Raw genomic sequence first — 461,373 nt, 5'->3', positions numbered from 1 at the left:
CGCCTCAAGCAGCTGACCGAGCGCGGTCTGGTCGAACGGCGCGGCGACGCCCGTGATCGCAGGGTCGTCCACCTCCGTCTCACCGACGCCGGACGCGACCTCGTCGACGGCATCCTGCCCGTCCAGCTCGCGTACGAGACCGCCGTGCTCTCCGGCCTGGACGGCCCCGAGCAGGGCGAACTCGCGGCCCTGCTCGGGGAGTTGCTCAGCCAGCTGGAAGGGCGGCTCGGCGTGCTGCGGGCCTGACCGGTCACCGGTCAGAGCACCTCGTGCACCGTGCGGCGATGCGTGGAGCGGCGGTCGTCGACCGCCGTCCAGCGGTCGCCGTAGATGTTCCGGGTGATGGCCGGCTCGCGGACGAAGTCGTGCGGGAAACCGAGCGGCACCGCGCTCACCTCGTCGAGCCGGGCGAGGGCGTCCGAGTCGAGGCGGACGTCGACACTGCCCAGATTGTCGGCGAGCTGGCTTACTTTGGTCGCCGCGATGATCGGCACCACGTTGCCCGGCCGGGCCAGCAGCCAGGCCAGGGCGACCTGGGCCGGACTCCAGCCGCCCTGCTCGGCGACCTCCAGCACGGCGCTGATCACCGCCTCCTCACGTGGGTCGGTGTCCCCGCCCGTGGCGTCAAGACGCCCCGCCTCACCCCTGCGGTACTTGCCGGTGAGCTTCCCGGCCGCGAGCGGCGCCCACGCCAGCACGGCCAGGTCGAACGCCCGGGCCTGCGGGAGCAGTTCGCGCTCCGGGGTCCGTTCCAGCAGGCTGTAGCGCAGCTGCGAACCGGCGAACGCGGTCCAGCCCCGCAGCTCCGCCAGGGTGTTGGCCTGGGCGATCTCCCAGGCGGGCCAGTCCGAGACACCGACGTACAGCACCTTGCCGGTGCGCATGAGGTCGTCCAGGGCCCGCATGACCTCCTCGACCGGTGTGAAGTTGTCCCGGGCGTGCACCCACAGCACGTCCAGCCGGTCGGTGCGCAGCCGCCGAAGGCTCGCCTCCACCGACTGGACCAGGTTCTTGCGGTGGTTGCCCGCGGCGTTGACGTCACCGTCGCGGATCGCGCAGGTGTACTTGCTGGCCAGCACGAACGTGTCGCGCCGGCCCGCGAGCAGCTCCCCGAGGATCCGTTCCGAGCTGCCGTCGGTGTAGTTGTTGGCGGTGTCGATGAAGTTGCCGCCCGCCTCCGCGTAGGCGTCGACGATCCGGGCGCTGGCCTCCTTGCCGGCGCCCCAGCCCCAGTCGTCGCCGATGGTCATCGCGCCGAGGCTCAGCTCGCTCACGCGCAGACCGGTCTTGCCGAACAGTGTGTAACGCACTCTCGTCCCCTTCGGGCAGGTCGTACGGGGGACGCTAGGAGCTGGAGCGCACTTCAGCGCAAGCCGGGCCCCGCCCCGGCGTCACACCGTCGTCTCAGCTCTCGTAGTCCGCCCGGTACACACCGAACATCGCCCCCTGCGGGTCCCGCAGCACCGCGATGCGCGGCCCGTCGGGCACGGAGGTGGGCACCATCAGGACCGTGCCGTGGCGCTGGACGACGGCGGTCGTGTCGTCCACGTCGGCCACGGCGAAGTACGGCAGCCAGTGCGCCGGCACCTCGGGCGGGAACTTGTCGTCCATCGTCACCATGCCGCCGAAGTCCGCGCCGCCGATGCCCCACTGGGTGTAGCGGTCCGACGGGGCGACCGTCCAGCCGAACACCCGCGTGTAGAAGGACACGGCCCCTTCCGGATCCCGCGTCATCAGCTCCACCCAGCCCAGCGAACCGGGCGCGTTGAACAGTCCGGCGCCCGGGAAGGTTCCCGCCTGCCACAGCTGGAACACGGCACCGCCCGGATCGGCGGCCACCGCGAACCGGCCCATGTCGAACACGTCCGTCGGGCCGAGCAGCAGCGTCCCGCCCGCCTCGGTCACCGCGCGGGCGGTGGCGTCCGCGTCGGTCACCGCGAACGACACGTTCCAGGCGACGGGCTGCGACGGCTGGTACAGCGGGGCGAGCGCGGCCACGGCCGCGTCCCCGAGGTGCGCGACGGTGTAGCCGCCGGCCTCCTGACGCGCGTCGGTCTCGGGACGCCAGCCGAACAGCCGCGTGTAGAACCGCCGGGCCGCGTCCAGGTCGCCGGTCCCCAGCTCGGTCCAGCAGGGGCCGCCGGTCACCGGTGCGTCGAGCTTCATGGCGTTCCTTCCGCGAGCGGCGGGGGCAGGCCCCCGGGTCCCCCTCCAGCACGCTAAGCCGCCCCCCGGGCTCCCTGCCATCCGGGGAAACCCACTGGTGTGCCGCCGCGGGCCCGACCTACCCTCAACCCGTACCGCACCGCGTGGCGGCCACCGGCTCCTTCACCCTGCCCGGAGGTACCCCATGCCCGCGCCCGCCCGGCCGGGTGTCACGGGCGAGCGCACGCTGGGGGAGTGCGGCACCCGCTTCACGGACCGGTCCGAGGGGGAGACCCTCGGCTTCGTCGAGATCGACACGGCCCAGGCCCGCCCGGAACACCACGCCCGTGCCGCGGACCTCGCCGACATCGGCAACCCGCACATCGACCCCGCGCAGCACGGCACCAGCCTGGAGCACCGGTTGCTCGCCCGGGCCGCCCACTGGCTCAGGCTGTGCGGCGTGGACCGGCTCGTGGCCTACGAATCGGCCGCCGACAGCGCCATGACCGACCTTCTGCACGGCGCGGGCTTTCGCGAACTCACCCCCACCGAACGGGGCTGGGAGCACCGCCCCGGCCGGCCTCAGATGCCCGGCCGATAGCGCATCGGGTGGTCGGCCGGCACCTCCACCAGCACGATCGGCGTCCCGTCCGGATCCGCGATCCACATCTCGACCAGCCCCCAGGGCTCCCTCACCGGCGGCCGCACGATCTCCACGCCCTTCGCCCGCAGTTCCTCCTGCGCCGCCGTCACGTCGTCGACCTGCAGCCACAGGCGTACGGCGGGCGCCGGGGGCGTCTGGGACCGGCCCGAGACCTCGAGGAAGCCGCCGCCCATGAAGAAGACCGTGCCGCGCTCCGCTCCCGTGCCGAACTCGCGGTAGACGGCGAGGCCGAGCTGCTCACCGTAGAAGGCACGGGACCGCTCGGGGTCGGTGGGGCGGAGCAGGATCCGGCTGCTGAGTACATGCACCATGCGGCGGAGCTTAGTGGCGGCGTTACGCTCGTCCCTGCCCGAGCCGCGCCCTACAACGGAGACGTACGCCCATGGAGACCGCCGCCACCGCACTGACCTTCCGGGACGCCACGGACGCCGACGTGGCCGAGCTGGTCGCGCTGATCGAGTCGGCGTACCGGGGCGACGACAGCCGGGCCGGGTGGACCACCGAGGCGGACATCCTCGAAGGGCAGCGGACCGACCCGGAGGGTGTGCTGGAGGTCATCAAGGCGCCCGACAGCCGACTCCTGACGGTGGAGCGGGACGGCAGGATCGTCGCCTGCTGCCAGCTGGAGCACCAGGGCGAGAACGCCTACTTCGGGATGTTCGCCGTCAGCCCCCGGCTCCAGGGCGCGGGGCTCGGCAAGGTGATCATCGCGGAGGCGGAGCGGCAGGCCCGCGAAACCTGGGGCGTGAAGGAGATGCAGATGACCGTGATCTCCGTCCGCGACGACCTCATCGCCTGGTACGAGCGGCGCGGCTACCGCCGTACGGGACGGACGACCCCGTTCCCGTACGGCGACGAGCGCTTCGGCGTTCCGCAGCGCGACGACCTGATGTTCGAACTGCTGGTGAAGGAACTCCCGTAGACACTAGGTCGTGTCCGCGACACGGCCTCTAGGCCGTGAACCGGCCCGTGCGCTTGATGTCCGGGTGGTCGGTGGTCGCGCCGTCCAGGCCGAACGCCCGGACCAGACGCAGTTGATCCTGCGTGTTCACCACCCAGCCGATGATCTTCAGGTCGGCCTTGCGGGCCCGCTCCACGATCTCCAGGGTGAGCCGACGGATGTTCAGGCAGACGGTCTCGGCACCGGCCTGCACGGCGCGGTCGACGATGTCGGTGCCGTAGCGGCTGGCGATCAGCGCGGTGCGCACGCCCGGCACCAGCGGCTTGATCTCGGCGATCGCCTCGTCGTGGAACGAGGACACCTCCACGCGGCCTGCCAGCCCTCGCCGGTTCATCACCTCGGCCAGGGCCCGCGCCGCCTGCACGTCCTTGATCTCCGCCTGGAGCGGCGACTGGACGGCCTCCAGCACCTCGTCGAAGACCGGGACCCGCTCGCCCCGGCCCGCGTCCAGGGCCCGCAGCTCGGAGAGGGTCTTCTCGGCGATCGGCCCGGTGCCGTCGGTCGTGCGGTCCACATCCGTGTCGTGCATGACGACGAGCGCGCCGTCCTTGCTCAGATGCAGGTCGAGTTCGATGGCGTCGAGACCCGCCTCCTGGGCGGCGACGAAGGACCGGAGGGTGTTCTCGGGCTCCACACCCATGACTCCGCGGTGACCGATGGTGAGGAAGTTCAAGACGCGACTCTCTTCCGTCGACAGGCGGCAGTGGGGGCCGGACAGGCCCCCCTGACCGTATCGCCTGGGCCCGCCCTGTGCAGAGAGTGAGGGCATGGTCGCCGCACATCCGGGCAGAAGCGTGACCGACAGGAAAAAGTGCGGTGAAGGGCAGGGTGAGGCAGGATAATTTCCCGGGTTCGCCCTTGCTGGGAGGAACCTCGTGTGTATACGGTCTGCATACGTGAGATTCTCCCGTGGAAGGTGGGACATGACGGAAATTCTTGTGCAGGTGGGTTCGGAGGAAGGTCTTCCTCCCGTGGCCAGGGTGGTGGAGCACCCGGCATGGCCCGTGCTCAAGGATGCCGTGGAGCGGATCCGGCCATGGCAGTCCAAGGACGGGTCGATCGACTTCGACGCCGAGGGCGCACCCGACCCGGCCGACGCCGAGCTCGCGGTCCGCCAGGTCGCCGACGCCGTCCTGGAGCTCTCCCCGCTGCTCCCGCACGACGAGGCCTATCACGAGGCCCTGGTCAAGGACCTGACCCGGTGGGCCGACAGCGGCTTCCAGGTGCCCGACTTCCTCGACTCGCTGCTGGCCTTCCAGCCCGCCGCGAGCCGCGCGGACGGCCTCCAGCACCTCGTCGTCTTCCCGATGTACACGCAGAACGGCAACCCGGACCGCAACCTCGAGGCGGTCGTGCTGCGCATGGTCTGGCCGGACTGGCTGGCCGAGCTGGAGCGCACCCGCTACGACAACCCGCTGTTCTGCGGCATCACGTTCGAGGACTTCACGGCCGGCTACGACACCAACTCGGCCGTCCTGTTCCCCGAGACCATCGCCGTGCGCGAGGCCCCGGAGCGGTTCACCTGGGGCGGCATCTTCTGCGACCGCGAGGCCGCCCGTTTCCGCCGGGTGACCGACGCCGCCGTCGACATCCTGGGTCTGGAGCTGCCCGAGGACGTCGCCGCGATGGTCCACGACCAGAAGCGCTGCGAGGAGGCGTTCGTCCTGTGGGACATGGTCCACGACCGCACCCACAGCCACGGCGACCTGCCCTTCGACCCGTTCATGATCAAGCAGCGCCAGCCGTTCTGGATGTACGGCCTGGAGGAGCTGCGCTGCGACCTCACCGCCTTCAAGGAGGCGGTGAAGCTGGCCGGGGAGGGCGTCCCGCAGGCCCGTGACGTGCAGGTCGCGGTCCTTTTCGACCGCATGTTCCGCTTCCCGGTCACCGGCGAGCGGGTGCGCAACTACGACGGCCTCGGCGGTCAGCTTCTCTTCGCCTACCTGCACAAGCACGACGTCGTCCGCTGGACCGACAACAAGCTCACCATCGACTGGGAGCGCGCCCCGCAGGTCACCAACCAGCTGTGCGCCGAGATCGAGGACCTGTACCGCGACGGCATCGACCGCCCCAAGCTCGTCCACTGGTTCGCCGGGTACGAGCTGGTCTCCACCTATCTCTCCCCGCACCCGGGCTCGAAGTGGGCCAAGGGCCCCGAGGCGCTGGACACGACGCAGCCGCCGCGCAAACTCGTCGATGACGTGCTTCCGGACGAGTTTCCGCTGAGCATGTTCTATGAGGCACTGTCCAAGAAGCTGAAGAACGTGATCGCCTCCACCAAGGGCATCACGGCGGACGACGCCGAGCGGATCGCCGCGTGAGCGATCGGCGAAGCGAGAACACTGCTCAGGAGGCGAAGACCATGGCGGGGAACGGGGCGCTCAGCGGCGCGGTGATCGCGGTGGCCGGAGCGGGAGGACCCGCGGGCCGGGCCGCACTGCTCAGGCTGGCCGAGGCGGGCGCGACCGTCATCGGCTCGGACAACGATCCGGAACGGCTGGCGGAGGCGGTCGACGCGGCGAGCTATGCGACCGGCGGCGCCACCGTCACCGGTGACACGGTCGATCTGCTGGACCTGGGGGCCACCCGCGACTGGGCCACCCGCGTCGAGAAGGACTTCGGCCATGTCGACGGCCTGGTCCACCTCGTCGGCGGCTGGCGCGGCAGCGAGACCTTCACCCGGACCAGCCTCGACGACTGGGACTTCCTGGAGATGCTGCTCGTGCGCACCGTGCAGCACACCTCCCTGGCCTTCCACGAGGCGCTGCAGCGCAGCGACCGCGGCCGGTACGTGCTGATCAGCGCCGCGGGCGCCAGCAAGCCCACCGCGGGCAACGCCGCGTACGCGGCCGGCAAGGCGGCGGCCGAGGCGTGGACGCTGGCAATGGCGGACTACTTCCGCAAGGCCGGGGGCGCCGAGGGGCCGACGTCGGCTGCTGCGATCCTGGTGGTGAAGGCACTGGTCCACGACGCGATGCGCGCCGATCGACCCAACGCGAAGTTCGCGGGCTTCACCGACGTCAAGGACCTGGCCGAAGCCATCACCAAGGTCTGGGAGAAGCCCGCCGCCGAAGTGAACGGAAACCGTCTGTGGCTCACCGAGAAGCCGTGAACCCGCCGAAGACCGACGCCCGCCGTCATCACGACCCCGAGGTCCGCGGTTTCGCGAGCGACAACTACGCCGGGGCCCACCCGGAGGTCCTCGCCGCCCTGGCCCTGGCCAACGGCGGGCACCAGGTCGCGTACGGCGAGGACGCGTACACCGAGAACCTCCAGCAGGTGATCCGCAGCCACTTCGGACCCACGGCCGAGGCGTTCCCGGTCTTCAACGGCACCGGCGCGAACGTCGTGGCGCTCCAGGCGGTCACCGACCGCTGGGGCGCGGTGATCTGCGCCGAGAGCGCGCACATCAACGTCGACGAGTGCGGGGCCCCGGAGCGGGTCGGCGGCCTGAAGCTGCTGACCGTTCCGGCGCCCGACGGCAAGCTCACGCCCGAGCTGATCGACCGGCAGGCGTACGGCTGGGACGACGAGCACCGGGCGATGCCGCAGGTCGTCTCCATCGCCCAGGCCACCGAACTGGGCACGGTCTACACGCCGGAGGAGATACGGGACCTGTGCGAGCACGCCCACGCGCACGGCATGAAGGTGCACCTGGACGGCTCCCGGCTGGCCAACGCCGCCGCCACCCTGAACGTCCCGATGCGGACGCTCACCAACGCCGCCGGCGTCGACATCCTCTCCCTGGGCGGCACGAAGAACGGCGCGCTGTTCGGCGAGGCCGTCGTGGTCCTCAACCAGGACGCCGTCAGCCACATGAAGCACCTGCGCAAGCTGTCCATGCAGCTCGCCTCCAAGATGCGCTTCGTGTCGGTGCAGCTGGAGGCCCTGCTCGCCCGGGACCTGTGGCTGCGCAACGCCGGTCACGCCAATGAGATGGCCCAGCGCCTCGCCGAGGGCGTGCGGGCCGTGCACGGTGTGGAGATCCTCTACCCGGTGCAGGCCAACGCGGTCTTCGCCCGCCTGCCCCACGACGTGAGCGAGCGCCTCCAGAAGCGGTTCCGCTTCTACTTCTGGGACGAGGCCGCGGGCGACGTCCGCTGGATGTGCGCCTTCGACACGACCGAGGACGACGTGGACGCGTTCCTGGCGGCGCTGAAGGAGGAGATGGCCCGCTAGGGCCGTCGTCGCCGACCATCCGCAGACCTCCGATGCGCATAAGTATGCGGTAGAGCGTAAATCGATTGCCCCGGAGAGGGTCTCGCCCTACGCTCTGCCGCATGCAGCTGATCCAGGAAACTCCCGACCTCTCGGCCTACCTGGCCGCCGATGAGGCGATCGACCATCACCACCCGCTCGTGCGCGAGACAGCGGCGAAGCTCGCCGACGGGGCGGCTAACTCGTATGAATATGCGCGGGTGGCCTTCGAATTCGTACGCGACACCATCCCGCACTCACAGGACTCCGGCGATCTCCGCGTCACCTGGCGTGCCTCCGACGTCCTGGAGCAGCGCACCGGCATCTGCTACGCCAAGGCCCACGCGCTGGCCGCGCTGCTGCGGGCCGAGGACATCCCCACCGCGCTGTGCTACCAGAAGTTCGACGAGGTGCACGGGCTCGTCGCCGTGCGGTTCAACGGGGGCTGGCACCGGCAGGACCCCCGGGGCAACAAGCCCGGTGTCGATGCCCAGTTCTCCCTCGACGGTGAGCGGCTCGCCTTCCTGCCCGATCCCGCGTCCAATGAACTGGACTATCCAGTCTTGTATGCTGCACCGCATCCGGTCGTACTGGACGCCCTCACGGCGGCTCGCGACCGGCCGCACCTCTGGCAGACGCTCCCCACCGCACTCTGAGGCAAGGCGACCATGACGCTCACGCTGACCGTGTCCGACGACGTACGCGCCCTCGCGCCCGGTTTCACCCACGTCGCGATCGAAGCGCACGGCCTGGTCAACGGCCCGAGCAGTGACGCCGGTTCGGCGCTGCTGGACGAAGCGGCACGCCGGCTCGCCGTACGGCTGGACGGGCGGGCGCCACACGAGGACCCGCACATGGCCGCATGGCGCGAGACCTACACGGCGTTCGGCTCGAAGCCGTCCCGCACCCGCAACTCCGCGGAGGCGCTGGCCAAACGGGCCCTCTCGGAGGCCGGGCTGCCCCGCGTCAACCTGCTCGTCGACCTCTACAACGCCATCTCCGTGGCCCACCTGATCCCCGTCGGCGGCGAGGACGTCGACCGCATCGAGGGCGGCATGCGCCTGATCCGCGCCACGGGGGAAGAGGACTTCGTGACCGTCGCCGGGGGCGAGGAGACCATCGAGCACCCCGACGCGGGCGAAGTGGTGTGGCGCGACGACGCGGGCGTGACCTGCCGCCGCTGGAACTGGCGCCAGGGCCCGCGCACCCGGCTCACCGAGCAGACGGCATCGGGCATCTTCCTGCTGGAAAGCCTGGCTCCGATGCCGGTCGCCGAGGTGTCGGCGGCCGCTGCGGAACTCGCCGAACTGCTGGCGAGGTTCAGCCCGGGAGCGGACATCGCCGTCCGTGCTCCGCAGTCCTCCGCCTGAGAGCCGGCCGGGCGGGCGTCAGTGCGCCTCGGCTGCCCGCACCTGCTCCGGCGTCGGGGCCGTGCCGCCGAGGTGGGCCGGCATCCACCAGGTGTCGTCCGGGCCCTTGGGGCGGACGGGGTAGGCGCGCTGTGCCGCCTCGAGGAGCTCCTGGACGCGCTCGCGCAACTGCCGCGTGATGGCGCCCGCGTACTTGTCGCGGGAGGCCTCGATCGCCTCGCCCACCCGGATCGTGATGGGGATGTGGCTGCGCTTGAAGTTGCGCGGGTGGCCCTTGGTCCACAGCCGCTGCGTGCCCCACACCGCCATCGGGATCAGCGGCACGCCGGCCTCCTGCGCCAGGCGCGCGGCACCCGACTTGAAGCTCTTCAGCGTGAACGACTGCGAGATGGTCGCCTCGGGGAAGACCCCGATGATCTCGCCCGACCGCAGCGAGTCCAGGGCGTGCGCGTAGGCCGCCTCGCCCTGCTTGCGGTCCACGGGGATGTGCTTCATCCCGCGCATCAGCGGACCGGAGATCTTGTGCCGGAAGACGGACTCCTTCGCCATGAAACGCACGAGACGTTTCTGCGGCAGCGCCGCCAGGCCGTCGAAGACGAAGTCCAGGTAGCTGATGTGATTGCTCACCAGCACGGCGCCGCCCGAGCGCGGGATGTTCTCCGAACCCTGAAGGTCGATCTTGAGATCCCACACCTTGAACAGCGTGCGGGCGAAACCGACGACGGGACGGTAGACGAGCTCTGCCATGGGCGGGTCGGACCCTTCCTGCTCTGCCTGGGAAGGGATTCCCAGTGGAAGTTACGCAGCCGTAGGTTTACGGCTTGTCGCAGATCGTGCCCGAAGAACGGCCGGGTAGCCAGTCCTCGTGCCCGGCGGCGGCGAGATTCTCGTCACGTCACTCGCCGGTTCCCACCTCGTGCTTTTGCGTCCCCATTACTCCGCGCGGACCGTCACCCGCCGCACGAGCAGGTACAACTCGCAGCCCAGGCAGTACCCGAACGCCGCATTCAGGAAGGCGGCTGCGAGCGCGGCGCCGGTCGCCGCGAGTCCCAGCCAGCCGGGCCCCAGGGTGTAGCCCACGAGACCGAATCCGGCGAAAAGCAGCCCCACCACCTGGGCGAATCGCGGCGGTTCGGGCGCCTCGAACTCCGTCGGCGGCCCGAGCCGCGGCCGTACGGCCCTGGCGAACAGCAGGCCGTACGGGGAGCGGCCGACCCCGCCCGCCGCGCCGAGCAGGAAGGCCAGCGTCTGCCAGGCCAGCAGCCAGGCGTTCCCCGTGACCAGAACGGCCGCCAGGACGGCGGCCGTGACGGCCGCGCCGAAACGCGGCCCCCTCACATCGATGTCCATGGGAACCAAGCATTCCGCAGGATGGCCGGATTGCGGTGGCGGGAATCTTTGCGGTCTCGTGAACGCTTGCAGCAGATGATGACCGGACTGGTGGTGTGCGTGGTGGTGCTCGCGGCGGCGAGCGCCTACGGAGTGCTGCAACGGCGGCGGAGCGGGAGAGTGCGGGTGCGCGGGCGCGACGACGGCAAGCGGCTCGATGCGGCGGAACTGGGCGCGGAACTCGGCGAGCGGGCCACGCTCGTGCAGTTCTCGAGCGCGTTCTGCGCGCCCTGCCGGGCAACCCGGCGGGTCCTGGGCGAGGTCGCCGGCCTGGTGCCGGGCGTGACCCACGTCGAGGTCGACGCCGAGGCTCATCTGGACCTCGTACGGCGGCTGGACATCCTCAAGACCCCGACCGTGCTGGTCCTGGACGCCGACGGCCGGGTGGTGCGGCGGGCCACGGGGCAGCCGCGCAAGGCCGACGTGATCGCCGCGCTCGGGGAAGCGGTGTGACGGGCGGGACGCCGCCAGTGAGCCATCTCCCACATCACGGAACGAGCTTGACTGCGCGTCCCGGTTATCGTCAGCCTGACCCCATGCCTGCGGATCTTCTCGCCACGCCCGACCTCCTGCGCTCGGTCTTCCGGCGGCACGCGGCGGGAGTCGCCGTCATCACCGCTCGTGGCGAGGCGGGTCCGGTGGGATTCACCGCGACGTCCCTGACGTCCGTCTCCGCCGAGCCGCCCCTGCTGTCCTTCGGGATCGGTACCGGCGCCTCCAGCTGGCCCGCGATCGCGGCGGCGGACCACGTCGGTGTCCACGTCCTCGGTGAGCACCAGCAGGAGCTGGCCGCCACCTTCGCCCGCAGCGGCGCCGACCGCTTCGGCCCGCCCACCGCCTGGCGGGAAGGGCCCGAGGGCGTTCCCGTCCTCGACGGCGTGCTCGCCTGGCTGGTGGGCCGCGTCGTCGCGCGCGTGCCCGCCGGTGACCACCGGATCGTGCTCGCCGAGGTCGTGCACGGCGACCCCACCGGCACCGGCCGTCCGCTCCTCTACCACCAGGGACGATTCCAGCGTCTGCGCGACTGAGCCGGGCATCCCCCCGGCTGCGTGACCGTCGAGTTCCGGTTACGCTGCGTTGCGAAGGTCACAGTTCAAAGCGCTTGCTTAGCGGGAACGAACTGGGTGTACTGACGAGTAATATTTCGCTCGGGGCGTGGGTCGCCCCGACCGGGATCGGACGCTAGAGGCGCCTATGCTGCCTGCAAGTAGGCAGCATGGAAATGACGATGCAGTAGGAGAGCCGGCGTGAGCTTGAGGATCGTTGTCACTGTGAAGTACGTGCCCGACGCCACTGGCGACCGGCACTTCGCCGATGACCTGACCGTCGACCGGGACGACGTGGACGGTCTGCTCTCCGAGCTCGACGAGTACGCGGTCGAGCAGGCGCTGCAGATCTCCGAGAACTCCGACGACGACGTGGAGATCACCGTTCTGACGGTGGGCCCCGAGGACGCCAAGGACGCCCTGCGCAAGGCGCTGTCCATGGGCGCGGACAAGGCGATCCACGTCGAGGACGACGACATCCACGGCACCGACGCCATCGGCACCTCCCTGGTCCTGGCCAAGGCGATCGAGAAGGCCGGCTACGACCTGGTCGTCTCCGGCATGGCCTCCACCGACGGCACCATGGGCGTCGTGCCCGCGCTGCTCGCCGAGCGCCTGGGCGTCCCGCAGGTCACCCTGCTCTCCGAGGTCTCCGTCGAGGACGGCACGGTCAAGGGCCGCCGCGACGGCGACGCCGCCTCCGAGAACCTGGAGGCCTCCCTCCCCGCGGTCGTGTCCGTGACCGACCAGTCGGGCGAGGCCCGTTACCCGTCCTTCAAGGGCATCATGGCGGCCAAGAAGAAGCCGGTTCAGTCCTGGGACCTGTCCGACCTCGACATCGAGGCCGAGGAGGTCGGCCTGGAGGGCGCCTACACCACGGTCGACGGCGCGACCGAGCGCCCGGCCCGCACCGCGGGCACGATCGTCAAGGACGAGGGCGAGGGCGGCAAGCAGCTCGCCGAGTACCTCGCGGGCCAGAAGTTCATCTAGGCCCGACGCAGTCGCGATCCGTCCCTCATCTTTCGCAAGCAGGAGAGAAGAAGTCCCATGGCTGAAGTTCTCGTCTACGTCGACCACGTGGACGGCGCCGTCCGCAAGCCCACCCTGGAGCTGCTGACCCTGGCCCGCCGCATCGGCGAGCCGGTCGCCGTCGCGCTGGGCAACGGCGCCGGTGACACCGCCGCCACGCTCGCCGAGCACGGCGCGGTCAAGGTCCTCACGCACGAGGCCGCGGAGTACGCCGACTACCTGGTCGTACCGAAGGTCGACGCCCTCCAGGCCGCACACGAGGCCGTGTCCCCGGCTGCCGTGCTGGTCCCGTCCTCCGCCGAGGGCAAGGAGATCGCCGCGCGTCTGGCGCTGCGTCTGGGTACCGGCATCATCACCGACGCCGTCGACCTGGAGGCCGGCGACTCCGGTCCGGTGGCCACGCAGTCCGTGTTCGCCGCGTCCTTCACCACCAAGTCCCGTGTCTCCAAGGGCACCCCGGTCATCACGGTCAAGCCCAACAGCGCCGCCGTCGAGGCCGCCCCGGCCGCCGGCGCGGTCGAGGCCCTGTCCGTGACCTTCTCCGCGCAGGCCACCGGCACCAAGGTCACCGGCCGTACGCCGCGTGAGTCGACGGGCCGTCCGGAGCTGACCGAGGCCGCGATCGTGGTCTCCGGTGGCCGTGGCGTCAACGGCGCGGAGAACTTCGCGATCATCGAGGCGCTCGCCGACTCCCTCGGTGCCGCCGTCGGTGCCTCGCGCGCCGCGGTGGACGCCGGCTGGTACCCGCACACCAACCAGGTCGGCCAGACCGGCAAGTCCGTCTCGCCGCAGCTGTACATCGCCAACGGCATCTCCGGCGCCATCCAGCACCGCGCCGGTATGCAGACCTCGAAGACGATCGTGGCGATCAACAAGGACGCCGAGGCTCCGATCTTCGACCTCGTCGACTACGGCGTCGTCGGCGACCTCTTCGACGTCGTCCCGGCCCTGACCGAGGAGATCAAGACCCGCAAGGGCTGATCGATTCCGGCTGTGGAAGGCCCCCGTGACCGCGCGAACGGTCACGGGGGCCTCTTCTCATCCCAGGGTCATCGAGGCCTGCACCGGCAGATGGTCGCTCGGATACGTCCCGTCCCTGCTGAAGGTGTTCATCCCGGCCCAGTGCGTGGTCACGCCGGGCGTGGTGAGGATCCAGTCGATGCGCCGCCCGCCGGGCCTGGGCGCCCGATAGCCGTGGTGCGTCCCGTACGCCGGACCCCGCGAGGCCGCCGTGTCCCAGGCGTCCACCAGTCCGATGTCCAGCATGAGGTCGTGCACCCGGTTGTCGTGGGCGGCCGCGTTGAAGTCGCCGGTGACGATGACCGGTAACGACCGGTCCCAGGCGGCGACCGTCTCGCCGATGAGCCCCGCCGAGCGTTCCCGGGCGTACTGGCTGACGCTGTCCAGGTGGGTGTTGAGGACGTAGAACTCCCGTCCCCCGTCGCCGAGATCGGCGAAACGGACCCAGGTCACCATGCGCAGCCAGTCCGCGTCCCAGGTGTTCGAGGCGATCGTGTACGGGGTGTCGGACAGCCAGAAGTGATCGAACTCGATCGGCTCGAGTCTGCGCGTGTCGTAGAAGACCGCCATGAACTCGTCCTTGCTCCCGCCCCCGCGTCCGGTGCCGATCCAGTCGTAGTGCCCGCCGAGGTCCTTCTCGATCGCGCGCACTTGCCGGTAGAGCCCTTCCTGGGTGCCGATGACGTGCGGTCGCTCGCGGCGCAGCAGTTCTCGCATCACCGGTCGGCGCACGGCCCAGCGCGGTGTCTTGTCGACGACGGTCCCGAAGCGGACGTTGAACGTCATGACGTCCAGGGCGCCCGGGTGCTCGCCGGCGGAAGCGGGCTGCGTGGGGCCCGCGGTGGTGAGCAGTGGTCCTGCGATGGCGGCGGCCGCCGCTGCCTTGAGCCCGTGGCGGCGCGTCACTCCGACCTCGTTCGGCACGTGGTCTCCCTCCCCTTGCACGTCAGGATGAAGCTTGCCTTCTGGATACGGAAGATGAGGTCGGGTCGGCAGTGACCAAGGGTGAAGGATGGGGAACCCCACTTCAAGACGGTGTTGACCAGGCCGAAGGTCGGCCGATAACTTCGCTCTACGGATTGTTGATTCCGTACAGCGGAAAAGAGGAGGGTCTCGGAATGGGTCAGGGCCAGCAGGAGAAGGTGGCGACGAGCCTCGCGGGCGCGGTCAGCGAGGAGATCAGCGCCTCCCTCGCGCCGGTCGACGCGGAGCTGGAGCGCCGCTACCCCGGGGACCCCGGCACCCGCCAGCCCGTCCACACCGTCTACGTACCCGGCGACGCCTTCGACGCCGACACCGTCCGCTCCTGGGGCGACCGGGCGCTGGCCGCCCTCGACGAACACGCCCCGGACGCCGCGTCCTTCGCCGCCGTCCTCGGTCTCTCCGAGGAACTCGCCGAGCCCGTCCACGCGCGCGTGCGCGCCAAGCTGGAGCGCGAGCCGATCGAGGACCTGCGCGTCGACTTCGAGGACGGCTACGGCAACCGCCCCGACGCCGAGGAGGACGAGGCCGCCGCCCGCGCCGCCCGGATCGTCGCCGAGGCCTACGAGGACGGCACCGCCGCCCCGTACATGGGCATCCGCATGAAGTGCATGGAGGCGCCCGTACGCGCCCGGGGCATCCGCACCCTCGACATCTTCCTCACCGGACTGATCGAGGCCGGCGGCCTGCCCGGCGGGCTGGTGCTCACCCTGCCGAAGGTGACGTACGCCGAGCAGGTCACCGCCATGGCACGGCTGCTGGACGCCTTCGAGAAGGCGCACGGCCTCGAGCCCGGCCGGATCGGCTTCGAGATCCAGATCGAGACCAGCCAGTCCATCCTCGCCGCCGACGGCACCGCCACCGTCGCCCGCATGATCCAGGCCGCCGAGGGCCGCGCCACCGGCCTGCACTACGGCACCTTCGACTACAGCGCCTGCCTCGGCGTCTCCGCCGCCCACCAAGCCAGTGACCACCCCGCCGCGGACCACGCCAAGGCCGTCATGCAGGTCGCCGCGGCCGGTACCGGCGTACGCGTCTCGGACGGCTCGACGAACGTCCTGCCGGTCGGTCCGACCGCGAAGGTCCACGACGCCTGGCGGCTGCACTACGGCCTCACCCGCCGCGCCCTGGCCCGCGCCTACTACCAGGGCTGGGACATGCACCCCGGCCACATCCCCACCCGCTACGCGGCCGTCTTCGCCTTCTACCGCGAGGGCTTCGAGCAGGCCGCCGCCCGCCTGTCCCGCTACGCCAACCGCACCGGCGGCGACGTCATGGACGAGCCCGCCACCGCCAAGGCCCTCAGCGGCTACCTGCTGCGCGGCCTGGACTGCGGCGCCCTGGACATCGGGGAGGTCGCCCGCCTGGCCGGCCTGACCCGGGCGGACCTGGAGAGCTTCGCGGCGCCCCGGCGCGGGGATCTGACGGCCTCCGCCTGACGGCGTCCGTACGACGTACCGGCCGGCACGTACCGGCCCTGTCACAGCCGTCGCCGGCGGCTTTCGCCGTCACCGCCGCCCCGTAGTCTTTACGCCACGCGCCGAGGGTGTGGGTCGTCGGCGTATCCGCGGTGGGGTCACAGGAACGGGGCAGCGGTGTCAACGGGGGAGTACGGGCAGTCGGACGGGGCCGGACGGCTGCTGGCGGGCCGCTATCGCGTCACGGCGGCGCTGGGGCGTGGCGGCATGGGCGTCGTCTGGAAGGCCGTCGACGAGGTCCTCGGCCGCGAGGTCGCGGTCAAGGAACTGCGCACCTACACCGACGCGGCCGGTCCCGAATTGGCCGATCTGCAGCTGCGGATGCGGCGCGAGGCGCGTGCGGCTGCCCGGGTGCGCCACCCCGGCGTCATCGCCGTGCACGACATCGCCCAGGTCGACGGGCGCCCGATCATCGTCATGGAACTGGTCGACGGGCCATCCCTGGACGACGTCCTGCGCGAGCGCGGCACGCTGGATTCGGGTGAGGCGGCCGGGATCGGCGCGAAGGTCATGGACGCGCTGGCCGCCGCCCACCGCGCGGGCGTCCTGCACCGGGACGTGAAGCCGGGCAACATCCTGCTCGACCGTTCGGGCCGGGTCGTCCTCACCGACTTCGGCATCGCCACGATGGAGGATCCCGGGGACGGTTCGGCCACGCACCTCACGCGCAGCGGCGAACTCGTCGGTTCCCTGGACTACCTGGCCCCCGAGCGCGCCCAGGGCGCCGACCCGGGTCCCGCCTCCGACATCTGGGCCCTGGGCGCCACGCTCTACGCGGCTGTCGAGGGCGCCTCGCCCTTCCGCCGCACGTCCACGTTCTCCACGCTCACCGCGATCGTCACCGAGCCGCTGCCGGAGCCCCGCCGCGCCGGCCCCCTCGCGCCCGTCCTCCAGCGACTGCTGGACAAGCGCCCCGAGTCCCGCCCGGAGGCCGACCACGCCCGCGAACTGCTCCAGGCCGTCGCGGACGGCGGCACGGACGCGCCGACCTCTCCTTTGCGGGGCCCCGCGGTCTCGCCCCCGCGCGCGGAGACGGAGCGCAGCGTCCCGTCGATACCGCCGGGGTTCGGGCCCCCGCAGCAGGACACCGGCGGACCTCAAGAGGGCCCGCGCACACCGGGCTTCGGCACGGCGGCAGCGTTCGGGGCGGCCGGGGTGGCGGGGGCCGCGGGCGACGGCGGCCCGGGGCACTCCGACCCCGGCCACCCCGCGCCGCAAGGCTCCGGCGTGCGGGGCCCGGGAGCCGGCCAGGTCCCGCCGGCGGGCCCGGGTGCGCAGAGGTCGGGTCCCGGCGCGCAGGGGTCGGGCCCTGGGCACTTTGAGAACGCAGGCGCCGGGCATGCGGGGCCCGGGAACCCGGGGCATCCCGGGAATCCGGCGCACGCGGGGTCCGGGAATCCGCCGCACGCGGGGTCCGGGAGCCCGGCGCACGCGGGCCCTGGGAACCCCGCGCACGCAGGCCCCGGGCATGCAGGCCCTGGCCACCCCGCGCACGCAGGCCACGGCCACCCCGCGCATGCCGGACCCGGCCCGCAGGATCCAGGGGCCGGGCCCCAGGGTTTCGGTCCGGTCGGCGCCCGCAGCGCCGCCCACGAGGCCTCCGCTGCCACCGTCCCGGTGATCGCCGACCGCGCGGCGCCCCGCCGCAAGGCTCGCGTCCTGCTCGCGGCCGCGGCCGTCACCGTCGTCCTCGCCGCCGCCGGTACCACGGTCGCCCTGCTCGGCGACTCCGGCGGCAAGGAGACGGGCGCGCGGACCGATGCCGCCCGTGCGGATGCCGGGTCCCCCGAGCCCAGTGGCGCGGACGACGGCTCGAACGCCCCGCGAGCCACGCAACAGGCCGACGACAAGGGCAAGACCCCGTCCTCGAAGCCCCGCGACCAGAAGGACCCCGAGCCCACCGGCCGGGCGACCGACTCGGCCCCTGCCAAGTCCACCGGCGGCGGCACCTCCGGCACCACCGGAGACACCACCGGAGGGACATCGGACGGCGGCACCTCGGGCGGGGTTTCCGGAGGCGGCGCCACGACAGGCGGCGGCTCGACCACCCCGGCCCCGGCCCCGGCCTGCCACGCCATCGGCGGCGGCAAATACAACTGCCAGGTCTGGAAGACCGCTGACTCCTACACCGCCTCCGGCACCAAGGTCGGCATCCTCAAGGCGGGCACCAACTACTTCTACTGCCAGCAGAACCTGGGCCGCCGGGAAACGTCAGGGGAGTGGACCAACGTCTGGTGGGCGAAGACCGACGACGACAGCGGCAACACGAACGTCTGGGTCAGCGACGTCTACATCAAGGGCGGCGACAACGACACGCCGGTCCCCGGGCTCCCGCTCTGCTGAATCCGCGCCGAGGCAGCCACGTACCGCTCGAGACCGGACGCCGTCACCAGCTTCTCCTCGATGAACAGCCGCGTGCCCCGCTCGCACAGCCGCCGGTCCCCGCGGGCCCGCGCACAGAACTCCTCGGGCACGACACCGAACAGCTCCCGCAAGCCCGGCAGTCCGACCAGGAGTTCGGTCAGCAGCTCCCGCTCGCCCGGGTGCGTGCGCGGAGTGCCCGTGCCGTCGTGGAGGACACCGTGCCGGTTGACGTAGGCGTACGCCCCGGGCAGGCGGGTGCCGTCCGCGAGGTCGATCCGGACATCGGACGACGGCAGCCAGGCCCGGTCGAAGTTGCCGCCCGGCACCGGTACGCCCTCGCTCGCGTCGATCACCGCGAGCTGCTCGGCGTCGAGCCACAGCACGAACAGCTCCCGCACGGTGTCCGGGGCGCCGACCGGTGAGGCCGACACGTACCCCATGCGGCTCACATGCGCGGAGACACCGGCGTCGACACCGGTCACCCGGGCCCGCACCATCGGCAGCGGCGACCCGATCCCGAACTCCGTCATCTTGTGCCGCAACTGCCCCGGGCAGCCGTTGGAGCCGATGGCGATGACCGGGGTGCGGTCCTCGTACACCAGCTGCTCCAGCGGCAGGAAGCGGTCCCCGTCGAGGAGCCCGGAATCCGCGGGCCACGCGCCCGGATACAGCAGGGGATGCTCGCGCGGCGCCTCGGCCAGGCCCAGTGCTCGCAGCGTGCGATCGGCGGCGTCGTCCATCGGCCGCTCAGTCCGCCGGGGGGATCTCGCCCGAGCCGCGGGTGATCAGCCGCGTCGGCAGCTCGATGCGCTCGGGTGTGACGAGGGCGCCGTCCAGCTGCCGGAAGAGGCGTTCCGCGGCGGTGCGGCCGATGTCCGACGCGTCCTGGGCGACGACCGTGACGCCCGGCTGGAGCAGGTCGGCGAGCTCGATGTCGTCGAAGCCGACCAGGGCGACACGGCGGGCCTGCTCGGCGAGCACCCGGATCACGGTGACCGTCACCCGGTTGTTGCCCGCGAAGATCGCCGTGACCGGGTCCGGGCCGCTCAGCATCTCCTCGGCCGCCCTGCGCACCCGCTCGGGGTCGGTGACGCCTAGGGACATCCAGGAACCCGCCACCGGTATGCCCGCGTCCTCCATCGCGGCCCGGTAGCCGCGCAACCGCTCGGCGGCGGTGTGGATGCGGGGCATGTCGCCGATGAAGCCGATCCGGCGGTGCCCGTGCGCGATGAGGTGGGCGACGCCGCCGCGGGCGCCGCCGAAGTTGTCCGACAGGACCACGTCGGCGTCGATGTGCCCGGCCGGACGGTCCACGAACACGGTGGCGACACCCGCCTTGAGCTCGGGCTCCAGATACCGGTGGTCGTCGCCGGCCGGGATCACCACCAGCCCGTCCACCCGCCGCGCGCACAGGGCCAGCACCAGTTCCTGCTCTCGGTCGGGGTCCTCCGCGCTGGAGCCGTTGATCAGCAGGGCGCCGTGCGCGCGGGCCACCTCCTCGACCGAGCGGCTCAGGGGCCCGTAGAACGGGTCCGCGAGGTCCTCCAGAACCAGGCCGATGCTCGCCGTGCGGCCCTTGCGCAGCACCCGCGCGCTGTCGTTGCGGCGGAAGCCGAGGGCGTCGATCGCCTCCTGGACCCGCCGCTCCGTCTCCGGGGTGACCCCCGGCTCCCCGTTCACGACACGGGAGACCGTCTTGAGGCCGACTCCGGCGCGTGCCGCTACGTCCTTCATGGTCGGCCGGGTTCCGTAGCGCGTTGCGGATCGGAGGGGGGTCTGGGGCACGGTGCGGTGTCCTGTCCTGTCGTCCACGGGGGTGCGTCGATCCTGGGTTTGTATGAGGATGTGGCGTCGAGCATAGAGCCTGGACAACGTTGTCAGGCTCGGGGGAGACTGTCCATCGCAATCTCCGGCCCCACGCACCGTCGCGGGACCGGTCTGCTGTTTTGCCCTGCTTGACGGCCATTCTCGGCTTGATGGCCTTTCTCGGTGTTTTTCTCATGCCCGACGGGGAGATCCGACTCTGATGCACACCGACCTCGTGGCCGCGCTCGACATCGGCGGCACCAAGATCGCCGGCGCTCTGGTGGACGGCCGCGGCCGGATCCTGGTCCGCGCCCAGCGGCCGACGCCCGCCCGGGAGGACGGCGACACCGTGATGCGGGCCGTGGAGGAGGTGCTCGGCGAGCTCACCACGTCGCCGCTGTGGGAGCGCGCCACGGCCGTCGGGATCGGCAGTGCCGGGCCCGTGGACGCCTCCGCGGGCACGGTGAGCCCGGTGAACGTACCCGGCTGGCGCGACTACCCGCTCGTCGCCCGGGTTCGGGCCGCCGCCGGGAACCTGCCCGTCGAGCTGATCGGCGACGGTGTGGCGATCACGGCGGCGGAACACTGGCAGGGCGCCGCCCGCGGCCACGACAACGCCCTGTGCATGGTCGTCTCCACGGGCGTCGGCGGTGGCCTGGTGCTCGGGGGCCGGCTGCACACCGGGCCCACCGGCAACGCGGGCCACATCGGGCACATCAGCGTGGACCTCGACGGCGATCTGTGCCCGTGCGGCTCGCACGGCTGCGTGGAGCGCATCGCGAGCGGCCCCAACATCGCCCGGCGCGCCCTGGAGAACGGCTGGCGGCCCGGTCCCGGCGGGGACACGTCGGCCGCCGCGGTGGCCCACGCCGCCCGGTCCGGTGACCCGGTCGCCGTCGCCTCCTTCGAGCGGGCCGCCCAGGCCCTGGCTGCCGGAATCGCCGCGACCGCGACCCTCGTGGAGATCGACATCGCCGTGATCGGTGGGGGAGTGGGCAAGGCGGGCGACATCCTCTTCGAGCCCCTGCGCAAGGCCCTGAGCACCTACGCGATGCTGTCCTTCGTCCGGCACCTGACCGTGGTGCCGGCGCAGATGGGCACCGACGCCGGGCTGGTGGGCGCGGCGGCGGCAGCACTGGCGAAGCGGACGGACGCGGCGGCGGCCGGGGTGTGAGACCGCCCCCGGCCGATCCGGCAGGAACGTTCAGCCTGCGGGCGTGCGGGCGTGCGGGCGTGCGGGGCGCTGGGGCGCGGGCCTGTGCGGGGGTTGCCGGGTGCGGTTGCGCGGGTTTCCGGCCTGAGGCCCGCCGGAGGCTGCCGAAACCGCCCGCGTGGGCGCGGGCGCCGGGGGCGGGGGTGAGGCCGCCGATGGGGCGGTCGCGGAGCAGCACCACGCGCGCGTGCAGGGGGTCCTCGTCGCGGTCGCGGTCGCGGACGCAGTCGTCAGGGGCCGGTGCCGGCGGGCGACGAGCAAGGCGCCGGGGGCGGCGAAGCCCACAGGGTGGAGGTCGTCGTCCTCCCGGAGCACGAGGAGCGGGCCAAGGCCCCGAACCGCCACCTGCCGGGCTGAGTGCGGGCCGATCTCGGGGGTTCGGCACCCGGTTCCTCGGAGGCGGTCGAGGTCGGCTGCGTGGGTTCCGGGGGCCGGGGCCGGCTGCCGTACCGGCTCCGTCACCGGCCGACGCCATCGGATGGCCGGGCTGGTCCGGGATAGCCGGAAATCGACCGCGTGTCCGTGTGATGTGGCACGATCGCGCTTGTGAGCAGCAGACCCGCCTCGGCGCAACACCTGCGCGACCTCGCCCGGCTGCGTCGCGTCAAGGACCGGATCGACCGGGAGCACGCCAAGCCTCTGGACGTCGAGGCGCTCGCCCGGGGCGTGCACATGTCGGCCGGGCACCTCAGCCGCGAGTTCCGCCAGGCGTACGGGGAGTCGCCGTACAGCTATCTCATGACGCGGCGCATCGAGCGCGCGATGGCGCTGCTGCGCCGGGGCGACCTCAGCGTCACCGAGGTGTGCTTCGAGGTCGGCTGCGCTTCGCTGGGTACCTTCAGCACCCGTTTCACCGAGCTGGTCGGCATGCCGCCCAGTGCCTACCGGCGCGAGGCGGCGCGCGCGACGGCGGGCATTCCGTCGTGCGTGGCGAAGCAGGTGACCAGACCGATCAGGAATCGAGAAGCGCCCGTCCCGGGCCGAAACTAGCGTGAGAGCCATGGACCTTCGGATTCACGCCAGTTTCCTTCCGCACGACGACCCGGACGCCGCCCTGGCGTTCTACCGCGACACCCTCGGCTTCGAAGTCAGAAACGACGTCGGATACGAGGGCATGCGCTGGATCACGGTCGGCCCCGCCGGCCAGCCCGGCACGAACCTCGTGCTGCACCCGCCGGCCGCCGACCCCGGCATCACCGAGGACGAACGCCGCACCATCGCCGAGATGATGGCCAAGGGCACCTACGCCAGCATCGTCCTGGCCACCACCGACGTCGACGGCACCTTCGAGCGGGTGCAGGCGGGCGACGCCGAGGTGGTCCAGGAGCCGGTGGACCAGCCCTACGGCGTGCGCGACTGCGCCTTCCGCGACCCCGCGGGCAACATGGTCCGCATCCAGCAGCTGAAGGCGTAGGAGCAGCCCCACAGCACGACGCGTCACCCCGCGGGATCCCCGTACGGCCACACAGTGGCCGTACGGGTCCCGCATCCCCCGCGCCGCCCCTCGGCACCGGCGCGGGGGAACGAGACAGTCCGAGCGCGGCAGCCCCGCCCGACAGATGGAGACACCATGAGCAAGGCCATGACGACGGACAGACAGTCGCCCGGGCCGCACGTTGCCGACAGCCATGACGTGATCCGCGTGCACGGCGCGCGCGAGAACAACCTCAGGGACGTCAGCATCGAGATCCCCAAGCGCCGGCTCACGGTGTTCACAGGCGTCTCCGGCTCGGGCAAGAGCTCGCTGGTGTTCGACACGATCGCGGCCGAGTCGCAGCGGTTGATCAACGAGACCTACAGCGCCTTCCTGCAGGGGTTCATGCCGAACCTGGCCCGTCCCGACGTCGACGTGCTGGACGGGCTGACGACCGCGATCGCCGTCGACCAGCAGCGCATGGGTTCCGACCCCCGCTCCACCGTCGGCACCGCCACCGACGCCAACGCCATGCTGCGGATCCTCTTCAGCCGGCTCGGCACGCCGCACATCGGCCCGGCCGGCGCGTTCTCCTTCAACACCGCCTCGGTCTCGGCGAGCGGCGGGTTCACCGTGGACCGCGGTGCCGACAAGACCAGGACCGAGAAGGTGTCCTTCAGCCGCACCGGCGGCATGTGCACGCGCTGCGAGGGCCGGGGGACGGTCTCCGACATCGATCTCACCCAGCTCTACGACGACTCCAAGTCGCTCTCGGAGGAACCGTTCACCATCCCCACCTACACCGGGGACGGCTGGGTGGTGCGGGTCATCGCGGAGTCGGGCTTCTTCGACAAGGAAAAGCCGATCCGCGAGTACACCAAGAAGGAGCGGCACGACTTCCTCTACCGCGAGCCGACCAAGGTGAAGATCAACGGTGTCAACCTCACCTACGAGGGACTGATCCCGAAGATCCAGAAGTCCTTCCTGTCCAAGGACCGCGAGTCGATGCAGCCGCACATCCGGGCCTTCGTGGACCGGGCGGTCACCTTCACCCGGTGCCCCGAGTGCGACGGGACCCGGCTCAGCGAGCTCGCCCGCTCCTCGAAGATCGGCAAGATCAGCATCGCCGATGCCTGCGCGATGGAGATCCGCGACCTGGCGGAGTGGGTGCGAGAGCTCGAGGAGCCGTCGGTGGCGCCGCTGCTGGCCAAGCTTCAGCACACCCTCGACTCGTTCGTGGAGATCGGCCTCGGCTACCTCTCGCTCGACCGGGCGTCGGGCACGCTCTCCGGTGGCGAGGCGCAGCGCACCAAGATGATCCGCCACCTCGGGTCCTCCCTCACCGACGTCACCTACGTCTTCGACGAGCCGTCCATCGGCCTGCACCCCCATGACATCGAGCGGATGAACAAGCTGCTCCTGCGCCTGCGCGACAAGGGCAACACCGTCCTCGTCGTGGAGCACAAGCCGGAGACGATCGCCATCGCCGACCACGTCGTGGACCTCGGCCCCGGCGCCGGCACGGCGGGCGGCACCGTCTGCTTCGAAGGCACCCTGGAGGGGTTGCGGGGCAGCGACACCGTCACCGGCCGTCACTTCGACGACCGGGCCAAGATCAAGGCGACCGTCCGCAAGCCCACCGGCGCGCTGGAGATCCGGGGCGCCACGGCGAACAACCTGCACGGCGTCGACGTCGACATCCCGCTCGGCGTCCTCACCGTCGTCACCGGCGTGGCGGGCTCCGGCAAGAGCTCGCTCGTGCACGGCTCGATCCCCGCCGACGATGGCGTGGTGGCGATCGACCAGACCCCCATCCGCGGCTCCCGGCGCAGCAACCCGGCGACGTACACCGGCCTGGCCGACCCGATCCGCAAGGCCTTCGCCAAGGCCAACGGAGTGAAGCCGGCGCTGTTCAGCGCCAACTCCGAGGGCGCCTGCCCCACCTGCAACGGCGCCGGTGTCATCTACACCGACCTGGCGATCATGCAGAGTGTCGCCACCCCCTGCGAGGAGTGCGAGGGCAGGCGGTTCGAGGCGTCGGTGCTGGAGTACCGCCTCGGCGGCCGCGACATCAGCGAGGTGCTGGCGATGCCGGTGGCCGAGGCCGAGGAGTTCTTCGGCGGCGGCGAGGCCCGCACGCCCGCCGCGCACAAGATCCTGGAGCGGCTCGCGGACGTCGGGCTCGGCTACCTCACCCTCGGCCAGCCGCTCACCACGCTGTCCGGCGGCGAGCGGCAGCGGCTCAAGCTGGCTATGCACATGGGCGAGAAGGGCGGCGTGTACGTCCTGGACGAGCCGACCACCGGTCTGCACCTGGCGGACGTGGAGCAGCTGCTCGGACTGCTCGACCGACTGGTCGACTCCGGAAAGTCGGTCATCGTGATCGAGCACCACCAGGCGGTCATGGCACACGCCGACTGGATCATCGACCTCGGCCCCGGCGCGGGCCACGACGGCGGCCGGATCGTCTTCGAGGGCACCCCGGCCGACCTCGTCGAGGCCCGCTCCACGCTGACCGGGGAGCATCTGGCGGCCTACGTGGGCGCCTGACGGAGGTCTTCGGGGGCCGTGAGGCGAGCGCTCCAGGGCCCGCCTCACGGCCCCCGTATCGAACATAAGCCGCAAATCGGGCGAATATCGGCGCCAGTCGAGGGCACTCCGTCTCCTGAATCCCCCACGGAACGGAGCCGCTGATGATCATCAAGAAGATGCACGAGATGGGCGTCCGCAGCGAGCACGCCTACATGGCCGGCATGGCCTCCATCGGTCTCAGCGTCGTCGCCTGGGTGGGCTCCCTGAAGATGGAAGCCGGCACCGGCCTCGCCCGTGCCGACCGCTGGGGCATCTTCGTCGGCGAATGGGCCCCCACCTTCTTCGGCCTCGGCCTCGCACTGTCCCACTACGAGCAGCACGACGGCACCCTCACCGCCGACGTCCACGAGTTCCGGCAGACGCGGAAGGCGGGCTGAACGGCCCAGTCCGGCGCGCGGCCGGCACCGCTCCCGCGCACCCTGGTGCCATGGCGTCCGTGAAGCCCGTCGTGGTCTACCCGCCTGCCGCGGACGGCGGCCGGCGGGTCCGTGTGGACGACCAGTTCCTCGGCATCGCCTACGGGCCGCTCGACGTCGCCGAGTTCCTGCGGCGAGCCGGGATCGAGGACGCGGACGAGGCGTACGTGGTGGCCACGGGGCTGATCGAGTGGCGCGGCGGGGGTTCCGGAGTGTGGGGCACCGACCGCGACGGTGACCCCGCGTGAAGCCCCGCTTTCGCCCGGTCGTGCGCGGCTGCGTGACTCCGGAGCGGGTCCGGCCGTTGTGTCGGGCATGAAGAAGCGCAGCATGCTCGCCATCGCCTCCCTCGCCACCGGCTTCGTCGTCGCGGCGGTCACCCCGTCCCACGCCATCGGAGAAACGCTCCCCGCCATCAACGTGGACGAGACCCTCAAGACGCTCGACCAGACCGTGGCCAGGGACGGCCTGTCCGTGGACAGGAAGGATGGCGTCCAGAAGAAGAAGAAGGGTGCCCAGAAGAAGGGTGCCCAGAAGAAGGGCTGACGAGCCGCTCCGGCTACGGCCCACGGCGTCGGCGCTCCCCGACTGAGGGGGGCGCCGGCGCCGTCGTCATGCGCCCTCAACTGCGGCTGGTTTCCGTGGCAGGGTGAAGCGGGCAAGCCTCAGGGGGCCAACAGAAGAGGGGGACCTGTGACCGTCGTCTGGATCAACGGCGCGTTCGGTGCGGGGAAGACCACCACCGCACGGGAGCTGATCGAACTGATCCCGAACAGCACGCTCTTCGACCCGGAGGTCATCGGCGGCGCGCTCGCCCACCTGCTGCCGCCCAAACGCCTCGCCGAAGCCGGCGACTTCCAGGACCTGCCGATCTGGCGACGGCTCGTGATCGACACCGCGGCCGCGATGCTCGCCGAGCTCGGCGGGACCCTGGTCGTCCCCATGACCCTGCTGCGCCAGGAGTACCGCGACGAGATCTTCGGCGGCCTGGCCGCGCGCAGGATTCCGGTCAACCACATCCTGCTCGCTCCGGCCGAAACGATACTGCGGGAGCGCATAGCGGCCCGTGAGGTTCCGCGAGACCTGCCCGACGGCGAGATACGAATACGCCAGTGGTCCTCCGACCACATCGAGCCGTACCGGGCCGCCCTCGCCTCCTGGCTCACCACGGACGCCCACCCGGTCGACACCGGCGACCTCACGCCGTACGAGACGGCCGTCCGGATCGCCGAGGCCGTCTCCAGCGGTGCCGTGCCCGTCTGCGACATCGTGCAGACGCCCGAGCCCACCGCCGAGACCGTCGCCGCCGGAGTGCTCCTCTTCGACGAGCAGGGCCGGGTGCTGCTCGTCGACCCCACGTACAAGGCCGGCTGGGAGTTCCCCGGCGGCGTCGTCGAACCCGGCGAGGCGCCCGCACGCGCCGGGATGCGCGAGGTCGCCGAGGAGACCGGCATCAGCCTCGACGAGGTGCCGAGCCTGCTCGTCGTCGACTGGGAGCGCCCCGCACCCCCCGGATACGGCGGCCTGCGCCTCCTCTTCGACGGCGGTCTCCTGCATTCCGCGGAGGCCGGCCGGCTGCTGCTGCCGGGCCCGGAGCTGCGCGCCTGGCGGTTCGTCACCGAGGAGGAGGCCGCCGAGCTGCTGCCCCCGGTGCGCTACGAGCGGCTGCGCTGGGCCCTGCGGGCACGCGAACGCGGAGCGGCGCTCTATCTGGAGGCCGGGGTGCCGGTCGGCTGACGCCGGCCCCCGTCGAAGCGCCCTTTACCCGGCGCGGGGGATTCCGAGGGAAAAGCAAGAGGAAACGGCGCCGCGGCCACGGCCAATCACTGCCCAAGGAATCTCCCGCAATCCTTCACGCTGCGGGCAATCACATTCCCCATTCTCGTCAACACTTTTCCATGAGCGCAAACAATCCCTTTTCTGACCCCTGCGCGGCTTGACCGGACTCGCACGGCATTGCGAAAGTCCGCAATGTCTCACGGCGGCACTTACGACCGCCACCCAATTTCCTTGCCCCAGGGGCAGATCCGGGATGTCCGTACGATGACCACGCAACACCAGCCGGTCGACCCCGGCGGCGGCACCGCGCTGCTGACCGAGCCGTCGACGCAGGACTCCAGACCCGGCGGCACGGTCGTCGCCGGACGCTCACCGGCCCGGATGGCCTGGAGGCGGATCAGGCGGGACAAGGTCACCACGGTTGCCCTGGCGGCCACCCTCCTGTTCATCGCGATCGCACTGCTCGCGCCGGTCCTCACCGCGGTGACCGGCTGGGGACCGATCACCCCCGACAACAAGGCGATCAATCCGGACACGGGTAATTTCCCCTACGGATCGCTGGGCGGCATCAGCGCCGAGCACCTGCTCGGCGTCGAACCGGGCACGGGATACGACCTGTTCGCCCGCATCGTCTATGGTCTGCGCACGTCCCTCTACGTGGGATTCGCCTCGGCCGTGCTGTCCACCGTGGTCGGCGTCGTGGCCGGGCTCGCCGCCGGCTATTTCGGCGGCTGGGTCGACTCCTTGCTCTCCCGCGTCATGGACGTGATGCTGGCCTTCCCGCAGCTGCTGTTCATCATCGCGCTCACCCCGGTGATCCAGAACGCGCTGCAGACCAACAGCCACGGCGGCACCGACGAGAACCTCCGGCTGCTCGTCCTGGTCCTCAACATCTCGGTCTTCGCCTGGGCGTACACCGCCCGGCTGGTGCGAGGGCAGGTGCTGTCCCTGCGCGAGCGGGAGTTCGTCGACGCCGCACGGCTGATGAGCGCCGGCCGGCGGCACATCCTCTTCCGGCAGCTGCTGCCCAACCTGTGGGCGCCGATCCTGATCTCCTTCGCGCTCGCCGTCCCGCAGAACATCACCACCGAGGCGGCCCTGTCCTACCTGGGCGTCGGCGTCATCCCGCCCAACCCCGACTGGGGAGCCCTGCTGTCGGACGCCTCCCAGTTCTTCCTGCAGGACCCGATGTACCTCTTCGTGCCCGGCGTCCTGCTCCTCCTTCTGGTCCTGGCGCTCAACCTTCTCGGGGACGGCGTCCGGGACGCCCTGGATCCCCGCGCCCGGCGCGGCTGACAAGCCACCCCCCGAGTTTCGGCCCGGCGGTCCCACGAACGACCGCCGAGCCCGTAGCAAGAAACGGAGTTTCCTCAATGACGCGCAGCACGCGCAGATCGCGCACGGTCGCTCTCACGGCAACCGCCGTGGCGATCGCCCTGGGGGCCACCGCATGCGGAGGGTCCTCCGGCAACAGCGGCAGTGGCACGCCCGGCAAGGGTGGCACCCTGACCATCCTGAACAAGGCGGACTACGACCACCTCGACCCTCAGCGCGTCTACACGACCGAGGGCCAGAGCATGGACCAGGAGATCGTCCGCACCCTCACCGGCTGGGACGAGACGGGGCCGAAGCCGAAGCTGGTCGGCGACCTGGCCACCGACACCGGAACCGCCAGCAAGGGCGCCACGGTCTGGACCTTCCACCTGCGGCACGGGGTCAAGTACCAGGACGGCACCGAGGTCACCGCACCCGACGTGAAGTACGGCGTCGAGCGGTTCTTCTCCTCCGACATCAACGGCGGCCCGCCCTACGCGGCCCAGTGGCTCGTCGGCGGCGCCGACTACAAGGGCCCGTACCAGGGCAAGGAGCTCGGCTCCATCCAGACGCCCGACAAGTACACGATCGTCTTCCACCTGAACCAACCGGTGGCCGACTTCAACGAGACAACCACGATGACCGGCTGGTCCGCCGTGCCCAAGGCCCACGACACCGGCTCGACCTACGACACCAAGGTCTGGTCCGACGGCCCGTACATGATCAAGTCGTACACCAAGAACAAGGAACTCGTTCTCGCCAAAAACCAGCACTGGTCGCAGTCGACCGACCCGATACGGCAGCAGAACGTCGACGAGATGGACGTCAAGTTCGGGCAGGACGAGGCCGCCATCGACCAGCAGCTCAAGGCCGACGCCGGCACCGCCCAGACCTCGATCCAGCAGTGGCCGATCGCGGGCTCCGACCTGTCCCAGCTCGCCAACGACCCGTCTCTGAAGAGCCGTTACTACAAGATCCCGGCGCCCGGCATCAACTACCTGGCGATCAACACCACCCGCGTCAAGGACCTCCGGGTCCGCCAGGCGATCGAGTACGCCCTCGACAAGACCACGGCCCGCGGCGCCTTCGGCGGCTCCGCGTACGGCGACTACGCCAGCACCATGCTGAGCCCCGGCATCGGCGGCTACAAGAAGTTCAACCTGTACAGCGCCAACCCGGCGGGCAACCTCGCCAAGGCCAAGGCACTGATGAAGCAGGCCGGCAACCCGAAGCCGACCATGTCGATCGCCGTGGAGAACACCGCCACCGAGGAGCACTTCGCCGACGCGGTGAAGACCGCGCTGGGACGGATCGGCATCACCGTCAACATCACCCCCATCAACGCGTCGAACTACTTCAGCACCGTCGACAACGTGAAGAACCAGTACGACCTGACCTGGGTCGACTGGATCGCCGACTGGCCGAACGCCTCCACGGTGCTGCCCACCCTCTTCGACGGCCGGCTGATCAAGAAGAACCCGCAGGCCAACCAGGACCAGTCGTACCTGAACGACCCGAAGGTCAACGCACTGATCGACAAGGCCGCGAAGATGACCGACATCACGCAGCGCAACGCGGTCTACGGCCAGATGGACGAGCAGATCCTGAAGGACGCCGCCGTGGTCCCGCTGATGTACATGAACTTCAGCGAGATGTCCGGCTCCAAGGTCGGCGGGGTCATCCCCGACTCGATCGTGGCCGAGCCGAGCCTGGTCCACGTCTACGTCAAGCACTGACGCATCTCCTCTGAACCCCGCCGGCGGTCCCGGCCGCCGGCGGGCAGCCCACTCACGTCAGGTCCCGGCACCCCATGTTTCGTTACCTCGTCAGACGCCTGCTGGCAGCGGCCCTGATCATGCTGGTGATCACCACGATCACCTTCTTCATCTTCTTCGCGCTGCCGTCCGACCCCGCACTCCTGGCCTGCGGAAAGACCTGCTCGCCCTCCCGCCTCGCCGAGATCAAGCACTCGCTGGGCCTGGACCAGAGCTACCTCACCCAGTACTGGGAGTTCCTCAAGGGACTGTTCGTCGGCCGTACCTTCGGCGACCAGAGCGTCAGCATCCACTGCGGCGCGCCCTGCCTCGGCGTCTCCTTCCAGACCGACACCCCCGTCCTGACCACGCTGCTCCAGGACTTCCCGGCGGACCTCTCCCTCGGTCTCGGCGCCGCGGTGGCGTTCCTGGTCCTGGGTGTCGGCCTCGGTACCGTCGCAGCGGTGCGCAGGGGCAGGGCCGCCGACAAGGCGGCGGTCGGACTGGCCCTGTTCGGCGTGTCGGTGCAGATCTACTTCATCGGTCTGCTCCTGCTGTACGTGTTCGTCGACAAGTTCCAGATCCTGCCGACCTCCGGCTACACGCCGATCACCGAGGACCCGGCCGGCTGGTTCGAGGGACTGATCCTGCCCTGGGCCACCCTGGTCATCGTCTACCTCGCGATGTACACCCGGCTCAGCCGCTCCTCCATGCTGGAGGTCTTCGCCGAGGACTACATGCGCACCGCCCGCGCCAAGGGCCTGCCGGCTTCCACAGTCGTCCTCAAACACGGGCTGCGGGCAGCCATCACCCCGATCATCACCATCTTCGGCATGGACGTCGGCTCCCTGATCGGCGGCTCCGCGGTCATCACCGAGTCGGTGTTCGGCATCAACGGCATCGGCAAGCTCGCGGTCGACTCCGTCCAGAACTCCGACCTGCCGGTCATCCTCGGCACCACGCTCTTCGCCGCGACGTTCGTCGTCCTCGCCAACGTCGTCGTCGACCTCGTGTACGGCCTCGTCGACCCGCGCGTTCGCCTCGCCTGAGCCCTTCTTCGTCCTTAGGAACACCCGTGTCCGTTCAGACCTCACCGCAGCCCGCGGACGTCGCGCCCGCGCCCGCACCCTTCCTCGACGTACGCGACCTGAGGGTGCACTTCCCGACCGAGGACGGCCTCGTCAAGTCGGTCGACGGCGTCTCCTTCACCCTGGAGAAGGGCAGGACCCTCGGCATCGTCGGCGAGTCCGGCTCCGGCAAGTCGGTGACCTCACTGGCCCTGCTCGGACTGCACAAGGGCACCCGTGCCCAGGTCTCCGGCGAGATCTGGCTGGAGGGCAGGGAACTCGTCGCCCTGCCCGAGGCCGGGATGCGCGCCCTGCGCGGCCGGACGGTCTCCATGATCTTCCAGGACCCGCTGTCCGCGCTGCACCCCTTCTTCACCGTCGGCTCCCAGATCGCCGAGGCCTACCGGGTGCACCACAAGGTCTCCAAAAAGGAGGCGAAGGACCGCGCGGTGGAGATGCTGAGGCGGGTCGGCATCCCGCAGCCCGAACGCCGGGTCAGGGACTACCCGCACCAGTTCTCCGGCGGTATGCGCCAGCGCGCCATGATCGCCATGTCGCTGGTGTGCGACCCCGAGCTGCTCATCGCCGACGAACCCACCACCGCCCTGGACGTCACCGTCCAGGCGCAGATCCTGGACCTGATCCGCGATCTCCAGGAGGAGTTCGGCTCCGCCGTCGTCATCATCACGCACGACCTCGGTGTGGTCGCCGACGTCGCCGACGACATCCTGGTGATGTACGGCGGCCGCCGCATCGAGTACGGCACCACCCGCGACGTCCTCAAGCAGCCCCAGCACCCCTACACCTGGGGCCTGTTGCAGTCGATGCCGCACCTCAGCGGCGATGTCGGCGAACGGCTCAACCCGATCCCCGGCACCCCGCCGAGCCTGATCAACCTGCCGGACGGCTGCTCCTTCCACCCGCGCTGCGCCTACAAGGGCTGGGTGCCGGAGGGCGGTTCCACGGCGGAGCGGCCCGAGCTGCGTCTCGTCTCCGGCAGCGGACAGCACCTCGCAGCGTGCCATCTCAGCGACGACGCCAAGCAGGAGATCCGCGGCGGGGCTGGCCCGGACGACCGGGGCGCCGCGGCCGCACGGGCCGCGCAGTGACGGCGGCGGACGAAAGGGAACATGCCGTGAGCACCACCGAGCCCCTCACCGGGCAGAGCACCGACCGCCCCGCCGGCGAGAACCTCCTGGAGGTACGCGGTCTGCAGAAGCACTTCCCGATCCGGCAGGGCATCATCTTCCAGCGGCAGATCGGGGCCGTCCGCGCCGTCGACGGCATCGACTTCTCGGTCGGGCCCGGCGAGTCGCTGGGCCTGGTCGGCGAGTCCGGCTGCGGCAAGTCGACCACGGGCCGACTGATCACCCGGCTGCTCGAACCCACCGGCGGCTCCGTCGTGTTCGACGGCGAGGACATCTCCCACCAGTCGCCCGGGCGGATGCGGGAGGCCCGCCGCAACCTCCAGATGATCTTCCAGGACCCGTACTCGTCGCTGAACCCGCGGCACACCGTCGGCACCATCATCGAGACGCCGATGCGGCTCAACGGCATCAACCCGCCGCAGGGACACAAGAAGCGCGCTCAGGAACTCCTGGAGACGGTCGGGCTCAATCCCGAGCACTACAACCGCTATCCGAACGAGTTCTCCGGCGGTCAGCGCCAGCGCATCGGCATCGCCCGCGCCCTCGCCCTGCGGCCGAAGCTGATCGTGGCCGACGAACCCGTCTCCGCGCTGGACGTCTCCATCCAGGCGCAGGTCGTCAACCTGCTCCAGGACCTCCAGCGGGAGTTCGGCATCGCCTTCCTCTTCATCGCCCACGACCTCGCCGTCGTGCGGCACTTCTCCGAGCGGGTCGCCGTGATGTACCTCGGCAAGATCGTCGAGGTCGCCGAGCGGGAGTCGCTCTACACCCGGCCCCGGCACCCCTACACGCACGCGCTGCTGTCCGCCGTACCCGAGGCCGACCCGGACGCCGTCGAGCGGCGCGAACGCATCCGGCTGGCCGGGGACGTGCCCTCGCCGATCGACCCGCCCTCCGGCTGCCGCTTCCGCACCCGCTGCTGGAAGGCACAGGCCAAATGCGCCCTCGAGGAACCGCGACTGGTGCGCGTCGAGGGCAGCCCCTCGGGTCATCTGACCGCCTGCCACTTCCCCGAGGAGCCGACCGTCGCGCCACGCGAGGAGGACATCGTCCTGGACCCGGCGCTCGGCTAGGGCCCATCGTTCGGATCATGCCGGCGTCGCGCGGCCTCAGGCCCTAGGCGGACCGCCCGAGCGCCGCGTTCCGCAGCGCCCGGGCCGCCCGCCCCGTCACCGGTTCACCGTGTCCAAAACATGCCACGTCCGCCTCCAGTCCGGCCAGGCGCAGACAGGCCGCGAGAACCTGCTCACGATCGAGGTTGAACACCCCCGGCATCACCGTGCCGTCCACGGGTGACGCGGCGACCGTGTCACCCGTGAACAGCACCCCGTGCTCCGGGAGATGGAGTGCGATGCTGCCGTGCGTGTGCCCCGGGACATGCACGACCTGCGCCCCGCCGCCCACGTCCAGCACGTCGCCGTCGGACACCTCGGTGACCTGCCGGGGCCGGGCGAAGTCGCCCTCGGGCAGGAGCTTCGCGGCCTGCTCGTGCAGCGGCCGCTCCCAGTCCTCGAACACCGGCGGCGGGCCCGGGACGTCCCCGCGTACGGCAGGCGCGTCGAGCCGGTGGGCCAGCACCTCGGCGCCGCTCAGCGCGGCGAACTCGCCCGCCCCGCCCGCGTGGTCCTCGTGGAAGTGGGTGAGCACGATCCGCCGCACGTCCCGGGGGTGCAGCCCGAGGGCGGTCACCGCCTCGGCGATCGGGGCGCCGGAGCCGGCCGGGCCGGCGTCGACCAGCGTCAGTTCACCGCCGTCGCGCCAGAGGTAGGCCTGACCGACCGGGAAGCGCAGCAGATGCAGGCGGGGGAGCAGCTCGATGACGTCCATGGGACGACCGTAGGCAAGGCCCCCGTCCGAGGACGAGGGCCTTGGCTGAGGGCAGAGCGGTCAGCTCGCCGCGTAGTTCCGCAGGAACAGCGCCTCCGCCACCGACAGCCGCTCCAGCTCCTCGGGGGACACGCTCTCGTTGACCGCGTGGATCTGGGCCTCCGGCTCGCTCAGCCCGATGAGCAGGATCTCCGCACGCGGGTAGAGGGCGGCCAGCGTGTTGCACAGCGGGATGGAGCCACCCTGCCCCGCGTACTGCATCTCCTGCCCCGGGTAGGCCACCGCCATCGCGGCCGCCATGGCCTGGTAGGCAGGGCTGGTGGTGTCGGCGCGGAACGGCTGGCCCTGGCCGACCTGCTCGATACTCACCCGCGCACCCCACGGTGTGTGCGCCTCCAGGTGCGCCTGGAGCAGCTTGGTCGCCGCGCCCGCGTCCGCCCCCGGCGGCACCCGCAGGCTGATCAGCGCACGGGCGCTCGCCTGCACGGACGGGGTGGCCCCCACGACCGGCGGGCAGTCGATGCCGATGACCGTGACGGCCGGCCGCGCCCAGATCCGGTCGGCGACCGATCCGGACCCGATCAGCTCCACACCGTCCAGAACCTTGGCGTCCTGCCGGAACTGCTCCTCCTCGTACTGCAGCCCCTCCCAGTCCGCGCCCCCGGAGAGCCCCTCGACGGTCGTCGAACCGTCCTCGGCGCGCAGCGAGTCCAGCACGCGGATCAGGGCGGCCAGCGCGTCGGGCGCGGCACCGCCGAACTGGCCCGAGTGCAGGTTGCCCGCGAGCGTGTCGACCCGCAGCCGCACCAGCGTCATGCCGCGCAGGGTGGAGGTGACGGTCGGCAGGCCGACTCGGAAGTTGCCCGCGTCGCCGATGACGATCGTGTCCGCCTCCAGCAGCTCCGGGTGCTCCTCGGCGTACCGCTCCAGACCGCCCGTGCCCATCTCCTCCGAGCCCTCGGCGATCACCTTGACGCCGACGGGCACGCCGCCGTTCGCCTTCAGCGCGCGCAGCGCCAGCAGGTGCATGATCAGGCCGCCCTTGCAGTCGGCTGCCCCACGCCCGTACCAGCGCCCGTCCCGCTCGGTCAGCTCGAACGGCGGTGTCGTCCAGGCGGCCTCGTCCAGCGGCGGCTGCACGTCGTAGTGGGCGTAGAGCAGGACGGTCTTCGCGCCCGCCGGACCGGGCAGGTAGCCGTAGACCGACTGCGTGCCGTCCGGGGTGTCGAGCAGGGCCACGTCCTCGAAGCCCTCGGCGGCGAGCGCGTCCGCGACCCAGCGGGCGGCGCCCTCGCTCTCACTCCTCGGGAACTGGTCGAAGTCAGCCACCGACCGGAAGGCCACCAGTTCGGTGAGCTCCTCCCTCGCCCTGGGCATCAGCGAGGCGACGGTCTCGGCGACCGGATTCGACGACATGGGCACGCTCCTCGTGGGTGCGACGTTGTACGGATGCGTACCTCTCGGTACGCGGTGATCGTGTGGTGCGGGCGCGGCTCCTTGTAAGGGCCGCCCACGTCGCCGATCCTCCCACAGCGGCCTGCGGTGACCGCCGCCGTAGGATGCGGGAGACAGCGGCAGGCGGCTTGATCGGGAGCAGTAGACCATCGTGAGCAGCGAGAACTCTTCGGCGGACGAGGTGCGTCAGGTGTGGGACGTCGTCGTGGTGGGCGCGGGACCCGCGGGCGCTTCGGCCGCGTACGCGGCGGCGGTGGCCGGCAGACGCGTGCTGCTGCTGGAGAAGGCGGAGCTGCCGCGCTACAAGACGTGCGGCGGCGGCATCATCGGCCCCTCGCGCGACGCCCTGCCGCCCGGCTTCGAGCTGCCGCTCCGAGACCGGGTGCACGCGGTGACGTTCTCGAACAACGGCCGCTTCACGCGCACGCGCCGCTCCAAGCAGATGCTGTTCGGGCTGATCAACCGGGCCGAGTTCGACCAACAGCTCGTCGAGCACGCGCAGAAGGCGGGCGCCGAGCTGCGCACGGGCGTCACGGTCCAGCGGGTCGAGCAGCACGGCTCGACGGTCCCGGACCGGCGCACGGTCGCCGTCGTCCTGCAGGGCGGCGAGGTCCTGCTCGCCCGGGCCGTCGTCGGGGCGGACGGCAGCGCCAGCCGCATAGGGGCGCATGTCGGCGTCAAGCTCAGCCAGGTGGATCTCGGCCTGGAGGCGGAGATCCCGGTGCCGGAGACCGTCACCGAGGACTGGAAGGGCCGGGTGCTCATCGACTGGGGCCCCATGCCCGGCAGTTACGGCTGGGTGTTCCCCAAGGGCGACACCCTGACGGTCGGGGTGATCTCGGCCCGTGGCGAAGGCGCCGCGACGAAGCGGTACTTGGAGGAGTTCATCGGACGGCTGGGCCTCGCCGGCTTCGAACCGAGCATGTCCTCGGGGCACTTGACCCGCTGCCGCGCCGACGACTCGCCGCTGTCGCGCGGACGGGTGCTGGTGTGCGGTGACGCGGCGGGGCTGCTGGAGCCGTGGACCCGTGAGGGCATCTCCTTCGCGCTGCGGTCCGGCCGGCTCGCGGGGGAGTGGGCGGTGCGGATCGCCGAGGCGCACGACGCCGTGGACACGCGCCGGCAGGCCCTCAACTACGCGTTCGCCGTCAAGGCCGGACTCGGGGTGGAGATGAGCGTCGGCAAGCGGATGCTGGCGGCGTTCGAGCGCCGCCCCGGCCTGTTCCACGCGGGCCTGACGGGCCTGCGCCCCGCCTGGAAGGCGTTCAAGGACATCACCCAGGGCAAGACCTCGCTGGGTGACCTCGTCCGCACGCATCCGATGGCCCAGCGGGCCCTGGCCGCGCTGGACCGCCGTCCCGCGACGGGCGGCGAGGTCAGCTCACCGGAGTGATCTCGAAGACCGGGTGGTCCGGGGCGATGCGGCGCAGCTGCTCGTCCGGGGAGTCGGGGCCGACTCCGTTGAAGAAGACCCCGACCTCCGCCTTCCAGCGCTTGAGGTAGGCGCGCAGGATCGGGGTCTTGTCGTCGTCGCCCACCTCGGCCGCGGTGAAGGCGTCCACGCGCTTGCCGAGGTGCAGTTCGCCGCCGCCCGCGGCACGCATGTTGTGCGTCCACTGCACATGGCCGCGGGGGGCGACCAGGTACTGCTTGCCGTCCAGGGCCAGCAGGTTGACCGGGGTGGTGCGCCACTGGCCGCTCTTGCGGCCGCGGACGGCGAGGACTCGGGAGCCCCAGACGCTGATGCCGCGGCGGGTCATCCAGGCCACGACGCGGTTGAAGACGTTGACGGTGAACCAGCCGGGCTTCTGGACGTGCGTGGACATGGTGCCCCCTCGGGTGGCGGCGAAGCGGTGCTCTCTTCTGTGAGCACTGCTCTCGCTCTGTCTTGCGTCAGTTTGCACGACGCCCTCACACCAGCGCAAGAGCACTGCTCTCTTTTGTATGCATCGCTCTCCTTTATGTGCACGGCTCTCGTTTGTGGGCACTGCTCTGTTCCCGTGGGAGACTGCCCGGCATGAGCACCGCACACGGCGCCCGTGCCCGGGCGAGGATCGAAGTCACCGCGGCCATCAAGGACGAGGCCCGCAGGCAGCTCGCGGCGCAGGGCGCCGCCCGGCTCTCCCTGCGGGCCGTGGCCCGGGAGCTCGGCATGGTCTCCTCCGCGCTGTACCGCTACTTCCCGAGCCGTGACGACCTGCTGACCGCTCTCATCATCGACGCCTACGACTCCCTCGGCGAGAGTGCCGAGGCGGCCCACGGCGCTGCGGCCGGCGGCCTCTTCGAGCGCTGGATCGCGGTCTGCGAGGCGGTGCGGGGCTGGGCGCTGGAGCACCCGCACGAGTACGCGCTGATCTACGGGACGCCCGTCCCCGGCTACACGGCCCCCGACATCACCGTCCCGGCCGCCGCCCGCGTCGGCCTCCTGCTCATCGGCATCGCCCGCGACGCCCACCGGAGCCCGGGTCTGGCTCGGCCCTCGCTCCCGGCCGACCTCCGCCCGACGGCCGAACGGATGGTCGCCGACTTCGCCCCCGACGTCCCCCCGGAGGTCGTGACAGCGCTCGTCGCGGCCTGGGCCCAGCTGTACGGACTGGTCGGCTTCGAGCTGTTCGGCCAGTTCAACCGGGTGGTGGAGGACCGGGAGGCGTTCTTCCGGCACGCGGTGGGGCAACTCGCCCGGGGAGTGGGGCTGGTACCCGGGCCCGCGTGAGCCGCCGGCGCGGTGAGCTCGCGTACTTCCCGGGGAGTACGCGTGATCACCACGCCGGGGTGACGCCGCCGCGGGGGCATGGCGTCTAGCGTGGCCGGTATGGAAGAGCAGCGTGCGCGGAGCGTTCCGCCACCGTGGTGGCGGCACGGGCCCGCGTGGGGGGACCGCTGGGAGGGGCCGGCGCCGCGGTGGCCCTGGCGGTCCACGGTCCTCGTGACCGTGTTCGTCCTGGCCGGGTCGAACTTCGCCGCCCACGGCCAGCAGGGCGAGCGTGCGGAGCTGGATCTCTTCGCACGGGTGCTGCTGCTGGTGGCCACAGGGCTGCTGCTGTGGCGGAAGCGGTATCCGGTGGCCGTGGTGTTCGGCACGGCGGCCGCCGTCACGGTCTACCTGGGGGCCGGCTATCCCTACGGGCCCGTGCTCTTCACCGTCGCCCTGGCCTGCTTCAGCGCCATCGTCGCCGGGCACCGCCGGGCGGCGTGGGCCGCGATGGGCATGCTCTGGGCCGGGCACGTCCTGGTGGCGCACTGGCTCTTCCGGTGGTTGCCGCCGTCCGGGGACTTTGCCGCCTCCTGGGGTGAGGAGATCGTGGTCGCCACCTGGGTCGTGGCCATCGCGTCGGTGTCGGAGCTGTTCCGCGTCCGGCGCGAGCAGTGGGCCCGCGAACGGGCCGAACGGGCCGAGGCCGCGCGGCGGCGGGCCGACGAGGAACGGCTGCGGATCGCGCGGGAGCTGCACGACGTCCTCGCACACAGCATCTCCGTCATCAACGTGCAGGCGGGGGTCGGCCTCGCGCTCCTCGACACCGACCCCGAGCAGGCCCGTACGGCCCTCACCACGATCAAGGACCAGAGCAAGGAGGCGCTCGGCGAGGTGCGCCAGGTGCTCGACACGCTGCGTTCACCCGGTGACGCGCCGCGCGCTCCCGCGCCCGGGCTCGACCGGCTGCCCGAACTGGTGGAGCAGGCCGCGAGCGCGGGCCTCACGGTGGACGTCGAGGGGGAGCCGCCGCGCCTCGCCCCGGGGACGGACCTCGCGGCCTTCCGGATCGTCCAGGAGGCCCTGACCAACGTCGTACGGCACTCGGGTTCGCGGCACGCGCGCGTGCGCCTCGCGCACGACGCGGGCGTGCTGCGGCTGCTCGTCGACGACGACGGGCCCGCGACCGGCTCCGACGCGGGCGGCAGTGGCAACGGGCTCGCCGGGATGCGGGAGCGGGCCGCCGCCCTCGGGGGCACCATCGAGGCGGGTCCCCGCCCGGACGGAGGGTTCCGGGTGCTGGCCGTACTGCCGCTGACGGCATCCGCCGACGCGTCCCGACGACCGATGCAGGAGGACCGGTGATCCGCGTACTGCTCGCCGACGACCAGGCACTGGTGAGGGCGGGGTTCCGGGCCCTGCTCGACGCGCAGCCCGACATCGAAGTGGCCGCCGAGGCCGCCGACGGCGAGGAGGCGGTGCGCCGGATCCGGGAACTGCGGCCCGACGTCGTCCTGATGGACATCCGCATGCCCGCCCTCGACGGCCTCGCCGCCACCCGGCAGGTGACCGACGACCCCGGCCTGAAGGACGTCAAGGTCGTCATGCTCACCACCTTCGAGCTCGACGAGTACGTCTTCGAGGCGATCCGCTCCGGCGCCTCCGGCTTCCTGGTCAAGGACACCGAGCCGGACGAACTCCTGCGTGCCGTACGGGCCGTGGTCGCGGGCGACGCGCTGCTCTCGCCGGGCGTGACGCGGCGGCTCATCTCCGAGTTCGCCTCCCGCTCCAAGGAGCCGGCGGCGGCCGGCGCCCTGAGCCGGCTCACCGAGCGGGAGCGGGAGGTGATGGCGCTGGTCGGGATCGGCCTGTCCAACGAGGAGATCGCCCGCCGCCTGGTCGTCAGCCCGCTCACCGCGAAGACCCACGTCAGCCGCACGATGGTGAAGCTCGGCGCCCGCGACCGGGCCCAACTGGTCGTGCTCGCCTACGAGTCGGGGCTGGTGCGGCCGGGCTGGCTGGGCTGATCCGCCGTCCGGAACCGGACCAGCACACTGACGACCCGGGCGGCGAAGAGCACCGGCGCGAGCACCAGACCGGCGCCCGGCAGCAGGCGCTCCGCCGTGTCCGGCAGGTCGAAGAGCAGCGCGGGCCCGGCCACGGCCCCGAACACCACCGCAGCCGCGAAGGCCGCACTGCACAGCGCGTACCCGATCTCGACGGTGATCGCGTCGCGTTCGGCCTGAGTACGCCGTCCCCCGTGACTGGTCATACGGCGAGTGAAACAGGGGTGCGCCCGGCGGGCAAGGCAGCCCGCCGGGCGCACGGTGGAGGCGTTCCCCTCCGTTTCGGCTCTCTGCTACGGTGCGGCGCATGGCGGCTCAGCAGGCCGAGCAGGCGCTCGTGGAACAGTGGCGGGACATTCTGGCGCTGCACGCGCGAACGCAGTGCGAACTCGACCGCGCGCTGCACGGCCACGGCCTGTGTGCCAGCGACTTCGAGGTGCTCGACGTCCTCGCCGGGTGCCGGACGCCGCAACGTACGCCGTCCTACCGCGTCCAGGAGATCTCCGAGCGGGTCCATCTGAGCCAGAGCGCGCTGTCGCGGCTGATCGCCCGGCTGGAGAAGGAGGGGCTCGTCGAGCGCGGCATGTGCCCCGAGGACCGCCGGGGCGTGAAGGTCTGCCTCACGGCGAAGGGGCGCGCGCTGCACGGCGAGGTGCTTCCCGTGCAGCGCGCGGTACTGGCGCGGATGCTCACCGACGGCTGATCTCCCGTCGGCAGTTGCTCAGACCGCCGACGCCTCCCGCCACAGCGTGGCGAGCGCCTGGTCGCCCGTGGCGCCGGGCAGGGGCGCCCGGTTCCACAGCGCCAGATACAACTGTTCGGCGGGGCCGGACAGTTCGCACTCGGCTTCCCCGGACGCGTCCCGCGTGGTCACGGGCGGCTCCGGCGACAGCCGTACCGTCCACACCGCGCCGGTGTCCTGCGTGCGGACCCGCAGGACGCGCGGCTCGGGCGTGCGGACCCGGCTCTTGGGGCGGGCGTGGAAGCCGCGCAGCAACTCGTCGATGCCGTCGGTCGCGAACCGGGGAGTGACGGCGGTCGGGTCGCCGCCGCGTGCGGACTCCGCGTCGACCCGGTGCACGGCCGTCTCGTGCGCCTGCCGCCGGGCCCAGAAGGCCAGCGGGGACGGTGCGGGCAGGAAGGTGAAGCACTCCACGTCGGGCGCGGCGGCGGCCAGCGTGCCGACGAGGTGCCGGTGGCTGTCGCGGTACCAGGCCACGAGCTCCGCTCCGTCGAGGTCGGTGGGTTCGACCAGCGGGCGAGGTGCGGTGGCCCGCTCGGCGACGTGGGCGGCGGCCCAGCGGTGCACCGCGCCCGTGTGCCGCAGCAGGTCGCGCACCTGCCACTCGGGGCAGGTGGGCACCTTCGCGTCCGTCCCCGCCTCCTCGGCGGCCGCGGCCAGCCACCGGCCTTCCGTCTCCAGCGTTTGAAGGAACTCCGGGGTCTCCATGAAGCCGAGTCTGCCGTATGGAGCGCGCTCCAGGCCCGGGGTTTTCCTGCGGCCGGCTCCGGCGGCTAGGGCAGCGGCGTCCCGCCCGTCGCGTTGACGATCTCGGCGGTGATGTACGACGCCTCCTGCGAGGCGAGGAAGACGTACGCCGGAGCCATTTCGGCAGGCTGGGCGGGCCGTCCGATGGGGGCCTGCTTGCCGAACGTCTGGGTGTCCGGCAGGGTCGCCGGGATCAGCGGCGTCCACACCGGGCCCGGTGCCACCGCGTTGACGCGGATGCCCTTCTCGATCAGCATCTGCGCCAGCCCCTGCGTGAAGGTGACGATCGCGCCCTTCGTCGTCGCGTAGTCCAGCAGATGCGGACTGGGCTTGTACGCCTGCACCGACGTGGAGTTGATGATGCCGCCACCCTCCGGGATGTGCGGCAGGGCCAGCTTGCACAGCCAGAACATGCCGTACAGGTTGGTGCGCAGCACCCGGTCGAACTGCTCGGTGGTGATCGCCTCGATGCCGTCGGGCTGGGACATCTGGTACGCCGCGTTGTTCACGAGGACGTCGATCCGGCCGAACTCCTCCACGGCACGGTCGATCAGCGCCCGGCAGTTCTCCTCCTCGCGCACGTCGCACGAGACGGGCACGGCACGCCGGCCGGCCTCCTCGATCAGCCGGGCCGTCTCGGCGGCGTCGTCCTTCTCGTCCTCCAGATGGGTGAAGAGCACGTCGGCTCCCTCACGGGCGAACGCCAGGGCGACCGCGCGGCCGATCCCGGAGTCACCGCCGGTGATCACGGCCTTGCGGTCGGCCAGCCGGCCGCTGCCCCGGTAGGACTCCTCACCGTGGTCCGGGGGCGGGTCCATCGGCCCCGTCCAGCCGGGGTGCGGCTGGTCCTGAGAGGGAAACTCCGGGGTCGGGTGCTGCTCTCCTGGGTGCTGCTGTTCGGTCACGGGTCTGCCTCCTTGTACACGGCGTAGGGCCCGATGATCACCACGGGCGTGGCCACGGGTACCCAGGATCACCGGTCTCCCCCCTGGGCCGTGTCCGCACGACCTGGCGGCATCCCCCGTTCAGCCCCCGGCCGCCCGTCGCGCCGGTGCCCCCACCAGCGCCCCCACGAGCGCCGCCACCGCCGCCAGCACCGCCACGCTGGTCAGCGCGGCAGGCAGGGTGAACCAGTCCGCCATGAAGCCGATGGCGGGTGGGCCGAGGAGCATGCCGCCGTAGCCCAGCGTGGAGGCCGTGGCGACGCCGCCCGGGCCGGCGAGGGCGCCCGCCCGTTCCACCGCCACGGGGAAGAGGTTCGCGAGGCCGATGCCCGTGATCGCGTATCCGAGGAGGGCCGCCCAGAGGGAGGGGGCGAGGGAGCCGAGCAGCATCCCGGCCGCCGCGGTGGTGCCGCCGGCGACGACGGTCCGGGTCCGCCCCAGGCGTTCCAGGAGCGTCGTGCCGGACAGCCGCCCCACCGTCATGGCCAGCGCGAAGCAGGAGTAGCCCGCGGCCGCGACGCCCGCCGAGGCGTGCAGATCCTGTTCGAGGTGCAGGGCGCCCCAGTCGGCCAGCGCCCCCTCGCCGTACGCGGTGCACCCCGCGATGAGGCCGAAGACGATCACCAGCGCCCGGGTGCGGCCGTCCAGGCGGCGCGGGGCGCCCTCGGTGGGAACCTCCCGCTCCGGGGGCGCCGGCGGCTCGTGCCGCAGGAGGGCGGGGCCCGCCGCTGCGGTGACGAGCAGGCCGACGAGCGTGAGCAGCAGCAGGTGCCGCGTGGGGGAGAGGACTCCCGCGACCAGCCCGCCCAGCCCCGCTCCGACCATGCCGCCCAGGCTGAACGCGGCGTGGAAGCTCGGCATGACCGGCCTTCGCAGCGCGGCCACCAGTTCGACGGCCGCGCTGTTGAAGGCGACGTTGATCCCGCCGTACGCGGCCCCGAAGAGCAGCAGGACCAGGCCCAGCGCGAGCGCTGAGTGGGTCAGTGGGGGCAGGGCGACGCTGAGGGAGAGCAGGACGGCGCAGACGACGGTGACCCGGTGGTTCCCGTAGCGGCGACACAGGCGTCCCGTGAGGGTCATGGTGATGACGGCCCCGGCGGAGACGCCCAGGAGGGCGAGGCCGAGGGCACTGGCGGAGGCGCCGGTCTGCGCCTTGATGGCGGGGATGCGCACGACCCAGCCGGCGAAGACGAAGCCGTCGAGGGCGAAGAAGACGGTGAGAGCGATCCGTAGTCGGGTCAGGGAGCTGCCGTTGCCCGGCACGTCACTGTGCGTTCGGGGTTTGTTTATTTGCGGCACAAACTCAGGCTAGGTGGGTGCGGGGTCGAGGACAAGGTGCGACTCTGGGACGAGACCCATCCGCTGGGAGCGGACGTATCCGCCGAAGGAGCGCAGGAGGGCACATGGGACGTGACGTGCCGGCCCTGGTGTTCACACGGGAGGACCGCCGTCGGTACCGGGAGAAGATGCACACCGACCTCGAGGTGCTCGCCCGGATGCTCCACGAGTCGGGGTTCGAGAGCGAGCGCCCTCAGGTCGGGCTGGAGATCGAGCTCAACCTTGTGGACGACGCCGGACTGCCCGCGATGCGCAACACCGACGTGCTCCAGGCGATCGCCGACCCCGCCTGGTCGAGCGAGCTCGGCCGCTTCAACCTGGAGATCAACATCCCGCCCCGGCAGCTCACGGCCGGCGGTCCCGGTTCCTGGGAGCAGGCCATCCGGGACGCCCTCAACCACGCCGAGGACCGCGCCGCGGCGGTGGGCGCGCACCTGATCATGGTCGGCATCCTGCCCACCCTGGGCGAGCCGGACGTCAGCGAGTCCGCGCTCTCCGGCGACCCGCGCTACCGGCTGCTCAACGAGCAGATCTTCGCGGCCCGGGGCGAGGACCTGCGGATCAAGGTCGACGGCGTGGAACGCCTGTCGACGTACGCCGACACGATCACTCCCGAGGCCGCCTGCACCAGCACCCAGTTCCATCTCCAGGTCGAGCCGAGGGAGTTCCCGCACTACTGGAACGCGGCCCAGGCCATCGCGGGCGTGCAGATCGCCCTCGCGGCGAACTCGCCGTTCCTGTTCGGCAAGGAGCTGTGGCGCGAGACCCGCATCCCCCTGTTCGAGCAGGCCACCGACACCCGCCCCGAGGAGATCAAGGCCCAGGGCGTACGGCCACGGGTGTGGTTCGGGGAGCGCTGGATCACCAGCGTCTTCGACCTCTTCGAGGAGAACGTGCGCTACTTCCCGGCCCTGCTGCCACTGTGCGAGGACGAGGACCCCCAGCGGGAACTCGACAGCGGCGGCGTCCCCCAGCTGGGCGAACTGACCCTGCACAACGGCACGATCTACCGCTGGAACCGCCCCATCTACGCGGTCACCGACAGCGGCCCGCATCTGCGCATCGAGAACCGGGTGCTGCCCGCCGGCCCCACCGTGGCGGACATCATCGCCAACGGCGCCTTCTACTACGGCCTGACCCGCGCCCTGGTCGACGAGGACCGGCCGGTGTGGTCGCGGATGTCCTTCTCGGTCGCCGAGGAGAACCTGCACACCGCGGCCCGCGACGGCATCGACGCCCGCCTGTACTGGCCCGGCGTGGGCGAAGTACCGGTCACGGAACTGGTGTTGCGGCGTCTGCTGCCCCTGGCCCACAAGGGCCTGGAGCTGACCGGCATGGACGCCGCGTGGCGCGAACCCCTGCTGGGCATCATCGAGCAGCGCTGCGTCACCGCCCGCAACGGGGCCCTGTGGCAGGCGGAGATGGTGCACCACCTGGAGAAGGCCGGCATCTCCGACCGGCGGGAGGCACTGCGGCAGATGACCCGGACGTACATGGACTACATGCACATGAACGCACCCGCGCACACCTGGCCCGTGGACTGACGTCAGGCGGGCCGGCCGTGCCACTGCGCGGCGGCCGTCAGGGGCACGGGCGCGGGCACCTGGGCCGACGTCGTCAGCTCGATCCGACGCCCCTCGGCAGCCGAACGCAGCAGAGCGGTCATCGTCTCCAGCACGTGCAGGGCGAGTTCACCGCTCGCGCGCGGCACCCGCTCCCCGTCGGCGGTGAGGAAGTCGAGCAGTCCCACGCCGCGTGCGCCGTCCGCGTAGCCCGCTGACGCCGCAAGGGCGCGCCACCGGGTGTCGCCGAGGGCGTGGAGGCGTACCTCGCCGTCGAAGCGGTTCGGGTCGGGGACCGAGAGGCTGCCGCTCTCGCCGTGGACCTCGATCGGCGCGGCCGTGGTGGCCACGCCGTCGAAACTCGTCGTGAGCGTCGTCAGCGTCCCGTTCACGTGCTCCAGTACTCCGGAGACATGGCTGTCCACCTCGACCGGTATGCGCTCGCCCGCGCGCGGGCCGGATCCGATGACGCGCTCGGCGCGCAGCCGCCCGGCCGCCCCGGTCACGGCACGCACCGGCCCCAGCAGATGGACCAGCGACGTGAGGTAGTACGGCCCCATGTCCAGCAGCGGGCCGCCGCCGGCCGTGTAGTAGAAGTCGGGGTGGGGGTGCCAGCGTTCATGGCCCGGGGTGACCATCACGGCCGAGGCGAACTGGGGGCGTCCGATGCTCCCCGCCTCCACGGCCGCCCGCGCGGTCTGAACTCCTGTGCCCAGGACGGTGTCCGGGGCGCAGCCCACACCGGTGCCCGCCTTCCCGGCGGCTTCCAGGACGGCCCGGGCGTCCTCCAGGGTCGCCGCCAGAGGCTTCTCCCCGTAGACGTTCTTGCCGTGGCCGATCGCCCCGAGCGCTATCTCGGCGTGGGCTGCCGGCGTCGTCAGGTTCAGCACCGTGTCCACGTCCGGGCTGCTCAGCAGCTCCTCGACCGTCAGCGCCCGGGCGCCGGGCAGTTCGGCGGCGGCCGCGGCCGACCGGGAGGCGTCGAGGTCGGCGACCGCGGTGACGCGCACACCGGCATGGCCGACGAGCGTGTCCAGGTACGCGCGGGAGATGACGCCGAGCCCTACGATCCCGACGCGGTGCGCGTCGCCCACAGCATGCCCCTCTCGATGATGGTGCGGACGTGGGGGTTCTCCAGCACGCCGACGCTGTGCCCCGGGGTCGTCACCACGACCCGCCCGGCACCCCACCGGCGGGTCCAGACCGCGGGTGAGCTGACCGGCCGGTGCCAGGGCTGCCACGGCCGGGCGGGGTGCGTGGTGGTGGCCAGGACGTCGATGAGGTCGTCGTGGAGCACCCAGTACTGCTCGGTGTCCAGTGCGAAGTCCTCGATGCCGGACGTGATCGGGTGCTCGCGGCCGGCCTCGGTGAGGGTGATGGTGTGCGGCAGGAAGTTGTCCGCCGCCTCACCCCGGCGCTCGCACGGTTCCTTGCCGGGGTGCGTGGCGAACTGGCCGCCCACCAGGTGGAGATAGTCCGAGGAGGCGCGGAACGAGTCGGCGATGCCGCCGTGCCAGCCGGTGAAGCCGGTGCCGGCCACGACCGCGGAGGTCAGCCCGGCCAGCTCGTCGTGCGTGATCTCCGACATCGTCACGCACTGCACGACCAGGTCCGTGCCGGCCATCTCGGCGGCATCCGCGTAGATCTCCGTCGACTCCTCGACCCGGACGGCGTACCCGTTGCTCCGGAGGAAGGGCAGGAACAGTTCCGTGGCCTCGACCGGCTGATGCCCTTCCCAGCCGCCTCGGACCACCAGGGCTCTTTTCTGCGTCATCGTGATCTCACTATGCGCCGGTCGCCCGTGCCCGGAAAAGGGGGCCGGATCTCACGAAAGTTTCGCGCCGGCGGCACGCGCCGAGACCATCCAGCAGGCCGCGGTGTAGCGGACCTCCGCGCCTTGCACGAACGGGTCGAAGGCGGGGCGGACGGCCTCGACGATCTCGGCGCGGGTCCGCTCGTCGGCCCCCGGCAGGACCGTGCCGAGCGGACCGAGCCGGGTGAAGTAGGTGACGAGTTCCTTCTCGGGCAGCGCGCAGACCGCGTCGACCGGCTGGATGTCGATCCCGGCCCAGCCGCTCTCCGCCAGGACGCGGTGGACTCGCTCCGGGTCCGCGAAGGCGAACTGGCCCGGCTGGTCCGGCTGCCGGGCGGGCAGGTCCGGCAGGAACGGGGCCGCGGCGCGCTCGGCCGTCGTCATGAACGGGTTCTCCTCGGGGCCCCGCCACACGACGCACCGCAGCCCGGCCCCGTCCCTCACCGTGCCCCGCAGATTGCTGAAGGCCCGCACGGGGTCGCTGAAGAACATGACGCCGAAGCGCGAGATGACGGCGTCGAAGGCACCGGCTTCGAACGCGTACTCCTGTGCGTCGGCCTGGATGAAGGACGCCGGTACGCCCTCCTGCTCGGCGTGCGCCCGGGCCGTCTCGATCATCGGGCCGGAGATGTCGATTCCGACGCAGTGACCGACCCTGCGGGCGACGGCCCGGGTGACACCGCCCGTGCCGCAGCCGACGTCGAGCACACTCGCCACGTGTTCGGCGGTCACGGCGTCGACGAGCAGCTCCTCCAAGGGCCTGAACATGCCGTTCAGCACCCCCTGGAGATCCACCCAGGCATGGCCGGAGGGCCCGTTCCAGCGGGCGGCCTGCTCGTCGTCCGACCTGCGTGATGCATCCATCTTCGTCTCTCCCTCTGCTTGCCTTCGTCGGGACGCGATGACAGCGTTCTACTTCAAGTCGACTTGAGGTCAAGACAATGACAGACCTGGACATCGCCGAAGTGACGCACCGCGCCGGTCTGCCCGCCTCGACGCTGAGGTTCTACGAGGAAAAGGGGCTGATCGCCTCGACCGGCCGGCGCGGGCTGCGGCGTCAGTACGACCCCGGGGTCCTGGAGCGGCTGGCGCTGATCGCGCTGGGGCGGACGGCCGGGTTCTCGCTCGACGAGATCGCGCACATGTTCGCCCCGGACGGGCAGCCGCGGATCGACCGGCGCGCCCTGTCGGACAAGGCGGACGAACTGGACAGAAGGATCCGCGAACTGGGCGTCCTGCGGGACTCCCTGCGGCACGCCGCCGCCTGCCCCGCGCCCAGCCATCTGGAGTGCCCCACCTTCCGCCGCCTGATCGACGCGGCGGCATCCGGCGGTGTCCCGGCACCGGGACGGCGGCTCCCCGAACGCCGTTGACGGACCATCGGCGCTCTTGGTCCAAAACTGGCTCGTGCTTTGCCCGATTCCCGCCGCCGCCTGCCTAGCCTCGGCTGCGAACTTCGGGAGGCCACAGTGCTGAAGACCGTGACAGGGCAGGCAGCGGGTCTGACCAAAGACCAGCGCAACGCCTTCGTGGCCGCCTATCTCGGCTGGGCGATGGACGCGTTCGACTACTTCCTGGTCGTGCTCGTCTACAGCGAGATAGCCGACGACTTCCATGTCTCCCTCACCGACATGGCCTTCCTCACCACCGCGACCCTGGTGATGCGGCCGATCGGCGCACTGCTCTTCGGCATGTGGGCGGACCGTCGAGGCCGCCGCGTCCCCCTCATGGTCGACGTCGTCTTCTACTCGATCGTCGGCTTCGCCTGTGCCTTCGCACCCAACTACACCGTGCTGCTGGTGCTGCGCCTGCTCTACGGCATCGGCATGGGCGGCGAGTGGGGTCTGGGCGCGGCCCTGGCCATGGAGAAGATCCCCACCGAACGGCGCGGATTCTGGTCGGGCCTGCTGCAGAGCGGCTACTCGCTGGGGTATCTCCTGGCCGCCGTGGCGTTCTTCGTCATCGAGCCCGTCTTCGGCTGGCGGGGTCTGTTCGCCTTCAGCCTGCTGCCCGCCCTGGTCGCGCTGTGGGTGCGCAGCAAGGTGGAGGAGAGCGAGGTGTGGGAGAAGAGTGTCCAGCTCAACCGCACCCCCGCACACCACGTGTTCAAGAACCCGGCGGTGCTGCGGCGCTTTGTCTACCTGGTCGCGTTGATGACCGCCTTCAACTGGATGTCGCACGGCACCCAGGACATCTACCCCACCTTCGTGAAGAAGGGCCTCGACCTGTCGGCCAACACGTCGATCGCGATCGCCGTGGTCTACAACATCGGCGCCATGATCGGCGGGGTGCTGCTCGGTGCGTACTCCGAGCGGCTGGGCCGCCGCCGGACCATCATGATCGCGGCGGCCGCGGGGCTGGTCGTGGTGCCGTTCTTCGTGCTGTCCACCACCGTCGGCTGGCTGATGCTGTCGTCCTTCCTGATGCAGGTGTGTGTGCAGGGCGCGTGGGGCGTCATCCCGGCGCATCTGACCGAGATGAGCCCGGACGCCGTCCGGGGCTTCTACCCCGGCGTCACCTACCAGCTCGGCAACCTGATCGCCGCGCTCAACCTGCCGATCCAGGAGGCCCTCGCCGAGCGCCACGGCTACCCGTCGGCTATGGCATGGACCATCGTGCCCACCCTGGCCGTGGTCATCGTGCTGAGCGCGCTCGGCAAGGAGGCCAAGGGGGTCCGCTTCGGAAGCGGCGGGGCGGCGGCGCCGAGCGGCGCGGCGACCGGCACGGCGCGGTCCTGACCGCAGGGCGCCCTACCGGTCGCCGTTGCCGACCGTCGCCGGTCGCTGTAGACGGGTCTTCCCCCTGAGCCCGATCACCGAGGGTCCGGACGCGGTCGCATCCCGCGTATTGGATCAGTCCTTCCCTTGCGTTGTACGGGCGTTGGACGGGTGCTGGCCGGCCTTCCGCAAGAGTGGTCTCACCGCCTTCCACCAGGGACAGCGGCGACCGAAAGGGGACCGCCACATGGCGACCGCCAAAGCACCGCAGCGCAGGGCCATACTCACCGGCGGGCTGGCTGCCGGCGCAGCGCTGCTCACCGCCTGCTCGTCGAAGGACACCGCGGGCACGGGCAAGGCCGCGGCCGCGGCGGGCGCGCCCTCGCCCTCTCCCGCGGCGGCCGCGCGACCGGATTCGCCCTGGTCCGCGTTCGCACGGCTGATGGACGGCAACAAGCGCTGGGTGGACGGCAAGCTGCAGCACCCCGACCGCGATCCGGAGCGGCGCGAGTTCGTCGCCGAGGCGCAGGACCCGTACGGCGTGATCCTCTCCTGCATCGACTCCCGCGTGCCGCCGGAGCTCGTCTTCGACACGGGCCTCGGCGACCTGTTCGTGATGCGCACCGGCGGACAGGTCGTCGGACCGGTCGTCGTCGGCTCCGTGGAGTACGGGCCGATGACGTCCGCAACCCCACTCGTCGTGGTCCTCGGCCACCAGCGATGCGGCGCGGTCAAGGCGGCGTACGGGGCACTCAAGGACGACAAGCCCCTGCCCGGCAACCTCCAGTCGATCGCCGAAGCCCTGCGGCCGGCCTACCGGGAGACCGTCAAGCAGCAGCACGCCGACCCCGTCGACGCGATGGTCCGGATCCACACCAAGCAGACCGCCGCCGACCTGCGGACCAACAAGGATTTCGCGCCACTCGTGAAGCAGGGCCGACTGGCCGTCGTCAGTGCCTACTACTCGCTCGACACCGGTCGTGTGGAGGTCCTCACCGGAGCGCCCTCCGCCTGAGCGGGGGCTGACGGGGACCGGGCGGAGAAAAACGTTCCACGCCCGGTCACGTTATACTTGCGGCGCCCATGAAGGCCATCGTCGTGCCTGGTCGCGCGGCTGCAACAGCGAGGGGGTGGACGCCGTTCCGGCACGCCCCGCCCGCATCCAGGACGTCGCCGCGGCCGCCGGTGTCTCGGTGTCCACGGTGTCGAACGTGCTCAACCGGCCCGAACGGGTCACCGCCCAGACCGCCGAGCGTGTCCGCGTCGCCGTCGCCGCGCTCGACTACGTCCCCCACCCGGGAGCCGCGGGTCTGCGCACCGGTCACTCCTCCGCGATCGGGCTGGTACTGCCCGACGTCACCAACTCCTTCTACGCCCGCATCGCGCGAGGCGCCGCCGACGCGGCCTACGACCACGGCTACTCCCTCGTCCTGTGCCACAGCGGGGACGCCCCCGAACGGGAGCAGGGTTACTTCAGCATGCTCGTCGAGCAGCGGGCGGTCGGAGTCGTCGTCGTGCCGCTCAGCGCCGACCCGGGCCGGCTGGCCCGGCTGCGCGAGCGGGGCATCCCGCTCGTCCTGGCCGACCGCGCGATGTCCGACCGGGAGGGCTGCTCGGCCTCCGTCGACGACATCGCCGGCGGCCGCATCGCCGTACAGCACCTCCTCGACAGCGGGGCCCGCGATATCCTCGTCGTCAACGGCGAGCGCGGCATACGCCAGTGCGCCGACCGCTACCAGGGCGCCCGGCAGGCCGTGCGCAGCCGCCGCGAGGCCCGGCTCGACCAGGTCGTCGCCGAGCGGATGACCGTCGTGTACGGCACGGAGATCGCCCGCGGGCTGAAGGACCTGCCCGACGGGGTGTTCTGCACCAACGACTTCCTCGCCGCCGGCCTCTGCCGGGGCCTGACCGAACGCGGCGTGCGCATCCCCGAGGACGTACAGGTCGTCGGCTACGGCGACCTCGACGTCGCGACCTTCGGGGCGACGACCCTGACGACGGTGCGGCAGCCCGTCGAGGACCTCGGCCGGGCGGCCGTGGAGATGCTGCTCGACGAGATCGAGGCCCGCGCGGACCACCTCCACGAAACCCGCGTCTTCGCCCCCGGCCTGGTTCTGCGCGACTCCACCCGACCGCCCTCGAAGGACTAACCCTCCGTCGGGATCCGCAGCGTCACCGGCCCCCACAGCCCCGACGGCAGCTGGGACGGGAACGCCCAGGCGGTGGGCGTGGCCTCCGCGAGGTACGGCGCCAGAGTCCCCCGGACCGTCACCTCCAGCCGGACGGTCCGCCCCGCGGTAGCGCGCAGCGGGAAGCGGTACGGCGCGCAGAACGCCTCACCGGCGAACTCCCCGTCGACCGACACCTCCACGCTGCCCCGGACCCGCCCCAGATCCAGCACGGGATCGGGCCCGGGCGGCACCTCCACCGCCCGCGCATACGTCACGCCCCCGCTCCAACCGCCCAGCCCCTGCTCGCGCCAGTCGCCCAGGGCCAGCGGCGCCGGCACGGTCCGCACCAAAACCGGCCCGCGCCAGGCGGAGCCGCCCCGCAGGACGGCCGTGGGCTCGGTGACCACCTCGACCGGGGCAGGCACCGACAGCGGCTCATGGAGCGTCAGACGGTCACCCTCCAAAGCCAGTTCCTCCCCGTCCCCGACCCGCACCCGTGCCGGCAGCGCCAACGGCAGCTCCAGCGACACCGTTCCCGGCGGAACGACGAACCGGAAACGCTGCGGCGACGCCTGGACGTCATCGGTGGAGCGCGACGGCCATACGGCACCGCCGAGCACCGGAGGGCCGCCCAGCCACGCGGTGTCCGGCAGCGGGTGCGGCCGTACGGCGGCGTGGCAGTGCCGCAACTCGCCCCGCCTGCGCGCGTCCTCGACGGTCAGGCCCCGCCACGCGCCCGTCTCGGCCTCCCAGCCGGCGCCGCTGACCAGGGCCGTCACCTCGGACCCCGAACGCGCCACCAGGTCGACGAACACAGCGTCCCGGACATCGGCGCTGTCGGCCACGACCTCCAGCGTGTGCTCACCCGCCCCGAGCTCCGGCTCGTGACGGAAGAACATCGGCACCGCGCCCCAGTCCGCCTCGTAGTACTCCACCTTCTCCTGCCGCGCCACCACGTCCCCGTCGAGCAGCACCGTCACCGCCGAGGCGGCTCCCACGACGAGCACCGCCCGCGCATCGCCGGCCGGGGCCCGGAGCCGTGCGCGGTAGGCGACCCGGCCGTCGGGCCGGACCCCGTCGGGCGGGCGCATGAACCGCGGGCGCGGCCCCAGCCCGCCCGGCTCGGAGAGGCAGAAGAAACTCCCGAGCGGCGTGCCGGCGGCGGCCGAGATCGTTGAGGGCCGGTCCTGGGCGTCCGACAGCTCGTACTCGAGCACGTTGCGGTCGCGGACCACCGTGACCGGGGCGGAAGCCAGGTAGCCGCCGCACGGGCCCAGCGGTTCCCCGTTCCACCACACCCGCTTGACCGACTCCGCGCCGACGTGCAGCTCGGCGGGCCCCCGACGGCCGGTCTCCACGATCGCCCGGACCCGGGCGGCCGTTGAGCCGACCGGCACGGGGACGCGTACGAACTCCTCGTTCACCAGCCCCTTGGTGCCCAGCAGCCCGCCCTGGCCGGGGATGCCACGGCTCGACGAGTAGACCCCGCTCTCCCAGCCCGAGTCCGGCGGTACGAGGGGAAGTTCACCGGACAGGACCCGCTCGGCGCACGCCGCGTCCAGCGGCTCGGGGGCCCGGTCGAGCGGCACCGGGGGCAGGATCCGGACCCGGTTGCCGTAGGTGACCCGGGTCCGTTGCCACACCGCCCCCTCGGTCCACTCCATGGCCCAGATCTGCGGCTCCTGCACGGACGCTCCCGGGGGCAGCGCCAGATCGCCCCAGGTGTTGTCCATCGTGGGGACCAGCCGGCCGTGCCAGCCGGCCGAGACGTCGAGCAGCCGGACAGACGTGCCGCCCGCGGAGGGCGTCGGCGCGGGACGGCCCTCACGCCAGACGACCAGGGCCGCCGGGGCGCCGTCCAGCGGCACCTCGATGGTCGAGAGGGCACCGTCGCCGGCGACCGTGACGCGGGCCGGGCTGCGGGAGCCGGTCGCCGGGTTCCAGACCTCGGCCTCCGCGACGCCCGCCCGGACCGTGACGGACGAGGCGCGGACGGGCCCGGGCGCGGAGCCGGGTCGCAGCGGATGCGCGCCGATCTCCGGGAAGGCGGCCGTGACCAGTGCCACTGCCTCGTTCCCCCTCCGCCGGACGAGCAACGGTACCTCGCCCGTCGCGTGCCCGGCCGCGTCGGCCACCGCCTCGGCGGCGGCCTGGGGGTCGCACACCCGCTCCAGCCGGGGATGGGCGAGCAGGGCCGCCACGACCGCGTCGTCACCGGACCGGCCCGCCGCCGACCCGGGCGGACGGCCCACGACCACCACCCGCCCTCCCGCGTCGAGCAGTTCGGCCAGCCGGCGCGCCGTCCCCTCCTCCAGCACGCCCGCCGAGGGCAACAGCACCGCGCGGTACGCCAGGTCCCTGATCCGCAGGGCGCCGTCGGCGGCCTCGGCGCGCTGTACCGAGTCGTCGTCGACGACGTCGAAGGAGATCCCGCGCCGGTCCAGGGCACCGGCGTGCGGGCCGAGCCAGTTGTTCGTGCCGCACAGGTCCAGGTAGTGACGCTGTGTCTCGTCGGCCCGGGCGTGGCCGTCGCCCAGCCGGCCGTCGCCGAAGTGCCGGACCGGCGCGTCCAGCGGGACGAGCGCCTGCATCGTGGCGGTGGGGTGCAGCACCGCCACCTCGGCCGCGTAACCGCCCCACGACATGATCGAGCAGATCCGCGCCACGGCCCGGGAGAACGCCGGGTACTGCTTCCAGTAGGGCTGGCGCCAGTCGGTGGACGGCGGTGCCCACTCGAACCAGCCGCCCGCTGTGCCGAAGTAAGTGGCGTGCGGGTTGTAGAGGTTGGCGCCGCTGCGCAGGAACGGCAGCAGCCAGGCGTAGGTGTCCTCCAGGGTGCCGCCCCAGCCGGAGGAGTGGAACGCCTCGATCCAGACACGCTCGTGGCCGTAGAGGTGGGCCATGGAGGAGTGCACCTTGGCGTCGCCGTGGTGGTCGCTGCCGGCGGCGCCGTACCAGCGGTGGGTGCGGAAGTAGTCGGTGTAGATCTGTGTGGACTGGGCCGGGTAGCCGGCGCGGGCGGGGTGGCTCTGGTCGCTGCCCAGCAGCAGACCGCGCTCGCGGTGCCAGGCGGCGAGCGGCCGGAACAGGGCCTCCTCGGTCAGCTCCGCGCGGACCCCGTAGTAGTCGGCGCGGATCTTCCCCTCCGGCACGCCCGCGTCCGTGCCGAACAGGGCCGGCAGGTGGTCGAGCAGGTCATAGCCGCGTCGGGCGCGGAACTCGTCGGCGAACCGGTGGCTCCAGGCGTTGGTGCCGGGCAGTTCGTCCTGGAAGCTGCCCGCGATGACGGTGCCCAGGTACTGCGGTACGCGGCGGTCGTACGCGTGGTGGACCGTGTCCATCAGCAGGCCCACGGCGTGCGGGTCCAGGTAGTCGAACGCGGTGGGGACGGTGGTGACGAGCCGCACCTCGGTTCCGTCGGGGGCGGCGATGTGCCCGCTCGAGGCGAGGTCGAGCCGCCGGCCCTGCCGGGAGTACGCGGCCAGCGGCGTCCCGGCTTCCGTCAGGGCGACGGCGCCCCGCCGGACGCGCACGTCACGGCAGCGCAGCGCGAGTCCGGCCGCCTCCGGGTGACGCCGTGTCACACCGCCCTGCACATTGGCCCCGGAGAACCCGATCTGGTCGTAGAACCACAGCCGTGTGCCCAGTTCCGCCGCGATCTCGCAGGCGTCGGTGAAGCGCGCCCACCACTCCTCGCCGAACCACGCCGGATCGTCGGCCCGGGCCCCGAACGCCGGGCCGGCCGGGGCCAGATTGATGACGACGAGGTTGTGGACCCCGCCCTTCGCGAACGCCCGTAACTGCCAGGCGAGTCGCTCACGGGTGACCTTCGCACCCGACCACCACCACAGGGGAGTGGGGCCGAAGTCGCGGGGCGGGTCGTCGAACAGTCGCCGGAGCTCTGGGGAGATCACGGACACGGTCCTTCCCCTAAAACGTTTTTAGGCCCTCTTCACCGTAGGCGAGCTGGAGCGGCCACGCCACATCTCCCCCCGGAGCCGGGGGGCCGACGTCACGTCACCCATACGCGCGCGACACCTTGTTGCAACGTTTTTCTCGCCCTATATTCGCTGCGACCAGGCCCCCGGAACCGCGATGTCACCAGACGACGGAGTCGCATCATGGCCGGTACCCGCCCCATCCCCACACCGCTCTGGAAAGCCGCCGCCCTGTCGGGCATGGCCTCCTATCTCGACGCCGGGCTGATCGTGAGCATCTCCGTCAACCTGGCCATCTACCGCGACAGTTACGACATGGGCGTGTGGATGGCCGGAGCGATCAGCGCGATCGTCACCGGCTGCATCGCCGTGGGATCCCTCGTCGGCGGACGGCTCGCCGACCTCTTCGGCCGCCGCCGCGTCTACAACTGGGACATCTTCTGCTTCGCGATCGGCGCACTCGTCATCACGCTCGCGCCGGACGACATCACCCTGCTGATCGGCGTCCTGATCGCCGGGCTCGCGGCCGGCGCCGACCTGCCGACGTCCCTCGCCGTGGTCTCGGACGCGGCGCCCCCCTGGGCCCGGGGCAGATTGGTGGCGTTCACACAGGTCATGTGGATGCTGGGCATCGCCGTCGCCATCTTCCTCGGCTTCGTCCTGTCCACCACGGGCATGACCGGGGCCCGGCTGATCACCGGGCAACTGGCCGTCGCGGCACTCGTCACCTGGGCCCTCCGGTCCCGGCTGAAACTGTCCGAGCCGCCGCGGACGGATACCGCAACCGCCCCGGAAGCGATCTCCCTGAACAGCGTATGGACGCGAGCGGCCCTGCTGCCGATGGCCGCGACGTTCGTCTTCTACGTGACCTGGGGCCTCGGGGCCAACACCTTCGGTCAGTTCGGCACCTATCTGCTCGTCACCGTCAGCGACGCCTCGCAGAGCCTGGCCACCGGGATCAACCTGGCCTTCATCCCGATCGGGGTGCTGCTGACGTTCGCCTTCGTGCGGGTCGCCGACAGCCCCTGGCGGGACCGGCTGTTCCACGTGGCCGCGGTGGTGCAGATCCTCGCCTTCGTCATCGCGTCCCTGACCGCGGGCGCACTCGCCGGCATGCTCGTCTTCTTCGTGCTCTACCAGCTCTCCAACCCCTTCGCCGGAGAGGCCAACTACAAGGTGTGGTCGCAGCTCACGCTGCCCGCGGACACCCGCGGCACCACCCAGGGTCTCACCTACGCCCTGTCCCGGGGCGTCTTCGCGGTCGCCGCGTTCTTCACCCCGGCCCTCGCCGACCACAGCCCGTCCGTCCTGCTCTGGACGATCACCGCCTGCATGACGGCGGCGGCGTTCGCGGGCGTGTTCATCATCCGCGTCCTGGTCCCGCGTGCCGCGAGCGCCGTGCGGGACGGAGCGGATGCGCACCTGCGCGTCCCCAGCACCTCGCCCGCCGGCCCTTCCGACAAGGAGCACTGACCATGGCAACGACCGCGGACCGCGCGGCCGGACGGACCGCCGCCCTGCACGACCTGCTCCCGCCGGTCACCCGGCGCCGCACCCGGATCGGACTGGTCGCCGGCGGACTCGGCACGTACTGGCCGCAGTTCCCCGGCCTCCTCCCGCGGCTGGAGGAGTCGGCCGCCCATGTCGCCGCGCGTCTGCGGGAGATGGACGCGGAGGTGACCGACGCCGGGTTCGTCTCCGACGCCCGGGAGGGCGCCCGCGCCGCCGAGGAGCTGCGGCGGGCCGACTGCGATCTGATCGTGCTGTTCCTGACGACGTACCTCACCTCGTCGATGGTGCTGCCGATCGCGCAGCGCTCGCACACGCCGGTCCTGGTCATCGACCTCCAGCCGTCCGAGAAGATGGACCACGCCTCCTTCGACACCGGGGCCTGGCTGGCCTACTGCGGGCAGTGCCCCGTCCCCGAGGTGGGCAACGTCTTCCGGCGCGCAGGCATCCCCTTCCGGTCGGTGTCGGGCTGGCTGCGCCAGGAGTCCGCCTGGCGGCGCATCGAGCAGTGGATCCGGGCCGCGCACATCCGCGCCGCGCTCCGGCACGCCCGGCACGGCCTCATGGGGCACGTGTATCCCGGCATGCTCGATGTGCAGACCGATCCGACGCTGCTGGCCACGACGTTCGGCTCGCATGTGGAGGTCCTGGAGTTCGACGACCTGCGGCACCGAGTGGAGCGGGTGACCGAGGCGGAGACCCGGGAGCGGATGGCCCTGGCCCGGCAGATCTTCACCCTCGACGAGAGCGTGGTGGAGGAGGACTTCGCCTGGGGCGCGACGGTGTCCGTCGCCCTGGACCGGCTGGTCGCCGACTTCGGACTCGACAGCCTCGCCTACTACCACCGCGGCCTCGACGGTGAACTGCACGAGCGGCTCGGCGCCGGCATGATCCTCGGCGCCTCCCTGCTGACCGCCCGGGGCGTGCCCGCGGCCGGCGAGTACGAACTGCGCACGTCCGTCGCCCAGCTCGCGACCCAGAGCGCCGGCGCCGCAGGCTCCTTCACCGAGATCCAGGCCCTCAACTTCGAGGACGGCGTGGTGGAGATGGGCCACGACGGCCCCGCCCACCTCGCCGTCGGCGCCCGCGATCCGCTGTTGCGCGGCCTCGGCGTCTACCACGGCAAACGCGGCTGGGGCGTCAGCGTGGAGTTCGACGTCCGGCAGGGGCCCGTCACCCTGCTCGGCCTCGGCCAGGACGCCGACGGCGGCCTGTCCTTCGTCACCTCCGAGGGCACCGTCGTACCCGGACCGCTGCTGGAGATCGGCAACACCACCAGCCGCGTCGACTTCGGCCGCGACCCCGGTGAGTGGGTCGACGCCTGGAGCGCCACGGGTGTCGGCCACCACTGGTCCCTCGCGGTCGGTCACCACGGCGCCGACTTCCGGGCGGCGGCGAGCCTCCTGGGCATCGAGCACCGGCAGGTCTGACGGGGGCGCCTCGTCGAGGATGGGTGTCGCACCCGCCCGGATGTGGGTGCCGGCACCGATGGTCACGGGTCCGGGGCCCGTGTGAGGCTTGCGGCACCGCCCGGGCCGCCGCGCCTATCGTCATGGCCGCGGCCCCGGGACGCGCACCGACCGCACGGCCCCTGCCGCGCTGCCGAGAGGCGCACGACGCTGCCGTCAAGCCCCTTGAAGGAGGAGCCCCTATCCATCCCCGATCGGTGAAACGATCCGCCTGCGCGTCCACGAAGGTGGTGATCCGTGGGACACGCTGACAGCCTTCTCGCCATGGGCGGAGCCTTCCTGGCCGCCGCCTTCCTCGCCCGCCTCGGCGGCAGGATCGGACTCCCGACGATCCCGCTGTTCATGCTCGCGGGCATCCTGCTCGGCCCCCACACCCCGGGCCTCGTCATCGTCCAGGACGCACACGACTTCGAGATGCTCTCCGCGCTCGGGCTCGTGCTGCTGCTGTTCTACCTGGGCCTGGAGTTCCATCTCGACGACCTCAAGAGCGGTGGCCGGCGCCTGCTGACGGCGGGCGGGATCTACCTGCTGCTCAACGTCGGCGCGGGGCTGGGATTCGGCTTCGCCCTGGGCTGGGGCGTCCGGGAGGCGCTGGTCCTCGCCGGTGTCCTCGGGATCTCCTCGTCCGCCATCGTCACCAAGATCCTCATCGACCTGGGCCGCATCGGCCGCCCGGAGACCCGCCTCATCCTGGGCGTCATCGTGGTCGAGGACATCTTCCTCGCCCTGTACCTGGCCGCCCTCCAGCCGGTCATCAGCGGCGCCCAGGGCGTCGGCGACATGGTCCTGCAGGGCGCCAAGGCCTTCGGCTTCCTGCTGCTGCTGGCCGCCGCGGCCCGCTACGGCACGAAACTCGTCGGGCGGCTCATCGCGACCCGCGACAACGAACTGCTCGTCATCAGCTTCCTCGGCGCGGCCGTCCTGGTGGCGGGAGTCGCCGAGGTCCTCGGAGTCGCCGACGCCATCGGCGCGTTCATGGTCGGCCTGATCCTGGCGGGCACCCCCTCCGGCCCGCGCATACGGGAACTGGTGCATCCGCTGCGCGACGCCTTCGCGGCCATCTTCTTCTTCGCCTTCGGACTCTCCATCGACCCCGGCGACGTCGTCTCCGTCGCCGGACCGGTCGCCGCGGCGGCCGCACTGACCCTCGTCATGAACGTCCTCGCGGGTCTCCTCGTCGCCCGTGTGTACCGCTACGGCATCGAGACCGCCGCCGAGATCGCCACGACCCTCGTGGCCCGCGGGGAGTTCGCGCTGATCCTGGCCGCCATGGCCGCCGGCGCCGGACTCGACGCCCGGCTCGCCCCGTTCATCGCCGGGTACGTCCTCGTCCTCGCGGTCCTCGGCCCCATCGCCGCCGGACACGCCCCCCTGCTCGCCCGCGCGCTCCGGGCGGGGCAGGACCTCCTGCCCCGCCCCACGGCCCCGGCGTACGACAACGAGCCCGAGGGCGCCGGCTCGCCCTCCGCTCCCCGGCACGCCGAGGCCGAGCGCTAGCGGGCGGGCCGGTCGCGGACGCGCTCAGGGCTCGATCAGGCCGACACGGATGGCGTAGCGGGTCAGTTCCAGACGGTCCTTCAGGCCGAGCTTCTGGAGCAGCTTGGCGCGGGGCCGCCCCATCGTCCTGGGGCTGATGACCAGCAGGCCGGCGATCTGCTGCGCGGTGTGGCCATCGGCGACGAGCTTGAGGATCTCCTCCTCGCGGCCGGTGATGGCCCGGGAGGACGGTGCGTGGCCCTCACGGACACGGCCGAGGTGGTCGCGGATCAGCGCGTCGACGGCCCCGGGACACAGGAACGGCTCGCTCCGCATGGTGGCCCGGCACGGCCGTGATCAGCTCGGCGACCTCGGGCTGCCCACCGACCGCCGGACGCGGCAGGCCGATCGTCGCCATGGCCCGTCTCGCCCCCTGGAGCGGGGCGGGACCGGCCCGCGGCAGCAGGGCGTGCGCGGCGAGTCCCGCCGTGAGCACCGCGGCCTCGGTGAGCAGAACCGGCGTGGACACGGTCACCGGGCCCGGCAGCAGTGCCGTGGCCGCGATGAGCACGAGGGCGTTCAGCTGGAAGATCCGCCAGAACAAGGGCACCGCGTACCGCCTCCTGGAGACCGTCCTCACCGAGCGTGTGCGCTGCCCGGCCGCGTCGCCATCCGTGACAGCATCCACCCTCGGACCGAACACCCGTCTGTCGGCCGGGCGTTCATGGGGGGCGGCCACCGGGAAGGATGGGGGTGGGGCCTGATGGTGGAAGCCGCCGGAGGAGGGAGAAGCTGAAGCCCTGGTGAGACAGCCGCGGCCGGCCGCACCGCCGCATCGGCGGCCTGTCTCCCTCCGTACCGCCGCAGGGCCCGACACCCCAGGACTTGTCATGGCCTCGGCCGTGCCCTGCCTCGAAGCGCTCGGGTTCCGGGAAGGAGAAGCCGTGCCCCAGTCCGAAGACCACCGTCTGGTCGATCTCGAAGCACGACTCGAGCGGGAGGACCCCCGGTTCACCCGGGCCATGAGGTCCGGCCGCCCCGTCCGGCCCCGGGAGTACCGGCGTACCGGTGCCTGGTGGGGGCTGGCACTCGGCGTCGCCGTGCTGGGCTGCGGCATCGCCCTGTCCCAGGGGCTGCTCATCGCGGGCGGGCTGGTCCTCGTCGGCATGGCGGCCCAGCTGGCCGATCCGGACCCGGCCCGCATGACGCACCGAGGGTTCGGGCGCCGCTGACGGGGAGCGACCTCGGGGTCCCCGCGGCGACGGCCGGACATCCGGGGCGTGCCGCCGTCAGAGTGCCCTCGTAACCCGTGTGAACGCCCCTGGATGGTGGGACGGCCCGGCGTGACTGACGGTGGTTCACGTCGAGACCGGGTCTCGTGAGCTGGCGAGGGGTCAGCTGCCCGGCTCGCGACGGAAGGACTCACCGATGCGCTCTGCCCGCATGCTGCTCGCGACGGCCACTGCCACGGCCGCCCTCGCGATCGCCGCGCCCGCCGCCTACGCCGAGACGATGGGCGACCGGGACCACGACACCACTTCCTACAGCAAGGAGCACCACAAGGACGGCAAGCACGACAAGCCGCGCGGCGGCGTACACACGGGTGGCGGAGCGCTGGCCGCCGCGGTGACCGCGGACGACGACTGGGACAGCTCCGAGCACGACGAGGACGGCTACGCCGGCAAGCGCGACGAAGAGGGCAAGCACGAGGAGCACGGCAAGGACAACGGGCACGGGAAGGATGCCTGGGAGGGCAAGCACGACAAGCACCACAAGGACGGCAAGCACCACAAGCCGCACGGCGGGATGCACACGGGTGGCGGAGCGCTGGCCGCGGTGACCGCGGACGACGACTGGGACAACCCCAAGCACGACCCGGACACGTACAAGGACGGCGAGCGCGGCGAGGACGACTGGGGCGGCGAGCAGGAAGAGGACGGCTACGGCGACAAGCGCGACGAAGAGGGCAAGCACGAGGAGCACGGCAAGCACGACGAGCACGAGAAGGGCTCCTGGGAGGGCAAGCACGACAAGCACGACAAGCCGCGCGGCGGCATGCACACCGGTGGCGGCGGGCTGGCCTCCGCGCCGGGCGTGACCGCCGGCGGGCTGGCGGCGCTGGCCGTGGCCGGCACCGGCCTGTACGCGCTGCGACGCCAGAAGGCCTCGCAGGGCGCCGCATGACCGAGTCCTGACCGCACAGCCGCCGTGGCCGCCGCACGTGCCCCTCGCGTCGCGGCGGCCCGGCTCGTCGTCCCGCGCCCCGCCGCCGTGCCCGAATGAGGTGGTCCTTGATGGCAGCCGTTCCCCCCGCTCTTCCCGACCCCCGCCCCGAACCGTCGAAGCGGCGGCTGCGCACCCTCGTGACGGTGCTCTGGGTGGTGGCCGCCCTCGTCCTGACGGTGAGCCTGGTCGGCGGCCGCGACGGGTCGTCCGACGCCGCCGGCCCGCCGCACGCGCCGCCGGCCGTGGCCGCCACCTCGGCCGTCCCCGACCTGCCCGACACGCCGTCCACATCCGCCGCGCCGCACCGGTCCGCCGCCTCCGGGGCAGGCCCGCATCTGCCGCGGTCCCGGCCGGTGCGCCTGCTCATCCCCAAGATCTCGGTCGACGCGCCCTTCACCGACCTCGCCATCGGCCGTTCCGGGCAACTGGAGCCCCCGCCGCCGAACGACACCAACCTCGTCGGCTGGTACGCCAAGGGCCACACACCGGGAGAGGCCGGTACCGCGATCATCGCCGGGCACGTGGACACCGTGACCTCCCCGGCCGTCTTCGCCGGGCTCGGCGAGCTGAAGAAGGGCGACCGGTTCCAGGTGGCGCGGGCCGACGGCGGCAAGGCGACCTTCGTCGTCGACGCCACGGAGTCCTTCGCGAAGGACTCCTTCCCCAGCGACCGCGTGTACGGCGACACACCGGACGCCCAGGTCCGGCTCATCACCTGCGCGGGTTCCTACGACCGGCAGGCCCGCGACTACACCGAGAACCTGGTCGTCTTCGCCCACCTCGTCTGACTTCCGGTGCCCCGGCCTGACTTGGTGTTTTAGAGTGGCAGCCACCAGTTGAGCCGACTGTGGGACCTGTGAGGTATTCGCGAACCATGACGACCGAAACGTTTGAGTTCCAGGTAGAGGCACGTCAGCTGCTCCAGCTGATGATCCACTCGGTCTACTCGAACAAGGATGTCTTCCTGCGGGAGCTCGTCTCCAACGCTTCCGACGCGCTCGACAAGTTGCGTCTGGAGAAGCTGCGCGACGACTCGCTCGACGCCGACGTGTCGGACCTGCACATCGAGCTCGACATCGACAAGGAGGCCCGCACCCTCACGGTGCGCGACAACGGCATCGGCATGTCGTACGACGAGGTCGGGCAGCTCATCGGCACCATCGCCAACTCGGGTACGGCCGCGTTCCTGGAGGAACTGCGGGAGGCCAAGGACGCGGCCGGGGCGGACGGACTCATCGGGCAGTTCGGTGTCGGCTTCTACTCCGGCTTCATGGCGGCGGACGAGGTGACGCTGGTGACCCGGCGCGCCGGCGAGAGCCAGGGGACGCGCTGGACGTCGCGCGGCGAGGCCACGTACACCCTGGAGAGGGTCGACGACGCGCCGCAGGGCACGTCCGTCACGCTCCACCTCAAGCCCGCCGACCCCGAGAACCAGCTGCACGACTACACCTCCGAGTGGACGATCCGGGAGATCGTCAAGCGCTACTCGGACTTCATCACCTGGCCGATCCGGATGGTTCCGGAGGCGGGCGACGGGGAGGGCGCGCCCGAGCCCGAGACGCTGAACTCCATGAAGGCCCTGTGGGCGCGCTCGCGCGACGAGGTGTCCGACGACGAGTACCACGAGCTGTACAAGCACATCAGCCACGACTGGCGCGAGCCCCTGGAGACGATCCGGCTCCAGGCCGAGGGCACCTTCGAGTACCAGGCCCTGCTCTTCGTCCCCTCGCACGCCCCGCACGACCTGTTCACGCGGGACTTCAAGCGCGGCGTCCAGCTGTATGTGAAGCGCGTCTTCATCATGGACGACTGCGAGGCGCTGCTGCCGCCCTACCTCCGCTTCGTCAAGGGCGTCGTCGACGCGCAGGACCTCTCGCTCAACGTCTCCCGCGAGATCCTCCAGCAGGACCGGCACATCCGGATGATGCAGCGCCGGCTGACCAAGAAGGTGCTGTCCACGGTCAAGGAGGTCATGACCAAGGACGCCGAGCGCTACGGCACGTTCTGGCGTGAGTTCGGCACCGCCCTGAAGGAGGGCCTGGTCACCGACTCCGAGAACCGCGACGCCATCCTCGCCGTCTCCTCGTTCGCGACCACGCACTCCGACGAGGAGCCGACCACGCTCGCGCAGTACGTGGAGCGGATGAAGGACGGCCAGGACGACATCTGGTTCATCACCGGCGAGTCCCGGCAGAGCATCGAGAACTCCCCGCACATGGAGGCGTTCCGGGACAAGGGCATCGAGGTCCTGCTGCTCACCGACGCCGTCGACGAGGTCTGGGTCGACGCCGTCGGCGAGTACGAGGGCAAGAAGCTGCGGTCCGTCGCCAAGGGCGAGATCGACCTCGACGGCGAGGGCGGGGAGAAGGCCGGCGAGGAGCGGGAGAAGCAGGCCGAGGAGTACGCCGGGCTGCTCGGCTGGATGCGGGAGCAGCTCGACGAGGACATCAAGGAGGTCCGCCTCTCCACACGGCTCACGGTCTCCCCGGCCTGCATCGTCTCGGACGCGCACGACCTGACCCCGGCCCTGGAGAACATGTACCGGGCGATGGGCCAGGAGGTGCCGCGCACCAAGCGGATCCTGGAGCTCAACCCCGGCCACGCGCTGGTGAAGGGCCTGCACCAGGCGTACCAGGCGAGCGAGGACCGTACCGAGCTCGCCGAGTCCGCCGAGTTGCTCCACACCCTGGCGGTGCTCGCCGAGGGCGGCCAGCCCAAGGACCCGGCGCGCTTCGTCAGGCTCGTGGCCGACCGCCTGGAGCGCACGCTGTAGTCACGGGGACGGATCAGGGGTGGTCCGGGGCGCCCGCCGCCCGGGCGCCGGGCGGGACCGTGCCGGTGCCCGGCGGGACGATCTCGCCCTGGACCACCCGTGGCGCGGGGGCCGTCCCGGCCTCCTCGTCCTTCGCCGCGCGGGCCTCGGCCTTGAGGATGCGGGCCGCCTTGCCGGCCGAGCGGGTCAGCTCGGGGAGCTTCTTCACTCCGATGACGGCTATGACGACGACGAGAATGATCGCGAGCTCGCTCAGTCCGAACATGGTGTCCTGTCCTCTCTCGCCCGGGCCGGGCACGGCGCGAGCGTACCGGGCGGGGAGCACGGCGTGATCGCCGTCTCGGGACGCGGCACTAGGTGCCTGCGCAGGTGCGGCAGCATTCCGCGGTCGAGCAGCTCCTGCCGCCAGACCAGTCGGGCGTGCTCCACCTGGCCGGCGGCCGGGGGCGCGCCGCGTCGGCGCAGGGCCGTGTGCAGCAGGGCGGCCAGGGTGACGAGGCCGGTCACGGCCGCCACGAGCGCCAGGGTCCAGCCGGCCGCGACCAGCGATCCGGGCAACGGGCCGAGGGCGTCGGCGACGTGCAGCAGACCGCCGATCAGGAGCAGCGCCGCGGCGGACGTGCCCGCCACGAGCGGTGTGAGCACCGCGAGGGCCGTGAGCAGATTGCCGGCGCCGAGCGGACCCCGGGCCTCGCGCCGGGCGGCCCTGCGCACGGCGAGGTAGGAGCGGTACGGCTCGTCGGCCGCCGCCGCGATGTCGTCGGCGTGGGCGAGCGCGTGGGCGCGCAGGTGCGCTGCCGCCCGGCCGGTCGGGTCGGCGCCCAGGGCGCCACGGATGTCCGCGGTGCCCAGCGCGTGACGCAGGACGGCGTCGAAGTCCGCGCGGTCGTCCGGGCGGAGGCGGGACAGGTCGGCCACAGGGTCTCCCGGTCGGTTGCTGATGCGGCCGCCGGGCCCGGCCGCACGCGGGCGGGTCCGGCGGCGCGGTCGGTCCGTGTCAGACGTTGACGCCGAAGTCGGAGGCGATCCCGGCCAGGCCCGAGGCGTAGCCCTGGCCGACGGCACGGAACTTCCATTCCGCGCCGTGCCGGTAGAGCTCGCCGAAGACCATCGCGGTCTCGGTGGAGGCGTCCTCGGACAGGTCGTAGCGGGCGATCTCCTGGCCGCCCGCCTGGTTCACGACCCGGATGAAGGCGTTGCTGACCTGGCCGAAGCTCTGGCCCCGGTTCTCGGCGTCGTGGATGGACACCGGGAACACGATCTTGTCGATGCCGGCGGGTACGGCGGCCAGGTTCACCTTGACGGACTCGTCGTCGCCCTCTCCCTCACCGGTGAGGTTGTCGCCGGTGTGCTCGACCGAACCGTCGGGGCTCTTGAGGTTGTTGTAGAAGACGAAGTGCTGGTCCGAGGGGACCTTGCCGGAGGCGTCGAGGAGCAGGGCGGAGGCGTCGAGGTCGTAGTCGGTGCCGGTGGTCGTGCGCACGTCCCAGCCCAGGCCGACCAGGACGGCGGTGAGACCGGGCGCCTCCTTGCTGAGCGAGACGTTGCCTCCCTTGGACAGGGAAACTCCCACGGGGTACTCCTTCTTGAGCGCTTGACGTGTGCGGTGCGGATGCCACTCTGAAATCTACATCAATGTAGAAGTAGGTGGGATCGGGCCGGTGGATCTATACGATGTCCGCAAGGGCAACCCTCAGCGGCGAAAGTGAGGCAGGGCGGTGACGGATCCCGGGCAGCGTCCCCGGCGGGGACAGGGTGAGCTGGAGGCGCTGGTGCTGCTCGCGCTGCGGGAGGCGGACGGCCCGGCCACGGCCGGCTGGGTGCAGGAACGCCTCGGCGGCGACCTGGCGTACACGACGGTGATCACGATCCTGACCCGGCTGCTGGACAAGGGCGCGGTCACCCGGGAGCGGGTCGGCCGGTCCTTCGCCTGGACACCGGCCTCGGACCAGGCGGGCCTGGCCGCGCGCAAGATGCGCAAGGTGCTGGACGCCGAGAGCGACCGCGGGGCCGTGCTGGCCAGCTTCGTCACCGGCCTCGGTCCGGACGAGGAGCGGCTGCTGCGCGACCTGCTGGATCAGGCCCAGAGCGAAGGGGAAGACTGAGGCCTCATGGGGGTGTTCGTCTTTCTGCCGCTGGTCCTGCCGCTCACGGCCTGGCCGGTCGCCCGCCTCGCCGAGCAGCATCTGCATCCGCGCACCGCGACCCGGCTGCTGACGGTGCTGGCCGTGGTGCTGGCGCTGTGCAGCACGGTGTGCCTGGCGCTGGTGATGGTCGTCGGCACCGCCCAGCTGCCCGGCAATCCGCTGCCGGACGGCTGGTCCGACCCCGAGGTGCGGGCGGCGGTGCCGTACGACGAGGTCGTGGGCAAGGCCGCGATCCCCGCGCTGTGCGCGGTGGTGGTCGCCTGCGTGCGGACGGTGCGGCGGCACGGGCGGGTACGCCGTCAGGCGCATCTCGCCCTGGCCGGACTGCGGGGGACGGAGGTGGCGGTGCTGCCCGACGCCGCGCCCTACGCGTACGCGTTGCCGCCCGGGTGGCGCCGCAGTGGTCCTGTGTCGCGTGCCGTCGCGGGGCGTGGCCGTGTCGTGGTGACCACGGCCCTGCTGGACCGGCTCCGGCCGGCCGAGCGGCGGGCTCTGTTCGCCCACGAGCGGGCGCACCTCGCCGCACGTCACGACCGCTTCCTGCTCGCCGTGCGGCTGGCGGCCCTGGCCAACCCGTTCCTGCGGCCGCTGCGTACCGCCGTGGCGTACACGGCCGAGCGGTGGGCGGACGAGGAGGCGGCCCGGGCGATCGGCAGCCGCCGCACGGTGGCGAGGGCGATCGGCACGGCCGCGCTCGTCTCGCGGGGCACCCCACTGCCCACGCTCGCGGGACTCGCCGCTCCCGGACCGGTGCCCCGCCGGGTCGCGGCGCTGCTCGGACCGGCCCCCGCCGTGCACCTTTGGCCGCCGGTGTTCACGGCGGTCGGGCTGGCGGCGTGGGGCGCCGCCGCGGGGACGGCCGTCTCGGCGATGTCGTCCGCGAACTCGGCGGTGACGATGGTCCTCATCCTGCACGCGGCGACGCCTCTTTGAGGGGCCGGGGGCCGCGGCGCCCGGTGTCAGCCCTCGTCTTCCTCGTCGCCCTCGAAGAAGTCACCGACCTCGTCGACGACTTCGCCCGCGACCATGCCGCCGACGACCCCGACGGCGAGTCCGGCCGCACCCGCGGCGACGGCCGTGCCCATGCCCGGGCCCGAGCGGCGGCCGTCATGGTGCTGCCCCTCGTGCCCGTGCCCGCCCGGCCCGAAGGGGATGGGGGAGCCGTGGCCCATGGGCGAGCCGTATCCGGCGGGGGAGCCGTACGACGCCCGGTGCTCGACCAGTTGCCGCATCCAGCCGTCGACGGTCGAGGGCCAGTCCTGCTGCTCCACCCCGTCGTGGGACACGGTGAACCGGGTGAGCGCGTCACCGCCCGACGGCAGGAAGCCACCCCGCTTGTCCGCCTCCAGGACGATCTCCATGCCGCCCGGGTTCGCCAGGAACGTCAACTCGATCTCGTTGACCTGCTGCGCGTACCGCGGTGAGGGGACGAGTTCGATCTCCTGGTAGAAGGGCAGCCGCTGGCCCGTCCCGCCGATGCGGCCGTACTCGAGGTCGGCCGACTTGAAACCGAACCCGAGCCCGCCGAGGGCTTCGAGTACGGACTCCTGCACGGGCAGCGGTGAGACGTTCAGCTGGTCCAGGTCGCCCTTGTCCTTCGCGCCCGCCACCGACAACTCGGTGCGCACCCCGAGAACCACGCCCAGGCTACGGTGTCGACCGTGGGGCCGCCGACACCGAGCGCGCCGAGCAGTCGTTTGAACACCATGGTGGCGTCCACTCCTTCGTGTGCGTGAGCTTACTTCTACAAGTATGTAGAAGCATAGGGGATGCGGACGGAGGGAGACCGCGCCGCGCGTCCTCGCGCGCCGGGACCGGCCGAAAAGGGATCACCTCTCGACGCGACAGTGCCGCAGCCCGCCTCCACGGCGGACTGCGGCACCAGGGCCCGCTGACCTGACGTCACCGAGGTTCGTGCGCAGGACGATGCCTCACTCCTCCGCGACCCCACCCGTCACCGCACGGCTCAGCCCACGACCCGGCCCAGCTCGATCCGGTCGATGTTCGGTGCCCAGGCACCGGCGTTGCCGAACGTCACCTTGTTCGCGCCCTTCGCCAGCTCGACCGGGACGCCGACCGTCCAGTAGTCGTCCCAGCTCCAGGTGTTCTTGAAGGTGACCTTCCGCGCCGCGGCACCCCCGACCTCGATGTCCGCCGTACGGGACATGATGTCCGTGTTGTAGGCGTGGCCGTTGTCCCGGCGGTCGTTGTGGGCGTAGTGGACGACCAGCAGGTAGCGACCGGACCTGGGGGCGTCCACCGTGAACTCGGCTGTGCTGGACGCACTGTTGCCCAGCCAGCCGATGTACGAGCCGGCGGACGCGTGCGGGGAGTCCACGAGCCGCGCGCCACCCGCGAGCGTGGCCGAGGCTCCCTCGTGGGAGAGGGTGCCCGAGGCCGAGCCGTCGCCGGAGACGTCGAGGGAGCGGACGGCGGCGTGGCCCGACGTCATCGCGACCCGGTTGTTGCCCGCGACGAGGTACAGCCGCAGCGGGCGGCCGGGCGCCGCCGTGACCGTCTCGCCGTGCAGCGCGAGCTTCACCGCCGCCGACGTCCGCGGGGTCACCGTGTAGTAGCCGTCGCGCGGGGCGTAGACGTCGAAGACGGCCTTGTCACCCGAGCGCAGCACCAGGGCGCCCGTGCCCACGCCGGCCGAGGACGAGTAGTCGTACGACGGCTTGCCGCTGATGTCCGCCAGGGTGGCCTCGTACGACGCGGATGCCGCGCCGGTGCGGGTGGTCAGGTCGATCCGGTCGAGCGTGACCTCGGCGTCACCCTTGGACAAGACCAACTGGTGTGTTCCTGCCTTCAGTCGGATACCGACGTCCTTCTTGGCGCGGTAGGTCCAGTTCTCGGTGGAGGGGTAGGTGACCGTCACCGGGTCGGCGCCGTCGACGATCAGCTTCTGTGTGGCGGGGCCGCCGGACTGGTTGCCGTAGAGGATCGCCAGGTCGTAGGTGCCGTCCTTCGGCACGTTCACCGTGAAGGCGACCTTGCTGCCGGGCTGGTTGAGGGAGCCGACGTCCTTGGTGCCGGAGGCCGCGTAGCCGTTGGCGTTGCTCACCGTGCCCTGGGTGTAGACCTTGCCGTCGGTCAGGGCCGCGTCCTCCGCCTCGTACGACGCCGACCACGGGACGGAGGGGGCGGCCGGGCTGCCCGAGCCGCCGGGGGTGAGGACGATCCGGTACGCCGACATCTTGTGCAGGCCGCGCAGCGGAACCGTCGCCGAACCGTCCTGCGCGACCTTCACCTTGACGCGTGCCAGGACCCGCGGAGCCGCGTGCTGCCCCTCGTACCCGGACCAGGCGGCCTCGGCGACCGTCGCGGTGACCGTACGGCCGAACACGGAGCGGGGGACGTTCTTCACGACCACGTCCGAGTCGCCGTCCGAGCCTCCGAGCACCACCTGGGCCTGGCGGCGGGAGGTGTCCAGGGAGGCGAGCCCCTGGAGGGTGTCGACGGTGTTCGGCTGCGGCGGCGTCACCTTCACGGTGTTCCCGGTCAGGCCCGCGTACCAGCGGAACAGCCACCAGCCGCCGTTGGGGATGTTGGAGCGCACCACCTGGCCGCTGAGATTGCCGGCGGCGTCCCAGTACGCCATGTTGGCGTACACCTTGTTGCGCTCGAACATCGACACCCACTGCACGAGCTGCCCGGGCACGGACAGGTCGCGGCGGTTGGCGTACTCGTCGATGTTGATCTTCAGCGGGGCGACGCCCGCCGCGCGCTCCAGCTTGCGGTAGTCGTCGTAGTGCGCCTGGAAGTCGCGCAGGGAGCCGGAGCCGAGTTCGTGCCAGGTCATCACCTGGGGCACGACGTTCTCCCGCTTGGCGAAGGCGAGGAAGTCCTTCAACAGGCGTGTGTGGTAAGCGGCTTCGTTGGGGCCGGCGATCCGCGCGTCCGGGTCGATCGCGCGGATCCGCTGGTACACCGTCTTCCAGTCCTTGAAGAAGCGGTCGCGGTTCTTCTCGTACTGGGCCTGGTCGGCGACGTCGAGCTTGTACCAGATCTGGTCGGGCTCGTTGAACGGGATGTAGACGAACCGGTCGCTGTTCGGGTCGGCCGAGACCTCCTTGACGATCTTGTCGACCTTGGGGAGGTAGTCGTCGATGCCGAGGTCCTCGTACGGCCACTTGGCGTAGACGTCCTGCATCATCACGTTGATCTCGCCGCCGCCCGTGCGGAAGAACGACTTGGAGACCGTGAGCGCGTCGCCGTTGGGGTGCTGGGCGCCGCCCTCCGGCTTCTGCGAGATGCTGGTGATCTTCAGGGGCTCCATCACGGCGTCGCTGGGCACACCGTCGTCGCTGAGCCCGTAGAGGGAGCCGTTGGCGCCGAGCATCACCGGGCCCTCGGAGGAGTCGAGGTCGACGGTCAGGCGCTGCGGATCCGCGGCCGCGGCCGCGGATCCAGTCGCGGGGAGGGTTGCTGCCATGACGGCTGCTCCAAGTAGTGCTGTGAACAGGGCGGTTCTGGTACGGGATCTCGTGCGGGTGGGGGTGATCACGCTGCTGGACCTCCGGTTACTTGACGGCTCCACTGGTGATTCCGGACACGATCTTTCGCTGGCCGACGAGGAACACGGCGACCATGGGCAGGCTCATCACCACGACGTACGCGAAGACGAGATGCCAGTTGTTGAGGTAGAGCTGGGCGCTGGCGACCTGGTAGAGGTTGAGCGGCAGGGTCGCCCGGTCTCCGCCGCCGAGGACGAAGAACGCGTAGAAGACGTCGCTCCAGGCGTAGAGCATCACCATGATCGTCGCGGTGGCGATGACCGGCCGGAGCAGGGGCAGGACGATCCGCCAGAAGATCCGTGCCGGCTTCGCCCCGTCCATCCGGGCCGCCTCCTCCAGCTCCAGGGGGATGGCCCGGATGAAGCCGGTCATGAAGAAGATCGACGTCGACAGGTACATGCCGGTGTAGACGGCGATCATGCCGGGCCGGGTGTTGGCCATACCCAGCTGCCGCAGCTCCATCACGATGGTGATGACGGCGGGCGGCAGCAGCAGCCCGCTGATGCACAGCGCGTACGCCGCCGACACCAGCTTCGACTTCCGGCGCGCGAAGACCCAGGCGGCGCCCGCACCCAGGATCAGCACCAGGACCACCGAAGGCACCACGACCAGCAGGGAGTTGAGGAAGCCGTGCAGCATCTCGCCCTGGCTCACGGCATCCGCGTAGTTGGCGGACGGCTGCCAGTGCCGGGGCAGGTCCAGGTTCGGATTGATGGCCTCCGCCTGCGGTTTGGCCGAGGTGACGGCGACCAGCCACAGCGGCACGCCCACGGCCAGCCCGGCCAGCAGCAGGACCAGGGCGGGCCGGCCGTAGCGCCACAGCGGCGTCATAGCATCTGCTCCCTTCGCCGGAGCCCCACGACCAGCGGAATCGCCACGGCGACCACGACCAGGAAGAGGACGAGGCTCATCGCGGAGGCCTGCGCGTACAGGCCTTGTCCGAAGATCCGGAACATGTAGATGTTGAAGACCTCGGTGGAGGCCGCGGGCCCGCCGCCGGTCGTGGCCTGCACGATGTCGAAGGTGTTCATCGAGCCGATCAGCGCCGTGGTGACGTTGAAGGTGACGGCCGGCGCGAGCATCGGCCAGCGCACCGACCAGAACGTCCGCCAGGGCCCGGCGCCGTCGATCCGGGCGGCTTCCAGCATGTCGCCGGGGATGCCCTTCAGGCCCGCCAGATAGATCAGCATGGACAGACCCATCCACTTCCACCCGTGGATGAGGGTGACGATCACCAGCGTCCAGGTCGTCGAGCCCAGCCACGGGATGTCCGTGCCCAGCACGGAGTTGACGGCTCCGTCCTGGTCGAGGAGCGCCTGGAAGACGTACCCGGTCGCCAGTGCCGAGATCAGCACCGGCAGGAAGAAGACGGCACGGAAGAACCGGTTGAAGCGGCTGTCGTCCTCCAGCAGCAGCGCCAGCACGAGCCCGAAACCGTTCTGGAACACCGCCGCCAGCAGCGCGTACACCAGCGTCGTGCGGATCGCGCGCAGCAGCGAACCGTCGTCGGCGATGGTCTTGAAGTTGTCCAGGCCCGTGAAGGCGATGTCCGCGAGGTACGAGGACCAGTTGGTGAACGGGTAGTAGAAGTTGAGCAGGTTGGGCACCAGGAAGAAGCCCGCGAAGACGGCGATCGCGGGGAGCGCGAACCACCAGGGGTGGTGCACGGCGGCGCGTGGAAGCCGTCCCACGCCCTTGCGTGCGGGTGCCGGGGAGGGCGCCTTGCGTGTACGTACGACCGTGTCCGCCATCGTCAGAACCCGGGGGCGCCCTGGGCCTTGGCCACCTGCGCGAACTGGTCCTGGATCGCCTGCGCGACCTGCTGCGGGCTCTTCTTGCCGAAGATCATGTCGGCCAGGTAGAGATGCGTGTCGGGGGCGACGATGGCCTTGGCCTGGAACACGCCGATGGCCTTCGGCAGGGCCGCCACCTGGGTCTTGGACGTCTCGGGCAGTCCGTCGGGGGTGGGCACGGACGGCTGCACCGACGGGATCTTCATCGCCTTGATGTAGTCCGGGTAGTCGGGGCCGAGCCAGAAGGCGAGGAACTGCCGGGCCGCGTTCTGCCGCTTGTCGTCACCGGTCTTGAAGGCGACGACACCGTTGGTCTGGTCGGGGGAGTACAGGCCGGTGGCCGAGGAGTTGGCGACCGGGAACCAGCCGATCTTCTTGTCGATCTCTGCGGTGGAGTACTTGGCCTGCAACTGGCTCTGGAAGGAGGTGACGTTGAGGACCATGCCGGCCTCGCCCTTCCACAGCGCGTCGGCCTGCCCGGTGAACGTGCCCGTCCGGTAGTTCTTCTGGGCGAGCCCGGCGTCGAGCAGCTTCTCCTTGTACTTCTTGATCGCGCCGACCACGACCGGGTCGGTCCACTTCTTCTTGCCGGCGTTGAGATCGGCCCACCACCGCTGGTCGAGGTCGGTGAGCTGGATCTGCATCTGCCACTGGAGCGGCCACTTGTCGCCGCCGGCCTCGTAGAAGCCGGCCGCGTCCGTCTTGTCGGCGACCTTGTGGCCGAGGGCGAGCAGCTCGTCGTAGGACGTGGGGAAGTCCTTCTCGGCGATGCCCGCCTGCTGGAAGACATCCTTGTTGTAGTAGACGCCGAGCATGGCGGGGCTGGTGACGATCGCCGCGTAGCGCTTTCCGTCGATGACGCCGAGGGACCTCTCGGTGCCGCCGAGCTTGGCCTCCCACGGCTCCCCGTCGAGGGTGAGCAGGTTCTGCTTCGGCTGGATGAACGGCAGCGTGGAGATGGACGGCTGCCAGAACATCAGGTCCGGGCGGTCGCCGGAGGCCAGCTTCGTCGGCACGTTCTGCTCGTAGAGGTCCGGGATCGCCTGCGTGTCCACCTCGGCGCCGGTCGCCTTCTCGAAGGCGTCGATGACCTGCTTGGGCGCGGTGACCGTGTTCTGCGCGGTCCACATGGTCAGCTTCACGCCGTCCAGCCGAGCGGTCGGATCGACCGCCGTCTGCTTGGCGTCGCCCGAACCGGTGTCCCCGGCGGTGGGATCACTGCACGCGGTGGCGGCCAGGCCGGTGGCGCATATCAGCGCCAGGGCGGGGAGAACTCTTCTGTTCATCTCGTGCCTTTCCGAGCAGTGGTTCGGATCAAGAAGCGGGACTCGACTGCGGTGCGCTCAAGGGCTGTTCAACCATCGGCGGGAGGTGGCCCCGAGCTCTCCCGCACCACCAGTTCCGGCACGGACACGGGATGCGGGGCGACCGGTGCGGACTCCTCCAGGGCGCCGTGCAGCAGGGCGAACGCGGCCCGGCCGAGGCCGGTGAAGTCCAGGCGTACGGTCGTCAGGGCCGGGGTGAGGAAGGCCGAGTGCGGGGCGTCGTCGAACCCGGCCACGCTGACCTCGCCCGGCACGGACCGGCCGGACTCGTGCAGAGCGCGGAGCACGCCGAGCGCGAGGTCGTCGTTGCCGCACAGGATCGCGGTGACCGACGGGTCCCGCGCCAGCTTCAGCCCGGCCGCGTGACCGCCCGCCGGTCCCCAGCTGCTCTGCGCCGGCGGGGGTTCCGGGGCGCCCGCCTCCGTCAGCGCCTGCCGCCAGCCGCTGGTGCGGGCGCTGGTGCGGCGGGTGCTGGACGGGATGGCGACGTAGTGGACGGTCTCGTGGCCCAGGGACAGCAGATGGCGGGTCGCCTGGTAGGCGGCCTCGCGGTCGTCGGTCCACACCCACGGGCTCTCGCCGCCGGGCGGGCTCGCCGGGGTCTCGACCACGCCCACCACCGGCAGCCCGGTGGGCACGGCCTCCAGCGCCCGTACACCGGCGGGATCGTAGGCGATCACGACGATCCCGCCGCCCGCGTCCGTCGCGCGCTGCACCTCGGCGGCGACGGCCGCGTCCTCGGCGGATTCCAGAACACCGATCCCCACGGCGTAGGACGCGGCGCGGGCGGACTCCTCGATGCCCTGCAGGATCGAGGCGTAGCCGTAGTGGGTCGTGTTCGCGGTGAGCACGGTCACGGTACGGGTGCGCCCGCTGGCCAGGGCGAGGGCCGTGGCGTTGCGCCGGAAGCCCAGATCCTCGATGGCGGCCAGCACCCGCTCCCGGGTGGACGGCCGGACGCTGGGATGGCCGTTGATCACCCGCGAGACCGTCTGGTACGAGACCCCGGCGGCCGTGGCGACGTCCCGGATGCTCGCCGGGCGCCTTGTGTGACCGGTCACATTCATGCGAGGATTGTGACCGGTCACACTTGGGTCGTCAAGAGACCGTAACGAGAGATTCACGCGGACCTCCGCTCGTCGGCAACGGGGCGGGGCCAGGAGGGGGAGCACCTTGACCGGCACGGCGGATGCGGCGCACATGGCCTCCAACCAGCGCCAGGACGAGTTCACTTGGGGGCACGAGGCGCTCGACGCCCGGTTCGCGATCGCCGCCGACGGGACACCACGACTGATCCGGCTGGCGCACCCGGACGACGATCGCCGAACCGGCCCGCCGTCCGCCGCGCTCCCGCTGGTGGAGCTCACCGCCCTCGGCCACGGCAGCGGCTGGTCCGGACCCCGCTTCACCGGCACGGCCCTCGGCGCACGGTTCGCCTACCGCGCCCACCGCACCGGCAGCCGCGACGGCTGGGAGTGGCTGACCGTCGAACTCCACGACCCGGAGACCGGGCTGACGGTGTTCGCCGAACTCACCTCACCGACCGGACTGCCCGTCCTGCGCTCGCGGGTCCGGCTCCGCAACGACGGCCGTGAACCCCTGGTCGTCCAGTCCGTCAGCAGCCTGCTGCTCGGCGCTCTGCCCGCCCCGGACGACCTCGACGTCCACCGGGCCCGCAACGACTGGCTCGCCGAGTGCCGTTGGTACGCCGAGCCGCTGCGCGCCTGTGTCGCCGACATCAACACGGACGTCCACGAGCACGACAGCCGGGCCGCCCTCGTCCTCACCGGACGCGGCAGCTGGCCCACCGACGGCCATCTCGCCATGGGCGCACTGACCGAGCGGGCCGGCGGCCGGGCCTGGGTGTGGCAGGTCGAGTCCCCGGCCGGCTGGCGCTGGGACCTCGGCGAACGCGCCCACGGCAGCTACCTGGCGCTGAACGGCCCCACGGACGCGGAGCACCAGTGGCGGATCCGCCTCGAACCGGGCGAGGAGTTCACCACCGTCCCCGGCGCCCTGGCCCTCGGCCCGGACCTCGACGCCGCGCTGGGCGCCCTCACCTCCTACCGCCGGGCCATCCGCCGCCCGCACCCGGACCACACCGCCCTCCCCGTCGTCTTCAACGACTACATGAACACCCTCATGGGCGACCCGACCACGGCCAAGCTGCTGCCGCTGATCGACGCCGCCGCCGACGCGGGCGCCGAGTACTTCTGCATCGACTCCGGCTGGTACGACGACGACACCCGGGGCTGGTGGGACAGCGTCGGCGCGTGGCAGCCCTCGCCGCGCCGCTTCCCCGACGGCGGCATCCAGGCCGTCCTGGACCGGATCCGGGAGCGCGGGATGGTGCCCGGGCTGTGGCTGGAGCCGGAGGTCGTCGGGGTGCGCAGCCCCGTCGCGGCCGAGCTGCCGCCCGAGGCGTTCTTCCAGCGCGACGGCGTACGCCTCACCGAACAGGGCCGCCACCAGCTCGACCTGCGCCACCCGGCCGCCCGGGCCCACCTCGACAAGACGGTCGACCGGATCGCCGGCGACTGGGGCGTCGGCTACCTCAAGCTGGACTACAACATCGTCGTCGACCCCGGCACCCAGGCCCCCGGCGACCTCGCACCGGGAGCGGGCCTGCTCGGCCACGCCCAGGCCTACCTGGACTGGCTCTCCGGGGTCCTGGACCGCCACCCGGGGCTGGTCGTCGAGAACTGCGCCTCGGGCGGCATGCGCATGGACGGCGCCACCCTCGCCGTGGCCCAGCTCCAGTCCACCAGCGACCAGCAGGACCCGCTGAGCTACCCGCCCATCGCCGCCGCCGCGCCCACCGCCGTCCCGCCCGAACAGGGCGCCGTCTGGGCCTACCCGCAGCCCGAGCACGACGACGACCTGATCACCTGGACCCTCGGCGGGGCACTCCTCGGCCGCATCCACCTCTCCGGCCACCTGAACCACATGTCGGACCACCAGCGCGCGCTCGTCCGCGATGCCGTCGACGTCTACAAGTCGATCCGCGGAGACCTCGCCCGGGCCCTGCCGTTCTGGCCGCTCGGCCTGCCCGGCTGGACGGACGAGTGGCTGGCCCTGGGGCTGCGGGCCCCCGGCGACGGCACGACGTACCTCTCCCTCTGGCGGCGCGGCGGGCCGGAGGAACTCCGCGTCCCCGTCCGGCACCTGGCGGGCCGGGCCGTCCGGGCGGAAATCCTGCACCCGTCGTCGGCGGAAGCGGGCCGGGCCGTCTGGGACGGGGAGCAGCTGACCGTGTCCGTGCCGCGCACACCCGGGGTGTTGCTGATCCGGCTCGGGCCGGAGGCGTGAGAGGGGCTTGTCACGCGCGTACGGCGTTGCGCTCCCGCGCCTGATCGCGCGCGTCCCGGCGGAACGCCCACGCCATGTCGGGCTCGATCACCCAGCGGAACACCCGCCGCACCGGCGGGGTGCACAGCGCGGTCACGAGCACCGCGGCGACGACCGTCACGAGGATCTCGCCCAGGGGCCGGTGCACCCACGCCGGCTCGTACCACCCCCAGAACTTGGACCCCTGCGCGACGAAGCCGTGCAGCAGGTAGCCGTAGAGCGTGCCCGCGCCCAGCACCGTGAACCAGGCGCGGCGCCCGGGCACCCAGGCGAGGAAGCAGGCGGCCAGGACCAGCGAGCAGCCGAAGGTCACCAGCGTCATGACGGGCCCGTACCAGGAGGGCGCCGCGAGCTCCTCGGCGCTGTCGCGGTGGTAGAACCAGGCGCCGCTCATCCGCGGCACCGCCCAGTAGGCCACGGCGAGCGCGCCGGCGAGGACCGGCACGGCGAGGATCCGTGCCGCGCGGCGCCGCACCAGGCGGAAGTGCTCGGGCCGCAGCAGCAGGCCGAGCACGAAGTACGGCAGGAACTGCAAGGCGCGCTGCAGGTCGAGGTCGTCGCCGATCGACGGCGAGAGCGTCGCCAGCATCGCGATGACGAGGGCGATCGGCAGCGGCCACCGCACGCGCTGCCAGATCGGCGTGGTCAGCCGCCAGAGGAACAGGGCAGCCAGGAACCAGGTCAGGTAGAGGGGGTCCAGCAGGCTCACCGGCCGGTCCGGCTCCTGGTCGGTCCACCGGGTGAACAGGGTGTACGCCGTCTCGAAGACGACGTACGGCACGGCGAGCCCGGTGACCAGGCGCCTGATCCGCCCGGGGCTCGCGTCGAAGGAGCGCGAGAAGTAGCCGGAGATCACGATGAACGCCGGCATGTGGAAGGCGTACACGACCATGTAGAGCGCGCTGACGGTCCGGCTTCCGTCCCGCAGCGGCTCCCAGGAGTGGCCGATGGCCACCAGCACGATCGCCAGGTACTTGGCGTTGTCGAAGAAGGCGTCCCGCCGGCCGGCCGGTTCCGTCACGGGCGGCGCTTTCCGTTCCGTCCCGCCGGTCGGGACCGCGCGCATGCGCAGGGTGTCCTCGCTCATCACACCCCCCGCACGGAGTTCGGGGAACCCGGACGGGTGCCTACGCGTCTCGCCGGGGATACGGCGGTGGGGAGCCGGTGCGACATCCCCGCCGCCTGACCACTGCGGGACGGTGTAAACCGCTTCCCGGTGCGGGTGTAGCGCGGATCACAGCGACGGCGCTGCCGCCGGGTCCGGAGCCCGGCGGCAGCGCCGTACCGGGGCGCGGTCAGTTCACGGAGCAGTCCGCGCCGTTGAGGGTGAAGGCCGTCGGGCTGGGGTTCGCGGACGACCGGGAGGCCGTGAAGCCGAGGGTGACCGAGCCCGACGCGGGAATCGTCGCGGTATACGAGGCCGCCGCGACGCTCACCTCGGAGCCGCTCTGGGTCGCCGTACCGCCCCACAGGTTGGTGATGCGCTGACTGTCCGGGAAGGTCCAGCGCAGCGTCCAGCCGTTGATCGCCGACGTGCCGGTGTTGCGCAGGACGATCTCGCCCTGGAAGCCGCCGGACCAGCTGCCCGTCACCTTGTAGCCGACACCGCAGGCCGAGGGTGAGCCGCCGGAAGAGGTCGTGACCGTCACCGTGCCCGAGCGGGGCGAGCGGTTGCCGGCGGCGTCGCGGGCGTAGACGGCGAAGGTGTGGGAGGTGGCGGGGGACAGGCCGGTGAGGGTGGCGGTGGTCCGGGTGCTGCTGGTGACGGCCGTCTCGGTGCCGCCGCTGATCCGCACGATGTCGTAGCCGGTGACGCCGGTCGCGTCGGAGGCGGCGGCCCAGGTCAGGGTGGCCGACGAGGAGGTCACCCCGGAGGCGGCCGGGGTGCCGGGAGCGGTCGGGGGAGTGGTGTCGCCGCCGCCGGAGTAGATCGCGGCCTCCTTGGCGGTGGCGGCGATGCCGTTCGCGCCGTTGAAGAGCCGCTGCCCCCAGGAAGTGAGCTGGTCGGGGTCGAAGTTCGCGACCATGTCCAGATACCCGACGTCGCTGCTGTTGCCGCTCCACGACCAGCCGAGGTGCCCGAGGCGGAGCTGCTGGGTCACGGCCAGGATGGTGTCCTCGTCGGGGTTGCCGTCCGAGTGGTCGTGGCCGAACTCACCCACCACGATGGGGAGCCGGGCGGTGACGAAGCGGTTCAGATAGGCGGTGATCTCGGCGGCGGTGTCGAAGACGCCGTACATGTGGATCGAGAAGATCGTGTTGGCGTCCGGGTCGGCGGCGAAGACCGAGGCGGCGTTGTCGCGCATCGTGAACGCCCAGTCCTGGCCCCAGTTGGGCGCGTCGACCATGATCGTGTGATCGAAGCCGGCATCGCGGAGCTTCTGGATCGCGGCCTTGGTGTCGGCCGTCCACGCCGCGTAGTTGGTGTTGCCGTACGGCTCGTTGCCGATGTTGACGATGACGTAGTCCTCCTGACCGGCCAGCACGCTCCGCACGCTGATCCAGTAGTCGGCGGCGCGGGAGAGCGTGACGGCTCCGCTCTGCTCGCCGTAGCCCGTGGTGTCGTGCACCTCCAGGACGCAGATCAGCCGGTTCTGCTTGCACTGGGAGACCACGTTCGCCACGTCGGCGGCGTCGTTGCGCGTCCAGCGGTCACCGCTGGAGAGGACGACGCGGACGGTGTTGGCGCCCTTGGCCTTGATGTGGGCGAGGGAGCTGATCCGGTCCGGATACCAGGTGTGCGCGTGGTTGACGCCCCGCATCACGAAGTCGTTCCCGGACGCTTCGAGGAGCCGGCCGTTCTCGATGCGGAAGCCGGTGGGGGCGGCCTGTGCGGGGGTGCTGAGGGAGAGGAAGGAGAGGAGGAGCCCGAGCAGGGCCGTGGCCACGGTGGCGAGGCGCGGGGCGTTGCGGGTGTGGGGTCTCATGGCGGCTCCAGAGGTGGGGGTGGGTGGGGAAGGGGCCTGTGCCGGGCGGGGTGCGGGCTGGTGGTGAGGTGGGTGCCGGTGCGCGTCGGCCCGTGACCGGGGTGGGCTTCTCGCCGAGCGGGTGCTCTTGCCGGGTGCGGTCTGTCTGGTGCGGGTGCCGGGTGGTGGGTGCTCTTGGCCCCGTCGGGCGCCCGGGTGCCGGGTGTCGGGGATCAGGTCGTTGGTGCTTGGCCCCGCCGGGCGTCAAGGGGTTGGTGCCTGGTGTCAGGTGGTTGGTGCTTCGGCCGTGCCGGGGGTCGGGTGGCGGGTGCCTTCGTCGTGCCGGGTGTCCGGCGTCATCCGGCCGGTGCCTTCCCCGTGCAGGTGACGGTCGCCGCCGGGGCGCCGGCCGTTGCCGGGGCGGAGGCGACGAAGCCGAACGTGGCGCTCGCGCCGGGGGCGAGGGCGCCGTTCCACGCCGCGTTCCCGACGGTGGCCGTGCCGTCGGCGGCCGTGGTGAGGCTGCCGTTCCAGAGCTGGGTGAGACGCGCGCCGTTCGCCGGTACGACGGTCGTGGTCCAGCCCGAGACGGCGGAGGCCGATGTGTTCGTCACCGTCACCTCGCCCTGGTAGCCGCCCTGCCAGGAGGAGAGGGCCCGGAAGCGCGCGGTGCAGGCGGCGGGGTCCTCGCCCGGGTCGCCGGGACCGCCCGGGTCCTGCGGGACGCCGGCGTCGAGGGCCGCCGCCAGGGGCGGGAACCATCGGGCGGCGATCTTGTTGTCGCCGGAGGCGTTGGGGTGCACGCCGTCGTAGGTGTCGGTGGCCGTGCTGAAACCGGTCCACTGGTCGACCACGGTGACGGGGGAGCGGTCGGTGCCGGTCGCCCGGGCCCAGCCGGGAATCGTCGCGTTGAAGTCGACGACCCGATGCGCACAGGCCGCGCAACTGCTCGGGTTCATGGGGATGAGCTGGGCCACGAGGATCCGCATGTCCGGATTCGAGGCCCTCATCTGCGCCACCAGCTTGGTGTACGCGGCGAGGATGCGGTCCGGGGCGATGCTGCTCCAGACGTCGTTCGTGCCGAAGTGCATGACAACGATGTCCGGACGGGTGGCGGCCAGCCTGCCGGGCAGCAGGTCCCGGTCCGCCACGTTGGTGACCAGTTCGCCGCCGTGACCCTCGTTGTCCCCGTCGTGCGCCTGTCCGCAGCCCTGCGGCGGGAGGGTGCCGACGAAGTCGATGTCCTTGCGTCCGCTGTCGACCAGCCGGTTCCACAGCACGGCCCGCCAGCAGCCCGGTGAGCCGGTGATCGAGTCGCCGAGCGGCATGACGCGCACGGGGTCCGCCGCGGGCGCGGCCAGCGCGCCCGGGGCGAACGTCATGCCGAGGGGGAGGAGCAGGGCGGCCAGGAGACCGAGAACCGTCACGACGCGTAGGTGCGGAGACGAGTGGGGGGTTCTGTGCATGGTGGTCCCTTCCCTTGATGAGGTGGGAGCGCTCCCACCTCATCAAGCCATCGTTGTCATTGACGCGTCAAGAGGTGTGAGGGCGTGAGGGTGAGAGGCGAGCGCACGTGCCGTCGGCGCCCTCTGAGGACTTTTGCCGGGCCATGAGGCATTCATGACCGGATGCCCAGAGAGCCGAGTCCATGATGGTCGGCGTCGGTAAGGCATGCCTTGGCTAACCCGCTTCCGTGGGTGCCGGGGCATTGGGCCGGGAGGGCCGCGATACATGTGGGACGACTCGTTTCCGAGCTTTCTGATCGGGCTGAGGGAGGGGCTGGAAGCCGGGCTCATCGTCTCCGTGCTGGTCGCCACCCTCGTGCGGGCCGGGGCCAGGTCGCGGCTGCCGCAGGTGTGGACCGGCGTGCTGGCGGCGATCGCGCTGTCGATGAGCTTCGGTGCGGTCCTGACCTTCACAGCGGCCTCCCTGTCCACCTCCGCGCAGGAGGCCTTCGGTGGAACGCTGAGCATCGTCGCCGTCGCCTTCGTCACCGCGATGGTGTTCTGGATGCGGCGATCCGCCCGCGGCCTCGCGGGCGAGATCAAGGAGAAGGTCACCGAGGCCCTGGCCATGGGCGCCGGTGTCCTGGTCCTCACCTCCTTCCTCGCGGTGGGGCGTGAAGGCCTGGAGACCGCGCTGTTCCTGTGGACCACGGCCCGCGCGGCGCACGAGTCGGCCGGGCCCCTGACCGGCGCGGGCGTCGGGCTCGTCCTGGCGGCCCTCCTGTGCTGGGGGCTCTACCGCCGGGTGCTGCGCATCAACCTCACCCGCTTCTTCACCGTCACCGGCGCGGTCCTCGTCGTCATCGCCGCGGGCGTGCTCGGCTACGGGCTGCGCGACCTCCAGGAGGGCGCGGTCCTGCCCGGCGGGGCGGCGTACGCCTTCGACCTGAGCGGCAGCGTCGACGCCGGGGCCTGGTACAGCACGCTGCTCCAGGGCGTTCTCAATCTGACTCCGGCGATGACCTGGCTCCAGGTGGCCGGGTACGCCGGCTATCTCGCCGTGGTGATGACGCTGTTCGTGCGGGGAGTGCGCTCAGAGCCAGAGGCGCGGAGCCGCGACACCACCGCGCCGCCCCAGCCCGGGAGCGCGGCACCCGACCGGCCCGCCGGCCCCGCACCGACCCGCCCCCGGTGGCTCCTGCCCGTCGCCGTCGTCGCCGTCCCCGCCGCCCTGGCCGGCCTCGTCGTCGCCCTGGCCCACCCCAAGCCCGCCGCCGGCGAGGCCGTCGCCGTCTCCGAGACGGACTGCGGTCGGGGCTTCACCGCGCCCGAGCCCGGGCGGCAGGACTTCCGGATGCACAACACGGGGAACCAGGCGTCCGAGGTGTACCTGATCGATCCGTCCTCCGACGCCGTCTACGGCGAGATCGAGGGCCTGGCCCCCGGCACCACCCGGGACCTGGTCGCCACCGTGGCGGGCGGCACGTACGCCTGGCGCTGCGTGCCTGCCGACGGCAAGGCCGTCACCTCGAAGGCGGTTCGGGTCGGCGGCACCGCCGGCGCCCACGCCGTCGTCCCCGTCTCCGAGCGGGATCTCGCCGCCCCGCTCAAGGCCTATAAGGCGTACGTGAACCGGGGACTGGCCACGCTCGTCGTCGAGACCCGGAAACTCAGCGACGACATCCGCGCCGGGCACCTGGACACGGCACGCGCCGACTGGCTGACCGCGCACCGCACCTACGCCTCCCTCGGCGCCGCCTACGGCACCTTCGAGAACTTCGACCAGAAGATCGACGGACGGCCCGACGGTCTGCCGGGCGGGGTCCACGACAAGGACTTCACCGGCTTCCAGCGGATCGAGTACGGGCTGTGGCACGGTGAGCCGGCGGCCGGACTCACGGGTGTGGCACAGCAGTTGGCCGAGGACAGCGCCGGACTGCGAAAGGCCTTCCCGCACCAGGACTTCGACGCCTCCGACCTCCCCCTGCGCGCCCACGAGATCCTGGAGAACACCCTCCAGTTCGAGCTGACGGGCGACACCGACCAGGGCAGCGGCACCGGACTGGCCACGGCCGACGCGAACCTCGCCGGCACACGCGAACTGCTCGCCGTACTCCGGCCGTTGCTCACCAGCCGCGCCCCGCACCTGCTCCCCACCGTCGACGCTGACATCGCGCGACTCCAGACGCTGCTCGACGCCGAGCACCGCGACGGCCGCTGGACCCCCGTCGACCGGCTCGGCCGGACCGCGAAGGCCCGGATCGACGGGGCCACGGGGCAGCTCCTGGAAGACCTGTCGCCGGTGCCGGACCTGCTCGAGATCAGGAAGTCCGCGTGAGCACCGGCCGCCCCCAGCACAACGAACACACCGAAGGGAACGTCCCCATGCCGTCCGCTGCCACGCCTGCGCCGGGCTGCCCCGCCCACGCCGGCCGCCGTTCCTTCGTCAAAACGGCCCTGGGCGCCGGAGCCGCGGGAGCCGTACTGGCCGGGGGCGGGTTCGCGCTCGCCGAGAGCGGTGACGGCACGGCCCGAGCCGCCGAAGGGACGGACGGCGCCGCCGTGCCCTTCCACGGCACCCGCCAGGCCGGAATCCTCACTCCTCAGCAGAAGGCCGCCGCCTTCGTCTCCTTCGACGTCATCGCCGGCGACCGCGCGGAACTGGCCGACCTGCTGCGGACCCTGACCCAGCGGGCCCGCTTCCTCACCGCCGGCGGCCCGCCCGAGGACCTCGGAGTCGGCGCCCCGCCCTCGGACAACGGCATCCTCGGCCCGGGCGTCCCGGCCGACGCGCTCACCGTCACCGTGGGGGTCGGCGCCTCCCTCTTCGACGACCGCTACGGACTCGCCCGGGCCAAGCCGCGCCGGCTCACGCCCATGCGGACCTTCCCGAACGACAACCTGAACCCCGCCGAATGCCACGGCGACCTGTCCCTACAGATCTGCGCCGCCCGCCAGGACACCGTGCTGCACGCCCTGCGCGACATCACCAAGCACACGCGGGGCGCCCTGCGGATCCGGTGGCGCGTCGACGGCTTCCAGAACGCGCCCCGTCCCACCGGGGCCCAGCGCAACCTGCTGGGCTTCAAGGACGGCATAGCCAACCCGGACGTCGCGTCGGCCCGCGAGATGGACCACCTGGTGTGGGTCGGCGACGGGCAGGGCGAGCCCTCCTGGGCGGCCGGCGGCAGCTACCAGGTCGTCCGGATCATCCGGATGCTCGTGGAGTTCTGGGACCGGGTCTCACTGTCCGAGCAGGAGCTGATGTTCGGCCGGCGCAAGGACACCGGCGCCCCGCTGGACGGCGCCCGGGAGACCGACAGCCCGAACTACGCCAAGGACCCGCACGGCACGGCGATCCCGCTCGACGCACACATCAGGCTCGCCAACCCCCGCACCCCGAAGACCGACAACTCCCGCATCCTGCGCCGGGGTTACAACTACGACCGGGGCGTCGACCGCGTGGGCGACCTCGACATGGGGCTGGTCTTCTGCTGCTACCAGCAGGACGTGCGCCGCCAGTTCGAGGCCACGCAGACCCGGCTGATCGACGAGCCCCTCGTGGACTACATCTCTCCGACCGGCGGCGGCTACTTCTTCGCCCTGCCCGGTGTGCGGGACTCCTCCGACTGGCTGGGCAGAGGACTGCTCTCGGCCTGAAGCACTTGGACACCGCTACCCCCCGGGCCGAAGTCCCGTCCGTGTCAGAAGTGTTGACCGCGCACTGAAAGCGTTTTAACTTCCCCTCACCGAACTCGCCGAAGTGAGGGGGAACCGTGGCAACTGGCTTACGGGAACGAGCAGGTGTGAAGGGGGTGAGTCCCAGTCGCCGCCCGTCCGGAGGAGCGCGACGCGAGCGTAAAGGTTTTCAGAGAAGCAGCAGCCGGACGCTGTTTCTGCTCATGCTCCCCGGTGTCGCCTACTTCCTGCTGTTCCACTACGGCGCTCTCGTGGGCAACGTCATCGCGTTCAAGGAGTACGTGCCGTTCGACGGCCTGTGGGGGAGCCCCTGGGTGGGGTTCGGCAACTTCCGGCGCATGGCCGAGGACGGTGCCTTCTGGGACGCGGTCCTCAACACCCTCTGGATCGCCGTCCTCCAGCTGGTCTTCTACTTCCCGGTGCCGCTCGGCCTCGCCCTGCTGCTGCACACCCTCACCTGGAGCACGGTGCGCCGGTTCGTGCAGTCGGTGGCGTATCTGCCGCACTTCATCTCGTGGGTGATCGTCGTCGCGCTGTTCCAGCAGGTGCTCGGGGACACCGGTCTGCTCAACAGCGGCCTGAGCGGTGCCGGTCTGCACACCGTCGACATCATCGGCGACCCCGACGCCTTCAAGCCGCTCGTCGTCGCCCAGGTCATCTGGAAGGACGCCGGCTGGGGCACGATCATCTTCCTCGCCGCCCTCGCCCAGGTCGACGAGCAGCAGTACGAGGCGGCCGCCATCGACGGGGCCGGGCCCTGGCGGCGCTTCTGGCACGTCACCCTGCCCGCCATCCGCCCGGTGGTCGTACTGCTGCTCATCATGCGGCTCGGCGACATCCTCTCCGTCGGCTTCGAGCAGATGCTGCTGCAACGCGACGCGGTCGGCCCCCAGGCCGCCGAGGTCATCGACACCTTCGTCTACCACCAGGGCATCGTCGGCGGCGACTACGGATTCGCGGCAGCGGCAGGCCTGTTCAAAGGGCTGGTCGGCGCCCTCCTGGTCTACGCGGCCAATAAGGTCGCCCACCGGCTCGGCGAACAGGGGGTCTACCGGTGAGCGTGTCCGCCCGGCCCGGCTGGATGGAGAAGCCCCGGCCCCTCACCCAGGCCGCCAAGGTCCTCGCCTTGGCCACGGTCGTGCTGCTGGTGTGCGTGCCGTTCCTGGTGATCGTGTCGACCTCCCTGGCCTCCACCCAGGAGGTCGTCGACAACGGCGGCTGGGTGCTGTGGCCCAGCGAGCCCACGCTCGACGCCTACCGCGACATCTTCGACGGCGGCATCGTCACCCACGCCCTCGGCGTCAGCGTCGGCGTGACGGTCGCGGGCACGCTGCTCAGCCTCGCCTGCACGGTGACCCTGGCCTACGCGCTGTCCCGGCCCGGCGTCTTCGGCGGCAGGCCCGTCCTGTTGCTGGTGCTCTTCACGTTCCTCTTCCCGCCCGGCATGATCCCGAGCTTCCTGCTGGTCAAGGAACTCGGCCTGCTCGACTCCTACGCCTCGCTCGTCCTGCCCGTCCTGGTCAACGTGTTCAACCTGGTCGTCCTGCGCGGCTTCTTCCAGTCGATCCCCGAGGAGCTCTACGAGGCGGCCCGGCTGGACGGGGCGGGGGACTGGCGGGTGCTGGTGTCGGTGGTGCTGCCGCTGTCCAAGGCCGCGCTCGCCGTCGTCGGCCTGTTCTACGCCGTCGCCTACTGGAACTCCTGGTTCTACGCCTCGCTGTACCTGGAGAGCGACCACTGGCCGCTCCAGCAGGTGCTGCGCACCTACGTGGTGGCCGGGGCCGGGCTCACCGACGCGACCACCGGCGAGGCCACCGTCACCGCCCCGCAGACCGTGCAGATGGCGGTGCTGGTGATCGCCACCGTCCCGATCCTGCTGGTCTACCCGTTCCTGCAGAAGTACTTCACCAAGGGCGTGCTCACCGGCGCCATCAAGAGCTGACACGAGGTGGTTCATCCATGCCCCGCATGTCCCGACGCACCCTCCTGCGCTCCATGGCGGTGGGCGGTGCCGCCGTCTCCGCCCCCGCTCTGCTGACCGCCTGCTCCTCGGGCTCCGGCGACGGCGATGTCTCCAACGCCGGGAAGAAACTCGCCCCTTGGCCCGCCCACCGTCCCGCCGCCGGGCCGAAGCCGGACCTCGCCCCCACCGGGGAGGGAGTCCAGGCCGGATACACCTCCTACCCGACCGACCTGGTCAAGTCCGTCTCCGGCACCCCCGGCGACGGCTCCACCGTCCGCGTCATGACCGTCTCCTTCGGCACGCCGCCCAAGCCCGCCTCCGCCAACCGGTTCTGGGCCGCCGTCGAGAAGGCCCTCGGCGTGAAGATCGAGTACACGATCATCTCCCAGGCCGACTACCAGAAGAAGATGGCCACGGTCATGGCCGGCGACGCCGACGCCCTGCCCGACATCATCAACATGTTCGCCGGCTTCACACTGCCCCGGGAGGCGCAGTTCGTGCAGCGCCGCGCCCAGGACCTCACGCCCTACCTCTCCGGCGACGCGATCACCGACTACCCCAACCTCGCCAACATCCCCACCCACGCCTGGCGCGACATGGGCCGCATCGGCGGACTCCTCTACGGCGTCCCGCTGGAACGCCCGCTGCCCGGCTCGACCCTGTGGGTCAACCAGGACCTGTTCGCCGACTCGGGCATGAAGGAAGGCTGGAGCGCCGAGGACTTCACCGCGGTGGCCCGGCGCGGCACGCGTGCGAGGACGTACATGCTCGGCGCCGCCAACGGGTCCCTCTTCGGCAACGGCTTCCACTCCGCCGCCCACAACGCGCCCCAGCGCTGGGCCGTCACGAAGGACGGCACCTTCCTGCCGGCAGCGGCCGACGAACGCTACAAGGCGTCCATCGCCTTCCAGGCACAGCTGCGCGAGAACGGCTCCTACCACCCCGACGCCACGTCCATCTCCCAGATCGACCTGACGACCCTCTACTACAACGGCACCGTCGGCTCCATGCAGGACGGGTTCGGCGCCTACCTGCCCAAGTACCGGGAGTCCGAAGGCAAGATGAACCCGGCGGCCGCCCTCCCCTACAGCGTCGGCGGCGAGCCCGGCGGCATCGTCGCCGCCCGCCGCTCCTTCGGCTACACCGTCCTGAAGAAGGCCGGGAAGGAACGCGTCCAGCTGCTCCTGCGCATCCTCGACTACCTCGCCGCGCCCTTCGGCAGCGAGGAATGGGAGCTCGTCCACTACGGCGTCGAAGGCGTCCACTTCACCCGCGGCAAGGACGGCTCGCCCGAACTCACCAAGCTCGGCGAGATCGAGAACAACACCAACCTGCCGCTGAAGTATCTCGCCGAGGGCCCCCAGGTGCTGTTCGTGCCCGGCATGCCCGACGCCGTGCGCGCGCTGCACACCTGGCAGCGGAAGGTCGTGCCGCATGCCATCCGCGACGCCTCCTTCGGGCTGCAGTCCGGGACGAACAACTCCCAGGGCGCCACCCTCAAGACCTTCCTCGACGACACCGTCACCGGGATCATCGCCGGGCGTCTGCCGTTGTCGGAGTGGGACGCGGCGGTGAAGAAGTGGCGCGGCCGGGGCGGCGACAGAATGGCCGACGAGTACGCGAAGGACTACGCGGCCAACGCCTGAACAGCGGTGGGCGGCAGAGGAGACGCGGGGGATGGGGAACGACATGGGGTCCAAGGGGCGGGTCACGATCCGCGAGGTCGCCGAGCGGGCGGGCGTGTCCACGGCGACCGCGTCCCGCGCGCTCAGCGGCAACCACCCGGTGCCCGCCGCGACCCGGGCCCGGGTCCTGCGCGCGGCCCGCGACCTCGACTACGTGGCCAACGCGCACGCCCGCGCCCTGGTCGGCGGCGGCCGGAAGATGGCGGCCGTCGTGGTCCGCCAGGTCACCAGCCCCTTCTACGCCCAGGTCGCCGAGGGCGTGGAGGCCGAGGCCGCCGACCGCGGCTGGCTCTGCGTGGTCGGTGCCACCGGCGGCGACGCCCAGCGTGAGATGGAGTTCGTGCAGCTCATGCGGGAGGAGGGCGCCCGGCTGGTGATCCTGGTCGGCGGGGTCGTCGAGGACGACGCCTACCGCGAGCGCGTCGCCCACTACGCCCACGCCCTGGACTCCTGCGGAGCCCGGCTCGTGCTCTGCGGCCGGCCCGCGCCCGGCCCCGAGATCCCCGCGCTGGTCGTGGAGTTCGACAACGAGGCCGGAGCCCACGCCGTCACCGGCCATCTGCTGTCGGCCGGGCACCGCCGGATCGTGTTCCTCGGCGGCCTGCCCGGCAACACCGCCCTCGACGCGCGCGTCGCCGGCTACCGGGCCGCCCTCGCCGAACACGGGCTGCCGCCGGAGGCCGCGCAGGTCGTCGACTGCGGTCTCGGCCGCGCCGCCGGCCACCGGGCGATGACCGAACTGCTGAAGAAGACAAGGGAGTTCACTGCCGTCTTCGCCGGGGACGACATGGTCGCCGCCGGTGCCCTGCGTGCCATCGCCGAGGCCGGGCTGAGCGTCCCCGGTGACCTCTCCGTCGTCGGCTACAACGACATCCCCCTCGCCGAGGACTTCAACCCGCCGCTCACCACCGTCCGCACCCCCGCCGAGGAACTCGGGCGGGCCGCCGTGCGCATCGCCCTGCGCGACCCCGAGCACGCCGCCGGTGCCCACCACCTGCTCGGCACCCACATCGTCGTCCGCGACAGCGCCGGCCCGCCCCCGCCCGGGCGTGCCCTGTGACCAACGGAGGAACCGCACCCGTATGAGCGCGCCGCACGTGTCGCTCCCCGACCCGACGCACCTCCCCAACCTGCCCGGCCTGCCCCCGCCCGACCCCCGGACCTCGCCGTACACCGGCTGGACCCGCGCTCACTGGGAGGCGATCGCCGACCGCCTCCTCGACGCCCTGACGCCCTACGCCTCCCCGGGCCTTGCCCAGTACCGCCTCCCTGGCCCGCCCAGCCACTCCGGGCCCTGGTCGGACGGGCTGGAGGGCTTCGCCCGCTCCTTCCTGCTGGCCGCGTTCCGCATCGCCGGTTCGGGCGGGCGTCGGACGCCCGGCCTGATCGAGCGGTACGCGGCCGGGCTCGCCTCCGGCACCGACCCGCACAGCCCCGACCGCTGGCCGCCCATCACCGACCGGGGCCAGCCCATGGTCGAGGCCGCGTCCGTCGCGATCGCCCTGCACGAGACCCGCCCCTGGATCTGGGACCGGCTCGACGACCGCGTACGGCAGCGCATCGCCGACTGGCTGGGCGGCTTCGTCGGAGCGGTCGTCAACGACTCCAACTGGCGGCTCTTCCAGGTCATCACCGAGGAGTTCCTCGCCTCCGTCGGCGCCCCGCACAGCCGCCACGAGATCGACGCCGGGCTGGCCCGTCTGGAGGACTGGTACCGGGGCGACGGCTGGTACACCGACGGCGACGGCCGCAAGTTCGACTACTACAACGCCTGGGCCCTGCACCTGTACCCGGTGCTCTGGGCCCGGATCGCGGGGCCGCGCGCCGACCCCCGGCTGGTGGCGGAACACCGTACGCGCCTGCGCTCACTCCTCCACGACCACCAGCACTTCTTCGGCGCCGACGGCGCCCCGCTCCACCAGGGCCGCTCCCTCACCTACCGGTTCGCCACGGCCGCGCCCCTGTGGGCGGGCGTCCTCGCCGACGCCACCCCGCTGCCGCCGGGCCGCACCCGCCGCCTCGCCTCCGGGGCGCTGAAGCACTTCGCCGAGCGGGGCGTGCCCGACGAGCGGGGACTGCTCACGCTCGGCTGGTACCGGTCCTTTCTCCCCGTCACCCAGCGGTACTCCGGCCCCGCCTCCCCCTACTGGGCGAGCAAGGCCTTCCTCGGCCTGCTCCTGCCCGCCGGCCACCCCGTGTGGACCGTGCCCGAGGAGCCCGGCCCGGTCGAGACGGGTGACGTCCGCCGCGCGTTACCCGCCCCGGGCTGGCTGCTGCACTCCACCGCGGCCGACGGGATCGTACGACTCGTCAACCACGGCAGCGACCGCCTGCCACCCCCGCCGGCGACGTCGGACGACAGCCCGCACTACGCCCGGCTCGCCTACTCCAGCGCCACCGCCCCCGAGACCCCACCGGCACCGCACACCGGCCCCGACAACCACATCGCCCTGCTCGCCCCCGACGGCACACCCACCCCGCGCGGCCGGATCCACCCCCTCGCCGTCGAGGGCGCTCGTGCCGCCTCCTGGCACCGGGCCGTGCTCCCGGGCGGCGGCGAAGGGCATCGCATCGAGACGGTCAGCGCGGTCCACGGCCCGTGGGAGGTGCGGGTGCACCGCGTCGAGGCGCCGCCCGGCACGCCCGTGCGCGAGGGGGGATGGGCCGTCGCCGACGACACCGGGCCCCCGACCGGGCGGACCGGCCCATGCCGGGCACTGGCCCGGCGCGCGGACGGGCTGACCAGCGCGATCGTGGGACTGCACGGGTGGCAGGACGCCGGGGCGGCGGTGACGCACGCGGTCGGCACCAACGCCTACGGCCACCACTCGGCGACCCCGCACCTCACCCTGCCCGCCCATCCGGGCGGCACCCACCTCCTGGTGACCCTCGTCGTGCTCAGCGCCGACCCGGAGGTGAACGGCGGCGACCCGCACGCGCGAGGTTCAGGAACGCGCGTACGGGTCACCGCGGCCGGCGAGGTGGAGATCCGCTTCCCGGACGGCACCCTGGAGCGGGTGCCGCGATGACCGGGTCAGGCCGCGGCGCGGCTCCGCGTCACCGCCTTCCTCAGCAGCGGCCACGCCAGCAGCAGCACGATCACCGCGTACACCGTCACCGCGAACGGCGTGTTGACCAGACCCGTGACGCTGCCGTCGCTGATCTGCAGGGCACGCCGCAACTGCTGCTCGGCGTTCGGGCCGAGGATCACACCGATCACGGCGGGCAGCACCGGCAGGCCGTAGCGGCGCATGCCGAAGCCGATCAGGCCGATGATCAGCAGGATCACCAGGTCGATTACCTCGCCGCCCACCGCGTACGCGCCGACCGCCGCGAAGAACATGATCCCGGCGTACAGGTACGGCCGCGGGATGCGCAGCAGCTTCGCCCACACCGGCGCCAGCGGCAGGTTGAGCGCGAGCAGCAGCACCATGCCGACGAACAGGGAGGCGATCAGGCCCCACACCAGGTCGGGTTCGCGCTCGAAGAGGAGCGGGCCGGGCTGGATGCCGTACTGCTGGAAGGCCGCCAGCATCACGGCCGCGACCGCCGTGGTCGGCAGGCCCAGGGTCAGCATCGACACCAGCGTGCCCGCCGCCGATGCCGACGCCGCCGACTCCGGACCCGCGACACCCTCGATGGCGCCCTTGCCCCACTCGTCCTTGTGCTTGGACAGGCGCTTCTCCGTCACGTACGACAGGAAGGTCGGGATCTCCGCGCCGCCCGCCGGGATCGCGCCGAACGGGAAACCGATGAACGGGCCGCGCAGCCACGACTTCCAGGTCCGCTTCACATCGTCGCGCCCCAGCCACGGCAGGCCCACCGGGATCGGCTCGGGCGGCCTGCGCCGCAGGTGCGCCGCCACCCACAGGGCCTCGCCGATCGCGAAGAGACCGACGGCGACGATCACCACGTCGATGCCGTCGGCCAGTTGGAGCGACCCGAACGTCAGGCGCTGCTGGCCGGTCATCTGGTCCAGGCCCACCAGGCCCAGGGTGAGGCCGATCAGCAGGGAGGCCAGGCCACGGATGCGGGACGAGCCGAGCACCGACGTCACCGCGATGAACGCCAGCACCATGATGGCGAAATAGTCCGGAGCGCCGATGTCCACCGCCAGCTTGGCGACCGTCGGCGCGAGCGCCACCAGCAGGAGCGTGCCGATCAGGCCGCCCGCGAAGTGCCCGACGGCGGCCGCCGCGAGGGCCTGGGCGCCGCGCCCGGACTTGGCCATGGGGTTGCCCTCCATGGCCGCCACCACCGCCGCGCTCTCACCCGGTGTGTTGAGCAGGATGGAGGTGGTCGAGCCGCCGAACATGGCGCCGTAGTAGATGCCCGCGAACATGATGAACGCGCCGGTCGGGTCGAGCCCGTACGTCACCGGCAGCAGCAGCGCCACCGCCATCGCAGGGCCGATGCCGGGCAGCACACCGATCGCCGTGCCGAGCAGGACACCGATCACGGCCCACAGAAGGTTGATCGGCGTCAGGGCCGTACCGAAGCCGTCCAGAAGGGAGTTGAAGGCATCCATGTCACAGCACTCCCATCAGCGGACCGCCGGGCAGGGGCACTCCGAGCAGGTTGTTGAAGACCGTGTAGGTCACGAGGGAGAGCCCGGCCGCGATGAGCGGATCGCGGTCGGTCCGGCGGCTGCCCAGCGCGAACGCCGCGCCCCAGAACAGCAGCGCGCCCGCGACGGGGAAACCGACCGGCTCGATCAGGACGGCCGCGCCCAGGAACACCCCGGCGAGCAGCAGCACGGTGCGCCAGTCGGCGGGCTCGGACAGGTCGACGTCCTCACCGCCCTCGGCCTGTCCCCGGCCGCCGCGCAGCACGTCCAGGGCGAGCAGGGCGGCGATCACCAGCAGACCGGCGCCGACCACGACCGGCACGGTCTTCGGGCCGACCGGGCCGCGCTGGGCGATGTCGACGTCCATGGTGAGCGCGTCGGTCAGCACGAGGACGCCCAGCGCCAGCAGCAGGACGCACACGCCGAGTTCGGAGTGCTCGCGCAGCCACGAGCGCCGTTCACCGCCGGTCTCGGCGGGCGGAATGTCGGTCTGTGTCGTCACAGTCCCAGCTCCTTCAGCACCGAAACCACGCGCTTGTCCTCGGCGTCGAGGAACGCGCCGAACTTCTCACCGGTGAGGAAGGCGTCGTCCCAGCCGTTCTGCCGCATGGACTTCTGCCATTCGTCCGAGTCGTGGAGCTCCTCGACCAGCTTCACGAGCTTGTCGCGCTCGGCGTCGTTGAGTCCGGGCGGGGCGACGATGCCGCGCCAGTTGGTGAAGTTCACGTCGTAGCCCGCCTCCTTCAGCGTGGGCGCGTCCAGCCCTTCGACGCGCTCCGGGCCGGTGACCGCGAGGAGGCGCAGCTCGCCCGCCTTGATCTGGTCCAGGTACTCGCCGACGCCGGAGACACCGAAGGCGACCTTGTTGCCGAGGATCGAGGCGAGCAGTTCGCCGCCGCCGTCGAAGGGGATGTAGTTGACCTGCTTCGGCGGGATCCCGGCGGCCTTGGCCATCAGCATCGGCGCGAGATGGTCGGGCCCGCCGGGGGAGGAGCCGCCGCCCACCGGGAGCTTGCCCGGGTTCTCCTTCCAGGCGCCGATCAGGTCGTCGATCGTCTTGTACGGCGAGTCCTTCGCCACGACCACCACGTCCTGCTCCTCGGTGAGCCGGGCGATGGGTGTGGTGTCGCCGAGCGTCTTCGGCGCGTCGTTGGAGCGGACGGCGCCCACGACCCCGAGGCCCATGGACATGGCGAGCTTGCCGTTGCCGTGCTCGCTCACCAGCCGGCTCAGGCCCACCGTGCCGCCGGCGCCGGGCAGGTTGAACACCTCGATGTTGTGGGTGAGTCCGGCGTCCTCGGCGTTCTTCGCGGCCGTGCGGGCCGTGATGTCGTAGCCTCCGCCGGGCGTGTTGGGGACCATGAAACGCAGGCCCGGGATCTGTGTGCCGGTCTCGGATCCGCTGCCGGCGGTCAGCAGCGGCGGTCCGACGAGCACGAGCACGGCGGCCCCGAGCAGGGCGAGGGGAGTGCGCAGGCGCACGAGTGCCACCACCTGTCGGTACGTCGTTGCGGGTAGGGATACGCCCTGTGGGGGAGGGTGACGTGGGCCACATGGTGCCCGGGCGCCGACGCCCTGTCTCGCTTGCGGAACCAACGGAGGTTGTGGTCATTGCGGTAACCGGCCGCCCGCACGACGGCGGAACCCGCACCGCGACCAGCGGATGGCCCCGGCGCCGGCGCGCCAGGGCCATCGCATACGTGGCGGCTCAGTGCCCCCTACGCGGTGTGGATCTCCAGGGCGGCCCGCACGGCGGACTCCAGGGCCCCCTCGATCCATGCCGGCTTGACGGACGTGTGGTCACCGGCGAAGTGCAACGGCCCCTCACGCACGGGGATGACCGGGAGCAGTTCCGTGTGCTGACCGGGCAGCAGCACGGACGCCTCCCCATAGGCGTAAGGGTCGCGCAGCCAGCTCTGCGTACGTCCCGCGCCGGTGTAGAAGACCTCGACGCGCTGGCCGTAGACCTGCTGGAGACCGCACAGAGCGTGCGGGTAACGCGCCTCGTCGTCCAGGGAGTCCCAGCGCAGCGCGTCGTCCGCCCAGCTGTAGGAGGCCAGCACGACACCCCCAGGGCTGCCCGGAACCGGATGGGAGGGATGGAACATGAACCGGTTGGCGTTGTCCGACACCGAACCGCCGCCCACGACACCGGCCGCCTCGGGCTGGTCGCGCGCGCTCGCGCGGTTGGCGGCGTAGTGGGTACGCTGACCGGCGGTGATGTGCCCGCCGGGCACCGAGGGGTGGGCGCCGAGGAGGCTGCCGTCCCCGGCGGCGCGGCCGGTGCGGTACGCGTCGTACAGCCCCGGGTCGACGGCGTTCAGCTCGCGCTTCCAGTCGGCTTCGTCGAACTCCCACCAGCGGCGGCTGAATTCCAGCAGCACCTTGGTCGCGCAGTCGTAGTGCAGTTCGCTGACCGCGCGGCGCTTGCCGTACGACAGGGGCGGGTCGATCTGTACGTGGCGCAGACCGGAGAACGGCACCGTGACCACGGCGACGTCCGCGGTGAACTGCTCGCGTACGACCGGGCCGCCGCGGCCCTCGGACACGGTGTCCACCCACACCTGCGGGCCCTTGCTCCGGACGTGGCCGGCCTCCGGAGCAGGGCGATCGGGGTGGTGGTACTCGATGCGCGTGACACGGCGGTCGAACCGCACCTCCTCGCGCACGCGTTCCAGCAGGGCGTCGGGCAGTACGGCCGTGCCGCCCTCCAACTCGTAGAACGGTGTGTCGGGGCTGATGAGGGAGGAGCCGATGAAGCTGTGGATGAAGGAGAGCGGCAGGCGTGAGGTGAGGTTCTCCAGGGTGCCGATCAGGTCGATGGTCCGCTCGTCCAGTCCGGCGTGCTCGGTGAGGAAGCGGAACATCGACCAGTCACCGAACCGCCGCACCACGCGGGCCCAGCCCCGCAGCCGCTCCGGAAGCGGCTTGTCGACCCGCTTGCCATCGGCGTTGACGTAGCTGAACTCGTCGCGCACCGGGTCCAGTGCGGAGCGCAGGATGGCGGCGGCCGGGGTGTCCCAGTGGGCCTTGGGAACGCCGAAGGACCGGTTCACGCGCCGGGGCGCGCGGGCGTAGTCGGTGCGCCGCACGCGGATGCCGTTGACGTGGATCCAGGTGCGGCCGGCGGGACGACCGTCGGCGTCGACGTCGACGTAGTGAAAGCGCCGCTTCTCGAGGTCGAACTGGTCGATGAGTTCCATCACCAGGGGGTGGCTGCCGGGGAGGCGCATCGCGCCCGCCTCGGCGTACTGGCGGGGATCGGCGAAGGGCTGCTCGGCGTCTTCGTGACCGCCGCTGCGGAAGGTCTTGATGCGTCCGCCCGCGCGGTTGCCGTTGGCTTCCAGGATGGTCACCCGGTGACCGGCCTTCTTCAGCAGCCAGGCGGCGACCAGCCCGGCCGGACCGGCGCCGATGACGAGGACGTTCCTGGTGCGTGTGCGGCGCTGAGCCGGCAGTCCCTTCTTGAGGACGCGCTGGTAACGGGGTACGAGGGGACGGTTGTCGGAGTCCAGGACGAGCAGTGCGCGGGCGACGGCGAGGCATCTGTCGACGTCGGCGCCGCGCCTGTCACCCGGGGCGGCCGGGGCGGCCGGTTTGGCCGGCGTGGCCGGCGCGGGCAGAGCCGTGGCGGTACCGCCGGTCAGGGCCGTCGCCACCGTGGCCGTGCCCGCCACCGCCGCGAAACTCCGCCGGGAGAGACCGCCGTCCGAGTGCGCCATCGCATGATCTTCAGTCATGGCGGCTTTTGTAGTGGCGGTCCGGCCCGGGCGCCGCCCTTCGCCCGGGCGTTGACCCGAAGGAGCGAAGCCGGCCGCAAACCCTGACGTCACAGCGGTCCGCCTGCCTCGGCGACTGCGCGCAACCCGAAGGAATGAATGCGGAGGGAACCGCGCCTGCCACCGCGACCGAGCCCGCACACTGCGACATGCGGATGCACATCCGTCCTCTCCGACCGGCCGTCGACCCGGCGCATCGCGTACGCGGCGGCGCCGACCGGCCGCGGAGGAGTGCGGGGCGACGGAGGGGGAAGAGTGGCGCAGCGTCGCGCTCCGTTGGGTGACCGGGCCCGTTACTGGTTCGACAGCACGCTGGCCCGTGGCGCCTCGGCGATCGTCGGCTGGATGGCGCTGCTGTGCCTGGCCGTCGTCGTCCCGGCCAGCGCGGTGGTGGTGTGGACCGACCCCGACGCGCCGCAGTCGCTGCCGGACCGGCTGGCGGCGGTGTGGCACCTCACCGGCCAGACCCTGCGGCTGGGCGGCGCCACGGGTACACCGCTGCGCGTGACCATGTCGGTGCTGCTCGCCCTGGTCGCCCTGCTGTACGTCTCGACGCTCGTCGGCCTGATCACGACGGCGCTCACGGAGCGGCTCACCGCGTTGCGACGGGGCCGTTCCACCGTGCTCGAACAGGGACACGTCGTGGTCCTGGGGTGGTCGGAGCAGGTCTTCACAGTGGTGAGCGAACTGGTGGCAGCCAACGCCAACCAGCGGCGTGCTGCGGTGGCGGTACTGGCCGACCGGGACAAGACCGCCATGGAGGAGGCCCTGAGCACCAAGGTGGGTCCCGTGGGCCGTACGCGGCTGATCTGCCGCAGCGGCCCCACCACCGACCCGGCGGTGCTCACCCTGACCAGCCCGGCGACCGCCGGAGTCGTGCTGGTCCTGCCACGCGACGAGCCCGACGCCGATGCCGAGGTGGTCAAGACGCTGCTGGCGCTGCGGGCGGCCCTGCCGGGGGAGGGGGCCCGCCCTCCCGTCGTCGCCGCCGTCCGGGACGACCGTTACCGTCTGGCCGCGTCTCTCGCCGCCGGACCGGGCGGCGTGGTCCTGGAGAGCGACACCGTCACCGCCCGGCTGATCGTCCAGGCCGCCCGCCGCCCCGGGCTCTCCCTCGTCCACCAGGAGCTCCTCGACTTCGCCGGCGACGAGTTCTACCTGGTCGCCGAACCGACCCTGACCGGACGCCCGTTCGGCGACGCGCTGCTGTCCTACCCGACGTCGAGCGTCGTCGGGATCGTACGCGGCGACACCCCTGTGCTGAACCCGCCACCGCACACGCCCCTCGCCGAGGACGATCTGCTCGTCGTCATCTCCCGCGACGACGACACGGTCTGGCCGGCCGACTGCGCGGACTCGGTCGAGAAGGCGGCGATGGCGTCCGGCCCCGCGACGCCCGCACGGCCGGAGCGGGTCCTGCTGCTGGGCTGGAACCGGCGAGCGCCGCTCATGGTCGACCAGCTGCGCCGCCGCGCCCGGCCGGGATCAGCCGTCGACGTGGTCGCGGACGCCGACGAGGTGACGGTCCGGCAGGTGAGCGAGGCCGGCGAGCGCCACGGCACCGATCTGGCCCTGACCCTGCACCCCGGTGACGTCACCCGTCCGGAGACCCTGCAGGGTCTGGACGTGCACTCCTACGACAGTGTGATCGTGCTCGGCCAGGACCCCGCTCCCGGGCAGCCGCCGGACGAACCCGACAACCGCACGCTCGTCACGCTCCTGCTGCTGCGCCGGCTGGAGGAAGCCTCCGGGCGCGAACTCCCCGTCGTCACCGAACTGGTCGACGACCGCAACCGGGCACTGGCCCCCCTGGGCCCCGGCGCCGACGTGATCATCAGCGGCAAGCTCATCGGCCTGCTCATGGCGCAGATCTCCCAGAACCGGCACCTCGCGGCGGTGTTCGAGGAGCTGTTCTCCGCCGACGGCACCGGCATCCGCCTGCGGCCGGCCGGCGACTACGTGCTGCCCGGGTGTGAGACGACCTTCGCCACCGTCGTGGCCGCGGCACGTCAGCGCGGCGAATGCGCCATCGGCTACCGGAGCCACGAGGACGCGTCGACGAGTCCGGGCTACGGCGTTCGGATCAACCCGCCCAAGGCCGGGCGACGCCGCTGGACGGCCGGGGACGAGGTGATCGTCGTCGGCGAGGACTGAGACGGTCGGGCAAAAGCGCTCCAGGTGCCCCTGAACAAGTGAAGAAAACACGGAGATTCGGCTGTGTGTTCCCCTGGGCGCGGGGCACCAGAGGGAGCGGAGGTTGATAACTATGGTTCCCCTGCTTCTCGTCCTGCTGCTGGCTCTGGTTCTTTTCGGTGCGGGCTTCGCACTGAAGGCCCTGTGGTGGATCGCGGTGATCGTGCTGGTCGCGTGGCTGCTCGGCTTCGTGCTGCGCAGCGCGGACAGTGGCGGCCGTAGGGGCCGCTGGTATCGCTGGTAGAGCGGCGGACCGCCGTCTGTGGCGAGAAAAACGTCAGGAATGGGGTAAACGACAGTGACCCGATTCTCTCCAAGGAAAGGCGTTCCTTTTCCATGGCCGATACGAAAGACGTCGTAGAACTCATTCTTCAGGACCACCGGCGCATGGAAGACCTCTTCCGTCGGATGCGGAGCGTCGAGGACGACCGGGCGGGCGCGTTGAAGGAGTTCGCGGACCTGCTGATCGCGCACGCGCAGGCCGAGGAGGCCAAGGTCTACCCGGCGCTGAAGCGGTACAAGAACATCGACGACGAAGAGGTCGAGCACGGCGAGCACGAGCACGACGAGGGCAACGAGGCCCTCCTGGAGCTCCTCCAGGTCGAGGAGGTCGGCTCCGAGGAGTGGGACTCGAAGCTCGAGGAGCTGGTGGAGGCCGTCACCCACCACGCCGACGAGGAGGAGCGCACCATCCTCAACGGCGCGCGGGAGAACGTGGCCATGGACCGGCGGGAAGAGCTCGGCCTTGCGTTCGCACAGGAGCGTGAGCGTCAGCTGAAGTCCGGCTGCGGCTCCGTGGAGAACGTACGCAAGATCGTCGAGTCCTGACTCGACCGTGCCGGCCCTGATGGCCACCGCTCGCGGGCGGTGACCATCAGGGCCGGTTGCTGTCCCGGGGCAGCACACCTCTAGGGCCTGTCGGTCGCCGCGCAGCCGATGTCCCGCGCCGGCAGGCGCCCCGTCGCGAGGTACGCGTTCACCGCGTCGTCGACGCACGCGGACCCGTAGACGCCGTACACCGCGTGCTGATCGGCCCCCTTCAGGGTGATCAGGCGCGAGGAGGGCCACATGTCCCTCACGGCCTCGGCAGCGTCGTAGTGGGTGCGCGGATCCCCGGTGGCGTTCACCAGCAGGGCCGGCAGGTCGCCCCGGATCCTGGTCGGACGCTCGCGCGGCCGGTCCCAGAACGCGCACGGGCCGAGGTTGTCCGTGACGGGCGCGAACAGCGGCTCCCCGGCGCGGGTGCGCTGGACGTCGCGCCAGTAGACCTCGGGATCGCGTGGCGCGGCGTTGTCGCCGCACACGATCGCCGTCTGCGCACTGCCGTAGGGGGAGTCGGTGCCCGTGAGTACGAACTCGAGCACTCCGGCGAGCCACGGGGACGGCGGCACCCGCTGCCCCCGCGAGGCCCGCAGCATGTCCCGCACGCCCTGGGCGAAGTCTGCGTAGGCGGTGTCGTTGTGCTGCGAGAGGCCGTTGAGGACGACGATCGGCATCACGTGCTCGTCCAGCCGGTGGCCGCCGAGCCGCAGCGGCGTGCGGGCGGCGGCGACCCGGACGCGCTCCACGGTGGCCAGCACCTCGCCCCGCGTACGGCCCAGTCCGTAGGTCGCGTCACGGGCGGCGGCCCAGGAGGCCCATCCCCGCAGGGCGTGGCGGTTGGCCCCCTCGGTGCCCCGCAGCAGCCGGGCACTGTAGCGGTCCGGGTCGATCACACCGTCCAGGACGACCCGGTCCGTGCGGCCCGGGAACATCGAGGCGTACACCTCGCCGAGGTAACTGCCGTAGGAGTAGCCCAGGTAGGAGATCCGCCGCTCGCCGAGCGCGGCCCGGACGACGTCCATGTCGCGCGCGGTGTTGCGCGTGGTGGCGTGGGGGAGCGTGTCCCCCGCGTGGGTGCGGCACCGGTCGGCGAGGCCCTTGGAGAACGCCGCCATACGGTCGAAGGCGGCCCGGTCCTCACCCGCTCCGCGCCAGGCCGAGCCGGTCGGCCAGCGGCAGTCCAGCGGGGTGCTGCGGCCGATGAAACGGGGGTCCACACCCACCACGTCGTACCGCGCGGCGACGTCCCTCATCGCCCCGCTCACCCAGGGCGGGTCGCTGAGGGAAGGCCCGCCGGGACCGCCGCCGTTGAGGAGCAGGGGGCCGACGCGGCGGCCGGCGTCGGTGGCGCTGATCCGGGAGATCGCGACGGTGATCGTCCGGCCGCCGGGGGCGGAGTAGTCCAGCGGTACGGTCACGTCGGCGCAGCGGGCGCCCGCCTGCTCCAGTTCCTCGCCGGTCGTGTCGTCCGGCCCGAGCACGCAGCTCTTCCAGGTGAGGTGCTGCCGGTGATAGCGGGTGAGAGGGTCCGAGGCCGCCTCGGCCGTGGCGGGCAGTGCCGTGAAGACGAGGGCGGCGGCCGTCAGGGCGAGGGTGGCTCGTGTCGCGGTTCCCGAGGAGCTGGGTAACACGTGGGTGTCCTTTCTGTCGCGGACGTCCCTTCGATGGGCTGGCAGGGACATGCCCGAGAGGGGTGCTGTGCGACAGAACGGTAGGGACGGCCCGCCGCCCGGTCACTCCGGTCGGCAGCCGGTTCGTGGTGGGGTCAGCTCCAGGGAAGGGGCGGGGTCAGCTCCAGCGAAGAAGCGGGGTCAGCTCCAGCGAAGAAGCGGGGGAATGACGTTTCCATGGTGGGGGCAACCACTCGAATCTCTGCCCCAAGCTGGGACAATGCTCGGGCAGACCTTGTGCAGGTCGCCGCAGGGGGGTTGTCCAGACATTCTCTCGCGCCTAGGGTCCCTTCGAGTGCAAGCGCTTTCCAAGCGTGTGTCCGCCGGCTGTCCGAGGAGCGCCGCATGTCCTTGTCCCCCACCCGCCGCCGTGTGGCCGTCGTCGGCACCGGAGCCATCGTCGGCGGTAGCCATCTGCCCGCGCTGCGGGCCCACTCCGACCGGGTGGAACTGGTGGCCGCCGTCGACGTGGATCAGGAGCGCCTCGACGCCTTCCGCGAGTCGGCCGGTGAGCAGGTCGCCGGGTACACCTCGGTGGACGCGATGCTGGACGCCGAACGCCCCGATCTGGTCCTCATCGGCACCCCGCCCTCCCTGCACCGCGACCAGACGGTGGCCGCGCTGAAGGCGGGCGCCTGGGTGCTGTGCGAGAAGCCGCTGACCCTGTCGCTCGCCGAGTACGACGAGATCGCCGCCGCCGAGGAGGCCTCCGGCGCGTACGCCGCGGTCGTCTTCCAGCACCGTTACGGATCCGGCGCCGTGCACGCCCGCGAGCTGATCACGAGCGGCGAGCTGGGAGCCCCGCTGGTCGCGCACTGCCAGACCACCTGGCACCGGGACGCCGCGTACTACGCGGTGCCGTGGCGCGGGAAGTGGGCCAGCGAGGGCGGCGGCCCGACCATGGGCCACGGCATCCACCAGTTCGACCTGCTGCTGCACCTGCTCGGGGAGTGGGAGGAAATCCGGGCCATGGCCGCGCGGCTGGTCCATGACACCGAGAGCGAGGACGTCTCCACCGCCCTGGTGCGTTTCAGGAGCGGCGCCCTCGCCACGGTCGTCAACAGCGTGCTGTCCCCGGACGAGGTGAGCCGTATCCGCGTCGACTGCGCGGACGCCACGGTCGAGCTCACCCACCTGTACGGCCACAGCAACGACAGCTGGGCCTACACCCCGGCCCCGCACGTCGCCTCCGAGCGGGCCACCGCCTGGCGCACCCCCGCGGCCGACGTGCCCAGCTCGCACACCGCCCAGCTGGGCGCCCTCCTCGACGCCTACGACACCGGCACCCGGCCCCCGGGCAGCGGCCGCGACGCCCGCACCACGCTGGAGTTCGCCGCCGCCCTGTACAAGGCGGCGTTCACCGGCCGCTCGGTGCACGCGGGGGAGATCGTCCCCGGAGACCCCTTCTACGAGGCCATGCACGGCGAGTACCCCGACTGGGCCCCCAAGGAGCGCGCATGACCATCCGCGTCACCCACACGCACGGCGAGGACATCGCCGTCACTGCGGCGAACGGCACGGAGATCCTCCGCTACGTCTACCGCCCCGACCCGGACCCCTTCGAGTCCCGCAAGCCCTACGCCCACCCCGTGCGCACGCTCTCGGGCCGCACGGTCACCGGCTACCGCCCGAACGACCACCGCTGGCACAAGGGCCTGCAGATGACCGCGAGCCATCTGTCCGGCCAAAACTTCTGGGGCGGCAACTGCTACGTCCACGGCCAGGGCTACCTGCCCCTGCCCGAGCGCGTCGGCTCGATGCGGCACGACGGCTTCCCGGACTTCACCGTCGAGGACGACCGCCTCAGCGTCACCGAGAACCTCACCTGGATCGAGAACGGCGGCGAGGAGTGGGCGCGCGAGGTGCGCGGCCTGACCGTCCACTCGGTGGACGAGGAGGCCGGTTCCTGGGCGCTGGACTGGTCGATCCGCCTCACCAACACCCGTTCCGAACCACTGGCCTTCGGCTCCCCGACCACCGCGGGACGTGAGATGGCCGGCTACACCGGACTCCAGTGGCGCGGCCCGCGCGACTTCACCGGCGGCACGGTCTTCGCCCCGGACACCGACGCCGACGCGGGCAAGCTGATGGGCACCCAGGGCCCCTGGCTCGCCTTCACCACCGAGCACGACGACGTCGACGGCCACTCCACCCTGGTCTTCGCGCACGCGCCCGAGAACCTCGACGAGACGTCCCCCGTCCACGAGTCGCACTGGTTCGTCCGCTCCGAGCCCTTCCCGACGGTCGCGTTCTCCTGGGCGTTCTTCGAGGAGTTCGAGCTGCCGCCGGGCGAGTCCTTCGGGTACCGGTACCGCATCGTCGTCGCCGACGGCGCCTGGGACCGAGACCGGGTCGGTGCGCACCTGAAGGGCCTGACGTGGTGAGCGAACCCGAGCCGGCGGGTCTTGCGCACCCGCTGCCCGGCGCGATCGGCCTGTCCCACCTGAGCGCCTACGACTGGGAGGCCGCCGACGGCGTCTGCGGCGGCAGCCCGCACCTGCACCTGGTGTGCACGGAGGCGTACGTCGTCACCGGCGGCCGGGGCGCGGTCCAGACGCTGAGCCCCGACGGCTACCGGGACATCCCCCTCGAAGCCGGATCCCTCGCCTGGTTCACGCCGGGCACCGTGCACCGCATGGTGCAGGGCGGCGATCTGCGCATCACCGTCCTGATGCAGAACAGCGGCCTGCCCGAGGCCGGGGACGCCGTGTTCACCTTCCCGCCCGAGGTGCTCGCCGACCCCGACCGGTACGCCGCCGCCGCGGCCCTGCCGCCCGGCACCGGACCGGAGACGGCGGCTGCCGCCCGGCGCCGCAGGGACCTCGCCGTCGAGGGCTACCTCGTCCTGCGCGAGGCCCTCGTCGCCGGCGACAACGGCCCGTACCTGGAGTTCCAGCGGGCCGCCGCCCGGATCGTGCGCGACAAGGTGCCCACCTGGCAGACCCTGTGGCGGGAGGGCGCCCTGGCCACCGCGCGGCGCACCGGCGCCCAGCTCGCCGCCCTGGCCGACGGCGATCCCGTCCACCTCGGCGAAGCCACCGCCCACGAGGCCGCGCCCACCCGGCTCGGCGGCTTCGGCATGTGCGGCCGGCGCGACGAGTACACGCTGCCCGGCACCACGCTGCCGTACCACGCGGAGTAGCGGCAGGGGGACCGGCAGCGGGGGGACCTGAGGGGGCTCAACCGAAACTCCGTGGAGAGGAGCGACTTCGGCATGCCCGGACACAGGACAAAGAGGTTCTGCGCGTCGGCCGCCGCACTGGCACTGTGTGCCCTGCTGGCGGGCTGCGGAGGAACCGGGGAGTCCGCCGGCGGCAAGGTCGTGCTGCGCTACACGTGGTGGGGTAATCCCGACCGCGCGGAACGCACCGAGCAGGCCGTCGCGCTGTTCGAGAAACAGCACCCCGACGTCGACGTGACGACGTCGTTCTCCGGCTACGACGCCTACAAACAGAAGCTCGCCACCCAGGCCGCCGGCGGTGACGCCCCGGACGTGATGCAGCTGGACTACCGCCAGATCGACCAGTACGCCTCCGGCGGCGTCCTGCTCGACCTGGCGAAACAGAAGGCCGTCCTGCGCACCTCCGAGATCGACCAGGGCCTGCTCGCCACCGGCCGCGTCGACGACGTCCAGTACGCGATCCCGCAGGGCCGCGGCACCGAGACCGTCGCCTACGACGTGCGGACCTGGAAGAAGTCGGGCGTCCCCCTGCCCGGCGGGAGCTGGACCTGGAGCCGGTGGGCGGACACCATGCGCGCCCTGGCGAAGAAGACCGGCAAACCGGGGGCGACCGACCCGGGCCAGAGCGAGGACGCCTTCGAGGTCTGGCTGCGCGGCCAGGGCAAGGCCCTCTACACCGAGGACGGAGGACTGGGCTTCACCACCGACGACCTCACCCGCTGGTGGACCTTCACCGACCAGCTGCGCCGCGAGGGCGCCGTCTCGCCCGCCGAGCAGACCACCCAGCTCGACGGCTCCGTCGAGAACACCCCCCTGGGGCGCGGCGAGTCCGTCACCGACGCCAACTGGGACGCCCCGGCCAGCGGTTTCCTCGCCCTCGTACCGACCGGCGTCGCCCTCGCGCCCATGCCGTCCGGCGAGGACGGCACACCCGGCCAGTACTTCAAGCCGTCGATGTTCCTCGGCGTCTCGGCGAACACCGGCCATCCCAAGGAGGCGGCGCAGCTCGTCGACTTCATGATCAACGACCGGGAGGCCGCGAAGATCCTCGGTGCGAGCCGCGGCATCCCCGTCAACGAGACGATCCGTGACGAGATCGGCCCGCGGCTGAAGGACTTCGACAAGACCATCGCCGTCTACCAGGCATCCCTGGAGGGCAAGCTCAAGGACCCGCCCCAGGCGCCGCCCTCGGGCGACAACGCCCTGCAGAGCACCTTCCAGCGCGACTACGACCAGGTGTCCTACGCGCGCATGTCACCCCGCGAGGCGGCCGAGAACTACGTCACCGAGGCGAAGGCGGAGCTGAGGTCATGACCACCACCGCGATCCCCGCGGAGGCGAAACGCGCCCCCGCCGCCGCCCCGAAGCGCCGCCCCAAGCGTGAACGCGAGGGCGCCGCCTGGGTGTTCCTCTCGCCCTGGGTGCTCGGCGCGATCGTCCTGACACTGCTGCCGATGGCCGTGTCGCTGTACCTGTCGTTCACCGACTACGACCTGTTCAACCCGCCGAAATGGGTCGGCCTGCGCAACTACGTGCAGATGTTCACCGAGGACCCGCGCTACTGGCGCTCGGTCGTGACGACCCTGACCTATGTCGTCGTCGCCGTGCCCCTCCAGCTGGCCCTCGCCCTCGTCGTCGCCATGGCGCTGAAGGGCATGAAGCGTGGCAAGGGCTTTTACCGCTCCGCGTTCTACGCACCGTCCCTGCTCGGCGCGTCGATGTCCATCGCGCTCGTCTGGCGGGCGATCTTCAACGACGGCGGCACCGTGGACCACCTGCTCGGCACCGGCGGCTGGGTCAACAAGCCCGGCTGGGCACTGCTGGCCGTGGCCCTGCTGACGGTGTGGCAGTTCGGGGCGCCGATGGTCATCTTCCTCGCCGGGCTCCAGCAGATCCCCGCCGAACTGTACGAGGCGGCGGCGGTCGACGGAGCGGGGAAATGGCGGCAGTTCGTGGCCGTCACCGTGCCGATGCTGTCCCCGGTGCTGTTCTTCAACCTGGTCCTGCAGACCATTCAGGCCTTCCAGGTGTTCACCCCCGCCTTCGCGGTCAGCGCGGGCAAGGGCGGGCCTGCCGACTCCACCCTCGTCTACACCATGTACCTCTACGACCGCGGCTTCGTCGCCTCCCACATGGGCTACGCCTCCGCCATGGCCTGGGTGCTGCTCCTCGTGATCGGCGTCGTGACGGCGGTGCTGTTCCGCACCTCGCGCTCCTGGGTCTTCTACGCCTCCGAGGGGGACCGGTGACCTCTACGACCGCTGCCCGCAAGCCCGTCCGGTGGGGCCGCGTCGCCCTGCACGCGGGCTGCCTGGCCGCCCTGCTGGTCATGCTGTACCCCCTGGCCTGGCTGCTGGCCACCTCGCTCAAGCCCGCCGACGAGGTCATCGCCAGCCTGAACCTGCTGCCCAGCCACCTGGAATGGTCCAACTACAAGACCGCCCTGGACGGCGTCAACGACGTCTCCATCTGGCGGCTGCTCGGCAACTCCCTGCTGATCGCGGGCGGCGCGGTCCTCGGCAACGTCATCAGCTGCTCGCTCGCCGCCTACGCCTTCGCGCGGCTGCGGTTCCGGCTGCGCGGGCCGCTGTTCGCCTTCATGATCGCCACGATCATGCTGCCGCACCACGCGGTGCTGATCCCGCAGTACATCATCTTCAACCAGCTCGGCCTGGTGAACACCTACTGGCCGCTGATCCTGCCGAAGTTCCTCGCCACCGAGGCGTTCTTCGTGTTCCTCATCGTGCAGTTCATGCGCGGCCTGCCGCGCGAACTGGAGGAGGCGGCCAGGATCGACGGCTGCGGCCCGTTCCGCAGCTTCTTCCAGGTCGTGCTGCCGCTCACCCGGCCGGCCCTGATCACCACCGCCATCTTCACCTTCATCTGGACCTGGAACGACTTCTTCACGCAGCTCATCTACCTCTTCGACCCGGACAAGTTCACCATCACCCTGGCGCTGCGCTCCTTCGTGGACGCCTCCAGCACCTCCGCGTTCGGCCCGATGTTCGCCCTGTCGGTGATCGCGCTGCTGCCGATCGTGCTGTTCTTCCTCGCCTTCCAGCGGTTCCTGGTGGAGGGCATGGCCAGCTCCGGACTCAAGGGGTGAGCGGGATGCCCACACGCGAGGCGGGCGAGGTGTTCGGCCCGCGGATGACCCTCTTCGCCGACGTGCTGAGCGTCGGACTCGCCACCGCCGCGGCCTGTCTGCCCCTGGTCACGTTCCCGGCCGCGCTGTCTACGGCGTGCGCCGTGCTGCGCGGCGCGGGACAGGACCAGCCCGTCACGGCGGGGCGGTACTTCGCCCTGCTGCGGCGGCGGTTGCGCGCCGGCGACCTGGTGGCGGGAGCCGTCGCCCTGGCGGGTCTGCTGCTGTTCGCCGCCGACCTGGCGCTGGCCGGGGCCGGGCTGCCGGGGGCGCCGCTGTTCGCGGTGACCGCCGCGGTGATCGGCGCGTGTGCGGCGGTGATCGGCCTGCGGGCCTGCGGGCGCCCCGAGTCCCTCACCGACTGGGGTGCGGCCGTGCGCGGGGCTGGGCGGGACGCCGTCGCGGACGTGGGCGGCAGCGGCCTGGTCCTGCTCGCCCTGGTGACGGCCGCGCTGTGCGCGTGGATGATGCTGCCGCTGGCCTTCCTCGCCCCCGGGCCACTGGCCCTGGCCCTGACCGCGGTCGACGTACGCCGGTCCGCTGCCGTGCTTCTTCCCTAGCAGGGGGGTGCTCGTGCGGCGGTGCGCCACTGCGGGGGCGCCGGGCGCGGGGGTGGGCTTCCGCGCCCGGTCGGCCCACGACTCACCCGCGCAGGGTGCCGCCGATGCTGATCCGCGGCCATGAACGGGCCGCCGTGAGCAGGGCCTGTGTCCTCGCCGACGGGGTGGCCGCTGCCGCCGCCAGGGCCGCAGCGGCACTCGCGATGCCGAGGACGGCGCCGGCCGCCACGTCGCCCGGGTAGTGCACGCCCGTGTGGACGCGGGAGTAGCCGACGGCGCTCGCCAGCGCCCCGAGCGGTACCGCCGCGGGGGGCAGGACCACGCCGACGGCGGTGGCGAACGCGACTGCCGACGCCGTGTGCCCCGACGGGAACGACGCCGAGGTCGGCATCTTGACGTGTCGGTCCACCGTCACCCGGGCCGCCTCCCGGTCGGGCCGCGCGCGCCGCACCAGGCGCTTGCCGAGCAGGTTGGCGGAGGCCGATGCCACGGCGATCGCGCCGACGCCGACGAGTGCGGCCTTGCGCGGCCGCTTCCCGCCCAGGGCCAGGGCGGTGGCGATGGCGAACGAGATCTTGGAGTGATCGGCCGCGTGGGACAGGTGGCGCAGCGTGCGGTCCAGGGTCGGCGTGGGGGTGGCGGCCACCGCCGCGTACAAGGCGCCGTCCACGGCCCTGAGATCGCCGAACACGGCGCCCAGGAGCCGGCCGCGGCCGCCCGCGCGGTCCCGGGCGTTCTGGAGCGGACGGGGGACGTCCGCGTCGGTGGTCGTCGGATCGGTCATGTGCTTCTCCCCGCAGTGGCCTTCCTCAGCAAGGTACCGGCTCACGCCCGGCGCACGCTCGGCGCCCCTGTGAGCCGGTACCTCCCGAGTGCCCGGACGGCCGACGGCCACCCTGGTGAGCCGGGACACTGAGCACATGTCATCTCTGCTCCACCGGGTCCTGCGCGCACTCGAGCGGTTCCACGCCACTCGTCCCTGGGACCACAACGCCCACTTCCACCGCTGGATCCTGCGGCAGTTCCCCGAGCGGGTGGACAGCGCCGTGGACGTGGGCTGCGGCAGTGGCGACCTGGCCCGGCTGCTGGCCGGCCGGGCGCGGCGCGTGCACGGGATCGACGCCGACCCGCGGATCACGGCCCGGGCGCGGGAACTGACCCCGGCGGCGGCCCTGGTGACGTACACGACGGCCGACGCGCTGACCGGGCTCGGTGACCGGTCGTACGACGTCATCACCTGTGTCGCCGTCGTCCACCATCTGCCCTTCACCCGGGCGCTCGAGACCTTCCGCGACCATCTGGCGCCCGGTGGGACCCTGGTGATCGTCGGCGTGGCCCGGGAGCGGACCACCGTCGACCACCTGCTCGGCATCGCGTCGGTCCCGCTCAACATCGTCATGGCGTTGCTGAAGAACCGGGGCGGCCCGGCGCCCCGCCCGGTCTCGATGACCGCCCGCACCCGTCCGGCGGACCTGACCTTCACCGAGATCGCGCGCGAGGCCCGGGCCGTCCTCCCCGGCGTCCGCCTGCGCCGCCGTCTGCTCTGGCGCTACACGCTGGTGTGGCGCCACCGCTGAGCCGCCGTCCCTTCAGCCGGCCTTTCAGCCGCCGGCCCTTCAGCCAGTGGCCCGGAACGTGCGCAGCCGCAGTGAGTTGCCGACCACGAAGACCGACGAGAAGGCCATCGCCGCCCCGGCGATCATCGGGGTGAGCAGGCCGGCCGCGGCCAGCGGCAGGGCCGCAACGTTGTAGGCGAAGGCCCAGAACAGGTTGGAGCGGATGGTGCCGAGCGTGCGGCGGGCGAGCCGGATGGCGTCCGCCGCGGCCCGCAGGTCGCCGCGCACGAGGGTCAGGTCGCCGGCCTCGATCGCGGCGTCGGTGCCGGTGCCCATGGCCAGACCGAGATCGGCCTGGGCGAGGGCCGCCGCGTCGTTGACGCCGTCGCCGACCATCGCCACCGACCGCCCCTCGGCCTGGAGCCGCTTGACGACGTCGACCTTGTCCTGCGGGAGCACCTCGGCGATGACCTCCTCGATGCCCACCTCACGGGCGACGGAACGGGCCACCGCCTCGTTGTCACCGGTCAGCAGGATCGGCGTGAGGCCGAGCGCCCGCAGCCGGCCGACCGCTTCCGCGCTCGTGTCCTTCACCGCGTCGGCCACCTCCAGCACCGCACGCGCCTCGCCGTCCCACGCGACCGCGACGGCCGTACGGCCGGCGTCCTCGGCCGCCGCCCTCGCCCCGGCCAGGCCCTCCGGCAGTTCCATCGCCCAGTCGGCCAGCAGCCGCTCCCGGCCGACGAGCACCGCGTGGCCCTCGACGACGCCCTGCACGCCGAGTCCGGGCACGTTGGCGAAGTCCTCCGGCGTGGGCAGCGCGCCCAGCTTCTCCAGAGCCCCATCGGCCACGGCCCGGGCGATCGGGTGCTCGGAGGAGTGCTCCAACGCCCCGGCCAGCCGCAGCACTTCGGCCTCGTCCGTGCTCTCGGCGGTGTGCACGGCCAGCAGCGTCATACGGCCGGTCGTGACCGTGCCGGTCTTGTCGAGGACGACGGTGTCGACCCGGCGTGTGGACTCCAGGACCTCCGGGCCCTTGATGAGGATGCCGAGCTGGGCGCCGCGCCCGGTGCCCACCATCAGCGCGGTCGGCGTGGCCAGACCCAGGGCGCACGGGCAGGCGATGACGAGGACGGCGACCGCCGCGGTGAAGGCGGCCGTCAGCCCTGCCCCGTTGCCCAGCCAGAAGCCCAGCGTGCCCAGCGCGAGGGCGATCACCACCGGCACGAACACGGCGGAGATCCGGTCCGCGAGCCGCTGCGCGGTGGCCTTGCCGTTCTGCGCGTCCTCCACCAGCCTCGCCATCCGGGCCAGCTGTGTGTCGCCACCCACCCGCGTGGCCCGCACGACGAGCCGCCCGCCGACGTTGATCGTGGCACCGGTGACCGGGTCGCCCGCGCCCACCTCCACGGGCACGGACTCGCCGGTGAGCATCGAGGCGTTCACCGCCGAGGACCCCTCGACGACCGTCCCGTCCGTCGCGATCTTCTCGCCGGGCCGGACCAGGAAGCGGTCGCCGGTCTTCAGCTCCGTGACCGCCACGGTCTCTTCACGGCCGTCGGCCCGCAGCACCGTGACGTCCTTCGCGCCCAGTTCCAGCAGCGCCCGCAGCGCCGCGCCCGCCTTCCGCTTGGCGCGGGCCTCGAAATACCGTCCGGCCAGGATGAAGGCGGTCACGCCCGCGGCGGCCTCCAGGTAGATGTTCCCGGCGCCGTCCGTGCGCTCGATGGTCAGCTCGAAGGGGTGCGTCATGCCCGGCGTGCCCGCGGTACCGAAGAACAGCGCCCACAGCGACCAGAGGAACGCGGCCGAGGTGCCCACCGAGATCAACGTGTCCATGGTGGCCGCGCCGTGCCGCGCGTTGGTGAACGCCGCCTTGTGGAAGGGCCACGCCGCGTACGTCACGACGGGCGCGGCCAGGGTGAGCGACAGCCACTGCCAGTACTCGAACTGCAACGCCGGGATCATCGCCATGGCCACGACGGGAATCGCCAGCACCACGGCCGTGACCAACCGTTCGCGCAGGGACCGCAGTTCGTCGGCGGCCTCGCCCGCGTCGGTCTGTTCCGCGGGGGGCGCGGGCTCCCGCGCCGTGTACCCGGTCGCCTCGACGGTGGCGATGAGGTCGCCGACGGAGACGTCGCCGGCGTAACTGACCTTCGCCTTCTCCGTCGCGTAGTTGACGGTGGCGGTGACCCCGTCCATGCGGTTGAGCTTCTTCTCGATGCGCGCCGCGCAGGAGGCGCAGGTCATGCCGCCGATGGCGAGCTCCACCTCGGCGCCCGTGCCGGTCGTCGTACCGGTGCTCATGGCTCAGACCCTCCCGGTCAGCTCGTAGCCGGCCTCGTCGACGACCTCCGCGATGAGGGCGTCCTCGGGCTCGGCGGCACTGGTGACGTGGCCGTTGCCGAGGTCGACCTCGACACCGCTGACCCCGTCCAGCTCGCCGATGACCTTGGTCAGCGTGGCCTCGCAGTGGCCGCAGGACATTCCGGAGACGGCGTAGGTGGTGGCGGGCATCGGGTGCCTCCTCTGAGTGGATCAACAGATGCGGAGAATACGGGGCGGGGGTATCCACCCGCCGACTTCATGTATACCCCCTAGGGGTATAGGATGCAAACACGAGAACCACTTGACTAGATACCCCCCAGGGGTATGGTGAAGTGCATGGAGGCCCCGCATCCGAGCGGGAGGCCCGGTATCTGAAGGAGCCGACGGCCATGAACACCGGACTGAGGATCACCACCTTCGCCGCCGCCCTGGCAGCGACCTTCGGCGCGGCCTACGGCGTCGGACAGGGCGTCGGCCCCGTCGTCGCCGACAGCCCCCCGAAGCACGAGGACGAACACACCCGGCCCGCGCCCGAGACGACAGGGGGCGGCGGCCACGGCGGGCACGACACGCCCCCGGCCGGCGGACTGCAGGTCTCCGAGGGCGGCTACACGCTCGACCTCCGGACCTCGCGCGTCACCGCGGGCGAACAGGCCGACCTGCGCTTCACCGTCCGGGACGCCGACGGCCGCGCGGTCACCGCCTACCAGCGCGAGCACGACAAGGAACTGCACCTCATCGTCGCGTCACGCGACCTGGTCACCTACCGCCATCTGCACCCCACCCGGGCCGCCGACGGCACCTGGAGCACCCCCGTGGACCTGCCCCGCGCGGGCGGCTACCGCGTCTTCGCCGACTTCACCCCGGCCGGGAAGGACGCCGAGAACCTCACCCTCGGCGCGGACCTCGCCGCCTCCGGCCCGTACGAGGCCCGGCAACTGCCACCGGCGAACACCACGGCCCGGGTCAATGGCTACGACGTGAAGCTGTCCGGCGCGCTGCGCCCGGGCAAGGCGGGCGAACTGAAGCTGAAGGTCTCCCGCGGCGGCAAGCCCGTCACCGACCTCCAGCCCTACCTCGGCGCCTACGGCCACCTGGTCGCCCTGCGCTCCGGTGACCTCGCCTATCTGCACGTCCACCCGAACGGCGAACCCGGCGACGGCACGACCAGGCCCGGCCCGGACATCTCGTTCACGGCCACGGCACCCAGCTCCGGCTCCTACCGCCTGTTCCTCGACTTCAAGCACGACGGGAAGGTCCGCACGGCGGCGTTCACCGTCCACGCCGGGCAAGCGGCGGCCGGGTCCGGTACCCCGAGGGGCATGCGGACGACGGCCACGGGCACTGAGCGTCAGCCGAGCGCCCGGTCCAGGTTGAAGGCCGCGCTGATCAGCGCGAGGTGCGTGAACGCCTGCGGGAAGTTGCCCTGCTGCTCCCCGGTGTGGCTGATCTCCTCGGCGTACAGGCCGAGATGATTGGCGTACGTCAGCATCTTCTCGAAGGCCAGGCGCGCCTCGTCGATCCGCCCGGCGTGCACCATCGCCTCGACGTACCAGAACGAGCAGATGGAGAACGTGCCCTCGTCGCCGCGCAGCCCGTCGGGGCTCGACCGGGGGTCGTAGCGGTAGACCAGCGAGTCGGACACCAGCTCCTCGGTGAGCACGTCCAGCGTCGACAGCCACTTCGGATCGGTGGGGGCGATGAACTTCGTCAGCGGCATCATCAGCACGGCGGCGTCCAGCACGTCACCGTCCTCGTGCTGGACGAAGGCCCCGCGCTCCTCGCACCAGCCCCGGCTCATGATCCGCCGGTAGATCGTGTCGCGGCACTCCCGCCACCGCGGCAGCTCGGCGGGCAGGCCGCGCCGGTTGGCCATCCGGATGGCCCGCTCGATCGCCACCCAGCACATCAGCCGCGAGTACAGGAAGTTCTTGCGCCCGCCGCGCGTCTCCCAGATCCCCTCGTCGGGCTGGTCCCAGTGCGTGCACACCCAGTCCACCAGGGCGCACACGTCGTCCCAGTGGCCGCTGGAGATGGGCTTGGCCCACTTGTCGTAGAGGTAGATGGAGTCGATCAGCGCGCCGTAGATGTCGAGCTGGAGCTGGTCGGCCGCCGCGTTGCCGACCCGTACCGGTGCCGAGCCGTGGTGGCCCTCCAGATGGTCCAGGGTGCGCTCGGGCAGCTCGGTGCGCCCGTCGATGCCGTACATGATCTGCAGTGGGCCGGAGGTCTTGCCGTCACCCGGGCTGATGTGCCGGGTCACGAAGTCCATGAACGCCTCGGCCTCACCGGTGAAACCCAGTCGCAGCAGGGCGTAGACGCAGAACGCCGCGTCGCGCACCCACACGTACCGGTAGTCCCAATTGCGCTCGCCGCCGAGCTCCTCGGGCAGGCTCGTCGTCGGCGCGGCCACGATCGCGCCGGTCGGTGCGTACGTGAGCAGCTTCAGCGTCAGGGCCGAGCGGTGCACCATCTCCCGCCAGCGGCCCTTGTAGCGGGACGACGACAGCCAGCGCCGCCAGTACGCCACCGTCGCCGCGAACTGCTCCTCGGCCTCGGTGCGCGCGCACCGGCGGGGCGTCACATCGCCGCCGACCTTGTCCAGCGCGAACACCGCCGACTCGCCCTCGGAAAGTTTGAAGTCGCCGCGCACCTCCGGCCCGTCGGCCTCCAGCGGCACGGTCGCGGTCAGCGCGAGCGCCAGCCCCTCGGTCTCGAACACCGCGGTGTCGCCGGTCAGCCGGACGGTGTGCGGCAGGGAGCCGTAGTCGAACCGGGGCGCCACCCGCGTACGGAAGGGGATCGAGCCGCGCACGCACACCACCCGCCGGATCAGCCGGTGCCGCTCGGCCTCGGCCGGCCCGCCGCCGACCGGCATGAAGTCCTGCACCTCGCCGACCCCGTCCTCGGTGAAGAACCGGGTGATCAGGACGTTGGTGTCGGGGAAGTAGAACTGCTTGGTCCGCGCCGGCACCGTGGCCGCCAGTTCGAAGCAGCCGCCGCGCTCCGCGTCCAGGATCGAGGCGAACACGCTCGGAGCGTCGAAGGCCGGGCAGCAGTACCAGTCGATGGTGCCGTCGGTCCCCACCAGGGCCACACTGCGCAGATCGCCGATCAGCCCGTGCTCGGCGATCGGTACGTACCGCCGGCCGCCCGGCCCGCCCCGGTCCTGTGCCGTTCCGCCCATGACAGCCTCCCTGCCCGGTAGGCGCCTCAGCCCCAGCCTAGAACCGCCGGCACACCGCCGCCGTCAGACGGTGACGACCCTGAGGCCGGCCTCCTCGAAGCGCCGCACCGTCTCCGCGTCGGCCGCCGTGTCCGTGACCAGCGTGTCCACCGCCTCGGCCGCACAGATCCGGGCGAACGCCCGTTGCCCGAGTTTGCTGGAGTCGGCGGCCACCACCACCCGCTCCGCCCGCTCGCACAGCAGCCGGTTGATCGCGGCCTCCGCCTCGTCGTGCGCCGCCGCGCCGTGCGTCACGTCGAAGGCGACGACACCGAGCACCGCCACATCGACGGTGATCTGCCCGAGCACCCCGTCCGCGAGCGGCCCGACCAGCTCGTACGACTGGGCACGCGCCACTCCGCCGGTCAGCACGATCTTGAACTGGGGCCGCACCACCAGCTCGCCCGCGATGTTCAGCGCGTTCGTCACCACGGTCAGCGCGGGCGACCCGGACGCCAGATCCCCGCGCACGGCCAGGGCCCGCGCCACCTCGGTCGTGGTGGTCCCCCCGGTCAGCCCGACCGCCTCACCCGGAGCCACGAGATCCGCCACCGCCGTGGCGATGCGCTGCTTCTCGGAGGCGTGGCGGGCCGTCTTGTAGCGCAGCGGCAGCTCGTACGACACGCCGTGCACGACAGCGCCGCCCCGGGTACGCACCAGCATCTGCTGCTCGGCGAGTCCGTCGAAGTCACGGCGGATCGTTGCCGCCGACACCCCGAGCTGCGCCGCCGCGTCCTCGACGTCCAGCCGGCCGCGCTCCACGAGCAGTTCCAGCAGCGCCTTCCAGCGGGCGTCGCGCGACATCCGCACCTCCACGTCCTCGATCTCCGGGCGACCCTAGCGCACCCGTTCCGACCAAATGCTTGATGATGCTCGAAAGCTGGCGCTATCTTGCAGGAACAATCAGAGTGGAGGGTGCGGTATGTCGCATGTCGAGGACGAGCTGACCAGCCAGCCCGAGTGCTGGGCCCGCGCCGCGGCACAGGCGCCCCGGTTCGCGAAGGCGCTGCCGGCGCCGGGGGAGCGGGTCGCGATCGTCGGCTGCGGCACCTCGTACTTCATGGCACAGGCGGCGGCGGCCCTGCGCGAGGGCGCGGGCCGGGGCGAGAGCGACGCCTTCGCCGCCTCGGAGTTCCCCCACGGCCGGCGTTACGACCGGGTCGTCGCCCTCACCCGCTCCGGCACCACCACCGAAGTCCTCGACCTGCTGAGCCGGTTGAAGGGCCGCACCCGCACCACCGCGATCACCGCCGACCCGGACACGCCCGTGATGACGGCCGCCGACGAACTCGCCGTCCTGGACTTCGCGGACGAACGCTCCGTCGTCCAGACCCGGTTCGCGACCACGGCCCTCACCCTGCTCCGCGCCCACCTCGGGCTGCACCCCGAGGCCGCCGTCACCGACGCGCGCACCGCCCTGACGGAGCCGCTGCCCGAAGGGCTGGTGGAATGCGGGCAGTTCACCTTCCTGGGGCGCGGCTGGACGGTCGGTCTGGCCAACGAGGCCGGGCTGAAGATGCGCGAGGCCGCGCTGGCCTGGGCCGAGGCCTACCCGGCCATGGAGTACCGGCACGGCCCCATCAGCGTCAGCACCCGGTCCACGGCGACCTGGATGCTGTGCGAAGCGCCGGACGGCCTCGCCGGACAGGTGCGCGGCACGGGCGCGTTGTGGATCGCCGGGCGCCTGGACCCGCTCGCCGAACTGGTCCGTGTCCACCGGCTCGCGGTCGCCGTCGCCGCGTCCCGCGGGCTGGACCCCGACCGTCCGCGCCACCTCACGCGCTCGGTGATCCTCCCCGCAGACCAGCACTGACGCTCTGGAGACCCCGTGCCCCTCACCACCACCGGCGACCTCGTCACCCGCGCCGCCACGGCCCGCTCGGCCGTCGCCTCCTTCAACGTCATCACCCTGGAGCACGTCGAGGCCGTCGTCGCGGGCGCCGAGTCGGTCGGCGCCCCCGTCGTCCTCCAGGTCAGCGAGAACGCGGTGAAGTTCCGTGCCGGACAGCTGCTCCCGCTCGCCCGCGCGGCCGTCGCCGTGGCCGAACGGGCCGCCGTACCGGTCGCGTTGCACCTCGACCACGTGCAGAGTGACACCCTGCTGCACCAGGCCGCGGACGCCGGCTTCAGCTCCGTGATGTACGACGCGGCCCGGCGGCCCTACGCGGAGAACCTCGCCGCGACCCGGGCGGCGGTCGACCGGGCACACGCCCAAGGGCTGTGGATCGAGGCCGAGTTGGGCCAGATCGGCGGCAAGAACGGCCGACCGCCGCTGGACGCGCACGCCCCCGGCGCCCGCACCGACCCCGACGAGGCGCGGTCCTTCGTCGCCGACTCGGGCGTGGACGCCCTGGCCGTCGCCATCGGCAGCTCCCACGCCATGACCACGCGCACGGCGGCCCTCGACCACGCCCTGCTCAAACGCCTGTCGGCCGCACTGGACGTCCCGCTCGTCCTGCACGGCTCCTCCGGCGTCCCGGACGACGAACTCAAGGCGGCCGTCGCCGGAGGCATCACCAAAATCAACATCGGCACGGCCCTGAACATCGCGTTGACCGGAGCGGTCCGGGACTTCCTCACCGAACACCCCGAGGCCGTCGACCCGCGCAGCTACCTGACCCTCGCCCGGGAGGCGATGACCCGAACGGTCGCCAGGACCCTCCAGACCCTGGGCTCCGCTACCGCTTGACGGCCTTCAGCACCACAAACTTCGGATCGCTCGCGACGAGCCGGCTGTTGCCGAACAGCTTGCGCAGCTTGACGTGGTAGCCCAGGTGCCGGTTGCCGACCACCCACAGCTCCCCGCCCGGCCGCAGCGTGCGCCGCGCCCCGGTGAACATCCGCCAGGCCGTGGCGTCCGTCATCGCCTGATGGGAGTGGAACGGCGGGTTGTTGAGCACCAGATCGACACTGCCGGACGGCACCCCCGCCAGCCCGTCCGCGACCCGGAACTCGGCATGGCCCGGCACGCCGTTGGCCTTGTACGTCGCCTCCGCCGAGGCCACCGCCTGGAACGACTCGTCCACGAACAGCACCTCGGCGTCCGGGTCGGCCAGCGCCACCGACGTACCCACCACGCCGTTGCCGCACCCCAGATCCACCACCCGGCCGCCCCGCCCCTCCGGCAGATGCCGGAGGAAGAACCGCGTTCCGATGTCGAGCCGGTCGGCGCAGAAGACCCCCGCGTGGTTGACGACGGTGCCTCGCGCGGCGGGGCCGATGCCGTCCGGCAGCGTGTAGACGTACGGCCACGGGTTGGCGGGCCGCTCCAGCGCGGGATGCGGCGTGCAGAAGATCAACCGGGCCTTCTTCTCGGCGAGCGAGGTGCGGGTCGGGCCGAGGATCCGCTCGAACAGCTGGAGCGTCGAGGTGTGGATCTCCTTCACCATGCCCGTACCGACGACGACCGTCCCGGCGTGCACGGCCGGGGCCAGCCGCAGCAACTGGTCCTCCAGCAGCGCCAGGCTCTTCGGCACCCGCACGAGCAGCACGTCGATCCGCTCCGGCGGCGGATCCTGCGTGGTGAGCAACCGCACCGCGCCCGGCTCGGCACCGGCCCGCGCGAGGTTGGCACGGGTCGCCTCCTGCGCGAGGTGGGAGTCGGTGATCTGCACCGGCCGGTGCGCCGCGAGCACCGTGACCAGTGCGCCCCAGCGGTCCCCGACCACAACCACCGTGCCGTCCAGCGGCACCCGCTCCTGGGCCAGATGCCTCAGCAGGTACTCGTCCGAGGCGTCCCAGGCGCGCAGCCTGTCGTGCGGGTCCTCGGGGAAACGGGTCAGCGCCGGCTCGCCCCACGGCGTCGTCATACGGTCGTTCATCGTGCGACCAGGCTAGCCGAGCCGCACCTCAGGGCGTGTCGGGCACCATGGAAGGCATGGACGCCGAGCTGTTCCCCAGACCCCCTGCGCAGGTCGCGCCCGGCGCCGTGCACCTGCCCGACTGGCTGGACGAGGACCGCCAGAGGGCACTGCTCGACGCCTGCCGCGAGTGGGCCCGCCCGCCCGCAGGCCTGCGCACGGTCCGCACCCCGGGCGGCGGCACCATGACCGCCCGGCAGGTCTGCCTCGGCTGGCACTGGTACCCGTACGCCTACGCCCGCACCGTCGTCGACGGGGACGGCGCCCCGGTGAAGCCCTTCCCGCGATGGCTCGGCGAACTGGGCCGCCGGGCGGTCCGCGACACCCTCGCAGAGCCGGCGCCGGACTACGACATCGCGCTGATCAACTTCTACGACGCCGACGCCCGCATGGGCATGCACCGCGACAGCGACGAGAAGTCCGACGCGCCGGTGGTGTCGCTGAGCCTCGGCGAGACCTGCGTCTTCCGCTTCGGCACCACCGAGACGCGCACCCGGCCCTACACCGACGTCGAGCTGCGCAGCGGCGACCTGTTCGTCTTCGGCGGCCCGTCCCGCCTGGCGTACCACGGCGTCCCCCGGGTCCACGCGGGCACGGCACCGCCCGGGCTGGGGCTGGCGGGCCGACTCAACATCACGCTCCGGGTCAGCGGCCTGTAGGGGCCGCCCGCCCGGCGGATCATGGGAGACTCGCCCTCATGAGCGGGAAGGCGGACCCCCGGCAGGCGGGGGACGGGAGCACCACGAGGACGCGGCTGGACCGGGGGCGCGGAGCGCTCGGACCCGCGCTGGAGCTCGTCCACACCGGACGCGCGCCGACCCGGGCCGTGCTCACCGCCGAGCTCGGGGTGACGCGGGCGACGGCCGGCGCGGTCGCCGCCGAGCTGGAAGCGCTCGGGCTGATCCGGGTCGACCCCCGGCCCGGCGCGGCGGCCGGCTCGCAGGGCAGGCCCTCCCACCGACTGGCCGTCGCCGATGACGGGCCCGTCGCGCTCGCCGCGCAGGTGCACGCCGACGGCTTCCGGGCGGCGCTGGTCGGACTGGGCGGCCGGATCGTCGCCACCGCGCCCGGCTGCGAGGTCGTCGACGCCGACCCGGCCAAAGTGCTCGCCTCCGTCGTCACGGCCGGCGCCGAGCTGCTGCGCGAGACCGGGCTGCGCTGTGTGGGCGCGGGCCTCGCCGTCCCCTCCGCCGTCGCCGAACCCGAGGGCCTGGCCCTCAACCCCCTGCACCTGGCCTGGCCCGCGGGCGCGCCCGTGCGGGACATCTTCGCCGAGCAGGTACGCGCGGCCGGCCTCGAGGGACCCGCGTTCGCCGCGAACGACGTCAACCTCGCCGCACTCGCCGAGCACCGGCACGGCGCCGGCCGCGGCGCCCGCGACCTGCTGTGCGTGGCCACCGGCCACCGCGGCGTCGGCGGCGCGCTCGTCCTCGACGGCCGCCTGCACCGGGGCAGTTCGGGCCTCGCGCTGGAGGTCGGACACCTCACCGTGCACCCCGAGGGCCGCCCCTGCCACTGCGGCAGCCGCGGCTGCCTCGACGTGGAGACCGACCCGCTGGCCTTCCTCACCGAGGCCGGACGCGAACCCGGCCCCGAGGTGTCCCTGCTCCAGCGGTCCATCGACCTGATCCGCCACCACTACGACGACCTGGGCGTCCGCACTGCCGCCGAGGCCCTCATCGACCGCCTCGGTCTCGGCCTCGCCGGCCTCGTCAACATCCTCAACCCCGACCGGATCATCCTCGGCGGCCTGCACCGCACCCTCCTCGACGCCGACCCCGGCCGCCTCCGCGCGGTCGTGGCCGACCGCAGCCTGTGGGGGCAGAGCGGCGGCGTCCCCATCCTGCCCTGCACCCTCGACCACAACAGCCTGGTCGGCGCGGCGGAACTGGCCTGGCAGCCGGTCCTGGACGATCCGCTGGGAGCGCTGTCCACACGGGGGTGAGCGGGCCCGGGCCCCCCGTTCCCGGCGAGTTCGCCGAGCGCGGGCACCCCTCCCTGGTCGGACAGCAGGGCGTACGTCCCCGCTGACGGCCTTCGACGCCCACCCCGTGCACAAGGCCCTGACCGCCGCGTCGAAGCTGCGGCCCTCCGTGGACATCTCGGTGACGTGAGAGTGAGCTGAGACGCAGGGGACGACAGGTATCAGGTGAGCCCGGGCAGGCTTGTCCGCGCCGCTTCCGGGAAGGCTCGCCGCTGAGCGGGCAGGCTGGGGCACGGGCAGTCCGCCCGCACCGCACCACCGAGGAAGTTGACGCAATGACCGACAAGCTCACCGTGAGCGTCCTGGGCACCGGCATCATGGGCGCCGCGATGGCCCGCAACCTCGCCCGGGCCGGTCACACGGTCCACGCCTGGAACCGCACCCGGGCCAAGGCCGAGCCGCTGGCCGCCGACGGCGTGCGGATCGCCGACACCCCCGCGCAGGCCGTCCGGGACGCCGACGTCGTCCTGACCATGCTCTACGACGGTCCCGCGGCGCTGAACACGATGCGCGAGGCCGTCCCCGCCCTGCGCCCCGGCACCGCCTGGGTGCAGTCCACCACCGCGGGCATCGAGGGCGTCGCCGAGCTGGCCGCCTTCGCCCACGAGCACCGCCTGGTCTTCTACGACGCCCCCGTCCTGGGCACCCGCGAGCCCGCCGAGGCCGGGAAGCTGACCGTGCTCGCGGCCGGACCCGCCGAGGGGCGCGAGAAGGTTACGCCGGTCTTCGAGGCGGTCGGCGCCCGTACCGTCTGGTCCGGCGAGGACGGAGCGGAGGGCGGGGCCACCCGCCTCAAGCTCGTCGCCAACAGCTGGGTCCTCGCCGTCACGGCCGCCGCCGGGGAGGCCCTCGCCCTGTCCAAGGCCCTCGGCGTCGACCCGCACGGCTTCTTCGACCTCGTCGCCGGCGGCCCGCTCGACATGGGCTACCTGCGCGCCAAGTCCGATCTCGTTCTCGAAGGCAGGCTCACGCCGCCCCAGTTCGCGGTGAGCACCGCCGCCAAGGACGCCCGCCTGATCGTCCGGGCCGGCGCGGACAACGGCGTCCGGCTGGACGTCGCCGAAGCGGCCGCCGCCCGCATGGAGCGCGCCGCCGCACAGGGCCACGCCGACGAGGACATGGTCGCCGCCTACTTCGCCAGCTTCGACGACAAGCCCCACTCCTAGGAGGTCCCCTCATGTCCGAGCCGCCGCTGCCGCCCGAGGCCGACGCCCTGCTGAGCCGGCCCAACCCCTGCGTCATGGCCACGCTGCGCTCCGACGGCACACCCGTCTCCACCGCCACCTGGTACGTGTGGAAGAACGGCCGTGTGCTGATCAACCTCGACGAGGGCCGGGTCCGCCTGAAGCATCTGCGCCGCGACCCGCGGGTCAGCCTGACCGTCCTCGCCGGCGACGACTGGTACACCCACGTCACCCTCATCGGCCGCGTCACCGAGATGTACGACGACGAGGACCTGGCCGACATCGACCTCCTCGCCCGGCACTACATCGGCAAGCCCTACCCGGACCGCGTCCGCCCCCGGGTCAGCGCCTGGATCGAGGTCGACCGCTGGCACGGCTGGGGTGCGATGAAGGACAGCGACCAAGCCGGCGGCTGAGGCCGGTGACCAGGCCGGTCAGCGCCACTCCACCCCGAACGCCCGGCCCGGGTTCTCCGTGAGGATGCGCGCCACCAGCTCCTCGCCCACGGCATGCACGAGCCGGGGCCGTACCCGGCGCAGCAGGTACGGCATCCCGGGGCCGCCGCTCACCGAGCGGGCGGCGGCCGTCGTGGTGTCCGCGCCCAGCAGCAGCCGGTCGCCGAACCCGGCGTCGGCGAGGGCCCGTACGGCGTCCGGCATCCGCCAGTCCGTGGCGTGGTGGGCGAGTGACGACCCGTCGAAGGCCAGATAGCAGCCGGACTGCGCCGCCTGCCGGTGCACCACGAGGTCGGGGGAGCGGTTGAGGTGCCCGAGCACCACCCGGCGGGGCGGCACCCCCAACTCCCCGCACAGCAGGTCCAGTACGTCCAGCGCACCGGTTCCCATTTCCAGGTGCACGGCGATCGTCGCGCCCGTGGCGTGCTGCGCCTCGGCCGCCGCCGTCATGGTCCAGCGGGCGTGCGCGTCCAGGGCGTGGAAGCCGCCCGCGACCTTGACGAGCCCGGCCCGCACCCCCGACGTCCCGATGCCCTCGGTGAGTTCGCAGACGAAGACCTCGGCGAGCCGGCCGCGCAGCCCGGCGAGCGTGTCCTCGTCGTAGTGCACGGCCTGGTGCAGACCCGTCGCGGCCACCACGTGCACACCGGTCTCCCGGGACAGCGGCGGCAGATCGGCCGCCCGCCGCCCGAGCCCGTACGGCGTCCACTGCACGATGCTCCCACCGCCCTGCTCCCGGAACGCGAGAAGCTCCGCCCGCGCGTCCGCCACGCCGCGCAGCTCCTGGCCGGGCAGCCGGGGACTGCCGAAGAACAGATGGTCGTGGGCGTCGCACACACCCAGGTCTGCGGAAGGCACGTCCCCCAGCACCGTGCGGACCGCGCTCACCACTGGCGTCCCCGGGGCAGCAGGTCCCGGCCCGGCGCGGACAGGTGCAGCACCTCGAACACCTCGCCGCCGGCCTGAGGCGGGTCCTGCTCCCAGAGGGAGAAGTGCACCAGCTCCCAGCGACCGGTGTCGACGGCCGCGGCGGCGAGCAGCGCCCCGTCCGCCACCGCCAGCCGCCGGGCCTCGTCCACCGCGGCCTCCACGGCGTCGGCCAACAGCCCGCCGTCCGGCACCGGTTGACGCCGCCGCAGGGCGAACCGCGCGTGCGACCCCTTCCCCTCCTCGTACGCGAGCCCCGTCCACTGCCGCGCCGACGGCCGACCGAAGTCGTCACCGACCCCCTGGAACCCGCCGCCCCACAGGAAGGCGTTCATGCCGGCCACGGTGTTCCAGAGGTAGAACGGCGCGTACTGGTTGACCGGCGAGCCGCGCAGGCCGCGCTCGCGTATCAGGTAGGCCTTGAGGCCGAGCCCGTCCCAGTCGTCGAGCAGGTGCCCCCGGCGGGCGACGCGGTCCCGGATGATGCCCATGTCGTAACCGGCGGGCAGGGTGAGCTCGTACTGCATGGCGTGCATGGAAGTCTCCTTCAGGAGGTCCGGGGCGCCAGCAGGGAGAGCAGTCCCCGGACCCCCGCGTCGAACGCGGCGGGGGAGCCGGAGGCGCGGGCCAGGACGTAACCGCCCTGGACGGTCGCGACGACCGCCGCCGCGATCTCCCCGCCGTCCAGACCGGGCGCGAACTGGCCCTGTGCCGTGCCCTCTTCGACGATCCCGGCGATCCGCCCACGCAGCCATGCGAGTGTCTCGTCGACCGGCGCGCGCAGCTCGGCGCTCGCGATCACGTCCGGATCCATCGTCAGCCGGCCGACCGGGCAGCCCCGCAGCACGTCCCGCTCGCGCCGCAGATACGCCTCGATGCGCTCGTACGGCGTGCCCGGGCCGTCGAGTACCGCCGCGGCGGTGGCGCGCATCTCCTCGGCGGTCCGCCGGATCGCGGCCAGGGCGAGATCGGGCTTGCCCTTGAAGTGGTGGTACATGCTGCCCTGCCCGGCGTCCGCGCGTTCCAGGATCGCCTTGGGGCTGGTGCCCACGTAGCCGCGCTCCCACAGCAGCTCACGGGTGGACTCGATCAGCCGTTCCGGAGTGCTCATACCCTCACTGTACATACCAGTAGTTACAGAAGTCGAGGCCTGTGCGAAGCGCAGAGACCCGCCCGCCCCCCTACTCCCCATGAGGTACCGCCGGTGCCGCCGGCCGTACGACGACGGGGGCTCCTCGCGCGGCGACTCTGAAAGCGACACAGGACACCGAACCATCAAGGAGTGGGACGACATGCAGACCCTGGCGAACTTCGGCGACGGAGGCGGGCCCGGCCCGTGGATCCTGCTCTTCCCGGTCATCTGGGTGCTGGCGGTCGGCGGCGGCATCGCGCTGCTGCGCCGTACCGTGTGGCGTGGACGCCGCGGCGGTCCCTGGCGGCAGCCCGCCGCCGGGAACGACTCACCCATCGCCGTACTCGGCCACCGCTTCGCCTCCGGCGAGATCGACGAGGACGAGTACTGGCGCCGACTGTCCGTACTGAACGAGGAGTTCGGCCGCAAGCGGGGGGCGGTATGACGGTAACCGCCATGCCCCGCGCACCCGGCCGTCGCGGCCTTCGCGGGGCTGCGGCCGGTCCGGCACGCGGCATGTCTGAACGCGCTGCGGGCCATCGCCACGCGGTGGCGTACGCCGCCGGAGCACACCCGGCGGCGTACGCCCCCGAGGGGACGGTGGTCACCGCCCGGTCAACCGGCAACGGCGGACCGGGCGGGAGCATGGTCGGGCCGGAGCCCGTCGGTGGAAACCCCGACCTCGGCGAACCTGCGCGCGGGCTTCTCCTGGACCGTGCGCCGCGACCGCAGCGAGGGCGCCGTCACCGGGGGGACGGACGTCGGCAGGGTGAACCACACGACCTTGCCGGACTCGCCGTCCGGCCGGACGCCCCAGCTCTCGCTCATGGCGGCCACCATCGCGAGCCCGCGCCCGCAGGTCGCCAGTGGCTCGGCGTCGTCGACCACGGGCATCCGCGGGTCGCCGTCGCGCACCGAGACCGTGAGCCGGTCGAGCAGCAGCTCTATCTCCACGGTGCACGTCTTGTCCGGCTGGGCATGCCGGTGGACGTTGGACAACAGCTCCGTCACGCCGAGCGAGGCCCGGTCGATCAGGGGATCCAGATGCCAGTAGCGCAACTGCGCAGAGACGATTCTGCGGACCTGGCCGATCCGCGACGGCAGGGCTTGGAGCTCCACCGTGCAGTGCCTGCTTGGGTAGCTGATCACGGCTGCGACTCCCCGACGTGAGGTCCGGAAGAACACGGAGTTCGGATCCAGCAGGGCGCCTGCGTGACACTGCCGCCTGCTGTCGTGTCCGGCGGGCTGGTTCGCAGCGTTATCGCCGGTAAACCCAGAGTGACGTGAGACCAGAGTGGCGCAGGGGGTGAGGTACCGCAACTCGCGGACATCTCAGCCGCCACGCCCCGCTGCCCTGCGCACGGCTTCGATGAAGCGCCGCGCGGCCGGCGGGCCCGGCTCTCCCGGGGCGGGGTCGTGATCGCCCAGGGTGAGCAGGTACCGCTTGCCGTTGAGATCCGCCGTGGCCCGGTCATCGGGGCCGAACCAGGGCTTGGAGGCGCGCACGGCCTGCACCGGCGCGCTGTCGATCTCACTGCCGTAGCTGGTCAGCAACTCGAGCCGCCCGTCGCTGATCCTGACCTGCCCCGCCCGGGTGAGCGAACGCAGCCGCTTCCCGATCCGCACGCCCGTGGCCCTGAACTCCGGCTCTCCCATGCCACCCGCCCCCTAGTGTGCGTCGGTGTACCGGCCCGCTCCGCGCGATGCCCGGTACGGGCTCGTGTCCCGATCCAGTGTGCCCCGTCCGGACGCATGGTCCTCTCCGGGTTGGTGCGTCCCGCCCGGTCCGAACCCCGGCCCGGCCGTGCGGAGTGCCCCGCCGACCGTCGCCCCGGGGCGTGCCGTCCGTGCCCGCAAGCCTGCTCCGGAAGGCGATCGCCCCCTGTGGTCACCCCGTCCGGGGCCTTGGTCCCGCCGTGCAGTCTGCCCCCGCCCGGCGTCGAGCACCAGTGCCCGCGACCCCCTCGCCGGGGGGCGCCCGCAGCACACTCGCCCATGCGCCCCCGGGACCGCGCGCCCCCTTGCCCCGGGCCCTGCCCCTGGGGGCGCTTTGGGGGGCTCAAAGCTGCGTTTATGCAGGTGAGATGCGTGCAGAAGGTGCTTATGATCGGGGTGTCGGCCGTGCGCCCCCCTCGCCGGCGCGCAGCGTTAGGAGCCCCCCGTGAGCACCCCCCAGCAGACCCGGACCGGCGTGACCCTCGACGTCGACCACAGCGACGCCGCCTACCGGGCGTGGCTCAAAGAAGCCGTCCGCAGGGTCCAGGCGGACGCCAACCGCTCGGCCGACACACATCTGCTGTGGTTCCCCCTGCCGGAGCGGTGGGGTATCGACCTGTATCTGAAGGACGAGTCGACGCACCCCACCGGCAGCCTCAAGCACCGCCTCGCCCGATCCCTCTTCCTGTACGGCCTGTGCAACGGCTGGATCCGGCCCGGCCGACCCGTCATCGAGGCCTCCAGCGGCTCGACGGCGGTCTCCGAGGCGTACTTCGCGAAGCTGATCGGCGTGCCCTTCATCGCCGTCATGCCGCGCACGACGAGCGCCGAGAAGATCCGCCTCATCGAGTTCCACTCCGGCCGATGTCACTTCGTGGACGACCCCCGCACGATGTACGAGGAATCCGCCCGTCTCGCGGCCGAGACCGGCGGCCACTACATGGACCAGTTCACCTACGCCGAACGAGCCACGGACTGGCGCGGAAACAACAACATCGCCGAGTCCATCTTCCGCCAGCTGCGCCTGGAGCGGTTTCCCGAGCCGGCGTGGATCGTCGCCACGGCGGGCACCGGCGGCACCTCCGCGACCCTCGCGCGCTACGTCCACTACATGCAGTACGACACCCGCGTCTGCGTGGCCGACCCCGAGAACTCGTGCTTCTTCGAGGGCTGGACCACCGGCGATCCGGACGTCACCTGCGACTGCGGCTCCCGCATCGAGGGCATCGGCCGGCCCCGGATGGAACCGAGCTTCGTGCCCGGCGCGATCGACCGGATGATGAAGGTGCCCGACGCGGCCAGTGTCGCCGCCGTGCGGGCCCTGGAACGCGCCATCGGCCGCAAGGCGGGCGGCTCGACCGGCACGGGGCTGTGGAGCGCGCTGAAGATCGTCGCCGAGATGGTGTCCGAGGGCCGGCAGGGCAGCGTCGTGACCCTGCTGTGCGACCCGGGGGACCGGTATCTCGACAAGTACTACTCGGACGCCTGGCTGGCCGCCCAGGGGCTGGACATCGAGCCGTACACGGCCGCGATCGACTCGCTCCTGAAGACGGGCGTCTGGCCCGACTGAGTCCGGGACCTCAGGCCCTCAGCCGCCGGTCCAGCGCCGTCATGGCGTCCCGGAACGCGCGCGCCTGACCCCCGCGCGCCACCTTCATGGCCAACCGGTAGGCAGCCGCCCCGTCGGTGGCGAAGGTCCACCGCACCCGGGTGCCGGTGCCGGCCGGCGCGAGCCGCCATTCCTCGGCTATCGCCCGCACGCCCGGCAGATTGGTGACGTCGACGCGATAGGCGTACACCCCGGGGGCGTCCGCCGCGATGATCGTCTCGCGGAACCGGACGCCGCCGGTGAGCGTGATGTCGCGCCCAGCGCCGGCGCCGGCCGGGCGGGCGGCCGTCACCTGCGGGAACCACTCGGCCCAGCCGGGCACGTCCTCGAGCGCGCCGTAGACCGCCGCCACCGGAGCGGAGACCTCCCGGACGAAGACGTGCCGAACGGGCGCGGTCCCGACGAAGTCCAGCCCCACCGGGCGCAGTCGACGAACCATGGACGGAGCCCTCCTGGACGGGAGCGGTCGGTGACCGGAAGCGCCACCCTAGCTGGCGACCCGTCAGATGTCTGCGTCGTCCTCGGGCTCTCCAGCCACCACCAGCCGCCGCAGATGCTCAGCGACCACCCCGCGCGCCTCGTCCGGCAGGCCGGCGTCCGTCACCAGCGTGTCGATCCGCTCCAGCGAGGCGAACGAACTCAGCCCCACCTTGCCCCACTTGGTGTGGTCCGCGACCACGACCACGCGGCGGGCCGACTGGACGAGCCGCCGGTTCGTCTCGGCCTCCGCGAGGTTCGGCGTCGACAGGCCGGCCTCGACCGATATGCCGTGCACCCCGAGGAACAGCAGGTCGAAGTGGAGCGCCGCGATCGCCTGGTCGGCCACCGGCCCCACCAGCGAGTCGGAGGGCGTGCGCACCCCGCCCGTCAGCACGACCGTGGCCGCGCCCTGCCGCGGGCCCGAGGTGCGCTGCGCCGCGTGGAACACGTCCGCGACCCGCACCGAGTTGGTGACCACCGTGAGGTCCGGCACGTCCAGCAGCTGGTGCGCCAGCGCGAAGGTCGTCGTACCGCCCGACAGGGCGATCGCCGCGCCCGGCGTGACCAGCTTGGCCGCGGCGCGTGCGATGTCCTCCTTGGCGGTCAGCTCCAGGCCGGACTTGGCCTCGAAGCCCGGTTCGTGCGTACTCGCCTCGACCACCGGGACCGCGCCGCCGTGCACCTTCTCCAGCACGCCCTGGCGTGCGAGTGCGTCGAGGTCGCGGCGGACCGTCATGTCCGACACGCCGAGCTTGCGGGTCAGCTCGTTGACCCGGACACCGCCCCGGCGGCGGACCTCGTCGAGGATCAGGGATCGCCGCTGCTCCGCGAGGAGGTTCTGATTCTCGCTCACGTACGCTCCGGTCCTTTCGCCTCAATGCCGTCCGACACCCCTTGCACCGGCTCCGACTAGGACATTCTTCCTGGCTCCGGTGCGAGGGGTGTCCCATCCTCGCATGTCGCGGAGCGGAGAGCGCCACCGCGCCCACTCGTCGCGCGCATGCCGCCGGTGGCCCGACCGTCGCCGCGGTTCATCACGGATCGGGGAGATTCCGTGACAGGAGGTGTGCGGCGCCGCGGAAGTGGAGAACCTTGTGCCCGCACGGACAGAGCCGACGGCGTGTCACGGGGGAAGTGCGAATCAGTGGAACGCGCGCAGGAACATGCGTCGACCGGCGGACCGGACGGTCCCGCCACGCGGCCCGGCGAGACCGGGACCGCCCTGGAACTCCTGGTCCACGGCGTGGGCGGTACCACGCCGCAGGAGATGCTCAACGATCCGCGGACGGTGCGCATCACCGGCGACGACACGGCGGCCGTCTTCCGGCGCGCCGACGACGTCGACGCCGAGCACAGCCCCGACGACCACCGTCGCGACGGCCCGGTGCCCGAGGCCTACGTCTGGTGCAACCTCACCTCCGGCAACGGCACCCGCGCCCTGTGGCTGTTGCTGCTGCCGTTCATGGTCGTCAACCTCGCCCACTGGATGCGCCCCACCGCCCACGGCCGCCGCCGCACCGTGCGCCTGTACGGCCTCCTGGTGCGGCTCGTGGCGCTCACGCTGACGGTGCTGCTCGTCGCGGCGGCCTGCGAGGTCGCCCTCGACCTGGCGGCCTGGCAGTGCGCGGGCGCTGCCGCGTGCGCGGACCGCCACTCCTGGCTGGGCTTCCTCTCACCCACCGTCTCGGACGGCGGCTGGTGGAGCGCCCCCGGCCGCAGGCTCGCCCTCGCCGCCGTCGTGCCCGCCGCCCTGACCGCCCTGCTGTGGTACCTGTCCCGGCGCACGTGGAGCGACTACGAGTCCCAGCAGCCCATCGAACGTGCCCCCGAGCCCGAAGGGGACGGCGGCCCGACCGCACTCGGGCGGCCCGGGTTCTGGTACGGGCGTCGGCTGGTGGCCCGGCTGCGCGCCGCGCACACCGCCGCCGGCCTGATCACGGTCGCCGCCGCGGTCGGCAGTGCCGCCGCCCGCCACGACCGCCGCCCCGGCGGTCCCGCCGTACTCGACACCCTGGGCCTGCTCCTGGAGGTCGCCCTCGCGGCCTGCGCGGTCGCCGTGGTGTGGGTGGTGTGCCGTCGCGGCCGCAGCGAGAGACGGCTGGACCGGAAACTCGACGAGCGTTTCGTACGACGCCTGCCGCTGGCCGCGCTCGTCCTGCTCGCCCTCGCCCTGCTGTACGCCGGGTGGGAGCGCCCGGGGTGGACATCGGAAGGGCGGCTGCCGGGTGACGCGACCTTCGGCGGGATCGCCCTGGTCCAGGGCCTGCTCGTGATCGTCCTCGGTGTCGTCGCCCACGTCCTGCACCGCACCGACCCCGACCGGCGGGCGGTGCTGCGGGGCCTGGGCGGACCGGCCGTGGCGATGCTGGCCTGCGCGCTGGGCGGGGTGATGTCCGGCGGTGTGTCGCAGCGCGTGTCCGACTGGCTGGACGGCACCGGGACGTCGATCGAGGGCCCACCGGTGCTGCTGACCTGGCAGGCGTCCGTGATCCCGCCGCTGCTCGTCGTACTGCTGGGGCTCATCGGCTGGCTGGCCCGTCGCGCCCGGCAGCTCGTCCGCGCCGAGCGCGTCGCCGTGGCACTCGACTACCCGGACGAGGACCTCGACCCCGCCCGCACCCGCCGCATCGCCTACACCCGGGCGATGGCCGCGCTCACCGACCGGGGACCCCGCGTCGTCGCCGTCACCTCCGGCGTCACCCTGCTGCTGGGCGCCGGAGCCCTCGTGGGAGCCCTCGCCACCGACGAGACGCCGGGCGAGGCCGCGCAGGGCGCCTACCCCGTCGTCCACGGCGCCGCCGAGACCGCCCAGGCCCTCGGCTCCTGGCTGATCGGCCTGGGATTCATACTCTTCGTCACCTGGGGCCGGCGCGCCTACAAGGACGCCGCGGCCCGCCGCACCATCGGCATCCTGTGGGACGTCGGCACCTTCTGGCCACGCGCCTCCCACCCCTTCGCCCCGCCCTGCTACGCCGAGCGGGCGGTGCCCGACCTGACCTGGCGGATGGCCACCTGGACCCGTGCCACCGGCGGCCGGCTGGTCATCTCCGGGCACTCCCAGGGCAGCGTGCTCGCCGCAGCAGCGGCCTGGCAACTCGCCCCGTCCGCCCGCAAACGGGTCGCCCTGCTGACCTACGGCTCCCCGCTGGAGCGCCTCTACGGCCGTTGGTTCCCGGCGCACTTCGGCCCCGCCGCGCTCAGCTCCCTGCACCGGGACGTCGACTGCTGGCGCAACCTCTACCGGCTCACCGACCCCATCGGCGGCCCGATGCGCCTGCCCGGCGACCGCGGCCCGCAGGTCGACCACGCCCCCCTGAAGGACCCCCTCGCCTACGGCCGCACCGATCTCCTGCCGCTGCCCGCGCCGATCCTCGGCCACTCCGACTACCAGGCCGATCCGGCCTTCGCCGAGGAACGCCGCAAGCTGCTGGCCCGGCTGCGGCCGGACGTCCCGGAGGTGCCCATGCCGCGCCACCAGCCCGAGCCGCCCGCCGCTTGAGGGGAACCTCAGAGCAGCTCGGGCAGATCCTCGGCGTAGAGCAGCGTCAGGTCGTCCTTGCTCGGCTCCGGGAGCTGGGCGACCCGGCTCGCGTGCCGCTCGACCATCGCCTCGAACGTCTGCCGCGCCGTACGCCCGTTGCCGAACGCCGGGCCCTTGGGGAGCACCGTGAAGTACTTTTCCAGGGCCTCCGCCGCGCCCGCCGCCAGCCGGTACTCGTGCTCCTCGGCCTGCTGCTCCACGATCCGCAGCAGGTCCTCGGGGCCGTAGTCGCTGAAGGTGATGGTCCGCGAGAAGCGGGACGCCACGCCCGGGTTGACCGACAGGAAGCGCTCCATCTCCGCCGTGTAGCCCGCGACGATCACCACGACAGCGTCCCGGTGGTCCTCCATCAGCTTCACCAGCGTGTCGATGGCCTCCTTGCCGAAGTCGCGGCCCGCGTCCTGCGGGGACAGCGCGTACGCCTCGTCGATGAACAGCACGCCGCCGCGCGCCTTCTCGAAGGCCTCCTGGGTGCGGATCGCGGTCGAGCCGATGTGCTCGCCGACCAGGTCGACCCGGGACACCTCCACCAGGTGGCCCTTCTCCAGCACGCCGAGGGAGGCGAGGATCTCGCCGTAGAGCCGCGCGACCGTCGTCTTGCCGGTGCCGGGGGAGCCGGTGAAGACCAGGTGCCGCTTGACCGACGCCGCCTTCAGGCCCGCCTGCTGCCGGCGCCGGCCGACCTCGATCATGTCGGTGAGGGCGCGCACCTCGCGCTTGACGCTCTCCAGGCCCACCAGCGCGTCGAGTTCACCGAGGACGTCCTTGGAGGAGCGGACCGGCTGCTCGGGCTCGGCGACCGGCACCGGGGACGCCGGCTCGGTGCGCTGTCCCGGCACCGCGCCCAGCAGGCCGGGCGAGTGGCTCACCGCCTGCACGGCCGTCGCCGGCGCCGCGGGCGTGCGCAGACCCGCACTCTCGTCGCTCGTGCAGTCCTCGACGACCGGGCCCGCCGCGGACGCCGCGTCCGCGCCGCTGTCCGCGAACTCGTAGCCCCCGCGCGCGCACCGCTCCGTGCGGCACTTCCGCAGCGTCGTACGGCTGCCGTCGATCACATGGAAACCGTAGCCGCCGCTGCCCGTGACCCGGCAGTTCAGGAAGCTGCCCCGGCCGCCGGCCGAGACGTAGACACCGGCCTCCGCCGGGGAGTCGATCGTGCAGCGCTCCACGGTGGGGTCGGCGCCCTTGGTGACGATCACGCCGGTCTGGGTGCCGTCCACCGTGCAGTTGCTGAGCGTGCCGCCGCTGCCGTGGTCGCGGAACCAGGCCCCCGTCGCCGCGTCCCGGATCCGGCAGTCGTCGAGCTGCGCGGTCGCGCCGTCGCTCACCGACACGGCTGTGTTGCGCACCTGCGACAGGTCGCTGTCGACGACGTCCGCACGCGAGCCGCGGTCGAGGACGAACAGCGCGTCCGGCACGTCGTGCACCCGGCAGGAGTCCAGTACGGCGGTGGCGCCGTCACTCACCCACACCGCCGGGTAGTCGCCCGTGCTGTCGAAGATCTCGCACTGGTTGGCGTCCACGCGCGTGCCCGGGTCCCACACCGACAGGCCGTTGCGCCCGAACTGCCGCACCGTGGTGCGGGTCAGCGTGAGAACGGAACGGGAACGCAGGTCGACCGCGTTCTCCGGGATGTCGTGGATGCGGCAGTCGGCGAGTGTCAGCACCGCGTCCGTGTCGAGGGTGACCCCGTCGGCCGTCGTGCGGTGCACATCGCAGTCGGTGAGGTGCGCTGTGGCCCGGCCGGTGATCTGCACACCGCTGCCCCGGACTTCGTAGATCTCGCAGCCCACCGCTTCCAGCGCCGAGTTCTCCCCGGTCGCCGACAGGCCGGAGCCCGACGTGTGGTGGATGCGGCAGCGCTCCAGGCGGGGGTGGGCGCCGCCGCGCACCGCCACGCCCGCCTGGCCGGCCGCGACGACCTCGCACTCCTCGAACACCCCGCCCGCGCCGTCGAGTACGGCGATGCCGATGCCCGCAGGGTTGTCGACCGCGCAGCGCCGCACCGTGGGCCGGGCGCTGCCGCGCACCTCGATCCCGGCCGCCGACCGCGTCACGACCCGCACGTCCCGCAGCTCCGGGGTGCCCTCCTCCACCAGCACGGCAGGGGCGGCCGCGTCCTGGCCCTCCACGTGGAGGTCCTGCACCACCGCCGAGGCGCGCACGGTCAGCGGCACGCCGTCCAAGGGCGCGATCCGCACGGAGCCGGGGGAGCCCTCGGGGCCGCGCAGGGTCACCGCCCGCTGCAGGACGAGGTTCTCCCGGTAGGTGCCGGGGGCGACGGTGAGGACGTCTCCGTCGGCCGCGGCCTCCAGGGCGGCGGCGAGCGATGCGTACTCACCCGTGCGGCGCCGCCACCGCGACGTGCCGGTGTGCGTCACCTGGACCGTGCCCTGTGCCATGGTGTAGCTGTGCCCCCACCTCGGTCGTACTGATGGCTCGTCCGCCCTCGGGGCGCGTCCCTGAGGCCCGCTCGCGCGCGGGTTGTGCCGAACGGTTCGGCCGGACCACCGTAGCGTGCGCGCGGGTGGTGGGTTGACCAGAGCCGGAAGGCCGTCAGTTGCCGGCGCCCGTCCTGCCCCAGTCCGGGCCCGCCTTGTCCCATGCCTGGTCCCAACGGGCGTACCGGCGGCGGACCATGCGCCAGACGATCAGCCGTCTGCCGCCCTCTACGAGACCGCCCGTCGCCAGGGCCGCGCCGAAGCCGGCGAGGACCGCGTGCGTCGAGGCCGTCGCGGAGTCGAGTGGGCGGGCCACCATCCGGCCGTGCCGGTCGGTCCATATCCGGAACTCGTCGCCCTGCCGCGGGTCCTTGAGGCTGGCCAGCACGGGGCCCTGGTGCGAGGTGCCGTCCGGTGCGGTCCAGTCGGCGAGGACGCGGTTGCGCAGATCCCTGCCCGAGGAGGTCTCCGGGTCGGCGTCCAGCGGGGAGCGGTCCAGCTTGCGGACCACGGTAGCCGTCACCAGTTGCCGCGCCTCGTGCTGTGCCCGGACGGAGCGCTGCAGCGCGTCCTCAGCCGTGCCCCCGACCAGCGAGCCGGCCAGCGGGGCGGCCAGCAGGATCAGCATCAGGGCGGCCAGTGCCACCCAGGCCTCGGCCAGGTCGGTCGCGCGGCACAGTGGATTGCGCCGCCAGCGCCACAGTCCGCTGATCGCTCGCACCGCCCGCACCCCCTTCCCGCTCCGTGATACTCCCCGGTGGAGCCGCCCTCGCACGGACCCGTCTAAGAGAGAGCGACATCACCTCTCCCCAGGGTCTCTCACGCATTTCTCACACAAGCCCAACGCCCGAGCCGGCGGCGCGGTTCCCGCGGTGGCCGGAGAGCTATCCGAGGATCCTGACCGGGTCTCCGACGCGGATCGTGCCGCGGGACAGCGGCACCAGGTTCTGCCCGAAGACCAGCTTGCCGCCGAGCCGGCGGTGCCGCCCCAGGCTGAACAGGGGCTCGTGGCCGCGCTCGCCGGTGCCCTGGTCGGTGGTGGTCACCACGCACCGGCCGCAGGCCTTGGGCACGCGGAAGAGCACCTCCCCGACGGCGAGGCGCGACCAGTCGTCCTCGGCCCAGGCTGGGGCGCCCGCGACGACCACGTTCGGACGGAAGCGGTTCATGGGCAGGGGGCCCTCACCGGCGTGCTCGCCCTGCGCGACAAGGGAGTTGAGGGCGTCGAGCGAGGCAGTCGTGGTGAGCAGCAGCGGAAAGCCGTCGGCGAAGGAGACGGTCTCACCGGGCAGCGCGTACTCCGGGGCGAGGGGCCGGCGCGTGGCCGGGGCGTCCAGGTACACCAGGCGCGCATCGATGCCGAGGTAGGAGCTGAACCAGGCGTGCGCGGCCTCGTCCTCGGCCGGGACCGCCTCGACCTTGTCGCGGAAGATCTCCACCGGCACGGTGACGAAGGGCCGGGGAACGGGCACCGTCAACGCCGCCATGCCGGGCGCGGACAGACGGACGTCGCCACCGGGCTGAAGCTCGGCGGCGGCGAGCGCGAGGCGGGGCTGCCGGCGTTGCGTGACGACCTTTCCCCCGTCGTCGATCAGCACCCAGCGCCGGTCTCCGGCCAGCCCCCAGGGCTCCACGACGGCCTCCCGGGGCGCGAGGCCCCGGACCGCCTTGACCGGATATACGTGAATCGAGTGCAGGTGAGCGTTCCCCATGAGGCCATCGTGCCAGTCGGCACCGACAGCCCCCGGAGGTCGGCTCAGTACCCGCGGTACTGCTGGTTGTTGTACGGGTCCTGATAGGGAGCCGGGGCCGGCCGGGGAGCCGCGGGGCGCATCGCCTCGTAGCCCGCGGGGGCCGCCGGACGCGGCTGCTGCGGCTGGGGTCCGGGGTAGCCGCGCGGAGCGGTCGCCTGCTGCGGGATGTACGCCGCGGGCGCCTGCTGCAGAGGGGCGGGTTGCTGCGCCTGCGGATAGCCGTAGGCGGGCTGGGAGGGAGCTGCCGGCAGGGCGGGCAGCGCCGACGGGAGTGCGGGCAGGTTGCCGCCCGGCATGTCGTACTGAGCGGGGACCCGGATCGGGGCGATCTGCGGGGTGCCCCGCTCGGCGACGAGCCTGTCGTAGATCGGGGTGTCCGGGAAGGAGGCGGAGTAGTAGCCGCCGCCATAGGTGGAGCGGGGGGAGGTCATGGCACATAAGTTAAGCCCACGATGTGCTGGTTGGGGAGACCGATAAGAGGGTTGTTTTCCGTGTCCGCAGTGACCAGGGATCCCCAATGCGAGCGAACTCGGCAAAATGGGGCGCCGAACGGGGGCCTGATCGTGTAAAGGCCGAGTTCCGGGCGGTTACCGGGGGTTGACCGCCTGGCCTTCCGCGCGGCGGCGCATGGGACTTCGCCGCGGCAAGGAATAGGTTGTGCGCAGGGAACTCGACGGACGGCCGGGGCGGGCCCGGGCGCGGTGACACGCAATGGGGGCGGACATGCAAATGCTGAAAGGTTCAAATACTCCGGTGCCCACCGCGGCGTTGCGGGTGGAATTGGGGTGGCGGGCCGTGGCGGGCGTGCCCGACGCCGACGCCTCCGCTTTGCTGCTGATCGGCGGAAAGGTCCGCTCGGACGCGGACTTCGTCTTCTACAACCAGCCCGCGCACTCCTCCGGCGCGATCCGGCACGAGGGCAAGCGCACCACCGACGGCCGGGTCACCGACGCGCTCCTCGTCGACCTCGCGCGCGTGGAGCCCGCGATCGAGACGGTCGTCCTCGCCGCCTCCTCCGACGGCGGCCCCTTCGGACAGGTCCCCGGCCTGTACATCGAGGTCCAGGACGCAGCCCAGGGCGCGCCGGTGGCCCGCTTCGACAACCCGGGCGCCACCACTGAAACCGCTTTCGTGCTGGGCGAGTTCTACCGCCGCCAGGGCGCCTGGAAGTTCCGCGCCGTCGGCCAGGGCTACAGCAGCGGACTCGAAGGGCTGGCCACGGACTACGGCATCACGGTGGACGAGCCCCAGCAGGCCGCACCGGCCCCGGCCGTCGCACCGGCGCCCCCCGCGGCCACGCCGCCCGAGCCCGTCCGCCTCACCAAGGTGACGCTCACCAAGGCGGCCCCCTCGGTCTCCCTCACCAAGCAGGGCGGCACCTCCGGCGCGCTGCACGTGAACCTCAACTGGGAGGTGCGCAAGCAGTTCTCGGGGTGGAGCGGCAAGTTCGGGCGCCCGACCGCGATGCACTCCGACCTCGACCTCGACCTGTGCGCGCTGTACGAACTCGACGACGGCAGCAAGGGCGTCGTACAGGCCCTCGGCAACAGTTTCGGGGCGCTGCACCAGCCTCCGTACATCCACCTCGACGGCGACGACCGCACCGGCGCCGTGTCGACGGGTGAGAACCTCACCGTCAACCTCGACCACAAGAACGCCTTCCGGCGCATCCTCATCTTCGTCACCATCTACGAAGGTGCCCGCTCCTTCGCCGACCTGCACGCCTCGGTCACGCTCCAGCCGCAGCACGGGGCACCGATCGAGTTCTCGCTCGACGAGTGCACCGTCCCCTCACTCGTGTGCGCGCTCGCCCTGATCACCAACACCGGCGGCGATCTGATCGTCCGGCGGGAGGCGCGCTACCTGGTGCCCGCGCGCGGAGTGAGCCCGCAGCGGACCGTCGACCACGCTTACGGGTGGGGCATGAACTGGACCCCCGGCCGCAAGTGACGCCTCCCGGCGGCCGTCAGCCCTCGTCGGGCACGGCGTCCGGCCGGGCGTAGGTGCGGCCCTTCCAGGCCGCTCCCCGTCCCCGGTGGTGCTGCACCGCCGAATCGACCGTCATGAGGAGATAGAGGAACGCGGTGAACGGCAGCAGGGGAGCGAGCCACAGCGGCTGCCGGTAGTAGCGGAGAATCGGGACGTACGTCCCCGCCATGACGAGCCACGCGAGGCCGCCGATGACCGCGGCCGGCGCCTGGCCGGCGGCGAGACCGGCCAGGACCGCCAAGGGCGGGACCAGATACACCAGCGCCAGCCCGGCGACCGTCCCGGCCAGCAGCGCAGGGTTGTGCCGCAGCTGGGCGTACGCACTGCGCGACACCATGCGCCACAGGTCGTGCAGCCGCGGATACGGCCGCACGCTGTCCACCCGCTCGGCGAGCCCCAGCCAGACGCGGCCGCCGCCGCGCTTGACGGCCCGGGCGAGCGCCACGTCGTCGATCACGGCGTGCCGGATCGCATCCGGGATCCGCGCCCGCTCGGCGGCCTCCGCCCGCAGCAATACGCAGCCCCCGGCCGCGGCCGCCGTCCGGCCCTGCCCGGCGATCCGGCGGAAGGGGTAGAGCTGGGCGAAGAAGTAGACGAACGCCGGCACGACGAGCCGTTCCCACACGCTCTCCACCCGCAGCCGGGCCATCTGGGAGACGACGTCGAATCCACCGGGACGGGCCGCCGCCACCAGCTCCCGCAGACTGTCCGGCGCGTGCGCGATGTCGGCGTCCGTCAGGAGGAGGTACTCGGGCCCACGCGCGCGTGCCAGCCCGATGCCGTGGCGCACCGCCCACAGCTTGCCGGTCCAGCCCGTCGGCGGCTCGCCCGGCGAGCTCACGGTCAGTGGCAGCCCGCCGTGCCGGCGTGCCAGCTCGCGCGCCAGCTCACCGGTGCCGTCCGCACTGCCGTCGTCGACGAGGAAGATCTCCGCCCGCCCCGGATAGTCCTGAGCGAGCAGCGACGGCAGCGCGGCGGGCAGCACGGCCGCCTCGTCGCGAGCGGGGACGACCACGCACACGGAGGGCCACGCGTCCGGCTCCGCGCGCGGCGGCAGTCGCACATCGGTGCGCCAGAAGAAGCCCTGACAGAGCAGCAGCCACAGCCAGGCGAGCAGTGATCCAGCGGCAGTCCACACAACGGCGCTCACGCGCGCAGTCTGCCCCACCGGACCTGCCCGAGACCGCTCATCGTCTATCGTGATCGGGTGAAGATCGCGCTCATGGACTCCGGAATCGGTCTGCTGGCGGCCACCGCGGCGGTACGGCGGCTGCGCCCCGACGCCGATCTCGTGCTCTCCCTGGACCCCGACGGCATGCCGTGGGGCCCGCGCACCACGCAGGACCTCACCGAGCGTGCCCTGGCCGTCGCCGAGGCGGCCGCCGCGCGCCGTCCCGACGCCCTGATCGTCGGCTGCAACACCGCGACCGTGCACGCGCTCACCGCCCTGCGCGCCCGCCTCGAACCGGCACTGCCGGTCATCGGCACCGTCCCCGCGATCAAGCCGGCCGCGGCCGGCGGCGGGCACCTCGCGATCTGGGCCACCCCGGCCACCACCGGCAGCCCCTACCAGAAGGACCTGATCCGGAACTTCGCCGGCGACGTGCCCGTCACCGAGGTGCCCTGCTGGGGCCTCGCCGAGGCCGTGGAACACGCGGACGAGACGGCGATCGACGCGGCCGTGTCCGCGGCCGCCGCCCTCACCCCGGACGATGTGACCACCGTCGTCCTGGGCTGCACCCACTACGAACTGGTCGCCGAGCGCATCCGGACCGCCGTCCAGCGCCCCGGCCGCCCGCCCCTCGTGCTGCACGGCTCCGCCGGCGCGGTGGCCGCCCAGGCGTTGCGCCGGCTCGGCGAGCAGCCCGCGCCGGGAGCCCCACCGCACGGCACGCTCACCGTGCTGCTCAGCGGACGCGAGGGCGCGCTGCCCGCTACCGCCCTGGCGTACGCCGAAGGACGTCTGCTGCAGGCGGTCACGCCCGCCGGCTGACCGCAAACCGGTCACCGAGGGTCATCGGCGAGGCGGATCAGCGCGACGCCCGACCGGCGCAGTCACGCTCCGCCACGAGGTACCAGCGGAGCGAAACCTGAGTACCCTCATAGACATGAGGGACCACCGCCACGGCGAGAACGCCCCCAGCCCGCACCCGGACGTCTGGACCGGCCGAGCCACCAACCGGGTGCAGTGGCTGCTGGCGCTCGTGGGCGCCGCCTGCATGGCGCTCGGCATCGGGCTGGCCGTCGACTCGGCATGGAAGTCCGGCATCGCCCCCCTCGTCATGGCCGTCGTCGGGTGCATCGCCGCCGGGCTCCTGGTCCTCTTCGGCACCCTCGCCTTCGTGCACGTCGCCCTGCGGGTCGACGACAAGCACCTCGAAGTGCGCTGCGGCCACATCGGCGTGCCCCGCCGCCGTATCCCGCTCTCCGACGTGGCCGGCGCCACGTACATCTCTCATGTCACCCCCCGCCACTGGGGTGGCTGGGGTTACCGATGGCGGCCCGAGAAGGGCACCGCGGTGGTCGTACGACGCGGTGAGGGCGTCGAGCTGGAGCTGTGGGACGGTCACACCTTCACGATCACCGTGGACGACGCGGAAGCGGCCGTACGAGTGATCGAGGCACGGCTGCGGCCCACCAAACCGGGCGCTCCCGCGCACTGAGTCGCCGCGCGCTCGTCACCGGTCGTGATCGACGGCAGCGATCACTGACTGTCACTGAGCAGACTGCGTCCCGCTCCCCGCACCTGTGCCTCCGGAGCCCGGCTCGACGGTTCGATGGGACGCGCCGTGGCCATGCCCGCCAGCAGGCCCGCCCCCACCGAAACGGCCGTGAAGCTCAACGCGTTGCCGATCGCGGCGATGGCGGCGAGCGCCGTCAGGGCCGCGCCGGCGGTGAGCGCCACCGGCGTCGGGCGCGGGCCACGCCACAGCGCGTACAGGACCCAGACGAACGCCGCCGCCAGCAGGACCACGCCGACGATCCCCTGTTCCGCCGCCTGCTGCAGAGGCGCCGAGTGGGGCTTGCCGTCGGACAGCAGTGACTGGGCGGACGTCGGGCTCAGCTCCCCGAAGCGGCCCGGGCCGGTCCCCAGCGCGGCGTCGTCGCCCAGCAGATGCCACGCGTCCTGCCACAGCCGCACGCGATGCGGTGTCAGCCGCCCCTCCAGAGCGGCCACGAACCCGCCCGGCACGGCCCGCGTGGCCAGCGCCCAGACCAGGCCGGTCACCACAGCGGCGACCGCGGCCAGTACGGCCATGCCGGCGCCGCGGTGACGGGTGCGGCCGGCGGCCAGAGAGCACACCAGCACCGCGAGACAGGTCACGAAGCCGCTGGTCGAACCGAGCACGGCCGCCAGCACCGCGGTGCCCGCCGCCAGCAGGCGCAGGGCGAACCGAACGGCCGGCACCGGCGCGGCCCAGGCCGCACAGCACGCGGCACCGGCCGACAGCGTCAGCACGGCGGCGGTGGCCCCGGCATGCCCCAGGGGTGCGGCGATCTGCGGGCCCGGAGCGAGGTGCGGAACGGCCACCGTCAGCGCGATGCCGGCCAGAGCTCCGGCCAAGGGCGCGCCGACCGGAAGCAGCGCCCCGCTGATCCGCCCGGCGGCGTACCCGGCGGCCACGGCCAGCACCGCCAGGAGAACCCCCTCGGGCCTGCCGTCGTGCACGGCCGCCGTGATCAGGGACCAGACGGCGCAGGCGCCCAGCACCACGACACCCGCCGCGTCAGAAACGATTCGTCTCTCGCCGTCCGCGTCCGGCCCGGACGCAGACGTCACCCCACTGGAACCCACCCCGCCCGCCCCCCGGCGCACCATCGCCCCCGACTTGTGAAGACCCCGGCCGCCACGGGCCGCCACGGGCCGTACGACTGAGGCTGGGCACACCGTAACGGCTGGTGGAGAGTTTGGGGATGTGTCGTGACGAAATGAACAAGGACTCCGTCACATGTACCGCGCTGTCGACCCCATGGGCACGCGCCTTAGACTCCGGGAGTGACCGTCACCGCAACCTCCGTCGGCGAATCGGACCAGCTGGAGCCGCGGATCGCGCCCGGGGCGCGGACGTGGGCCCGGCGGCTCGTACGTCTTGTTCCGGCCGCCGCAGCCGCGCTCTCCGGCCTGCTCCTCTACGTCTCCTTCCCGCCCCGCACCCTGTGGTGGCTGGCCCTGCCGGCCTTCGCCGTCTTCGGTTGGGTGCTGCGCGGCCGGGGCTGGAAGGCGGCACTCGGCCTCGGCTACCTCTTCGGCCTCGGCTTCCTGCTGCCGCTGCTGGTGTGGACCGGAGTGGAGGTGGGGCCGGGCCCCTGGCTCGCCCTGGTGGCGATCGAGGCGCTCTTCGTCGCCCTGGTCGGCGCGGGGGTCGCGGCCGTGTCGAGGCTGCCCGGCTGGCCGGTGTGGGCGGCCGCCGTGTGGATCGCCGGTGAGGCGGCACGCGCGCGTGCGCCCTTCAACGGCTTCCCCTGGGGAAAGGTCGCCTTCGGCCAGGCGGACGGTGTGTTCCTGCCGCTCGCCGCGGTGGGCGGCACCCCGGTGCTCGGCTTCGCCGTGGTCCTGTGCGGCTTCGGACTGTACGAGGCCGTGCGTCTCGGCCTGGAGCGGCGGGCCACCGGGGTCGTGCGCCGCGCGGCGGCGGCCGTCGCCGTGTTGAGCATGGGCGTCCCGGTCCTGGGGGCGTTCGCCGCCCGGGCGCTGGTCAGCGACAAGGCCGAGGACGGCAGTGTGACCGTCGCGGTGGTCCAGGGGAATGTGCCCCGAGCCGGCCTCGACTTCAACTCCCAGCGGCGGGCCGTGCTCGACTACCATGCGCGCGAGACGGAACGCCTGGCCGCCGAGGTCAAGGCGGGCAAGGTCGCACGGCCCGACTTCGTGCTGTGGCCGGAGAACTCCTCCGACATCGATCCCTTCGCCAACCCCGACGCCCGCGCCGTCATCGACGCGGCGGCGACGTCCATCGGCGTGCCCATCTCGGTCGGCGGCGTCGTCGAGCGGGATGGCAAGCTGTACAACGAGCAGATCCTGTGGGACCCGGTGAAGGGCCCCGTCGACACCTACGACAAGCGCCAGATCCAGCCGTTCGGCGAGTACCTGCCGCTGCGTTCGCTCATCGGCGCGATCAACCCGAACTGGACGGCGATGGTCCGCCAGGACTTCAGCCGGGGCACCAAGCCGGGCGTGTTCACCATGGACGGCGCCAAGGTCGGCCTCGTCACCTGCTACGAGGCGGCCTTCGACTGGACCGTGCGCTCCGAGGTCACCGACGGCGCCCAGATGATCTCCGTGCCGAGCAACAACGCCACCTTCGACCGCAGCGAGATGACCTACCAGCAGCTCGCCATGTCCCGTGTACGGGCGGTCGAGCACAGCCGGACCGTGACGGTGCCGGTGACCAGCGGTGTCAGCGCGATCATCATGCCGGACGGCAGGATCACGCAGAAGACCGGCATGTTCGTGGCCGACTCGCTGGTGCAGAAGGTGCCGCTGCGGTCCTCGCAGACCCCCGCCACGCGCCTCGGCATCCTGCCGGAGGTCGCCCTCGTGCTGGTAGCGGCCGGAGGACTCGGCTGGGCCGTCGGCGCCGGGCTGCGCGGGCGACGCGCCGGTGACGTGTAGCCGTACGCCCGTCGCACGCGGCCTGAATCGCGCCGGGGCGCCGGAATCGGCCCATTAGGGTCGACGGCATGGCTACTCCCGACTTCATCCGCACACTCCGCGCCTCGGCCGGTCATCAGCTGCTCTGGCTTCCCGGGGTCACCGCCCTCGTCTTCGACGACGAGGGCAGAGTGCTGCTCAACCGCCGGGCCGACACCCGCAAGTGGTCCGTGATCGGAGGCATCCCGGACCCGGGGGAGCAGCCCGCGGCCTGCGCGGTGCGGGAGGTCCACGAGGAGACGGCCGTGCGCTGCGTCGCCGAACGGGTCGTCCTCGTCCAGGCCCTGCAGCCCGTCACGTACGAGAACGGCGACACCTGCCAGTACATGGACATCACCTTCCGCTGCCGGGCCGTCGGCGGCGAGGCTCGGGTCAACGACGACGAGTCGCTGGACGTGGCCTGGTTCGATGTCGACACGCTGCCCGAGCTGGACGAGTTCGGCCTGTTCCGGATCAAGCAGGCCCTGTCGGAAGCCCCCACATGGTTCGACCCCACTGCCTCCGGCTGAACTATGGGGCGTGAACACATGGGACGGGGCAGGGACGCTGCCTAGGGTCGAACCATGACCGCGTCCCGTGCCCTCCCGGCCCCCCACGCCTCCCCGCTCGACCTGGGGGGCCGCACCGCGCTCGTCACCGGCGCCGCCGGCGGCATCGGCCGTGCCTGCGCGCTGCGGCTCGCGGCCGCCGGGGCCAAGGTGAGAGCCGTCGACCGGGACGCCGCGGGCCTGGCGACACTGGCCGACCAGGGGCGCGGCCTCGCCGGCACGGTAGAGCCGCACGTCCTCGACCTCACCGATCTGGACGCCGCCGAACTCGCCGCCGTCGGCACCGACGTCCTCGTCAACAACGCCGGGATCCAACTGGTGCGCCCCATCGAGGAGTTCCCGCCCGACGTGTTCCACACGGTGCTCACCGTGATGCTGGAGGCACCGTTCCGGCTCATCCGCGGGGCCCTGCCCCACATGTACGGGCAGGGGTGGGGCCGCGTCGTGAACGTGTCGTCCGTCCATGGGTTGCGCGCCTCGGCCTACAAGTCGGCCTATGTGGCCGCCAAACACGGTCTGGAAGGACTGTCCAAGACCACCGCCCTCGAAGGCGCGCCCCACGGTGTCACCTCGAACTGTGTGAACCCCGCCTATGTGCGCACCCCACTGGTCGAGAAACAGCTCGCCGACCAGGCGCAGGCGCACGGCATGCCCGAGGAGCGCGTCCTGGCGGAGGTGCTGCTCAAGGGCAGCGCCGTCAAGCGGCTGATCGAACCGGAGGAGGTCGCCGAGGCGGTGGCGTATCTGTGCGGTCCGCAGGCGTCCTTCGTGACTGGTACCTCGCTCGTCCTCGACGGTGGCTGGACCGCCCACTGAGCGGCCGGTCTCGTCGGCCGGGGGAGTTGTCCACAGGCCTGACGGGACGGGCCGGTCATGGTGAATCCTGTGAGCATGTCCAGCGATCACGTGCAGTCCACCGAGATGCCGTTCCTCGAGCTCCTGGCCCGGGGCGCGTCGGCCGACGCCTATGAGCAGCCGGAACTGCTCGCGCGTGCCGAAGGGCGCTCGGCGGAGTGGATCGCCACGCTCCGGCAGGCCAAGCCGCTCGCCCTGCGCGTGCGCGCCGAGCTGGAGGGACGACGCCGGCGCGAGGCCGAGCTGTCCGCCCTGTTCGAGACCGCCCACGACCTCGCCGGGCTGCGCGACCTCGACGCGGTACTCCAGGCGATCGTGCAGCGCGCCCGCTCGCTGCTGGGCACGGACGTCGCCTACCTCAGCCTGAACGACACGGAGCGCGGCGACACTTACATGCGGGTCACCGAGGGCTCGGTCGCGGCCCGGTTCCAGCAGCTGCGGCTCGGCATGGGAGAGGGACTCGGCGGCCTGGTCGCACAGACCGCGCGCCCCTATGTCACCGACGACTACTTCAAGGACGACCGCTTCCAGCACACCCTCACCATCGACGCGGGCGTGCGGGACGAGGGGCTGGTGGCCATCCTCGGGGTGCCGCTGACACTCGGGCACCACGTCATCGGCGTGCTGTTCGCCGCGGACCGCCGCGCCCGGGTCTTCGAGCGGGAGCAGATCGCCCTGCTCGGCTCCTTCGCCGCCCTCGCCGCGGCCGCCATCGACACCGCCAACCTGCTCGCCGAGACCCGCTCGGCCGTCGCCGGCCTGGAGCGGGCGAACGAGATCATCCGGGACCGCAGCGGCGTCATCGAGCGCGCCTCCGACGTGCACGACCGGCTCGCCGAGCTCGTCCTGCGCGGCGGCGGGGTGCACGACGTGGCTGCCGCGGTCTCCGAGATCCTCGACGGCACCGTCGAGTTCGCCGAGGCCGGCGCGGCACCCGCCGGAGCCCTGGAGAAGTCCGGTGCGGAGGGGCACGCGGTGCTGCACGAGACCGACTGGGTCGCCGCGGTCGCCGCCGGCGGCGAACTGCTCGGCGCACTGGTGCTGCGGGGGCACCCGGGACTCGACCCCGTCGACCAGCGCACCCTGGAGCGTGCCGCCATGGTCACCTCCCTGCTGCTCCTGGCCCGCAGATCCGCCGCCGAGGCCGAACAGCGCGTGCGCGGTGAGCTGCTGGACGACCTGCTGGACGCCCGTGACCGCGACCCGCGCCTGCTGCGGGAGCGCGCGGCCCGGCTGCACGCCGACCTCGACGCACTCCATGTGGTGCTGGCCGCGCGGCTGGAGGGCGTCGCGGCCGATGCCGACCAGGAGGCGGACGCCCGCAGACGCCTGGCAGCGGCGGCGTCCCACCTGGCCGCGACCCGGCACGGCCTGGCCGCCGTGCGCGACGGCGGCACCGTCCTGCTGCTGCCCCTGCGCCCCGGCGACACCGCCACCGGCCTGGCCCGCCGCGCCGCCCGGCACCTGGGCACAGCGGTCCACGCACCGGTCACGGTCGGCGCATCCGCACCCGCCGAGGACCTTGCCACCTGCCCCGAGACCGTGGCGACGGCCTACGCGGAGGCCCGCCGCTGCCTGGAGGCCCTGCGCGTCCTCGGCCGCTGTGGGGACGGGGCCGCCGCCGAGGACTTCGGCTTCCTGGGACTGCTCCTGGCCGGCGACCGGGACATCCCGGGTTTCGTCGACCGCACCATCGGCCAGGTCGTCGCCTACGACCGGCGGCGCGGCACGGAACTGCTGCGCACCCTCGACGCGTACTTCGCCTGCGGCATGAGCCCCGCCCGCACCAAGGACCGACTGCACGTCCATGTGAACACGGTCGCCCAGCGCCTGGAGCGCGTCGGCCGCCTCCTCGGCGACGACTGGCAGAGCCCGGCGCGGGCACTGGAGATCCAACTCGCTCTGCGCCTGCACCAGTTGTCGGCGCCGGCACAACACTGACCCCCGTACGCAGGGAGGTACGGGGGCCGTGGATCACGCGTCCTCGCTGAGTCAGGTGGTGCGGGCGTCCTGCGCCGCGGCGGTCGTCCGGTCCGCTCCCGGGCCGGTGGGAAGAGCGACGTCGGCCAGGTCCCGGTGGCGCGTTTCCTCGGCCGCCGCCACCGCGATGACCGTGAGCACGGCAGCGGCGATGACGTACAGTGCGATCGGTGTGGAGCTGCCGTAGTCGGACAGCAGCGCGGTGGCGATCAGCGGCGCGGGCGCGCCCGCCGCGACCGAGGCGAACTGGGCGCCGATCGACGCACCGGAGTAGCGCATGCGCGTCGCGAACATCTCGGTGAAGAACGCGGCCTGGGGCGCGTACATCGCCCCGTGCAGGACCAGCCCGACGGTGACGGCGAGGATCAGGTTGCCGAAGCCGCCGGTGTCGATCAGCGAGAAGAACGGGAACATCCACAGCCCGACACCCACCGCACCCATCAGATACACGGGCCGTCGGCCGATCCGGTCGGACAGCGCGCCCCACGCCGGGATGACGGCGAAGTGCACGGCCGAGGCGATGAGCACCGCGTTCAGCGCGGTCTGCTTGGAGACGCCGGCCGAGGTGGTGGCGTAGACGAGGATGAACGCGGTGATGACGTAGTAGCTGATGTTCTCCGCCATGCGCGCCCCCATGGCGACCAGGACGTCGCGCCAGTGGTGCCGCAGTACGGAGACGAGCGGCAGCTTCTCGGCCTCCGCCGCGACGTCCGCCCTGCGGGCCTCGGCCTGCGCCAGCGCCTGCTTGAAGACCGGCGATTCATCGACAGACAGACGAATCCACAAACCGACGATGACCAGCACCCCGGAGAGCAGGAACGGCACCCGCCAGCCCCAGCTTCCGAACGCGGCGTCCGACAGCAGGGCCGTGAGCAGTGACAGCACCCCGGTGGCGAGAAGCTGCCCCGCCGGCGCTCCGGTCTGCGGCCACGACGCCCAGAACCCGCGCCGCCGCGCGTCCCCGTGCTCCGACACCAGCAGCACAGCGCCGCCCCACTCACCGCCGAGCGCGAACCCCTGGACCAGCCGGAGCACGGTGAGCAGCACCGGCGCGGCGGATCCGATGGAGGCGTGCGTCGGCAGCAGCCCGATGGCGAAGGTCGCCCCGCCCATCAGCAGCAGACTCAGCACCAGCAGCTTCTTGCGTCCGAGCCGGTCGCCGTAGTGCCCGAACACCAGCGCGCCCAGCGGCCGGGCGGCGAACCCGACCGCGTACGTCAGGAACGACAGCAGCGTGCCGACGAGCGGGTCGGAGTCCGGGAAGAACAGCTTGTTGAACACGAGCGCGGCGGCGGAGCCGTAGAGGAAGAAGTCGTACCACTCGATGGTGGTGCCGATGAGGCTGGCGGCGACGATGCGTTTGAGGCTGGCGGGGGGTGGGGGAGCGGTTGCGGGGGAGGACATCGGCACCACTTCCAAGCGGTTGGCGGGGACGTGTTCGTGTCGCCATACCGTAGGAATGCGCAGGTCAGTGGCACATGTGGTGGGGCACCATAGTTCTGGGTGTGGAGGTGCGTGCGGCCACCATGAGGGTGCCGCTGGAGTCTCCGCGAGAGCCCCAACCGAGCCCGGCAAAGCGCTGTCCGGGTTGCACTGTTCGGGCATGATTTGGTGGTGGGGTGCTGACTCCCGTGCTGGTTTGGTGCTGACTAAAAGCGCATGTCATCACCCGTTCTCACCTCTCCCGTGCTGACTTGGTGCTGACTACACTGCGTCAAATTGGGCCAGATCGGGCGAGCCTTGGTAGGTGGTCGCCACCGATGTGGCGACATGTATCGCGGAACTATGGGCAACCCCCCGACGAGGGTGCATACCTGCCGGTGTGTCCTCCCGCGGGTAGCAGCACATGGCGAGGTCCCGTCCCTCCCAGCAGATTCTTCGTCTGCTGGTGGTACACCGCCAACACGCCGCTGACCTGCGCACATAGCAGCCATGGACACCTCGTCGGAGTCGTTGGCCCGTGAATGGTCCGGATCTTGATCGACGATGAGGGCCTTCGTCTCGCTCGTTGGATTGATGATCGGCGCCGATGAGTGAAACTCTCGCTCGGGCCGGCCGCCCGACGGCATGCAGCGGTCGGGCCCTGCGTCAACTTGCTCGCACTCCCGGCCAGTCAGTGGCACCGGGCCAACACCGCCCTGCACGCTGGAGCCCGCAAGCTGCTGGCACAGGCCGACAATCCGCCGGCCGTGGTTGCAGGGTGGTGGCCACCCGTTCTGAGCCATGACAGTCCCACCTGGCACCGCCGGACGACGAGCGGTGCGAGCGCCGGGAGTTTCGCCGCTGTAGGAGCGGGCTGGGTGCCGACGCGCTGGAGGGTGTCTTGGTGTTCGTCCAGGTCGAGGGTGATGTCGTGCAACTCGTTCGAGGCGCGGCCCAGAGCGAGCCATACCTCCGCGGGGAGCGTGCCTCGCTCTGCCTGGTCCTTGGCGAACACGCTGCCGGTGGCGACGAGGTGGGTGACGCCGCCGAGGACTCCGGCGTCCGGGTCGAGAACGCGGGCGATGACCTGAGCGGCCTGGGGCGGGGGAAGTTGAGACAGGTGGTCGGCGAGCTGGCCGAGCTGGCGGGTGATCTCGTCGGCCAGACTGACCGGGTAGGGGGCGGGGTGGGACATGCTCCTCCGGGTCCGTGGACGGTCAGTGGTGGTGGGGCTGCCCGACGCGCTGCTTCTCGGCGAGGACGCCCTCCGGTCGGGCGCCGGCCAGCGGGGAGGGGTGGTTGGGGCCGGTCGGGATGCAGGCGCGTAGATAGCGGCGGAAGAGAGCCGTGGCGAGTCGGGGCTTGAGCCGGTTGCTGATCGGTGTGGGTATGCGGGTTTCTCCGGGAATCGGGCGGTGCGGTGGGCGACCCCGGCGTGGTGCCGGGGCCGCCCGGGCGGCTCACGGGGTGCGGCGGGCCGGGGCCGGGACTGGGTGCGAGGGGGATGCGGCCGGTGCCTGTGGCCGTGCGGCAGGGCGGGCCGCTCGGGTGCGGAGGTCGTGCACGGCCTGTCGGTAGGTGGCTTCGTCGAAGACGTCGGGCGCGCAGTTGACCTCGTACCCGGCCAGGAGCAGGGCAGGGATGGCGCGGGTCGCCAGGCGCTTCTGCTCGTCGGCACCGAGGTGTTCGGGCACGGTGTGCCAGATATAGATGGGCGTGTCGGCGGGGTACTCGTGGCGTTCCAGGCCGAGCTGTTCCAGCAGGCCGTGGAGCCCAGCGGGGGCGCCGGTGGGGGTGTCGGCGTGGATGGTGGTCGTCAGGGCCCTGATGTAGATCTCGACGTCCGTGCCGTACTCGTCGGCGAGGTTGGCCATACGTTTCTCTCCGGGGTCAACGGCGGCGGAATATAGGGGGCTGGACGCGGCCCGGCGCAGGCGCGGTGGCTGGCGGCTGCGCAGGGCGGGCGGCGTGGTTGCGGGCGCGCAGGATGACGCGGGCGGCTTCGCTCAAGGAGTCGGCGGTGCCCCCGAGCCGTGCGATGGGCTCGGGTTCCTCACCGGGCCTGGCGCCTTGGAGATCGCTGGCGGCGATCCAGGCTCGGACGATCACTTCCCTGGTCAGGGGCAGCAGCCCGTGCACGGGGGCAGCGACCTCGGTCAGGACCTCGGCCACCTGACTGCTGGTCTCAGCGGCGGCGACCTGCTCGGTGAGACGGGCGAGGTAGCGCAGGGCTGCCTCACGTTCGCCGTCCGGGATGGCCAGCATGTTGAGGGCCGGGTCGAGGTGGACGCTGTGGCCGGCGGCGAGCAGGGCGTGCGAGGCGGTGGTCGCCTTCAGGCGCTGCTGCTCGATGGGCAGCCCGTGCGGAAGACGGTGGTAGTCCCCGCGGGGGCCTGGTGCGGAGAGGAAGCCACCGGTCCGCTGGAGGATGTCCGCCGCCTTCTCGGTGCCGCCGATGGCGACGACCAGGCCGGTGCGGGCGTCCTTGGTGATGGTGACGTACTCCAGGACCCAGAAGTCGGGCTCCTTAGGGTTCATCGAGTCCTGGCGGACGGCGTACGAGTGCCGGCCGGTACGGGTGGCATGGAAGCCGCGGTGGAGGTGGGCGCGTGTCGGCCGGCGGGGTGCTGGAGAGCGGTGCCGATGCCGAGTGCGTCGAGCTGCGGTCCGATCTCGCGCACGGCGCGGGCCTGGGCCTGGGTGTCGTCGCCCCCCAGGCGGTAGATGCCGCTGTCCGGGTCCTGGACGAAGCCGTGGGCGACGAGGATCGGGCCAGCCCGGCCGTCGGCGGGGGCGGCGGCGACGCTGCCGTCCGGCTGCCAGGTCAGGACGACCCGGTCCGGCTGGGAGGGCTGGATGCCGCCCAGGGCGTTGTGCCGGACCTGGGTGAGCGCACGGTCGTAGCGGGCCAGCAGATCACCGGCGACCTGCTCAGCACTCAGGAAAGGGTCGTCCGCCAGGGCGATGCCGTTGGGCTCGGGGACGGCGCGGTACGCCTCGTCGGGCAGGGCACGCGGGGCGACGGCAGCGATCAGGAAGCCGTTGTGCTCGTCGTGCCGGTCCAGAAGGACCAGCTGCGCGCCGTCCGGGCGGCTCAGGATGGCAGCCTGGTTCAGCGGGTGTTCGGCGAGGGAGGCGGCGACTAGGTCCAGGTCCCAGATGCGGTCGGCGAGTTCGGTGAGGTCGTCCTTGGCGTCCGGTGAGAGGTGGGAGCTGGTCCAGGTGTCGGGGAGTTCACCGGCGAGGACGTCGGCGTACGAGGCGAGGCGCTCGGAGGTGTCGTGGTCGTGCATGGTGTCCTTGGGCAGTTGCAGGGGCTCAGCGGCGAAGGCGGGTGGCACCGACGGGCGGCGGTGCCGGGGCCGGCAGCGCACGCGGCGGCGGTGGGCAGGCGCACACCGCGGAGCGTTCGGGCTCGTGGTCGGGAACCTGCTCGTCGCAGTTACGCCGGCCGGGGTGAGGGGCGTGCCGGTCGGCCATCCGTTCGCGGGTGTGCGCGAGGTCGGAGTGGATGACACGTACGTATTCGTCGGCGAGGTAGCGCAGGCGCCGGGCGGTGTGCGGATCGCTCGCGTTGCCAAGGCCGTCGAAGAACTCCGCCAAGGCGCCGAGTGTTTCCCCGAACCCGGCGAGGACGCCGTCGTGGGGCGCGGTCAGTTCGGTGAGGATGTCGGCTGCCTCAGCGGTGTCGGTGGCCTTGCGTAGACGCCCGGCGAGGTGGGAGACCGAGGCACCGAGCGCGGGATAGCGGGCGGGCCGGGCTTCGGTGTCGAAGGGCCCGTCGCAGTCGACGTGGTACCCGGTGGCCCGCAGGCGGGCGACGGCGTCGGTGGCGAGACGGGACTCGTCGCCCTCGGTGAGGCCGGCGGGTGCGCGGTGGTAGGTCTCGTGGAGGCGGACGACGGCGATGAAGCCCGCGCGCTGGAGAACGCTGTGCGCCTCGGAGTCGCCGCCTCGGGCGAGGAGTTCGTCGGAATGCGGGTCACGGCGGATGTCCAGGAAGCGGTCGGTACGGGCCAATGAGGCGTTTCTCCTACGGAGATCGGTGGGCGGTGTTGCGGGCGGTGGCCGGAGCGGCGGCGACTCGGGCCTGGACCAAGTGGGCGGCGGTGGTGTCCAGGTCCTCCTGGATGGCGTAGAGGCGGCGGGCGATCAGCTCCAGGCGGTGCGCCGTGTCGGTGCCGGCGGCCCCCGGCTGGCGGGCGATGCGGTGAGCGGTGTGCTCGACCAATCCGCGGACCGTGGCCAGCGGGCCAGCCTGCTCGTCGGCGAGCTGGGTGAGGACGCTTGCGAACTGCGCGGATGCGGTGGGAGCCGTACGGACAGCGGATCGTGTTGTGGGTCCGGTGCGTGCGGGGATCAGGTTCAGGTCCTGCTCGATGCAGCGCGCCTCGTCCGAGAGGCGCCGCAGGATGTCCGTGGGCGGGCGTGCCACGCGCCGTCGAGGCGGATCAGGTTGGCGATCAGGTCGAGGCGTCCGGATTGGGCCTGAACGGCGATCCACCGGCAGCCGTGCTCCTTGCCGGGAATCTCGACACCGGCGGCCCGCGCGAACCGGTGGGCGATTTCAGCCCACTCGGGACCGGTCAGCTCCCTGTCGCCCGGGTGAAGCCGGGCGTCGAGGTGGAGAATCGCCCGCCGGCTGTTGTCCGGGCTGGCCGCGAACGGATGCTCCAGGTACGGATCTTCGAGGTGCTCGGCCCACTCGACTGACGTCCAGATCCTCTGCTCGTCGCCGAGGGTGTAGTAGTCGAGGCCCGGCCAGTGGGCGACGATGGTGTACTCCATCAGGCTCTCTTTCGGAGAGAGGGATCGCCCCAGCGCCTCGGCGAGTGCATCGCTCGGCGTGTGGCTGCGCTCGTGGAGGCGGGGGATCACCGGCCGCCCCGGATGTCGGCGATGTGCACGAGCTGGCCCAGGGCGGTGGTGGTGTACCAGCCGCAGTCGATCAGCTTGTCGCGGTCGGCGAACCGCAGCAGGAGAGCATTCTCCATGGCCCGCAGGTAGATAAGGCAGTCCGGGCAGCGGCGCGAGAGATGAACGAAGTAGCGGGGGTGGCCGGTGATGTAGGACTGGACTCCGCCGGTCGCATCCCGCAGCCGCCATCCGTCCTCGTCGGTCGGGGTGTGCCAGGACGGGGCCACGACGCGCATCGCGTCCCCCCACAGTTCCCCGCCGGCCACCCCCTTCAGGACGACGACGGTGTCACCGGCCTGGAAGTGGGCGTGGGTGATGTCCCGGTCGGGGGTGAGCGGGTCGGGAGTCGGCGCGAAGGCCGACGTGGGAGGGGGCTGGGACATGAGATTCCTTCCACGCGAGGGGGGCGGGGTGGGAGGAACAATGGTCCGGAAGATCGCCGGTTTGGCTAACCGGCGATCTGCGGCTATGTTGCGCCCGGCTCGGTGGTGCCTCGGCGGGTCAGTTCGCGCCGTAAAGGGCGGCTGCGATCGCGGCGCGCATCTCGGCAGCACTGCTGTACCGCTCCCGGGGATCACGCTCAAGGGCCCGCATGATGATCGTCTGATACGTGGAGGGCAGTGTGGGGAGGATCTGGCTTGGCGGCGTGGCAGGACCCGCGTTCTTGAGCGCCGCCACCTTGGCGACATTGTCGGCAAGGAACGGCGGTTGTCCGGTACACAGTTCGTAGAACACCACCCCCGCGCCATAGATGTCGGCGGATGTGGTCGGAAGTTGGCCGAGGAGACTTTCAGGTGCCATGTAGACGGGCGTGCCCACCATGGTCCCGTCACCTCGGTGCAGGGGTCCCCGCCCCTCCTCTGTGATGACGTGGGAGACCCCGAAGTCGAGGATCTTGACCCTGCCGTTCGGCGTCAGCATGATGTTGCCTGGTTTGACGTCGCAGTGGACCACCCCACGTTGGTGGGCGGCCTCCAGCCCGGACAGCACGTCATGGACGGCCTCCGCAGCCTGATCGGGCGACAGCGGCCCCTCACCGAGCGCAGTCGACAGATCGATTCCCGGGACAAGCTCCATCACGAAGAAGCGCCCGGCCTTGCTCTCGACCACGTCGTGGATCGCAGCCACGTTCGGGTGGCTCAACGCCGCCGCGACGCGTACCTCGGACCAGAAGACCTGCCGCTCAAACGGTTCATCGGCTCCGTGAATCTGAATTGACTTCAACGCGACCCGCCGGTCCAGGAGACGGTCATAGGCCACATGCACGGTTCCCATGCCTCCCCTCCCGAGAGGGAGGAGGATCTCGTATCGCTCGCCGACCGGGGGCGGCTCCGCTCGCTCACTGACCGAGGTCGGTTCCACGTAGCGTCGGTTCGTGCTTCGCACGTCCGCCGGCAGCGGGAACAGCCGGTTGGCCAGTGCCTGCAGATGTGTCCCGGGAACGGGTCGCGGAGCAGCCGCGGGGGTGTGCGGCCGGAAGCCGGGGTTGCGCGCGATGAGCAGGGCGCCGGAGGTGTCGGTACCTGTTCGGTCAGGTGTGGGGCGGCCCCGTGCAGCCAAGGCCGCCTTGACGTGGGCATAGGCGGCGTCGACGCTGATCTCCGCGGGCCCGCCCGCGATGCCATGGGTGAGTACCTGGAGCAGTTCGCCGGTGAAGGCGGTGTAGGTCTCGCCGATCGGTGCGAGCGCGGGCAGGTCGTGGCGGGCGGAGCTGATGACCACCGCTCCCGTTGTTGCCACTTGCACCCGTAGCGCGTCGGCCGCGTCGGCCATCAGCCCGTGTGCTTGTCCGCTGAAGCAGCTGTCGAGGATCACCACCCGGCGTTCCGCCCGGGTTTGGATCAGCACGGACTTCAGCCATGCGTACGGCAGGCAGGTCCACGGCTCGTCTTGTCGGGAGCCGGTGACCGAGACCGAGTACCGCAGTTCGTCGTCGAGATGGCCGTGTCCGCTGTAGTAGACGAGGAGGGTGTCGGTGGCTTCGGCGGCTGCCTGTTGGACCGGGTTGATGAATTCGGATGGCTGTTTGGGGTCGGTGACGACCGTGCAGTGCTCGGGCGGCAGGCCCCAGCCTGGTGCTGAGGTGAAGAAGTCGGCGAGTGCCGCAAGGTTGTTCCGGACGGCCGGGAGGGGCGGCAGGTGGTCGTAGTCCGCGACGCCGATCAGGACCACCCGTGAGGATTCCGGGCGGGGGAGCGGCATCCGTCGGTTACTCGCTCTCCAGTGCCCGGACGATCCGGGTGACCTCAGCCGGGTCATCGGAGTCCACCGTCACCCGTACGCCGTTGCGTTCGATGGTGACCACCGGCGTCGACGGCCGGGTCCGTCGCCAGGCACAGATCGTCAAGGCCAGGCTGGCGGTCGAAAAACCTGACTGCGTGACCAACGCGATGACGTCGAGGGCTGCGCCCATCTGGCCCTCGGCGGGGTGCGCTGGCTGGAGGGTGATGGTTGCCCCCGTCCTGGTCGTCGTGTCCTGACGGAGCCACTGCGTGAGTTGACGCAGGTCCCGTCCCGGCGAGTTCCCGCCCACGGAAATGCGGTACTCCGACATGCCTAGGCCCCTCCCCCTGAGTCCCCGTCCATGGCGGGTGCGAACTGGCGGTCCATCATAGAGCTGGCCGGACTTTGGGGCCGAGGCGGGGCTCGGTGCCGTAGTGCAGCGTGCAGTTGAGTCTGGAGAGCGCGCTGTCGCTGATGAAAGGGATCTTGGTGCTCGTGCTGCCGCGGGAGGGGGCTAAAGGCTGTCCCGTAAATGATCTTTCGGTCACCTCGAGTGTGCTTGGCCGCAGTGTGGCCCGCTCGTTCATCCGGCGAGGGCGAGGTTGTGCATCCGGGCGATGCCGTGCATGGCGTAGTGGACTCCGTCGCCTTTGAGACGGCAGTCGCGGAGGATCTTCCAGGTCTTCATGCGGGCGAAGACGTGCTCGACGCGGGCGCGGACCTGTTTGTGGGACTTGTTGTGTGCTTCCTTCCAGTCGGGCAGCTCTTCGCCTCTGCGTCGGCGATGGGGCATGACGAGTCCCGTGCCGGGATAGCCGCCGTCCGCGATCGTGACTGTCCTGCCGACAGCGGCCTTGGCGCCGGATTCCTCCCACGCCTTGCAGTCGTTGCGGTTCCCGGGCAGCGGTCGGCCGACCACGACGACGAGCCGGGTGTCGGCGTCGATCACGACCTGATGGTTGGTGGAGTACCGGTAGTTCTTCGACTGCTCGGCGATGGTGTGGTCGCGGGTGGGCACCAAGGTGCCGTCCACGATGAGCACGGTGTCCTTGGCGAACCGTTTGCGGGGCTGGAGCGCGAGCATCGGCCCGAGATGGTCAATTACGCGGTCCGTCGCGGACTTGGACACCCCGAACAACGGGGCGAGCTGGCGCATCGTCAAATTTGTGCGCCAGTACGCCGTAACCAGCAGCGCCCGGTCCTCCAGGGACAGGCCCCACGGCCGGCCCTTTCGGACCGCGTCGGCACCCTCGCGCCGCAGCACGGTCACCAGCTTCCCGAAGGCACGCGGGCTCAGCCCGGTGAACGGGGCTATCCAGGACGGCTCCGACGTACCACCTCGGCGTCGGCGCCGATGCCGTGCTCGGCGCACAAGTCCAGCATTTCCTGCGTCTCGGGGATGCCGCCGATCAGGGAGCCGGACAGGGAGCGGCATCCGGCCAGCAGGGAGAAGACGCCGGCGGAGATGGGCTGGTCGGGGACGCCGAGGTAGACCATGGTGCCCTCGGTCGTCAGCAGGGACAGGCGGGCGTCGACGTCCAGCGGGGCGGAGACGGTGCAGATGATGAGGTCGAAGGTGCCTGCGAGTTCTTCGAAGGTCTTCGGGTCGCTGGTGGCGTAGTAGTGGTCGGCGCCCAGGCGCAGGCTGTCGTCCTTCTTGCGCAGGGACTGCGACAGGACGGTGACGTCGGCGCCCATGTCGTGGGCGAGCTTGACGGCGACGTGGCCGAGTCCGCCCAGGCCGATCACGACGACCTTCTTGCCGGGCCGGCGTTCCAGTGCTTGAGCGGGGAGTAGGTGGTGATGCCCGCGCACAGCAGGGGGGCGGCTTCCTGGAAGGAGAGTGCGTCGGGGATGCGGAGGGTGAAGTTCTCGTCGACGACGATGTGGCTGGCGTAGCCGCCCTGGGTGGCCTCGTCATTGCGGTAGCGGTCGATGTCACCGTAGGTTTCCACGGACCCGCCGCCGGTGCAGTACTGCTGTCGGCCGTCGTTGCAGTTGTCGCAGCGGCCGCAGGAGTTGATGATGACGCCGACGCCGACCCGGTCGCCGACCTGGCGGGTGGTGACCTCGGAGCCGGTCTCAGCGACGATGCCGGCGATCTCGTGGCCGGGGACCATGGGGAATAGGCCCTTGCCCCAGTCGCCGTGGACCTGGTGGATGTCACTGTGGCAGACGCCGGTGTAGTGGATCTCTGTCTTTACGTCGTGGGGGCCGAGGTCCCGGCGCTCGGTGGTGGTGCGGGTGAGCGGTTCTCCGGCGGCTGCGTCGGCGTAGGCGGTGACGGTGGAAGTCACGGTCACGTCCTTTCGGATGGTGCTGCGTGGGGGTGCGACTGCGCCGGTGTGGTCAGCTGAGCGTCTGATGCAGTGCGGCGATCGCGGGGGCGTAGGCGCCTTCGGTGACGGCGGTCACGGCCTGCTGGGGGGTGTGGCCGTCGGCGGCGTCGAAGGTGGCGTGTCAGGTGAGGAAGGCGCCTTGGGTGTCGGCTATGGGCCAGACCCGCATGGTCGAGCGGTAGCCGTTCACCGGCAGCGGGGAGTCGAGGAGCTCGTAGGTCAGGGCGCGGTGGGCGTCGTCGAGGCCGACGAGACGCTCGCGGTAGGTGCTGTCATCGGTGCCGGTCAGCACACGGACCGCTCCGGGTGCCGATGGGCTGTCGCCTTCGGTGATCTCGCTGGCCTTGATGGCGGGGTGCCAGCCGGGCAGAGCGTTGAACTGCCGTACGAGCGCTCACAGGTCGGATGCGGAGCTGGTGAAGACCGAACTCCAGTAACAGTATGGTGCGCGACTGAGATCGGGTTGTGTCGGCCTGGCGGGTTGGCTGGTGGTTGATCACCGCTTGGCGGTGCGGTCGGAGACCAGGCCGGCGATCGCCAGGTGGGTTTCGTCGTAGTACTCGCGGCGTCCGACGTATCGCTGGAGGGGCCGCCACTGCTTGTGCTCGGCGTTGGCGTGCTCGACGCAGTTCCGCATCGAGGACTGCTGCTTCCGCGCGGCCTCCCACGCCTCGATCTCCGCGGACGACGCGTCCTTGCCGTGCTTCTTCGGCGGGGCCTGGACCTGGTCGGGAAACCGTTTGGCCAGGCCCCGGTATCCGGCATCGACCTTGGCCTTGACCTGTGGGTACTGCTCGAAGAGGTCCTCGATACCCTTCTATTGCCGCCGTCTGATCGTGCATGCGACCGGGGCGGAAGGCGCCGGTGAACAGGGTGCGGCCCTTCTCGTCGGTGATGACAGTGGCTTTCTTGGTGTTCTGCCGCATCTTGCCGGAGACGAACGGGCGCCGTCCCGGCCTGCCCGCCCGCGGTCGCCGCACTCGCACCTCGGTGCCGTCCAGCGGCAGTTCAACGCCCCGCGTGGCGGCGTAGGCGAAGACATCGGTCAGCGTGTGCAGGCGTACCCCGGCCTCGCCGGGCACCGCGAAACCACGCGCCGCCAGCAGCGGGCGGATCTCGTGGACGGCCCGGGTGACCGTGGAGCGGTCGACTCCGTAGAAGAGGGCCAGGGCGGCGTGCGGGAGCGGAACCGCAGGACCACCAGAGTCGCGATCACCCGATCCGTGAAGACCAGTTGATGGTCCGGCCCGCCGCCTTCGGCGCGCAGCCACTCGTGGCCTCGACGTTCCCGCAGCCGCGAGTTCTCCCGCGCCATCCATCCCGGCGCCAATTCCGCGATAAGCGAACCGAGTCGACGCCGGGAGATGCCAGTGCAGGTACGGTGCGAGAGAGCCGTACGGGCCATGGCAGAGGTCGCAATCTCCCCAACTCGTGCGGCTCGCTCTGCGTTCCGGCCCAGGCCCTGCTGTGACATCGATTCCTTGAGCGCATCACTTTCCGGACCCGTAAGCCACCTCAGGCGCGGGAGTGAGCGTCCAGGAAACGGTGGAGGGATGCCGTCATACTCGCCACGAAGGAGTCACGGGTCCGGTCGGAGACCAGGTCCAGGGACAGGTAGGGGTTGAGGTCCTCCAGCTCGACGAGGAGTAGCTCGCCTTCCCGGGTGCGGCAGGCGTCCACTCGCTGGATGCCGTGGTCGAGGGTGTTCCAGTCGATGAAGCGCCGGGCGAAGGTGAGGTCGGCGTCGGTGGGCTCGTAGGGCTCAAGGACCCAGCGCCGCTCTGGATCAGGGGCGTGAAGGGCGTACTGGAAGGCGTCGTCGACGTAGTAGAAGGACACCTCGTAGCGGAAGTCGATACGCGGCTGGACCAGGATGTCACCGTAGGCAAGGCCGCCCAGCTGCTCCCGGGGCACGAAGGCCAGGCCGATGGAGTCCGCACCTGCCTTCGGCTTGACCGCGTAGTGGCCGACCTCGGGCAGCAGGTGCAGGTCACTGGGTTGGTCGATGGTGGGGATGACCGGGTATCCGGCGGCGGTCAGGTCCAGCAGGTACTGCTTGCCGGCCATGTCGCCCCGGCCGGACAGCGGGTTGTAGATCCGGGTGCCGTGGGCCGTGGCCTGCTCCCGGAAGGTGTCGTACTCCTTCTGGTAATGGAGCACGGGCCCGCTGTTGCGGACCACCACCACGTCGAAGGCGTCCATCAGCGCGGCGGCATCCAGCGGGTGGCACAAGGCGATGTGGAAGTCGTCGCGCAGCCGGGAGGTCAGGAAGATGTCCTCGTCGCAGTAGCGCCGCCCCCGGGCTTGGTAGGCGAGGTCGGTCACGAACAGAACTCTGCGACGGTCAGGCATCGTATATCTCCTTGAGACGGTGACACCAACCTACCTATCCCCCGGGACACGGTCTCGGGCCGCCGCGTGGTCGCGGGATGTCAGCACGCCTCCTAAAGCCTCCTCGATGTCGCCTACCGCTGAAATAGGTGTCCCAGACTTCCGCTGGTCAAGGTTGGGTCACACACGCTCAAGATCCGGTGTCACAGGACACACGCCACGATCGCTGTCGTGCACCATGCCGTAAGCCTCTGCCATGGTTGCTCCTGGTGATGTCGGGCCGGCGGGCGGGACGCGGGTGCGCAGGTCGGCGCGGAAGAATGAGGGGAGTGGGGCTGCGGTTACCAGTTCTGCCGGGTCGGGGAGATGACCAGGTCGTTGATGGTGACGTTGGCGGGCTGGTCGAGGGCGTAGACGATGGCGTCGGCGACGCTTTGGGGGCTGATGGCGACCTGGTTGAGTTCCTGGGCGGCCTGCTTGCCGGTGGGGTCGTTGACCTTGTCGGCCCAGCCGGTGTCGATGACGCCGGGGCTGATGGAGCTGGCCTTGATGCCTTCACGGACGCCGAGTTCCTTGCGCATGCTCTCGGTGATGGCCTGGACGAAGAACTTGGTGGCGCTGTAGACGCCGGCGCCGTCGCCGATCTGGTGGCCGGCCACGGAGGCCATGTTGAGGATGTGGCCCGAGTTGCGTTCGAGCATGACCGGCAGGACGGCGTGGATGGCGTTGAGGTAGCCGCGGATGTTCACGTCGAGCATCCGGTTCCAGTCGTCCAGCGCGCGGTCCTTCCAGAAGGAGAACAGCATCAGGCCGGCGTTGTTGAACAGGACGTCGATGGTTCCGTAGGTGGAGACTGCGAAGTCGGCGAGCGCCTGGACCTGCTCGCGGTCGGTGACGTCGGTGGCCTTGGCTACCGCGGTGCCGCCCGTCTGGCGGATGTCGGCCGCCAGCTGGTCGAGGCCGTCCTGATCGCGGGCGGTGAGGACGATGTTGGCGCCGCGGGCGGCGAGCGCCTTCGCGGTCGCGGCACCGATGCCGGAGGAGGCGCCGGTGATGACAATGGTCTTGCCCTGGAGGTTACTCACGGGATGCTCCCTATGGGGGTGGGCGTCGGCGTGAACGCCGTGTTCTGGGCCCTGCGGGCCGGGTGATGAGTGGGGCGGGCAGGCGGTGCCCGCCGGGGTCAGCTCTTCTTGTTCTTGGCGCGGCGGACGACGGCGTAGCCGTACTGCTCCGGCCAGCGCGCCTCGTCACCGAGTTCGGTGGCGGCGTGGTGGGCCCAATAGGGCTTGCGCAGCAGTTGGCGGCCCAGCATCACCGCGTCCGCCTCGCCTGAGGCAACGACCTCTTCGGCCTGCTCGGGTTCGATGATGAGACCCACCGCGGCGGTGGGGATGCCCGATTCGTTGCGGGCCTGGGCGGCGAAGGGCACCTGGTAGTTGAACCCGGCGGGGATCTTCGCGTCGGGGACCATGCCACCGGTGGACACATCCAGCAGGTCCACCCCGTGTGCCCGGAGTTCCTCGGCGAGGCGGACGGTGTCCTCCCCGGTCCAGCCCTCCCGGGGGTCCTCGGGGTTCTCGGTCAGCCAGTCGGTGGCCGAGGTGCGGAAGAAGACCGGCAGCTCCTCGGGCCACACCTCGCGGACGGCGTCGACGACCTGCAGGGGGAAGCGCAGGCGGTTCTCGAAGCTGCCGCCGTAGGCGTCGGTGCGGTGATTGGAGACCGGGGACAGGAAGGAGTTGATCAGGTAGCCGTGGGCTCCGTGCACCTCGACCACCTGGAAACCTGCGGCAAGGGCACGCCGGGCCGAGTCGGCGAAGTCGCGCACCAGCTGCTGGATCTCCTCCCCGGTGAGCTCGTGCGGGACGGACAGGCCCGGGTACGGCTCCGCGCTGGGGGACACGGGCAGCCAGCCGCCCTCGGACTCGGTCAGGGACCGGTCGCTGAGCCAGGGCTTGTCGACGGACGCCTTGCGGCCGGCGTGCGCGAGCTGGATGGCCGGGACTGCGCCGTGGGAGCGGATCGCCGCGGTGATGCGGGCGAATGCTTCCTGCTGGCGGTCGTTCCACAGCCCCAGGTCCCAGGGGCTGATACGGCCGTCCGGGCGTACGCCGGTGGCCTCGGCCATCACCAGGCCGGCGCCGCCGGCGGCGCGACTGGCCAGGTGGGTGAGGTGGAAGTCCGTCGGCGCGCCGGTCTGCGGCCCGTCGGGGGCGGCGGAGTACATGCACATCGGGGACATCCAGACCCGGTTGGGTATCTCCAGTGATCGCAGCTTCAGGGGGGTGAACAGGGCACTCATGAGTGCAGTCCTCTCTGCTTGGTGCTTGGTGCTTGGTGCTTGGTGCTTGGTCGTGCGGGCGGGCCGCCGCCGTCGACGGCAGTCCCGCCCGGGAGACCGGGGTGGTGTCAGTGGGAGGCGAGCGCCGCGACGGCGTCCGGGACCGGGGTGCCGCCCCCGATGACCTCGACGGTCCGGCCGTCGAGACGGGGTTCGTCGAGCAGCGCGAGCAGGACCGCGGCGACGTCTGCGCGGGGGATGGGGCCGGTGCCGGTCCTCTCGGCGAGGTCCACCCGGCCGGTGCCCGGCTCGTTGTTGAGGAGCCCGGGGCGGATGATCGTGGTCCGCAGCGCGGTCCGGGCACGGATCGCATCCTCAGCGGCGGCCTTGGCCCGCATGTAGATGCCGAACTCTTCATCGAAGGTCGACGGGTCGGCTCGTAGGTGATCGCCCATGGCGGAGACGAGCAGGTAGCGTCCGACGCCGGCAGCCTCGGCGGCGTGCGCGAGGAGGACCGCCGCGTCGCGGTCGACGCTCTCCTTGCGGGCCGCTCCGCTCCCCGGTCCGGCTCCCGCCGCGAACACCACGGCGTCCGCACCTCTCAGGTGCTTCGCCACGTCCTTGGCCGTGGTCTTCTCCAGGTCCACGACCAGGGCCTCGGCCCCGGCCTCCGCGAGGTCGACGGCCTGGGCGGGGTTGCGGATGAAACCTGCCACGGAGCGGCCACGCTCGGACAGGAGCTTTTCCAGGATCAGGGCGATCTTTCCGTGCCCGCCGGCGATGACGACTCGCATCTGTCTTCCTCCTCGCCGTGCCTGTGGTCAGGCGGGCAGGCGGGTGTCGATGACGAAGCTGATCTCGATGAGCTGGCCGGGGAAGAACAGCGAGGCGACACCGACCGTGCTGCTGGTCGGGCGGTGGTCGCCGAAGTAGGCCAGGTTGGCGGCTGCCATCGCGTTGTTGTACCGGGGCAGGTCCACGATGTACTGGGTCTCCGAGACGACCTGGTTTCGGGTAACGCCGAAGTGGGCCAGAACCTTCTCGAAGTTGGCGTAGGACTGCTTCAGCTGGGCGTCGAAGTCGTCCGGGTGGAGGAAGTTGCCCTTCTCGTCGTGCGACAGCTGCCCGGAGACGTAGATCGTCTCGCCGACCTTGACGGCCTGGGCGAAGCCGAACTCGTCCTCGCCGGAGACGTTATGGCTGTAGGAATCGATCGTGGTCATGGTGTTTCTCCTCTTGCGTGAGGATCAGTGGGGGCGCGCCGGGGGCTCAGGCGGTGTGTCGAGGTGTTGCTGCGGTCGCCAGCTGGGCGACGGCGTCGGCGACGGGGGCGTCACCCGAGGTGAGTTCGACGATGACGCGGCTCAGGGCCGGTTCGTGCAGGGCGGCGTCGATGAACGCGGCGACGTCGTCACGGGGCACGTCGCCGTACTCGACGGCCCATCCGGCGGCGACCCGTCCGGTGCCCGGCTCGTCCAGCAGGGTGCCGGGCCGGACGATCAGCCAGTCGAGCCCGGTGCTGGTGAGATACACGTCGGCGGTCTTCTTGACCTTCATGTAGTGCTCGAAGCCCTCGGCGGGCGCCTGGTCGCGCAGGGCGTCGGGGAACACCGAGACGAGCACGAACCGTCGGACGCCGGCACGCACCGCGGCGTCGGCGGCCTTCTCCACGCCGCGGCCGTCGATCAGCGTCGTCTTGTCCATGCCGGTGCCGTGGGCACCGGCCGAGAACACCACCGCGTCATGCCCGGCGAACTTGGCCGCGAGTTCCTCCGCGGAGTCCTCGATCAGGTCACCGGTGACCGGGGTGGCGCCGGAGGCCCGGACCGGGTCGGCCTGTTCCGGGGAGCGGTGCATGCCGCTCACCTCATCGCCCCGGGCGGTGAGCAGTTCCGCGAGCCGGCGGCCGACACCTCCGGCGGCGCCGATCTGGAATACCTTCATGATCTTCTCCTCATCTCTTGCAACGTGCGGAGGTCGTACGAGGGGCACAACGCTGGTGTCAGACGGCGAAGACCTGGGAGTCGTCGGCGAACGCCTTGAACTCCAGGGCATTGCCGGCCGGGTCGAGGAGGAACATGGTCCACTGCTCGCCCTTCTGGCCCTCGAAGCGCACATAGGGCTCGATGACGAACTCCGTGCCAGCCGCGCCCAGCCGCTCGGCGAGCTCGTGGAACCTCTCGATCGTCAGGATCAGGCCGAAGTGCGGCACGGGGACGTCGTGGCCGTCGACCGGGTTGTGTATGCGCTGCGCACGCTCGGGCGCGAGGTGGGTGACGAACTGGTGGCCGTGCAGGTTCCAGTCCACCCAGGTGTCCGCGCTGCGACCCTCCTCAAGGCCCAGCACCTCCCCGTAGAAGCGGCGTGCGGCGGCCAGGTCGTCGACCGGCACGGCCAGGTGGAACCGCGGGATCGGGGAGTCGAGAACGGTCATTGCACTGCCCTTCCTGTGCTGCGACCCAGGTATGGCCGAGACATTGTCCTAATGTTGACATTGCGACACGAGCTGAATGTTAACATTAGAACATCGAGAAGGGGAAATGATGAGTGAGCAGGGCAAAGTGCCCCCGGCGCGACGCCGGGGCTTGGCCGACGAGGTTGCGGACCGGATCCGGGAGGCCATCTTCACCGGGACCTACGCACCCGGGGCGCAGCTGCGCGAAGTGGAGCTGTCCGGCGTACTTCAGGTCAGCCGCGGGCCGGTGCGCGAGGCGCTGCGGGTACTGGAACGTGAGGGCCTGGTCCACTGCGCGTGGCACCGGGGCACCACGGTGACGACGCTGTCGCCCGAGGACGTCGCCGAGCTCACCAGCCTCCGCGGCGCGCTGGAGGATCTGGCCGTGCGGCGTGTGATCGAACTCGCCTCCGACGAGGACCTCGCCTCCCTCGACAAGGTCGCCGCTTTGATGGAGCGCGCCGACGACGAGCACGAGATGGTCCGCCTCGACATCGCCTTCCACGACGCCGTCTTCGCCTCCGCCCGCCACCAGCGTCTCGTCGACGCCTGGGAGGGGATACGGTGCCAGGTCCACCTCTTCCTGCTGACCCGGATCGGCCGCAACACCGAGGGCTACCTCGGCCGCATTCCGCGAGAACACCGTGAGCTCGTCACAGCCCTGCGCGTCCGGGACACCGACAGTGCCCTCGAACTCTTCGCCGCCCATCGTCGTCACGCCGTCGATGTGGTCACCGGAAACACCGGCCCCAGCTGAACAACGGCCAGGCGCCCGACAGGGTGTGGATGACGGCGTCACATCGTCGGCCCCCCGGGGACGGATCACCTGCCTCACGCCGACGCGTGCCCCCGGCGCCAGCCGTACAGCTACCTGAAAGAACGGCAACGAGGAGCCGTAGGCAGGCGGATTCTGCGCTGCCCGCGGTGTGGTGTGAGTGGACCTGGGGGGACGGGTATGAGGATCTTTGCGCTGGCTTGGACGACGGCCGGAGGAGTGCCCGATCCTGCGGGTCCGTTTAGGTAGGGGTGACGGTCTCTGAGACCGCGTTTGAGATCTGCTCTGTCTTGCGGCTGAGGTGTCGCCGGAGTGGCCAGTGCTGTTGAGGGGAGCTACCTGCCGGAGGTGGCAGGTGCGGTACCGGTGAAGCAGTTCCTCATCAGCGAAGAAGGCGAACGGCGGCCCAACCGGCCGTTGCAGAGTCAGCTAACGTCCGAGCATGATGGAGAAGGACATACTCGGGACAGCGCCAGATGACCCTGTGGCAGCCAAGTGGCAGGTCGTGCGGGAAATGGACGCGAACCTCATCGACACGGCTCTGGTAGAGGCGGCATACGCAAACCCTGCCCTCCGGGCTCTGTTTCCGCTGGTCAGCCATGGATCGCTGCAGTTCAGCCGGTGCACCCGCTTCCCTTGGTCGCAAGACCTGCCCTCGATCTTCCCCTACGATGGCGAACGGCACTTCCGTGTTCGTCGACTGCATGAGCCGCGCGGTTCGGGGCGGGAGCAGATCGGTGGCGCTGTTACTGCCGATGAGGCCGTGGAACTCGTGGCCTCGCATCTCCCCCCAGGCTGTGGTCCTGCCCTTGACGGCACGCCCGACGACCTCGAATCGCTCAGCTGAGTCAAATAGCTTGCCCGGCTGCGGTGCGTACAAGCGGGTGCGGGCCCGGCCGCGTCGACGGTCGGCCGCGGGTGAGGCGGCGGACCATGATGCCGATCATTGCCCAGCGGATCACGGTCTCGGACCGGGCCGGAATGGTCTCGTAGTCCCGGGTGAGGCGGCGGTGGGCGGTGAGAGGCCAGGGCGGAAAGTCTTTCGGCAGCTGCCGCCAAGCGCACCCTGTCCGCACCACGTAGAAGATCGCGTCCACGATCCGACGCCGCGGATGCTTCTGCCGCCGGCCGCCCTTTGGTCCTACCCGCGCCGGCGGCAGCAACGGCTCCACCAGCGTCCACTGCTCGTCCGTCAAGTCCGACGGATACCCGCCCCCAACACCACTCACGCGGAGCTCAACGACCGCTCCATCGCACACGCACGGCAGATCTCAAACGCGGTCTGAGAGGTCGTTTTCTCCTGTGAGATCCGCTTCATCCAGGTCTTTTCGATCGGATGTCATTATCCCTGCGGGTCTGGTGGAGTGGATGTGGCGGATGCGCCGCATGGGGTGACGGCTGGGACGGGATGTGGCTTGCGCCTGTCTCATCCCAGGACGCCCGTCGTGTGGCCCGTGCTTCCGCTGCTTGCGGTGCACGCCTGGGCGCACGCCCCGGACCGGCGGTACGTCCAGGTCATGACCGAACGTCGTCCGTATCCGAGTGATCTGTCCGACGCGCGCTGGGAGTTGATCGAGCCGGTGCTGGGCGCCTGGCGGGCCGAGCGGCGCCGGCATGCGCTGAACATCGGACGCCCGCCCGAGCACGACCTGCGCGAGATCATGAACGCGATCCTGTACGTAGACCGCACCGGGGTGCAGTGGCGCTATCTGCCGCACGACTTCCCGCCCTGGGAAACCGTGTACGGCTACTTTGCCAAGTGGCAGAAGGACGGTGTGTTCCCCCAGATCACCGGCACACTGCGCGGGCTGTTACGGCAGCGGGAGGGCAAGGGAGCGGAGCCGTCCGCGTGCGTGATCGACGCGCAGAGCGTGAAGACCTCCACCAGCGTCCCGGCCGCCGGGCAGGGCACGGACGCGGCGAAGAAGATCGTCGGCCGCAAGCGGAGCATCGTTACCGACACCCTCGGACTGCTGGTCACGGCCGCGAGCGTGCAGGACTCCGCGGCCGGCACCCACCTGATCGAGCAGGTCGCCGTCGCCCACCCCACCATTCGCAAGGTCTGGGTGGACGGCGGCTACCGCCAGCACCTCGTCGAGCATGCCGCCACCGTCGGCATCGACATGGAAATCGTCCAACGCACCCCCGGATCCAAGGGATTCTCCCCGCTGCCCAAGCGCTGGACCGTGGAGCGGACCTACGGGTGGCTGATGTTCCACCGCCGCCTGGCCCGCGACTATGAAACCCTGCCCGCCCGCTCCGAAGCCATGATCCACCTCGCCATGACCGACCTGATGGCCCGCCGCCTCACCGGCGAGGCCACCATCTCCTGGCGCGACTCGACATCAACGGATCAAAAACGTAGTACCGGGATGAAGCAACGAGAGAAACGGTCTCTCAGCGACGAGAAACCCTCTTCGCCGAGACCGCCGACCGCCTTCCAGACCTTCCTGGACCAGAACGAGATTCCCCGGTCGAAGTCCTGGCGGTCCTCGGCAGTTGAGTCCGACCATCCAAGATCCCCGACAGAGTCAAGTGAGGAACGCAGGAAGCCCTGTCGGGGCAGGGTGACCAATGGGGCCCCTGCCCCGACGGGGCTCGGTCGGCCGGACGGCGGGTTACCGGCGCCCGGCAGAGGCCGGTGTCGTGTGCGTGCTTTGCGGCTCAGCCGAAGTTCACGTCGCTGCACCACATGTAGGCCTGGTCGAGGTGCGAGGCCTGCCAGATCACGAACAGGATGTGGTGTCCGGTGTAGCCGGAGGTCTGGACAGGGAACGTGATGTTCTGCGCCGGGGCGAAGCGGCCGGTCTGCGTGATGAAGTCGAGGTTGCTCCAGCCCAGGGTCTGCGTCTTGGGGTTGAAGCCCTGCTTGCTCACGTAGACCTTGAAGTAGTCGGCACCGTGGGACGCCTGGTCGTACAGGTGGACCGAGAAGTTATTGCCGACGGTGGTGGTCTTCCACGGTCCGGGCTTGTTCAGGCTGGCGTTCCTCGAGAGGTTGTTGCTGCAGAGCGTCCCGTCGGGGGTCCGTGCCTGGAACTGGCCACCGAGGCCGTCGCGGAGCGCGCTCATCCAGTTCCACATGGTGTCGGGGTTGGCCTGGAAGGCCTGCCAACACATGGGGTCTTGGGTCTGCATGGCCGGGTTCGTGTGGTTGTTGCCCCACGTCTTCCAGCACTGGTACGCGCGGGTGGCGGGGCCGACGACGGTGCCGTGAGCCTGGGCGGGGGCCGACCAGGTGAGTGCGCCGACAACCACGGCGAACAGCATGACGAACGCCTGGAGAGGCCGGCGGAGGGGCGACAAACGCCCGGCTAACGGACTCTGTTTGCGCATGTGGGGGACTCCTTCCAGTTGCAAGGCTGTCATGGGAGCGCTCCCAACGGTAGGTATTCCGAGTGAGATGTCAATGAAACAAACGGAGTTGATTACAGGGATGGGCGGCCAGCAGGGAATCTGCCGTGAGCCGGGAGTCAGAACCGTTCCCGGGTCCGGAAAGCGAGGATGCGGCCTGGACTGGTGTGCCTGGCCGGCGATGCCGCCCTCTCCTGGCGCGACCCTGACATCCGGGGATTAAACACTCATTCCGGGATAAAATATCTGGATAAAACGACCTCTGAGACTCCTCGTGATCGATGCGGGCCAGAACCAGGACGTTGGTGGCGGCGACGCTCCAGTCGGCAGCCTCCAGAGCCATGAGGGCGACGCGGGCCTGCGTGCCGGTCAGGACGGCCTGCACGGCGCTCGGGTGAGTGGGGTGGGTGTCGAGGCGGACGTGGGCGTCGATGGTGGGAGTCACGTGGGGGTCTCGTCTGTTCTGCCGGTGGCCGGGCCTTTCGGGTCCGGCCACCGGCGACGCGGGGGGTATCGGGTTGCTCGTGTGGACCGGGCGGCGTGCGCGACCGTGGTGGTCGGCGGGCCGGCGCGGGTGGTGGGCGCTGGTCGCCGCCGTTGTGGCGGGGTGGCTCCGGTGGCGTGCTGCCGGCGGGTGCGGACGGCGGCGATGTCGACGAGGGCGCGGCGGGCACCGACGACGAGTTGCAACGGGGTGTTCGCCGGGTCACCGGCGTACGCCTCGATGCGCAGGCCGGTGTGTTCGGCTGTGGTCAGGAGGGAGCGCTGCAGGGCGCGCTCGCCCCAGTGCTCGACGGAACCGGCCGGTTCGGCCAGCATGCGGAGGACCTCGCCCGGTTCACAGCTGTCGTCCAGCAGGCCGCGCTGCTGGGCTTCCCATAGGACCGTGACGGGGTGGATGGGCTCGCGGCGGCGGGCCAGGGCGGTCAGGCACTGCCACAGGCCGGCATGCAAGGGCAGGTTGAAGTCGTCGGGGAGCAGCCACCGCACGGACTCGATGTCTGCGGGGTGGGCGGTGGCGGTCGCGAGTAGCAGTTGCTCCTCCTCGACTGCCTCGGCGTAGTCGGGCGTGATGGCTGGCGGCGGTGCTGGGGTGCGGGGCAGGACGCCGGCGCGCGGTGGGAAGCGGCTCGCGATGTCGTCCACGACCGCCGCGAGGGCGTCGGCTGCGGCGAGCACCGTCTGGACGGGGTGCGGGAGGGAGGCGTCATGGACGGTCTGGACGAGGCGTTCGGCGGCACTCTGCAGACGGCGGCGGGCGCGTTCGGCCTCGACCATCCGCGCGTAGGCCGGTGCGTGGCGGGGCCAGGGGCAGACCTGGATGAGCGTGTGCAGGTAGGAGGCGGTCAGCCCGCGCGCCTGCTCGCGTCCCGTGGCGAGCACCTGGTTGAGCCAGTTGGTGTTCTTCACGTGCTCGGCAGGGTCGGGCGGCGGCAGGGAGCTGATCGCGGCGAACAGGGCGGCATGTGCGGCGGTGGAAAACGAGTCGGAGGCGATGCCGGTCACGTCGCCGAGACGGTGCGGATCGAGGAGGAGGGCACCGAGGAGGGCCTGCTCGGCGAAGCGCACGGGCTGCGGCGGATGGGTGTCGGGCAGGTCGTCGAGGTCGTCATCCTCGTATGGGTCAGTGGGGTGGGGCATTTAGGCAGCCAGGGCGAAGTCGTCGGGGGTGAGGGTCTTGCCCAGGTGCGGGGCCAGCAGGTGCGCGGCCAGCCGTGGCGGGACGGCGTTGCCGATCTGGCTGAAGATCTGGCCTTTGTTGCCCTGCCACGGGTAGTCGGCAGGAAAGGACTGCAGGAGGCTGGCTTCCTGGGCGGTGATCCGGATCGGGTCCGGTGGCAGTGAGTTGCCGTCCGGGGCGTGTGTGGGTTCGGCGACCCAGGTGCACTCGTTCGCGCGGTGTCCGAAGAACAAGGTGCCGGCGGGCTCGTCCACGCTGCGGATGGTGGCGTTGGCCTGGTTGTTGCTGCGCAGCGACCAGGACCAGCGGTGCTCCGCGGAGGCGGGCGCCGGTGCCGGGCGGTTCACCCGGAGACCATGCCGGTGTGCCCGGCCAGTACCGCCGCGATGGCGCTGCAGGACGTGCTCCGGGCCGGGCTGTGGTGTCCAGGTGCCGCGGTTACGGGCGTCGATGAGGGCCTTGCGTGAGCCGGACGGGAATGGCTCGGCTCCTCCTCCGGGGCCGCCGCCGGCGCACACGGTCGGCACCGGGCGGTCGGTGGCGCCCCAGCCGAGGGCCTCGGCCATGGACACCCACCGGGCGCGGCCCGGCCCGAACAGGCTCTCCGGCTCGGCGGTCTTGGCGTGCGTGGGCGGGGGAGGTTCGGCGGTACGGGTGCGCGACGCGAGCAGGATCGCCCGCCTTCTCGTCTGGGGGACGCCGTAGTCGGCGGCGTTGAGGATCCCGGCCCATACCGAGTAACCCCAGGTACGCAGGATCGCGGCGTACTGCTTCCACAGGGGCAGGACGTCCGGCACCTCCTCCATGGCGACCCAGTCGGGCTCGCCGACCGTGTTGAGGGCGTGCAGGTAGCGCATCGGCTCAGCTGCGAGCAGGGAGCGCTCGTCACGGCACGCGGCGAGGAGGCTTTCGCGGGTGTCGCGTCCAGCGGCCAGGTCCTCGACCGCCGCGTGCACCAGCGGCTGGTCCAATAGGCCGAGGCGTTTGCCGGCCATGCTCCACGCCTGGCACGGCGGTGAGGCGATGAGCCCGCGCATGCGGCCGATGAAGGGCCACGTCGGATACATCGCCACGTCGGTCCGGACCGTCAACTGCCCTGCGGCGGCACGGGTTTTGCAAGCCCACTCGTCCCATTCGAGACCCACGTCCCGTACGCCGAGGACGTTAAGTGAGTGGCTCCATCCCCCCGGCCCATTGTGTCAGCAGATGCTGTGTCCCGCGCAGGTCGTGTCGCTCTACGGGAGGCCGAACAGTGTCCGGTGTGTCGCCTTCCAGCGCATCAGCGTGTTCCTTTGCGGAGTCCGACACGTGACTGACGTCACGCCAGGTTGTGCCGGGTACGTGCCTCACACTCGACTGATCTCACACGAGCTGAGTACCGCGCACCCCGTCGGCCCGAGGGCAGAGAGTGCTGCGGCGATCCACCGACCCATGCGAGGCTGACAGGGAGCGTCACCATCGTGGCGAATACTCATCCGGCAGCTCCGTCGTAAGGGGCTGCTGCAGGAGATCCTCCATCTCGCCGCGCACCTGGAGGGCGACTACCGGATACGTGCTGGACAGGCTAAGGCCCTCCGGCCCTGGTGGAGGCGGGAACAGCCAGGTCACGAGGGCTGCTTCTCCTGGCTCATGACCCGGGGCAGACGAAGTCGGCCTCCCCCCAACCCTGGCCCAGTACGGATCAAAGAGGGCGCCCATGCGCCGCACTGTCCTGTCAAACACCCCCGGCTCGGCGCGCAGCTCGCTCAGACGCCGCCCCACTCGGGCGAGCAGAATCTGGTAGTGCATGTCGCTGTACGCATCCGGCAGGTTCAGGCTGTAGCCGACGTGCTGGACGTAGCCGTGCAGGATCATGCGGGCGTAGGCGTCCATCGCACTCTCGTGCTCGCCCTGGTGCCAGCACAGGTCTCCGTACGCCCCGGCGACTTCGGCGAGCAGTTCGGGATCCTCTTCCTCGACCGCCGCCGCCTCAGCTTTCTCCAAGAGTGGGTTGACCTGGTCAGGAACACCCGTTTCGAGATAGAGGTTTGCCAGCTCCAGCATCACCCATGCGGCAAGGTACTTGTCGTCATTCTGCTCGAACATCTCAATGCCGTGGCGGTAGTGTCGCTCAGCGGCATCCTTGTCGCCGGTGAATCGTGCGACTTCGGCCATGTGCTGGTCCGTCAGGCCGCGCAGATGGCGATGTTCGGGAGAGTCAAGCCGTGCTCGCCGTCCATCGAGGCGCGCCTCTCTGCGCACGTAGCGCAGGGCGTCGGCCACGGCGGCCCAGGCGGCGTCATCTCGGCCGGCCGCGTCGTCGTGCCAGACGTGACGCGGATATACGTCGTACAGCCGCTGCAGCTGGGCCAACCAGAGCCGGTCGCTGTGGGTCTGGCAGATCACTGTGCCGTCGACGAGGAGCTGCTCGCAGTAGGGGGTGGGAACTAGAAAGCCATCCCACCAGAACGCGTCCAAGAACACCCGAGAGAAGTCGAGCATCGCCGTGACACGGTCGTTCCGGCTGACCAGGCTCAGATGCCACAGCCACTCGGTGCGGTGATGCTGCCACTCGGTTTTCTGATAGCGCATCCACTCCCAGGCGGAAGGAAGTTCCTCGTCGGGCTCACTGTCCTCGATGCATGCCCGGTGGTGCTCCAGGGCACGCCGGTGCAGCTCCACGTGGCGTCGCGGGTTGCGGCGCGCGAGTCGTGATTCCAGTTCATGCCGCAGGTAGTCGTGAATGCGGTACTCGGCCGACATCCCGCCCGGCGAGGGCTCCTCGGTGACAAAGGAGAAGGACACAGCGTTCCCGAAGACCGCGGGGAGATCGTGTCCGGGCATGGTGTCCTCGCCCAGAAGAGCCTCCATCATCGGCAGGTTGAACGACCGGGCCACCGACAACGCCTCCAGGGCGGTCGTCAGGCGGCTGTCGCCGGTGGCGTCCAGGAGACGGTGGACAAGGTCGCCGACCTCCTGTTGAACGAGTGCGCCGCCGTAGGGGCTCTTCACGCCAGCCAGTTCGGCACTCAACGAAGCTTGGTCGGCGATGCCACGCCGCACCACCAGATCCCTCACCGCGCCGACGACCTGGGGAACGCCTGCCGAGAAGGTGTGCACCGTCGCCGCGAGTTCTTCCGCGATCGCGCCGTTCATCCGCTGGGCAAGGTAGTCGCGCACGTCGGCAGCATTCAGCCCCTTGAGGTGGTGCTGGACAGATCCCGGGCACAGCGGCTCAGGCGCACTGTCGGACGCATGCTGCCACGCGACGATGGCCACCCCGGGGCTGATCCTCTCCGCGAACGAGAGGATCCACCGCGCGTGCGCCTGCCCCAGCAGCGCTTCGAACTGATCAAGGAGCAAGTAGAACATCGCCCGAGCTGGGCGGGTCTTCCTCCTGTCGGGCAGAAGCGCGGACAAGACGGTGTCATCGATTTCGTGGCGGACACCTTCCAGCCCGCGTCGATAATGGTCCGGTATCGGCTCCTGTGGCGGGAGTACAACCCGCTGAGCGTTGGTGACCGTGTCGGCCTTGATCCTCATCGTGATGCGCTGGACGGCGGGGCGGGGGAAGGGGCTAGAGGCCAACAGTTCGAGCGATCGGCGCTTGGCCATCTCGATCTCGTCATCGAGCCTCGCCGCGCGTCGCCCGGGCAAGTCGGGCCATTGCCGGATGAGCACGTGCAGGAAGTCGCAGTACGCGGCGAAGGACCGCTGCAGCACGAGGTCCGGCACGTCCGCACCTGCGATGCCCCCTGCGGCACGTACCACCGAATGGTTCGAGACATCGACATGTAACACAGCAACGCCCTGCTCCCGGCCCCCGGCTCCCTCCCCGGAGTCTCCCGCTACCTCCAGGACCCGACGGAGGAGGCGCGACTTGCCGATCCCGGCCTGGCCGGTGATCTCATACACGGCCCGCTCGCCGACCTGGGCAGACATCACGGATTCAAGAACGGCTGTCCGTCCGACAAAGCCATCGCCTCGGTTACCCACCGGTGCTCTACCTGCCGCTCGCACCGCTGGCTACTTTCCCGCCCCACCGACTCCGGGCTCCGATTCGCTATCGGGGCCCAGGTTGATGTGCTGAGATCCAGTCACGGTTGTCCTACGGCCCCGGCGCCCCCGGGTCTTGATGCGCATGCGGACGTCCGGTACTGCCGTGCGGTTCCCGGTGATGCGCTGAGCGTCCCGCACGTGTTCCGCGCCGGTGATGTCCATGCGCACTCCTCCGCGGAGCATGCGGCGGACCTCCAGCACCACCCGGGCGACCACTCCGAGGACCGCCAGTGATGCAACCAGCCACATCACAAGGACGACTGGCCCCTCCGGCACTTGAAGGGCAACAAAGACCAAAAGAAGAGCGATCGCGAACAGGAAGAGCAGCAGGACATCCTTGCGCAGCCCTCGGAGGATGGCCGGAACGAGCGCGCCGAGATCCAGCGGGGGAGCACTGGGCGGCGAAGCGCCTCCGGACTGTGCCGTCGGGTCAACATTGGCCACTGGCATCTCCTTCCCTCCCAGCCACGCTGTGGCAGCAGGACAACGATGTTGAAGAGTTTGCCACGTCTGGTCGAAGTCGTAGTGCGCTCTCAAAACTCGGCGGCATCTCTTGCCTGCAGCATCGGGTGCTCTCGCCGCGCCGCCGAGCGACAGGTGCTCTCACGATTCACGTATAGAGCCAGCCGGGAGTCGGCGGAGGTTGGTGACGTTCGCCGACTGTTGCCGCAGGCGCTGGATCTCGTCGTGCTGTGCGGCCAGGCGGGAGACGGCCAACTCCTTGAAGGCGGTCAGCTCGGCGACGGTCTCGTCGCGTCTGGCGAGGCGCTCTTTCAGCTCGGAGACCTGGGTCTTGAGCCGTTCGATCTGGGCGGCCCGCGGATCGACGATGTGTCCGGTCTCCTGCAGAGCTCGGAGGCGCCGCTCAAACTCTTCGGCGAGGTGCTGGTAAGGGCCGGGACGCTTCGTCCCGTCACGGTTCTTCTTCGGGTAGAACGCGGTGCGGGTCACGCCGGCTTCGGTGGCCAGTGTCTTCAAGTCGCAGCTGCCGCCGTGCGGGAGGTCACCCTTCAAGAGCCGGTCCATCGCGGCCCGGACGGCCTCCTCGTTGCGGGCGCGGGCCTCTGTGCTGATTCGAGCCATGATGTGAGGTTTCTCCTTACGCAGCGGCGGCGTCGATCGAGGCCAGGACCTTCACGTCCCGATCCAAGTCGGCCTGCAGTCTGACCTTTTCGGTCTTGTGGTTGCGGCCGATCGACCCGATGAAGACCTGTTTGGTCCGTACGCTCTCGGCCCACACTGGGCGGTGGCAGGGATGGTGGGTGGCTTGCGGGCAGCGGGCGGAATCGCACATGCCCGCCAGCGGCTTCGTCGCGTTCGGGGTGCCGGCCAGCTTGAGGCACAACGCCTTGGAGGGGTCGATGAACCAGCAGTAGTTCGCCACCCCCAGGTGTAGGACGTCGGCGATCTCGGCGAGGAGGGCTCTGACCTCCTGGTCGCTGCCGACGACCGTGGGATCCTCCGCGGCAGCGCGGGCCAGCTTCCCGTCGACGCTGGCGAAGAAGTTGATCAGATCGCGGGCGCCTGGACCTGATGGCATCTCGCCCTGCTGATAGCGCCGGTACTCGGCCAGCACGAGGTCCTTGTTACGCTCCGCCTCCTCGGCGTTGACTTCCGCGAGGAACTTGGCCTGTGCCCCGCCCGGGCGGGCCGCATATCCTTCCGTTGTCACCACAGACAGGTGCTTGAGCTGCACCTTTGCGGCGAGCAGGCCACCGGGGCGGTAGGCGATCTCCAAGGCGAGTGTGCGCCTGAGCATCCTCGTCGTCAGTTGTCCCTCCGGGATCGGAGCCAGCCCCAGCGCCTGTCCCGCGGCGCCGTTGGCCCACTGGCGGAACAGCGTGAAGCGGTCGCTGTCGAGTGGCGAGGTGAGCAGGGGATCACCGATCTCGGCGCCCGGGCCCAGGATCTGCTCGGCGACCTCTGCCGCCTGATATGCCTCCCAGATCACGACCCACTCGTCAGGCGCACCGCCCAGCGGCTTTCCCTTGACGACCCGGCTCGCCAGCTTGTATCTCTTCAGCCCAGGGCCGGCCTCGATCGGGGGCACACGGCAGCCCACATTCATCTCGCGCAGTTCGCTTTGGCGCATACCGGAAAGCGCCACGATGACCACGTGCGATGCGGTCTTGACCACGCCGGTGAGCGCCCGCAGGCCACGCTCGGAAAGCGGTTTTGACCAGGGCGCCTCGCCCTGGCCGTCGGCTCGCTCCACCATGTCGGCCCCGCGGCAGTACGGTTCCTCGATCCCGACGGCCTCCACCGCCTCCTCCAGGACGTCGCGCACCGACTCCAATGTGGAGGGGCTGATCTCCCTCCGTCCGGCTTCCGCGGCGAGGGCGTAGAGGTTGACCTTGCCCAACGGATCGTCCTTGCTGATCCACTTCCTGGTCTTTGCCCAGTTGACGTTCCCGAAGGGACGCCGCTCTTCGACATGGCGGCGAATGACCGCCTCGAGTTCGCCCCGATCAATCCGTGCTGCGGGCAGCGATGCCCGGTGGGCGACATAGCGCCGTTTGGCGTCCAGTTCGCGCAGCAGGTGCGGGGCCAGGGTCTGGACGAGGTAGAGGGCTGCGCCCAGGAGCGGCTGGAACGTCGGATCCGCGACCGGCGGCGTCTTGTTGGCGTTGCCGCTGGGCTTGCCGGTGGCCTGTCCGGGAAACGGCCGTAGCCCGGGGTGGTAGCGGTCGGTGGTGAACAGCTCGCCGTAACGGGCCAGGCCGGTGATCGTCAGCTCAACCGCTCTGCGGACGCTGGGGCGGTCGTGTGTCTTTTTGCCGTTGGGGCGGTGGGTGGCGCGGTGCTGTGCGAAGGACGTGCAGTGATGTTCAGTGACTTCGCCGAGCTCGGTGACCCCCTGGGCGGTCAGCCAGTTCAGCCAACGGACCAGTTCCAGCAGCTCGGCGTAGAGGCTGTTGACGACGCGGACCGTCCGGTTGGCGTACGGCAGCGTCCGTACGGCTTCGTGCCCGGGGGCCATCTGCGCGGCGATGTACTCCTTGGCCACCGTCTTCCACCGCATATTGATGATCCCCGAGAAGTCCAGGCGCCGTGCGCACTTCGACACGTAGGCGGGGATGCCGATGACCTGGGTGAAGACCCAGACGTCGTCCTCGAAGACCGAGCGGGCCGCCCCGATGGGGAGGACGAAGCCGGCCAGGCCGCAGATGTCAGCCCCGGCGAAGGGCGACGGCACGGTTCCGGACAGCGGGACCCCGGTATGGGCGATGGTGTTCACAGGGTGCTTTCCTCGGGCAGGAGCGGGATCTCGGCGTCGGTGTCCGTGACGTGGGCAGCAGCCGCAGCGAGCTGCGTGGGGTCGTATTTGACCAGGACTTCCTCGATGCGCTGGGCGTAGTGGCCGAAGACGGCCATGAACTGCGCGGCGGGCATCTGCTGCCACTGCCGGGCGAAGAACGCCTTCATGCGCAGGAGGTTCGCCGCGTGCCGCGGCGTGAACAGAGCGAGTGGACACAGAAGGCACACCCAGGGACGAGCCGGGCACGGCTTTCCCTTCGGGCCGTGCACGCCGGCGGTCGGATCGATGCAGGACGCCACGAACACATCGCTCTGGCCGCCCACGAGCTCGGCGATCGCCCGATCGTCCAGCTCCAGCTCGCTGACCAGCTGCGGGAACTGGCCTGCCAGGTCTGCGACTTGTTCGTCCGACAGAACCATGTGCGGTTGGCCCCGGCGGAGGAGATCACCCTGGGCCTGCTCGACAATGTCCTCCAGGGCGCTCTTCTGGGCCTCGGTCATCGCGGACAGGTAGTGGTCGCCTTCCACTGTCGGAGTGTGATTGGGGTCGATCGTCGAGCGCCGGCTGCCGATCCAGGAAGATCGGTCCCGGTGGGACTCGAACGTCGTGCGGATCCGATGGCGGTGCACAACCACCGGTGCCCCGTTGGCGTCGACCACCCCCGCATCGCGAGACCAGTCGACGATGGTGGACTTGTAGGGGCGTCCATATCTCCAAGGCCCCAGGCCCTCGTCGCCCGCGCGACGCGAGGTGTAGGCAATCCACAGCCACAGCCTGTTGCGCAGCTGCGGCGGACAATGTGACCTCGCCAGGTCGGCATAGTCGAGCCAGCGCTCCAGCACCCGTACGGCCTTGCTCGGCAGCGTGATGCTCTCCTCGGATGTACGGCCCTTGACATAGCGGACCAATACCGCGGCGTCGCCAGCCCAGTCAAGGCCGTCGATACCCAGATCGGCGATGCCGTCCGGCACGATGCCGCTATACACGCCGAACAACACCTGGTAAGCGATGACGGCGCGAGCGCTGGGGAAGAGCGCTTCACGTGCTTCCCCGAAGAAGCGCTGGTTACCATCACCGATTCGGTAGCGCATCTGGTTGTACGACAAGCCCGCCCGCTCGCCCAACGACCTTGGTGTTGCGGGACCGTGGTGCACCATCAGCCAGAAGATGTTCTCTCTCGTCCAGCCATGCACGTACGGGTCCTGGCCGGACTCCGCCGTTGCTCGGGCCGCCCGGTAAGCGGCCCATGACCCCTTGGCGATCGTTCGGGCTGCACGAATCAGCCCTGCCCAGGCGACCTCGTCGTACGGCGGCAGCGGCTCGCTGTTCGGATGCCGGTTGTACAGACGCCCTCGGACAAGCTCCCGGACGTCCGGAGCCAGCACGGAGGTCTCGGCGTCCAGCGCGGCGAGCATGCGGCGGCTCTCCGACTCCCGCCGATTTCCCGCCTCCCACCACAGCGCTGCGAGTCCGGCGCGGGTCAGCCCTGCTGCCCCGCCCCGATGACCACGCCTGTCCAGCTCGCCGACGAACCAATCGATGGTCCCCTTGTACTTCTCCGCAGTCCGGTGCGAGTCACCCTGGCCGTGCGGATGCATCAGATAGACCAGGCCCGTCAGCAACTCGCGGACGAGTACGGGGTTGATCGAGTCGTCGACATTCAGGGTCGACGTGGTGCCGCGGGTGAACGTGCAGAACAGCCGCAGCGGGTTCTCCAGGATCTCCGCGGGCATCAGATATCGTCCTCATCGAAGTCGTCGAACTCGGCATCGGCCTCGTGTTCGGCCTCGACGAGCAGACCGTGGTCATGGCCCGCCCGCTCATATGCCTCGCGGTAGATCCGGGTCGTATCCAGACGGCGGAGGTACACCTCCGTGGTAAGAGTGCTGGTATGACCGAGGAGGTCACGCAGGATCATCACCGGGTCGTTCTTGCGCAGGTAGAGCGCAAGGGCCGCGTCCGCGTCGGTGTCCTTGACGAGCTTCGCGAGCTGGGCGTAGTAGCCGCCGATCAACATCTCGAGCGTCCTGATCGCGAACGTATGACGGCACCGGTGCGGGGACGTATGCGGGAAACGCGGATCGAATCGATCCCGGATCCGCTCCGACGTCCGCTTGAAGACCGTCGGCCAGTCGCGAAACGGACTCCCGTCACTCTGCACGGCCAGCAGCATCGATCCGCCATCTGGCCTGACGAGACACCGACGTTCCAGCGGCGTCAACTCGGCCCACAGCACGCGCTCACCATCAACTCGGCCACCGACCTCGTCTGACTCGGTCACCACCAGGGGCGACCCCCACTTGGCCGGCGGAATCCAGGACGAGCGAGCCACCGCAACAGCACGTTGCAACCTCAAGTACTGGTGCAGCCGGGCGAGCGGGTCGTATGTCGTCCACGTGGCGCGGAACTTCCGGCCCTTCGTGACGCCGGCCGGAACCGGCACCCAGATCGGCAGCTCGGTCCGGCGGGGCGGCAGCGGCGGAACCTCGCACTCCAACATGTACGTGAACTCCTGCCGCCGTAGCCCGCTGGACAGCACATAGCCACCCACCGCCGCGTTGCGTGCCGTCGTCCGGCCCTGGTAGAGGGCGTCCTCGGCGCCGTCCGGGCGCAGACCGCCCAGCCCCTTCAGGAACGTGTCCTCGAAGTCCTTCTCGAAGTACTTGATCGTCACGTGCGGCTTCGACGTCCGCCGCTTGGACAGGTTCACCGACTGCAGTCGCACCTGGTCGCCATACGCAGTGACGGCCTGCTTGTAGGTGAACGGCACCGTGGTCGTGAGCTCTTCGCCCTCGGCCCACCCATAGAACAGGGACAGGATGCTCATGTGCTGGTTCCAGGGGATGAGGCGAACCGTTCCTTCAGCGGGCCGCACGCACGGTGCACCGCGTAGGCGCTCAGACCCCGCCGCAAATCGCGACGGTTGTCGAAGAGTTGGACGCCCCGGCTGGCCAGGAAGAGCGTCCAGTCACGCACAACCCGAACGTAGGTTTCCCAGGAGTTTGGGGCTGGGCAGCCGTTCGCGGGAAGTTCCTGGGCCCACCGGTTGATCACGGTCGTGACGCGAGGGCCAGCCGAGTCCTCGAAGAGGAGGTCGTCGTCAAGCAGGATCGGCATCCGGTCCGGGATCACCGGTTGACTCGATAGCCCCCAGGACTCCCAGGTGGCAGAGGAGAAGAACGTCATCAGCATGGCGGGGACCGTACCTATGCGACTCAGGTAACTGCAAAGCGCAAACGCGCTGGTCACTGGCGTGCGAGGCGGCTATGAGACGCTGCAGTTCTGCTCACAGAAGGGCCCGCAAACAGGTCCAGGATGGTCAAGAGGCCAGTCCGAAGTCGTCCTGCACCGGCTCGACTTCACCGCGGCAGGCCCACGGCGAGCAGCCGTCGATGACGCCCTGCTCCAGCTCCTGAAGGTCCGGTCCGCTGTCGGTGAGTTCTTGCTGCATCGCCGCCCATTCGGCGGCGGTGACGTGATCGATGGGGGCTTTGCTGAGAGGGACGCGGGAGCGGTGGAGAAACGCCTCGCCGAGCAGACGGTTGCCGGTGGCGTTGGCGCGGGCGTTTCCCTTGCGGATGGCCGCGTCGAACTCCACCACGTCCTCCCATTCCTCCGGGGAGTTGTCGCGGATGTTGCGCCATTGAGCGTTTCCGTGGAAAGGGCACCCGAGTTCCCTGTCAAGTCTGGCTGTGTTGTAGCGATCTCTCATTTGACTCCTGGTGTTGGTTGTTGAGGTGACTCTGCGTAATAGCGGAGAGGGTGGCTCTATTCACGAATTCCGAAAGCAGATCGGCACTTCGGGATGCGGCCCGCCACGGCCGAAGTCGATGCTGTGAACGAGAACGGGAGACATCCCGTCCCTGGCAGGTGTGGTTGTGGGGCCCGGCCCCGCTGATGAGGGTGGGGCCCGGACCGGTGGCTTGATCGGGTCTGCGATTCTTGATCGCTGCCGAGCCTGCTGATTAGGTGGCTGGCGCTCCGTGAGCCCGAGGCCCGGGACTGTGCGGCGTTCATCGAGCTGCTGGCGCCGCCAGAGGCGCACACCTATCTCGGCGGCCCTCGGCCGCGTGACGAGCTTGAGCGCGAGATGCCCGTGGTGCCCGAGCGGTGGCCCATCCTTGCGAAAACCATTGGTGCCCGGCTTGCTCCGCTGATGGACTGACGTCCCGCCGTGAGTCTGCCGCGTGACGGAGGTAGTGGTTGTGACGGAATATGACGTGCTTGCCGAGGTGTACGAATGGCTCATCTCGGATGCAAAGTTGCCTCCAGCCGAGTTCGCTGCGTCGTTCGATGACGCCCTCCGTCTCCTGCCGTCAAACGCTCACGTCCTCGACTGTTCGTGCGGAACCGGACAGTTGGCGGTTGGCCTCGCCGGTCGTGGCATGCAGGTTGTCGCAACTGACGCCAGCGAGGCGATGGTTCGTCGGACTGCAGAGTTGTCTGAGGAGTTCGGGGCATCCGTGCAGGCCGTACGGGCGAACTGGGAAGAGTTGCCCGACCATTTCCAGGACAACACGTTCGACATGGTGTTCTGCGTTGGCAACTCGCTTCACCATGCCGCGGGCGCGACAGGCAGGGGTGCTGCTCTGGAGTCGATGTCACGGCTTCTGCGCCCGGGAGGGCGCTTGGTGCTCACATCCCGGACTTGGGAACTCGTCAGGGCCAGAGGTTCCCGGCTGGACATCTGGGACCGACTCGTCCGCCGGAACGGTCGCGATGCCGTCGTAATTTACCGCTGGGAAATTGCGCCGCATTGGGAGGATGAGCACCATATCGAGATTGCGATCGCCCAAGTTGATGCGACTGGGCCGGTTCTTGTCCGCTCGGAACTGCTGTCCTGCTGGCCCTACCGGTACGAGGAACTCGAAGTCGAGCTGCACCGGGTCGGACTCCAGACGGAACTGAGCACGTTCGATCTTGAGGCCGAGAACTACATGGTGGTCGCGAGCAAGGTATAAACACCGGACTCTCAGTCCCTGGCCGGACCGCGCGGTTGCTCGCAGGACGCTTGCGCCCTCTCATCGGTGCGGGTTCAAGTGGTCAACGCAACGCCTCGGACGAGGAGTGCTCGTCGATCAGACGGAGGTGCCCTCTGATTGAGCTCGTGCTCGACAGGTCCTGTGGTCTCGTCCTGACCGCGCAGCGGTCAGGACGAGACGAGGCGGTGCGACTACGAGCCGGGCTCGGGGGCCGGGCGCAAGGCCACCACTGAGGCTCGTTTATGCCCCGACTGGTCGCGGAGCTGGTGGTTCTCAATGGTGAGGACGTTCACCACGCGGGCGAATGTCTCGATCTCGGCCTGGTGTCGCTTGTTCTCCTCGATCAGCTCGGCCAGTCGCTCCTTGGTCTTCTTCAGTTCGGCCCGCAGCTTGCGTTCGCTGTCGGGAACCCGTTCCCTGAGCTCGGACCTTCGCGTAGAACTCGTCCTTGAGGTCGGTATGCCGGTGGGTGAGGACGTGGCGTTTCACGTCTGCCTCGGCGGCCAGCGCGAGGACGGTCAGCGCTCCGTCGGACCGCAGCGGGGTGCCGGCCAGCAGCCGGTCCATCGCGGCCCTGATGTTCTTCCTCTCGTTGTCGTTGCTCACAACTCGGCCCCCGCTGCCGCCAGGACGCGGTCGTGGTCGTGCTGGTTAGCGAGCTCGGTCAGGACCTGGGCCCGTTCCAGCAGCCGGTCGGCCAGTGGTTCGGGAACCAGACCAGAGGCGGCCTGGCGGCCCAAGTCATCGGCTGCTTCTCGGAGTTGATGTGCGTGTGTGTCGGTGCGGGCGATGTTCGCGCAGTTGACCTTGCAGCGGTCCAGGCTGGGGGCCTCGCTCTTCGCGTTGCGGCCGGGATGGCAGGGCGCTTTGGTCCGGTCGTAGTTGCAGAACAGAAATGCCTCCTTGTTCTCGAAGACGTTCAGCGTCGGGTCGGCCAGTAGGTCTTTGGCCTGACGATTGGAGGTGATGAGACCGCTGAAGCGGTGGTGTTCCTGGGCGGCGGCGTTGATCAGACGCCTTGCGGCGGGGCCCGAGACGCCTGCGCCGTCCTGGATGGCCTCGTGGACCTCGCTGAGTTGCTCGGCGACGTTGCGGGCGGTTTCGAAGTCGAGAAGGTCGTGGATGCCGCCGCGCGAGCGCGATCCGTAGCCCTCGCTGATCAGCGTGCGCATGTGCCCGTCCTGAACCGCCAGCGCCACCAGTCCGCCCGGCCTGCGGGCGATGTGCCAGGCCAGAGTGCGGCGGAAGCGGCCCGTGCCGACCCGTCCATGCGGGTCGGCCGGGATTGCCTCCGCCTGCCGGCTCCGGCTCTGGGCATGGGCGTTGACCCACTCGATGAACGACTCGATGCGATTGCTCATCGTGGCGATCGCCAGCGACCTGCCGCTGCGGCGCTCGGGCTGGAGCGGATCGTGGACCTCGATTGCGAACAGCAGTCCGTGCCCACCGAGTTGCTCCAGCACCCGCACTGCCCTGACGACCTGCGGGACAGCCACCCAGGGAGCTTCGCGTACGACTCCGGCGGATTGGTGATTGCCGTCCTCGTCGCGGGCGACCTTGAACTGCCGGGCATAGATGAGGTGCCGCCGGGCCGCCTCCGGCGGCCCCTGTGGATCCGGGCAGCACCCGTTCTCCAGCGCCAGGATCTCCCCGGTCCGCATCCCGGTGAGATAGCCCAGGACGATGAAACAGGCGGTAACCAGGTGTTTCAGGATCCCGGGGACGTCGTGGAAGTCGAACGGACCGTGCCAGGGCTCCCCACCCAGTTTCGCGGTGATGGAGGCATCCAGCAGGCACCGGCCGGGGTTTTGGACCTTGTATGCCTTCCAGCGCGGATAGTTCATGACCTGGTGGACCTTGGTGATCGGAGTCCCAGTGAGGCCAGCCAGGAACACCCCGGGCGTCGAGATCTTCGTGTCTCTGATCAGTGCCGGGACGGGCCTGCCGTCGGCCTCCAACTGTTCGAGGTAGGCGACCAGACGCAGGCCCGATCCCTTCTTGAACGGGCCCTTCAGCCCTTCCGCGATCTCGACCAGCCGTCGGTGTTCCTCGAAGGCGGCCAGGATGTCGTCGGCGTACTCCTCGACGAACCGCAGTGCCCAGACCAACAACGGCCCCATCGTCGCCGGGGCGATCGGCTCGGTGACGTTCTCGCCCAGCGGCGAGGCCGCCGGCAGGTAGTCGTCCATGCCCTCCGCGACCCAGGGCGGCGCGACGAGCCGGTCGGTGTCGGGCAGATACAACCGTCCGTAGTAGTGCAGTCGGGAGAGCGCGATCAGATGACTGGTGGCCGTGTTGCGGGCCAGCCCCCGCGCTTTGTCGAGCTGGTGGCTGTAGTCCGACAGGTCTTCGACCGTCACCAGCGAAAGCTGCTTGATCCCGCGGTCGTCGAGCCACTGGGCGAACATCGACCAGTCGCTGACCGTCCTCGTGATTCGGCCGACGCTGAGCTTGGAGCGCATGGCCGCGCCGCGCAGGGCAACGTCCCTGTCGGGCAGCGGGTAGTTGATCAACGTCCAAGATGCGTGGCGGAACGGCTCCCTGAAGACCTCGGGGAACCATCGCCAGCGGATGACGTCGTCTGTCTGCGAGGGGTTCTGGGTCAGCGCCAGCAACGACCAGCCGTCGTCGCCGTAGCGGGGCACGAAGTCGCGGCGGCCCTCGACGGCCCGGTCGGGATCGAACACGAAGGCGTCGGTCGCCGGGGTCGCGAAGCGGGGGTTCAAGGCCAGGGTCATGCGTCAAATCCCTTCTTCAGCAGCTGGTCAATGACCCTTCGTTCGTGGGTACTTGCCTTCTCCAGGGCGTCGTTCCATTCCGTGTCGGTGAAGTCGGGGCCCTTGCGCAGGTCCCGCAGCCGCGCGAAGGGCTCGCGCCAGTCCTGGTCGCACACCTCCGGCGAAAGCACGGCCCGCAGCTCCTTGAGCACGTGCAGCAGATGGGCCAGCCGCGGCAGGTGACGCGGGGTGATCACGGCGTTCGGGCAGGCCGTGCAGAGCAGGAACGACGCCCGGCAAGGCACCCCCTGTTCCCCGAACGGGCTGTGGGTGTAGTCGCTGCAGCTGGCGGTCGGGGTGTCCTTGTCCGTGAACGCCATGAACCGCAGCCACCGGTAATCTGCGGCCACACCGCTTCCAGGAAGGGTACGTCGGCGGGCAGACCCATAAGCGCGTACAGACTGTCCCAGGCGTACAGCCGCGCGTACGCCCCGCCCTGTCCCCGGCCGTTCACTCCACCGCTGTATGCAGCCGACAAGAGTTCGTTGAGCACATCGTCGGGTGTCGTAGCGCAGGCGAGCGCGCTGCCCCGGTGTCTGTCTTCGCCTGCCAAGCAGCGCAGGGGCAGTTCCTTGACGAAAGAGATGCCGAAGTCGTCAGCAGGTCGTCGATGCGCTTCGATAGCGCGAGCGCGAGATTGCGAAATCGCCGAACGGCAGCCGGTCGACGTCGGGCAGGAGAGCGGACCCTCGGGGCAGGTTCCTCAATGGGCCAAGTAGAGACGGTGCTTGGCGATGCGCGTCGACACTCCCATCGCCCGCAACAGAGCGTCAACACCTCAAGGGAAAGAAAGTTTCTTTGAGTTCAACCCCTTGTTTCGAAAGAAACACATCACTACCTTCCCTCCTCAAGTAAAGCGCTTCGACGCCCGGAGTGCCCTCCGAGCGCGATCCGAAGGCGAGAGGGCCAGCCCCATGAGTCAAGACTTGAGCCGCAGGAAGTTCGTCGGCACGGCCGCGTCCGTCGCGGGAGTCGCCATGGCAGCACCGCTGTTGTCCGCCTGCGGAGGCGGGGGCAAGCAGCGCACCGGCGCCAACACCAAGTCGGGCCTGAAGGCGGCCCTGCCCGCACACGTCCCGCGCAACCCCGTCAAGCCGGACATCGCACCTGTCTCCGGCAGCGACGGCGCGGTGACGGACCCGGGCTTCCTGCGCTACCCGTCCGAGCACGTCGCCACCGTCGAGGGCGTACCGGGCAGGGGCGGCAGCTACACCGCCGTCACCCCGATGTGGGGCACGGTGCCATCGCAGGGCAACTCGTTCTACCAGGCCATGGACAAGGCCCTCGGCATCAAGCTCACCATGAAGCCGGCCGACGGCAACAACTACCCCACTATCGTGCCGACGATGACGGCGGCCGAGCGCCTGCCCGACTGGATCCAGCTGCCCGCCTGGTGGAACAACAACATCAACGTGGGCAGACTGGCCGGGACCCAGCTCGCCGACCTGACCCCCTACCTGTCGGGCGACAAGATCAAGAAGTATCCGAACCTCGCCGCTCTGCCGACCGGTGCGTGGCAGGCCGGGGCGTGGGGCGACAGGCTGTACGGCATCCCCTGCTTCTCCAGCAGGTTCGTCGTCCCCGGCACCACGTTCTACCGGCGCGACATCCTGGAGCCGAGGGGCATCACGCCCGACCAGATCAAGTCCGTCGACGACCTGATGACCCTCGGCAAGGAACTGACCGACGCCAAGCGCGGGGTGTGGGCCTTCGACGACGTGTGGACCTACCTCTACCCTCTCTGGGGCCTGCCCAAGGAGTGGGCGATCGAGGACGGCAAGCTCCGTTACACCTTCGAGCTCCCCCAGTACCTGGAGGCCCTCGACTGGCACCACAGGCTCGCCCAGTCCGGCCATGTGCACCCCGACGCGCTCGCGGGCAACAACGCCAACGGCACCACTCGCTTCTACTCCGGCAAGGTACTCATCGCGGGAGCCGGCACCGGCGCCTGGAACCTGGCCGACCACCAGTCCGGCACAGCAGCCGACAAGAACTACCGGCGCGGCGCGTTCGACATCTTCGCCGCCGACGGCAAGAGCGCCCCGCGCACCTTCATGGGCGCCACGACCACCATGCTCAGCTACCTCAACGCCAGGCTGAAGCCCGAGCAGATCAAGGAGCTCCTCGCCGTCGCCGACTACCTCGCGGCGCCGTACGGTTCCCGCGAGTACACGATGGTCAACTACGGCGTCGAGGACGTCCACTACACGATGGAGAAGGGTGTGCCGACGGCCACCACCGCCGGCAGGAAGTACGTCCAGTCCGCCGGGTACTCCGGGCTCGCGTCACCCGCCGCCGTGATCAGCAACCAGGGCGCCGATCTCGTCACCAAGGACTACGCCGCCTGGCAGGCCACCAACGTCAAGCGCCTGTACAAGCCGGTGTTCTGGAACATGAACATCAGCATGCCGCAGGCGATGACCACGGCCGCTGCCGCGCAGTCCGTCCAGGACGTCGTCAAGGACTGCTACCACGGCAAGAAGAAGGTCAAGGACGTTCAGGACGCGATCGCCGGCTGGAAGGCCGGCGGCGGGGACCGGCTCACGCAATGGATGACCGAGAACGTCCTGGAGAAGTACGGGACCGGCCAGTGACCACGACCGACGCACCGCACTCCGCACGACCTCAGGCACCGCACTCGCCGCCGGCTCGCGCGGCGCAGCCGAAGCGGCTCACCTGGCGGATGAGGCTGCGCCGGGACCGGACACTGCTGATCATGACGGTGCCCGCGGTCGTGCTGCTCCTGGTCTTCAACTATGCACCGCTGGTCGGGCTCGTCACCGCGTTCCAGTACTACGACCCGCTGACGGGGATCTGGAACAGCGAGTGGGCCGGGCTCGGCCAGTTCCAACAGCTGTTCCAGGACGCGCAGTTCTGGGGGTCGTTGCAGAACACCCTCTATCTCAGCTTCGTCCAGCTGATCCTCTTCTTCCCGGTCCCCATCGCGCTGGCGCTGCTCCTCAACACGGTGATCAGCGAGCGGATCCGCAACGTCATCCAGTCCGTCGTCTACTTGCCGCACTTCTTCTCGTGGGTCCTGGCCATCACGATCTTCCAGCAGATGCTGGGCGGCGCAGGGGTGCTCAACCAATTCCTGCGCTCGCACGACATCGGCGCCTGGAACATCATGACCGACCCCGACACCTTCGCCCTCCTCGTCACCTCCCAGGCGGTGTGGAAGGAAGCCGGCTGGGGGATCATCGTCTTCCTCGCCGCGCTGTCCGCGATCAACACGGAACTCTACGAGGCGGCCGCCGCCGACGGCGCGGGCCGGTGGCGGCGCACCTGGCACATCACCCTGCCGGGACTGCGCGGAGTCATCATGCTGATGCTGGTGCTACGCCTGGGCAACGCCCTGACGGTGGGGTTCGAGCAGTTCCTGATCCAGCGTGACGCTGTCGGCCATGAGACGGCCGACGTGCTGGACACCTTCTCCTTCTACTACGGCATCGCCACCGGCAACTACGGCTACGGCGCGGCAGCCGGGCTCTTCAAGAGCGTGATCTCGCTGCTGCTCATCTGGGGCGCCAACCGGCTGGCACACGCCTTCGGCGAGGACGGGTTGTACCGCAAATGACCAACGTATTCCCGATCGGCCGCAAGCCCACCCCTGCGACATCGACGGCCCGAGGCGCCTCGAAGGCGACGCGCGCGCCCTGGGAGGAACCACCCACCGTCGTGGGGCGGGCGGCGAAGGTGCTGACGCTCACCGCGGTGGTGGGCACGGTGCTGGTCCCGCTGTGGATCATCGTGGTGACCAGCTTCTCGACGCCGGGTGCCATCAACCGGGCCGGTGGCCTGGTGCTGTGGCCGGACGGCCTGACGATGCGGGCGTATCGGGAGATGCTCGGTGAACCGACCGTGCGCACAGCGCTTCTGGTGAGCCTCGCGATCACCGTGATCGGCACCGCGGTCTCCATGGTCGTCTCGGTGCTGTGCGCCTATGGTCTGTCCCGGTCCGGCTCCTTCGGGCACCGCGCCGTGCTCTGGCTGCTGATCGTCACGATGTTCGTCAGCGGCGGTCTGATCCCCACGTTCCTGGTGGTCACCGGCCTCGGCGGCTACGGCCAGTTCTGGGCGCTGATCCTGCCGAGCTCGGTCTCCGTCTTCAACATCCTGGTGCTGCGCTCCTTCTACTCGCAGACCTCCTCCGAACTGATCGACGCGGCACGGGCGGACGGCGCGGGTGACTGGCGCATCCTGTGGTCCGTGGTGCTGCCCACCTCGCGCGCCGTGACCGCGGTGATCACCTTGTTCTACGCGGTGGGCTACTGGAACTCCTTCTTCAACGTCATGTTGTACATGCCGACGGAGAGCGAGAAGTGGCCACTGCAGTACGTGCTCCTCACCTACGTGAACCGGGGCATCGGGCTGCCGGGCCAGACCAATGGCGGCTTCGGCGAGACACACGCGCAGACCGCTCCCCTCTCGCTGCAGATGGCCGTGGTCGTGCTGACACTCGTGCCGCTGCTCGTCGTCTACCCGTTTGTCCAGAAGCACTTCCGCACCGGCGTGCTCACCGGGGCCATCAAGGGATGACCGCCCGGGTGTCCAGACGCTCGCAGCCGTACGTCCTCACGGGGTTCGTGAACCGTCCCCTCCCACCACGATCCATCAGGAAAGGCCCATGGTGTCCGACCAGCCCGTCATCCCCGGCTTCCATCCCGATCCCAGCGTCTGCCGGGTCGGCGACGACTACTACCTCGTCTGTTCCAGCTTCGAGTACTTCCCGGGCGTCCCGCTCTTCCACAGCCGCGACCTGCTGCACTGGACGCAGATCGGCAACGTCCTGGACAGGCCGGCGCAGCTGCGGCTGCCCGTCGGCATGCCGTCGTCCGGCGGGGTCTACGCGCCGACGCTGCGCCACCACGACGGCCGTTTCTGGCTGATCGTCACCAACTGCGCGGAGGGCGGCGGCAATCTGCTGGTCACCGCCACCGACCCGGCGGGCCCCTGGTCCGACCCGGTCCGGCTGCCCGGGGTCAAGGGCATCGACCCGGACCTCGCCTGGGACGAGGACGGCACCTGCTGGTGCACGTACGCCGGTGTGAGCCAGGTCGCCATCGACCCGTACACGGGGCGCACGCTGGGCGAGGAGCGCCGTCTGTGGTCCGGGGCGCCGGGCGCCAAGGCCCCCGAGGCACCGCACCTGTACCGGATCGGTGAGTACTGGTACCTCCTCATCGCCGAGGGCGGCACCGAGCGCGGGCACGGCGTCTCGATCGCACGCGGGCCCGGCCCGGCCGGCCCCTTCGAGCCGTGCCCCCACAACCCGGTCCTCACCCACCGCGGAACGGACCACCCCGTGCAGAACACCGGCCACGGCGACCTGGTGCAAGCCCCTGACGGCTCGTGGTGGCTGGTGTTCCTCGGTGTGCGACCGCGCGGCGGCACCCCCGGCTGGCACGTGATGGGCCGCGAGACGTTCCTCGCCCCGGTCACCTGGACCGAGGACGGCTGGCCGGTCGTCGGCGACATCGTCGCGCCCGGCACCCATGCGGCGGACGAGCCCTTCCGGGACGACTTCGACCTCCCCGAGTTCCACCCGTCCTGGATCTCGGTACGCGACCGGTCCCCCGAGCACTGCACCACCAAGGAGCGCCCCGGCTGGCTCACTCTGCGGGCCCGCGGCGCGTCCCTCGACGAGCGGGACGCCGTCTTCATCGGCCGCCGGCAGCAACAACTCGCCTGTCGCGTCGACGCGTTGATCGATGGAACACAGGGCGTCGGCGGCCTCGCCGTCCGCCTCGACGAGCGGCACCACTACGGCATCGAGACGGACGGCACCCAGGCGCGGGTCATCTCGCGGGTCGGCTCGGTGCGGTCCGTCGTGGCCACGCTGCCGGTGCCCGCGGGCCCGGCCGTCCTGTCCGTACGGATCACGCAGCCGCCCCAGCCGCACGACGCGCGCACCGGACCCGACGTCGTCATCCTCGGCGTGGAGCAGCCCGACGGCACGTTCGCCGCACTCGCCACGCTCGACGGCCGCTATCTGTCGACCGAGGTGGCCGGCGGCTTCACGGGCCGCGTCATCGGGCTGTACGCCGCCCAAGGCACCGTCCACGCCGACTGGTTCACGTACGAGCCGACGACCTGAGCAAGCCGTCATCCCATGGATTTCCGCCTGTACGCACGTCCCGCAGGCGGAGCACCCCCCCACAACTCTCCCGAATCCGAAAGGGACACAAGGGACATGACAGAGTCGCACAAAGCCGCGAGACGCCTCCCGAGGCGCATAGCCGACATGCTGCTCGCACTCGTCGCCGCCGTCGGTCTGCTGCTCGGCGCCGGGCTCACCGCTCCGGCCGCCGACGCCGCCCCGAGGAAGCCGCGCGTCCCGGCCAAGGCCATGGACGCCGTCGCCGCGATGCAGCCCAGCTGGAACCTCGGCAACACCCTGGACGCCTTCCCGAACGAGACCTCCTGGGGCAACCCGCTCACCACCAGGGCGCACCTGGCGAAGATCCGCGCGGAGGGCTTCCGCAGCGTCCGTATTCCGGTCACCTGGACCGACCACCAGTCCGCCACCGCCCCGTACGCCGTCGACGCCTCGTTCATGGACCGGGTGGAGGAGGTCACCGACTGGGCGCTGGACGAGGGTCTCTACGTGGTGCTCAACGTCCACCACGACTCGTGGCAGTGGGTCGGCAAGATGTCCACCGATCACGACAACGTGATGGCCCGCTTCAACTCCCTCTGGCGGCAGATCTCGTCGACGTTCAAGGACAAGCCGCGCACCCTGCTCTTCGAGAGCATCAACGAGCCCGAATTCGAGAACGCCACGGCCGAGCAGAAGGACACGTTCCTGAACGAGCTGAACACGTCGTTCCACAAGATCGTCCGCGGCTCGGGCGGGCGGAACACCGACCGCATGCTCGTGCTGCCCACGATCTACTGCAAGCCTGACCAACCGCTCATGGACACGCTCTACAACACGATCAGGTCCCTGAACGACCCCCATCTGATCGCCACAGTGCACTACTACAGCTGGTACCCGTTCAGCGTGAACATGGCGGGCGGCACCCACTACGACGAGGCTGCCCGGAAGGACCTGGACGGTGCCTTCACGCGCATGCGTGACACCTTCGTCGCGCGCGGCATCCCGGTCTATCTCGGCGAGTACGGGCTGCTCAGCTGGCCGGACCACCATCACCCCTCCCGTGTCGAGCGGGGCGAGGCCCTGAAGTACTTCGAGCACTTCGGTCATGCGGCACGCCGGGCCGGAGTGACCACCGCCCTGTGGGACCCCTTCGCCTATCTGAACCGCGAGACCTTCCAGTGGCGGGACCAGGAGCTCTTCGACCTGATCAAGTCGAGCTGGACCACCCGCTCGGGCTCGACGTCCTTCGACCGTCTCTTCGTCCCGAAGTCCGGGCAGATCACGGACCAGTCGCTCATCCTGAACCGCAACGGCCTTGTGTTCCGGGGCCTTTGGCACGGAGATCAGCGTCTTGCCGCAGGCTCGGACTACACGGTCTCCGGTGACAAGCTCACCCTGACGGCGGCGGCACTGACCCGGCTGGTCGGCGACCGCTCGTACGGCGACAACGCCACGCTGCAGGCCCGGTTCTCGCGGGGCCAGGCATGGAAGATCCATGTGACGACGTACGACGCCCCGCAGCAGTCGGGCGCGAAGGGAACCACCTCCGCGCTCACGATCCCCACCCGGTTCCGCGGGGACCAGCTTGCCACCATGGAGGCCAAGTACGGCGACGGCACCAACGCGGGGCCCGCCGACTGGACGGCGTTCCAGGAGTTCAACATCAGCTTCACCCCCGACCACAAGGGCAACACCATCACCCTCACCGAGAAGTTCCTCACCTCGCTGCGTGACGACGCCCCGGTGACGCTGACGTTCTACTTCTACAGCGGCGCCAAGGTCACCTACCAGGTGACCAAGTCCGGCACTTCGGTGACCGGTTCGACCGCCTGATCCACGCTCCCCCGAATCGTCCCGGCTGCCGGGTTGCACGTTCCGCTCCCGGCAGCCGGGGCCCCTTCATGAGGAATTCCCATGACCACACTGCCCCCGCGCGTCCTGTTCGGCGCCGCTTACTACCACGAGTACCAGCCGTACGAGCGTCTGAAGACCGACCTCGATCTGATGGCCGAGGCCAAGTTCACCGTCATCCGGGTCGGCGAGTCGGTGTGGTCCACCTGGGAGCCGGAGAACGGACGGTTCGAGCTCGACTGGCTGCAGCCGGTCCTCGACGGCGCCCACGAACGCGGTATCTCGGTGGTCCTCGGCACCCCGACGTACGCCGTGCCGCCGTGGCTGGCCCGCCAGTACCCGGAGATCGCCGCCGAGGACGCCACCGGCAAGCCGGCCGGCTGGGGCGCCCGTCAGGAGGTCGACATCACGCATCCGGCGTTCCGGTTCCACGCGGAGCGGGTGATCCGCGCGATCGTGGCGCGATACGCCTCCCACCCCGCGGTCATCGGCTTCCAGGTCGACAACGAGCCGGGCCCGCGTCTGCCGCACAATCACGGAGTCTTCCAGCGGTTCGTGGACGACCTGCGGCAGCGCTACGGCGACGTGGAGACTCTCAACCGCGAGTGGGGCCTGGTGTATTGGTCGCACCGGTTGGCCACGTGGGCCGACCTGTGGAAGCCGCAGGGCAACGCACAGCCGCAGTACGACCTGGCCTGGCAGGCGTTCCAGGCGCGGCAGACCACCGAGTTCATCGCTTGGCAAGCCGAGATCGTGCGCGAGTACGCGCGTCCCGAGCAGTTCGTCACCACGTGCCTCGCCTACGGCTCTCCGGCGCTCGAGGACGACGAGATGACCGACGCCCTGGACGTCACCGCGGGCAACCCGTACTACGACATGCAGGACAGCCTCACGATGCCCGAGCCGCCGCGCGAGAAGCTGCCGCGGCAATGGATGGCCTACGGGGCGTGGGCGGTGCACCTGAGCGCCGACCGGATCTACGCGTCGCGCCAGGAGCCGTTCCTGATCACCGAAACCAACGCACAGGCGATCGGCGGCACCTCGGACAACCGGCCCGCCTTCAACGGACAGTGGCGGCAGGCCGCGTGGGCGCTGGTCGCGCGTGGCGCCCGCATGATCGAGTACTGGCACTGGCACACGCTGCACTTCGGCGCCGAGACGTTCTGGGGCGGCATCCTGCCGCACAGTGGCCGTCCGGGCCGCGTCTACCGTGAACTGGCCTGTCTGGGTACGGAGTTCGAGCGCGCCGGGAACCTCGTCGCCGGGCTCACGCCGGACGCAGACATCGCGATGGTGTATTCGGCGCCGAGCAAGTGGGTGATGCGCAAACACCCGCCGCTGGCCGATCCCGACGGGGCGCCGGACGGGGGCGCGTATGAGGGACTCTTCGAACCGTTTTACCGGGGCGCGTTCGAGGCGGGGCGCCAGGTACGGATCCTGCACGCTCGCCAGTTGCACGATGCGAGCGGCCACACGGCGGGCATGGCGCCGGAGTCGGTGGCCGAACGGCACCCCGTGCTCATCGCGACGGGGCTGTACGTGGCGGGCGACGGCATGCTCGACTGGCTCGCCGCGTACGCGGATGCGGGTGGCCATCTCGTCCTCGGACCGCGCACCGGTTCCGGCGACCACGAGGCGCGGGCACGCCATGAGGTGACACCCGCGCGGCTGGTGGAGGCGGCGGGCGTGTGCCACGACGAGTTCAGCAACCTGCACGCGGACCTGCCGCTGCGCGCCGTGCAGGGCAGCTCGCTCCGGCTCCCGGCCGGCGCCGTGGCCACCCGTTGGGTGGAGGGGCTCGCGGTGGACGATGCCGAGGTCCTCGCCGAGTACGATCATCCGCACTTCGGGCGCTGGCCCGCCGTCACCACCCGGCGTCACGGCGCGGGCCACGTCACCTGCGTCGGCACCGTGCCGGGGCGCGATCTGGCCCGCGCGCTCGCGGTCTGGCTGGCCCCGGCCCCGGTCGGCGGCTGGCAGGACCTGCCGGACTCGGTCACCGTCGCTACCGGCACCGCTCCCGACGGCCGGCGCGTCCATGTGATCCACAACTGGAGCTGGCATCCGGCCACCGCCCAGGCCCCCGTGGACCTGACCGACGCCCTGGACGGCGGCGCTGTCGCGACCGGTGCGTCCGTGACGCTCGGCCCGTGGGACGTGCGCGTCTTCGCCGCCGAGCCGGCACCTCCGACGGAGGACCGATGACACCAGCCACGCGCGCCCTCGGCACGCCGGTGCCGGGAAGTCCGCACCACCCGGCGCTCGCACGCTGGTGCCAGAATGGCGCCTCACCAACGGTGCGAACGGGTGGGCGCACTCACCCGGAGCGAAGAAGGGCAGTCGTGACGGACAGGGACGAGAGGACGTCGGTGAAGGGCGGGAAAGGCACGCAGGACGAGGCGCCGGCGTCGGTGACCATCGCGCACATCGCGGAGTCGGCGGGCGTCTCGGTCCCCACGGTGTCGAAGGTGCTCAATGGCCGCTCCGGAGTGTCCGACGAGACCCGGGCCCGCGTCGAGAAGCTGATCAACAAGCACGGATACCGCAAGCCCCCGGGCATTCGCCAGAAGACCGTGGAGCTGATCTTCCGTGAGCTGGACAGCATGTGGTCGGTGGAGATCCTCCGGGGCGTGGAGGAGGTGGCCGCCAGGAACCAGGTCGGCGTGCTGGTCTCCACCTTCGGGCAGCACGACTTCGACACCTCGGTCGACGACGCCGTGGGGCGGCGCCCCCAGTGCGTCCTGCTGGTGGCCCAGCTCTCGGAGGCGGAACTCGAACGGCTGAAGACGAAGAACATCTCCTACGTTGCCTTCGACCCGATGTACGAGCTCCCCGACGGAGTCCCCTACGTCGGGACGACCAACTTCAAGGGCGGCCAGTCGGCGGCACGCCACCTCATCGGCCTCGGACATCGGCGTATCGCCATGCTCACCGGCCCCGACCATTCGTTCTGCCAGGCCCGGGCGGCGGGCTACCGCTCCGCGCTCGAAGCGGCCGGGCTCCCGGTGGACCCGGATCTGATGGTCCGCACCCAGCTCAGCCGTGAGGACGCTCACGCCACGGCGAAGGCGCTGCTCGCCCGGCCGGACCGGCCCACCGCGATCTTCACCACGAACGACATGCAGGCGCTCGGCGTCTACCGTGCCGCTCGGGAGGCGGGCCTGCGCATCCCGCAGGACCTGAGCGTGGTCGGCTTCGACGACGTGCCGGTCGCGGCCTGGGTGGAACCCCCGCTGACCACGGTGCACCAGCCGCTGACCGAAATGGCGGTTGCGGCAACGGAGTTGGCGCTGTCCCTCGGCCGTGGCGAGAAGGTTCCGCAGCTCGGCCTCGAGATCGCCACGCGGCTTGTGGTCCGCGACAGCACGGCTCCGCCGCCGGAGGGCTGAGACAGCTTCGGCAACTCTCCCGGGCCGCCAGTCGGCGGTCCGGGAGGTGTTTATGTTTCTCTTTCTGTTTTCGCTCATCGCGGCAACCCCGGGCCGGCAGGCGGCGACTGGGGAGGCACACCGCTCGAACTTCCAGAACGGATGCCGTCCACAACGACTGGGACCGCCTGACAACTCATCAGAACGAGCGTCACCTCAGCGTCACGATCACCTGCCGCCATCCGGATCAAGATCCGCAAAGCCCCCCGTCATCCCCCGCAAAGGAACGCGGAACGGCAGGTCAACGGTATCCGCACCCCATGAACCGGCTTCACGTCATTCACTCTGGGAAACAGGTCAAGCACCACCGGCCGCGCTTTGGAAACCCGATAAAACTGCAGGTCAGAGCCCCTTTGAAGCAGGCTCCAGAATCGCCACGCACTCCACATGATGCGTCATCGAAATCGCGTCGAAGGGTTCGAGCATGTGGCTGCGGACGAAGTCGTCCAGGCTGCCGACGGCCTTCATCGACACGGTCTGGTGGAAGAGCTCCAGAGCCTGCTCGGACTCGATGCCCAGGCGGCGCCGGAAGTCCTTGCTGTAGGGCGGGAACGTCGTCTGCACCCGGACTGCGCTGGCCGTCAGCCGCTTCTTCAGTGCCCTGACCTCCGTGCCGAAGTCGGCGAAGTCGTTCGCCACGGACAGGGCCCGGTCCGCGACCAGGAACAGCCGGTCCGGCTGGGTGGCGTTGGCATCGGGCAGCCAGAAAGGGGCTGTTCCGCCTTGGTCCGCTTCTCGAGTCGGCGCTGTGACAGGCGGTGCGAACGGCCATCTCGACGGGCTGGCCCCGATCGCGCCCACCCCAGGCCGGGTAGCGCGGCCCTACGCCGGACGCTGCTTCCATGTGGTCCAGCCGTCCGTGCTGCGGTGCAATGCGCCATCAGTGTCGATGCCGTACAGCGCGTCCTTCGCCGGCCAGGAGAGGAACGCCATCACCGGCTGCTCGCCCCCGGCGAAGGACTTGCCGCCGTCGGTGCTGCTGGCGATTCCCTCGCTGGTGGTAGCCAGGAGGAGGTCGGGGTCCTCGGGGCTGACCGCGATGTCGAGTGCCTGGAGCTTCGCCCCGTCCTTCCAAGTCGTGCCGTCCTGGCTGGTGCGGAGCAGGCCGCTGGTGGAGTCGTATCCGCAGACGGTGTCGTGGGCGTATTCGAGGGCGTGGAAGTCGGACTCTCCGGAGAGCGACAGCGACGTCCAGGTCTTGCCGGCGTCCGTACTCTTGATCAGTCCTACGTTCGAGCCTTCGGCAAGACGAACATACTGATCACCAGATCTCGGTGACAGTGATCAAGTCAGTTCCGCCGACTCGATGGGCTCCATCAAGTCATCGCCGGGAATCGGCCCATCTCTCGCGGTCAGATGCCATCCCGAACGTCCGACAATCTCCGCCCGTCAACCCGCCGTGATCCGGATACACCGTGATCGCGAAGGGGAACCAGAAGAATGCGCCAACAGACTGGCGAAGGGTCCGCAGCACTGTCTGCTGAACTGTCATCGAGCTCATTGTTGACCGGCGCGACCGAAGTGAAGGCTGGGCGCAGCGGCTGGTTGATCGCCTGCCGACGGTGTCGTGAGCTGACCCCGGTTTCGTGGAGTCCCTGAAGCCAGGCTTTTGATCCTGGCCCGAAGGAGAACCACAAGCAGTGCCAGCACCACGTAAGTACCCGGATGAGCTCCGTGAGCGGGCTGTCCGCGAGGTCCGCAGCACCGGCCGTCCGATCGCGCATGTCGCGAAGGACCTGGGCATCCACAAGGAGGCCCTGCGCGGCTGGGTCCTCCAAGCCGAGGCGGACACCGGCGAACGCGACGACCGGCTGACCACCGCCAAGCGGGAAGAGCTGAGGCAACTCCGATGCGAGAACGCGGAGTTGAGGCGGGCGAACGAGATTCTGAAGGCCGCGAGCGCGTTCTTTGCGGCGGAACTCGACCGTCCCCGGACGAGGCCGACCAGGTGATCGAGCACCTCAGGGACAAGGGCCTCGGGGTCGGGTTCGCCTGCCAGGTACTGGGGCTGTCCGAGTCGGCGTACTGCGCGCGTAAGAAGCGGCCGAAGTCGCCCCGCCGGCTGCGTGACGAGCAGCTCATGCCGCTGATCGAACAGGTCCATGGAGAGTCCGGCGGGACCTATGGCGTCCGCCGGATCACCCGCGCGCTTCGGCGCAAGGGTGTGCACGTGGCTCGCTGCACGGTCGAGCGGCTGATGGCCGAGCTGGTGGAGGGCGTCATCCGCGGCCAGCGGCGCCGCACCACCATGCCGGAGCCGTCGCCGCCCAGGCCGCCGGACCTGGTCGACCGTGATTTCACCGCGAGCCGGCCCGACCAGCTCTGGGTGGCCGATATGACCTATGTCCGCACCTGGACGGGCTGGGTGTATGTGGCGTTCGTCCTGGACGTCTTCTCCCGGACGATCGTCGGCTGGCAGGTCGCGAACCACATGCGGACCGAACTTCCGCTGGACGCGCTGGAGATGGCGCTGTGGAGACGCCGGATCAAGAAGGACTCCGGCCTGATCCATCACAGCGACCGCGGCTCGCAATACGTATCCATCCGGTACACCGACCGGCTCGCCGACATCGGCGCCGCGGCCTCGGTCGGTTCCGTCGCGGACAGCTACGACAACGCGATGGCCGAGGCGCTCAACGGCACTTTCAAGGCCGAGCTGATCGAGATGCAAGGGCCATGGCGGGACTTCGACCAGGTCGAGCGGGCGATCTTCCAGTGGGTCGCTTGGTACAACGAGGAACGACTCCACTCCGCCCTCGACTACGTACCGCCCGCCGAGTACGAACGCAACTGGTGGCGACAGCAGGAGGCCACCCCGCAGTCCGCCTGAAACAAGATCACCGGACTCCACGAAACTCGGGACAGCTCAGTCGCCCACGGCACCGGGCGTTGGGGGCAGGACCTGGTCGGCGCGGTGATGGGCGCGGTAGCTGTCGCGCACGCTCGACCCTCTCGCCCCGCCTCTCAACGAACCAGCAACACACCAGGTCAGCCGCCACCCCATACGGCAACCACCACTCCTCCGAGCGTCAGCTACGCGACGAACCGCCTTGACTCCCTCCTGAGCCACTGCCATTCTCGTGCCATATTTCAGCATAGCGTTCCACAATGTGGAACGGAAGCGAGGTTGCCCATGAGAGTCGCGCTCTACGATCACGCCAAGCTCTATCGTGAGCACCGTGAGGCAATCGATGCCGCTATCGCCCGAGTGCTTGAAAGCGGACAGTTCACTTGGGGTGAGCAAGTGCCAGCTTTCGAGGAGGAATTCGCAAGTTGGGTCGACGCGCGGCATGCGGTCGCCATGGGCTCGGGTACGGCCGCCCTGACGACCGCGCTACGCGCGCTCGAGATCGGACCGGGAGACGAAGTCATCACGGTTGCAAATACCGAGCTCACCGGAATAGCGGCGATCAGCGCGGTCGGTGCAACCGTCGTCTGGGTCGACATCGACCCCGAGTCACGATGCATCGACACAACCGCATGCGAAGCCGCGATCACGCCACGGACACGCGCCCTGTTGCCTGTCGACATGTACGGCCATCCCGCCGACATGATCGAGATGCGCCGCATCGCCGATCGCCATGGTCTTGCACTCGTCGAGGATGCCTGTATCGCGCTCGGCGCAGAGATCGACGGCAGGAGGCTCGGCAGCCATGCCGACGTCACCTGCTTCAGCTTCTCCCCTGGAAAACACCTTGGCGCCATGGGAGCCGCAGGCGCCTGCACGACACAGAATGCCGCTTTGGCAGACCGGATCCACAAGCTTGCGTCCGACGGTCAGGCTCGTGGACGGCACTACGACCCGAAGCCAAGGATCGGCCAGCACCACGAGACGGAGGGCCATAACCAGCGGATGGACGAGATGCAGGCGGCCATCCTTCGCGCGAAGCTGCCCCATCTCGACGAGACGCTGGCCGTGCGGCGCGCTCATGCCGACCGCTATACCGAGCGTCTCGTCGGCCTGGCCGATCTGCCTGGAGAAAGGACGGGCTTCCGACATGCTTGGCGCAACTATGTCATCGAGCTCGATCGAAGAGATGAGCTGGCCGCTCACCTCTTCGCTCATGGAATTGGCTGCAACGCCCTCTACTCTCCGCCAATGCATCTTCAGCCGGTCTACAGAGGTCTCGGATACGCTGTCGGCAGCCTGCCCAGGACGGAGCGTTCAGGCAAACGGCTTCTTGGCCTGCCGCTCGGACCGCCCCTGAGCCTTGAGCAGATCGACATCGTCGCCGACGAGGTCCACGCCGGATTGGCCTGATCCACGACGATCGCCGGGGACGTCTCCCCACCGGACCGCCGAACATCAACCCCTGTGCCCAAGGCTGCCAAGGTGGCCACGGCGCCGTCTACGGTAACCAGCAGAAACCGCACACGAGGTTCGGAAAGAGAACGACCTCTCAGCTTGTCTTTTAACCTCGGCTGCGTCCCGATCACGTGGAACGGGAGAGTTGCTCGCGTACCCATGCAGGATCGGGGTTTGTGTGCGGCTGGCCCGCCACGATGACGGTCGGCACGGTCTCGTTGCCGTCGTTGGCTGCCCTCACCGCTGCGGCTCCAGCCGGGTCGCGCCAGATGTCGACCCAGTGCACCTGGCGGGCGCTGCGGCCAAGCCGGATGCGCAGTCGCATGCAGTACTTGCAGCCCGGTCGCCAGAAGACGACCGGCCGGCCGTCGACCGCGCTGCGGCGTTGTGCCTCCAACGCGCCGATCGACCTCGGGAAGATCAGAGGCGAGTTCACGCCTGCGAGCAGGACAAAGACCAGCAGGAAGGCTGCGGCTGCGCCGGGGGTCCCGCTGACGATCAGGCCAGCCGCAAGGGCTGATCCGCAGAACACCAGCAGCATCGGCAAGATCCATGCGCGCGTCATGAGGACGAAGGCTATCGATGAGTCGAAATGGGCCTCGAACTAGGCCGCTCACCTGAGTGTTTGCCGGACGCTGGGGCGGCCTTCGTCCGAATCATGTGCTCCGACCAGCTGCCGGTGAATATTCTGAAGCGCTCGATGACTTACACCTGGCAGTGATCAAGCGGGGGTTCATGAGCAGCGAACGGAACGACGTCCCAGATGCGCCCGACGCCTCGGACGATAGCCAGGGTGCCGCGGCCCCTGCTGCTGAACTGCCGTCGGACGTGGTGCTCGTCGTAGCAAGCATGGCAGCCACGCCGTTCCTGCAGGCGATCTCCACGTACTTCGGCAACGCCCTTGCGAGGGGGATGAGCACAGGAATCCGCGAGATCCTGCGCCGGTTCATTGCGCGCCAGGCCCAGGCGAGCCTGGACGAGCCCGCCGACGACATCCACGCCATCCACCTCCGGACTGAGGGTGGCTGGCAGATCGAGATGAAAGTGGACATCGCGCCCGAAGCCCTGGCCCAACTGCCCGCACTGTGCGACGCCGATGCGCCAGTCAGCGAAGCCGACCGACGCCCTGGCACGGCAGCGACGATCCACTGGGAACACGCGGGGCACTGGACGGCGATGACGGTACGTAGGAGCGGGCATCTCGTCAGATTCACATGGGATGCCGAGGCCGAGCGGTGGTGCGAACGCCCTGGCCGGCGCCCCATTCTCGTGACCTAGATGTGCCGTCTCATGACATTGGTTCCTCGCCTGTCAGGCTTGGCGGGCATAGGACGTGAAGCGATCGGCGAGCGCGATGACGAGGGCGCGGAGTTCATCGGGGCGCTCGATGGCGAACGGCCGGTCGAGTGAGGCGAGTACCGGAGGCAACCAGTCGAGCCGCTCCGCCCGCAACTCGACGCGCAGCCAGTGCTCGGCCGCCGGGTCCTGGCCGGCCGCAGGCTCGTGCTCCTCCAGGCTCGCGACGCTGGCGGGGAGATGGGCGCGGATCTGCTCAACTGTCCCGTGGATCCGCAAGGTGACCTGATGCCTGTACTCGGCCGTGGCGAATCCTGACAACACGCGTTGTGCCGGACCGGGACCCACGGGCGCTTCGAATGAGCCGGGCAGGGCCCTCGCGGCTGCGATGCGATCGAGCCGGAAGGTTCGGTCCTCGCCGACCTGGGCGTCCTTGCCCGTCACGTACCACCGGCCCGCATGGGCGACGATCCCGTACGCGTGCAGTGTGCGTTCGCTGCGCCGTCCGTCGCGGTCGGTGTAGCGGATCGAGACCGGTCGGCGGTGGCGCACCGCATCGGCGATGGTGAGCAGGAGCCCGGCGTCCGGGTGGTCCAACTCGCCGGGCTGATCCGTGAAGGCGAGAGCTTCCAGGAGTGTGTCGAGCCGGCGGGCGATGTGCTTGGGCAGCACCCGCCGGATCTTCGCTGACGCCGTCTCGTTTGCCGTGCGCTCCGTCGTCGTCAGCCCTGCCCGGCGGCCGGCGACCAGGCCGAGCAGCACGGCCAGCGCCTCGTCGTCGCTGAGCATGAGCGGAGGCAAGCGGTACCCGGGAGCCAGCCGGTACCCGCCGTAGCGGCCGCGCACCGACTCCACGGGCACGTCCAGGTCGATCAGTTGGTCCACATACCGCCGCACAGTGCGCCCTTCGACGCCGAGACGGTCGGCGAGCTCGGCCACAGTCCGGGTGCCGCCCGACTGCAGCAGCTCCAGGAGTGTCAGCACGCGGCCGGTGGGTCGTGGCATGTTCGCAGCCTAACGCGAATACAGGACCGATTCTGTCCACTATTTCTCCTAGCCTGCGACGTGCACGCCTCCAGCGCAGCCAAGGAGATTCCCATGGACTTCGTCTCGATCCGCATCATCACCAGCGACGTCGCACGCCTCGTCGAGTTCTACGAGCGAGCTACAGGGATGCAGGCGATACGGGCCACCGAGGACTTCGCCGAACTCAAGACCGCGGGCGCAACCCTCGCGATCGCCGGCACCCGCACCGTCCCGCTGTTCGCCCCGGGCTCCGCCCGCCCGGCGGACAACCACAGCGTGATCACCGAGTTCCTCGTCGACGACGTGGACCGCGTTCACCAGAACCTGACCGGCTTCGTCACCCACTTCGTCAACGAGCCCACCACGATGCCCTGGGGCAACCGGTCGCTGTTGTTCCGCGACCCCGACGGCAACCTCGTCAACTTCTTCACCCCCGTCACCCCGGAGGCCATCGAAAAGTTCGCACGCTGACGCCACGCACAGCCGCTCACGCGGGAGCCCTGAAATCTCAGGGGCTCCCGGTGAACGCGGCCGCCGAGTCCAGGAGCGCCACCAGCAGGGGACGTCGGAACGCACCGCTGACCCCCGAAACGGCGTCTGGGGTCGGGTCTGGGGAAACAGGCCGTGGTGTTCAGGGGCACGCCGATGGTCCGGAGCAGGCAGGTGCGAGGTCCGCATCTAGGCCCCGGTGGGTGAAGCCCTTGCTCCTGCGGGGGCTGACCCCGGCCAGGCCGGCCTGGCGCATGAGCCGCTCGACCCGTTTGCGGCCGACGTGGACGCCCTCGCGTTTGAGGACAGCATGGATCCTGGGCGATCCGTAGATGCCGCCGGAGTCCTGGTGGATCTGACGAATCTGCCCGGTCAGCTCGGTGTCCTGGCGGATCCGTTCACAGGGTTCCTTCTCGGCCTGGCGCCAGCGGTAGGGGTCGGACGAATGCTGACTCGGGGTGTGGTCCGGCCTCGCCGCGGACGCAGTGCGAGGCTCTCGTTGGGTGGCGTTGTAGAGAGGCGACAAGGCCGAGTGTCGGCAACACTTCTCAAGCCGGTCTAGAGAGAAGTGTGACCGAGAGTGCCAGTAGGTTCTTCGTCTGCTGGTGGTACACGCCTGACCTCGCTTCTGACCTGCGACAAAGGGCGGAATCGTCTGCTGCGAAGCCGAGTTGGTCCGCGCCTGGTCCGGATCTTGGTGAGTAGTCCGTGGTGCTAGCGAGTGGGCCTCGCGGTACCACATGGCACAGGTTGTAGAAACCGTCCACGGGTGTCCAGTTGGTCCAGGGCGAGCGTATAAGTCCAGGTCAGGGCCCTCTTACGTAAGAGCGTCTACGGTTGGTGACACGCGGGTGATAGCGCATGACATGTGAGGATTCCTCCGTCGGAAGTGCTTCCGGCGGGGCTCCGTGTGTGGTGGTGCCCGCGCGGCGGGTCAGGGGGAGGCCGCTGTGGCAGGGCGCCGACGCACCATAAGCGTGCTTCGGCTGCGACCACAGAGGGTGCTGCTCTGCGTAATTCCGTTGCCCGCCCCGAAATTCGAGCCGACGCGGAGTTGGCGGTCGTTGTCTGAGATGCACATATGCGGTCGGAACCGACTCCTACCGCCGCGGCATGATGCTCACTGCCCGCGCCATCAGCCGCGCCGAACGCGCCTGGCTGCGCGAGGTCCTGGGCGAAGACGCCCCTGACCCCGGCGCCGCGCACCCAAGTAGTGGCCCGGACACGCTCGACGAGCGCGTGAGCTGAGAGGCGACGGAGGTCCGCACATGCTTGCAGCCTGGTACGACCGACAGGGCCCGGCAGCCGACGTGTTCCAGGTGGGCGAGCTGCCCGACCCGCAGCCCGGCCCGAGCGAGGTACGCGTGCGCGTCACCACGTCGGGCGTCAACCCCGGTGACACCAAGAAGCGGCGCGGCTGGCTCGGTTCGTCCATGCCCTTTCGCCCTGCCCGATCACCTCAGCGACGAACTCGGAGCCGCCCTGGGCATCCCCGGCATCACCGCACACCGGGCCGTGTTCGGCGACGGCTCAGTCGCCGGCAGGATCGTGTTGGTGCAGGGCGTTCTCGGCGGCGTCGGCTCGCTGGCCGCCCCAACTGGCCCGTTGGGGCGGCGCGACCGTCACCGGCACCGTGACGCGCGGCAAGGACCTCGACCGCGTCGACCGCTCCGTGGTGTCCCACGCCGTGGCCCTGGACCAGGACGACCCGGCCAAGACGATCCGCGCGTACGCGCCGCAGGGTGTGCACCGCGTCGTCGAGGTGGCCCTCTCCGACAATGCCGATCTGGACGCCGAGGTGGTCGCGGGCGACGCGGTCATCGCCGCGTACGCCACCCGGGCCGACCGGCCGCAGGTGCCATTCTGGCCACTGTTGTTCGCCAACGTGACCCTGCGCCTGATCGGCAGCGACGACTTCCCTGTCGAGGCGAAGCGACAGGCTGCCCGCGATCTCACCGCCGCGGCAGCCGTCGGGGCGCTCAGCACCGACATCGGCGCCCGCTATTCACTGGACGAGATCGCCCAGGCCCACGACCGCGTCGACGTCGGTGGCCGCGGCCGCGTTCTGCTTTCCATCCCTCAGTGAAGGCACCACAGATGTCTGCGTGTGGGTCTCCGACGCCCGGCAGCGCCGCCGTTCACCATTCCTGCTTGACCAGTTTCATGGTCTGGTGGGAGATGGTCCGACTGACACCGGGGAGCCTGAGGAACTTGGTCGTCTGGAACCGCTCGTATTCGCCGACGTCGGCGACCAGGACCCGCAGGATGTAGTCCGGGCTGCCGAATACCCGACGGACCTCTACCACCTCCTCCAGGGCGGCGACGGCAGACTCGAACTCCTCCAACGAGCGTTGGTCGTTCACCGTGACCTCGACCGCGACCGTGACCTCGAACGAGCGCCCCGCGGCGGCCGGGTCCACTTTCGCGTGGTAGCCGGTGATGATGCCCTCTTGTTCGAGGCGCTTGACCCGACGCAGGCAGGGGGCGGGGGTCAGGCGTACGCGGTGGGCCAGCTCGGTGTTGCTCAACCTTGCGTCCTGACGGAGCTCCTCGATAATTGCGCGATCAATGGCATCGAGGTCGCGAATATTGCGCATGGCGACATCGTAGGGCACGAATTAGCAATCGAGGCCCACCTCGACCTCTCTAGCATTGCTCTTATGTCCCTCAAGTCCCCTGTACTGGCTACGACGGAACAGTCGCCCAGCTCTCAGCAGCCCGGCCAGGTCCGTCTGGCTGTCACGCATTCGCTGCCCGCCGTCCTCGGTGTGATTCCGATGGGGGTGGCGTTCGGTGTGCTGGTCACTCACTCGGGCCTGGAATGGTGGTGGGCGACCGTGTTCGCCACGGTCGTGTTCGCCGGTTCCTTGGAGTTCCTGCTCATCGGCCTGGTCACCGCCATGGCTCCGCTGAGCCAGGTCGCCGTGACCGCGCTCCTCGTGAACTTCCGGCACGTCTTCTACGCGCTGTCGTTTCCCATGCACCGGATCCACGGGCCCCTCGCGAAGACCTACAGCACGTTCACCCTCACTGACGAGGCATGGGCGTTGACCACAGCGCCGGAGGCGCAGTTCTGGTCGCGTCGCCGCATTCTCGCCATCCAGGCCACGTTCCAGGTGAACTGGGTTGGCAGCGTCACCCTCGGAGCGCTCGGCGGCGGCCTCGTTCCCGACAGCCTGGTGGGGCTCCAGTTCGCCGTCATCGCGTTCTTTCTGGTCCTGGCCATTGACGCGATCCGGGCGACCCGAAGCGTGCCGATCCCGCTCGCTGCTGTGGTGTCCGCACTCATCGGACACGGTCTCTTCGGCACTCAGATGCTGGTCCCCGCGCTGGCCATGTTCACCGGGTTCCTGCTGATCCGATATGCGCTCCGACGTGGGAAGGTCGACCAGGATGTCTGAGCCCAGCGTCACCTACCTGGTGGGAGTCGTGCTGGTCAGCGCCGCGGTCACCTGGACGTTGCGGGCCGCTCCGTTCGCGCTCCTGGCGCCGCTGCGCCGCAGTCGCCTGCTGCCCTATCTCAACGCCAGCATGCCAGTCGGCGTCATGACCATCCTCGTCATCTACTCGCTACTGTCATCCGCTTCGACGTCCCAGGGGGCGCGTCCATGGGCCGCCTTGGCCATCGCCACGGCCGTCACTGCGGCCGTCCACCTGTGGCGCCGCAACTTCGTGCTGAGCATCCTGATCGGGACCGGCCTGCACGTCGCCCTCGCCTCCACCGTGCTCGCCGCCTGATAGGGCGCCAGTTCGAAGCTCGGTGCTCCGCCCTCCCCGGGGTCATCGCTCGTCGTTACCTGGAAGTTCCTCGGCGAGCGTCATGTTCACGGCAGTGTTGGCATGCGCGATGGTCGTATCGATGAGGGGAACGGGACTGTCATGGGCCGCTGTGCACATTCTCCTGGTGCTCGTCTCCTGCGACCAGAACGTGTTGCCCTCCCGGGCCAGCCGGTCACCCACCAAGTCCGACCGGCCCTCACGCTGATTGCGTTCGATCTCCTCGAAGTCGGTCTGTGCCAGCGCGAGATTCGCGCTGTACTGCCGGCGCGGTTGGGTCGACGGCGTCGATCGGCGGCTGGTCGAAGCACGTAACGCTGAAGCCGGGCGGTGCATCCAAGACGTTCAACGGTCACCTTGAACAACTACACCGTGAAGCACATCGACGTCGGCTACAGCAAGCATCTACGCCGCCGAGCAGCCCGTGCTCAAGGGGTACGTCCTCGGCGAGTGGGAGACCGTGGCATGGGGCCACACCCCCAGCGCAACGGCAGCACCCACTCGTTCGCGGCGCTCGCGGTGGACAAGACCCTCAAGGGCGGCGCCAGCGCCACGTGCAAGGTGAAGGTGTCCCTGCCAAAAGCATTGGGACAAGAAGGTCACCAACGTCAAGGCCACCGCCGGCGCCGAGGGCAACAGCAATTTCCTGGTCTGGCGCTTTCGTCGAGACAGGCCGTACAGATCCTTCCCCTTCCCCTTCCCCGCCGACGGGGGAGGGGACGTTGCCGTGCTGAACGTCTGAGGCGGGCCAGCTCCAGCTGGACCTTTTGAGGTGGTGAGCAGGTTCACGCCGTGGTGGTCCACGATCCGGCCGCCGATCACGAACAGCCCCTGCTGGCATGGCGCTGCGCGGCGGCTGGCCGAGGCCCGCGCACTCAGTGCGCGTAGTCACCGTCGGCGCCCACGGCAGGGCGAGCACCACCCACGGACGCGCTCCACGTACGGCTGGTCTCGGCGCGCGGCAGCGCGTCAACGCCGGGCGGTCAGTGCGGAGCGCCGGACGTCTGGGCCGGCAGGATCAACGATCGTTGATGTACCTCGTGGAGTACCAGCAGCGTCCGGGTGGCGGCGACTCCTGGAACGCGGCGTACGTCGACGTCGATGAAGGACCGCAGGTGTTCGGTGTCGCGCAGCCTGGCCAGGATCAGCAGGTCGAACTCGCCGGCGATGTCGGCGGCGTACTCAACTTCCGGTATGGCGCTGAGTTGGGAGCTGATCGAGGTCCACGCCGGTTTCAAAGGATCGGGTGACGTCTTGAGCAGCAGGAACGCGGCGAGAGTGAGCCCGACGCTCTGCGGGTCGACGCAGACGGTCAGGCTGTGGATCACTCCCGTCTCCCGCATCTGTGCGAGGCGCGCGTACGCCGTGGCGCGGGACACCCCCGCTGCCTGACTCAGTGTGCTGATGGGTGCCCGGGCGTCGGCCTGGAGCGCGCGCAGCAGGGACAGATCGATGTCATCGACCGGACGATCAACCACGTTTGACCTCTTTCGCTGTCTCATCGTTCATCATGTTCAGCCGGTAGCGCTGTTCTGTCCAGCTTTATCGCCAAACTCTGGACCGTCTTTCCAGGGTGTTTTAGCTTAACGGAAACCCGCAGCTGGAAGTCGGCCCGCGAAGTGGGGGGCCGCGAGGATACTCCCCTCCCCTTATCCCTGACATTCGATGCGCGCTGCGCGAGTGTGGCACCGAGGAGCAGCATGCCGAGCTCATTCTTTCCCCCACGGCCCGCCCGTCCGTGTGCCGGCGCGGTGGCCCGCGGTTTACGGTGACGGTAATCCGTATGGTTCGCTGCCTGTAGTGGAAAGGTGGCTTTCGCATTGCTTCCGCATTCAGTGACAGGGCTGCGGGCCGCGGTACGCCTTTGGCTGTGAAGTCGACCTGTTCTGGTGTGAAGTTCGCGGCAATGATCACGGATCGGTGGGGCATTCCATCATTTCAGCCTGCGCCGAAACCGGATCGCCGGACCAGATTCCGTCGAAGCCCCAGCATAAACAAACCCGCCAATTTCCTGCCCGTCGTACTTGAATTGTGCCCTGAATGGAGAATGCTGTGACGCAGCACGACAACCATGGCCTGGCAACTCGGCTCGTACATGCCGGCGACCCGCAGAACCCGCGACGCTCGGTAGCCGTGCCCGTGGTCGACTCCGCGGCGTTCGTCATGGAGAACTACGCCCACCACATGCAGATCGAAGAGACGCTGTCGACGGCGCCGTACTACTCCCGGGGATACAACCCGACCGTGGAGGCGCTGGAAACCAAGCTGGCCGCCATCGAATCCGCGCCTGCGGCGCTGGCCTTCAACGCCGGAATGGCCGCGATCTCCACGACCCTGCTCACCCTGGGCCGCAACGGCGGCCACATCATCGCGTCCGACAAGGTCTTCTCCACCAGCACGCGCTGGTTGCAGGAGAATTTCAGCACCTTCGGCGGTGAGGTGACGTTCGTCAACTGCAACGACCTGGCAGAGGTCGAGGCGGCATTCCGTCCGAACACCCGCGCGGTGTTCTTCGAAGAGTTCACCAACCCCTTGCTCAACGTACTCGACCTCGAAGGCCTCATCGCCCTGGCCCACGCACATGAGGCGCTCGCCGTGGTGGACAACACCTTCGCCTCCCCGGCACTGTTCCGGCCCTACGAGTTCGGCGCGGACCTGGTCGTGCACAGCGCCACGAAGTACATGTCGGGACACGGCCGGGTGCTGGCGGGCGCGCTGTCGGGGCACCAGGCACTGATCGTGGAGATCGCCGAGCTCCGCCGACAGATGGGCACGATCATCACCCCGCACAACGCGGCCGGGATCCTCCAGGGCCTGCAGACCCTGGACCTTCGAGTCGGCCGGGCCTCCGAGACCGCACACCGCCTGGCACTGCTCGCGGTCGATCACGAGGCCACGGCGGACGTCTACTATCCGGGGCTGCCCGGGAACGTCGGACACGACATCGCCACCAGGCTGACGGGCGGCCGCTACGGCGGCATGCTGTCCTTCACCCTCAACGACCAGAGCAAGAAGGCAGCCGTCTACGACGCCTTCGAGCTGATCATCAGGGCGACCAGCCTCGGCGACGTCGCCAGCCTCGTCGACAGCACGGACGACCCCGACGTGCTCCGCATCTCCGTGGGAATCGAAGACCCCGACGACCTCGCCGCGGACCTGGAGAAGGCGCTCAACGCCGCCCTCTAGGCCGCCGAGCAGCCGCGTCGGCCCTCGGCGCACGGCGATCACCGTCACATACGGACGTTCGCTTGCGGTACGCCGACGCTGTGGCCGCCGGCCACAGCGTCGGGCAGGCGCAGCCGCGCCGGCCGGTGCGGCAACGGCGTCGCACGGCACATGAAGAGCGGCACATGAAGAACTGCACCGGCGACCCGGCCGACGCGGTGGAGCACCCTCTCGGCGCGGTGCTCGGCCCTGACCCACCTGGCGCACGGACGCGGAGCCACCGCGTCCCAACGCCGTCATCCCCAAGGAGGCCCGCATCATGACGACGTCGATCGAGCAGCCGGTCCCAGCTCGGCCGGCATCCGAGGACGCGACCCTGCGCGCGATCCGGAACCGGGTGCTCTGGCTGTCCACCGCGATCGTCCACCACGCCAACCGCGTCCGGCCCAACCCGTACGGCATGAAGGTCGGCGGTCACCAGGCGTCCAGCGCGTCGATGGTCTCGATCATGACCAGCCTGTGGTTCGAGCACCTGCGACCCGGCGACCGGGTCTCGGTGAAGCCGCACGCCTCCCCGGTTCTGCACGCCGTCAACCACCTCCTCGGCGACCTGGACGCGTCCTACCTCACGACCCTGCGTCAGTTCGGCGGCCTGCAGAGCTACCCGAGCAGGTCCAAGGACCCGGACCCGGCCGACTACTCGACCGGCTCGGTCGGCATCGGCGCCACGGCTCCGGTCTGGGGCGCACTGGCCCGCCGGTACGTAGACGGGCACTTCGGTGCCGGCGGAACCGGCAGGCAGTACTCCCTGGTCGGTGACGCGGAGCTCGACGAGGGAGCGGTCTGGGAGGCCGTCCTCGACCCGATGGTCGCCGAGCTCGGCGAGGTCGTGTGGATCGTCGACCTCAACCGGCAGTCCCTGGACCGGGTCGTACCCGACATCGGCGCCTCGCGGCTGCAGGGCATGTTCGCCGCGGCCGGGTGGCAGGTGATCACCGCGAAGTACGGAAGCCTCCTGGAGGAGACATTCCAGCGCCCCGGTGGGGAGGCCCTCCGTGCGCGCCTCGACACCATGAGCAACCCGGAGTACCAGCGACTGCTCCGCTGCGACGTGGATGAGCTGCGTACCCGCCTGCCCGACTCCGACATACTGCGGTCGCTGGTCGACGGTCTCACCGACGATGTGCTCCTCGAAGCGCTGGGCAGCCTCGGCGGCCATGACCTGACCGCGCTGCGCCAGGCGTTCCACGACATCGACGAAACACGCCCGACGGTGATCTTCGCCTACACCGTCAAGGGCTGGGGCCTGGCCAGCCAGGGCCACCCGCAGAACCACTCCGCGCTCCTCACCGAACAGCAGATGGCCGAGCTGGCGACCCGTCTCGGGACGAGCCTGGACGACCCCTGGCACGGCTTCGAGCCTGGAACGCCGGAGGCGCTGCTGTGCGCCGCGACCGCCGCTCGGCTGCGGCGCACGCCGGTTCCGGCACTGCCGACCGTCACGGTCCCGGCCGACCTCGGCCGTACGCCGACCGGCCGGGCGACGACCCAGGCAGCCCTCGGCCGGGCACTCCTCGACCTCAACCGAGCCGCACCCCAGACCGCCGCACGTGTCGTGACGGTCAGCCCGGACGTCAGCTCCAGCACCAACCTCGGCGGCTGGGTCAACAAGGTCGGCGTCTGGTCGCCGACCGCCCGCCCCGACTGGTTCGCCGACGACGCCGAGACCATCCTGCACTGGCGCGAGCAGCCCACCGGCCGCCACCTCGAACTCGGCATCGCCGAGACCAACCTGGTCGGTGTGCTCGGTGAGCTCGGCGCCACCTGGTCGCGCTGGGGCCAGCCGTTGCTGCCGATCGGGGTGATGTACGACCCCTTCGTCGAACGCGCCCTCGAACCCTGGTCGTTCGGCATCTACGCGGGCGGCCAGTCGATCCTCGTCGGCACCCCCTCCGGCGTCACACTCGCTCCCGAAGGGGGCGCGCACCAGTCGATCAAGACCCCGTCGATCGGTCTGGAGCAGCCCGGGTGCGTGTCGTACGAGCCCGCGTTCGTGCTCGACGCCGAGTGGACCCTCCTCGCGGCCCTGAACCAGCTCGGCAAGCCCGGCGGCTCCTCGGCATACCTGCGGCTCTCCACCCGAAGCGTCGACCAGGCACTGGCCGTCGTTCCGCAGGACCCGGCCGCGCGTGAACACCGCAGACGCCAGGTCGTCGCCGGCGCCTACGCGCTGCGCAAGCCCGCGGACCCGGCCGTGACCATCTGTGCCATGGGCGCACTCCTCCCCGAGGCACTCCAGGCCGCCGAACGCCTGTCGGCGCTCGGCCACGAGGCCGAGGTCGTCTGCGTCACCAGTGCCGACCTGCTGTTCCGCGCGGTCCAGGCACGAGCCGGCCGCGACGAGTCCGCGAGCTGGATCCTCAACGCGGTCCTCCCCGCCGACCGGGCCCGGCCGATGGTGACGGTGCTCGACGGCCACCCGCACACGCTGGCCTTCCTGGCCGGTGTCAACGGGGTTCCGGCTTGCCATCTCGGAGTGACGCGTTTCGGCCAGTCAGGAAACCTGCAGGACGTTTACCGCTACCACGGAGTGGACGTCGACAGCATCATCGCCGCCGGCCTGGACCTTCTCTGAAGCGGAATCCCGGGTTACGTTCCCGGGACTCTCGGACGGCGTGAACAGGAAGTCCATTTTCCACCTTGACGGAAGGATGTCATGAGTACTCCGAAACGTGTCGCGGTGATCGGTGCCGGCGGCAGCATGGGCAGTCAGACCATGTGGCGACTGGCCGCCCGCGGTGCCGAGGTCGTCGGCTACGACCGGTACGCCCCGGGGCACGATCGAGGTGCGGCCGGCGGCGAGTCCCGGATCTTCCGCTCCGGCAACCTCTGGGACGCCGCGTACCTCCCGCTGCTGCGCCTCGCGGACCGGATGTGGGAGCAGCTCCAGCAGGAGACGGGCCGGGTGCTGCGCACGCGCAACGGCTGCCTGGTGATGGGGGAGACCGCATCGCCGTCCATGCAGGTCCTGCTGTCCTCCATCACCGACCACGGTCTCAAGGACAACGAGCTCCTGGACCGGGCCGAGCTCGCCCGCCGCTACCCCCAGCACGTCCTGCCCGAAGGACACACGGCCGTCCTCGACCGGGCCGGCGGCACCATCAGGCCCGAGGCGTCGGTCCAGGCCGCCGCCGAGCGGGCCGGGCAGCTGGGTGCCCGGCTGCACCGCTACACCACCGTGCGGGAGGTGACCCCCCGGCCCGGTGGCGGCGTCGACATCGTCACCGACCACGGCACCGACCACGTGGACACCGCGGTCGTGACCGCCGGCCCCTGGATCAACACGCTGCTCCCGGACCTCTCGCGTGAGGTGCAGATCCACCGGGTGATCAGCTCATGGCACATCCCCACCACCCACGACTGGTTCGCGGGCGGCGCCCCCGCCTTCGTACGCAGTGCGCCGCACGCCTGTTACGGACTGCCCTCGCCCGACGGCGTCTCCGTCAAGATCGGGCTGTCCCGCGCCCACTATGCCCAGGTTCCTGATCCCGAACGGCTGGACCGCACGGTCGACCCGTCGGAACTCGGCCTGTTCCGCGAGTTCATCCGCGAGTTCATGCCCGACCTCAACCCCGACCCCATACGCCTGTCCGTCTACATGGAGGGCTACACCGAATCGGGAAACCCACTCGTCGGGCACCTGCCCGGACAGGACGACCTCATCGTCATGGCCGGATTCTCCGGCGGCGGATTCAAGTTCTCACCCGCCATGGGCGAAATCGCCGCCGACCTCGCCCTCGACGGCACCACCGAACACCCCATCGACTTCCTCGCACCGACCACACTCGGCGCCGTCTGACCCCGCACGCCCCCGCACTGCCCACCCCGCATTGCCTACTCCCCGTATCCACTCCGCATCGCAGGAGACGCTCCGATGGAAGCACAACGGATAGGCCGCAGAACTCTCTTCCGCACCGCCGGCGGTCTCGCCGCCGCTGCCGCCCTGCCGACGCTCGCCGCCTGTGGCAGCGGCACCAGCCGCGCCGCGTCCGGCGGCGGCAAGGGCGGCGGCAAGACGGTGGTCGTCCGCAACAGCGGCGGTTCCTGGGGCGACGCCTGCCAGAAGGCGATCTTCACGCCGTTCACCGCGGAGACTGGCATCAATGTCCAGGTCACCAACGTCGAGGGCACCCAGATGCTGGCGCAGTTCAAGCAGGGCCGTCCCCAGTTCGATCTCATCGACATCGGGATGATGGACCTCGCCAAGTTCACGGCCCTGGACGCCCTGGAGAAGCTGGACCTGGACCGGATCAAGAGCCTGAAGAGCGCGAAGATCCCCGAGCCCCAGGTCACCGGCCATGCCGTCGCCTACAGCCTCTACGCCAACTGCATGGGGTACCGTACCGACGCCTTCGGCGGCAAGAAGCCGGAGTCGTGGGCGGACTTCTGGGACACCAGGGCGTTCAAGGGCAGCCGTTCGATGTGCAGCGCGGACGGCGACCTGCCGGAGCTGGAGTTCGCGCTGCTGGCGGACGGCGTCCCGATGGACAAGCTGTACCCGCTCGACGTGGACCGCGCCTTCAAGGTGCTGAGCCGGCTGCGGTCCGACATCAAGAAGTTCTGGGACAGCGGCCCTCTCCCGGGTGTGCTCCTCAGTCGTCAGGAAGTGACGATGTCCACCGTCTGGGACGGCCGGCTCGCCGTTTTGCAGAAGCAGGGCGTCCCGGTCGCGAGGCAGCTCAACGGCGCCCGCCGCCAGTTCCAGGGGTACGGCATCGCCAAGGGCGCGGCCCACGTGGACGCCGCCTACCAGCTCATGGACTACTCGCTGCGCCCCGAGGTCCAGGCCAGCCTGGTCAAGCTCTTCCCGTCGAGCCCGTCTTCCCCGGTGGTCTACGGCAAGCTCACCGAGGAGGAGCGCAATTCACTCGTCGGTGCGCCGCAGTACTACGACAAGGGTTTCGACCTGGACGTCGACTGGTGGCTCAAGAACGAAGCCGCCGTCAACAAGCGTTGGTTGGAGTGGGCTCGTGGCTGAATTCGGTGTGGCAGCACCGTCCGTCGAGGTGGCCGGCGGCAAGCCGGCCACCACGACCGGCAAAGCGCTGTCGGTAGTCGCCCTGCGCAAGACGTACGGGGACGTCGTCGCCGTCGACGAGGCGTCCATGGAGATCGCCGCCGGGGAGTTCGTCACCTTCCTCGGCGCCTCGGGGTCGGGCAAGACCACGACCCTGATGATGATCGCCGGGTTCTGCGAACCCGACTCCGGCACCATCACCGTCGGCGGCCGCGACGTCACGCGGTTCGCCCCGCAGAAACGCAACCTCGGTTTCGTCTTCCAGCAGTACCTGCTTTTCCCGCACATGACCGTCCATGAGAATGTCGCCTTCCCGCTCACGCTGCGCGGAGTGCCGAAGGACGAGATCCGCAGGCGGGTCTGGGAGACGCTGGAGATCGCCGGTCTGTCCGGCTTCGGCAACCGCAAGCCCCGTGAGCTGTCCGGCGGTCAACAGCAGCGCGTCGCCCTCTGCCGCGCGCTGGTCTACCGGCCGCCGGTCATCCTCATGGACGAGCCGCTCGGCGCCCTGGACAAGAAGCTCCGCGACCAGCTCCAGGTCGAGATCAAGACCATTCAGCAGGAACTCGGTCTGACCGTCATCTATGTGACGCACGATCAGGAGGAGGCGCTGGTCATGTCCGACCGCATCGCGGTGATGCGCAACGGCCTGATCGAGCAGTTCGACACGCCCAGGGAACTGTTCGAACGCCCGAGGACCCCGTTCGTCGCGGACTTCCTCGGCGCGGCCAATTTCCTCCCCGGCCATGTGCTGCAGAACACCGACGAGCACACCGTGGTCCGCCTGGACCAGTCCGGCGGCCTGCTGAAGGCACGCCGCCACGACCTGGCCTCGGGAACCCAGGTCAAGGTCGCCGTCCAGCCGGGCCGATTGCGGGCCTGCGCCCTGGACGAAGGCTTCTGCGCGGGCACGGTGGAGACCGCCGCGTATGTGGGCACTCTGGTGCGCGCCGGCGTACGGGTCGACGGCGGGGACGCGCCGCTGCTGCGCCTGGAAGTACCCGCCGGCCGCGGACCCGTCACCGGCGAGCGGATCGGGATCACCGCCGACCCGGAGGACGTCAACCTCTTCCCCACCGAACAGGGAGGTTGAGCAAAATGGCCGCCCTCACCGCCACCGCCCCCGCCCGTCCGCGCAAGTGCCTGGCCTCCCGCAGGACCCGGGTCGGCCTCCTCTACGCCCTGCCGGTCGTCGTCTTTCTGCTGGTGCTGTTCGTCTACCCCATCTTCAGCACGTTGTTTCTCAGCCTGAAGAACACCGACGGCTCGCTCACCCTGCACTGGTACGCCGAGGCGCTGACGGGCGTCAACCTCTCGGTCCTGTTCACCACGGTGCGGATCTCCGCGGAGACGGCGCTGTTCAGTCTCGTCTTCGGGTTCGTCCTGGCGAACGCGATCTCCCGGCTCAAGCCCCTGTGGGCCGGTGTGGCCATGCTGATCGTGGTCGTCCCGCACTTCATCAGCGCCCTGGTCCGCACGTACGGCTGGATCATCCTGCTCGGCGACAAGGGCCTGGTGAACGAGACCATGGCCCATCTGTGGGTTCCCGGGGCGCCGTTCCAGTTGCTCTACAACGAGATCGGCGTGGTCATCGGCACCACCTCGGTGATGCTGCCCTACACCGTGCTGTTGCTGTACGGCGTGATGCGCGGCGTGGACCGCCGCCTGCTTGCCGCCGCGGCCAGCATGGGCGCCGGGCGCGTGACCATCTTCCGCCGGGTCTACCTGCCGCTGGTCGCCCCTGGCCTGGCCAGCGCGGGCCTGCTCAGCTTCATCCTCTCGCTGGGCTACTACATCACCCCGGCCCTGATGGGCGGCCCGCAGCAGACGATGATCGCCACCCTGATCAACCAGCAGGTGATGAAGCAGAACCAGTGGAACGGGGCGGCCGCCGAGGGCGTCGTCCTGCTGCTGATGACCTTCGCCGGACTGCTGCTGGTCAAGCTCGTCACGTCCCTCGGTGCCAGCGCCAAAAAGAGGAGCACGTCATGATGGAGCTGCGCAGCACACTCACCGGACGGATCGTCCTGACCGCGGTCGCCACCGTGATCCTGCTGTTTTTGGCGCTGCCGATCGTCGTCATTCTCGTCACCTCCTTCAGCAGCAACGCCTTCGGCTCCTTCCCGCCGGACTCCTGGACGCTGACCTGGTACAAGGCGCTGTTCGCCGATGGCAGCAAGTGGCCGGCCGCAATGTCGATGAGCGCGCTCATCGCCTGCCTCAGCACCGTGTTCTCGCTGATCATCGGCGTGACCGCGGCGACCGCGCTGACCCGCAGCGAACTGCCGCTGCGCTCCGCGGTCTACGCCCTGGTCCTCGGACCGCTGCTCATCCCGCAGATCGTCACCGCCCTGGGCCTGTTCCTGCTCTTCGAGCCCGCCTCCATGCTGGGCAGCCCGCTCGCCATCGCCCTCGGCCACACCGTGCTGGCCTCACCGATCGCGGTACTGATCCTGGTGGCGACCCTGCGCGGGATCGACGAGCGACTGGAGGACGCCGCGGCCAGCATGGGCGCCGGGCGCATGACGATCGCCCGGCGGATCACCTTCCCCCTCGCCGCCCCCGGCATGATCGCGGCAGCGGTCTTCTCCTTCATCACCAGCTTCGACGAGTTCTACATCTCCCAGTTCCTGTCCTCGATCAACACCGTCACCCTGCCGGTGCAGGTCTACAACTCCCTGACCTTCGACATCGATCCCAGCGTGACCGCGGTCAGCGCGATTCTCATCGCCTTCGCGATCCTCGCCCTCGCCCTGGTGGCCGTGGTGCGCTGGCTCGGCTCCGGACGGCAGAACGCCCTGCTGTCGGTGGAGACCACTGCGGGTATCGCCCCCACCGGAGGTGAGGCCGCTTGACCGGCACCGTCCCGAGCGGAGGCGGACGTGGTTGACCAACTCGTCGTTTCTGCACCGTGGCAGCGTGCCACCCGGCGCCGAACGTATCGAGAAGCTCGTGGACACCGTGTATGCGACCGAGGAGGAGCTGCCTCTCGTCCTCCCCGGCGCGGACACCCTGCTGGCCCGGTCGCCATCACCCCTGCAGTTCGCGATTCCTGGGCCGACGACGCTCACATGGAGCCTCGGTGGGTTGACGGGGCAGCCGCGATCGTGGACTCCTTCCTCTTCCCCTCTCTCGTCGACGACCCCAACGTCACCCTGACCAACTGGCGCGGCGCCAGCGTCACCCCAACTGTCTGAAGGCGCGTAGCTGGAGGACGCGACTCTCTCCGGCTGTGCGCCCGGCAGTGTGGTCAGCGCGGTTGTGTCACGAGCCGGATCCGACCGCGGATGCCGAGCGAGGCAATGCCATGAAGACTAGGACTCACCGCCATCCGTATCCTGAGATGACCCTTTCTGCGGCAGTCAGGTCGTGGAAAGATCCCGACTATGCAGCGCCACCCGATTATTAGTGGCAGCGTGCCGACCCGGAGCTGACCAGGAAGATCCCCGGTTACCCGTCGTCCGCACGCAGACCTCTCGCATTCCGCGAGGGGTCTTTTTGTTTTCGCTACCCGCGCCCCTGACACAAGCGGCCTCACCCGGCCGAGAAGACCAGACAGGAAACAACTCGCCATGCAACACGACGACTCCCGCGTCTCCCGCCCCACGGCCCCGGAGAACGTATCCCGCACCCTCACCGTCACGCTTCGGCACAGCCGAGGGGCCTTGGGGCGGATCGCTGCCTCGCTGAGCAGCACGTCGGTTACCGCACTGTCGTACGCGGTGGCGGACGTGGCGCGGGCCACCGCCGAGATCAGAGTGGCCCAGGCCGATGTGGCCCGGGCCCGCGCCAGACTGAACCGCATGATCGATGTGGTCAGCGTCTCCGAGGCGTGAAGCCAGCGTCTGAGGTGTCACGGCCCGTGCCCAACTGCCGGGCCACGGACCTCGCCCAGGGCGGTGGGGGTGGCGTTGTCGTAGCGGCTCTGCACCAGCCGTACCGGGGTGGAAGAGCCGCTGAGGGACCGGGCCGGACTGGAGTGCCCCCCGACCGGCCAGCCCTCGCAGCCGAGGGTGGTGTTCAGGGCGTTGAGTTCCGGCGCGGCCCCGCAGTTCGGGGCTTGTCGCGTGGACTGCCCGCTCGCGCGGAGCGGACAGGGAGGCCACCGCGGCGCTGCGGTTGCCTTCTCGGCGATGGCCCGACCACCCGGCGCGAGGCCCGGCCCAGCCGAGCCGCTTGGGCAGATCACCCACTTCAGCGCCACATCGTTGTTGTCGCCCCCTGTTTTCTCTCCGCCCCTTACGGCGCCGACTTCTGCTCGATCCGCCGCCGGAGTCCGTTGGCCGAGCTTCAGTAGCTCTGTCTTCACACGGACGACCACGGACGAAGATCACGGGCAGCCGCCCCCTGGCCCGGGCCGCGTGTCTCGCGTGCGCCCTCCTGGGCGGCGCATCTGGTGGTCAGCCCTTGGCAAGGCCTGCCGTGTGCGTGGGCGGAGCGTCAGGCAGCGGCTGCTCGGTCCAGATGCACTTGCCGTCGAACATGTAGCGGACGCCCCAGCGTTGGCTGAGCGCGGCGATCAACTGGAGTCCGCGTCCACCTTCGTCGGTGTCCCGGGCACGGCGGATGCGGGGGGTGGTGAGGCTACCGTCATAGACCTCGCAGATGAGGGCCCGGCTGCGGACGAGCCGTAGTCGCAGCGGGCCCTTGGCATGGCGCACGACGTTGCCCACCATCTCGCTGGCGAGCAACTCCGTCGTCATCACCAAGTCGTCCAGCTGCCATTCAGCCAGTTGGCTGCGGATGTGCGCGCGGGCCTGGCCGGCCGCGACCGGATCCTCTGGAAGCGTCCAGGTGGCCATGGTCTCAGCGGGCAGCGCATGGACACGGGCGACGAGCACGGCCGCGTCGTCATCTGTGTGCTCGAGTTCGGGGAGCATGGCGGAAGTGAGCGAGGCACACAGCTGGTCCAGACGCTCGACCTCGTTCGTCTGCTCCTGCCCGTCCGACCACGTGCGCTGCCCGGCCGGCTCTGACGCAGGCCTCGTGGTGTCCGATGGGATGGCGAGGGCGGCAGTCAGCTCCGCGATGCCGGCGTCGATGTCGCGATGAGCGGACTCTACGAACCCGTCTGTGTAGAGCACCAGGAGGCTGCCCTCGGGCAGCACCAGTTCGGTGGTCTCGAACGGGGGTATGGCCGCTCCCAGCGGCGGATCGGCTGCCAGGTCGAGGAGACGGACCGTGCCGTCGGGGTCCACCACGGCCGGCGGGGGGTGCCCGGCGCAGGAGGTGACACAGGTTCCGGTTGCGGGGTCATACAAGGCGTACAGGCAGGTGGCGTAGAAGTCTTCGCCCAGATCGCTGACCAGGTCGTTGAGGTGCGACAGCACCTCGTCGGGAGGCACTTCGAGACCGGCGAAGGCGTGCACCGCGGTGCGCAGTCGGCCCATGGTGGCTGCCTCCGACAGACCGTGGGCCATGACGTCGCCGATGACCAGCGCGACGCGATCGCCGGACAGAGGGATGACGTCGTACCAGTCGCCGCCGAGCGCGCCCTCGCTGGCGGGATGGTAGCAAGCGGCGGCGGTGACCGCGGGCAGCAACGGCAATGCGCGCGGAAGCAGTCCACGCTGCAATTCCTGTGCGCGATGGTGCTCGGCGTCGTACAGCCGGGCCCGCTCAAGGGTCTGAGCCAGCAGTCCGCTCAGCGCGATCAGCAGCCCACGCTCAGCATCCTTGAGGCGGCGCGGTCGGTTGAAGGAGATGACGCAACCGCCCACGACGCGCCCGGAGACCAGAAGCGGAAGAAAGGCCCATGCGCGCTTTCCCCCCAAGGCCGCGAAGGCGCCCAGCCCGGGAAAGTGGGCCTGAAGCTCCTGCGGTGAGTCGATGAATTTCGGCACACCGTCGCGGAGCGCCTGGTTGAGAGGGCTGTTCTCAGGCTGGTCGCGAAGCCGGTCGACGTACGAGCGGGGGTAACCGACCGATTCGACAGTCTGGACCCCGCCGGGGCCGAAGGCCTGCACGATCAGCCCGGTGGCTCCGAAGAGCGGCAGCACCCGCTCTGCGACGGCACTGACCACGTCCTGCACGGTGAGCGCCTCGGCCAGCGCCCTGGTCAGCCCCCCGATGCGTGCGGTGCGCTCGGCGGCCGCGCGCTCCTCGGCGGCATGCCTGGCCCGCTTCTCCCGCTTCTCCGTGACGTCGCTCAGATAGACCGTCCAACCGTCGGGCACGGGGATGATCCGCAGGTGGTACCAGCGCCGGCTGGTCGGCGACCGCACATCGAGACCTGTGGCGATGTTGTCTACCGCAGCCCTGCGACACCGCGCCTCGAGACCGGGCACTCCGACCGCCGGCAGCTCCCACAACGCTCGGCCACTGAGGTCGCCCGAGGGGCCGAGAAGTTCCTGCGCCCGTTCGTTGACATACATGATCCGCCCGGACGAGTCGACTGCGAGGAAGCCGTCGCTCATGTGCTGCAGCGCGCGGCCGACCGAGTCCCATGCAGCCCGCGCTTCGGTGGTCTCCCACAGGCGGCCCACCATACGGGCCGGCCTGCCATCGTCTCCCTCGATGATCCGGCCCCTGGCCTCTACCCACCCCACGCTGCCGTCGGGACGTCGCACTCGGTGCCTGACCATGTACTCTCCGCCTTGACGCAGGGCCTGCTCCGCCTGGGTCACCACGGTCGGCAAGTCCTGGGGATGGATCAGCCTGCGCCAAGTCTCGATCCGCCCGTCGAAGAAGTCCGGCGAGATGCCGAGCACGAGGGGCATCTCGTCGTCCCAGACGATGTCGCCGGTGTGTATGTTCCAGTCCCATGCCCCGACACGGACGGTTTCCCGTGCCTCCCAGAGGGGTGGTGGTGCGGCGTGCTGGTCTCCCGTGCCGGGCCCCAGCCGGTCTGCGACCGACCGGGCCGCCACTTCGAGGCGGCTCTTCTCCACGGCGGTGAGCGGCCCTGGCCGGGTGGTCAGGATGGCCATCACTCCGACCATGCGTCCCTCGCGGCACAGCGGAACAGCTGCCACACCTGTGTGTGCGGCGAAGGACCGACCGAGTGCCGTCGGCAGCCACACCACTTTGCGGCGCGGATCGCCCGGGCGGTGGCCGCCTCAGTGAGATCCGTGCATCGTGAAACGTGCAGGTGAGGTGGGCTGGTGTGCGGGCGAGTTGCCGTGCTCGTGCCGGTCGGCGGCGGGTGTCCATGGTGAAGATCGTCTGCCCTGTCGGCTGAGGCGGTTCTCGGGTTCCGCTGCGCTCGTCTCGGGACCGCTCCTACGATCCGTGACCGGAGCGGTACGCGGTGAGATCGCGGGAGGGTGCAGGGTATGGGAGACCTGGAGCGGATCACCGCTCGCCGGAGCGAACTGGACGCGCTCGCCGAGGAGTTGGCCAAGCAGCAGCAGGAAGTCCAGGCCGAGCGGGAGGAACTGCTGGTCGCCGAGCGGGTCCTGAACCGGCTGGCCGAGCAGGACCGGGCCGAAGCGGAAAGCGCCGTGGCCTCCTCCCCGGCGCCCGCCCGGGTGGCGGGAAGGGCGGTCCTGCTGATCCCGCACCGCGGCGAGGGCCTCGACGAGGCCGCGCTGCCCGGCGATTACCGCAAGATCCTGGCGATCGTACGGGCCGCGGACCGGCCGGTGCAGGTCAGGACGGTGGGCGAGGAACTGGGACTTGAGACGGCAGCGCGCGGGAAGCTGGAACCGCTGCGCGCGAAGATGACCAGGCTCGCCGATCGCGGCTGGCTGCACAAACGGCCCGACGGACGGTTCACCGCACGCCGGTAGCCACACCGGGACGGAGAGTCGGGGCGTAACCGGCGGGCCCCCGACGGCAGTTGACGTGTTTCGTGAAGAACAACACCAGCCCCGTCGAGGGCCCTGACGGCCTTGTCTGCACCGCCCGCCTGCCGCTGTCGAGCGCCACCCTGAACTACCTCGCCACCGTGATACGCGGCCACTTGAAGAAGATCGGTTCGCGGTGGCGGGCCCTGCCCGCGGTGAAGATCGCCGGCATCGTGCTGGCGGTGCTGCGCTGTGACCAGCGGCCCGGTGACCTCACCGGCGGGAACGCAGTGCACCGCACCACCATCACCCGGTGGGTGCGGGAGGCCGTCGGCCTGCTCGCCGCCCGCGCCCCGCGCCTGGACCGCGCACTCAAGAAGATCGCCCGAACGGGTGGCGGGGTGGTTCTGCTCGACGGCACCCTGATACGGACCCGGCGGCGCACCGGCACGGCGAACCGGAAGGACTACTCCGGCAAGCACAAATGCCATGGCCTGCTGGTGATCGCGCTCACCGACGACCGGGGCCGCCTGCTGTGGGTCTCGGCGGCCCGCCCCGGACGATCTTCGGAGATCACCGCCTGCCGCCACGACCAGCTCACCGCGAAACTGCGGGCGGCCGGGCTCGGCGCCATCGCCGACCTGGGCTTCGTCGGCCTCGACGACAGTGGCCCGGACACCGACCCGACGGTGATCACCGGCTACAAGGCCGCCCGTAACCGGCCCCTGACCCGAGGGCAGAAACTGTCCAACAAGGCACTGGCCGCGTCCGGGCCCCGGTCGAGCACGGCTTCGCCCATCTCAAGAACTGGCGGGTTCCTCGGCAAGGTCCGCACCGACCCGAAGTGGGCGACCATCCTGGTCAGGGCCCTGCTGGTCCTGACGAACCGCGAAGTCTCCCGATGACCGACGATCTTCACCGAAGTCATCCACCCGCGACCGGCACGAGTATCGCGAACCCCGCGCACACCAGACCCGCGACCTGCAACTTCACGATGCACACTGCTCAGTGACGATGCGTGCCGCCTCCGGGAGAAGGGAGGAGTCGCCGGGTGTTCCGCTGGTCACCGCTGCTCCCAGGCGCCGACTGCCTTCAGGCCCGTCGAAGCACAGGTACACCGTGCCGCCGACGGCACCGAGGGCGGCTACGGTCTGCTGCAGCGCCAGTCGCAGCGAAGCGGTTCCTCGTGCTTCGTCCACCTTTACATCCTTGCACCGCGCGACCGGACATGGGTGTGGCGCAAGCCTCGGCACACCGCAGTGCCGCGGGCTCCGAGACGAGCATGGCTCCGCAGAGAGCGTGCCATCCGCGAGGTTGGCGGCTTCCTGTGCGGCCCGCCCAGCGATATGACGGGCCACCTCACTCTGGCCCAGCACTGGCGCGCGTCCGCAAGGTCAGGTCACTGATCGAGCAGAGCGTCGTATCGCCGATCACGACCGCGCTCGGTAGCCTTCTGGATCATCCGCCGCGAATCTCGGGGAGGAGACACGGTGGGGGACTGGCCGCGCGGGGGCCGGTCTTGGTCGTCGCGGCGTTTGCCGATCGCCAGGACCAGCGCGAGAGCGGCGATGCTGGTCGCGGAACGCCGGGAGCTGTTCCGGGGCGTGGAGGAGGCGGACTCCCTGACCGTCGACCCGCACAAATGGCTGGGGTTCGCGCCCTTCGACGCGTGCGCCCTGCTGTACCGCGACCCCCGAGCGGCTCGGTCGGCCCACGCCCAGGACGCGGAGTACCTCGAGGTCCTCGATGGCACTCCGGGCTGGAACCCGCGGACTACGCCGTTCATCTCACCCGCCGTGCCCGCGGACTGCCTATGTGGTTCTCGCTGGCCACGCACGGTGCCACTGCATACCGCGAAGCCATCTCGCGTTGTCTTGCCCTGGCCGGGAGATCGCGGCCGAGATCGCCGTGAGGCCTCATCTGGCCCTGGTGCGCGACCCCGAACTCTCGGTGGTCGTCTTCCGGCGCGAGGGCTGGACCGCCGCTGACTACGCCGCCTGGTCGGACCGCTTGCTCGAGGATCAGGTCGCCCTCGTGGTCCCGAGTTCTCACCAGGGGGCGCCGGTCACCCGGTTCGCCATCGTCAATCCCACGACCACTCGGGAGCAGTTGGTCACGATCTTGGACACCATGCAATAGGTGTGGGGCTTTGCCGTCCGGCGAGGAGGGGTGGCCCGGCGAGCATGGATGGCGCAGCGTCAGGGAAGGAAGAGGCCCCGTAGCCAGGCCCGGTCGAGCACTCTGCCCATCAGATGCGGGGCCGCCCTGCAACGCCGGAGATGTGACTAGCAAGCTGCTGCCTGGCTGCACACAACCGACGCGCTCAGGGCAGGGGCACACCAAGTGCCGGCTGGTGACACGATCACGCAAGCGAACGCCGCCCCGAAGGGCACCGTTGAGAGCGTCCGTCGGTTCGCCACGGGATGGCCGCGCTGACATGACGCACATCTGGTCATCCCGCCCGGTAGAGCGTCGTGAGCAGCTCGATCGCGGCCTGGGTAGCGGGATGCGGGTCGTCCCGCCACCAGGCGAGCCGCACCGCGATCGGCTCGGCGTCGCGCACCGGCCGGTAGACGATGCCGGGACGCGGGTACTGGTGCGCGGTCGACTCGGCCGTCATACCCACATAGCGTCCGACGGAGATCGCGGTCAGCCAGTCGTCGACGTCGTTCGTCTCCTTGGTCGCCGGACGGGAGTCCGGCGGCCACAGCTCCGTCATGGTGGTGCCCGTCCTCCGGTCGATCAGCAGCGTTCGCCCGCCGAAGTCGGCGAGTCTCACGGAGCGGCGCCGGGCGAAGGGATCGTCGGACGCCACGGCGCACAATCGCCTTTCCAACCCCACGATGGCGGAGTCGAAGCGGCGGTCGTCCAGTTGCCTGCGTACCACGGCCAGGTCGCAGGCCCCCTCCGCCAGCCCGGCTGTGGAGGAGTTGACGCGGACGAGCTGCAGTTCCGTCTCGGGGCGCAGCTCGGCCCAGCGGCGCTGAAAAGCCAGCGTATGGCGGCCGACAGCAGACCAGGCGTAACCGACCCGAAGGTAGGCATGACCTGAGGTGGCCTCCCGAACCAAATCGTCCACCTCTCCGAGCACACGCCGGGCATGCCCCACCACGCGCAGCCCTGTCCCCGTGGGACTCACCTCACGGGAGGTCCGCCGCAGCAGCCGTACACCGAGGGCGCGTTCGAGGGAGGCCAGCGTGCGGGACACGGCGGCCTGGGAGACTCCTAGCGCGATGGCGGCGTCGGTGAAGCTGCCCTCGTCGACGATCGCGACGAGACAGCGCAACTGCCGTAGCTCCACATCCATGACCCAAGCGTATAGATAGCGAGGCTGATGCATTTTGTACATGGCCCGTGTGGTCGCAGGATCGGGGCATGCAAGCAGCCCCCGGACGCTCGGCAGGACCCGCGCACCAAACCGTCACGTCGCCCTCCGCCCCGAAACCCTTCGGAAAGCGCCTGGCCGGCGTGGTGACCATGCTCGGCAGCGGCCTGTCCAACCAGACCGGCGCCGCGATCGGCTCCCTGGCCTTCCCCGTTCTCGGCCCTATAGGTGTCGTCGCCGTACGCCAGTATGTCGCTGCGATCGTCCTGGTGGCCGTTGGCCGGCCCCGTCTGCGCACCTTCACCAAGGAGCAGTGGTGGCCTGTCCTGCTGTTGGCCTTGGTGTTCGGAACAATGAACCTGTCCCTGTACAGCGCCATCGACCGCATCGGCCTCGGCCTCGCGGTGACCTTGGAGTTCCTCGGGCCGCTCAGCATCGCCCTCGCCGCCTCACGCCGCCGCGTGGACGCGTGCTGTGCGCTGATCGCCGCGGCGGGCGTCGTCACGCTGATGCGCCCGCAGCCTTCCACCGACTATCTGGGGATGGGCCTCGGGCTGCTGGCCGCCGTTTGCTGGGCGTCGTACATCCTGCTCAACCGCACCGTCGGCCGACGCATCCCCGGAGTGCAAGGATCGGCGGCCGCCTCCGGATTCTCCGCCCTGATGTTCCTGCCGGTCGGAATCGTCCTGGTCGTCGAGCATCCTCCGACCGCGGGGGCAGCCGCTTACGCCCTCGCCGCCGGCGTCCTCTCCTCAGCTGTCCCGTATCTGGCAGACCTCGTCACCCTGCGCCGGGTACCGGCCCAGACCTTCGGGCTCTTCATGAGCGTCAACCCCGTCCTGGCGGCCGTGGTCGGCTGGATCGTCCTGGGCCAGAGCCTGGGCTGGACCGAGTGGGCCGCCATTTCAGCCATCGTCGCCGCCAACACGCTCAGCATCCTCACGACCCGTACCTGACGGCACGCATGGGCGCGCTCCGTCGCCTACCTCTGGGCAACGGTGCCGGTGACACCGCGCCGCGCTCGCCGAGCACGGCGCGGTGAGCCGCCGGACTCCGCCGGTGGCGTCCTGACGCCTCTGTGCGGGTCGACCGCACGGCCCTCAAGCGGAGGCAGCGTGCGCGAGCGGCAACTGCGGCTCACCGAGCGGCGACGCGCCACACGTTTTCCTTACGGGTCCCGGGCGCGATAGTGGAGGGGCGTTCGCCGCCCCCTCGTCTCCAGCCGTCGCCGGGCGGTAGGTCAGGCCACGAGCCGGAGGACTTCGGCCAGGCCCCGGTCGCCGGTGCGTTGTTCGGCCGGAAGGATGTAGGCACGCAGGCCGCAGGCTGTGGCGGCGCCGTCGCGAACCGGGTTGTCGCCGACCATGAGGGTGGCGCGGGGGTCGGCGCCGAGGTCTGCGCACGCCTTGAGGAACAGTTGTGGATCGGGCTTTTCGCGGCCTACCTCGCAGGAGATGACGCAGACGTCGATCAGGTCCTCCAGCCCGGCGTGGGCCAAGTGGACCCGCAGGTCCCAGGCGAAGTCGCTGACGATGCCGATGCGCAGTCCGCGGGCGCGCAGGGCACGGAGTGTGGGCTGGGTGTCGGAGTAGGGCAGCCAGGCGTCGGGGGCGGTGAGTTCCCCATAGGCCGTTTCCTCGACGCCCCGCAGGAAGTCTACGTGCTCCCACCAGCCGCGCATGGCACGGCGGTGCTGGTGTGAGGAGAGGTCGCGGCCCTCTTGGAGGGCGGCGACGGCGGGCAGCCGGAAAGCGTCCCGCAACTGCCGTGCGATCTCGGGCACGGCGCCCTCCTCGTCCAGCGCGGCTGCACGGCCGCATGCCGCGCCGACTCGGTGCAGCCACGTCTCCAGGTCGATCATCTGGAAGATCGTGTTGCTGAAGTCGAAGAGGACGGCCTCGACCGGCGGGACGGGAGCGGCCATCTGCGCGGCGGTGGGCCGGTAGGCGCTGGGGGTTTCGAACAGGGCGTGTATCACGGCGTGTTGTCTCCGGGATCGACTGTTTCGACCGGAACACCGAGGCTTTTCAGGGCCGCGATCTCCGCGTCGGAGGTGCCGGTGTCGGTGATGACGGTCTCGTAGTCGGCCACCGTGCCGTACGCGTGGGTGGCGGTCTTGCCGAACTTCGAATGATCCACGAGGAGCAGGGCCCGCTCGGCGGAGGCGAGCATGGCCAGCTTGACCTCGACGTACTCGCTCAGAGGGTGGAAGAGCTGGCCCGAGAGGACGGCGGTGGCTGACATCAGGGCCACGTCGGCGCGGATACGGGAGAGGGCGCGGGTCACCTCGGGGCCCGTGCAGGAGTTGAAGTCGCCGTGATACCGCCCGCCGAGCAGGGCGACCTGCACTCCGGGGGCGGAGCCGAGCCGCTGCGCCAGGCCCACCGAATTGGTGACGACGGTCAGCCGGTCGAGTTCCGCGAGGGCGGGGGCCAGGGGGAACAGGGTGGTGGAGTCGTCCATGAGGACCGTGCTGCCGGGCCTGATGCGGCCGAGCGCGGCGCGGCAGACAGCGGCCTTCGCCGCGAGGGCGGTGCTCTCGCGGAAGCGGGTCGCTGTCTCCATGGTCACCGCGGGGAAGGGGACGGCCCGGCCGCGTTCCTTGCGGAGAAGGGAACGCTTGGCGAGGTCGTCGAGGTCGCGGTGCATCGTCATCAGGCTGACGCCGAAGTGGTCGGCGAGCTCGTCTATGCGGGTCTCGCCGTGTTCCACGACATGGCGTAGGACGGCCTGACGCCGCTCCTCCACAGCGGCCTGCGACGACCGGGTCCTGGCGACCACTACGGCTCTCCCTCCCCTTCGTTTCCTGTGTCCGGCGCGCGGCTGGGGGCGGGCCGTGCTGCGTCAGCCTCGCGGTGCGTGGCGGCGCCGCGAGGTTTCGACCTCGAAGTCTCGCACACGGGTGGGGAGGAGCCGGGAGGCGTCGCCTGCCGACGCCTCCCGGCTTCCGCCCGGCCCGGTCGGCCGCTCTCAGCGGCCACTAGGGCGCTTCCACGGTGACCAGCACCTTGACGTGTTCCGGGGCCAGGGAGGCGGCGAAGGCCTTGGCCGCCTCCTCCAGGGGGAACGTGGCGGTGACGATCTCGTCGGTGTCGACGGCGCCCGAGGCGATCAGGGCGATGGCGGTGCGGTAGTCGTCGGCCGTGTACATCAGCGTGCCCTCGACGCTGATCTCGCGGTCCTGGATCAGGTCGAGGCGTACGGGGGTGGTTCCGGCGGCGCCGACGCCGACGACGATGATCCGGCCGCCCTTGGTGACCAGGTCGGTGGCCTGGGCCATGGACTGCTCGCGGGCCACGCAGTCGAAGACCACGTCGACCGGTGCGCCGAGCGCCTGGCGGGCCTGCTCGGTGAGGTCGGCGGCGTCGGCGGGCAGAGCGGCGTCGGCGCCGAGGCGCAGTGCGCGCTCCCGCTTGCCCGGCAGCAGGTCCGTGACGGCGATCGCGGCGGCCCCCGCGTGCCGGGCGGCGGCGAGCACGAGCAGACCGATGGGCCCGGCGCCGAGGACGACGACCGCACGTCCGGTGAGGTCACCGGCCTTGGCCACGGCGTGCACCGGGGTGGCCAGCGGTTCGACGAGAGCGGCCTCGAGGTCGGTCATGCCGGCGGGGACGCGGTGGACGCGGTCGGCGGGGATGGTGAACAGATCCGTCATGGCGCCGGGGGTCTGGCAGCCGAAGACCGTCAGTTCCTGGCAGATGTTGTATCGGCCGGTACGGCACTGGGGGCACCGCCCGCAGAAGAGGTTCGGCTCGACGATCACCCGGTCGCCCGGGGCGAACCCGTCGACGCCCGGGCCTGTGGCGGCGACGACGCCGACCGCCTCGTGTCCGGGGTGGTAGGGCAGGGGCATGAACGGGTGGTGGCCCTGGGCGGCGTGGGTGTCGGAGCCGCAGACGCCCACCACGGCGGTGCGGACGAGGAGTTCGCCCTCGTCGGCGGTCGGCGCGGGGATGTGCTCCACGGTGATGTCGTCGATCGACCGGACGAGGACGCGGCGGATCTGCTGGGGCATGGGGGTGGTGCTCCGTTTCGTGGCGGTCGGGCGGCGCCGGCGGGGTGGGCGGTCGACGCGTGGCTCGACGGGTGGGGGAGACGTGCAGGGATGTGCCGTGGGTCCTACGTGTCCCCGAGTCCGGGCTGGATCTGGATCTTGCGGCCGGTGCCTGCCTGGAAGCGGGCGATCGCGTCCGGGAACGCCGCCAGCGGGAGGCGGTCGCTGATGAAGACGTCCGGGTCGATGACGCCGGTGGCGAAGAGGTCAGCGGCGCGCTCGAAGCTGTGCAGGACGGCCATCGAGCCGGTGATCGTGATCTCCTGGTTGTAGATCCGGTACGGCTCGATGGTGGCGCGGGCGGCGTAGTCGGCCACACCGAACTGCAGGTAGGTGCCGCCCTTGCCGACCCGGCCGAGGGCGTCCTGAATGGCCTTGGCGTTGCCGGTGGCGTCGACGACCAGATCCCAGCCGTACTTCGGCGGACGGAGCTCGTCGGCCGACGCGGCGCTCGCGGAGCAGCCCAACTGCCGTGCCGTTGCCAGTCGTTCGGCGTTGACGTCGACGACGTCGACGCTCGCGGCACCGGTGGCCTTGGCGAGCTGGAGCATCATCAGGCCCATGGTTCCGGCGCCGTAGACGAGTACGCGGGAGGCGAGGCGGCTGCGCAGCACGTCGTAGCCGCGTACGGCGCAGGACAGGGGCTCGATCAGGGCTGCGTCCTCGGTCCGTACGTTCTCGGGCAGGACCGCGCAGTTGGCGACCGGGGCGGCCACGAACTCGGCGGCGGCGCCCGGGTTGGTGACTCCGATCGCGGCCCACCGCTCGCAGAGGTTGTTCTGGCCGATGCGGCAGTAGTGGCATTCGAAGCAGTACAGCGACGGGTCCACCGCGACCCGGGTTCCGACGGCGAGTTCGGTGACGGCGGAGCCGAGAGCGACGATCTCACCGGCGAACTCGTGGCCGGGGATGACGGGCAGCTTCGGCGCGAACTCCCCTTGGAGGATGTGCAGGTCGGTGCCGCACAGTCCGCAGGCCGACACCTCTACGACGACCTCCCGCGGGCCAGGGGCGGGATCGTCGACGGTGGTGATCTCCATGCTTCCGGGCTGGGTGATGACGGCAGCTCTCACTTCACGGCTCCCAGGGAAAGGCCGCGGACCAGTTTGTCCTGGGCAGCGAACCCGGCGATGAGGACCGGCAGCGACACCAGCGTGGCCGCCGCGCACAGCCTGGCCAGGAAAAGGCCCTCGTTGGTGATGAAGCCGACGAGGAAGACCGGCGCGGTGGAGGCCTGCGTCGCGGTGAGGTTGACCGCGAACATGAACTCGTTCCAGCTGAAGATGAAGCAGATCAGCGAGGTGGCGGCGAGACCGGGCATGGCGATCGGTGCGACGACCCGCCACAGCACGGTAAACAGGTTGGCCCCGTCGACCTCGGCCGCCTCCAGGATCTCTTTGGGGACCTCGGCGAGGAACGAGCGCATCATCCACACCGCGATCGGGAGGTTCATGGCGGTGTAGAGGACGATCAGCGTCCACACGTTGTCCAGCATCCCGACGTCCTTGACGATCAGGTACACCGGCAGCAGGGCCGCGATGGCCGGGAGGAACTTCGTGGACAGGAAGAAGAACATCACGTCGGTCCACTTCTCGACCGGCTTGATGGACAGCGCGTAGGCCGTCGGCACCGCCAGAACGAGCACCAGCAGTGTCGAAATGACGCTGGCCATGGCCGAGTTCAGGAGGAAGGGGGTGATGTCCCGGCTGAACAGCAGCTTGTACTGGTCAAAGGTGAGGGGAGCGAAGGGAGTCGGCGGGTTGGTGGCCGCGTCCGCCTCCTTGTGGAAGGAGGTGAGAACCATCCATGCCACCGGCGCGAAGAACGCCAGGGTGGCGAGCCAGGCGACGAAGGTCCACAGGGGTGACAGGCGCGGTGAGCTGGGGTCGTCCTTGTCACGCAGGAGCTTCTTGAACCTGGCCCCCGGGGCGGCGACTGCTGCGTGGGTCATCGGGATACCTCCTCGCGGAACAGCGACGCGATGGTGCGCAGCGCGAAGGTCGCGATCACGATCGAGCCGAGGACGACGACGACGCCGGCGGCGGCCGCCTGGCCGTACTCGTACTTGCGGAACATGGTCAGGTAGATCTCGTAGGGCAGGTTGGTGGTCTGGGAGCCGGGGCCGCCCTGGGTGATGGTGTAGACGGCGTCGAAGGTCTGCACGACGTAGATCGTGCCGAGCAGGATGCCCAGCTCCAGGTACTGGCGCAGGTGCGGCAGGGTGATGTAGCGGAAGGTCGCCATGGCCCCCGCCCCGTCCATGCGGGCCGCCTCCAGCACGTCACCGGGCTGCGACTGCAGGCCGGCCAGCAGGATCAGCATCATGAACGGCGTCCACTGCCACACCAGCGAGACCACGACGGCGGGCATGGGGTAGGAGGAGATCCAGTCGACGGTGGGGCCATTGGAGGCGCCGAACAGCCGGTAGACGGCGTTGAGGGTGCCGTTGAGCAGGCCGTAGTCGGGGTTGTAGATGGCGTGCTTCCACAGCAGCGACGCGGCGACCGGCATGACGAGGAACGGGGCGATGAGCAGGGTACGCGCCAGTCCGCGGCCGATGAAGCGGCGGTCTAGCAGCATGGCCAGGCCAAGGCCCAGGAGCACGCTGATGAGCACCACCGACGCGGTGAGGACGACGGTGTTGAGCACCGCCGCGCGCAGCCGCTCGTCGGTGAAGACGAACGCGTAGTTGGACAGGCCGGTGAAGTGCCGGTCGCCCGGCCTGAGGATGTTCCACTGGAAGGTGGAGATCACGAGCGTGGCCACGAACGGCAGCTGCGTGACGACGATGGTGAAGATCAGCGCCGGCAGCAGCGGAATACGGCGCCGCCACTTGCTGACACCGGAGGGCGACCGGTGGCCGGCGGGCGGCGGTGCGGTCTTGGGGGGAGCGGTGAGTGTGGTCATGGGCCTTTCTCCGCCGGATGGGAAAACCTCCCAGACCCTTGGGGCACTGGGGAGACCGGACAGGGCAGCCAGGACTCGGCCGACCAGGGGACCGGCCGAGCGCTGAGGGGCTACTTCTGGTAGTTCTTGGCGACTTCCTCGGCGAGCTTCTGGCCGTCGTCGAGTGCCTTGTCCACGGTGGTCTTGCCGGCGATGGCGGCGGAGATCTCCTGGGTGACCTTGGTTCCCAGGTCTTGGAACTCGGGGATGGCCACGTACTGGATGCCGACCGTGGGGCGGGGCTGGACACCGGGGTTGGCCGGGTCGGCTCCCTCGATGGACTTCAGGGTGAGGTCACCGAACGAACCGGCCGCCTTCTGGTACTGCGGGATGTCGTACGTGCTGGCCCGCTTGCCGGCCGGGACACGTGCCCAGCCGAGCTTCTCGCCGACCAGCTGTTCATACTTCTTGCTGGAGGCCCACAGCATGAACTTCGAGGCGGCGTCCGCCTTCTTGGTGGTCTTGGGCATGGCCCACGCCCAGCTCCACAGCCAGCCGCTGCTCTTGGTCTCGACGGTCGGCGCGTAGGCGTAACCGACGTGGCCGGCGATCTTGCTGGAGGCGGGGTCTTCCAGTGATCCGGCCGCGCTGGTCGCGTCATACCACATCGCGACCTTCTTCTGGCTCATCGCGTTCAGGCACTCGGTGAAGCCGGCCTGTGCCGCTCCCGACTCGCCGTGCTTCTTGACCAGATCGACGTAGAAGTTGGTGGCTTTCTTGAACGCCGGGCTGTTGACCTGCGCCTTCCAGTCCTTGGTGAACCAGGTGCCGCCGAAGGTGTTGACCACGGAGGTCAGTGGGGCCCCGAGCTCGCCCCAGCCCGCCAGACCGCGCAGGCAGATGCCCTTCATGCCGGGCTCGGCGCCGTCGACCTTGGCCGCGATGTCGGCGATCTGCTGCCAGGTCGGCCGCTCGGGCACCGTGATGCCCTTCGCCTTCATGACGTCCTTGTTGTACATGAGGAAGGACGACTCGCCGTAGAACGGCAGGGCGTAGAGCTTGCCGTCCGACCCGGACAGCGACTGCACCATCGGCTTGAGCAGGTCGGCCTCGTCGAAGCTCTTGTCCTTGTCGGCGTACGAGCCCAGCTCGTGCAGCCAGCCACTCTTCTCCCAGACGGGCACCTCATAGGCGCCGATGGTCGCGACGTCGTACTGGCCCGCCTTGGTGGCGATGTCCTGGGTGACTTTGTCCCGCAGTTCGTTCTCGGGAAGGATCGTGAAGTTCACCTTGATGCCGGTGTCCTTGGTGAAGGTGTCCTTCGTGAGCTTCGCGATGTCTTCCATCTGCGGGTTTCCGACCATGAGCACGTTGATGCTCTTGGCGCCGCTGTCACTGCCGCCGCCTCCGGCCCCGGCACATCCGGTGGCAAGGACGGCGAGTGCGGCAACGCCCGTGACGAGTGTGTATCTGGTCGACGGCATGGCTGAGGGTCCTCTCATCGAGGGAGTGGTGGGGTGGTGGCTCTTGGCCGGATCTGCGGGGGAGGAGGAGAGAGAGCAGTCACGAGGCTCTTGCGTGGGGTGAGGCCGGTGTCGGTCGACGGTCAGACCGACGACGGCACCCGTAAGGGAGTGACCGTGCGGGAGCGGCGGGGGAGGCCTGCGGAACAGGGAGAGCGCATGGGGAGACCGTCCTCGGGGAGGCCGGCGCGAATGCCGGTGGAGAGCATTGTTAGCAGAGGTTGTCCGCTGTGTTAACACATCTTGCGAGATATTTTTCCTGACCCTATGGTTGGGCCGCTCTGACGGAGGCGCAGCGCAAGGACGGTCCGCGTCTGCGTTGCCCCTGGTCCCGGAGGCCGAATGATGTCTGCTGCCCACCAAAGCCCTGCCGACGCGGCGCCCTCGCCGGGTCTCCGCGCCGGCGAAGCCGCGGTTTCCGCCGAGCCCGGTTCCCCGCCCGTCGTCGTCCGTGCATCCATCGCCCAACTCGCCGAGCGTGCCCGCGCCCTCGCCGGCCGGGGTGAGCGGCGGATCCTTGGCATCACCGGCGCCCCGGGGGCGGGTAAGTCGACCCTGGCCAGGCACCTGGTCGAGGCACTGGGGCCGGAGACCGCCGCTCTGGTGCCGATGGACGGCTTCCATCTGTCCGACACCGTGCTCCGCGCCCTGGGCCGCCGCGACCGCAAGGGCGCCTGGGATACCTTCGACGCCGACGGCTACGTTCACCTGATCCAGCGGCTCCGCTCCCGTGCCGAACCGGTCGTGTACGCACCCGACTTCGACCGCGGCATCGAGGAGTCCGTCGGCTCCGCCCTGCCGGTGCCACGTGCGATCCCCCTGATCATCACTGAGGGCAACTACCTGCTGTCGGACGAGGGTTCATGGCCCCGAGCCGCCGCACTTCTCGACGAGACCTGGTACCTCGCCACCGACGACGACCTCAGACGGCAACGCCTCGTGGCCCGCCACGAGGAGCACGGCAAGCCGCACGACCTGGCCGTCGCCTGGACCTACGGGAGCGACGAGACCAACGCCGAGGTGGTGGCTCTCGGCCGCTCCCGCGCCGACGTCGTCGTCACGATCCAGCCGGCTTGAGGCGGGTGGACGTCAGCGCGGATCAGGTCACGGAGCAGCATGATCGCACCATGCGCCACCCGACAGGCTCCCCACCAGCACCTCAGGATGAAACGATCTCCCTGGACCCGTCCGCCTCTGTTGGATCCTCCCGGCACGAGTGCGCCGCCAGGGAAGGATGCCGATGTACGCCATGAACCGCGCGCTGACGCTGAGCTACACGCGACCGGCCGCGGACTGGGCGGAGGCGCTGCCTGTCGGGAACGGCCGGCTCGGCGCCATGGTCCGCGGTGGGCTCCCGGTCGAGCGCATCCACCTGAACGAGGACACGTTCTGGTCCGGCCCCGGTGACACCGCCGTGCCCCGGGTTCCGGCCGGTCTCCTGGAGAGCGTGCGTGAGCACATCCGCGCCGGCCGCCACGTCGATGCAGGCCGGGAGCTGGGCCACCCAGGGCGCGGACGCGGAGGCGTTCCAGCCTGTCGGCGAGCTGGAGCTGGAATTCGTCGGATCAGCGGCGGACGCGGCAACGTATCGCCGCTCCCTGGACCTGCGCGACGGGGTCGCGCGGGTGGAACGGACCGCCGCAGGACACCTTCTGCGGCAGGAGGGTGCTCGCCTCCGCCGGGCACCAGGTGATCGCGGTGCGGCTGGAGACCGATGACCCGGCGGGCTTCGGGGTGGACCTGAGGCTGTCCACTCCGCAGCGCCGCGCCGAGATCCGCCCCGAGGGGGACGGGCTGGCGCTGTTGCTGGCCGCCCCTCGCCATGTAGTGCCCTGGCCCCGCCAGGACGGCGTCACCTTTGAGGACGACCAGGTGCGTTCGATGCGGGCCGCGGCACTGCTGCGGGTGTCCGTCGAGGGCGATGCGGCGAGCGTCGAGACCAGGGATGCGGCCGGGCCTGGGGCCGGGGGAGTATCCGCACCGGTGCTTGCGGTACGCGGCGCGGCAGCGGTGACGGTGTACATCGCGATCCGCACCGGCTTCGCCGGATGGAACGCCCCGCCGAGTCGGGAGGCCGAGGAGTGCCTGCGGGACGCGGCGGCGGACCTCGCCGTCGCCGTCGCGCTCGGCTGGCCCGCTCTGCGCGCCCGTCATCTCACCGAACACCGCGCCCTGATGGACCGGGTCAGCCTGCGGCTGGGCACGGCCGACGGCCCGTCGGACCTGTCGGCCCTCGCGACCGACCAGCGGCTGACCCGCCGCGCCGACGGCGCCCCCGACGAGGACCTGTGCGTGCTGGCCTTCGCCTTGGGCCGCTACCTGCTGGCCGCCTCCTCCCGTCCGGGCACTCAGGCGGCCAACCTCCAGGGCATCTGGAACGACCGGATCGCGCCGCCCTGGAACTGCCAGTACACGACGAACATCAACGTCGAGATGAACTACTGGCCTGCGGAGACCACCGCCCTGCCCGAGTGCCATGAGCCGCTCCTGGACCTGGTGGCCGACCTGGCCGAGGCCGGCCGCGCTGCGGCCCGGGGCCTGTACGGGGCGCGCGGCTGGACCTGCCATCACAACACCGACCTGTGGGGGATCGCGGTGCCGGTCGGCAAGGGCCTGGGCGAGCCGAAGTGGGCACAGTGGCCGATGGCCGGGGCCTGGCTCTCGATGCACCTGGCCGAGCGCTGGCGCTTCGGGCGCGAGGTGGACTTCCTGGCGCGGACCGCCTTCCCGGTGTGCGTGGACGCGGCCCGGTTCGTCCTGGACCTGTTGGTGGAGGACGCGCACGGATACCTGGTCCCGTCCCCGTCGACCAGCCCGGAGAACGACTTCCTGACCGGCGAGGGGCCGGCCGGCGTGGTGGCCGGCAGCACGGCCGATGTGACGCTGGCCCGCGAACTCTTCGATTTCGTGCTGGAGGCCGACCGCGAACTGGAGGCCGCCGGCACCACCCGCACCGACCCGGACGCCGCGGCGGTCGAGGAGGTCCGCAAGGCCAGCTCACGCCTGGCGCCCCTGCGCGCAGGGACGGACGGCCGGATACCGGAGTGGCCGGGCGAACCGGAGGAGACCGAGCCCCACCACCGTCACCTCTCCCACCTGATCGGTCTCTACCCCGGCCGATCCCTGGACAGCCCCGCACTGCGGGAGGCGGCCCACCGGTCGCTGGAGGGGCGGGGCGAAGGCGGGACCGGCTGGTCGATCGCGTGGAAGATCGGCCTGTGGGCCCGCCTGGGAGACGGCGCGTCGGCGTACCGAAGGTCTGCGACGCAGGGGGTCCACGCTGTCCCGGTGGATCGGGGTGTGGGTGGTGCAGGCAGAAGGCGCGAGGCTAGCTGAGCGGGACGTCCGCGACACCCTTGAGGTGGCTGAACGTCTCGAGGGAGTACCGACCGTGGTATCGGCCCATGCCGCTTTCTCCGACGCCGCCGAAAGGCAGGCCGGGCATGAGCAGTTGCATCACCGGCTGGCCCCAGGCGACGCCGCCGGAGGACGTCTCATTCAAGAGGCGCGACTTGGTGGCCTCGGACTCGGTGAAGGCGTAGAGCGCGAGGGGCTTGTCGCGCTCGTTGATGAAGGCGATGGCGGCATCGAGGTCTTCGACTTCGACGACGGCGAGGATCGGACCGAAGATCTCCTCCTGCATGACCGGCGATGCGGGGTCGACATCGGTGAGCACGGTCGGTGCGATGAACAGGTCGTCACGGTCGTGCTGGCCTCCCACCGCCGCCCGGCCGGAATCCAGCAGACGCGTGAGCCGGTCGAAGTGCCGCTCGTTGATGATCCGGCCGAAGTCGGCCGCGGTCTGCGGGCTGGTGCCGAACCGGGCTTCGACCGCCGCACGCAGGGCGGGAACCAGTGCGGCAGCGGTGGCAGGATCGGCCAGAACATAGTCCGGGGCTATGCACTGCTGCCCCGCGTTGCCGAACTTGCCGCCGACCAGCCGCTTCGCGGTCTCCTCCACATCGGCGTCGGGCGCCACGAAGACCGGCGACTTGCCTCCGAGTTCGAGCGTGACGGTGGTGAGGTTCTTGGCGGCCGCGGCCATGACGATCCGGCCGACCGTGCCATTGCCGGTGTAGAAGATGTGGTCGAAACGCTGTGCCAGGAGGGCCGTGGTCTCCTCGGCGCCCCCCTCGACCACGGTGAGCACGTCGGCGTCGAAGTAATCACGCAGCAGGCGTGAAGCGACCGCCGATGTGTGCACCGAGATCTCGCTCGGCTTGGCCACCACGGTGTTCCCGGCGGCCAGTGCGCCGATGATGGGGTCGATGAGAAGGTGCAGCGGGAAATTCCACGGAGCGATCACCAGGACGACCCCGAGCGGGTCGTACGTGGTGTAGGCCGTGGTCGTGGGACCGAAGTGGGTGGGAACCTCCACCGGGCGAGGCTGAAGCCAGCTCTCGAGATTCGCCAGCGTCTCGTCGATGTCGGCGACGGTGAAGTCGATCTCCTGCGTCTTCGCCTCGGCGGGGTTCTTCCTCAGGTCCGCCCGGAGCGCTTCGATCAGCTCCTGCTCGTTTTCGACCAGCAGTGCCCGTAGCCGCTGCAGCTGGTTGACGCGCCAGTCCAGTCCGCGGGTGACGCCGGTGTTGAACGTCGTACGAAGGCGGCCGACCACCTCCGCGGCCGTTTCGCTCTGACGCGTCCTCGACTCGGTCCCCTGTGTTGCGGTCATGGGGTGTACTCCGTTCTTGATGCAAGCCACGCCCCGGCTGCCTTCCAGCCGGGCACAGTGGCCAGCGTGCTGGACGATCCGGTATTCACCCAGGTCACGGCTTTGTGTACATCCGCTGTGCCTACCACTGGCTGGGGCAGGCTCGTGTGCGTCCGACCGGAGATACTCGAGGCATGGACGAATATCCCGAACCGGTGCACGATCCCGCCGACGGCGCTCTGGACCCGCGTGCCGAGCTGAGTGAGTTCTTGCGCACCCGGCGGGCCCGGCTGAAGCCGGAGGACGTGGGCCTGCCGGACTTCGGGCGGCACCGGCGGGTGCCGGGGCTGCGCCGCGAGGAGCTGGCGCAGCTGGCCGGGGTGTCGGTGGGGTACTACACGCGGCTGGAGCAGGGCAACGGGCGGCACGTGTCGGCGGAGGTCCTCGACGCCATCGCCCGCGCGCTCAGGCTGAGCGACGCCGAGCACGCCCACCTCACACACCTGGCGAAGCCGAAACAGAAGAAGAAGCCGGCGGGCCGCACCCAGCGGGTGCGGGGCTCCCTGCGGACGCTGCTGGACACCATGGAAGGCGGCCCGGCGATCCTCGTGGGGCGGCGGGGGGACATCCTCGCCTGGAACCGGATGGCCGCGGCGGTCTTCGGCGACTGGGCCGAGCTGCCCGCGCAGGAGCGGAACTGGGCGCGGCTGGTGTTCCTCAGGCCCGAGTACCGCGACTTGTTCGTGGACTGGGAGCACAAAGCGAACGACGTCGTCTCTCAGCTGCGCATGGACGCCGGCTCCCATCCCAACGACCCCCGGCTGTCCGCGCTGGTGGGCGAACTCTCCGTGAAGAGCGAGGAGTTCCGGCGGCTGTGGGCCGCCCACGACGTCAAGGACAAGTGCCACGGCATCCAGCGCCTGCACCATCCGCTCGTCGGCGAACTCGATCTGCGCCTCGAGTCGTTCCACCTGGCCGACGACCACGAACAGACGCTGGCGACCTACCACGCCGAACCCGGTTCCCCGTCGGCGGAGGCACTACGACTGCTGGCCAGCTGGGGCACCGACGCGACAAGGGCGGGAGCCGGGATGCCGCCGGCACGCACGGCTTGATGAACAGTTGATCATCGGTAGTTGGCTGCGCGCCACGCCCAGCGTCCCGTCGCCCTTGCCGCCCCCGGAGCCCTCGACCCCGGCACGCGCCGTCTCGCCGGCCCCCGTCGAAGCGTCGGCATCCCGCGCACCCTCGGAACCGCCCACTACCGCCGCACCCGCAGTTCCTCCGCCGGTCGCGCCAGTCACACCGGCCTCGCGCGAACCACGGAAAACCGAAATTCGTGCGCAGATCCCGGGCTGACTGACTACGGCTTTGGCCAGCTGCCCAACGCGAGGTTCGCGACTTGCAGCAGCTCAGGGCGGGAACTACCACTCGCGGCCTGGACGGCAATCCCATTGGCGACTGTTCTCAGGTAGAGCGCGAGAAGATGAGGATCTGTGGAAGGCGGAAGGTCACCGGCGTCCACCGCCTGTTGAAACCGGCGCGTCAAGTGGGCCATCCCGTCCTCACGCCATGCGATGAGTGCGTCTCGGACTGGGCGGCTGTCATCCCCGGTAGCCAACGCACCATGCACGCCAAGACAGCCCGTGGGGAATCCCGGCATGGTTGCCGCCTCGACCGTCCCGTGGAGCACGGCAGTAGCCACTGCTGCACTTGTGGGCTCGGCCAGAGCTCGGGCGAAGTAGGCGGTCAAGCCCTCGGTGTAGCGCTCCAGCGCCTTGTAGAAGAGGTCTTCTTTGCTGCCGAACGCCCTGTACAGGCTGGGGCGGCTGATACCCATCGCCTCGGTGAGGTCGTCAAGGCTGGCACCCTCGAAACCCTTTGACCAGAACACCAGGACTGCATGATCGAGTGCCTCGTCGATGTCGAACGCGCGAGGCCTGCCAGGAGGGACCGGTGTCGTCGAGGTCATTTCTTCATCCTACTCCTTCGGTACCGATCGGTACGGATGTGCTAGAGTATTTCGTACCAATCGGTACGCTATACGGAGAGGGGGCATCGTGTCACAGACCGTACTCATCACTGGCGGAACCTCAGGCATCGGCTTGAGCCTCGCGCAATCCATCGTGGAGCTCGGGGCGTCTGTCGTCGTTTGCGGACGTTCGCAGGCTGCGCTTGACCGATTCGCGCAGGCACACCCGCAGGCGCTGGCCGTGCGGGCCGATGTGACGGACGCAGCTGATCGGGCAGCGTTGCTGCAAGCAATCGCTGATCGCTTTGGGCGTCTGGACGTGTTGGTCAACAACGCCGGTACGTTCGAGGAACGAGACTATGCAGCCGGCAAGAACCCCAATGCGACTCTCGATGCCGAGGTGGCGTTGAACCTCACCGCCCCCATCCACTTGACGGGTGAAGTGCTCGAGCGATGGCCAGAGCCCGACGCGATCGTATTCATCACCTCAGGGTTCGCTTTGGTCTCGCCCACTCGCGCGCCTACCCACGGCGCGGTGAAGGCCGGCCTGCACGGCTTCGCGGACGGCTTGCGCCGTCAACTCGCCCCGCAGGGCACCCATGTCCTCGAGGTCCTCCCACCGTCTACGGACACGCCCATGAACGCCGAAGCCACGGGGAAGAAACTGACTCCCGAGCAGGTGGCGGCGGTCACGATGAAGGCTCTTCGGCGGGGGCGGAACATGGCATTCCCCGGTCAGACGAAAGTCATGCCCGCCATGCTGCGCATCGCGCCGGGCACACTGCGACGCGTCGTCGCCGAGCTCTGAACCCCATAGAAAACCCTTCCCCAGCAACACCTCACCGAGCGGGCCGAGTGGGCTCCCGTCTCCCGCGAAGCCGAAGGCAAGTAGCCGTTTCGACCTAGGGCCAATGCCGTGGCTCTGTTGGTGATCTTGCCGGGGTCAGCTGTGGGCGGTGCAGAGGGCGCGGAAGTGGCTTGGTGCCCGCCGGGGGCGGGTCGGTTCGGCGATCCAGTCGGCGATGCGGGTGACGTTGCAGACCAGTGCGGTCAGGACGTGCCCGATGTGCGTTTTCGGCGGGCCTCGGTAGCGGGTTCGGCGCAGGCCGCAGGCGCGGACGTTCTGGGAGGGGGTGGCTTCGATCCCGGCGCGGACCGCGTACCGGCGTCATTGTTGATCAACGTACTTGAACTACCTGGGGGAGCCGTTCGACGCCGTCGTTGCGGACCAGGTCGAATTCCTGACCCGCCACCTCCTGAACAACTGACCGGCCCGTTCCGGATTGAAAGGATTCGCCATGTCCAAATTCCCCCTCCACCTGGTTCCTTCCCGCAGAGCGCTGACGACTGGGCGCTTCATCGTCGCGGCCACCCACTTGTTCACCCCGCGGCTGGCCGCGCGGGTTTTCCAGCTCACGGCTAGCGGTACCCCCGCGATCCCTTATTCGCGGATGTTCGCGATCCGCAACGCTGCTCTCGGGCTTGGACTGCAACGGATGGACGGTCTCACCCGGCCCCAGCAGCAGCAGTTTCTTGCGGTGAACATCGTCATGGACTCGGTCGATGCCGCCGCTTTCGTGGCCGCGGGCCTGCGGGGCGACGTCAGCCGTAAGTCGACCATGCTGTCCGCCGCCGTGGCTCTTTCTGCAGTTGTGGCCGGTACCACGGCCCTCATCGAGCACAAGCAAGCGGCCGCCCAAGAAACGGAGCCGACAGCGACGGCGCCATCGGACAGCGACTGGGAGTGACCGCACCGGCATGGCTCCGCAGCTGATCCACCGCACCGCCTCCATTGGCTGGAGGCCGCCGAGGACGGGTTGGCGGTCTCTGTCGAGTTCAGCATCAGTCCCGATGTCAATGCCCCGGTTTCGTGGAGACCTTCCTATGCAGCCAGCTCCTCGGTGAAGCCGGGCCGGTAGCCGTGTTCGTAGTCGATCGGGCTCTTCCAGCCGCACACGCTGTGTAGCCGACGTGCGTTGTAGAAGCCGGTGATCCACGTGGCGATCTTCAGCCGGGCCTCGGTACGGGTGGCGAAGGTGGGCCGGTGGATGTACTCGACCTTGAGCACGCTGTTGAACGCCTCGCTGACGGCATTGTCGAAACACGGCGTGACCCGGCCCACGGACTGGGTCACGCCGTGTTTCCAGCAGGTCTGGCGGAAGCGGCGGGAGGTGTACTCGCTGCCGCGATCACTATGGAAGATCACGCACTTGACGTCGCCGCCGCGGGTGGCAACGGCCATGTGCAGGGCGGCGACGAGCAGTTCGGCGTCGTGGAGTTCGCCCATCGCGTGGCCGAGCAGGCGGCGGCAGAACAGGTCGATCACGGTTGTAGCTAGAGCTTGCCCTCACCGGTGTCGATCTCGGTCATGTCGCCGCACCACACCTGGTCCGGTGCGTCGGCGGTGAAGTCCCGGCGCACGAAGTCCTGGGCGGCTGCCCGCCGTCCGGGCCTAGTCAGGCTGCGGCGCCGGCGGATCCCGCGACCTCTGCCAGGCCCTCGACCTGCCCATCGTCCCGAAGAACACCGAAGGCATCCGCTCCAAGCTGAAACGCCTGGTCACACGGGGCATCCTCACCGAACCCGAGCCCGGCCTGTTCGCTCAGCCCTGCCCCTGACCGTCCACTCGCCCCGCCGACCAGGGCTCCACCCAGGCCCAACCCCGAAACGGACATCAGCTCACATCCCGCACTCTCAGTTCCTCATGCTCGGCGGTGGTCAACCCGTCGTCCCGCTCGCCGCGGTCGACCTCGGCCTGGCGGACCCAGCCGCGCGGAACTTGTTTCCGTGCGGCTTCGGACGGCTCAGATCTCCTGGGGCTTGTAGGAGCTGGGGTCGCGCAGGATGACGCGGCGCAGGAGGTCGACGGTTTTGGTGACGCCCTCGACGGGGGCCACAAGAACGTCCTCGTGCTCGATGCTCAGGACGTCGTCGTAGCCGGCTCGGCGCAGGGCGAGGCAGAAAGCGCGCCAGAACGCGTCGTCGTGGCCGTAGCCGAGGGTGACGTAGTTCCAGGAGCGTTCCTTGGCGGCCATGACGGGCAGCGTCTCCAGCCTGCTGGTCAGCGCCTGGCGGGAGGGTTCCAGCCGGGTGTCCTTGGCGTGCACGTGGTAGATCGCCTCGCCCAGGGCCTCGATGGCGGCCAGCGGGTCGGCCCCCATCCACATCAGGTGACTGGGGTCGAAGTTGGCCCCGACCACGGGCCCTACCTCCTCGCGCAGGCGCAGGAGGGTGGGGACGTTGTAGACCGCCTGGTGGGCGTGCATCTCCAGAGCGAGTTTGGGTACGCCCCGGTCGCGGGAGTGGGCGACGAGGTCTCGCCAGTATGGGAGTACGACCTCGGACCATTGCCAGTCGAGGATCTGTGTGGTCTCCGGCGGCCAGGAGACCGTGATCCAGTTGGGGTTGGCGTCGCCCGGCCCGCCCGGCAGCCCGGACATCATCACCACGCGGTCGACGCCGAGGAGCGGGGCGAGAGCGATCGTCCTGCGCGCGACCTGGTCGTGCTCGCGGCCGCTGGGCCCGGGGTGCAGGGGGTTGCCTGAGCAGGTGAAGGCGCTGATCGTGAGCCCTCGGTCGGCGACCTTGGCCAGCAGTTCACGGCGCGCGCCGTCGCTGTCGAGAAGCCGGTCGATGTCGATGTGCGGGGCCGTGGACCAGGCGCCGGTGGCGAACTCCACGTGGTCCAGGCCGAGTTCGGCGGCCAGGTCCAGGGTCTCGTCGAGCGTGAGCTGCCCGACGCTGTCGGTGTTCAGACCGATCTTCATGTTGCGTCCCGTCTGCGGTGTGGTCGGGCGGGGAGCGGTCGTTCCCCGCTGGTTCGGTGTGCCGGCGGTGGGGGTCAGATGTAGAGGGCTGGGCGGTCGGCCAGTTCCACCTCGACGCGGCGGCCCTCGGTCTGGGCGTGGATGCCCGCCTCGCAGATCGCAGCCACGGCGTAGCCGTCCCAGGCGCTGGGGCCGGTGACCTCGCCGCGTCGGGTGGCGTCGACCCATGCCTGGACCTCGCGGTCGTACGCTTCCTCGAATCGCTCGACGAAGCCGGCGGTGACCGTGCCGCCCCAGCGTCCGCCGGTGCTGACGAGCATGTCGTGCCGGTCGCCGATGCGGGCGGTGCCGTGTTCGCACACCGCCTCGGTCTGGACCTGGTAGCCGTAGCGGGCGTTGACGTAGATCTCAACGTCGACCAGGGCACCGCCGTCGGTTTCGAAGACGACGAACTGGGGATCGGCCAGTCCTTCGGGCGCGTTGCCGGAGGGCCGCGGCCGCATGACGGTGACGGAGGTGATCTCCTGGCCGAGCAGCCAGCGGGTGACGTCCATCTCGTGGGTGACGGAGTCGTTGATGAGCATGGCGCTGGTGAAGTCCGGCGGACAGGACGGGTTGCGATGCCGGTTGTGCAGCATCAGCGGCCGGCCCAGTTCCCCGCTGTCCAGCAGCGCTTTGAGTTTGAGGTACTCGTGGTCGTAGCGGCGCATGAAGCCCACCTGCACGCGGCGGTGCCCGAGGCGTTGCTCGGCCTCCAGTACACGCAGGGCGGAGGCGGCGTCGGGGGTGAGGGGCTTTTCGCACAGGACGGGCAGGTCGTGCTCGAACGCGGTGAGCAGTGCCGCCTCGTGGGCGATGCCCGGGGAGGCGAGCACTACGGCGTCGACGTCGGGTGAGGCCATCGCTTCGGCGACGTCGCCGTAGGCCGCGCATCCGTCGATGTCGGCGGCGACCGTCTTGGCGCGATCGATGTCGACGTCGACGACGGCGGCCACATGGGCGCCGCTGGTCACCTCGCTGATCCGGCGTACGTGGTCGGCTCCCATGCGGCCGGCGCCGATCACGGCGACTCCGAGGGAGGTGCGGTAGGTCATGTCGTTCCTTGACTTGAGGGTGGGCGATGGCGGTGACGGTCAGCAGAGGGCCGGCCGAACCCACACGGGTCCGGCCGTGACCCGAGTCGTACGCGTCACCGTGTTCCCTTGGCCGCGAACGTGGCGACGGCGGCGACATTTGACTTGTCGACGAAGGCCGGGCCGGTCAGCACGGGCGCCACGCCACCGCCGCTGTAGTTGCCGTTGTTCTTGTAGAGCCAGAGGGAGTCGACCGCCAGGTAGCCCTGCAGGTAGGGCTGCTGGTCGACGGCGAACTGGATGCTGCCGTCCTGGATGGCCTTCACGAGTTCCTTGTTGAGGTCGAAGGTGGCGACCTTGGCCCTGCTGCCGCCGTCGGACACCGCCTGCGTGGCGGTCAGCGCGACCGGGGCGGCGAGGGTGACGACGTAGTCGATGGAAGGGTCCTGCTTGAGCTTGGCGGTGATGGTCGACTGCACGGACGGCATGTCGGCGCCGTTGACGAACAGGTTTTCCGTCGTGCCCGAGAAGCCCTTCTTGACGCCCGCGCAGCGTGCCTCGAGGGCGACCTGGCCCTGTTCCTGAATGACACAGGCGACCTTCTTGGCACCGAGGGAACTCAGCTTCTTGCCGACCGCCTCGCCTGCGACGGTCTCGTCCTGGCCGAAGTACTGGAGCAGGCCCTGCTTCTGCCAGTCGTCCACACCGGAGTTGAAGCCGACCACGGGTATACCGGCCCGCATTGCCTTGGCCACCGTTTCCTTCATGGCATCGGGCTTGGCGAGGGTGACGGCGATGCCGTCGACCTTCTGGTCGATCGCGTTCTGCACCAGGTTGGCCTGGTTGCCTCCGTTCGGGTCGGAGGAGTAGATCAGCTTGATGTTGTCCTTGGCGGCCGCGGCCTGGGCGCCCTTGCGGATGGTGTCCCAGAACGTGTCACCGGGGACGGCGTGGGTGATCATCGCGATGGTCATGCGGGGCGTGGTGGCCTTGCCGGCAGAGACGCCACCGGCGCTCTCCTCCGACTTCTTGCCGCCCGAGTTGCTGGAGCAGCCGGCGAGTGCCAGGACTGTACTGGCGGTCACGGCCACCAGGACGGTGAATCTGCGGGAGCGGGAGGAAAGCGAGCGGTTCATTTCGGCACCTCACTGTGCTGACTTGCGGGAAGGGGTGATCCACCGGCGGGACGCAAACACATCCCGTGGCGGTCGGGCGGGGAGCTACTGGGTGGCCTGCTGTGTGACTCGGGGTGGGGATCAGAGGGTGAACGCGGCGCGGAACCGCTCCATGGCGGTGTGACTGTCGCCGGAGGGCCATGCCTCCAGGGCGACCGTGCCGTCGTAGCCGAGGTCGGTAAGGGCGCGGGCGACGGCCGGATAGTTGATCTCTCCGGTGCCGGGTTCGCAGCGGCCGGGCACGTCGGCGACCTGGATCTCTCCGATCAGGCCGGCGCCGTGCGCGCGGCGGATCAGTTCGATGAGGTTTCCCTCGCCGATCTGGGCGTGGTACAGGTCCAGATTCATCCGCAGACCGGGCCGATCGACTGCCGCGACCAGGGAGAAGGTGTCGGCGGCCGTGGCGAACGGGACACCGGGGTGGTCGACGGCGGTGTTGAGGTTCTCCAAGGTGAAGGTGACGCCCGCGCTCTCACCCAGTTCGGCCAGGCGGGTGAGCGTGCGGTGGGCGGTGATCCACATCTCGCCGGTGGCCTCGCCGGTCACCGGCACCACGGGCAGGCCAGCGCCGTCCAGGCCGGTGCCGTGCAGGTTGAGCCGGGGGCAGCCGAGATGCTCGGGTGCCTTGATCGATTCCCCGGCTGTGCGCAGGAGTTCGGCTGCGCCGTCCGGGTCGGTCAGGGTGCCGCGGATGTAGCCGGTCATCGAGGAGAACTCGGCGGGGGTCTGGGCCAGTGCGTCCAGGTCGTGCCGGGTCCAGTCCCAGATCTCCACCTGGAAGCCGGCCTCGTGGATGCGCCGGGCCCGCTCCTCGATCGGCAGGTCGCGGTAGACCATCTCGGCACAGACCGCCAACGTGTACATCGCAGCTCCAGACTTATAACGTTCTAAGAGAACAGGAGCAGTACGCCAGGCGCCGGGCAGCCTGTCAAGGGTTTGTGCGGACATTTGATTTATAACGTTGTAAGAACGCTGACCAGTGCGTGTCCTGCTTGGACCGGTCTACGATCACCTCGCAGAAGACCCTCGATCAGGAAGGCCGACGGTGCCATCGCGCTCTGCCGTCCCGGACGGAAAGCGGCCGACGCTCAGCGACCTCGCGGCGCGGGCAGGTGTCTCCGTGCCGCTTGCCTCCATGGTCATGCGCGGTGCCAAGGGGCCCAGCGCGGCGAGTCGCGAGCGGGTGCTGCGGGCCGCGCGGGAGATCGGCTACCGGCCGGACAGCAGGGCCCGCCTTCTGCGCAGCAGCCGCTCGCACCTGGTGGGAGTGCAGTTCGACCTGCGACAGCCCTTCCACGCCGACATGGTTGAGGCGCTCTACGCCGCGGCGGGGGCGGCCGGCTATCAGATCGCACTCAGCGCCGTCGCCGCGAGCCGCAGCGAACAGGAGGCGGTGGAGACGCTGCTCGCCGACCGCTGCGAGGCACTGATCCTGCTCAGCCCCCATGCCCCGGCGGCCCGGCTGGCAGAATTCGCGGCGCAGCTGCCCGTCGTCTCCGTGGCCCGCCGGCTGCGCCCGCTCGTCGACGGCGTCGACGTCGTCCGCGCGGCCGACGACGAGGGCGCCCGACAAGCGGTCGACCACCTCGTGGCACTGGGCCACCGCGACATCGTCCACATCGACGGGGGCAGGGCGCCGGGCGCGACGGACCGGCGCCGCGGCTACAAGTCGGCCATGAAGCACCACGGCCTCACCGACCGCGTCCGCCTCGTGCCGGGCGGGCTGACCGAGGACCACGGCGCGGCAGCCGCCCGAACACTCCTCGCCGAGGCTGCCCGCCCCACCGCCGTCCTCGCCTTCAACGACCACTGCGCCATCGGCGTCCTCGACACCTTCCTGCGCGCACAGATCTCGGTGCCCGACGAGATCTCGGTCGTCGGCTTCGACGACAGCCACCTCGCCCGCCTCGCCCACGTCCAACTCACCACGGTCGGGCAAGAAGCCCGCCAGCTGGCGCGCCGGGCCGTGAGCCGGGCCGTCGCCCGGCTGGAGGGCGGGGCGAAGGACGACGAACGAGAAGTCGTCGTCACACCACACCTCGTCATACGAAGCACCACCAGGGCACCTTGCCGCTCCTGACCCGCGCTGCTCCACGTCGCGGCTCGATCTGGTCGAAGTTCCACCGCGCCCCCAAGGGACCACCCGCGGCTGCCCGCCGAGGAACCCGCCTCCATCCAGGCGGACGCGCAAGCCAAGGAGGCAGGCAAGCGGACGAACGCGAGCCGCTGCCGTGGATCGCGCCTTTCAGACACCGCACCACCTGGGGCATCAGGTGCCGTCGAATGTCTCTTCAGCAGCAATCACGGGAGCTCGTGCCTTTCCGGTGCGCTGTTGTCCGTACTGACCGCGGTCATGCGGTCCTCCACAGCGTGTGGTTCTGAAGCAGCTCTCCGTCGGCAGGCTCGCTCTCCGAGCCGCGTGCTGCTCAGGGGAACGTCAGCCTCGTCGGCCAGGAACTCGCCGTACTGGACATATCGTCCGCCGAGAGAAGCGGGAAGCCCCCGTACGGCGATGCGACAACCGCGAGTCCACCTGAGTCCCGCCGAGCGACCAAGGCAGTTCTCAGAGCATCCGGTTCGGGTGCGGTTGGGTTGGCAACACTCGAACGGGGGAGGTGGGCTGTGACAGTGCACCGCGCAGTTGTCGGTTCTCCACGGTCAGTTGGTTAACAGCGCGGACCAGGTGATCGACATCGGTCTGCAGCTGGGACAGCTCCTGTGCGTCCTTGGGCTCGGAGCTCCTTGAGTTTGACGACCTGTTGGCGCAGGCGGATCTCGGAGTCCGGCGTCTGCCCGCGCAGCCCTGACCTGCGCGTAGAAGTCGTTCTTGAGGTCCGGGTGACGCTGGGTGAGCGCGTTGCGCGGTAGCGGTGCCGTCCTGGAGGCTGATGCGGGTGCGGTGGTGGGCGACGGCGAGGTCGCGCAGCCGGGCAGCGTTGTTGCGCAGGCGCTCGCCCAGCGGGCCGGGCGCCTGGCCTCCCTGCTGGTCAAGCGCGGTGGCGCGGAGGCGGAGGCCGGTGGAGTGCTGGTCGGTGCGGGCGATGTTCTCGCAGACAGGGACGCACCGGTCGAGGCTGGGGGTGTCCTTGAGGCCGCGGTGGCACAGGGCCTTGTCGCGCTTGTAGACGCACATCAGCAGCGTGTGGGGATTGTCGTAGACGGCCAGGTGGGGGTTGGCGAGGATCTGTCGGGCCTGCCGTGCGGTGATGACGGTGCCGGTGTACTGGGGCGCGGTGGCGGCGGCCTTGATGGCCCGGCGGGCGGCGGGCCCGGAGATGCCGAGGCCGTCCTCGAGAGCGGCGTTCAGGTCGGCGACGGTGTCGATGGTGGCGCGGGCCGTCTCGACGTCGAGGAGGTCGTGGATGCCGTCCCGGCTGCGCGCGGCGTATCCGGCCGCTACGGAAGTCCGCAGATGGCCGTACTGAATCGCGAGCGCGACCAGGCCCCCGGGACGGCGGGCGATGTGCCAGGCCAGGCTCCTGCGGAACCGCTCGGTACCGATCCTGCCGTGCGGATCCGGCGGGATGACCTCGTGGACCAGTCCGCGGGCGGCTGCCTCGTGGTTGGCCCAGGTGATGAAGTCCTCCACCCGGGTGCCCAGGGTGTGCACGGTGAGGGAGCCGGTGCCGGCCCGGGTGCCGCGCAGGTCGTGGGCGTGGTGGTCGAACAGCAGCTGCCCTGGGGGAACCATGCGCTCCAGCACACGGATGGCGTTCACGACGGGGGCGATGGCCACCCAGGGAGCATCGCGGACCTGGCCCTCGGAGCGGTGGTTGCCGTCGTCGTCGCGGGCGGTCTTGTACACGGTGCTCGTGATCAAGTGCCGCCCCCTGCGCCCCGCGCTGTCCGGCTCCGGGTCGGGACAGCAGCCGCTGCGCAGCCCGGCCGCACGGTGTGGACGAGGCGTTCGGCGGCCGTCAGCAGGCGGCGGGCGTGCTCCGCCTCGACCATCCGGGCGTAGGCGGGGGCGTGGCTGGGCCAGGGGCAGACCTGGACGAGGGCGTGCAGGTAGGAGGCGGTCAGCCCGCGCGCCTGCTCCCGGCCCGCGGCGAGCACGCGGTCGAGCCACTTGGTGTTCTTCGCGTGCTCGGCCCGACCTGACCCCCACCCTCTCCCGCGCCGCCGCCATCGGCGTAATCTATCCCCGCACCTCCGGCACGCTCACCCACCTCAGTCACACAGGGCCTCGCCTGCCGTGGCTGGACCGTCTGCACTTCCAGCGCCGTCCCGGAGACCAGGTCGTCCTCCTACAGGACGGCGGCACCCTGTTCACCGCCCGAGCCGGCTTCTACATCGTCACGGGCCGCGACACCGCCGAGGTCACCGAGCGCCTCGACACCACCGCCGAGGAGATCACCGTCACCATGAGGGCGGATCGATGAGTCACCAGCCCGATCGGTGCCCCGACATCGATGGCGACGTCTACGTCTCCCCACGCCATCTCGCCTCCACCACCGGGACCGGTGACCCTGCCCTCGCCCCACTGCTCGACCTCGGCTGGGACCTGCGGTACGACGAGGACGCGTCCTCGCCCAAGCGCACTGCCGGCCGTACCCCGTACAGCACTCCCGCACCGCCAGCCACCCACGCTGGAACCCGCACCCGCTGAGCCCTCGCCCATCGCCGGTTTCTGATCTGGTCCAGAGCCGGCGTGTGGGGCCGTCTGCACGAGGCCGTCCTGCACCGGCTCGACGACGCGGGCCTGATCGATGTCTCCCGCGTCGTCCTCGATTCCGCCCACGTCAGGGCGCGCGAGGTCGCCGAGTCGCTGGGCGTCAACGTGCACACGGTTCTCCGCGGTTACCAACAACTGCGTCACCAGGGCCTGATCGAGCTGCGTCGTGGCCGGGGCGCGGTGATCAACGCGGCGCCCGACGTCGCGGACCAGGCCCGGCTCGCCGAGGCCGTGCACGGTCTCATTACCCAGGCGCGTAATCTCGGTTTCTCTGACCAGGAGTTGCTGGCCTTGGTTCACAACAGCCTGTCCGGCGCACCCGTCACCACGCCGCCACCCCGCCCCGGGCCCTGAACGGCTAGCCGGTGCTCCTTCCGCGACCGCATCACCTCCCTGGTGCCAGCCGCCCAGCCGAGGCCCCTGCCCACCGCTCACGTCTCAGCTGCTCCTTGTGGAGACACCTCGTATGCTTCCCGCCGTCATCGCATTCGGGATCGCCTTCTTCTGTTTCACGCTGTGGTGCTCCGTCACGGTCGCCAGGATGCGGGACATACCCAAGTGGCGCAGGTTCCTGCCTATAGGTCTCTGCCTGCTGGCCGCTGGAGCGAGCCTGCTACGTGCCTTCGACATCCCTGAAGTGGCGAACACAGTCGCCTCTCCCTTGAATCTGGCGGTCGTATTGCTCTCGCTCGCGGAGATGCGTGGTCGTCGTAGGCGTGGAACCGGCTTTTCTTCGCAGTGAAGGCTCGTGTCGTTGGACCATGGGTGACGACCCGGGTGGCTGGTCGGTGGTCAGGGTTCGATCAGCCCGACGCGGATGGCATAGCGGGTGAGTTCGAGGCGGTCTTTGAGGCCGAGTTTCTGCAGCAGGTTGGCTCGGTGGCGTTCGACGGTCTTGACGCTGATGACGAGGAGGTCGGCGATCTCCTGGGAGGTGTGGCCTTCGGCGACGAGTTTGAGGATCTCCTCCTCGCGGTCGGTGATGGCTCTGGCGGGCGGGGGCTGTCCTTCCCGGACGCGGTCGAGGTAGTTGCGGATGAGGGCGTTGACGGCGCCAGGGTAGAGGAAGGGTTCGCCGCGCATGGTGGCGCGGCAGGCTTCGACGAGGTCGCGGTCGGCGACGGATTTGAGGACGTATCCGGAGGCGCCGGCGGCGAGGGTTTCGAAGAAGTACTGCTCGTTGTCGTACATGGTCAGCATGAGGATGCGCAGCTCGGGCTGGGTGCGCGAGAGTTCGCGAGCGGCCTGCAGGCCGGTCAGGCGGGGCATGGCGATGTCGAGGATGGCCAGGTCCGGGTGGTGGGTGCGGGCGGCCTCGATGGCCTCGGCGCCGTCGCCTGCTTCGGCCACCACGGTGAGGTCGGGTTCGCTGTCGAGGATGAGGCGGACACCGCGGCGGACCAGGTGGTGGTCGTCGGCCAGCAGGATGCGGGTGGGCATCGCCTCGGGCATGGTCACTGACTCCGGTGGCGGGTGGGGACGGTCAGGCGTACTTCGGTGCCGCCGTCTGGTGCGGGGGCGAGGGTGAGGTCGGCGCCGATGAGCAGGGCGCGTTCGCGCATGCCGCGGATGCCGGCTCCTTCGGCGGCGCCGTCGATGCCGCGGCCGTTGTCGCGCACGTGCAGTTCCACGGCGTCCTGCGTCCGCTCCAGTGTGAGGTCGACGCGGGTGGCGTCGGCGTGGCGGGCGGCATTGGTCAGGCTCTCCTGGCAGACGCGGTAGAGGACGAGTTCGGCGTTGTCGCCCAGGGGCGGCAGGTCGGGCGCGATGTGGTGGCGTACGGACAGGGAGGGGCCGGTGAACTCGGTGGCGAGTGATTTCAGGGCGCTGGTCAGGCCGAGTTCTTCCAGGACGCCGGGGCGCAGGCGGCGGGCGATGCGGCGGATCTCGTCCAGGCTGGCGCGGGTGGTCTCCTGTACCTGGTGCAGTTGCTCGCGTACGGGGTCGGGTGCTTGGCCGGCGACGCGTTTGAGGTCGAGCAGGACGGCGGTGAGGGTCTGTCCGATCTCGTCGTGGAGTTCCTGGGCGATGCGGTGGCGTTCGGATTCCTGCGCGGTCAGGGCGCGGGCGGCGCTGGTGGCGCGTTCGGCTTCCAGCCGGTCGAGCATGGTGTTGAACGTGGTGATCAGGTCGGCGACCTCGCCGTGACCGCCGACGGCCGGGCGGGCGCCGGGGCGCAGCAGGTCGGTGGTGTTCATGGCGCGGGCCAGGCGTTGCAGCGGGGCCAGGCCGATGCGCAGCAGCAGGGCGTTGGCGATGAGCATCGCGGCCAGGCCGACGGTGAGGATCGCGGCCTCGGTGAGCAGGACGGGGGTCGACACGGTGACCGGCCCCAGCAGCAGCGCGGTGGCGGTGACGAGCACCACGGCGTTGAGCAGGAAGATCCTCCAGAACAAGGGCACCGCGTACCGCCTTCCTGAGGTGGTCCTCGTTCCCACTATCGCCTCCCATGACACCGGACGGTGTGCCGGCCGACCGCTGAAGGCTGCTGGCGCCCGGGGCGCTCGGCTGCTCCAGCGTGGTCGCTGAGCGGGGCGCGCGTCCATCGGGTCTGGCACCCATTCCGCGTCAGCTTCTACAGGTCTGACCCGCCCGTATTTGGGTGCCAGACCCGATGGTGCGCGCCCTGTGAGGCGGGTGAGGGTGGAGCCAATCCACCATCCCCGACCCCGTGACCGTCTGCGGCAGCGGCGACCGCTTACGGCGTGGGTCGGGCTGGCGCACCCCCATCTCCGACGGCCGTACAGCCATGTCGGCCTGCCGTTTCCGCTTTCCGCGAGCAGAGGCGCGGGGCGCGGTGTCGGGCGGGCGGCACAGGGGGGCGGGTCTGTCGGATCACGAGAGGAGCCCGGCCCCGATGTACGCAGTGCCACAGCGACATGGTCACACCAAGGCGGTCTCCGGCCCGGTCCTGCTGGTGCTGCGCTGCGTGCGTCGCGCGGCAGCCGTGTGGGTGCGCCGCATGGCGGGTGCCGAAACGGCCGGGACAGACCGGTGCGGCATGCGGAAGGGGGCGCGGTGAGCGTCACGGCATGGATGGCGGTAGCGGTGTTCGCCGCCGTCTACGTGCTGATCGCGACGGAGTGGGTGCACCGGGTCGCCGCCGCGCTGGCTGGCGCGGTCGTGATGCTGCTGATCGGGGCGACCGACGCCGAGCACGCGTTCTTCTCCGAACACGCGGGCATCGACTGGAACGTCATCTTCCTGCTGCTCGGCATGATGCTGATCGTCGCCGTGCTGAAACGGACCGGGATCTTCGAGTTCATCGCGATCTGGGCGGCGCGCCGGGCCCACGGGAGACCGTACCGGCTGATGGTGCTGCTGACCGTGGCGACGGGATTCCTGTCCGCATGGCTGGACAACGTCACCACCGTGCTGCTGATCGCGCCGGTGACGATCCTGGTCTGCCGACGGCTCGGGCTGCCCGTGATCCCGTATCTCATCGCCGAAATCATGGCCTGCAATATCGGCGGCGCCGCCACCCTCATCGGGGATCCGCCCAACATCATGATCGGCTCCCGGGCGGACCTGTCCTTCAACGACTTCCTGATCCACATGACGCCCATCGTCGTCGTGCTGATGATCGTGTTCGTTCTGATGAGCCGGGTGATGTTCCGCAGCGCGTTCCGCTACGACCCCGAGCGCGCCGCATCCGTCATGGAGCTCAACCCAAGGCAGGCCATCAAGGACGTCCGGCTGCTCATTGTCAGCGGCGTGGTGATCACCGCCGTGATGGCCTGCTTCGTGCTGCACACCGCGCTGCATCTGGAGCCCTCGGTGGTGGCCATCAGTGGGGGGCTGCTGCTGCTCGGCGTCTCGCGGCTCAGGCCCGGTGATGTGGTCAAGGACGTGGAGTGGGAGACCCTGGCGTTCTTCACCGGGCTGTTCGTCATGGTCGGCGCGATGGTGCAGACCGGAGTGATCGGCGACCTGGGTGAGGCGGCGGCCGACGCGACCGGCGGCAATCTGCTGGGGACGGCGATGGCCCTGGTGTTCGGCTCCGTGGTGCCCTCCGCGGTCATCGACAACATCCCCTTCGTGGCGTCGGTGAGCCCGATCGTCTCGGAGATCGTGGCCTCGTCGGGCGGGTCTGAGGAGGCGGGGGTGCTGTGGTGGGCCTTCGCGCTCGGCGCGGACCTCGGCGGCAACGCCACGATCATCGCCTCCTCGGCCAACGTCGTCGTCATCGGCATCGCCGAGCGGGAAGGGCACCACATCTCGTTCTGGCAGTTCAGCCGCTACGGACTCATCGTCACCGCCGTAACCGTCACCATCGCGGCCGCGTATGTGTGGCTGCGCTACTTCGCTCTGGTGTGATCGTGATGCCCCGCGCCCGCAAGGAGACCAGATGGCCCGCACCGCTGCCCGCGACGCCTGCCCGCCGTCCCGTGCCGGGAGGAGGAGGTCATGGCCGGATCGGATGACAAGCGGCTCGGCGAGATCGAGTCCCGCCTGCACGGTGAGGATCCCCGGTTCGCCCGCGCCCTCGGCACCGGCCGCCCCTGCCGGCCACGCGAGTACCGGCACACGAGGGCCTGGCTGCTGCTCGCACTCGCCCTGGCCGTGCTGGGCACCGGCATCGCCTTGGCCCACGGACTGCTCATCGCCACCGGCCTGGTCCTCGCCGGCATGGCCGGGGAACTTTTCAACCCCCAGCGCGACGCGCGCAGGCACCGGGGTCCTCCGCCCCGGTCCTGACCTCAGCGGCCGTCAGACAGCTGCTCGATAACACGAGGACCGATCGATGACCCTGTCCGAGCTGTACCTGACGCTGCTGATCGGTGGCACGGTGCTGCTGGCCAGCATCGCCGCTGCCCGCACCGCCGACCGCATCGGCCTGCCCAGCCTGTTGCTGTTCCTCGCGGTCGGCGTCATCGCCGGCGAGGACGGGCTCGGCCTGGAGTTCGACGACGCCCAGCTCGCTCAGGCGCTGGGCACGGCCGCCCTGGCGGTCATCCTCGTCGAGGGCGGCCTGACCACCCAGTGGAGCGACGTCAGGCGCCTGCTGGCCCCCGCCGGCGTGCTCGCCACCGCCGGTGTGGCCGTCTCGGTCGTGGTGACCGCTGCCGGTGCGCACTGGCTGCTGGGCATGGACTGGCACCTGGCGCTGCTGCTGGGGGCGATCGTCTCCTCCACCGACGCCGCCGCCGTCTTCGCCGTCCTGCGCGCGCTGCCGCTGCCACAGAAAGTGACCGCATTGGTGGAGGCCGAGTCCGGCTTCAACGACGCCCCCACCATCATCCTCGTCCTGGCCTTCGCCACTGCCACCACCGACCTGCCCGGCCCCGCCCCCCTTCTGGGTAACCTGCTCTACCAGCTCGCGGTCGGCGGAACGCTGGGCGTGCTGATCGGCCGCCTGGGTGTCGCCGCGCTGCGGCGCATCGCACTGCCCGCCACGGGCCTGTACCCGCTGGCCACGGTCGGCTTCGGCATCATCGCTTTCGCCGCCGCCGGAGCGGTGAACGCGAGCGGCATCATCGCCGCCTACCTGTCCGGCCTCGTCCTGGGCAACGCCAAGCTTCCCCACCGCGCCGCCACCCGATCGTTCGCCGAGGGCGCCGGCTGGCTGGCCCAGATCGGCCTGTTCGTCATGCTGGGCCTGCTCGTCGATCCCAGCGAGCTGCCCTCCGCGGTCCTCCCGGCCCTCGTCGTCGGCCTGGTCCTGCTGCTGGCCGCCCGCCCGGTTTCCGTCCTGGCCTGCCTGCTGCCCTTCCGGGGCATCTCGTGGCGAGAGCAGGCGTTCATCTCCTGGGCTGGCCTGCGCGGCGCGGTCCCCATCGTGCTCGCCACCTTCCCCATCGTCGCCGGAGTCACCGGCGCCCGCGACGTACTCAACATCGTGTTCGTCCTCGTGGTCCTGTTCACCCTCATCCAGGGCCCCACCCTGCCCGCCGTCGCCCGCCGCTTGGGCCTGACCCGCCCCGGCGCGCTGCGCGAGATCCAGGTCGAGACCGCCCCCCTCGACGTACTGGACGCCGACCTGCTCACCGCCACGATTCCGCAGCGTTCCCGGCTGCACGGCGTCGCCGTCTTCGAACTGCGCCTGCCGACCCCGACCGTCGTCACCCTGATCGTCCGCGACGGCACCACCATCGTCCCCGACCGCGACACCGTGCTACGCGCCGACGACGAACTCCTGCTGATCACCACCCCCGACACCCGGGAAGCCACGGAGCGCCGCCTGCGTGCGATTGGCCGACGCGGCAAACTCGCCCGCTGGCTCGGCGAACACGGCGCCCCCAAACCTGAGCCCACCACCGCGGCACGGAGCGGATAACGCCGCACCGCTCGCTGAATTGCCACGATCCGTGGCCCTTATCCTCCCTGTAAGCATTTGCGCGATGTCGGGGCACCGCCCGAGCGGTGCCCCGACAGTCCCGGTCAGACGCGGCGGCGGGTGAAGCGCTGGTTGGGGTTGCCGCTGTAGGTGTACTGGGCGATGCGGGCGCCGTCGGCGGTGGAGTACTCCCAGACATCCATGGCCAGGCCGGACTCCCGGTTGACGAGGCTGATCACACCTCCACCGTGATCGACCACGCGCCACTGCTGGCTGGTGGCGCTGGTGTCGGCCTGCTGGACGATATCCGCGCCGGTCGCGGTGCCCGTGGGCTGGAGGAACAGGCCACTGTGCAGCGCCTTGACGCGGACGTGGCCGTCGCCGGCGTCGACGAACTCGAATTGCTGGTTGGGGCGACTGCTGGTGGTTCGCTGGACGAGTTGTGCGCCGACGGCGGTGGAGGCACCGTTGATCTCGGCGGCCTTGCCGCTGTGCTGGGCCAGCAGGGTGTAGAGGCCCGGGCCGCCGGGGGAGTCGCCCAGCTGGGCTTCCCACCTGGTGTTGGACCCGGACGCGTCGGCCGGGAGGCGGTCCCGTGCGGCGGTGTCGCCGTACATGGTCCAGCGGGCCCAGTCGACGACGGTCCTCGGGAAGCGCTGGTCGCTCCAGAAGCTGGTGTGGCTGCCGCCGACGAAGGTGAGGAACGCCTTGGGCCAGGTGATCTCCGAGTATGCCTGCCGGGCCGAGGAGTACGCCGTGGTCGAGTCCCGGTCGCCGTGGACGAACAGGACCTTGGCCGAGACCGAACCGGACGGGTTGCCCATGTCCACGCAGGACTGGGGGTTGGCGGACTTGATCCGGCTGTCGGGCCAGGAGGTCAGCAGGCCGTGGGTGACCATGCCGCCCAGGGAGTGGCCCGAGACGCCGACGCCGATGCCGGTGTTGATGTGCCCGGCCAGCGGTCCGCTCGCGTTGAGCGCGAGGGTGTTGGTGAGGATCTGCGAGACGTCCTTGGAGGTGTTGCCGTTGTTGACGTCGTTGAAGTTGTGGTTGAAGTGCGGGGCGGGGACGATGAAGCCCGCCGAGGCCAGGGCCCGGATGATGAACAGGGAGTTCTGCGGGCTGCTCCCGTAGCCGTGGGTGAAGTTGTAGACGGGGAAGACACCGGCGGCGACCGGGGCGTCCGTCACCGGACTGCCGCCGGCGGTGCCGGTGGCCGGGTAGTAGACGTACGTGGTGCACGGGCGGCTGCCGCGGGTCCAGTTGTACCGGCGCACGCCGACCGCGAACGGCGTGGTCGGCGCGGTGTCCAGTGGCCCGGCGGCGGCCGGTGCCTGCCCTGCCCCTAGCAGGGACAGGCCCACGCCCGTCGCTCCGGCCGCGGTCATGCTGAGGAAGGTCCGTCGTCGCATGGTCATGGATGACTCCTTGGGTGCGGGGATGAGTGGAGGGTTCGGCGTTCGGCTGGTCCCGTTGCCGGGTGCGTCCCGTCGGCGACAGAGGTCGACAGATCGACGGGTCGCGCGGCGCGACAGCGGGTCTGGGTGCTCCTGCCACCCGCGAGGGGCGGCAGGAGCGGCATGCGGTTGGTCGGGTGCGCCGGATGCCGGGGTGAGTGTGGCCGTTCCGGTCGAACACGGCCTGGTTCTCCCAGGCGCTGCCGCAGTTGTTGCTGTTGGCCACCGAGTGAGCGGAGCACTGCTGTGAAGCGGTGATGATGTCGCCGGTGCCGTCGTGGTCTCGGTGGTGCGACGTCGGTGAAGCAGGCTATGAGGTGGTCATGTCGTGTTCGCCGTGGCTGGGCATGACGTCGATGACCGCCGTGACCGGTCCTGTGCCGGTCGTCCCGGTGACTGTCACCTCACCCGGCCTGTCCGTCGCGCCAGGTGGCAATGGCTGCCAGCGGACGGGGACAGCGGTGATCTTGTTGTTGGCGGTGGTGAGCATGCGGATGGAGGAGGGCAGCTTTGGGGCGGCCCTCACCATCGTGCTGGTGTAGATGGTGTCCTGGAGGATGTGCTTGGCGCGGCTGGCGTTGAAGACGTTGATGGACGCGTGCGGCTCCCACGTGTTCGCCAGTCCGGGCACGGCCCGGAACATCGGCTGGTAGCCGGCCGGTTCCCACACCAGTGCCCCTGAACCTCGGTTGTCGACCACGTCGTTGGCGGCCTGGAACACCCTGCGGATCGCGTCCGCCTGCCCCTGAATGGTTCGCGGGTACGGCGAGTTGGGCAACGGCGAGCCGTCGCCGCCCGACGCGGGGTAGGCGGTTTCGGCGATGTCGATCTCGTAGCCGGGATAGGTGGTGGCCATGGTGTTCAGGTTGAGATCCAGCGCCTCGGGCGTACCGTGCCACTCCGGGTAGTACGAGATGGCCAGCACATCGGGCTTCTGGCCCTTCGCCTTCACCCGGGTGAGGAACTGGTGCCAGAACTCCATGGTTTTGGCGAGCTTGTCCTTGTCGACGATCACGTGTATCTCGACCTTGGATGTCGGTGACGCGTCTCGGACGGCCTTGATCCCGGCCGCGGCCAGGGTGGTGAACCGGTCCCACGACTGGTCGTAGAGCTGCCGCTCCACCGGGTCGGCCGACCGCCAGTACTTCCACAGCAGTCCACCGCCGGGCTTGGACTGGTAGATATCGGCCTGGTCGACGAAATACGGCGGACTCGTCGTGCCGATGTGGGCCGCTTCGCTGCCGTACATGAAGCCATTGATGATCTCGTTGCCGACGGCCACCTTCTCCGGCGTGGTGCCCTGCCGGATCAGCCGCTTCAGATAGTCGGCGGTGAAGTCGTACACGGCATTGGACAGGTCCGCGAACTCCAGCTCGGCCCAGGCGCGTGGTTTGGGTTGCTTGCTCGGGTCCGCCCAGGAGTCCGCGTAGTGGAAGTCGATCCCCAGGCCCATGCCCCGCTGCTCGATCCACTTGGCTGAGGCCAGTGAGCGCTCCGGACCCTGGCGCGGTATCGGCGTCGGTTGACCGGTGCTCTCGCTGCGCGGCTCGTTGAATATCCGCAGCCGGCTGTACTCGATGCCACGGTCCTTGGCCACGTCGAGCAGGTGTGGCCCGGCGCCGCGGTCTTCGGCCAGGGGGTCGACCCAGTGCTGCTGGTCCTGGACGTCGTCCATCCAGGACAGATCGGCGCCGAGGGTGAGGTCGTCGCGCAGGTAGTTGAAGACCTGGAGCTCGCTGACACCTGCCCGGGCCCGGCCCGGCCCACCTGTGAACGTCAGCCGGACGAAGCGCGTTCCCGGCCGGGTGAACAGGTGCACTTCCCCTCGCGACACGGCTCGGTTGTGGGACCTGTCGGCGATGGCCTTCCACCGGCGACCGTCGGATGAAGCCTCGACGACGTACCGGTGGGCCACGCCACGGTCCGGGAAAAGCACCTTGACCTTACGCAGGTTGTCGTAGGTTCCACCGAGGTCGACGGTGAGCCACTGCCGGGCGCCGGCACTACCGGGTTGCCAGGACGTCGTCGGGTCGCCGTCGATGGCCAGACGGGCGCTGGACGAGCCGGAGGCGGCCGTCGCCGAAGCCCAGGGCTTGGCAGCGATATTGCTCTCGATCGGCTTGATGTCCGCGGTTCCGAAGGTCGCGTGGGCCGACTCGGGCACCATGAGTAGGTTCGCGGACACCACGGTGACCAACGTCGTCGCGACCGCGATGGCGCGGGGCAGACGCGTTCTGCTCATGTCCTTCTCCTGACGATGTCACGTACGGGCGGCATGGGCTGTTCCGTACGCTCTGCCGGTCGCAAAGACCGGCAGAGCACGGGACGTCAGTCAGCCGACATCGAGGTAGTCGACGTTGGGCAGTCCGGTTGACGTGGTCGGATCCAGCCGGATGGTGTTGCTGCCGGCGTTCAGCGGGACCGTCACGGTCTTGGTCGTCCACGTCGTCCACGCGCCGGTGGACTCGAACGAAAGCGCCCCTGCCGTGGCTCCGTTGACGACGAGGTTCGCGGGCCTCGCACCGGTGGTGGCGCCATTGGCGAACCGGATCCCCAACGTCGCCGTACTGGCGGTCGCGGAGTTCACGGTGAACTCCGCGAAGGCCCCCACAGCGCTGTCGCCGTTGCAGAACCCGCTGCCGGAATAGCCGGCTTGATTCGAGTCGATCGTGCCCCGGCACTGTGCCGGAGCGGTCTCTGCCTCGTAACGCCCCGGAGGCGCTGGTGTGTCGGCAGAGGTCTTGACGAGTGAGAGCTGGTCGACGGTGACGCCGCCCGAACCCGACGCCCGCACGGTGACGGTGGCGGCCCCGCCGGGCAGCTCGATGCCGGTGAGCTCGCGCTTGGCCCAGCCGCTCGACGACGGGACGCCGAGGGTGCGCTGGCTGCCGTTGGCGCCGGTGATCACGACCTGTCCGGCGCTACCCCGAGCGTGCAGGGACAGGGTGTAGGTGCCTGCGGGCACCAACTCGATCCGCTGCTCGACGCCGCCGCTGTTGCTCACCTGGAGGGCGAAGCGAGACCCGTTCACACCACCGTTGACGTTGGTCACCGAACCGCCGAGGTTCCGCCATCCCCGCACGCTGGAGACGATGACGCGGTCGGCCTGGATGTCGGGGTTGAGGATGTAGTTGTTCGCCGGCCCGACGCGCCACTCCCCGGTCGTGGCGTTGAACTGCCACTGGCTCACCGAGTGGAACTGAGGCCTCGCGCCGGTCTTGGTGATCGGCACCCACTGGTTGTACCCGATGCCGTTCCAGGCGAAGTCGGCCCAGCGGTCGCCGGCGTAGAGCACCGTGTTCTGCTTGGTGCCCTTGACCGTCACGAAGAACCCGGTCTGGGTCACGTGGCTGTAGTCCATCTCGGTGCCGGCAAGGACGTACTCGCTGCTGTAGGAGCCCTGGACGTTGCTGCTGGTCGACTCGTTGACGTAGTTGACAGAGGTGTTCCAGCCGTGCAGGTCCGACGCCGCGTGGTAGTACCTGCCGTCGAGCTTGAACATGGCGTTGCCCTCGCGACCGGCGCCGCTGCGGATCTGCACGCCTGGCTCGATCCGCAGCGAGTCGGACTCCCGGAACTTGGCCACGAAGCCGCGCGACCGTCCTTCGCGGTTGGAGAAGATCAGGTAGTCCTTGCCGTTGTCGTCGGTGAAGACGGTCTGGTCTCCGGTGCCGGTCGTCGGCGAGTTGGTGATCTGGGTCTGGAAGTAGCCGTAGTCGAAGGTGTCGGTGGGTGAGTCGCCCTGCAGCAGCAGGACACCGTGCCCGCCTCCGACGTAGGCCTGGGTGGCGAGCACGTACTTGCCGGTGTTCTCGTTGTACGAGACCCCGAGCCGCCCGACCCATCCCGCCTGACCGAGGGTGGCCCCGTTGTTGATCTTGGTCGAGCGCGTCGCGACGTTGTTCTCGAACTTCCAGTTCACCAGGTCCTTGGACGAGTACACGGGGACCGAGACGAAGCTGACGTTGCCGTCGTACTTCTTCGTCGGATTGGCCCGGTAGAGCTCGGCGCCGGTGTAGTGCACGCCGTACCAGTAGTAGGTGTCGCCGAACTTGAAGACCCCACCGCCCTGCGAATAGATGGGGTTGCCGCTGGTGTCGTTCCAGAAGGTGTTGTTCGTGATGGTCTGGAACGTGCCCTCGTCGGCGGCCTTCAGATCGCCGGCGGCGGTCATCAGCGCCGTCTTCGCGTCGGCGACGTCCGACGTGGTGGCCGAGGAGTCGTCGGCGACCTCGGCCGCGGCGGTCAGCGCCTTGGCGAAGGGCTTCCAGGAGTCAGCCGTGTACTTGGTCGGAGTGCGCGTCTGGTAGTCGGACACCAGGTATTCGAGGCCGCGGTCCACCGGTCCAGCAGCGGCCCCCTGGTCCTGGAGCTCCGTTGCCTGTGTCTGCGTTGCAGGTGTCTCCGCCGCGGCGGTGCTCGCCGAGAGCGGTGCCGCCAACGCCACGGACAACAGGGTGGCGGCGGCCAACTTCCAGTACTTCGAGACGACACGCGATCTTTGTTTCAAGAGGTCACCTTCCGTCATTCTCAAAGGCGCCGAGATCCGGCGCACTTCCGTTGAAGGGCAGTCCCACGGTGGTGCCCTTGTCGATCAGGGCACTGCTCGCCGCGAGACGGAGGTGGGGCAGCACGGGCAGACTCCCGTCGGCCTGGCGGGGCGCGTCCCAGCCGGACGTCGACACACTCCGGAACTGGGAGTCCGACAGGGGGACGCCGAGGTTCCAGGTGTTGTACGCGGCGTTCGTGCCGCTCATGTACGACGTCGCCGTTCCGGTGTAGGCGATGTTGTTGCGCAGGTTGCCCCGGCCGACGGCGGCACCGCTCGAGTTGATTCCCCGCATGCTGAAGTTGGGGTGGTTTCCGTAGCCGGTGTTGTTGAAGAAGTCGTTGGCCACCGGGTGGTGGTTGGCGTAGAAGCCGGCCGCTTTGTTGAGGAACGCCACCGAGTAGCGGACGGTGTGCTTCGGCGCGTTGGCCTCGTAGTCGCCCCCGTAGCCGCCGGACTTGAAGCCGGCTCCGTTGCCGGAGGGCGTCGTCGTCCCCGGCACGTACCCGTTGCGCCAGGCCCACGAGTTCTCGATGATCACGGGCGAGTAGGTGGAGATGAGGTCGAACCCGTCATCGGCGTTCCACCATGCGCGGCAACCCCGGAACACGTTCGCGGGGCGGCCGGCCGGCGTGTAGTGCGCACCGAACCCGTCGGCGTTCTCGCCGGGCCCGTCGTTGCTGCGCAGGTCATAGTTGTCATGCGCGTCCGAGTTGAGGACGAGGTTGCCGCTCCCGCCGCTGATGAACAGGCCGGTACCCATGTGGTGGTGGGTGTTGATCTGCTCGAAGACGTCGTTGCTGCCGGAAACCCAGATCCCCCAGGACTCGGCGTTGCGGTTGTTGTTCTGGGGAACCCCCTTGACTTCCAGTCCTTTGAGGTGGATCCAGCTGCCGGTGACGCTGAAGCCCTTGATGCGGCAGTTGTCCGTCATCCGCGAGAAGTCGAAGACCGGTTTCTCGCCCGGATGGGCCCAGTACCGGATCGGGTTGCCCGAGCTGCCGCTCTTGTTGAGGGTGATCGCGTCGACCTTGGCGGTCTGGCTCGAACAGGCGCTGTTCGCGCGGGTGTAGGCGTAGGTGCCGCCCCGGAAGTAGACCGTGTCGCCCGCCTTGGCGACGGCCTGTGCACGGGCGATCGATGCCCACGGGGCGGCCTGCGTGCCTGCCGCACCGTCGTTCCCGTTCGGGGCGACGTAGTAGGTGTTTCCGGCCGCCGCATCGCTCGCGGCCGCCGAGCCTGGGGCCATGGCGACGGAACTCGCCGTGACCACCGAGAGCAGGAGGGCAGGGGTGCCGAACTTCGCGGTTCTCACAGCGTCATCTCCCGAGTCAGGGGTGGTTTCCCGTGCGGCAGTAGGGCTCGTGCCTGCCTGAAGAACTCGGCGCAGGCGCAAGCTGCTTTTCGAGGGGTGGGACCACGCGCGTGTTTCTTCAGAACTTCATGGCGCCGGCGGCCAGGTTGGCGATGAAGTGGCGCGAGCCGATCAGGAAGACCCCGATCAGCGGGATCACTGACATGAGTGCTCCGGCGATGACCATCGACTGGTCGGTGGTGTAGACGCCGTTCAGCTGCTGCACGGCCACCTGCAGTGTCACCTTGCCCGGGTCGGTCATCACGATCAGTGGCCACAGGTAGTCGTTCCAGATGTGGAAGAAGGTGAAGATCCCCAGGAACGCCAGCCCCGGGCGGAGCACCGGCAGTCCCACCGTCCACCACTGGCGGAAGAACCCGGCCCCGTCGACCCTCGAGGCCTGGATCAGCTCGTCGGCGATCGCCCCCTGCGCGTACTGGCGCATCCAGAAGATCCCGAAAGCGTTGGCCGCACCGGGAATGATCAGCGCTTTGAGCGAGCCGACCCAGCCGAGCCAGGCCAGGGTGACGAACTGCGGCACCAGCGCCAGCTGCAGCGGAATCATGAAGGTGGCCAGCACGATCCAGAACAGCACTCTGCGCCCGGGGAAGTCGTATTTGGCGAAGGCGAAGGCGGCCAGCGAGTCGAAGAGCAACACCAGGAACGTCACGGATGTGGCGGCCACGACGGTGATGCCCATCGACCCCCAGAAGTCGATGCCGTCGAACACCTTGTTCATGTTCTCCCACAGGTGGGAGCCCGGGATCAGCTTGGGCGGGTAGGCGAAGATGTCCCCGGTGGTGTTCGAGGCCATCACGAACATCCAGTAGAACGGGAAGATCGTGATCAGCGCGCCCAGCAGGAGTACGGCGTGGCCCACGATGGTCCGCGACCGGGCGGCGGTCTCAGCGCGCACGGGACTTCCCCTTCCGCTTGCCGGTGCCGATCGCGTCCTCGTCCCGGCCGCCGATCAGCCGCCAGTTGATGACGGAGAACACCGCGATGAGGAGGAACAGCGCCCAGCCGACGGCCGCGCCGTAGCCGAACCGGTTGAAGATGAACGCCTGCTGGTAGAGGTAGAGCACGATGGTGGTGGCCTCGCCGCCGGGCCCGCCGACGTTCCCGTTGTCGTCCACCGGGAACAGCACCTGCGGCTCGGTGAACAGTTGCAGCCCGCCGATGGTGGAGGTGACGGCGACGAACAGGATCACCGGGCGGAGCATCGGGATGGTGATCCGGAAGAAGGTCTGGCGGTTGTCGGCGCCGTCGACCTTGGCGGCCTCGAACACGTCGCTGGAGATGGCCTGCAGGCCGGCCAGGCAGATGATGGCGTTGTAGCCGACCCATCGCCAGATGGTGATCGCCGCCACGGAGATCTTCATCGCCCACGGGTCGGACAGCCAGCCGACCTCGCCGGAGTTGATCGCCCGCAGCGCGCTGTTGAGCAGCCCGGAGCTGTCGCTGAAGACGGAGCCGAGCACCAGGGTCATCGCCACGATCGAGGTGACGTTCGGGACGAAGTAGGCCACCCGGTAGAACGCCTTGAACCGCACCGTGGTGTGCAGGGCGTAGGCGATGACCAGCGCCAGGAAGACCATCGGGACGGTGGACAGGAACCAGATGATCAGGGTGTTGCCGATCGACTGCCAGAAGTCGGAGTCGGTCACCAGGTACGCGTAGTTCTCCCAGCCGATCGGCCGCGCCTCTCCGATGCCGTCCCACGACATGAATGACAGGTAGATGGAGAAGCCGACCGGGAAGACGCCGAAGACGGCGAAGAGGAGGAAGAACGGGGAGACCGCCGTGTACATCGGCCAGTAGCGGCGCCAGCCGGGCAGCGGCCTGGACCCGTCCGGTGGCGGCTTGGCGGTCCTCCCGCGCAGCGCATCGGCGAGGCCCATTCAGATCGCCCCCTCGCGGGTGAGTTCACGCTCGATGGTGTTCTGGGCGTCCCTCCATGCCGTGTCGACGTTCTTGCCGGACTCCACGTTGGCGAGCTCGGCGGCGAAGACGGGGTCCATCACTCGGTCGTACGGGCTCTTGTAGACGGTCCTGACCTGCCGCGCCGACGGTCCGAACACCTCGATGGTGCGCTGTCCGCCGTAGAAGGGCCGGGACTCACGCATCTCCGGCCTCGTGAAGGAGTGCGGGGAGGACGGGAACAGCGACATCTCCGTGAACGCCTTGACCTGGTTCTCAGGAGACTGCAGCCAGGTGATGAACTTGTAGGCCGCCTCGGGATTCTTGGAGTACTTGGTGATCGCCAGGAAGGACCCGCCGACGTTGCCGGAGCCGCCGGGCGGGTCGGCCACCCGCCACTTGCCCCCGGTCTTCGGCGCGGCCGACTCCGGGAAGGCGAGGCCCCACCACACCGCGCCGATACCGACCGGCTGGCGGCCACTGGTGATCACTCCGTACAAGTCGGGGGAGCCCTCCGGGGCGCCGGCCGACAGGCCCTCCCTGCCGATCCGGTAGGCCAGTTCGAATGTCTCGCGCAGTTCGTCTCTGTCACCGATGTACCGGCCGTCCTCGGTCATGAACTTGCTGCCCAGCTGGCCCAGCCGGATGCTCCAGACGTGGCGGATGTTGGGGCAGATCACCGCGCGCTCCTGGGACCTCCGCAATTCCTTGCCCAGGGCGATGAAGCCGTCCCAGTCCGGGGCCCGGGCGGCGAGCTCCTTCGGGTCGGTGGTGATCCCGGCTTCCTGAAGCAGGTCGGCGCGGTAGAACAGCCCGGTGGGGCCGGTATCCATGGGGAACGCGATCATCCGGCCCTCGGGCGTGATGCACTCGCTCCACTTCCAGTCCAGGTACCGGCTCTTCAGCTCGGCCGCGCCGAAGGCGTTGAGGTCGACGAACACGTCCTGGTTGGGGAAGTAGGTGGCCACGTCGGAGTTGATGCCGATGATGTCCGGCACCAGGGACTTGCCGGCGAGCGCGGTACGCACCTTGGTGTTGAAATGGCCGCCGATGTTGGTGCGGCTGAGTCTGAAGCCCTGGGCCCCGGGAATGCCTTTCGTCTCCGCCCGGGCGACCAGCTCGTCGCTCACCGACCGGTCCCAGGTCCACAGAGTGATCTCATCCGGGTCGCCGAGCGAGCGCTGCGACCCGCAGCCGGCCGGCCCGAACCCTCCGGCGGCCGATCCGGCGCCCAGCGCCAGGAACCGTCTTCGTGACACTGCCATGGACGCGTGTACCACCTTCCGAGCGAGCGGCCCACCCCCTGATCGCTCAGGCGGTGGCCGAACAGACATCGCGAACGGCTGCTCTGGTTGAACGGGGGGGCGGCGTGCTTGAGGAGGCTCAGCACCGCCGCCGACACGCTGCACACATCGCTGCCCACGAGCGCCGGTGCGGACCTCATGGCCCACAGGACGAAGTGGCCGCGCAGCTCCGTGTCCGTAAGCCCGGGCGGCCGACCTCCGGCATGCCCCGGCCGTTGATTTCGGTGATCCACGCGAACGCGGCCACTGTGGTCGCCGATGATGGCCTTGGGCGAGCACCAGTCGTACGTGAGGCAGCCCAGGCCCGAAGCGGCGAACTGGCGGGCGTCCTGCGTGTGCCCGGTCGCACCCTCGCCCTGGCCTCCTTCTTCGTCGCACGCCGCGGCCTGGTCGGAGCCAAGCCGTTTCCGTACGCCATCGTCAGGTTCAGGTAGGGACGACTGCGTCCTCGGTCTGCTGCACCGCCGTCGTTGAGGCCACCCGCGAACCGACCGGCCTCGGTTCGCGCCCACCGCCGCGTGCTACGTGAGATACGCGGCGAGCGGGAGGTTCTGGCGGCGCACGTCACCGGCGACGAGCCCTGCGACCCGCTGGGCGCCGTAGGTGTCGAAGTGGGTGTGGTCGTTGCAGAAGAAGGTGCCCAGGGGGCCGCTGCCTCCGTAGTCGCCGTTGTTCGGGCAGAAGTGCAGACTGTTGTAGAGCGAGACACTGAGCGTCTGCAGGTCGATGACGGGCGCCCTGGTGACGGCGCCGGCGGCGAGGGTCTGGGTGACAAAGCCGCGGTTCTTGGTCGCTGTGCCGCCGGAGCAGGTGATGGCGGCCACCGGGGTGAGCAGCACCGGGTGCGCGCCCCGGGCCAGGGCGGCCTGCGCCATCTGGGTCATCAGCTGTTGGTACCGGGCCGGGCCGACGTGCCGGGGGCAGGTCGAGGAGGAGTCATTGATGCCGAACTGGATGAACAGGTAGTCACCGGCCTTCATTCCGGTGGTCGAGTTCAGCATCGCCTGCCAGCGGGACGAGTACGTGGTGGATGTGAGGCGGCACTCACCGTCCGAGCCCTTGGTGCCGCTCACGTTCCCCTCGTACAGCCACGTCTGGATGCTGCGGCCTCCGACGGCCTGGTTCTTGACGGTCACTTCGCTGTTGAACAGGGCGTCGAACTGGCTGCCCCAGCCGACCGGGCACCGGCCGGAACTCGGGTTGGCCATGGTGGAGTCGCCGGCCAGCCACACGGTGACCGGCGCGGCGACCGCCCGTGCGGCCGGGGCCTGGGCGCGGGAGGCACTGGTGCAGTCCGTGGCGACGCGGTCCGCCGCGGATGCGGCGCTGACACCGAGGCTCGACAAGGCGATCACGAGCGCGGTCGTGATGAGAATCCGTAAGTTCCTCAACGGGTCCCTCCTTGGGACTGGCGCCGGGCGTTCGGTCAGCGCAGGTACGCGGTCAGGGGCAGGCGCTGCTCGCGGATGCTCTGGAGCACCAGCCCGCCCATCTGGCTCGCGCCGTACTGCGAGAAGTGGGTGTTGTCCGTGACACCGTCGACGGATGAGCGCAGGAAGAGCTGTGCGGAGGCGGACGGGCCGAGGGACTCGACCAGCGTCTTGCTCTTGGTGGTCAGATCGATCACTGGCACGTTCTGCGCCGTGCCGACCGAGCGCATCTCGGCGGGCAGGTTCACTCCGAGGCCGTTGACGTGCAGTGCTGTGGGCGTGAGCCGGCTGCCGTTGAACTGGCGGCGGACCGGCGGGGTCACCAGAACGGGAACGCCGCCCTTCGCACGGACCTGCGTGATCATGGAGGTGAGGTTGCTCCGGAAGGCTGACGCGCTGGTTTGCTTGTCGTTGTGGCCGAACTGGATGAAGACCGCGTCGTTTGCCTTGACCTTCGGCAGCAGGGCCGGGAAGAGCGCCGAGTTCCTCAGGAAGCTGCCCGAACTCTCCCCCGAGTCGGCGTAGTTGGCGACGGACGCTCCGGGACCCACCGCCGGCGTGATCATCTGGCCCCATCCCGTGTACGGGGCCACGGGCTGGTCGCACACGGTCGAGTCGCCGGCCAGGTAGGCGACCAGCGGCTGGGTCGCCGGTTTCACCGAGACGGCCGACACCTGCGGGTTGGTCCCCGAGAACCGGATGTCCAGACCGGGGTTTCCGGTGCCGCCCTGGCCGGTCGGCTGCCCCTCCGGCTGCCGCACGTTGACCGTGAACGAGTACGTGGCGGCGGCACCGGCCGCCGTCTTCGTCGCCGGAAGCGTCAGGCGCCGGGCCTCCACCCACATGTCGGTCTCGGCGGCACCGGCACCGCCGATGGAGACCGTCACGTCGTAGTTGCCGGGTGAGACCGCGTAGTGACACTTGATCGGCGCGGTGCCGGAACAACCGGCCGGCAGCGCCCGCGTGGCGGCATCGGCATGCGCCGCACCGGTGCCGACCAGCGTCGCGAGGGTCAGCAGACCCACTGCTCCCAGTCTGACCCCGTGCCCTTCGAGACTCGATGTCATGCTCATTACAATCACTAATCCCAGTCCTTGACCGGAGAGTTGCCCGGGTTGAGGTTCATGGCCCGCCGCTCAGGCCTGGGTGAAGCCGTTCATGATCGCGGTGGGCCGCTTGCTGGAGGAGTCCCAGGCGCCCATGTTGTAGCCGGTGAACGGGGACATGCACTCCGGCTCCCAGTAGAAGATGCCCTGCCCGCCATTGGCCTTGAGGGCCTTGATGTAGGCGACCAGCGCGGCCTGGGTGGAGGAGGCACGGTCCACCCGACCACCGAACTCGCTCTGCAGGAACGGTTTGCCGTAGGCGTCGGAGATCTTCTTCATGTTCGCCACGATCCCGGGGGCGAGGTCGGCGCTGCCGTAGGACGAGAACACCGACATGTCCCACTTGCCGCCGCTCGCCGCGTAGCGGCTGAAGAACGTCGTCATCACGTCGTACTTCTGCGGCTGGGCCAGGTGGATACACACGGCCGAGTTCGGTGACACCGCCTTGACCTGGGCGTAGGCAGCGTTGAGCAGCCCCGTCATCTGCGCCCCGTTGGAGACGCTGCCGACCGGGCGGCAGATCCCGCTGTTGATCTCGTTGCCGATCTGCACCCAGGTGGGTAGCACGTCGTTGTTCCTCATGACCGTCATGGTCTGGTTCACGTACGTGCCCATCGCGGTGCGCATCTGGCTGTAGCTCATGTTCCGCCAGGCCGCGGGCGGGTTCTGCACGCCGACGGAGTTCCAGGTGTCGCCGAACATGTAGTCCAGCATGATCGACATCCCGGCGGCCTTGACCCGCTTGGCGAAGGCGGCCACCTCGTTGATGCCGCAGTGCCCGTTGGCCGGGTCGTTGGACGGGTTGACGAAGGTGCGCAGGCGTACGGCGGTGATGCCGTAACCCCTGAGGATCGTCAGCACATCCTGGGTCTGCCCGCCGGCGTTCTTCCAGGAGTAGCCGCGCGCCTCCATCTGAGGTGCCCAGCTGATGTCGACGCCCTTGACGAAGCTCGCCGCGGCCTCGGCAGGCGTCTCGAGTTCGGCGAACGCGACAGCGGTGGCGAGCGCCCCGGCGGTGGCGGTGGTGGCCTTGAGCAGGGTTCGCCGGCTGATGTGTCCGGCAACTGGTGTGGGGGGTTGCGGGGACATGCTCGGTCCTTTCCTTCCGTCGTTCGCAGGGGGAGACGTCGCGGTCGGCGGAGAGCGGGTCAGTGAGGAAGAGACTTCCAGGAGCGAGGCGGGTGATTGGGGCAACTGGCTCTCACGCTTGAGGAGTTGGTGTAGCCGCGTGCGATCCGGCCGATGAGCCTCCCTCGGTGTGGCAGCAACTAAGGCAGGAGTGCTTACGAGCGGCACGTGTCGAAGGGCGCGGCCGTGGCATGCCAGGGACGCTCCTCCAAGTCTGAACTGTGAGCGATCACAGAGGTGTTGGCGACGTATGTGCGTAATCGCATCACAACGAACTTGAGGTGCATCACGCAGCTTCTCGATCGGGCACGAAGCTGTCAACCATTGCTCACCAATCCATGGAAGAAGCAGTGCGATCCTGTGGGTGGGGGTACGCCGCGCCTCGGCCGTGAGCTGTCTGAAGCAGCGGGAGTCGGCGCAGTTCAAGTGCCTTTTAGAAGGAATGCAGCGACGGGGCGAGGCTGCGCACGGAACATCTCGTTGACTCGCATCCGAACATGCGTGAACAGAAAAGCCCAACAGAATGCTTGACGGGCCATCAGTGAACATCTATCTTCCCAGCGAATGGGAACGTTCCCACATCTGTGGTTGGACCGCCTGCCCCGCGATCTTCATACCCCCAACACCGGAGGTCGTAGTGACCGTCCCGCACCGGCGTCCGCGCACCGCATTGCGCCCATGGCGATTCCAACGCAGGTCAAACAATTGGCTGTTCGGCGGCCTGACGGCCGCCACCGCACTGACCCTTCCCGCACTCACCGGAATACCGCAGACCGCGCACGCCGCGACCGCGCGGCAGGTGGAACGCCTCGACCGGGGCCGGACGCGATGCACGTGGGCGACCTCGACCCGCCCCGGCCGGGTCTGGAGGAGTTCAAGGTCGACGAGGACAGCTCCAAGCCGTCCTCCTGGATGGCGGACGCGAGGACCGGCCAAGTCCTCTGGTCCACCCCGGCCGGCGGTGACAACGGCCGGGACGTGTCCGGTGACATCTGGTCCGGCAGCGCGGGCGCAGAGTCGTGGTCGTCGCTCGTGAGTGGCGTCCGCAACCCCAAGGGCGCGGTGGTCGCCAGTCGTAAGCCCGACCCAGCAACTTCCTGGCGTGGTGGGACGGCGACACTACGCGCGAACTCCTCGACGGCACCGACATCGACAAGTACGGCACCTCCGGCCGACACCCGCCTGCTCACCGGCGCCGGGGTCCACTCCGACAACGGCACCGTCGACGCCGTCCTTGTCCGGCGACATCCTCGGCGACTGGCGCGAGGAAGTCATCTGGCCGACGTCCGACAACACGGCCCTGCGGATCTACTCCACGCCGTACCAGACCAATACGCGGATCACGACCATCCTCCACGACACCCAGTACCGCACGGCCCTGGCCTGGCAGAACACTGCCTACAACCAGCCCCCCGCACCCCAGCTCCTTCATCGGCAGCAAGATGCCTACGCCACCCCGCCCCACCGTCGCGCTGCCGAACAGTCACTGAGCTGGACAGCGGTGTGCGGTTCCGGTCGGGCTGGGCGAGCCGGATCAGATGGTCCCGTTCCTCCTCGGCCAAACGCAGTGCGTGGGCCACGGCGGCCATCACCTCGGTCGACATGGTTTCGCTGTAGCCCTGTTCCAGGCGTGCGTAGTACGCGTATGACACTCCCGCCAGCTCCTCGCGCCGCAGGCCGGGTACCCACCGCCGCTCGTATGAGGGCAGGCCGATGTCCTCCGGATTGAGCCGGGCTCTGAGAGACCGCAGAACTCCTGAGCGCGACACACCGGCCAGCCCGGCAGACACCTCCTCATCGGTCGATACACGTGAAGACATCGCTGTCCTCCGTTTGTCAAACGTGCTCCCAGATGCGGAGCAGCGTAGCTTCTCCGGCTGGTCGACGCGCAGTTGACGAGATCGCACACCGTGTGGCATCACCACTCGGCCCAACTGCGCGCCCACGAGGTATGTAGAGGTATGTACCCGTCGCCGGGACTCGGGTCCTGCTACGTGCCGGACGGAAGGCCGGAGGCGGCGACACTGCCGCTGACGCCGGTCATGATGGCGTTGATGATGCCCTGCTGGGTGATCGTGAGGGAGCGCCGGTTGAACAGCCCGAACCCGTACCGATCGGTTGCACCGTTGTCCCAGTAGATGGAGGCCGCGCCGTACTTCTTGGCGGTGGCCGCGACGGCCCGTGCGAAGTCCGCGCGATACCTGTTGTTCGACGAATCGAAGGATGACTTGTCGATGGCGCCGTATTCGCCCACCACCACCGGATACCCCTTCGTGACGAATACGTCGCGCATCGTCTTGAACTGCGCGTCCAGATAGTCCTCCTGTCCCCAGGTCGACGTCCTCGACGGGTTGGTCGCTGCTCGGCCCCATTGCGTGATGGTGCCGCTCTCCTCCCCGGCGAAGTCCCACGGGCTGTAGTGGTGAACGGAGATCATGATCCGCCGCTCATTCGCGGGAATGGAGGGGGAGCGGTATTGGTCGGACGGAAGCGCGAAGCCGTAATTCCCGGCGGTGTAATCGATGTTCGTGTTCCAGCCGGCCACGAGCAGCCACCTCGAACTGTTGTTGCCGCCTGTTTTGCGCACGGTGTCCACGAAGATCTGGTTGTAGCTGTTGATGTTTGAGTAGCACGGTTGGGTCGGACGGCCGTACTGCCCGTCGAACTCTTCGTTCATGGACTCGAGGATCAGGCGCTGGTCGTAGTTCTTGAACCTGTTCGCGATCTGCTGCCAAGCTTTCTCGTACTTGGCCTTGATCGTCGCCTGGGAGGGGGAATCGCAGATCAGCCAGGAGCCGTTGACGCTCTTGTACCCGTCGCCGTGCATGTTGATCAGTACATGCAGGCCCCTGTTATAGGCATAGTTGACGACTTCTTGGACTCTGTTCAGCCAGGCGGCGTTGATCGTGTAATTCGGGCCGGACCCTATGTATCCCAGGTAGGAGACCGGGATCCGGATCGTCTTGAACCCCGCCGCCTTTACTTTGTCGATGAGGGCCTGCGATACCGTCGGCTGGCCCCACGCTGTTTCACTGGGGTATCCGTTGGTGGTGGCTTCGAGTTGGTTCCCCAGATTCCAACCCGCGCCCATGTCGGCCACGATCTGCGAAGCGCCTGACTGTGCCACGGTATCGGCCGATGCCTGATGCGCCGCGCCGTACACAGATGCGGCAACTGCCAACAGGACGGCAAGGAAAATGACTCTGATCTTCCCTGCTAGTGAAACCATGAACTTTCCTCTCTTGCGTCCTTGAGGGTGTCGGACCCCCAAGTGGACCTATCTGTACGAGTGGGAGCGGCCGGAGCCGCCCGCTGTTCGGGCGGTGGTGCCCACGCTGGCCTGGAAACGAACACAGTCGAGTGCGCGGCGGCTGACCTCGCGGGCGTCCGTGGGCGGCCACGCACCCTGCACGGTCCGGATGCGCGGCGATCACGGCAGACCCGCGCACCCGGGCTATGCCTGGTTGCTCCTCAGCTCAGGGCGGATTCCCAGGTGGTCGTGCTGGATGCGGCGTCGGCGCTAAGGCGGTCGCGGGCCCCGGTGTCGCCGTAGAGGCTCCACCGCATCCAGTCCACGGAGGTGTTGACGGTGCGGGAGTCGCCGAAGTAGTTGCTGTGCCCGGCGCCGCGGAAGGTCAGGAACGCCTTGGCGGCGGGCAGTTCCCGGTACGCCTGGCGGGCGGAGGAGATCGGGCACGTTCCGTCCCGGTCTCCGTGCGTGAACAGGACCTTGGTGCGGACCGACGGGCTCGGGTTGCCCATGTCCACACAGGACATGGGGATCGCGGCGGTGATCCGTGCGTCCGGCCAGGCCGTGAGCAGGCCGTGGGTGGTCATGCCGCCCATCGAGTGGCCGGAGACACCGACTCCGACTGCTGTGTTGAGGTGGCCGGCCAGCGGGTCGCTCGCCGTGTTGAGGGCGAGGGTCCGGGTGATGACCTCGGAGACGTCCTTGGACTGGTTGCCGTTGTAGACGTCTTGGCCACTGAGGTCGGCGAAGTGGGGGGCGGGGACGATGAAGCCGGCCTCGGCCAGGGGGCGGATGATCGCCAGGGACTTCTGCGGGCTGCTGCTGAAGCCGTGCATGAACTCGCAGACCGGGAAGACGCCCTGGGCGACGGGGGCGTTGGTGACCGGGGAGCCGCCGGGGGCGCCGGTGGCGGGGTAGTAGACGTAGGTGGTCCACCGGCGGCTGCCGCGGCTCCAGGCGTACTGGCGCACGCCGACCGCGAACCGCTGGGTCGGAGCTCCCGCCCGCGCGGTGGCACCTGCCTGGCCCGTGCCGAGCAGGGACATGCCTACGCCTGCGGCTCCGACCGCGCTCAGGGTCAGGAAGCTACGCCGTTGCATGGTCATGAAGACTCCTGGTGTGGGGGGTGTGCGGAGCGCTGCTCGGTCAGGCGCCGGGAAGAGACGTCGGTGATGCCGCGGCGGTGAGGCTGACCCTGGTGGTGGGGGGAGTGGTCGTGGGGGTGGTCAGGTCGGCGAATCGCGCACGGTGGAGGACGTTCCGGTCCTGCCCGTGGTGGTCATCGGCGTGGTGTGGCCTTGCTGGCAGAGACGCGGCGAGCCGCTGAACACCGGCCGAACCGTGACTCATTGTGGGAGCGGCCCTCCGCGCCCACCTGCCCGCCCGTCTGATGGGGAGGTGTTGATTCTGCGGAAGCGGAGCAGGGGTGTGCCTCTCCTTCCACTCGTCGTGTGCTGCACCTCTGGGAGCGTTCCCACATCTCTTGCAACAGGTACATTCCCGATCGGGTGCCGATCTGTCAATCATTGGCGCCCAACTCTGTTGTCTTCGACGCGGATTCGACAGATCGCAGGCGCTGGAGGCACGGTGTGACGCCTTCGAAGCCCGCCCGATCACACTCGCGGCGGCCTGCCGTCAGCCGTGGCCGATACCCGCACTCATGCCGGCGATCGTATGGGCCCTGATGTCGGGGTGCGGCCCCTGCGCGAATCTGGTCACTACGGAGCGGACATGGTCCTGGGCCGGCTGGAGCAGGCCGTCGTACACCGCGACGCAGACTTCCCGCGCCCGTGAGCGGGGCCAGCCGGGCGGCAGCAGACCGATGGGGAGCAGCGGGTCCAGAATGGGGAAGTGCCGGTAGGCGTGCATGACCTCGGTCCGTGCGCGCACCGCGTCGGCACCGGTGACGCGGTCGGTGCTGATGTGCGCAAGCAAGCCGCTCCAGCGGTCGATGAAAGCCTGGTAGTGCTCGGCGATGCCGGGCAGGTCCCACGCTTCGACCGGGTTGCGGTCGGCCTCCGTGTCCAGTTCCTCCTGCCGTGCGCGGAACACGGTCACCGCTCCCCGCGCCAGGTCGGCCACCTCGATCCGCCCCTTGGGGGTCAGGGGATGAGGCGACACCCAGAGCGCGTCGTACAGCGGCGCGAATCCGCGCCACCGCAGCGCGGTGCGCAGCGCGCGCCGCCGCGTGCTCTCCTGTTCCGGGACGGAGAAGGCGATCAGTGTCCACCGACCGTCCCATGAGTCGGGTTGGGTGGTGAAGGTGGCGATCGAACTGGCGCCGCTCCACAGATCGACGGCGGCCTGCGATGTCAGCCGGTAGGAGCTGTACCGCCCTTGCCGGCTGCTCTCCAGCACCCCTCGGCGCATCAGCCTGCTGATCGTCGTACGGGCGGCACCCGCGGTCACGTTGAACTCTCCGAGCAGTGCCACGATCGCCGCCGACGGCAACCACGCCCGGACGGGGAACGTGTAGTCGGCGATCAATGTCACCGTGAGTCCCTGCGGCGATACGTCGCTTTGCCAGCCGGGCGACCGCATGGGGCCGGCGGCACCGTCACCCTCGTCGGAGAAGATCTTCTCGAGGTGGGACAGGTTCGGCAAGGTCGGCTCCGACGCGGTGGACAGGGTCGGCACCACTGTAACGGTTGTGAAATCGCCGGGTGCAGCTCCGCCGCGATTGCTCCACCAGGCGGGATCTCCGCGCGCAGGCGAAGGCGCCCCGGCAGCGCCCAGGTGTGTAACACCGGTGTACTGGGAGCGTGACGGCAGCGAACAATCGTCCTTGGCACCGTGCTTGCGGGGCCGCGGCGCGTTGGGCGATCTGGGCGTTCGTCATCGTCAATGTGGTGGTCGTCGAGGGGCTGTTCCTCAGCGCCGGGTCGGGCAAGAACGAGGTGCTGGCCGTCGCCCTTCGTGACGACTCGCCACTACGGCGAAGTGGAGGCGGCCTGGACAGAATCGACCCAGTGCAACGTCAACGAGGTTCTGGAACTACTTGGGGCGAAAAGTGACACAGGCGGGGGCCGTCCTGCGTTCGAGCGGACAATCAGGGCCGCCATCGTGCTCGTACGTGTCTGGTACTGCCTCGCTGACGTTCGCAGGCACTTGCGGCTACGGCGATCGCAGCAGCCGGGGTAGTGAAGAAGGCGTGCACTCCCTGGTGAGCGGGGAGTGCACGCCGGGGGGTTGCACAGCGAGCAGGGGCGGATCACTCCGTCCCGAAGCGCCCTGCAGAGGATTCTGCGGCATGTGCGGACGGCGTACCCGACGGTGTGAGCACCCGGCGTACCGCGTCGGCGAGTGCGGGAGCCGCGCTCGCGTCGGCATCGGCGATCCCGACGCCGTAGCGGAACCGCACGGTCGCACCGTCCTCGACGGTCAGCTCCTCGCTGAAGAACGGTGCCGGGTTGAGGCAGGCGAACTCCTCGGTCCGGGCGAACCACTGCGGCGGGTGACTCGGGTTGGCCGTGTCGTCGAGCATGAGTACGAGCGACTGCGCGTCCGTCTCGTCGTGGCGGCCCGCGAAGCCCATCCACTCCATGCGCCGCCCACGGACCTCGTCGCCACCCATGCCTTCCTCGGTCACGAAATGTCCGCCGGTGAATGACCGCGGGCCACGCCAGAACAGGCCGCCGTAGCCGGCGTTCTCCCGTCCCTTGGTGGTCGGCGATCCCATGGCGACGGCCGTTCCGGAGACGTTCGTCATCCGCGTCTCGAACGTCAACGCCCAGGCGTGCGGGGAGATCAGGCTCGCTCGCAGCGTCCTGCGTTCGGTGAAGAAGAGCGCGCCGGACTGGGTGGTCCAGTCCAGATCGTGAGTGAACGTCGCCGCTCCGTCGGTCCTGTCCAGGTCGACCACTCGGCGGTGGGCCTGGGTTCCGTTGTTCTCCAGCTGGACGTAGAAGCGTCCGTGGATGTACGTGGGACCGCCCCAGAAGTTCTCCTCGCCGACGTGGGGCAGGGACCAGGCGATGCCCTTGTGCCACACGTGGTCGTGGGGACGGAACAGGCTGACCACCTTGCCGGCCCGGGTGCGCAGGGGGTGGATGTAGGGCTTGGGCGATTCCAGCTGGACGGTGTCCGGCTGGTACACGTAGCGGAACAACTCGGTGCCGCCGTCGCGTACCGTGACCGAGGTACCCAGGTCGTGGCGGATCTCAAGAGCGTTCATACGAGGGCCTCCTTGACCGGTTCCCACGGCACGGCGCCGCCGTCCATGCTGAGCGCGAACGGGTCCTCGTCGGTCAGTTCGCCCGCGGCGACGGGGACACCGCGGAAGGCGGAGGCGTACGTCGCCGCCGCGAACTCCAGCGTGCGGCGCGCGTCTTGCAGACAGACGCCGGGTTCCTTTCCGGTCTCCCAGGCGTCGAACACGGCCTCGATCTGGAGCCTGTGGCCGCTCGGGACGTCCGGCTCGTCACCGTCGGTCCAGAGGTCCGAGAGATCCTCGCGGCCGGGGGCCGGCGTGAACCGCCAGTGTTCCTCGCGGTAGCCGTAGAGGTGTTCGAGTTCGACCGTGGCGTGTTCGAAGTCGAAGCGCAGACGCGAGGTCTCCCGGGGGGACAGCAGGGAGTTGACCACCGTGGCGAGGGCCCCGTTGTCGAACCGGACGGCGGCGATCGAGACGTCCTCGGTGTCCGTGGGCCGGGCCTGGCGCTCGGCGAGTGCGGTGATCTGGGACCAGGGGCCGAGGACCGACAGCATGAGGTCGAACTGGTGGATGCCGTGTCCCATCGTGGGGCCGCCGCCCTCGACGTCCCAGCGACCCCGCCACGGCACCTCGAAGTACGCGTCGGGCCGGTACCAGAGGGTCTCGCAGGTGGCGACCAGTGGCCGGCCCAGTGCGCCGGAGCCGGCCAGCCGGCGCAGGCGTACCGCCGCCGCGCCGTAGCGGTGCTGGAAGACGGTCAGGACCTTGGAGCCGGTCTCTTCCTGCACCGTGGCCAGTTGGTCCATCTCGTGCAGGCTCAGTGCCGTCGGCTTCTCCACCAAGGCGGTGACGCCGGCCCGCATCACCGTGGTTGCCAGCGGTACGTGGGTCTGCGGGGGCGTACAGATGTGTACGAGATCGAGGTCTTCGCTCTCCAGCAGAGCCTGCGGGTCGTTGAAGACGTGCGGCACGGAGAATCGGTCGGCGAACTCGGCGGCACGGGTGGGGTCGAGGTCGGCGACGGCGACCAGCCGGGCGCGTTCGGAGAGTTCGGTGAGGGCTTCGGCATGAGCGTGGGCGATACCGCCGGTGCCGATGATGGCCACGCGGTACGGCGGCCGGGGGCTGGGCATGGGTGTTTTCTCTCTCTTGGTTTCCTGACCCACTTCTCGTGGGGCTCCCGGGGGCCGTGGGCAGCGGCGACGGCCCCCGGAAGGAGGTCACTTGGCGGCGTCGATCTCGCCCTGGAGCTCCTTGATGAAGGCCTTCGCGGCGGCGTCGGGCGAGGTCTTCTTGAAGTAGACCTCCTGGCTGTAGCGCTGCAGCTCCGGCTCGATGCCGCTTCCGCCGTTGGGGGTCACGACCGGCGACTCACCCGGGGTCACGGCGTTCATGTAGTCGGCCGCCGCCTTGTCGGTCCCGGCCAGAGTCGGCTGGAGGTGCTTCAGCATCTCCTTGTTGGCGGGGATTCCGCGCTCCGTCTTGAGGATGTCGGCGGCCCTCTGGTCGTTGAGCACGAAGTTGACGAACGCGGCTGCCTCGGCCGGGTGCTTGCTCTGGCTGGAGACCGCCCAGTACATCGAGGGCTTGAAGAAGTTCGCCTTGGTGTTGCCGACGCGGGGCATCTGCAGCAGTTGCACCTGGGCGCCCGTGGCCTGCTGGATTGCGGTGATCTGGGTGTTGTACACCCCCATCATGGCCGCCTTGCCGGTGGCGAAGCTGCCGGCGGTGACACCCGCGGTCAGGTCTTCGACCATCGTCGACGCCTTGACGCTGGCCCCCGAGGAGGTCAAGTCCAGACCGTACTTCCACATCCCGGCGAGCGTCTCGGGCTTCAACGAGACGTTGCCGTCCTTGTCGAAGAGGTTTTCACCGTGCTGACGAGCCCAGTACTTGACATCGCCGGCGGAGAAGCCGGGTGCGCCGGCCGCACCATGTATCTTGCCGCCACTCTTGTCCGTCAGCTCCTTCCCGATCTTGGCGTAGTCGTCCCACGTCCACGTCTTGTCGTCGGGAACCTTCACGCCGTACTTCTTGAACAGGTCGGTGTTCACAAGGATGGACAGGACGCCGACGCCGACGGGAAGCGCGTACTGCGTTCCGTTGACCTGTCCGGTGGCCAGGGCCTGGTCGTCGAACTGTGACGTGCTGAGGAGCTTCTTGGCCTTGCCGAGGTCGTACAGCGCTCCGCGGTCGGCGTACGACGCGAGGTACAGCTCGTCCATCTGGACGACGTCGGGAGAGTCCTTGGCCGCGGTCGTCGTGGCGAGGGCGTCCCAGTAGCCGTTCCAGTCCTTGTACTGGCCCTTGACCGTGATGTTGGGGTACTTCTTCTCGAACGCCTTGATGACCTCGTCGGTGAGCTGGGCGCGGGCGTCCGCTCCCCACCAGGTGGCGCGGATGGTGACCGGCTTGTCGCTGAGGTCGGGAGCGGATCCGGTGCTGCTGCCGGAGCAGGCGGTCAGCGCGAGCGAGAGTGAGGCGACCGCTCCGATCGCGACGCGTCTGAAGGGGCTGGCTTTCATGTGCTTCTCCTGTGCCTGATGGGTGGGTCAGGTTGATGGCTGCGGTGTTCCCGAGTGGTCATGACTCGGTCGCCTCCGCATGTCCGGCAGTAGCCCCCGCAGTCACTTGCCGCCGGTGGTCGCGATGCCTCGCAGCAGGAAGCGCTGTCCAGCGAGGAAGACGAGGAAGACGGGTACGAGCGACACGACACTCATGGCGAACACCGAGCCCCAGTCCGTCGCGGTCTGCTGGTCGACGAAGGTGCGCAGCGCGAGAGGCGTGGTGTACATGTCCGGGTCGGTCAGATAAATGAGCTGGGTGTAGAAGTCGTTCCAGGTCCAGATGAAGGTGAAGATCGCGGTGGTCGCCAGCGCCGGGACCATCAGCGGGAGGATGAGGGAGAAGAAGATCCGCGCGTGCCCGGCTCCGTCGATCCGTGCGGCCTCGTCGATCTCGCGCGGGATGCCCCGGATGAACTGCACCATCAGGAAGATGAAGAAGGCGTCGGTCGCCAGGAACTTCGGCACGATCAGGGGCAGGAACGTGTTGACCCAGCCGAGCTCCGAGAACAGGACGTACTGCGGCACGATGATCACGTGGATCGGCAGCATGATGGTGACGAGCATGACGGCGAACCAGACGCGCTTCGCCCGGAATTCCAGCCTCGCGAACGCGTATGCGGCCAGGGAACAGGCGAGGAGGTTCCCGAGGATCGCGCCGGTCACGACGATCGCTGAGTTGATCATGTAGTGGCTGAACGGTTGGGAGAAGGCGTTCCAGCCGTTGCTGTAGTTCTCGAAGTGCGGGTGTGTCAGGGCGAGTCCCGCGCTGCGGAAGATCTGGTTGTTGGGCCGCAGCGAGCTGACCACCATCCACAGGACGGGGTAGAGCATCGTCAGGGCGCAGAGAGCCAGCAGGCAGTGTTTGAGAGGGGCGCGCACCGCGCGTCTGATCCGGCGTATCGCGTGGGGGCGGGGGGCGGGCAGCGCGGGGGGTACGGCTGTGGTGCGGTCAGTCATCGTAGAACACCCAGTACTTTGAGGCCCAGAAGTTGACGGCGGTGAAGGCCGCGACGATGAGGAGCAGGACCCACGCGAGCGCGGACGCGTACCCCATGTCGAAGTGGCCGAACCCGCGCTGGTACAGGTACAGCGAGAAGAAGAGGGTGGAGTCGGCGGGCCCTCCGGTACCGCCGGAGACCACGAAGGCCTGGGTGAAGGTCTGGAAGGCGTGGATGATCTGCAGCACCAGGTTGAAGAAGATGATGGGTGTCAGCAGCGGAATGGTGATGCTGCGAAACTGGCGCCAGCGCTTCGCGCCGTCGACGGAGGCCGCCTCGTAGAGGGAGGTCGGAATCTGCCGCAGCCCGGCGAGGAAGATCACCATGGGGGAGCCGAAGGTCCAGACGTTCAGGACGACGAGGGTCGACAGCGCCGTTCCCGGCTCCGAGATCCAGCCCTGCCCCTGGACACCGACGAGGGCCAGGGCCTCGTTGACAAGGCCGTTGGTCCCGAACATCGCGCGCCACAGCACGGCGATCGCCACGCTGCCGCCGATCAGGGACGGCAGATAGAAGACGGAGCGGTAGAAGGCAAGACCCCGTACTCCCTTGTCCAGCACCAGGGCGAGCCCGAGGGCCATCGCCAGCTGCAGCGGGACGGAGACGAGGACGTAGCTGAACGTAACTTCGAGCGACTTGTGCAGACGCTCGTCATCGAGCATGCGCGTCCAGTTCTCGACTCCGTTGAACTGCGGCGGCTGCAACAGGTTGTACTTGGTGAAGCTGAGGTAGAGCGAGGCCAGCATCGGGCCGAGAGTGATCCCGAAGAGCCCGACGAACCATGGCAGTAGGAAGAAGAACGCCGCCTTGTTCTGCTGTCGCGCGCCCTTTTGGGACCCGCGCAGCCGGCGTAGTTCGTTGATGGAGCTCACGGCACTGCTCCCTTGAGCGGCGGCATCGGCACACAGTGGTGCGGGCCCGTCCCGGGCCGCGCGTCACCCAAAAAGTGATCGTTCACTTTGCGGGTTGCGAGGACCATAGTGAACGATCACTTTTTGCGTCAAGAGTGTGTAGTCTCTGACTTCACCGAACGTCGGCGGAAGGTGGGGGAAGCGGATGGACGGCGCTGACGCAGCGCGACGACGGCCTACGATCACCGATGTGGCGCGGCTCGCCGGTGTGTCACCCCAGACGGTGTCGCGGTATCTGCGGTTCAACGGCGGGCTGAAGCCCGCGACCCTGGAACGCGTGGAGAAGGCCATACGCGAACTCGACTACCGCCCCAACCTGGTGGCGCGGTCGATGCGCACACGGAAGACCGGACGGCTGGCGATCCTCATGCCCGCCATGGCCTTCAACCCCTCACGCATGCTGGCGGGTGCCAGCGCGACGGCGCAGGCCGCAGGGTTTTTCGTGGATGTCGTGAGCGCCGGGGGCGGCGTACGCGCGAGGAGTGACCGCCTGCTGGAGCTCGCAGACTCGGGACAGTACGAGGGCATCCTCTCCCTCGCTCCCGTGCTTCCCGCCGTGGAGAGCAAACTGCACCAGAGGACGGCCGTGGTGATCTCGGCCGACTTCGACGACGAGATGCGAGGCATCGGGCAGCTGGCCGACGCCACGCCTCTGGTGCGGATGATCGAGCACTTGGTGGCGCTCGGTCACTCCCGGTTCCTCCATGTGGCGGGCGACGCGCAGTTCGCCTCCGCGAGGGCGCGCAAGCAGAGCTATCTGGAGACCGTCGAACGCCTCGGGGCCGAATCCGTCGGGGTCTTCGACGGAGACTGGTCGGGAGAGTCCGGCATCGAGGCGATACGGTCGCTCCCGAGCCATGCGCGGCCGACCGCGGTGATCGCGGCCAACGACCTCGTCGCAGCCGGCGTCGTCCGGGGCGCCCGGGAGCGCGGCTGGGACGTGCCCGGCGACCTCAGCGTGACCGGTTGGGACAACGCCGGGGTCGGACAGTTCATGACCCCGTCACTGACCACCGTCGACGTGGAGCTCGAACAACTGGGCAGTACGGCCATGGCCAAGCTGATCGCGGGTCTGAGGGACAGCCCGCCCGAGACGACTGAGGGCTCCCTGTTCCGGATCGTCTGGCGGGAGTCGACGGCCGAGCCGCCGTCGGCAGGGCGTCTCAGCCGCAGGCGGTGACCAGCGCCGCTGCCGGAGTGGGCGCGGAGCAGGCGGACCGTGTCCGTCCCCTGCGCCTGCACCGCCCATCCGGCCCGGCCGTGGGTGCGGGCCGAACCGGCCGCGCACGCCGCGCGTCCTCAGGTGCGCATCGCCCTCAGTTCGCGTAGACGTCGAGCCGGCCACACATCCCGAACTTCCCGCGGGCAGCGGGCTGTTCAGACCTCACGGCGGCATCTGCGAGGTGGGGGGATTCCCCCCGCTCCAGCCAGTCGAGCTGCGCCCCGGTGGCCGCGGCGGAGGCCTCGGCACCTTGTCGCCACCGCTCGCGCCACTCGGCGATGCGGGGCCGTACGAGCGCGGCGGCGGCACGGTGGAACGCGGCCAGGGCCTGTGGCCCCTCGGCCTCCCGAAGTGCCCGGTAGCCCTCCAGAGCGAGGTCCCGCCGGGCCCGAGCGGCGCGCTCCTGCTCCTCCTCGGGCGCGTCGGCCGGGATGGCGGTGGCGCGGGCGTACGTCTCCGGATCGGTCAGGTACCGCGGGGGCAGCGTGAGGACTGCGTCCCCCGCCTCCGGCAGCCCGCTGTTCTGCATCAGAACGGTGATCCGCAGATCACCCTCGTTGACCAGCCGGTGGATGGTGCCCGGCGTGAACCAGGCGACCGTGCCGGCCTGGAGCGGAGTGACCTCGTACCCGGAAGCGGTCAGCGTCTGCACGGCCCCGCGTCCGCCGGTGACGGCGTAAGCCTCTGAACACGCCAGGTGCATGTGAGGCGTGCCGCCGCACGCCCCGTCGGCGGCAGGCCAGTCGTACACCGACAGATGCGAGATGGCGACGCCCCCGGGCAATCCGGTGTTGGTTGTGCTCATGTGTGTGTCAACACTCCAGTTCAGTACAGTAAGCGCTTTCTATCCCTCTTAATTTACGTGCCAGTCGCCCAACTCGTCAATGTTCTGTCTACAATCAGACCCGAATAGCGAAGCCGTAAGGAGGACGATGTGAACAATGGTTTGGCAGGTAAGAGCGTCTATGCCTTCGGTGACAGCATTGTGTACGGACATGTGTACCCGCACAGTTTCGTGGACGTAGTTGCAGAGCGCGAGGGCATGTCCCTCACCAAGTTCGCCCGGAACGGCGCGACCGTAGGCGCCGACCCGCATGCTTCCGGAGGACAAATACTCACGCAGGTCGAGCAAGCGACCGACATCGCGCCGGACTTCGTCATCTTCGACGGAGGCACCAATGACGCGCAGTCCATTTTCCGGGACCGCGCGTACACGCTCAGCACCTACGCGGAAGAGTTGGAGAAGACGCTGCACGTCATGGGGCGGAAATGGCCGACCGCCCGCATCGTGTACGTCGCCGCCCACAAGCTCGGTTCGCGGGACTGGGACACTCAGGTGGCGCTGCGCGAGGCGACCCTGCAAGCCTGCCGCAAGTGGGACGTCGCCGTTGCCGACGTCTTCGGAGAGACCGCGTTCGACACGCGCGATGACACCCAGCGTGCGAAGTACACATTCGACGACCTGGTCAACGGTTTCCCTGGCACAGAGGGATCGGGAACACATCCCAATGAGGCGGGTATCGCCACTTTCTATGTGCCGGTGGTGAGCGCCACGCTGCAGCAGATTTCATCACGTTGATCAGTCGACAATCGAATCTGCCTGGCCGATATTGGCCAGGCAGATTCGATTCCTCATTTTCATGACGTCATCCTGAGCTGAGCATCATGGCGGACGAGGAAGCGCTTACCGGGTCGGCAAACTTACCGAAATGCTCACACCACCACACTGGCCCTGGCTTTCACTGGCCGAATCCGGTGCCGCGCGAGATCCGGACGTCGTCCATGTGCACCGCCCCGCGCTCACCCCCGTTCGAGTACCACGCGACCTTCGCGACCCCCGGCATCGAGGTGCGGAACGCCGCGTCGTTCAGCACGCGATGGCCGTCGATGTCCAGGTCGAAGCGCTGGTTCACGGTGTCCACGGTGAGCGTGACCCGGTACCACTTGCCATTGGTGTACGTACCGATCACGGAGTCCGTGGTTCCCTGATACGCGTGGATCTGGCCGCGGGCGAAGGCGACGCTGACGGCTGGGGCACCGCTGGCGTTGTACACGTAGGGCAGCCCGAACCAGCCGGCCTGAGTGTCGTTGCGCATCACCTGCGTGTCGATGGTCACCACGCCCTGCATCGGGGTGCTGAAGAGCCGGGCGAGGTTGGTTCCGTCGGTCCCGCCGCCTTCGATGGTGCGGGTCAGCCGGACGCTCTTGTCGGTGGCGGACGGCGTCTCCACCACGGAGACGTCGTTGTTGGTCGAGATGACTCGCCACCCGTTGGTCCCGTTGGCGAGCGCGCCCGTGGCCAGGCCGTCGAAGGTGTCCGTGAACGCGATGTTGGGCGCGCCGCGTTCGAAGGCACCGATCTCCGGACCGTTCCCGATCGGCACAGGAGACCCGGCGTTGTCGAGGCCCCCGTTGCCGGTGACCGTGGCTCCGGCGTCGACGAACACCGAACCCGACTGGAGCGCGAAGTTCGCCGCCGTGCCGAGCCTCGGACCGTTCTCGTCGCCGTACGGCCCCGTGACGGAGGCATTCACGAACTGCGGAGCGCCGACCACGGCGTTCGCGTCGGACGTGGGCACGGTCGTCAGGTTGTCCGAGTAGCCGTTGTTTTTGTAGGTGATGGTCGACTTTTGTACGAACGTGGGCGCGGACTGCCCGGAGACGAACAGGTTGTTGGTCAGCGTCGCCCTGCCGGAGACGCCGCCGGTCACCATGTTCGTCGAACTGGTGTTGGCGAAGGTGTTGTTGTAGATGTTCGCCACCGTGCCGCCCGTCTGCGACAAGTGGAGGTTCCACCGCGTGCTGCCGGTGATGACGTTGTAGCGGAGCACCACGCTGCCGAACTGGACGTTGGAGTTGCACGCGCAGAGCAGGATGCCGTCGCCGTTGTCGTGGAGGTAGTTGTACTGGAACAGCTGGTTGGTGGTGCCGATGTCGGGGTCCAGGGCATTCTGGTCGGCACCGCCCGACGAGAGGTGGGTACCCATGATCTCGTTGTGCTGGACGGTGACGCTGTCGGCCATGTTGGTCTCGACGCCGGAGACGCCGACCCGGTCGATCACGTTGCCTTCGACCAGTGCGCCCTTGACGCCGGTGAGGTAGATGCCGTTGCAGCCGAAGGGCGTGTTCGCCTGCGTGATGTAGTTGCCGCGGAACGTGACGTTGGTGTACGGGGTGAACCTCGAGTCGGTGGCAGTGGCTCGCTTGCCCCAGCCGGTGAAGACGGCACCTGGCGCGTCACCGGCGTACTGCTTCGTGACGATCCCGCTGAACGAGGTGTTCTTGATGGTGGAGTTCTCCACGGTGATGCCGTCGAGGACCGTGGGGGCACCGGGCGCGGTGATGTCCTGGACGCCGGTGAGGAAGGCGATGCCGCCGGTGTCCTTCGAGCGGTCCCAGCCCTGCTGGAAGGTGATGCCCGGCTTGTTGTCGGCGGTGCTGCCGCCGACCCACTTGACCTCGCCGGTGACGTCGTGCACGTCCACCGAGTCGATCACGAAGTGGTGCAGGGTCTGGCCGTTGTCACCGTGCACGCCGATGCCGCGGAAGTCGCCGAGTTTCGAACCGTCGGTCGTCCCCGTGGGCACCGCGTTCGACACGTCGAGGTTGCGGATCTCCCAGTACTGCTGGTTGTTCAGCCGCACCGCGTCGCCGACTGTGCCCTGGCCGGCGATCTTCGGCTTGGCGCCCGTTCCGTAGCTGTCGATGGCGATCGGGGAGCCTTCGGCGCCGGACCCCTTCGGCCACAGCTGCCCGGTCCAGCTGTCCCCGGACTCGAAGCGAATGGTGTCGCCGGGCTGGAACGTCTTCGCGTTCACCTTGCTCAGCGAGCGCCAGGGCGTGCTGCTGCTGGTTCCGGTGTTGCTGTCGTTGCCGCTCGCGCTCACGTAGTACGTCGTGCCCGCGGCGAAGGCCCGTTGCGCGGGGATGAGCACGATCGACGCGAGCACGACGGCCAGCGCACACAGTGCGGCGGCTGTCGCTCGTGACACAAGTCTTCGGTTTGCTGTCATTGTCCTCTTCTTGTCGTCTGTGGTGGTGAGGTACCGGCTCCTGTCGTGACGCCTCCAGCCGAGACGTCGCGTAACGACTCGGGGCGCTGGCGGCTCGGGACCGTACGGTGGACGCACCAACGGCTGCGCGACGACATGGGCACTGGTCCGGCCGGACACCCATCGGGGGCTGAGCTCTGCGGCGGCTCCAAGATCCGTGCTTCCTGTGTCACAGTGCCCTCCCGGATGTGCAGCGGGCCTTCGAGAACGTCATGCCTGCCCCTCGGAGCGCATCGGGAAAACGTATTCCGCGCAGTGTGCCCAGCGGTGATCGAGTGCGTCAAGGTTTCGAGCAGATGAACGTCAGCGTTGTGGAGACCCCTGCCGGAAAGTCGACGGCGCCATGCGACAGCGAGCCGTGCGGCAGCCCGGCTGCTTCGGTGAGGCCCTTGTCACTGGCTGCTCAACCCGTCGCCCCGGCGGGGGCCCAGCAGCGCAGGCGGATCTCATGGCTCCCGGCGCACGGGTGGGGCAGGCCGGGGGTCGGGCCTGCCCCACCCAAGGGCTCGGTTGCTCAGTCGGTCATGCCACCTTGACCAGCTTCCAGCGCTGGTTGCTGCCGCCGTTGGTGTACCACTGGTCGATGGGGGTGTTGTCGGTGGTCCCACCCTTGTACACGTCCACCTTGTACCCGTTCGACCGGGACTCGATGGTGTAGCTGCCGCTGTCGCCCGGGGCGATCAGCCACTGCTGGCTGACGCTCCCGCTGGGGGTCTTGAGCTGCAACTGGGTGCCGGGCCAAGTGGAAGCCGCGTTGACGTCGAGGGACTTGCCACTGGTGACACCCGTGATGGTGAGGTAGCCGCCGCTGGTGTAGGCCAGTTTCCACTGCTGGCTTCCGCTGTTCGCGTCGGTCTTCTGAACGACGGGCGTGCCGTCGCTGGTTCCACCGTTGTAGGCGGTGAGCACCTTGCCGGTGCTGACGCTGATGATCTTGTAGGTGCCGGACAGGTCGCTGACCGGCTCGTGGGTGACGGAGAAGTTGGAGTATTCGACGGGGTAGTAGCCGGCGGTGCCCAGGCCGGCCAGGCCCGCACCGTAGCTCGTGTCGGTGACCGTGCCGACGGTGTTTCCGTCGATCTTGGCGATGATCGTGCTGCCCTGGAAGGTCAGCGACAGGTTGTGCCAGGTGCCCGTGCCGGGAGCGGTGACGGTACCGCTGGCAAGGGTGGTCCAGTTCCACGCTTTGTTGCCGGCGGTGTCGGTCTTCAACAGCGACCAGGATCCGGTGTCGGACAGGCGCAGGTGGTAGGCGTTCATCCCCCCGGCGCTGAACTTCGTCTGGGTGCCGACACGGCCGAGGAGCTCTGCGGAGCTGCTGCTCTTCTCCAGCAGTACGTCGGAGCTGACCGTGTAGTTGCTCCAGCCGACGTCGCCCATGAGGGTGTAGGGCTGGAGGGCGTTCGTGGCCGGGTACCACCAGACGATCGGCTTCTGGGGTGCGGTCTGGCGCAGACACTGGCCGGTGCGGCCCCCGGTGCAGGGGGCGGCCTGGAACGCGCCGTTCATGGAGGCGAAGTACTTCGCCTCCTGCCCGGTGCTGTAGCCGGCGAAGGAGTCCGAGTAGGGCATGACGAGCCGGTTGCGCGCGGGCGAGGTGGCCGTTCCGGCACCCTGGCCGGTGGTGGTGGTCACGGTGTAGACGTGACCGGGGTCCAGGGTGAGGGTGTACGTGCCGTTGTTGGCGGTCAGGTCACTGTTCTGCACCATGCGCGGGGTGGCGCCGCCGGGCTGTGACAGGTCGGTGGACCACACGTGCAGGGTGCCGCCGGGCAGGCCGCCGGCGATGTCGAGGGTGACCGTCTGGGACGCGGTGGCGTCCATGGTCTCGAAGACGGTGCTCCAGGCGCTCTTGTCGGGCGCGGCGTAGCTGACGTAGCTGCCGTTGGCGCGGTCGCCGCCGAGGTAGCCGGAGGCGCTGTCGAGGTACTTCCAGCCGGGTGAGGTGAACTGCGTGGTCTGGGCGATGGACCAGGCGGTGCGGGAGACACTGTAGGCGCCGGACCACGGCTGGTTCGCGGTGACCAGGCCCTGGTCGTGGAAGTAGAGGTTCTGGTAGTCGGCGGCCAGCATGGGCCAGTTGATGTACGCGCTCATCTTGGCGTCGAGGTAGCCGCGGTTGATGGCACGGGCGACCGGGGCCGCCCCGGTCTCGGCGTTCTCCGAGCCGTTCTCGCTGGCCCAGAGCTGCTTGCCCAGCGACTGGGCGTCGGCGGAGGAGGAGCAGGTGGTCATCGCGGACGCGTACGTGCAGGGATAGTGCGCGCCGACGATGTCCACGGCGTTGTTCAGGGCGCTGTCGGTCTTCATGGCGGTGGCGATGTTCCAGTTGGTCTCATCGCTGCCGACCAGCTTGGTCGAGGTGTAGCCGTTCGCGGCCAGGGCCGACTTCAGGTTCTCGTAGAAGGAGGCGCTGTACGTCTTCTCGTTCTGGCCGCCGAGGTAGTCGATGCTCAGGCCGTGCTGCTTGGCGCAGCCCAACCAGTCGATCAGGTAGTTGATCCCGTCCGTCGAGTAGAAGTTGCCGTTCCCTATCCAGCCGGGGGCGCCCCAGGCCAGGGCGAAGAGCTTGATGTTGGGGTTACGGGCCTTGGCCTGCTCCATCAACCACCACTCGTAGCCGGCGTTGCAGTCGATGTCGTCCTTCGAGTGCTCGAAGCTGGCCTCGGAGCCGTCGGTTGAGTTGGTGTCGCCGCCGATCTCGACCTTGAGGATCTGCAGGGACGCGCCGTAGCCGGGCTTGAACAGGTAGTCCAGGATCTGGTTGCGCTGGCTGGACGGGTAGTCGACCAGGAGGCGGGTGTTGCCGCCGCCGCCGCTGATCGCGCCCACGCCGTCGAAGGTGCGTCCACCGCTGGTGCCGTCCACGGCGATGGCCGTGTCGGTGGCGGCATACGCGGGCGACACTGCTCGGCCGGTCAGCAGGGCCAGTCCCATGAGCAGGGCGGCCAGGGCCGCCAACCGTCTGATGTGCCTGTCAGGCAGCCCTATGACGTCGTGCACGGGAGATCCTCCTCGGAGGGGTGTGGGGGTTGTGAGGCTTGCACCGGGGACTAGGTCCGGTGCATCGCGCGGGATTGCAGAGGTGGGGCGCCCCCGGTGATAGGTGCCCCGCTGCGGCGGGAAATCGTATTCCGCATTGGCGCGCAGTGTGCCCGTCTGTGATCGAAGGCGTCAAGACGTCGGTAAACATGCAAGAAATGCATCTTTGGCGTGCGACGTTCCGGTGGCCCGAGGGCCCTGGGTGTGTTGGCCGGAGTGACCCGCCGGCGCGGTCGGGCTCGAGGGCGCTTCAGACGACGCGGATCGCCGTGCTGTCGCGCACCACGACCTGCCCGCGCATCCTCAAATGCTCTGCTTCCGCACGATCCGCGAGCGCGAGGCGGACTGCCTCGGCACCTGCCTGCGCCAGCGGCAACGACACGGTCGTCAGCCGCGGTGTCACGTCGATCGCGAGCTCGATGTCGTCGAAACCGGTCACCGAGACGTCGCCCGGCACCGCCATCCCGGCAGCCCGGAAGGCGGACATCGCACCGATGGCGATGGTGTCGTTGGCGGCGAGGACCGCGTGGGGCGGCTCCAGCCCCTCGGCGACCAGCTGCCGCGCCGCGTCGAACCCTCCTTGGCGGCTCACCGTGCAGTGCGAGATCCGGATGTGCCGCTCCTCGACGCCGCCGTCACGGAGACCGGTTATGAAGCCCGCGGTACGGGCGGAGACGTTCCCCTGCCCGCGCGCGCCGGCGAGGATCGTCACGTGCCGGTGCCCCGCCCCGGCGACGTAGCTGGCCAATTCCTTCGCAGGGCCGTGATTGTCGAAGCTGATGGAGTCGAACGGCATGTCGGTGTCGCCGACGATCACCACCCGGCCGCCCTCGCGTTCGTAGCCGAGCAACTCGTCGAGCAGGCGCCCGCCGAGGGCGTTCGTGTCGAGGCGGCTCGAGGTCAGAATGAGCGCACGCGGCCGCAGAGCACGTTGCAGGCGGACGGTTTCGAGCTGCCTCTCGGCGGTGCCGTGGGTCGACGAGACGGTCACGAACGCCCCGGCGTCGCGTGCTCGCCGTTCCATCGCCGCGGCGACCATTCCCATCGAGGGGGTTGTGAGGTCGTCGCCGACGACCGCGATCGAGTCGTTCGCGCGCCGCATCGCCCGGGCCGCGGCGTCCGCGGTGTAGCGCAACGCGGCCGCGGCGGAGACGACCCGCTGCCGGTATTCCTCCGCGACCGTCCGGTCACTGCCGCCCAGCACTCGCGACGCGGTCGAAACCGACACACCGGCGGCCGCCGCCACGTCACGCAGGGTGACGGTCGGCCTGGCTGAATGGGGCATCGCGCCGTCCCTCCCGCACCACGAAAACGAGCCGCCGTCGACGCTACCCGAGGATATCCCTGCCAGGCCGGGGAGGTGTGGACGAAAGTGCCGGTGACCGACTCGGGATACGCTCGCCCGGCTCGAAGGTGGTCGCGTCGGCCCGGTTGGATTCCGCAAGGCATGTGCGGCGCAGTAAGCGCACTGGCCTACGGAGTGACCCTCGGTAGTGATTCCGCGACTTCCAGGCGCTGGGCGGCTCGGTGCACAATGTGCGGCATGGAAGATGGAGCGGCAGCGCCTGTACGGCGTCGCGGGGAGGCCGTATCCGAGGGGCGCCAGGTGACCCTGCATGATGTGGCGCGGGCAGCGGGCGTCTCACAGGCGACGGCGTCGCGGGTGCTCAACGGCAGCGTCCGCAACGTCCGGCAGGAGAACGTCGACCGTGTGCTCACCGCGGCCGCGGAACTGGACTACGCGCCGCACCTGTCCGCCCAGGCGATCGCGCGGGGTTCGACGAACATCGCCGCGCTGGTCGTCAGCGGTGTCGACGACCCGTACTTCTCCTCCATCGCGGCAGGGGTGACGCAGGCAGCCGAGGCCGCCGGACTCATCGTGACCATGGCGGTTGCGGACCGCTCCCCGGAGCGGGAACTCCAGATCGTCGGGACGCTGCGCGGCATGCGCCCCCGCGTCATCGTCATGACCGGCAGCCGCGTCGACGGCGCCGATGCCCGCGACGCACTCGTCGAGGAGCTCCACGCCTACCGGGAAGCGGGCGGCAGCGTAGTCCTGATCAGCCAGCACGACCTGCCGTTCCACACCGTCAGTATCGACAACTACGGTGGAGCGCGGCAGCTTGCCCGCGCCCTGGTAGGGCTCGGCTACCGGCGGTTCGCGGTGGTCCGGGCGAGGACCGGCCTCAGGACGTCCCGTGACCGGTGCAGCGGTTTCGTGGAGGGCGTGCGCGAGTTCGGAATCGACGTCGACGAGCGGCTGGTGGTCGAAGCCGAGTTCAGCCGCCGAGGGGGATGTGCGGCGGCCAGGGAGCTCGTCCGGCGGGGACTGGACGGCACGGAACTCGTCTTTGCGGTGAGCGACGTCATGGCGATCGGTGTGATGACCGCATTCCGCGACGCCGGGCTTGCCCCTGGCCGGGACATCGCCGTCGCCGGCTTCGACGACATCGGCCCGGCGGTGGACGTCGTCCCGGAGCTGACGTCCGTGAACGTTCCTCTGCAGCAGGTCGGGCTCCGTGCGACGGAGCTCGCGCTCTCCGACGATGACGCCCCGCGGATCGTACCGGTCGCCACGAACGTCGTTCTGCGGGCAAGCACACCCCCTCGATGACGGTGCCGGCTGATCGCGTGATGAGCGTCGGCTGTCCGGCCCCGAGCTGCTCCGCGGCCCGCCCGACGCCCTCGTGGCAGGCGACGGTCTTCCGGCCTGCCGAGCGCGCCGTAGCCGATGAGCACGGTGCCGTCCTCGGGAGAAGCTCTGCTCAGATCAGAGCAAATGTCGAGCCGAGCCGGGCGGGCGGACCATGACCAGGCCCGGAGCGGGCTCACGGCGGTAGCCGCGAGCGAGCCGCAGTTCGGGGAAGCGCTTCAGCAACTGTTCCAGGACGACGCGGGACTCCAAGGCCAGCGGTGCGCCGAGGCAGGTGTGGAGGGCGTAGCCGAAGGTCAACCAGCGCCTGAGACGAGCGCAGCGCCGTGTGGTCGGGCAGGTCCGACGTGGTGATTATTGCCGCTGACAGGTCGGCTTTCGTGCCACCGCTTTCCAGGGCGAAGTTGTCGACGGACGAGTACGCCTCGTGGTCGGTCTGGAGCACGGCCGGGCAACCCCATGGTGGACACACTGTTCTCGATCGCCGTGGTGCTCGGCGTACCCGTGACCCGGCTGGTGGCCGAGTTGTCGGCGGCGAACCCCAGTCCGCGCTCGGCCACCTCGAGCGGATCCCAGCGATGCGTTGACCGACGGTCGCGGAGCGTAGGAGAGGTTGTTCTCGACTGCCCGATGAACGCTTGGCGTTCTGTGTCGGGGCGTGCGTCTGGCGGCCTGCTGTTCTGGGGCCAGCCCCGCCGGGCGCGGGCGCGGCCCCAGCAACGTGGTTCAGGAAGCGGTGTCGTGTGTCTCGCCGAGGCGGAGGAGCGCGGTGAAGCGGGCTTCGGCCCGGTCGATCTCACCGAGCTGAGTGAAGATCGATATGGGGGTGGAGTCACCGACCACCTTCTGCATCAGTGGGGTGCGGTCCAGGATCGCGTCCCGGATCGGTTGCAGAGCGCGCGGCGCGTGATGGAAGACCTGCCCGAGGGCGTAGGCGTGCTGGGACTGTCGGGCGGTGTGCGGTTTGCGGGGGGCCTCGAAGGCGTCGAGTGCCTGGCGAACGGCGGCGTAGTCGCTCAGGTCCACCCCTGCCAGGCGGCGGCCGATGAAATAGCCGTCTTCGGTGGCCATACCGGCGCCGTACCCGGCGTACGGGGACGTGGGGTGAGCGGCGTAGCCGACGAGGGTGGCGCGGCCCTTGGACCACTGCTTCAGCGGCTTGCGGTCGCGGATCACCCAGCGCTGAACGTGCGCGGGGTCGGTCGCGGCGATCAGCTGGGGGAGCGGACGGGCGAAGGCCTGACCGAGGCCGGTCGCGGTCGAGTGCAGATCCCCGGTGAATTCCCGGCTTGCGTCGAACGCTTCGAGTATCCACCACTGGTGGCCGTCACGTCCCTTGTCGCGGATGGCGGTCCAACTGCCTTGCACAGTGGGGGTGTGGGAGAGGACGCACATCCCGGGTTCGGTCTCGACGCTCTCGTCGAAGGTATAGCCGCCGAAGATGTGCAGGTTGTGCTCGCGCTTGGGGCCGTCGCCCCACAGAGTGCGGCGGACCAGGGAATCGATGCCGTCCGCGCCGATCACGAGGTCCGCCTCGTGGACTCGTCCGTCCGCTAGGCGCAGTCGAACACCGCTCTCGTCCTGCTCGACGTGTTCCACCGTGTGGTTGACCCGCAGGACTCCCTTGGGCAGCGCGTCGAGCAGCCGCTCGTACAGCTCGGGGCGCAGCAGGCCGATGAAGCCGCCGCCGTAGTCGCGGACAACCTGCTTCGGAAGGGCCGCGCGGACCCGGCGGCGGCCGCGGGCGTTGCGGAACTCGGACGTACAGGGCGCACCCAGGTCCTCGGTGTTCACTCCTAGCAGCCCGAGTGCCTTGATGGGTGGCGGCCACAGGTTGAGGATGTTGCCGGCGGGTCTGGCGTGCGGGTAGCGCTCGAACAGCACGACGTCGTGGCCGGCCTGATGGACGGAGAGTGCGGTGGCCATGCCACCGGGCCCGGCGCCGATGACGGCGACGCGGCCGCGCTTGGCGGGAAGCTTCTTCATAGTGGGTCCTCAGCCTTGGTCGTCGTTGACCTGCCTCAAGCGACGGTGTGCAGTTTCGTGGCGGTGGCGGCGGTGATGTCGTGGTGGGTGACGCCGGGGGCGGTTTCGACAAGGACCAGGCCGTTGTCGGTGACGTCGATGACGCCCAGGTCGGTGATGACGCGGTGGACGCAGGCCCGGCCCGTGAGGGGCAGGGTGCACTCGTCGAGGATCTTGGGGCTGCCGTCCTTGGCGGTGTGATCCATGAGGACGATGACGCGGCGGGCGCCGTGGACGAGGTCCATGGCACCGCCCATGCCCTTGATCATTTTTCCGGGGATCATCCAGTTGGCGAGGTCGCCGGTCGCGGACACCTGCATGGCACCGAGCACGGCGGTGTCGATGTGGCCGCCGCGGATCATGCCGAAGGACAGGGCGGAGTCGAAGAAGGCCGCTCCGGGAGCACGGTGACGGTTTCCTTGCCGGCGTTGATGAGGTCGGGGTCGACGTCGCGTTCACTGGGGTAGGGCCCGGTGCCGAGGATGCCGTTCTCGGAATGGAGGACGACGTGGACTCCCGGCGGGAGGTGTCCCGGGACGAGGGTGGGCAGGCCGATGCCCAGGTTGACGTAGGAGCCGTCGGTGAGTTCGGCGGCGGCACGGGCGGCCATCTGGTCGCGGTTCCAGGACATCAGCTGTGCACCGTCTCTCGTGCCTGGGGCGCGGAAATCGAACGCCGTTCGATCGGTTTGTCGGCGGCCTGCGCGGGCGTGAGGGCGAGGACCCACTGGACGAAGACGCCAGGCAGATGGATCGCGTCAGGGGACAGCTCGCCTGGCTCCACGAGTTCCTCGACCTCGGCGATCGTGATGCGGCCGGCCATGGCGGCCAGTGGGTTGAAGTTGGCGGCGGCCTTGCTGAAGACCAGGTTGCCGTGAGTGTCGCCGCGCCAGGCGCGGACGAGCGCGTAGTCGGTGGTGATGCCGTGTTCGAGGACATGCGCGCGGCCACCGAAGGAGCGCTTCTCCTTTGCGGGGGAAGCGAGGGCGATGCTGCCGTCCGCCGCGTAACGCCACGGCAGGCCGCCGTCTGCTACCTGTGTGCCCACGCCTGCCGGTGTGTAGAAGGCCGGGATGCCGGCCCCGCCGGCCCGTAGCCGCTCGGCCAGGGTGCCCTGCGGTACGAGTTCGACCTCCAGCTCGCCGCTGAGGTACTGGCGGGCGAACTCCTTGTTCTCGCCCACGTAACTGCCCGTCACGCGGCTGATGCGGCCGTCGGCGAGCAGTAGGCCGAGTCCCTGGCCGTCTACGCCGCAGTTGTTGGAGACGACCTTCAGACCGGTGGCGCCCTGGGCGTGCAGGGCGTCGATGAGGGCGGCCGGTATGCCGGACAGGCCGAAGCCGCCAACGGCGAGCGAGGCCCCGTCGCAGATGTCGGCGACCGCCTCGGCGGCGCTCGCGCTGACCTTGTTCACGTGCGGGTCCTTTCGGCCGGAGGCCGGTCGGGTCAAACGGGGGAGCCGGGCAGCACCGTCGACCAGTCGCGGACGAGACCGGCGCCGGTGATGTACGAGGTCTCGTCGGTGGGGAGGAGGACGACGGCGTTGAGCACCTCGTCAGGGAGGCCGGCCCGGCGGAGTGGGATGTGGCGGCGCCTCGACCGTGCCCTGCCGCACGCGGTCCCGGTGACGACGCCCCTGTCGGGCGGCCTGCTCTCCGCCGCGCGGTTCACGGGCGCGTTCGCGGGCGCCTACGGGCGCGGGGGACGGCCACCGGCTCGGCCCCGGGTACCACGGTGTTGGAGACGGTGCCGATGCCCTCGACGGTGAGGGTGACGGTGTCGCCGGGCTTCAGCGGTGGCGGATCCTGGCGGCCGCGCACGCCCCAGAGTTCGGCGAGGCAGCCGCCGTTGCCGCAGGTGCCGGAGCCGAGTACGTCGCCGGGGCGGACCCAGGTGCCGCGGGAGGCGTAGGCGGTCATCTCCTCGAAGGTCCAGCTCATGTTGGACAGCAGGTCCTTGCCGATGACCTCGCCGTTGATCTCGGCGGTCAGCGCCAGGCGCAGGAATCCGTCGCTGTCGCGGTAGGGCTCCAGCTCGTCCGCGGTGACGAGGCAGGGGCCGAGGGTGGTGGCGGTGTCCTTGCCCTTGCAGGGGCCGAGGCTGACCTGCATCTCGCGGGACTGGAGGTCGCGGGCGGACCAGTCGTTGTAGATGGTGTAGCCGATGATGTGGTCGCGGGCCTGCTCGGGGGTGAGGTCGCGGCCCTCGCGGCCGATGACCGCGGCGACTTCGAGTTCGAAGTCCAGTGCCTGGCTGCCGGGCGGCACGGGGACGTCGTCGTGAGCGCCGATGACGGCGTAGGGGTTGGTGAAGTAGAAGGTGGGCGCGTCGTACCAGGCGTCCGGGGCGCCCGAGACTCCGTCGATGCTGCGTCGTACACCCTCGACGTGCTCCTCGAACGTGACGAAGTCGCGTACGGACGGCGGCTGGAGCGGCGGCAGCAAGCGCACCTGGGAGACGTGCGGGCCGCGCGGCACGTCCAGACTTGCGTTGCCCGCCTCGCGCAGTGCCTCGGGACCGGCCTGGATCAGGTCGAGGAGCGTCCCCGTGCCGGGGCAGGGGTAGAGGGTGCCGTCGTCCTCGACGGTGGCGAGACGGCTGCGGCCGTGCTGTTCGTACGTGGCGAAACGCATGGCATTCCTAGGGAGCTGGGAGGGTTGACACAGGCCGGGGGCCCGGCGGCATGGCAGGCGGGGGAGTACGCCGAGCCCCCGGGGTCAAGGGGTCAGACCGGCGGAGCGACGAAGACGCCGCGGTCGACGTCGTTGAGCATTTCCTTGGCGACCATTTCGTTCATCGGGTTGGACGTGCCCCACTGGTCGGCGTTCTCGGGCTTCGTCAGGTCGTAGATGTGCGGGTGCCAGGTGTCCTCGTCCAGCTTTTCGAGCTCGGTGGTGTACTCCACGGTGTTGCCGTGCGGGTCGAGGAAGTACGTGAAGGTGTTGTCGCCCGCCATGTGGCGCCCGGGGCCCCAGATCTTGCGGGCGCCGGAGCGCATCACACGGCCGGAGCCGCGCATGTACTCGTCGATGCCGCGCATCTCGAAGGAGAGGTGCTGCAGGGAGGTGTGCGGACCGCTGGCAATGGCCATGGAGTGGTGCTGGTTGCTGATCCGCATGAAGTGCATGACCTCGCCCATCTGCGGCAAGGCCATCGTGTCGGACAGCCGGAAATCGAGGTGCTGCTCGTACCAGGCGCGGGTGGCGTTGATGTTGGGGGAGTTCAGGACGACGTGCGAGAGACGGACCGGGATGGACTCCTTCTCCTCGATACGACGGTGCCGGCGCGCCTCGACGTCGGCCGAGACCTCGATGGTGCGGCCGTCGATGTCGAAGAAGCGGAAGCCGTAGCCGCCGCCGGGGGTGTCGACCTTGCCCGGCTGGGAGATCAACTGCACTCCACCCGCGAGGAGTTGTTCGGCGAGCGTGTCCACGTCGGCGGGGTTCGCGGCGCCGTAGGAGATGAGGTCGAGGCGCTTCTCCTCGGCCTTGCGCAGCCGGACGATGTACTGCTCGGGGGAGCCCTCGGCGGCCAGGAAGGAGATGCCGGAGTCCTCGGCGACCTTGGTCAGGCCCCAGACGCCGGCGTAGAAGTCGAGCTGCTTGTCGTAGTCCGGCACGGCCAGGTCGACGTGGCGCAGGTGGGTGAGCAGGCGTGTGCTCATGGTGGGGGTTCTCCTCTGTGAGGTTCAGATGCTTCCGACAAGGCGGAGCAGCGCTGCCGCGTTGCCGCCGCGTACGGCGTGGAAGTGGGGGGCGGGCAGGTCCGTGACGTCGCGCAGCGCGCCGAGCGGGTCGTCGGTGCCCATGTCGAAGGGGAAGTCGGAGCCGAGCAGGACCCGGTCGGGGCCGGCTGCCCGGATCAGTTCGCGCAGCACGTCCGGGTCGTGGACGAGGGAGTCGAAGTACAGCTGCTTGAGGTAGCTGCTGGGCGGGTGCGCGCAGCCGCGGGTGTCGGTGCGGGCGAGCCAGGCGTGGTCGGAGCGGCCGATGTGGGTGGGCAGATAGCCGCCTCCGTGGGCGGCGACGATGCGCAAGCCCGGGTGCCGGTCCAGGACTCCGGAGAAGATCAGATGGGACAGGGCGACGGCGTTCTCGGTCGGCTGGCCGACGGTGTTGGACAGGTACCACCGGTTGAGGCGCTCGTCGAGCGTGCAGCCGAAGGGATGCAGGAAGAGAATCGCGCCGCTTTCCTCGGCCCGTGTCCAGAACGGCTCGTACGCGGGGTCGGACAGTTCGCGTCCCGGTGCGTGGCTCGATATCTCGACACCGCGCAGGCCCAGGCCGAGGGCGTGTTCGAGGGCTTCGACGGCCTGGGCCGGGTGCTGGAGCGGGACGAGGCCGAGGCCGTGCAGCCGCTGCGGGGCCTGGGCGACGTGCGCGGCGGTGCCCTCGTTGGCCAGTTCCCACACTGTACGGGCCAGGTCCTCGTCGGCCCAGTAGTGGTAGTGCGAGGGAGAGGGCGAGACCAGCTGGACGTCTACCCCGGAGGCGTCCATCGCGGCGAGCCGGGCCTTGACGTCGGTCAGCCTCGGGAAGCGGTCCCGGAACATCGGGCCGCTGACGGCGATGGCCTCGGGGCCGTTGCGGCGGGCGTCGAGATCGCGGGCGGCGGCCAGCCCGGGGTGTCCGGCGACGGCGTCCTCGACCTGAGGGAGCAGGACGTGCGCGTGGACGTCGATCGTGGGTGCGCCGTTCTGGGGACTCACGGGGTTCACGGGGTCTCCTTCAGGACGGACATCGTGCGGCCCATCAGGCCGGGTGCGTCGGCGTCACGGACGCCGTCCAGCTGCCACTGACCGAGTTGCACGGATGCCTCGACCACCATGCGGACACGGCCGATCCGGCGTTCGTAGAAGCCGGTCAGCAGGGCGTCCAGGGAACCCCAGTCCTGCTCCGCAGTCAGCATCTCGGCCAGTACGGAGGCGTCCTCCAGCGACATCGCCGCGCCCTGGGCGAGCGTGGGAGGACAGACGTGGGCCGCGTCACCGATCAGGACGACCCGCCCGCGGTGCCAGGAGCCCTCGACGAGCAGCCGGTCGAACCAGGTGTAGTTGACCTTGGCGGGGTCGGTGATGCTCGCGGCGATCTCCGGCCACGCACCCCCGTAGGGCGCGGCCAGCCGTCGCATCTCGTCCGCGTACGAGGCCGGGTCGATGGAGGCGCGGTCGCGGTTGGCCTCGACGAGGTAGGCGTAGATGGTGTTCTTGCTGGTGGGGCAGTAGCCGGCGATGTAGCACGGTCCGCCGTAGGCCAGCTGCATGCGCTCCACGCTCTCGGGGCGGGGCACGGGGACGCGCCAGATGGCCATGCCGGTCGGTTCGGGCTTGTCGCTGATGCCGATCATCGCGCGCGTGCGGGAGCCGACGCCGTCGGCGGCGATGACGAGGTCGTAGCGGCCCTCGGTGCCGTCGCTGAACCGGGCGGTGACGCCGGACGCGTCCTGGACCAGTTCCTCGGCGGTGGTGCCGAGGCGTACCGTCGCGCCGCTCTCGAGGACGGCCTCACACAGGATCTCCTGGAGGCGGGGCCGCTGCATGCCGAAGATCGGGGGCAGGTCGTCCCCACCGGTGCGGATGTCCTGCTGGACGTGGAACACGGTCCCGTCGGGCGCGGCCAGACCGACGGCGTCGACGGCGTAGCCGCTCTCCCGGACCTTGTCCCATACGCCGACTTCGCGCAGCACGCGCAGCGCGTTGCCCTGGAGGGTGATGCCGGAGCCGAGCACGTTCCAGTCGGGTTTGGCCTCGATCAGTTCCACGGCGATGCCCGCCCGCCGCAGCAGTACGGTCACGGCGTTGCCGGACGCGCCGCCGCCTATGACGAGGACGGTGCGGGGACGGGGTTCGTTCATGGGTTCTCCCTGAGATGGCGCCGTGCGACTTCGAGCGGCAGAGGGGGTGTTGCGGGCTGGGTGGGCGAGGGTGGCGTTGCCGTCCGGGCGCGGCCCGCCCGGCCGTCCAGGGCGTTACTTGACGGCGATGGGATTCACTGGTGAGCCGACGGACCCTGTGATGGGCAGTGGCGCGGCGGTGAGCCAGAACGCGTACCGGCCGTCGGCGGCGCAATGTGCGGCGAGGGCGTCGAGGTCCCACATCTCACCGATGAGCAGACCGATGTGGGGGATGGCGACCTGGTGCAGCGGCTGGAAGGCGTGGTCGAACTCGTTGGGCCGCACCTCGAAGCCCCAGGTGTCGGTGGCGATCGCGGCGATCTCGCTCCGGTGCAGCCAGCCGGCCGTGCTGAAGCTCAGCCCCGGCGCCGGGCCGCCCGCGTAGTCGCCCCAGCCTTCGTGACGGGCGCGGGCCAGCCGCCCGGTGCGCACGAGGACCAGGTCGCCACGACCGACGGTCACACCGTGCGAGGCGGCGGTTGCGGTCAGGTGCTCCTCGGTGATGGCGAAGCCGTCGGGCAGTTCGCCGTCCTGGCCGATGACCAGGCCAACGTCGAGGAGTACACCCCGCCCGGTGACGTGCGGAGCCATGTGCTCGATGCCGGTGACCAGGTCGCCTTCGGAGGTGACGACCTTCTCCGCCGGGCGGCCGTTCCACGCCTTGCCGTGATCGAAGATGTGCCCGAGCCCGTCCCATTGGGTGGAGCACTGCAGGGGCATGGCGATCACGTCGTCGGCGCCACCGAAACCGTGCGGAAAGCCCTGGCCGCCCAGAGCGGCGTCGGTGCCGGTGGCGAGCATCGTGTGCACCGGGTTGGTACGCCGCTGCCAGCCTTTCTGCGGGCCGTCCATGTCGAAGGCCTGGGACAAGGAGAAGCTGACCCCGTCGCGGATCAGGGCTGCGCCCTCGCGGCGCTTGGCCTCGTCGAGGAAGTTGAGCGTGCCGAGTACATCGTCCTCGCCCCAGCGGCCCCAGTTCGAGTACGCCTTCGCGGCCTCGGCGATCGCCGCCTCGGGATCCGTACGGTCGATACGGTCGGCGCTCATCGTGCCTCTTCCGCGACACAGCGGGTGCGCTGGGCGCCGAGTCCGGTGACCGAGCCGTCCATCACGTCGCCGTCGCGCAGCAGGCGGCCCCAGTGGATGCCGTTGCCGGCCGGGCTGCCGGTGAGGACGAGGTCGCCGGGAAGCAGTCGGGCGGTCTGGGAGATGTACGAGACCAACCGTGCGACGCCGAAGATCATGTCCTTGGTGGACTCGTCCTGCATGGTCTCGCCGTTGAGTTTCAGGGTGACCTGCAGGTCGGAGGGGTCCGCGATGGAGCCGGCGGGGACGATCCACGGGCCGAGCGGGGTGAAGCCGGGGGCGTTCTTGCTGCGCAGCCAGTCGGTGCCGATCGGGGGCATGTCCCGGCGGAAGACGCTCGCGCGGTCGGTCAGGTCGTTGGCGATGGTGTAGCCCGCGACGAACTCCAGCGCCTCCTCCACGGTGACCCGGTAGGCGGGGCGGGAGATCACCGCGGCCACCTCCAGCTCCCAGTCGGGCTTCTCGGCCCAGGCGGGCAGCACCACGTCGTCATAGGGGCCGCTGATCGTGGTCGGCAGGCCGATGAAGACGTACGGGAGGTCCTCGGCGGCCCGCCTGTCCATGACCGCCGCGACCTCGGCGCGGGCCTCCTCGACGGTGCCCGGGGCGTCCGGGGCGCGGTGTGCGACCGCCAGGTCGATCACGTGCTGCCGGTAGTTGGCGCCGGACTGGAAGATCTGCCGGGGCTCGACGGGCGCGTGCACCGTCATCTCCGCCAGCGGCCGCCAGTCGCGCGTCGGGTCCCCGGCGAGGGTGTGCAGCCGCGGCAGCTCCTCGTCCCAGCGCTCCAGGAGCGCTTGCGTGGTCAACGCGGGTTCGTCAAGTGCCGTGCGCAGATCGAGCGCTCGGCCGTCCGGCGTCACGAGGCTCGGGAACCTGGTCTCGCCCGGTGCCGAAAGGGTGCCGATGGCGAACGGTCCGGAGAAGGTGGTGAAGGGTGCCGACGTGGCTGCGGATGTCACGGAGATGTCCTCCCGATTGCGGTGCCACTAATCTGGCCCAGTAGATTGCAATCAGGGAAATCGATTTTCTGTATATGAGAATCCAGCCGGTGAATACCGATGGGCCGGCTCCGGAATTGGGATGCTTCGTGAACCTGGCCAGCCTGGACCTCAACCTCGTCGTTGCCCTGCGCGCCCTCCTGCAGGAGCGCAACGTCACCAGGGCCGGCGAGCGCATCGGGCTCAGTCAACCCGCGATGAGCGCGGCCCTGGCCCGGCTGCGCCGCCACTTCGACGACGACCTGCTCGCGCGGGTGGGCGGAGGGTACGAACTGACCGCCCTCGGGCGGGCCCTCCTCGGCCGGACCACCACCGCATGCGACCTGCTGGAGCGCGTCTTCGCCAGTCAGGCCGAATTCGACCCCTCCCGCGAGGAACATGAGTTCACGCTGATCGCCTCGGACTACGCGGTTGCCGTCTTCGGCACCGAACTCGCCCGCACCATCCAAGCCGAGGCACCAGGCATCCGGCTCAGGTTCAAACAGGTACCGAACGAATTCATCGACAGCACCGGGTCGTTGCTCAGCACCGTGGACGGGCTACTGCTGCCCCACGGCATCATTCGCGGCTTCCCCACGGTCGAGCTCTACCAGGACAGCTGGGTCTTCCTCGTCGCGGACGACAACCCCGAGGTCGGCGAGCAGCTCACCCTCGACGACCTGGCCCGACTGCCGTGGGTGACGTACCAGCGAGCCTACGATGCCCCCGCCGCCCGCCAGATCGCCATGCTCGGCATCGAGCCGCGCGTGGCGGTCTCCGTCGACAGTTTCCAGCTGATGCCACTCCTGGTCGCGGGCACCCGCCGGGTAGCTCTCCTTCAGAGGCGTCTCGCCGATGAGCTGGACGGACTCGCACACGTCCGCATCATGGAACCGCCCTATGACGCCGTGCCGCTCCAGCAGGCCTTGTGGTGGCATCCGGTCCACATGCACGACGCGGCGCACATGTGGCTGCGGGAGACGACGGCCCGGGTCGCCGAGATGATGGAGGCCGGTCGGCCTACGATTTCCCGTCCGCCGGAATGAGGGTGGGGCTTTGCCCTGCATGGGCACAAGACACCGCCGAGCCGCGGCCGACGCCGAATGGCGGCCGCCGCGTGGAGCCGGGTTGAGTAGTTGCTGCTGCTCTGGCTGGAAAGGTTCGCCAGCCCGGTCCCGTACCAGCGGCGACGATCGCCTGCTTGAGCTGCGTGTATCGGGTCGCGTCCTCGGGATGGGCGTGCAGGTAGTCCCTGAAGATCCGCTGGGTGGGCCGTTAGGCGGGGGCGATGTCCAGGGCCTGGGGTTCGGGCATGCGGGCGTAGCGTCAGACGGTGCTCAGGGCCAGGTCCAGGCGGCGGGACCAGTCGAGGAGGCCGACGCCCTGGCTGAGGAGGTCGTGCATCTTTTCCAGCGTTCGCGGGTGCTGTGCTGGCGTACTCCACCGGGACGGGGCGGGTTGACGGTGACCCAGTAGCCGGTGTGCGCGCGGACCTCGAGTCGGACTTTGTCGCAGAGGGCTCTCCAGAGGTGCCGTCGGCCGCTGGCCCGCACCGCGTCGGGCAGGGCACGGCGGATGGCCTCGACGTAGGTGGCCGAGCCGTCGTGGCACACGACCTCGGCACCAGGATGTGCGCAGCCAGGACTGCGGGATGGCCCTCGCAGGGTCGGGCAGTACTGCGACGCGCCGGCCGGTTTCGGCATCCGTGATGATCATGGCGTAGCGGTGCCGGCGGCACAGGGCGAATTCGTCCACACCGATCACCCGTGGGACCGCCTGCTGCGGCAGCGGCAGGCGTCGCAGATGGCGCAGTGCGCAACTGCGGGAGACGGGCACGGCCAGCAGACCAGTGAGGCGGCCGCCCGGCCGGATAACTCCTGCGCCACCTGGGATATCTGCCAGGCAAGCCGCACCGTGCGGCGCTGATGGCGCTCCAGCAGTCCGGGAATCTGCTCGCGGAAGATCTGCCTCCGGCAGCCCAGGACCGGACAGACCAGCCGCCGTGCCCGCAGGTGGACAAGGACCCGGGCGGCCGCCGACCGGCACGTCCGTCACCGTCCGGCGGTGATGGCTGTGCACCTTCCCCGTCGGCGTCCGGCACACCGGACACGGCACCGCCGCATCCCGCGTGCGAGCCGTGACCACCACCGCGCCACCACCGTCCACCACTTCCTCGACGACCAACACTGACAGCCCGGAAAACACCGTGCTGACAAGGGAGTTGACATCCGTCACGAGATCATGGTCAAGGACGGCTACCCGGTGTCACCACCGATACGGGCCAGAGCCGAACGTCTTACAGCCCCTCTGGTCACGGACAACGGGAGCGGTGACCGTCCATGGCTTCGTGGACCTGCCACCGAGCCCACAGGCGGCGGGCATTTCCGGTCCGTCCGTATCCGGCCTGGCCTCGACAACGCACACGTGGTCGAGGCCAGGCCGGCCGGTCAGCGCAGGAGTCTGCGGATGATGGTGGTGGCGGCGCTGATGTCGGTGGGCTGCCCGGTGAGGAGCTCGCGGTAATAGAAGGACTCGGCGACCCGGACGACGGCGTAGGCGAGGGTCGGGGCGTCGATGTCGTCGGGTTCGCCGATCTCGGACTGGATGAGCCGGCTGACGGTCTCGACTATGCGGTCCTGGATGACGCCGTCACGCGAGGTCATCACCCGTAGTGCGGTGTCGGGGTGGTCGGCGACGAACCGGCGCATGGCCGGCAGTTGTGCGCTGGTGGTCAGCATGGAGTGAACGAGGTCGGCGACCTTGTCGGCGCCTTGCCCGCGGCTCCGGGGGTAGATCTGGGCGAACTCGGTTGTGGCGATCGCCCAGATCGCCTCGCCGATCAGGCGGTCGCGGTCGCCGTAACGCCGATACAGGGTGGCGCGGCCGATGCCGGCCTCGGCAGCCAGCGCCCGTGCCTCGATCCAGCCGTCCCGCAGGAACATCGCGACCGCAGCGCGCAGCACCGGCTCGTCCGGGGGCAGCGGAGCCGGAACCTCTTGCATTTGAGACATCACCGTCCTAGTGTCTCACTCGATCTGGCGAGACACATGTGCATCAGTGTCTCACTTTTGGAGGGGGTTGCCATGGCCACAGTGAGGCGGACAATGCCGTTCGCGATCTACGTCGTGATGTTCGCGGCCCTTGCACTTCAGAGCGACCTCACGGGGTTCATGGTCTGCAACCTGCTTGTGCAACTGGCCGTCTTCGTCGTGGGTGCGTGTCTGCCGGCCCACCGCACCGGGTTCATGTCCTACGTGGATGTGGCCTGGCCATGGGGCCTGGCCCTGATCGGGGTGCAGGTCCTGGTGTTCGGTGGCCTGGATTCGCCTGCGGCTGTCGCCACTGCGGCGATCTACCTGCTGATGGGCATGCGTATGGGCGCCTGGGCGCTGCGGTTCATGGTGTTCAAGCGGTTGCCCGGTGAGTTGCCGCGGTACCAGTACCAGCGGCGCCGCTGGGAGCGGGACGGGTTCCGCAACGAGAAGGTGTCGCTCCAGGTCGAGATCATGGTCCAGTGCGGCGCCAACATCGCTGCGCTCGCGGTCCCGGCCGCGCTCGCCACCGTGCGCCCGGCCCGCCTCGATGTCGTGAGTGTCGCGGCGATCGCGCTGTGGGCGGTGTTCTGGGTCTTCGAATCGGTGGCGGACCTGCAGAAGGCCCGTTTCGCCGATCGCACCCGACGAGACGGTGTGCGCCGCACCTGCGACAGCGGGCTGTGGCGCTACAGCCGTCACCCCAACTACTTCGGTCAGTGGATGCAGTGGAGCAGTCTCATCCTGTTGTCGCTGCCCGTGCTGATCGACCGCTGGCCACACCATCACATCGTCTTCGGCCTGCTCACGGCCCTCGCCCTGGCCTGGATCTCCTGGACCACGTACCACATGCTCGTGCACTACACCGGTGCCGTTCCCGCCGAGTATTTCAGCCGGCAACGACGCCCCGACTACATCCGCTATCAGCGCGTCACCAACCGGTTCTTTCCCGGGCTCCGACGGACCACTCATCAGTGAGCCCATCCGAGTGCCCCTTCGGTGGCGAGGCAGGGCGGCGGGCACGGGTGCCGTGTGCCGGGCGTGCCGGCGTCCTCGCGGTCTCGAACGGTGAGCCACCGGCCCTCGAGCCAGACCTATCGATGGCAGCAGCCAACGGTTCAACAACCGCCTCCAGACCATCGAACGGGACACCGGCGCGGCCTGATCGGTACGGCCCGGAAAACACCCTGCTGGCATGGGAGTTGACGTTCATCACAAGATCACCGGCCAAGGGCGGCTACCCGGTGTCACCACCGACTACAAGGCCAGAGCCGTTCGTTTTACAGTCCCGCACGCGAAGATCACCGATGTGGTGAGGTGAGGACGCCGCGCGACAGAGCGACGGTGACGGCTGCGGTGCGGTCGTTGACACCCAGCTTGACGAACGTTCGCAGCAGGTGCGTCTTCACCGTCGCTTCGCCGATGTACAGCTGCCGACCGATCTCGCCGTTGGACAGACCTCGCGCGACGAGGCCGAGTACCTGGACCTCGCGAGGGGTCAGCTGCTCCCCGGCCGGCGCCTGCATGTGCGTCACCAGCCGGGCGGCCACCAGTGGGGCGAGGACGGTTTCACCGCGGGCGGCCGCTCGGATCGCGTCGGTCAGGGTACCGATCGGCGTGTCCTTGAGCAGGTACCCGGTGGCGCCGGCCTCGATCGCCGGCAGGATGTCGGCGTCACCTTCGTAGGTGGTCAGCACGAGCACGCGAATGCCGGGGTACTCCTGGCGGATGCGCGCCGTAGCGGTGGCACCGTCGGTACCCGGCATCCGCAGGTCCATCAGCACGACGTCCGGACGCGTTGCGGCGGCGAGGACGATCGCCTCGTCGCCGGAGCCGGCCTCGCCGACGACCCGCAGGTCGTCGTAGGCCTCGAGCATGCCTCGGAGGCCGAAGCGTACGACGGGATGGTCGTCGACGATCAGGATCTGGACAGTCATCGAGCCGGTTCCGCCTGCTCAGTGGTCGGGTGTGGAGCTGAGATCAAGCACTGGCTGCAGGCTACGCGCCGCCTGCTCGGCAGGGACCAGCGGCAACTCGACCCGCACCGTGGTGCCCTGGCCAGGAGTCGATCGCACCGTGCAGGTTCCGCCGAGGCTGGTGACGCGAGTGCGAAGGCCCAGCAGGCCGTATCCACCGCGGACAGCGGTCGGGTCGAAGCCCTGGCCGTCATCGGTCACGGCCAGCGCCATGAGGCCGTTTTCGTGGCGTAGTTCGAGCCGTACCGTCTTGGCGTCGGCATGCTTGCCGACGTTGGCCAGGGCCTCCTGCGCGCTGCGCAGCAGGGCGATGTCGGTGCCGGTAGGTGCGCCGGGCCGTTCGCCGACGATCGACACCTCGACGTGGGTACCCGTGTCGCGCGTGTGCCGGGCGGCGAGCCGGTTCAGCGCATCCGCGAGGCTGCGGCCGGTCAGGTCGACCGGGGCCAACGCGGCGATCAGCGATCGTGCCTCCGCGAGGTTCTCGCGGGCGGTCTTCTCCAGGATGTCGAGCTGGCCATCGGCGGCCGTCGGATCACGGAGCAGGTTCGTCCGGGCGGCCTGGGTGAGCATGAGAACGCTGGTGAAGCCCTGTGCCAGGGTGTCGTGGATCTCGCCGGCCAGGCGTTCGCGTTCGGCATGGACGCCGGCGTCGTGTCCCGCGCGTTCCAGTGCGGCCCGGGTCGCGGTCAGTTCCTCGATCAGCGCGGCCCGCTTGCGGCTCTGCTCGCGGACGGTGGTCAGATAGGCGCCCACGAGGATCGTCACGGTCATGGGTACCAGAACGGTCACGCCGACCATCGCCAGCGTGTAGCGGCTGACGCCGGCCCGCGCCAACATGGCCCAGGCGAGTTCGGCGTAGAGGATCAACAGCAGTGGCAGACGTATCCGCCATCTCGCGACCATCACGAACAGCTGCGGGCAGAGCGCGAACATCAGTGCGCCGCCGAGCGGGGCGATGGCGAGCAGGAGCGGGAACGCGACCGCCAGGGCGGCGAAATAGACGGCACCCCAACGCTCGTCGCCGTCCTCCATCGCCCTCGGGGCGACCAGGGCGTACCAGGCGACGATGACGGTCAGCGTGCCGAGAGCGAGCAGGCGCTGTCCGAGCGCGACGGTGACGTCTGCCGCTATGGCGACGGCGAGAGGTATCGCGACAGCACCGACGAGGACATGCCATCCGAGGCGGTGGCGGTGTCCGAGGTTGACGGTGCTGCGCACTGCCACGTCCTGCCCACCTTCGCCCGTCCGGATCCGGCCGCCAGTCTACGGACACCCAGGTCCAGGGTGCCCGGCTCGGCGCCGCGGAACGTCCACACACCGGTGGAGTCGTGCGTACGTCGATCGGTTGACAAGGGAGTCCACCCAGGCGTTGTCGCGACCGCGGCCACGGAACCGGCACGCTCGTTGTCGAGAACTTCGGCTCGCTACTGGAGATACCCCCGTGAAGAAGAACTGGATCATCCTCGGCCTCGGCGTACTGCTGGTCTTCATCGGCGTGGGCTGGACCTTGCAGGGAATCGACGTCATGAAGGGCTCGGCGATGAGCGGTGTGACGTTGTGGGCGGTCGTCGGGCCGATCGTGGCGATCGCCGGTGTGGCCCTGCTGGGTGTCGGCTTCTCCCGGCGACGCCGGGTCAGCCGATAAGCGCCGACCAGATGCCCGGCATCGACATGGAGACTCAGGGGACAGGTCGGCCGGCACCGGAACGGCCGCCCAAGGAGTGGTACGGCGAGCTCGCCGGCGTCGCGGCCACCGCGCTAGCCCTGGGCGTCGGTGAACTGGTGGCAGCCGCGACGGGCGGACCCTCGGCGCCCCTCGTGGCAGTGGGTGGCGTCGCCGTGGACGCGGCGCCGACTCCGGTCAAGGAGTTCGCGGTCGCGGTGTTCTACACGTACGACAAGCTGGCACTGCAGGCCGGAATCGTGCTGGTGTTGGCGGCCTTCGCCGCGTTCATCGGTCTACTGGCCATCCGTCGGCTCCGGTACGGGCTGGCCGGCGTCGCTGTGTTCGGGGCGATCGGCGTACTCGCATCAGCCACCCGTGCCAGTGCCACGTGGGCCTACCCGCTGCCGTCGGTGGTCGGTGCACTGGCCGCTGCCGGCCTACTGGTGCTGCTGCGGCGCACCCTGCCGCGCCGTGCGGCGGTAGCGGCGCAGGATCTGGGGGACGACACCAGCCCGGGCGACACGGACGTGGCGGCGCAGGGAGAACGCACCCCCGTGCAGGGCGCCCGTTCGCCGTCGTCGGATGTCGACGCCGACGTCTCGGTGGTGGACGGCGCGGGACAGCCACCAGGCCGGCGACGGTTTCTCGTGCTTGCGGTCGGGGCGATCGGTGCGGCCGCGGTGGCCGTACCGGGAGGTCGCAGGCTCTGGGCACAGCGGGTGGCCGCGGCCCGGGCCGCGGTGGTTCTTCCGTCCCCGTCAAGTCCGGCACCGCCCTTGCCCGCCGAGGCCTCTGCCGGCGTGCCCGGAGTGAAGCCGTTCGTGACCAGTACCGCGGACTTCTACCGGATCGACACCGCTTTGACGGTGCCACAGATGGAACCGAAGGACTGGCGGCTGAGGATCCACGGTCGGGTAAAACGGCCACTGACTTTGACGTACGAGCAATTGCTGGCACGGCCGATGGTGGAGCGCTACATCACACTGGCGTGTGTGTCCAATGAGGTCGGCGGCGAATTGGTCGGTAACGCCCGGTGGTTGGGGGTACCGATCAAGGACCTGCTGGACGAGGTCCAGCCGGACGGCGGGGCGGATCAGGTGGTGAGCCGTTCCGTGGACGGCTACACGGCCGGTACGCCGACGGCAGCCTTGCGTGACGGGCGGGACGCGTTGCTGGCGGTCGGGATGAACGGGGAGCCGCTGCCGGTCGAGCACGGGTTCCCGGTCCGGATGGTGGTGCCCGGGCTGTACGGGTACGTATCGGCGACGAAGTGGCTGACGGAGCTGGAGCTGAGTCGTTTCTCGGACTTCAGCGCCTACTGGGTACGGCGGGGTTACGCGGCGCAGGCTCCGGTGAAGACACAGTCGCGGATCGACACACCGGCCGCGGGCAAGCGGCTGGCGCCGGGGCCGGTGATGGTGGCCGGGGTGGCATGGGCGCAGCATCGTGGTGTGTCCGCGGTGGAAGTCCGCGTGGACGACGGACCGTGGCAGCAGGCGACCCTCGCGACAGTGCCGTCGGTGGACACTTGGCGGCAGTGGAGCTGGCCGTGGCAGGCGACGTCCGGCCAGCACCGGCTGCAGGTACGCGCCACCGACAACACCGGCCAGGTGCAGCCAGGACAGGCGCGCAAGCCGCTTCCCGACGGGGCGACCGGCTGGCACACGATCAAGGTCACGGTCACCTGAGCAATTCCGTCGGGCGGGATTTGTTCCGGGAGGCAGGGATTCCTTCCTGAGCAACCCGCGGGGCGTGCCGCGATGATCGCGTCCCCTGTCGGAGACCGTTGGCGAATTCGGGGGTGACTATGTGGGGCGCAGGCGATTGAAGCGGGAGGTGCGATGCTGGCGAGTGGCGTCTCCCTCAGCCAGGCGTCGGTTCGGATGAGGTTGAGAGCGGCGGCGGTGAGGACGTGTTGAAGGCGGGTCTCTTCAGGCCGATGTAGCGGCTTCTGCGCAGGCCGCAGCGGCGTAGCCCCTGGGCGATGGTCAGGGCCCCGGCGAGTGCCCGGCTCGGCCCGACTTGGGGCGGTTGGCCTTGAGGATGAGGCCCGGAAGCAGGTGAACACGGCACCTGTGGATCATGGAGTTCTCTACGCTTCAAGATCCACGAAAGTGCCGTGTCCGTTCCCCCATCATCCCCTGCCGCCACTCCGGCATCTCCGGCGCCCCGCCTGGAAGCTCTCGGCTCGCACGCTGCACGAGATCAAGTCCGGTCTCTGGTCGCCCAGTTCGAGTCGGTCACCGATCCGCGTGAGGTGAGTGGGGTGCGCTACCGGCGCTCCTCACTGTTGGCCCTGGTGGTCTGCGCGATGACGCCAGCGGGCCACGACTCCATCACCGCGGCGGCGGAGTGGCGCCGGCGTGCCACCCCCGAGGAACTGGCCGCCTTCGGCCTGCCCTACCACCCGCTGCTGGGCCGCTGCCGAGTTCCGGGCGAGACCCTGCGTTGCATCCTGGGGCGTCTGGATCCCGGCGAAGTCCGCACGGTCGGCTACGACCACCTGCGGCCTCTGCTGTCCGCGCCTTCCCGCCTGCCGGAGCCGCTCATGCCCGACGGCGGAACCGAGCGCGAGCAGCGCCGGGGTCACCGGGCCGCCACCCGAGCCGAACCGGTGCGTCCCCGGCGCCGGGCGATCGCGGTGGACGGCAAGTGCCTGCGCGGCGCACGCCGACCGGACGGCAGCCGGGTCTTCGTGCTGTCCGCCGTCCGCCTGTCGTCTTCGGAGAAGACAAAACCAAGGTCAGGACCCGTAGCACGCTGCCGTGCTCGCCGCCGTCCGTGACTTGATCCGCAGCGCGCTCAAGCTCGCCGGATACGTCAACACCGCCGCCGGACGCCGAGCCCACACCGAACGCCCACGCGTCCTCACCGTCTACGGCATCACCTGATCAAACCGGACGACCCGGGCAAACGACAGGACCCTGAGCCCTCGTCGCTCCTGGCGGGTTCACCGGGAGCCGAGCGTGGATGCGGCCGCGAGGCGGGTGCCCTGTCGCCAGACCGCGCGAATCGACAGGCTGTCGTTGATGGTCGTGGTGGGATCACCGTCGACCAGGACGAGATCTGCCCGCAGGCCTTGCTCGACGCGGCCCCGATCGTGGAGGCCGAACCGTCGTGCTGTGAGTGAAGTCGCCGAGCGCAGGGCTTCGGTGGGGCTGAAACCGGCCTGTACGAACAGTTGCAGCTCGCCGTGCAGACTTGCTCCGTGGGTCACGCCGCGCACGGCCAGAGCCGCGGCGTCGGTGCCTGCGATCACGTCGACCCCAGCCTGGCGCAGGGCTGCGATCGTGGCCAGTGCCATGTCGAAGTGCGAGGCGGGCAAGCCGCCGAACGTGTCGGAGAGGTGCGCCCGCAATTCCGGCGCAAGCTTTCCCGCAACGCGGGGATCTTGCGCCAGGTCCGTGCTGTGCGACAACCCGACGATGGAGGCAAGGGGAGTCAGTGTCGGCACCACGAACACGTTCGCGCTTGCGATGCGGTCGACGATCTCCGGGGTGTGGGCCGTGTCGGCGAACAGATGGGCGAGGCCGTCGGCGCCGGCGTCGACCATCTGTTCCGTCTCGTGCAGCGTCATGGCGTGGGCCATCACCATCTTCCCGCGAGCGTGCGCCTCGGCGATCACGGCGGCGTGAATCTCCAGTGGTACGTGCGGCAACTGGAAGCCGAACGCCCCGCCACTCTCGGCTATCAGCTTGATGTAGTCGGCGCCCTCGCTGATCCGATCGTCGACGAACCCGGCCGCCTCCGCCACGGTGGTTGCGGTCGGCCAGACCGGATCGTTGAGGCCCTTCCGGAACTGATGAGGGTGGCCGTCGAGGTGGGTGAGCGAAAAAGAGGCGCTCCGCACGTCCGCGAAAGTCCGGTCGGCCTCGACCTCGGCGCGCAGCGGAATCATGGTGGCGGGGACCGAGCCCATGTCGAGTTCGGTGGTGACGCCGAAGGTCAGCGCCTGGCGCAGCATCGCGGCGTCTGTGTGGGTGTGTGCGTCGATCAGGCCCGGCAGCAGGGTTGCGCCGGTGGCGTCGACGACTTCCACCCCGGTGACACGCGGCCCGCCCACCGAGACGATGACGCCGTCGGCGACGTGCACGTCGACCTGGCCCAGGTTCTTCTCGCCGTCGAACACCTTCGCACCGACGATGACGAACTCGTTCATCGGACTCTCCTCGCAATGCTGGACGTGTACTGGTTCGGGTTTCACGGCTACGACGTCTGCCGGACCGGCAGGATGACCGCCGAAGGGTGTTCGGGGGCGTGGTGACCGTCTGTTCGGCTAGGCGGGCGACGGCGACCCCACGGGGGTCGCCGTTCCGGACAGACTGGGCCTACCGGCCCCGTCGTGCGGGTGGGATGGGAATCGGCTCGACTCCTGGCACGACGCGGGTGGTCAGGGTGCCGAGTTGTTCGACGGTGACGGACGACGTCGCTGGGTTGCAGGGGGCGGTGGGCGTTCAGGCCTTCGCGACCCCACAGTTCGGCGAGGCAGCCGCCGCCGCAGGTGCCGGAGCCGAGGACGTCGCCGGGGCGGATCTCGGTGCCACGGGAGGCGTAGGCGATCATGTCGGCGTAGGAGAACGCCATGGACGACCAGCGGTCCTGCCCCAGCCGTTCGCCGTTGATGTCGACGGTCATCGTCAGGTCGAACGAGGTGTCGGTGCGCCAGGGTTGCAGCTCGTCGGGGGTGACCAGGACCGGTCCGAGGGTGGTGGCGGTGTCCTTGCCCTTGGTGGGGCCGAGCCGGACCTGCATCTCGGCGAACTGGACGTCGCGGGCCGACCAGTCGACGAGGATGGTGTAGGCGTCGGCGTCGTCGGGGTGGATGTCGCGGCCGGTGCGGCCGATGACGGCGGCGACCTCCAGCTCCAGGTCGAACATCCGGCTGCCGGGCGGTACGGGGATGTCGTCGGCGGGGCCGAGGATCGCGTAGGGGTTGGTGAAGTGGAACGCGGGTGCCTGGTACCAGCGTTCGGGACGGTCGCGTCGGTTCCGCCGAGTCTGGAGACACCTTCGACGTGCCGTTCGAAGGTCATGAAGTCTCGCACAGCGGGAGGATCGGGGATCGGCGCGCGCAGCCGAAGGTCGCCGACCGCCCGGGTCGCGGCAGGCGCGGCCAGGGCCTGCTCCCCGGCCGCCCGCAGGGTGCCGTCGCGCAGGAGGCCGAGCATCGTGACGCCGCGACCCAGGGGATGGACCTGGTCGTGGTGGAGGACGCCGACCCGATCACCGTCGTCGTCGGCGTAGGTCACGAACCGCACAGTCGCGCTTCCCTTCAGACGGAGGTGTGCATGGGGCGGCCGAGCCAGGCGATCGCGTTCCCGAAGGCGGCGATCACGTCGAGGTCCCGGCCGGCGTGGTCGGCGTAGACGCGGTGCACGTTGAGCACGATCCGTTCGGCGTCGGCCCAGCCCGTGAACTCGCCCAGGTCGACCTGGCGGGCGGCCTGCAGGGGCGTCAGGCCCCGGGAGAGCCCGTCCTGGGCGGTGTCGAGGATGAGCCGGTAATAGCGGCGGTGCTCGTCCAGGACCCGGGTGATACCGGTGCCGGTGAGGACCGGGCCGTGGCCGGGGACGACGACGTCGGGTTGCAGGGACTCCAGCCAGTCGACCGCGGCGAGGGCCCCGTCCACCGAGCCCATGAAGACCAGCGGGGTGAGTCCGGCGAACACCAGATCGCCGGAGAACAGCACGCGTTCTTCGGGCAGCCAGGCGATCAGATCTCCGGTGGTGTGCGCCGGGCGGCCGGGGTGCAGCAGCTCGATCCGCCGACCTGCGACGTGCAGGGTGAGTGCGGAGCCGGCCGAGATGTCGGGAAGCCTGCGGGTCACCGGCCCCCAGTCCGGGACCGGGTTCCACAGCGGTGGGCAGCCGTCGATGACCGGGTCGGCCTGAAGCCCTTCCCGCATCCGGCTGTGCCCGACGATCACTGTCGTGGAGGGGAGGAGGCTGTTGCCGTAGGTGTGGTCACCGTGCTGATGGGTGTTCACCGCCAGCCGGACGGGCGCCCCGCCGGTGGCCGTGTCCACGGCGTCGAGAAACCGGCGGGTGCGAGCCGCGGTGGCACAGGTGTCGATCACCAGGACCCCGTCGTCGCCGGCCACCGCGCCGGCGTTGTTGACCCACCAGGTCCCGTCCGGCTGCACCCAGGCGTGGATCCCGGGAAGCAACTCCTGGAGTTCCGCCGCGTCCGCGTCCGCTGTGGGAGGAGGAGCGGAGTTCGTGTCCGGGGTGTCGGTCATGCCCCGGGCTGTCCGTCGTCCTTCACGGTGGCGACGCGGCTGCGGCCGTGCTGTTCGTACGTGGGGAAGCGCATGGCAGTCCTTGGGAGCTGGGTGGGTTGACGCAGGCCGGGGGCTCGGCGCCATGGCAGGCGGGGGAGTGCGCCGGGCCCCCGGTGTCATGGGATCAGACCGGCGGAGCGACGAAGACGCCGCGGTCGACGTCGTTGAGCATTTCCTTGGCGACCATCTCGTTCATCGGGTTGGACGTGCCCCACTGGTCGGGGTTCTCGGGCTTCGTCAGGTCGTAGATGTGCGGGTGCCAGGTGTCCTCGTCCAGCTTTTCGAGCTCGGTGGTGTACTCCGCTCCTCGTCCCAGCGCTCCAGGAGCGCGAGCGTGGTCAACGCAGGTTCGTCCAGTGCCGTACGCAGGTCGAGCGCTCGGCCGTCCGGGGCCACGAGGCCCCGGAACCTGGTCTCGCCCGCTGCCGAAAGGGTGCCGACGGCGAACGGTCCGGAGAAGGGGATGAAGGGTGCAGACGCGGCTGCAGATGTCACGGAGACGTCCTCCCGATTGTGGTCCCACTAATCTGGCCCGTAGATCGCAAGCAGGGAAATCGATTTCCTGTATACAAGAATCCAGCCGGTGAATACTGGTGGTGTCGGCTCCGGAATTGGGACAGAGTCCTGTCGTTTGCCCGGGTCGTCCGGTTTGATCAGGTGATGCCGTAGAGGGTGAGGACGCGGGGGCGTTCGGCGTGGGCTCGTCGTCCGGCGGCGGTATTGACGTAGCCGGCGAGCCGAGCGCGCTGCGGATCAGGTCGCGGAGGGTAGCGAGTACGGCGGGCGCGTTGTGGGTCCTGACCTGGGACTTGTCCTCGTTGAAGGTGACATCTCGACACCAGTGGACGGTATTTTCCACGGTCCAGTGCCCGCGAGCCCAGGACGCGATCTCGGCTGCGTTCGCTTCCTCGGCGGGCAGGTCGGTGATGGCGTAGACGGTCTCGCTGGACCATTTTTTTCGCCCCGTAGAGACGGCGACGGCGCTGGATCCGCAGGATTTGGGCCGTGTGCGGGAAGAGCAGGCCCTCGACAGTGACGACCTGCACGAGCCGCTGCTCGTGACGGCCGTGGCCCCGGGCGTCGTCGCGGTGGATCACGGGGATCTCCTTCCAGGGCAGGGCGTGGAGTTGACGGGCCTGGCCGCGCTGGTTGTTCTTGATGGTCAGCAGGTGGTGAGCGCCGCGTTCGGAGGTAGGTGGCGTGGTCGCGTTGGGCGTGCAGGGCATCGGCGGTAACGACCACCCCCGCGAGATCCGCGTCGTCGATCTGGTCGAGGAGAGGTGCGAACTCGGGCATTTCGTTGGTCTTCGCGCCGATCTCGCGGGAGGCGAGAGTGACACCGTCGCCGTGACGGACGGCGGACAGGACAAGACGCGGCTGCCGTCCGGGCGCCTCGCGCCACGCAGACACTTGCCGTCCACCGCGAGCGCCCGCCGCCGGAGTTGTACCGGCTCGGCGCGGGCGGCCGCCCGATGGGCCCGGCGCTGTTCACGCTCGGGGCCGCCGCCGGGCATCACCGGCTCCGGCCGGCGGGGCTGTGCGGACAGCAAGGGCCGAAGGTAGTCGTAACCGGCCGCGCCGATCTCACCGGGATCGAGCCGCCCCAGGACGCTGCGCAGGGTCTTCTCGCTCGGCACCCGGTAGCGGCCAAGGAGTGGGTGGTAGGGCAGGCCGAAGGCGGCCAGTTGCTCCGGCGTCGCACGTCGGCACCACTCCGCCGCCGCGGTGATCGAGTCGTGGCCGGACGGGGTCATCGCGCAGACCATCAGGGCCAGCAGCGAGGAGAGCCGGTAACGCACTCCGCAAGCCCCTCTCGGATCGGTGACTGAGCCTTTTCAGTGCGGCCACTGATCGGGTGACGCCGATGGTGTGCGCAACGCACGAGGCTCCCGTGCCGTTGGGGGAGGTGTTCGAAGTCTCAACCCTCAGGCACAGGAGCCGCGTTGGTTCCCCATCCTGCCGCACTCGACCTGCCTCACGCCCTGGTCGAGTGGGTCACCATGCTCATCGTCACCCGCGAGGGTGACCGCCGCTGCAAACTCCCGCCGCACCAACATGCGCTCGTCGGCCTGGTGTACCTGCGCAGACACGACACCCTCGCGCAGATCGCCGTCGGCTTCGGTATCTCGGTGGGCACCGCCCACGCATACGCGGCAGCCGTCGTTGACCTGCTCGCCGACCGAGGGCCCGGCCTGCTGCGTGCTCTGCGCGAAGCCGACCCGGACTACGTCCTGCTCGCCGGCACCCTGGCGGAATGCGACCGGGTCGGCGACAGCCGGGCCGACTACTCGCACAAGCACCGCCGGCACGGCGTGAACGTGCAGGTGGTGACCGACCCAGGCGGGCGGCTGCTGTGGCTCTCGCCCGCCCTGCCCGGCCGTGCCCACGACCTGACCGCGGCCCGCACCCACAGGATCATCCGGATCTGCGAACGGCAAGGCGTCCCCGTCCTCGCCGACCGCGCCTACATGGGAGCCGGCCCGTGGGTGACGACGCCCTTCAGACGCCCGCCGGGCCGCGAGCTCACGCCAACACAGCAAACCGTCAACCGGGCGCTGTCCGCAGCCCGGGCACCGGTCGAGCGCGGCGTCGCACGGCTCAAGTCCTGGCGCATCTTCCGCAGGTCCCGGTGCAGCCCGAATCGAATGTCGTCAATCGCCAAAGCCGTCCTCACCCTGGAGCAGCAACGCTGAAAAGGCTCAGTGAGTCGTGGTTCTACAAACATCGCACCCGTCAGCCCACCCGACGTGAGCTGCGCAGACAGCACCTGATCGAAGCGATGAAGGCAGAGTTCGACGACTCCGGCGGCACCTACGGCTCGCCGAAGATCTGGATCGGGCTGGTGAGGCAGGGCTGGCGGGTCTCGGTGAACACCATCGCGAAGATCATGGCCGGGCTGGGCCTGGTCGCGCGGAAGGTGCGCAGACGGCGGGGACTGACCCGGCCGGGCAAACGGCCGGCCGGCGATCGATGGGAACAGCAACTCCTCGAGCCGGAGGACCACTTCTTCCACGGTCCCGACTGTTAGGTATCCGAGGTCACCACTGATCATTTTCGGGCGACTTTCAGGAGCCCAACACGACCACGAACCGTGACTCAGCGTGCGCAGGTCACGGAACTTGAGCCAGAGCCCGAGATTGAGCAGCAGTTGTTCACCACTCCCGACAGCGCCCCGAACCATCGCTGTTCGATTTCAGGTGCTGGAGGCGGCGTACAGGACGGGACCGGACGGGGACCGGGGAGGTGGGCAGGTGCCAGGTGAGAATCCAGCCGGCGGTAAGCGCCACCGCGCCGCCTGCCAGGGCGATTGCGCCGCCTGTTCCCATGCCTGCGGCCACCGAGCCCAAGCAAACCGGCCCGACGCCCTGTAGCGTCATGCTGCCGGAGCCGAGCAAGCCGAAGGCCTGGCCTTGGCCATCTGGCGGCAGGGCGTCCAGGAACGGCCGTTGCAGGCCGAGACCGTAGGCGTATCCGAGGCCGCTGAGCAGCAGCAGACAGGACGAGACGCCCACTCCGGGCTCGGCAGCAAAGCCGATCAGCGGCAACCCCGCCAGCGCAACCAACGGGACTACCAGTCGCTCCCGGGCGCGTGGCCGTAGCAGTCGACCCACCAGAAGGTCACCGACAAGCATGCCGACCGGCAGACAGCCCATCAGCACCGCGTACCAGCCGGGCGCGAAGTGGCGTTCTCCCGCGTAGGCGACGATGAGACCTTCCGCGCCCGCTACGAACGCGACGGGTAGCCACTGGGCCAGCATCAGTCGTCGTACCGTGCGTCCGCGCAGCAGCAGGCCTGCACCCTGCAGGCTTGCACGGACGGCCCCGCTATCGCCCCCAGCGCTGCCGGGTACGCCGCCGAAATCCCCCGGCTGCAGCTGGGGTAGCCGGATGCGGATAGCAAGCGCGCAGCCGAGGTAAAGGACGGCGCTGACCGCGAGCGCCCGGCGCGGGCCAAGTGCCGCGACGACCGCACCTCCCAGCGCCAGGCCGAACAATTGCGCGCCAGCGCCAGCGATGTTGTTCAGTGAACGGCCCAGTACATAGGCGTCGCCCTCTAGCGACTGCGCGACCAGCCGACTCGACGCGCCGTGAAACACCGGTGTGGCGAGGGCGACCAGCGCCACGACCCCGAGGCTTGCCGCGATCGGCATCCGCACCAGGGCGAGCAGCAGGGCGGCGGCGCACGTCAAGGCGTAGCCGCCGGTGATGAGCGCGCGGGGCGGCAGTCGGTCGGCCAGTGAGCCCAGCAGCAGCGAGCCGAACAGCTGCGGGATGAAGCCGATGCCGAAGGCCAGTGCGCTCAGCAGCGTGGAGCCGGTGGCCGAGAAGACCAGAACCGAGAACGTGGTGATCCGCAGCGCATCCGCAGTGATCGCGACGGCGCGGGTTGAGAAGAGCAGCCGGAATCGCGGCTCGGCCAGCACCTCCCGGTAGGTGGCACGATCGTTGCCCCGTGCGGGCTCGGTGGTAGGGGTCATGACGCGCAGCCTCGTCGTGCGCCCACGCCACTCACCAATGATTCGTCGCTCGACGAATCGGAACGGACGTCCTGCGGTAACGTCGCAGGGTGCTCCGCTTCGAAGTCTCTATCGAGGCCCTGCTGCGCAGCCGCTTCGCGCTGTCGCCCGCGATGGATCTCTGCTTCCTGCTGCGCTCGCTCGCCGGCCAAGACAGACCGCTGCCGCGAGCCTGGGCCACCCGGCTCCTGCCGGCCTTCGAACGGCTTCGCCGCGAGACCGAACTGAACGTCGCCCTCGCCCTGCACACCCCGCAAGGCGGACCGAACTTCGTCGCTCCGCCCCCGCGCGGCCTCAACCAGACCTGGGCAGACGACCTGGCCATGATCCGGGCCACACCGCTGGAAGCGGCCCGCCACGAATTCGCCACCAACGCGACCGGCCCGTCCGCCCGCGATCCCCGCGTACGCGCAGTGCTGGACTCGACGGACGCCGTCCCCAGGATCGCCGAGGCGATGGACCAGGCGTGGCACGAGCTGCTCGCCAAGGACTGGCCGCAACTGCGCGCGATCTGTGAGCGCGACGTCGTGCGCCGGGTGGGGGTGATCGGCGAACACGGCTGGGTCACGACCATCGAGAGCCTGCACCCGAGCATCGCCTGGCAAGCCGGCGGTATCGAGATCGGCCACTTTCCCCAAGTCGGACCAGTCCGCCTCGCCGGCGACGGGCTCCTGCTGATCCCTTCGGTCTTCGTCGCGAATATCGCCGCCCACCTGGAAGACCCCTGGCCCAGGACCTTGATCTATCGTGCCCGCGGCACCGCCGCCCTGTGGGGCGAACAGGAGACCGTCCCTCAACCGGACGCACTGACCTCTCTGGTCGGCCGGGCCCGAGCCCGGCTGCTGTTGGCGCTGGACGCCCCGGCCAGCACCAGCCACCTCGCCCGAAGCCTCGCCATGGCACCCGGCGCGGTGGGAGACCACCTCGCCATCCTGCGAGGCGCGGGGCTGCTCGTCCGCGCCCGGTCCGGACGGTCGGTGCTCTACCGGCGCACCCCGCTCGGCGAAGCACTGGTCGCCGGTTCGGGCTGAGGGCTCAGATCGGCACTGCCGTTCTCACAAACGATCCTTTGCCCGAGCAAGATCAAATAGGGTCGCCCGGAGACCGCCAAGACCCTGATCGGTTCGCAGAACCCGTTCGCACTCGAAAGCGGGACAGACCCCTTCTGAGACTTGCATGGTGCGAAAATCCGGGCCCATGACGGACCCCCAGCAGCCCTCCCCGGCCGACCACTCGGACGCCGACGACGTCGAACGGCACGCCTGCCCGAAGTGTGACGTGCAGCCCGGCTCCCCGTGCCGCTCGCGCTCCGGCGCGGTCACCTCCGCCTACCACACCCGCCGCTTCACCCTGGTGCCCCGGCTGAAGAAGACGCTGCGGGTGTCGACCCCCGCCGACCGCGGACCGGGCCAGCCGTGGCGGCCTGGCACCCCGCCGTCGGCACCGATCGACCCGGACCTGCCGGGCGCGGACATCCGCATCGGATACGCCCGCTGCTCAACGCTGGGGCAGGAACTCGACTCCCAGCTCGACGTGCTCAGCAAGCACGGCATCCCCCGAGACAAGATCTTCAGCGAGAAGATCAGCACCCGGGTGCGGGTCCGCCCGAAGTTTTGAGGAGGCGCTGCGGACCGCGCGGGAGGTCAAGGCGCACGCTCCGCACTGCCGGGTCATCTTCACCGTCTACGAGATGAAGCGCCTTGGCCGCGACGCCGCCGAACTCACCGCGCTCGCCGACCACCTCACCACCCACGGCCTCATCCTAGAGATGCTCGCCGGGCCCCTGCCCGGCATCTACGACCCCACCGGCCCCGGCAAGCTGCTGTTCGCGTTCTTCGCCGCGATGGCGGAGACCGAGCGCGAGAACATCCGCGAGTCCACGCTCGAAGGGCTCGACACCGCGGCCCGCAAGGGCAAGCACGGCGGCCGGCCGCCCGTCATCACCGACGACATGCTGCACACCGTGCTGCGGCGCCGCGCGGGCGGCGAGTCCGTCGAGCAGATCCAGCCCGACCTGATCATCCCCACCGGCAAGCGCAAGGGACAGAACCCCTCCGTCGCCAGCGTCTACCGGGCGCTCGCCGAACACGCCAAGCGCGAGGCGTACCCTGAAGCCGTCGAGCAGGCGCACGCCGACTTCGCCGACCTCTCCAACCCAGACGTCCCCCGTGCCCGCCCGGATGCCGCGGCGCTCAGCAGCTCATGACCATGATCGTTCTCACCGGGGTTTCCTGTACCGCAACTACTCACACCCGTGGAGTCCGTGGGTTCAGAGAAACTGAAGGTTGTTCACCGCGAACTCACGGGTGGATCTCCTGATTCTGGCGGTTGGGCCTGCGGGTTCGTGGTCAACCCGCCCGGCCGGACTCGGGGTGTGACCGCGATACGCGCCAGAAGGGGCAACGGGATGATCTCGAAGCCCTGAGCGCCGGGCCCGTCCCGTATTTCAGAGGGACACCCGTGCTGTTCTGCCAGCGGCAGAACACCGGCCGGGCCGGGCTCGACGATCACTACAGTCCAGTCTCATGACGGCGATTACGACGCGTACGGTCGAGTACCCGGCGGACGGTTTGACGATGATCGGGCACCTCGCGCTCCCGGCCGGTGTCGACCGCCGGCCCGCGGTGCTGCTCGGACCAGAGGGCACGGGGCTCAGTGACGTCGAGCGCCGCCGGGCCGATGCTCTCGCCGAGCTGGGATACATAGCGCTGGCCTTCGACCTCCACGGCGGGCGCTATTTGAGCGACCCCGAGGAGATGCTTGCCCGTTGCATGCCACTGCTCGCTGATCCCGACCGGATGCGGGGCATCGGCCATGCAGCGCTCGACGTGTTGCGCACCGAGCCCCGGACCGACCCCGACCGGATCGCCGCCGTCGGCTACGGCACCGGGGGCGCCGTCGGGCTGGAACTCGGGCGCGACGGCGTCAACCTGCGCGCGATCGGGACAGTCAACGCAACTACCACGGGCCGACCGGGCGAGGCGGCGCGCATTCGCTGCCCGGTGTGGGCCGGGGTCGGGTCGGAAGACCCGATCATGCCGCCCGCGCAACGGGACGCGTTCACCGCTGAGATGCAGGCCGCGGGCGTTGACTGGCGCCTCGCGATCTACGGCGGCGCCTTGCACGCCTTCCACCACCCGCCGGTCGACCACCCCGTGGTCCCCGGCGTCGGCTATCACCCACAGCACGCGCAGCGAGCCTGGCGCGACGTCGTCGAACTGCTCGCCGAGTGCCTGCCCGTGACGGCAAACCTGGGGGCATGACCCAGGCAAACATGCTGGTGCCAGGCCTGGTCGGCGACGCGTACTGACAGTCTCCTCCCCTCAAGCCCTCACAGCAGACCCGCATTCGGACATTGTGCGGTCGCGGAGACGTATTCCCAACTACCGCAGTAAATACCGGATTTACTGCGACGGAGCCCTGGCCGTGATCGTTGCGACCTGTGGTGGGTGCTCCAGCCGCCGCATGCGAGGTGTACGCATTTACTGCGGCAGTGCCGGAAGGGCAGGGCGAGCGTGACGATCGAACCGGTGACCGAACTCGGGAGCGGGGGCGCGGTTCGGTTGCTGCGCGCCCGGGTCGTGCCGCTGTCCGCCCCGCCCGCGTCGTACACCACGGCGGTCGAGCGGTACCTCACCGGCGCGGGCATCGCGAAGTCCTCCGCGCGGATCTACCGGATCTCGCTCACGACGTGGGGGTGGATGCTCGCCGGCGAACCCGCGCCGACCGGACCCGCCCGCCGGGGCGCGAAGCCGCCCGTCTTCCCCGTCACCGCGATGGAAGACCCGGCGCTGCCCGAGGTGCTGGTCGAACTGGCGGCGGCGCGGGCGGATGAGATGGACGCCGACGCCGTCAACCGGGAGCTGTCCATCGCGCGCAAGGCGATCGGCTGGTGGCAGCGCCAGGGCTGGATCGAAGGCGATCCCACGATCGGCATCGAGCGGCGCCCGGCACCCCCGGACCGCACCAAGGCCCTGGCTGAGAACCAGATCACCGCCCTGTGGCGCCTGGACGTCGCCCTGCGGGAGAAGACGTTCTGGAAGATGCTCTACGAGTCGGCAGCGCGGGCCGACGAGGTGCTGTGCCTGAACGTGGAAGACCTCTACCCGCAGGACAAGCGCGGGAAGATCACCGCCAAGGGCGGGGCGACGGAGTGGATCCACTGGCAGTCCGGCACCGCCCAGCTGCTGCCCCGCCTGATCGCCCGCCGTACCCGCGGCCCGCTGTTCCTCACCGATCGCAGGGCGCCGGCCGGGACGGCGACGCTGGACGTGTGCGAGGAGACCGGCCGGGCCCGGCTCTCCTACCGCCGGGCCGAGGAGATCTTCGAGGAGAACACCCGGCTGCTGGCCAACCCCCTCGCCTCACCCGAGGACATTGAGGACCTGGACGGGTGGACGCTCCACCGGCTACGTCACAGCGCCCTGACGCACGACGCCGAGGGCGGAACCTCCACCCCGATGCTTCTGGCCCGCTCCCGCCACGCCTCCGTCCGCTCCCTGGAGCGCTACGCGCGCCCCGGCGTCGACGCGGTCGCCAGGGACAATCGGGTCGACTGCGAGACCAGGGAGGTGAGTTGATGTCTGCCGTGAAGGCCGCTGCCGTGTGCAGCGCACGCCGGACCATCCTCACGTCCCGGGCCCCCGGTCTGACCTGACGTTCACCCCCGCCCAAGCCCGACGGCTCAAGGGGGCGGAGCTTCGCGCTCAACGGGGTCCTTGTTCAAGGGGCTCTACGTTGTCTCAATCTACTTTCCACCATGCTCAGCCGTACTCCCTGGCGGACTACGGCTGGGACGACGCGTGCGAGCACGCCTTCGCGCCACATCGCGATGCCGGCCTGAGCTTGTTCTTCAACCCCCGGCTGTCCCGTGACGGCGCAGGTTGATCTCCAGTTCAGACCTGGTGCGAGGTGTCCTTGGCACTCAGCGCATGATGACCGTCATGGAGAGCGTGGTCGAGAAGATCAAGGTCTGGTTCCGGTTCGTCCCCCGCGAGGGCTGGTTCTCGCAGGACACCGAGGGTCTGTGGGCGACGAAGTTGAGCGACGACACAGCCCGTGTAGGGAATGCCCCTTTCCTTCAAAATGGGGTGGCCGAGGGCGACGTGGTGCAGTACCAGACCGACTCCGACGGGCTCCACTGGGCTGTCGGACAGGTCAGCTCCTCCGGTAACTGCACGATCCGTGTTGTGCCCGTACCCACTGGTCCCCTGGGCAGCAGCCCACAGGCGGTCCATCAGCGACTTTCGCCGTTCGGGCTTGGAGGTGAGGTCTTCAGTGAGGACTTCCCCATGGTGGCTTTCACCGTGCCAGCAGGCGCGGACTTCGCCGGCATCAAGGCTCTCCTGGCACAGGGGCAGACGGAGGGATGGTGGCACTACGAGGTCGGCTGCGGCACCGGCGAATGGTGGGGCGCCTGATTTCTCCGGGAGCCTGCCGCCCCTGGCCTTCGACCCTGCCTCGAACCCTGCCTGCCTCTCGAAAGCGGTCTCGAACTGGGTCGCCCACCTGGGCATTCACCGGACGCTGAGGCGGCCCTCGTCTGATCATGTGCTCCGACCAAGGTGCACTGAACAAGACGAAGGCCGTGAGTCTGCTGCCCGGAACCGTTCCAGGGGAAGCATTCGCGGAAGCGTCACGCTTCCGGGACGAGTTGTACGCGTGTCTGACCGCCCGGGGCGATGAGCTGTTCGAGCTGGCGGATGCGGTGCTGTGTGCGCCGGGTGCGGTGCACTCGGCGGTCGAGCTGACGCTGCTGCCCGAACACCGCCGCGGACATGGAGCGATGTACGACGGCCTCAACCAGGGCCGGATCGACACCGACCGGCTGCGGTCGCTGCTGGCCGGCCTGCCGCTGCCCCGGTTCCCGGACGGGCGCCTGGTCCTGGCCGTCGACGTGTCGCCGTGGCTGCGGTCGGACGCGCCGTGCTCGCCGGAAAGGGCTGTTCTGCCACGTCTATGGGCGGGCGAAGACGGCCTCGCAGTTCATCCCTGGCTGGCCGTACTCGTTCGTCGCCGTGCTGGAGATGGGCGCCACGTCCTGGACGCAGATCCTGGACGCGGTCTGCCTCGGCCCGGCCGACGACGCCACAGCGGTCACCGCCGCCCAGCTCCGTGACGTTGTCGAACGGCTCATCGCAGCAGGCCAGTGGGCGCCGGGCGAGCCGGACATCGTGATCGTGACCGACGCCGGCTACGACGTGACCCGCCTGGCCTGGGTGATGCGGGACCTGCCGGTCGAACTGATCGGCCGCGTGCAGTGACCGGGTGATGCGGCTGCCGAAGCCACCACGGGTCTACGACCTCAAGAGCGGCAGGCCGCCGAAGCACGGGCCGGAGTTCCGCTTCGCCAAGCCCGAGACCTGGCCCGAGCCATCCGTCACCACCCGCACGGCCACCGTGAACTACGGCAAGGCCGTCACGCAGGCATGGGATCGGATCCGTCTTCGGCTGACTCACCGGGCCGCCTGGCTGGAGCACGGGGGGCGAACTCCCGCTGATCGAGGGCACGTTGATCCGACTGGAGGTCGAGCACCTGTCGAAGGACCGGGCGGCCCCGGCAGTGTGGTTGTGGTCCTCGAAGACCAGCGCCGACGGCGCGGACGTCGACCGGGCCTGGCAAGCGTTCCTGCGGCGCTTCGACCTGGAGCATACGTTCCGGCTGTTCAAGCAGACCCTGGGCTGGACCCGGCCCCGGCTGCGGGAGCCGCAGGCGGCCGACCGGTGGACGTGGCTCATCATCGCCGCCTACACCCGGCTCCGGCTCGCCCGCCCGATCACCCACGACTTGCGGCACCCGTGGGAGAAGCCGGCCGCACCACACCGGCTCACACCCGCGCGGGTCCGGCGGACGTTTCGGAACCTCCGCCACCACTTGCTCTGCCCCGCCGAAGCACCGAAACCTCACCGGCCCGGCCCTGGACGACCATCAGGCACCCCGAACAGACACCGGGCACCCCGCTATGACGTGGGCAAAACCGTCCGCCGCGAGAAGACACTCATCGCCCTGCAACGGTTGAATGGTTAAAGAACAAGCTGAGTGAGTGTTTGGGGAACTTGAAGTGCTGTTTCGCGCGCTGCTAGGCGTCCCTGAAGGTCTTGTTCTTTGCGGGCGCCAGGCTCTCGAAGGGAAGTACTCTTCTGGCTCACACGTAGCCGGGTGGACTGAGGTGGCCATGCACCGAAAAACTGTGCTCATCGGCGTGTTCGCGGGGGTTGGGCTTGTGTGCGCTTCCACCCTCTTAACTGCCCAGAACGATGTGAACGAAGGCGAAGGGCGTAGCGGTCAGTTTACAGTGACAGACCGTGATGGGAACACATCCTCAGCAGGCCCTCCTCTCACCGCGCGTCAACGTGAGCAGAGAAGGCAAGTGGAGACGCCCGAACAGACCCGGAAGCGGATCGATTACGTAGACAGCCTCCAGCGGAAGGACTCGTCCGGCGACTGAGAATGTGGCGAGGACGGAAGGTTTCCCAGTGAGTGGCTGTCCTTCAGGAAGTCTTCGAGGGGTGCTGTCACGTCGGCTGAGCGGGTGGGATGATCTCCGGGTTGATCATGGTGGAGGGGGATCGTCCGTGGGGAGCGCGTCGCCGTCGTACAGGGGTCACCGGTACCCGGTCGAGGTGATCTCCCACTGCGTGTGGCTGTACTTCCGGTTCCCGCTCAGCTTCCGTGAGGTCGAGGAGCTGATGCTCGAGCGCGGCGTGATCGTCTCCTACGAGACCATCCGCCGCTGGTGCATGAAGTTCGGGCACCGGTACGCCAATTCGCTGCGCCGCCGCCAGCCCCGGCCTGGTGACAAGTGGCACCTGGACGAGGTCTTCATCAAGATCAACGGCGAGCAGAAGTACCTCTGGCGGGCTGTCGACCAGGACGGCATGGTGCTGGACATCCTGGTGCAGAACCGGCGGGACAGGACCGCGGCGAAGCGATTCTTCCGCCGACTCCTCAAGACGGCAGGCGTGGTGCCCCGGGTGATCGTCACGGACAAGCTGCGCTCATACGGCGCCGCTCACCGCGAGGGCATGCCTTCCGTCGAGCACCGCTCCCACAAGGGCCTGAACAACCGGGCGGAGAACAGCCACCAGCCCACCAGGCAGCGCGAACGGGCGACGAAGAGCTTCCGCAACACCGGCGCAGCCCAGCGGTTCCTGTCCGCATTCAGCGGCATCTCACCCCACTTCCGACCCCGCCGCCATCTGATGCCCGCACACGACTACCGAGCCGAGATGGCCGTCTGCTTCGCCATCTGGGACCACATCACCGGCACCGCTGGCCAGCCCGCGACAGCCTGACCCAAGGCCGACACTCCGCCCCACCACACCCCGGTACCATCAGGCACCCACACACCCAACAACGTGACAACGCCGTCGTGGTGGATCGTGGGAGCGTGGCCCTGGATCGTGGTCGAGACCTGTGTGCGAACGAGGGTTGGATGAACGTGGTGTGGGCGGCGACGTCGCCGGAATCCGGACTGTTCCATCCGGTTGAGAGATGTTCAGAGGTGAAGGATCTGTCAGACCGCTTCAACGAACTGTGTTCCTGTGGTCAGGGATACGTCGAGGTTCGGTCGCCGAACAGGGAGTTCCCGGTGCTGACCCTGGCCTTCAGAGATGATCACGCGGTCGTCCATCTGATGAGGAGCACTGAGCGGATGTTTCTGCTCGTAGGAGACGGCACGGTGCCCTCGGGTGCCGAGGTCGAAGTCCCGATCGCGGACGACCTCGCCGCGTTCACGGGCGACTGTGTTCTGAACATCGATCGGGCGTGGGCCCTGGTGCACAACTTCACTCAGACGCGGGCGGCCGGCTCTCTGGGTGAGTGGTGTGAGCAGTAGCTAAAAGCTGGTGACCCGATCATGACCGGTGCTTCTTTAGACGGCATCTCATTTGATTCGAGGTCATCCACGAATGCTGCACCCCGCACCGGCGCGGGGATGGTCCACACGACAGGGTCGTGGCGGTGAGGTTGCAGCGCTGCTCCCTGCGCCTGCAGGGATGGTCCACTGCGCGGTTTCAACTTTCATGCGGCAGCAATTTGCTCCCCTCCCCCGCGGGGATAGTCTCCTGGGCGACGGGAGGCCAAGGCCCCTTCGGAGCTGTGCTTCCCGCCCAGCAAGTAACTGGTCCCCAGTGGAACGAGACCCTCTGCGGTAGCAGTTATGTCCGTGTCGATGGCTTCCTGCGCGGTGTGGTCGCGTGCGTACTGCTGCGCTCGGCTGAAGGAGAGGCCCGCGGTGAGCTGGGTACCGACGGAGTCGATCCGGTGGGCCGTCCTCAAGATCGAGCACGCCGTAGCTGACCAGTTGCCAGAGCGTGTCATGGCTGAGTTCACGTACCAGCATCGTTCTCATAGCCGCCGCCTTGCCGACGCCCGACGAATCCACACCGAGGAGCGCATTGGCCGATACCTTTCGCAACGTTGTGTAACCGTGCCCCAACGCCGCTGAGCTCGTTGGAGCGTGCCGTGTCGCTGGTGTGCCAGCACCGACAGCACGCCACCAACCCCCGTGCTGGTTCCGTGCTGACTTCGAGGGCCGGAATCATGGAAAACCGCAGGTCCTAGCCCCGATCGAATGAGTTGTCGTACCACTCGATGGTGGTGCCGATGAGGCTGGCGGCGACGATGCGTTTGAGGCTGGCGGGGGGTGGGGGAGCGGTTGCGGGGGAGGACATCGGCTCCGCTTCCAAGCGGTTGGCGGGGACGTATTCGTGTCGCCATACCGTAGGAATCCGCAGGTCAGTGGCACATGTGGTGGGACACCATAGTTCCGGGTGCGCAGGTGCGTGCGGTCACCATGACCGCGTCGCCGACGCCTCTATGAGAGCTCCAATCGGGCCCGCGAGAGCGCTGTCCGAGGTGCACTGTTCGGGCGGGATTCGGAGGTGGGGTGCTGACTCCCGTGCTGACTTGGTGCTGACTACGCTGCGTCAAGGTCCGGCATGTGGGTTGGTCCGGAGTTGGTCCGCTCCCGGTCCGGATCTTGGTGGGCGTCAGGAATCGGTACTGCCAGCCCGTGAGGCTTGTCGGCAGCGGCGACTCATCAACCCTGGTGCTTCGTGTCCTGGCACGACGCGGTCGGCGCCTCCCTCCGTTTCGAACAGGCGGGGCGGCCGACCGGACAACCCTCCAGCGGTCAAGCCTGCCGTGCAGAAGAAGCGGATCGAGGTCGCCCGCACCGTGCTTGCACCCTCAGGGGGGACGTCACGCCGCCCTCAACAGACTGGGCGACCTGTCGACCGTGAAGGGGCTCTTCACCTCGACCGTGGCCGACTACGCCGCGACCACGTGAGTGAAGCTCAAGTCCGGCGACCGTCTCGGCCTGGGACTTGAGGTGAGGCTCGAAAGCCGACAGGTGACCTGCCGACCGTCAAGCACCCGACGGTAGGCTTGATCAACATGGGCGACCACCTCACCCAGCGGCAGACCGGCCGGCCCTTGATGTCGCGGAGCGATTCAGAGTGGACATAGTCCCCGGTTACGTGTTCACCCTGCCGGCGGCGATCGTCGTGGGATGGACCCTGTCGTGGTGGGGAGCCCGGCGGGTCCGGTGGATCCTGCTCTCCGCCGCGGCCGCCGTCTCCGTGCTCTGCGTCGTCATCGGCTGGCATGCGATGGGGCCGCCGGCGGACCCGCGGACCGTCAGTTGCTCGTCCACCTGGGCGTGCATGGATCCGCGTTCGCTCTACCTGTTCGCGGCCGGGCTGCTCGGTTTCGGATGCTGCTTTGTGCTGTTGATCCTTGCGATCGTTGGCGAGGCGATTCTCATCCGGACAAGACGCCGGATCTCCGACTGACGGTTTATCAGCTGGATCAGGTGTGGAGCCAAGCGACGAGGGCTGCTGCGGCAATGTGTGATACCAGCGGTTCGCCTCCCCATCGTGCTGGGCGAGCCGGCCCCACGGATCGGAGCTGTACCCGATCCTGACGTGTGGGTGTCTGCCTGGACGTGTGGGTGTCAGCCGGCGAACTCCAGGACGTACAGGCGATGCTCGCGGAATTCGATTCTCGTACAGGAACTCCCGCACCTCCCCTCGGGCTCGGTTCTGAACGCGCAGTGCCAGATCAGGCAAGGGGCCACTCGCGACGTTATGCATGAGACGGCGAGCAACCGTGCGCGGGGTTCTCCAAGAAGGGCCCCCGCATTGCGCGCTGAGGCTTATGCCGAAGGGCAGACCACCCTGTGCGGGTCGACTCCATCCCCGGGTGCACTCGGGGTGCGACAGTCGACCCCCTACGTGTGGGTGAGGCGGGGATGCTGCTACGCGCCTTACGGGACCTTGAGCGTGGTCGCGTTCACCTGTGCTCGCGCAGGAACGCAGGGATGTCCTTGCGAGCCGGGTAGTTGGGCAGGGGTGCCGGTTTGCCCTCAAGGAACGCGGTGACGACGGCGGCGGCACGGTCGTTGTTGTCGTCCAGGCCGTTCCACATGTGGTGTCCGACTCCGGGCATGTACTGCGTGCGCCCGATGGCGGGGTCATGGGCAAGAGGGGCGGTCGCCCATTGGCGGACCTGGGAGGAGCACTCGGCGATCATCAGCATCGCCGGGGTCCGGGACCGCTCCAGTCGCGGTGCGATGGAGGGTGAGTCCTTGATCGTCTGCTGGACGCGGAGGCTGGCGGCGGGGCTGAAGGAGAAGTTCCGCGCGGTGTCCTCGGTGGGGATGCGGTGTGCGTCGCGCGCGCAGTAGGCGGACGCGGTGTCGCTGCCGAGGTCCGCGGCGGTGAAGGCGTTGACGCCCTCGGCCTGACCGATCAGCCCGGTGCCGGGGGAGAGGAGTCCGAGTCGCATGAGGCCGAACGCCACGGCGTACCGGGGGACATGTGTCGATCGCGGTCCGGTCATGGCGGGTGCGAGGCCCCGTGCGGAACTTCGGCCCTTGTGGCCGGCGATGTGCGCGGTGGGCCCGTCCATGGGGCCGGGCTCGGCGATGATCGCCCGGTGCAGGCGTGCGGCGACGCTCGGATCGGCCAGAGCTCGAGTGAGCACCGCCCCGCCGGCGGAGAAGCCGAGGATGTCGACCTTGCCCTTGTCCAGGCGGTCGACGAAGGCGGCGAGATCACGAACCGACCTGGTGATCGTGTACTGGTCCATGGGGAGCAGATCGCTGCGTCCGGCGCCGGCGGATTCGTAGGCGTAGACGTCGTAGCCCTGGCGTGCCAGGAGTTGCAGGAACCGGTGGTCGAGCACCGAGATGCCGCGGACCGGTCCGCCGTTGAGGTACACGAACGGGACGGGATGCCTGGGGCCGTTGTTCGCCGGCGGGTAGTGGTACACCGCGACCCGGCTGCCCGTGCTCAGACTCCAGTGCTGCGTGGCCACGAACGGCAGGGCGGGCGGGCGTTGCCGTTCCGTCGGCACGGTCGGGACACAGACCGCCGCCGTCAACGCCGCCGCCACGACCACCGGCAGAAACGGCACGAGCCGCGCCGGCCAGGGGCGACGCCGACCTCGCCACACCGCGAGGGCGAGCCCGGCTCCAATGGTCGTCGACCAAGCGGCAAGCCCCGAGCCCGTCCCGTCTGTGAGGGCGATCAGGGCGAGAAACACGACGACCAGCGCCACGACGGCCGCCAAGGCAAGGGATAAGCGCCCGGTGAAGCGGGCGAGACGTATGACTGATGCGGGCACGACGAACCTCCGACAGTTTCAGAACGCTGTTTCAAAACGACGTTATCAGAGGCGGTAGGCTGCTCATCGTGGGTAGGCCGAAAACGAACGACGGGGCCGTCAGAGAGCGGCTTGTGGTGTGCGCGACCGAGATGCTCGCCACGCGTCCGCGGGAGTCGGTCACCGTCCGCGCTGTGGCAGCCGCCGCGGAGGCGTCGACGACGGCGGTGTACTCCCTGTTCGGCGGTAAGGACGGGCTGATCGACGCGGTGCGTGACAGAGCCGTCGCCGGCCTGTTCCGGGAGGTGTCGGCGGTGCGGACCTCCGTGGATCCTCTCGCCGACCTCTACGCGCTGGCCGTCGCCTACCGTCGCTGGGGGTGCGGACACCGCCACCTGTACACGGTGTTGTTCGGGGGTGTGCAGTCCTTCGATCCGTCGGGGGAGGTCGGTGGCAGTGACCCGATCGGTCCACTTCTCGCGGCGATCGACCGCGCGCTGACGGAGTCCGTCCTCGCCGGCGACGCGACGTCGATCGCCCTGTCGCTGTGGGCGGCCATGCACGGGCTCGTGACTCTCGAACTGGCCGGGGCCCTCGACGCCGCCACGGCCGAGGCCGCATTCCGGTCGACGATGCACGCCACGCTGCGCGGGTGGACGACCCCCGAGGTGTTCAGCAGCCTTCGCCGGTCTGCTCCCTGACCAGCACGGACCCCGACAGCCTGGAACGGCTCACCGGGATGCGGCTCCACGGTCCGCCGCCCGCAAAGTGCAACCCTCGGGTTGCGTGAGGCTGAGTCATGTGCAATTGTGGAGTTGCAGGAGATGGAGGCGGAGACGATGAAGGAGTACCTCATGAGCGAGGACCGGATCGAACGCGAAACCCTGATCGCAGCGCCCATGGAGCAGGTCTGGTCGCTGGTGGCCCAGCCGGGGTTCTGGGTCGCGGACAAGGCGAGCCTGCCCGGCACCGTGGCGAGGGAGGGCGAGTCGACGGTGGTGAAGAACGCCGAGCACGGCGACTTCCCGGTGCGCGTGGAGAAGGTCGAGCCGCCGACGTATCTGGCCTACCGCTGGACCAGCGCGTTCCCCGGCGAAGAGCTGCGCGAGAACAACAGCACGCTGGTGGAGTTCACGCTGACCCAGGAAGGTGACCGGACGCGACTCCGTGTCGTCGAGAGCGGCTTCGCGGCGCTGGCCGGGCCCGAGGAACTGCGCAGCCAGAACCGGAAGGACCACAGCGAAGGCTGGCCCCTGGAGCTCGGCGCGCTCAAGACGCGTGCCGAGCAGCCGGCCACGTGACGGAGGAAGGCTCCGGCGCCGCCGACGTCGTCGACAGTGTCATCGGTGCGCTGGCCGACCCGACGCGACGCCGGCTGCTCGACCTTCTCGCCGCACAGGGCGAGGCCACCGCCACGACGCTCGCCGAACAACTTCCCGTCTCGCGGCAGGCGGTGGTCAAGCACCTCGCCGTCCTGGACGCGGCCGGGCTGGTGTCCGGCGGCCGCGTCGGACGTGAGGTGCGGTACGCGGTCCGGCCCGCGGCGCTCGACACGACGGCACGGTGGATGGCCTCGCTCGCGACGGAGTGGGACCGGCGGCTGGCCCACATCAAACGCGTCGCCGAAGCAGCGGAGCGCGAGGCGGATCCGACTCAGCCCGACTGAAGGGAAGCGCAGCATGGACACGGCACCTTTGCGCGGGGCCTACGACAGACTGCTCGACGTGGCGGCCGGCCCCGACCTCGGCGAGGCGGCCGACGGAGGGTGGAACGCCGACCAGGTGCTGGCCCACCTCCTCAGCGTCGACGCCTCGATCGCGGCGGTCGCCCTGGGCGTGGTCGCCGGCTCGCGGCCCACCTTTGACAACCGGATCTGCCTCGACCCGTGGAACCTGAACCGGATCATCGCCGAGCACGCGGACCGGGCGGACCTGATCGACCACGTCCGCGGCCAAGCCGCCGTTCTGTGCGACATCGCCGATCGGCTGAGTGAGGAGGCCGCCTCGGTCCTGGTGCCGTCGCTCCTCGTGTCCCACGACGAACTGGTACTGGACCAGCCGGTTCCCCTGGCCGGCCTCATCGACGGCCTCGCGCAAGACCACGTGCCCAGGCACACGCAACAGCTCCTCGGCCTTCGCATGGCCACCGGCACAGTGCCTCCGACCGGACTGCCCGGAACCCCGGTACATCCGGGGCTGTGAGCCGCCGGCAACCGCCGGGCCGCCATCGGCATGCTCGGGGCGGGGGGCCGAAGCACTCAAGATCGTGCGGCTCGTCGAATACGGAAACAGCCGGCTCCCCTTGACGGGCAAACCGTACGCCGGGGAGCGGTGCTGGCAAAGGATGCCGGATCGAGTTGGCGAAGGCGTCGTCGACGACCGTCAGGTGCAAACCGGAGCCGCCGGTAACCGCCCCCCGACCACGCCGACCAGAGGTGTTCGTGGGCGCGGCTCCGCGCCTACCGAAAGCCGAGGTGCGGATCGGTGCCGACCAGCTCGCCGCTGACGGCCCACAGGCGAGCGGCGACGGCTGGGTCGGCCATATGCGAGGGGACCGGCTCACGCCGCGGTATGCCACGCAGGCCGAAGACCCTCGGCCCCCACAGCTGTCCTCCCTGCACCTCCGAGTCGAGGACGGCGCGGACGACGGGCCATGCTCCGGCGTCCTTGCCCTGCACCAAGAGCGCGGAGGGCAAGGCACACAACCGCTCGCCGGGGGTTGTCACGCTTATCGGCGGGCGGGACGGGGTGAGAGAGTCCAGTGCGCCGCCAGGGTGGGCCACCACACTGAGCACCGTGCTGCCGACGGCATGCAGGCGACGATCGAGTTCAAAGCCAAAGCACATCTGCGCCAGCTTCGATCGGCCGTAGGTGCGCTTGGGCCGGTAGTCCTGGGTCGACTGCAGATCGTCCAGGTCCAGTCGCTCGGACCGTGCCGCGAAGCTTCCCACCGTCACGATGCGGCCCGCTGGTGCCGTGGACAGCAGGGGGGCCAGCCACTGGGTGAGCACGAAGTGGCCGAGGTGGTTGGTGCCGAACATCAACTCGTGGCCGTCCTCGGTCTCTCGACGCGGCGGGGCGTCGAGTGCGACCCCCGCGTTGTTGAAGGTGCCGCACATGCGCGCCGGAGACGCGTGAGCGGATCGAGGCCATGGCGGCGTCGGGCTTCGCGCGGTCCCGGCTGCCGAGTATGACGATGGCGCCGGTGGCGGCGAGCTGCTCCGCGGTGAAGTAGCCGATCCCGGCGTTACCCCCGGTGACCAGGAAGATCCTGCCCTCGGCAGACGGCAGCCGGTGAACGTCCCACGGCCGGCTCTGGGATGCGGAAGACACGATGACAGGCTCCTTGCGCTCTGGGGCAGCGTGCTCATGGGGAGCACCAACCCGCCCAAGGTCGCAACCTCCACCGACATACCGCCGACAGATCACGCTCACCGCCGACAGATTCCCGACACCCCTCCGAGCGGGCGTACGCCGGCCGCGTCGCGCTGTACCTGTCGTACTGCGCGCGTACCGGTGTGATCTGGAACCGTCCCGGCTTCTTCGAGCTGGGACGGTTCGCGCACTGGCTGGTCACCGAGCCGCTGCCGCCGCGGACCAGTCGTCTGAGTTCCTGAGGTTCGCCACCACCCACGGTTGGGTGCCGGACGACGTGGTTACCAGGCTGTCGGACCAGAAGTACCTGACCTTCCTGCCGCCGGGATACGACGCCGGCGAGGATGACGCGTTCCGCACCGTCCAGGCCCGCACGATCAAGTTCGTGGTCGCCGGCGACGGTGTCGGACAACAACTCGACCAGGCATGCTCACGGGACCTCATCACGCGTCCAGGAGCTGACCCAGGCCACCGCACACCTCGAAGGCCGCCTCCACCAGGCCACGGCAGAGAAAGCCCTCCTGGAAGGCCGAGTCAGTGAGCTCGAAGGCGACCTCGCGGCTGCTCGCACCCGGCCTCCGGAGAATGATCCGCGCGGAGAACACGGCGCCTGGCAGTCCGTGAACTAGAGCCCGTCTTCAAACGGATCTTGCCTGGCTGGAGTCGAATTTGTCATCGATGTCTGGGATCCAGAAGCAGATCTCCAACGTCTTCAAGCGGTCCCAGTGCCGCACACGGCGCCCGTGCCTGACTGCGGCGGTCAGGTTTGCGAGCAGCAGTGCCGCACAGATGCCCGCAAGCCCACGATCGGGTCCTACGGCGAGTTCGATCACTGCGACGACGCATGCGAACATCAGGGCGAGGGCCGAGTTTCGCAGCATCAACGCGACGCCTTGCAACCGAGTGATCTCGCCCGCTGCCTCCTTGTCGTGGAGTTCCACCGCTGCCAGCAGCAGCGACGTATCGACGTGCACGAAAGCTCGGTCCCGGGACTCGGGCACTCTGGCCACGAAGTCGAGCCGAGCATGATCCACACTCCAGTTCCAACGCGGTGCCACCTTGTCCAGGAGGGCGCTCAGGGGATAGGCGAGGTGCCCCAGCAGGTAACTGGCAACAGCGGCTCCGACCACCTGCAGCGCTGACGGTGCCGAGGCCAGACTTGCGAGATCGATGATGTCCAAGCGTGCGAGCACGTAAATGATCAGGGATAGATGCAGTGCTCCAGGTATCCCATAGGTGAACAGATCGAAGATGCCCACAGCTAAGGTCACGTTGCTCCCCCTGATTCGCCAAGGACTCTGACTCTAGTGATCTTTGAACGGTCGGGCAGGCTCGCCCCCGTCAGGGACATTTTCGACATGCGCCCCAAGGTCCATCTTCAAAGATCATTGGATGCTGGGTCATGGTGGGATGATGCCTCGTCATGAACTCACCGATCAGGAGTGGGAGTTGCTCGCTCCATTGATACCGCGGGCCGTGACGGGGCGGCCGCGTGTGGAGGACCGGCAGGTCATCAACGGGATGGTCTATAAGATCCGGACTGGGATCTCCTGGCGTGACCTGCCAGAACGCTACGGACCGTGGAACACGGTCTGTACCCGCTTCCGCCGTTACGCCCTGGATGGTGTGTTGACCCGAGCTCTCCACCAGATCCAGGCCCGCGCGGACGCGGCCGGCGACATCGACTGGCTCGTGCAGATCGACTCCACCATCGTCCGCGCCCATCATGCCCACCTCTAGATAAGCAAGGGCACCACATGGCACATGTCGTAGGAAGCGTCTCTGGGCGTCCAGGGGGTCTGGGGCGAGCACGTAGGTCCAGGTCAGATCCCTGTGACGTGAGGACGTCCGTGGGGTTCGTGATGTCGACGTGACAGGAATGGCGCTGCAAGAACCCGCGTTGGCTCGCCTCCATCTGGCAGGGCTCCGTGATGTGAGGGGCGGGGTCCGTTAGCTGACTGGAAGGAAACGGCTGACCCCGGGCGCTCGCCGAAGGCCCGGGCGACGCCGGGACGGCGAAACGCCTGGTGTGCGGGGCCGACGGAACCGGGTAACGTCTTGGTCATGTTCTTCCAGATGCTGATTTACGAGTGAGAGCGTGATGGGCCCCTGCTGACGTCTTCGACGTCGCCGTGCCTGTCCCTCACCGATGAATCCGTAGATCACTTCACAACATTCCGGGAGAACCCGTGAGCAAGAACATCAACAACCCCGTGGGCATGGGCGGCGGCCAGCGCAAGAAGCTGTCCCGAGCCGAACGGCAGAACAACGGTCCGCACCGCAACCTGGACCGCCAGGGTGCCGCCGACCAGAAGGCGGAGCTGGTGCGCAAGATGCGCGAAAAGGCAGGCACAGCCGAGGACGCCGGGCAGACGGGCGACGACACCGCACAGAGCTGACGCACCCGTACGGCAGCAGGGCCCGGACCGCGACGCGCGGTCCGGGCCCTGCTACATGTCGGCCTGCGCGCGGCGATGCTGGTGGTCTTCGCGTTCGTCGCCCTTGCAGCCTTCCTCGCTCCGGCGGTCGAGCCCCGGTTGCCTTTCGAGGGGACCGCGCTCCGGCGTGATGCTGCGGCCGAGCAGCGGTGACGTTCCTTGTGGCGGGTACGGCGCCGTGGGCGGTCTCCTGCCGCGCCGGGCGGGAGTCCGTTCAGCCGTCGAGGAGATCTCCAGTGTTGAGTCTGCGGTGCAAGTGGGGAGTTGTCCGACGCCTCGCCGAACGGACGCCCTGGACTACTGGCGTTGAGCCCCTGAGCTGGACGTCGTCTCCAACGACCACTACTTGCGCTCCGCCGATCCGGAGTAGGGTCCCGCATGACAGAGGCGGAAATAGCCCGGCGGGCGCCCAGACAGCTCACCGAGATGCGCGACGTGTACGACCTCCTGGAGGAGGTGCGACTGCGCCCGGGGATGTGGGTGCGAGGTGGTTCGCTGCAGCATCTGAACTCCGTGCTGTTCGGCTATCACGTGGCTTTGATGGTTCACGGCGCCAAGGAAAAGCTTGACTTCCGGCAGGGCGGCCCGTTCGCGGCGAGCAGTGCCGACTGGGCGCCGCGACCGCGCGCCTCCGGGAGCGTCGCCCCGCCGAACATGTCGGTGCACTCCCCGTTCAGGAAGACGCTCCCGACCGCGACGATCCGCTCACCCGCCCAGACCGCGTACTGCCGCCAGTTTGTCTTGCCCACGCAGGACGCGGCCATCTCGATCATGTCCGGGGAGGTGAACCCGAAGGTGGTCATCATGACCGTGGCCCACTCCCGGGCCTGGTGCGCTTCGACGACGCCGACGCGTCAACCCGAAGCCAGCGCGGTTCGGTCGCCGGCGGTGGGCAAGCTTTCGATGTCACAGCCCAGTTTGGTGAATCGGCTGCTCTCGGCGAGGCCCAGTTCCGCGGCGGTGGCGGCCCAGTCCGGCGGCAGCAACGATGGTGCGATCATGAGCGAGCCCTGGGACACACCCTGCTCCCGGTAGAAGTCGCACACCCGGGCCAGGTCGTCGACGGTGATCGGACCATCGACGCCGAACCCACCCGCCCGGTTGAAGAAGTGGCTCGGATCGTCGCGGATGGCCAATGCCCGCGTCGAGCCGATGTGCAACGAGCCGAGACCCAGGGCCTTCCGCAGGGATGCCGACGCGCTGGTCGCGAAGTCGGCGTGGGCCATGATCTCGGTCAGCTCGGCAAGGCCGGGCGGCACGCTGGTCGTCATTCGTGATTCTCCCGCGTGGCGGTGATGGGGAAGATGGATCCGGACTTGCCTCAGGCGGTGAGGATTTCCAGCGCGGCGGCGTGCACGCCCGGCGCGGCGGCGAGGTAGCTCTCACTGGCCAGTTCCCACGGTTTGCCCTCGAGGTCGGTCACGACGCCCCCGGCCTCCTGGACCAGCAGCACACCTGCCGCGTGGGACCGGACGTTGTCGAACTGCCAGTGCACGTCCATCCGGCCCGCGGCGACCTGGGCGAGCTGGTGGGTCACCGGTACGGAGACCCGCACATAGAGGGCGGAGTTCGTCATCGCTGCGAAGGCGGAGCCCGTCCGCTTCGCGAGCTCAGGATCGTGACCCGGCTTGGCCTGCCCGGTGCCGGCCAGCGCGCCGTCCAACGACGTCTTGAGCGAAACCCGCAGCCGTACGCCGTTGAGGAACGCCCCGCCGCCCTCGGTGGCGGTGAACATTTCGTCGGAGACCGGGAAGTAGACCAAGGCCAGCACTGGGCGGCCGTCACGGACGAGGCTCACACCGATGTTCCAGTCGGGCATGCCGTGCACGGCGTTGACGTTGCCACCGACCGGGTCGATGAGCCACCACTCACCCGTGGCCAGCGGTCCCGATCCGTGTTCGTCGTTGAGCCAGCCCGCGCTCGGCAGGGTCTCGGTCAACGCTGGGCGCAACGTGTCGACAACGGCCGCGTCATTGGCCTGGAGGCTCGCGAGCAGTTCGGGAAGCCCGGGGAGACGGGGCTCGGTGGAATAGCGCGTCAGCATGCGGGCGCCGGCGTGGCGGACGGCGGCGACGGTGGCGGCAAGCAGTTCCTGGCTCATGGCATGCTCCCAGAGTTGACCGAAGTGGATTGACGCATTGTTAGGATTTACTTCTATGCAATTGGACTTGAATCTGCTGACCGTGCTGGACGCTCTGCTCGAGGAGGGCAGCGTGATGGGCGCGGCCGAGCGGTTGCACCTGTCCTCGCCCGCGGTGAGCCGCACCCTCGGCCGACTGCGCGCTGTCACCGGGGACGACATCCTGGTGCGCACCGGCCACTCGATGACTCCCACCCCGTACGCGCTGTCGGTGCGGGAGGACGTGCACCGGCTGGTCAGGCAGGCGCACCAAGTGCTGTCCCCGGTCCGTGAGTTGGACCTGGCCGAACTGGATCGCGCCTTCACGATCCAGTGTCATGACGCGGCGGCCGCGTCACTGGTGCCGGTACTGTTCGGGAGGGTCCAGCAACGGGCTCCCGGGGTGCAGCTGCGGGTGCTGGCGGAGAACTCCGTCGACACCGACGACCTGCGCCACGGCCGCGTCGATCTGGAGCTCGGAGGCGGCATGCCGAGTCTGCCCGAGTTCCGCTCCGAGCCGCTGGGCGAAGACCGGCTCGTCGTGGCGATGCGCGCGGACCACCCTTGTGCCGACGGACTCGACCTGGCTTCCTACGCGGCGCAGCCGCATGTGGTGATCTCCCGGCGTGGCCGCCTGACCGCACCGATCGACGACGCGCTGGCCGCCGAAGGCCTGCGGCGCCGGGTGGTCGCGGCGGTGGCGACGGTGTCCACCGCCCTGCAGATCGCCGCCCGCAGCGACGCACTGGTCACCTGCACGGCGCTCCTCGGCCGTCCGCTCATCGAGGCGTTCGGGCTCCTCACCCGGCCGCTGCCGATCGAGTCCCCGGCGGCGACGATCAACTGCAACTGGCACCAGCGCTACGACTCCGATCCCGCCCACGCCTGGCTGCGCGAGCAGGTCCGTGCGTCGATCGAGGAGATCACCGCCTGCTGACCACTGCGCCTACTCCGCCAGTGGCAGGGCCACGGCACCGGGGAAGGTGGGCTTCTCTGCTTCGTCGAGCATCGCCGCGGCGACGGTTTCCCGGCTGACCTTCGCACCGAGGTCGAAGGGGGGCGCGGCCTCCAGACCGACCGTGCGCCGACGGGGGCTTTCCGGCCCGTCAGCGAGCATCCCGGCATGGAAGACGGTGCCTCCGGCCGCGAGAACGGTGTTGTCGGCTGCGACCTTGTCCGCGAGCCGGTCGCCCAGCACCTTGACGAGCACACCCGCGCCCTCTCCCGCCGCTTCGGCCGACTTGCCCGTGCCGTAGGCACCGAGCCAGATGACGCGCCGTGGGCCGGCGGCGACGACGGCCCGGGCGCCGGTCAGGAGAATCCCGGCCCGGTCCGTACCGAGCGCGGAAAGGACCACGGAATCCTTGTCCACGGCAGCGGTGATACCGGCCGCGTCGTTCACGTCGCCCGCCACTTTCCGCAGGTTCGGAAAGTCGGGCAGCGCGATTCGCTCGGGATCACGTGCGATGGCGGTCACGGTGTGGCCACGTCGCAGAGCTTGCCGGGTGAGGGCAATGCCGGTCTGGCCGGAAGCCGCGAGAACAGTGAGGTTCATGCCGAGAACGCTAAGGAGCTTCTCACTTAACATCAAGTGCAAGTAACTGACTTGGCAAGTTACCCGGACGCAATACGGTGAGGCAAAGGGTGAGCGCGCTGCAGGAACGGTCACCGGCGATGCCGTGCCGACCGTACTCGGGGTGATCGCCGCGGTCAGCGGAGTGGTAGTGGCGGTCTTCGCCTTCTTGGTCCATCGGAAGACTCGCTCCTGACGCGAGGATTCGGATTCGGTCGCGCATGCCGTGGTGCGGTGCCCGTCAGATTCGGGCTCAGCGAGGCACCGGAGTCGGCACCCTGACCGACGCCTTCGCCTACGCCAGCGCGGCAGGCGTGACCCCCCGGATCGACGGCACCGTCAAGACGCCGTTCCGCCGCACTCCCCGGATCAACCGTCGACACGGACGTGTTCAGACGGCGGGCCTCTCCGACACGATCAGTGGCGGCCTCGGTCAGAGCGCACGTGTCCTCAACTCGACCTCCCCGGCCTCCTATTGGGGCGGCACTCTGACGTTCGACGTCGCCGTCAGCCCGGTCGGCACGACCTACGTCACCGTCCGCCTCTGGGGCGACGACTACGACGACACCTCCGACGAGGCCGCCTCCGGCACGAACATGTGGCGGCTGCAGCTCTTCTGCGAGGGCAAACAGGTCGGCCACCAGGACCAGGGCGCCGTCGACAGCCTCCAGTGAGTCCTGTGATCCAGAATCCCGTCCTGCGAGGCTTCGAACCCGACCGGGTGATCCTGCGGGTCGGCGACGACCACTACATCGATGGTGGCGCCGAACGCGATGCGGAGGAGTGGATCGGCCGGCCTCGTGGCGCCGGCGATAGGCCGTCGACGTAGTCGAGTTCCGCTTCCACTCGATGGTCGTGCCGACGAGGGACGGGGCGACGATGCGCTTGAGGTTCGAAGGAGCGGGTGGAGCGCAGGCGGGCGACGACATCGGCACCACTTCCTGGCGTTTCGACGGGGGCGTTGCGTGTCGTCACACCGTAGGAACGCTCAGGTCAGAGGCGCAGGTGGTGGGACACCATAGCTCTGGGCGCGGGAGTGCGCGCGCCCACCATGGATGCGGTGCCGTGCTGACTCCCGAGCCGACCCCGTCCATCCTCAACTCCCATTTTCGCACCTGCTCCTGAGAGCTGGTTAGATCGCTTCGGCCCAAGAGGCGGAGGCCGTGACGGCGGCCCGGGTGTGACAGAGGGAGACAGCAATGACCATGACCGCGAGGACGGACACGACATCGCGCGCGCCACGTGTTGCCGACAGCCACGACATGATCCGCGTGCGGGGCGCGCGGGTGAACAACCTCAAGGACGTCAGCGTCGATATCCCCAAGCGGCGGCTGACGGTGCTGACCGGTGTCTCCGGCTCCGGTAAGAGTTCGCTGGTGTTCGACGCGATCGCCGCGGAGTCGCGGCGGCTGATCAACGAGACCTACAGTGCCTTCTTACAGACCATCTTGCCCACGCAGGCGCGGCCGGAGACCGACGTGCTGGAGGGGCTGACCACGGCCATCATCGTCGACCAGGAGCGGATGGGCGCCAACGGCCGCTCCACGGTCGGCACCGCGACCGACGCCAACGCGATGCTGCGGATCGTGTTCAGCCGGCTCGGCGAGCCGAGCGCCGGGCCCGCGTTCCACTACAGCTTCAACCAGCCCGCCGGCGCGTGCCCTCGGTGTCAGGGCACGGGCCATGTGACCGACCTCGATCTGACGCGGTTCTACGACGAGGGCAAGTCGCTCGCGGACGGGGCGATCACCGTCCCCGGCTACAAGCCGGGCAGCTGGTTCGTGCGGATCTTCGCCGGGTCGGGTTTCGTCGACCCCGACAAGCCGATCCGTGACTACACCGAGACGGAACTCCACGACTTCCTGCACCGCGAGCCGACCAAGGTGAAGGTCGACGGCATCAACGTCACCTACGAGGGACTGATCCCCAAGGTGCGCAGGACGATGCTGGCCAAGGACAGCGACGGGTTGCAGCCGCACGTCCGGGCGTTCGTGGAGCGGGCGGTCACCTTCGGCACCTGCCCCGAGTGCGAGGGGACCCGACTGAACGAGGCGGCCAGGGCGTCGAGGATCAAGGGCATCAACATCGCCGACGCATGCGCGATGGAGGTCCGCGACCTGGCCGGCTGGGTACGTGGCCTCGACCAGCCCTCGGTGGCACCCCTGCTGGACACGCTGCGCCAGACCCTCGACTCGTTCGTGGAGATCGGGCTCGGCTATCTCTCACTGGACCGGCCCGCGGGCACCTTGTCGGGCGGTGAGGCCCAGCGCGTGAAGATGGTGCGCCATCTCGGCTCGTCGCTCACCGACGTCACCTACGTGTTCGACGAGCCCAGCACGGGTCTGCACCCCCATGACATCCAGCGCATGAACGAGCTGCTGCTGAGGCTGCGCGACAAGGGCAACACCGTGCTGGTGGTGGAGCACAAGCCCGAGGTCATCGCGTTCGCCGACCACGTGATCGATCTGGGGCCCGGCGCGGGGACGGCGGGCGGCACCGTCTGTTTCGAGGGCAGTGTCGAAGGGCTGCGCAGGAGCGGCACGCTGACCGGGCGGCACCTGGACGACCGGGCGTCGCTGAAGGAGTCGGTGCGCAAGCACGAAGGCGCGCTGGAGATCCGCGGGGCGCGGGCGAACAACCTCCAGGGCGTCGACGTGGACATCCCGCTCGGGGTGCTGACGGTGGTGACCGGGGTCGCCGGGTCCGGCAAGAGTTCACTGCTGCACGGGTCGATCCCCGCGAGCGCGGGAGTGGTGTCGGTCGACCAGACGCCCATCCGCGGCTCTCGGCGCAGCAACCCCGCCACCTACACCGGGCTGCTCGAACCGGTCCGCAAGGCCTTCGCCAAGGCCAACGGCGTCAAGCCCGCCCTGTTCAGCGCCAATTCCGAGGGCGCCTGCCCCACCTGCAACGGCACCGGTGTCCTCTACACCGACCTGGCGATGATGGCCGGGGTCGCCACCCCCTGCGAAGAGTGCGGGGGCAAGAGGTTCCAGGCCGCGGTGCTGGAGTACCGGCTCGGCGGACGGGACATCAGCGAGGTGCTGGCGATGCCGGTGGCGCAGGCCGAGGAGTTCTTCCGCGCCGGTGAGACGCGCATCCCCGCAGCCCATGCCATCCTCGGCCGGCTCGCGGACGTCGGGCTGGGCTATCTGACCCTGGGCCAGCCGCTGAGCACGCTCTCCGGTGGGGAGCGGCAGCGGCTGAAGCTGGCCATGCACATGGCCGACAAGGGCGGGATCTACGTCCTCGACGAGCCGACCACGGGTCTGCACCTCGCCGACGTCGAGCAGTTGCTCGGGCTGCTGGACCGGCTGGTCGACTCGGGCAAGTCGGTCATCGTCATCGAGCATCACCAGGCGGTGATGGCGCACGCGGACTGGATCATCGATGTTGGCCCCGGTGCCGGTCACGACGGCGGTCGCGTCGTCTTCGAGGGCACCCCGGCCGACCTGGTCTCCGCCCGCTCCACCCTCACCGGCGAACACCTGGCGGCCTACGTCGGCGCCTGACCGGCAGGACCCTGGCGCGGACCGCCGTCGCACATCAGCGGCGGTCCGCCGTGGGGGAGAGGGCTGGGTACCCTCGCAGGATCAGTCGAGAGCGGGTTCGTCGCCACCTCGTAGACCACGGCGGCTCCCATGCTGCGGAGCAATATGCGCGCTAAAGGCTCCGATATCTCGGATAATCCGATATGCCGCGAACATCAACTGGCATGCCACGCACATATTATCGGGTCAGTACTGACAACGCGGGGAAGTCCGCTCCGGGGCGCGTATCGAGAAGATTTCGCTCAGCCGCTTGAGGAGAATCGCTTTGGCTCGATAGGGATCCGCGGTCTTGGCGGCGTCGGCAAAGGGCGGCGTCGGCGAAACGAATGACCGGGACTCGCCGGCGGGCGGCGCGTCCCGGTCGGTGAGCGGCGGGTCAGGAAGCCTGGGCCTGCGCCTGAGCCAGGCGCTCCTGCGCCTCGGCGAGGTCCTCCGCGGTGGGGGCGTCGTCCTGGGTGAGCTTCAGACGCCAGCAGCCGGAGAACTCGATCCGGCCCTTGGCCATGCCGCGGTCGTCCACCAGATGCCGCCGCATCCGGCGCACCAGACCCGCCTCGCCGGCGATCCAGGCGAACCCTTCGCCGTCGGGCAGCGTGGCGGACCGCAGCGCGTCGGCCAGCGCCTCGCTGCGTCCCGGCTCGGTCACCCCTCGGTGCAGCCATGTCGTGGTCAGATCGGCCTCGGCGCGGAAGGGCTGCTCGTCGGCCACCTCCTGGACCTCGACGAACGCCAGCGCCCGCTTGCCGGCCGGCAGGCTCTCGATGATGGTCGCCATCCCAGGGACGGCGGTGTCGTCACCGGCCAGCAGCACCCAGTCGGCCTCCGCGAGCGAGGCGGACAGTGGCTTGGGGCGCGCGAAGTAGTCGCTGGGCCCGAACACGCCCAGACAGTCGCCCTCCTTGGCGTACATCGCCCACCGCGTGGCCGGTCCGGCGTGCCGGTGCAGGACGAAGTCGAAGGTGAGGGAGTCCGTGACCGGGTCGTGCGCGCGGATCGTATAGCTGCGCATCCACGGCCGCTCGTCCTCGGGGGAGGCGCTGAAGGCCTGGTACCACGACGTGAGGTCGGTGGTCTCGGTGATGTCCGGCAGGGCCGGCCGGGACTGTCCGGGGCGCGGGAAGTAGAGCTTGACCTGTTGGTCGGGTTCCGTGAGGGAAAAGCCCCGGATGTCGTCGCCGGTGAGAGTGATGCGTGCCATGTGGGGGGTGATCTGCTCTGTCCGGCTGACATGCAGGAGCCATATCGGCAAGCTGTTCATGGATTCCTTCGCGCGATCGGGGCGGATGGTGAGGGGGGCGTCGCCCGTCCGGTGCCGCCGCCCCGGCCATGACGTATCCCCCGAGAGCCTCTTGCCCGCAACACTTTACGGCATAAGGAGCTACCGGCACAGGCTCACGGGACGGCACCGGTGACTCTCGGCCGTCAGCGTGTGCGGCGAGTTTCCCCCCGACCAGCCGGCCGATCGCCTCGGCGCCTGGCTCACGCTGGCCAGGAGAGCTGGTGCTCGGGATGCTCGCCACGATGCCGATCGGCGCCGTCCTCGGGTGCTCAGCAACCCGCGCACCATTGGCGTCGTCATGTCCCCGCTCCTGGCGCTCTTCGGTGTCTGGGATTTTCTTCCCGGCCACCGAGGTACCGGAATGGCTTCAGTGGATCGCCCTGGTATTCCCCGTCTACTGGCTCGGGCTCGGAATGCGTGCCGTATTGCTGCCGGACGAGTTCGCCGCTGTGGAGACCGGGAATTCCTGGCGGTACGGGGAGATGTTCTGCGCACTCGGCGCATGGGACGTCATCGGCCTTCTGCCGGCCCCCGTAGTGCTGCGCCGAATGACGCGCAAGGAATCCGGCTCGGCCATTGAAGAACGCCGGAAAGTGGCCATGCAATAAAAATCTATGCGGGGCCGTTACGAGTTCAGGCGGCTCCACGCTGAGGACGGCTGCCGAGGGCCGTGCGGTAATGTAATGCACCATCCGGTTCGGTACCAGTCAAGGGGATGTGGTGGTGGTTTTCGCCGGCCAGGGAGATTTCCGTCGTTCCTTGGCCCTGCTGTGGCGCACTCCCGGCGAGGCGGCCGCCCGGAGCGGTCCGGGGCCCCGGCCGGGACTGACCGTGGACGCTGTCGTGGACGCCGGGATCGCCATCGCCGACACCTCCGGGATTTCCGCGGTCTCCATGCGCGAGGTGGGAAAGCGTGTCGGGCGGACCGGAATGGCGCTGTACACGTACGTGCCCAGCAAGGACGAGCTGGTCGACCTCATGTACGACCGCGCCCTCGCCGAACTGCCCACCGACTACGACCTCACGGACGGCTGGCGCGCCGCGCTCTCGGTCTGGACGCACGACTACTGGGCGTTCTGTCTGCGCCACCCCTGGACCCTCCAGGTCTCCCAGGCGCGCCCCGTCCTCGGGCCGCACGAGAACGCCATGCTCGAGAGCGTCCTGCGCATCCTCTTCGCGACCGGGCTGGGCGCGCAGGTGCTGCGGCGGGTCGTCGGCACGCTGATCAACCACGTCCGGGGCGCCGCGCAGACGGTGGTCGACTCCCGGCAGGCCGCCGCCGCGACCGGGGTCTCCGACGAGGAGTGGTGGACCGCCCGCTCCGCTGCCTTCGAGGAGGTCGTGCCCGACTTCGCCGAGCGCTTCCCGACGGTCGTCCGGCTCGCCAAGGAGGCCGCGACGGCCCCGCCCGATCCGGAAGGGCCGTATCTGGAGCGGGAGGCGACCGAGACCTTCGACGCCGGACTGGCGGTCCTGCTGGACGGGATCGAGGCCATCGTCCGCCGCGGCGCGCAGGACGCATCGCAGGCACGGGTGCCGTGAGGCCGATCAGGGCCCGGCGCCCGGATCGCGCCGCAGCGGCGACCCTGCCCCGGTTCCCGGGCCGTCAGCCCGACGTCTTCGCCATCGCGGCCTCGGCCAGGATGGAGGTCGCACCACGGGTCGCCGACGGCCTGGGAGATCAGGTCGCGGGACTCGGTGTCGTAGGGGCGGCCCAGGGGCAGCGCCGTGTGCTGGACGAACTCCAGCGCGGTGAAGTGCATGCGCATGAACGTCGGCTGGTCGAGCGCGAACTCGGTCACCGTGACGTTCTGCGGGATGCCCCGGCGAGACCGGCCGTGAGGTGCTCAGCGTCTACGGCCCGCCCGAGACGACGATCTGCTCCACCGCGTGGCCGAGCACTGCCAGGGCGTGACAGTCCTGGGTGACGGCCCGCCCTGTCCGGCCCGCACCGGCACCGGCACCGTCATCGGCCGACCGATCCGCACCACCCGGATCTACGTCCTGGACGCTGCCCTGCGCCCGGTGCCCCGCGGCACGCTCGGCGAGATGTCCCTCGCCGGTGACGGACTGGCCCGCGGCTACCTCGGCAGGCCGTCCCTGACCGCCGGACGCTTCACCGCGGACCCGCCCGGTCCCGCCGGAACCCTCATGTACCGCACGGGCGAGTCCCGACGGCCGGACCGTGGCTGTCGGCGGAAGACGCCGCCACCCTGCACCTGTGCGACCTCGCTCGCCTCCCCCCCCACGGCGTGACCCTTTACGTGTCCTCCACCCACAGCCCGCTCCAGCGGTACACCGTGGACCAGACAGGCGTGGTCCGCGCGGAACGGAGCCGGGGCCCCGCGGCCGCCGGTTCTCCGCAGTCGCTACTGAGCGACCGGCTTCCTGATGCGGTCCGTCTCGTCCTGTACGAGCAGGGAGAGCAGCGACGCCACGGAGAGGCCGGCCTCGGCCGGGTGGCGCAGCACCTTGTCCGGCTCGATGCGGTAGGTGTTCGTGCGCCCGTCCCGCGTGTGGGAGAGGTAACCGGCCTGCTCGAGATCGGAAATGATCCGCGAGACGGCGCGCTCCGTGAGCCGGCAGCGGGCGGCGATGTCACGGATGCGGGTGTTCGGGTTGTCGGCGATGGCTGCCAGTACGCGCGCGTGACTGGTGATGAACGTCCATCCGGTGTGGGACTCGGGCACTCCGACCATGACCAGCATTTTAAGGGGTACCGTTGCCGGAACGTAGATACGTGACATACTTTTCGTGCAACAGAGGACGTGCTCCCGTCGGGGAGAGCCACAGAAGGAGCCCGAAGGTGCCCTGGGACGAGGCCGGCGTGCCGGCGCTCACGCGCGACACCGGCGTCAAGCCGCTGCCGGAGCAGGCCACCGCGTATCCCCCCGAAGGGGCTGCGGTGTCGCAGTACGCATGGCGCGGGGCCTGGGTCGTCGTCGCCCGCGGCGCCTTCGACATGGACTCGATCACGCCGCTGGCGGACGCGCTGGACGCCGCGGTCAGGAAGCATCCGAAGGTGATCCTGGACGCCTCCGGGATCACCTTCGCGGACTCGACGCTGCTGAATCTGCTGATCCTCACTCACCAGGCGGGCACCCTGCGCGTGGTGGCGCCCGCACCGCAACTCCAGCGGCTCTGCGAGATCACCGGAGTCGACGGCCTCCTTCAGACACGGGATTCGGTCGATGACGCCGCCGCCTCCTGAGCTGCCCCGCGCACGCTCCCGGGGCCGGTCGGCGCACCCGACGTAGAAGAGGAAAGCGGTCCGGTCTTCTGCACAGCGGAGGACGTCGATCGAGGCCTCCTGCGCGGCGACGCGATTCGGCCGAGGACGGCGGCTCCTGCTTTGTTCAGGGCCTGAAACGTGGGTTAGCCTGCGGCGTATTTCCACATCACGCACACATTCGTGACGGCGGAAATGCATGCACGACAACCGGACCGCCCATCGGTCCGAGGGGTTCCGAGTCCTCGGTTCTCGAGGGCTCTTGGGGAGCGGAACGAGGGTGCGCATGACCAGCGACAGCACTGGGGTTGTCGATGCGGTGCCGGGCGACCAGGAGTTGCGGCGGCTGCTGGCCGGCCTGACAGCCGTACGTGACGGGGACTTCGGAACCCGGCTGCCGGACGACGCGGACGGCCTCATGGGCGACATCGCCAAGGTCTTCAACGGCATGGTCGACCAGTTGTCCGTGTTCACCTCCGAAGTCACCCGGGTGGCCCGTGAGGTCGGCACCGAGGGGACGCTCGGCGGGCAGGCGGAGGTGCCGGGGGTCTCGGGCACCTGGGCCGACCTGACCGACTCGGTCAACGCCATGGCGGGCAACCTGACCACCCAGGTCCGCGACATCGCCCAGGTGGCCACGGCGGTGGCCAAGGGCGATCTCTCGCAGAAGATCGACGTGCCCGCCCGTGGCGAGATCCTCCAGCTGAAGGAGACCGTCAACACGATGGTCGATCAGTTGTCCGCGTTCGCCGACGAGGTCACGCGGGTGGCCCGGGAGGTCGGCAGCGAGGGACGGCTCGGCGGACAGGCACAGGTGCCGGGCGTGGCCGGCGTCTGGCGTGATCTGACCGACTCCGTGAACCACATGGCGGGCAACCTCACCAGCCAGGTCCGCTCCATCGCCCAGGTCACCACGGCGGTCGCCGAGGGCGATCTGTCGCAGAAGATCACCGTGGACGCGCGCGGTGAGATCCTGGAGCTGAAGAGCACCATCAACACGATGGTCGATCAGTTGTCCGCGTTCGCCGACGAGGTGACGCGCGTCGCCCGCGAGGTCGGCACCGAAGGACGCCTCGGCGGCCAGGCGGACGTCAAGGGCGTCAAGGGCACCTGGCGCGACCTCACCGACTCGGTGAACTTCATGGCCGGCAACCTCACCGGCCAGGTCCGCAACATCGCCCTGGTGGCCACGGCGGTGGCCAAGGGCGATCTGTCGCAGAAGATCACCGTGGACGCGCGCGGTGAGATCCTGGAGCTGAAGAGCACCATCAACACGATGGTCGATCAGTTGTCCGCGTTCGCCGACGAGGTCACGCGCGTCGCCCGCGAGGTCGGCACCGAAGGACGCCTCGGGGGACAGGCCCAGGTGCGCGGGGTGTCGGGGACCTGGAAGGACCTCACCGACAACGTCAACGTGATGGCGTCGAACCTGACCGGTCAGGTCCGCTCCATCGCCCAGGTCGCCACCGCCGTGGCGCGCGGCGACCTGTCGCAGCGGATCACCGTGGAGGCCGCGGGCGAGGTCGCGGCGCTGGCCGAGGTCATCAACACGATGGTCGACACGCTGTCGGCCTTCGCCGACGAGGTCACGCGGGTCGCCCGCGAGGTGGGCACCGAGGGGCGCCTCGGCGGCCAGGCGCACGTGCCGAACGTCGCCGGCACCTGGAAGGACCTCACCGACAACGTCAATTCGATGGCCAACAACCTCACCGGCCAGGTGCGCAACATCGCGCTGGTGACGACCGCCGTGGCCAGGGGCGACCTGTCGAAGAAGATCGACGTGGACGCCCGCGGCGAGATCCTCGAACTCAAGACGACGATCAACACCATGGTCGATCAGCTGTCCGCGTTCGCCGACGAAGTCACCCGCGTCGCCCGCGAGGTCGGCACCGAGGGGCGCCTCGGCGGGCAGGCGGAGGTCGAGGGCGTCTCCGGCACCTGGAAGCGTCTGACGGAAAACGTCAACGAGTTGGCGGGCAACCTGACCCGGCAGGTCCGCGCCATCGCCGAGGTCGCGAGCGCCGTCGCCGAGGGCGACTTGACCCGCTCCATCACCGTGGAGGCGTCCGGCGAGGTCGCCGAGCTCAAGGACAACATCAACTCGATGGTGGAGTCCCTGCGCGAGACCACCCGGGCCAACCAGGAGCAGGACTGGCTCAAGACGAACCTCGCCCGGATCTCGGGCCTGATGCAGGGCCACCGCGACCTGCCCGTGGTCGCCGAGCTGATCATGGACGAGCTGGTCCCGCTGGTGTCGGCCCAGTACGGGGCCTTCTACCTCGCCGAGGACGGCGACGACGGCGCCGAACTGCGGCTCGTCGGCTCCTACGGTTACCCGGAGGACAGCAGCCGGCCCTCCCGCATCGCCTTCGGCCGCACCCTGGTCGGCCAGGCCGCGCGCAGCCGGCGCACCATCCTGGTGGAGGAGCTGCCAGAAGGCTACGTGACCATCTCCTCGGGCCTCGGCCAGGTGGTGCCGACCGCGCTGGTGCTGCTGCCCATCGTCGTCGAGGGCCAGGTGCTCGGCGTCATCGAGCTGGCGTCCGTCACGCCCTTCACCCAGATCCACCGGGACTTCCTCGCGCAGCTGATGGAGACCATCGGCGTCAACGTCAACACCATCGTGGCCAACGCCCGCACCGACGAGCTGCTGGTCGAATCACAGCGCCTCACGGTCGAACTCCAGGCTCGCTCCACGGAGTTGCAGGTGCAGCAGGAGGAACTGCAGCGCTCCAACGCGGAACTGGAGGAGAAGGCCTCGCTGCTGGCGGCGCAGAACAGGGACATCGAGGCGAAGAACCTGCAGATCGAGCAGGCGCGCCAGGAACTGGAGACGCGCGCCCAGCAGCTGTCGCTGGCCTCGAAGTACAAGTCGGAGTTCCTGGCCAACATGAGCCACGAACTGCGCACCCCGCTCAACAGCCTGCTCATCCTCGCCCAGTTGCTGGCGCAGAACCCGTCCCGCAACCTCACCCCCAAACAGGTCGAGTACGCGCAGATCATCCACTCCGCCGGTTCGGATCTGCTGCAGCTGATCAACGACATCCTCGACCTGTCGAAGGTCGAGGCCGGGAAGATGGACGTCACGCCCGAGCGGGTGACGCTCCGCCAGCTCATCGAGTACGTCGAGGCCACCTTCCGCCCGATGACGACGCAGAAGAGCCTGGACTTCACGGTGACGACCGCTCCCGGCGCGCCCGCGGACGTGCTCACGGACGAGTCCCGGCTGCGCCAGGTGCTGCGCAACCTCCTGTCGAACGCGGTGAAGTTCACCGAGCAGGGCGGCGTCGAGCTGAGCATCGAGCCCGCCACGGACGACGAGGTGCCCCAGGGCGTGGTCCGCGGCGCCGCCGTGGTGGCCTTCCGCGTCAAGGACACCGGCATCGGCATTCCCGAGCAGCACCTGGAGACGATCTTCGGCGCCTTCCAGCAGGCGGACGGCACGACGAGCCGGAAGTACGGCGGCACCGGCCTGGGTCTGTCCATCACGCGGGAGATCGCCCAACTGCTCGGCGGCGCCGTGTCGGTGCAGAGCACGCCCGGCCAGGGCAGTACCTTCACGCTCTTCCTGCCCGTGGCCCGAACCGACTTCGAGGAACTGCTCGGTCACGGCAGGACCTCCGAGCGGGCCCTGGCCGAACCCGTGCCGCACGGACTGTCCGGCTCGGCGCCGGTGTCCCAGATCGGGCCGGGCCCCCGGCCCCGCCGCCTGCTCGTCGTGGAGGAGCGCTCACGCGGTCTGCTGACCCTCGTCGCGGAGAGCGTGGTCGCCGACCTGACGCACGGCCGGGCCGACGGCGCTCAGCGGCCCGCGGTCGACATCATCACCGCCGTCGGCGCGCAGGAGGCGGCCGGTGCTCTCGCGTCGGAGCCGTGCCACTGCGTCGTCCTGGAGCTGGGCATGCGCGACGACGAGGCGTCCCGCTTCCTCCAGGCCCTGGAGGGCGACTCGGCGCTGACGAGTGTTCCGGTGCTGGTGCACAGCAGTCACCCCGCGGACGTGTCCCTGGACGAGACGCTGCGCTCCCGCTCGGCGGGCGGCGCACTGGAGTTGCTGTCCAGCCTCGACGAACTCCGTGAGCGCATCGCGCTGCACCTGTCCGCCGAGGAACCCGGGGACGTGCTCTCCCTCGTCCGGACCGAAGGGCCGCAGCATCTGACGCCGCCCTCCGTCGACGACGTGGCGGCGGGCCGCACCGTCCTCGTCGTCGACGACGACGCGCGGAACCTGTTCGCGCTGAGCGGGATCCTGGAGCTGCACGGCTTCCGCGTCCTGCACGCCGAGAACGGGCGCAGAGGCATCGAGACACTGGTGAACAACCCGGACGTCGCCCTCGTGCTGATGGACGTGATGATGCCGGAGATGGACGGCTACACCGCGACGGCCGAGATCCGCCGGATGCCGCAGTACGCCGAGCTGCCCATCATCGCCGTCACGGCGAAGGCGATGCCGGGCGACCGGGACAAGAGCCTTGCCTCGGGTGCCAGCGACTACGTCACCAAGCCCGTCGACACGCACGACCTCATGGCCTGCGTCCGCCGCTGGCTGCCCGCATGAGCACACCGGCGCCCGGCCCGCTCACCGGCGGGCCGGGCGTCCCGCAGCGCTTGTCGTTCCGCGCCCCAGGGCGCTCCAGCCGAGGAGCATCCACACCGTGAGCATGTCCGAGCAGCCGCGCGAACCGGGTCGGGGCGGCGAGCCGACGCGCGACCCGGCCGCCGGTCCGCAGTCCTCCCTGCCGTCGGCGGCGTCCGACGCGTTGGCCACCGGCGAGGAGTCGAAGACCTCCGACGGGGAGGCGACGACTCCCGACGGGCAGCCGGGACAGCAGGTGTCGCCCGACGACCCGCCCGCCGACCTCGAGGACCTCTCGCCCGCCTCCCCGGTGGGCCGGCTCGCCGCCACCGTGGAACGGCTCAGCCGGGAGGTGCGGGCCGCCCAGGCGGAGGCCGAGGGACGAGCCCTGATCGAGCTCGCCAAGGGTGTCCTGGTCGAGCGGCTGAAGTGCGGGCCGGCCCAGGCCGCCCGGCAGCTCGCCCAGTTGGCCGAGCAGGCCCAGGTCACCCTCCTGGAACTCGCCGTCGACGTCATCAACCAGGCCGCCCGGGACCGGATGTCCGAGGTGACGGACGCCTTCCTCGCCGCCACCCGGGCCGCCGACGAGGCCGAGACCGAATCGGCCGCCGTACGCCTGCGCGCCGCCGAGAGCGGAGTGCTGGCGGCGGACGACACCCAGGCCGTGGCCGACGCCCTGATGGAGCAGGCGCTGCGCCCGCTGGGCGCGGTGGCGGTGGCCATCTGGTCCGCGGGGGCCGACGGTTCGCTCACCCTGGCGGGCAGCGCCGGCTTCTCACCGGCCGAGGCCGCGCGCTGGCGTTACGTCCCGCCGCACGTGGTCACCGTGGCGCGGCGGGGCCTCATCGATCGCGAGGGGCAGTGGATCACCGCCCTCGGCGCGACCGGTCTGCCCAGCATCGGCCTGCACCACCACCCGGACGGCGGCCGGGTCGCCCTGCCCGCCGGCACCGGAGGGCGCATCCACGGCGTGCTGGAGATCGCCTGGCCGGCCCCCCTGGAGCAGCAGCCCCCGCAGATCGTCCGCCAGGTGGAGGCGCTGGCCGAACTGTGCGCCCACACCCTGGAGATGTACACGCCGCCCCACGGCGCGGCGCAGGAACCACGCGTCCTGCCGGACGCCGCCGAGCTGATGGATCTGGCCGACGGGCTGCACGACCCCGCTCTGGTGCTGGTGCCGCACCTCGACGGCGACGGGCACCTGGTGGACTTCCGCATCCAGCACGTGAACAGCCGGTTCCTGGACCCGGCGGGCAGGCCGCGGGCGGTGGTGAGCGGAGCGCTGCTCCTGGAGGCCTACCCGATGGCCGCCGGGGAGAGCGAGCTGTTCCAGCGGGTCGAGAGGGTCTACGCCACCGGTGAGCCATTCCGGGCCCGCCGGATGAACCTCACCGCCCTCGTCGACCAGGTCCCCCTCTCGGCGGTCGCGGACATCAGCATCAGCCGCCACGGCATGTCCGTACTCCTCATCTGGCGTATCGAGGACGAGACGGCCCGCCTGGCGAGCCTGCTCCAACACGCCCAACGGCTCGGCCGTATCGGCGGGTTCGAGGAGAACGTGCTCACCGGTGAGATCACCTGGAACGGGCAGCTCTTCGACCTCTACGGACGCTCGCAGACGAGCACCCCGGTGGCCCTGGAGGAGCTGCCCGCCCATGCCCACCCGGACGACGGCGTCTCCATCCGCCGCTTCCTGCGCACGCTGCTGCACCACCAGCGGCCGGCGGCCGCGGCCTTCCGGCTGCAGCGGCCGGACGGCGTGACCCGGCACATCCGGATCGTCGCCGAACCGGTGCTCGACACCGACGACCGGCTGCTCCTGGTGCGCGGCGCCTATCAGGACATCTCGGCCCAGCACTGGACCGAGGTCGCGCTCGCCGCCACCCGCGACCAACTGGCGCACACCGAGCAGCAGGCCACCGAACGCAACCGGCTGACCCTGCAGTTGCAGCACGCCATCATGCCCCCCACACAGGCGCCGTTGCAGGTGTCCGGCCTCCAGGTGGCCGTGCGCTACCGGCCCGCGGAGACCGAGCAGCTGGTGGGCGGTGACTGGTACGACGCCGTAGTCCTGCCCTCCCGGCTGGTGCTGCTGTGCGTGGGGGACGTCGCCGGCCACGGCATCGAGGCCGCCACCAGCATGGTCGTCCTGCGCAACGCGCTGCGCGGTCTGGCGGTGACCGGCGCAGGGCCCGGCCAGCTGCTGTCGTGGCTCAACATCGTGGCGCACCATCTGACGGGTGCCGTCACCGCGACCGCGGTGTGCGGTCTGTACGACCCGGTCAGGCGGACGCTGCGCTGGGCCCGGGCGGGCCACCTGCCGCCGGTGCTCATCCGGGACACCGAAGCGGCTCCCCTGCCCCTGGTCAAGGGGCTGCTGCTCGGCGCGGTGCCCGAGGCCGTGTACGAGGAGACCGAGATCCGACTGGCTCCCGAAGACACCCTGTTGATGTACACGGACGGCCTGGTCGAACGCCGCGACCGGCCCGTGGAGGAGTCCCTGACCCACCTCCTGACCACCGCCCGCGCGGCGCCCAGCACACTCGACCAGCAGCTGGACCGCCTCCTGACCTACAGCAAGTCGGACACCGACGACGACACGTGCATCGTGGGCATCCGGGTCGGGTAGGTATTTTTGCAGAGCATGCATCTTTGCGTACTATGAAAATATGACGGAGGGGAACCCGGCGGCTCTCGGGCTGCGCGAACGCAAGAAGCAGGCGACGCGTGCCGCCCTGGTGGCGGCCGCGGTGCGGCTGGCGGCGGAGCACGGGGCGGAGCACGTCACCGTCGACGCCATCAGCGAGGCGGCCGGGGTGTCCGCGCGGACGTTCTTCAACTACTTCGACGCGCGTGACGACGTCTTCGTCATGATCGGCGCGGAGTCGAGCGCACGGGTGCGGCAGGCCGTACGGGCGGCACCCTCCGAGGTCTCCGCGCTGACCGCGCTGCGTGATGCCATGGCGGCCGAGCTGGCCGAGGTAGAGCAGCAGCAGGAACTGTGGCGGCTGCACTCCGAGGTGCTGCGCCGCTCTCCCCACCTGCTCGCGCGCAGTATCGGCGCGCACATGGCGGACGAGCTCGCACTCGCCGAAACGCTCGCCGAACGCATCGGCGCCGGCTCGCCGCTCTTCTCCGGGGAGCGCGCGGAATGCGCGTCACCGGACGACGAGCGCAGGAGGCGGGCGCTGGACCTCTACCCGCGCCTGCTGGCCGCCGTCGGCGTCGCGGCGGTCCGGGTCGCCGTCGAGCACTGGTGCGTCCGACAGGACGAAGCCGCCTTCACGGACGTCTTCCGGGAGACGTTCGAGCACCTCGCGGCGGGCCTCCCGGCCCCGCCACCGGCGGACCAGTAGCCACCGTCCGCCCTCCCCTCCGTGAAAGAGATCAAGTGAACACTTCAGCGGCGCCTGCCGAGGCGTCACCGTCCGCCATGTCCAACCGGCAGATACTCCAGGCCATGTCAGGGCTGATGGCCGGCATGTTCGTCGCCATCCTGGCCGGCACCGTGGTCTCCAACGCGCTGCCCCGGATCATCGCCGACCTCGGGGCAAGCCAGTCCTCCTACACCTGGGTCGTCACCGCCGAACTGCTCGCCATGACGGCGACGGTGCCGCTGTGGGGCAAGCTGTCCGACCTCTACAACCAGAAGCTGCTGCTTCAGCTCTCCCTCGGCCTGTTCGTCGTCGGCTCGCTGCTGGCGGGCTTCTCCCACGACGTCGGCCTGCTCATCTTCAGCCGCGTCGCCCAGGGCGTCGGCGCGGGCGGCCTCACCGCGCTCGCGCAGGTCGTCATGGCGGCGATCATCCCGCCGCGCAGGCTGGGCAAGTACGCGGGCATCTTCGGCGCCGTGTTCGCCGTCGGAACCGTCGCCGGCCCGCTGATCGGCGGCGTCCTGGTGGACACCTCCTGGCTCGGCTGGCGCTGGTGCTTCTTCATCGGCGTGCCCTTCGCCCTGCTCGCCATCGCCCTGCTCCAGCGCACCCTGCACCTGCCCACCGTCCGCCGCGAGGCGAAAATCGACTACCTGGGTGCCTTCCTCATCGTCGCGGGTGTCTGCGCGCTGCTGATCTGGGTCACCCTCGCCGGGAACCGGTTCGACTGGGCGTCGTGGCAGACGGCCGTACTGACCGGCGGGGGAGTGGCGCTGCTGGTCGCCGCGGTGTTCGTCGAGGCGAAGGTCGCCGAGCCGGTCATTCCGCTGGGCATCTTCCGCAACCGCACGGTGACGCTGACCACCGTCGCCAGCCTGTTCGTGGGCGTCGCCATGTTCGGCGGCACGGTCTTCCTGTCGCAGTACTTCCAGGTCGCCCTGGGCAAGTCCCCGACGGTCGCGGGCCTGATGAGCCTGCCCATGATCCTGGGCCTGCTGCTCTCCTCCACCGTCGCCGGGCAGGTCATCAGCGCGACCGGCCGGTGGAAGGTGTACCTCGTCGCGGGCGGCGTCACGATGACGGTGGGTCTCGCACTGCTGTCCACGATCTCGGCCGACACTCACTTCGCTCTGCTCAGCCTCTACATGGCGGTCATGGGCATCGGCGTCGGCATGCTGATGCAGAACCTGGTGCTGGCCGCGCAGAACGACGTCCCGGCGGCCGAACTGGGCGCCGCCACCTCGGTGCTGTCCTTCTTCCGCAGCATGGGCGGCACCATCGGAACCAGCGTGCTCGGCGCGATCCTGGCCAACCGTGTCGCCTCGGAGATGACCAAGAGCCTGGCGGGAGCGGGAGCCGCCGCCGCGGGCGGAGACCAGGCCGGGCACGGCGGCGTTCCGGACATGACCACCCTGCCGGCCCCGATGCGGGACATCGTCGAGCACGCCTACGGTGTCGCCACGGCCGAACTCTTCCTCGTCGCCACGCCCTTCGCCGCGCTCGCGCTGATCGCCGTGCTGTTCGTCAAGGAGAAGCCGCTGAAGACCACGAGCGGCATGGAACGGCTCTCGGAGGAGTCCGCGGAATCCGGCAAGGCCGCGGTCACGGGCGGCGGCCCCCTTCCGCGCGTCGACGCGGACGCCTGACGGGCCACAGGGGCGTCCGCGTCTCGACGCGGACGCCTGCGGCCGACGGAGTGAGTTCCCGGCCCGGCTGTCACAGATCCGGGCCCCGCCCTGTGTCGTGATGAAGATGTCCACCGAGGGCACCGAGGTGCGGCTGCCGTCCACACGCCTGCGTCCGATCGCCTCCGCCGACGTCGCAGGGGTCGTCGCCGACGCGGCGCAGGGCGAACCCTCGAACGGCATCCACGCCGTCGTGGGGCCCGAGGTGTACGGCCTCGACCGGCTCGGTGAGCTCACCCTGGCGGTGAAGCCGGACGGCCGCACCGTCGTCACCGACGAGAGCGCCGGCCCGTTCGCCGGCATGCCCGACGTGCTCACCGGCGACGGGAGCGCGCACCTCGCGTCCACCCGGTACGAGGAGTGGCTCAAGCAGAGCTGACCCCGGCGGGCTACGGGCGGTCGGTGACCCTGCGGGCCGACCGCTCGTACCCCCTCAGCTTGTCCGGCGCCAGGGCCCCGGTAGATCCCGTCGATGCCGTCGGGCCCCACGGTGGCGCTCACCAGGGCGACGGCGGCCCCGCCCCGCACCAGCGGCAGGCTCGGCTGCCGATTCCTCCGGGGCCGGCCGGCGTGTCGTCTCGGCGGTACGGCCCGCGGAGTACCGGCATACGCTCCTAGTCCTCGTACAGGGGCGTCCACTGCGCCCGGGCGACGGCCTTGCGCAGCTCCTCCTCCGTGGCCTGCGGGGCCACCCCGTCCTCGACGGCGGCGAGGGCCGCGGCCAGGGCGATCTCGCGGGCGGACTCCCGCATCCCGGTCAGGGGCGGCAGCAGCGGTACGGGACCGTCGTCGCCGTCCGCCGCCCGCACCGCGCACCGCGCGACGGCTCGGGCGGCGGCCACGAGCATGCGGTCCGTGACCCGCGTGGCCCGGCTCGCGGTCACCGCGAGGCCCATGGCCGGGAAGACGTACACGTTGTTCGACTGCGCCACGGGCACCTCTCGCCCGTCGACCGTCAACGGCGGGAAGGGCGAGCCGGTGGCGATCAGCGCCCGCCCGTCGGTCCACCGGGTGAGGTCCGCGGGTTCGGCCTCGGAGTGCGAGGTGGGGTTGGAGAGCGGGAAGACGACGGGCCGTTCGCAGGTCGAGGCCATCTGCCGCACGATCTCCTCGGTGAACGCGCCGTGCGCCGTAGACAGCCCGATGAGCGCCGTCGGCTCGACGTGGCGCACCACTTCGGCGAGGCCGGTGCCGTCCCAGTCGGCCACCTCGCTGTCGTCGCGCGCGAACATCCGCTGCTGCGGCGTCAGTTCGGACCGTGAGGACACCAGCAGGCCGTCGACGTCGAGGATCCAGAACCGTGCCGTGGCCTCGTCCTCCGGCAGGCCCTCATCGATCATGGCCGTACGGATCATGTCGGCGACGCCGATGGCGGCCGACCCCGCGCCCAGGATCACCACGCGCTGCTCGGGCAGCGGGGTACCGGCCACGTCCGCCGCGGTGGACAGGGCGCCGAGCGTGACGGCCGCGGTGCCCTGGATGTCGTCGTTGAACGTGAGCAGCCGGTCGCGGTAGCGGGCGAGGATGGGGTGGGCGTGGGCGGTGGCGAAGTCCTCCCACTGCAGCAGCGTTCCGGGCAGTTCCGCCTCGACCGCCGAGACGAACGCCTCGATCATCTCGTCGTACTCGGCGCCGGTCAGCCGCCGTGCGCGGCGGCCCAGGTAGCGGGGGTTGTCGAGCAGGGTCTCGTTGTCGGTGCCGACGTCCAGCAGGATCGGCAGGGTGCGGGCGGGATGGATGCCGCCGATCGCGGTGTAGAGGCTGAGCTTGCCGACGGGGATGCCCATGCCGCCGACGCCCTGGTCGCCCAGGCCGAGGATGCGCTGCCCGTCGGTGACGACGATGACGTCCACGTCGTGGTCCCGGTGCGGGCGGTTGCGCAGGATGTCACCGAAGCGGTGCCGGTCCTCCCAGGTCAGGAACAGACCGCGCGGCCGGCGGTAGATCTCGCTGAACTTCTGGCAGGCCTCGCCCACCGTCGGCGTGTAGACGACGGGCAGCAGCTCCTCCAGGTACTCGGTGACGAGACGGTAGAAGAGCACCTCGTTGGTGTCCTGGAGCTGTCGCAGGTAGATGTGCCGGTTGAGGGGCTTGTCGTAGCCGTGGAACGCCTCGTAGGCGCGGGCAACCTGCTCGTCCAGGGTCTCCACCGCGGGCGGCAGCAGTCCGTCGAGTCCCAGCTCCTGGCGTTCGCGCCGGCTGAAGGCGGTGCCCTTGTTGACCAGCGGGTCGGCCAGGGTCGTGACGGCGGGGCTGGTGGTGGGGCGGGGGTATTTCGTCTGCTGGTCCATGGGTAACGCCTTCCCATGACGCGCCGGTTCGTGCGGGTGACGTGTGCCATCCGGACGAATGACCGACCCCGTGAGAACGCCCCTGTGCCACCGATGAGTTCCGCCGTGCCGCCCGGTCTACCTCTCCGTAAGCGCCACCGACCCTCAACTTCCCTCAGGAGACAGTGACATGAGTGTGTCGACGCCTCAGATCCAGGCCACGCGGACCGAGTCCCGGAGCACCGCCCGCCTCCTTCTCACGGGCCCCGTATGGCTGGTCGGCGTTCTGGCGGCCCTCGCCGGAGCCGTGGTGACGGAGGCGTTCGCGCTCGCCACGCGGGCCGCCGGTGTCCCCATGGAGGCGGCCGGTCCCGGGGCCACGGAGGCCGCGGAGATCCCGGTGGGAGGCTTCTTCGGCGGAGTGGTGTTCTGGTCGGTCGCCGGAATCGTGCTCGCGGTCGCCCTCGCCCGCTGGGCCGAGCGGCCCGCCCGCACCTTCACGGTGACCACCGTCGCGCTCACCGCACTGTCCCTCGCCGGCCCGGCCGTCGCCCCGCACACCGCCACGTCCACCCAGATCGTCCTGGCCGCGTCCCACGTGGTGGCCGCCGCGGTCATCGTCCCGCTGCTGGCGCGAAGGCTCTCCCACGGGCAGCGCTGACCGCTCCCCGCCACCGACACGGGCCCGTCGCGCCGCGGTGCTGACGGGCCCGTCGCTGTGCCCGTCGTCCCGAGCCACACCCACGGCGACCCCCGAACGCCCCGAACGGCCCAATCACGCTGCGCCGGAGGAGGCGGCGGTGGGTGAGCGGTGTGACCGTGGTGGAAGGGATGCGCGTGCACCCAGGGACGAGGAGTCGCGATGGCGGAAGCACTGGCCGAGGGCGGTACGAAGAGCGCTGCCACGAGCGGCGGCGCTGGCCCGTCCCCGGGCGTCTTCGAGCAGCTCAGCGCCGTCGCCGACGCCGTCCTCTACGAGGGCTACCTCCTCTACCCCTACCGCCGCTCCTCCGCCAAGAACCGGGTCCGCTGGCAGTTCGGCGTGCTCTTCCCCCGGGACTGGGTGGAGGCGGACGGCCCCGTCGCCCCGGGTGTCTCCGGTTCGGCCGACTCCTGGTACCAGCAGACCGAGTGCCTGCTGCGGGTCCGGCAGCCCGGCAGCGCCCGCGTAAGGGTGCGGGTGCGCTACCTGCAGATGCAGCGCAAGCAGGTGGAGGAAGCAGGCCACCGCCCCGTCGAGTCGCTGCGCACCGGCGACGGCACGGTGCATCTGACCTTCGACGAGGCCCTGCCGCGCGAGTGCGGGATCGAGGTCACGCTCGACGAACTCCTCCGGGGCGGACGCACCGTCGCGGTGGGCGCCGCGGCGGGTGAGGACATCGAGCCGCTGCCGGAAGGCGCCGGGCGGGTGGTGCGCGCCCGCGAGGAGATCCGGGCCGAGACCACCGTCACCGCCGAGCGGCTCTCCGACGACCTCTGCCGGATCCGCGTACGGACCACGAACACCGCGCCCGCCCCGCCCCCGGGCACGGCGCGGGACGAGGCACTGCGCCGGGCCCTCATCGCCACCCACACCCTCATCGGCGGCGACGGAGTGGAGTTCGTCTCGCTCATCGATCCGCCGACGGACCTTCAAGCGCCCGTGCGCGCGTGCCGCAACGAGTTCACCTTCCCCGTGCTCGGCGGCGAGGCCGGGGACGCCGGACGCGTGCTGCTGTCCGCGCCGATCATCCTGCCCGACCATCCCCAGGTCGCCCCCGAAAGCCCGGGCGACCTGCACGACGCCGCCGAGATCGACGAGATCCTCACGCTGCGCACGATGCTGCTGACCGACGAGGAGAAGCGCGAGGCGCGGGCCACCGACCCGCGGGCGGCGGCGATCCTCGACCGGGTCGACACCATGCCGCAGGAGGTCTTCGAACGGCTGCACGGCGCCGTCCGCTCCCTGACACCGGCCACCCCCACGGCGTCCGCCGACCGTCCCGCCTGGTGGCAGGAGAGCGCGGACGAGGGTCTCTCCCCGACCACCGACACCGTGCTCGTCGACGGCGTACCCCTCGGTGGCGGCAACCGCGTCCGCCTCCGCCCCCGAGGGCGCGGCGCCGACGCCCAGGACATGTTTCTCGCCGGGCGGACCGCCGAGGTCGCCGCCGTCTTCCACGACGTGGACGGCAGCGTGCACCTCGCCGTCACCCTCGACGACGACCCGGCCGCCGAACTGAACAACTGGTACGGCCGCTTCCACTACTTCCGGCCCGACGAGCTCGAACCCCTCGGGCCCGCCGGATCCCCGGACGAGCCGTCGGCACCGGCTCCCGCCGCGGTTCCGTCGCGGCACCCGACCGACTCCGAGACCCCCGCAGCGGAGGCCGAGTGATATGACAACCCACAGCAGCACCGCCGAAGTCAGCAAGGAACCCGAACGGTCCGAGGACCGGCAGGGCATAGACGAGATCCACATCCTCTGGATCTCCGAGGGCATGAGCTGCGACGGCGACACCGTCTCGCTCACCGCCGCCGACCAGCCCTCCATCGAGGACCTGGTGCTCGGGCTGATCCCGGGTCTGCCGAAGGTGAACCTGGTCAACAAGGTGCTCTCGCCCAGTCTGGGCGGCGAGGACTTCCTGGCGCCCTACCGGGCGGCCGTACGCGGCGAGCTGGGCCCGTTCATCCTCGTCATCGAGGGCTCGATCCCCAACCAGAACATCATCGAGGGCGACGGCTACTGGACGTCCTTCGGCAACGACCCGGAGACCGGCGAGCCGCAGACCCTCAACTGGTGGATCGACCAACTGGCCCCCAAGGCCTGGGCGGTGGTCGCCGCCGGCACCTGCGCCACCTTCGGCGGCATCCACGCCATGGCCGGCAACCCGACGGGCTGCATGGGCCTCGCCGACTACCTGGGCTGGGACTACACCTCCCAGGCCGGCCTGCCCATCGTCAACGTGCCCGGCTGCCCGATCCAGCCCGAGAACTTCATGGAGACCCTGATCTGGGTCCTCTACCACGCGGCCGGCTCCGCACCCCCGCCGCCGCTGGACCACATGCTGCGCCCGCAGTGGCTGTTCGGAAAGACGGTCCACGAGGGCTGCGACCGCGGCTCGTACTACGAGCAGGCCAACTTCGCCACGGACTACAACTCACCCAAGTGCCTGGTGAAGACGGGCTGCTGGGGCCCGGTCGTCAACTGCAACGTGCCCAAGCGCGGCTGGATGGGCGGCATCGGCGGCTGCCCCAACGTCGGCGGCATCTGCATCGGCTGCACGATGCCCGGCTTCCCCGACGCGTTCATGCCGTTCATGGACGAGCCTCCGGGCAGCACCCTGTCGTCCCTGGTCATCAAGCCGTACGGGGCCGTTGTCCGCAGGCTGCGTGGCATGACCAACGAGCTGGTCAACCACGAGCCCAGGTGGCGCCACAACAAGCGCAAGCTGACCAGCGGCTACGACCCGCGCTGGCGGCCGTGATGACACCCGGCACCCACCGCAGCACCCACCCCCACACCACCGACAGCGAGGGGCAGTACCGCAGATGACCACCACCGAGGCCCGGCCCACGGACCGCAAGTCGCCAGAGCTCGTGGACATGTCCTGGGATCCGATCACGCGGATCATCGGGAACCTGGGCATCTACACGAAGATCGACTTCGCCAACCGGGAAGTCGTCGAATGCCACAGCACCTCGTCGCTGTTCCGCGGCTACTCGGTGTTCATGAAGGGCAAGGACCCGCGCGACGCGGGCTTCATCACGTCCCGGATCTGCGGCATCTGCGGCGACAACCACACCACCTGCTCCGACTACGCCCAGCAGATGGCCTACGGCGTCAAACCGCCCCCGCTGGCCGACTACATCGTCAACCTCGGTGAAGCGGCCGAGTACATGTTCGACCACACGATCTTCCAGGACAACCTGGTGTTCGTGGATTTCTGCGAGGCGATGGTCAAGGCCACCAACCCCAGCGTGCTGGCCCGCGCCGAACGCACCGAGGCACCCCGCGGCGACATCCACGGCTATCGCACGATCGCCGACATCATGAAGGCCTTCAACCCCTTCGAGGGCGAGGTCTACAAGGAGGCCCTGAAGGTCAGCCGGATCACCCGCGAGATGTTCTGCCTCATGGAGGGGCGGCACGTCCACCCGTCCACGCTGTACCCGGGCGGCGTCGGCACGATGCCGCAGCCGAGCGTCTTCACCGACTACCTCAGCCGGCTCATGAAGGTCATCGACTTCGTGAAGAAGGCCGTCGCCATGAACGACGACGTCTTCGACTTCTTCTACGAGGCGCTGCCCGGCTACGAGGAGGTCGGCCGCCGCCGGGTCCTGCTGGGCTGCTGGGGCGCCTTCCAGGACCCCAAGACGGTCGACTACCGCTACGAGACGATGAACTCCTGGGGCAAGGACATGTACGTCACCCCGGGCATCATCGTCGACGGCGAACTGGTCACCAACAACCTCGTCGACATCAACCTCGGCCTGCGCATCATGCTCGGCAGCTCGTACTACGAGGACTGGGTCAACGAGTCGCCCTTCGTCACCCACGACCCGCTCGGCAACCCCGTCGACATGCGCCACCCGTGGAACCAGACCACCGTCCCGGTGCCGCAGAAGCGGAACTTCGACGACAAGTACAGCTGGGTGATGAGCCCCCGCTGGTTCGACCAGCGCACCGGCGACCACCTCGCCCTCGACACCGGCGGCGGCCCGCTGGCCCGCCTGTGGTCGACGGCGCTGAGCGGCCTGGTCGACACCCCGTACGTCAAGTCCACCGGCCACAGCGTGCGCATCTCCCTGCCCAAGGGCGAGTCCCTGCCGGAGACCACCCTGGAGTGGCGCATCCCGCAGTGGAGCAACACCATCGAACGCGACCGCGCCCGGCCGTACTTCATCGCCTACGCGGCCGCCATGGCCCTGCAGTTCCTCGAAGAGGCCATGGGAATGGTCCGCGCGGGCGAGACCAAGGTGTTCGAGAACTACGAGGTGCCCGACGAGGCGATCGGCTGCGGCTTCCACGAGGCGGTACGCGGTGTCCTCTCCCACCACCTGGTGATCAAGGACAAGAAGATCGCCAACTACCACCCCTACCCGCCCACCCCGTGGAACGCCAGCCCCCGCGACATGTACGGCACCCCCGGACCGTACGAGGACGCCGTCCAGGGCCAGCCCATCTTCGAGGAGAACGGGCCGGACGACTTCAAGGGCGTCGACATCATGCGCACGGTCCGCAGCTTCGACCCCTGCCTGCCGTGCGGTGTGCACATGTACGTCGGCAAGGGCAAGACGCTGACCACCCTGCACTCGCCGACGTACGGGGCGAACCATGGCTGAGCCCACCACCGCTCGGCTGGCGGACCCGGACGTCGAGGCCCGGCTCGCCCGGCTCGACCAGGCCCTGGAAAGCATCGAGGCCGTGCCCGGCCCCACGACACGCGCCGCGACCGAGGCGGTGGCCCTGCTGACCGAGGTCTACGGCGAGGCCCTGGCCCGCGTCCTGGATCACGCGGACGGGCGACTGGCCGAGCGCTTCGCCGAGGACGAGCTGCTGGGACACCTCATGGTGCTGCACGACATCCACCCCGAGCCCGCCGACCGCCGGGCGGCCCGCGCGGTCGAACGGCTGCGGCCCGCCGTGCGGGAGCGCGGCGGTGACGTGGAGTGGGCCGGCGTGGAAGGGCAGGTCGCCCGGGTGCGTCTGACGACGGGCGGCGGGTGCGGGTCCGGTTGCGGCGGCGGAGGCTCCGAGGTCACCGACGCGGTCCGTGCGGCGGTGCTCGCCGCGGCGCCCGAGCTGACGGCGGTGGAACCCCTCACCGAGACGGCCCCCGCGTTCGTCCCCCTGACCACGGTGACGCACCGGGGCGCACCGTGACCACCGACGGGGCGCTGGGCCGCCTCATCCGCTCCTCGGCCGACCGCACCGCGGCGGCCGAGAGGGAGGTGTGCGACCTGTGCGCCGCGCCGGTCGCCGACGAGCACGCCCACCTGTACGACACCGGGCAGGAGGAGGTCCGCTGCGTCTGCGGCCCCTGCTCGGTGCTGTTCGCCGACGCGGCGGCGGGGGACGGCCAGTACCGGCTCGTGCCCCGCCGCCGGGTCCGGCTGCCCAAGGTCGACACGGCCGTGCTCGGTGTGCCGGTCGGCCTGGTCTTCTTCGTGCCCCGGGCGGACGGCACCGTCACCGCCCAGGGCCCCAGCCCCGCGGGAGCCATGCGGTGGGAGGTGGAAGCCGCGGCCTGGCAGGAGCTGTGCGGCACGGTTGCGCAGCTCGCGACCGTGGAACCCGAGGTGGAGGCCCTGCTGGTGAACACCGTCCACGGCCTCGACCACCACTGGATCGTGCCGGTCGACGACTGCTACCGGATGGTCGCCGTCGTACGCCGGGAGTGGCGCGGACTGTCCGGCGGCGGCCGGATCTGGCCGGCCGTCGAGCAGTTCTTCGAGGACCTCACCGAGCGGCCATAGCCACGCACTCCGCAGGTCGGAGGCGAGGAAGGAGAGCACCCCATGGGCAGCATCAGAGTGGGCCGGCCCCAGGCGAAGCCCGACACACCCCGGCACGTCGCCGGCATGCACCAGGGCAACAAGGGACCGCGCGAGCGGCAGAAGGGGCACCACGAGGACGGCACCGCCGACGCGCGCCGCTCCACGGGGATCCACTGGAAGCGGCATGACGCCCTCGCAAAGACCATGCCGAACATCTCGCCCGGATGAGCACCGTGACGCGAACGAGCAGGGAGTCACCGCGATGAAACGAGTACGCAGACCCGTCGCGCGCCGGCGGGGCGGGATGAGCGGACAGCGGGTGCTGAAGGCCGAGGCCGTCCTGGTGGGCGGTGCGGCCCTGGCCCTGGTGTGCTGGGAGTGGCCCAGCCTGAGGCGCGAGATGCGGCTCTGGCGGATGGCCGGCGGATTCCGCGCCGGCCACCGCTACCCGTGAGCCGGCCGTGCACGAACTGTCGATCGCGACCGCGATCATCGAGCGGGCCGACGAGCTGGCCCGGGCGGACGGGACGGACGCCGTCGCGAAGGTGACCGTCCGGGTCGGCGAGCTGGCGGGCGTCGTCCCCGACGCCCTCGGTTTCGCCTTCGAGGTGGCCCGCGACGGCACCGCCCTTTCGGGGGCACGGCTCGTCGTCGAACAGATCCCCGCGCAGGCCTGGTGCGGCCCGTGCGCCGAGGAGTTCCCGGTGGGCATGCCCCCGTTCTTCTGGTGCCCGCGCTGCGACCAGCCCTCCAGCGACCTGCGCAGCGGCAGGGAACTGGAGATCGCCGGGATCGAGCCCGTACCGGCATAGACGGGCAAGGGCCCCGCCGACACGTCGGCGGGGCCCTTCGCCGTTCTCCGGTCAGCAGATGCGCGGCAGCTGCTCCCCGAGCGGCAGGTCCACCACCCGCGTCCCGCCGAGCCCGGTGGCGACCACCACCATCCCGGGATGCTCCGTGACGCACTCGCCGATCAGCGTGGCCCCGGCACCCTGCGGATGGGCCCGCATCGCCGCCAGCACCTCCTCCGCCTCCGACGGGGGCACGAACGCGACCAGCCGCCCCTCGTTGGCGACGTAGAGCGGATCGAGCCCGAGGAACCCGCAGGCGTTCGCCACCGCGTCCGGCACCGGAATGGCCCGCTCCCGCAGCCGGACACCGGTCCCGGAGGCCCGGGCGATCTCGTTGAGGGACGCACCCAGGCCGCCCCGGGTGGGGTCGCGCAGCACATGGATGTCCGCGGTGACGGCCAGCATCGCCGCCACCAGATCCGCCAGCGGCGCGCTGTCGCTGGCGATCTCCACCCCGAACTCCAGCCCTTCCCGGACACTCATGATCGCCACGCCGTGCAGCCCGATCGGGCCGCTGACGATGACCGCGTCGCCGGGCCGGGCACGCTGGGGCCGGATGTCCACCCCGTCGGGCACGAGCCCCACCCCGGCGGTGGTGACGTACACCCCGTCGCCGTGCCCGGACTCCACCACCTTGGTGTCACCCGTGGCGATCGTGACCCCGGCCGCCTCGGCCGCCGCCCCCATGGAGCGCGCGATCCGCTCGACGACCGTCAGCTCCACACCCTCCTCCAGCACGAAGGCCGCGGAGAGATACGCGGGCACGGCACCGCTCATCGCCAGGTCGTTGACGGTGCCGTTGACCGCGAGGTCGCCCAGGCACCCGCCGGGGAAGAACAGCGGCCGGACCACGTAGGAGTCGGTGGAGAAGGCCAGCCGCGCGCCGCCCAGTTCGAGGACCGCGGAGTCGGCGAGGCCGGACAGGGTGGCGTTGCCGTAGGCGGGGGTGAAGATCTGCTCCATCAGCTCCGCCGACAGCGCACCCCCGCCGCCGTGCCCCATGACCACCACCCCCTGGTCGCGCAGCGGGGCGGGGCAGGTGAAGTTGGCCGGGTCGACCACATCGGCGAGTCGCTCAGGCAACGGGAGCCACCTCCTCCTGCTGCGCCCCGCCGCCGGCCTGCGGCGCCGGGGCGTTCATCCGGCGGTACAGGTAGTAGGCCGCGCAGGCGCCCTCGCTGGAGACCATGGTGGCGCCGAGCGGGGTGCGCGGGGTGCAGGTGGTGCCGAACGCGGCGCACTCGGTCGGCTTGATCAGGCCCTGGAGGACCTCGCCGGCGCGGCACTCGGCGGGCTCCTCGGTACGGATCCCGCCGACGTCGAAGCGGTGCTCGGCGTCGTACGCGCGGAAGGCGTCGGTCAGCCGCCAGCCGCTGGCCGGGATCCGCCCGATGCCGCGCCAGGACCGGTCGGTGACCTCGAAGACCTCCTCGATCATGCGTACCGCGGCCGGATTGCCCTCCTCGCGCACGGCACGCGGGTAGGCGTTCTCCACCCGGTGCTCACCGCGCTCCAGCTGGCGGACCGCCCGGCGGATGCCCTCCAGGATGTCCAGCGGCTCGAATCCGGTCACCACCATCGGCACACGGAACCGCTCGGCCAGCTCCGGGTACTCGGCCATGCCCATCACACTGCACACGTGCCCGGCGGCCAGGAAGCCCTGCACCCGGCACTCGGGTGCCGTCATGATCGCCTCGACGGCCGGGGGCACCCGCACATGCGACACCAGCAGGCTGAAGTTGCTCAGGCCCAGCCGGCGCGCCTGGTGCACGGCCATCGCGTTGGCCGGGGCCGTGGTCTCGAAGCCGATCGCGAAGAACACCACCTCCCGGTCCGGGTTGCGGCGGGCCAGCTCCAGGGCGTCGAGCGGCGAGTACACGACGCGTACGTCGCCGCCCTCGCCCTTGACCCGGAACAGGTCGCGGTCGGTGCCCGGGACCCGCAGCATGTCGCCGAAGGAGCAGAAGATCACCCCGGGCCGCGAGGCGATCTCCAGCGCCTTGTCGATGACCTCCAGTGGAGTGACACAGACAGGGCAGCCGGGGCCGTGGATCAACTCGACCTGCTCCGGCAGCAGTTGGTCGATGCCGTGCCGGATGATCGAGTGGGTCTGCCCGCCGCACACCTCCATCAGGGCCCACGGCCGGGTGGCGGTGGCGCGGATCTCGTCCAGCAGGCGCCGCGCCAGTTCGGGGTCGTTGAACTCGTCGATGTACTTCACGCCGTTCCCGCCTCCTTCTCGGCCTGCTCCCAGGCGTCCCCGAACTCCTCCTCCAACAGCCCCAGTTCCTCGAACAGCTTCAGTGAGGCCAGGGCCGACTCCTCGTCGAGACGCTGGAGCGCGAAGCCGACGTGCACGATGACGTACTCACCCACCCGCACGTCGGACACGTACTCCAGACACGCCTGTTTCTGCACTCCGCCGAAGTCGACCAGGCCGGTGAGAGGGTCCGCGCTGTCGTCGATGGCCACGACTTTGCCGGGCACTGCCAAACACATGGGTCACTCCTCCTGTCGTAGGTGCGCCGCGACCAGCAGCTGGCCGAGGGCCAGCCCGCCGTCGTTCGGCGGGACTTCGCCGTGCCGGAGCACCGCGAAGCCGTCTTCGGTCAGCAGCCGCGCGCACTCCTCCTCCAGCAGCGCGTTGGCGAACACCCCGCCGCTGAGGGCGACGGTGGCCAGGCCGGTGTCCCGGCGCGCCCGCCGGCAGATCTCCGCCACCGCCCGCGCCACACCGCGGTGGAAACGGGCCGCGAGCACGGCGGCCGGAGTGCCGCGCCGCAGATCGGCGACCAGCGCGGCCAGCACGGGCGCCGGGTCGAGCCCGTCGGCGAAGGCGTACGCCGCTGTGTCGGCGCCCCACGCCGCAGCGGCCGCCGCCTCCAGCTCCAGTGCGGCCTGCGCCTCGTACCCCGCGCGATGGCACACGCCGACGAGCGACGACACGGCGTCGAAGAGGCGGCCCATGCTGGAGGTCGGCACACAGGCCAGAGCGCTGGACAGCTGCCGTTCGAGCACGGCCCGTTCCTCCGGCACGCAGGCGGTCACGCACGGCAGGTCCGTGTCCCACGGCAGTCCTGCCGCCCACAGCCGGGCCAGGGCCAGACGGCACGGGTTGGCGACGCCCGCGTCGCCGCCGGGCAGCGGGGCGGGGGAGAGGTGGGCGTAGCGCCGGAAGCCGGTGTAGTCGGCGAGCAGGATCTCGCCGCCCCAGACGGTGCCGTCGTCGCCGTAGCCCGTGCCGTCGAAGGCGACGCCGATCACCGGGGTCGTGCCGTCGAGGCCGTGCTCGGCCATGGCGGAGGCGATGTGCGCGTGGTGGTGCTGGACCAGCACGGGCGCGCGTCCGGCCAGCCGGGAGGCCCACCGTGTCGAGTGGTAGCCGGGGTGCCGGTCGGCGGCGATGAGGTCGGGGCTCACGCCGGTCAGACCCCGCAGGTGCGCGTCCGCCCGTCGGGCCGCCTCCAGGGTGGTCAGATCGCCCATGTCGCCGATGTGCGGTCCGAACCAGGCCTGGTCACCCGCGCCGAGACACAGGGCGTTCTTGAGATCGCCGCCCACGGCGAGAGCGGGCCGTACCGGCACCGGCAGCCGCAGCGGGCGGGGCACGTAGCCCCGGGACCGGCGCAGCACCTGCTCGGTGCCGTCGGGCCGCACCCGCAGCAGGGAGTCGTCGCAGGGCGAGGCGATGGGCCGGTCGTGGGCGAGCCAGGCGTCGGCCAGCCCGGCGAGCCGGGTCAGCGCCTCGTCGTCGGCCGTGACGATCGGCTCCCCGGAGCGGTTGCCGCTCGTCATGATCAGTACGCGCGGGCCCGGCGGATCACCGGGCAGGCCGAACAGCAGAGTGTGCACGGGGGTGTAGGGCAGCATCACGCCGAGGTGCGGGCTGCCGGGGCAGACGCCGGGCGCGAGGCCGTTCGCCTGCGAGCGTCGGCGCAGCAGGACGATGGGGCGGCGAGGACTGGTGAGGGCGGCCAGTTCGGACGCGGAGACGTCGGCGATCCGCCGTACGGCGTCGAGGTCCGCGCACATCACCGCGAACGGCTTGCCGCCGCGCGCCTTGCGGGCGCGCAGGGTGTCCACGGCCGGTGCGTCGGTGGCGTCGCAGGCCAGGTGATAGCCGCCGAGGCCCTTGACGGCGACGATCCGACCGGCCGCCAGCAGCGCCCGTGCCGATGCCGGCGCTTCGGCGTCCCGCGCCGGGCGGACCCCGCTCCCGGGCGCCGGAACCAGGCGCAGCCGGGGACCGCAGCCGGGGCAGGCCACGGGCTGGGCGTGGAAGCGCCGGTCGAGGGGATCGCCGTACTCCCGGGCGCACGCGGCGCACATCGGGAAGCCGGACATGGTCGTGACCGACCGGTCGTACGGCATGCCCGTGGCGATGGTGAAGCGGGGGCCGCAGTGGGTGCAGGTGACGAACGGGTGCCGGTACCGGCGGTCGGCCGGATCGCCCAGTTCCCGCAGGCAGTCCGGGCAGGTCGCGGTGTCGGGCGGGAGCAGGGTGCTGCCGGGGGAGCGGTCGGTGGAGCGGATGCCGAAGGCGCCGTCGATGCCGGAGACGGGCAGGTCCTCGACCTCGACGCCGATCACGGTGGCGAGCGGCGGAGGCTCCTCGGCCAGCCGGTCGCAGAAGGTGGCGACACCGTCCGGCGGGCCCTCCACCTCGATGAGGACGCCGCTCGCCGTGTTGCTCACGAATCCCGCGAGCGCGAGGTCGGTGGCGAGGCGGTGCACGAAGGGGCGGAAGCCCACGCCCTGCACGGTGCCGCGCACGGTGACGCGACGGCGCACCGCCCGGGTGACGGGCGCTGTCACGGGACGAGGCCGGCTTCGGCGCCCTCGTACGTGTGGGTGTGGGTGTGGGTGTGCGGGCGGGGCGCCAGGGGCGGCCGGTGGACAGGGGCTCCGTCCCGGACGGCGAGCACCCGTTCCAGGAGGGTGTCGACGCCGGCGCCGGTGCGGGCGCAGGACCGCATCACCTCCACTCCGGGATTGACCCGCTGGACGTTCGCCTCGAAGGCCGCCTCGTCGAACCCGGCCGGTCCGGTCAGATCGGTCTTGGTCAGCACCACCAGGTGGGCGGACCCGAAGGCGGTGGGGTACTTCAGCGGCTTGTCCTCGCCCTCCGTCACCGCCATGAGCACGATCCGCAGGCTCTCGCCGAGGTCGTAGGACGCGGGGCAGACGAGATTGCCGACGTTCTCCACGAACAGCAGGGAGGTGCCCTCGGGCAGCCAGGCCTCCACGTGGCCGCGCAGCTGCCGCGCCTCCAAGTGGCACAGCCCGTCCGTCAGCAGCTGCTTCACCGGGGCCCCCGAGCGGGCCAGCCGGTCGGCGTCGTTGTCGGTCGCCAGGTCGGCGGTGAGCGCGGCCACCGGCAGGGTCCGCTCCACCGCCCTGGCCAGCACCCTTCCGAGCAGTTCCGTCTTGCCGCTGCCCGGGCTGGACAGCAGGTTGACCACGCTCACTCCGCGCCGGGTCAGTTCGTCACGCAGATCCGCGGCCAGACCGTCGTTCTTCGCCAGGACGGCCTGAGTGACCTCGTCCACGGAATCGCACATGGGCGCCGCTCCTCGCGGGTCGGTAGGGAAATCGTTCCGCTACCGATCCTCCGCGCCCCCGCCCACCGTGCCCGGCAGCCCGGCCGACGACAGGGCGGTGGATTCGTCCGGGCGGCTCAACGGGGGCGTGGCAGCCGGGTCGGCGAGCAGCACCGGCACCAGGGTGTGCAGGGCCGCGACGGCCCGCCCGACCGCCTCGCGCACCGTCGCGCTGATGCCCGGGGCGATGTCCTCGTCGGCGGGTGCCCGCAGTTCCGGTTCGCAGGCCAACACCAGGACGCGGGGGAGCGGCTCGTCGCCCAGGTGGGCGGCCAGGGCGAGGACCTTCGCCGGGTCCATGCCGTGCGCCTCGGGCGGGGCGCCCGTCGTGGACCCGGCGGGCAGGTCCGGCTCGATCAGCGAGAGCGTGCCCGGCTCGTGGCCCCGCACGGCCGCGTCGACCAGGACGGCCGCGTCGTAGCCGTCGAGCAGCTCGTACGCCAGGTCCATGCCGCGGATGCCGAAGTCCCGCACCCGCACCTGAGGCGGCAGCGGGTGCCGGTCCAGGGCGCGGATCACCTCGGGGCCGAAGGCGTCGTCCGCGAGGAAGATGTTGCCGACACCCGCCACGAGCAGCCGCGCGCTCATCGCGCGTCGCCGGCGGCCAGCGGCCTGGGGGAGCCGTTCGGGAGCTTGCGGACGAACGCGGACCGCAGCGCGTGGTACGGCGCCTCGGGGTCGAAGAAGACGGTGCGCATCCGGGCGAGTTCGGCCCGCCGGTATTCGGCGAGGGGCCGATGGAGCTCGTCCGCGTGCCGTGCCGTGGCCTTGGCGGTGATCCGGCGCGGGAGATCGGGATCATCGGCCACGTCGGCGACCAGGCGCCCGACCTCGGCGGCGAAGTCCTGGGCCGCGACCGGCACCGGACGGTCGATCAGCCCGAGACGCTCGGCGGTCAGGGCGCTCACCGGCAGCGCCTCGGTCGTCAGCCGCTCGGCCGTCTCGGCGCCCACGCGGCGGGGCAGCGAGTACGTCCAGTACTCCGACCCGTACAGCCCCATGTTCCGGTAATGCGGGTTGAGGACGCTGCCCGTGCGGCACCAGACCTCGTCGGCGGCCAGGGCGAGCATGACGCCGCCGGCCGCCGCGTTGCCGCCGAGGGCCGCCACCACGATCCGGTCGGTGGTGCGCAGCACCGCCTCGACCAGGTCGTTCATGGCGTTCAGGTTGGACCAGGACTCGCCCGCCGGGTCGCTCGACGCCTCGATGACGTTGAGGTGGATGCCGTTGGAGAAGAAATCGCGGGCGCCGCCGAGCACCAGTACCGAGGTGGGGCGGGTGAGGGCGTACCGCCAGGCGGCGAGCAGCCTGCGGCAGTGGGTGGTGCTCATGGCCCCGCCGGGGAACGAGAAGGTCAGGAAGCCGATGCGACCGTCCTGCCGGTAGCGGATGTCCGTCCAGGTGGTGCGGCCCGGGGGCAGTTCGAGCGGGGCGGCGATCTCGGGCAGCCAGTACGGGCGGCCGTTCGACCCCGGCATGCCCGGGCCGCTGCCGGGCGGGGCCGGGAAGCCGGCGAGCACCGAGGCGGCCGGGCGGCGGAACGGTGCCGGGTCACCGGAGCTCTTGCGGGGCCGCAGCTCCGGGATCCACACCGCGCCGTCCCGGGTGGCCCGGCAGACCGCGCCGGCCCGGGTCGCGAGCAGCTCCCCGGGCTCCCCGCGCAGCCGGTCCTCGGGGTACCCGCCGTGCAGGAACACCTCCCGGCCGCAGATCTCGTCCAGGACGCCGGGCTGTGAGTCGGCCCCGCGGAGCTTGCGCAGGACCGTCGCCGTGCTGTCGTTCTCCCAGTCGATCCGCCGCTGCTCCTGGCGGAAGAAGTCCCGCCACACCACGTCGGTCCCGGGTTCGCTCTGGGGGCGCGGTTTGTACGACCCGTCGGCGTAGCGCCGCACGGCCAGCAGCACGGCGGCCGTGGCGGCGTCCGACACCTCGTTGCGGTACACGTCGCTCTTGCCCACCGCCGGCACCGGGAAGGAGCCGTCCGCCCACACGTCCCCCGCGTCCATGGCCGCCTCGGCCTGGAGCACCGTCACGCCCCACTCGGACGCCTCCTCGGCGAGGGCCCAGTCCAGCGACGACGGGCCCCGGTCACCGGGCGGCCCCGGGTGCACGATCAGGCAGGTGTGCTCCCGCCACACGTCCTCCGGCAGGGCCGACTTCAGCATCGGGGCGACGATCAGCTCCGGGCACACCTCGCGTACGGCGGCCCGGACCGCGTCGGGGCCGTGCGAGGCGAGCACGACGTCCACGTGGTGCCCCTCGTCCGACAGTTCGGCGAACACACGCTGGGACAGGCTGTTGAACGCGCTGGCGACGAGCAAGATGTCCATGACACGGCATGGTCGCCCGTCGGGGGGAGGCCGTGAAGGACCACGGCGGCGTTTCGCGGTCCTCATCCGCTTCCGGCCGAACGGGTACGCGGGGCCTGCGGGCGTCACCAGGGGAAACGAGGCCTCGTGCGGCCGGGCTCGAGGCCCTGCCCCACGGGCGGCGAGAGCCGTGCGTCCCGGGCCGGGAGACGCCCCGGCGCCCGCCACCAGGCCCGACGGCCGGCGATGCACCGAGACGGGGCTGCCCGCCCGGCAGGCACCGGTGGGATGGCTGGCGACGCACCGGGGGCGGGATTTCCTGCCCCGCAGATACCGGTGGGACGGCGGGCCGTGCACCGAGACGGGGCTGCCCGCCCGGCAGGCACCGGTGGGATGGCTGGCGACGCACCGAGGCGGGATTGCCTGCCCCACAGATATCGGTGGGACAGCGGGCCGTGCACCGAGACGGGGGCTGCCCGCCGCCCCGCAGGCACCGGCGGGGCGGGGCGCCACGCGCCGAGACGGGGTTGCCTGCCCTGCAGATACCGGTGCGACGGGGCGCCACGCGCCGAGACGGGCCTGCCCGCCCCGCAGGCACTGGCGCCTCTCCTGCCCGCAGGGGGCGACGCCCACGTATCCCGCGGGCGCACCTACGCGTTCGACGGCCCGCGCGCGAGGCGGTCGCCCGTGTCTGCTCGGCCGCGCGTCCGTGGTCCGGCTCCGACGCTCACAGGGGCCTGGCACGAGGTGGTACGGCAACCGGAACGCGCCGCCCCATCAGGCACCCCCCTTGCCCGGGCCGTACGCCTGGCGCACGCTGTTCGTATGGGTGCGCAAGACGGCCCCACGCTCATCAACTCCGTGCAACGGGCCATGCGGCTGCTGGAGGCGGTGAGCGCGCACGACAACGGCGCGCCGGCCAAACAGCTGGCGCGCGAGACGGGCCTGCCCCTGGCCACGGCCTATCACCTGCTGCGGACCCTGGTGCACGACGGGTACGTGCGAAAGCTGGACGACGGCGGGTTCGTCCTCGGCGACAAACTCCAGACCCTGCAGTCCACGGGGCGTGCGCAGGCGCTGCTCAGCCGCGTCCGGCCCGCCCTCGCCGCGTTGCGGGACGAGCTCGGGAGCGCCGCCTACCTCACCTTCTACGAGGACGGCGAGATCCGGGTCGCCGAGATCGTCGACGGCCCCGGGACCCCGCGCGTCGATCTCTGGGTGGGCTTCGAGGACGCCGGGCACGCCACCGCACTGGGCAAGTCCGTCCTGCGAGAGTTGGACGAGGAGGCCCGCCAGGACTACCTCTCCCGCCACCACCTCGCCGACCTCACCCCGCGCACGATCACCAGCCTCCCGGAACTGCTCCGGCGGCTGGAGACCCCGCCCCTGGCCCCGGCCATCACGGATCTGGAGGAGTACGCCCTCGGCACGGTCTGCGTCGCCGTCCCGGTCTACAGCGGGGACACGCTCGGCTCCCTCGGCGTCTCGCTGCCCTCGAACCGGCTCTCCCGGGTGCCCGAGATCCGCGAGCGGCTGCTCCCGACCGCGAGCCGCGTGACCAGGACCCTCTCGCTCACTATCTGAAAATCCGCTTCTTGCCGTGACCGCGCTCACCCCGTTCCCTGGATGAAACAGACATTTCAGGAACGTGCCCCGTGCACAGGTGAGGACTGCGGACAGACATGAGCCAAGCCCGGAACCATGGCGTCGACCACCGGCCGGTACGGCCGATCGGCAACCGAGTGGCCGGCACCGGGGCTTCGGTCCGCAGGCGCGCCGTCGCGCGGCTGACCGCCGGAACACCCGTCCTGCCCGTCCTCGTCGTCGCCGCCGTCGTGTCCGCCGACCTCGCCGGCGGAGCGGGGATGATCTGGCTGCCCCTGCTCGCGGCCGGGCCCGCCCTGGCGGCCACGACCAACGGACCGCGCGGGGTCTGCTGCGTCGGCTTCCTCGCAGCGGCGCTCGGGGTGACGCTCGGGATACGGGACGGAGTGCCGGGCCGGGAGCTGGCCGCCGTGCTGTCGGCCCTGGTCGCCGTCACCCTCGCGAGCGGCCTGGCCAGCGCCCTGCGCGGGCGCCGGGAACGGGTGCTCGCCGCCGTCCGCTCGGTCGCGGAGACCGCGCAGCACGCGCTGCTCCGGCCCGTGCCGTCGACCGTCGGGCCGTTCCAGGCGGCCGTCCGCTACAGCGCCGCGGCGGCCGAGGCCCGTATCGGCGGTGACCTGTACGCGCTGATACCCACCCCGCACGGGGTGCGGCTGATCGTCGGCGACGTGCGCGGCAAGGGGCTGCCCGCCGTCGGGACCGCCGCGCTGGTGCTCGGTGTCTTCCGCGAGGCCGCCCACGACGAGCCCGATCTGCTCGCCGTGGTCGACAGGATCGAGCGGAGCCTCGCACGCAACCTCGGCCACGACGACTTCGTCACCGCCGTGGTCGCCGGATACCCGCGAGCGGGGCATCTGGAGGTGGTGAACTGCGGGCACGCGCCCCCGCTGCTGGTGAGTGCCTCCGGGAGCATCACCGCGGTGGAACCCGCACACCCGGCCCCGCCCCTCGGGCTGCGCGCCCTCACCGGCCACACCCCCGGGCTCCAGGCGCTCCCCTTCACCGACGGCGACCAGTTGCTGCTCTACACCGACGGGGTCACCGAGGCCCGCGACGGCGGCCGCGCCTTCTACCCCCTCGCCGAAGGCCTGGAGCGGCATGTCTCCCACGAGCCGGCGCACACCCTCGGCGCGCTCCACGACGAACTGCTGGCCCATGTCGGCGGCCGGCTGCACGACGACGCGGCCCTGCTCCTCATCCGCAAGCCGGCCGCAGGTCTCACGGATGCGGAGGCTCCCGAAGCGAGCGACCCCGGCCCGGCCGCCGGCGTCCCGGTGCCCGAGGCGAGGTGCCGCTCGTGACAGCTGCCGCGACCGGCCCGCATCACGCCTCGCGCAGGTCCTTGACCCGGCGGAGTTTGCCGACGGAGCGCTCCAGGGTCTCCGGTTCGACGATCGTCACGTCGGCGGTGATGCCGATGCCGCCCTTGACGGCCTTCGCGATCGTCCCGGCTGCGGCTTCGCGCTGCTCGGGGCCAGCGCCGGGGCGGGTCTCGACGAGGACGGTCATGTGGTCCAGGCGGCCGCGCCGGGTCAGCCGGATCTGGAAGTGCGGGGCGACGCCTGGCGTGCGCAGCACGATCTCCTCGATCTGGCTGGGGAAGACGTTCACCCCGCGCAGGATGATCATGTCGTCGCAGCGCCCGGTGATCTTCTGGATGCGGCGGAACGCGGGCCGGGCCGTGCCGGGCAGCAGCCGGGTCAGATCGCGGGTGCGGTAGCGGACGACCGGCAGGGCCTCCTTGGTCAGGGACGTGAAGACCAGCTCGCCCTCCTCGCCCTCGGGCAGCACCTCACCCGTGACCGGGTCGACGACCTCGGGGTAGAAGTGGTCCTCCCACACGTGCAGTCCGTCCTTGGTCTCCACGCACTCCTGGGCGACACCGGGACCGATCACCTCGGACAGGCCGTATATGTCGACGGCGTGGATGTCCGTCCGCTCCTCGATCTCGCGGCGCATCTCCTCCGTCCACGGCTCGGCACCGAAGATGCCCACCCGCAGACTGCTGCCGCGCGGGTCGATGCCCTGCCGTTCGAACTCGTCGAGCAGGGTGAGCATGTAGGACGGGGTGACCATGACGATCTCGGGCCGGAAGTCCTGGATGATCTGCACCTGGCGCGCGGTCATGCCCCCGGAGGCCGGGATCACCAGGCAGCCGGCGCGCTCCGCGCCGTAGTGCGCGCCGAGCCCGCCGGTGAACAGCCCGTAGCCGTAGGAGATGTGCACCTTGTGACCCGGGCGGCCGCCGGCGGCGCGGATCGAACGGGCGACGAGGCCCGCCCACATCGACAGGTCGTTCTCCGTGTAGCCGACCACCGTGGGGCGGCCGGTGGTGCCGCTGGAGGCGTGCACGCGCCGCACTTGGTCCATGGGCACGGCGAACATGCCGAACGGGTAGGTGTCCCTCAGATCGGCCTTCATGGTGAAGGGGAAACGGGACAGGTCCGCCAGCGAGCGGCAGTCGTCGGGGCAGACCCCGGCCGCGTCGAACTTCTCGCGGTACGCCTCCACGTTGTCGTAGGCGTGTCGCAGGCTCCGGCGCAGGCGGTCGAGCTGGAGCTCCCGCAGCTGCTCGCGCGTCAGGCGCTCCGCGTCGTCGAGCAGATCGTGGGGGAGGGGCTCACCGCGCCGCTGCCCCATCGGCTCCGGCGCCCGGGAGGCCGTCGTCTCGCTGGTCATTCAGGACTCCTTGGGCCTCGTACTGCTGATGCTACGGCTGCGGCCCAGAAAACCTCATGGCCCGACCGAACATCTACCACCGCGCGCGTGCCTGTTCTATGATGAACCGAACGAATGGTCGGTTGGGAAGTGGGACGGATGGATACGACACGCTCCAGCCCCGTGGGGACGGACGGCGCCGAGCCGGAGCTCCAGCAGCACTTCGACGCGACGATCGCGCGGGACCAGCGGATCGAGCCGCGTGACTGGATGCCGGAGGGCTACCGCAAGACGCTGATCCGTCAGATCGCGCAGCACGCGCACTCGGAGATCATCGGCATGCAGCCGGAGGGCGAGTGGATCACCCGCGCCCCGTCGCTGCGCCGCAAGGCCATTCTGTTCGCCAAGGTCCAGGACGAGGCCGGGCACGGGCTGTACCTGTACTCGGCGGCGGAGACGCTGGGCGCCGACCGCGCCGATCTGACCGGGCGGCTGATCGAGGGCCGCCAGAAGTACTCGTCGATCTTCAACTACCCGACGCTGAGCTTCGCGGACGTCGGGGTGATCGGCTGGTTCGTGGACGGCGCCGCGATCTGCAACCAGGTGCCGCTGTGCCGCTCCTCGTACGGGCCGTACGCACGCGCCATGGTGCGGATCTGCAAGGAGGAGTCGTTCCACCAGCGGCAGGGCTACGAGCTGCTGATGACCATGATGCGCGGCACCCCGGAGCAGCGCGAGATGGTGCAGGACGCGGTGAACCGCTGGTGGTGGCCGTCGCTGATGATGTTCGGCCCGCCCGACGACGCCTCGCCCAACTCGGCGCGGTCCATGGCCTGGAAGATCAAGCGGCACAGCAACGACGAACTGCGCCGGCGCTTCGTCGACATGACCGTCCCGCAGGCCGAGAAGCTCGGCGTTACGCTCCCCGACCCGGAGCTGCGCTGGAACGAGGAGCGGGGCCACCACGACTTCGGCACGCCCGACTGGGACGAGCTGATGCGGGTCATCAAGGGCGACGGCCCGTGCAACGACCAGCGGATGCAACGGCGCCGCACGGCTCACGAGGAGGGCTCCTGGGTGCGCGAGGCGGCCACCGCCCACGCGGCCAAGCAGGCGGCCCGCGAGCGGAAGGGAGCGGTGGCATGACCGCCGACAAGCAGGACTGGCCGCTGTACGAGGTGTTCGTGCGCGGCAAGCGCGGGCTGAACCACGTCCACGTGGGCTCGCTGCACGCCGCCGACGACCGCATGGCGCTCACCCACGCCCGCGACCTGTACACCCGGCGCAACGAGGGCGTCTCGATCTGGGTCGTGCGCTCCGAGCACATCGCCGCCTCCACCCGCGACGAGAAGGACCCCTTCTTCGAGCCCAGCGCCGACAAGGTCTACCGGCACCCGACCTTCTACGACATCCCCGACGACGTCCCCCACATCTGAAGGACAGGGCATGAGCGACGACCACGTCTACATGACCCTCGCCGAGGGACACGAGGACGACACCCGCTGGGCCTACGGCACCGGCTTCGAGGACCCCCTGCACGGCGTGGACACCGCCCTACCCGAGGGTGTGGACGCCGGTGAACTGGCCGCCCTCTGCGTGACCTTGGCCGACGACGCCTTGGTCGCCGCCCAGCGGCTCGCCGAGTGGACCACCCGCGCCCCCGAGCTGGAGGAGGAGGTGGCGCTGGCCAACATCGGGCTCGACCTGCTCGGCCAGGCCCGTCTGCTCTACTCCCGCGCGGGCCAGGTCGACGGCACCGGCCGCGGCGAGGACGCCTACGCCTACTTCCGTGACGCCGGCGACTTCCGCAACGTACGCCTGGCCGAACTCCCCAATGGCGACTTCGCGTTCACCATCGTGCGGCTGCTGGTGTTCGCCGGCTGGCGCCTCGCGCACTTCGAGCGGCTCACCGCACACGGAGACCCGGTGCTCGCGGCGATCGCCGCCAAGGGCGTGAAGGAGCTGGCGTACCACCGCCAGTACGCGGCCGAGTGGGCCGTGCGCCTCGGCGACGGCACCGAGGAGTCGCACCGCCGGATGCGCAAGGCGCAGGAACAGGTGGCGCCCTACCTGGGCGAGCTGTTCACGGCGTACGACGTCCGCGACGAGGTCGTCGCCGTCCTGCGCCAGGTCACCGAGGCGGCCGGGCTGCCCATGCCCGTCTACCGCCCGCTGCCCGGCTCGGGCCGCGCAGGCGAGCACACCGAGCATCTCGCCCCGCTGCTGGCCGAGTTGCAGGGTGTGGCCCGCGCCCACCCGGAGGCGTCATGGTGACGGCACTCCCGGACGCGCGACGGGCCCGGCGCATCGCCGAGCAGGTGCCCGACCCCGAACTGCCCATGCTCACGCTGGCCGACCTCGGAGTGCTGCGCGAGGTGTCGCTGACCCCGGAGGGAACGGTGGTCGCGAGCCTGACCCCGACCTACTCGGGCTGCCCGGCGATGGCGGAGATGCGTGCCGGCGTGGCCGCCCGGCTGCGCGAGGCGGGGTACGCGCGCGTGGAGATCCGCACGGTCCTCGACCCGCCGTGGAGCAGTGACTGGATCACGGCGGCCGGCCGGCGCAAGCTCGCCGAGCACGGCATCGCCCCGCCCGGCGCCGCACCGGCGCGCGCCACCGGCCCGGTCCCGCTCGTGCTGTCGCCGGCCCGACGCTCGGTGCCCTGCCCCCGCTGCGGTCACCCCGACACCGAGGAGACCTCCCGCTTCGGCGCCACGTCCTGCAAGTCCCTGTGGCGCTGCCTCGCCTGCCGCGAGCCGTTCGAGTACCTCAAGGAGATCTGATGGAGGACCTGATGGAGCCGGCCCCCGCCCCGGCGGCACGCCCGAGTGCCCGCCGACGTCCGGTCTTCCACCCCCTGCGGGTCGCCGCCGTGCAGCCGCTGTGCGAGGACGCGGCAGCTGTGAGCTTCGACATCCCGGCCGAGCTGGCCGAGGAGTTCACCTTCGCGCCCGGCCAGTCGCTCACCCTGCGCCGTGACATCGACGGCCGGGACGAGCGCCGCTCGTACTCGATCTGCGCACCCGCCGGCACAGCGCCGCGCATCGGCGTCCGGGTCGTGCCGGGCGGCCTGTTCTCCTCCTGGCTGGTGCACGACGTACGCCCCGGCGACACCGTCGAGGTGATGGCACCCACCGGCGCCTTCACGCCCGACCTCACCACCCACGGCCACCACGTCCTGATCGCCGCCGGTTCCGGCATCACGCCCATGGTCTCCATCGCCGAGTCCGTCCTGGCCGCCGACTCCCGCTCGCGCGTCACCCTCCTCTACGGCAACCGCCGCACCGGCACGGTGATGTTCGCCGACGAACTCGCCGACCTGAAGGACCTCTACCCCACGCGGTTCCAGCTCGCCCACGTCCTCTCCCGCGAGCCCCGCGAGGCCGAGGTGCTCTCCGGCCGCCTCGACGCCGAGCGGCTCTCCGCCCTCGTCGACGCGCTGGTCGGCGTGGAGTTTGCCGACCACTGGTGGCTGTGCGGCCCGCACGGCATGGTCCGCGCCGCCCAGCAGGTCCTGACCGGCCTCGGCGTGCCCGCCGACCGCGTCCACCAGGAACTCTTCTACGCCGACGACGAGCCCGTCCGCGAGGTCCACCACACCGAGACGGGCCCCACCGGCCCGGTCAGCCAGGTCACCGTCACCCTCGACGGCCGCTCCACCACGTCCCCCTGTCCCGCGACCGCAGCATCCTCGAAGGCGCCCAGCAGACCCGCCCCGACCTGCCCTTCGCCTGCAAGGGCGGCGTCTGCGGCACCTGCCGCGCCCAGGTCACCGACGGCAAGGCCGACATGCGCCGCAACTTCGCCCTCGAACCGTCCGAGGTCGACGCGGGCTACGTCCTCACGTGCCAGTCGTTCCCGGTGTCCGATGCGTTGACGGTGGACTTCGACACCTGACCACCCGACCGGTACGCCAGCCTGCGACCCCAGGCCTGGCCCGGGACCTCGACGTACCGGTGGGTCAGGACGCACAGCGGCAACAGGAGGGTGAAGAAGGCCACTTCGAGTACGACGTGGTCGTCGCGCCTGCGGCCGACGGTGCCGTCGATCACCGCCAGCAGCACCGGGTGCACGAGATAGACCGAGTAGCTGATCGCTCCCAGACCGGTCAGCAGCCGCGGTACGAGCCGGTGGCGCCGCGACAGTCCGGCAGCGAAGGTGAGCACGGCCAGCAGGAACGCCACGATCCAGCCGCGCCGTGTGAAGTGGTGGCCGTCGCCGTACCGGTAGGCGCTTCCGACGGCACAGACAACCACCAGGGCCGCGGCGACCGCGGCCCGGTGCCAGGTGCTCTGTCCGCGCTCGGCTCGGTGGACCGCGGTACCGAGGAACATGACGGCGAGGATCACCAGGCCCTCCCACAACGGGACCGTGCCGTTGAACGGAACCAGCACGAGCGCCAGCGCTCCGCCCAGCACACCCCCGAACACCCGCAGTGCCGGTGAGGCGGAGCTCGCACAGCACAGAGCGACCGCCATGATGATCGACGCGAACGCGATCAGCGGACCGGTGCCGACCAGCCCGGACAGCGCGGACACCGGCAGCACCGCCCCCGCCACCGCGCTCACCACGGCGAGCACGGCCAGGACTACGGCGACCGACGCGGACCGGTGGTGCAGCCGGACCGTGAAGAGGGCGACGACCAGCAGGTAGAAGCACATCTCGTACGAGAGCGTCCACAGGACGAGCAGGACATTGGGCGTCCCCAGCAGCTCCTGGAGCATGGTGGTGTGGGCGACGGCCACGGCGACAGCGCTCTGCGCGCCGAAGCCGCGCAGCTCCACGAGTCCCAGGAAGTCGACGGCGAGCAGCACCGTGACGACGACCGCCCACAGCGGGTACACCCGGAAGACCCGGCCGATCCAGAACTCCCGCACGCAGCCCCGGCGTTCCAGTGACGCCGGGATGATGTAGCCGCTGACCAGGAAGAACACCATGATGCCGTAGCGGCTGGTGTTGAACTGCGGCATCAACTCCCCCGGAAGTCCGGCATGAAGGTGTGGGACGAGTGGTCGAAGACCACGACGAGTGCGGCGAGGCCGCGTAACGCGTCGAGCCAGCCCAGCCGCCGGTTCACCGGTCGCAGGGCTTGACCTCGTAGTGCTCGATCTCGTCCTTGGACACCGGCTCGCCCCAGGAGTTGTCGATCACCAGCGTGCTGCCCCGGCGCAGGGTGACCGGCCAGCTGCGAATGGGGTCGCCCGCATGAGTGAGAACCATGACCCGGGGGACGCCCCACGAGCCGCACACGTCCTCGGGAGCGACCACGTTCACCTTGATGCCCCACGGGCGCACGCGCTCGGCCAGCGCCAGCTGGGCGTCAATGCCGAAGCTCGGGTCCTTGACGGTGAGTTCGACACTGCCGTCGTCGTGGCGCTCCACCGCGAACGCGCTGGAGTCGGCGGGCGAGCCGGGCACCACCACCGTGGCGGCCCACGCCGCAGCACAGGCCACCACCAGCACGGCGGTCCGACGCGGGGCGAACCGGCGCACGGAGGCCGTCGCCCTGCCCGTGTCCGCTCCGGGCCCGGCCCCGCGCAGCTCGATCTCCTTCTTCAGCTCACCGAGCAGCCGGTCCTCGAACGTCGTCCTCGTGCTCATGCTTCCCCCCTCGCCACGTACACCAGCGATGCCTCCGCCGCCTGTGCGGTCCCGCACTCCGTCTCCTCGCGCAGTGCCTTGCGCGCCCGGTGCAGCCGAACCCGGGCCGTGACCTGGCGGATGCCCAGTGCCGCCGCCGCCTCGGTGACCGTGAGCTGGTCCACCGCGATCAGTTCCATGACGGCCCGCTCGCCCTCGGGGAGCCGCTCCAGCGCGGCCAGCACCCGCCGCCCGGGGCTCTCCGCGTCGAGCTTGTCCTCGATGCGGGCGATGTCGTCGGGCTCCAGCAACCGCCGCCCGGAGATGCGCAGATCACGCTCGGTCTCCCGGGCGACCCGGCGGCGCTCCGACGACACGACGTTGCGCGCGATGCCGTACAGCCAGGCCGTCTCGCTGCCGAGGTGCGGGCGGTAGGTGGGGGCCGAGTCGAGGACCGCGAGGAAGATCTCGGCCGTCAGGTCGGCGGCCGTGTGCGGATCGTCCACCCGGCGGGCCACGAAACGCAGCACCGCGTCGACGTGACGCCGGTAGAACTCCTCGAAGGGCCCCGGATCACCGACTGCCGCAGCGGGCCCACTCCGTAACCGTTCCGCGTCGTCCACCGATGTCCCCTTCTCCTCGACAGGTGCCTGTCACTTGTTCTTGGAACGGGACGCGCAAAGCGTTACAGGGGGTGCGGCCCCCGGTCGGCGCGCAGCACCCGCAACGCCGTGAGGGCCACATGGAGTTCGGTGCGGCGCTCGCCGGATTCCAGGTCGGTGTCGAGGAGGCGTTCGATGGTGCGCAGGCGCTGGTACATGGTCTCCCTCGACAGACCGCCGCGACGGGCCGCCGTGGTCTTGTTGCCGGCGGCGTCGAGGTAGTGGCCCAGGGTCGTCAGCAGGTCGGTGCCGTGCCGGGTGTCGTGGTCGATGAGCCGGCCCAGCCGGCGTTCGGTGTAGTCCTGGATCCGGGTGTCCTCGCGCAGCGCGTACAGCAGCCGGCGCAGGTCGATGTCCGGCAGCTCGTGGAAGGAACGGTCCTCGGGGAGGTCCTGGCCGGGCGGGGTGGCCTCTATGACCCGGGCCGCCTCCCGGAACGAGCGTGCGGTGTCGGCGAGATCCGCCACCTCCGAGCCGACTCCGACGATCGCCTGCGGCGCCACGGCCAGCGCGGTGCGGCTCAGCCGTTCGGCCACGGGCCGCCAGGGCTGGGCGGGGCGCAGGGCCAGCAGGACGCCGAGGCGGCCGGGGGACAGTTCGCCGACGAGGGCCGGGATCCCGGCCGACCTCAGCTCCCGGTGCAGCCGGGTCTCCGGCTCGGCGCCCTCCCCGCCGGGGCCCGGGTCCACGAGGATCGCCAGGAAGACACCGGCCTCCGTGGGCAGGCCCAGCGCGGCGCAGCGGGCGCGGACGTCCTCGGCGGAGTGGTGGCGCTGCTCCGCCAGCTCCCGCAGGACCGTGCGGTGGGCCGTGTGCTCCCACGGCGTGGAGTGGATGAGCCGGGCCACGGTCAGGGCCATGGCCGTCCGCTCCAGGACGGTGGTGTGCTCCGGCCCGAAAGCCGGCCCGTCCGCGGGCAGCATGGCCAGACGCCCCCAGCGTTCGCCCTGGTAGGAGACGGGCGCGGTGAGCCAGCCCTCCGGGCCGGCCACCTCGGTGTGGTAGCCGGGCTCGGCCGCCCGGGAGCGCCGCTCCCAGTCCCCGAGCGCCTCCTCCACCGTGCTCCCCGAGGGCTCGCAGATCAGTGCCTGGTGCACCAGGTTCTCCAGGACGACCGTGCGGCCGCTCATCTCCGCCGCCGCGCGCACCACGTCCTCCGGCCCCGCGCCGCGCAACGTCAGAGCCGTGAACGCCTCGTGGATCCGCTGGGTCCGCCGCATCGCGTCGGCCTGGTTGCCCAGGATCAGCGCGTGCACGACCTGCGTCACCTCCAGGAAGTTGACGTCCCGGGCGAGGGTGACCAGGGGGAGCCCCCGTGCCCTGCACGCCTGCACGAGGGCATCGGGCGGCCGGTGATAGCGGCGTACGAGTTCGATGACCAGGGCGGCCGCTCCCACCTCGGTCAGTTCGTCGACGTAACGGCGGACACCCGCGGCGTCCTCGGGCAGGGGCATGCCCGTGGTCAGGACCAGTTCGCCGCCCTTGAGGAAGGAGGCCGGGTCCGTCAGCTCGGTGATGTGCACCCAGCGCACCGGCCGGTCCAGCGCGGTCAGCCCCGTGACGACCTGGGGCTGTCCGGCGGCCAGGACCGGCAGGGCGAGGACGTCGGCGAGGGTGGGTGCGCGACCGGCCGGGGCGAGGTCCCGGCCGAATGTCGGGGGGTGATCTTCCACAGTGCCTCCCTGCGTGCCCGGTCACTCTGACAAGCGGGGCTGACCTGCGCAAGAGCTGTCCACGGGCGGGGCAGGCGGTGCCTGGGAGGTTCGGTGGCTGACACAACGTCCGAACAACGGGTTCCGGCTGGACAGATCAGGCGTTGTGGCGTTGCGCGGCGGCTTGGATGCTCGGACACCGGAGCTGAGCCAAGCAACCAGACCTCGTCGTACGGCCGGGAGACACCATGACCGCACTGTCGCCGCACCTTCGCCAGGCCACGCCCGTAGTGGCGGCCCGGGGCGAGGGCGTCCACCTCTACGGTGAGGACGGCCGCCGCTACCTCGACTTCACCGCCGGCATCGGCGTCACCAGCACCGGGCACTGCCACCCCAAGGTCGTGGCGGCGGCGCAGGAGCAGGTGGGCACGCTGATCCACGGCCAGTACACGACCGTCATGCACCAGCCGCTGCGCCGCCTGGTCGACAAGCTGGGCGAGGTGCTGCCGGCCGGCCTGGACAGCCTGTTCTTCACCAACTCCGGCAGCGAGGCCGTCGAGGCGGCACTGCGGCTGGCCCGCCAGGCCACCGGCCGGCCGAACGTCATCGTCTGCCACGGCGGATTCCACGGCCGTACCGTCGCCGCCGCCTCCATGACCACCTCCGGCATCCGCTTCCGGTCCGGGTTCTCACCGCTGATGAGCGGTGTGGTCGTCACCCCCTTCCCGACGGCCTTCCGCTACGGCTGGGACGAGGAGACCGCCACCCGCTTCGCCCTGAAGGAACTCGACTACACCCTCCAGACGATCTCGTCGCCCGCCGACACGGCCGCGATCATCGTCGAGCCGGTCCTCGGCGAGGGCGGCTACGTCCCCGCGAACCGCGCCTTCCTGGAAGGTTTGCGGGAGCGGGCGGACCGGCACGGCTTCCTGCTGATCCTCGACGAGGTGCAGACCGGCGTCGGCCGCACCGGCCGCTTCTGGGGCCACGACCACTTCGGCGTCACCCCCGACATCCTCGTCACCGCCAAGGGACTGGCCAGCGGCTTCCCCCTCTCCGGCATCGCCGCCTCCGAGGAACTGATGACGAAGGCCTGGCCCGGCTCGCAGGGCGGCACGTACGGCGCCAACGCCGTCGCCTGCGCCGCCGCCTGCGCGACGCTGGACGTCGTACGCGACGAGAAGCTCGTCGAGAACGCCGAGGCGATGGGCAAGCGGCTCCGCCAGGGCCTGGAGGCCGTGGCCGACCGGACCCCGGGCATCGGAGACGTCCGCGGCCTCGGCCTCATGCTCGCCACCGAGTTCGTCACCGAGGACGGCAGCCCCGACCCCGAGACCGCCGCCCGCGTGCAGCGCGCCGCGATCGACGAAGGCCTGCTCCTGCTGCTGTGCGGCGCCTCGAACCAGGTCGTCCGCATGATCCCCGCGCTCGTGATCGACGAGGCGGGCGTCGACGAGGGTCTCCAGGCGTGGGCGAACGCCGTGGAGGCCGGTACCTCGGGAGCGGCGGAGCGATGACGACAGCCACCCGCGACCTGGCGGGTCTGACGGACCGCATCGCCGAGATCGCTCCCGGCCTGCGGGTGGAGACCGGCCCGGGGGCCACGGGGCCTTACGCCTACGACGCCTCGAACTACCGTGTGCCGCCGCGGGCCGTGGCCTTCCCGCGCACCGCCGACGACGTGGTCACGGTGGTGCGGGCCTGCCGTGAGGCGGGCATCCCGGTCACGGCCCGGGGCGGCGGCACCAGCATGGCGGGCAATGCCGTCGGGCCGGGTGTGGTGCTGGATTTCTCCCGCTACATGAACCGGATCCTGGACATCGACGAGGAGGCGCGCACCGCGCGGATCGAGGCCGGTGTCGTCCTCGACGCGTTGCGCAGCGCGACCGCCCTGCACGGGCTCGACTTCGGTCCGGATCCGTCCTCGCACAGCCGCTGCACCCTCGGCGGCATGATCGGCAACGACGCGTGCGGCAACCGGTCGGTGCGCGACGGGCGGACCAGCGGCCACGTCGAGGCCCTGGAGATCGTGACGGCGGACGGCGTGCGGGCCGTCGCCGACCACTCCGGGCTGCGTGCCGCGGAGCCGGGCGACGCGGAGGCTGTGCGGCGCGTCGCCCGGCTCGAAGCCGGCCTCAGGCGGCTGGTCGAGGACAACCTGGCGCTGATCCGGACCGAGCTGGGCCGCATCCCGCGCCAGGTCTCCGGCTTCCAGCTGCATCACCTGCTGCCCGAGAACGGCTTCGACATGGCCCGCGCGCTCGTGGGCACCGAAGGCACCTGTGCGGTCGTCACCGCAGCGACGGTCCGCCTGGTGGCGACCGCACAGGCATCCACACTGCTCACGCTCGGCTACGAGGATGTGGTCGAGGCGGCCGAGGATGTGCCGGAGATCCTGCGCTTCGCGCCCAGCGCGGTCGAAGGCATGGACGAGGCGATCGTGGCCACCATGCGCGCCCGCCGCGGCCCGGACTCCGTCACCGGCCTGCCCGAGGGCCGCGCCTGGCTGTACGTCGAGCTGGAAGGCGATGACCAGGCAGCGGTCAACGCCCGCGCCGCTGAGCTGCTGGATGTGCTCAAGGCCCGCGGGCGGATGACCGGCGGCCGGGTCGTGGAGAGCCCGGCCGAACGGCGCTCGCTGTGGCGGGTGCGTGAGGACGGGGCCGGTCTGGCCGCCCGGCTGGTGGACGGCGGGGAGTCCTGGCCGGGCTGGGAGGACGCCGCCGTCGCGCCCGAGAACCTCGCCGCCTACCTGCGCGACTTCCGCAAGCTGCTGACCACCCACGACCTGACCGGCGTGCTGTATGGGCACTTCGGCGCGGGATGCGTCCACGTACGCATCGACTTCGACCCGGCCACCGAGGCCGGGCGGGCGGTCATGCGCCGCTTCCTGACCGAGGCCGCCGCGCTGGTCGTCGAGCACGGCGGCACGCTGTCCGGTGAGCACGGTGACGGGCGGGCGCGCAGCGAGCTGCTGAAGGTGATGTACAGCCACCGCATGATCGCCGCGTTCGCCGCGTTCAAGCAGGTCTTCGACCCCGACGGGCTGCTCAACCCCGGCGTGATCGTCGACCCGGCTCCCTTGGACGCCGACCTCGCGCTGCGGGAACTCCCACTGCTGGACACGACGTTCGGCTTCCCGCACGACGAGGACGGATTCGCGGGTGCCGTGCGCCGCTGCGTCGGTGTCGGCCGTTGCCGCAGCGATGCGGGCGGCGTGATGTGCCCGAGCTACCGGGCCACGGGCGAGGAGAACGCCTCCACCCGTGGCCGGGCCCGCATGCTCCAGGAGATGGTCCGCGGCGAGGCCGTCACCGACGGCTGGCGCTCGACCGAGGTCAAGGACGCCCTCGATCTGTGCCTGTCGTGCAAGGCCTGCTCCAGTGACTGTCCGGTCGGCGTCGACATGGCCACCTACAAGGCCGAGTTCCTCCACCAGCACTACAAGGGCCGCCTGCGCCCCCGCTCCCACTATTCACTGGGCTGGCTGCCCAGGACCTCCGCCCTGGCCGGATACGCCGCCCGGCCGATCAACGCACTGTTGCGCGGGCCGGCCGGGCGGCTGCTCGCCCGTCTCGGCGGCGTCACGACGAAGCGCAGGATCCCCGCCTTCGCCTCCCGCCGCGCCCTGCGCAAGACCCTGCGCGCCGCCAGAACCGCGGAGCAGGCGAAGGCCGTGCTCTTCGTCGACAGCTTCACCCGCGCCTTCCGTCCCGAGGTCGCGGGAGCCGCGAGCCGTGTGCTCGCCGACGCCGGTATCTCCTGCGCGCCGCAGGACGGACTGTGCTGCGGGCTGACCTGGGTCAGCACCGGACAGCTGAACGTCGCCCGCAAGATCATGGCCCGCACCGTCGACGCCCTCGACGACGGTGACGACCGGCCGATCATCGTGGCCGAGCCGAGCTGCGCCGCCGCACTGAAGCGTGACGTCCCCGAACTGCTCGGCACCGAGGCCGCCCAGCGCGTGGCGAGCCGCGTCCACACCTTCACCGGGGCCCTCACCGACCTCGCCGACCAGGACTGGAGCCCGCCGCCGCTGCCCGAGAACGTCGTGCTCCAGACCCACTGCCACGAGTACGCCACCTTCAAGGACCGACGCCCCGCCGACCTTCTGCGCCGCCTCGGCGTAGACAGCGTCGACGAGGCCGAGGGCTGCTGCGGACTCGCCGGCAACTTCGGCTTCGAGGCAGAGCACTACGACACCTCCATGGCTGTCGCCGATCTCGCCCTGAAACCCCGCATCGACAAGCTCGACGGCCGCCCCGTCGTGGCCGACGGCTTCAGCTGCGCCACCCAGATCGACCACCTCGCAGGCGACCGGGACATCCGCGCTCTGCACCTCGCGGAACTGCTCGACCCCGCCGCCGATCACACAGGAGAGACATCATGACCGAGGTACTGAACCAGTTGTTCATCGGCGGTGCCTGGGTGGACGCCGCGGACGGCACCACCATGCCCGTCGACGACCCCGCCACCGGCGAGATCCTCTGCCACGTCGCCGACGCGGGCCCCAAGGACGCCCGGCTCGCCGAGGAGGCCGCCGTCCAGGCCCAGGCCGAGTGGGCACGTACAGCACCCCGGGCCCGCAGCGAGATCCTGCGCCGCGCCTACGAGCTCATCATCGAGCGCACCGACGAACTCGCCCACCTGATGACGGCCGAGATGGGCAAGCCGCTCGCCGAGGCCAGGGGAGAGGTCGCCTACGCCGCCGAGTTCTTCCGCTGGTTCTCCGAGGAAGCCGTCCGCATCGACGGCGGCTGCGGCACCCTGCCCGACGGCCGCAACCGCATGCTGCTCTCCCGCCGCCCGGTCGGCCCCTGCCTGCTGATCACGCCGTGGAACTTCCCGCTGGCCATGGGCACCCGCAAGATCGGCCCGGCGATCGCGGCCGGCTGCACGATGATCCTCAAGCCGGCTCCGCAGACCCCGCTGTCCAGCCTCGCCCTGGCCGGGATCCTCAAGGAGGCCGGGCTGCCGGACGGTGTGCTGAACGTCGTCACCACCTCCCGCGCCGGAGAGGTCTGCGAACCCCTCCTGCGCGGCGGCCGGATCCGCAAGCTGTCCTTCACCGGCTCCACGGGTGTCGGCCGCATCCTGCTCGCCCAGTGCGCCGACACCGTCGTACGGACGTCGATGGAGCTGGGCGGCAACGCCCCGTTCATCGTCTTCGACGACGCCGACCTGGACGTGGCCGTGGACGGCGCGATGGTCGCCAAGATGCGCAACATGGGCGAGGCCTGCACCGCCGCGAACCGCTTCTTCGTGCACCGGTCGGTGGCCGAGGAGTTCGGCCGGCGGCTCGCCGAGCGGATGGGCGCGCTCGTGGTCGGCCCCGGCACCCGGGACGGTGTCGACGTCGGCCCGCTGATCGACGCCACCGGACGTGCCAAGGTCGCGGAGCTCGTCGCCGACGCCGTCGAGCGCGGTGCCCGCGTGCTCGTCGGCGGCCGTACGCCCGAAGGCCCGGGCTGCTTCTACCCGCCGACCGTGCTCGCCGACGTCGACCCCGGCAGCCGTCTGATGGACACGGAGATCTTCGGCCCCGTCGCGGCGATCCTCACCTTCGACGACGAGGACGAGGTCCTGCGCCGGGCGAACGACACGCCCTGGGGTCTGGTCGGTTACGTCTTCACCCAGGGTCTGGACCGCGGGCTGCGCGTCAGCGAGAGTCTGGAGGTGGGCATGGTGGGCCTGAACACCGGCCTCGTCTCCAACCCGGCCGCGCCGTTCGGCGGGGTCAAGCAGTCCGGCCTCGGCCGTGAGGGCGGCCGGGTCGGGATCGACGAGTTCCTTGAGTACCAGTACCTCGCGGTGCCCGTGCGATGACGGCGTCTCCGCCCTGAGGCACGCCCCATCGCGCATCGCGCGGGAAGCCCCCGCGTACCCGGCCCGTTCCCCCCGGGCCGCACGCGGGTCGCCCCGTGCCCGGCCTCCCCCCCGGCCCGGGCACGGGGCCCACAGCCGACACGCCCGGCGCACGGGCGGCCCCATGACATCGGAGAAGAGCACCATGGCGAGTCCCACCCCTGGCCAGGACGATTTCTGGGAGCACGTCCGCGCGGCCTACCCGGAGCAGCAGCCCCTGCTCAACCTGAACAACGCGGCGGTCAGCCCGCCGCCCCTGGTGGTCGAGCAGGCGACGGTCGACGCCTACCGGCTGGTCAACCGGAACCCCGACCGCAACATGTGGAGCAACCTCGACCTCGCGCTCCCCGAGGCCAAGGCGGAACTCGCCGAGCTGATCGACTGCGACCCCGGCGAGATCGCGCTGAACCGGAACTCCACCGAGGGCCTGTGCACGGCGATCTTCGGTATCCCGCTGGCCGCCGGCGACCAGGTCGTGATCTCGCACTGGGACTACCCGAGCGTGCGCGCCGCCTGGTTCCAGCGGCAGGAACGCGAGGGCATCGAGGTCGTCACCGCCGACTACGACCTCATGGACAGCGACGACGAGATCGTCGAGGCGTACGCGGCGGTCCTGACACCGCGCACCCGTGTCCTTCAGATCACCCACATGTCCCACTGGACGGGACGTGTCGTGCCGGCGAAGCGGCTGTGCCGGCTGGCGAAGGACAACGGGACGCTCACCGTGGTGGACGGCGCCCAGACCTTCGCACAGATGCCGGTGAGCTTCCGTGACCTGGACTGCGACTTCTTCATCACCAGTCTGCACAAGTGGATGGGCGCGCCGGTCGGCAACGGCATGCTGGTCGTCAGGGAGGGAGTCATCGACCGCACCTGGCCCCTGCTGGCCCCCTTCGATCCGCCGCCGTTGCGCGTCGACAAGTTCGACCACTGGAACCTCGGCACGTACAACTCGGCCCTGCAGGCCGGCATCCTGCCGGCGGCGCGCTTCCACCGGGAGATCGGGGCCCGGGCCGTCCACGCGCGCGTACGGGAGCTGACCCGGTACTGGGTGGAGCGCGCCGCCGCGATCCCCGGGTTCAGGCTGCACACGCCGCTGGACACGGAGACCCTGGGCGCGGTCAGCCTCTTCTCCGTCGACGGCCTGGACGCCAGAGCCGTGGAACAGGAGCTCCGGGACGCGCACCGGGTGCATGTGAAGTACCGGGAGGTACGGCACCTGAGCGGCATGCGGGTGTCGCCCCACATCTACCTGCGTGAGAGCGAGCTCGACCGCTTCGTGGACGCTCTCGCGGAGGTGGTGGACAAGCAGAGCGCGGGCCGCTCCTGACGCGCGAACGCGTCACGCCCCCTGCCGCCGTCGGCAGCAGGGGGCGCTGTCATGCGTGCCGGGCCGTCACGCGCCCAGTCGGCGGTCGCTGATGCCGGACGCCGTGTCGGCGACCAGGCGGCCCCACTCGGGCAGCCGGTCGGCGTCGTAGCGGGAGTCGGGCATGGAGACGGCCACGGAGGCGAGCGGTGTGCCGTTCTCGTCGAGGACGGGTGCGGCGATCGCGCAGACATCGGGGCGGTACTGGTTGCGGTTGACGGCGTAGCCGTCCGTGCGCACCCGCTTCAGCTCGGCGCGCAGCTCGGCCGGGTCGACCGTCGTCGCGTCGCTGTAGCGCTCCAGCCTCTGGGCGACCAGTTCGTCCACGTCGGCGGGTGGCAGATGGGCCAGGATCGCGCGCCCGGTGGCGGTGGCGTGCAGGGGCGAGGTGTCGCCGATCGCGTAGTACGTCCGCACCGCGTGAGCGCAGTCCACCCGGTCGACGACGACCATGCACTGCAAGGCGTCCGGCACCGACAGGTGGATCGTCTCGTTCAGCGCGTCCCGCAGCCGGATCATGGGCTCCCTCGCCGCCGCGAACAGACTCGAGCCCTGAAGCGCCGCCGGACGTACGGCGAGCACCCGGGCGCCGATCTCCCAGCGGGTGGTGTCCTGGCGGTTCGCCCGCAGCCATCCCGCCTCGTTCAGGCTGACCAGCGTGCGCTGCACCGTCGACTTGGGCAGGCCGAAGAGCTTCGTCAACTCGCCCACCGTCACGGGCTGGTGGTGGGCGACCGCCTCCAGGATGCGCAGCGACCTGGTCACGCTCTTCATTTCCATCGGGGCCCCGTCAGTGTTCGTTCGTCGGTTTCAGCCTCTTGACTCCTTCCCGGAGTCGAGGAGATGATCGTGCCGGATTCTAGCATGGCGTTCCACAATACGGCACGCGTGCGGGATCCCCCCGCGGTGATGGACGGTGGTAGCGCCCTGACTGCGCTTGCCCCCGCGGGGCAGCCCCCTGCGCCCGGCCGTTCCCCGGCCGGGCGCAGGGCGGCGGCTGCCGCCCGACGTGAGAAAGGGACCGGCCCCCACGCTGATGCGTGAGGGCCGGCCCCTTGTCGGAGGTGCTTGTTCAGGCGCCCATGCGGCGCCCCGTGATCTCCGCGGCGGCGTCGGCGACCAGGCGGCCCCACTCGGGCAGCCGGTCCGCGTCGTAGCGCGAGTCGGGCATGGAGATGGCCACGGTGGCCAGTGGCGTGCCCTCCTCGTCGAGGACGGGCGCGGCGATCGCGCAGACGTCCGGCCGGTACTGGTTGCGGTTGACCGCGTATCCGTCGATGCGGATCCGGTCCAGCTCGGCGCGCAGTTCGTCCGGGTCGGTGGGCGTCGTGTCGCTGTAGCGCTCCAGTCCCTGCGCGATGAGCTCCTCGACGTCCTGCTTCGGCAGATGGGCCAGGACGGCGCGTCCGGTCGCGGTGGCGTGCAGGGGCGAGGTGTCGCCGACGGTGTGGAACGTCCGTACGGCGTGAGTGCAGTCCACGCGGTCGACGACGACCATGCACTGCAGGGCGTCCGGCACCGACAGGTGGATCGTCTCGTTCACCGTGTCCCTCAGGCGGACCATGGGCTCGCGCGCTGCGGCGAACAGGCTGGACCCCTGGAGCGCGGCGGGCCGTACGGCCAGGACGCGGGCGCCGATCTCCCAGCGGGTGGTGTCCTTGCGGCTGGCCCGCAGCCAGCCGGCCTCGGCCAGCGTGACCAGGGTGCGCTGCACGGTCGACTTCGGAAGGCCGAAGAGCTTCGTCAGTTCCCCCACGGTGACCGGCTGATGCTGGGCGACCGCCTCCAGGATGCGCAGCGACCTGGTGACGCTCTTCATTTCCATCCGGTTTCCCCCTGTTAATCCTCAGATTCCCTCGCGGACACCTCTTGACTCCCCTGGATGCCGCTGTCATTCTCTGTGCCAGATACTAGCACAGCATTCCACAATGTGGCACGGCTCGCCGGAAGATCCCGAGGACGCAGCCGGAATTCCGAGACAGGGCGTTCGTGAGCCGAGGTCCCCCGAAGGACCCGCCCCCTCCGCCCGAAACCACCTCGAATCGAACAGCCTCACGCAGGGGCTCAGCATGCGCCCCGGCGATACGAAAGGAAAGCCCCGTGTCAGCTGCCAGGAAGCGAGTCGCCGTCGTCGGCGTGGGAACCATGGGCAGCCAGGCCGCCTGGCGTCTCGCGGCCCGTGGTGCGGAGGTCGTCGCCTACGACCGCTTCGCCCCCGGCCACGACCGCAGCGCCGCCGGCGGCGAAACCCGCATCTTCCGCAGCGCGCACTTCGAGGACTCCCGGTACGTCCCGCTCCTCAAGCACGCCGACACCCTGTGGGGGCAGCTCCAGCAGGAGACCGGCCGCGAGCTGCGGCGCCTGACCGGATGCCTGCTGATGGGGTCCACCGAGCACCAGCAGATGGCCACGGTCCTGGAGTCCATCGCCGAGCACGGCCTCGACCACGAGGTGCTCGACGCCGAGGCCATGGCCAAGCGCTTCCCGCAGTACCGGCTGGAGGACGGCGACGCGGCCGTGCTCGACCGCCGCGCCGGCTTCATCAGGCCCGAGCTGACCGTCCAGACCGCGGCCCGGCGCGCCGAGCAGCTGGGTGCCCGTATCGAGCGCTACACGCCGGTGCGTGAGATCACTCCGGCAGGCGGCGGGGTGGAGGTACGCACCGACGCCGGCAGCGAGCACTTCGACGCGGTCGTCGTCACCGTCGGCCCCTGGGTGAACGACCTGCTTCCCGACCTGCCGTGGGAAGTGGACATCCGCCGCCTGATCAGCGCCTGGTACGTCCCCACCACCGACGCCTGGTTCGGCGAGGAGCGCCCCGCGTTCATCCGCACCACCCCCACGCACTGCTACGGACTGCCCTCCCCGGACGGCGTCTCCGTCAAGCTCGGACTGTCCCGCGCGCTGCACGAGCCCGCCGGCGACCCCAACGCGCTGGACCGCACCGTCCAGCCGGAGGAGCTGGACATCTTCACCGAGCAGATCCGCCGCCACCTGCCGGACCTGCACCCGGACCCGACCCGCCTGGCCGTCTACATGGAGGGCTACACCGAGAGCAGCCGCCCGCTGATCGGCCCGCTGCCCGGCGCCGACAACGTCGTACTGCTCGCGGGCTTCTCCGGCCACGGCTTCAAGCTCTCGCCCGCCTTCGGGGACGTCGCCGCCGACCTGGCGCTGGACGGCACCTCCTCCCAGCCCATCGACTTCATCAGCACGCTCGGCCGCATCACCGCCTGAATGAGGAACGACATGACACTGACCGTAGGCCCGCTCCGGGCCGAGCCGGGCCGCAAGACCCGCGGGGTGATCCCCGTGGACCTCGGACTCACGACCGTCGAGATCCCCCTCGTCCTCGTCAACGGCTCCCGCCCCGGGCCCCGGGTCGTCATCACCGGCGGCGTCCACGGCGGCGAGTTCGTCGGCATCGACGCGGCCACCCGCCTGGCCGGGTTCCTGGAGCCGGACGACGTCACCGGCCAGGTGGTGATCTGCCCCGTGGCCAACCCGCCGGCCGTGTACGACGGCCGCCTGGGCAAGTCCCCGCTGGACGACGTCAACATCAACCGCGTCTTCCCCGGTGACCCCGCCGGAGGGCCCACCGAGCGGCTGGCGGCCTGGCTGTTCGAGCACGTCATCTCCGGCGCCGACGCCTACGCGGACCTGCACAGCGGCGGCATCGACGAGACCCTGCTGGACTTCGTCGGCTACCGCCTGACCTCCGACGCGGAACTCGACGCCAGGACGCGGGCCATGGCCCACGCCGTCGGCCACGAACGGGTACTGTTCGGCCGCAACGCCGAAGGCGGCAACAGCCACGCCGCGGCCGCCCGGCAGGGCATCCCCGCCATCCTCATCGAGACCGGCCAGCTCGGCGAACGCGACCCCGCCCAGGCACGGGCCCTGCTCGACGGCCTGTACCGGCTGCTGCACCACCTCGGCGTCATCGACGCGCCGCAGCACGTCGCACCGGTGACCGCGCAGCCGCGCGACTGGGTCTGGACCGGCTCCGTCGTCTCACCGGCCACCGGCCTGTGGTACCCGGACGCCGCGACCGGCGACGAGGTGACCGCGGGCCAGCCCGTCGGCCGCGTCATCGACCCGGCCGACGGCAGCGAACACAAGGTCACCGCCACCGCCACCGGACAGATCCTCTACGGCATGAACGGGCTCACCGTCGCCCCCGGCGCCGAACTCGCCGCCATCGCGGTGCCGCACGACTGACCGGCACCGCCCACAGACCCGCCCCCCGAACCACCACTCCCCTCGAACAGCTGGTCCCCACGCGCCATTTCAGGAGATTTGTCATGAGTGATCCCATGATCGGCCGCAGAGCGCTCCTGCGCGGAGCAGGCGGCCTCGCCGCCCTCGCCGCCGTGCCCTCCCTCGCCGCCTGCGGCACCGGCACCAGCCGGGCCTCGTCCGGCAGCGCCAAGAGCGGCGGCAAGTCGGTGGTCGTCCGCGACAGCGGAGGCACCTTCGGGGAGGCCCTCCAGAAGGCGGTCTACACGCCGTTCACCCGAGAGACCGGCATCAATGTCCAGGTCGTCAACCTCCAGGGCACCCAGATGCTGGCCCAGATCAAGCAGGGCCGCCCCCAGTTCGACCTCATCAACAACTCGATGATGGACCACATCAAGTTCGCCGGCCAGGACGCCCTGGAGACGCTGGACCCCGACCGGATCAAGAGCCTCAAGAGCGCCAAGATCCCGCAGAACCAGATCACCGACCATGCCGTCGGCAACAGCTTCTACGGCCAGTGCATGGCGTACCGCACCGACGCCTTCGGCGGCCGCAAGCCGGAGTCATGGGCGGACTTCTGGGACACCAAGGCGTTCAAGGGCAGCCGTTCGATGTGCAACCCGGACGCCGACCTGCCCGAGCTGGAGTTCGCGCTGCTGGCCGACGGCGTCCCGATGGACAAGCTGTACCCGCTCGACCTGGACCGCGCCTTCAAGGTGATGACCCGGCTGCGGTCCGACATCAAGAAGTTCTGGGACAGCGGCCCGCTCCCCGGTGTGCTCCTCAGCCGCCAGGAAGTGACGATGTCCACCGTCTGGGACGGCCGGATCGCCGACCTGGAGAAGCAGGGCGTCCCGGTCGCACGGCAGCTCAACGGCATGCGTCGCCAGTTCCAGGGCTACGGCATCGCCAAGGGCGCCGCCCATGTGGACGCCGCTTACCAGCTCATGGACTACGCGCTGCGTCCCGAGGTCCAGGCCGCCCTGGCCAAGGCCTTCCCGTCGAACCCGTCGTCACCGGTGGCCTACGAGAAGCTCACCTCCGAGGAGCGCAACGCACTCGCCGGTGCGCCGCAGTACTACGACAAGGGTTTCGACCTGGACGTCGACTGGTGGCTCAAGAACGAAACCGCCGTCACCAAGCGCTGGTTGGAGTGGGCTCGTGGCTGAATTCGGTGTCGTCACACCGTCCGTCGAGGTGGCCGGTGGCAAGCTGCCCACCGCGACCGGCAAACCGCTGTCGGTGGTGGCTCTGCGCAAGACGTACGGGGACGTCGTCGCCGTCGACGAGGCGTCCATGGAGATCGCCGCCGGCGAGTTCGTCACCTTCCTCGGCGCCTCCGGGTCGGGCAAGACCACGACCCTCATGATGATCGCCGGGTTCTGCGAACCCGACTCCGGCACCATCACCGTCGGGGACCGCGACGTCACCCGGCTCGCTCCGCAGAAGCGCAACCTCGGCTTCGTGTTCCAGCAGTACCTGCTCTTCCCGCACATGACGGTCAGCGAGAACGTCGCCTTCCCGCTCACCCTGCGCGGAGTGCCGAAGAACGAGATCCGCAGGCGGGTGGGGGAGACCCTGGAGATCGCCGGCCTGTCCGGCTTCGGCGGCCGCCGCCCCCGCGAACTGTCCGGCGGACAGCAGCAGCGCGTCGCCCTCTGCCGCGCGCTGGTCTACCGGCCGCCGGTGATCCTCATGGACGAGCCGCTCGGCGCCCTGGACAAGAAGCTGCGCGACCAGCTCCAGATCGAGATCAAGGCCATCCAGCAGGAACTCGGCCTGACTGTCATCTATGTGACGCACGATCAGGAGGAGGCACTGGTCCTCTCGGACCGGATCGCGGTCATGCGCAACGGCCTGATCGAGCAGTTCGACACGCCGCGCGAGTTGTTCGAGCGCCCGAGAACCCCGTTCGTCGCGGACTTCCTCGGTGCGGCGAACTTCCTGCCCGGCCGCGTGCTGCAGAGCACCGATGAACACACCGTGGTCCGCCTCGACCAGTCCGGCGGCCTGCTGAAGGCACGACGCCACGAGCTGGCCTCCGGCACCCCGGTCCAGGTCGCCGTCCAGCCGGGCCGGCTGCGCGCCTGCGCCCCGGACGACGGTTTCTGTACCGGCACGGTCGAGACCGCCACGTATGTCGGCACGCTGGTCCGCGCCGGCGTACGCATCGAGGGCGGTGACGCGCCGTTGCTGCGTCTCGAAGTACCGGCCGGCCGCGGGCCCGTCGGCGGCGAGCGGGTCGGCATCACCGTCGACCCCGACGACGTCAACCTCTTCCCCGTAGAACAGGGCGGGTGAGCCATGGCCGCCACCCTGACCGCCAACGCCCCCGCCCGTCCGCGCAAGCTGCTGGCCTCCCGCAGAACAAGAATCGGCATCCTCTACGCGCTGCCGGTCGTCGTCTATCTGCTGGTGCTGTTCGTCTACCCGATCCTCAGCACGCTCTTCCTCAGCCTGAAGAACACCGACGGCTCGCTCACCCTGCACTGGTACGCCGAGGCGCTGACGGGCGTCAACCTCTCGGTCCTGTTCACCACGCTGCGGATCTCCGCGGAGACGGCGCTGTTCAGTCTCGTCTTCGGGTTCATCCTGGCCAACGCGATCTCCCGGCTCAAGCCCCTGTGGGCCGGTGTGGCCATGCTGATCGTGGTCGTCCCGCACTTCATCAGCGCCCTGGTCCGCACGTACGGCTGGATCATCCTGCTCGGCGACAAGGGCCTGGTGAACCAGGCCATGGCCGACCTGTGGATCCCCGGCGCGCCCTACCAACTGCTCTACAACGAGATCGGCGTGGTCATCGGCACCACCTCCGTGATGCTGCCCTACACGGTGCTGCTGCTGTACGGCGTGATGCGCGGCGTGGACCGCCGCCTGCTCGCCGCCGCGGCCAGCATGGGCGCCGGGCGCGTGACCATCTTCCGCCGGGTCTACCTGCCGCTGGTCGCCCCTGGCCTGGCCAGTGCCGGACTGCTCAGCTTCATCCTCTCGCTGGGCTACTACATCACCCCCGCCCTGATGGGCGGCCCGCAGCAGACGATGATCGCCTCCCTCATCAACCAGCAAGTGATGAAACAGAACCAGTGGAACGGCGCGGCCGCCGAGGGCGTGATCCTGCTGCTGCTCACCTTCGCCGGGCTGCTGCTGGTCAAGCTCATCACCTCCCTCGGCGCGAGCCGGAAGAAGAGGAGCGCGTCATGATGGAGCTGCGCAGAACCCTCGCCGGGCGGGTCACCCTGACCGCGGTCGCCACCGTCATCCTGCTGTTCCTGGCGCTGCCGATCATCGTCATCATCGTCACCTCCTTCAGCAACAACGCCTTCGCCGCGTTCCCGCCCAAAGCGTGGACGCTCAACTGGTACACGTCGCTGTTCGCCGACGGCAGCAAGTGGCCGGCCGCCTTGTCGCTGAGCGCCCTGGTCGCCTGCCTCAGCACCGTGTTCTCGCTGGTCATCGGCGTGACCGCGGCGACCGCGCTGACCCGCAGCGAACTGCCGCTGCGCTCCGCGGTCTACGCCCTGGTCCTCGGACCGCTGCTCATCCCGCAGATCGTCACCGCCCTGGGCCTGTTCCTGCTGTTCGAGCCGGCCTCGATGCTGGGCAGCCCGCTCGCCATCGCCCTCGGACACACCGTGCTGGCCTCACCGATCGCGGTACTGATCCTGGTGGCGACCCTGCGCGGGATCGACGAACGGCTGGAGGACGCCGCAGCGAGCATGGGCGCCGGCCGGCTGACCATCGCCCGGCGGATCACCTTCCCCCTGGCCGCCCCCGGCATGATCGCCGCGGCGATCTTCTCCTTCATCACCAGTTTCGACGAGTTCTACATCTCCCAGTTCCTGTCCTCGGTCGACACCGTCACCCTGCCGGTGCAGATCTACAACTCCCTGACCTTCGACATCGACCCCAGCGTGACCGCGATCAGCGCGCTGCTCATCGCAGGCGCGATCCTCGCCCTCGCCCTCGTGGCCCTGGTGCGCTGGCTCGGCTCCGGACGGCAGGACTCCCTGCTGTCGGTCGAGAACACGGCAGGGATCGCCGCCCCCGGAGGTGAGGCCGTATGACCGCCACCGCTCAGCGGCACCTGCTGCTGAACATGACCGCCAACGGATCGCTCGCCAAGCCCGGCAAGGAACTGTTCGTCGTGCGCCACGGCGAGGGCCCCTACGTCGACGACACGGCCGGCAACCGCTTCATCGACGGCCTGTCGGGGCTGTACTGCTGCCAGATCGGCTACTCCTACGCCGACGAGATCGCCGAAGCGGCCCAGAAGCAACTGCGTGAACTCTGCTACAGCCCCCTGTGGTCGGATTCCGCGCACCCCACCGGCCTGGCTCTCGCGGAGCGTCTGGCCGCCCTGGCCCCCGACGGCATCGAGCACGTCTTCTTCAGCGGCGGCGGCGCCGAGGCCGTGGAGACCGCCTGGAAGATCGCCCGCAGGTACCACACCCTGCGCGGCGAGGCGGGCCGCATCAAGGCCATCTCCCGGCGCGGCGCCTACCACGGCCTGACCCTCGGGGCACTGTCCTTCACCGACGACCCCGGGCTCACCGAGCCCTACGGGCCACCGGCCGTGGAGACCCACTTCGTCGCCAACACCAGCCGCACGGCTCTGGAACAGCCCCTCGACGAGGCGGCGTTCACCGCATACCTGCTCGCGGACGTCGAAGCCACGGTTCTCGCGGCCGGAGCGGACAGCGTCGCGATGCTCATCGCCGAACCGGTGCAGAACCGGGGCGGCTGCATCACCCCGCCCGAGGGCTACTGGCAGGGCCTGCGCCGACTGGCCGACCAGTACGGCTTCCTCCTGGTCGCCGACGAGGTCATCACCGCCTTCGGCCGACTGGGGGAGTGGTTCGGCGGCGAGTGCTACGGCGCCCGCCCGGACATCGTCACCGTCGCCAAGGGCATCACCGCCGGCTACGCCCCGATGGGCGCGACCCTGGTCTCGGACCGCGTCGCCGAGGTGATCAACCGGCCCGGCCAGGTCCTCAACCACGGCTACACCTTCAGCGGCCACCCGCTGAGCGCGGCCATCGCCCTGCGCAGCCTGGAGATCATGGAGCGGGACCGGATCCTGGAGAACGTCCGCGCCCACCAAGGCCACCTGGCCCGGCGCATGGCCTCCCTGGGCGACCTGCCGATCGTCGGCGACGTCCGCGGCGCCGGATTCTTCTACGCCCTCGAACTCGTCGGCGACGTCGACGACGGCGGCTTCAGCGACACCGCGCGCGCCGCTCTCGTCGCCGACCTGATCCCGCGCCGGCTGCGCGAGGCCGGGCTGCTCGCCCGGGTCTACAACCGCGCCGCCCCACTGGTCCAGATCGCGCCCCCGCTGATCAGCGACCGCGCACTGCTGGACCGCATCGCCGACATCATCGCGGACACCCTCGACGAGGCCTCCGCCCGCCTGTGACCCATGTTCTGGAAAGGAACGACATGTACTCCATCGGCCCCCTGACCGTCGCCCCCGGCGAGCGCGCCCAGGGTCTGATCCCGGTCGGCACCAGCAGCTACGGCGTGGAGCTCGGCATACCGCTCATCGTCGTCAACGGCACCGAGGACGGCCCGGTCCTGTGCGTGGACGCCGGTGTGCACGGCGATGAATACGACGGGCAGGAGGCCATCCGCCGCGTCCTCGCCGCGATCGACCCGGCCGCTCTGCGCGGCACCCTCGTCGGCATCCCCTGCATGAACACCCCCGCCTTCGAGGCGGCGGCCCGCACCAGCGGCCTGGACTACCTGAACCTCAACCGGATCTTCCCGGGTGACGCGGACGGCTCGTACTCGCTGCGCCTTGCCGCCACCTTCGTCGAGCAGGTCGTCCCGGCCATCGACGCCCTGGTCGACCTGCACACCGGCGGCACCTTCGGCGAGATCGCGCCGCTGGTCATCCTCCAGGGCGGCTACGAGGAACTGGCGACGGACCTCGCCCTCGCCGCCGGACACGAACTCGTCTGGAAGGGCGGCAAGTGGGGCGGCACGGTCCGCCACCCCACCCTCGCGGCCGGCAAGCCCGCCATCACCATCGAGGCCGGCGGCGGCACCTACCGCGAGCAGAACGTCGCCCTGCACGTGCACTCGATCCGCAACGTCATGCGCCAACTCGGCATGATCGACGGCGACGCGGAACTTCGCGACACGTACACGACCGTGTCGGGCACCTTCGCCCGGTCAGCCGCGGGCGGCTTCTTCCTCGGCCACGCCGAGCCGGGCGAGACGTGCAAGGAAGGCGATCTGATCGGCCAGATCGTCGACCACTACGGCAACACGCTGGAGGAGGTCCGCGCCCCGCAGGACGGCATCGTGCTCTGGGTGCGACGGATCCGCACCGTCCGGCCCGGCGACGAGGTCGTCATCTTCGGCGAGGTGCAGGGAGAGATCCAGCCATGAGCGGCGAACTCCCGCTGACCGAGCTGCTGCTGATCGACGGCAAGCCGGTGCCCGCCGCCGACGGGCGCAGCTTCACGGTCCTCGACCCGTCCGACGGGGCTGCCCTCGCCGAGGTCTCCCTCGCCGGGCAGGCGGACGTGGACCGGGCGGTGGCGGCGGCCCGCGCGGCCTTCACCGCACCCGAGTGGGCCCGGATGCGCCCCGCCGACCGCGGCAGGCTGCTGCACCGCATCGCGGAGGGGATCCGGCGCGAGGGCGACTGGCTGGCGCGCCTGGAATGCCAGGACGTCGGCAAGCCGCTCCGCCAGGCCAGGGCCGACGTCGAGTCCGCCGCCCGCTACTTCGAGTTCTACGCGGGCATCGCCGACAAGCTCGGCGGCTCCACGGTTCCCCTCGGCACCGGCCTGATCGACTACACCGTCCGTGAGCCGATCGGTGTCTCGGGCCAGATCATCCCGTTCAACTACCCGCTCCAGAACACCGCCCGGGGATCGGCCCCGGCTCTGGCCGCGGGGTGCACGGTCGTACTCAAGCCCTCCCCGGAGGCACCCCTCACCCCACTGGAGGTCGGCCGGATCGCGCTGGAGTGCGGGCTCCCGTCCGGCGTGCTGAACGTCGTACCCGGCGACGGACAGACCGGCGCGGCCCTCGCCGGACACCCCGGCATCGACCAGGTCACCTTCACCGGCTCGGTACCGACCGGCATCAAGGTCGCCCAGGCCGCCGCCGCCAACGTGGTGCCCTCCGTCACGGAACTCGGCGGCAAGTCGCCGTTCGTCGTCTTCGCCGACGCCGACTTCGACCTGGCGGTCAGCGCGGTCCTCGGCTGGTCGTTCAGCAACGCCGGCCAGATGTGCTCGGCAGGCACCCGGCTGCTGCTCCAGCGCGGCGCCGAGGAGTTCCTGGACCGGCTGGTCGAGCGGATCGCGACCCTGCGCGTCGGGCCGGGCCTCACGGACCCGGACATCGGCCCGCTCGTCGCCGCCCGGCAGCGCGACCGCGTCCTGGACTACCTCGAACTGGCCCGCACGGAAGGAGCCGTGACCCGCGTCGGCGGCGGCGCCCCGCCCGCCCCTGAGCTCGCCGACGGCTACTACATCGAGCCGACCGTCCTCACCGGCCTGACCAACCAGGCCCGCTGCGCCCGTGAGGAGATCTTCGGCCCCGTCGTCACCGTCATCGACTTCGACGACGCGGACGAGGCCCTGCGGATCGCCAACGACAGTCCGTACGGCCTGTCCTCCTACGTCTGGACCCGCGACATCGACAAGGCCATGCGCCTGGCCGAGGGCATCCGTGCCGGGCAGGTCTACGTGAACGTCACCAGCGCCGGCACCGGCATCGAGCTGCCCTTCGGCGGCTACAAACACAGCGGCTGGGGCCGGGAGAAGGGCCTGGAGGCGCTGGCGAGCTACACGCAGACCAAGAACGTCTGCCTCGGATTCGGAGACCGGTCATGAGGTACCGCACGCTGGGCGAACGCGGCCCGGCCGTCTCCGTGGTCGGCGTCGGCGGCAACAACTTCGGCTCCCGCCTCGACGAGGACGGCACGAAGGCCGTCGTCCGCGCCGCCCTCGACGCGGGGATCACCCTGTTCGACACCGCCGACATGTACGGCGGGTTCGGGGAGAGCGGCGGCTCCCGCGGCGACGGCGAACGCCTTCTCGGCGCCGCCCTCAAGGGCCGCCGGGACGACGTCGTCCTCGCCACCAAGTTCGGCATGGAGATGGGCCCCGAGGCCGACCTGTACGGCCGGCGCGGCGCCCGCCCCTACATCCGGTACGCCGTCGAGGCCTCCCTGCGCAGGCTCGGCACCGATCACATCGACCTGTACCAGTACCACGAGCCGGACGGCGTCACCCCGCTCCACGAGACGGTCGCCGCCCTGCGCGAACTCGTGGACGAGGGCAAGATCCGTTACATCGGTTGCTCCGGTCTCCCGCCCGAGCAGCTCACCGACGCCTTCGTCTCCACCCAGGCCCGCTACCACCTGCTCGACCGCAGTGTGGAGAACGACCTGATCCCGGCCTGCCTGCAGCACGGCCTGGGCCTCCTGCCGTACTACCCGCTGGCCAACGGACTGCTCAGCGGTAAGTACCGGCGCGGTGAGGAGCCCCCGCCCGGCAGCCGCCTGTCCTGGCGGCAGGGCTGGCTCACCGACGCCGCCCTGGACCGCGTCGAGGCGCTCACCGCGTACGGCGCCGAGCGCGGTCTGACCCTCCTCCAGGTCGCCGTAGGCGGACTGGCCGCACTGCCCGCGGTCGGCTCGGTCATCTGCGGCGCCATGACCCCCGCCCAGGTCACCGCCAACGCGGCGGCGGCCGACTGGCTCCCCGACGCGGCCGACCTGGCCGCCCTCGACGCGATCGTCACCCCAGGTGAACGGGTCGTCTGACCCTCTGTCACGTATTCCTGAAAAGAGGCTGAACACCATGCGAGAGATCGTCACCTTCGACGCCTACGGCACCCTGGTCGACTTCCAGCTCGGCCCCACCACCCTGAAGGTCCTTGAGGACCGGCTGGACCTGGACAACCTGGATGTCGACGAGTTCCTCGACGACTTCCGCGTCATGCGCTTCCAGGCGGTGCTGGAGGCCTACCGCCCCTACCACGAGATCCTGCACTCCAGCCTGCGCAACGCCATGCGCCTGCACGGCCTGGAGTACCGCGCGTCCGACGGCGACGCCCTCGTGGAGGCTGTCCCCACCTTCGGCCCCTTCCCGGAGGTCCCGGACGCCCTGCGGCAGCTGAAGACGAAGTACGAGATCGCCATCATCTCCAACACGGACGACAACCTGATCGCCCGGAACGTGGAGAACATCGGCGTGGAGTTCGACCACGTCATCACCGCCCAGCAGGCGGGCGCCTACAAGCCCGACCGCCAGACCTTCGAGCACGCCTTCAAGACCATGGGCGTCGAGCCGTCCCAGGTCATCCACACCGCCCAGGGATGGGAGTACGACCACATCCCGACCCGCGACCTCGGTCTGAAGCGCCGCGTGTGGATCAACCGCTTCGGCCGCCCGGGCAGCGCCGACTACCAGCCCTACGACGAGCTGCCGGACCTGACCGGCCTGCCGAAGCTGCTCGGCTGCTGACCGCACGGCGACACGCCACACAGGACAGAGAACACGACAGGACGCACGCCATGAAGCAGATTCCCTACTGGCTCGACACCGCTCCAGCCCTGCCCGACCGCTCCGGGAAGGACCTGCCCGACGAGGCGGACGTGGTGGTCATCGGCGGCGGCCTCACCGGCCTGTCCACCGCCTACCACGCCGCCCGCAAGGGGGCCCGGGTCGTCCTCGTCGAGAAGGACAAGGTCGGCTCGGGCGCCTCCGGGCGCAACGGCAGCATGTGCACCCAGGGCCTGACCATCAGCCCCGGCGAGGCCCGCAAGCGCTACGGCCAGGAACGCGCCCGCGAGCTGTACGACTCCTTCCGCGAAGCGGTCGACGTCGTCGAGGAGATCACCCGCACCGAGAAGATCGACTGCGACTTCCACCGCGTCGGCCGACTCGGAGTGGCCTTCAAGCCGCAGCACTTCGAGTCGATGCGGGCCACCCAGCGCGATCTCGCGGAGAACTTCGACCACGAGACCCAGCTCCTGACCCGGAGCGAGCTGAAGTCGGAGCTGGGCTCGGACTACTACCACGGCGCCCTGCTCGACCCGCTGAGCGCCGCCCTGCACGTCGGCAAGTACGTGCACGGCCTCGCCGAGGCCGCCGAACGCGCCGGCGCGGAGATCCACGAGCGCAACGCGGCCACCGGCCTCACCCGCCTGCCCGGCGGCGGTTTCGTGGTCGAGACCCTGAACGGCACCATCCGCGCCAAGCAGGTGATGGCCGCGACCGACGCCTACACCGACAAGTCGCTGCCGTGGTTCCGCAAGCGGCTCATCAACGTCGGCAGCTTCATCATCGTCACCGAACCGCTCGGCGAGGAGCGCGCCAAGTCGCTGATCCCGAACGGCCGCCTGGTGGTCGACTCCAAGAACATCGGCCACTACATCCGCCTCACGCCCGACAACCGCCTCGCCTTCGGCGGCCGGGCCCGCTTCGCCCCCTCCGACCCGGCCTCCGACGTCAAGAGCGGCGACATCCTGAAGGCGGAGATGACGGAGATCTTCCCGCAGCTCGCCGGGGTGCGGATCGACTACGTGTGGGGCGGCATGGTCGGCTTCTCCTGGGACCGCCTCCCGCACGCCGGCGAGGCGGACGGCCTGTACTACTCCATGGGCTACTGCGGCCATGGTGTCCAGATGGCCACCTACATGGGCCGGGCGGTCGCCGAGATGATGGACGGCAAGCCGGAGGCCAACCCCCTTCGCGGCCTCGGCTTCCCCAAGGTTCCGGTCCCCTTCTACAACGGCACCGCATGGTTCCTGCCGTTCGGCGGCGCCTACTACAAGGCGAAGGACAAGCTGCGCTGACGCTCGGCACCCCGGACGGGGAATGAAGACATGAATCAGTCTTCATGTGTTCCTGTATGGTGGGTGGTCACGCGCCCCCGCCAGAAGGACCCCCTGATGACCTCCACGCTCGCGCCTCAGCCGGTCGAACGGCCGAAGCCCGCTCGCACCGGGGCGGTGGCCCGGCGGCGTACCCGCGTCCTCGCGCTCCCCGAGGCACGCTGGGCCGCCGCGGCCACCGCCCTCTTCCTGCTCGCGCTGCCCTTGCAGCTGACCGGCGCCCCGGCCTGGACCTGGGGACCGCTGTACGCCCTGTCGTACGCCACGGGCGGCTGGGAGCCGGGGTGGGAGGGGCTCAAGGCGCTGAAGGAGCGCACCCTCGATGTCGACCTGCTGATGGTCGTGGCCGCCCTGGGCGCGGCAGCGATCGGGCAGGTCATGGACGGCGCCCTGCTCATCGTCATCTTCGCCACCTCCGGCGCGCTGGAGGCCCTGGCCACGGCCCGCACCGCCGACTCCGTGCGCGGCCTGCTCGACCTGGCCCCCGCCACGGCCACCCGGCTGGGCCCCGACGGCGGTGAACAGACCGTCCCCGTCGAGGAGCTGGCGGTCGGCGACACCGTCCTCGTCCGCCCCGGTGAGCGCGTCGGCGCCGACGGCCGCGTGCTGGACGGGGCGAGCGACGTGGACCAGGCGACCATCACCGGCGAGCCCCTCCCCGCGGCGAAGGAGCCGGGCGACGAGGTCTTCGCGGGCACCCTCAACGGCACCGGCGCGCTGCGGATCCGGGTGGAGCGCGACGCCTCCGAATCGGTGATCGCCCGGATCGTCCGCATGGTGCAGGAGGCGTCCGAGACCAAGGCGCCCACGCAGCTGTTCATCGAGAAGGTCGAACAGCGCTACTCACTGGGCATGGTGGCCGCCACCCTGGCCGTCTTCCTGGTGCCGCTCGCCTTCGGAGCGCAGCTCACCGACGCGCTGCTGCGCGCCATGACGTTCATGATCGTCGCCTCGCCCTGCGCGGTCGTGCTGGCCACCATGCCGCCCCTGCTGTCGGCCATCGCCAACGCCGGACGGCACGGCGTTCTCGTGAAGTCGGCCGTGGTGATGGAGCGGCTCGGCCAGGTGGACGCGGTCGCCCTGGACAAGACCGGCACACTCACGGAGGGCAGCCCGCGGGTCACCGACGTCCGGCCGTTGCCCGGATCGGCCCTGCACGAAGGGGAGTTGCTGATGCTGGCGGCCGCGGCCGAGCGGCCCAGCGAGCACCCGCTGGCCCGGGCGGTGGTGGACGCTGCCCGCGAGCGCGGCCTCGACCTGCCCGACGCGGAGGACTTCACCTCCGCACCCGGTGTGGGCGTCACCGCCGTCGTCGGCGGCCGCACGGTCGCGGTGGGCGCACCGGCCCGGCTGCTGGACGACACCCTCGGCACCGCCGCGGAACTGGAGGAGTCCGGCCGTACCGCCGTCCTGGTCGTCGTCGACGGCACCCCCGCCGGACTGCTCGGCATCGCCGACCGGCTGCGCCCGGACGCCGCCGCCACGGTCGCCTCCCTCGCCAGGCTCACCGGCACCGCCCCGGTGCTCCTCACCGGCGACAACCCCCGGGCCGCCGCGCACCTCGGCGCCGAGGCCGGCATCGACGACGTGCGGGCCGGGCTGCTGCCGCAGGACAAGCTGGCCGCGGTCCGGGAGATGGAGAGCGCGGGCCGCAAGGTGCTGGTCGTCGGGGACGGTGTCAACGACGCACCCGCCCTGGCCGCCGCGCACACCGGCATCGCCATGGGCCGGGCCGGCTCCGACCTCGCCCTGGAGACCGCGGACGCCGTCATCGTGCGCGACGAACTCGCCGCGGTCCCCGCCACCGTCGTCCTGTCCCGCCGCGCCCGCAGGCTGGTCGTGCAGAACCTCGTGATCGCCGGGGTGTTCATCGCAGGCCTCGTCGCCTGGGACCTCGCCGGTGACCTGCCGCTGCCGCTGGGCGTCGCGGGCCACGAGGGCTCCACGGTCCTGGTCGGCCTGAACGGGCTGCGGCTGCTGCGGGAGGGCGCCTGGCAGCGGGCCGCCGCCCACGGAAACGGCTGACCGGCGACCGTCAGCGCACCGGCGGGGGACCGCTGCTGGCCCGCACCACCAGGTCCACGGGCACGAGGGTGTCGACGCCGGGCCGTCCGCCCGGGCCGTCGATCCGGTCGAGGAGGAGCCGCAGCGAACGGGTGCCGATCTCCGCGAAGTCGGTGCGGACGGTGGTCAGCGGCGGCAGGAAGTGCGCGGCCTCGGGAACGTCGTCGTAGCCGACGACGCTGACCTCCCCGGGGACGGACCGCCCGGCCTCGTGCAGGGCGTGCAGCAGGCCGAGCGCCATCTGGTCGTTGCTGGCGAACACGGCCGTCACGTCGGGGCGCCGGGCCAGCCGACGGCCCAGGTCGTAGCCGGAGCCGGCGCTCCAGTCCCCGACGAGAGGGGCCGGGACGGCGGCACCGGCGGCCCGGAGCGTCGCCTGCCAGCTCGTCAGCCGGTGGTCGGCGGAGGTCCAGCCGGCCGGGCCCGCGAGGTGCCACACGGTGGCGTGCCCGAGGCCGAGGAGGTACTCGGTGGCCTTGCGGGCGCCGGTACGGGAATCGCCGGTGACCAGGGCCGTGCCGTCGTCGAGCGCGTTCTCCAGCACCACCAGGGGAGTGCCCAGGTCGGTCGCCTCCGCCAGGGCCCGGCCCACCCACAGCTGCGGCGCGATGGCGATCACGCCGTCCGCGCCCTCGGCAGACAACCGGTTCACGGCCTCGACGACGGTGTCGTGGTCGGCCGTGTCGAGGGCGATGGAGCTGACGAGGTAACCGGCCTCCTGGGCCGCCGTGTTGATCGCGGTCAGGATCGAGGCGGGCCCGTACCGGGCGGCGTCGAAGGAGATCACCCCGAGCATCCGGGTCCTGCCACTGGCCAGGGAGCGCGCACTGCGGCTGGGCCGGTAGCCGAGCGTGCGCATGGCCTCCAGGACCGCCTCGCGTGTCTCGGGGCGCACGGCCGGATGGTCGTTCAGCACCCGCGAGACGGTCTGCTTGGAGACCCCGGCCATCCGGGCCACGTCGGCCATCACCGGCCGCGCCCCCGCGAAGTTGCGCCTGCTGCGGCCCTTGGGCACAGGGCCGTCGGTGGCGCTCGGTGTCATGGCGGGTGATTCCTCGATGTCGGTACGGCGGTCCTGAACCCGCCCGGCAGGAGCACAGCATAGGCCGGGCGGTGCCCGGAAGGTCCTCAGCCGGTCCGGACCGTCCAGCGGCGCGTGACCACCCATTCGGCGTCCAGTACGCGCGCCTCCCGCCAGGCGTCGCCCAGCCGCCCCGGCACGTGCACGGGCGCGTCCGGGGCCAGCGGCAGCACCTTCAGCCGCAGTCCCTCCGTGAGCAGCGCCTCGACCGGCAGCCGGTCCAGCCCGATGTCCCAGACGCGTCCCGAGTAGAACTGGTCGGCGACCAGCACATCACCCACATAGGCCCGCGCCAGGTCCCCCGTCCAGCGCAGCCGCAGCAGCACACCCGAGGGGTTCCCAAGCAGGTCCTCCGGTACGTCGACCCGGTACTCGGCGGCCGCCGCGTCCACGTCCTCGTCGGCCGGCACACTCGCCCGGCCCTGCACGCCGGTCACCGGCGCGGGGGCCGGGCCGCCGGGCCTGACGCAGGTGATGGTCACGGCGGTGTCCGCGAGGGGACCGGTTTCGATCGTGCAGCGCGTGAAGACGCCGTCAGCCGCCTCCCGAACGTGGGCCCCCCTCACCTCCAGAGCCGCATCCGGTGCGGGCAGCACCGCGAACGACGGCTCCGCCGCGGGACTGTGCAGCCGCACCTCGCCTCGGTGCTCGTCGAAGACGACACCGTCCCCGCACAGCACCAGCCGCTCACCACCCCAGGCACGGCCCCGGTAGACCGTACGGGCCGTGGCGGCGTCCAGGACCAGCAGGCCGACGCGCGAACCGTCGGCCGCCTCCACCTCGACCAGGGCGTCGGTGCCGGGCCGCACCCCGCTGACCAGGACCCGGCCGGCGACCGGAGTGATCTCCCCGGACGGCGCGCCGACGGACGCCACGGTGTCCGCGTCCAGGGCGAGTTCGGGCGCGATGCCGTCGGTCGCGGCCAGCACCAGGACCGTACGACCGTCCGCCTCGACGGTGCACACGGGCTGCGCCGTGGCCCACTCCAGCCGCAGCCCGGCCACGTCCAGCCGGAGCGGCCAGCAGAAGTACGCGCCGGAGGGGACGGTGACGGGAGTGCTCGGCAGCGTCAGCGGGGGCGCGAGCGGAAAGTCGATCGTGAAGGCCGTGTCCGGGTGGTCCGGCAGCGGCTCGTGCGGCTGGTGGTTGGTCACGAACAGGAAGCCCGCGGCGCCGTCGGTCCGCACGGCCCAGCGCAGGGTGTCCCGGTCCTGCTGCCCGGTCGGCGACCGCTCGGGCAGCACGGACCGCATGGGCGCGATCCGGTGCCCCGTCTCGGCCAGCAGCAGGTGCTGGAGGCGCAGTTCGTGGTACGAGGGCCGCACCTGCCCGTACTCGCCGAGCGGGGCCTGGAAGTCGTAGGTCAGCACGGGCAGGTCGTTGGGATAGCCGGTGGCGTGCGACTCCTGCAGGGAGGTCAGCTCGCCGGGCGGGTTCGTGCCGCCGTGGAACATGTAGTAGCCCTGCCACACCGACCCGCAGCCGATCTTGGTGAGCCCGAGGGCACCGACATCGGCGGCCTCCACCCTCGGCCGCCGGTGGTAGGCGACCGCCATGCCGCCGCCCAACTCGCAGGTGGCCCAGGGGAACCGATCCGCCGAAGGGGCGGCGGCGGACACCCGCGTGGGCCGTAGATCGGCGCCGATGCCCTCGTCGTCGCGTTCGTGGGTGAAGAAGAAGTGCTTGCGGCAGCTGTCGGGCCAGCCGCCGTCGGCCTGCGTCCAGAACGCCTCGGGATAGCCGCCGTACAGCGGAAGCAGGTCCTCGCCCGGCAGCCGGACCCCGCCCCAGGCGGTCGACGTCCACAGCGGCGCGCTCAGCCCGGCCTCCTGGGCCAGGCGCTTCAGCGTGCGCAGATGGCCGGGCTGGTCGTAGAGCTCGTTCTCGATCTGGATCGCGACGATCGGGCCGCCGTTCGCCCGTTCCAGGCCCCTCAGTCGCTCCGCGATCTCCGTGAACCAGACGCGGACGGGCTCCAGATAGGCCGGGTCGTCGGTGCGCGGGGCACGGGTCCGGGCCAGGAGCCAGTCGGGCAGGCCGCCGTTGCGCACCTCCGCGTGCGACCAGGGGCCGATCCGGGGGATGAAGTCCAGGCCGTGGCGGGCGCACAGCTCGGCGAAGCGCCTGAGGTCGCGGTCGCCGTCGAAGCGGACCCGGCCCTCGACCTCCTCGTGGTGGATCCAGATGACGTAGGAGGCGACGGCGGTCACCCCGCCCGCCTTCATCTTCAGCAGTTCCTCCTCCCACTGCCCGTTCGGGTAGCGGGAGTAGTGGAACTCGCCGGAGACCGGGAACCAGGGGCGTCCGCCCCGGGTGAGCCAGCGGCTGGTGGCCTCGATCGGGTCGGGCACGCCGGGCACGTCCGTGAAGGGCAGGTGGCCGGTCAGCGGGGGAGCGGCGGGCGGGGGCACGCGCAGGAGATGCCTCACCAGGTGTTCTCCGGGCCGAGGTCGGGGGTGCCGGTGAGCAGGGCGCGGGTGGCGGTGGTGCCGTGCAGCTCCAGCAGGACCAGTTCGTTGGAGCCCGGACGCAGCACCGGCGCGGGAACGTAGAGCGTGCGCTGGGGGCCGCGGTTCCAGTAGCGGCCCAGGTGGAAGCCGTTGACCCAGGCCTGGCCCTTCGACCAGCCGGGCAGGGAGAGGAAGGCGTCGGCGGGGGTGCCGACGTCGAAGGTACCCCGGTGGAAGGCCGGTACGGTGACCGCCGCGTCGCCGGCCGGGGCGAACGGCACCGCGCCCGGATCGTCCAGCGGCAGCGGGCGGCAGTCCCAGCCCGTCAGGTCCGTGCCGTTGAAGGAGACGGGTCCGAGCAGGCCCTTGGGCGCGCCGATGCGGGGGCCGTAGTTGACGCCGCCCATGTTCTCGACGAGGACCTCCAGCGTCGCGCCGGGACGCGGCACGCGCACGGGCAGCGACTCGTCGTGGCGTTCGCTCTCCAGTACACCGACGGGCGCGCCGTCGACGAAGACCTGGGCGCGGTCGCCGACCCCGCGGTCGAAGTGCAGCAGGCCCTCGCCGCCGGCCGGGAGGGTGGTGCGGTAGAGCGCGTAGCCGGTGCGCTGCCCGAGCGCGTCCATGGTGACGGGCTCGTCGGTGCGCACGGCTTCGGCGAGCGATCCGGCGAGGGGCAGGAGAGCCGCCCGGCTGCTCAACTCGACCGGCGTGGAGGGAAGTTTGGCGCTCGGTGCGGGGGCGGGTTCGTCGGGCACGGTGGCGTGGCGGGCGATGACCTCACGGAAGGCGTGGTACTTCGGGCCCGGATCGCCGCACTCGGTGAGCGCGGCGTCGTAGTCGTAGGACGTGACGGTGGGCGTGTAGGCGTGCTTGTGGTTGGCGCCGTTGCTGAAGCCGAAGTTGGTTCCGCCGTGGAACATGTAGATGTTGACGGACGCCCCGGCGGACAGCAGCCGGTCCAGGTCGGCGGCGGCGTCGGCCGCGTCCCGCACATGGTGGGGTCCGCCCCAGTGATCGAACCAGCCGATCCAGAACTCGGCGCAGAACAGCGGGCCTTCGGGCCGGTGTTCGCGCAGCCGCCCCAGAGACTGCTCGACGCGGCTGCCGAAGGTGCCGGTGGTCAGGACCCCGGGCAGGCTTCCGGTGGCCAGATGCCCGGGGTCGGCCTGGTCGCAGGTGAACAGGAGCTCCTCGACGCCGCGGGAGCGGAAGGCGTCGGCGAGGTGTTTCAGATAGGCGCTGTCGTCGCCGTAGGCCCCGTACTCGTTCTCCACCTGTACGGCGATGACGGGACCGCCCGCCTTGGCCATGTGCGGCCGCAGCGCGGGCAGCAGCAGGTCGAGGTAGCGGTCGACGGCCCCGGTGAAGCGGGGATCGCTGGTGCGCAGCCGGATGTCCGGGTCGGAGGTCAGCCAGTCGGGCAGGCCGCCGCCGTCCCACTCGGCGCAGATGAACGGACCCGGACGCAGCAGCACCCGCAGCCCCTCGTCCTGGGCGAGCCGGAGGAAGCGGGGCAGGTCGAGGAAGCCGTCGAGGACGAGGGGGCCCTCGGGGCCGGGCTGGTGGTGGTTCCACGGGATGTACGTCTCCACCGTGTTGAGGCCCATCAGCCGGGCCTTGCGCAGCCGGTCGGACCACAGTCCGGGATGGACGCGGAAGTAGTGCAGCGCGCCGGAGATGATCCGGAACGGCTGGCCGTGCAGCAGGAATCCGTCGGACGTCGTCGTCAGGGCGGGCATGCGGAACTTCCCTTCGGTATGGGGGAGGCTTCTGTATGGGGGAGGGGGAGTGGAGTCAGCGGGAGCGGGTGCCGCGGATCAGCCAGAGCGTGGCGGCCAGGCAGAGCGCCGAGATGCCGCACAGCAGGAACGGCACGGCGCGGACGCCGGACCACTCGATGGCCTTGCCCAGTGCCGGCCCCGCGGCGACACCGCCGACCATGGAGGCCGCGATGACCAGGGCACCGGCCCTCCGGGCCCGAGGAGCCGCCCGGTTCAGCCAGGGCAGCCCGGTGGGGAAGATCGGCGCGATGAACAGACCGACACCGGCGTACGCGTAGGGCGCGAGGGCCGGGACGGTCGCGGCCAGCAGGCACACCGTCATGCCCGCGCACGAGACGGTGATGATGGCCTGGGCGGAGAAACGCAGCGCGAGCGGGGCGACCAGGAAGCGGCCGACGGTCATCATCAGCCAGTACACGGAGGTGGCGGTGGCGGCGACGCCCGCGCCGTAGCCGACGGTCTCCAGATGCGTGGGCTCCCACCCGCCGACACCGGCCTCGATACCGACGTGCAGCACGTAGAGGACGACGAAGACGGCGAGCACGGAGCCGAGGCTGCGACCGAGGACGGCTGCGCCGCCACTTCCTTCCCCGGCGGGAGCGGGCACCTGGTCGCGTACGCCTCGCAGGCACAGCAGCAACGGCAGGTTGGCGAGGGCGAAGACGACGAAGACAGCCGGGTAGTGCTCGGAGCCGACCGCGCCGATCACGGCGGGGCCGAGGATGGCGCCGATGCCGAAGTGCGCGTTGAGGATGTTCAGCATCGCGGTCGAACGGTGGCCGAAGCCCACGGCGAACAGCTGGTTGAGCCCGTAGTCGATACCGCCGAAGCCGAACCCGGCGAGCAGGGCGGCCGCCAGGGCGGTGGGCCAGTCGGGCGCCAGCGCGAAGCCGGCCGCGCCGACGGCCATCAGCAGATACGAACTGCCGAGGATCCGCCGGTTGCCGACCCGCCCGTAGAGCCGGTCGAACAGCAGCACACCGCCCACACCACCGACGAAGTGCGCGCTCAGCCCCAGCCCCGCGGCGGAGGGCGACAGCCCGAACTCCGCACGGAAGGCCGGGATCGCCGGCCCGTACAGGGCCTGCAACGCCCCGATGAGCACGAAGCCGAAGCAGGAGGCCACTACGGCGGCCCTGCTGAACACAGGGCCGGGCGGTGCGGGGGAGAGAGGGGCAACGCGCTCTTCGATCACGCGGACTCCGAAGGACGGGCCACCGTGTGGGTGGGCGGAGGGCACAGGCGCGTACGTCTGGATCAGGGAAGTGATGTTACCGGTAACATTCAGCGCGTCAACCTCCCCCGGCAGCCCGGACTTCCTCCCGGCTCCCCACAAGATCTCCCCCGCGCTGCCACGAACCCCGAAGATCCACCAGGGTTGCCCCGGTCCCGTTCGGGTACGCGAGCAGGACCGCACCCGGGACGGATCTTGTCCCGGCCGGCCGCACGACCGCCGCTACCAGGGAAGCTGCCATGGAGACACCCGCAAACGACCCCACGCCCACGCCCGCCCAGCGGGCTCTGGACGTCCTCGCCGAGAACACCGAGGACACGGCGGCTCTGAACGCGCTCGCCGACAGCGACGTGCTCATCCCCGTGCCCGACGACGCGGGCGACGCCGATGCCGCCAATCCCTCGGCGGTGGCGCTGCCGGTGCTGGAGCAGCCGGGCGGCGAACCGGTGGTGCCCGTGTTCACCTCAGAGGTGGAGATGGCCGGGCTGCTGCCGTTCGTCTCCCGCTACCGCCTGGTGCCGCTCGGTGCCCTCGCCGCGCAGTGGCCGGCCGACGACCTGTCGCTCACCATCGACGGGAGCTCGGAACACCGGCTGACACTGACCTCGGAGGGAGTGCGCACCCTGCTGGCCCGTTAGGAGGTGTCCGCGGAGTCCCGCCCGCTCCCCCCGGGCGGGCGACGCGACTTTGCGGACACCCTCTGGGCCCGGCTGCGAAAGCGGCGCCTGCCTAGTGGGGCGACCGGCCCGGTCCGGGCGCCGGCGGCTCTGCGCCCAGCGCCCGGCTCAGTGCCGCCCGCTGCAGCGGGAGCACCTCGGCGTGCAGGTCACGGCCCTTGGCCGTCAGGGCGACCCAGACGCCCCGGCGGTCCTCCGCGCACACGGACCGCGCCACCAGCCCGTCCTTCTCCAGTCGGGCGATCAGCCGCGACAGCGCGCTCTGGCTGAGGTGTACGCGCCCCACGAGGTTCTGCACCCGGCACTGCTCGCCCTCTTCGGGCGCCGCGGTCGCGAGCAGGTCCAGGACCTCGAAGTCGGACGCGCCGAGACCGTGCGGATGCAGCGCCCGGTCGATCTCGCACATCGTGCGCGCGTGCGCCGAGAGGATGCCCCGCCACCGTTCCTCGAGCTGCCCACCAGCCGTTTTCGCCGCCATACGGGAACGGTAACACCGGTGCGGGGTTCAATGACCGTGCATGCATACGGGCTCGGGCGCGGGCGTCGCAGCCTCAGGTCGACTCCCTTTTCACCAGTTCCGTCGGCAGGATCACCGCCGCCGGATCCTCGCCGCCGATCTGCGCGAGCAGCACCCGCACCATCTCGTTGCTGATGCGGTCCCAGGGCTGCCGGATGGTCGTCAGCTCGGGGCTGGCGGACACGGCGGCCGGTGAGTCGTCGAAACCGCCGACGGCCACGTCCCGCGGCACCTGCCGACCGGCCCGATGCAGAGCCGCCAGCACTCCCTGCGCCATGAGGTCGGAGGCCACGAACACCGCGTCGATGTCCGGGGCCCGCGCCAGCAGCCGCTCGGCGCCCGCCTCGCCACTGACCCGGCTGTAGTCACCGGAGGCGACCAGCCGCTCGTCGTACTCAAGGCCCGCCTCCGCGAGCACCTCCTTGTAGCCGGCGAGGCGCTCGACACCGCCGGGCGTGTCCAGCGGACCGGTCACCGTGCCCACCCTGCGCCGACCGAGCGACAGCAGATGACGCACCATGTCGCGGGCGCCGTCACGGTCGTCGGCGGCCACGTAACTGACCTTGGAGGCCAGCCCGATCGGCTTCCCGCACGCCACCAGCGGCACCCCCGCCTCGCGCAGCTGCTCGGCGACGGGATCACCGGAGTGGCTGGAGACCAGCAGCACCCCGTCGACGTGCCCGGCGGTGATGTACCGCGTGATGCGCCGCCGTTCGTCCTCGGTGCCCGCCAGCATCAGCAGCAGCGGAATGTCGTGCGCGGCGAGCGCCTGGGTGCAGCCGCGCAGCAGGACGTTGAAGTTGGGGTCCTCGAAGAACCGCTCCTGCGGCTCCGTGAGCAGGAAACCGATCGAGTCGGACCGCCCGGTGATCAGGGAGCGGGCGTGCCGGTTGACCACGTAACCGGTCCTGCGGATGGCCGCGTTGACCGCCTCCTGGGCGGCCGGACTGACGTAGTGGCCGCCGTTGAGGACGCGCGAGACGGTGCCGCGCGAGACCCCCGCCTCGCGTGCCACGTCGTGGATCGTGGGCGGCCTGCGCCTGCCACCCGCAGCAGCGTTCATGGTCACGACTTTACGGCTCCCGAGAGCAGGTCCAGACTCCAGAATCGCTGGATGACCAGGAAGAGGGCGACCAGCGGCAGAACCGCGAGGAACGCGCCCGTGATCACCAGGGTGTACAGGGCCGGGGTGTTGGCGCCCTGCTCCAGCAACGTGAACAGGCCGAGCGTGATCGGGAACTTCTCGTCGTCGCTGAGCATGATGTAGGGGAGCAGGAAGTTGTTCCAGATCGCCACGAACTGGAACAGGAACACCGTGACCATCCCGGGGATCATCATCGGCAGCGCGATCCGCGTGAAGATCCGCCACTCGCTCGCCCCGTCCATGCGCCCGGCCTCGACCACGTCGGCGGGCACCGCCGCGGCGGCGTAGATCCGCGCGAGGTAGACGCCGTACGGGAAGAGGATCTGCGGCAGCAGGACGGACACGTACGAGTCGGTGAGGTCGGCCTTCGCCAGCAGCAGGTACTGCGGGACGGCCAGGATCACCGGCGGCATCAGCACACCCGCGAGCAGCACGTTGAAGATCGTCTCGCGGCCGCGGAAACGGTAGGTCGCGAGCGCGTAGCCGCTGACCGCCGACACACACGTCGACAGCAGGGCTCCGAGGCCGGCGTACAGCGCGGAGTTGGCCATCCACTGCCAGTAGACGCCGTCGCGGTAGGCGCTCAGGTCCCGGACGTTGTCGGCGAAGCCCGTGCCCGGCAGGAACGTGAAGGTGGAGAACAGTTCAGGCCCGGACTTGGTGGCTGCGATGACCACCCAGGCGACCGGCAGCAGACAGTAGATGGCGCCCAGCAGCAGGGTGACCGTGGGGATCAACGCGATCCGGCGGCGCAGCGGCGGCCGGTCCTGGACGGTGCCGGGCGTGCTGCCCGCTCTCGGCTCGGCCTGGGGGACGGCGAGGGAGCTCATCGAGCGGCCTCCTGCTTCTGACGACGGTTCGCGGCTCGCAGGAAGCCGAAGGAGAGGAGGAGCGTGGCGAAGGCGATGATCACGGCCTGCGCCGCGGCCCCGTAGATGTCACCCTCGCCGAAGGCGTCCCGGTACACCTTCATCAGCGGACTCCACGTGGTGGACACGGAGTTGGTGAGCGGCTTCAGGGTGGTCGGCTCGTTGTACACCTGGAGTGTCGCGATGATCGAGAAGAAGAAGGTCAGCACCAGCGAGGGCGCCACCATCGGGATCTTGATCCGCAGCGCGATCTGCAGCGGGGTGGCGCCGTCCAGCTTCGCCGCCTCGTACACCTCCGCCGGGATCGCCTGGAGCGAGGTGTAGATGACGATCATGTTGAAGCCGGTGCCGCCCCAGACCGCGATGTTCGACAGGGCCAGGTACAGCGGCCCGCCGTCCAGCAGGTCCGGCTGCGGCATCCCCAGTCTGTCGAGCACGAAATAGAAGGGGCTGACGTCCGGCAGGTAGAGGAAGCCCCACAGCAGCGCCGCCACCACACCGGGGACGGCGTACGGCAGGAAGATCGCGAGCCGGGTGACGGGCGCGAGCCGCACCTTCTCCGAGTCGAGCATCAGCGCGAACAGCAGGGCCAGGCCGAGCATGACGGGCACGACGATGCACCCGTAGCCGAGCACGCGCAGGGCGCCGTGCAGCAGTTCGCTGTCGGAGAGGGCGTCGGTGTAGTTCTCCAGACCGGCCCAGACCTCCCTGCGGGCGCCCGAGCCGAGGCCGAGGCCCGAGACCCGCACCTTGCGGAAGCTGAGCCAGAGCGCGTAGCCGATGGGCAGGGCGAAGAACAGGGCGAAAAGGACCGTCGCGGGAACAAGGAAGGCGTACGGGGCCCCCTTGGCCCCGTACGACTGCCGGCGTGCCGTGCTTTTCACCGAGCGACCCCGAAGCCCTGCTTCTTCATGTCGGCGACGGTGTCGTCCTGCATCTTGTTCAGCGCGGCGCCGAAGTCCGACTTGTTCTTCGCGGCGGCTCCGAAGGCGTCCTTGAAGGTGGTGTAGGCGACGTTCACGTTCGGGCCCCAGGCGGAGGGCGCGGTGGTCTCGGCGATGTCGGCGGCCTTGGTGTAGAAGTCGGCCTGGTTCGAGAAGTACGCCGGCGGCTTGAGGAAGGCGCCGCTGGTCTGGGCGTTGGTGGCGGCCGGGTAGATGCCGCTCTCCTTCGCGAGCGCGTTCAGGGCCTCGCGGTCGGTGTTCAGCCAGGCGGCGAACTTCGCGGCGGCCGCCTGGTGCTTGGAGTCGGTGGTCACGGCGGTGGAGGAGCCGCCCCAGCTGCCGGTGCGGTTCTCGCTCGTGGACCACTGGGGGAGCGGGGCCATCGCCCACTTGCCCTTGGTGTCGGGCGCGGCCGTGGTCAGCGTGCCCGGGGCCCACACGGCGCTGACCCAGGCGATCTGCCGGCCGGTGTTGAGTGCCTTGTTCCAGGCGGGGGTGTACATCGGCTGGTTGTCGATGGCGCCCTCCTTCACCAGGCCGCCCCAGAACTTCGCGACCTTCTGCGTGGCCGCGTCGTCGATGGAGACCTTCCACTGGTCGCCGGAGGTCGTCCACCACTTGGCGCCCGCCTGCTGGGAGAGGCCCGCGAAGAGGCCGGAGTCGTTGGCGGAGAAGGTGGTGAGGTCCTTGTCGGGGGCCGTCTTCTTCAGCTCGCGGGCGGTCTCGGCGAACTCGTCCCAGGTCGTCGGGACCGTGAGGCCGTACTTCTTGAAGAGGTCCTCGCGGTAGTAGAACATCATCGGCCCGATGTCCTGCGGGACCGCGTAGACCGCGTCGGTGCCGAGCGTGGTCTGCTGCCACACGCCGTCGGCGAACCTGCCCTTCGCCTCGCCCACGTTCCCGGATATGTCCGCGAGCGCGTCGTTGCTGACCAGCGTGGGCAGGGCCTGGTACTCCGCCTGTACCAGGTCGGGCGCCTTGCCCGCCTTGTGCGCGGTGAGGATCTTGGTGACCAGCGTGTCACCGGACGCCTGCTTCTTCACCGTGACGGTGATCCGGTCCTTCTTGCCCGGCCCCTTGTTCCACAGGTCCACGACCTTGTCCATGCCGGGCGTCCAGGTCCAGTACGTCAGCGAGGCCGGGCCCGACTCGGTCTCACCCTCCCCGGAGTCCGAGCCGCAGGCGGCGAGCGTGGTGGCGCCGAGCGCGACGGCGACGGCGGTTGTCACGAGGCGGCGGCGCTTCGTGTACGGCATGGATCTCTCCCCTGACCTGGGGTCCTCGCCTGCTGCGGGGACCCTCCCATGCTTCTGTGAGCGTTCACAGTAGAGAAACATCCCGGACACTTGTCAATGGTTGTTGCTGTGCGGTTATGTTGGCCTCCGCACCGCGTTCTGTGTGTGCACGTTCCCAATTGATCGATCAACCGGGAGATCATCCATGCCGGAGACCACCCCCAGGGGCCTCACCAGGCTCGCCTTCGGTGGGGACTACAACCCCGAGCAGTGGCCGGAAAGCGTCTGGCAGGAGGACGTCCGGCTGATGCGGGAGGCCGGCGTCACCATGGTGAGCGTCGGGATCTTCTCCTGGGCGCTGCTGGAGCCCTCACCCGGGACGTACGACTTCGGCTGGCTGGACCGGCTCATGGACCTGCTGCACGAGCACGGCGTCCGCGTCGACCTCGGCACCCCCACCGTCGTACCGCCCGTCTGGTTCTACCGTGCCCACCCCGAAGCGCTGCCCGTGACCGCCGAGGGCGTGCGCTACGAGTTCGGCTCCCGCGCGGCCATCTGCCACAGCAACGCCGACTACCGCGCCGCCGCCGCGACCATCACCACGAAGCTCGCCGAGCGTTACGCCGGTCATCCGGCCCTGGCGATGTGGCACGTGCACAACGAGTACGGCGTTCCCGTCTCGGCCTGCTACTGCGACTCCTGCGCCGCCCACTTCCGCCGCTGGCTGGGCACCGTGTACGGCACGGTCGAAGCGGTCAACGCGGCCTGGGGCACGGCCTTCTGGGGCCAGCGCTACACGGACATCGAGGAGATCAACCCGCCCCGGCTCACCCCGGCTGCCGTCAACCCCGGCCAGGCGCTGGACTACAAGCGGTTCGCCGACGCCACCATGCGCGAGAACTTCCGTATGGAGCGGGACATCCTGCACCGCCTCTCGCCGGGCGTCCCCGTCACCACCAACTTCATGACCGCGCTGAGCCAGTGCGACTCCGTCGACTACTGGGCCTGGGGCCGCGAGGTCGACCTCGTCACCAACGACCACTACCTGATCACCGACGGCCGCCGCACCCACGTCAACCTGGCGATGGCCGCCGACCTCACCCGGTCCGTCGCGGGCGGCGCCCCCTGGCTGCTGCTGGAGCACTCCACCTCGGGCGTCAACTGGCAGCTTCGCAACCCCGCCAAGGCCCCCGGCCAGATGGCCCGCAACTCCCTCACGCACGTGGCGCGCGGCTCCGAGGGCGCCCTGTTCTTCCAGTGGCGCCAGTCCCGGCGCGGCGCCGAGAAGTTCCACTCGGCGATGGTCCCGCACGGCGGCACCGACACCCGCGTGTGGCGCGAGGTCGTCGAACTCGGTGCCTCCGTCGAGGCGTTGAGCGAGATCCGCGGCACCCGCACCGAGGCCGACGTGGCCGTGCTGTGGGACTGGCACTCCTGGTGGGCGCAGACCCTCGACTGGCGCCCCAGCGTCGACCACGACGCCCGCGAGCGCGCGGACTCCTTTTACGAGGCCCTCTACGACCGCCACCTCACCGTCGACTTCGCCCACCCGGAAGCCGACCTGTCGAGGTATCCCCTTGTCGTCGTACCGGCCCTGTACCTGATGACGGAGGCGGCCGGGCGCAACCTGACGGCGTACGTCGAGAACGGCGGCACCCTCGTCGTCTCCTACTTCTCCGGCATCGTCGACGAGCACGACGCCGTCCACGAGGGCGCCTACCCGGGCCCGCTGCGGGACGTCCTCGGCCTCACCGTCGAGGAGTTCTCCCCGCTGCTGCCCGGCGAACGGGTGCGGGTCACCGGCCCGGACGGAACCGAGCTGTCCGCCGACGTGTGGACGGAGTTCGTGGTGCCGCGCGGCGCCGAGACCGTCCTGACCTACGCCGACGGCCTGGCCGCCTCTCTGCCCGCCGTCACCCGGCACCGCCTCGGCCAGGGCACCGCCTGGTACGTCTCCACCCGGCTCGGCGCCGACGGCCTCGACGTGCTGCTCGGCCGGGCGAGCCAGGACGCGCGGCTCGCCCCGCGCGCCGACCTGCCCCGGGACGTCGAGGTGGTCCGTCGCACCGGCGAGTCGGGCACCTACCTCTTCGCCGTCAACCACACCGGCTCCGACGCCAAGGTGCCCCTGGAGGTCCCGGGCACCGAGCTGCTGACCGGTGACCGCGCCGCCGGCCGTCTGGCGGTCCCGGCCGGAGCCGTCCGGGTCGTCCGGTTCGACGGCTGAACCGACTCCCTCCGCCCGCGCGAGCCACGAGCCGCGGGCGGAGGGGTCCTCACCCGCCTCCAGGTGAGAGGAACTCCCCAACCCCCACGTCGAAGGGACGACGGACGACGATGTTCCATCCCAGACGCACCCTCAGGGCCCTGCTGCTCCCGCTCGCCGCGGGCCTCGCCCTCACCGCCCTGCCTGCCACCTCCGCCCACGCCGCGAGCACGCTGACCAACGGCGGCTTCGAGACCGGCGGCGCGGGCGCCGCGACCCCGAGCGGCTGGTCCGAGTACGGCGACACCGGCGCCTCGTTCACCGAGTCCGGCGGCCACGGCGGCAGCCACCGCCTCAGCCACTGGTCCTCGTCGGCCTACAAGGTGGAGACGTACCAGTACCTGTCCGGACTGACCAACGGCAACTACAAGCTCACCGCCTGGGTGCGCTCCGGCGGCGGGCAGAAGTCCGCGTACCTGGCGCTGAAGAACTGCGGCGGCGCCGAGCAACGCACCGACCTGCCGGTCTCCGCCAGTGGGTGGATCCGGATCGTCGTGCCGGTCAAGGTGACGAACAACCAGTGCACGATCAGCGTCAACAGTGACGCGAACGCGGGCAACTGGATCAATGTCGACGACCTGACCTTCACGTCCGGCACGTCCGGTACGTCGATCAAGGGTGCCGACATCTCGTCGCTGGCCAAGAGCGAGGCCAGGGGCGGCGTCTACCGCGACAGCTCGGGCACCGCCGGCGACGCCCTGGCCGTCCTCAAGTCCAACGGCATGAACTACGCGCGCCTCAAGGTGTGGGTCGACCCGGCCGACGGCTACAACAACAAGGCCCGCGTCCTCGCCACGGCCAAGCGCGTCAAGGCCCAGGGCATGAAGCTGCTGGTCGACTTCCACTACTCGGACTTCTGGGCCGATCCGGGACGCCAGGACAAGCCCGCCGCCTGGGCCGGGCACTCGTACGGTCAACTGAAGACCGACGTGTACCACCACACGTACGACGTGCTGAGCGCCCTGAAGGCCCAGGGCACCACCGCCGACATGGTCCAGGTCGGCAACGAGATCAACGGCGGCATGCTGTGGAACGAGGGATCCACCTCCAACTGGACGCAACTGGCCGGACTGCTCAACTCCGGCTACGACGCGGTCAAGGCGGTCAGCTCCTCCACCACGGTGGCTCTGCACCTCGCCGAGGGCGGTGACCTGGAGGGCACCCGCTGGTGGTTCGACAGCGCGCGCTCCAACGGCGTGAAGTTCGACGCGATCGGCCTGTCGTTCTACGGCTACTGGCACGGCACGCTCGCCGACTTCCAGACCACGCTCGACGACGCGGCGTCCCGTTACGGCAAGCCGGTCTTCGTCGCCGAGACCGCCTACCCGTTCCGCCTCGACAGTGAGGACGCCCACGAGAACATCATCGACACCGGTGACGAGCTGGTCTCCGGCTACCCGGCGAGCGTGGCCGGTCAGACGCGGTGGATGAACGACATGATGAGCATCGTGGAGGCCGTGCCGAACGGCCGCGGCCTGGGCATCTTCTACTGGGAGGCGACCTGGACCGCGGTGGGCGGCAACGGCTGGGACCCGACCGACGCGGCCTCCGGCAACGGCTGGGAGAACCAGGCGCTGTTCGGCTACGACGACCGGGCACTGTCGTCGATGTCCTGGTTCCGGCACCGCTGAGTCCACGGGGGGAGGTGCCCCGCTGCCCGGGCCCTCCCCCTCAGTTCGCCTTCCTGACCGAACTCCGCACTCACGTACGGCAGTTCGGTATCGGTCAACGATGCCGAGTGCCGGACGCGGTGGCGTCGACTGCGAGACAGTGGGAAGACGCGGTGAGAGGGCGAAGCGGCGAGGCAGGGGCACGACATGCTGAGGACTCCCACGGACGAGACGCGGCTGCGCATCCTGGCCTGGCTGAAGGAACCCGGTCCCGCGGCGGACGGTGTCACCGCGGACACCGTCGCCGAGCGGTTCTCGATGCCGCGCCCGGTCGCCGTCACCCATCTCCGGCTGCTGGAGGCGACCGGCATGCTGCGCACCAGCAGGTCCGCGGGCCGCGTGCGCTACCACCGCGACGACATGCGGATCGCCGACGTCGCCCGGATGTTTGAGAAGGGCTGGTAGGCGACCCGTACCGCGGCAATCGCCCCCGACGGTGGAGGACACGCACGCGATGGACCGTCCCACGGCACTCGTCCCACGCCACTACGTCGCGGTGGGCCCCGGCCCCGAGGACGTGGTCGCAGACCCGCGCGGCCGCGTCCTCACCGGCGTCGCGGACGGCCGCATCCTGCGGCTCGACGCCCTCGCCGACCCGGTCGCGGCCCGCGTCGAGGTGATCGCGCGGACTGGCGGCAGGCCGCTCGGGCTCGAACTCCTCCCGGACGGTGACCTGCTGGTGTGCGACGCCGAACGCGGCCTGCTGCGCGTCGGCACCGGCGACGGCACGGTCCGGGTCCTCGCCGACTCGGTGGCGGGGGAGCCGCTGCGCTTCTGCAGCAACGCCGTGTCCCTCTCCGACGGCAGCGTCTACTTCACCGTCTCCAGCCGCCGGTACCCCCTGGAGCACTGGATCGGCGACATCGTCGAACACACCGGGACGGGACGGCTGCTGCGGCTCGCCCCCGGCGGTGACACACCCGAAGTGGTGCTGGACGGCCTGCGGTTCGCCAACGGAGTCGCCATCGGCGCGGACGAGTCCTTCCTCGTCGTCGCGGAGACCGGCGCCTGCCGGCTCCTGCGCCACTGGCTCACCGGGCCCAAGGCCGGGCGCAGCGAGCCGTTCGCCGAGAACCTCCCGGGCATGCCCGACAACCTCTGGCGCGGCGCGCCCGACGGACCGATCTGGGTCGCGCTCGCCGGACCCCGCGTCCCCGCCCTCGACCTGCTCCACCGCAGCGCGCCCGGCGTCCGCGCCGCCGCCGCCCGTGTGGCCGTGCGCGCCCCGTTCCGGCCCACCGGCACGGTCGCCCTCCAGGCCTTCGACGACGAGGGCCGCGTCGTCCACCACCTCGCCCGCCGCCGCTCCGGCTACCGCATGGCCACCAGCGTCTGCGAAGCGGGCGGGCACCTGGTCCTGGGCAGCATCCGGGAACGGGGCGTGGCGGTCTGCGAGCCGCCGGCCCCGAAGTGACGCGAGCCCACCCTCACCGCGCTCCGGAGTGACCCCGCCGCACCCCCGGGGTTAACCTGAACCCCGGCCGCGACCTCTCGCGGCGCGGCGGTGGGGCCCGCCGTACCCGAACCGCGGCAGCGACGCCGCCAACGGTCCCTACTTGCGACGGCACGCGCCCGCACGACCCCGGGCCCCGGCGAGTAGGAGACGTACCACCACATGACAGCCCCTGAAAGCCTCCGCGTTCCGGCAGCCACCCCCCGCCCGCCCTCCTGGCGTGCCCAGGCGCCCGTCGTCGCGGTCGTGTCGCTCGGCGGGGGAGTGGGTGCGGCCGCCCGGTACGCCGCCTCCCTCTGGTGGCCCACGTCCCCGGGCGGTTTCCCCTGGTGGACCCTCTGGGTCAACATCGCCGGCTGCGCCGTGATCGGCGTGTTCATGGTGGTCATCACCGAGATCCGGACCGCCCACCCGCTCGTCCGCCCCTTCTTCGGCACCGGCGTCCTCGGCGGCTTCACGACCTTCTCGACGTACGCCGTCGACATCCACAACCTCCTCGACGGCGGCCGTACCGGCACCGCTCTGGCCTACCTCGCCGCCACCCCGCTCACGGCGCTCGCAGCGGTGTGGCTCGCGGCCGGGACGACCCGCCGCGTCCTGACAGGGAGACGACGATGACCAGGCTGACCGGCAGGGCCCTGCGCCTGACCGTTTTCCTCGGCGAGAGCGACACCTGGCACCACAAGCCCCTCTACTCGGAGATCGTCCACCGGGCCCATGCGGCGGGCCTCGCCGGTGCCAGCGTCTTCCGCGGCATCGAGGGCTTCGGCGCGTCCTCCCTGATCCACACCGCGCGGTTGCTGTCGCTGAGCGAGGACCTGCCGATCGCCGTGGTGATCGTCGACACCGAGCCACGCGTCCGCGCGTTCCTCCCGCAGCTGGACGACATCGTCACCGAGGGGCTCGTGACCCTCGAGGACTGCGAGGTGATCCGGTACGCCGGACGCGGGGACGATCCCGGCACAACGGGCACGAAGGGTAAGAAGTGGTTGTGAACTGGCTGATGGTCGTCGGTGGCGCGCTGGTCGGCGCCCCGCTGCGCTACCTCACCGACCGGGCGGTCCAGGCGCGGCACGACTCGGTCTTCCCCTGGGGCACCTTCACGGTGAACGTCACCGGCTCCCTGATCCTCGGTCTGCTCACCGGTGCCGCCACTCACCTGCAACTGCTGCTCGGCACCGGTCTGTGCGGCGCCCTGACGACCTACTCGACGTTCTCCTACGAGACGCTGCGGCTGGCCGAGACCGGGGCTCGCCGCCAGGCGGCCGTCAACGTGGCGGCGACTGTCGTGGCCGGTCTCGGGGCGGCGTTCGCGGGGGCGGCGCTCGCGCGCATGTGAGGCGCGTCCGCGGGGGTGCGGGTGAGCCGCGCGGGTGAGAGTCGTCCTCGCCCACGTGTAGTAGGACTGTCCACTCCGCTCCCCGCCTCCCTCGAGCAGAACTGGATCCCATGAGCGTCATCAGCCTCGGTCAGGCCGTCGTCCTCGGAGTCGTCGAGGGGGTGACCGAGTTCCTGCCCGTCTCCTCCACCGGCCATCTGAAGATCGTCGAGGGGCTGATGGGCATCCCCGTCGACGACCACGCCGTGGTCGGGTTCTCGGCCGTCATCCAGGTCGGCGCGATCGCCGCGGTGCTCGTGTACTTCTTCAAGGACATCGTGCGGATCGTCTCCGCCTGGGGGAGGGGCCTGCGCGACCGCGAGGAGCGGTACCACCACGACTACAAGTTCGCCTGGTGGGTCATCTGCGCGACCATCCCGATCGTCGCCGTCGGACTCGCCGCCAAGCCGCTCATCGAGGGCCCGCTCGCCTCGCTGTGGGTGGTCGCCGGCTCGCTGATCGTCGGCAGCGGCGTGATGTGGGCGGCGGACCAGATGGGGCGGCACAAGCGCGGTGAGGACGACACCTCGTTCAAGGACGCGATGCTGGTCGGCGGCTCCCAGATCCTCGCCCTGCTCTTCCCCGGCTTCTCCCGCTCCGGCGCCACCATGTCCACCGCGCTGATCCTCGACCTGGACCGCGTCGCCGCCACCCGGCTCTCCTTCTTCCTCGGCATCCCCGCACTCACCGGGGCCGGCCTCTACGAGCTCAAGGACGCCCTGGGCACCGGAGTGGGTGCCGCCCCGCTCGCCGTCGGCACGGCCGTGTCGTTCGTCGTGGCCTACGCCTCCATCGCCTGGCTGCTGAAGTTCGTCGCCAAGCACTCCTTCAACGCCTTCGTGATCTACCGGATCGTCGTGGGAGTGCTGCTGTTCGGCCTGCTCGGAGCAGGAGTGCTCAGCGGCTGAGCGCACCGCCGGGAGGCGCCGTCGTTCGTCCGCGGCGCCTTCGTGGCCGGTCGCGCCGCTCCCGCGCCCCTGTGGAGCGCGGTCTCCCTGGCCCCCTTGACAGCGCCCCTCGTCGCCCGGAGTATCTCCCTCGTGAACCTGTCAGACAGCCGGACAGCCGGACAGCCCGTGCGACGGGTCAGTGCCATGGAAGCGGTGCTGGCGTACCTGCGCGGCGCCATCGAGCGAGGCGAGTACGCCGTCGGCGACAAGCTGCCCTCCGAGGCGGAGCTGTGCCGCACGCTGGAGGTCTCGCGGCCCGTGCTGCGCGAGGCGCTGCGGGCGCTGCAGACCATGGGCCTGACCGTGTCCCGGACCGGCAAGGGCACCTTCGTCGTCGCCAATACCGTCGAGGACCCCACCTTCGGCGACTACGCGGCCAGCGACCTGCTGGAGGTGCGCCGCCACGTCGAGATCCCGGTCGCCGGGTACGCGGCCCGGCGCCGCACCCCGGAGAACCTCGACCACCTGGCCCACCTGCTGGACCGGATGGAGCGAGAGACGGACACCACCGCCTGGGTCGCGATGGACACGCTGTTCCATCTCGGCGTGGCCGAGGCCGCCCAGAACCCGGTCTTCCGCCGGGTCATCGAGGAGATCCGGGACGCGCTGGCCCGCCAGTCCGCCTTCCTCAACGAACTGGGCGGCCGCCGCGAGCAGTCCAACCGAGAGCACCGGGCGATCGTCGAGGCGCTGATGGACGGTTCCGAGACCGACGCGGTGGAGGCCATGGCCCATCACCTCGACCGCGTCGAGACGACCCTCACCGACATCGTGCGTTCGTCGCGCACGGACACCCCCACGGAAGGCGGAACCGAGGCGTGAGCGAGCAGTCCCTGCACGACGAGGTGCAGAAACGTTCCACCCATGTCGATGCCGGAGACGCGGGCTACAGCAAGTCCCTGAAGTCCCGGCATGTCAACATGATCGCCATCGGCGGAGCCATCGGCACCGGCCTCTTCCTCGGCGCCGGCGGCCGCCTCGCCGACGCCGGCCCGTCCCTCTTCATCGCCTACGCGGTCTGCGGCCTCTTCGCCTTCCTCGTCGTGCGCGCCCTCGGCGAACTCGTGCTGTACCGGCCCTCCTCCGGCGCCTTCGTCTCCTACGCCCGTGAGTTCATGGGGGAGAAGGGCGCCTACACCGCCGGCTGGATGTACTTCCTCAACTGGGCGACCACCGGCATCGCCGACATCACCGCCGTCGCCACCTACACCCACTACTGGGGCATGTTCTCCGACATCCCGCAGTGGGTGATCGCCCTGATCGCACTGGCCGTGGTGCTCACCGTCAACCTGATCTCGGTGAAGATCTTCGGCGAGCTGGAGTTCTGGTTCGCGATCATCAAGGTCGGCGCGCTGGTCGTCTTCATGTGCATCGGCATCTTCCTGCTGGTCACCCAGCACCCCGTCGACGGCCACACCCCCGGCCCGTCCCTGATCGGCGACAGCGGCGGCGTCTTCCCGCACGGCCTGCTGCCCATGCTGCTGATCATCCAGGGCGTCGTCTTCGCCTACGCCTCCGTCGAACTGGTCGGCGTCGCGGCCGGCGAGACCGAGAACCCCGAGAAGATCATGCCGAAGGCGATCAACTCGATCATGTGGCGCGTCGGTGTGTTCTACGTCGGCTCGGTCGTGCTGCTGTCGATGCTGCTGCCGTGGAACAAGTACACCGCCGGTGAGAGCCCCTTCGTGACGGTGCTGTCCAACATCGGCATCCCGGCGGCGGGCGACGTGATGAACCTCGTCGTCCTCACCGCCGCGATGTCCTCCCTCAACTCCGGCCTGTACTCCACCGGCCGCATCCTGCGCTCCATGGCCATGGCCGGATCCGCGCCCAGGTTCACCTCCGTGATGAGCCGCAGCCAGGTGCCCTACGGCGGCATCCTGCTCACCAGCGGCATCTGCGTCCTGGGCGTCGGCCTCAACTTCGTCGTGCCCGCCGAGGCGTTCGAGATCGTGCTGAACTTCGCAGCGATCGGCATCCTCGCCACCTGGGGCATGATCATGATCTGTCACCTCCTCTTCTGGCAGAAGACCCAGAAGGGCGAGCTGACCCGCCCGGACTACCGGCTCCCGGGCTCTCCCTGGACCGAGGTCGTGACGCTGGCGTTCCTCGCCTCCGTCCTGGTCCTCATGTACGCCGACGGCGGCGCGGGACGCACCACCGTGCTGTGCCTGCCGCTGATCGTCGGGACCCTGGTCGCCGGATGGTTCGCCGTCCGCGGCCGTGTCGCGCGCAAGTCCACCACCGGAGCCGACGCGTGAGGAACGCGCCGCTCCATGAGAAGCAGGCAGTGATGTTCAGCAGTTCCCTCGCGGACGCACCCCTTGTCCGTGAACCCGTCCACGCCCCCGTCGCCCACCTCATACGCGGCGGAATCGTCGAAGGCATCCACTACGGCTCCGTCGTCGTCCTCGGCGCCGACGCAGAGGTCCGGCTCCAGATCGGAGACATCGAGGCCGCCTTCTACCCGCGCTCCGCGCTCAAGCCCCTCCAAGCCGTGGCCATGGCCAGGGCCGGGCTGCCGCTCGACGGCGAGCTGCTGTCGCTGACCGCGGCCAGCCACTCCGGCGAGGAACGCCACCTCGCCGGTGCCCGGCGCATCCTCGACCTCGCCGGGCTCACGGAGGACCATCTGCGCAACGTCCCGGACATGCCGTTCGACCCGGTCGTCCGGGACGCCTGGGTGCGCGAGGGCCGACTGCCCTCACGGCTCGCCCAGAACTGCTCCGGCAAGCACGCGGCCATGCTCTACACCTGCGCCCTCAACGGCTGGCCGCTGGAGACCTACCTCGACCCGGCCCACCCGCTCCAGCAGGCCATCGCCGAGATCGTCGAGGACCTCACCGGGCAGGGCATCGCCCGGGTCACCGTCGACGGCTGCGGCGCGCCCCTGTTCTCCATCTCCCTGCACGGCCTCGCCCGGGCCACCGCCCGGATCACCACCGCCGCGCCGGGTACGCCCGAGGCCCGCGTCGCCGACGCGATGCGTGAGCACGCCGAGATGGCGTCCGGCTCCGGGCGGGACGTCGCCGCGCTGATGCGGGCGGTGCCAGGGCTGCTTACCAAGGACGGTTTCGAGGGCGTCCAGGTCGCCGCGTTGCCGGACGGGCGGGCCGTGGCGGTGAAGATCGCCGATGGTGCGAATCGGGCACGGGTGCCGGTGGCCGCCGCCGCGTTGGCCCGGGCGGGTGTCGACCCGGAGCTGCTCACCGAGTTCGCGGGTGAGCCGCTGCTCGGAGGCGGGCGTGAGGTCGGGCGGGTGCGGCCCGTTCGGGCGCTGGAGCCGCTTGCCGGTGCGGCCCGCGCCTGAACATGTGCCGGATGTTCCCGTTCGGCGGCCGCGGGTCCCCTGTGGCTGGTCGCGCAGTTCCCCGCGCCCCTTTCAGGGGCGCGTCCACCCTGTACCACAGAGAAGAGGACCCTCACCGTCATGACCGCCGCAACCCGCTCCGAGCACGATCTGCTCGGCGACCGTGACGTTCCCGCCGAGGCGTACTGGGGTGTGCACACCCTGCGGGCCACGGAGAACTTCCCCATCACGGGCATGCCCATCTCCGCCTACCCGCATCTGATCGACGCCCTCGCCGCCGTCAAGGAGGCCGCCGCCCTCGCCAACGAGGAACTCGGGCTGCTCGACCCGAAGAAGGCCGCCGCCATCGTCGAGGCCTGCCGTGAGATCCGCGACGGCCATCTGCACGACCAGTTCGTCGTGGACGTGATCCAGGGCGGGGCCGGGACCTCCACCAACATGAACGCCAACGAGGTCGTGGCGAACCGGGCGCTGGAACTGCAGGGCCACGCCAAGGGAGAGTACGGCTTCCTGCACCCGAACGAGGACGTCAACCTCGGACAGTCCACCAACGACGTCTACCCGACCGCCGTCAAGATCGCGACGGTGTTCGCGGTGCGCGGGCTGCTCGACGCGATGTCCTTCCTGCAGGACACGTTCGCGGACAAGGCCGTCGAGTTCCACGACGTGCTCAAGATAGGCCGTACCCAGTTGCAGGACGCGGTCCCCATGACGCTGGGTCAGGAGTTCTCGGCCTACGCCGTCATGCTGGACGAGGACCGGTCCCGGCTCGCCGAGGCCGTCCAGCTGATCCACGAGATCAACCTGGGCGCCACCGCGATCGGCACCGGCCTCAACGCCCCCGCCGGATACGCCGAGGCCGCTCGCCGCCATCTCGCGGCCATCACCGGACTGCCCCTGATCACGGCGGCCAACCTCGTCGAGGCGACCCAGGACTGCGGCGCCTTCGTGCAGATGTCCGGCGTGCTCAAGCGCATCGCGGTCAAGCTTTCCAAGAGCTGCAACGACCTGCGGCTGCTGTCCTCCGGCCCGCGCGCCGGCCTTGGCGAGATCAACCTGCCGCCCGTGCAGGCCGGTTCGTCCATCATGCCCGGCAAGGTCAACCCGGTCATACCCGAGGTCGTCAACCAGGTCGCCTTCGAGGTCATCGGCAACGACGTCACCATCACCATGGCCGCCGAGGCCGGACAGCTCCAGCTCAACGCCTTCGAGCCGATCATCCTGCACTCCCTGTCGGAGTCCATCACGCACCTGCGGAACGCCTGCGTGACCCTGGCCGAGCGCTGCGTGTCCGGCATCACCGCCAACACCGAGGCGCTGCGCACCAGCGTGGAGAACTCCATCGGCCTGGTCACCGCCCTCAACCCGCACATCGGCTACACGGCGGCCACCGACATCGCCAAGGAGGCCCTCGCCACCGGCCGGGGCGTGGCAGAACTGGTCCTGGAGAAGGGCCTGCTCCCCGCCGAGACACTCGCCGCCCTGCTGCGCCCCGAGGTCCTCGCGGGCAGCGGCCGGACCCCGGCCTGACCCACGGCATCGCACCGGGACCGGCGGAGGGACAATGGTGATCATGACGCCGTCGACGACCTTCCAGCCGGTCCTGGAGCGCATCGCCGAGGAGATCGAGCGGACCCCCGGGCGCGGCCGGCCCGCCGACTACATCCCGGCGCTCGCCGCCTGCGACCCGCGCCGCTTCGGCATGGCCGTCGCCGACCTCGACGGCACGGTGTACGGAGTGGGGGACTGGCGGCAGCCCTTCTCCGCGCAGTCCCTCACCAAGGTCTTCACCCTCGCCCTCGACCTGGCCCGCGAGGGCGACGCCCTGTGGGAGCACGTGGGCCGCGAGCCCTCCGGCAACCCCTTCAACTCCCTGGTCCAGCTGGAGTACGAGAACGGCATCCCGCGCAACCCGTTCATCAACGCGGGCGCCCTCGTCGTCACCGACCGGCTGCACACCCGTACCGGCGACGCGTCGGGCGAACTGCTGGCGTTCCTGCGGGCGGAGAGCGGCAACCCCGACCTGACCTTCGACAAGGACGTCGCCGCGTCCGAGTCCGCCCACGGCGACCGCAACGCCGCCCTCGGCCACTTCATGGCGTCCTACGGCAACATCGACAACCCCGTGCCGACGCTCCTGGAGCAGTACTTCCGGCAGTGCTCGATCGCCGCGTCCTGCGCCGACCTCGCCCTCGCCACGAGCTTCCTCGCCCGGCACGGCATCCGCGCCGACGGCACCCGCCTGCTCACCCGCAGCCAGGCCAAGCAGATCAACGCGATCCTGCTGACCTGCGGTACGTACGACGCGGCGGGCGACTTCGCATACCGCGTGGGCCTGCCCGGCAAGAGCGGCGTCGGCGGCGGCATCATCGCGGTCGTACCCGGCCGCTGCACCCTGTGCGTGTGGAGCCCGGGCCTGGATGAACGGGGCAATTCGGTCGCCGGCGTGGCAGCCCTGGACAGATTCACGACGCTGACGGGCCTGTCGGTGTTCTGACGGACCTTCTCGGCGGGCGTGGGGCATGCCCAAAGGGGCGCGGAGAACCGCGCGACAAGCCCCCCACCCGCCCGCACTCGGCGAACCAGCGCACGCGCCGGACGCTCCACCGCGACCAGACATCCCGCCCCGATCACCGGCCGGTCACACGCCGGCTCCCCACCGGAGCACTCCACGTCGCTTTCGAGCCATCCCACGTTGACACGCTGCCCGAGTGTTGGCCATGGCTTTTCCCGTCGATCTCCGCCGCTGCCAGATACTCGGTCTGGCCGGTACCGCCTTCCTCGCGGCAGGCGGTGAGACGGCCGGAGCCCTGCCCGTGGCGGATCTTCTCCCCCCGGACTCCGCCCGCGCCGCCCTCGGCCTGGTCGGCGCGTACTTCGGCGTCGTCCTGCTGATCGCGGCCTGGGTACTGCTGGGCCGGCTGGTCCGCGGGCCGCGACCACCCGCTCCCCGCGCCCTGCTGCCCGTCCTCGCCGCCTGGGCGGCTCCCCTGCTGCTCGCCCCGCCGCTGTTCAGCCGCGACGTCTACAGCTACCTCGCCCAAGGGGCGATGGTCGATGCGCACATGGACGTCTACGCGCACGGGCCGTCCCGGCTCGGCGGTCCGCTCGCCGACGAGGTCGCCCCGCTCTGGCGTCACACCGGCGCTCCGTACGGCCCGGTGTTCCTCGCCGTCGCGGCGGCCCTGTCGGCACTGACGCGCGGTGAACTGCCCGCCGGACTGTTCGGGATGCGGCTCGTCGCCCTCGCCGGCGTGGCCCTGATGGCGGCCGCGCTGCCCCGTCTCGCCCGGCACAGCGGCGCCGACCCGTCCGCCGCGCTGTGGCTGGGCGCCCTCAACCCGCTCGTCCTGCTGCACCTGGTCGCGGGCGCGCACAACGACGCCGTCATGCTGGGCCTGCTGGGCACCGGCCTGGTGGCGGCGCTCGGCCGGTGGCCGTTCCTCGGCGCCGTGCTCGTCACCCTCGCCGCCCTGGTCAAGGCGCCCGCCGTGCTCGGTCTCGCCGCCGTCGTCGTCCTCCAGGTCCGCGCGGGCCGCCACCCGGCGAAGGCCCTCGTGTCGACCACCGTCGCGGCCGCGGCGACCACCGTCGCCGCGACGGCCGCGGCCGGCACCGGATACGGCTGGGTCGGCGCCCTGAACACCCCCGTCTCATCCGGTAACTGGGCCCTGACCACTCTCCTCGGCCGCGCCACCCAGGCCCTCCTGGAGCACCTGGGCAGCGATCTCGCGCCGCTGGCGATCCCCGCCTGGCACGCCCTGGGCATCCTGACCGCCGTGGTCGCGATCGTGCTGATCTGGCTGCGGCTGCGCCCCCGGCCCGTGTACGCGCTCGGCCTGTCCCTGGTGGCGGTGGCCGCGCTCGGCCCGGCGATCCGCCCCTGGTACGCCCTGTGGGGCCTGTTCCTCATCGCCGCCGCCGCGCCCAGTACGTCCGTACGCCACCGCATGACGGCCGTGACCGGTGTGCTCGCGCTGTGCGTCCTGCCCGGCGGCGGCCAGGCGGACACGGGGCAACTCGTACTGGCCGTCTCCGGCGGGGCGCTCGCGGTCGTCGTGCTGTTCCAGGCCCACCAGGCCGAACTCGCCCCGGCGCTGGGACGGGCGGCATGACCCCGACTCTGCCGCGCACGGACCGGGGCCGGCTGCTGCTGGTGCTCGCCCTCGCCACGCTGGTGACGCTCTTCACCGCGACCGTGCCCCTGCTGCGCGACTGGTTCGACCTGCGCGTCTACTACGGCAGCATCGACTCCTGGGTCCACCACGGCGGACGCGTCTACGACTACCGGGTGCCCGGCACGCCGTACGGCTTCACCTACCCGCCGTTCGCCGCGGTCGCCATGCTGCCGATGGCCCTGCTGAGCCTGCACGCCGCGGTCGCCGCCGCCCTGCTGCTCAACCTGGCCGCCCTGGCCGTGGTCCTGCGCCTGCTCGCCGGACCGGACCGGCGGCGCCACGGCTGGTACGGCTGGGCCCTGATCGTCTGTCTGCTCGCCCTGTTCGAACCGCTCCGTGACACCTTCAGCTTCGGCCAGGTCAACCTTCTGCTGCTGGCACTCGTCCTCACCGACGCGACACTGCTCGCCACCGGACGAGGACGCCTGGCGGGCGTCGGCGTCGGGCTCGCGGCGGCGATCAAGCTCACGCCGGCGCTGTTCATCGGTCTGCTGCTGGTGGCCAGGCGATGGCGGGCGGCCGCGCTCGCCACGGCCGTCGCCCTGGGGGCCACGGCCCTGGCGGCCTGGGTGGACCCGGACGCGTCGCGTTTCTACTGGACCGAGGCGCTGTGGGACACCGACCGCGTGGGGCGCCTCGGTTACGTCTCGAACCAGTCGGTGCAGGGCATCCTGGCCCGGCTCGGTGAACCGGACCGCGCGGTGTGGGCGGTGGCGGTCCTGCTCATCCTCGGTGTGTGGGCGGCGCGGACGCGCCGGGCGGTCGTGGCCGGGGAGTGGACGGCGGCGTTCGCCCTGACCGGCCTCGCCGCCTGTCTCGTCAGCCCGATCACCTGGGTGCACCATCTCGTCTGGCTGTTGCCGTCCTTCGCCGTACTGGTCCGCGCGGGGCGCCCCCGGGCCGCGGGCGCCCTGTACGCGGTGCTGTGCACGAGCGTGGTGTGGCTGTGGGTCGACGACGCGTCCGGCGTCGACGGGTTCCTGGGCGGCAACACCTACGCCTGGATCACCCTGGGCCTGCTGCTGTGGCTGCCGGTGGGTCAGCCCCGGCCGGACCTGCGGACCGGAAGCCGCAGCACCAGTACCACGACCGCCGCACCCGTACCGGTGGCACCCGCGATCAGCCCCGCCGCCGTCCAGAGGGACCCGTGCTCCTGCGGGACCGCCGCCGCGACCGCGGGCGGCGTCGTCGCCGCCGGCCGCGCGGGCGTGCGCGGCGCGCCGAGCGAGCCCACCGCCTCGACCCTCCCGGCCGACCTGAAGCCCCAGTCGAGCAGCGAGCGCGCCTCCTCGTACACGGCGGAGCCGCCGCCCTCCTGAGGGTTCATCACCGTCACGACCAGGGTGCGCCGGTCCCGCCGCGCCGCCGCGACGAGGGTGCTGCCGGCCTTGCTGGTGTAGCCGTTCTTGATCCCGATCAGCCCCCGGTACGGCTTCACGCCCTGGGCGCCGCTCAGCAGCCGGTTGGTGTTGAGGATCGGGTACGACCAACCGCCCCCGCCGGGGAACCTTGCCTCCACCGTGGCGCAGTACCGGGCGAAGTCGGGATTGCGCAGCCCCACCCGGCCGAACACCGCCAGGTCGTACGCCGACGACACCTGGCCCGGTGCGTCGTACCCGTCGGGTGACACCACGCGGGTGTCGAGGGCGCCGAGGGACCGGGCCTTGGCCTGCATCCGCTCGGCCGTGTGCCGCCAGCCGCCGTTGAGCTCGGCCAGGACGTGCACGGCGTCGTTGCCCGAGTTGAGGAAGACACCGCGCCACAGGTCGGCGATCCGGTACGTACGGCCCTCGGTGACCCCGACGAGGCTGCTGCCGGCGCCGATGCCCCTCAGCTCCCGCTCGCGGACCGTGTGTTTGATGCCCGCCGGCAGCCCGGGCAGCAGGGTGAGGGCGAACAGGGTCTTCAGGGTGCTGGCCGGGGGCAGCCTGCGGTGCGCGTTGTGGGCGGCGAGCACCTCGCCGGTACGGGCGTCGGCAACCACCCAGGACAGCGCGGAGACCTCCGGGACACGGGACGCCCCGGCGCGCAGGCGCACCTGGGTGCCGGGACGGTAGAGCAGCGAGGGGTGCGGTGCCGCGGCCCTCGGCCCGCCCGGCGGAGTGGGCTCCGCCCCGCCGGGGCCGGCAGCCGCCGCGGGCATCAGCGCCAAGAGCCCCGCGACGCAGAGCGCACCGGCCGACACGGCCACCCGGGAAGAGAATCCGATGATCATATGATCAACGTAGAAACGGACATGCTCCGCACGGTGACGACGGGGCCGCGCGCAGCGCGCTAGCACCCGGATGGCTGATCTCCTCGGCTCAGCCCGAGGGCAGCGTGGGCTGGATGCGCCGCAGGAATGTCGCGTTGTCCGGCGTCTCGCGCATCCGCTCCAGAAGGGTCTCCAGCGCGCCCTGCCCGTCCCGGCCCTGCAGCACGCGCCGCAGGCCGTGGACGGCCGCCAACTCGGCCGGAGGCAGGAGGAGTTCCTCGCGACGGGTACCCGAGGGGATGATGTCGACGGCCGGGAAGACGCGGCGGGACGCCGGATCCCGGCCGAGGCGGAGCTCCATGTTGCCGGTGCTCTTCAGCTCCTCGAAGTAGAAGTCGTCGGCCCGGGAGCCGGTCTCCACCAGGGCGGTCGCGAGGATGGTGAGGGAACCGCCCTCCTCGGCCGACCGGGCGGCGCCGAAGAACCGCTTGGGGCCGGTGAGCGCGGTCGCGTCGACACCCCCGGTGAGGATGCGGCCACCGGAGGCGGCCGCGTTGTTGTGGGCCCGGCACAGCCGGGTCAGCGAGTCGAGGAGGATGACGACGTCCTCGCCGGCCTCGACGAGCCGCTTGGCGCGCTCGATCACGAGGTCGGCGAGCGCGATGTGCTGCTTGGCGCTGCGGTCGAAGGTCGAGGCGTACACCTCGCCTCGCACACAGCGCTGCATGTCGGTGACCTCCTCGGGCCGTTCGTCGAGCAGCAGCATCATCAGCCGGCACTCGGGATGGTTGCCGGTGACGGCGGCGGCGAGCTGCTGGAGGAGGACGGTCTTGCCGGTCTTGGGCGGGGCCACGATGAGCCCGCGCTGGCCCTTTCCGACCGGTGTGATCAGGTCGACGACGCGTCCGGCCAGTCCGGCGGACGGGTGCTCGAGCCGCAGCCGCTCGTGCGGGTGCAGCGGCGTCAGGTCCTGGAAGGCGCGCCTGTCGCGCGGGTTCCCGGCCGTACGGCCGTCGACCCGTTCGACGTCGGTGAGGCCGCGCCGGTCGCCGAGCACGCCCTCGACGAGGTCGCCCTTGCGCAGGCCGTACCGGCGGATCAGCGCGGGGGAGACGGCGGCGTCGGCGGGCGAGGGCAGGAAGCTCTCGGCGCGCAGGTGCCCCTTCCCGCTCGCGTCGATGTCGAGGACACCGGACACGGTCCGGTGCCCGGTGTCCTGCTGGTGTACGGGTGGGTTTTCCAGGGTGGTGGTCATGGTGGTGTGTGTCCTTTCACGGACGGCAGGCTGGCACATACGAGGGGAGGGGGAGAGGACCGCGAAGGAGGGCCTGTGGCACGGCTCCGGGCGGCGGAGAAACAGCACTTCGGATACGACGGAACCCGTCGTGGTGCTGCACATGAAGGGAGAGAGTTGAAAAACTGGCACCGGCGCCCACAAAGAGGGGCGTACACGAGTGCTCTGCTCAGCCTACCATCGAAAGCGGCAGGCGGGGGTCGGCTTCCTCAGCGAGTGGCCAGCAGCCCGTACAGCAATGGGATCCGCGGCTCGGGCAGTCGCCACCAGCCGGACTCCGTACGGACCATCTGCGGCCAGCGCGGCCAGGGAAGTTCGTCGGCTTCCCGCAGGCGTCGCACAGCGAGCCCCGCCCCCGTCAACGCGTTGACGACCTCGCCCATGCCGTGCATCCACTCGTAGCTGTCCGTGGCGCCCTCGACGGCAGGGCCGTCCGTGTAGGTGTGGGTCCCGTCGCGGTGTACCGGACCGGCGCCGCCCAGGTAGTCGTGACGCAGGAGCAGCTCGGGTCCCTCGCCCGGAGCGGGCTTCGGCCCGAGCGAGTTGAGCAGGGGATGGAACTCGACGACGTACACCCGGCCGCCGGGACGCAGGAGTTGGCGGACGGTCTCCGCCCACCGGTGAAGGTCGGGGAGGTAGCACAGGGCGCCCTTGCCGGTGTACACGACGTCGAACCGCCGCCCGTCCAGGGCCGCGACGGCGTCGTACACGTTCGCCCGGACGTACGTCACGTCCGCGCCGGACTTCACCGCGATGTCCTGGGCCGCCGCCACGGACGCCTCGGAGAAGTCGAGGCCGACGGCCCGGGCACCGCGCCGCGCGAAGGCGATCGTCTCCGTGCCGAGATGGCACTGGAGATGCAGCACGTCACGCCCGGCCAGCTCGCCGAGGTCCTCCCACTCGAACGGGGCGAACCAGCGCTCGGGGCCGAGGTCCTGATCGAGACCGTAGAAGCGGCTGGCGAGGTGGATGGGCGTGCGGGCGTCCCAGTTCGCCTGGTTGGCCCGCATCAGCCGGTCGTGCTCGGCGGACGTCATGGGGACATCCAACCGTGAACCGGCCTGGGGCGGCGGGAGAACGCGGGAAACGGAACTTCCGACGTGTCGCTCAGACCGAGCGGGCGCGGGCCTCCTCGGCGATCCGCTCGAACTGCTCGCCCATGGCCGCAGCGAGGGCCTGTGCCCCCGACAACGGGCGGACCATGACCGTGAATTCGTCGATAAGCCCGTTCTCGTCGACGTGGATGAAGTCGCAGCCGTTGATCTCTCGGTCGCCCACGCGAGCGGTGAAGACCAGGGCGTGGTCGCGGCCGTTCACGTCGTTGATCTCGCGCACGTAGCGGAAGTCCTGGAAGACCCCGGAGACGGCGCGCAGGATCGCGGCAGTGATCGCCTTCCCGGCGTACGGCTTGAACACGACCGGGCTGGTGAAGACGACGTCCGGCGCCAGCAGCGCCTCGGCGGCGTCGAGGTCGAGCTTCTCGACCGCCTCACGGAATGCACGCATCGAACCGCCTTGGTCAATTTGTTGAGTAGGTGCGGAGTAGATTAGTCAACCGTTGATACGGTGTCCACATGTCTCTCAAGTACGCCGTTCTCGCGGCGCTCCTGGAGGGCGAGGCCTCGGGGTACGAGCTGTCCAAGGTGTTCGACGTGTCGCTGGCCAACTTCTGGGCCTCGACCCCGCAGCAGCTCTACCGCGAACTGGAGCGCCTCGCGCGGGACGGACTGATCGAGGCCAGGGTGGTGCGCCAGGAGCGGCGCCCCGACAAGCGCATGTTCACGCTGACCGAGGCCGGCCGCCGGGACCTGCGCACGTTCGCCGCCACGCCGCCCCGGCGGCCCACCGCCATCCGCGACGAACTCCTCATCAAGATCCAGGCCATGGACGGCGCCGATCCCGGGGCGACCCGTGCGCTGGTCGAGGAGCGCCAGGCGTGGGCCCGCGGCAAACTCGCCCGCTACCGGCGCGTCCGCGAGCGCCTCCTGGCCGGCCGCAGCGAGGAGGAGTACCTCCGGGACGCCGAACGCGTCGGCCCGTACCTCACGCTGATGGGGGGCATCGGCTTCGAGGAGGAGAACGTCCGCTGGTGCGAGCGCGTACTCACCGTACTGAAGCAGCGGGCTCCTCTAGGCTGATCCGATGTTCAGCCCCGAAGGCCCCCGTCTGCGCGAGCTCGCCGTCCAGGCGCTGTCGTCCGTCGAGCGCGGCTACGACCTCCTCGCGCCGAAGTTCGACCACACGCCGTTCCGGACGCCCGACGCGGTCCTCGACGCCGTCGGCTCGGCGCTGCGGCGGACGGGGTCCTTCGACGCCGGACTCGACCTGTGCTGCGGCACCGGAGCGGGCGTCGGCGTGCTGGCACGGGTGTGCCGGGAGCGGGTCACCGGCGTCGACTTCAGCGCCGGCATGCTCGACGTCGCACGCGAGCGGGTCCGGCCGACGGGCCCGGCGCTCTCCTGGGTCCGGGCCGACGCCCGTGCCCTGCCCTTCGTGCCCGCCTTCGACCTGGTCGTGAGCTTCGGTGCCTTCGGGCACTTCCTGCCCCGCGAACTGCCCGGGCTGTTCGCGCAGGTCCGGTCCGTCCTGCGGCCGGGCGGCAGCTTCGCGTTCCCACTGGTCGCCCCGCCCCGCCCGGGCTCGCCCGGCTACTGGATGCTGCTCGGCTTCGACACCGTGATGCGTGTGCGCAACGCGCTCTGGCGGCCTCCGTTCGTCATGTACTACCGCGCGTTCCGCCTGGGGGACGTGCGGCGCGAACTCGCTGAGGCCGGCTTCCGGGTGGAGCTCCACGCGCTCGAGGAGTTCGGGCGGCGACCGGACGGCAGCCCCCGCGTACGTCTCGTCATGGCCCGGCTGCCGGACCAGGGGTGTCCGCGGCCGGTGCTCGTCAGCCGTGCGGGAAGTTCAGCAGATCGTCGTTGAACGCCTTCTCGCCGGGAGGTCCGGTGGGCCGAGGCGGCGATCGGCGCGATCTGGTCGTCGTCCCCGTGCGTGACGAGCGTCGGCACGCCGATGCGCCGCAGGTCCTCGGTGAAGTCGGTCTCCGAGAAGGTGCCGTGCAGTGTCTCGATGATCTCCGTCATCTGCGGGCACCGGCGCCGGCGGTTCGCCGAACGGGTGACCGACGACTGTCCGTCGCGGGCCGCACCGCCCGGCCCGGCAGCGTGAACTCGTAGACCAAGGCCTCCTGTTGGGCGTCCACCACCAGGTCGGTGATCTCCAGCGGGCGTGCGTACTGGTCGTGCACCCGCCGGGTGACCCGCACCGACGGGGTGCTCGCCAGACGGGTGATGGCGTCGCGGTGGTGCAGGGTCAGACCGGCCCGGCGCATCCAGTCGTAGGCCCGCCACAGCTGTGCGGCGGCGGTGCCGTCGGCGCGGTCGCGGTAGCCGGCCAGCTCCGCCACCTCCGCCAGCGCCACGGCGGAGAACGAGGTCACGGCGGTCCGCAGGCCCTGTCCGTCGGTGGTCGCGTACCGGTAGCGGTGGATCAGGGTCGGGCGGCCGGGAGCCAGCCCCAGGGCCTCGGCGTGGTCAGGCGGGGGCGCCTCCCAGGTGACGGTGGCGCGGGCGACGGTGCCCGGCGTCGCGGCCCGGGCGCCGACCGGGAAGGTGAGCGACGCCGGGGCCTCGACCGGCAGGCCGGGCAGGGTGGCGTGGCTGCCGCGCCGGTCGGTGGCGACGAGACCGTCGCGGCGCAGCAGCTCCAGCGCCTGCCGCACGGTCTCCCGGCTGACCCCGAAGTGACCGGCCAACCGCCGTTCCCCGGGCAGTCGATCACCGGGCGGGATGGTGCCGTCGCGCAGTTCGCCGAGCAACTCCGTCGCGATCCGCCGGTACAGGGGCTCTTCCTCGGCCGGCGGGGGGTCGTGCGGGGTGGTGCGGGCCATGCCGCCCCTCCTGTGGGTGACGTTCGGTAGCCGTACGGGCTCGGTGCGCCACCAGATCTAGCATTGGTCTAAACCAGCTGGGAAGGGCGGCCGGCGGGTTCGGCCGAAACCGGCCCGCCCGCGCCCGCCCTCACAAAACGCTGTACAGGGCGTCGACCAGGGCCATTTTCCGCGGGTCGTCGGCGATACGAGGCCCCATCCGGTTCATCACATAGCCCAGGGACACCCCCGCCTCCGGGTCGGCGAGCCCGCAGGAGCCGCCGAAGCCGTCGTGTCCGAAAGCGCGCGGGTTGGGTCCGTACGAGCCGTCGGGCCCGCTGAGCCAGAGCCCGAGCCCCACCTCCGTCTCGTGCTCGAACCCGGCGCCGAGCACCAGGTCCCGGCAGCTGCCCTGCCCCTCGCGCGCCCGCTCGGCCGCCTCCGGGGACAGCAGGCGATGCCCCCCGTACGAGCCGCGCCCCGCGAAGACGCCGTACAGCGCGGCGACGGCGCGCGCGGTGCCGTGCCCGTTCGCCGCGGGGATCTCGGCGGCCCGCCATCCGGGGGTGTTGGCCCCCGCGGCGGACACCGCCGGATTGGTCAGCGCGGCGATCGCCGCCGGCGCCAATTGAGTGAAGACCGCCGCCTGTTCACTGCTCGCCGTGACCTCCGGCGGGATCAGCTCGGCCACCCGGCACGCGTCCTGCTCCGGCAGGCCGATGCGGAAGTCGACGCCGAGCGGCCCCGTCACCTCCCGCGCCAGGAAGGCCCTCGGCCGCAGCCCCGAGACCCGGCGTACGACCTCGCCGACCAGATGGCCGTAGGTCAGCGCGTGATAGCCGGACCGGGTGCCCGGCTCCCACCAGGGCTCGGTCGCCGCGAGCCGCTGCGTGGTCAGCTCCCAGTCGCAGAGCTGCTCCAGCGAGTGCGGCTCCCGCAGGCCGGCCAGGCCGGCGCGATGGGACAACAGGTGCCGTACGAGGACCTTCTCCTTGCCCGCCGCGGCGAACTCCGGCCAGTACACGGCCACCGGCGCGTCCAGGTCCAGCAGTCCCCGGTCGGCAAGGATGTGCGCGCACAGCGCCACCGGCCCCTTGGTCGTGGACCACACGTTGACCAGCGTGTCCCGCTCCCACGGGCGGGAGCGCGCCGCGTCCGCCCAGCCGCCCCACAGATCCACCACGGTTCTGCCGCCGACGGTGACGGCCACCGCGGCGCCCAGTTCGCCCCGCTCCCCGAAGTTCTCCTCGAACGCCCTGCGTACCGCCGTGAACCGCGCGTCGCAGTGACCGCGCACCGGTGTCTCGTTCCCGGACATGAGCCCCCTCCGCCGACCGTCTCAGGCCCGGGCCGCCGCGTCGTGGCCCGGGCGCGATGAACGTACCGACTGGTCGGACCGGGTGGAAGGCCGCCGGCGCTGAACGGCCGGATCAGATGTACGAGCGCATCCAGCGCAGCTTGGCCGCCTGCTGGAAGGGACCGCCGCCCTCGTGGTCGTTGAAGTCGTAGACCTCGATCGCCTTGTCCTCGTGGCTCCACGCGTTGAACGCCGCGAACACGGTCGAGGGCGGGCAGGTCTGGTCCTCCAGGGCGGCCGAGAAGAGCGCCGGCGCCCGGCCGCGCGCGGCGAAGTGCACGCCGTCGAAGTAGGACACCGTGCGCAGGGCGTCCTCGGTGCGGCCCCGGTGCGTCTTGAGGTAGAGGCCGATCTCCCGGTACGGGTGCCGGTCCGTCAGCGTCGCCGCGCGCGGGAAGTCGCAGAGGAACGGCACGTCCGGCGCGATGCCCGCCAGGTCCGGGACCAGGCCGCCGACCGCGATCGTAATGCCGCCGCCCTGGCTGGAACCCACGGCCACCGTGCGCGCCGCGTCGGTGGCGGGATGCGAGCGGGCCGCCTCCACCGCACGCACCGCGTCCGTGTAGACCCGGCGGTAGTAGTAGTTCTCCGGGGCATCGATGCCGCGTGTCATGAAACCGGGAAACGCGGGCGCGCCGCCCACCGGATCCGCCGTGCCGCCGCCCCCGCCCCAGCCGCTGCCCTGCCCGCGGGTGTCCATCACGAAGTGCGCCCGGCCCGAGGACGCCCACAGCAGATGCTCGTGCGGGAGCCCGCGCCCGCCGCCGTAGCCGATGAACTCCACGACCAGCGGCAGCGGGCCGTCCGCCCCGGCCGGCAGCGTCAGCCAGCCCTTGACCGGATGACCGCCGAAGCCCGCGTACGTCACGTCGAACACCCGCACGGTGGACAGGCCCGTGTCGACCGGTTCGAAGCGGGCGTCCAGGTCGTGCCGGCGCGCCTCCCGCAGGGTCTCGGACCAGAACGCGTCGAAGTTCTCGGGCTCGGTGGCCGCGCTGCGGTACTCGCGGAGTTCGTCGAGCGGAAGGTCGAACAGGGCCATGTAGGACCGCCTTGGATGAGGAGCAGCTACGGGGGCAGTGCGGATGATCACACTACGTGGGTGGTCGGAGGACTGGCCAGGGTTTGTTGTGGCCCGCCCGCCGGACGCCGTCGGCTCGGAGCGGGTGAGGCGCTGGTCATGGGCGTGGGAGCGCGCTCACAGATGAGGGCGCCGGGGAGGGTGCCGCTCGCGGGTGGTCGGGTCACCCGGAGTTCATCGGCGGGCAGGGCCGTCCGCGTGTCCGCCTGCCGCGTCTCACGCGCGGCGATGGGTCCACTGCGGTTCCGTGCGGGCCCACGCCCGGTCCCACTCGGCCAGCCGGCGGCGCATCGCCACCCGACGTACGAGGAAGTGGCCGAAGAGCACCACGAGCACCGCACCGCCCGCGGCGCAGGTACCGATGGTGAGGGTGTGCTGCCAGACCGCCGTTTCGTCCACCGGCGGCAGCACGCTGTGGCCCCGGTCGTCGAACCAGACGTCCACGGTCTCGCCCTGCCGGGTGTCCGCGGGGACCCGGGCCGTCGCGGTGCGCGTGCCTTCGCCCGGCTCCGTCCAGCGCACGGTCGCCCGGTACGCGTGCTGCCCGCCGGCCTGCACCGACGGCAGCGAGTCGCCGTTCCTTCCGACCACTTCGGCCCGCACGCGGTGCCGCTCGGCCTGCTGCTCCATCGACACCGACCGCGCCTCGGCATGAGCCCACCGGGCGGCGGCCGTCCCGGCCAGGGGCGCGCCCACGAGGATGAGGACGGCGACCACCAGCACGGTCCACGCTTCCACGACATCCGACCGGCGCCGCAGCGGACTGCGCCGCCAACGCCAGCCGCGCACCCGGGTTCGCATGCCCACCTCCTCGCCGTCACCGCGGCCGGAGGGCCGGACCGGCCGTGCGGTGCGCCGCCGCTCCCTTCGCGTCACGTGACGCGTGCGAGTCGCATCACGTGACGCGTGCGAGTGCCCTCACGGACGGGGTACCCCCTCCGGCGCCCATCGATCGCTCCAGGGGCCCTGGGCACGGCGGGAACGGCCTGCCGAAACCTTCCGGCTGGGTGCCCGGCGCGACCGCGGCGAAACGCCGGGGTCAGCCGAAACGCTCGATGCGGATCCGGTCCACCGGCTGACCGGCTGTCACGAGCAGCCGGGAGGCGTGCTCGGCGAAGGAGTTGGAGCCGCACACATAGGCCTCCCACCCACCGGAAGGCTGCTCGGCCAGGAGCGGCGCCACATGTGCGGCCGCCATACGTCCCACCGCCACACCCTCCGGGGCGCTCCGGGTGAAGACGGGGGTCGTCTCCGTGCCCAACTCGCGGGCGTAGACGAGCTCCTCGGGGCTGCGCGCGGACACCACCAGCCGCAGCGGCACGGTCAGGTTCCTCGCCCGGTGGTGTCGGATCATCGACATCAGCGGCACAACGCCGGAGCCGGCGCCGATGAGCAGCGCGGGCCGGTCGCCCGGCCAGGCGAAGAACCCGCTCACCGGGCCCCGCACCTCGACCCGGTCGCCGGGCCGGGCGACGGTGTGGAACCAGCCCGACACCTCGCCGCCCTCGACGTGGTCCAGGGTCAGCTCGACCTGCCCGGAGTCGTCCGGCGCGGACGCGATCGAGTAGTGCCGCTGGGCCGTGTAGCCGTCCTCGGCGGTCAGCCGCACCATCAGGTGCTGGCCGGGCACATGCCCTGGCCAGCCGGGCACCGCGAGCCGGAAGGTGGTGACGCGCGGGGTCTCTCGGCGGATCCCGGTGAGGGTGGCCGTCTGCCACTCGGACGCGGCCTGCTCGCTCACGGCGATGCGCCCGGGCACGGCGAACCGGGTGGGGGGTACGAAGGTCTCAGTCACCGGAGTACCTCTGCTCCTCCCACGGGTTGCCCCGGCCGTGATAGCCGTTGCGCTCCCAGAAGCCCGGCTCGTCGTGGTCGAGGATCCGCAGACCCGCGATCCACTTGGCGCTCTTCCAGAAGTACAGGTGCGGCACCAGCAGTCGCGCCGGGCCGCCGTGCTCGGGGGCCAGCGGCCTTCCGTCGTACTCCCAGGCGATCCAGGCGCGCCCGCCGGTCAGGTCGGCGAGCGGGAGGTTCGCGGTGTAGCCGGTGTGCGAGTAGGCGACGGCGTGGGTGGCCGACCCATGGGGCCGGACCGCATCCAGGAACGCGTCCAGGGACACGCCCGCGAACCGCACTCCGAACTTCGACCAGCTCGTCACGCAGTGGATGGCGCCCTCGTACGCCGACGCCGGCAGCCGGTGCGCCTCCTCCCAGTCCCAGGTGCGGGGCTCGGCCACCAGCCCGTCGACGCGGAAGGTCCAGTCGGCGGGTGCCAGTTCGGGAGTGACCTCGGCGGACAGGACGGGCCAGTCGTCGCCCGCGTCGTACTGGCCGGGCGGCAGACCGGGGTCGTCGACGCGTGGGCGCCCGGTGAAGCCTCGGGTGATGTGCATGCGGTGGTGCCTCCGGGCCGGGCCGACGGTGCTCCGCCGGACCGGGTGATCAGTGATTGCGTGGTCAACCGTACGTGCGGCGCGGCCTAGTCCTGCCGACCGGGTCCGGGCCACGCGTTGTAGCGCACCAGATACTCGGCGAACCGCGTCAGGTCCTCCGCCGGCCACTGTGCCAGCCGCTCGCGGAAGGCCACCCGGCGGCTCTCGGTGACCTGGGCCAGGATGTGCCGCCCGGCTTGCGTCAGGTGCAGGAGATGGACGCGCTGGTCCGCAGGGTCGGGGCGGCGCTCGATGAGGCCGGCGCGTTCCAGGGCGGCCACCTGGCGGCTGACGGTGGACTTGTCCAGGGCGTAGTGGGCGGCCAGGTCGGTGGCCCGGCATCCGCCGCTCTCTTCCAGATGCCCCAGCAGCGTGTACGACACCAGCGACAGCTCCGGGTGCATCCGGCCCGCCGCGGCCCGGGCGCGGCGGGCGAAGACCGTCATCTCGCGCTGGATGGTCTCCACGGCGTCGGCGGTGTGCACGCGACCTCCCTCACCACGGTGCTGCTCGGCTCCTTCCAGGGTTGCATAACCCA

At 70.4% G+C, this 461,373-nt stretch carries 401 protein-coding genes and 34 pseudogenes (1 of these 435 running past the window's edge); 223 read left to right on the top strand and 212 right to left on the bottom strand.

All coding sequences use genetic code 11. The annotated features are described in order from the left end of the window. On the top strand, positions 1-246 hold the end of the coding sequence (locus CEB94_RS05565; RefSeq protein WP_175436902.1) for a MarR family winged helix-turn-helix transcriptional regulator. 318 nt of this gene lie to the left of the window's left edge; 246 of the gene's 564 nt are visible here — the last part of the coding sequence; its start codon lies off the left edge, out of view; its stop codon occupies positions 244-246. Positions 247-257: 11 nt separating this feature from the next. Here the strand turns inward: CEB94_RS05565 and CEB94_RS05560 are convergent, their stop codons facing one another. Then, positions 258-1,310 (bottom strand): aldo/keto reductase, encoded by a 1,053-nt coding sequence (locus tag CEB94_RS05560; protein ID WP_175431098.1) that lies wholly within the window; start codon positions 1,308-1,310, stop codon positions 258-260. Positions 1,311-1,404: 94 nt separating this feature from the next. Further along, on the bottom strand, positions 1,405-2,166 hold the full coding sequence (locus CEB94_RS05555; RefSeq protein ID WP_175431097.1) for a VOC family protein: 762 nt from the start codon (positions 2,164-2,166) through the stop codon (positions 1,405-1,407). 184 nt (positions 2,167-2,350) lie between these two features. Between CEB94_RS05555 and CEB94_RS05550 the strand changes: the two genes are divergently transcribed. Further along, positions 2,351-2,746 carry a hypothetical protein gene (locus CEB94_RS05550; RefSeq protein ID WP_246111730.1) on the top strand — a complete coding sequence of 132 codons (396 nt, stop codon included), beginning with the start codon at positions 2,351-2,353 and terminating at the stop codon, positions 2,744-2,746. Here the strand turns inward: CEB94_RS05550 and CEB94_RS05545 are convergent. Continuing rightward, entirely contained in the window at positions 2,728-3,120 is a 393-nt protein-coding gene (locus tag CEB94_RS05545; RefSeq protein ID WP_175431096.1) for a VOC family protein, read from the bottom strand. The two genes, CEB94_RS05550 and CEB94_RS05545, sit on opposite strands and share 19 nt — an antisense overlap. A gap of 71 nt (positions 3,121-3,191) precedes the next feature. Between CEB94_RS05545 and CEB94_RS05540 the strand changes: the two genes are divergently transcribed. Then, a complete protein-coding gene (locus CEB94_RS05540) occupies positions 3,192-3,731 on the top strand; it encodes a GNAT family N-acetyltransferase (RefSeq protein ID WP_175431095.1) in 540 nt (179 codons plus the stop codon). A 28-nt stretch (positions 3,732-3,759) separates the two neighbouring features. On the opposite strand, the gene CEB94_RS05535 is transcribed toward CEB94_RS05540, so the two are convergent. Then, positions 3,760-4,443, bottom strand: coding sequence for a glycerophosphodiester phosphodiesterase (locus tag CEB94_RS05535; RefSeq protein ID WP_175431094.1), 684 nt, complete (start codon positions 4,441-4,443; stop codon positions 3,760-3,762). 250 nt (positions 4,444-4,693) lie between these two features. Between CEB94_RS05535 and CEB94_RS05530 the strand changes: the two genes are divergently transcribed. The 5 genes from CEB94_RS05530 to CEB94_RS05510 all read left to right on the top strand — a co-directional run bounded on the left by CEB94_RS05530 (position 4,694) and on the right by CEB94_RS05510 (position 9,337). Further along, entirely contained in the window at positions 4,694-6,091 is a 1,398-nt protein-coding gene (locus tag CEB94_RS05530; protein ID WP_175431093.1) for a DUF6421 family protein, read from the top strand. A gap of 41 nt (positions 6,092-6,132) precedes the next feature. After that, positions 6,133-6,882 carry an SDR family NAD(P)-dependent oxidoreductase gene (locus CEB94_RS05525; protein ID WP_175436901.1) on the top strand — a complete coding sequence of 250 codons (750 nt, stop codon included), beginning with the start codon at positions 6,133-6,135 and terminating at the stop codon, positions 6,880-6,882. Further along, a complete protein-coding gene (locus CEB94_RS05520) occupies positions 6,879-7,949 on the top strand; it encodes a threonine aldolase family protein (RefSeq protein WP_175431092.1) in 1,071 nt (356 codons plus the stop codon). The genes CEB94_RS05525 and CEB94_RS05520 overlap by 4 nt, the downstream gene beginning before the upstream one ends. A 101-nt stretch (positions 7,950-8,050) precedes the next feature. Continuing rightward, positions 8,051-8,623 carry a transglutaminase domain-containing protein gene (locus tag CEB94_RS05515; RefSeq protein WP_175431091.1) on the top strand — a complete coding sequence of 191 codons (573 nt, stop codon included), beginning with the start codon at positions 8,051-8,053 and terminating at the stop codon, positions 8,621-8,623. 12 nt (positions 8,624-8,635) lie between these two features. Beyond that, positions 8,636-9,337 (top strand): B3/B4 domain-containing protein, encoded by a 702-nt coding sequence (locus tag CEB94_RS05510; RefSeq protein ID WP_175431090.1) that lies wholly within the window; start codon positions 8,636-8,638, stop codon positions 9,335-9,337. A gap of 18 nt (positions 9,338-9,355) precedes the next feature. Here CEB94_RS05510 and CEB94_RS05505 read toward each other — a convergent pair whose 3' ends face one another. After that, entirely contained in the window at positions 9,356-10,084 is a 729-nt protein-coding gene (locus CEB94_RS05505; protein WP_175431089.1) for a lysophospholipid acyltransferase family protein, read from the bottom strand. A 186-nt stretch (positions 10,085-10,270) separates the two neighbouring features. After that, entirely contained in the window at positions 10,271-10,687 is a 417-nt protein-coding gene (locus tag CEB94_RS05500; RefSeq protein WP_175431088.1) for a DUF4395 domain-containing protein, read from the bottom strand. Positions 10,688-10,765: 78 nt separating this feature from the next. On the opposite strand from CEB94_RS05500, the gene CEB94_RS05495 reads away from it, so the two are divergent. From CEB94_RS05495 to CEB94_RS05480, 4 genes are all read left to right on the top strand, one after another. Beyond that, complete coding sequence (locus CEB94_RS05495) at positions 10,766-11,179, top strand: thioredoxin family protein (RefSeq protein ID WP_175436900.1); 414 nt, start codon at positions 10,766-10,768, stop codon at positions 11,177-11,179. Positions 11,180-11,262: 83 nt separating this feature from the next. Then, positions 11,263-11,754, top strand: a complete 492-nt coding sequence (locus CEB94_RS05490; protein ID WP_175431087.1) for a flavin reductase family protein — start codon at positions 11,263-11,265, stop codon at positions 11,752-11,754. 219 nt (positions 11,755-11,973) lie between these two features. Further along, complete coding sequence (locus CEB94_RS05485) at positions 11,974-12,762, top strand: electron transfer flavoprotein subunit beta/FixA family protein (RefSeq protein WP_175431086.1); 789 nt, start codon at positions 11,974-11,976, stop codon at positions 12,760-12,762. 57 nt (positions 12,763-12,819) lie between these two features. Further along, positions 12,820-13,782, top strand: a complete 963-nt coding sequence (locus CEB94_RS05480; protein WP_175431085.1) for an electron transfer flavoprotein subunit alpha/FixB family protein — start codon at positions 12,820-12,822, stop codon at positions 13,780-13,782. Positions 13,783-13,839: 57 nt separating this feature from the next. On the opposite strand, the gene CEB94_RS05475 is transcribed toward CEB94_RS05480, so the two are convergent. After that, positions 13,840-14,745, bottom strand: coding sequence for an endonuclease/exonuclease/phosphatase family protein (locus CEB94_RS05475; protein ID WP_175431084.1), 906 nt, complete (start codon positions 14,743-14,745; stop codon positions 13,840-13,842). 194 nt (positions 14,746-14,939) lie between these two features. Between CEB94_RS05475 and CEB94_RS05470 the strand changes: the two genes are divergently transcribed. Further along, positions 14,940-16,241, top strand: coding sequence for a DUF6986 family protein (locus tag CEB94_RS05470; RefSeq protein WP_175431083.1), 1,302 nt, complete (start codon positions 14,940-14,942; stop codon positions 16,239-16,241). A gap of 156 nt (positions 16,242-16,397) precedes the next feature. Further along, complete coding sequence (locus tag CEB94_RS05465) at positions 16,398-18,623, top strand: serine/threonine-protein kinase (RefSeq protein ID WP_175431082.1); 2,226 nt, start codon at positions 16,398-16,400, stop codon at positions 18,621-18,623. Here the strand turns inward: CEB94_RS05465 and CEB94_RS05460 are convergent. Together CEB94_RS05460 and CEB94_RS05455 are read right to left on the bottom strand one after the other, a co-directional pair. Next, positions 18,569-19,384: a hypothetical protein gene (locus tag CEB94_RS05460; protein WP_175431081.1), complete on the bottom strand. Its 816-nt coding sequence runs from the start codon at positions 19,382-19,384 to the stop codon at positions 18,569-18,571. The two genes, CEB94_RS05465 and CEB94_RS05460, sit on opposite strands and share 55 nt — an antisense overlap. Positions 19,385-19,391: 7 nt before the next feature. Further along, positions 19,392-20,456 carry a LacI family DNA-binding transcriptional regulator gene (locus CEB94_RS05455; protein ID WP_175431080.1) on the bottom strand — a complete coding sequence of 355 codons (1,065 nt, stop codon included), beginning with the start codon at positions 20,454-20,456 and terminating at the stop codon, positions 19,392-19,394. Positions 20,457-20,670: 214 nt separating this feature from the next. Between CEB94_RS05455 and CEB94_RS05450 the strand changes: the two genes are divergently transcribed. From CEB94_RS05450 to CEB94_RS05390, 13 genes are all read left to right on the top strand, one after another. Beyond that, complete coding sequence (locus CEB94_RS05450; protein ID WP_175431079.1) at positions 20,671-21,624, top strand: ROK family protein; 954 nt, start codon at positions 20,671-20,673, stop codon at positions 21,622-21,624. Positions 21,625-22,209: 585 nt separating this feature from the next. After that, complete coding sequence (locus CEB94_RS05445) at positions 22,210-22,653, top strand: helix-turn-helix transcriptional regulator (protein ID WP_175431078.1); 444 nt, start codon at positions 22,210-22,212, stop codon at positions 22,651-22,653. 10 nt (positions 22,654-22,663) lie between these two features. Then, positions 22,664-23,077, top strand: coding sequence for a VOC family protein (locus tag CEB94_RS05440; RefSeq protein ID WP_175431077.1), 414 nt, complete (start codon positions 22,664-22,666; stop codon positions 23,075-23,077). Positions 23,078-23,233: 156 nt separating this feature from the next. Continuing rightward, positions 23,234-25,627, top strand: a complete 2,394-nt coding sequence (locus CEB94_RS05435) for an ATP-binding cassette domain-containing protein (protein WP_175431076.1) — start codon at positions 23,234-23,236, stop codon at positions 25,625-25,627. Positions 25,628-25,770: 143 nt separating this feature from the next. Further along, the gene (locus CEB94_RS05430; RefSeq protein ID WP_175431075.1) at positions 25,771-26,046 is read left to right on the top strand and encodes a hypothetical protein; all 276 of its coding nucleotides are present in this window, start codon (positions 25,771-25,773) and stop codon (positions 26,044-26,046) included. Between the two features lie 50 nt (positions 26,047-26,096). Beyond that, positions 26,097-26,333 carry a hypothetical protein gene (locus CEB94_RS05425; protein ID WP_175431074.1) on the top strand — a complete coding sequence of 79 codons (237 nt, stop codon included), beginning with the start codon at positions 26,097-26,099 and terminating at the stop codon, positions 26,331-26,333. 67 nt (positions 26,334-26,400) lie between these two features. Beyond that, on the top strand, positions 26,401-26,631 hold the full coding sequence (locus tag CEB94_RS05420; protein ID WP_175431073.1) for a hypothetical protein: 231 nt from the start codon (positions 26,401-26,403) through the stop codon (positions 26,629-26,631). Between the two features lie 147 nt (positions 26,632-26,778). Then, a complete protein-coding gene (locus tag CEB94_RS05415) occupies positions 26,779-27,822 on the top strand; it encodes an NUDIX hydrolase (RefSeq protein WP_175431072.1) in 1,044 nt (347 codons plus the stop codon). Between the two features lie 306 nt (positions 27,823-28,128). Further along, complete coding sequence (locus CEB94_RS05410) at positions 28,129-29,160, top strand: ABC transporter permease (RefSeq protein ID WP_175431071.1); 1,032 nt, start codon at positions 28,129-28,131, stop codon at positions 29,158-29,160. 77 nt (positions 29,161-29,237) lie between these two features. Next, positions 29,238-30,914, top strand: a complete 1,677-nt coding sequence (locus CEB94_RS05405; RefSeq protein ID WP_175431070.1) for an ABC transporter substrate-binding protein — start codon at positions 29,238-29,240, stop codon at positions 30,912-30,914. Between the two features lie 74 nt (positions 30,915-30,988). Next, a complete protein-coding gene (locus tag CEB94_RS05400; RefSeq protein WP_175431069.1) occupies positions 30,989-31,981 on the top strand; it encodes an ABC transporter permease in 993 nt (330 codons plus the stop codon). 26 nt (positions 31,982-32,007) lie between these two features. Further along, positions 32,008-33,108, top strand: coding sequence for an ABC transporter ATP-binding protein (locus CEB94_RS05395; RefSeq protein WP_175431068.1), 1,101 nt, complete (start codon positions 32,008-32,010; stop codon positions 33,106-33,108). Positions 33,109-33,134: 26 nt separating this feature from the next. Then, positions 33,135-34,220, top strand: coding sequence for an ABC transporter ATP-binding protein (locus tag CEB94_RS05390; protein ID WP_175431067.1), 1,086 nt, complete (start codon positions 33,135-33,137; stop codon positions 34,218-34,220). Between the two features lie 43 nt (positions 34,221-34,263). Here CEB94_RS05390 and CEB94_RS05385 read toward each other — a convergent pair whose 3' ends face one another. After that, positions 34,264-34,974, bottom strand: a complete 711-nt coding sequence (locus CEB94_RS05385) for an MBL fold metallo-hydrolase (RefSeq protein ID WP_175431066.1) — start codon at positions 34,972-34,974, stop codon at positions 34,264-34,266. 60 nt (positions 34,975-35,034) lie between these two features. Further along, the gene (locus tag CEB94_RS05380; RefSeq protein ID WP_175431065.1) at positions 35,035-36,390 is read right to left on the bottom strand and encodes a dipeptidase; all 1,356 of its coding nucleotides are present in this window, start codon (positions 36,388-36,390) and stop codon (positions 35,035-35,037) included. A 190-nt stretch (positions 36,391-36,580) separates the two neighbouring features. Here CEB94_RS05380 and CEB94_RS05375 point away from each other — a divergent pair, with 190 nt between their 5' ends. Then, positions 36,581-37,822 carry a geranylgeranyl reductase family protein gene (locus CEB94_RS05375; protein ID WP_175431064.1) on the top strand — a complete coding sequence of 414 codons (1,242 nt, stop codon included), beginning with the start codon at positions 36,581-36,583 and terminating at the stop codon, positions 37,820-37,822. Here the strand turns inward: CEB94_RS05375 and CEB94_RS05370 are convergent. Further along, positions 37,806-38,255 carry a nitroreductase family deazaflavin-dependent oxidoreductase gene (locus tag CEB94_RS05370; RefSeq protein ID WP_175431063.1) on the bottom strand — a complete coding sequence of 150 codons (450 nt, stop codon included), beginning with the start codon at positions 38,253-38,255 and terminating at the stop codon, positions 37,806-37,808. The two genes, CEB94_RS05375 and CEB94_RS05370, sit on opposite strands and share 17 nt — an antisense overlap. 191 nt (positions 38,256-38,446) lie before the next feature. On the opposite strand from CEB94_RS05370, the gene CEB94_RS05365 reads away from it, so the two are divergent. The 3 genes from CEB94_RS05365 (at position 38,447) to CEB94_RS05355 (ending at position 41,148) form a co-directional block, all read left to right on the top strand. After that, positions 38,447-39,142 (top strand): TetR/AcrR family transcriptional regulator, encoded by a 696-nt coding sequence (locus tag CEB94_RS05365; RefSeq protein WP_175431062.1) that lies wholly within the window; start codon positions 38,447-38,449, stop codon positions 39,140-39,142. A 99-nt stretch (positions 39,143-39,241) separates the two neighbouring features. Continuing rightward, the gene (locus CEB94_RS05360; protein WP_175431061.1) at positions 39,242-40,486 is read left to right on the top strand and encodes a sensor histidine kinase; all 1,245 of its coding nucleotides are present in this window, start codon (positions 39,242-39,244) and stop codon (positions 40,484-40,486) included. Further along, a complete protein-coding gene (locus tag CEB94_RS05355; RefSeq protein ID WP_175431060.1) occupies positions 40,483-41,148 on the top strand; it encodes a response regulator in 666 nt (221 codons plus the stop codon). The genes CEB94_RS05360 and CEB94_RS05355 overlap by 4 nt, the downstream gene beginning before the upstream one ends. Here CEB94_RS05355 and CEB94_RS05350 read toward each other — a convergent pair. Further along, on the bottom strand, positions 41,109-41,393 hold the full coding sequence (locus CEB94_RS05350; protein ID WP_175431059.1) for a DUF6332 family protein: 285 nt from the start codon (positions 41,391-41,393) through the stop codon (positions 41,109-41,111). The genes CEB94_RS05355 and CEB94_RS05350 overlap by 40 nt on opposite strands. A gap of 101 nt (positions 41,394-41,494) precedes the next feature. On the opposite strand from CEB94_RS05350, the gene CEB94_RS05345 reads away from it, so the two are divergent. After that, the gene (locus CEB94_RS05345) at positions 41,495-41,890 is read left to right on the top strand and encodes a MarR family winged helix-turn-helix transcriptional regulator (RefSeq protein WP_175431058.1); all 396 of its coding nucleotides are present in this window, start codon (positions 41,495-41,497) and stop codon (positions 41,888-41,890) included. A gap of 18 nt (positions 41,891-41,908) precedes the next feature. Here CEB94_RS05345 and CEB94_RS05340 read toward each other — a convergent pair whose 3' ends face one another. The 3 genes from CEB94_RS05340 to CEB94_RS05330 all read right to left on the bottom strand — a co-directional run bounded on the left by CEB94_RS05340 (position 41,909) and on the right by CEB94_RS05330 (position 44,883). Continuing rightward, positions 41,909-42,637, bottom strand: a complete 729-nt coding sequence (locus tag CEB94_RS05340; protein WP_175431057.1) for a maleylpyruvate isomerase family mycothiol-dependent enzyme — start codon at positions 42,635-42,637, stop codon at positions 41,909-41,911. A gap of 65 nt (positions 42,638-42,702) precedes the next feature. After that, complete coding sequence (locus tag CEB94_RS05335; RefSeq protein WP_175431056.1) at positions 42,703-43,581, bottom strand: SDR family oxidoreductase; 879 nt, start codon at positions 43,579-43,581, stop codon at positions 42,703-42,705. Between the two features lie 120 nt (positions 43,582-43,701). After that, positions 43,702-44,883 carry an MFS transporter gene (locus tag CEB94_RS05330; protein ID WP_175431055.1) on the bottom strand — a complete coding sequence of 394 codons (1,182 nt, stop codon included), beginning with the start codon at positions 44,881-44,883 and terminating at the stop codon, positions 43,702-43,704. 140 nt (positions 44,884-45,023) lie between these two features. Here CEB94_RS05330 and CEB94_RS05325 point away from each other — a divergent pair, with 140 nt between their 5' ends. After that, complete coding sequence (locus CEB94_RS05325; protein ID WP_175431054.1) at positions 45,024-46,502, top strand: glutamate-cysteine ligase family protein; 1,479 nt, start codon at positions 45,024-45,026, stop codon at positions 46,500-46,502. 2 nt (positions 46,503-46,504) lie between these two features. On the opposite strand, the gene CEB94_RS05320 is transcribed toward CEB94_RS05325, so the two are convergent. The 3 genes from CEB94_RS05320 to CEB94_RS05310 are packed head-to-tail and all read right to left on the bottom strand — an operon-like array spanning position 46,505 to position 49,197. Further along, positions 46,505-47,614, bottom strand: coding sequence for a Gfo/Idh/MocA family protein (locus CEB94_RS05320; protein WP_175431053.1), 1,110 nt, complete (start codon positions 47,612-47,614; stop codon positions 46,505-46,507). Next, entirely contained in the window at positions 47,584-48,294 is a 711-nt protein-coding gene (locus CEB94_RS05315) for a ThuA domain-containing protein (RefSeq protein WP_175431052.1), read from the bottom strand. The genes CEB94_RS05320 and CEB94_RS05315 overlap by 31 nt, the downstream gene beginning before the upstream one ends. A gap of 51 nt (positions 48,295-48,345) precedes the next feature. Further along, positions 48,346-49,197: a class I SAM-dependent methyltransferase gene (locus CEB94_RS05310; RefSeq protein ID WP_175431051.1), complete on the bottom strand. Its 852-nt coding sequence runs from the start codon at positions 49,195-49,197 to the stop codon at positions 48,346-48,348. Between the two features lie 77 nt (positions 49,198-49,274). Between CEB94_RS05310 and CEB94_RS05305 the strand changes: the two genes are divergently transcribed. The 4 genes from CEB94_RS05305 to CEB94_RS05290 all read left to right on the top strand — a co-directional run bounded on the left by CEB94_RS05305 (position 49,275) and on the right by CEB94_RS05290 (position 53,200). Then, positions 49,275-49,706 carry a helix-turn-helix domain-containing protein gene (locus CEB94_RS05305; RefSeq protein WP_175431050.1) on the top strand — a complete coding sequence of 144 codons (432 nt, stop codon included), beginning with the start codon at positions 49,275-49,277 and terminating at the stop codon, positions 49,704-49,706. Positions 49,707-49,802: 96 nt separating this feature from the next. Continuing rightward, positions 49,803-51,071, top strand: a complete 1,269-nt coding sequence (locus CEB94_RS05300; protein WP_175431049.1) for an MFS transporter — start codon at positions 49,803-49,805, stop codon at positions 51,069-51,071. A gap of 226 nt (positions 51,072-51,297) precedes the next feature. Then, positions 51,298-52,065, top strand: coding sequence for a carbonic anhydrase (locus CEB94_RS05295; RefSeq protein WP_175431048.1), 768 nt, complete (start codon positions 51,298-51,300; stop codon positions 52,063-52,065). A gap of 115 nt (positions 52,066-52,180) precedes the next feature. Continuing rightward, positions 52,181-53,200: a LacI family DNA-binding transcriptional regulator gene (locus CEB94_RS05290; protein ID WP_175431047.1), complete on the top strand. Its 1,020-nt coding sequence runs from the start codon at positions 52,181-52,183 to the stop codon at positions 53,198-53,200. Here the strand turns inward: CEB94_RS05290 and CEB94_RS05285 are convergent. Further along, entirely contained in the window at positions 53,197-57,135 is a 3,939-nt protein-coding gene (locus CEB94_RS05285; protein WP_175431046.1) for a glycosyl hydrolase, read from the bottom strand. The two genes, CEB94_RS05290 and CEB94_RS05285, sit on opposite strands and share 4 nt — an antisense overlap. Before the next feature lie 207 nt (positions 57,136-57,342). Here CEB94_RS05285 and CEB94_RS05280 point away from each other — a divergent pair, with 207 nt between their 5' ends. The 3 genes from CEB94_RS05280 to CEB94_RS05270 all read left to right on the top strand — a co-directional run bounded on the left by CEB94_RS05280 (position 57,343) and on the right by CEB94_RS05270 (position 61,634). After that, positions 57,343-58,632: an MFS transporter gene (locus CEB94_RS05280; RefSeq protein WP_175431045.1), complete on the top strand. Its 1,290-nt coding sequence runs from the start codon at positions 57,343-57,345 to the stop codon at positions 58,630-58,632. A 2-nt stretch (positions 58,633-58,634) separates the two neighbouring features. Then, positions 58,635-60,098 carry an L-fucose/L-arabinose isomerase family protein gene (locus CEB94_RS05275; RefSeq protein WP_175431044.1) on the top strand — a complete coding sequence of 488 codons (1,464 nt, stop codon included), beginning with the start codon at positions 58,635-58,637 and terminating at the stop codon, positions 60,096-60,098. A gap of 276 nt (positions 60,099-60,374) precedes the next feature. Further along, a complete protein-coding gene (locus tag CEB94_RS05270) occupies positions 60,375-61,634 on the top strand; it encodes a cation:proton antiporter (protein ID WP_175431043.1) in 1,260 nt (419 codons plus the stop codon). A 24-nt stretch (positions 61,635-61,658) separates the two neighbouring features. On the opposite strand, the pseudogene CEB94_RS05265 reads toward CEB94_RS05270, so the two are convergent. Further along, positions 61,659-61,961 (bottom strand): annotated as a pseudogene (locus CEB94_RS05265) (LuxR C-terminal-related transcriptional regulator); the annotation flags it as partial. Between the two features lie 4 nt (positions 61,962-61,965). Continuing rightward, positions 61,966-62,217, bottom strand: a pseudogene (locus CEB94_RS40745) (sensor histidine kinase); the annotation flags it as partial. On the opposite strand from CEB94_RS40745, the gene CEB94_RS05260 reads away from it, so the two are divergent. From CEB94_RS05260 to htpG, 5 genes are all read left to right on the top strand, one after another. Next, a complete protein-coding gene (locus CEB94_RS05260) occupies positions 62,102-62,377 on the top strand; it encodes a hypothetical protein (protein ID WP_175431042.1) in 276 nt (91 codons plus the stop codon). The pseudogene CEB94_RS40745 and the gene CEB94_RS05260 overlap by 116 nt on opposite strands. Positions 62,378-62,557: 180 nt before the next feature. Beyond that, positions 62,558-62,845: a DUF3040 domain-containing protein gene (locus CEB94_RS05255; RefSeq protein ID WP_175431041.1), complete on the top strand. Its 288-nt coding sequence runs from the start codon at positions 62,558-62,560 to the stop codon at positions 62,843-62,845. Positions 62,846-63,041: 196 nt separating this feature from the next. Then, positions 63,042-63,797 (top strand): hypothetical protein, encoded by a 756-nt coding sequence (locus CEB94_RS05250; protein ID WP_175431040.1) that lies wholly within the window; start codon positions 63,042-63,044, stop codon positions 63,795-63,797. Positions 63,798-63,907: 110 nt separating this feature from the next. Further along, entirely contained in the window at positions 63,908-64,627 is a 720-nt protein-coding gene (locus CEB94_RS05245) for a class F sortase (RefSeq protein WP_175431039.1), read from the top strand. A gap of 86 nt (positions 64,628-64,713) precedes the next feature. Further along, on the top strand, positions 64,714-66,612 hold the full coding sequence (htpG, locus tag CEB94_RS05240) for a molecular chaperone HtpG (RefSeq protein WP_175431038.1): 1,899 nt from the start codon (positions 64,714-64,716) through the stop codon (positions 66,610-66,612). A 13-nt stretch (positions 66,613-66,625) separates the two neighbouring features. Here the strand turns inward: htpG and CEB94_RS05235 are convergent, their stop codons facing one another. From CEB94_RS05235 to CEB94_RS05225, 3 genes are all read right to left on the bottom strand, one after another. Further along, positions 66,626-66,877, bottom strand: coding sequence for a twin-arginine translocase TatA/TatE family subunit (locus tag CEB94_RS05235; RefSeq protein WP_175431037.1), 252 nt, complete (start codon positions 66,875-66,877; stop codon positions 66,626-66,628). After that, on the bottom strand, positions 66,865-67,530 hold the full coding sequence (locus CEB94_RS05230) for a hypothetical protein (RefSeq protein WP_175431036.1): 666 nt from the start codon (positions 67,528-67,530) through the stop codon (positions 66,865-66,867). The genes CEB94_RS05235 and CEB94_RS05230 overlap by 13 nt, the downstream gene beginning before the upstream one ends. 79 nt (positions 67,531-67,609) lie before the next feature. Continuing rightward, a complete protein-coding gene (locus CEB94_RS05225) occupies positions 67,610-68,185 on the bottom strand; it encodes a TerD family protein (RefSeq protein ID WP_175431035.1) in 576 nt (191 codons plus the stop codon). Between the two features lie 145 nt (positions 68,186-68,330). Here CEB94_RS05225 and CEB94_RS05220 point away from each other — a divergent pair, with 145 nt between their 5' ends. Further along, positions 68,331-68,717: a BlaI/MecI/CopY family transcriptional regulator gene (locus CEB94_RS05220; protein WP_175431034.1), complete on the top strand. Its 387-nt coding sequence runs from the start codon at positions 68,331-68,333 to the stop codon at positions 68,715-68,717. A 6-nt stretch (positions 68,718-68,723) separates the two neighbouring features. Further along, entirely contained in the window at positions 68,724-69,692 is a 969-nt protein-coding gene (locus CEB94_RS05215) for a M56 family metallopeptidase (protein WP_175431033.1), read from the top strand. A 26-nt stretch (positions 69,693-69,718) separates the two neighbouring features. On the opposite strand, the pseudogene CEB94_RS05210 reads toward CEB94_RS05215, so the two are convergent. The 6 genes and pseudogenes from CEB94_RS05210 to CEB94_RS05185 all read right to left on the bottom strand — a co-directional run. Beyond that, positions 69,719-70,405: pseudogene (locus tag CEB94_RS05210) on the bottom strand (sporulation protein); the annotation flags it as partial. A gap of 320 nt (positions 70,406-70,725) precedes the next feature. Then, a complete protein-coding gene (locus CEB94_RS05205; protein ID WP_175431032.1) occupies positions 70,726-73,194 on the bottom strand; it encodes a CBM35 domain-containing protein in 2,469 nt (822 codons plus the stop codon). 88 nt (positions 73,195-73,282) lie between these two features. After that, the gene (locus CEB94_RS05200) at positions 73,283-74,107 is read right to left on the bottom strand and encodes a carbohydrate ABC transporter permease (RefSeq protein WP_175431031.1); all 825 of its coding nucleotides are present in this window, start codon (positions 74,105-74,107) and stop codon (positions 73,283-73,285) included. Next, positions 74,104-75,027, bottom strand: coding sequence for a carbohydrate ABC transporter permease (locus CEB94_RS05195; RefSeq protein ID WP_175431030.1), 924 nt, complete (start codon positions 75,025-75,027; stop codon positions 74,104-74,106). The genes CEB94_RS05200 and CEB94_RS05195 overlap by 4 nt, the downstream gene beginning before the upstream one ends. A 2-nt stretch (positions 75,028-75,029) precedes the next feature. Further along, the gene (locus CEB94_RS05190) at positions 75,030-76,355 is read right to left on the bottom strand and encodes an ABC transporter substrate-binding protein (RefSeq protein WP_175431029.1); all 1,326 of its coding nucleotides are present in this window, start codon (positions 76,353-76,355) and stop codon (positions 75,030-75,032) included. A gap of 68 nt (positions 76,356-76,423) precedes the next feature. Then, positions 76,424-77,461 carry a LacI family DNA-binding transcriptional regulator gene (locus tag CEB94_RS05185; protein ID WP_175431028.1) on the bottom strand — a complete coding sequence of 346 codons (1,038 nt, stop codon included), beginning with the start codon at positions 77,459-77,461 and terminating at the stop codon, positions 76,424-76,426. A gap of 133 nt (positions 77,462-77,594) precedes the next feature. Here CEB94_RS05185 and CEB94_RS05180 point away from each other — a divergent pair, with 133 nt between their 5' ends. After that, positions 77,595-79,703, top strand: a complete 2,109-nt coding sequence (locus tag CEB94_RS05180) for an alpha-galactosidase (protein ID WP_175436898.1) — start codon at positions 77,595-77,597, stop codon at positions 79,701-79,703. 10 nt (positions 79,704-79,713) lie between these two features. Here CEB94_RS05180 and CEB94_RS05175 read toward each other — a convergent pair whose 3' ends face one another. The 3 genes from CEB94_RS05175 to CEB94_RS05165 all read right to left on the bottom strand — a co-directional run bounded on the left by CEB94_RS05175 (position 79,714) and on the right by CEB94_RS05165 (position 84,114). Next, positions 79,714-80,808, bottom strand: a complete 1,095-nt coding sequence (locus CEB94_RS05175; protein ID WP_246112131.1) for an acyltransferase family protein — start codon at positions 80,806-80,808, stop codon at positions 79,714-79,716. Positions 80,809-81,037: 229 nt separating this feature from the next. Further along, the gene (locus CEB94_RS05170) at positions 81,038-82,669 is read right to left on the bottom strand and encodes a cellulase family glycosylhydrolase (protein WP_175431026.1); all 1,632 of its coding nucleotides are present in this window, start codon (positions 82,667-82,669) and stop codon (positions 81,038-81,040) included. 335 nt (positions 82,670-83,004) lie between these two features. Beyond that, complete coding sequence (locus tag CEB94_RS05165; RefSeq protein ID WP_175431025.1) at positions 83,005-84,114, bottom strand: GDSL-type esterase/lipase family protein; 1,110 nt, start codon at positions 84,112-84,114, stop codon at positions 83,005-83,007. A gap of 265 nt (positions 84,115-84,379) precedes the next feature. Here CEB94_RS05165 and efeU point away from each other — a divergent pair, with 265 nt between their 5' ends. The 7 genes from efeU (at position 84,380) to CEB94_RS05130 (ending at position 94,469) form a co-directional block, all read left to right on the top strand. Further along, positions 84,380-86,431 carry an iron uptake transporter permease EfeU gene (gene efeU, locus CEB94_RS05160; RefSeq protein WP_175431024.1) on the top strand — a complete coding sequence of 684 codons (2,052 nt, stop codon included), beginning with the start codon at positions 84,380-84,382 and terminating at the stop codon, positions 86,429-86,431. 47 nt (positions 86,432-86,478) lie between these two features. Continuing rightward, entirely contained in the window at positions 86,479-87,753 is a 1,275-nt protein-coding gene (efeB, locus tag CEB94_RS05155; protein WP_175436897.1) for an iron uptake transporter deferrochelatase/peroxidase subunit, read from the top strand. A gap of 242 nt (positions 87,754-87,995) precedes the next feature. Further along, entirely contained in the window at positions 87,996-88,850 is an 855-nt protein-coding gene (locus tag CEB94_RS05150) for an ABC transporter permease (RefSeq protein ID WP_175431023.1), read from the top strand. Further along, positions 88,847-89,734: a carbohydrate ABC transporter permease gene (locus CEB94_RS05145; protein WP_175431022.1), complete on the top strand. Its 888-nt coding sequence runs from the start codon at positions 88,847-88,849 to the stop codon at positions 89,732-89,734. The genes CEB94_RS05150 and CEB94_RS05145 overlap by 4 nt, the downstream gene beginning before the upstream one ends. A 17-nt stretch (positions 89,735-89,751) precedes the next feature. Continuing rightward, the gene (locus CEB94_RS05140) at positions 89,752-91,401 is read left to right on the top strand and encodes an extracellular solute-binding protein (protein WP_175431021.1); all 1,650 of its coding nucleotides are present in this window, start codon (positions 89,752-89,754) and stop codon (positions 91,399-91,401) included. A gap of 43 nt (positions 91,402-91,444) precedes the next feature. Then, positions 91,445-92,500 carry a LacI family DNA-binding transcriptional regulator gene (locus CEB94_RS05135; protein ID WP_175436896.1) on the top strand — a complete coding sequence of 352 codons (1,056 nt, stop codon included), beginning with the start codon at positions 91,445-91,447 and terminating at the stop codon, positions 92,498-92,500. A gap of 22 nt (positions 92,501-92,522) precedes the next feature. Beyond that, positions 92,523-94,469, top strand: coding sequence for a DUF2264 domain-containing protein (locus CEB94_RS05130; protein WP_175431020.1), 1,947 nt, complete (start codon positions 92,523-92,525; stop codon positions 94,467-94,469). Between the two features lie 5 nt (positions 94,470-94,474). On the opposite strand, the gene CEB94_RS05125 is transcribed toward CEB94_RS05130, so the two are convergent. From CEB94_RS05125 to CEB94_RS05110, 4 genes are all read right to left on the bottom strand, one after another. Beyond that, positions 94,475-95,968 carry a tripartite tricarboxylate transporter permease gene (locus tag CEB94_RS05125; RefSeq protein ID WP_175431019.1) on the bottom strand — a complete coding sequence of 498 codons (1,494 nt, stop codon included), beginning with the start codon at positions 95,966-95,968 and terminating at the stop codon, positions 94,475-94,477. Position 95,969: 1 nt separating this feature from the next. Next, positions 95,970-96,509, bottom strand: a complete 540-nt coding sequence (locus CEB94_RS05120; RefSeq protein WP_175431018.1) for a tripartite tricarboxylate transporter TctB family protein — start codon at positions 96,507-96,509, stop codon at positions 95,970-95,972. Next, positions 96,506-97,489, bottom strand: coding sequence for a Bug family tripartite tricarboxylate transporter substrate binding protein (locus CEB94_RS05115; RefSeq protein WP_175436895.1), 984 nt, complete (start codon positions 97,487-97,489; stop codon positions 96,506-96,508). Before CEB94_RS05115 ends, CEB94_RS05120 begins: the two co-directional genes overlap by 4 nt. 236 nt (positions 97,490-97,725) lie before the next feature. After that, positions 97,726-99,747, bottom strand: a complete 2,022-nt coding sequence (locus CEB94_RS05110) for a flavin monoamine oxidase family protein (protein ID WP_175431017.1) — start codon at positions 99,745-99,747, stop codon at positions 97,726-97,728. A gap of 294 nt (positions 99,748-100,041) precedes the next feature. On the opposite strand from CEB94_RS05110, the gene CEB94_RS05105 reads away from it, so the two are divergent. The 3 genes from CEB94_RS05105 (at position 100,042) to CEB94_RS05095 (ending at position 102,807) form a co-directional block, all read left to right on the top strand. Continuing rightward, positions 100,042-101,940 carry a CASTOR/POLLUX-related putative ion channel gene (locus tag CEB94_RS05105; protein ID WP_175431016.1) on the top strand — a complete coding sequence of 633 codons (1,899 nt, stop codon included), beginning with the start codon at positions 100,042-100,044 and terminating at the stop codon, positions 101,938-101,940. A 112-nt stretch (positions 101,941-102,052) separates the two neighbouring features. After that, positions 102,053-102,223: a DUF5670 family protein gene (locus CEB94_RS05100; RefSeq protein WP_175431015.1), complete on the top strand. Its 171-nt coding sequence runs from the start codon at positions 102,053-102,055 to the stop codon at positions 102,221-102,223. A gap of 92 nt (positions 102,224-102,315) precedes the next feature. Then, positions 102,316-102,807 carry a hemerythrin domain-containing protein gene (locus tag CEB94_RS05095; RefSeq protein ID WP_175431014.1) on the top strand — a complete coding sequence of 164 codons (492 nt, stop codon included), beginning with the start codon at positions 102,316-102,318 and terminating at the stop codon, positions 102,805-102,807. Positions 102,808-102,887: 80 nt separating this feature from the next. Here the strand turns inward: CEB94_RS05095 and CEB94_RS05090 are convergent, their stop codons facing one another. Further along, positions 102,888-104,483 (bottom strand): alpha/beta hydrolase, encoded by a 1,596-nt coding sequence (locus tag CEB94_RS05090; protein ID WP_175431013.1) that lies wholly within the window; start codon positions 104,481-104,483, stop codon positions 102,888-102,890. 333 nt (positions 104,484-104,816) lie between these two features. Here CEB94_RS05090 and CEB94_RS05085 point away from each other — a divergent pair, with 333 nt between their 5' ends. From CEB94_RS05085 to CEB94_RS05055, 7 genes are all read left to right on the top strand, one after another. Continuing rightward, entirely contained in the window at positions 104,817-105,932 is a 1,116-nt protein-coding gene (locus CEB94_RS05085) for a Gfo/Idh/MocA family protein (protein WP_175431012.1), read from the top strand. Further along, complete coding sequence (locus tag CEB94_RS05080) at positions 105,929-106,855, top strand: DUF6807 domain-containing protein (protein ID WP_175431011.1); 927 nt, start codon at positions 105,929-105,931, stop codon at positions 106,853-106,855. Before CEB94_RS05085 ends, CEB94_RS05080 begins: the two co-directional genes overlap by 4 nt. Then, a complete protein-coding gene (locus tag CEB94_RS05075) occupies positions 106,849-107,613 on the top strand; it encodes a cupin domain-containing protein (RefSeq protein WP_175431010.1) in 765 nt (254 codons plus the stop codon). The genes CEB94_RS05080 and CEB94_RS05075 overlap by 7 nt, the downstream gene beginning before the upstream one ends. A gap of 72 nt (positions 107,614-107,685) precedes the next feature. Continuing rightward, the gene (locus CEB94_RS05070; RefSeq protein WP_175431009.1) at positions 107,686-108,966 is read left to right on the top strand and encodes an ABC transporter substrate-binding protein; all 1,281 of its coding nucleotides are present in this window, start codon (positions 107,686-107,688) and stop codon (positions 108,964-108,966) included. Continuing rightward, positions 108,963-109,901, top strand: coding sequence for a carbohydrate ABC transporter permease (locus tag CEB94_RS05065; protein ID WP_175431008.1), 939 nt, complete (start codon positions 108,963-108,965; stop codon positions 109,899-109,901). Before CEB94_RS05070 ends, CEB94_RS05065 begins: the two co-directional genes overlap by 4 nt. After that, positions 109,898-110,758, top strand: a complete 861-nt coding sequence (locus CEB94_RS05060) for a carbohydrate ABC transporter permease (RefSeq protein ID WP_175431007.1) — start codon at positions 109,898-109,900, stop codon at positions 110,756-110,758. Before CEB94_RS05065 ends, CEB94_RS05060 begins: the two co-directional genes overlap by 4 nt. Positions 110,759-110,763: 5 nt before the next feature. Further along, on the top strand, positions 110,764-111,357 hold the full coding sequence (locus tag CEB94_RS05055; protein WP_175431006.1) for a hypothetical protein: 594 nt from the start codon (positions 110,764-110,766) through the stop codon (positions 111,355-111,357). A gap of 82 nt (positions 111,358-111,439) precedes the next feature. Here CEB94_RS05055 and CEB94_RS05050 read toward each other — a convergent pair whose 3' ends face one another. Beyond that, positions 111,440-112,141 carry a phosphatase PAP2 family protein gene (locus tag CEB94_RS05050; protein ID WP_175431005.1) on the bottom strand — a complete coding sequence of 234 codons (702 nt, stop codon included), beginning with the start codon at positions 112,139-112,141 and terminating at the stop codon, positions 111,440-111,442. Positions 112,142-112,277: 136 nt separating this feature from the next. Between CEB94_RS05050 and CEB94_RS05045 the strand changes: the two genes are divergently transcribed. Continuing rightward, positions 112,278-112,934: a class I SAM-dependent methyltransferase gene (locus CEB94_RS05045; protein ID WP_175431004.1), complete on the top strand. Its 657-nt coding sequence runs from the start codon at positions 112,278-112,280 to the stop codon at positions 112,932-112,934. 39 nt (positions 112,935-112,973) lie between these two features. On the opposite strand, the gene CEB94_RS05040 is transcribed toward CEB94_RS05045, so the two are convergent. The 4 genes from CEB94_RS05040 to CEB94_RS05020 form a co-directional block, all read right to left on the bottom strand. Then, the gene (locus CEB94_RS05040) at positions 112,974-115,223 is read right to left on the bottom strand and encodes a heavy metal translocating P-type ATPase (protein ID WP_175431003.1); all 2,250 of its coding nucleotides are present in this window, start codon (positions 115,221-115,223) and stop codon (positions 112,974-112,976) included. A gap of 3 nt (positions 115,224-115,226) precedes the next feature. Further along, positions 115,227-115,433 (bottom strand): heavy-metal-associated domain-containing protein, encoded by a 207-nt coding sequence (locus CEB94_RS05035; protein WP_175431002.1) that lies wholly within the window; start codon positions 115,431-115,433, stop codon positions 115,227-115,229. Between the two features lie 1,162 nt (positions 115,434-116,595). Continuing rightward, positions 116,596-118,431, bottom strand: a complete 1,836-nt coding sequence (locus tag CEB94_RS05025; RefSeq protein ID WP_175431001.1) for a glycoside hydrolase family 15 protein — start codon at positions 118,429-118,431, stop codon at positions 116,596-116,598. Between the two features lie 63 nt (positions 118,432-118,494). Beyond that, on the bottom strand, positions 118,495-119,274 hold the full coding sequence (locus tag CEB94_RS05020; protein ID WP_175431000.1) for a DeoR/GlpR family DNA-binding transcription regulator: 780 nt from the start codon (positions 119,272-119,274) through the stop codon (positions 118,495-118,497). A 118-nt stretch (positions 119,275-119,392) separates the two neighbouring features. Here CEB94_RS05020 and CEB94_RS05015 point away from each other — a divergent pair, with 118 nt between their 5' ends. Then, positions 119,393-120,283, top strand: a complete 891-nt coding sequence (locus tag CEB94_RS05015) for an SIS domain-containing protein (protein ID WP_175430999.1) — start codon at positions 119,393-119,395, stop codon at positions 120,281-120,283. Positions 120,284-120,298: 15 nt separating this feature from the next. Beyond that, on the top strand, positions 120,299-121,159 hold the full coding sequence (locus CEB94_RS05010; protein ID WP_175430998.1) for a class II fructose-bisphosphate aldolase: 861 nt from the start codon (positions 120,299-120,301) through the stop codon (positions 121,157-121,159). On the opposite strand, the gene CEB94_RS05005 is transcribed toward CEB94_RS05010, so the two are convergent. Then, positions 121,149-122,279: a methyltransferase gene (locus CEB94_RS05005; RefSeq protein WP_175436894.1), complete on the bottom strand. Its 1,131-nt coding sequence runs from the start codon at positions 122,277-122,279 to the stop codon at positions 121,149-121,151. The genes CEB94_RS05010 and CEB94_RS05005 overlap by 11 nt on opposite strands. A 68-nt stretch (positions 122,280-122,347) precedes the next feature. Here CEB94_RS05005 and CEB94_RS05000 point away from each other — a divergent pair, with 68 nt between their 5' ends. From CEB94_RS05000 to CEB94_RS04985, 4 genes are all read left to right on the top strand, one after another. Then, a complete protein-coding gene (locus CEB94_RS05000) occupies positions 122,348-122,989 on the top strand; it encodes an alpha-ketoglutarate-dependent dioxygenase AlkB family protein (protein ID WP_175430997.1) in 642 nt (213 codons plus the stop codon). 38 nt (positions 122,990-123,027) lie between these two features. Continuing rightward, entirely contained in the window at positions 123,028-124,275 is a 1,248-nt protein-coding gene (locus CEB94_RS04995) for an ROK family protein (RefSeq protein ID WP_175430996.1), read from the top strand. A 314-nt stretch (positions 124,276-124,589) separates the two neighbouring features. Then, on the top strand, positions 124,590-125,480 hold the full coding sequence (locus CEB94_RS04990) for an NAD(P)-dependent oxidoreductase (RefSeq protein ID WP_175430995.1): 891 nt from the start codon (positions 124,590-124,592) through the stop codon (positions 125,478-125,480). A gap of 11 nt (positions 125,481-125,491) precedes the next feature. Beyond that, positions 125,492-125,914, top strand: coding sequence for a PPOX class F420-dependent oxidoreductase (locus CEB94_RS04985; RefSeq protein WP_175430994.1), 423 nt, complete (start codon positions 125,492-125,494; stop codon positions 125,912-125,914). An 18-nt stretch (positions 125,915-125,932) separates the two neighbouring features. Here CEB94_RS04985 and CEB94_RS04980 read toward each other — a convergent pair whose 3' ends face one another. Genes CEB94_RS04980 through CEB94_RS04970 form a run of 3 tightly spaced genes read right to left on the bottom strand, consistent with a single transcriptional unit; the run spans position 125,933 to position 127,991 of the window. After that, a complete protein-coding gene (locus tag CEB94_RS04980) occupies positions 125,933-126,841 on the bottom strand; it encodes a phosphotriesterase family protein (RefSeq protein WP_175430993.1) in 909 nt (302 codons plus the stop codon). After that, positions 126,838-127,416 carry a DUF4865 family protein gene (locus CEB94_RS04975; protein WP_175430992.1) on the bottom strand — a complete coding sequence of 193 codons (579 nt, stop codon included), beginning with the start codon at positions 127,414-127,416 and terminating at the stop codon, positions 126,838-126,840. The genes CEB94_RS04980 and CEB94_RS04975 overlap by 4 nt, the downstream gene beginning before the upstream one ends. 11 nt (positions 127,417-127,427) lie before the next feature. Next, on the bottom strand, positions 127,428-127,991 hold the full coding sequence (locus CEB94_RS04970; protein WP_246111729.1) for a TetR/AcrR family transcriptional regulator: 564 nt from the start codon (positions 127,989-127,991) through the stop codon (positions 127,428-127,430). A 181-nt stretch (positions 127,992-128,172) separates the two neighbouring features. Between CEB94_RS04970 and CEB94_RS04965 the strand changes: the two genes are divergently transcribed. Further along, positions 128,173-128,457 carry an SHOCT domain-containing protein gene (locus tag CEB94_RS04965; RefSeq protein ID WP_175430990.1) on the top strand — a complete coding sequence of 95 codons (285 nt, stop codon included), beginning with the start codon at positions 128,173-128,175 and terminating at the stop codon, positions 128,455-128,457. A gap of 170 nt (positions 128,458-128,627) precedes the next feature. Here the strand turns inward: CEB94_RS04965 and CEB94_RS04960 are convergent, their stop codons facing one another. Next, positions 128,628-129,161: an ATP-binding protein gene (locus tag CEB94_RS04960; protein WP_175430989.1), complete on the bottom strand. Its 534-nt coding sequence runs from the start codon at positions 129,159-129,161 to the stop codon at positions 128,628-128,630. A 183-nt stretch (positions 129,162-129,344) separates the two neighbouring features. Next, positions 129,345-129,668, bottom strand: a complete 324-nt coding sequence (locus CEB94_RS04955) for a hypothetical protein (protein ID WP_175430988.1) — start codon at positions 129,666-129,668, stop codon at positions 129,345-129,347. Between the two features lie 505 nt (positions 129,669-130,173). Here CEB94_RS04955 and cds1 point away from each other — a divergent pair. Beyond that, the gene (gene cds1, locus CEB94_RS04950; RefSeq protein ID WP_175430987.1) at positions 130,174-131,298 is read left to right on the top strand and encodes an L-cysteine desulfhydrase Cds1; all 1,125 of its coding nucleotides are present in this window, start codon (positions 130,174-130,176) and stop codon (positions 131,296-131,298) included. A gap of 10 nt (positions 131,299-131,308) precedes the next feature. Here cds1 and CEB94_RS04945 read toward each other — a convergent pair whose 3' ends face one another. Both CEB94_RS04945 and CEB94_RS04940 read right to left on the bottom strand, forming a co-directional pair. Then, positions 131,309-131,776: an SRPBCC family protein gene (locus CEB94_RS04945; RefSeq protein WP_175430986.1), complete on the bottom strand. Its 468-nt coding sequence runs from the start codon at positions 131,774-131,776 to the stop codon at positions 131,309-131,311. Positions 131,777-131,839: 63 nt separating this feature from the next. Then, positions 131,840-132,670: a DeoR/GlpR family DNA-binding transcription regulator gene (locus CEB94_RS04940; RefSeq protein ID WP_031139458.1), complete on the bottom strand. Its 831-nt coding sequence runs from the start codon at positions 132,668-132,670 to the stop codon at positions 131,840-131,842. Positions 132,671-132,961: 291 nt separating this feature from the next. On the opposite strand from CEB94_RS04940, the gene CEB94_RS04935 reads away from it, so the two are divergent. Continuing rightward, positions 132,962-135,316, top strand: coding sequence for a hypothetical protein (locus CEB94_RS04935; RefSeq protein WP_175430985.1), 2,355 nt, complete (start codon positions 132,962-132,964; stop codon positions 135,314-135,316). Positions 135,317-135,324: 8 nt separating this feature from the next. Here the strand turns inward: CEB94_RS04935 and CEB94_RS04930 are convergent, their stop codons facing one another. The 4 genes from CEB94_RS04930 to CEB94_RS04915 all read right to left on the bottom strand — a co-directional run bounded on the left by CEB94_RS04930 (position 135,325) and on the right by CEB94_RS04915 (position 139,984). Further along, positions 135,325-137,760 carry a right-handed parallel beta-helix repeat-containing protein gene (locus CEB94_RS04930; RefSeq protein WP_175430984.1) on the bottom strand — a complete coding sequence of 812 codons (2,436 nt, stop codon included), beginning with the start codon at positions 137,758-137,760 and terminating at the stop codon, positions 135,325-135,327. A gap of 154 nt (positions 137,761-137,914) precedes the next feature. Then, entirely contained in the window at positions 137,915-138,520 is a 606-nt protein-coding gene (locus tag CEB94_RS04925; protein ID WP_175430983.1) for an Rv1733c family protein, read from the bottom strand. A gap of 163 nt (positions 138,521-138,683) precedes the next feature. Then, positions 138,684-139,511: an MOSC domain-containing protein gene (locus CEB94_RS04920; RefSeq protein ID WP_175430982.1), complete on the bottom strand. Its 828-nt coding sequence runs from the start codon at positions 139,509-139,511 to the stop codon at positions 138,684-138,686. A 44-nt stretch (positions 139,512-139,555) separates the two neighbouring features. Continuing rightward, the gene (locus CEB94_RS04915; RefSeq protein WP_031139469.1) at positions 139,556-139,984 is read right to left on the bottom strand and encodes a DUF6643 family protein; all 429 of its coding nucleotides are present in this window, start codon (positions 139,982-139,984) and stop codon (positions 139,556-139,558) included. A gap of 298 nt (positions 139,985-140,282) precedes the next feature. Between CEB94_RS04915 and CEB94_RS04910 the strand changes: the two genes are divergently transcribed. Then, a complete protein-coding gene (locus tag CEB94_RS04910; RefSeq protein ID WP_175430981.1) occupies positions 140,283-141,503 on the top strand; it encodes a TerD family protein in 1,221 nt (406 codons plus the stop codon). A 16-nt stretch (positions 141,504-141,519) separates the two neighbouring features. On the opposite strand, the gene CEB94_RS04905 is transcribed toward CEB94_RS04910, so the two are convergent. Beyond that, positions 141,520-142,710 carry a glycosyltransferase gene (locus CEB94_RS04905; protein WP_175430980.1) on the bottom strand — a complete coding sequence of 397 codons (1,191 nt, stop codon included), beginning with the start codon at positions 142,708-142,710 and terminating at the stop codon, positions 141,520-141,522. A gap of 39 nt (positions 142,711-142,749) precedes the next feature. Between CEB94_RS04905 and CEB94_RS04900 the strand changes: the two genes are divergently transcribed. Together CEB94_RS04900 and CEB94_RS04895 are read left to right on the top strand one after the other, a co-directional pair. Continuing rightward, positions 142,750-143,535 (top strand): glutamate racemase, encoded by a 786-nt coding sequence (locus CEB94_RS04900; protein ID WP_175430979.1) that lies wholly within the window; start codon positions 142,750-142,752, stop codon positions 143,533-143,535. A gap of 115 nt (positions 143,536-143,650) precedes the next feature. Then, positions 143,651-144,205: a hypothetical protein gene (locus CEB94_RS04895; RefSeq protein ID WP_175430978.1), complete on the top strand. Its 555-nt coding sequence runs from the start codon at positions 143,651-143,653 to the stop codon at positions 144,203-144,205. Between the two features lie 41 nt (positions 144,206-144,246). Here CEB94_RS04895 and CEB94_RS04890 read toward each other — a convergent pair whose 3' ends face one another. Then, on the bottom strand, positions 144,247-145,323 hold the full coding sequence (locus CEB94_RS04890) for an O-antigen ligase family protein (RefSeq protein ID WP_246111728.1): 1,077 nt from the start codon (positions 145,321-145,323) through the stop codon (positions 144,247-144,249). A 216-nt stretch (positions 145,324-145,539) separates the two neighbouring features. Here CEB94_RS04890 and lnt point away from each other — a divergent pair, with 216 nt between their 5' ends. The 4 genes from lnt to CEB94_RS04870 all read left to right on the top strand — a co-directional run bounded on the left by lnt (position 145,540) and on the right by CEB94_RS04870 (position 150,539). Next, positions 145,540-147,156, top strand: coding sequence for an apolipoprotein N-acyltransferase (gene lnt, locus CEB94_RS04885; RefSeq protein ID WP_175430976.1), 1,617 nt, complete (start codon positions 145,540-145,542; stop codon positions 147,154-147,156). A 68-nt stretch (positions 147,157-147,224) separates the two neighbouring features. Continuing rightward, entirely contained in the window at positions 147,225-147,704 is a 480-nt protein-coding gene (locus CEB94_RS04880; protein ID WP_175430975.1) for an NUDIX hydrolase, read from the top strand. Positions 147,705-147,758: 54 nt separating this feature from the next. Further along, on the top strand, positions 147,759-148,559 hold the full coding sequence (locus CEB94_RS04875; protein ID WP_175430974.1) for a 3-hydroxybutyrate dehydrogenase: 801 nt from the start codon (positions 147,759-147,761) through the stop codon (positions 148,557-148,559). A 75-nt stretch (positions 148,560-148,634) separates the two neighbouring features. Beyond that, the gene (locus CEB94_RS04870; protein WP_175430973.1) at positions 148,635-150,539 is read left to right on the top strand and encodes a helix-turn-helix domain-containing protein; all 1,905 of its coding nucleotides are present in this window, start codon (positions 148,635-148,637) and stop codon (positions 150,537-150,539) included. Positions 150,540-150,590: 51 nt separating this feature from the next. Here CEB94_RS04870 and CEB94_RS04865 read toward each other — a convergent pair whose 3' ends face one another. The 22 genes and pseudogenes from CEB94_RS04865 to CEB94_RS04765 form a co-directional block, all read right to left on the bottom strand. Then, on the bottom strand, positions 150,591-151,982 hold the full coding sequence (locus CEB94_RS04865; RefSeq protein WP_175430972.1) for an MFS transporter: 1,392 nt from the start codon (positions 151,980-151,982) through the stop codon (positions 150,591-150,593). 838 nt (positions 151,983-152,820) lie between these two features. After that, positions 152,821-153,195 (bottom strand): annotated as a pseudogene (locus CEB94_RS04860) (hypothetical protein); the annotation flags it as partial. Positions 153,196-153,460: 265 nt separating this feature from the next. Next, positions 153,461-153,874: a hypothetical protein gene (locus tag CEB94_RS04855; protein ID WP_175430971.1), complete on the bottom strand. Its 414-nt coding sequence runs from the start codon at positions 153,872-153,874 to the stop codon at positions 153,461-153,463. Between the two features lie 16 nt (positions 153,875-153,890). Next, positions 153,891-154,538: a hypothetical protein gene (locus CEB94_RS04850; RefSeq protein ID WP_175430970.1), complete on the bottom strand. Its 648-nt coding sequence runs from the start codon at positions 154,536-154,538 to the stop codon at positions 153,891-153,893. After that, positions 154,535-155,293, bottom strand: a complete 759-nt coding sequence (locus CEB94_RS04845; RefSeq protein WP_175430969.1) for a hypothetical protein — start codon at positions 155,291-155,293, stop codon at positions 154,535-154,537. The genes CEB94_RS04850 and CEB94_RS04845 overlap by 4 nt, the downstream gene beginning before the upstream one ends. Positions 155,294-155,318: 25 nt before the next feature. Then, positions 155,319-156,020 (bottom strand): hypothetical protein, encoded by a 702-nt coding sequence (locus CEB94_RS04840; RefSeq protein WP_175430968.1) that lies wholly within the window; start codon positions 156,018-156,020, stop codon positions 155,319-155,321. A 13-nt stretch (positions 156,021-156,033) separates the two neighbouring features. Beyond that, positions 156,034-156,231, bottom strand: coding sequence for a hypothetical protein (locus tag CEB94_RS41860; RefSeq protein ID WP_342789588.1), 198 nt, complete (start codon positions 156,229-156,231; stop codon positions 156,034-156,036). A 134-nt stretch (positions 156,232-156,365) separates the two neighbouring features. Next, entirely contained in the window at positions 156,366-156,788 is a 423-nt protein-coding gene (locus CEB94_RS41855; protein ID WP_342789587.1) for a hypothetical protein, read from the bottom strand. Positions 156,789-156,874: 86 nt separating this feature from the next. After that, complete coding sequence (locus CEB94_RS04830) at positions 156,875-157,300, bottom strand: hypothetical protein (protein WP_175430967.1); 426 nt, start codon at positions 157,298-157,300, stop codon at positions 156,875-156,877. A gap of 118 nt (positions 157,301-157,418) precedes the next feature. Continuing rightward, positions 157,419-159,089: a caspase, EACC1-associated type gene (locus tag CEB94_RS04825; RefSeq protein ID WP_175430966.1), complete on the bottom strand. Its 1,671-nt coding sequence runs from the start codon at positions 159,087-159,089 to the stop codon at positions 157,419-157,421. A gap of 37 nt (positions 159,090-159,126) precedes the next feature. Continuing rightward, positions 159,127-159,471: an effector-associated constant component EACC1 gene (locus CEB94_RS04820; RefSeq protein WP_175430965.1), complete on the bottom strand. Its 345-nt coding sequence runs from the start codon at positions 159,469-159,471 to the stop codon at positions 159,127-159,129. A 252-nt stretch (positions 159,472-159,723) separates the two neighbouring features. Continuing rightward, on the bottom strand, positions 159,724-160,512 hold the full coding sequence (locus CEB94_RS04815) for a transposase (protein WP_175430964.1): 789 nt from the start codon (positions 160,510-160,512) through the stop codon (positions 159,724-159,726). Next, a pseudogene (locus CEB94_RS04810) lies at positions 160,470-161,437 on the bottom strand (NAD(P)-dependent alcohol dehydrogenase); the annotation flags it as partial. The gene CEB94_RS04815 and the pseudogene CEB94_RS04810, both read right to left, overlap by 43 nt. Before the next feature lie 163 nt (positions 161,438-161,600). Continuing rightward, positions 161,601-161,861 (bottom strand): annotated as a pseudogene (locus CEB94_RS40740) (SRPBCC family protein); the annotation flags it as partial. A gap of 114 nt (positions 161,862-161,975) precedes the next feature. Next, positions 161,976-162,884 (bottom strand): annotated as a pseudogene (locus CEB94_RS04800) (transposase). 110 nt (positions 162,885-162,994) lie between these two features. Continuing rightward, positions 162,995-163,831, bottom strand: a complete 837-nt coding sequence (locus tag CEB94_RS04795; protein WP_175430963.1) for an ATP-grasp domain-containing protein — start codon at positions 163,829-163,831, stop codon at positions 162,995-162,997. Between the two features lie 320 nt (positions 163,832-164,151). Continuing rightward, complete coding sequence (locus CEB94_RS04790) at positions 164,152-164,895, bottom strand: SDR family oxidoreductase (protein ID WP_175430962.1); 744 nt, start codon at positions 164,893-164,895, stop codon at positions 164,152-164,154. A gap of 98 nt (positions 164,896-164,993) precedes the next feature. Next, positions 164,994-166,115 carry an NADH:flavin oxidoreductase/NADH oxidase gene (locus CEB94_RS04785; protein ID WP_175430961.1) on the bottom strand — a complete coding sequence of 374 codons (1,122 nt, stop codon included), beginning with the start codon at positions 166,113-166,115 and terminating at the stop codon, positions 164,994-164,996. Between the two features lie 107 nt (positions 166,116-166,222). Then, the gene (locus CEB94_RS04780; protein ID WP_175430960.1) at positions 166,223-166,888 is read right to left on the bottom strand and encodes an SDR family oxidoreductase; all 666 of its coding nucleotides are present in this window, start codon (positions 166,886-166,888) and stop codon (positions 166,223-166,225) included. 27 nt (positions 166,889-166,915) lie between these two features. After that, positions 166,916-167,317, bottom strand: coding sequence for a RidA family protein (locus CEB94_RS04775; protein ID WP_175430959.1), 402 nt, complete (start codon positions 167,315-167,317; stop codon positions 166,916-166,918). A gap of 46 nt (positions 167,318-167,363) precedes the next feature. Further along, entirely contained in the window at positions 167,364-168,038 is a 675-nt protein-coding gene (locus CEB94_RS04770; RefSeq protein WP_175430958.1) for an SDR family oxidoreductase, read from the bottom strand. Positions 168,039-168,096: 58 nt separating this feature from the next. Further along, positions 168,097-168,528 carry a VOC family protein gene (locus CEB94_RS04765; protein ID WP_175430957.1) on the bottom strand — a complete coding sequence of 144 codons (432 nt, stop codon included), beginning with the start codon at positions 168,526-168,528 and terminating at the stop codon, positions 168,097-168,099. A gap of 106 nt (positions 168,529-168,634) precedes the next feature. On the opposite strand from CEB94_RS04765, the gene CEB94_RS04760 reads away from it, so the two are divergent. Next, positions 168,635-169,306, top strand: a complete 672-nt coding sequence (locus CEB94_RS04760) for a GntR family transcriptional regulator (protein ID WP_246111727.1) — start codon at positions 168,635-168,637, stop codon at positions 169,304-169,306. Between the two features lie 460 nt (positions 169,307-169,766). Continuing rightward, positions 169,767-170,171, top strand: coding sequence for a DUF6193 family natural product biosynthesis protein (locus CEB94_RS04755; RefSeq protein ID WP_175430956.1), 405 nt, complete (start codon positions 169,767-169,769; stop codon positions 170,169-170,171). A gap of 1 nt (position 170,172) precedes the next feature. Here the strand turns inward: CEB94_RS04755 and CEB94_RS41655 are convergent, their stop codons facing one another. Continuing rightward, entirely contained in the window at positions 170,173-170,592 is a 420-nt protein-coding gene (locus tag CEB94_RS41655; RefSeq protein WP_425472538.1) for a transposase, read from the bottom strand. Positions 170,593-170,841: 249 nt separating this feature from the next. On the opposite strand from CEB94_RS41655, the pseudogene CEB94_RS04745 reads away from it, so the two are divergent. Beyond that, a pseudogene (locus tag CEB94_RS04745) lies at positions 170,842-171,660 on the top strand (IS5 family transposase); the annotation flags it as partial. A gap of 328 nt (positions 171,661-171,988) precedes the next feature. Here CEB94_RS04745 and CEB94_RS04740 read toward each other — a convergent pair. From CEB94_RS04740 to CEB94_RS04695, 11 genes and pseudogenes are all read right to left on the bottom strand, one after another. Further along, positions 171,989-172,660 (bottom strand): lytic polysaccharide monooxygenase auxiliary activity family 9 protein, encoded by a 672-nt coding sequence (locus tag CEB94_RS04740; RefSeq protein WP_466350461.1) that lies wholly within the window; start codon positions 172,658-172,660, stop codon positions 171,989-171,991. 459 nt (positions 172,661-173,119) lie between these two features. Then, complete coding sequence (locus CEB94_RS04735) at positions 173,120-174,319, bottom strand: DnaB-like helicase N-terminal domain-containing protein (RefSeq protein ID WP_175430955.1); 1,200 nt, start codon at positions 174,317-174,319, stop codon at positions 173,120-173,122. After that, positions 174,320-175,552 (bottom strand): annotated as a pseudogene (locus CEB94_RS04730) (DNA cytosine methyltransferase); the annotation flags it as partial. A 259-nt stretch (positions 175,553-175,811) separates the two neighbouring features. Continuing rightward, positions 175,812-178,280: a hypothetical protein gene (locus CEB94_RS04725; RefSeq protein ID WP_175430954.1), complete on the bottom strand. Its 2,469-nt coding sequence runs from the start codon at positions 178,278-178,280 to the stop codon at positions 175,812-175,814. Positions 178,281-178,364: 84 nt separating this feature from the next. Next, a complete protein-coding gene (locus tag CEB94_RS04720) occupies positions 178,365-178,841 on the bottom strand; it encodes a hypothetical protein (protein WP_175430953.1) in 477 nt (158 codons plus the stop codon). A 159-nt stretch (positions 178,842-179,000) separates the two neighbouring features. Further along, positions 179,001-179,480 (bottom strand): hypothetical protein, encoded by a 480-nt coding sequence (locus CEB94_RS04715; protein ID WP_175430952.1) that lies wholly within the window; start codon positions 179,478-179,480, stop codon positions 179,001-179,003. A gap of 16 nt (positions 179,481-179,496) precedes the next feature. Then, a complete protein-coding gene (locus CEB94_RS04710; RefSeq protein WP_175430951.1) occupies positions 179,497-181,635 on the bottom strand; it encodes a site-specific integrase in 2,139 nt (712 codons plus the stop codon). Then, positions 181,632-183,389 carry a hypothetical protein gene (locus CEB94_RS04705; protein ID WP_175430950.1) on the bottom strand — a complete coding sequence of 586 codons (1,758 nt, stop codon included), beginning with the start codon at positions 183,387-183,389 and terminating at the stop codon, positions 181,632-181,634. Before CEB94_RS04705 ends, CEB94_RS04710 begins: the two co-directional genes overlap by 4 nt. After that, the gene (locus CEB94_RS04700) at positions 183,389-184,531 is read right to left on the bottom strand and encodes a site-specific integrase (RefSeq protein ID WP_342789586.1); all 1,143 of its coding nucleotides are present in this window, start codon (positions 184,529-184,531) and stop codon (positions 183,389-183,391) included. The genes CEB94_RS04705 and CEB94_RS04700 overlap by 1 nt, the downstream gene beginning before the upstream one ends. Further along, positions 184,480-184,848, bottom strand: a complete 369-nt coding sequence (locus tag CEB94_RS41850) for a hypothetical protein (RefSeq protein ID WP_342789585.1) — start codon at positions 184,846-184,848, stop codon at positions 184,480-184,482. The genes CEB94_RS04700 and CEB94_RS41850 overlap by 52 nt, the downstream gene beginning before the upstream one ends. 127 nt (positions 184,849-184,975) lie before the next feature. Next, on the bottom strand, positions 184,976-185,257 hold the full coding sequence (locus tag CEB94_RS04695) for a hypothetical protein (RefSeq protein WP_246111725.1): 282 nt from the start codon (positions 185,255-185,257) through the stop codon (positions 184,976-184,978). A 604-nt stretch (positions 185,258-185,861) separates the two neighbouring features. Between CEB94_RS04695 and CEB94_RS04690 the strand changes: the two genes are divergently transcribed. After that, positions 185,862-186,617 (top strand): class I SAM-dependent methyltransferase, encoded by a 756-nt coding sequence (locus CEB94_RS04690; RefSeq protein WP_175436892.1) that lies wholly within the window; start codon positions 185,862-185,864, stop codon positions 186,615-186,617. Positions 186,618-187,240: 623 nt separating this feature from the next. Here CEB94_RS04690 and CEB94_RS04685 read toward each other — a convergent pair. From CEB94_RS04685 to CEB94_RS40730, 3 genes and pseudogenes are all read right to left on the bottom strand, one after another. Next, on the bottom strand, positions 187,241-189,376 hold the full coding sequence (locus CEB94_RS04685) for an integrase (RefSeq protein WP_175430949.1): 2,136 nt from the start codon (positions 189,374-189,376) through the stop codon (positions 187,241-187,243). Then, positions 189,373-189,765, bottom strand: a complete 393-nt coding sequence (locus CEB94_RS40735) for a hypothetical protein (RefSeq protein ID WP_246111724.1) — start codon at positions 189,763-189,765, stop codon at positions 189,373-189,375. Before CEB94_RS40735 ends, CEB94_RS04685 begins: the two co-directional genes overlap by 4 nt. Before the next feature lie 71 nt (positions 189,766-189,836). Continuing rightward, positions 189,837-189,968 (bottom strand): annotated as a pseudogene (locus CEB94_RS40730) (DUF6183 family protein); the annotation flags it as partial. 361 nt (positions 189,969-190,329) lie between these two features. Here CEB94_RS40730 and CEB94_RS04675 point away from each other — a divergent pair. The 7 genes from CEB94_RS04675 (at position 190,330) to CEB94_RS04645 (ending at position 200,755) form a co-directional block, all read left to right on the top strand. Continuing rightward, a complete protein-coding gene (locus CEB94_RS04675; RefSeq protein ID WP_175430948.1) occupies positions 190,330-192,009 on the top strand; it encodes an ABC transporter substrate-binding protein in 1,680 nt (559 codons plus the stop codon). After that, a complete protein-coding gene (locus CEB94_RS04670) occupies positions 191,964-192,992 on the top strand; it encodes an ABC transporter permease (RefSeq protein ID WP_175430947.1) in 1,029 nt (342 codons plus the stop codon). The genes CEB94_RS04675 and CEB94_RS04670 overlap by 46 nt, the downstream gene beginning before the upstream one ends. Continuing rightward, positions 192,989-193,954 (top strand): carbohydrate ABC transporter permease, encoded by a 966-nt coding sequence (locus tag CEB94_RS04665; protein ID WP_175430946.1) that lies wholly within the window; start codon positions 192,989-192,991, stop codon positions 193,952-193,954. Before CEB94_RS04670 ends, CEB94_RS04665 begins: the two co-directional genes overlap by 4 nt. Before the next feature lie 88 nt (positions 193,955-194,042). Further along, positions 194,043-195,512, top strand: coding sequence for a glycoside hydrolase family 43 protein (locus tag CEB94_RS04660; RefSeq protein ID WP_175430945.1), 1,470 nt, complete (start codon positions 194,043-194,045; stop codon positions 195,510-195,512). A 147-nt stretch (positions 195,513-195,659) separates the two neighbouring features. Continuing rightward, positions 195,660-197,348, top strand: coding sequence for a cellulase family glycosylhydrolase (locus CEB94_RS04655; protein WP_246111723.1), 1,689 nt, complete (start codon positions 195,660-195,662; stop codon positions 197,346-197,348). Positions 197,349-197,429: 81 nt separating this feature from the next. After that, positions 197,430-199,571 carry a beta-galactosidase gene (locus CEB94_RS04650; RefSeq protein WP_175430943.1) on the top strand — a complete coding sequence of 714 codons (2,142 nt, stop codon included), beginning with the start codon at positions 197,430-197,432 and terminating at the stop codon, positions 199,569-199,571. A 137-nt stretch (positions 199,572-199,708) separates the two neighbouring features. Next, the gene (locus CEB94_RS04645) at positions 199,709-200,755 is read left to right on the top strand and encodes a LacI family DNA-binding transcriptional regulator (protein WP_425472429.1); all 1,047 of its coding nucleotides are present in this window, start codon (positions 199,709-199,711) and stop codon (positions 200,753-200,755) included. 381 nt (positions 200,756-201,136) lie between these two features. Here the strand turns inward: CEB94_RS04645 and CEB94_RS04640 are convergent, their stop codons facing one another. Continuing rightward, the gene (locus tag CEB94_RS04640) at positions 201,137-201,595 is read right to left on the bottom strand and encodes a hypothetical protein (protein ID WP_175430941.1); all 459 of its coding nucleotides are present in this window, start codon (positions 201,593-201,595) and stop codon (positions 201,137-201,139) included. Positions 201,596-202,434: 839 nt separating this feature from the next. On the opposite strand from CEB94_RS04640, the pseudogene CEB94_RS04635 reads away from it, so the two are divergent. Next, positions 202,435-203,624: pseudogene (locus CEB94_RS04635) on the top strand (IS3 family transposase). A gap of 303 nt (positions 203,625-203,927) precedes the next feature. Further along, positions 203,928-205,055: a DegT/DnrJ/EryC1/StrS family aminotransferase gene (locus CEB94_RS04630; protein WP_175430940.1), complete on the top strand. Its 1,128-nt coding sequence runs from the start codon at positions 203,928-203,930 to the stop codon at positions 205,053-205,055. Positions 205,056-205,227: 172 nt separating this feature from the next. Here CEB94_RS04630 and CEB94_RS04625 read toward each other — a convergent pair whose 3' ends face one another. Further along, positions 205,228-205,665: a glutaredoxin domain-containing protein gene (locus CEB94_RS04625; RefSeq protein ID WP_175430939.1), complete on the bottom strand. Its 438-nt coding sequence runs from the start codon at positions 205,663-205,665 to the stop codon at positions 205,228-205,230. A 170-nt stretch (positions 205,666-205,835) separates the two neighbouring features. On the opposite strand from CEB94_RS04625, the gene CEB94_RS04620 reads away from it, so the two are divergent. After that, on the top strand, positions 205,836-206,378 hold the full coding sequence (locus CEB94_RS04620) for a hypothetical protein (RefSeq protein ID WP_175430938.1): 543 nt from the start codon (positions 205,836-205,838) through the stop codon (positions 206,376-206,378). Positions 206,379-206,411: 33 nt separating this feature from the next. Here the strand turns inward: CEB94_RS04620 and CEB94_RS04615 are convergent, their stop codons facing one another. Continuing rightward, positions 206,412-207,401 carry a helix-turn-helix transcriptional regulator gene (locus tag CEB94_RS04615; RefSeq protein ID WP_175430937.1) on the bottom strand — a complete coding sequence of 330 codons (990 nt, stop codon included), beginning with the start codon at positions 207,399-207,401 and terminating at the stop codon, positions 206,412-206,414. 93 nt (positions 207,402-207,494) lie between these two features. Between CEB94_RS04615 and CEB94_RS04610 the strand changes: the two genes are divergently transcribed. After that, positions 207,495-207,893, top strand: a complete 399-nt coding sequence (locus tag CEB94_RS04610) for a VOC family protein (RefSeq protein ID WP_175430936.1) — start codon at positions 207,495-207,497, stop codon at positions 207,891-207,893. A gap of 160 nt (positions 207,894-208,053) precedes the next feature. Here CEB94_RS04610 and CEB94_RS42180 read toward each other — a convergent pair whose 3' ends face one another. After that, positions 208,054-208,653 carry an IS3 family transposase gene (locus CEB94_RS42180; protein WP_381106263.1) on the bottom strand — a complete coding sequence of 200 codons (600 nt, stop codon included), beginning with the start codon at positions 208,651-208,653 and terminating at the stop codon, positions 208,054-208,056. 371 nt (positions 208,654-209,024) lie between these two features. Here CEB94_RS42180 and CEB94_RS40720 point away from each other — a divergent pair, with 371 nt between their 5' ends. Then, positions 209,025-209,159: a hypothetical protein gene (locus CEB94_RS40720; protein WP_342789584.1), complete on the top strand. Its 135-nt coding sequence runs from the start codon at positions 209,025-209,027 to the stop codon at positions 209,157-209,159. 20 nt (positions 209,160-209,179) lie between these two features. Continuing rightward, positions 209,180-209,997: pseudogene (locus CEB94_RS04595) on the top strand (MDR/zinc-dependent alcohol dehydrogenase-like family protein). A gap of 52 nt (positions 209,998-210,049) precedes the next feature. On the opposite strand, the gene CEB94_RS04590 reads toward CEB94_RS04595, so the two are convergent. Continuing rightward, positions 210,050-210,439, bottom strand: a complete 390-nt coding sequence (locus CEB94_RS04590) for an Lrp/AsnC family transcriptional regulator (RefSeq protein ID WP_342789583.1) — start codon at positions 210,437-210,439, stop codon at positions 210,050-210,052. Here CEB94_RS04590 and CEB94_RS04585 point away from each other — a divergent pair. Next, positions 210,416-211,312: an AzlC family ABC transporter permease gene (locus CEB94_RS04585; protein WP_246111722.1), complete on the top strand. Its 897-nt coding sequence runs from the start codon at positions 210,416-210,418 to the stop codon at positions 211,310-211,312. The two genes, CEB94_RS04590 and CEB94_RS04585, sit on opposite strands and share 24 nt — an antisense overlap. Further along, complete coding sequence (locus CEB94_RS04580; RefSeq protein WP_175430932.1) at positions 211,305-211,649, top strand: branched-chain amino acid transporter permease; 345 nt, start codon at positions 211,305-211,307, stop codon at positions 211,647-211,649. The genes CEB94_RS04585 and CEB94_RS04580 overlap by 8 nt, the downstream gene beginning before the upstream one ends. Positions 211,650-211,691: 42 nt before the next feature. On the opposite strand, the gene CEB94_RS40375 is transcribed toward CEB94_RS04580, so the two are convergent. Both CEB94_RS40375 and CEB94_RS04570 read right to left on the bottom strand, forming a co-directional pair. Then, positions 211,692-212,024, bottom strand: coding sequence for a hypothetical protein (locus CEB94_RS40375; RefSeq protein ID WP_218945893.1), 333 nt, complete (start codon positions 212,022-212,024; stop codon positions 211,692-211,694). A gap of 647 nt (positions 212,025-212,671) precedes the next feature. Then, positions 212,672-213,166 (bottom strand): Lrp/AsnC family transcriptional regulator, encoded by a 495-nt coding sequence (locus CEB94_RS04570; RefSeq protein WP_175430931.1) that lies wholly within the window; start codon positions 213,164-213,166, stop codon positions 212,672-212,674. 574 nt (positions 213,167-213,740) lie between these two features. Here CEB94_RS04570 and CEB94_RS04565 point away from each other — a divergent pair. The 9 genes from CEB94_RS04565 (at position 213,741) to CEB94_RS04530 (ending at position 223,766) form a co-directional block, all read left to right on the top strand. Then, complete coding sequence (locus CEB94_RS04565) at positions 213,741-214,874, top strand: trans-sulfuration enzyme family protein (protein WP_175430930.1); 1,134 nt, start codon at positions 213,741-213,743, stop codon at positions 214,872-214,874. Between the two features lie 298 nt (positions 214,875-215,172). Next, positions 215,173-217,488: a transketolase-like TK C-terminal-containing protein gene (locus CEB94_RS04560; protein ID WP_175430929.1), complete on the top strand. Its 2,316-nt coding sequence runs from the start codon at positions 215,173-215,175 to the stop codon at positions 217,486-217,488. Positions 217,489-217,569: 81 nt separating this feature from the next. Further along, positions 217,570-218,712 (top strand): N-methyl-L-tryptophan oxidase, encoded by a 1,143-nt coding sequence (gene solA / locus CEB94_RS04555; protein ID WP_175430928.1) that lies wholly within the window; start codon positions 217,570-217,572, stop codon positions 218,710-218,712. A gap of 75 nt (positions 218,713-218,787) precedes the next feature. Continuing rightward, on the top strand, positions 218,788-219,891 hold the full coding sequence (locus tag CEB94_RS04550; RefSeq protein ID WP_175430927.1) for an ABC transporter substrate-binding protein: 1,104 nt from the start codon (positions 218,788-218,790) through the stop codon (positions 219,889-219,891). Then, a complete protein-coding gene (locus CEB94_RS04545) occupies positions 219,884-221,023 on the top strand; it encodes an ABC transporter ATP-binding protein (RefSeq protein WP_175430926.1) in 1,140 nt (379 codons plus the stop codon). Before CEB94_RS04550 ends, CEB94_RS04545 begins: the two co-directional genes overlap by 8 nt. Positions 221,024-221,028: 5 nt before the next feature. After that, positions 221,029-221,922 carry an ABC transporter permease gene (locus CEB94_RS04540; RefSeq protein ID WP_175430925.1) on the top strand — a complete coding sequence of 298 codons (894 nt, stop codon included), beginning with the start codon at positions 221,029-221,031 and terminating at the stop codon, positions 221,920-221,922. Beyond that, positions 221,919-222,785, top strand: coding sequence for an ABC transporter permease (locus CEB94_RS04535; protein WP_175430924.1), 867 nt, complete (start codon positions 221,919-221,921; stop codon positions 222,783-222,785). The genes CEB94_RS04540 and CEB94_RS04535 overlap by 4 nt, the downstream gene beginning before the upstream one ends. A gap of 216 nt (positions 222,786-223,001) precedes the next feature. After that, on the top strand, positions 223,002-223,127 hold the full coding sequence (locus tag CEB94_RS41650; RefSeq protein WP_281292495.1) for a hypothetical protein: 126 nt from the start codon (positions 223,002-223,004) through the stop codon (positions 223,125-223,127). 375 nt (positions 223,128-223,502) lie between these two features. Then, positions 223,503-223,766 (top strand): hypothetical protein, encoded by a 264-nt coding sequence (locus CEB94_RS04530; RefSeq protein WP_175430923.1) that lies wholly within the window; start codon positions 223,503-223,505, stop codon positions 223,764-223,766. Positions 223,767-223,783: 17 nt separating this feature from the next. Here the strand turns inward: CEB94_RS04530 and CEB94_RS42175 are convergent, their stop codons facing one another. Together CEB94_RS42175 and CEB94_RS04520 are read right to left on the bottom strand one after the other, a co-directional pair. Beyond that, positions 223,784-224,119 carry an alpha/beta hydrolase gene (locus CEB94_RS42175; protein ID WP_425472537.1) on the bottom strand — a complete coding sequence of 112 codons (336 nt, stop codon included), beginning with the start codon at positions 224,117-224,119 and terminating at the stop codon, positions 223,784-223,786. A gap of 211 nt (positions 224,120-224,330) precedes the next feature. Beyond that, complete coding sequence (locus CEB94_RS04520) at positions 224,331-226,859, bottom strand: SpoIIE family protein phosphatase (RefSeq protein ID WP_246111721.1); 2,529 nt, start codon at positions 226,857-226,859, stop codon at positions 224,331-224,333. Positions 226,860-227,204: 345 nt separating this feature from the next. Here CEB94_RS04520 and CEB94_RS04515 point away from each other — a divergent pair, with 345 nt between their 5' ends. Both CEB94_RS04515 and CEB94_RS04510 read left to right on the top strand, forming a co-directional pair. Then, positions 227,205-227,660 carry a hypothetical protein gene (locus CEB94_RS04515; RefSeq protein ID WP_175430920.1) on the top strand — a complete coding sequence of 152 codons (456 nt, stop codon included), beginning with the start codon at positions 227,205-227,207 and terminating at the stop codon, positions 227,658-227,660. Positions 227,661-227,722: 62 nt separating this feature from the next. Beyond that, positions 227,723-228,562, top strand: a pseudogene (locus CEB94_RS04510) (transposase family protein). A gap of 84 nt (positions 228,563-228,646) precedes the next feature. On the opposite strand, the gene CEB94_RS04505 reads toward CEB94_RS04510, so the two are convergent. After that, positions 228,647-228,856 (bottom strand): hypothetical protein, encoded by a 210-nt coding sequence (locus CEB94_RS04505; RefSeq protein ID WP_175430919.1) that lies wholly within the window; start codon positions 228,854-228,856, stop codon positions 228,647-228,649. A gap of 369 nt (positions 228,857-229,225) precedes the next feature. Between CEB94_RS04505 and CEB94_RS04500 the strand changes: the two genes are divergently transcribed. Beyond that, complete coding sequence (locus CEB94_RS04500; protein WP_246111719.1) at positions 229,226-229,645, top strand: pyridoxal-dependent decarboxylase; 420 nt, start codon at positions 229,226-229,228, stop codon at positions 229,643-229,645. After that, positions 229,566-229,796, top strand: coding sequence for a hypothetical protein (locus CEB94_RS40715; protein WP_246112232.1), 231 nt, complete (start codon positions 229,566-229,568; stop codon positions 229,794-229,796). Before CEB94_RS04500 ends, CEB94_RS40715 begins: the two co-directional genes overlap by 80 nt. A 313-nt stretch (positions 229,797-230,109) precedes the next feature. Here the strand turns inward: CEB94_RS40715 and CEB94_RS04495 are convergent, their stop codons facing one another. Beyond that, a complete protein-coding gene (locus CEB94_RS04495) occupies positions 230,110-230,964 on the bottom strand; it encodes a LysR family transcriptional regulator (protein ID WP_175430918.1) in 855 nt (284 codons plus the stop codon). Positions 230,965-231,032: 68 nt separating this feature from the next. On the opposite strand from CEB94_RS04495, the gene CEB94_RS04490 reads away from it, so the two are divergent. After that, positions 231,033-231,938, top strand: coding sequence for an EamA family transporter (locus CEB94_RS04490; RefSeq protein WP_175430917.1), 906 nt, complete (start codon positions 231,033-231,035; stop codon positions 231,936-231,938). 284 nt (positions 231,939-232,222) lie between these two features. Here CEB94_RS04490 and CEB94_RS04485 read toward each other — a convergent pair whose 3' ends face one another. The 7 genes from CEB94_RS04485 to CEB94_RS04455 form a co-directional block, all read right to left on the bottom strand. Beyond that, positions 232,223-232,960, bottom strand: a complete 738-nt coding sequence (locus CEB94_RS04485) for an HAD family hydrolase (RefSeq protein ID WP_175430916.1) — start codon at positions 232,958-232,960, stop codon at positions 232,223-232,225. Then, positions 232,957-233,763 carry a DeoR/GlpR family DNA-binding transcription regulator gene (locus CEB94_RS04480; RefSeq protein ID WP_175430915.1) on the bottom strand — a complete coding sequence of 269 codons (807 nt, stop codon included), beginning with the start codon at positions 233,761-233,763 and terminating at the stop codon, positions 232,957-232,959. The genes CEB94_RS04485 and CEB94_RS04480 overlap by 4 nt, the downstream gene beginning before the upstream one ends. Before the next feature lie 199 nt (positions 233,764-233,962). Then, positions 233,963-234,997, bottom strand: coding sequence for a zinc-dependent alcohol dehydrogenase (locus tag CEB94_RS04475; protein WP_175430914.1), 1,035 nt, complete (start codon positions 234,995-234,997; stop codon positions 233,963-233,965). Between the two features lie 104 nt (positions 234,998-235,101). Then, positions 235,102-236,109, bottom strand: a complete 1,008-nt coding sequence (locus CEB94_RS04470) for a zinc-dependent alcohol dehydrogenase family protein (RefSeq protein ID WP_175430913.1) — start codon at positions 236,107-236,109, stop codon at positions 235,102-235,104. Beyond that, on the bottom strand, positions 236,106-236,987 hold the full coding sequence (locus CEB94_RS04465) for a carbohydrate ABC transporter permease (RefSeq protein ID WP_175430912.1): 882 nt from the start codon (positions 236,985-236,987) through the stop codon (positions 236,106-236,108). Before CEB94_RS04465 ends, CEB94_RS04470 begins: the two co-directional genes overlap by 4 nt. Continuing rightward, the gene (locus tag CEB94_RS04460) at positions 236,984-237,943 is read right to left on the bottom strand and encodes a carbohydrate ABC transporter permease (protein ID WP_175430911.1); all 960 of its coding nucleotides are present in this window, start codon (positions 237,941-237,943) and stop codon (positions 236,984-236,986) included. Before CEB94_RS04460 ends, CEB94_RS04465 begins: the two co-directional genes overlap by 4 nt. 110 nt (positions 237,944-238,053) lie before the next feature. Continuing rightward, a complete protein-coding gene (locus tag CEB94_RS04455; RefSeq protein WP_175430910.1) occupies positions 238,054-239,424 on the bottom strand; it encodes an ABC transporter substrate-binding protein in 1,371 nt (456 codons plus the stop codon). A gap of 363 nt (positions 239,425-239,787) precedes the next feature. On the opposite strand from CEB94_RS04455, the gene CEB94_RS04450 reads away from it, so the two are divergent. The 4 genes and pseudogenes from CEB94_RS04450 (at position 239,788) to CEB94_RS41645 (ending at position 242,781) form a co-directional block, all read left to right on the top strand. Then, on the top strand, positions 239,788-240,522 hold the full coding sequence (locus tag CEB94_RS04450) for a nucleoside/nucleotide kinase family protein (protein WP_246111717.1): 735 nt from the start codon (positions 239,788-239,790) through the stop codon (positions 240,520-240,522). 157 nt (positions 240,523-240,679) lie between these two features. Then, positions 240,680-240,883, top strand: a pseudogene (locus CEB94_RS42480) (glycoside hydrolase N-terminal domain-containing protein); the annotation flags it as partial. 13 nt (positions 240,884-240,896) lie between these two features. Then, positions 240,897-241,163 (top strand): glycoside hydrolase N-terminal domain-containing protein, encoded by a 267-nt coding sequence (locus CEB94_RS42475; protein ID WP_246111716.1) that lies wholly within the window; start codon positions 240,897-240,899, stop codon positions 241,161-241,163. Then, positions 241,111-242,781, top strand: coding sequence for a glycosyl hydrolase family 95 catalytic domain-containing protein (locus CEB94_RS41645; RefSeq protein WP_175430908.1), 1,671 nt, complete (start codon positions 241,111-241,113; stop codon positions 242,779-242,781). Before CEB94_RS42475 ends, CEB94_RS41645 begins: the two co-directional genes overlap by 53 nt. Here the strand turns inward: CEB94_RS41645 and CEB94_RS04435 are convergent. Continuing rightward, the gene (locus CEB94_RS04435) at positions 242,774-244,120 is read right to left on the bottom strand and encodes an aldehyde dehydrogenase family protein (protein ID WP_175430907.1); all 1,347 of its coding nucleotides are present in this window, start codon (positions 244,118-244,120) and stop codon (positions 242,774-242,776) included. The genes CEB94_RS41645 and CEB94_RS04435 overlap by 8 nt on opposite strands. A gap of 173 nt (positions 244,121-244,293) precedes the next feature. Here CEB94_RS04435 and CEB94_RS04430 point away from each other — a divergent pair, with 173 nt between their 5' ends. Further along, positions 244,294-245,214, top strand: coding sequence for a helix-turn-helix domain-containing protein (locus tag CEB94_RS04430; RefSeq protein WP_175430906.1), 921 nt, complete (start codon positions 244,294-244,296; stop codon positions 245,212-245,214). Positions 245,215-245,462: 248 nt separating this feature from the next. Here the strand turns inward: CEB94_RS04430 and CEB94_RS04425 are convergent, their stop codons facing one another. Beyond that, positions 245,463-246,071, bottom strand: coding sequence for a TetR/AcrR family transcriptional regulator (locus CEB94_RS04425; protein ID WP_175430905.1), 609 nt, complete (start codon positions 246,069-246,071; stop codon positions 245,463-245,465). Positions 246,072-246,159: 88 nt separating this feature from the next. On the opposite strand from CEB94_RS04425, the gene CEB94_RS04420 reads away from it, so the two are divergent. After that, positions 246,160-246,879, top strand: coding sequence for an SDR family NAD(P)-dependent oxidoreductase (locus tag CEB94_RS04420; protein ID WP_175430904.1), 720 nt, complete (start codon positions 246,160-246,162; stop codon positions 246,877-246,879). Between the two features lie 135 nt (positions 246,880-247,014). Here CEB94_RS04420 and CEB94_RS41640 read toward each other — a convergent pair. Next, positions 247,015-247,224: pseudogene (locus CEB94_RS41640) on the bottom strand (transposase); the annotation flags it as partial. Positions 247,225-247,369: 145 nt separating this feature from the next. On the opposite strand from CEB94_RS41640, the gene CEB94_RS04410 reads away from it, so the two are divergent. Beyond that, entirely contained in the window at positions 247,370-247,819 is a 450-nt protein-coding gene (locus tag CEB94_RS04410; RefSeq protein WP_218945892.1) for a hypothetical protein, read from the top strand. A gap of 134 nt (positions 247,820-247,953) precedes the next feature. Here the strand turns inward: CEB94_RS04410 and CEB94_RS04405 are convergent, their stop codons facing one another. The 5 genes from CEB94_RS04405 to CEB94_RS04385 form a co-directional block, all read right to left on the bottom strand. Then, entirely contained in the window at positions 247,954-248,397 is a 444-nt protein-coding gene (locus CEB94_RS04405) for a DDE-type integrase/transposase/recombinase (RefSeq protein WP_175430903.1), read from the bottom strand. A gap of 478 nt (positions 248,398-248,875) precedes the next feature. Then, entirely contained in the window at positions 248,876-249,838 is a 963-nt protein-coding gene (locus tag CEB94_RS04400) for a sugar phosphate isomerase/epimerase family protein (RefSeq protein ID WP_175430902.1), read from the bottom strand. A 74-nt stretch (positions 249,839-249,912) separates the two neighbouring features. Further along, positions 249,913-250,932, bottom strand: coding sequence for a Gfo/Idh/MocA family protein (locus CEB94_RS04395; RefSeq protein ID WP_175430901.1), 1,020 nt, complete (start codon positions 250,930-250,932; stop codon positions 249,913-249,915). Positions 250,933-251,027: 95 nt separating this feature from the next. After that, positions 251,028-252,047: a sugar ABC transporter substrate-binding protein gene (locus CEB94_RS04390; protein WP_175430900.1), complete on the bottom strand. Its 1,020-nt coding sequence runs from the start codon at positions 252,045-252,047 to the stop codon at positions 251,028-251,030. A 120-nt stretch (positions 252,048-252,167) separates the two neighbouring features. After that, the gene (locus CEB94_RS04385) at positions 252,168-252,950 is read right to left on the bottom strand and encodes a TIM barrel protein (RefSeq protein WP_175430899.1); all 783 of its coding nucleotides are present in this window, start codon (positions 252,948-252,950) and stop codon (positions 252,168-252,170) included. A 181-nt stretch (positions 252,951-253,131) separates the two neighbouring features. On the opposite strand from CEB94_RS04385, the gene CEB94_RS04380 reads away from it, so the two are divergent. Next, the gene (locus tag CEB94_RS04380) at positions 253,132-254,166 is read left to right on the top strand and encodes a LacI family DNA-binding transcriptional regulator (RefSeq protein ID WP_175430898.1); all 1,035 of its coding nucleotides are present in this window, start codon (positions 253,132-253,134) and stop codon (positions 254,164-254,166) included. A 483-nt stretch (positions 254,167-254,649) separates the two neighbouring features. Here the strand turns inward: CEB94_RS04380 and CEB94_RS40690 are convergent, their stop codons facing one another. Continuing rightward, positions 254,650-255,906, bottom strand: coding sequence for a hypothetical protein (locus tag CEB94_RS40690; protein ID WP_246111715.1), 1,257 nt, complete (start codon positions 255,904-255,906; stop codon positions 254,650-254,652). Between the two features lie 59 nt (positions 255,907-255,965). After that, positions 255,966-256,178: pseudogene (locus CEB94_RS40685) on the bottom strand (DnaB-like helicase N-terminal domain-containing protein); the annotation flags it as partial. A gap of 5 nt (positions 256,179-256,183) precedes the next feature. Here CEB94_RS40685 and CEB94_RS42470 point away from each other — a divergent pair. From CEB94_RS42470 to CEB94_RS04365, 4 genes and pseudogenes are all read left to right on the top strand, one after another. Then, positions 256,184-256,468: a hypothetical protein gene (locus CEB94_RS42470; RefSeq protein WP_484422085.1), complete on the top strand. Its 285-nt coding sequence runs from the start codon at positions 256,184-256,186 to the stop codon at positions 256,466-256,468. Next, positions 256,465-256,614, top strand: a pseudogene (locus CEB94_RS42170) (SPDY domain-containing protein); the annotation flags it as partial. The gene CEB94_RS42470 and the pseudogene CEB94_RS42170, both read left to right, overlap by 4 nt. A gap of 87 nt (positions 256,615-256,701) precedes the next feature. Beyond that, positions 256,702-256,860 (top strand): annotated as a pseudogene (locus CEB94_RS40680) (IS5/IS1182 family transposase); the annotation flags it as partial. Beyond that, a pseudogene (locus CEB94_RS04365) lies at positions 256,834-257,115 on the top strand (GntR family transcriptional regulator); the annotation flags it as partial. The pseudogenes CEB94_RS40680 and CEB94_RS04365, both read left to right, overlap by 27 nt. Before the next feature lie 438 nt (positions 257,116-257,553). On the opposite strand, the gene CEB94_RS04360 reads toward CEB94_RS04365, so the two are convergent. Together CEB94_RS04360 and CEB94_RS04355 are read right to left on the bottom strand one after the other, a co-directional pair. Then, positions 257,554-258,213 carry a response regulator gene (locus tag CEB94_RS04360; RefSeq protein WP_175430897.1) on the bottom strand — a complete coding sequence of 220 codons (660 nt, stop codon included), beginning with the start codon at positions 258,211-258,213 and terminating at the stop codon, positions 257,554-257,556. Between the two features lie 2 nt (positions 258,214-258,215). Then, positions 258,216-259,163, bottom strand: a complete 948-nt coding sequence (locus tag CEB94_RS04355; RefSeq protein ID WP_175430896.1) for a HAMP domain-containing sensor histidine kinase — start codon at positions 259,161-259,163, stop codon at positions 258,216-258,218. 455 nt (positions 259,164-259,618) lie between these two features. Here CEB94_RS04355 and CEB94_RS04350 point away from each other — a divergent pair, with 455 nt between their 5' ends. From CEB94_RS04350 to CEB94_RS04335, 4 genes are all read left to right on the top strand, one after another. Then, entirely contained in the window at positions 259,619-259,783 is a 165-nt protein-coding gene (locus CEB94_RS04350) for a hypothetical protein (protein WP_175430895.1), read from the top strand. 14 nt (positions 259,784-259,797) lie between these two features. Further along, positions 259,798-261,078, top strand: coding sequence for an ArsB/NhaD family transporter (locus tag CEB94_RS04345; protein ID WP_425472536.1), 1,281 nt, complete (start codon positions 259,798-259,800; stop codon positions 261,076-261,078). Positions 261,079-261,168: 90 nt separating this feature from the next. Further along, complete coding sequence (locus CEB94_RS04340) at positions 261,169-261,459, top strand: DUF3040 domain-containing protein (protein ID WP_175430893.1); 291 nt, start codon at positions 261,169-261,171, stop codon at positions 261,457-261,459. Positions 261,460-261,505: 46 nt separating this feature from the next. After that, the gene (locus tag CEB94_RS04335) at positions 261,506-263,038 is read left to right on the top strand and encodes a potassium/proton antiporter (protein ID WP_175430892.1); all 1,533 of its coding nucleotides are present in this window, start codon (positions 261,506-261,508) and stop codon (positions 263,036-263,038) included. 104 nt (positions 263,039-263,142) lie between these two features. On the opposite strand, the gene CEB94_RS04330 is transcribed toward CEB94_RS04335, so the two are convergent. From CEB94_RS04330 to CEB94_RS04285, 10 genes are all read right to left on the bottom strand, one after another. Next, entirely contained in the window at positions 263,143-264,456 is a 1,314-nt protein-coding gene (locus CEB94_RS04330; protein ID WP_175430891.1) for an RICIN domain-containing protein, read from the bottom strand. Between the two features lie 349 nt (positions 264,457-264,805). Further along, a complete protein-coding gene (locus CEB94_RS04325) occupies positions 264,806-266,737 on the bottom strand; it encodes a glycosyl hydrolase 53 family protein (RefSeq protein WP_175430890.1) in 1,932 nt (643 codons plus the stop codon). A gap of 90 nt (positions 266,738-266,827) precedes the next feature. Beyond that, positions 266,828-269,023, bottom strand: coding sequence for a family 43 glycosylhydrolase (locus tag CEB94_RS42165; RefSeq protein WP_425472428.1), 2,196 nt, complete (start codon positions 269,021-269,023; stop codon positions 266,828-266,830). Further along, positions 269,010-270,359 (bottom strand): right-handed parallel beta-helix repeat-containing protein, encoded by a 1,350-nt coding sequence (locus tag CEB94_RS04315; RefSeq protein WP_218945890.1) that lies wholly within the window; start codon positions 270,357-270,359, stop codon positions 269,010-269,012. The genes CEB94_RS42165 and CEB94_RS04315 overlap by 14 nt, the downstream gene beginning before the upstream one ends. A gap of 118 nt (positions 270,360-270,477) precedes the next feature. Continuing rightward, positions 270,478-271,314 carry a carbohydrate ABC transporter permease gene (locus CEB94_RS04310; protein ID WP_246111714.1) on the bottom strand — a complete coding sequence of 279 codons (837 nt, stop codon included), beginning with the start codon at positions 271,312-271,314 and terminating at the stop codon, positions 270,478-270,480. Next, the gene (locus tag CEB94_RS04305; protein WP_175430889.1) at positions 271,304-272,299 is read right to left on the bottom strand and encodes a carbohydrate ABC transporter permease; all 996 of its coding nucleotides are present in this window, start codon (positions 272,297-272,299) and stop codon (positions 271,304-271,306) included. The genes CEB94_RS04310 and CEB94_RS04305 overlap by 11 nt, the downstream gene beginning before the upstream one ends. Further along, positions 272,300-273,583, bottom strand: a complete 1,284-nt coding sequence (locus CEB94_RS04300; protein ID WP_175430888.1) for an ABC transporter substrate-binding protein — start codon at positions 273,581-273,583, stop codon at positions 272,300-272,302. Between the two features lie 560 nt (positions 273,584-274,143). Next, the gene (locus tag CEB94_RS04295) at positions 274,144-275,013 is read right to left on the bottom strand and encodes an SGNH/GDSL hydrolase family protein (RefSeq protein WP_175430887.1); all 870 of its coding nucleotides are present in this window, start codon (positions 275,011-275,013) and stop codon (positions 274,144-274,146) included. A gap of 35 nt (positions 275,014-275,048) precedes the next feature. Next, complete coding sequence (locus CEB94_RS04290; RefSeq protein WP_246111713.1) at positions 275,049-276,119, bottom strand: rhamnogalacturonan acetylesterase; 1,071 nt, start codon at positions 276,117-276,119, stop codon at positions 275,049-275,051. A 69-nt stretch (positions 276,120-276,188) separates the two neighbouring features. Then, positions 276,189-277,247, bottom strand: a complete 1,059-nt coding sequence (locus tag CEB94_RS04285) for a glycosyl hydrolase 53 family protein (RefSeq protein WP_175430886.1) — start codon at positions 277,245-277,247, stop codon at positions 276,189-276,191. Between the two features lie 603 nt (positions 277,248-277,850). On the opposite strand from CEB94_RS04285, the pseudogene CEB94_RS42160 reads away from it, so the two are divergent. Then, positions 277,851-279,015: pseudogene (locus CEB94_RS42160) on the top strand (rhamnogalacturonan lyase family protein). A 261-nt stretch (positions 279,016-279,276) separates the two neighbouring features. On the opposite strand, the gene CEB94_RS04275 reads toward CEB94_RS42160, so the two are convergent. The 8 genes from CEB94_RS04275 to CEB94_RS04240 form a co-directional block, all read right to left on the bottom strand. Next, complete coding sequence (locus CEB94_RS04275; protein ID WP_175430885.1) at positions 279,277-280,515, bottom strand: glycoside hydrolase family 5 protein; 1,239 nt, start codon at positions 280,513-280,515, stop codon at positions 279,277-279,279. Positions 280,516-280,757: 242 nt separating this feature from the next. Further along, positions 280,758-281,642: an alpha/beta hydrolase family protein gene (locus CEB94_RS04270; protein ID WP_175430884.1), complete on the bottom strand. Its 885-nt coding sequence runs from the start codon at positions 281,640-281,642 to the stop codon at positions 280,758-280,760. Between the two features lie 529 nt (positions 281,643-282,171). Further along, a complete protein-coding gene (locus CEB94_RS04265) occupies positions 282,172-283,173 on the bottom strand; it encodes a PaaX family transcriptional regulator (RefSeq protein WP_246111712.1) in 1,002 nt (333 codons plus the stop codon). A 574-nt stretch (positions 283,174-283,747) separates the two neighbouring features. After that, on the bottom strand, positions 283,748-284,710 hold the full coding sequence (locus tag CEB94_RS04260) for a DUF6807 domain-containing protein (protein ID WP_175430882.1): 963 nt from the start codon (positions 284,708-284,710) through the stop codon (positions 283,748-283,750). Beyond that, positions 284,707-285,822 (bottom strand): Gfo/Idh/MocA family protein, encoded by a 1,116-nt coding sequence (locus CEB94_RS04255; RefSeq protein ID WP_175430881.1) that lies wholly within the window; start codon positions 285,820-285,822, stop codon positions 284,707-284,709. Before CEB94_RS04255 ends, CEB94_RS04260 begins: the two co-directional genes overlap by 4 nt. A gap of 87 nt (positions 285,823-285,909) precedes the next feature. Beyond that, positions 285,910-287,214 carry an ABC transporter substrate-binding protein gene (locus CEB94_RS04250; RefSeq protein ID WP_175430880.1) on the bottom strand — a complete coding sequence of 435 codons (1,305 nt, stop codon included), beginning with the start codon at positions 287,212-287,214 and terminating at the stop codon, positions 285,910-285,912. A 102-nt stretch (positions 287,215-287,316) separates the two neighbouring features. Continuing rightward, positions 287,317-288,213 (bottom strand): carbohydrate ABC transporter permease, encoded by an 897-nt coding sequence (locus tag CEB94_RS04245; RefSeq protein ID WP_175430879.1) that lies wholly within the window; start codon positions 288,211-288,213, stop codon positions 287,317-287,319. Further along, positions 288,206-289,117 (bottom strand): carbohydrate ABC transporter permease, encoded by a 912-nt coding sequence (locus CEB94_RS04240; protein WP_381106598.1) that lies wholly within the window; start codon positions 289,115-289,117, stop codon positions 288,206-288,208. The genes CEB94_RS04245 and CEB94_RS04240 overlap by 8 nt, the downstream gene beginning before the upstream one ends. 238 nt (positions 289,118-289,355) lie before the next feature. Here CEB94_RS04240 and CEB94_RS04235 point away from each other — a divergent pair, with 238 nt between their 5' ends. Continuing rightward, positions 289,356-290,345 carry a LacI family DNA-binding transcriptional regulator gene (locus tag CEB94_RS04235; RefSeq protein WP_218945888.1) on the top strand — a complete coding sequence of 330 codons (990 nt, stop codon included), beginning with the start codon at positions 289,356-289,358 and terminating at the stop codon, positions 290,343-290,345. A 136-nt stretch (positions 290,346-290,481) separates the two neighbouring features. Here CEB94_RS04235 and CEB94_RS04230 read toward each other — a convergent pair whose 3' ends face one another. After that, positions 290,482-291,192: a cupin domain-containing protein gene (locus CEB94_RS04230; protein ID WP_175430877.1), complete on the bottom strand. Its 711-nt coding sequence runs from the start codon at positions 291,190-291,192 to the stop codon at positions 290,482-290,484. A 129-nt stretch (positions 291,193-291,321) separates the two neighbouring features. Between CEB94_RS04230 and CEB94_RS04225 the strand changes: the two genes are divergently transcribed. Continuing rightward, entirely contained in the window at positions 291,322-291,966 is a 645-nt protein-coding gene (locus tag CEB94_RS04225) for an SGNH/GDSL hydrolase family protein (protein ID WP_175430876.1), read from the top strand. Between the two features lie 160 nt (positions 291,967-292,126). Here CEB94_RS04225 and CEB94_RS04220 read toward each other — a convergent pair whose 3' ends face one another. From CEB94_RS04220 to CEB94_RS04210, 3 genes are all read right to left on the bottom strand, one after another. Then, positions 292,127-294,379 (bottom strand): right-handed parallel beta-helix repeat-containing protein, encoded by a 2,253-nt coding sequence (locus CEB94_RS04220; protein WP_246111711.1) that lies wholly within the window; start codon positions 294,377-294,379, stop codon positions 292,127-292,129. 582 nt (positions 294,380-294,961) lie between these two features. Beyond that, on the bottom strand, positions 294,962-297,442 hold the full coding sequence (locus CEB94_RS04215) for an RICIN domain-containing protein (protein WP_246111710.1): 2,481 nt from the start codon (positions 297,440-297,442) through the stop codon (positions 294,962-294,964). Positions 297,443-297,731: 289 nt separating this feature from the next. Further along, positions 297,732-298,727: a LacI family DNA-binding transcriptional regulator gene (locus tag CEB94_RS04210; protein WP_175430874.1), complete on the bottom strand. Its 996-nt coding sequence runs from the start codon at positions 298,725-298,727 to the stop codon at positions 297,732-297,734. Positions 298,728-299,087: 360 nt separating this feature from the next. Here CEB94_RS04210 and CEB94_RS04205 point away from each other — a divergent pair, with 360 nt between their 5' ends. Then, complete coding sequence (locus CEB94_RS04205) at positions 299,088-300,095, top strand: LacI family DNA-binding transcriptional regulator (protein ID WP_218945886.1); 1,008 nt, start codon at positions 299,088-299,090, stop codon at positions 300,093-300,095. Positions 300,096-300,251: 156 nt separating this feature from the next. On the opposite strand, the gene CEB94_RS04200 is transcribed toward CEB94_RS04205, so the two are convergent. From CEB94_RS04200 to CEB94_RS04155, 10 genes and pseudogenes are all read right to left on the bottom strand, one after another. Further along, positions 300,252-300,434, bottom strand: coding sequence for a hypothetical protein (locus CEB94_RS04200; RefSeq protein ID WP_425472427.1), 183 nt, complete (start codon positions 300,432-300,434; stop codon positions 300,252-300,254). 426 nt (positions 300,435-300,860) lie between these two features. Beyond that, on the bottom strand, positions 300,861-302,120 hold the full coding sequence (locus tag CEB94_RS04195; RefSeq protein ID WP_175430872.1) for an FAD-dependent oxidoreductase: 1,260 nt from the start codon (positions 302,118-302,120) through the stop codon (positions 300,861-300,863). Positions 302,121-302,155: 35 nt separating this feature from the next. Then, positions 302,156-302,790, bottom strand: a pseudogene (locus tag CEB94_RS04190) (CoA transferase subunit B). After that, on the bottom strand, positions 302,790-303,572 hold the full coding sequence (locus CEB94_RS04185) for a CoA transferase subunit A (protein WP_175430871.1): 783 nt from the start codon (positions 303,570-303,572) through the stop codon (positions 302,790-302,792). The pseudogene CEB94_RS04190 and the gene CEB94_RS04185 overlap by 1 nt, the downstream one beginning before the upstream one ends. Positions 303,573-303,825: 253 nt before the next feature. Beyond that, positions 303,826-304,791, bottom strand: coding sequence for a fumarylacetoacetate hydrolase family protein (locus CEB94_RS04180; protein ID WP_175430870.1), 966 nt, complete (start codon positions 304,789-304,791; stop codon positions 303,826-303,828). 92 nt (positions 304,792-304,883) lie between these two features. Then, positions 304,884-305,822, bottom strand: coding sequence for a VOC family protein (locus CEB94_RS04175; RefSeq protein ID WP_175430869.1), 939 nt, complete (start codon positions 305,820-305,822; stop codon positions 304,884-304,886). A 24-nt stretch (positions 305,823-305,846) separates the two neighbouring features. Then, the gene (locus CEB94_RS04170; RefSeq protein WP_246111709.1) at positions 305,847-306,875 is read right to left on the bottom strand and encodes an amidohydrolase family protein; all 1,029 of its coding nucleotides are present in this window, start codon (positions 306,873-306,875) and stop codon (positions 305,847-305,849) included. Next, positions 306,872-308,011, bottom strand: a complete 1,140-nt coding sequence (locus CEB94_RS04165) for an FAD-dependent oxidoreductase (protein WP_175430868.1) — start codon at positions 308,009-308,011, stop codon at positions 306,872-306,874. Before CEB94_RS04165 ends, CEB94_RS04170 begins: the two co-directional genes overlap by 4 nt. Before the next feature lie 114 nt (positions 308,012-308,125). Then, positions 308,126-309,097: a cyclase family protein gene (locus CEB94_RS04160; protein WP_175430867.1), complete on the bottom strand. Its 972-nt coding sequence runs from the start codon at positions 309,095-309,097 to the stop codon at positions 308,126-308,128. Beyond that, positions 309,094-310,098, bottom strand: a complete 1,005-nt coding sequence (locus tag CEB94_RS04155) for a fumarylacetoacetate hydrolase family protein (RefSeq protein ID WP_175430866.1) — start codon at positions 310,096-310,098, stop codon at positions 309,094-309,096. The genes CEB94_RS04160 and CEB94_RS04155 overlap by 4 nt, the downstream gene beginning before the upstream one ends. A 128-nt stretch (positions 310,099-310,226) precedes the next feature. Here CEB94_RS04155 and CEB94_RS04150 point away from each other — a divergent pair, with 128 nt between their 5' ends. Beyond that, positions 310,227-311,162 carry a LysR family transcriptional regulator gene (locus tag CEB94_RS04150; protein ID WP_175430865.1) on the top strand — a complete coding sequence of 312 codons (936 nt, stop codon included), beginning with the start codon at positions 310,227-310,229 and terminating at the stop codon, positions 311,160-311,162. A gap of 283 nt (positions 311,163-311,445) precedes the next feature. Here the strand turns inward: CEB94_RS04150 and CEB94_RS40660 are convergent. Then, positions 311,446-312,351, bottom strand: a pseudogene (locus tag CEB94_RS40660) (ISL3 family transposase); the annotation flags it as partial. Between the two features lie 212 nt (positions 312,352-312,563). After that, complete coding sequence (locus CEB94_RS04140) at positions 312,564-313,118, bottom strand: TetR/AcrR family transcriptional regulator (protein ID WP_175430864.1); 555 nt, start codon at positions 313,116-313,118, stop codon at positions 312,564-312,566. A gap of 81 nt (positions 313,119-313,199) precedes the next feature. Between CEB94_RS04140 and CEB94_RS04135 the strand changes: the two genes are divergently transcribed. Continuing rightward, positions 313,200-314,126 carry a DUF1295 domain-containing protein gene (locus CEB94_RS04135; RefSeq protein ID WP_175430863.1) on the top strand — a complete coding sequence of 309 codons (927 nt, stop codon included), beginning with the start codon at positions 313,200-313,202 and terminating at the stop codon, positions 314,124-314,126. A 323-nt stretch (positions 314,127-314,449) separates the two neighbouring features. On the opposite strand, the gene CEB94_RS04130 is transcribed toward CEB94_RS04135, so the two are convergent. Together CEB94_RS04130 and CEB94_RS04125 are read right to left on the bottom strand one after the other, a co-directional pair. After that, entirely contained in the window at positions 314,450-315,085 is a 636-nt protein-coding gene (locus CEB94_RS04130) for a response regulator transcription factor (protein ID WP_175430862.1), read from the bottom strand. A gap of 18 nt (positions 315,086-315,103) precedes the next feature. Beyond that, positions 315,104-316,351, bottom strand: a complete 1,248-nt coding sequence (locus CEB94_RS04125) for a sensor histidine kinase (RefSeq protein ID WP_175430861.1) — start codon at positions 316,349-316,351, stop codon at positions 315,104-315,106. Positions 316,352-316,568: 217 nt separating this feature from the next. Between CEB94_RS04125 and CEB94_RS04120 the strand changes: the two genes are divergently transcribed. The 4 genes and pseudogenes from CEB94_RS04120 to CEB94_RS42155 all read left to right on the top strand — a co-directional run bounded on the left by CEB94_RS04120 (position 316,569) and on the right by CEB94_RS42155 (position 319,684). Next, positions 316,569-316,772 carry a hypothetical protein gene (locus CEB94_RS04120; protein WP_175430860.1) on the top strand — a complete coding sequence of 68 codons (204 nt, stop codon included), beginning with the start codon at positions 316,569-316,571 and terminating at the stop codon, positions 316,770-316,772. An 11-nt stretch (positions 316,773-316,783) separates the two neighbouring features. Beyond that, a complete protein-coding gene (locus CEB94_RS04115; RefSeq protein ID WP_246111708.1) occupies positions 316,784-318,481 on the top strand; it encodes a molybdopterin-dependent oxidoreductase in 1,698 nt (565 codons plus the stop codon). Between the two features lie 431 nt (positions 318,482-318,912). Continuing rightward, positions 318,913-319,506: pseudogene (locus tag CEB94_RS04110) on the top strand (transposase family protein); the annotation flags it as partial. A 52-nt stretch (positions 319,507-319,558) separates the two neighbouring features. Beyond that, the gene (locus CEB94_RS42155; RefSeq protein WP_381106397.1) at positions 319,559-319,684 is read left to right on the top strand and encodes a hypothetical protein; all 126 of its coding nucleotides are present in this window, start codon (positions 319,559-319,561) and stop codon (positions 319,682-319,684) included. Positions 319,685-319,743: 59 nt separating this feature from the next. Here CEB94_RS42155 and CEB94_RS04105 read toward each other — a convergent pair whose 3' ends face one another. The 5 genes and pseudogenes from CEB94_RS04105 to CEB94_RS04090 form a co-directional block, all read right to left on the bottom strand. Beyond that, positions 319,744-320,952 (bottom strand): amidohydrolase family protein, encoded by a 1,209-nt coding sequence (locus CEB94_RS04105; protein ID WP_175430859.1) that lies wholly within the window; start codon positions 320,950-320,952, stop codon positions 319,744-319,746. Positions 320,953-321,121: 169 nt separating this feature from the next. Next, positions 321,122-322,051, bottom strand: a pseudogene (locus CEB94_RS04100) (fumarylacetoacetate hydrolase family protein). 14 nt (positions 322,052-322,065) lie between these two features. Further along, positions 322,066-323,031, bottom strand: coding sequence for an MBL fold metallo-hydrolase (locus CEB94_RS04095; RefSeq protein WP_175430858.1), 966 nt, complete (start codon positions 323,029-323,031; stop codon positions 322,066-322,068). A gap of 166 nt (positions 323,032-323,197) precedes the next feature. Beyond that, positions 323,198-323,500 (bottom strand): annotated as a pseudogene (locus tag CEB94_RS42150) (VOC family protein); the annotation flags it as partial. A gap of 226 nt (positions 323,501-323,726) precedes the next feature. Next, positions 323,727-324,902, bottom strand: a pseudogene (locus CEB94_RS04090) (ISAs1 family transposase); the annotation flags it as partial. A gap of 114 nt (positions 324,903-325,016) precedes the next feature. Here CEB94_RS04090 and CEB94_RS04085 point away from each other — a divergent pair. Together CEB94_RS04085 and CEB94_RS41635 are read left to right on the top strand one after the other, a co-directional pair. Then, the gene (locus CEB94_RS04085) at positions 325,017-325,766 is read left to right on the top strand and encodes a transposase family protein (RefSeq protein WP_175430857.1); all 750 of its coding nucleotides are present in this window, start codon (positions 325,017-325,019) and stop codon (positions 325,764-325,766) included. Next, on the top strand, positions 325,703-326,101 hold the full coding sequence (locus tag CEB94_RS41635) for an IS3 family transposase (protein WP_281292494.1): 399 nt from the start codon (positions 325,703-325,705) through the stop codon (positions 326,099-326,101). The genes CEB94_RS04085 and CEB94_RS41635 overlap by 64 nt, the downstream gene beginning before the upstream one ends. 124 nt (positions 326,102-326,225) lie before the next feature. On the opposite strand, the gene CEB94_RS04075 is transcribed toward CEB94_RS41635, so the two are convergent. Further along, positions 326,226-327,551: an MFS transporter gene (locus CEB94_RS04075; protein ID WP_246111707.1), complete on the bottom strand. Its 1,326-nt coding sequence runs from the start codon at positions 327,549-327,551 to the stop codon at positions 326,226-326,228. 89 nt (positions 327,552-327,640) lie between these two features. Here CEB94_RS04075 and CEB94_RS04070 point away from each other — a divergent pair, with 89 nt between their 5' ends. From CEB94_RS04070 to CEB94_RS04030, 10 genes and pseudogenes are all read left to right on the top strand, one after another. Continuing rightward, positions 327,641-328,621, top strand: coding sequence for a winged helix-turn-helix domain-containing protein (locus CEB94_RS04070; RefSeq protein ID WP_175430855.1), 981 nt, complete (start codon positions 327,641-327,643; stop codon positions 328,619-328,621). A gap of 166 nt (positions 328,622-328,787) precedes the next feature. Next, positions 328,788-329,207 carry a zinc finger domain-containing protein gene (locus CEB94_RS40650; protein WP_246111706.1) on the top strand — a complete coding sequence of 140 codons (420 nt, stop codon included), beginning with the start codon at positions 328,788-328,790 and terminating at the stop codon, positions 329,205-329,207. Between the two features lie 73 nt (positions 329,208-329,280). Further along, positions 329,281-329,796, top strand: a complete 516-nt coding sequence (locus CEB94_RS40645; protein WP_342789582.1) for a recombinase family protein — start codon at positions 329,281-329,283, stop codon at positions 329,794-329,796. Between the two features lie 319 nt (positions 329,797-330,115). Beyond that, positions 330,116-330,853 (top strand): dienelactone hydrolase family protein, encoded by a 738-nt coding sequence (locus CEB94_RS04060; protein ID WP_175430854.1) that lies wholly within the window; start codon positions 330,116-330,118, stop codon positions 330,851-330,853. Positions 330,854-331,120: 267 nt separating this feature from the next. After that, the gene (locus CEB94_RS40640) at positions 331,121-332,170 is read left to right on the top strand and encodes a tyrosine-type recombinase/integrase (protein ID WP_246111705.1); all 1,050 of its coding nucleotides are present in this window, start codon (positions 331,121-331,123) and stop codon (positions 332,168-332,170) included. A gap of 351 nt (positions 332,171-332,521) precedes the next feature. Further along, the gene (locus CEB94_RS04050) at positions 332,522-333,010 is read left to right on the top strand and encodes a DUF4265 domain-containing protein (RefSeq protein ID WP_175430853.1); all 489 of its coding nucleotides are present in this window, start codon (positions 332,522-332,524) and stop codon (positions 333,008-333,010) included. Positions 333,011-333,138: 128 nt separating this feature from the next. Beyond that, positions 333,139-334,617, top strand: a pseudogene (locus CEB94_RS04045) (NF041680 family putative transposase). 548 nt (positions 334,618-335,165) lie between these two features. Beyond that, positions 335,166-335,885 (top strand): IS6 family transposase, encoded by a 720-nt coding sequence (locus tag CEB94_RS04040; protein ID WP_175430852.1) that lies wholly within the window; start codon positions 335,166-335,168, stop codon positions 335,883-335,885. 140 nt (positions 335,886-336,025) lie between these two features. Next, complete coding sequence (locus tag CEB94_RS04035; protein ID WP_175430851.1) at positions 336,026-336,427, top strand: hypothetical protein; 402 nt, start codon at positions 336,026-336,028, stop codon at positions 336,425-336,427. A 1,645-nt stretch (positions 336,428-338,072) separates the two neighbouring features. Further along, positions 338,073-338,387, top strand: coding sequence for a hypothetical protein (locus CEB94_RS04030; protein WP_175430850.1), 315 nt, complete (start codon positions 338,073-338,075; stop codon positions 338,385-338,387). Positions 338,388-338,886: 499 nt separating this feature from the next. Here CEB94_RS04030 and CEB94_RS04025 read toward each other — a convergent pair whose 3' ends face one another. Further along, positions 338,887-340,167: an alpha/beta fold hydrolase gene (locus CEB94_RS04025; protein ID WP_246111704.1), complete on the bottom strand. Its 1,281-nt coding sequence runs from the start codon at positions 340,165-340,167 to the stop codon at positions 338,887-338,889. A gap of 122 nt (positions 340,168-340,289) precedes the next feature. Here CEB94_RS04025 and CEB94_RS04020 point away from each other — a divergent pair, with 122 nt between their 5' ends. From CEB94_RS04020 to CEB94_RS04005, 4 genes are all read left to right on the top strand, one after another. Continuing rightward, a complete protein-coding gene (locus CEB94_RS04020) occupies positions 340,290-340,901 on the top strand; it encodes a TetR-like C-terminal domain-containing protein (RefSeq protein WP_175430848.1) in 612 nt (203 codons plus the stop codon). A gap of 153 nt (positions 340,902-341,054) precedes the next feature. After that, a complete protein-coding gene (locus CEB94_RS04015) occupies positions 341,055-341,501 on the top strand; it encodes an SRPBCC domain-containing protein (RefSeq protein WP_175430847.1) in 447 nt (148 codons plus the stop codon). Next, entirely contained in the window at positions 341,498-341,866 is a 369-nt protein-coding gene (locus CEB94_RS04010; RefSeq protein WP_175430846.1) for an ArsR/SmtB family transcription factor, read from the top strand. The genes CEB94_RS04015 and CEB94_RS04010 overlap by 4 nt, the downstream gene beginning before the upstream one ends. A gap of 13 nt (positions 341,867-341,879) precedes the next feature. Beyond that, positions 341,880-342,401, top strand: coding sequence for a hypothetical protein (locus CEB94_RS04005; RefSeq protein ID WP_175430845.1), 522 nt, complete (start codon positions 341,880-341,882; stop codon positions 342,399-342,401). A gap of 257 nt (positions 342,402-342,658) precedes the next feature. On the opposite strand, the pseudogene CEB94_RS04000 reads toward CEB94_RS04005, so the two are convergent. Together CEB94_RS04000 and CEB94_RS03995 are read right to left on the bottom strand one after the other, a co-directional pair. Next, positions 342,659-343,532: pseudogene (locus CEB94_RS04000) on the bottom strand (SDR family NAD(P)-dependent oxidoreductase). A gap of 680 nt (positions 343,533-344,212) precedes the next feature. Further along, positions 344,213-344,833: a hypothetical protein gene (locus CEB94_RS03995; RefSeq protein ID WP_246111703.1), complete on the bottom strand. Its 621-nt coding sequence runs from the start codon at positions 344,831-344,833 to the stop codon at positions 344,213-344,215. A 133-nt stretch (positions 344,834-344,966) separates the two neighbouring features. Here CEB94_RS03995 and CEB94_RS42145 point away from each other — a divergent pair. Then, positions 344,967-345,200: pseudogene (locus CEB94_RS42145) on the top strand (transposase); the annotation flags it as partial. A 563-nt stretch (positions 345,201-345,763) separates the two neighbouring features. Continuing rightward, a complete protein-coding gene (locus tag CEB94_RS03985) occupies positions 345,764-345,973 on the top strand; it encodes a DUF6243 family protein (protein ID WP_246111702.1) in 210 nt (69 codons plus the stop codon). Between the two features lie 584 nt (positions 345,974-346,557). Here the strand turns inward: CEB94_RS03985 and CEB94_RS03980 are convergent. From CEB94_RS03980 to CEB94_RS03970, 3 genes are read right to left on the bottom strand one after another with little or no spacing between them, the layout of a single operon-like run. Next, positions 346,558-346,818: a hypothetical protein gene (locus CEB94_RS03980; protein ID WP_175430842.1), complete on the bottom strand. Its 261-nt coding sequence runs from the start codon at positions 346,816-346,818 to the stop codon at positions 346,558-346,560. Between the two features lie 48 nt (positions 346,819-346,866). Then, entirely contained in the window at positions 346,867-347,283 is a 417-nt protein-coding gene (locus tag CEB94_RS03975) for a hypothetical protein (protein WP_175430841.1), read from the bottom strand. Between the two features lie 50 nt (positions 347,284-347,333). Continuing rightward, complete coding sequence (locus tag CEB94_RS03970) at positions 347,334-348,113, bottom strand: inositol monophosphatase family protein (RefSeq protein ID WP_175430840.1); 780 nt, start codon at positions 348,111-348,113, stop codon at positions 347,334-347,336. A 55-nt stretch (positions 348,114-348,168) separates the two neighbouring features. On the opposite strand from CEB94_RS03970, the gene CEB94_RS03965 reads away from it, so the two are divergent. Next, the gene (locus tag CEB94_RS03965) at positions 348,169-349,068 is read left to right on the top strand and encodes a LysR family transcriptional regulator (RefSeq protein ID WP_175430839.1); all 900 of its coding nucleotides are present in this window, start codon (positions 348,169-348,171) and stop codon (positions 349,066-349,068) included. A gap of 9 nt (positions 349,069-349,077) precedes the next feature. Here the strand turns inward: CEB94_RS03965 and CEB94_RS03960 are convergent, their stop codons facing one another. After that, entirely contained in the window at positions 349,078-349,686 is a 609-nt protein-coding gene (locus CEB94_RS03960) for an NAD(P)-dependent oxidoreductase (protein ID WP_175430838.1), read from the bottom strand. Between the two features lie 332 nt (positions 349,687-350,018). Here CEB94_RS03960 and CEB94_RS03955 point away from each other — a divergent pair, with 332 nt between their 5' ends. The 3 genes from CEB94_RS03955 to CEB94_RS03945 all read left to right on the top strand — a co-directional run bounded on the left by CEB94_RS03955 (position 350,019) and on the right by CEB94_RS03945 (position 353,216). Then, positions 350,019-350,378: a hypothetical protein gene (locus CEB94_RS03955; RefSeq protein WP_246112230.1), complete on the top strand. Its 360-nt coding sequence runs from the start codon at positions 350,019-350,021 to the stop codon at positions 350,376-350,378. A 5-nt stretch (positions 350,379-350,383) separates the two neighbouring features. Continuing rightward, complete coding sequence (locus tag CEB94_RS03950; protein WP_175430837.1) at positions 350,384-350,533, top strand: hypothetical protein; 150 nt, start codon at positions 350,384-350,386, stop codon at positions 350,531-350,533. Positions 350,534-350,903: 370 nt separating this feature from the next. Continuing rightward, complete coding sequence (locus tag CEB94_RS03945) at positions 350,904-353,216, top strand: ATP-binding cassette domain-containing protein (protein ID WP_175430836.1); 2,313 nt, start codon at positions 350,904-350,906, stop codon at positions 353,214-353,216. Positions 353,217-353,631: 415 nt separating this feature from the next. On the opposite strand, the gene CEB94_RS03940 is transcribed toward CEB94_RS03945, so the two are convergent. After that, positions 353,632-354,513 (bottom strand): siderophore-interacting protein, encoded by an 882-nt coding sequence (locus CEB94_RS03940; RefSeq protein WP_175430835.1) that lies wholly within the window; start codon positions 354,511-354,513, stop codon positions 353,632-353,634. A gap of 242 nt (positions 354,514-354,755) precedes the next feature. Here CEB94_RS03940 and CEB94_RS03935 point away from each other — a divergent pair, with 242 nt between their 5' ends. The 3 genes and pseudogenes from CEB94_RS03935 to CEB94_RS41630 form a co-directional block, all read left to right on the top strand. Continuing rightward, entirely contained in the window at positions 354,756-355,142 is a 387-nt protein-coding gene (locus tag CEB94_RS03935; RefSeq protein WP_175430834.1) for an ABC transporter permease, read from the top strand. Positions 355,143-355,254: 112 nt separating this feature from the next. Next, positions 355,255-356,076 (top strand): TetR/AcrR family transcriptional regulator, encoded by an 822-nt coding sequence (locus CEB94_RS03930; RefSeq protein ID WP_175430833.1) that lies wholly within the window; start codon positions 355,255-355,257, stop codon positions 356,074-356,076. A 298-nt stretch (positions 356,077-356,374) separates the two neighbouring features. Next, a pseudogene (locus CEB94_RS41630) lies at positions 356,375-356,712 on the top strand (AMP-binding protein); the annotation flags it as partial. A gap of 191 nt (positions 356,713-356,903) precedes the next feature. On the opposite strand, the gene CEB94_RS03920 reads toward CEB94_RS41630, so the two are convergent. Next, positions 356,904-357,233: a helix-turn-helix transcriptional regulator gene (locus CEB94_RS03920; protein ID WP_175430831.1), complete on the bottom strand. Its 330-nt coding sequence runs from the start codon at positions 357,231-357,233 to the stop codon at positions 356,904-356,906. 107 nt (positions 357,234-357,340) lie between these two features. Between CEB94_RS03920 and CEB94_RS03915 the strand changes: the two genes are divergently transcribed. The 6 genes from CEB94_RS03915 (at position 357,341) to CEB94_RS03890 (ending at position 367,777) form a co-directional block, all read left to right on the top strand. Continuing rightward, positions 357,341-357,745 (top strand): STAS domain-containing protein, encoded by a 405-nt coding sequence (locus CEB94_RS03915; protein ID WP_175430830.1) that lies wholly within the window; start codon positions 357,341-357,343, stop codon positions 357,743-357,745. Positions 357,746-358,049: 304 nt separating this feature from the next. After that, positions 358,050-362,321: a HAMP domain-containing protein gene (locus tag CEB94_RS03910; RefSeq protein WP_175430829.1), complete on the top strand. Its 4,272-nt coding sequence runs from the start codon at positions 358,050-358,052 to the stop codon at positions 362,319-362,321. A 97-nt stretch (positions 362,322-362,418) separates the two neighbouring features. Continuing rightward, positions 362,419-364,968: a SpoIIE family protein phosphatase gene (locus CEB94_RS03905; protein ID WP_425472426.1), complete on the top strand. Its 2,550-nt coding sequence runs from the start codon at positions 362,419-362,421 to the stop codon at positions 364,966-364,968. A gap of 40 nt (positions 364,969-365,008) precedes the next feature. After that, entirely contained in the window at positions 365,009-365,695 is a 687-nt protein-coding gene (locus CEB94_RS03900; protein ID WP_175430828.1) for a TetR/AcrR family transcriptional regulator, read from the top strand. 77 nt (positions 365,696-365,772) lie between these two features. Further along, on the top strand, positions 365,773-367,359 hold the full coding sequence (locus CEB94_RS03895) for an MDR family MFS transporter (RefSeq protein WP_175436876.1): 1,587 nt from the start codon (positions 365,773-365,775) through the stop codon (positions 367,357-367,359). A 100-nt stretch (positions 367,360-367,459) separates the two neighbouring features. Beyond that, on the top strand, positions 367,460-367,777 hold the full coding sequence (locus CEB94_RS03890) for an SDR family oxidoreductase (protein ID WP_246111700.1): 318 nt from the start codon (positions 367,460-367,462) through the stop codon (positions 367,775-367,777). 235 nt (positions 367,778-368,012) lie between these two features. Here the strand turns inward: CEB94_RS03890 and CEB94_RS03885 are convergent, their stop codons facing one another. Next, on the bottom strand, positions 368,013-369,689 hold the full coding sequence (locus CEB94_RS03885; RefSeq protein ID WP_175430827.1) for an NAD-dependent malic enzyme: 1,677 nt from the start codon (positions 369,687-369,689) through the stop codon (positions 368,013-368,015). A 169-nt stretch (positions 369,690-369,858) separates the two neighbouring features. Here CEB94_RS03885 and CEB94_RS03880 point away from each other — a divergent pair, with 169 nt between their 5' ends. The 9 genes from CEB94_RS03880 (at position 369,859) to hypA (ending at position 376,960) form a co-directional block, all read left to right on the top strand. Further along, entirely contained in the window at positions 369,859-370,329 is a 471-nt protein-coding gene (locus CEB94_RS03880; protein WP_175430826.1) for a DUF6069 family protein, read from the top strand. 201 nt (positions 370,330-370,530) lie between these two features. Next, positions 370,531-372,045 carry a hypothetical protein gene (locus tag CEB94_RS03875; protein ID WP_175430825.1) on the top strand — a complete coding sequence of 505 codons (1,515 nt, stop codon included), beginning with the start codon at positions 370,531-370,533 and terminating at the stop codon, positions 372,043-372,045. A 1-nt stretch (position 372,046) separates the two neighbouring features. Beyond that, on the top strand, positions 372,047-373,135 hold the full coding sequence (locus CEB94_RS03870; protein WP_175430824.1) for an NADH-quinone oxidoreductase subunit B family protein: 1,089 nt from the start codon (positions 372,047-372,049) through the stop codon (positions 373,133-373,135). Positions 373,136-373,199: 64 nt separating this feature from the next. Continuing rightward, positions 373,200-374,993 (top strand): nickel-dependent hydrogenase large subunit, encoded by a 1,794-nt coding sequence (locus CEB94_RS03865; RefSeq protein WP_175430823.1) that lies wholly within the window; start codon positions 373,200-373,202, stop codon positions 374,991-374,993. Then, the gene (locus tag CEB94_RS03860) at positions 374,986-375,534 is read left to right on the top strand and encodes a NifU family protein (RefSeq protein WP_175430822.1); all 549 of its coding nucleotides are present in this window, start codon (positions 374,986-374,988) and stop codon (positions 375,532-375,534) included. The genes CEB94_RS03865 and CEB94_RS03860 overlap by 8 nt, the downstream gene beginning before the upstream one ends. Then, complete coding sequence (locus tag CEB94_RS03855) at positions 375,531-376,127, top strand: DUF5947 family protein (protein ID WP_175430821.1); 597 nt, start codon at positions 375,531-375,533, stop codon at positions 376,125-376,127. The genes CEB94_RS03860 and CEB94_RS03855 overlap by 4 nt, the downstream gene beginning before the upstream one ends. A gap of 42 nt (positions 376,128-376,169) precedes the next feature. After that, positions 376,170-376,376, top strand: coding sequence for a hypothetical protein (locus CEB94_RS03850; protein WP_175430820.1), 207 nt, complete (start codon positions 376,170-376,172; stop codon positions 376,374-376,376). A 34-nt stretch (positions 376,377-376,410) separates the two neighbouring features. After that, positions 376,411-376,602: a hypothetical protein gene (locus tag CEB94_RS03845; protein WP_175430191.1), complete on the top strand. Its 192-nt coding sequence runs from the start codon at positions 376,411-376,413 to the stop codon at positions 376,600-376,602. Between the two features lie 7 nt (positions 376,603-376,609). Next, positions 376,610-376,960, top strand: a complete 351-nt coding sequence (gene hypA / locus CEB94_RS03840; RefSeq protein WP_175430819.1) for a hydrogenase maturation nickel metallochaperone HypA — start codon at positions 376,610-376,612, stop codon at positions 376,958-376,960. 51 nt (positions 376,961-377,011) lie between these two features. On the opposite strand, the gene hypE is transcribed toward hypA, so the two are convergent. Genes hypE through CEB94_RS03805 form a run of 7 tightly spaced genes read right to left on the bottom strand, consistent with a single transcriptional unit; the run spans position 377,012 to position 384,929 of the window. Beyond that, complete coding sequence (gene hypE / locus CEB94_RS03835) at positions 377,012-378,082, bottom strand: hydrogenase expression/formation protein HypE (protein ID WP_281292493.1); 1,071 nt, start codon at positions 378,080-378,082, stop codon at positions 377,012-377,014. Beyond that, the gene (hypD, locus tag CEB94_RS03830) at positions 378,075-379,220 is read right to left on the bottom strand and encodes a hydrogenase formation protein HypD (protein WP_175430818.1); all 1,146 of its coding nucleotides are present in this window, start codon (positions 379,218-379,220) and stop codon (positions 378,075-378,077) included. Before hypD ends, hypE begins: the two co-directional genes overlap by 8 nt. After that, positions 379,217-379,498 carry a HypC/HybG/HupF family hydrogenase formation chaperone gene (locus CEB94_RS03825; protein WP_175430817.1) on the bottom strand — a complete coding sequence of 94 codons (282 nt, stop codon included), beginning with the start codon at positions 379,496-379,498 and terminating at the stop codon, positions 379,217-379,219. Before CEB94_RS03825 ends, hypD begins: the two co-directional genes overlap by 4 nt. A 3-nt stretch (positions 379,499-379,501) precedes the next feature. Then, positions 379,502-381,814 carry a carbamoyltransferase HypF gene (gene hypF / locus CEB94_RS03820; protein ID WP_175430816.1) on the bottom strand — a complete coding sequence of 771 codons (2,313 nt, stop codon included), beginning with the start codon at positions 381,812-381,814 and terminating at the stop codon, positions 379,502-379,504. Beyond that, positions 381,811-382,560 carry a hydrogenase nickel incorporation protein HypB gene (gene hypB, locus CEB94_RS03815; RefSeq protein ID WP_175430815.1) on the bottom strand — a complete coding sequence of 250 codons (750 nt, stop codon included), beginning with the start codon at positions 382,558-382,560 and terminating at the stop codon, positions 381,811-381,813. The genes hypF and hypB overlap by 4 nt, the downstream gene beginning before the upstream one ends. A gap of 39 nt (positions 382,561-382,599) precedes the next feature. Next, entirely contained in the window at positions 382,600-383,187 is a 588-nt protein-coding gene (locus tag CEB94_RS03810; RefSeq protein WP_175430814.1) for a hydrogenase maturation protease, read from the bottom strand. Further along, positions 383,184-384,929 (bottom strand): enoyl-CoA hydratase-related protein, encoded by a 1,746-nt coding sequence (locus CEB94_RS03805; protein ID WP_175430813.1) that lies wholly within the window; start codon positions 384,927-384,929, stop codon positions 383,184-383,186. The genes CEB94_RS03810 and CEB94_RS03805 overlap by 4 nt, the downstream gene beginning before the upstream one ends. 804 nt (positions 384,930-385,733) lie before the next feature. On the opposite strand from CEB94_RS03805, the gene CEB94_RS03800 reads away from it, so the two are divergent. Further along, positions 385,734-386,492 carry an IclR family transcriptional regulator gene (locus tag CEB94_RS03800; RefSeq protein ID WP_175430812.1) on the top strand — a complete coding sequence of 253 codons (759 nt, stop codon included), beginning with the start codon at positions 385,734-385,736 and terminating at the stop codon, positions 386,490-386,492. Positions 386,493-386,590: 98 nt separating this feature from the next. Further along, complete coding sequence (locus tag CEB94_RS03795; RefSeq protein WP_175430811.1) at positions 386,591-387,814, top strand: PP2C family protein-serine/threonine phosphatase; 1,224 nt, start codon at positions 386,591-386,593, stop codon at positions 387,812-387,814. A gap of 22 nt (positions 387,815-387,836) precedes the next feature. Here the strand turns inward: CEB94_RS03795 and paaK are convergent, their stop codons facing one another. Beyond that, entirely contained in the window at positions 387,837-389,192 is a 1,356-nt protein-coding gene (gene paaK, locus CEB94_RS03790) for a phenylacetate--CoA ligase PaaK (RefSeq protein WP_175430810.1), read from the bottom strand. A gap of 138 nt (positions 389,193-389,330) precedes the next feature. Here paaK and paaA point away from each other — a divergent pair, with 138 nt between their 5' ends. The 5 genes and pseudogenes from paaA to paaE all read left to right on the top strand — a co-directional run bounded on the left by paaA (position 389,331) and on the right by paaE (position 393,068). Beyond that, complete coding sequence (paaA, locus tag CEB94_RS03785) at positions 389,331-390,317, top strand: 1,2-phenylacetyl-CoA epoxidase subunit PaaA (protein ID WP_175430809.1); 987 nt, start codon at positions 389,331-389,333, stop codon at positions 390,315-390,317. Then, entirely contained in the window at positions 390,314-390,607 is a 294-nt protein-coding gene (gene paaB, locus CEB94_RS03780; RefSeq protein ID WP_031142175.1) for a 1,2-phenylacetyl-CoA epoxidase subunit PaaB, read from the top strand. Before paaA ends, paaB begins: the two co-directional genes overlap by 4 nt. A 10-nt stretch (positions 390,608-390,617) precedes the next feature. Beyond that, positions 390,618-391,445 (top strand): 1,2-phenylacetyl-CoA epoxidase subunit PaaC, encoded by an 828-nt coding sequence (gene paaC / locus CEB94_RS03775; RefSeq protein WP_175430808.1) that lies wholly within the window; start codon positions 390,618-390,620, stop codon positions 391,443-391,445. After that, on the top strand, positions 391,439-391,954 hold the full coding sequence (gene paaD, locus CEB94_RS03770; protein WP_175430807.1) for a 1,2-phenylacetyl-CoA epoxidase subunit PaaD: 516 nt from the start codon (positions 391,439-391,441) through the stop codon (positions 391,952-391,954). Before paaC ends, paaD begins: the two co-directional genes overlap by 7 nt. Further along, positions 391,954-393,068 (top strand): annotated as a pseudogene (gene paaE / locus CEB94_RS03765) (1,2-phenylacetyl-CoA epoxidase subunit PaaE). The gene paaD and the pseudogene paaE overlap by 1 nt, the downstream one beginning before the upstream one ends. Here the strand turns inward: paaE and CEB94_RS03760 are convergent. From CEB94_RS03760 to CEB94_RS03745, 4 genes and pseudogenes are all read right to left on the bottom strand, one after another. Then, a pseudogene (locus tag CEB94_RS03760) lies at positions 393,005-394,236 on the bottom strand (acyltransferase family protein). The pseudogenes paaE and CEB94_RS03760 sit on opposite strands and share 64 nt — an antisense overlap. Before the next feature lie 8 nt (positions 394,237-394,244). Further along, positions 394,245-394,772, bottom strand: a complete 528-nt coding sequence (locus CEB94_RS03755; protein ID WP_175430806.1) for a hypothetical protein — start codon at positions 394,770-394,772, stop codon at positions 394,245-394,247. Continuing rightward, positions 394,769-395,374 (bottom strand): RNA polymerase sigma factor, encoded by a 606-nt coding sequence (locus tag CEB94_RS03750; protein ID WP_175430805.1) that lies wholly within the window; start codon positions 395,372-395,374, stop codon positions 394,769-394,771. Before CEB94_RS03750 ends, CEB94_RS03755 begins: the two co-directional genes overlap by 4 nt. 62 nt (positions 395,375-395,436) lie before the next feature. Continuing rightward, a complete protein-coding gene (locus CEB94_RS03745) occupies positions 395,437-397,086 on the bottom strand; it encodes a PucR family transcriptional regulator (RefSeq protein WP_175430804.1) in 1,650 nt (549 codons plus the stop codon). Between the two features lie 227 nt (positions 397,087-397,313). Here CEB94_RS03745 and CEB94_RS03740 point away from each other — a divergent pair, with 227 nt between their 5' ends. The 4 genes from CEB94_RS03740 to CEB94_RS03725 all read left to right on the top strand — a co-directional run bounded on the left by CEB94_RS03740 (position 397,314) and on the right by CEB94_RS03725 (position 404,260). Then, on the top strand, positions 397,314-398,582 hold the full coding sequence (locus CEB94_RS03740) for an aspartate aminotransferase family protein (RefSeq protein ID WP_175430803.1): 1,269 nt from the start codon (positions 397,314-397,316) through the stop codon (positions 398,580-398,582). Beyond that, on the top strand, positions 398,579-401,455 hold the full coding sequence (locus tag CEB94_RS03735) for an FAD-binding and (Fe-S)-binding domain-containing protein (protein WP_175430802.1): 2,877 nt from the start codon (positions 398,579-398,581) through the stop codon (positions 401,453-401,455). The genes CEB94_RS03740 and CEB94_RS03735 overlap by 4 nt, the downstream gene beginning before the upstream one ends. After that, positions 401,452-402,891, top strand: a complete 1,440-nt coding sequence (locus CEB94_RS03730) for an NAD-dependent succinate-semialdehyde dehydrogenase (RefSeq protein ID WP_175430801.1) — start codon at positions 401,452-401,454, stop codon at positions 402,889-402,891. The genes CEB94_RS03735 and CEB94_RS03730 overlap by 4 nt, the downstream gene beginning before the upstream one ends. A gap of 184 nt (positions 402,892-403,075) precedes the next feature. Continuing rightward, entirely contained in the window at positions 403,076-404,260 is a 1,185-nt protein-coding gene (locus CEB94_RS03725) for an aminotransferase class V-fold PLP-dependent enzyme (RefSeq protein WP_175430800.1), read from the top strand. Between the two features lie 66 nt (positions 404,261-404,326). Here CEB94_RS03725 and CEB94_RS03720 read toward each other — a convergent pair whose 3' ends face one another. Continuing rightward, positions 404,327-405,073, bottom strand: coding sequence for an IclR family transcriptional regulator (locus CEB94_RS03720; protein ID WP_175436874.1), 747 nt, complete (start codon positions 405,071-405,073; stop codon positions 404,327-404,329). Between the two features lie 298 nt (positions 405,074-405,371). Beyond that, a complete protein-coding gene (locus tag CEB94_RS03715; protein WP_175436873.1) occupies positions 405,372-406,118 on the bottom strand; it encodes an IclR family transcriptional regulator in 747 nt (248 codons plus the stop codon). Between the two features lie 281 nt (positions 406,119-406,399). On the opposite strand from CEB94_RS03715, the gene solA (CEB94_RS03710) reads away from it, so the two are divergent. The 13 genes from solA (CEB94_RS03710) to CEB94_RS03650 all read left to right on the top strand — a co-directional run bounded on the left by solA (CEB94_RS03710) (position 406,400) and on the right by CEB94_RS03650 (position 421,427). Further along, positions 406,400-407,536 (top strand): N-methyl-L-tryptophan oxidase, encoded by a 1,137-nt coding sequence (gene solA, locus CEB94_RS03710; protein ID WP_175430799.1) that lies wholly within the window; start codon positions 406,400-406,402, stop codon positions 407,534-407,536. Positions 407,537-407,548: 12 nt separating this feature from the next. Continuing rightward, positions 407,549-408,520, top strand: a complete 972-nt coding sequence (locus tag CEB94_RS03705) for a succinylglutamate desuccinylase/aspartoacylase family protein (RefSeq protein WP_246111699.1) — start codon at positions 407,549-407,551, stop codon at positions 408,518-408,520. Between the two features lie 83 nt (positions 408,521-408,603). After that, positions 408,604-409,707, top strand: a complete 1,104-nt coding sequence (locus tag CEB94_RS03700; RefSeq protein ID WP_175430797.1) for an ABC transporter substrate-binding protein — start codon at positions 408,604-408,606, stop codon at positions 409,705-409,707. Further along, positions 409,700-410,839: an ABC transporter ATP-binding protein gene (locus tag CEB94_RS03695; protein WP_175430796.1), complete on the top strand. Its 1,140-nt coding sequence runs from the start codon at positions 409,700-409,702 to the stop codon at positions 410,837-410,839. The genes CEB94_RS03700 and CEB94_RS03695 overlap by 8 nt, the downstream gene beginning before the upstream one ends. A gap of 3 nt (positions 410,840-410,842) precedes the next feature. Beyond that, the gene (locus CEB94_RS03690) at positions 410,843-411,739 is read left to right on the top strand and encodes an ABC transporter permease (RefSeq protein ID WP_175430795.1); all 897 of its coding nucleotides are present in this window, start codon (positions 410,843-410,845) and stop codon (positions 411,737-411,739) included. Continuing rightward, entirely contained in the window at positions 411,736-412,602 is an 867-nt protein-coding gene (locus tag CEB94_RS03685) for an ABC transporter permease (RefSeq protein WP_175430794.1), read from the top strand. The genes CEB94_RS03690 and CEB94_RS03685 overlap by 4 nt, the downstream gene beginning before the upstream one ends. After that, positions 412,599-413,954 (top strand): aminotransferase class III-fold pyridoxal phosphate-dependent enzyme, encoded by a 1,356-nt coding sequence (locus CEB94_RS03680; RefSeq protein WP_175430793.1) that lies wholly within the window; start codon positions 412,599-412,601, stop codon positions 413,952-413,954. The genes CEB94_RS03685 and CEB94_RS03680 overlap by 4 nt, the downstream gene beginning before the upstream one ends. 23 nt (positions 413,955-413,977) lie before the next feature. Continuing rightward, positions 413,978-414,931 carry a succinylglutamate desuccinylase/aspartoacylase family protein gene (locus CEB94_RS03675; RefSeq protein ID WP_175430792.1) on the top strand — a complete coding sequence of 318 codons (954 nt, stop codon included), beginning with the start codon at positions 413,978-413,980 and terminating at the stop codon, positions 414,929-414,931. Then, entirely contained in the window at positions 414,928-416,391 is a 1,464-nt protein-coding gene (locus tag CEB94_RS03670; RefSeq protein ID WP_175430791.1) for an aldehyde dehydrogenase family protein, read from the top strand. Before CEB94_RS03675 ends, CEB94_RS03670 begins: the two co-directional genes overlap by 4 nt. After that, a complete protein-coding gene (locus tag CEB94_RS03665; RefSeq protein ID WP_175430790.1) occupies positions 416,388-417,326 on the top strand; it encodes an aldo/keto reductase in 939 nt (312 codons plus the stop codon). Before CEB94_RS03670 ends, CEB94_RS03665 begins: the two co-directional genes overlap by 4 nt. Before the next feature lie 37 nt (positions 417,327-417,363). Beyond that, positions 417,364-418,029, top strand: coding sequence for a haloacid dehalogenase type II (locus tag CEB94_RS03660; protein WP_175430789.1), 666 nt, complete (start codon positions 417,364-417,366; stop codon positions 418,027-418,029). Between the two features lie 50 nt (positions 418,030-418,079). Then, on the top strand, positions 418,080-419,363 hold the full coding sequence (locus tag CEB94_RS03655) for an NAD(P)/FAD-dependent oxidoreductase (protein ID WP_175430788.1): 1,284 nt from the start codon (positions 418,080-418,082) through the stop codon (positions 419,361-419,363). A gap of 96 nt (positions 419,364-419,459) precedes the next feature. Further along, positions 419,460-421,427 carry a heavy metal translocating P-type ATPase gene (locus CEB94_RS03650; protein WP_175430787.1) on the top strand — a complete coding sequence of 656 codons (1,968 nt, stop codon included), beginning with the start codon at positions 419,460-419,462 and terminating at the stop codon, positions 421,425-421,427. Positions 421,428-421,437: 10 nt separating this feature from the next. On the opposite strand, the gene CEB94_RS03645 is transcribed toward CEB94_RS03650, so the two are convergent. The 4 genes from CEB94_RS03645 to CEB94_RS03630 form a co-directional block, all read right to left on the bottom strand. After that, positions 421,438-422,508, bottom strand: a complete 1,071-nt coding sequence (locus tag CEB94_RS03645; protein ID WP_175430786.1) for a LacI family DNA-binding transcriptional regulator — start codon at positions 422,506-422,508, stop codon at positions 421,438-421,440. A gap of 86 nt (positions 422,509-422,594) precedes the next feature. Continuing rightward, positions 422,595-424,979 (bottom strand): beta-galactosidase, encoded by a 2,385-nt coding sequence (locus CEB94_RS03640; RefSeq protein ID WP_175436872.1) that lies wholly within the window; start codon positions 424,977-424,979, stop codon positions 422,595-422,597. Beyond that, positions 424,973-426,739, bottom strand: coding sequence for a glycoside hydrolase family 35 protein (locus CEB94_RS03635; protein ID WP_175430785.1), 1,767 nt, complete (start codon positions 426,737-426,739; stop codon positions 424,973-424,975). Before CEB94_RS03635 ends, CEB94_RS03640 begins: the two co-directional genes overlap by 7 nt. Before the next feature lie 55 nt (positions 426,740-426,794). Next, a complete protein-coding gene (locus CEB94_RS03630) occupies positions 426,795-427,928 on the bottom strand; it encodes an MFS transporter (RefSeq protein WP_175436871.1) in 1,134 nt (377 codons plus the stop codon). Positions 427,929-428,254: 326 nt separating this feature from the next. On the opposite strand from CEB94_RS03630, the gene CEB94_RS03625 reads away from it, so the two are divergent. Continuing rightward, positions 428,255-428,653 carry an SseB family protein gene (locus CEB94_RS03625; RefSeq protein ID WP_175430784.1) on the top strand — a complete coding sequence of 133 codons (399 nt, stop codon included), beginning with the start codon at positions 428,255-428,257 and terminating at the stop codon, positions 428,651-428,653. A 91-nt stretch (positions 428,654-428,744) separates the two neighbouring features. Here the strand turns inward: CEB94_RS03625 and CEB94_RS03620 are convergent, their stop codons facing one another. The 5 genes from CEB94_RS03620 to CEB94_RS03600 all read right to left on the bottom strand — a co-directional run bounded on the left by CEB94_RS03620 (position 428,745) and on the right by CEB94_RS03600 (position 433,422). After that, positions 428,745-429,170, bottom strand: a complete 426-nt coding sequence (locus CEB94_RS03620; protein WP_175430783.1) for a MarR family winged helix-turn-helix transcriptional regulator — start codon at positions 429,168-429,170, stop codon at positions 428,745-428,747. A 73-nt stretch (positions 429,171-429,243) separates the two neighbouring features. Beyond that, positions 429,244-430,272, bottom strand: a complete 1,029-nt coding sequence (locus tag CEB94_RS03615; RefSeq protein ID WP_425472424.1) for a LacI family DNA-binding transcriptional regulator — start codon at positions 430,270-430,272, stop codon at positions 429,244-429,246. A gap of 2 nt (positions 430,273-430,274) precedes the next feature. Continuing rightward, positions 430,275-431,183: a carbohydrate ABC transporter permease gene (locus CEB94_RS03610; protein WP_175430781.1), complete on the bottom strand. Its 909-nt coding sequence runs from the start codon at positions 431,181-431,183 to the stop codon at positions 430,275-430,277. Continuing rightward, the gene (locus tag CEB94_RS03605) at positions 431,180-432,106 is read right to left on the bottom strand and encodes a carbohydrate ABC transporter permease (protein ID WP_175430780.1); all 927 of its coding nucleotides are present in this window, start codon (positions 432,104-432,106) and stop codon (positions 431,180-431,182) included. The genes CEB94_RS03610 and CEB94_RS03605 overlap by 4 nt, the downstream gene beginning before the upstream one ends. Continuing rightward, positions 432,103-433,422, bottom strand: coding sequence for an ABC transporter substrate-binding protein (locus CEB94_RS03600; protein ID WP_175430779.1), 1,320 nt, complete (start codon positions 433,420-433,422; stop codon positions 432,103-432,105). The genes CEB94_RS03605 and CEB94_RS03600 overlap by 4 nt, the downstream gene beginning before the upstream one ends. A gap of 184 nt (positions 433,423-433,606) precedes the next feature. Here CEB94_RS03600 and CEB94_RS03595 point away from each other — a divergent pair, with 184 nt between their 5' ends. The 15 genes from CEB94_RS03595 to CEB94_RS41840 all read left to right on the top strand — a co-directional run bounded on the left by CEB94_RS03595 (position 433,607) and on the right by CEB94_RS41840 (position 449,925). Next, positions 433,607-435,628, top strand: a complete 2,022-nt coding sequence (locus tag CEB94_RS03595; RefSeq protein ID WP_175430778.1) for a beta-galactosidase — start codon at positions 433,607-433,609, stop codon at positions 435,626-435,628. A 110-nt stretch (positions 435,629-435,738) separates the two neighbouring features. Next, positions 435,739-437,298: a glycoside hydrolase family 53 protein gene (locus tag CEB94_RS03590; protein ID WP_175430777.1), complete on the top strand. Its 1,560-nt coding sequence runs from the start codon at positions 435,739-435,741 to the stop codon at positions 437,296-437,298. 186 nt (positions 437,299-437,484) lie between these two features. Next, positions 437,485-437,742 (top strand): ArsR/SmtB family transcription factor, encoded by a 258-nt coding sequence (locus CEB94_RS03585; protein ID WP_175430776.1) that lies wholly within the window; start codon positions 437,485-437,487, stop codon positions 437,740-437,742. Between the two features lie 49 nt (positions 437,743-437,791). Continuing rightward, positions 437,792-438,751: an SMP-30/gluconolactonase/LRE family protein gene (locus tag CEB94_RS03580; RefSeq protein WP_175430775.1), complete on the top strand. Its 960-nt coding sequence runs from the start codon at positions 437,792-437,794 to the stop codon at positions 438,749-438,751. Positions 438,752-438,952: 201 nt separating this feature from the next. Further along, positions 438,953-439,408, top strand: coding sequence for a fluoride efflux transporter CrcB (crcB, locus tag CEB94_RS03575; protein ID WP_175430774.1), 456 nt, complete (start codon positions 438,953-438,955; stop codon positions 439,406-439,408). Then, positions 439,405-439,785 (top strand): DUF190 domain-containing protein, encoded by a 381-nt coding sequence (locus tag CEB94_RS03570; RefSeq protein WP_175430773.1) that lies wholly within the window; start codon positions 439,405-439,407, stop codon positions 439,783-439,785. Before crcB ends, CEB94_RS03570 begins: the two co-directional genes overlap by 4 nt. Beyond that, a complete protein-coding gene (locus CEB94_RS03565) occupies positions 439,782-440,129 on the top strand; it encodes a fluoride efflux transporter FluC (protein WP_175430772.1) in 348 nt (115 codons plus the stop codon). Before CEB94_RS03570 ends, CEB94_RS03565 begins: the two co-directional genes overlap by 4 nt. A gap of 110 nt (positions 440,130-440,239) precedes the next feature. Further along, positions 440,240-441,076, top strand: a complete 837-nt coding sequence (locus CEB94_RS03560) for an undecaprenyl-diphosphate phosphatase (protein ID WP_175430771.1) — start codon at positions 440,240-440,242, stop codon at positions 441,074-441,076. Between the two features lie 186 nt (positions 441,077-441,262). Then, on the top strand, positions 441,263-441,940 hold the full coding sequence (locus CEB94_RS03555; protein ID WP_175436870.1) for a FadR/GntR family transcriptional regulator: 678 nt from the start codon (positions 441,263-441,265) through the stop codon (positions 441,938-441,940). Beyond that, positions 441,937-443,379, top strand: a complete 1,443-nt coding sequence (locus CEB94_RS03550; RefSeq protein WP_175430770.1) for an amino acid permease — start codon at positions 441,937-441,939, stop codon at positions 443,377-443,379. Before CEB94_RS03555 ends, CEB94_RS03550 begins: the two co-directional genes overlap by 4 nt. A 32-nt stretch (positions 443,380-443,411) precedes the next feature. After that, the gene (locus tag CEB94_RS03545; protein WP_175430769.1) at positions 443,412-444,428 is read left to right on the top strand and encodes an asparaginase; all 1,017 of its coding nucleotides are present in this window, start codon (positions 443,412-443,414) and stop codon (positions 444,426-444,428) included. Between the two features lie 120 nt (positions 444,429-444,548). Then, positions 444,549-445,958, top strand: coding sequence for an aspartate ammonia-lyase (aspA, locus tag CEB94_RS03540; protein WP_175430768.1), 1,410 nt, complete (start codon positions 444,549-444,551; stop codon positions 445,956-445,958). Between the two features lie 34 nt (positions 445,959-445,992). Next, positions 445,993-446,925 carry a glutaminase gene (locus tag CEB94_RS03535; protein ID WP_175430767.1) on the top strand — a complete coding sequence of 311 codons (933 nt, stop codon included), beginning with the start codon at positions 445,993-445,995 and terminating at the stop codon, positions 446,923-446,925. A gap of 223 nt (positions 446,926-447,148) precedes the next feature. Continuing rightward, entirely contained in the window at positions 447,149-448,543 is a 1,395-nt protein-coding gene (gene mptB / locus CEB94_RS03530; protein WP_175430766.1) for a polyprenol phosphomannose-dependent alpha 1,6 mannosyltransferase MptB, read from the top strand. Further along, positions 448,540-449,925 carry a glycosyltransferase 87 family protein gene (locus tag CEB94_RS41840; protein WP_175430765.1) on the top strand — a complete coding sequence of 462 codons (1,386 nt, stop codon included), beginning with the start codon at positions 448,540-448,542 and terminating at the stop codon, positions 449,923-449,925. Before mptB ends, CEB94_RS41840 begins: the two co-directional genes overlap by 4 nt. Before the next feature lie 59 nt (positions 449,926-449,984). On the opposite strand, the pseudogene CEB94_RS03520 reads toward CEB94_RS41840, so the two are convergent. The 4 genes and pseudogenes from CEB94_RS03520 to CEB94_RS03505 all read right to left on the bottom strand — a co-directional run. Next, positions 449,985-450,749: pseudogene (locus tag CEB94_RS03520) on the bottom strand (D-alanyl-D-alanine carboxypeptidase family protein); the annotation flags it as partial. Between the two features lie 160 nt (positions 450,750-450,909). Next, the gene (gene rho / locus CEB94_RS03515) at positions 450,910-452,199 is read right to left on the bottom strand and encodes a transcription termination factor Rho (protein WP_381106521.1); all 1,290 of its coding nucleotides are present in this window, start codon (positions 452,197-452,199) and stop codon (positions 450,910-450,912) included. Between the two features lie 104 nt (positions 452,200-452,303). Further along, a complete protein-coding gene (locus CEB94_RS03510) occupies positions 452,304-453,131 on the bottom strand; it encodes a class I SAM-dependent methyltransferase (protein ID WP_175430763.1) in 828 nt (275 codons plus the stop codon). Positions 453,132-453,201: 70 nt separating this feature from the next. Beyond that, positions 453,202-453,600, bottom strand: a complete 399-nt coding sequence (locus CEB94_RS03505) for a nuclear transport factor 2 family protein (RefSeq protein ID WP_062925130.1) — start codon at positions 453,598-453,600, stop codon at positions 453,202-453,204. 68 nt (positions 453,601-453,668) lie between these two features. Here CEB94_RS03505 and CEB94_RS03500 point away from each other — a divergent pair, with 68 nt between their 5' ends. Together CEB94_RS03500 and CEB94_RS03495 are read left to right on the top strand one after the other, a co-directional pair. After that, complete coding sequence (locus tag CEB94_RS03500; protein ID WP_175430762.1) at positions 453,669-454,232, top strand: PadR family transcriptional regulator; 564 nt, start codon at positions 453,669-453,671, stop codon at positions 454,230-454,232. Positions 454,233-454,236: 4 nt separating this feature from the next. Further along, a complete protein-coding gene (locus CEB94_RS03495) occupies positions 454,237-455,019 on the top strand; it encodes a class I SAM-dependent methyltransferase (RefSeq protein WP_175430761.1) in 783 nt (260 codons plus the stop codon). Positions 455,020-455,045: 26 nt separating this feature from the next. Here CEB94_RS03495 and CEB94_RS40370 read toward each other — a convergent pair. The 8 genes and pseudogenes from CEB94_RS40370 to CEB94_RS03460 all read right to left on the bottom strand — a co-directional run. Continuing rightward, a pseudogene (locus tag CEB94_RS40370) lies at positions 455,046-455,147 on the bottom strand (alpha/beta fold hydrolase); the annotation flags it as partial. Positions 455,148-455,176: 29 nt separating this feature from the next. After that, positions 455,177-455,986: a GntR family transcriptional regulator gene (locus tag CEB94_RS03490; RefSeq protein ID WP_175430760.1), complete on the bottom strand. Its 810-nt coding sequence runs from the start codon at positions 455,984-455,986 to the stop codon at positions 455,177-455,179. A gap of 130 nt (positions 455,987-456,116) precedes the next feature. Further along, positions 456,117-457,283 carry a serine hydrolase domain-containing protein gene (locus tag CEB94_RS03485; protein WP_175430759.1) on the bottom strand — a complete coding sequence of 389 codons (1,167 nt, stop codon included), beginning with the start codon at positions 457,281-457,283 and terminating at the stop codon, positions 456,117-456,119. Between the two features lie 112 nt (positions 457,284-457,395). Then, complete coding sequence (locus CEB94_RS03480; RefSeq protein ID WP_175430758.1) at positions 457,396-458,364, bottom strand: acetylxylan esterase; 969 nt, start codon at positions 458,362-458,364, stop codon at positions 457,396-457,398. Positions 458,365-458,619: 255 nt separating this feature from the next. Next, on the bottom strand, positions 458,620-459,204 hold the full coding sequence (locus tag CEB94_RS03475) for an Rv1733c family protein (RefSeq protein WP_175430757.1): 585 nt from the start codon (positions 459,202-459,204) through the stop codon (positions 458,620-458,622). Positions 459,205-459,442: 238 nt separating this feature from the next. Then, entirely contained in the window at positions 459,443-460,198 is a 756-nt protein-coding gene (locus tag CEB94_RS03470) for a ferredoxin reductase (RefSeq protein ID WP_175430756.1), read from the bottom strand. Beyond that, the gene (locus tag CEB94_RS03465) at positions 460,191-460,796 is read right to left on the bottom strand and encodes a sulfite oxidase-like oxidoreductase (protein WP_175430755.1); all 606 of its coding nucleotides are present in this window, start codon (positions 460,794-460,796) and stop codon (positions 460,191-460,193) included. Before CEB94_RS03465 ends, CEB94_RS03470 begins: the two co-directional genes overlap by 8 nt. A gap of 86 nt (positions 460,797-460,882) precedes the next feature. Then, complete coding sequence (locus CEB94_RS03460) at positions 460,883-461,281, bottom strand: MarR family winged helix-turn-helix transcriptional regulator (protein WP_381106608.1); 399 nt, start codon at positions 461,279-461,281, stop codon at positions 460,883-460,885. Positions 461,282-461,373: the final 92 nt, after the last annotated feature.

Source organism: Streptomyces hawaiiensis, from assembly GCF_004803895.1.
In the GTDB taxonomy this organism is placed as follows: domain Bacteria; phylum Actinomycetota; class Actinomycetes; order Streptomycetales; family Streptomycetaceae; genus Streptomyces; species Streptomyces hawaiiensis.
This window is presented reverse-complemented; position numbering and strand designations above follow the sequence as displayed.

Coding starts and splice junctions, on each gene's coding strand:
- CEB94_RS05555 (WP_175431097.1), bottom strand. CDS start 2,166: ATGAAGCTCGACGCACCGGTGACCGGCGGCCCCTGCTGGACCGAGCTG.
- CEB94_RS05550 (WP_246111730.1), top strand. CDS start 2,351: ATGCCCGCGCCCGCCCGGCCGGGTGTCACGGGCGAGCGCACGCTGGGG.
- CEB94_RS05545 (WP_175431096.1), bottom strand. CDS start 3,120: ATGGTGCATGTACTCAGCAGCCGGATCCTGCTCCGCCCCACCGACCCC.
- CEB94_RS05540 (WP_175431095.1), top strand. CDS start 3,192: ATGGAGACCGCCGCCACCGCACTGACCTTCCGGGACGCCACGGACGCC.
- CEB94_RS05530 (WP_175431093.1), top strand. CDS start 4,694: ATGACGGAAATTCTTGTGCAGGTGGGTTCGGAGGAAGGTCTTCCTCCC.
- CEB94_RS05525 (WP_175436901.1), top strand. CDS start 6,133: ATGGCGGGGAACGGGGCGCTCAGCGGCGCGGTGATCGCGGTGGCCGGA.
- CEB94_RS05515 (WP_175431091.1), top strand. CDS start 8,051: ATGCAGCTGATCCAGGAAACTCCCGACCTCTCGGCCTACCTGGCCGCC.
- CEB94_RS05510 (WP_175431090.1), top strand. CDS start 8,636: ATGACGCTCACGCTGACCGTGTCCGACGACGTACGCGCCCTCGCGCCC.
- CEB94_RS05505 (WP_175431089.1), bottom strand. CDS start 10,084: ATGGCAGAGCTCGTCTACCGTCCCGTCGTCGGTTTCGCCCGCACGCTG.
- CEB94_RS05500 (WP_175431088.1), bottom strand. CDS start 10,687: ATGGACATCGATGTGAGGGGGCCGCGTTTCGGCGCGGCCGTCACGGCC.
- CEB94_RS05495 (WP_175436900.1), top strand. CDS start 10,766: ATGACCGGACTGGTGGTGTGCGTGGTGGTGCTCGCGGCGGCGAGCGCC.
- CEB94_RS05490 (WP_175431087.1), top strand. CDS start 11,263: ATGCCTGCGGATCTTCTCGCCACGCCCGACCTCCTGCGCTCGGTCTTC.
- CEB94_RS05480 (WP_175431085.1), top strand. CDS start 12,820: ATGGCTGAAGTTCTCGTCTACGTCGACCACGTGGACGGCGCCGTCCGC.
- CEB94_RS05470 (WP_175431083.1), top strand. CDS start 14,940: ATGGGTCAGGGCCAGCAGGAGAAGGTGGCGACGAGCCTCGCGGGCGCG.
- CEB94_RS05460 (WP_175431081.1), bottom strand. CDS start 19,384: ATGGACGACGCCGCCGATCGCACGCTGCGAGCACTGGGCCTGGCCGAG.
- CEB94_RS05450 (WP_175431079.1), top strand. CDS start 20,671: ATGCACACCGACCTCGTGGCCGCGCTCGACATCGGCGGCACCAAGATC.
- CEB94_RS05440 (WP_175431077.1), top strand. CDS start 22,664: ATGGACCTTCGGATTCACGCCAGTTTCCTTCCGCACGACGACCCGGAC.
- CEB94_RS05435 (WP_175431076.1), top strand. CDS start 23,234: ATGAGCAAGGCCATGACGACGGACAGACAGTCGCCCGGGCCGCACGTT.
- CEB94_RS05430 (WP_175431075.1), top strand. CDS start 25,771: ATGATCATCAAGAAGATGCACGAGATGGGCGTCCGCAGCGAGCACGCC.
- CEB94_RS05425 (WP_175431074.1), top strand. CDS start 26,097: ATGGCGTCCGTGAAGCCCGTCGTGGTCTACCCGCCTGCCGCGGACGGC.
- CEB94_RS05420 (WP_175431073.1), top strand. CDS start 26,401: ATGAAGAAGCGCAGCATGCTCGCCATCGCCTCCCTCGCCACCGGCTTC.
- CEB94_RS05410 (WP_175431071.1), top strand. CDS start 28,129: ATGACCACGCAACACCAGCCGGTCGACCCCGGCGGCGGCACCGCGCTG.
- CEB94_RS05405 (WP_175431070.1), top strand. CDS start 29,238: ATGACGCGCAGCACGCGCAGATCGCGCACGGTCGCTCTCACGGCAACC.
- CEB94_RS05400 (WP_175431069.1), top strand. CDS start 30,989: ATGTTTCGTTACCTCGTCAGACGCCTGCTGGCAGCGGCCCTGATCATG.
- CEB94_RS05385 (WP_175431066.1), bottom strand. CDS start 34,974: ATGGACGTCATCGAGCTGCTCCCCCGCCTGCATCTGCTGCGCTTCCCG.
- CEB94_RS05380 (WP_175431065.1), bottom strand. CDS start 36,390: ATGTCGTCGAATCCGGTCGCCGAGACCGTCGCCTCGCTGATGCCCAGG.
- CEB94_RS05370 (WP_175431063.1), bottom strand. CDS start 38,255: ATGTCCACGCACGTCCAGAAGCCCGGCTGGTTCACCGTCAACGTCTTC.
- CEB94_RS05365 (WP_175431062.1), top strand. CDS start 38,447: ATGAGCACCGCACACGGCGCCCGTGCCCGGGCGAGGATCGAAGTCACC.
- CEB94_RS05360 (WP_175431061.1), top strand. CDS start 39,242: ATGGAAGAGCAGCGTGCGCGGAGCGTTCCGCCACCGTGGTGGCGGCAC.
- CEB94_RS05350 (WP_175431059.1), bottom strand. CDS start 41,393: ATGACCAGTCACGGGGGACGGCGTACTCAGGCCGAACGCGACGCGATC.
- CEB94_RS05345 (WP_175431058.1), top strand. CDS start 41,495: ATGGCGGCTCAGCAGGCCGAGCAGGCGCTCGTGGAACAGTGGCGGGAC.
- CEB94_RS05340 (WP_175431057.1), bottom strand. CDS start 42,637: ATGGAGACCCCGGAGTTCCTTCAAACGCTGGAGACGGAAGGCCGGTGG.
- CEB94_RS05325 (WP_175431054.1), top strand. CDS start 45,024: ATGGGACGTGACGTGCCGGCCCTGGTGTTCACACGGGAGGACCGCCGT.
- CEB94_RS05315 (WP_175431052.1), bottom strand. CDS start 48,294: ATGACGCAGAAAAGAGCCCTGGTGGTCCGAGGCGGCTGGGAAGGGCAT.
- CEB94_RS05310 (WP_175431051.1), bottom strand. CDS start 49,197: ATGGATGCATCACGCAGGTCGGACGACGAGCAGGCCGCCCGCTGGAAC.
- CEB94_RS05305 (WP_175431050.1), top strand. CDS start 49,275: ATGACAGACCTGGACATCGCCGAAGTGACGCACCGCGCCGGTCTGCCC.
- CEB94_RS05295 (WP_175431048.1), top strand. CDS start 51,298: ATGGCGACCGCCAAAGCACCGCAGCGCAGGGCCATACTCACCGGCGGG.
- CEB94_RS05280 (WP_175431045.1), top strand. CDS start 57,343: ATGGCCGGTACCCGCCCCATCCCCACACCGCTCTGGAAAGCCGCCGCC.
- CEB94_RS05275 (WP_175431044.1), top strand. CDS start 58,635: ATGGCAACGACCGCGGACCGCGCGGCCGGACGGACCGCCGCCCTGCAC.
- CEB94_RS05250 (WP_175431040.1), top strand. CDS start 63,042: ATGCGCTCTGCCCGCATGCTGCTCGCGACGGCCACTGCCACGGCCGCC.
- CEB94_RS05245 (WP_175431039.1), top strand. CDS start 63,908: ATGGCAGCCGTTCCCCCCGCTCTTCCCGACCCCCGCCCCGAACCGTCG.
- htpG (WP_175431038.1), top strand. CDS start 64,714: ATGACGACCGAAACGTTTGAGTTCCAGGTAGAGGCACGTCAGCTGCTC.
- CEB94_RS05235 (WP_175431037.1), bottom strand. CDS start 66,877: ATGTTCGGACTGAGCGAGCTCGCGATCATTCTCGTCGTCGTCATAGCC.
- CEB94_RS05215 (WP_175431033.1), top strand. CDS start 68,724: ATGGGGGTGTTCGTCTTTCTGCCGCTGGTCCTGCCGCTCACGGCCTGG.
- CEB94_RS05205 (WP_175431032.1), bottom strand. CDS start 73,194: ATGGCAGCAACCCTCCCCGCGACTGGATCCGCGGCCGCGGCCGCGGAT.
- CEB94_RS05200 (WP_175431031.1), bottom strand. CDS start 74,107: ATGACGCCGCTGTGGCGCTACGGCCGGCCCGCCCTGGTCCTGCTGCTG.
- CEB94_RS05195 (WP_175431030.1), bottom strand. CDS start 75,027: ATGGCGGACACGGTCGTACGTACACGCAAGGCGCCCTCCCCGGCACCC.
- CEB94_RS05190 (WP_175431029.1), bottom strand. CDS start 76,355: ATGAACAGAAGAGTTCTCCCCGCCCTGGCGCTGATATGCGCCACCGGC.
- CEB94_RS05185 (WP_175431028.1), bottom strand. CDS start 77,461: ATGAATGTGACCGGTCACACAAGGCGCCCGGCGAGCATCCGGGACGTC.
- CEB94_RS05180 (WP_175436898.1), top strand. CDS start 77,595: ATGGCCTCCAACCAGCGCCAGGACGAGTTCACTTGGGGGCACGAGGCG.
- CEB94_RS05175 (WP_246112131.1), bottom strand. CDS start 80,808: ATGCGCGCGGTCCCGACCGGCGGGACGGAACGGAAAGCGCCGCCCGTG.
- CEB94_RS05170 (WP_175431026.1), bottom strand. CDS start 82,669: ATGAGACCCCACACCCGCAACGCCCCGCGCCTCGCCACCGTGGCCACG.
- CEB94_RS05165 (WP_175431025.1), bottom strand. CDS start 84,114: ATGCACAGAACCCCCCACTCGTCTCCGCACCTACGCGTCGTGACGGTT.
- efeU (WP_175431024.1), top strand. CDS start 84,380: ATGTGGGACGACTCGTTTCCGAGCTTTCTGATCGGGCTGAGGGAGGGG.
- efeB (WP_175436897.1), top strand. CDS start 86,479: ATGCCGTCCGCTGCCACGCCTGCGCCGGGCTGCCCCGCCCACGCCGGC.
- CEB94_RS05150 (WP_175431023.1), top strand. CDS start 87,996: ATGCTCCCCGGTGTCGCCTACTTCCTGCTGTTCCACTACGGCGCTCTC.
- CEB94_RS05140 (WP_175431021.1), top strand. CDS start 89,752: ATGCCCCGCATGTCCCGACGCACCCTCCTGCGCTCCATGGCGGTGGGC.
- CEB94_RS05135 (WP_175436896.1), top strand. CDS start 91,445: ATGGGGTCCAAGGGGCGGGTCACGATCCGCGAGGTCGCCGAGCGGGCG.
- CEB94_RS05130 (WP_175431020.1), top strand. CDS start 92,523: ATGAGCGCGCCGCACGTGTCGCTCCCCGACCCGACGCACCTCCCCAAC.
- CEB94_RS05125 (WP_175431019.1), bottom strand. CDS start 95,968: ATGGATGCCTTCAACTCCCTTCTGGACGGCTTCGGTACGGCCCTGACG.
- CEB94_RS05110 (WP_175431017.1), bottom strand. CDS start 99,747: ATGACTGAAGATCATGCGATGGCGCACTCGGACGGCGGTCTCTCCCGG.
- CEB94_RS05100 (WP_175431015.1), top strand. CDS start 102,053: ATGGTTCCCCTGCTTCTCGTCCTGCTGCTGGCTCTGGTTCTTTTCGGT.
- CEB94_RS05095 (WP_175431014.1), top strand. CDS start 102,316: ATGGCCGATACGAAAGACGTCGTAGAACTCATTCTTCAGGACCACCGG.
- CEB94_RS05090 (WP_175431013.1), bottom strand. CDS start 104,483: ATGTCCCTGCCAGCCCATCGAAGGGACGTCCGCGACAGAAAGGACACC.
- CEB94_RS05085 (WP_175431012.1), top strand. CDS start 104,817: ATGTCCTTGTCCCCCACCCGCCGCCGTGTGGCCGTCGTCGGCACCGGA.
- CEB94_RS05080 (WP_175431011.1), top strand. CDS start 105,929: ATGACCATCCGCGTCACCCACACGCACGGCGAGGACATCGCCGTCACT.
- CEB94_RS05070 (WP_175431009.1), top strand. CDS start 107,686: ATGCCCGGACACAGGACAAAGAGGTTCTGCGCGTCGGCCGCCGCACTG.
- CEB94_RS05065 (WP_175431008.1), top strand. CDS start 108,963: ATGACCACCACCGCGATCCCCGCGGAGGCGAAACGCGCCCCCGCCGCC.
- CEB94_RS05055 (WP_175431006.1), top strand. CDS start 110,764: ATGCCCACACGCGAGGCGGGCGAGGTGTTCGGCCCGCGGATGACCCTC.
- CEB94_RS05050 (WP_175431005.1), bottom strand. CDS start 112,141: ATGACCGATCCGACGACCACCGACGCGGACGTCCCCCGTCCGCTCCAG.
- CEB94_RS05045 (WP_175431004.1), top strand. CDS start 112,278: ATGTCATCTCTGCTCCACCGGGTCCTGCGCGCACTCGAGCGGTTCCAC.
- CEB94_RS05040 (WP_175431003.1), bottom strand. CDS start 115,223: ATGAGCACCGGTACGACGACCGGCACGGGCGCCGAGGTGGAGCTCGCC.
- CEB94_RS05035 (WP_175431002.1), bottom strand. CDS start 115,433: ATGCCCGCCACCACCTACGCCGTCTCCGGAATGTCCTGCGGCCACTGC.
- CEB94_RS05025 (WP_175431001.1), bottom strand. CDS start 118,431: ATGGGCGGAACGGCACAGGACCGGGGCGGGCCGGGCGGCCGGCGGTAC.
- CEB94_RS05020 (WP_175431000.1), bottom strand. CDS start 119,274: ATGTCGCGCGACGCCCGCTGGAAGGCGCTGCTGGAACTGCTCGTGGAG.
- CEB94_RS05015 (WP_175430999.1), top strand. CDS start 119,393: ATGTCGCATGTCGAGGACGAGCTGACCAGCCAGCCCGAGTGCTGGGCC.
- CEB94_RS05005 (WP_175436894.1), bottom strand. CDS start 122,279: ATGACGACGCCGTGGGGCGAGCCGGCGCTGACCCGTTTCCCCGAGGAC.
- CEB94_RS05000 (WP_175430997.1), top strand. CDS start 122,348: ATGGACGCCGAGCTGTTCCCCAGACCCCCTGCGCAGGTCGCGCCCGGC.
- CEB94_RS04995 (WP_175430996.1), top strand. CDS start 123,028: ATGAGCGGGAAGGCGGACCCCCGGCAGGCGGGGGACGGGAGCACCACG.
- CEB94_RS04990 (WP_175430995.1), top strand. CDS start 124,590: ATGACCGACAAGCTCACCGTGAGCGTCCTGGGCACCGGCATCATGGGC.
- CEB94_RS04985 (WP_175430994.1), top strand. CDS start 125,492: ATGTCCGAGCCGCCGCTGCCGCCCGAGGCCGACGCCCTGCTGAGCCGG.
- CEB94_RS04975 (WP_175430992.1), bottom strand. CDS start 127,416: ATGCACGCCATGCAGTACGAGCTCACCCTGCCCGCCGGTTACGACATG.
- CEB94_RS04970 (WP_246111729.1), bottom strand. CDS start 127,991: ATGAGCACTCCGGAACGGCTGATCGAGTCCACCCGTGAGCTGCTGTGG.
- CEB94_RS04965 (WP_175430990.1), top strand. CDS start 128,173: ATGCAGACCCTGGCGAACTTCGGCGACGGAGGCGGGCCCGGCCCGTGG.
- CEB94_RS04955 (WP_175430988.1), bottom strand. CDS start 129,668: ATGGGAGAGCCGGAGTTCAGGGCCACGGGCGTGCGGATCGGGAAGCGG.
- CEB94_RS04945 (WP_175430986.1), bottom strand. CDS start 131,776: ATGGTTCGTCGACTGCGCCCGGTGGGGCTGGACTTCGTCGGGACCGCG.
- CEB94_RS04930 (WP_175430984.1), bottom strand. CDS start 137,760: ATGGCACAGGGCACGGTCCAGGTGACGCACACCGGCACGTCGCGGTGG.
- CEB94_RS04920 (WP_175430982.1), bottom strand. CDS start 139,511: ATGGGGAACGCTCACCTGCACTCGATTCACGTATATCCGGTCAAGGCG.
- CEB94_RS04915 (WP_031139469.1), bottom strand. CDS start 139,984: ATGACCTCCCCCCGCTCCACCTATGGCGGCGGCTACTACTCCGCCTCC.
- CEB94_RS04910 (WP_175430981.1), top strand. CDS start 140,283: ATGCTGAAAGGTTCAAATACTCCGGTGCCCACCGCGGCGTTGCGGGTG.
- CEB94_RS04895 (WP_175430978.1), top strand. CDS start 143,651: ATGAGGGACCACCGCCACGGCGAGAACGCCCCCAGCCCGCACCCGGAC.
- CEB94_RS04880 (WP_175430975.1), top strand. CDS start 147,225: ATGGCTACTCCCGACTTCATCCGCACACTCCGCGCCTCGGCCGGTCAT.
- CEB94_RS04875 (WP_175430974.1), top strand. CDS start 147,759: ATGACCGCGTCCCGTGCCCTCCCGGCCCCCCACGCCTCCCCGCTCGAC.
- CEB94_RS04870 (WP_175430973.1), top strand. CDS start 148,635: ATGTCCAGCGATCACGTGCAGTCCACCGAGATGCCGTTCCTCGAGCTC.
- CEB94_RS04865 (WP_175430972.1), bottom strand. CDS start 151,982: ATGTCCTCCCCCGCAACCGCTCCCCCACCCCCCGCCAGCCTCAAACGC.
- CEB94_RS04855 (WP_175430971.1), bottom strand. CDS start 153,874: ATGGCCAACCTCGCCGACGAGTACGGCACGGACGTCGAGATCTACATC.
- CEB94_RS04850 (WP_175430970.1), bottom strand. CDS start 154,538: ATGAACCCTAAGGAGCCCGACTTCTGGGTCCTGGAGTACGTCACCATC.
- CEB94_RS04845 (WP_175430969.1), bottom strand. CDS start 155,293: ATGCACGACCACGACACCTCCGAGCGCCTCGCCTCGTACGCCGACGTC.
- CEB94_RS41855 (WP_342789587.1), bottom strand. CDS start 156,788: ATGGAGTACACCATCGTCGCCCACTGGCCGGGCCTCGACTACTACACC.
- CEB94_RS04830 (WP_175430967.1), bottom strand. CDS start 157,300: ATGTCCCAGCCCCCTCCCACGTCGGCCTTCGCGCCGACTCCCGACCCG.
- CEB94_RS04820 (WP_175430965.1), bottom strand. CDS start 159,471: ATGTCGGAGTACCGCATTTCCGTGGGCGGGAACTCGCCGGGACGGGAC.
- CEB94_RS04795 (WP_175430963.1), bottom strand. CDS start 163,831: ATGCCTGACCGTCGCAGAGTTCTGTTCGTGACCGACCTCGCCTACCAA.
- CEB94_RS04785 (WP_175430961.1), bottom strand. CDS start 166,115: ATGAGTGCCCTGTTCACCCCCCTGAAGCTGCGATCACTGGAGATACCC.
- CEB94_RS04780 (WP_175430960.1), bottom strand. CDS start 166,888: ATGCGAGTCGTCATCGCCGGCGGGCACGGAAAGATCGCCCTGATCCTG.
- CEB94_RS04775 (WP_175430959.1), bottom strand. CDS start 167,317: ATGACCACGATCGATTCCTACAGCCATAACGTCTCCGGCGAGGACGAG.
- CEB94_RS04770 (WP_175430958.1), bottom strand. CDS start 168,038: ATGAAGGTATTCCAGATCGGCGCCGCCGGAGGTGTCGGCCGCCGGCTC.
- CEB94_RS04765 (WP_175430957.1), bottom strand. CDS start 168,528: ATGACCGTTCTCGACTCCCCGATCCCGCGGTTCCACCTGGCCGTGCCG.
- CEB94_RS04760 (WP_246111727.1), top strand. CDS start 168,635: ATGATGAGTGAGCAGGGCAAAGTGCCCCCGGCGCGACGCCGGGGCTTG.
- CEB94_RS04755 (WP_175430956.1), top strand. CDS start 169,767: ATGATGGAGAAGGACATACTCGGGACAGCGCCAGATGACCCTGTGGCA.
- CEB94_RS04740 (WP_466350461.1), bottom strand. CDS start 172,660: ATGCGCAAACAGAGTCCGTTAGCCGGGCGTTTGTCGCCCCTCCGCCGG.
- CEB94_RS04735 (WP_175430955.1), bottom strand. CDS start 174,319: ATGCCCCACCCCACTGACCCATACGAGGATGACGACCTCGACGACCTG.
- CEB94_RS04725 (WP_175430954.1), bottom strand. CDS start 178,280: ATGTCTGCCCAGGTCGGCGAGCGGGCCGTGTATGAGATCACCGGCCAG.
- CEB94_RS04715 (WP_175430952.1), bottom strand. CDS start 179,480: ATGGCTCGAATCAGCACAGAGGCCCGCGCCCGCAACGAGGAGGCCGTC.
- CEB94_RS04705 (WP_175430950.1), bottom strand. CDS start 183,389: ATGCCCGCGGAGATCCTGGAGAACCCGCTGCGGCTGTTCTGCACGTTC.
- CEB94_RS41850 (WP_342789585.1), bottom strand. CDS start 184,848: ATGCTGATGACGTTCTTCTCCTCTGCCACCTGGGAGTCCTGGGGGCTA.
- CEB94_RS04685 (WP_175430949.1), bottom strand. CDS start 189,376: ATGACCCTGGCCTTGAACCCCCGCTTCGCGACCCCGGCGACCGACGCC.
- CEB94_RS04675 (WP_175430948.1), top strand. CDS start 190,330: ATGAGTCAAGACTTGAGCCGCAGGAAGTTCGTCGGCACGGCCGCGTCC.
- CEB94_RS04670 (WP_175430947.1), top strand. CDS start 191,964: ATGGATGACCGAGAACGTCCTGGAGAAGTACGGGACCGGCCAGTGACC.
- CEB94_RS04665 (WP_175430946.1), top strand. CDS start 192,989: ATGACCAACGTATTCCCGATCGGCCGCAAGCCCACCCCTGCGACATCG.
- CEB94_RS04660 (WP_175430945.1), top strand. CDS start 194,043: ATGGTGTCCGACCAGCCCGTCATCCCCGGCTTCCATCCCGATCCCAGC.
- CEB94_RS04655 (WP_246111723.1), top strand. CDS start 195,660: ATGCTGCTCGCACTCGTCGCCGCCGTCGGTCTGCTGCTCGGCGCCGGG.
- CEB94_RS04650 (WP_175430943.1), top strand. CDS start 197,430: ATGACCACACTGCCCCCGCGCGTCCTGTTCGGCGCCGCTTACTACCAC.
- CEB94_RS04630 (WP_175430940.1), top strand. CDS start 203,928: ATGAGAGTCGCGCTCTACGATCACGCCAAGCTCTATCGTGAGCACCGT.
- CEB94_RS04625 (WP_175430939.1), bottom strand. CDS start 205,665: ATGACGCGCGCATGGATCTTGCCGATGCTGCTGGTGTTCTGCGGATCA.
- CEB94_RS04620 (WP_175430938.1), top strand. CDS start 205,836: ATGAGCAGCGAACGGAACGACGTCCCAGATGCGCCCGACGCCTCGGAC.
- CEB94_RS04615 (WP_175430937.1), bottom strand. CDS start 207,401: ATGCCACGACCCACCGGCCGCGTGCTGACACTCCTGGAGCTGCTGCAG.
- CEB94_RS04610 (WP_175430936.1), top strand. CDS start 207,495: ATGGACTTCGTCTCGATCCGCATCATCACCAGCGACGTCGCACGCCTC.
- CEB94_RS42180 (WP_381106263.1), bottom strand. CDS start 208,653: ATGTGGTACCGCGAGGCCCACTCGCTAGCACCACGGACTACTCACCAA.
- CEB94_RS40720 (WP_342789584.1), top strand. CDS start 209,025: ATGATGCTCACTGCCCGCGCCATCAGCCGCGCCGAACGCGCCTGGCTG.
- CEB94_RS04580 (WP_175430932.1), top strand. CDS start 211,305: ATGTCTGAGCCCAGCGTCACCTACCTGGTGGGAGTCGTGCTGGTCAGC.
- CEB94_RS40375 (WP_218945893.1), bottom strand. CDS start 212,024: ATGCACCGCCCGGCTTCAGCGTTACGTGCTTCGACCAGCCGCCGATCG.
- CEB94_RS04560 (WP_175430929.1), top strand. CDS start 215,173: ATGACGACGTCGATCGAGCAGCCGGTCCCAGCTCGGCCGGCATCCGAG.
- solA (WP_175430928.1), top strand. CDS start 217,570: ATGAGTACTCCGAAACGTGTCGCGGTGATCGGTGCCGGCGGCAGCATG.
- CEB94_RS04550 (WP_175430927.1), top strand. CDS start 218,788: ATGGAAGCACAACGGATAGGCCGCAGAACTCTCTTCCGCACCGCCGGC.
- CEB94_RS04540 (WP_175430925.1), top strand. CDS start 221,029: ATGGCCGCCCTCACCGCCACCGCCCCCGCCCGTCCGCGCAAGTGCCTG.
- CEB94_RS04535 (WP_175430924.1), top strand. CDS start 221,919: ATGATGGAGCTGCGCAGCACACTCACCGGACGGATCGTCCTGACCGCG.
- CEB94_RS41650 (WP_281292495.1), top strand. CDS start 223,002: ATGGAGCCTCGGTGGGTTGACGGGGCAGCCGCGATCGTGGACTCCTTC.
- CEB94_RS04530 (WP_175430923.1), top strand. CDS start 223,503: ATGCAACACGACGACTCCCGCGTCTCCCGCCCCACGGCCCCGGAGAAC.
- CEB94_RS04520 (WP_246111721.1), bottom strand. CDS start 226,859: ATGGCCATCCTGACCACCCGGCCAGGGCCGCTCACCGCCGTGGAGAAG.
- CEB94_RS04515 (WP_175430920.1), top strand. CDS start 227,205: ATGGGAGACCTGGAGCGGATCACCGCTCGCCGGAGCGAACTGGACGCG.
- CEB94_RS04500 (WP_246111719.1), top strand. CDS start 229,226: ATGCTGGTCGCGGAACGCCGGGAGCTGTTCCGGGGCGTGGAGGAGGCG.
- CEB94_RS04495 (WP_175430918.1), bottom strand. CDS start 230,964: ATGGATGTGGAGCTACGGCAGTTGCGCTGTCTCGTCGCGATCGTCGAC.
- CEB94_RS04490 (WP_175430917.1), top strand. CDS start 231,033: ATGCAAGCAGCCCCCGGACGCTCGGCAGGACCCGCGCACCAAACCGTC.
- CEB94_RS04475 (WP_175430914.1), bottom strand. CDS start 234,997: ATGCCCCAGCAGATCCGCCGCGTCCTCGTCCGGTCGATCGACGACATC.
- CEB94_RS04465 (WP_175430912.1), bottom strand. CDS start 236,987: ATGACCCACGCAGCAGTCGCCGCCCCGGGGGCCAGGTTCAAGAAGCTC.
- CEB94_RS04460 (WP_175430911.1), bottom strand. CDS start 237,943: ATGACCACACTCACCGCTCCCCCCAAGACCGCACCGCCGCCCGCCGGC.
- CEB94_RS04455 (WP_175430910.1), bottom strand. CDS start 239,424: ATGAGAGGACCCTCAGCCATGCCGTCGACCAGATACACACTCGTCACG.
- CEB94_RS04450 (WP_246111717.1), top strand. CDS start 239,788: ATGATGTCTGCTGCCCACCAAAGCCCTGCCGACGCGGCGCCCTCGCCG.
- CEB94_RS04435 (WP_175430907.1), bottom strand. CDS start 244,120: ATGACCGCAACACAGGGGACCGAGTCGAGGACGCGTCAGAGCGAAACG.
- CEB94_RS04430 (WP_175430906.1), top strand. CDS start 244,294: ATGGACGAATATCCCGAACCGGTGCACGATCCCGCCGACGGCGCTCTG.
- CEB94_RS04425 (WP_175430905.1), bottom strand. CDS start 246,071: ATGACCTCGACGACACCGGTCCCTCCTGGCAGGCCTCGCGCGTTCGAC.
- CEB94_RS04410 (WP_218945892.1), top strand. CDS start 247,370: ATGTCCAAATTCCCCCTCCACCTGGTTCCTTCCCGCAGAGCGCTGACG.
- CEB94_RS04400 (WP_175430902.1), bottom strand. CDS start 249,838: ATGAAGATCGGTCTGAACACCGACAGCGTCGGGCAGCTCACGCTCGAC.
- CEB94_RS04395 (WP_175430901.1), bottom strand. CDS start 250,932: ATGACCTACCGCACCTCCCTCGGAGTCGCCGTGATCGGCGCCGGCCGC.
- CEB94_RS04390 (WP_175430900.1), bottom strand. CDS start 252,047: ATGAACCGCTCGCTTTCCTCCCGCTCCCGCAGATTCACCGTCCTGGTG.
- CEB94_RS04385 (WP_175430899.1), bottom strand. CDS start 252,950: ATGTACACGTTGGCGGTCTGTGCCGAGATGGTCTACCGCGACCTGCCG.
- CEB94_RS04360 (WP_175430897.1), bottom strand. CDS start 258,213: ATGCCCGAGGCGATGCCCACCCGCATCCTGCTGGCCGACGACCACCAC.
- CEB94_RS04350 (WP_175430895.1), top strand. CDS start 259,619: ATGTACGCAGTGCCACAGCGACATGGTCACACCAAGGCGGTCTCCGGC.
- CEB94_RS04345 (WP_425472536.1), top strand. CDS start 259,798: ATGGCGGTAGCGGTGTTCGCCGCCGTCTACGTGCTGATCGCGACGGAG.
- CEB94_RS04340 (WP_175430893.1), top strand. CDS start 261,169: ATGGCCGGATCGGATGACAAGCGGCTCGGCGAGATCGAGTCCCGCCTG.
- CEB94_RS04335 (WP_175430892.1), top strand. CDS start 261,506: ATGACCCTGTCCGAGCTGTACCTGACGCTGCTGATCGGTGGCACGGTG.
- CEB94_RS04330 (WP_175430891.1), bottom strand. CDS start 264,456: ATGACCATGCGACGACGGACCTTCCTCAGCATGACCGCGGCCGGAGCG.
- CEB94_RS04325 (WP_175430890.1), bottom strand. CDS start 266,737: ATGAGCAGAACGCGTCTGCCCCGCGCCATCGCGGTCGCGACGACGTTG.
- CEB94_RS42165 (WP_425472428.1), bottom strand. CDS start 269,023: ATGACGGAAGGTGACCTCTTGAAACAAAGATCGCGTGTCGTCTCGAAG.
- CEB94_RS04305 (WP_175430889.1), bottom strand. CDS start 272,299: ATGGGCCTCGCCGATGCGCTGCGCGGGAGGACCGCCAAGCCGCCACCG.
- CEB94_RS04300 (WP_175430888.1), bottom strand. CDS start 273,583: ATGGCAGTGTCACGAAGACGGTTCCTGGCGCTGGGCGCCGGATCGGCC.
- CEB94_RS04290 (WP_246111713.1), bottom strand. CDS start 276,119: ATGACATCGAGTCTCGAAGGGCACGGGGTCAGACTGGGAGCAGTGGGT.
- CEB94_RS04285 (WP_175430886.1), bottom strand. CDS start 277,247: ATGTCCCCGCAACCCCCCACACCAGTTGCCGGACACATCAGCCGGCGA.
- CEB94_RS04275 (WP_175430885.1), bottom strand. CDS start 280,515: ATGGTTTCACTAGCAGGGAAGATCAGAGTCATTTTCCTTGCCGTCCTG.
- CEB94_RS04270 (WP_175430884.1), bottom strand. CDS start 281,642: ATGACCATGCAACGGCGTAGCTTCCTGACCCTGAGCGCGGTCGGAGCC.
- CEB94_RS04260 (WP_175430882.1), bottom strand. CDS start 284,710: ATGAACGCTCTTGAGATCCGCCACGACCTGGGTACCTCGGTCACGGTA.
- CEB94_RS04255 (WP_175430881.1), bottom strand. CDS start 285,822: ATGCCCAGCCCCCGGCCGCCGTACCGCGTGGCCATCATCGGCACCGGC.
- CEB94_RS04250 (WP_175430880.1), bottom strand. CDS start 287,214: ATGAAAGCCAGCCCCTTCAGACGCGTCGCGATCGGAGCGGTCGCCTCA.
- CEB94_RS04245 (WP_175430879.1), bottom strand. CDS start 288,213: ATGACTGACCGCACCACAGCCGTACCCCCCGCGCTGCCCGCCCCCCGC.
- CEB94_RS04230 (WP_175430877.1), bottom strand. CDS start 291,192: ATGAGCACAACCAACACCGGATTGCCCGGGGGCGTCGCCATCTCGCAT.
- CEB94_RS04195 (WP_175430872.1), bottom strand. CDS start 302,120: ATGAAGAAGCTTCCCGCCAAGCGCGGCCGCGTCGCCGTCATCGGCGCC.
- CEB94_RS04180 (WP_175430870.1), bottom strand. CDS start 304,791: ATGCGTTTCGCCACGTACGAACAGCACGGCCGCAGCCGTCTCGCCACC.
- CEB94_RS04175 (WP_175430869.1), bottom strand. CDS start 305,822: ATGAGCACACGCCTGCTCACCCACCTGCGCCACGTCGACCTGGCCGTG.
- CEB94_RS04165 (WP_175430868.1), bottom strand. CDS start 308,011: ATGAACGAACCCCGTCCCCGCACCGTCCTCGTCATAGGCGGCGGCGCG.
- CEB94_RS04160 (WP_175430867.1), bottom strand. CDS start 309,097: ATGAGCGCCGACCGTATCGACCGTACGGATCCCGAGGCGGCGATCGCC.
- CEB94_RS04140 (WP_175430864.1), bottom strand. CDS start 313,118: ATGCAAGAGGTTCCGGCTCCGCTGCCCCCGGACGAGCCGGTGCTGCGC.
- CEB94_RS04135 (WP_175430863.1), top strand. CDS start 313,200: ATGGCCACAGTGAGGCGGACAATGCCGTTCGCGATCTACGTCGTGATG.
- CEB94_RS04130 (WP_175430862.1), bottom strand. CDS start 315,085: ATGACTGTCCAGATCCTGATCGTCGACGACCATCCCGTCGTACGCTTC.
- CEB94_RS04115 (WP_246111708.1), top strand. CDS start 316,784: ATGCCCGGCATCGACATGGAGACTCAGGGGACAGGTCGGCCGGCACCG.
- CEB94_RS04105 (WP_175430859.1), bottom strand. CDS start 320,952: ATGAACGAGTTCGTCATCGTCGGTGCGAAGGTGTTCGACGGCGAGAAG.
- CEB94_RS04095 (WP_175430858.1), bottom strand. CDS start 323,031: ATGACCGACACCCCGGACACGAACTCCGCTCCTCCTCCCACAGCGGAC.
- CEB94_RS04075 (WP_246111707.1), bottom strand. CDS start 327,551: ATGACCCCTACCACCGAGCCCGCACGGGGCAACGATCGTGCCACCTAC.
- CEB94_RS40650 (WP_246111706.1), top strand. CDS start 328,788: ATGACGGACCCCCAGCAGCCCTCCCCGGCCGACCACTCGGACGCCGAC.
- CEB94_RS40645 (WP_342789582.1), top strand. CDS start 329,281: ATGAAGCGCCTTGGCCGCGACGCCGCCGAACTCACCGCGCTCGCCGAC.
- CEB94_RS04060 (WP_175430854.1), top strand. CDS start 330,116: ATGACGGCGATTACGACGCGTACGGTCGAGTACCCGGCGGACGGTTTG.
- CEB94_RS04050 (WP_175430853.1), top strand. CDS start 332,522: ATGATGACCGTCATGGAGAGCGTGGTCGAGAAGATCAAGGTCTGGTTC.
- CEB94_RS04035 (WP_175430851.1), top strand. CDS start 336,026: ATGAACGTGGTGTGGGCGGCGACGTCGCCGGAATCCGGACTGTTCCAT.
- CEB94_RS04015 (WP_175430847.1), top strand. CDS start 341,055: ATGAGCGAGGACCGGATCGAACGCGAAACCCTGATCGCAGCGCCCATG.
- CEB94_RS04005 (WP_175430845.1), top strand. CDS start 341,880: ATGGACACGGCACCTTTGCGCGGGGCCTACGACAGACTGCTCGACGTG.
- CEB94_RS03980 (WP_175430842.1), bottom strand. CDS start 346,818: ATGATGACCACCTTCGGGTTCACCTCCCCGGACATGATCGAGATGGCC.
- CEB94_RS03975 (WP_175430841.1), bottom strand. CDS start 347,283: ATGACGACCAGCGTGCCGCCCGGCCTTGCCGAGCTGACCGAGATCATG.
- CEB94_RS03970 (WP_175430840.1), bottom strand. CDS start 348,113: ATGAGCCAGGAACTGCTTGCCGCCACCGTCGCCGCCGTCCGCCACGCC.
- CEB94_RS03965 (WP_175430839.1), top strand. CDS start 348,169: ATGCAATTGGACTTGAATCTGCTGACCGTGCTGGACGCTCTGCTCGAG.
- CEB94_RS03960 (WP_175430838.1), bottom strand. CDS start 349,686: ATGAACCTCACTGTTCTCGCGGCTTCCGGCCAGACCGGCATTGCCCTC.
- CEB94_RS03945 (WP_175430836.1), top strand. CDS start 350,904: ATGACCATGACCGCGAGGACGGACACGACATCGCGCGCGCCACGTGTT.
- CEB94_RS03940 (WP_175430835.1), bottom strand. CDS start 354,513: ATGAACAGCTTGCCGATATGGCTCCTGCATGTCAGCCGGACAGAGCAG.
- CEB94_RS03920 (WP_175430831.1), bottom strand. CDS start 357,233: ATGGTCGGAGTGCCCGAGTCCCACACCGGATGGACGTTCATCACCAGT.
- CEB94_RS03910 (WP_175430829.1), top strand. CDS start 358,050: ATGACCAGCGACAGCACTGGGGTTGTCGATGCGGTGCCGGGCGACCAG.
- CEB94_RS03900 (WP_175430828.1), top strand. CDS start 365,009: ATGACGGAGGGGAACCCGGCGGCTCTCGGGCTGCGCGAACGCAAGAAG.
- CEB94_RS03895 (WP_175436876.1), top strand. CDS start 365,773: ATGTCCAACCGGCAGATACTCCAGGCCATGTCAGGGCTGATGGCCGGC.
- CEB94_RS03890 (WP_246111700.1), top strand. CDS start 367,460: ATGAAGATGTCCACCGAGGGCACCGAGGTGCGGCTGCCGTCCACACGC.
- CEB94_RS03885 (WP_175430827.1), bottom strand. CDS start 369,689: ATGGACCAGCAGACGAAATACCCCCGCCCCACCACCAGCCCCGCCGTC.
- CEB94_RS03880 (WP_175430826.1), top strand. CDS start 369,859: ATGAGTGTGTCGACGCCTCAGATCCAGGCCACGCGGACCGAGTCCCGG.
- CEB94_RS03875 (WP_175430825.1), top strand. CDS start 370,531: ATGGCGGAAGCACTGGCCGAGGGCGGTACGAAGAGCGCTGCCACGAGC.
- CEB94_RS03870 (WP_175430824.1), top strand. CDS start 372,047: ATGACAACCCACAGCAGCACCGCCGAAGTCAGCAAGGAACCCGAACGG.
- CEB94_RS03865 (WP_175430823.1), top strand. CDS start 373,200: ATGACCACCACCGAGGCCCGGCCCACGGACCGCAAGTCGCCAGAGCTC.
- CEB94_RS03860 (WP_175430822.1), top strand. CDS start 374,986: ATGGCTGAGCCCACCACCGCTCGGCTGGCGGACCCGGACGTCGAGGCC.
- CEB94_RS03850 (WP_175430820.1), top strand. CDS start 376,170: ATGGGCAGCATCAGAGTGGGCCGGCCCCAGGCGAAGCCCGACACACCC.
- CEB94_RS03845 (WP_175430191.1), top strand. CDS start 376,411: ATGAAACGAGTACGCAGACCCGTCGCGCGCCGGCGGGGCGGGATGAGC.
- CEB94_RS03825 (WP_175430817.1), bottom strand. CDS start 379,498: ATGTGTTTGGCAGTGCCCGGCAAAGTCGTGGCCATCGACGACAGCGCG.
- hypB (WP_175430815.1), bottom strand. CDS start 382,560: ATGTGCGATTCCGTGGACGAGGTCACTCAGGCCGTCCTGGCGAAGAAC.
- CEB94_RS03810 (WP_175430814.1), bottom strand. CDS start 383,187: ATGAGCGCGCGGCTGCTCGTGGCGGGTGTCGGCAACATCTTCCTCGCG.
- CEB94_RS03805 (WP_175430813.1), bottom strand. CDS start 384,929: ATGGACATCTTGCTCGTCGCCAGCGCGTTCAACAGCCTGTCCCAGCGT.
- CEB94_RS03800 (WP_175430812.1), top strand. CDS start 385,734: ATGGGTGCGCAAGACGGCCCCACGCTCATCAACTCCGTGCAACGGGCC.
- CEB94_RS03795 (WP_175430811.1), top strand. CDS start 386,591: ATGAGCCAAGCCCGGAACCATGGCGTCGACCACCGGCCGGTACGGCCG.
- paaK (WP_175430810.1), bottom strand. CDS start 389,192: ATGACCAGCGAGACGACGGCCTCCCGGGCGCCGGAGCCGATGGGGCAG.
- paaA (WP_175430809.1), top strand. CDS start 389,331: ATGGATACGACACGCTCCAGCCCCGTGGGGACGGACGGCGCCGAGCCG.
- paaB (WP_031142175.1), top strand. CDS start 390,314: ATGACCGCCGACAAGCAGGACTGGCCGCTGTACGAGGTGTTCGTGCGC.
- paaC (WP_175430808.1), top strand. CDS start 390,618: ATGAGCGACGACCACGTCTACATGACCCTCGCCGAGGGACACGAGGAC.
- paaD (WP_175430807.1), top strand. CDS start 391,439: ATGGTGACGGCACTCCCGGACGCGCGACGGGCCCGGCGCATCGCCGAG.
- CEB94_RS03755 (WP_175430806.1), bottom strand. CDS start 394,772: ATGAGCACGAGGACGACGTTCGAGGACCGGCTGCTCGGTGAGCTGAAG.
- CEB94_RS03740 (WP_175430803.1), top strand. CDS start 397,314: ATGACCGCACTGTCGCCGCACCTTCGCCAGGCCACGCCCGTAGTGGCG.
- CEB94_RS03735 (WP_175430802.1), top strand. CDS start 398,579: ATGACGACAGCCACCCGCGACCTGGCGGGTCTGACGGACCGCATCGCC.
- CEB94_RS03730 (WP_175430801.1), top strand. CDS start 401,452: ATGACCGAGGTACTGAACCAGTTGTTCATCGGCGGTGCCTGGGTGGAC.
- CEB94_RS03725 (WP_175430800.1), top strand. CDS start 403,076: ATGGCGAGTCCCACCCCTGGCCAGGACGATTTCTGGGAGCACGTCCGC.
- CEB94_RS03720 (WP_175436874.1), bottom strand. CDS start 405,073: ATGAAGAGCGTGACCAGGTCGCTGCGCATCCTGGAGGCGGTCGCCCAC.
- CEB94_RS03715 (WP_175436873.1), bottom strand. CDS start 406,118: ATGAAGAGCGTCACCAGGTCGCTGCGCATCCTGGAGGCGGTCGCCCAG.
- CEB94_RS03705 (WP_246111699.1), top strand. CDS start 407,549: ATGACACTGACCGTAGGCCCGCTCCGGGCCGAGCCGGGCCGCAAGACC.
- CEB94_RS03700 (WP_175430797.1), top strand. CDS start 408,604: ATGAGTGATCCCATGATCGGCCGCAGAGCGCTCCTGCGCGGAGCAGGC.
- CEB94_RS03690 (WP_175430795.1), top strand. CDS start 410,843: ATGGCCGCCACCCTGACCGCCAACGCCCCCGCCCGTCCGCGCAAGCTG.
- CEB94_RS03685 (WP_175430794.1), top strand. CDS start 411,736: ATGATGGAGCTGCGCAGAACCCTCGCCGGGCGGGTCACCCTGACCGCG.
- CEB94_RS03680 (WP_175430793.1), top strand. CDS start 412,599: ATGACCGCCACCGCTCAGCGGCACCTGCTGCTGAACATGACCGCCAAC.
- CEB94_RS03675 (WP_175430792.1), top strand. CDS start 413,978: ATGTACTCCATCGGCCCCCTGACCGTCGCCCCCGGCGAGCGCGCCCAG.
- CEB94_RS03670 (WP_175430791.1), top strand. CDS start 414,928: ATGAGCGGCGAACTCCCGCTGACCGAGCTGCTGCTGATCGACGGCAAG.
- CEB94_RS03665 (WP_175430790.1), top strand. CDS start 416,388: ATGAGGTACCGCACGCTGGGCGAACGCGGCCCGGCCGTCTCCGTGGTC.
- CEB94_RS03660 (WP_175430789.1), top strand. CDS start 417,364: ATGCGAGAGATCGTCACCTTCGACGCCTACGGCACCCTGGTCGACTTC.
- CEB94_RS03655 (WP_175430788.1), top strand. CDS start 418,080: ATGAAGCAGATTCCCTACTGGCTCGACACCGCTCCAGCCCTGCCCGAC.
- CEB94_RS03650 (WP_175430787.1), top strand. CDS start 419,460: ATGACCTCCACGCTCGCGCCTCAGCCGGTCGAACGGCCGAAGCCCGCT.
- CEB94_RS03645 (WP_175430786.1), bottom strand. CDS start 422,508: ATGACACCGAGCGCCACCGACGGCCCTGTGCCCAAGGGCCGCAGCAGG.
- CEB94_RS03635 (WP_175430785.1), bottom strand. CDS start 426,739: ATGCCCGCCCTGACGACGACGTCCGACGGATTCCTGCTGCACGGCCAG.
- CEB94_RS03625 (WP_175430784.1), top strand. CDS start 428,255: ATGGAGACACCCGCAAACGACCCCACGCCCACGCCCGCCCAGCGGGCT.
- CEB94_RS03620 (WP_175430783.1), bottom strand. CDS start 429,170: ATGGCGGCGAAAACGGCTGGTGGGCAGCTCGAGGAACGGTGGCGGGGC.
- CEB94_RS03615 (WP_425472424.1), bottom strand. CDS start 430,272: ATGAACGCTGCTGCGGGTGGCAGGCGCAGGCCGCCCACGATCCACGAC.
- CEB94_RS03610 (WP_175430781.1), bottom strand. CDS start 431,183: ATGAGCTCCCTCGCCGTCCCCCAGGCCGAGCCGAGAGCGGGCAGCACG.
- CEB94_RS03600 (WP_175430779.1), bottom strand. CDS start 433,422: ATGCCGTACACGAAGCGCCGCCGCCTCGTGACAACCGCCGTCGCCGTC.
- CEB94_RS03595 (WP_175430778.1), top strand. CDS start 433,607: ATGCCGGAGACCACCCCCAGGGGCCTCACCAGGCTCGCCTTCGGTGGG.
- CEB94_RS03590 (WP_175430777.1), top strand. CDS start 435,739: ATGTTCCATCCCAGACGCACCCTCAGGGCCCTGCTGCTCCCGCTCGCC.
- CEB94_RS03585 (WP_175430776.1), top strand. CDS start 437,485: ATGCTGAGGACTCCCACGGACGAGACGCGGCTGCGCATCCTGGCCTGG.
- CEB94_RS03580 (WP_175430775.1), top strand. CDS start 437,792: ATGGACCGTCCCACGGCACTCGTCCCACGCCACTACGTCGCGGTGGGC.
- crcB (WP_175430774.1), top strand. CDS start 438,953: ATGACAGCCCCTGAAAGCCTCCGCGTTCCGGCAGCCACCCCCCGCCCG.
- CEB94_RS03570 (WP_175430773.1), top strand. CDS start 439,405: ATGACCAGGCTGACCGGCAGGGCCCTGCGCCTGACCGTTTTCCTCGGC.
- CEB94_RS03560 (WP_175430771.1), top strand. CDS start 440,240: ATGAGCGTCATCAGCCTCGGTCAGGCCGTCGTCCTCGGAGTCGTCGAG.
- CEB94_RS03555 (WP_175436870.1), top strand. CDS start 441,263: ATGGAAGCGGTGCTGGCGTACCTGCGCGGCGCCATCGAGCGAGGCGAG.
- CEB94_RS03545 (WP_175430769.1), top strand. CDS start 443,412: ATGTTCAGCAGTTCCCTCGCGGACGCACCCCTTGTCCGTGAACCCGTC.
- aspA (WP_175430768.1), top strand. CDS start 444,549: ATGACCGCCGCAACCCGCTCCGAGCACGATCTGCTCGGCGACCGTGAC.
- CEB94_RS03535 (WP_175430767.1), top strand. CDS start 445,993: ATGGTGATCATGACGCCGTCGACGACCTTCCAGCCGGTCCTGGAGCGC.
- mptB (WP_175430766.1), top strand. CDS start 447,149: ATGGCTTTTCCCGTCGATCTCCGCCGCTGCCAGATACTCGGTCTGGCC.
- CEB94_RS41840 (WP_175430765.1), top strand. CDS start 448,540: ATGACCCCGACTCTGCCGCGCACGGACCGGGGCCGGCTGCTGCTGGTG.
- rho (WP_381106521.1), bottom strand. CDS start 452,199: ATGTGCAGCACCACGACGGGTTCCGTCGTATCCGAAGTGCTGTTTCTC.
- CEB94_RS03510 (WP_175430763.1), bottom strand. CDS start 453,131: ATGACGTCCGCCGAGCACGACCGGCTGATGCGGGCCAACCAGGCGAAC.
- CEB94_RS03505 (WP_062925130.1), bottom strand. CDS start 453,600: ATGCGTGCATTCCGTGAGGCGGTCGAGAAGCTCGACCTCGACGCCGCC.
- CEB94_RS03500 (WP_175430762.1), top strand. CDS start 453,669: ATGTCTCTCAAGTACGCCGTTCTCGCGGCGCTCCTGGAGGGCGAGGCC.
- CEB94_RS03495 (WP_175430761.1), top strand. CDS start 454,237: ATGTTCAGCCCCGAAGGCCCCCGTCTGCGCGAGCTCGCCGTCCAGGCG.
- CEB94_RS03490 (WP_175430760.1), bottom strand. CDS start 455,986: ATGGCCCGCACCACCCCGCACGACCCCCCGCCGGCCGAGGAAGAGCCC.
- CEB94_RS03485 (WP_175430759.1), bottom strand. CDS start 457,283: ATGTCCGGGAACGAGACACCGGTGCGCGGTCACTGCGACGCGCGGTTC.
- CEB94_RS03480 (WP_175430758.1), bottom strand. CDS start 458,364: ATGGCCCTGTTCGACCTTCCGCTCGACGAACTCCGCGAGTACCGCAGC.
- CEB94_RS03475 (WP_175430757.1), bottom strand. CDS start 459,204: ATGCGAACCCGGGTGCGCGGCTGGCGTTGGCGGCGCAGTCCGCTGCGG.
- CEB94_RS03465 (WP_175430755.1), bottom strand. CDS start 460,796: ATGCACATCACCCGAGGCTTCACCGGGCGCCCACGCGTCGACGACCCC.
- CEB94_RS03460 (WP_381106608.1), bottom strand. CDS start 461,281: ATGACGGTCTTCGCCCGCCGCGCCCGGGCCGCGGCGGGCCGGATGCAC.